General features: G+C 59.8%; 407 protein-coding genes, 3 tRNA genes, 1 other RNA gene and 1 pseudogene (1 of these 412 only partly in view). 207 read left to right on the top strand and 205 right to left on the bottom strand.

Translation table 11 applies throughout. The annotated features are described in order from the left end of the window. The 4 genes and pseudogenes from B1781_RS12975 to B1781_RS23615 form a co-directional block, all read left to right on the top strand. Positions 1-629: the end of a methyl-accepting chemotaxis protein gene (locus tag B1781_RS12975; protein ID WP_078120064.1), read on the top strand. Its footprint begins 2242 nt before the window's first position; the window shows 629 of its 2871 coding nt (coding positions 2243-2871); its start codon lies beyond the left edge, outside the window; its stop codon occupies positions 627-629. Between the two features lie 466 nt (positions 630-1095). Further along, a complete protein-coding gene (locus B1781_RS12970) occupies positions 1096-2103 on the top strand; it encodes a helix-turn-helix transcriptional regulator (RefSeq protein ID WP_078120063.1) in 1008 nt (335 codons plus the stop codon). Positions 2104-2335: 232 nt separating this feature from the next. Next, the gene (locus B1781_RS12965; protein ID WP_078120062.1) at positions 2336-6313 is read left to right on the top strand and encodes an autotransporter domain-containing protein; all 3978 of its coding nucleotides are present in this window, start codon (positions 2336-2338) and stop codon (positions 6311-6313) included. Between the two features lie 34 nt (positions 6314-6347). Next, positions 6348-6446: pseudogene (locus B1781_RS23615) on the top strand (methyl-accepting chemotaxis protein); the annotation flags it as partial. Here B1781_RS23615 and B1781_RS12955 read toward each other — a convergent pair. Both B1781_RS12955 and B1781_RS12950 read right to left on the bottom strand, forming a co-directional pair. Then, a complete protein-coding gene (locus B1781_RS12955; protein ID WP_125932071.1) occupies positions 6447-7520 on the bottom strand; it encodes an ornithine cyclodeaminase family protein in 1074 nt (357 codons plus the stop codon). Then, positions 7520-8647, bottom strand: a complete 1128-nt coding sequence (locus tag B1781_RS12950; RefSeq protein ID WP_164513385.1) for a HupE/UreJ family protein — start codon at positions 8645-8647, stop codon at positions 7520-7522. The genes B1781_RS12955 and B1781_RS12950 overlap by 1 nt, the downstream gene beginning before the upstream one ends. Positions 8648-9556: 909 nt before the next feature. Here B1781_RS12950 and B1781_RS12940 point away from each other — a divergent pair. The 5 genes from B1781_RS12940 to B1781_RS12920 are packed head-to-tail and all read left to right on the top strand — an operon-like array spanning position 9557 to position 17874. Next, positions 9557-11041 (top strand): oligosaccharide flippase family protein, encoded by a 1485-nt coding sequence (locus B1781_RS12940; protein ID WP_078120059.1) that lies wholly within the window; start codon positions 9557-9559, stop codon positions 11039-11041. Next, positions 11038-15138, top strand: coding sequence for a non-ribosomal peptide synthetase (locus tag B1781_RS12935; protein WP_078120058.1), 4101 nt, complete (start codon positions 11038-11040; stop codon positions 15136-15138). Before B1781_RS12940 ends, B1781_RS12935 begins: the two co-directional genes overlap by 4 nt. Continuing rightward, entirely contained in the window at positions 15132-15908 is a 777-nt protein-coding gene (locus tag B1781_RS12930) for a class I SAM-dependent methyltransferase (RefSeq protein ID WP_078120057.1), read from the top strand. The genes B1781_RS12935 and B1781_RS12930 overlap by 7 nt, the downstream gene beginning before the upstream one ends. Before the next feature lie 11 nt (positions 15909-15919). Further along, the gene (locus B1781_RS12925) at positions 15920-16810 is read left to right on the top strand and encodes a sulfotransferase family protein (RefSeq protein WP_078122050.1); all 891 of its coding nucleotides are present in this window, start codon (positions 15920-15922) and stop codon (positions 16808-16810) included. Beyond that, positions 16807-17874, top strand: coding sequence for an SAM-dependent methyltransferase (locus tag B1781_RS12920; protein WP_125932069.1), 1068 nt, complete (start codon positions 16807-16809; stop codon positions 17872-17874). Before B1781_RS12925 ends, B1781_RS12920 begins: the two co-directional genes overlap by 4 nt. Before the next feature lie 35 nt (positions 17875-17909). Here the strand turns inward: B1781_RS12920 and B1781_RS12915 are convergent, their stop codons facing one another. Beyond that, positions 17910-22061, bottom strand: coding sequence for a non-ribosomal peptide synthetase (locus B1781_RS12915; RefSeq protein WP_078120055.1), 4152 nt, complete (start codon positions 22059-22061; stop codon positions 17910-17912). 71 nt (positions 22062-22132) lie between these two features. On the opposite strand from B1781_RS12915, the gene B1781_RS12910 reads away from it, so the two are divergent. Further along, the gene (locus tag B1781_RS12910) at positions 22133-23284 is read left to right on the top strand and encodes an acyl-CoA dehydrogenase family protein (protein ID WP_078120054.1); all 1152 of its coding nucleotides are present in this window, start codon (positions 22133-22135) and stop codon (positions 23282-23284) included. 8 nt (positions 23285-23292) lie between these two features. Continuing rightward, positions 23293-24873, top strand: coding sequence for an amino acid adenylation domain-containing protein (locus B1781_RS12905; protein ID WP_164513384.1), 1581 nt, complete (start codon positions 23293-23295; stop codon positions 24871-24873). Here B1781_RS12905 and B1781_RS12900 read toward each other — a convergent pair. From B1781_RS12900 to smpB, 7 genes are all read right to left on the bottom strand, one after another. After that, a complete protein-coding gene (locus B1781_RS12900; protein ID WP_078120052.1) occupies positions 24870-25157 on the bottom strand; it encodes an acyl carrier protein in 288 nt (95 codons plus the stop codon). The genes B1781_RS12905 and B1781_RS12900 overlap by 4 nt on opposite strands. Before the next feature lie 101 nt (positions 25158-25258). Then, positions 25259-26314 (bottom strand): glycosyltransferase, encoded by a 1056-nt coding sequence (locus B1781_RS12895; RefSeq protein ID WP_078120051.1) that lies wholly within the window; start codon positions 26312-26314, stop codon positions 25259-25261. Further along, positions 26311-27255, bottom strand: a complete 945-nt coding sequence (locus tag B1781_RS12890) for a glycosyltransferase family 2 protein (RefSeq protein ID WP_078120050.1) — start codon at positions 27253-27255, stop codon at positions 26311-26313. Before B1781_RS12890 ends, B1781_RS12895 begins: the two co-directional genes overlap by 4 nt. A gap of 13 nt (positions 27256-27268) precedes the next feature. After that, a complete protein-coding gene (locus B1781_RS12885) occupies positions 27269-28306 on the bottom strand; it encodes a glycosyltransferase family 4 protein (RefSeq protein WP_334223716.1) in 1038 nt (345 codons plus the stop codon). After that, positions 28303-29556 carry a glycosyltransferase family 4 protein gene (locus B1781_RS12880; RefSeq protein WP_078120049.1) on the bottom strand — a complete coding sequence of 418 codons (1254 nt, stop codon included), beginning with the start codon at positions 29554-29556 and terminating at the stop codon, positions 28303-28305. Before B1781_RS12880 ends, B1781_RS12885 begins: the two co-directional genes overlap by 4 nt. A 534-nt stretch (positions 29557-30090) precedes the next feature. After that, positions 30091-30468, bottom strand: a transfer-messenger RNA (tmRNA) gene (gene ssrA / locus B1781_RS12875). Between the two features lie 52 nt (positions 30469-30520). After that, positions 30521-31003, bottom strand: coding sequence for an SsrA-binding protein SmpB (gene smpB / locus B1781_RS12870; RefSeq protein ID WP_078122048.1), 483 nt, complete (start codon positions 31001-31003; stop codon positions 30521-30523). Positions 31004-31567: 564 nt separating this feature from the next. Here smpB and B1781_RS22965 point away from each other — a divergent pair. From B1781_RS22965 to B1781_RS12850, 5 genes are all read left to right on the top strand, one after another. Further along, entirely contained in the window at positions 31568-31753 is a 186-nt protein-coding gene (locus B1781_RS22965; protein ID WP_125932068.1) for a hypothetical protein, read from the top strand. Next, a complete protein-coding gene (locus B1781_RS12865) occupies positions 31750-32727 on the top strand; it encodes a glycosyltransferase family 2 protein (RefSeq protein ID WP_164513383.1) in 978 nt (325 codons plus the stop codon). The genes B1781_RS22965 and B1781_RS12865 overlap by 4 nt, the downstream gene beginning before the upstream one ends. A gap of 198 nt (positions 32728-32925) precedes the next feature. Next, a complete protein-coding gene (locus B1781_RS12860) occupies positions 32926-34341 on the top strand; it encodes a sodium-dependent transporter (RefSeq protein ID WP_078120047.1) in 1416 nt (471 codons plus the stop codon). Positions 34342-34416: 75 nt separating this feature from the next. Continuing rightward, positions 34417-34851 carry a type II toxin-antitoxin system RatA family toxin gene (locus B1781_RS12855; protein ID WP_078120046.1) on the top strand — a complete coding sequence of 145 codons (435 nt, stop codon included), beginning with the start codon at positions 34417-34419 and terminating at the stop codon, positions 34849-34851. Then, positions 34844-35173 carry an RnfH family protein gene (locus B1781_RS12850; protein WP_078120045.1) on the top strand — a complete coding sequence of 110 codons (330 nt, stop codon included), beginning with the start codon at positions 34844-34846 and terminating at the stop codon, positions 35171-35173. Before B1781_RS12855 ends, B1781_RS12850 begins: the two co-directional genes overlap by 8 nt. 18 nt (positions 35174-35191) lie before the next feature. Here the strand turns inward: B1781_RS12850 and B1781_RS12845 are convergent, their stop codons facing one another. Continuing rightward, entirely contained in the window at positions 35192-35641 is a 450-nt protein-coding gene (locus B1781_RS12845) for an outer membrane protein assembly factor BamE (RefSeq protein WP_334223715.1), read from the bottom strand. 130 nt (positions 35642-35771) lie between these two features. Between B1781_RS12845 and fur the strand changes: the two genes are divergently transcribed. The 4 genes from fur (at position 35772) to nfsA (ending at position 40417) form a co-directional block, all read left to right on the top strand. Then, complete coding sequence (gene fur / locus B1781_RS12840; protein WP_078120043.1) at positions 35772-36203, top strand: ferric iron uptake transcriptional regulator; 432 nt, start codon at positions 35772-35774, stop codon at positions 36201-36203. A 278-nt stretch (positions 36204-36481) separates the two neighbouring features. Continuing rightward, positions 36482-37495, top strand: coding sequence for a TAXI family TRAP transporter solute-binding subunit (locus tag B1781_RS12835; protein WP_334223714.1), 1014 nt, complete (start codon positions 36482-36484; stop codon positions 37493-37495). Positions 37496-37534: 39 nt separating this feature from the next. Next, entirely contained in the window at positions 37535-39664 is a 2130-nt protein-coding gene (locus tag B1781_RS12830) for a TRAP transporter permease (RefSeq protein WP_078120042.1), read from the top strand. A 12-nt stretch (positions 39665-39676) separates the two neighbouring features. After that, positions 39677-40417, top strand: a complete 741-nt coding sequence (gene nfsA, locus B1781_RS12825) for an oxygen-insensitive NADPH nitroreductase (RefSeq protein ID WP_078120041.1) — start codon at positions 39677-39679, stop codon at positions 40415-40417. Positions 40418-40426: 9 nt separating this feature from the next. Here nfsA and B1781_RS12820 read toward each other — a convergent pair whose 3' ends face one another. Beyond that, complete coding sequence (locus tag B1781_RS12820) at positions 40427-41875, bottom strand: lipase maturation factor family protein (RefSeq protein ID WP_078120040.1); 1449 nt, start codon at positions 41873-41875, stop codon at positions 40427-40429. 315 nt (positions 41876-42190) lie between these two features. On the opposite strand from B1781_RS12820, the gene B1781_RS12815 reads away from it, so the two are divergent. Continuing rightward, the gene (locus tag B1781_RS12815; RefSeq protein ID WP_164513382.1) at positions 42191-42946 is read left to right on the top strand and encodes a transglycosylase SLT domain-containing protein; all 756 of its coding nucleotides are present in this window, start codon (positions 42191-42193) and stop codon (positions 42944-42946) included. Positions 42947-43032: 86 nt separating this feature from the next. Beyond that, positions 43033-43914, top strand: coding sequence for an NHL repeat-containing protein (locus B1781_RS12810; RefSeq protein WP_078120038.1), 882 nt, complete (start codon positions 43033-43035; stop codon positions 43912-43914). Positions 43915-43926: 12 nt separating this feature from the next. Here B1781_RS12810 and B1781_RS12805 read toward each other — a convergent pair whose 3' ends face one another. Next, entirely contained in the window at positions 43927-44376 is a 450-nt protein-coding gene (locus B1781_RS12805; RefSeq protein WP_078120037.1) for a hypothetical protein, read from the bottom strand. 128 nt (positions 44377-44504) lie between these two features. Continuing rightward, a complete protein-coding gene (locus B1781_RS12800; RefSeq protein WP_078120036.1) occupies positions 44505-45011 on the bottom strand; it encodes a Crp/Fnr family transcriptional regulator in 507 nt (168 codons plus the stop codon). Between the two features lie 354 nt (positions 45012-45365). Here B1781_RS12800 and B1781_RS12795 point away from each other — a divergent pair, with 354 nt between their 5' ends. Next, positions 45366-45803, top strand: a complete 438-nt coding sequence (locus B1781_RS12795) for a PilZ domain-containing protein (RefSeq protein WP_078120035.1) — start codon at positions 45366-45368, stop codon at positions 45801-45803. Here B1781_RS12795 and B1781_RS12790 read toward each other — a convergent pair. The 4 genes from B1781_RS12790 to B1781_RS12775 form a co-directional block, all read right to left on the bottom strand. Further along, positions 45797-48259 carry a spermidine synthase family protein gene (locus B1781_RS12790; protein WP_164513381.1) on the bottom strand — a complete coding sequence of 821 codons (2463 nt, stop codon included), beginning with the start codon at positions 48257-48259 and terminating at the stop codon, positions 45797-45799. The genes B1781_RS12795 and B1781_RS12790 overlap by 7 nt on opposite strands. A gap of 23 nt (positions 48260-48282) precedes the next feature. Then, positions 48283-49026, bottom strand: a complete 744-nt coding sequence (locus B1781_RS12785) for a protein-L-isoaspartate(D-aspartate) O-methyltransferase (protein ID WP_078120033.1) — start codon at positions 49024-49026, stop codon at positions 48283-48285. Positions 49027-49357: 331 nt separating this feature from the next. Beyond that, positions 49358-49804 (bottom strand): hypothetical protein, encoded by a 447-nt coding sequence (locus tag B1781_RS12780; protein WP_078120032.1) that lies wholly within the window; start codon positions 49802-49804, stop codon positions 49358-49360. Between the two features lie 86 nt (positions 49805-49890). Beyond that, a complete protein-coding gene (locus B1781_RS12775) occupies positions 49891-50466 on the bottom strand; it encodes a DUF2889 domain-containing protein (RefSeq protein WP_078120031.1) in 576 nt (191 codons plus the stop codon). A gap of 161 nt (positions 50467-50627) precedes the next feature. On the opposite strand from B1781_RS12775, the gene B1781_RS12770 reads away from it, so the two are divergent. From B1781_RS12770 to B1781_RS12745, 6 genes are all read left to right on the top strand, one after another. Continuing rightward, positions 50628-51014 (top strand): phasin family protein, encoded by a 387-nt coding sequence (locus tag B1781_RS12770; protein ID WP_078120030.1) that lies wholly within the window; start codon positions 50628-50630, stop codon positions 51012-51014. Between the two features lie 83 nt (positions 51015-51097). Beyond that, the gene (gene phbB, locus B1781_RS12765) at positions 51098-51844 is read left to right on the top strand and encodes an acetoacetyl-CoA reductase (protein ID WP_078120029.1); all 747 of its coding nucleotides are present in this window, start codon (positions 51098-51100) and stop codon (positions 51842-51844) included. 310 nt (positions 51845-52154) lie between these two features. Continuing rightward, the gene (locus B1781_RS12760) at positions 52155-53168 is read left to right on the top strand and encodes a LysR family transcriptional regulator (protein WP_078120028.1); all 1014 of its coding nucleotides are present in this window, start codon (positions 52155-52157) and stop codon (positions 53166-53168) included. Between the two features lie 18 nt (positions 53169-53186). Beyond that, the gene (locus B1781_RS12755; RefSeq protein ID WP_078120027.1) at positions 53187-53900 is read left to right on the top strand and encodes a DUF599 domain-containing protein; all 714 of its coding nucleotides are present in this window, start codon (positions 53187-53189) and stop codon (positions 53898-53900) included. A 90-nt stretch (positions 53901-53990) separates the two neighbouring features. Then, positions 53991-54410, top strand: coding sequence for a gamma-glutamylcyclotransferase family protein (locus tag B1781_RS12750; protein ID WP_125932067.1), 420 nt, complete (start codon positions 53991-53993; stop codon positions 54408-54410). Then, the gene (locus B1781_RS12745) at positions 54397-55089 is read left to right on the top strand and encodes a hypothetical protein (RefSeq protein WP_078120025.1); all 693 of its coding nucleotides are present in this window, start codon (positions 54397-54399) and stop codon (positions 55087-55089) included. The genes B1781_RS12750 and B1781_RS12745 overlap by 14 nt, the downstream gene beginning before the upstream one ends. 63 nt (positions 55090-55152) lie before the next feature. Here the strand turns inward: B1781_RS12745 and B1781_RS12740 are convergent, their stop codons facing one another. From B1781_RS12740 to B1781_RS12690, 11 genes are all read right to left on the bottom strand, one after another. After that, a complete protein-coding gene (locus tag B1781_RS12740; RefSeq protein ID WP_334223713.1) occupies positions 55153-55620 on the bottom strand; it encodes a superoxide dismutase, Ni in 468 nt (155 codons plus the stop codon). A gap of 387 nt (positions 55621-56007) precedes the next feature. Beyond that, positions 56008-57339, bottom strand: a complete 1332-nt coding sequence (locus B1781_RS12735; RefSeq protein ID WP_078120024.1) for a (Fe-S)-binding protein — start codon at positions 57337-57339, stop codon at positions 56008-56010. Positions 57340-57387: 48 nt separating this feature from the next. Next, positions 57388-58032, bottom strand: coding sequence for a hypothetical protein (locus tag B1781_RS12730; protein WP_078120023.1), 645 nt, complete (start codon positions 58030-58032; stop codon positions 57388-57390). Between the two features lie 29 nt (positions 58033-58061). Next, the gene (locus tag B1781_RS12725; RefSeq protein ID WP_164513380.1) at positions 58062-59114 is read right to left on the bottom strand and encodes a formate dehydrogenase subunit gamma; all 1053 of its coding nucleotides are present in this window, start codon (positions 59112-59114) and stop codon (positions 58062-58064) included. Positions 59115-59224: 110 nt separating this feature from the next. Further along, complete coding sequence (gene fdh3B / locus B1781_RS12720; protein WP_078120021.1) at positions 59225-59854, bottom strand: formate dehydrogenase FDH3 subunit beta; 630 nt, start codon at positions 59852-59854, stop codon at positions 59225-59227. 13 nt (positions 59855-59867) lie between these two features. Next, positions 59868-62723 carry a formate dehydrogenase subunit alpha gene (locus tag B1781_RS12715; protein WP_334223987.1) on the bottom strand — a complete coding sequence of 952 codons (2856 nt, stop codon included), beginning with the start codon at positions 62721-62723 and terminating at the stop codon, positions 59868-59870. Positions 62724-62826: 103 nt separating this feature from the next. Then, positions 62827-63036 (bottom strand): twin-arginine translocation signal domain-containing protein, encoded by a 210-nt coding sequence (locus B1781_RS12710; protein WP_164513379.1) that lies wholly within the window; start codon positions 63034-63036, stop codon positions 62827-62829. Positions 63037-63229: 193 nt separating this feature from the next. Beyond that, a complete protein-coding gene (locus tag B1781_RS12705) occupies positions 63230-63865 on the bottom strand; it encodes a TorD/DmsD family molecular chaperone (RefSeq protein ID WP_078120018.1) in 636 nt (211 codons plus the stop codon). 6 nt (positions 63866-63871) lie between these two features. Then, positions 63872-65515, bottom strand: a complete 1644-nt coding sequence (locus B1781_RS12700) for a 4Fe-4S binding protein (RefSeq protein ID WP_078120017.1) — start codon at positions 65513-65515, stop codon at positions 63872-63874. Positions 65516-65527: 12 nt separating this feature from the next. Next, complete coding sequence (locus B1781_RS12695; RefSeq protein ID WP_078120016.1) at positions 65528-66070, bottom strand: DUF3306 domain-containing protein; 543 nt, start codon at positions 66068-66070, stop codon at positions 65528-65530. Then, the gene (locus B1781_RS12690) at positions 66070-66582 is read right to left on the bottom strand and encodes a DUF3305 domain-containing protein (RefSeq protein ID WP_164513378.1); all 513 of its coding nucleotides are present in this window, start codon (positions 66580-66582) and stop codon (positions 66070-66072) included. Before B1781_RS12690 ends, B1781_RS12695 begins: the two co-directional genes overlap by 1 nt. Before the next feature lie 292 nt (positions 66583-66874). On the opposite strand from B1781_RS12690, the gene moaA reads away from it, so the two are divergent. The 3 genes from moaA to B1781_RS12675 are packed head-to-tail and all read left to right on the top strand — an operon-like array spanning position 66875 to position 69737. Beyond that, positions 66875-67885: a GTP 3',8-cyclase MoaA gene (moaA, locus tag B1781_RS12685; protein ID WP_078120014.1), complete on the top strand. Its 1011-nt coding sequence runs from the start codon at positions 66875-66877 to the stop codon at positions 67883-67885. 3 nt (positions 67886-67888) lie between these two features. Further along, positions 67889-68791 carry a formate dehydrogenase accessory sulfurtransferase FdhD gene (locus B1781_RS12680; RefSeq protein ID WP_078120013.1) on the top strand — a complete coding sequence of 301 codons (903 nt, stop codon included), beginning with the start codon at positions 67889-67891 and terminating at the stop codon, positions 68789-68791. A 34-nt stretch (positions 68792-68825) separates the two neighbouring features. Then, the gene (locus tag B1781_RS12675) at positions 68826-69737 is read left to right on the top strand and encodes a helix-turn-helix transcriptional regulator (RefSeq protein WP_334223712.1); all 912 of its coding nucleotides are present in this window, start codon (positions 68826-68828) and stop codon (positions 69735-69737) included. A 26-nt stretch (positions 69738-69763) separates the two neighbouring features. On the opposite strand, the gene B1781_RS12670 is transcribed toward B1781_RS12675, so the two are convergent. The 3 genes from B1781_RS12670 to B1781_RS12660 all read right to left on the bottom strand — a co-directional run bounded on the left by B1781_RS12670 (position 69764) and on the right by B1781_RS12660 (position 74776). Beyond that, positions 69764-71209, bottom strand: a complete 1446-nt coding sequence (locus B1781_RS12670; protein WP_078120012.1) for a TrkH family potassium uptake protein — start codon at positions 71207-71209, stop codon at positions 69764-69766. A gap of 92 nt (positions 71210-71301) precedes the next feature. Further along, complete coding sequence (locus tag B1781_RS12665; protein ID WP_078120011.1) at positions 71302-73365, bottom strand: sensor histidine kinase; 2064 nt, start codon at positions 73363-73365, stop codon at positions 71302-71304. A gap of 16 nt (positions 73366-73381) precedes the next feature. Beyond that, on the bottom strand, positions 73382-74776 hold the full coding sequence (locus B1781_RS12660) for a sigma-54-dependent transcriptional regulator (protein ID WP_334223711.1): 1395 nt from the start codon (positions 74774-74776) through the stop codon (positions 73382-73384). 353 nt (positions 74777-75129) lie between these two features. On the opposite strand from B1781_RS12660, the gene B1781_RS12655 reads away from it, so the two are divergent. Genes B1781_RS12655 through moeA form a run of 6 tightly spaced genes read left to right on the top strand, consistent with a single transcriptional unit; the run spans position 75130 to position 79874 of the window. Further along, entirely contained in the window at positions 75130-75972 is an 843-nt protein-coding gene (locus B1781_RS12655; protein ID WP_334223710.1) for a substrate-binding domain-containing protein, read from the top strand. Positions 75973-75985: 13 nt separating this feature from the next. Then, the gene (locus tag B1781_RS12650) at positions 75986-76687 is read left to right on the top strand and encodes an ABC transporter permease (RefSeq protein WP_078120009.1); all 702 of its coding nucleotides are present in this window, start codon (positions 75986-75988) and stop codon (positions 76685-76687) included. Continuing rightward, a complete protein-coding gene (locus tag B1781_RS12645; protein ID WP_078120008.1) occupies positions 76687-77391 on the top strand; it encodes an ABC transporter ATP-binding protein in 705 nt (234 codons plus the stop codon). The genes B1781_RS12650 and B1781_RS12645 overlap by 1 nt, the downstream gene beginning before the upstream one ends. 6 nt (positions 77392-77397) lie before the next feature. Next, positions 77398-78006, top strand: a complete 609-nt coding sequence (gene mobA, locus B1781_RS23440) for a molybdenum cofactor guanylyltransferase MobA (protein WP_334223709.1) — start codon at positions 77398-77400, stop codon at positions 78004-78006. 3 nt (positions 78007-78009) lie between these two features. Next, positions 78010-78588 (top strand): molybdopterin-guanine dinucleotide biosynthesis protein B, encoded by a 579-nt coding sequence (mobB, locus tag B1781_RS23435; RefSeq protein ID WP_334223708.1) that lies wholly within the window; start codon positions 78010-78012, stop codon positions 78586-78588. A 14-nt stretch (positions 78589-78602) separates the two neighbouring features. Then, on the top strand, positions 78603-79874 hold the full coding sequence (moeA, locus tag B1781_RS12635) for a molybdopterin molybdotransferase MoeA (RefSeq protein ID WP_078120007.1): 1272 nt from the start codon (positions 78603-78605) through the stop codon (positions 79872-79874). Between the two features lie 24 nt (positions 79875-79898). Here moeA and B1781_RS12630 read toward each other — a convergent pair whose 3' ends face one another. Continuing rightward, on the bottom strand, positions 79899-80336 hold the full coding sequence (locus tag B1781_RS12630; protein ID WP_164513377.1) for a YiiD C-terminal domain-containing protein: 438 nt from the start codon (positions 80334-80336) through the stop codon (positions 79899-79901). A 1204-nt stretch (positions 80337-81540) separates the two neighbouring features. Here B1781_RS12630 and B1781_RS12625 point away from each other — a divergent pair. Genes B1781_RS12625 through B1781_RS12610 form a run of 4 tightly spaced genes read left to right on the top strand, consistent with a single transcriptional unit; the run spans position 81541 to position 92640 of the window. Continuing rightward, the gene (locus tag B1781_RS12625) at positions 81541-88842 is read left to right on the top strand and encodes a Calx-beta domain-containing protein (RefSeq protein ID WP_078120005.1); all 7302 of its coding nucleotides are present in this window, start codon (positions 81541-81543) and stop codon (positions 88840-88842) included. A 42-nt stretch (positions 88843-88884) separates the two neighbouring features. Further along, on the top strand, positions 88885-89616 hold the full coding sequence (locus tag B1781_RS12620; RefSeq protein ID WP_078120004.1) for a hypothetical protein: 732 nt from the start codon (positions 88885-88887) through the stop codon (positions 89614-89616). A 19-nt stretch (positions 89617-89635) separates the two neighbouring features. Then, complete coding sequence (locus B1781_RS12615) at positions 89636-91321, top strand: type I secretion system permease/ATPase (protein WP_078120003.1); 1686 nt, start codon at positions 89636-89638, stop codon at positions 91319-91321. Beyond that, positions 91318-92640 carry an HlyD family type I secretion periplasmic adaptor subunit gene (locus tag B1781_RS12610; protein ID WP_334223707.1) on the top strand — a complete coding sequence of 441 codons (1323 nt, stop codon included), beginning with the start codon at positions 91318-91320 and terminating at the stop codon, positions 92638-92640. Before B1781_RS12615 ends, B1781_RS12610 begins: the two co-directional genes overlap by 4 nt. A gap of 25 nt (positions 92641-92665) precedes the next feature. Here B1781_RS12610 and B1781_RS12605 read toward each other — a convergent pair whose 3' ends face one another. Beyond that, positions 92666-94351: a GMC oxidoreductase gene (locus tag B1781_RS12605; protein WP_078122043.1), complete on the bottom strand. Its 1686-nt coding sequence runs from the start codon at positions 94349-94351 to the stop codon at positions 92666-92668. 504 nt (positions 94352-94855) lie between these two features. Between B1781_RS12605 and B1781_RS12600 the strand changes: the two genes are divergently transcribed. From B1781_RS12600 to B1781_RS12585, 4 genes are all read left to right on the top strand, one after another. Beyond that, positions 94856-95596 carry a GNAT family N-acetyltransferase gene (locus tag B1781_RS12600; RefSeq protein ID WP_164513376.1) on the top strand — a complete coding sequence of 247 codons (741 nt, stop codon included), beginning with the start codon at positions 94856-94858 and terminating at the stop codon, positions 95594-95596. A 340-nt stretch (positions 95597-95936) separates the two neighbouring features. Then, positions 95937-96890, top strand: coding sequence for a lipase family protein (locus tag B1781_RS12595; protein ID WP_078120000.1), 954 nt, complete (start codon positions 95937-95939; stop codon positions 96888-96890). Between the two features lie 70 nt (positions 96891-96960). Further along, complete coding sequence (locus B1781_RS12590) at positions 96961-97677, top strand: hypothetical protein (RefSeq protein ID WP_078119999.1); 717 nt, start codon at positions 96961-96963, stop codon at positions 97675-97677. A gap of 220 nt (positions 97678-97897) precedes the next feature. Continuing rightward, positions 97898-99064, top strand: coding sequence for a GGDEF domain-containing protein (locus B1781_RS12585; protein ID WP_078119998.1), 1167 nt, complete (start codon positions 97898-97900; stop codon positions 99062-99064). Positions 99065-99151: 87 nt separating this feature from the next. Here the strand turns inward: B1781_RS12585 and B1781_RS12580 are convergent, their stop codons facing one another. The 4 genes from B1781_RS12580 to glgB form a co-directional block, all read right to left on the bottom strand. Continuing rightward, positions 99152-100375, bottom strand: a complete 1224-nt coding sequence (locus B1781_RS12580) for a hypothetical protein (protein WP_125932066.1) — start codon at positions 100373-100375, stop codon at positions 99152-99154. Between the two features lie 443 nt (positions 100376-100818). Then, the gene (locus B1781_RS12575) at positions 100819-103053 is read right to left on the bottom strand and encodes an NADP-dependent isocitrate dehydrogenase (RefSeq protein ID WP_078119996.1); all 2235 of its coding nucleotides are present in this window, start codon (positions 103051-103053) and stop codon (positions 100819-100821) included. Positions 103054-103354: 301 nt separating this feature from the next. Then, positions 103355-105532: a glycogen debranching protein GlgX gene (gene glgX / locus B1781_RS12570; protein WP_078119995.1), complete on the bottom strand. Its 2178-nt coding sequence runs from the start codon at positions 105530-105532 to the stop codon at positions 103355-103357. A 6-nt stretch (positions 105533-105538) separates the two neighbouring features. After that, positions 105539-107713 (bottom strand): 1,4-alpha-glucan branching protein GlgB, encoded by a 2175-nt coding sequence (glgB, locus tag B1781_RS12565; RefSeq protein ID WP_078119994.1) that lies wholly within the window; start codon positions 107711-107713, stop codon positions 105539-105541. Between the two features lie 614 nt (positions 107714-108327). Between glgB and B1781_RS12560 the strand changes: the two genes are divergently transcribed. After that, complete coding sequence (locus tag B1781_RS12560; RefSeq protein ID WP_078122042.1) at positions 108328-108657, top strand: c-type cytochrome; 330 nt, start codon at positions 108328-108330, stop codon at positions 108655-108657. Between the two features lie 11 nt (positions 108658-108668). Next, positions 108669-109010, top strand: coding sequence for a c-type cytochrome (locus B1781_RS12555; protein ID WP_078122041.1), 342 nt, complete (start codon positions 108669-108671; stop codon positions 109008-109010). Between the two features lie 84 nt (positions 109011-109094). Here B1781_RS12555 and B1781_RS12550 read toward each other — a convergent pair whose 3' ends face one another. Beyond that, positions 109095-109724, bottom strand: a complete 630-nt coding sequence (locus B1781_RS12550; RefSeq protein WP_125932065.1) for a c-type cytochrome — start codon at positions 109722-109724, stop codon at positions 109095-109097. A 270-nt stretch (positions 109725-109994) separates the two neighbouring features. Here B1781_RS12550 and B1781_RS12545 point away from each other — a divergent pair, with 270 nt between their 5' ends. Then, positions 109995-111083: a mechanosensitive ion channel family protein gene (locus tag B1781_RS12545; RefSeq protein ID WP_078119992.1), complete on the top strand. Its 1089-nt coding sequence runs from the start codon at positions 109995-109997 to the stop codon at positions 111081-111083. Between the two features lie 18 nt (positions 111084-111101). On the opposite strand, the gene B1781_RS12540 is transcribed toward B1781_RS12545, so the two are convergent. From B1781_RS12540 to pgaA, 6 genes are all read right to left on the bottom strand, one after another. After that, the gene (locus B1781_RS12540) at positions 111102-111779 is read right to left on the bottom strand and encodes a hypothetical protein (RefSeq protein ID WP_078119991.1); all 678 of its coding nucleotides are present in this window, start codon (positions 111777-111779) and stop codon (positions 111102-111104) included. 32 nt (positions 111780-111811) lie between these two features. Then, positions 111812-112537: a Ni/Fe-hydrogenase, b-type cytochrome subunit gene (cybH, locus tag B1781_RS12535; RefSeq protein WP_078119990.1), complete on the bottom strand. Its 726-nt coding sequence runs from the start codon at positions 112535-112537 to the stop codon at positions 111812-111814. A 478-nt stretch (positions 112538-113015) separates the two neighbouring features. Beyond that, positions 113016-113456 carry a poly-beta-1,6-N-acetyl-D-glucosamine biosynthesis protein PgaD gene (gene pgaD / locus B1781_RS12530; protein ID WP_078119989.1) on the bottom strand — a complete coding sequence of 147 codons (441 nt, stop codon included), beginning with the start codon at positions 113454-113456 and terminating at the stop codon, positions 113016-113018. Between the two features lie 2 nt (positions 113457-113458). Continuing rightward, positions 113459-114796, bottom strand: coding sequence for a poly-beta-1,6-N-acetyl-D-glucosamine synthase (gene pgaC / locus B1781_RS12525; protein WP_078119988.1), 1338 nt, complete (start codon positions 114794-114796; stop codon positions 113459-113461). Beyond that, positions 114793-116802 (bottom strand): poly-beta-1,6-N-acetyl-D-glucosamine N-deacetylase PgaB, encoded by a 2010-nt coding sequence (gene pgaB / locus B1781_RS12520; RefSeq protein ID WP_078119987.1) that lies wholly within the window; start codon positions 116800-116802, stop codon positions 114793-114795. Before pgaB ends, pgaC begins: the two co-directional genes overlap by 4 nt. Before the next feature lie 10 nt (positions 116803-116812). Continuing rightward, the gene (gene pgaA / locus B1781_RS12515; RefSeq protein ID WP_164513375.1) at positions 116813-119272 is read right to left on the bottom strand and encodes a poly-beta-1,6 N-acetyl-D-glucosamine export porin PgaA; all 2460 of its coding nucleotides are present in this window, start codon (positions 119270-119272) and stop codon (positions 116813-116815) included. An 874-nt stretch (positions 119273-120146) separates the two neighbouring features. On the opposite strand from pgaA, the gene B1781_RS12510 reads away from it, so the two are divergent. Together B1781_RS12510 and metK are read left to right on the top strand one after the other, a co-directional pair. Then, positions 120147-123086, top strand: a complete 2940-nt coding sequence (locus B1781_RS12510; protein ID WP_164513374.1) for a cation-translocating P-type ATPase — start codon at positions 120147-120149, stop codon at positions 123084-123086. Continuing rightward, a complete protein-coding gene (gene metK, locus B1781_RS12505; RefSeq protein ID WP_078119984.1) occupies positions 123083-124264 on the top strand; it encodes a methionine adenosyltransferase in 1182 nt (393 codons plus the stop codon). The genes B1781_RS12510 and metK overlap by 4 nt, the downstream gene beginning before the upstream one ends. Here the strand turns inward: metK and B1781_RS12500 are convergent. The 3 genes from B1781_RS12500 to B1781_RS12490 are packed head-to-tail and all read right to left on the bottom strand — an operon-like array spanning position 124253 to position 126081. After that, a complete protein-coding gene (locus tag B1781_RS12500; RefSeq protein WP_078119983.1) occupies positions 124253-124735 on the bottom strand; it encodes an HMA2 domain-containing protein in 483 nt (160 codons plus the stop codon). The two genes, metK and B1781_RS12500, sit on opposite strands and share 12 nt — an antisense overlap. Then, a complete protein-coding gene (locus B1781_RS12495) occupies positions 124732-125046 on the bottom strand; it encodes a DUF5132 domain-containing protein (protein ID WP_078119982.1) in 315 nt (104 codons plus the stop codon). The genes B1781_RS12500 and B1781_RS12495 overlap by 4 nt, the downstream gene beginning before the upstream one ends. A gap of 24 nt (positions 125047-125070) precedes the next feature. Continuing rightward, complete coding sequence (locus B1781_RS12490; protein ID WP_078119981.1) at positions 125071-126081, bottom strand: sodium:calcium antiporter; 1011 nt, start codon at positions 126079-126081, stop codon at positions 125071-125073. 105 nt (positions 126082-126186) lie between these two features. Here B1781_RS12490 and B1781_RS23195 point away from each other — a divergent pair, with 105 nt between their 5' ends. Together B1781_RS23195 and B1781_RS12480 are read left to right on the top strand one after the other, a co-directional pair. Continuing rightward, positions 126187-126333, top strand: coding sequence for a hypothetical protein (locus B1781_RS23195; protein WP_164513373.1), 147 nt, complete (start codon positions 126187-126189; stop codon positions 126331-126333). Between the two features lie 151 nt (positions 126334-126484). Continuing rightward, positions 126485-127309 carry an EcsC family protein gene (locus tag B1781_RS12480; protein WP_078119979.1) on the top strand — a complete coding sequence of 275 codons (825 nt, stop codon included), beginning with the start codon at positions 126485-126487 and terminating at the stop codon, positions 127307-127309. 10 nt (positions 127310-127319) lie between these two features. On the opposite strand, the gene B1781_RS12475 is transcribed toward B1781_RS12480, so the two are convergent. From B1781_RS12475 to B1781_RS12460, 3 genes are all read right to left on the bottom strand, one after another. Next, a complete protein-coding gene (locus B1781_RS12475; protein WP_078119978.1) occupies positions 127320-127607 on the bottom strand; it encodes a polyhydroxyalkanoic acid system family protein in 288 nt (95 codons plus the stop codon). 620 nt (positions 127608-128227) lie between these two features. Next, entirely contained in the window at positions 128228-128680 is a 453-nt protein-coding gene (locus B1781_RS12465; protein WP_078119976.1) for a hypothetical protein, read from the bottom strand. Positions 128681-128787: 107 nt separating this feature from the next. Further along, positions 128788-129387, bottom strand: coding sequence for a tetratricopeptide repeat protein (locus B1781_RS12460; protein ID WP_125932063.1), 600 nt, complete (start codon positions 129385-129387; stop codon positions 128788-128790). 137 nt (positions 129388-129524) lie between these two features. Between B1781_RS12460 and B1781_RS12455 the strand changes: the two genes are divergently transcribed. Beyond that, on the top strand, positions 129525-130328 hold the full coding sequence (locus B1781_RS12455; protein WP_078119975.1) for a hypothetical protein: 804 nt from the start codon (positions 129525-129527) through the stop codon (positions 130326-130328). An 84-nt stretch (positions 130329-130412) separates the two neighbouring features. On the opposite strand, the gene B1781_RS12450 is transcribed toward B1781_RS12455, so the two are convergent. Both B1781_RS12450 and B1781_RS12445 read right to left on the bottom strand, forming a co-directional pair. After that, the gene (locus B1781_RS12450; protein WP_078119974.1) at positions 130413-131765 is read right to left on the bottom strand and encodes a sigma-54-dependent transcriptional regulator; all 1353 of its coding nucleotides are present in this window, start codon (positions 131763-131765) and stop codon (positions 130413-130415) included. Then, positions 131762-133615, bottom strand: a complete 1854-nt coding sequence (locus B1781_RS12445) for a sensor histidine kinase (RefSeq protein ID WP_164513372.1) — start codon at positions 133613-133615, stop codon at positions 131762-131764. The genes B1781_RS12450 and B1781_RS12445 overlap by 4 nt, the downstream gene beginning before the upstream one ends. A 270-nt stretch (positions 133616-133885) precedes the next feature. On the opposite strand from B1781_RS12445, the gene B1781_RS12440 reads away from it, so the two are divergent. The 9 genes from B1781_RS12440 to B1781_RS12400 all read left to right on the top strand — a co-directional run bounded on the left by B1781_RS12440 (position 133886) and on the right by B1781_RS12400 (position 143041). Further along, the gene (locus B1781_RS12440; RefSeq protein ID WP_125932062.1) at positions 133886-135058 is read left to right on the top strand and encodes a hypothetical protein; all 1173 of its coding nucleotides are present in this window, start codon (positions 133886-133888) and stop codon (positions 135056-135058) included. A 399-nt stretch (positions 135059-135457) separates the two neighbouring features. Then, positions 135458-135748, top strand: coding sequence for a hypothetical protein (locus B1781_RS12435; protein ID WP_078119971.1), 291 nt, complete (start codon positions 135458-135460; stop codon positions 135746-135748). Between the two features lie 48 nt (positions 135749-135796). After that, positions 135797-136654, top strand: coding sequence for a hypothetical protein (locus B1781_RS23335; protein WP_174575392.1), 858 nt, complete (start codon positions 135797-135799; stop codon positions 136652-136654). 88 nt (positions 136655-136742) lie between these two features. After that, positions 136743-137516 carry a cytochrome c3 family protein gene (locus tag B1781_RS12425; protein ID WP_334223706.1) on the top strand — a complete coding sequence of 258 codons (774 nt, stop codon included), beginning with the start codon at positions 136743-136745 and terminating at the stop codon, positions 137514-137516. Positions 137517-137540: 24 nt separating this feature from the next. After that, positions 137541-140123 (top strand): molybdopterin-containing oxidoreductase family protein, encoded by a 2583-nt coding sequence (locus B1781_RS12420; protein WP_078122038.1) that lies wholly within the window; start codon positions 137541-137543, stop codon positions 140121-140123. Positions 140124-140140: 17 nt separating this feature from the next. Then, on the top strand, positions 140141-140809 hold the full coding sequence (locus tag B1781_RS12415; RefSeq protein WP_078119969.1) for a 4Fe-4S dicluster domain-containing protein: 669 nt from the start codon (positions 140141-140143) through the stop codon (positions 140807-140809). Positions 140810-140862: 53 nt separating this feature from the next. After that, positions 140863-141171 carry a c-type cytochrome gene (locus B1781_RS12410; RefSeq protein WP_078119968.1) on the top strand — a complete coding sequence of 103 codons (309 nt, stop codon included), beginning with the start codon at positions 140863-140865 and terminating at the stop codon, positions 141169-141171. 47 nt (positions 141172-141218) lie between these two features. Continuing rightward, complete coding sequence (locus B1781_RS12405; protein ID WP_164513371.1) at positions 141219-141968, top strand: TorD/DmsD family molecular chaperone; 750 nt, start codon at positions 141219-141221, stop codon at positions 141966-141968. Positions 141969-141994: 26 nt separating this feature from the next. Continuing rightward, positions 141995-143041: a 4Fe-4S binding protein gene (locus B1781_RS12400; RefSeq protein WP_078119966.1), complete on the top strand. Its 1047-nt coding sequence runs from the start codon at positions 141995-141997 to the stop codon at positions 143039-143041. Between the two features lie 134 nt (positions 143042-143175). On the opposite strand, the gene B1781_RS12395 is transcribed toward B1781_RS12400, so the two are convergent. After that, positions 143176-145284, bottom strand: coding sequence for a PhoX family protein (locus B1781_RS12395; protein WP_125932060.1), 2109 nt, complete (start codon positions 145282-145284; stop codon positions 143176-143178). Continuing rightward, complete coding sequence (locus tag B1781_RS12390; RefSeq protein ID WP_164513370.1) at positions 145281-145562, bottom strand: hypothetical protein; 282 nt, start codon at positions 145560-145562, stop codon at positions 145281-145283. Before B1781_RS12390 ends, B1781_RS12395 begins: the two co-directional genes overlap by 4 nt. A gap of 270 nt (positions 145563-145832) precedes the next feature. Between B1781_RS12390 and B1781_RS12385 the strand changes: the two genes are divergently transcribed. From B1781_RS12385 to B1781_RS12365, 5 genes are read left to right on the top strand one after another with little or no spacing between them, the layout of a single operon-like run. Next, positions 145833-146975, top strand: coding sequence for a hypothetical protein (locus tag B1781_RS12385; protein ID WP_334223705.1), 1143 nt, complete (start codon positions 145833-145835; stop codon positions 146973-146975). Continuing rightward, entirely contained in the window at positions 146972-148732 is a 1761-nt protein-coding gene (locus B1781_RS12380) for an ABC transporter ATP-binding protein (protein ID WP_078119964.1), read from the top strand. The genes B1781_RS12385 and B1781_RS12380 overlap by 4 nt, the downstream gene beginning before the upstream one ends. Next, complete coding sequence (locus B1781_RS12375) at positions 148725-149621, top strand: alpha/beta fold hydrolase (RefSeq protein WP_078119963.1); 897 nt, start codon at positions 148725-148727, stop codon at positions 149619-149621. The genes B1781_RS12380 and B1781_RS12375 overlap by 8 nt, the downstream gene beginning before the upstream one ends. Continuing rightward, complete coding sequence (locus B1781_RS12370) at positions 149618-150289, top strand: hypothetical protein (protein WP_125932059.1); 672 nt, start codon at positions 149618-149620, stop codon at positions 150287-150289. The genes B1781_RS12375 and B1781_RS12370 overlap by 4 nt, the downstream gene beginning before the upstream one ends. A 59-nt stretch (positions 150290-150348) precedes the next feature. Next, positions 150349-150759 carry a hypothetical protein gene (locus B1781_RS12365; RefSeq protein ID WP_078119961.1) on the top strand — a complete coding sequence of 137 codons (411 nt, stop codon included), beginning with the start codon at positions 150349-150351 and terminating at the stop codon, positions 150757-150759. Positions 150760-150877: 118 nt separating this feature from the next. On the opposite strand, the gene B1781_RS12360 is transcribed toward B1781_RS12365, so the two are convergent. Continuing rightward, positions 150878-151273: a hypothetical protein gene (locus B1781_RS12360; RefSeq protein WP_078119960.1), complete on the bottom strand. Its 396-nt coding sequence runs from the start codon at positions 151271-151273 to the stop codon at positions 150878-150880. Between the two features lie 199 nt (positions 151274-151472). On the opposite strand from B1781_RS12360, the gene B1781_RS12355 reads away from it, so the two are divergent. Both B1781_RS12355 and B1781_RS12350 read left to right on the top strand, forming a co-directional pair. Then, on the top strand, positions 151473-151994 hold the full coding sequence (locus B1781_RS12355) for an RNA polymerase sigma factor (protein WP_078119959.1): 522 nt from the start codon (positions 151473-151475) through the stop codon (positions 151992-151994). Continuing rightward, complete coding sequence (locus B1781_RS12350) at positions 151991-152635, top strand: hypothetical protein (protein WP_078119958.1); 645 nt, start codon at positions 151991-151993, stop codon at positions 152633-152635. The genes B1781_RS12355 and B1781_RS12350 overlap by 4 nt, the downstream gene beginning before the upstream one ends. Before the next feature lie 51 nt (positions 152636-152686). On the opposite strand, the gene B1781_RS12345 is transcribed toward B1781_RS12350, so the two are convergent. Both B1781_RS12345 and B1781_RS12340 read right to left on the bottom strand, forming a co-directional pair. Then, positions 152687-153307: an alpha-ketoglutarate-dependent dioxygenase AlkB family protein gene (locus B1781_RS12345; protein ID WP_078119957.1), complete on the bottom strand. Its 621-nt coding sequence runs from the start codon at positions 153305-153307 to the stop codon at positions 152687-152689. Between the two features lie 45 nt (positions 153308-153352). Beyond that, positions 153353-154084, bottom strand: coding sequence for a dinitrogenase iron-molybdenum cofactor biosynthesis protein (locus B1781_RS12340; protein ID WP_078119956.1), 732 nt, complete (start codon positions 154082-154084; stop codon positions 153353-153355). Between the two features lie 508 nt (positions 154085-154592). On the opposite strand from B1781_RS12340, the gene B1781_RS12335 reads away from it, so the two are divergent. The 3 genes from B1781_RS12335 to B1781_RS12325 are packed head-to-tail and all read left to right on the top strand — an operon-like array spanning position 154593 to position 155706. Then, positions 154593-155015 (top strand): hypothetical protein, encoded by a 423-nt coding sequence (locus tag B1781_RS12335; protein WP_078119955.1) that lies wholly within the window; start codon positions 154593-154595, stop codon positions 155013-155015. Positions 155016-155057: 42 nt separating this feature from the next. Beyond that, positions 155058-155417 carry a hypothetical protein gene (locus tag B1781_RS12330; protein WP_334223704.1) on the top strand — a complete coding sequence of 120 codons (360 nt, stop codon included), beginning with the start codon at positions 155058-155060 and terminating at the stop codon, positions 155415-155417. Positions 155418-155421: 4 nt separating this feature from the next. Beyond that, complete coding sequence (locus B1781_RS12325) at positions 155422-155706, top strand: DUF6156 family protein (protein WP_078119954.1); 285 nt, start codon at positions 155422-155424, stop codon at positions 155704-155706. A 16-nt stretch (positions 155707-155722) separates the two neighbouring features. On the opposite strand, the gene B1781_RS12320 is transcribed toward B1781_RS12325, so the two are convergent. The 3 genes from B1781_RS12320 to B1781_RS12310 form a co-directional block, all read right to left on the bottom strand. After that, on the bottom strand, positions 155723-156043 hold the full coding sequence (locus tag B1781_RS12320) for a hypothetical protein (RefSeq protein WP_078119953.1): 321 nt from the start codon (positions 156041-156043) through the stop codon (positions 155723-155725). Positions 156044-156470: 427 nt separating this feature from the next. Further along, a complete protein-coding gene (locus tag B1781_RS12315; RefSeq protein ID WP_078119952.1) occupies positions 156471-157661 on the bottom strand; it encodes a methyl-accepting chemotaxis protein in 1191 nt (396 codons plus the stop codon). Between the two features lie 187 nt (positions 157662-157848). Further along, the gene (locus tag B1781_RS12310; RefSeq protein ID WP_078119951.1) at positions 157849-158175 is read right to left on the bottom strand and encodes a hypothetical protein; all 327 of its coding nucleotides are present in this window, start codon (positions 158173-158175) and stop codon (positions 157849-157851) included. Positions 158176-158431: 256 nt separating this feature from the next. On the opposite strand from B1781_RS12310, the gene B1781_RS12305 reads away from it, so the two are divergent. Genes B1781_RS12305 through B1781_RS12290 form a run of 4 tightly spaced genes read left to right on the top strand, consistent with a single transcriptional unit; the run spans position 158432 to position 160108 of the window. After that, complete coding sequence (locus tag B1781_RS12305) at positions 158432-158974, top strand: RNA polymerase sigma factor (RefSeq protein ID WP_078119950.1); 543 nt, start codon at positions 158432-158434, stop codon at positions 158972-158974. Beyond that, positions 158971-159357 carry a hypothetical protein gene (locus B1781_RS12300; RefSeq protein ID WP_078119949.1) on the top strand — a complete coding sequence of 129 codons (387 nt, stop codon included), beginning with the start codon at positions 158971-158973 and terminating at the stop codon, positions 159355-159357. The genes B1781_RS12305 and B1781_RS12300 overlap by 4 nt, the downstream gene beginning before the upstream one ends. Next, positions 159354-159587: a hypothetical protein gene (locus B1781_RS12295; RefSeq protein WP_078119948.1), complete on the top strand. Its 234-nt coding sequence runs from the start codon at positions 159354-159356 to the stop codon at positions 159585-159587. The genes B1781_RS12300 and B1781_RS12295 overlap by 4 nt, the downstream gene beginning before the upstream one ends. Beyond that, complete coding sequence (locus B1781_RS12290; protein WP_078119947.1) at positions 159584-160108, top strand: DUF3106 domain-containing protein; 525 nt, start codon at positions 159584-159586, stop codon at positions 160106-160108. Before B1781_RS12295 ends, B1781_RS12290 begins: the two co-directional genes overlap by 4 nt. 85 nt (positions 160109-160193) lie before the next feature. Here B1781_RS12290 and B1781_RS12285 read toward each other — a convergent pair whose 3' ends face one another. Further along, positions 160194-161045, bottom strand: coding sequence for a DUF481 domain-containing protein (locus B1781_RS12285; protein ID WP_164513369.1), 852 nt, complete (start codon positions 161043-161045; stop codon positions 160194-160196). A gap of 485 nt (positions 161046-161530) precedes the next feature. Beyond that, positions 161531-161605, bottom strand: a tRNA-Val gene (locus B1781_RS12280). Between the two features lie 100 nt (positions 161606-161705). Here B1781_RS12280 and gltX point away from each other — a divergent pair. The 6 genes from gltX (at position 161706) to B1781_RS12250 (ending at position 166536) form a co-directional block, all read left to right on the top strand. Further along, complete coding sequence (gene gltX, locus B1781_RS12275) at positions 161706-163106, top strand: glutamate--tRNA ligase (RefSeq protein ID WP_078119945.1); 1401 nt, start codon at positions 161706-161708, stop codon at positions 163104-163106. 35 nt (positions 163107-163141) lie between these two features. Further along, a complete protein-coding gene (locus B1781_RS12270) occupies positions 163142-164812 on the top strand; it encodes a glutamine--tRNA ligase/YqeY domain fusion protein (protein WP_078119944.1) in 1671 nt (556 codons plus the stop codon). 80 nt (positions 164813-164892) lie between these two features. Further along, positions 164893-164968 (top strand) — tRNA-Ala (locus B1781_RS12265). A gap of 16 nt (positions 164969-164984) precedes the next feature. Next, positions 164985-165060, top strand: a tRNA-Glu gene (locus B1781_RS12260). Between the two features lie 120 nt (positions 165061-165180). Beyond that, complete coding sequence (locus B1781_RS12255; protein ID WP_078119943.1) at positions 165181-166128, top strand: hypothetical protein; 948 nt, start codon at positions 165181-165183, stop codon at positions 166126-166128. 18 nt (positions 166129-166146) lie between these two features. Further along, complete coding sequence (locus B1781_RS12250) at positions 166147-166536, top strand: DMT family protein (RefSeq protein ID WP_408646238.1); 390 nt, start codon at positions 166147-166149, stop codon at positions 166534-166536. 46 nt (positions 166537-166582) lie between these two features. On the opposite strand, the gene B1781_RS12245 is transcribed toward B1781_RS12250, so the two are convergent. Both B1781_RS12245 and B1781_RS12240 read right to left on the bottom strand, forming a co-directional pair. Beyond that, a complete protein-coding gene (locus tag B1781_RS12245; RefSeq protein ID WP_078119941.1) occupies positions 166583-167458 on the bottom strand; it encodes a formylmethanofuran dehydrogenase subunit E family protein in 876 nt (291 codons plus the stop codon). A gap of 315 nt (positions 167459-167773) precedes the next feature. Continuing rightward, entirely contained in the window at positions 167774-168826 is a 1053-nt protein-coding gene (locus tag B1781_RS12240; protein WP_078122034.1) for a heme-binding protein, read from the bottom strand. A gap of 821 nt (positions 168827-169647) precedes the next feature. Here B1781_RS12240 and B1781_RS12235 point away from each other — a divergent pair. The 3 genes from B1781_RS12235 to B1781_RS12230 all read left to right on the top strand — a co-directional run bounded on the left by B1781_RS12235 (position 169648) and on the right by B1781_RS12230 (position 172363). Then, the gene (locus B1781_RS12235; protein ID WP_125932058.1) at positions 169648-170793 is read left to right on the top strand and encodes an SGNH/GDSL hydrolase family protein; all 1146 of its coding nucleotides are present in this window, start codon (positions 169648-169650) and stop codon (positions 170791-170793) included. A 381-nt stretch (positions 170794-171174) separates the two neighbouring features. Then, positions 171175-171492, top strand: a complete 318-nt coding sequence (locus tag B1781_RS23190) for a hypothetical protein (protein WP_164513368.1) — start codon at positions 171175-171177, stop codon at positions 171490-171492. Then, a complete protein-coding gene (locus B1781_RS12230) occupies positions 171425-172363 on the top strand; it encodes a carbonic anhydrase (protein WP_125932057.1) in 939 nt (312 codons plus the stop codon). Before B1781_RS23190 ends, B1781_RS12230 begins: the two co-directional genes overlap by 68 nt. A gap of 5 nt (positions 172364-172368) precedes the next feature. Here the strand turns inward: B1781_RS12230 and B1781_RS12225 are convergent, their stop codons facing one another. Further along, positions 172369-174045 carry an OPT family oligopeptide transporter gene (locus B1781_RS12225; RefSeq protein WP_408646237.1) on the bottom strand — a complete coding sequence of 559 codons (1677 nt, stop codon included), beginning with the start codon at positions 174043-174045 and terminating at the stop codon, positions 172369-172371. A gap of 371 nt (positions 174046-174416) precedes the next feature. On the opposite strand from B1781_RS12225, the gene B1781_RS12220 reads away from it, so the two are divergent. Both B1781_RS12220 and B1781_RS12215 read left to right on the top strand, forming a co-directional pair. Then, the gene (locus B1781_RS12220) at positions 174417-176402 is read left to right on the top strand and encodes an acyltransferase family protein (protein ID WP_078119938.1); all 1986 of its coding nucleotides are present in this window, start codon (positions 174417-174419) and stop codon (positions 176400-176402) included. A 309-nt stretch (positions 176403-176711) separates the two neighbouring features. Continuing rightward, positions 176712-176915: a hypothetical protein gene (locus tag B1781_RS12215; protein WP_078122032.1), complete on the top strand. Its 204-nt coding sequence runs from the start codon at positions 176712-176714 to the stop codon at positions 176913-176915. Here B1781_RS12215 and B1781_RS23185 read toward each other — a convergent pair. The 3 genes from B1781_RS23185 to mfd all read right to left on the bottom strand — a co-directional run bounded on the left by B1781_RS23185 (position 176899) and on the right by mfd (position 181404). Then, on the bottom strand, positions 176899-177039 hold the full coding sequence (locus tag B1781_RS23185; protein ID WP_164513367.1) for a hypothetical protein: 141 nt from the start codon (positions 177037-177039) through the stop codon (positions 176899-176901). The genes B1781_RS12215 and B1781_RS23185 overlap by 17 nt on opposite strands. A gap of 274 nt (positions 177040-177313) precedes the next feature. Next, positions 177314-177901 (bottom strand): CsiV family protein, encoded by a 588-nt coding sequence (locus B1781_RS12210; protein WP_125932055.1) that lies wholly within the window; start codon positions 177899-177901, stop codon positions 177314-177316. Positions 177902-177912: 11 nt separating this feature from the next. Then, positions 177913-181404, bottom strand: a complete 3492-nt coding sequence (gene mfd / locus B1781_RS12205) for a transcription-repair coupling factor (protein WP_078119936.1) — start codon at positions 181402-181404, stop codon at positions 177913-177915. Positions 181405-181506: 102 nt separating this feature from the next. Between mfd and B1781_RS12200 the strand changes: the two genes are divergently transcribed. Genes B1781_RS12200 through B1781_RS12185 form a run of 4 tightly spaced genes read left to right on the top strand, consistent with a single transcriptional unit; the run spans position 181507 to position 186419 of the window. Beyond that, on the top strand, positions 181507-182142 hold the full coding sequence (locus B1781_RS12200; RefSeq protein WP_078119935.1) for a TetR family transcriptional regulator C-terminal domain-containing protein: 636 nt from the start codon (positions 181507-181509) through the stop codon (positions 182140-182142). Between the two features lie 23 nt (positions 182143-182165). Beyond that, positions 182166-184478, top strand: a complete 2313-nt coding sequence (locus tag B1781_RS12195; protein WP_078119934.1) for an efflux RND transporter permease subunit — start codon at positions 182166-182168, stop codon at positions 184476-184478. Beyond that, positions 184447-185235, top strand: coding sequence for an outer membrane lipoprotein-sorting protein (locus tag B1781_RS12190; protein WP_078119933.1), 789 nt, complete (start codon positions 184447-184449; stop codon positions 185233-185235). Before B1781_RS12195 ends, B1781_RS12190 begins: the two co-directional genes overlap by 32 nt. Positions 185236-185237: 2 nt before the next feature. Then, on the top strand, positions 185238-186419 hold the full coding sequence (locus B1781_RS12185; RefSeq protein WP_125932054.1) for a hypothetical protein: 1182 nt from the start codon (positions 185238-185240) through the stop codon (positions 186417-186419). An 18-nt stretch (positions 186420-186437) separates the two neighbouring features. Here B1781_RS12185 and B1781_RS12180 read toward each other — a convergent pair whose 3' ends face one another. After that, positions 186438-186941, bottom strand: a complete 504-nt coding sequence (locus B1781_RS12180) for a DsrE family protein (RefSeq protein WP_078119931.1) — start codon at positions 186939-186941, stop codon at positions 186438-186440. Between the two features lie 103 nt (positions 186942-187044). On the opposite strand from B1781_RS12180, the gene B1781_RS12175 reads away from it, so the two are divergent. Continuing rightward, on the top strand, positions 187045-188361 hold the full coding sequence (locus B1781_RS12175; protein WP_078119930.1) for a sigma-54 interaction domain-containing protein: 1317 nt from the start codon (positions 187045-187047) through the stop codon (positions 188359-188361). Between the two features lie 117 nt (positions 188362-188478). On the opposite strand, the gene B1781_RS12170 is transcribed toward B1781_RS12175, so the two are convergent. Together B1781_RS12170 and B1781_RS12165 are read right to left on the bottom strand one after the other, a co-directional pair. After that, positions 188479-189135 (bottom strand): rhodanese-like domain-containing protein, encoded by a 657-nt coding sequence (locus tag B1781_RS12170; RefSeq protein WP_078119929.1) that lies wholly within the window; start codon positions 189133-189135, stop codon positions 188479-188481. 78 nt (positions 189136-189213) lie between these two features. Next, positions 189214-189399 carry a hypothetical protein gene (locus B1781_RS12165; RefSeq protein WP_078119928.1) on the bottom strand — a complete coding sequence of 62 codons (186 nt, stop codon included), beginning with the start codon at positions 189397-189399 and terminating at the stop codon, positions 189214-189216. A 303-nt stretch (positions 189400-189702) separates the two neighbouring features. On the opposite strand from B1781_RS12165, the gene B1781_RS12160 reads away from it, so the two are divergent. Next, a complete protein-coding gene (locus tag B1781_RS12160; protein WP_164513366.1) occupies positions 189703-190476 on the top strand; it encodes a DUF3530 family protein in 774 nt (257 codons plus the stop codon). A 12-nt stretch (positions 190477-190488) separates the two neighbouring features. Here the strand turns inward: B1781_RS12160 and B1781_RS12155 are convergent, their stop codons facing one another. The 5 genes from B1781_RS12155 to B1781_RS12135 form a co-directional block, all read right to left on the bottom strand. Next, on the bottom strand, positions 190489-190809 hold the full coding sequence (locus B1781_RS12155; RefSeq protein WP_078119926.1) for a non-heme iron oxygenase ferredoxin subunit: 321 nt from the start codon (positions 190807-190809) through the stop codon (positions 190489-190491). Positions 190810-190812: 3 nt separating this feature from the next. After that, entirely contained in the window at positions 190813-191934 is a 1122-nt protein-coding gene (locus tag B1781_RS12150; RefSeq protein WP_078119925.1) for an anthranilate phosphoribosyltransferase, read from the bottom strand. 170 nt (positions 191935-192104) lie between these two features. After that, positions 192105-192992, bottom strand: coding sequence for a carbon-nitrogen hydrolase (locus tag B1781_RS12145; protein WP_078119924.1), 888 nt, complete (start codon positions 192990-192992; stop codon positions 192105-192107). After that, positions 192989-194071: an agmatine deiminase family protein gene (locus tag B1781_RS12140; RefSeq protein WP_078119923.1), complete on the bottom strand. Its 1083-nt coding sequence runs from the start codon at positions 194069-194071 to the stop codon at positions 192989-192991. The genes B1781_RS12145 and B1781_RS12140 overlap by 4 nt, the downstream gene beginning before the upstream one ends. 1 nt (position 194072) lies before the next feature. After that, positions 194073-194366: a hypothetical protein gene (locus B1781_RS12135; RefSeq protein WP_334223703.1), complete on the bottom strand. Its 294-nt coding sequence runs from the start codon at positions 194364-194366 to the stop codon at positions 194073-194075. Positions 194367-194539: 173 nt separating this feature from the next. Here B1781_RS12135 and B1781_RS12130 point away from each other — a divergent pair, with 173 nt between their 5' ends. Further along, positions 194540-195787, top strand: a complete 1248-nt coding sequence (locus B1781_RS12130) for a lipoprotein-releasing ABC transporter permease subunit (RefSeq protein WP_078119922.1) — start codon at positions 194540-194542, stop codon at positions 195785-195787. Next, on the top strand, positions 195780-196463 hold the full coding sequence (gene lolD / locus B1781_RS12125) for a lipoprotein-releasing ABC transporter ATP-binding protein LolD (protein WP_078119921.1): 684 nt from the start codon (positions 195780-195782) through the stop codon (positions 196461-196463). Before B1781_RS12130 ends, lolD begins: the two co-directional genes overlap by 8 nt. Positions 196464-196489: 26 nt before the next feature. On the opposite strand, the gene B1781_RS12120 is transcribed toward lolD, so the two are convergent. Next, positions 196490-197080: a DUF2062 domain-containing protein gene (locus B1781_RS12120; RefSeq protein ID WP_078119920.1), complete on the bottom strand. Its 591-nt coding sequence runs from the start codon at positions 197078-197080 to the stop codon at positions 196490-196492. A gap of 201 nt (positions 197081-197281) precedes the next feature. Here B1781_RS12120 and B1781_RS12115 point away from each other — a divergent pair, with 201 nt between their 5' ends. The 6 genes from B1781_RS12115 to kdsB all read left to right on the top strand — a co-directional run bounded on the left by B1781_RS12115 (position 197282) and on the right by kdsB (position 202762). Next, the gene (locus tag B1781_RS12115; RefSeq protein ID WP_164513365.1) at positions 197282-199612 is read left to right on the top strand and encodes a DNA internalization-related competence protein ComEC/Rec2; all 2331 of its coding nucleotides are present in this window, start codon (positions 197282-197284) and stop codon (positions 199610-199612) included. A gap of 154 nt (positions 199613-199766) precedes the next feature. Beyond that, a complete protein-coding gene (locus tag B1781_RS12110; RefSeq protein ID WP_078119918.1) occupies positions 199767-200378 on the top strand; it encodes a MotA/TolQ/ExbB proton channel family protein in 612 nt (203 codons plus the stop codon). A 4-nt stretch (positions 200379-200382) separates the two neighbouring features. Beyond that, positions 200383-200820: an ExbD/TolR family protein gene (locus B1781_RS12105; RefSeq protein ID WP_078119917.1), complete on the top strand. Its 438-nt coding sequence runs from the start codon at positions 200383-200385 to the stop codon at positions 200818-200820. 13 nt (positions 200821-200833) lie between these two features. After that, entirely contained in the window at positions 200834-201850 is a 1017-nt protein-coding gene (gene lpxK / locus B1781_RS12100) for a tetraacyldisaccharide 4'-kinase (RefSeq protein ID WP_078119916.1), read from the top strand. Next, complete coding sequence (locus tag B1781_RS12095) at positions 201807-201992, top strand: Trm112 family protein (protein ID WP_078119915.1); 186 nt, start codon at positions 201807-201809, stop codon at positions 201990-201992. Before lpxK ends, B1781_RS12095 begins: the two co-directional genes overlap by 44 nt. Before the next feature lie 2 nt (positions 201993-201994). Beyond that, positions 201995-202762, top strand: a complete 768-nt coding sequence (gene kdsB / locus B1781_RS12090) for a 3-deoxy-manno-octulosonate cytidylyltransferase (RefSeq protein WP_078119914.1) — start codon at positions 201995-201997, stop codon at positions 202760-202762. Between the two features lie 5 nt (positions 202763-202767). Here kdsB and B1781_RS12085 read toward each other — a convergent pair whose 3' ends face one another. Further along, positions 202768-203052, bottom strand: coding sequence for a hypothetical protein (locus B1781_RS12085; RefSeq protein ID WP_078119913.1), 285 nt, complete (start codon positions 203050-203052; stop codon positions 202768-202770). Between the two features lie 233 nt (positions 203053-203285). Here B1781_RS12085 and B1781_RS12080 point away from each other — a divergent pair, with 233 nt between their 5' ends. Then, on the top strand, positions 203286-203771 hold the full coding sequence (locus B1781_RS12080; RefSeq protein WP_078119912.1) for a low molecular weight protein-tyrosine-phosphatase: 486 nt from the start codon (positions 203286-203288) through the stop codon (positions 203769-203771). A gap of 46 nt (positions 203772-203817) precedes the next feature. On the opposite strand, the gene rne is transcribed toward B1781_RS12080, so the two are convergent. Beyond that, positions 203818-206466, bottom strand: a complete 2649-nt coding sequence (rne, locus tag B1781_RS12075; RefSeq protein ID WP_125932053.1) for a ribonuclease E — start codon at positions 206464-206466, stop codon at positions 203818-203820. Between the two features lie 475 nt (positions 206467-206941). Between rne and rluC the strand changes: the two genes are divergently transcribed. From rluC to B1781_RS12035, 8 genes are all read left to right on the top strand, one after another. Next, positions 206942-207898, top strand: coding sequence for a 23S rRNA pseudouridine(955/2504/2580) synthase RluC (gene rluC / locus B1781_RS12070; protein ID WP_078119911.1), 957 nt, complete (start codon positions 206942-206944; stop codon positions 207896-207898). A 5-nt stretch (positions 207899-207903) separates the two neighbouring features. Beyond that, complete coding sequence (locus tag B1781_RS12065) at positions 207904-208569, top strand: HAD-IA family hydrolase (RefSeq protein ID WP_078119910.1); 666 nt, start codon at positions 207904-207906, stop codon at positions 208567-208569. A 17-nt stretch (positions 208570-208586) separates the two neighbouring features. Further along, complete coding sequence (locus B1781_RS12060) at positions 208587-209549, top strand: S49 family peptidase (protein WP_078119909.1); 963 nt, start codon at positions 208587-208589, stop codon at positions 209547-209549. Positions 209550-209627: 78 nt separating this feature from the next. Next, positions 209628-210323 carry a phosphate regulon transcriptional regulator PhoB gene (phoB, locus tag B1781_RS12055; protein ID WP_078119908.1) on the top strand — a complete coding sequence of 232 codons (696 nt, stop codon included), beginning with the start codon at positions 209628-209630 and terminating at the stop codon, positions 210321-210323. After that, a complete protein-coding gene (phoR, locus tag B1781_RS12050; protein WP_078119907.1) occupies positions 210320-211615 on the top strand; it encodes a phosphate regulon sensor histidine kinase PhoR in 1296 nt (431 codons plus the stop codon). The genes phoB and phoR overlap by 4 nt, the downstream gene beginning before the upstream one ends. An 87-nt stretch (positions 211616-211702) precedes the next feature. Next, positions 211703-212416, top strand: a complete 714-nt coding sequence (gene phoU / locus B1781_RS12045) for a phosphate signaling complex protein PhoU (RefSeq protein WP_078119906.1) — start codon at positions 211703-211705, stop codon at positions 212414-212416. Between the two features lie 49 nt (positions 212417-212465). Continuing rightward, positions 212466-213761, top strand: a complete 1296-nt coding sequence (locus B1781_RS12040; protein WP_078119905.1) for a putative O-glycosylation ligase, exosortase A system-associated — start codon at positions 212466-212468, stop codon at positions 213759-213761. Further along, on the top strand, positions 213758-214696 hold the full coding sequence (locus B1781_RS12035) for a polysaccharide deacetylase family protein (RefSeq protein ID WP_078119904.1): 939 nt from the start codon (positions 213758-213760) through the stop codon (positions 214694-214696). The genes B1781_RS12040 and B1781_RS12035 overlap by 4 nt, the downstream gene beginning before the upstream one ends. A gap of 46 nt (positions 214697-214742) precedes the next feature. On the opposite strand, the gene B1781_RS12030 is transcribed toward B1781_RS12035, so the two are convergent. Beyond that, positions 214743-216569, bottom strand: coding sequence for an asparagine synthetase B family protein (locus B1781_RS12030; protein ID WP_408646374.1), 1827 nt, complete (start codon positions 216567-216569; stop codon positions 214743-214745). A gap of 200 nt (positions 216570-216769) precedes the next feature. On the opposite strand from B1781_RS12030, the gene B1781_RS12025 reads away from it, so the two are divergent. The 7 genes from B1781_RS12025 to B1781_RS12000 all read left to right on the top strand — a co-directional run bounded on the left by B1781_RS12025 (position 216770) and on the right by B1781_RS12000 (position 220666). Further along, entirely contained in the window at positions 216770-217015 is a 246-nt protein-coding gene (locus tag B1781_RS12025) for an acyl carrier protein (protein WP_078122029.1), read from the top strand. 11 nt (positions 217016-217026) lie between these two features. Next, on the top strand, positions 217027-217830 hold the full coding sequence (locus B1781_RS12020; RefSeq protein ID WP_078119902.1) for a hydrolase 2, exosortase A system-associated: 804 nt from the start codon (positions 217027-217029) through the stop codon (positions 217828-217830). 9 nt (positions 217831-217839) lie between these two features. After that, positions 217840-218688: a hydrolase 1, exosortase A system-associated gene (locus B1781_RS12015; RefSeq protein WP_078119901.1), complete on the top strand. Its 849-nt coding sequence runs from the start codon at positions 217840-217842 to the stop codon at positions 218686-218688. A 62-nt stretch (positions 218689-218750) separates the two neighbouring features. Further along, a complete protein-coding gene (locus B1781_RS23180) occupies positions 218751-218930 on the top strand; it encodes a hypothetical protein (protein ID WP_164513364.1) in 180 nt (59 codons plus the stop codon). Beyond that, complete coding sequence (locus tag B1781_RS12010) at positions 218911-219378, top strand: hypothetical protein (RefSeq protein ID WP_164513363.1); 468 nt, start codon at positions 218911-218913, stop codon at positions 219376-219378. Before B1781_RS23180 ends, B1781_RS12010 begins: the two co-directional genes overlap by 20 nt. Before the next feature lie 25 nt (positions 219379-219403). Continuing rightward, a complete protein-coding gene (locus B1781_RS12005) occupies positions 219404-219928 on the top strand; it encodes a hypothetical protein (RefSeq protein ID WP_125932051.1) in 525 nt (174 codons plus the stop codon). Positions 219929-220078: 150 nt separating this feature from the next. Continuing rightward, on the top strand, positions 220079-220666 hold the full coding sequence (locus B1781_RS12000; RefSeq protein ID WP_078119898.1) for a hypothetical protein: 588 nt from the start codon (positions 220079-220081) through the stop codon (positions 220664-220666). A gap of 10 nt (positions 220667-220676) precedes the next feature. Here the strand turns inward: B1781_RS12000 and B1781_RS11995 are convergent, their stop codons facing one another. Together B1781_RS11995 and B1781_RS11990 are read right to left on the bottom strand one after the other, a co-directional pair. Continuing rightward, positions 220677-221909 carry a pyridoxal-dependent decarboxylase, exosortase A system-associated gene (locus B1781_RS11995; protein WP_078119897.1) on the bottom strand — a complete coding sequence of 411 codons (1233 nt, stop codon included), beginning with the start codon at positions 221907-221909 and terminating at the stop codon, positions 220677-220679. Then, positions 221906-223495 (bottom strand): acyl-CoA ligase (AMP-forming), exosortase A system-associated, encoded by a 1590-nt coding sequence (locus B1781_RS11990; protein WP_078119896.1) that lies wholly within the window; start codon positions 223493-223495, stop codon positions 221906-221908. The genes B1781_RS11995 and B1781_RS11990 overlap by 4 nt, the downstream gene beginning before the upstream one ends. Here B1781_RS11990 and B1781_RS11985 point away from each other — a divergent pair. Both B1781_RS11985 and B1781_RS11980 read left to right on the top strand, forming a co-directional pair. Beyond that, positions 223494-224312 (top strand): S1C family serine protease, encoded by an 819-nt coding sequence (locus tag B1781_RS11985; RefSeq protein WP_078119895.1) that lies wholly within the window; start codon positions 223494-223496, stop codon positions 224310-224312. The two genes, B1781_RS11990 and B1781_RS11985, sit on opposite strands and share 2 nt — an antisense overlap. 202 nt (positions 224313-224514) lie before the next feature. Beyond that, positions 224515-224823: a hypothetical protein gene (locus B1781_RS11980; RefSeq protein WP_078119894.1), complete on the top strand. Its 309-nt coding sequence runs from the start codon at positions 224515-224517 to the stop codon at positions 224821-224823. A gap of 20 nt (positions 224824-224843) precedes the next feature. Here the strand turns inward: B1781_RS11980 and B1781_RS11975 are convergent, their stop codons facing one another. Continuing rightward, positions 224844-225644, bottom strand: a complete 801-nt coding sequence (locus B1781_RS11975; protein WP_078119893.1) for an undecaprenyl-diphosphate phosphatase — start codon at positions 225642-225644, stop codon at positions 224844-224846. Then, on the bottom strand, positions 225641-226633 hold the full coding sequence (galE, locus tag B1781_RS11970) for a UDP-glucose 4-epimerase GalE (protein WP_078119892.1): 993 nt from the start codon (positions 226631-226633) through the stop codon (positions 225641-225643). The genes B1781_RS11975 and galE overlap by 4 nt, the downstream gene beginning before the upstream one ends. A 234-nt stretch (positions 226634-226867) precedes the next feature. Here galE and recJ point away from each other — a divergent pair, with 234 nt between their 5' ends. The 8 genes from recJ to B1781_RS11930 all read left to right on the top strand — a co-directional run bounded on the left by recJ (position 226868) and on the right by B1781_RS11930 (position 233814). Continuing rightward, positions 226868-228601: a single-stranded-DNA-specific exonuclease RecJ gene (gene recJ, locus B1781_RS11965; protein WP_078119891.1), complete on the top strand. Its 1734-nt coding sequence runs from the start codon at positions 226868-226870 to the stop codon at positions 228599-228601. Next, the gene (gene yjgA / locus B1781_RS11960; protein ID WP_078119890.1) at positions 228598-229104 is read left to right on the top strand and encodes a ribosome biogenesis factor YjgA; all 507 of its coding nucleotides are present in this window, start codon (positions 228598-228600) and stop codon (positions 229102-229104) included. Before recJ ends, yjgA begins: the two co-directional genes overlap by 4 nt. A 181-nt stretch (positions 229105-229285) precedes the next feature. Beyond that, the gene (gene sdhC, locus B1781_RS11955; RefSeq protein ID WP_078119889.1) at positions 229286-229666 is read left to right on the top strand and encodes a succinate dehydrogenase, cytochrome b556 subunit; all 381 of its coding nucleotides are present in this window, start codon (positions 229286-229288) and stop codon (positions 229664-229666) included. Next, positions 229663-230004, top strand: a complete 342-nt coding sequence (gene sdhD / locus B1781_RS11950) for a succinate dehydrogenase, hydrophobic membrane anchor protein (RefSeq protein WP_078119888.1) — start codon at positions 229663-229665, stop codon at positions 230002-230004. Before sdhC ends, sdhD begins: the two co-directional genes overlap by 4 nt. 28 nt (positions 230005-230032) lie before the next feature. After that, on the top strand, positions 230033-231793 hold the full coding sequence (gene sdhA / locus B1781_RS11945) for a succinate dehydrogenase flavoprotein subunit (RefSeq protein WP_078119887.1): 1761 nt from the start codon (positions 230033-230035) through the stop codon (positions 231791-231793). A gap of 13 nt (positions 231794-231806) precedes the next feature. Continuing rightward, positions 231807-232499, top strand: a complete 693-nt coding sequence (locus B1781_RS11940) for a succinate dehydrogenase iron-sulfur subunit (RefSeq protein WP_078119886.1) — start codon at positions 231807-231809, stop codon at positions 232497-232499. 89 nt (positions 232500-232588) lie between these two features. Continuing rightward, a complete protein-coding gene (locus B1781_RS11935) occupies positions 232589-233563 on the top strand; it encodes a sulfotransferase (protein ID WP_078119885.1) in 975 nt (324 codons plus the stop codon). 5 nt (positions 233564-233568) lie between these two features. Then, positions 233569-233814: an FAD assembly factor SdhE gene (locus B1781_RS11930; protein ID WP_078119884.1), complete on the top strand. Its 246-nt coding sequence runs from the start codon at positions 233569-233571 to the stop codon at positions 233812-233814. 7 nt (positions 233815-233821) lie between these two features. Here the strand turns inward: B1781_RS11930 and B1781_RS11925 are convergent, their stop codons facing one another. The 18 genes from B1781_RS11925 to B1781_RS11840 all read right to left on the bottom strand — a co-directional run bounded on the left by B1781_RS11925 (position 233822) and on the right by B1781_RS11840 (position 253953). Continuing rightward, entirely contained in the window at positions 233822-234079 is a 258-nt protein-coding gene (locus B1781_RS11925) for a hypothetical protein (RefSeq protein WP_078119883.1), read from the bottom strand. A gap of 124 nt (positions 234080-234203) precedes the next feature. After that, entirely contained in the window at positions 234204-234716 is a 513-nt protein-coding gene (locus tag B1781_RS11920; protein ID WP_078119882.1) for a hypothetical protein, read from the bottom strand. Between the two features lie 453 nt (positions 234717-235169). Then, entirely contained in the window at positions 235170-235883 is a 714-nt protein-coding gene (locus B1781_RS11915; RefSeq protein WP_078119881.1) for a DUF4272 domain-containing protein, read from the bottom strand. Between the two features lie 195 nt (positions 235884-236078). Further along, positions 236079-237905, bottom strand: a complete 1827-nt coding sequence (locus B1781_RS11910) for a WG repeat-containing protein (RefSeq protein ID WP_078119880.1) — start codon at positions 237903-237905, stop codon at positions 236079-236081. Between the two features lie 66 nt (positions 237906-237971). Next, the gene (locus B1781_RS11905) at positions 237972-238361 is read right to left on the bottom strand and encodes a hypothetical protein (protein WP_078119879.1); all 390 of its coding nucleotides are present in this window, start codon (positions 238359-238361) and stop codon (positions 237972-237974) included. Between the two features lies 1 nt (position 238362). After that, positions 238363-238827: a hypothetical protein gene (locus B1781_RS11900; protein ID WP_125932050.1), complete on the bottom strand. Its 465-nt coding sequence runs from the start codon at positions 238825-238827 to the stop codon at positions 238363-238365. A 673-nt stretch (positions 238828-239500) separates the two neighbouring features. After that, positions 239501-239752 carry a hypothetical protein gene (locus B1781_RS11895; protein ID WP_078119877.1) on the bottom strand — a complete coding sequence of 84 codons (252 nt, stop codon included), beginning with the start codon at positions 239750-239752 and terminating at the stop codon, positions 239501-239503. Positions 239753-239781: 29 nt separating this feature from the next. Then, positions 239782-241107, bottom strand: a complete 1326-nt coding sequence (locus tag B1781_RS11890) for a TRAP transporter large permease (RefSeq protein WP_078119876.1) — start codon at positions 241105-241107, stop codon at positions 239782-239784. Positions 241108-241129: 22 nt separating this feature from the next. Then, a complete protein-coding gene (locus B1781_RS11885; RefSeq protein ID WP_078119875.1) occupies positions 241130-241672 on the bottom strand; it encodes a TRAP transporter small permease subunit in 543 nt (180 codons plus the stop codon). 85 nt (positions 241673-241757) lie between these two features. Beyond that, a complete protein-coding gene (locus tag B1781_RS11880) occupies positions 241758-242822 on the bottom strand; it encodes a TRAP transporter substrate-binding protein (protein WP_078119874.1) in 1065 nt (354 codons plus the stop codon). 188 nt (positions 242823-243010) lie between these two features. Next, positions 243011-243484 (bottom strand): copper chaperone PCu(A)C, encoded by a 474-nt coding sequence (locus tag B1781_RS11875; protein ID WP_334223701.1) that lies wholly within the window; start codon positions 243482-243484, stop codon positions 243011-243013. An 85-nt stretch (positions 243485-243569) separates the two neighbouring features. Then, complete coding sequence (locus B1781_RS11870) at positions 243570-243965, bottom strand: acyl-CoA thioesterase (RefSeq protein WP_078119873.1); 396 nt, start codon at positions 243963-243965, stop codon at positions 243570-243572. Continuing rightward, positions 243952-245748 carry an AMP-dependent synthetase/ligase gene (locus tag B1781_RS11865; RefSeq protein WP_078119872.1) on the bottom strand — a complete coding sequence of 599 codons (1797 nt, stop codon included), beginning with the start codon at positions 245746-245748 and terminating at the stop codon, positions 243952-243954. Before B1781_RS11865 ends, B1781_RS11870 begins: the two co-directional genes overlap by 14 nt. 29 nt (positions 245749-245777) lie before the next feature. After that, positions 245778-247802, bottom strand: a complete 2025-nt coding sequence (locus B1781_RS11860) for a 3-hydroxyacyl-CoA dehydrogenase NAD-binding domain-containing protein (protein ID WP_078119871.1) — start codon at positions 247800-247802, stop codon at positions 245778-245780. Further along, positions 247799-249136, bottom strand: coding sequence for an acetyl-CoA C-acetyltransferase (locus tag B1781_RS11855; protein ID WP_078119870.1), 1338 nt, complete (start codon positions 249134-249136; stop codon positions 247799-247801). Before B1781_RS11855 ends, B1781_RS11860 begins: the two co-directional genes overlap by 4 nt. A 55-nt stretch (positions 249137-249191) precedes the next feature. Next, positions 249192-251663: an acyl-CoA dehydrogenase gene (locus B1781_RS11850; RefSeq protein ID WP_078119869.1), complete on the bottom strand. Its 2472-nt coding sequence runs from the start codon at positions 251661-251663 to the stop codon at positions 249192-249194. 4 nt (positions 251664-251667) lie between these two features. Further along, positions 251668-252663, bottom strand: coding sequence for a C40 family peptidase (locus B1781_RS11845; protein ID WP_078119868.1), 996 nt, complete (start codon positions 252661-252663; stop codon positions 251668-251670). A 150-nt stretch (positions 252664-252813) separates the two neighbouring features. Further along, positions 252814-253953 carry an aminotransferase class V-fold PLP-dependent enzyme gene (locus B1781_RS11840; protein WP_078119867.1) on the bottom strand — a complete coding sequence of 380 codons (1140 nt, stop codon included), beginning with the start codon at positions 253951-253953 and terminating at the stop codon, positions 252814-252816. Between the two features lie 297 nt (positions 253954-254250). On the opposite strand from B1781_RS11840, the gene B1781_RS11835 reads away from it, so the two are divergent. Next, positions 254251-254580 (top strand): hypothetical protein, encoded by a 330-nt coding sequence (locus tag B1781_RS11835; RefSeq protein WP_125932049.1) that lies wholly within the window; start codon positions 254251-254253, stop codon positions 254578-254580. 149 nt (positions 254581-254729) lie between these two features. Continuing rightward, complete coding sequence (locus B1781_RS11830; protein WP_078119865.1) at positions 254730-257000, top strand: TonB-dependent receptor plug domain-containing protein; 2271 nt, start codon at positions 254730-254732, stop codon at positions 256998-257000. 60 nt (positions 257001-257060) lie between these two features. Here B1781_RS11830 and dsrE2 read toward each other — a convergent pair whose 3' ends face one another. The 4 genes from dsrE2 to B1781_RS11810 all read right to left on the bottom strand — a co-directional run bounded on the left by dsrE2 (position 257061) and on the right by B1781_RS11810 (position 259457). Then, the gene (gene dsrE2, locus B1781_RS11825; RefSeq protein WP_334223986.1) at positions 257061-257552 is read right to left on the bottom strand and encodes a sulfur carrier protein DsrE2; all 492 of its coding nucleotides are present in this window, start codon (positions 257550-257552) and stop codon (positions 257061-257063) included. A gap of 128 nt (positions 257553-257680) precedes the next feature. After that, positions 257681-257911, bottom strand: a complete 231-nt coding sequence (locus tag B1781_RS11820; RefSeq protein WP_078119863.1) for a sulfurtransferase TusA family protein — start codon at positions 257909-257911, stop codon at positions 257681-257683. 91 nt (positions 257912-258002) lie between these two features. Beyond that, a complete protein-coding gene (locus tag B1781_RS11815; protein ID WP_078119862.1) occupies positions 258003-258611 on the bottom strand; it encodes a TetR/AcrR family transcriptional regulator in 609 nt (202 codons plus the stop codon). A 135-nt stretch (positions 258612-258746) separates the two neighbouring features. Further along, positions 258747-259457, bottom strand: a complete 711-nt coding sequence (locus B1781_RS11810; RefSeq protein WP_164513362.1) for an SDR family NAD(P)-dependent oxidoreductase — start codon at positions 259455-259457, stop codon at positions 258747-258749. 282 nt (positions 259458-259739) lie between these two features. Between B1781_RS11810 and B1781_RS11805 the strand changes: the two genes are divergently transcribed. The 4 genes from B1781_RS11805 (at position 259740) to B1781_RS11790 (ending at position 263036) form a co-directional block, all read left to right on the top strand. Further along, positions 259740-261311 (top strand): cryptochrome/photolyase family protein, encoded by a 1572-nt coding sequence (locus B1781_RS11805; RefSeq protein ID WP_078119860.1) that lies wholly within the window; start codon positions 259740-259742, stop codon positions 261309-261311. A 359-nt stretch (positions 261312-261670) separates the two neighbouring features. Next, entirely contained in the window at positions 261671-261832 is a 162-nt protein-coding gene (locus B1781_RS11800; protein WP_078119859.1) for a cbb3-type cytochrome oxidase subunit 3, read from the top strand. A 43-nt stretch (positions 261833-261875) separates the two neighbouring features. Then, on the top strand, positions 261876-262361 hold the full coding sequence (locus B1781_RS11795; protein WP_078119858.1) for a DsrE family protein: 486 nt from the start codon (positions 261876-261878) through the stop codon (positions 262359-262361). A gap of 111 nt (positions 262362-262472) precedes the next feature. Beyond that, the gene (locus B1781_RS11790; protein WP_078122027.1) at positions 262473-263036 is read left to right on the top strand and encodes a rhomboid family intramembrane serine protease; all 564 of its coding nucleotides are present in this window, start codon (positions 262473-262475) and stop codon (positions 263034-263036) included. Between the two features lie 139 nt (positions 263037-263175). On the opposite strand, the gene B1781_RS11785 is transcribed toward B1781_RS11790, so the two are convergent. After that, a complete protein-coding gene (locus tag B1781_RS11785; RefSeq protein WP_078119857.1) occupies positions 263176-263631 on the bottom strand; it encodes a hypothetical protein in 456 nt (151 codons plus the stop codon). A gap of 364 nt (positions 263632-263995) precedes the next feature. Between B1781_RS11785 and B1781_RS11780 the strand changes: the two genes are divergently transcribed. From B1781_RS11780 to B1781_RS11755, 6 genes are read left to right on the top strand one after another with little or no spacing between them, the layout of a single operon-like run. Next, the gene (locus B1781_RS11780) at positions 263996-264982 is read left to right on the top strand and encodes an AAA family ATPase (protein ID WP_125932269.1); all 987 of its coding nucleotides are present in this window, start codon (positions 263996-263998) and stop codon (positions 264980-264982) included. Positions 264983-265024: 42 nt separating this feature from the next. Then, on the top strand, positions 265025-265960 hold the full coding sequence (locus tag B1781_RS11775) for a DUF58 domain-containing protein (protein ID WP_334223700.1): 936 nt from the start codon (positions 265025-265027) through the stop codon (positions 265958-265960). Beyond that, positions 265957-266460: a DUF4381 domain-containing protein gene (locus B1781_RS11770; RefSeq protein WP_164513361.1), complete on the top strand. Its 504-nt coding sequence runs from the start codon at positions 265957-265959 to the stop codon at positions 266458-266460. The genes B1781_RS11775 and B1781_RS11770 overlap by 4 nt, the downstream gene beginning before the upstream one ends. Beyond that, entirely contained in the window at positions 266457-267476 is a 1020-nt protein-coding gene (locus B1781_RS11765; protein WP_078119853.1) for a VWA domain-containing protein, read from the top strand. Before B1781_RS11770 ends, B1781_RS11765 begins: the two co-directional genes overlap by 4 nt. Further along, a complete protein-coding gene (locus tag B1781_RS11760) occupies positions 267466-269574 on the top strand; it encodes a VWA domain-containing protein (protein ID WP_078119852.1) in 2109 nt (702 codons plus the stop codon). Before B1781_RS11765 ends, B1781_RS11760 begins: the two co-directional genes overlap by 11 nt. Before the next feature lie 6 nt (positions 269575-269580). Next, positions 269581-271452: a BatD family protein gene (locus B1781_RS11755; protein ID WP_078119851.1), complete on the top strand. Its 1872-nt coding sequence runs from the start codon at positions 269581-269583 to the stop codon at positions 271450-271452. A gap of 154 nt (positions 271453-271606) precedes the next feature. Here B1781_RS11755 and chrA read toward each other — a convergent pair whose 3' ends face one another. Both chrA and B1781_RS11745 read right to left on the bottom strand, forming a co-directional pair. Further along, positions 271607-272971 (bottom strand): chromate efflux transporter, encoded by a 1365-nt coding sequence (chrA, locus tag B1781_RS11750; protein WP_408646373.1) that lies wholly within the window; start codon positions 272969-272971, stop codon positions 271607-271609. A gap of 46 nt (positions 272972-273017) precedes the next feature. Next, positions 273018-273983 carry a chromate resistance protein ChrB domain-containing protein gene (locus B1781_RS11745; RefSeq protein ID WP_078119849.1) on the bottom strand — a complete coding sequence of 322 codons (966 nt, stop codon included), beginning with the start codon at positions 273981-273983 and terminating at the stop codon, positions 273018-273020. A gap of 287 nt (positions 273984-274270) precedes the next feature. On the opposite strand from B1781_RS11745, the gene B1781_RS11740 reads away from it, so the two are divergent. After that, on the top strand, positions 274271-275209 hold the full coding sequence (locus B1781_RS11740; RefSeq protein WP_078119848.1) for an MBL fold metallo-hydrolase: 939 nt from the start codon (positions 274271-274273) through the stop codon (positions 275207-275209). 125 nt (positions 275210-275334) lie between these two features. On the opposite strand, the gene B1781_RS23175 is transcribed toward B1781_RS11740, so the two are convergent. Then, complete coding sequence (locus B1781_RS23175) at positions 275335-277443, bottom strand: PAS domain S-box protein (protein ID WP_164513360.1); 2109 nt, start codon at positions 277441-277443, stop codon at positions 275335-275337. Positions 277444-277947: 504 nt separating this feature from the next. Here B1781_RS23175 and B1781_RS11730 point away from each other — a divergent pair. Further along, positions 277948-278112 (top strand): DUF1328 domain-containing protein, encoded by a 165-nt coding sequence (locus B1781_RS11730; protein WP_078122026.1) that lies wholly within the window; start codon positions 277948-277950, stop codon positions 278110-278112. A gap of 179 nt (positions 278113-278291) precedes the next feature. Then, positions 278292-279110 carry a formate/nitrite transporter family protein gene (locus B1781_RS11725; RefSeq protein ID WP_078119847.1) on the top strand — a complete coding sequence of 273 codons (819 nt, stop codon included), beginning with the start codon at positions 278292-278294 and terminating at the stop codon, positions 279108-279110. A 22-nt stretch (positions 279111-279132) separates the two neighbouring features. Here B1781_RS11725 and B1781_RS11720 read toward each other — a convergent pair whose 3' ends face one another. The 21 genes from B1781_RS11720 to pdxR all read right to left on the bottom strand — a co-directional run bounded on the left by B1781_RS11720 (position 279133) and on the right by pdxR (position 312460). After that, positions 279133-280176 carry an App1 family protein gene (locus B1781_RS11720; protein WP_125932048.1) on the bottom strand — a complete coding sequence of 348 codons (1044 nt, stop codon included), beginning with the start codon at positions 280174-280176 and terminating at the stop codon, positions 279133-279135. A gap of 22 nt (positions 280177-280198) precedes the next feature. After that, on the bottom strand, positions 280199-280948 hold the full coding sequence (locus B1781_RS11715; protein WP_334223699.1) for a YqaA family protein: 750 nt from the start codon (positions 280946-280948) through the stop codon (positions 280199-280201). Further along, positions 280888-281694, bottom strand: a complete 807-nt coding sequence (locus B1781_RS11710; protein ID WP_078119844.1) for a DUF1206 domain-containing protein — start codon at positions 281692-281694, stop codon at positions 280888-280890. Before B1781_RS11710 ends, B1781_RS11715 begins: the two co-directional genes overlap by 61 nt. Positions 281695-281951: 257 nt before the next feature. After that, positions 281952-283577 (bottom strand): phospholipase D-like domain-containing protein, encoded by a 1626-nt coding sequence (locus tag B1781_RS11705; RefSeq protein WP_164513359.1) that lies wholly within the window; start codon positions 283575-283577, stop codon positions 281952-281954. Positions 283578-284053: 476 nt separating this feature from the next. After that, positions 284054-284416 (bottom strand): hypothetical protein, encoded by a 363-nt coding sequence (locus B1781_RS11700; protein ID WP_078119842.1) that lies wholly within the window; start codon positions 284414-284416, stop codon positions 284054-284056. 8 nt (positions 284417-284424) lie between these two features. Next, positions 284425-284826, bottom strand: a complete 402-nt coding sequence (locus B1781_RS22950; protein ID WP_125932047.1) for a hypothetical protein — start codon at positions 284824-284826, stop codon at positions 284425-284427. Beyond that, a complete protein-coding gene (locus B1781_RS11695) occupies positions 284819-285310 on the bottom strand; it encodes a hypothetical protein (RefSeq protein WP_164513358.1) in 492 nt (163 codons plus the stop codon). Before B1781_RS11695 ends, B1781_RS22950 begins: the two co-directional genes overlap by 8 nt. Positions 285311-285508: 198 nt before the next feature. Beyond that, entirely contained in the window at positions 285509-289018 is a 3510-nt protein-coding gene (locus B1781_RS11690; protein WP_078119840.1) for a patatin-like phospholipase family protein, read from the bottom strand. 518 nt (positions 289019-289536) lie between these two features. Continuing rightward, entirely contained in the window at positions 289537-290469 is a 933-nt protein-coding gene (locus B1781_RS11685; protein ID WP_078119839.1) for a nuclease-related domain-containing protein, read from the bottom strand. Positions 290470-290547: 78 nt separating this feature from the next. Continuing rightward, positions 290548-292050 (bottom strand): type I restriction-modification system subunit M, encoded by a 1503-nt coding sequence (locus B1781_RS11680; protein ID WP_078119838.1) that lies wholly within the window; start codon positions 292048-292050, stop codon positions 290548-290550. 11 nt (positions 292051-292061) lie between these two features. Beyond that, complete coding sequence (locus B1781_RS11675) at positions 292062-295145, bottom strand: TrlF family AAA-like ATPase (protein ID WP_125932045.1); 3084 nt, start codon at positions 295143-295145, stop codon at positions 292062-292064. Further along, a complete protein-coding gene (locus tag B1781_RS11670) occupies positions 295135-296643 on the bottom strand; it encodes a restriction endonuclease subunit S (RefSeq protein WP_078119836.1) in 1509 nt (502 codons plus the stop codon). The genes B1781_RS11675 and B1781_RS11670 overlap by 11 nt, the downstream gene beginning before the upstream one ends. Next, positions 296640-299462, bottom strand: a complete 2823-nt coding sequence (locus B1781_RS11665) for a type I restriction endonuclease subunit R (RefSeq protein ID WP_078119835.1) — start codon at positions 299460-299462, stop codon at positions 296640-296642. Before B1781_RS11665 ends, B1781_RS11670 begins: the two co-directional genes overlap by 4 nt. 389 nt (positions 299463-299851) lie before the next feature. Beyond that, positions 299852-300835 carry a polymorphic toxin type 4 domain-containing protein gene (locus B1781_RS11660; RefSeq protein ID WP_078119834.1) on the bottom strand — a complete coding sequence of 328 codons (984 nt, stop codon included), beginning with the start codon at positions 300833-300835 and terminating at the stop codon, positions 299852-299854. After that, positions 300828-302264: a hypothetical protein gene (locus B1781_RS11655; RefSeq protein ID WP_078119833.1), complete on the bottom strand. Its 1437-nt coding sequence runs from the start codon at positions 302262-302264 to the stop codon at positions 300828-300830. The genes B1781_RS11660 and B1781_RS11655 overlap by 8 nt, the downstream gene beginning before the upstream one ends. Positions 302265-302275: 11 nt before the next feature. After that, positions 302276-305506, bottom strand: a complete 3231-nt coding sequence (locus tag B1781_RS11650) for a hypothetical protein (protein ID WP_125932044.1) — start codon at positions 305504-305506, stop codon at positions 302276-302278. 485 nt (positions 305507-305991) lie between these two features. Next, positions 305992-307020, bottom strand: coding sequence for a permease (locus tag B1781_RS11645; RefSeq protein WP_078119831.1), 1029 nt, complete (start codon positions 307018-307020; stop codon positions 305992-305994). Further along, a complete protein-coding gene (locus tag B1781_RS11640) occupies positions 307017-307370 on the bottom strand; it encodes an ArsR/SmtB family transcription factor (protein WP_078119830.1) in 354 nt (117 codons plus the stop codon). The genes B1781_RS11645 and B1781_RS11640 overlap by 4 nt, the downstream gene beginning before the upstream one ends. Before the next feature lie 212 nt (positions 307371-307582). Next, positions 307583-308950, bottom strand: a complete 1368-nt coding sequence (locus B1781_RS11635; protein WP_078119829.1) for an SLC13 family permease — start codon at positions 308948-308950, stop codon at positions 307583-307585. A 190-nt stretch (positions 308951-309140) separates the two neighbouring features. Further along, on the bottom strand, positions 309141-310799 hold the full coding sequence (locus tag B1781_RS11630; RefSeq protein ID WP_078119828.1) for an amidohydrolase: 1659 nt from the start codon (positions 310797-310799) through the stop codon (positions 309141-309143). A gap of 176 nt (positions 310800-310975) precedes the next feature. Continuing rightward, a complete protein-coding gene (gene pdxR / locus B1781_RS11625; protein WP_078119827.1) occupies positions 310976-312460 on the bottom strand; it encodes a MocR-like pyridoxine biosynthesis transcription factor PdxR in 1485 nt (494 codons plus the stop codon). 76 nt (positions 312461-312536) lie between these two features. On the opposite strand from pdxR, the gene B1781_RS11620 reads away from it, so the two are divergent. The 4 genes from B1781_RS11620 (at position 312537) to B1781_RS11605 (ending at position 317987) form a co-directional block, all read left to right on the top strand. Then, a complete protein-coding gene (locus B1781_RS11620) occupies positions 312537-313214 on the top strand; it encodes a pyridoxamine 5'-phosphate oxidase family protein (RefSeq protein WP_078119826.1) in 678 nt (225 codons plus the stop codon). A gap of 280 nt (positions 313215-313494) precedes the next feature. After that, positions 313495-316410 (top strand): peroxidase family protein, encoded by a 2916-nt coding sequence (locus B1781_RS11615; RefSeq protein ID WP_078119825.1) that lies wholly within the window; start codon positions 313495-313497, stop codon positions 316408-316410. 20 nt (positions 316411-316430) lie between these two features. Next, positions 316431-317462, top strand: a complete 1032-nt coding sequence (locus B1781_RS11610) for a catalase family protein (RefSeq protein ID WP_125932043.1) — start codon at positions 316431-316433, stop codon at positions 317460-317462. A gap of 51 nt (positions 317463-317513) precedes the next feature. Beyond that, entirely contained in the window at positions 317514-317987 is a 474-nt protein-coding gene (locus tag B1781_RS11605; protein ID WP_078119823.1) for a hypothetical protein, read from the top strand. Between the two features lie 25 nt (positions 317988-318012). On the opposite strand, the gene B1781_RS11600 is transcribed toward B1781_RS11605, so the two are convergent. The 15 genes from B1781_RS11600 to B1781_RS11530 form a co-directional block, all read right to left on the bottom strand. Further along, a complete protein-coding gene (locus B1781_RS11600) occupies positions 318013-318195 on the bottom strand; it encodes a (4Fe-4S)-binding protein (protein WP_078119822.1) in 183 nt (60 codons plus the stop codon). A 62-nt stretch (positions 318196-318257) separates the two neighbouring features. After that, positions 318258-319328 (bottom strand): NADH:ubiquinone reductase (Na(+)-transporting) subunit F, encoded by a 1071-nt coding sequence (locus B1781_RS11595; protein ID WP_078119821.1) that lies wholly within the window; start codon positions 319326-319328, stop codon positions 318258-318260. Between the two features lie 42 nt (positions 319329-319370). Next, positions 319371-319769 carry a group I truncated hemoglobin gene (locus tag B1781_RS11590; protein WP_078119820.1) on the bottom strand — a complete coding sequence of 133 codons (399 nt, stop codon included), beginning with the start codon at positions 319767-319769 and terminating at the stop codon, positions 319371-319373. A 78-nt stretch (positions 319770-319847) separates the two neighbouring features. Beyond that, positions 319848-321149 (bottom strand): fatty acid desaturase, encoded by a 1302-nt coding sequence (locus B1781_RS11585; protein WP_334223698.1) that lies wholly within the window; start codon positions 321147-321149, stop codon positions 319848-319850. Between the two features lie 198 nt (positions 321150-321347). Then, positions 321348-321983, bottom strand: a complete 636-nt coding sequence (locus tag B1781_RS11580) for a response regulator transcription factor (RefSeq protein WP_078119819.1) — start codon at positions 321981-321983, stop codon at positions 321348-321350. Next, positions 321976-324456, bottom strand: coding sequence for a PAS domain S-box protein (locus B1781_RS11575; RefSeq protein WP_125932042.1), 2481 nt, complete (start codon positions 324454-324456; stop codon positions 321976-321978). The genes B1781_RS11580 and B1781_RS11575 overlap by 8 nt, the downstream gene beginning before the upstream one ends. A gap of 13 nt (positions 324457-324469) precedes the next feature. Next, positions 324470-325633: an acyl-CoA dehydrogenase family protein gene (locus B1781_RS11570; protein ID WP_078119818.1), complete on the bottom strand. Its 1164-nt coding sequence runs from the start codon at positions 325631-325633 to the stop codon at positions 324470-324472. Positions 325634-325744: 111 nt separating this feature from the next. After that, positions 325745-326047, bottom strand: coding sequence for a hypothetical protein (locus tag B1781_RS11565; protein ID WP_078119817.1), 303 nt, complete (start codon positions 326045-326047; stop codon positions 325745-325747). Between the two features lie 15 nt (positions 326048-326062). After that, the gene (locus B1781_RS11560) at positions 326063-326341 is read right to left on the bottom strand and encodes a hypothetical protein (protein ID WP_078119816.1); all 279 of its coding nucleotides are present in this window, start codon (positions 326339-326341) and stop codon (positions 326063-326065) included. Positions 326342-326600: 259 nt separating this feature from the next. Then, positions 326601-327089, bottom strand: coding sequence for a DsrE family protein (locus B1781_RS11555; protein ID WP_078119815.1), 489 nt, complete (start codon positions 327087-327089; stop codon positions 326601-326603). Positions 327090-327274: 185 nt separating this feature from the next. Next, complete coding sequence (locus B1781_RS11550; protein WP_164513357.1) at positions 327275-328465, bottom strand: OmpP1/FadL family transporter; 1191 nt, start codon at positions 328463-328465, stop codon at positions 327275-327277. Between the two features lie 39 nt (positions 328466-328504). After that, positions 328505-329050, bottom strand: a complete 546-nt coding sequence (locus B1781_RS11545) for an OsmC family protein (RefSeq protein WP_078119813.1) — start codon at positions 329048-329050, stop codon at positions 328505-328507. A gap of 122 nt (positions 329051-329172) precedes the next feature. Next, positions 329173-329793, bottom strand: a complete 621-nt coding sequence (locus B1781_RS11540; protein ID WP_078119812.1) for a response regulator transcription factor — start codon at positions 329791-329793, stop codon at positions 329173-329175. Next, positions 329790-331427, bottom strand: a complete 1638-nt coding sequence (locus B1781_RS11535) for a PAS domain-containing sensor histidine kinase (protein WP_078119811.1) — start codon at positions 331425-331427, stop codon at positions 329790-329792. The genes B1781_RS11540 and B1781_RS11535 overlap by 4 nt, the downstream gene beginning before the upstream one ends. Before the next feature lie 549 nt (positions 331428-331976). Beyond that, positions 331977-332489 (bottom strand): SCO family protein, encoded by a 513-nt coding sequence (locus tag B1781_RS11530; RefSeq protein WP_164513356.1) that lies wholly within the window; start codon positions 332487-332489, stop codon positions 331977-331979. Positions 332490-332918: 429 nt separating this feature from the next. On the opposite strand from B1781_RS11530, the gene mtoX (B1781_RS11525) reads away from it, so the two are divergent. The 23 genes from mtoX (B1781_RS11525) to B1781_RS11415 all read left to right on the top strand — a co-directional run bounded on the left by mtoX (B1781_RS11525) (position 332919) and on the right by B1781_RS11415 (position 356360). Further along, positions 332919-334295 (top strand): methanethiol oxidase, encoded by a 1377-nt coding sequence (gene mtoX / locus B1781_RS11525; protein WP_334223976.1) that lies wholly within the window; start codon positions 332919-332921, stop codon positions 334293-334295. A 416-nt stretch (positions 334296-334711) separates the two neighbouring features. Further along, positions 334712-335764, top strand: a complete 1053-nt coding sequence (locus B1781_RS11520) for a class I SAM-dependent methyltransferase (protein WP_078119809.1) — start codon at positions 334712-334714, stop codon at positions 335762-335764. Beyond that, positions 335754-336302 (top strand): DUF2878 domain-containing protein, encoded by a 549-nt coding sequence (locus B1781_RS11515; RefSeq protein WP_078119808.1) that lies wholly within the window; start codon positions 335754-335756, stop codon positions 336300-336302. Before B1781_RS11520 ends, B1781_RS11515 begins: the two co-directional genes overlap by 11 nt. Further along, positions 336299-337096 (top strand): DUF1295 domain-containing protein, encoded by a 798-nt coding sequence (locus tag B1781_RS11510; RefSeq protein ID WP_078119807.1) that lies wholly within the window; start codon positions 336299-336301, stop codon positions 337094-337096. The genes B1781_RS11515 and B1781_RS11510 overlap by 4 nt, the downstream gene beginning before the upstream one ends. Next, positions 337093-337728, top strand: coding sequence for a DUF6134 family protein (locus B1781_RS11505; RefSeq protein ID WP_078119806.1), 636 nt, complete (start codon positions 337093-337095; stop codon positions 337726-337728). The genes B1781_RS11510 and B1781_RS11505 overlap by 4 nt, the downstream gene beginning before the upstream one ends. Beyond that, positions 337725-338258 (top strand): lipocalin family protein, encoded by a 534-nt coding sequence (locus tag B1781_RS11500; RefSeq protein ID WP_078119805.1) that lies wholly within the window; start codon positions 337725-337727, stop codon positions 338256-338258. Before B1781_RS11505 ends, B1781_RS11500 begins: the two co-directional genes overlap by 4 nt. Continuing rightward, entirely contained in the window at positions 338255-339526 is a 1272-nt protein-coding gene (locus B1781_RS11495; RefSeq protein WP_078119804.1) for an NAD(P)/FAD-dependent oxidoreductase, read from the top strand. Before B1781_RS11500 ends, B1781_RS11495 begins: the two co-directional genes overlap by 4 nt. Next, positions 339495-340268 (top strand): DUF1365 domain-containing protein, encoded by a 774-nt coding sequence (locus tag B1781_RS11490; RefSeq protein WP_078119803.1) that lies wholly within the window; start codon positions 339495-339497, stop codon positions 340266-340268. The genes B1781_RS11495 and B1781_RS11490 overlap by 32 nt, the downstream gene beginning before the upstream one ends. Then, positions 340265-341536, top strand: coding sequence for a class I SAM-dependent methyltransferase (locus tag B1781_RS11485; protein ID WP_125932041.1), 1272 nt, complete (start codon positions 340265-340267; stop codon positions 341534-341536). The genes B1781_RS11490 and B1781_RS11485 overlap by 4 nt, the downstream gene beginning before the upstream one ends. A 32-nt stretch (positions 341537-341568) precedes the next feature. Beyond that, positions 341569-342267: a response regulator transcription factor gene (locus tag B1781_RS11480; protein ID WP_078119802.1), complete on the top strand. Its 699-nt coding sequence runs from the start codon at positions 341569-341571 to the stop codon at positions 342265-342267. After that, the gene (locus tag B1781_RS11475; protein ID WP_078119801.1) at positions 342264-343523 is read left to right on the top strand and encodes a sensor histidine kinase; all 1260 of its coding nucleotides are present in this window, start codon (positions 342264-342266) and stop codon (positions 343521-343523) included. The genes B1781_RS11480 and B1781_RS11475 overlap by 4 nt, the downstream gene beginning before the upstream one ends. A 213-nt stretch (positions 343524-343736) precedes the next feature. After that, a complete protein-coding gene (locus B1781_RS11470; protein ID WP_174575408.1) occupies positions 343737-344432 on the top strand; it encodes a hypothetical protein in 696 nt (231 codons plus the stop codon). Further along, on the top strand, positions 344395-345993 hold the full coding sequence (locus B1781_RS11465) for a GH3 family domain-containing protein (RefSeq protein WP_164513355.1): 1599 nt from the start codon (positions 344395-344397) through the stop codon (positions 345991-345993). The genes B1781_RS11470 and B1781_RS11465 overlap by 38 nt, the downstream gene beginning before the upstream one ends. Beyond that, a complete protein-coding gene (locus B1781_RS11460) occupies positions 345990-347399 on the top strand; it encodes a B12-binding domain-containing radical SAM protein (protein ID WP_078119799.1) in 1410 nt (469 codons plus the stop codon). The genes B1781_RS11465 and B1781_RS11460 overlap by 4 nt, the downstream gene beginning before the upstream one ends. Then, a complete protein-coding gene (locus B1781_RS11455) occupies positions 347390-348751 on the top strand; it encodes a B12-binding domain-containing radical SAM protein (protein WP_078119798.1) in 1362 nt (453 codons plus the stop codon). Before B1781_RS11460 ends, B1781_RS11455 begins: the two co-directional genes overlap by 10 nt. Before the next feature lie 71 nt (positions 348752-348822). After that, positions 348823-349875 (top strand): hypothetical protein, encoded by a 1053-nt coding sequence (locus tag B1781_RS11450; protein ID WP_125932040.1) that lies wholly within the window; start codon positions 348823-348825, stop codon positions 349873-349875. After that, positions 349872-351254, top strand: a complete 1383-nt coding sequence (locus B1781_RS11445) for a B12-binding domain-containing radical SAM protein (protein WP_078119796.1) — start codon at positions 349872-349874, stop codon at positions 351252-351254. Before B1781_RS11450 ends, B1781_RS11445 begins: the two co-directional genes overlap by 4 nt. 43 nt (positions 351255-351297) lie before the next feature. Next, complete coding sequence (locus B1781_RS11440) at positions 351298-352587, top strand: B12-binding domain-containing radical SAM protein (RefSeq protein ID WP_334223975.1); 1290 nt, start codon at positions 351298-351300, stop codon at positions 352585-352587. Continuing rightward, a complete protein-coding gene (locus B1781_RS11435) occupies positions 352568-353536 on the top strand; it encodes a diiron oxygenase (RefSeq protein ID WP_078119795.1) in 969 nt (322 codons plus the stop codon). The genes B1781_RS11440 and B1781_RS11435 overlap by 20 nt, the downstream gene beginning before the upstream one ends. Then, positions 353529-354191 carry a hypothetical protein gene (locus B1781_RS11430; RefSeq protein WP_078119794.1) on the top strand — a complete coding sequence of 221 codons (663 nt, stop codon included), beginning with the start codon at positions 353529-353531 and terminating at the stop codon, positions 354189-354191. The genes B1781_RS11435 and B1781_RS11430 overlap by 8 nt, the downstream gene beginning before the upstream one ends. After that, positions 354188-355144: a fatty acid desaturase family protein gene (locus B1781_RS11425; RefSeq protein ID WP_078119793.1), complete on the top strand. Its 957-nt coding sequence runs from the start codon at positions 354188-354190 to the stop codon at positions 355142-355144. The genes B1781_RS11430 and B1781_RS11425 overlap by 4 nt, the downstream gene beginning before the upstream one ends. Beyond that, positions 355141-355809, top strand: coding sequence for a phosphatase PAP2 family protein (locus tag B1781_RS11420; protein WP_078119792.1), 669 nt, complete (start codon positions 355141-355143; stop codon positions 355807-355809). The genes B1781_RS11425 and B1781_RS11420 overlap by 4 nt, the downstream gene beginning before the upstream one ends. Further along, positions 355806-356360, top strand: a complete 555-nt coding sequence (locus B1781_RS11415) for a DUF4440 domain-containing protein (protein ID WP_078119791.1) — start codon at positions 355806-355808, stop codon at positions 356358-356360. The genes B1781_RS11420 and B1781_RS11415 overlap by 4 nt, the downstream gene beginning before the upstream one ends. A gap of 176 nt (positions 356361-356536) precedes the next feature. Here the strand turns inward: B1781_RS11415 and B1781_RS11410 are convergent, their stop codons facing one another. After that, on the bottom strand, positions 356537-356983 hold the full coding sequence (locus B1781_RS11410; RefSeq protein ID WP_078119790.1) for a DUF2852 domain-containing protein: 447 nt from the start codon (positions 356981-356983) through the stop codon (positions 356537-356539). Between the two features lie 151 nt (positions 356984-357134). Between B1781_RS11410 and B1781_RS11405 the strand changes: the two genes are divergently transcribed. Both B1781_RS11405 and B1781_RS11400 read left to right on the top strand, forming a co-directional pair. After that, the gene (locus B1781_RS11405) at positions 357135-357737 is read left to right on the top strand and encodes a TetR/AcrR family transcriptional regulator (protein ID WP_078119789.1); all 603 of its coding nucleotides are present in this window, start codon (positions 357135-357137) and stop codon (positions 357735-357737) included. A 74-nt stretch (positions 357738-357811) separates the two neighbouring features. Beyond that, complete coding sequence (locus tag B1781_RS11400; protein WP_125932039.1) at positions 357812-358660, top strand: sterol desaturase family protein; 849 nt, start codon at positions 357812-357814, stop codon at positions 358658-358660. 26 nt (positions 358661-358686) lie between these two features. Here B1781_RS11400 and B1781_RS22945 read toward each other — a convergent pair whose 3' ends face one another. Beyond that, positions 358687-359208 (bottom strand): hypothetical protein, encoded by a 522-nt coding sequence (locus B1781_RS22945; RefSeq protein ID WP_125932038.1) that lies wholly within the window; start codon positions 359206-359208, stop codon positions 358687-358689. Between B1781_RS22945 and lepB the strand changes: the two genes are divergently transcribed. From lepB to B1781_RS11380, 3 genes are all read left to right on the top strand, one after another. Beyond that, positions 359201-359851, top strand: coding sequence for a signal peptidase I (lepB, locus tag B1781_RS11390; protein ID WP_334223974.1), 651 nt, complete (start codon positions 359201-359203; stop codon positions 359849-359851). The genes B1781_RS22945 and lepB overlap by 8 nt on opposite strands. Before the next feature lie 226 nt (positions 359852-360077). Further along, complete coding sequence (locus B1781_RS11385; protein ID WP_078119786.1) at positions 360078-360782, top strand: peptidoglycan-binding domain-containing protein; 705 nt, start codon at positions 360078-360080, stop codon at positions 360780-360782. Between the two features lie 106 nt (positions 360783-360888). Further along, positions 360889-361278 (top strand): 4a-hydroxytetrahydrobiopterin dehydratase, encoded by a 390-nt coding sequence (locus B1781_RS11380; RefSeq protein ID WP_078119785.1) that lies wholly within the window; start codon positions 360889-360891, stop codon positions 361276-361278. A gap of 19 nt (positions 361279-361297) precedes the next feature. Here the strand turns inward: B1781_RS11380 and B1781_RS11375 are convergent, their stop codons facing one another. The 10 genes from B1781_RS11375 to B1781_RS11330 form a co-directional block, all read right to left on the bottom strand. Then, complete coding sequence (locus B1781_RS11375) at positions 361298-361633, bottom strand: hypothetical protein (protein WP_078119784.1); 336 nt, start codon at positions 361631-361633, stop codon at positions 361298-361300. Then, positions 361620-362399 (bottom strand): DUF4198 domain-containing protein, encoded by a 780-nt coding sequence (locus B1781_RS11370; RefSeq protein WP_078119783.1) that lies wholly within the window; start codon positions 362397-362399, stop codon positions 361620-361622. Before B1781_RS11370 ends, B1781_RS11375 begins: the two co-directional genes overlap by 14 nt. Then, complete coding sequence (locus B1781_RS11365; RefSeq protein ID WP_334223973.1) at positions 362399-363292, bottom strand: metal ABC transporter permease; 894 nt, start codon at positions 363290-363292, stop codon at positions 362399-362401. The genes B1781_RS11370 and B1781_RS11365 overlap by 1 nt, the downstream gene beginning before the upstream one ends. A gap of 6 nt (positions 363293-363298) precedes the next feature. Beyond that, positions 363299-364048 (bottom strand): metal ABC transporter ATP-binding protein, encoded by a 750-nt coding sequence (locus tag B1781_RS11360; protein WP_078119782.1) that lies wholly within the window; start codon positions 364046-364048, stop codon positions 363299-363301. 6 nt (positions 364049-364054) lie between these two features. Beyond that, positions 364055-364855 (bottom strand): metal ABC transporter solute-binding protein, Zn/Mn family, encoded by an 801-nt coding sequence (locus tag B1781_RS11355; protein WP_164513354.1) that lies wholly within the window; start codon positions 364853-364855, stop codon positions 364055-364057. A 95-nt stretch (positions 364856-364950) separates the two neighbouring features. Continuing rightward, positions 364951-365550: a hypothetical protein gene (locus B1781_RS23170; protein WP_164513353.1), complete on the bottom strand. Its 600-nt coding sequence runs from the start codon at positions 365548-365550 to the stop codon at positions 364951-364953. Between the two features lie 106 nt (positions 365551-365656). Beyond that, complete coding sequence (locus tag B1781_RS11345) at positions 365657-366865, bottom strand: hypothetical protein (RefSeq protein ID WP_125932037.1); 1209 nt, start codon at positions 366863-366865, stop codon at positions 365657-365659. 202 nt (positions 366866-367067) lie between these two features. Next, a complete protein-coding gene (locus tag B1781_RS11340; RefSeq protein ID WP_125932036.1) occupies positions 367068-369212 on the bottom strand; it encodes a calcineurin-like phosphoesterase C-terminal domain-containing protein in 2145 nt (714 codons plus the stop codon). A 314-nt stretch (positions 369213-369526) separates the two neighbouring features. Beyond that, entirely contained in the window at positions 369527-370078 is a 552-nt protein-coding gene (locus tag B1781_RS11335; protein WP_164513352.1) for a DUF4166 domain-containing protein, read from the bottom strand. A gap of 41 nt (positions 370079-370119) precedes the next feature. Next, positions 370120-370734 (bottom strand): LysE family translocator, encoded by a 615-nt coding sequence (locus B1781_RS11330; protein ID WP_078119777.1) that lies wholly within the window; start codon positions 370732-370734, stop codon positions 370120-370122. A 181-nt stretch (positions 370735-370915) separates the two neighbouring features. Between B1781_RS11330 and B1781_RS11325 the strand changes: the two genes are divergently transcribed. Continuing rightward, the gene (locus B1781_RS11325; RefSeq protein WP_334223972.1) at positions 370916-372568 is read left to right on the top strand and encodes an ATP-dependent DNA ligase; all 1653 of its coding nucleotides are present in this window, start codon (positions 370916-370918) and stop codon (positions 372566-372568) included. Here the strand turns inward: B1781_RS11325 and B1781_RS11320 are convergent. Then, a complete protein-coding gene (locus tag B1781_RS11320) occupies positions 372558-374114 on the bottom strand; it encodes a PAS domain S-box protein (protein ID WP_164513351.1) in 1557 nt (518 codons plus the stop codon). The genes B1781_RS11325 and B1781_RS11320 overlap by 11 nt on opposite strands. Positions 374115-374543: 429 nt before the next feature. Here B1781_RS11320 and B1781_RS11315 point away from each other — a divergent pair, with 429 nt between their 5' ends. From B1781_RS11315 to B1781_RS23160, 5 genes are all read left to right on the top strand, one after another. Beyond that, the gene (locus tag B1781_RS11315) at positions 374544-378989 is read left to right on the top strand and encodes a DEAD/DEAH box helicase (RefSeq protein ID WP_334223971.1); all 4446 of its coding nucleotides are present in this window, start codon (positions 374544-374546) and stop codon (positions 378987-378989) included. Then, entirely contained in the window at positions 378989-379783 is a 795-nt protein-coding gene (locus B1781_RS11310) for a DNA-formamidopyrimidine glycosylase family protein (RefSeq protein WP_078119775.1), read from the top strand. Before B1781_RS11315 ends, B1781_RS11310 begins: the two co-directional genes overlap by 1 nt. A 206-nt stretch (positions 379784-379989) precedes the next feature. Next, positions 379990-380640, top strand: coding sequence for a peroxiredoxin (locus B1781_RS11305; RefSeq protein ID WP_078119774.1), 651 nt, complete (start codon positions 379990-379992; stop codon positions 380638-380640). A gap of 563 nt (positions 380641-381203) precedes the next feature. Beyond that, positions 381204-382136 carry a transferrin-binding protein-like solute binding protein gene (locus B1781_RS23165; RefSeq protein ID WP_164513350.1) on the top strand — a complete coding sequence of 311 codons (933 nt, stop codon included), beginning with the start codon at positions 381204-381206 and terminating at the stop codon, positions 382134-382136. Positions 382137-382144: 8 nt separating this feature from the next. Then, on the top strand, positions 382145-383371 hold the full coding sequence (locus B1781_RS23160) for a surface lipoprotein assembly modifier (RefSeq protein ID WP_164513349.1): 1227 nt from the start codon (positions 382145-382147) through the stop codon (positions 383369-383371). Positions 383372-383400: 29 nt separating this feature from the next. On the opposite strand, the gene B1781_RS11295 is transcribed toward B1781_RS23160, so the two are convergent. The 3 genes from B1781_RS11295 to B1781_RS11285 all read right to left on the bottom strand — a co-directional run bounded on the left by B1781_RS11295 (position 383401) and on the right by B1781_RS11285 (position 385695). Next, positions 383401-383796, bottom strand: a complete 396-nt coding sequence (locus B1781_RS11295; RefSeq protein ID WP_125932035.1) for a hypothetical protein — start codon at positions 383794-383796, stop codon at positions 383401-383403. Positions 383797-383858: 62 nt separating this feature from the next. Then, the gene (locus B1781_RS11290; RefSeq protein ID WP_125932034.1) at positions 383859-384827 is read right to left on the bottom strand and encodes a hypothetical protein; all 969 of its coding nucleotides are present in this window, start codon (positions 384825-384827) and stop codon (positions 383859-383861) included. A 193-nt stretch (positions 384828-385020) separates the two neighbouring features. After that, on the bottom strand, positions 385021-385695 hold the full coding sequence (locus B1781_RS11285; protein WP_078119770.1) for a cysteine hydrolase family protein: 675 nt from the start codon (positions 385693-385695) through the stop codon (positions 385021-385023). A 261-nt stretch (positions 385696-385956) separates the two neighbouring features. Here B1781_RS11285 and B1781_RS11280 point away from each other — a divergent pair, with 261 nt between their 5' ends. Beyond that, positions 385957-386793, top strand: coding sequence for an endonuclease/exonuclease/phosphatase family protein (locus tag B1781_RS11280; RefSeq protein ID WP_164513348.1), 837 nt, complete (start codon positions 385957-385959; stop codon positions 386791-386793). Between the two features lie 24 nt (positions 386794-386817). Here the strand turns inward: B1781_RS11280 and B1781_RS11275 are convergent, their stop codons facing one another. Both B1781_RS11275 and B1781_RS11270 read right to left on the bottom strand, forming a co-directional pair. Continuing rightward, positions 386818-387243, bottom strand: coding sequence for a hypothetical protein (locus tag B1781_RS11275; RefSeq protein ID WP_125932033.1), 426 nt, complete (start codon positions 387241-387243; stop codon positions 386818-386820). Between the two features lie 79 nt (positions 387244-387322). Beyond that, entirely contained in the window at positions 387323-388414 is a 1092-nt protein-coding gene (locus tag B1781_RS11270) for a phosphatidate phosphatase App1 family protein (protein WP_164513347.1), read from the bottom strand. A 227-nt stretch (positions 388415-388641) separates the two neighbouring features. On the opposite strand from B1781_RS11270, the gene B1781_RS11265 reads away from it, so the two are divergent. Further along, positions 388642-389628 (top strand): endonuclease/exonuclease/phosphatase family protein, encoded by a 987-nt coding sequence (locus B1781_RS11265; protein ID WP_078119766.1) that lies wholly within the window; start codon positions 388642-388644, stop codon positions 389626-389628. An 82-nt stretch (positions 389629-389710) separates the two neighbouring features. Then, positions 389711-390694 carry a threonine ammonia-lyase gene (locus B1781_RS11260; RefSeq protein WP_078119765.1) on the top strand — a complete coding sequence of 328 codons (984 nt, stop codon included), beginning with the start codon at positions 389711-389713 and terminating at the stop codon, positions 390692-390694. Between the two features lie 67 nt (positions 390695-390761). On the opposite strand, the gene B1781_RS11255 is transcribed toward B1781_RS11260, so the two are convergent. From B1781_RS11255 to B1781_RS11235, 5 genes are all read right to left on the bottom strand, one after another. Beyond that, entirely contained in the window at positions 390762-391340 is a 579-nt protein-coding gene (locus tag B1781_RS11255; RefSeq protein WP_078119764.1) for a nucleotidyltransferase family protein, read from the bottom strand. Beyond that, on the bottom strand, positions 391337-392341 hold the full coding sequence (locus B1781_RS11250; protein ID WP_078119763.1) for an XdhC family protein: 1005 nt from the start codon (positions 392339-392341) through the stop codon (positions 391337-391339). The genes B1781_RS11255 and B1781_RS11250 overlap by 4 nt, the downstream gene beginning before the upstream one ends. Next, positions 392338-394521, bottom strand: coding sequence for a xanthine dehydrogenase family protein molybdopterin-binding subunit (locus tag B1781_RS11245; RefSeq protein WP_078119762.1), 2184 nt, complete (start codon positions 394519-394521; stop codon positions 392338-392340). The genes B1781_RS11250 and B1781_RS11245 overlap by 4 nt, the downstream gene beginning before the upstream one ends. After that, complete coding sequence (locus B1781_RS11240; RefSeq protein WP_078119761.1) at positions 394521-394988, bottom strand: (2Fe-2S)-binding protein; 468 nt, start codon at positions 394986-394988, stop codon at positions 394521-394523. The genes B1781_RS11245 and B1781_RS11240 overlap by 1 nt, the downstream gene beginning before the upstream one ends. Positions 394989-395144: 156 nt before the next feature. Beyond that, positions 395145-395906 carry a hypothetical protein gene (locus B1781_RS11235; protein ID WP_078119760.1) on the bottom strand — a complete coding sequence of 254 codons (762 nt, stop codon included), beginning with the start codon at positions 395904-395906 and terminating at the stop codon, positions 395145-395147. 173 nt (positions 395907-396079) lie between these two features. Between B1781_RS11235 and B1781_RS11230 the strand changes: the two genes are divergently transcribed. Next, positions 396080-397684 (top strand): 2Fe-2S iron-sulfur cluster-binding protein, encoded by a 1605-nt coding sequence (locus tag B1781_RS11230; RefSeq protein ID WP_164513346.1) that lies wholly within the window; start codon positions 396080-396082, stop codon positions 397682-397684. 88 nt (positions 397685-397772) lie between these two features. Here the strand turns inward: B1781_RS11230 and B1781_RS11225 are convergent, their stop codons facing one another. Beyond that, positions 397773-398207, bottom strand: a complete 435-nt coding sequence (locus B1781_RS11225) for a COG4315 family predicted lipoprotein (protein ID WP_078119758.1) — start codon at positions 398205-398207, stop codon at positions 397773-397775. Positions 398208-398372: 165 nt separating this feature from the next. Further along, complete coding sequence (dsbB, locus tag B1781_RS11220) at positions 398373-398882, bottom strand: disulfide bond formation protein DsbB (protein ID WP_334223985.1); 510 nt, start codon at positions 398880-398882, stop codon at positions 398373-398375. Positions 398883-399196: 314 nt separating this feature from the next. On the opposite strand from dsbB, the gene B1781_RS11215 reads away from it, so the two are divergent. The 3 genes from B1781_RS11215 to B1781_RS11205 are packed head-to-tail and all read left to right on the top strand — an operon-like array spanning position 399197 to position 403752. Continuing rightward, on the top strand, positions 399197-400651 hold the full coding sequence (locus B1781_RS11215) for an extracellular solute-binding protein (RefSeq protein ID WP_078119757.1): 1455 nt from the start codon (positions 399197-399199) through the stop codon (positions 400649-400651). Continuing rightward, the gene (locus tag B1781_RS11210; protein WP_078119756.1) at positions 400652-403357 is read left to right on the top strand and encodes a PAS domain-containing protein; all 2706 of its coding nucleotides are present in this window, start codon (positions 400652-400654) and stop codon (positions 403355-403357) included. Then, positions 403354-403752, top strand: coding sequence for a response regulator (locus tag B1781_RS11205; protein WP_078119755.1), 399 nt, complete (start codon positions 403354-403356; stop codon positions 403750-403752). The genes B1781_RS11210 and B1781_RS11205 overlap by 4 nt, the downstream gene beginning before the upstream one ends. Here B1781_RS11205 and B1781_RS11200 read toward each other — a convergent pair. The 12 genes from B1781_RS11200 to B1781_RS11145 form a co-directional block, all read right to left on the bottom strand. Beyond that, the gene (locus B1781_RS11200; RefSeq protein ID WP_078119754.1) at positions 403746-406424 is read right to left on the bottom strand and encodes an EAL domain-containing protein; all 2679 of its coding nucleotides are present in this window, start codon (positions 406422-406424) and stop codon (positions 403746-403748) included. The two genes, B1781_RS11205 and B1781_RS11200, sit on opposite strands and share 7 nt — an antisense overlap. Positions 406425-406780: 356 nt before the next feature. After that, complete coding sequence (locus tag B1781_RS11195; RefSeq protein ID WP_078119753.1) at positions 406781-409222, bottom strand: methyl-accepting chemotaxis protein; 2442 nt, start codon at positions 409220-409222, stop codon at positions 406781-406783. A gap of 222 nt (positions 409223-409444) precedes the next feature. Beyond that, complete coding sequence (locus B1781_RS11190; RefSeq protein ID WP_078119752.1) at positions 409445-410104, bottom strand: cupin domain-containing protein; 660 nt, start codon at positions 410102-410104, stop codon at positions 409445-409447. Then, positions 410101-410697, bottom strand: a complete 597-nt coding sequence (locus B1781_RS11185; RefSeq protein WP_125932031.1) for a sigma-70 family RNA polymerase sigma factor — start codon at positions 410695-410697, stop codon at positions 410101-410103. The genes B1781_RS11190 and B1781_RS11185 overlap by 4 nt, the downstream gene beginning before the upstream one ends. A 98-nt stretch (positions 410698-410795) precedes the next feature. Further along, entirely contained in the window at positions 410796-412307 is a 1512-nt protein-coding gene (locus tag B1781_RS11180) for a DUF4331 domain-containing protein (protein WP_078119750.1), read from the bottom strand. Positions 412308-412346: 39 nt separating this feature from the next. Next, positions 412347-412892: a PEP-CTERM sorting domain-containing protein gene (locus B1781_RS11175; protein ID WP_078119749.1), complete on the bottom strand. Its 546-nt coding sequence runs from the start codon at positions 412890-412892 to the stop codon at positions 412347-412349. 85 nt (positions 412893-412977) lie between these two features. Further along, on the bottom strand, positions 412978-414126 hold the full coding sequence (locus tag B1781_RS11170; protein WP_078119748.1) for a HupE/UreJ family protein: 1149 nt from the start codon (positions 414124-414126) through the stop codon (positions 412978-412980). Continuing rightward, positions 414119-415309 carry a tetratricopeptide repeat protein gene (locus B1781_RS11165; RefSeq protein ID WP_078119747.1) on the bottom strand — a complete coding sequence of 397 codons (1191 nt, stop codon included), beginning with the start codon at positions 415307-415309 and terminating at the stop codon, positions 414119-414121. The genes B1781_RS11170 and B1781_RS11165 overlap by 8 nt, the downstream gene beginning before the upstream one ends. A gap of 256 nt (positions 415310-415565) precedes the next feature. Next, positions 415566-417284 carry a patatin-like phospholipase family protein gene (locus B1781_RS11160; RefSeq protein ID WP_078119746.1) on the bottom strand — a complete coding sequence of 573 codons (1719 nt, stop codon included), beginning with the start codon at positions 417282-417284 and terminating at the stop codon, positions 415566-415568. Between the two features lie 113 nt (positions 417285-417397). After that, complete coding sequence (locus B1781_RS11155) at positions 417398-417874, bottom strand: hypothetical protein (protein WP_125932030.1); 477 nt, start codon at positions 417872-417874, stop codon at positions 417398-417400. A gap of 15 nt (positions 417875-417889) precedes the next feature. Then, positions 417890-418135, bottom strand: a complete 246-nt coding sequence (locus B1781_RS11150) for a hypothetical protein (protein WP_078119744.1) — start codon at positions 418133-418135, stop codon at positions 417890-417892. Between the two features lie 15 nt (positions 418136-418150). Next, complete coding sequence (locus B1781_RS11145; RefSeq protein WP_078119743.1) at positions 418151-419311, bottom strand: Na/Pi symporter; 1161 nt, start codon at positions 419309-419311, stop codon at positions 418151-418153. A gap of 208 nt (positions 419312-419519) precedes the next feature. Between B1781_RS11145 and B1781_RS11140 the strand changes: the two genes are divergently transcribed. After that, complete coding sequence (locus B1781_RS11140; RefSeq protein WP_334223970.1) at positions 419520-419690, top strand: entericidin A/B family lipoprotein; 171 nt, start codon at positions 419520-419522, stop codon at positions 419688-419690. Positions 419691-420012: 322 nt separating this feature from the next. Here the strand turns inward: B1781_RS11140 and B1781_RS11135 are convergent, their stop codons facing one another. Further along, positions 420013-420774, bottom strand: coding sequence for a phosphatase PAP2 family protein (locus B1781_RS11135; protein ID WP_078119741.1), 762 nt, complete (start codon positions 420772-420774; stop codon positions 420013-420015). 355 nt (positions 420775-421129) lie between these two features. Between B1781_RS11135 and B1781_RS11130 the strand changes: the two genes are divergently transcribed. The 9 genes from B1781_RS11130 to B1781_RS11090 all read left to right on the top strand — a co-directional run bounded on the left by B1781_RS11130 (position 421130) and on the right by B1781_RS11090 (position 430102). Continuing rightward, positions 421130-423076, top strand: a complete 1947-nt coding sequence (locus B1781_RS11130; protein WP_334223969.1) for a sigma-54-dependent Fis family transcriptional regulator — start codon at positions 421130-421132, stop codon at positions 423074-423076. Between the two features lie 91 nt (positions 423077-423167). Then, entirely contained in the window at positions 423168-423665 is a 498-nt protein-coding gene (locus tag B1781_RS11125) for a 6-pyruvoyl trahydropterin synthase family protein (RefSeq protein WP_078119740.1), read from the top strand. Continuing rightward, positions 423658-424209 (top strand): flavoprotein, encoded by a 552-nt coding sequence (locus tag B1781_RS11120; RefSeq protein ID WP_078119739.1) that lies wholly within the window; start codon positions 423658-423660, stop codon positions 424207-424209. Before B1781_RS11125 ends, B1781_RS11120 begins: the two co-directional genes overlap by 8 nt. Next, the gene (locus tag B1781_RS11115; protein WP_078119738.1) at positions 424185-425579 is read left to right on the top strand and encodes a DUF6513 domain-containing protein; all 1395 of its coding nucleotides are present in this window, start codon (positions 424185-424187) and stop codon (positions 425577-425579) included. Before B1781_RS11120 ends, B1781_RS11115 begins: the two co-directional genes overlap by 25 nt. A gap of 31 nt (positions 425580-425610) precedes the next feature. Then, complete coding sequence (locus B1781_RS11110) at positions 425611-426840, top strand: hypothetical protein (RefSeq protein WP_078119737.1); 1230 nt, start codon at positions 425611-425613, stop codon at positions 426838-426840. Then, complete coding sequence (locus tag B1781_RS11105; protein WP_078119736.1) at positions 426830-428464, top strand: formylmethanofuran dehydrogenase subunit A; 1635 nt, start codon at positions 426830-426832, stop codon at positions 428462-428464. Before B1781_RS11110 ends, B1781_RS11105 begins: the two co-directional genes overlap by 11 nt. 8 nt (positions 428465-428472) lie before the next feature. Further along, positions 428473-429042: a DUF447 domain-containing protein gene (locus B1781_RS11100; RefSeq protein WP_078119735.1), complete on the top strand. Its 570-nt coding sequence runs from the start codon at positions 428473-428475 to the stop codon at positions 429040-429042. Further along, complete coding sequence (locus tag B1781_RS11095) at positions 429039-429755, top strand: (5-formylfuran-3-yl)methyl phosphate synthase (RefSeq protein WP_078119734.1); 717 nt, start codon at positions 429039-429041, stop codon at positions 429753-429755. The genes B1781_RS11100 and B1781_RS11095 overlap by 4 nt, the downstream gene beginning before the upstream one ends. Beyond that, complete coding sequence (locus B1781_RS11090) at positions 429752-430102, top strand: S-adenosylmethionine decarboxylase (RefSeq protein ID WP_078119733.1); 351 nt, start codon at positions 429752-429754, stop codon at positions 430100-430102. The genes B1781_RS11095 and B1781_RS11090 overlap by 4 nt, the downstream gene beginning before the upstream one ends. A gap of 7 nt (positions 430103-430109) precedes the next feature. Here B1781_RS11090 and B1781_RS11085 read toward each other — a convergent pair whose 3' ends face one another. From B1781_RS11085 to B1781_RS11070, 4 genes are read right to left on the bottom strand one after another with little or no spacing between them, the layout of a single operon-like run. Beyond that, positions 430110-430718 carry an amino acid kinase family protein gene (locus B1781_RS11085; RefSeq protein WP_164513345.1) on the bottom strand — a complete coding sequence of 203 codons (609 nt, stop codon included), beginning with the start codon at positions 430716-430718 and terminating at the stop codon, positions 430110-430112. Beyond that, on the bottom strand, positions 430705-432090 hold the full coding sequence (gene pabB, locus B1781_RS11080) for an aminodeoxychorismate synthase component I (RefSeq protein WP_078119731.1): 1386 nt from the start codon (positions 432088-432090) through the stop codon (positions 430705-430707). The genes B1781_RS11085 and pabB overlap by 14 nt, the downstream gene beginning before the upstream one ends. Further along, on the bottom strand, positions 432078-433133 hold the full coding sequence (locus tag B1781_RS11075) for a hydantoinase/oxoprolinase family protein (protein WP_164513344.1): 1056 nt from the start codon (positions 433131-433133) through the stop codon (positions 432078-432080). The genes pabB and B1781_RS11075 overlap by 13 nt, the downstream gene beginning before the upstream one ends. Further along, positions 433123-434121: an ATP-grasp domain-containing protein gene (locus tag B1781_RS11070; RefSeq protein ID WP_125932028.1), complete on the bottom strand. Its 999-nt coding sequence runs from the start codon at positions 434119-434121 to the stop codon at positions 433123-433125. The genes B1781_RS11075 and B1781_RS11070 overlap by 11 nt, the downstream gene beginning before the upstream one ends. Positions 434122-434130: 9 nt before the next feature. Between B1781_RS11070 and B1781_RS23155 the strand changes: the two genes are divergently transcribed. Further along, positions 434131-434814: a HisA/HisF-related TIM barrel protein gene (locus tag B1781_RS23155; protein WP_164513343.1), complete on the top strand. Its 684-nt coding sequence runs from the start codon at positions 434131-434133 to the stop codon at positions 434812-434814. Here B1781_RS23155 and B1781_RS11060 read toward each other — a convergent pair. The 8 genes from B1781_RS11060 to B1781_RS11025 are packed head-to-tail and all read right to left on the bottom strand — an operon-like array spanning position 434807 to position 442509. Then, entirely contained in the window at positions 434807-436039 is a 1233-nt protein-coding gene (locus B1781_RS11060; RefSeq protein ID WP_078119728.1) for a 6-pyruvoyl trahydropterin synthase family protein, read from the bottom strand. The genes B1781_RS23155 and B1781_RS11060 overlap by 8 nt on opposite strands. A gap of 55 nt (positions 436040-436094) precedes the next feature. Further along, positions 436095-436607, bottom strand: a complete 513-nt coding sequence (gene fae, locus B1781_RS11055) for a formaldehyde-activating enzyme (RefSeq protein WP_078119727.1) — start codon at positions 436605-436607, stop codon at positions 436095-436097. Beyond that, complete coding sequence (locus B1781_RS11050) at positions 436598-437560, bottom strand: triphosphoribosyl-dephospho-CoA synthase (protein ID WP_164513342.1); 963 nt, start codon at positions 437558-437560, stop codon at positions 436598-436600. Before B1781_RS11050 ends, fae begins: the two co-directional genes overlap by 10 nt. After that, entirely contained in the window at positions 437557-438468 is a 912-nt protein-coding gene (locus B1781_RS11045) for an ATP-grasp domain-containing protein (RefSeq protein WP_078119725.1), read from the bottom strand. Before B1781_RS11045 ends, B1781_RS11050 begins: the two co-directional genes overlap by 4 nt. Then, on the bottom strand, positions 438465-439430 hold the full coding sequence (gene mch / locus B1781_RS11040) for a methenyltetrahydromethanopterin cyclohydrolase (RefSeq protein ID WP_334223968.1): 966 nt from the start codon (positions 439428-439430) through the stop codon (positions 438465-438467). The genes B1781_RS11045 and mch overlap by 4 nt, the downstream gene beginning before the upstream one ends. 13 nt (positions 439431-439443) lie before the next feature. Beyond that, positions 439444-440586: an ATP-grasp domain-containing protein gene (locus B1781_RS11035; protein WP_078119723.1), complete on the bottom strand. Its 1143-nt coding sequence runs from the start codon at positions 440584-440586 to the stop codon at positions 439444-439446. Then, positions 440573-441472: an NAD(P)-dependent methylenetetrahydromethanopterin dehydrogenase gene (locus B1781_RS11030; RefSeq protein ID WP_078119722.1), complete on the bottom strand. Its 900-nt coding sequence runs from the start codon at positions 441470-441472 to the stop codon at positions 440573-440575. Before B1781_RS11030 ends, B1781_RS11035 begins: the two co-directional genes overlap by 14 nt. 2 nt (positions 441473-441474) lie before the next feature. Next, the gene (locus B1781_RS11025; RefSeq protein WP_334223967.1) at positions 441475-442509 is read right to left on the bottom strand and encodes a beta-ribofuranosylaminobenzene 5'-phosphate synthase family protein; all 1035 of its coding nucleotides are present in this window, start codon (positions 442507-442509) and stop codon (positions 441475-441477) included. A 220-nt stretch (positions 442510-442729) separates the two neighbouring features. Here B1781_RS11025 and fhcD point away from each other — a divergent pair, with 220 nt between their 5' ends. Together fhcD and B1781_RS11015 are read left to right on the top strand one after the other, a co-directional pair. Then, the gene (fhcD, locus tag B1781_RS11020) at positions 442730-443626 is read left to right on the top strand and encodes a formylmethanofuran--tetrahydromethanopterin N-formyltransferase (protein ID WP_078119720.1); all 897 of its coding nucleotides are present in this window, start codon (positions 442730-442732) and stop codon (positions 443624-443626) included. Continuing rightward, positions 443623-444450, top strand: coding sequence for a formylmethanofuran dehydrogenase subunit C (locus B1781_RS11015; protein WP_125932027.1), 828 nt, complete (start codon positions 443623-443625; stop codon positions 444448-444450). Before fhcD ends, B1781_RS11015 begins: the two co-directional genes overlap by 4 nt. A gap of 16 nt (positions 444451-444466) precedes the next feature. On the opposite strand, the gene B1781_RS11010 is transcribed toward B1781_RS11015, so the two are convergent. From B1781_RS11010 to mtoX (B1781_RS11000), 3 genes are all read right to left on the bottom strand, one after another. Further along, on the bottom strand, positions 444467-444994 hold the full coding sequence (locus B1781_RS11010) for a TlpA family protein disulfide reductase (protein WP_164513341.1): 528 nt from the start codon (positions 444992-444994) through the stop codon (positions 444467-444469). Beyond that, positions 444987-446897, bottom strand: a complete 1911-nt coding sequence (locus B1781_RS11005; RefSeq protein ID WP_334223966.1) for a cytochrome c peroxidase — start codon at positions 446895-446897, stop codon at positions 444987-444989. Before B1781_RS11005 ends, B1781_RS11010 begins: the two co-directional genes overlap by 8 nt. 117 nt (positions 446898-447014) lie before the next feature. Continuing rightward, the gene (gene mtoX / locus B1781_RS11000; RefSeq protein ID WP_078119716.1) at positions 447015-448394 is read right to left on the bottom strand and encodes a methanethiol oxidase; all 1380 of its coding nucleotides are present in this window, start codon (positions 448392-448394) and stop codon (positions 447015-447017) included. Between the two features lie 343 nt (positions 448395-448737). Between mtoX (B1781_RS11000) and B1781_RS10995 the strand changes: the two genes are divergently transcribed. Genes B1781_RS10995 through fdhF form a run of 3 tightly spaced genes read left to right on the top strand, consistent with a single transcriptional unit; the run spans position 448738 to position 453794 of the window. Continuing rightward, complete coding sequence (locus B1781_RS10995) at positions 448738-449328, top strand: SCO family protein (RefSeq protein WP_125932026.1); 591 nt, start codon at positions 448738-448740, stop codon at positions 449326-449328. A gap of 42 nt (positions 449329-449370) precedes the next feature. Further along, the gene (locus B1781_RS10990) at positions 449371-451044 is read left to right on the top strand and encodes an NADH-ubiquinone oxidoreductase-F iron-sulfur binding region domain-containing protein (RefSeq protein WP_334223965.1); all 1674 of its coding nucleotides are present in this window, start codon (positions 449371-449373) and stop codon (positions 451042-451044) included. Then, positions 451044-453794, top strand: a complete 2751-nt coding sequence (fdhF, locus tag B1781_RS10985) for a formate dehydrogenase subunit alpha (protein WP_078119713.1) — start codon at positions 451044-451046, stop codon at positions 453792-453794. The genes B1781_RS10990 and fdhF overlap by 1 nt, the downstream gene beginning before the upstream one ends. Positions 453795-453807: 13 nt before the next feature. Here fdhF and folP read toward each other — a convergent pair whose 3' ends face one another. Then, a complete protein-coding gene (gene folP, locus B1781_RS10980) occupies positions 453808-454605 on the bottom strand; it encodes a dihydropteroate synthase (protein WP_334223964.1) in 798 nt (265 codons plus the stop codon). 249 nt (positions 454606-454854) lie between these two features. Here folP and B1781_RS10975 point away from each other — a divergent pair, with 249 nt between their 5' ends. The 3 genes from B1781_RS10975 to B1781_RS10965 all read left to right on the top strand — a co-directional run bounded on the left by B1781_RS10975 (position 454855) and on the right by B1781_RS10965 (position 458285). Next, positions 454855-455418, top strand: a complete 564-nt coding sequence (locus tag B1781_RS10975) for a TetR/AcrR family transcriptional regulator (protein WP_334223963.1) — start codon at positions 454855-454857, stop codon at positions 455416-455418. A 190-nt stretch (positions 455419-455608) separates the two neighbouring features. Continuing rightward, positions 455609-457669 (top strand): protein-disulfide reductase DsbD family protein, encoded by a 2061-nt coding sequence (locus B1781_RS10970; RefSeq protein WP_164513340.1) that lies wholly within the window; start codon positions 455609-455611, stop codon positions 457667-457669. A 16-nt stretch (positions 457670-457685) separates the two neighbouring features. Further along, on the top strand, positions 457686-458285 hold the full coding sequence (locus B1781_RS10965) for a redoxin domain-containing protein (RefSeq protein WP_078119709.1): 600 nt from the start codon (positions 457686-457688) through the stop codon (positions 458283-458285). 54 nt (positions 458286-458339) lie between these two features. Here the strand turns inward: B1781_RS10965 and B1781_RS10960 are convergent, their stop codons facing one another. The 4 genes from B1781_RS10960 to B1781_RS10945 form a co-directional block, all read right to left on the bottom strand. Next, on the bottom strand, positions 458340-458780 hold the full coding sequence (locus tag B1781_RS10960; RefSeq protein ID WP_125932025.1) for a hypothetical protein: 441 nt from the start codon (positions 458778-458780) through the stop codon (positions 458340-458342). A 10-nt stretch (positions 458781-458790) separates the two neighbouring features. Further along, the gene (locus B1781_RS10955) at positions 458791-459678 is read right to left on the bottom strand and encodes a YegS/Rv2252/BmrU family lipid kinase (RefSeq protein ID WP_078119707.1); all 888 of its coding nucleotides are present in this window, start codon (positions 459676-459678) and stop codon (positions 458791-458793) included. A gap of 72 nt (positions 459679-459750) precedes the next feature. Beyond that, positions 459751-459915 carry a DUF1328 domain-containing protein gene (locus B1781_RS10950; protein ID WP_078119706.1) on the bottom strand — a complete coding sequence of 55 codons (165 nt, stop codon included), beginning with the start codon at positions 459913-459915 and terminating at the stop codon, positions 459751-459753. 260 nt (positions 459916-460175) lie between these two features. Further along, positions 460176-461288 (bottom strand): AI-2E family transporter, encoded by a 1113-nt coding sequence (locus B1781_RS10945; RefSeq protein WP_078119705.1) that lies wholly within the window; start codon positions 461286-461288, stop codon positions 460176-460178. Positions 461289-461373 lie beyond the last annotated feature (85 nt).

Here is a 461373-nt window from a genome sequence, read left to right as displayed (position 1 = left end):
GCGAGCAGGGGCGGGGCTTTGCGGTGGTTGCGACCGAGGTACGCAACCTCGCCGGTCGCTCGGCAACGGCGGCACGCGAAATCAAGGACCTGATCAATGACTCGGTCACCAAGGTGAAGGTCGGCACCGAGCTGGTCAGCGAATCGGGCACGACGCTCGAAGAGATCGTTGTCGGTGTTAAGAAGGTCAACGACATCATTGCCGAGATTGCCGCTGCATCGTCCGAGCAGTCTTCCGGTATCGATCAGGTCAATATCGCAGTCACGTCGATGGATGAAGTGACGCAGCAGAACGCGGCACTGGCCGAACAGACGTCGGCGGCGTCGGCGTCGATGAGCGACAAGGCGCAAGAGATGAAAGACCTGGTCGGGTTCTTCCGCCTGCCGGGGATGCCGGCCCAGGATAAGCAACTGCCGCCCGCATCATCGACCGTCAGCACGCCGGCGAAACCGGTCGGTCAGCCGAAGGCAACCGTCGCTACGCCACCCCCGGTACCTCGAGCAAAGGATCAGGCCGGGGAGAAACCGAAGGCAACGCCGCCTGCGCCGACAGTGGCGAAGAAACCGGTGGCCGTAAAGCCGACGCCGAGCGCGCAGAAGTTTGACGAAGACGACTGGGAAGAGTTTTGAAGCTACCCCTAAGCGGCACCATAGACATCGCCACTGACAGCATCACCGGGCACCTCGGCGACGATCTGGCTTGCCTGGAAGGCTGCCTGCACGAGGAGTAGGTAAGTGCATGAAGTGCACGCACGTCCTGAAGACCTTGGATACGCCGCGCCCCCCTGTTGTCCATGTAGCTTGGGCAAGCCTGACTGCGGATGTCTGACTATTTTTTGGATTTCTCAAACGGCAGAATGCGGCATATCCTCACAAGTGTGCCATTCGAGAAAGCTTTCGGCTGCTGGCGGCGCTCGTGCGCGCGAACTGCGGCGACAACCTTTCTCGACATGGCCGTAAGAAGGTCGGATCTATATGAAAGCCCCGTTGAGTGCCACCAATCCAGCAACTACGCGGCGGAGTTTGCCCGGTCGAAACCATCCGGGGTGCTCACCAACGATCTGACTGGCTGAAACAACCAAGCAGACAATAAACCGTGCCAAACGCAAGCAAGCCAAACAAACCTGGTCGAGCCGCCGTCCCGCCACGTCATCTCGACCTGAAGCTACAGGATGCCTCGGAGCATTCGCTGCACCAATCCTGGCTGCCCACCGAGTTCTGCCAGCTGAGCCGCGGCGACTATGTCGGCTCATTCCAGGAGCTGGATACCGGCAGACAACGCGTGGTGCGTGAAAGCCAGAGCCAGCTGGTACACAAGCAGGGCCTGATGTCGCACGGCCACTGCACCATTTCCTTTCACCGGCAGACAGCTCCGCTGGCGCGCTTTTGTGAATATCAGATACCGGCGAACGGCTTGATGTTTTATCTACCCGCTGGCAGCGAATTCGATGTACAGGTGCCGGCCGGATTCGAAATCATGTACGTGCGTTTCGATCAGCAACAACTGCTCGAAGCCCAGCAGGCCTTCGGCACACCGAATCTTACGGCGAACCCGGATCGAATCGGGGTGTTCAAAAGCCCGGGACAAAAACGCCTCGACGCCTTTCTCAACGCACTGTTTGACGTGATTCCGGCAGCGCTGGCGCGCAAGTACGCACCCGACGCGGACCAAATCTCACAGATTGTCACCGATAGTGTTCTGCTCGCCCTCGACCAGGCCGACCCGCTTCCCATCGAACATAGCATCGACTTCCGGGCTCGCCATCGGGCCAGGCACATGGTTCGGCACAGTCGCGAGTTTCTAGAAGACAGCCTGAAGCGAGGGCACTGCCCCTCGATGGTCGAAATCTGCAAGCACTTAGGCATCAGCCAGCGCAGCCTGCAATATGGCTTCCGCGATCTGATGGGGATGACACCGGTGGCCTACCTGCGCACACTGCGCCTCAACCGCGTGCGCGCCGATCTTCGCCAACCGGACTCCAACCTGACCGTCACCGAAGCCGCCACCCGCTGGAGCTTCTTCCACCTGAGCAAATTCGCCCAAGACTATCGGCAGATGTTCGGCGAAACGCCATCCGAGACCCTTGCGCTCGCCAATCGCTGATCCCGTTCGGCAAACACCATGTTTGCGAAAATGTGATATCGGGTTTCCGTAGCTATCGGCAGTATTCCCCTCGCGATTCGTCAACTTTCAAACCGCGCTGAAGGCCAATGCAAAGTGCAACAGGCCGCAGCCAGGATTGACGATATTGAGTGAGCACCGGGGGAAGGCCGGGTCGCGTGCATGCGCGATCCTGCTGCTGCGGCCTTCCCTTAATTATGGGGAGCCTGCAGCCATGAACCACATCTACCGTTCCGTCTTCAACAATGCCCTCGGCACCAAAACCGGCACAGTTTTTCTGTCCGTGTTACTGATTCTCCTGTCGACGGGACAGCCGGCGCTGGCTGCCGCCAAGCTCGCGGTCCTGGATGCGGAAACGCCCTGGCCGGCCCTGCTGATGGCGGCAGCCGAGCGGGACGTAACGGTGCATCTGTCAAAGCCCGGCGTGGCCGATCCTGTGTTCGAGGCACTGGCCGGCGCGGACCAACCGGTACAGGCGCTGCACTTGGTCAGCCACGGCGCGCCCGGGCGCTTGTCGATCTCCGGCAAGGTCCTGGACAGCCAGAGCCTGTCCGCCATGGGACGCCGCTGGCGCCCGTACCTGGCGCCCGGCGCGACCATCGTCCTTTACGGCTGCGAAGCGGGTAAAGGCATCGCCGGCCGGAAACTGGTGGAGGACCTGTCGCTGGCCACCGGTGCCCGCGTTCTTGCCTCCTCCACCCCCACGGGTGCGGCGGCGCTCGGCGGCGATTGGCGCTTCGATATCAGCTCCGATGCCAATTCCGAAACCGTGCCGCCAGCCCATACGGTCAGTGCGTTCTCTGCCGCCCACGACACCTGGCCTGGCTTGCTGGTCACGGTCAGCAACACGAACGATGACGGCGCCGGCTCTTTCCGGGAGGCAGCGGAGAGCGGCGCTACATCCTTTGAGTTCGACGGACTGTCCGGGACACTGGGGCTCACCACCGGGACTGTCACCATCGGCAGCGGGCCTTCCGCCTTAGCATTCCTGCGACTCATAGGCGGCGGCACCAACCTGACCATCGGCGGTGACGACATCGCCCTCAACATTGGCGACAACAGACTGTATATAGACGGATCAGGCAGCCCGCTGGATTTGACCATCAATTCCAACATCACCGGCAGCGGTGCGCTGGTGATCGGCGACCCCGACTCCGACCTGACGGTTACGCTCGGCGGAAACAACAGCATGGTCAAGACGACGGGCGGTATCGGCAATACCCCCGCGCCGGTCTCGATCCGGGTGGAAAATAACGACACGCTCGCGATCGGCGCAGCCAATGCCCTGGGGAGTGGGACGCTCGGTCTGTCGAGCGGGACCTTGCAGGTCACCGGCACGACGACCATCAACAACGGGATACACCTCGACATTGGCGGCGGCACCATCGATACGGACCTGGATGTCACGATCGCCGGCGATATCGACGGCTACGATTCATTGACCAAGACCGGCGTAGGCAGCTTGACCCTGTCCGGCACCAATACCTACACCGGAGGTACCACGGTGAGCGCGGGCACCCTGGCGGGTACGACGACCAGCCTGCAGGGCGACATCCTCAATAATGCCTCGGTGGTGTTCGATCAAGCCATCGACGGCACCTATGCCGGCGTGATGAGCGGCACCGGCTCCCTGACCAAGAACAGCACCGGTACGGTGACCCTCAGCGGCGCCAACACCTATTCCGGCACCACCACCGTTTCCGCCGGCACCTTCTCCATCTCGGCCGACAACAATCTCGGGGCCGGCACGCTCATCCTCGATGGCGGCACATTGCAAACCACTGGCAGCTTTTCTACCAATCGGGCCACAACCCTGAGTGCAGGCGGTGGTACCTTTAACACGGATGCAGGAACCACACTGACACAAAGTGGGCAGATCAGCGGCGGTGGCACGCTAACCAAAACCGGTACTGGAACACTGGTGCTCAATGCAACGAATAACAACTATGCCGGGGGCACAGTCGTTTCGCAGGGAACCTTGCGACTCATTAGGTTTGCTATAAATGATGCGGGGAATATTTCGAATGATGCCACGGTAGAGTTCAATCAGGCATCAGCAGGGGGAACCTACTACTATGACGTAATGAGTGGCGGTGGTAACCTGGTTAAAACCGGAGGTGGCATTGTTATTCTTCGAAATACCAATAATTACTCCGGCGGCACGACCATATCAAACGGCACCCTGGCGCTTGAGGGTACGGCGGGGTCGATTACGGGTGATGTCACCAATAACGGGACATTACATTTTATTCGTAGTAACGCCTATACCTTTTCGGGCGCCATCAGTGGCAATGGCGCGGTGATCCAACAGGGCTCAGACATCTTGACCCTGTCCGGCGCCAATACTTACAGCGGCGGCACCACGGTTAGTGGTGGCACCCTGGTAGGCACCACCACCAGCCTGCAAGGCGATATCCTCAACAACGCCACGGTGAGTTTCGATCAGAGCACCGACGGCACCTATGCCGGCGTGATGAGCGGGAGTGGCGCGTTCACTAAAGCGGGCAGCGGCACGGTGATCCTGTCCGGCGCCAATACCTACAGCGGCCCGACCACCATCGACGGCGGCATCCTCAGCGTCAACGGCTCGCTCGCCTCCGATGTCACGGTCAACAGCGGCGGCACCCTGGGCGGTAACGGCGCGGTCGGTAGTGTTACGCTCAGCGGCGGCGCGGTCGGCCCCGGTAATTCCATTGGCACCCTGAACGTTGCCGGCGACATCGACTTCTCCGGCGGCGGTGTCTATGAGGTGGAAGTGGATGCCGCGGGTAACTCGGACCGGATCATCGCCGGCGGCACGGCAACACTCACCGGCGGTTCAGTACAGGTCCTGCCCGAGGCGGGCAGCTACAACTTCAGCACCGACTACACGATCCTCACCGCCGGCAGCATCAGCGGCAGCTTCGATGCAGTCAGCTCCAGTCTGGCTTTTCTCGATCCGAGCCTGAGCTACGACAGCAACAACGTCTATCTCAACCTGGTCCGCAACGACGTCACCTTTGCCGGCGTGGCAAACACACCGAACCAGCAGGCGGTGGGCGATGCCCTGGGTGTCATTGCCGGCTCGAACCCGAGCGGCGATATGGCGACGATCCTCAGTGAGGTGACCGTCCTGACCGCCAGTGGCGCGCAGCAGGCCTACGACAGCCTGTCCGGTGCACAGCACGCGACAACCCAATCGCTGCTCATGAGCACCGGCCGTCACTTTGCCGGGGTGCTCTCGGCGCGCACCCGGCACTTGGCGGCGGCGTCCGGCAAGACAGCCGAGTTGGCGGCTTGGCGTCCGGCGCAGCTGGCCTACAACGGTGGACATGGCGGCCTGCAACTGGCAATCGACGGCCTGAACACCGAATCGGAGAGACCACAGGGCAGCGGCTTTTGGATCAGCCCGGAGGCGGGCAAGGGCAGTATCGACGACACCCGCAACGCCGCCGGCCTCGACTATTCCTGGTATGGCCTGTACGGCGGTGCCGATACCTGGCTCGATCCTCAGCGCCTGCTGGGTATCGCCGTCGGAGCAAGACGCAGCGATGCCGACCTGGCCGCCGGCGATGCGGACATCGACTGGTTGGGCGTGGCGCTCTACGGCCGCTGGCAGGACCAAAACAACTACCTGGATGCCAGCATCGATGGCGGTATCCATCGGGTCGACACCCGCCGACAAATCGTTGTCGGCGCCCTGCAGCGCACCGCCACAGCAGACTACGACGCCCGCAGCCTTACCCTGGCCGTGGAAAGCGGTCGACGCCTGTTCGAACGGAACGGCTGGCAGCTCACACCGTTTGCCGGTCTGCGCTACGCCCATGTACGCCGTGACGGCTTTACCGAGTCGGGCGCGGATGCGGCCAACTTGGTGGTCGAGGAAGAAACGCAGAACTCGTTGAGCAGCCGTCTGGGCGTCCATGCGCAGCGCGACGCTGCAGTTGATCAAGGCTTGAGCTGGGACGCGACGCTGGCCTGGGCGCACGAGTTCAGCGACAGCGCCAGCACGCTGAATTCGAGCCTAACCGGAGCACCCGGCACGCTCTTTCGCATCGACGGACCTGAACTCGATCGCAACCGCCTGGAAGTGAGCGCCGGTCTGAGCAGCACACTGGGCAAGGGCGCCAATCTGCGCGTGGCCTATGACGGTGAGCTGAGTGGCTCGGATAGTCGTCACGCGCTGAGCGCCAACTTGATGCTGACTTGGTAGGCGCAACAACACAGATTAAAAAACCAAAGATGCCTCGAGCGGCAAGATTGCAGAGATCATTCGGGTGGTCGACGAGATCGCGTTTCAGACCAATCTGCCGGCGCTCAATGCCACGGTAGCAGGGCCGGCCGCTTCATGATCCGGACTTGCGGTGCTTGTTCGATGGTGCCAGGAATTCGTAAGGGTGCCTTGGGTCGGAGGTAACGCTTTCTATCTCGATCTCGCTGCCGATATTGAAGTCTTCGGCGTACTCGAGAATCTGGTTCATGACCACGTGGTCTTCCAGCGCCCAGCCTGTTGAGTCGAACACGCTAAGTCGAGCCTGCAGTTCTGCATGGCGTGGGGTGTTTTTGACCACGGAAACCAGGTCGTCGCCGATCCGCGAAGCGGCGAGCTGTTGGCATTCCCCTTCGCGAATGGCCTGTTCCTGCACGTCGGGGCAGACATAGCTTCGCTCGAGTAAAGTAACGGGGCACTCGATCTTGCCGGGGAAATCGGACCCAACGGCGTTGACATGTAGCCAGGGCTTTGTCTCCTGGTCTTGAAACACCGGGCCTTTGCCGATCTCAACCGATGTGGCAACGCACAGAATGTCCGACTGCGAGACGATGTCGTCGGTTGTCGCCTTTTGTACGCTCAGGTGGCCGGGGGCGAACGCGTCGATCCTTCTGGCGAACGTCTCCAGCGCATGCCTATCGATATCGCTGATCAGCACCTTCCTGATGTTGAACACCCGGCAGAGCGCATGCAGTTGGGTGACGGCCTGGGCCCCGCACCCGATCAGGCCGACTACCGAACTCTCAGGCTTGGCCATCGCCAGGCTGGCGACGGCAGAGGCAGCGCCCGTGCGCATGGCGGTCGGGAAGGTGCCGTCGACCAGCGCCACGAGGTGGCCGGAAGACGGGTCGTACTTGCTGAGTGTCGAGAGAATGGTAGGAAGCTGCAGGGTGCCGGGGCTGTTGGGATGGTATCCGACAACCTTCATCAGCACGCTGCGTTGGTGCTCCAGCAATGGCATCCATTCTATGAGTCCCGTGACCGGCGCTTCGTAATGAAAACCATCGCGTACCGGGATCTCGGTGATGCCCGGATCAAACTTGGCCAGTGCCGATTGCAGGCGTTGAATCAATTCGTCCATGAAGGCATCGATACCGACATGGGCGACGATCGCATTCAGGTCTGCATGCGAGATCAGCAGGGTCTTCATCAGCTTAGTCCGAAGGCCCTTTCCGCGAACCAATAACCGGCGATAGCGGCAAGAAACAACGACCCGTAGAGCGGTACCAGGTTGCGATAAAAGGACGTTGTGCGCATCCAGTACATCGCCGGGACGATGACTGCAACGATCGCCAACTGGCCAATCTCAACGCCGATGTTGAATGCCACGATGACCCAGACGAGATCCTGCATGCGGAACGGCAACTCGCCCATTACCGAGGCGAAACCGAGACCATGGAACAGGCCGAACAGGAAAATGATACCCAGAACGCCATCGCGGAAGATCGGGTAGATGTTGTTCAGGGCCACGACGATGATGGATACGGCAATGATCGATTCAACCAGGCGGGAAGGCAGCTGGATGATCTCCAGTGCTGCCAGGGCCAAAGTTATGGAATGTGCCACGGTGAATACGGTGACGATCTTGAAGGTCTTCCACAAGGTTGCCTTGAAATTGTCAACGGGCACCCAGCGATTCTCACTGCGCACGAGCACAGCCGGTATCAATAGCGCGACCAGGAAGAGTATGTGATCGATGCCAATCCAGATATGCAGCATTCCCTGCCAAACGAAGGCCTTCTTCGACAGCAATCCACCGACATCGTTGAAGTCGAGTACCTGTTCGCTGTTTGCCGGAGAGAAAACCAGGGCGGTGTGCTCGGCCCCGTATTCCTTGCCGTTGCGCTTGTCGTACTCGACCAGGAGCAGGCTGCGGTGGAAGGGATCGTCCTCGAAGAACAGCGTATTCTGGATGGTCAGTTTTTCACCGGTATCACCTTCAGCCGTTCGAAACGCGTACTGGGCAAAATGGCCAAGCCCCTTCGCCCGAAACAAGGTGGTCTTGCCGAATTCGATAGGGAGGGGACGGCCTTCTGCCGACACGGCGAAATGTTGTTCCAGGTATTGCTGGGCGACACGCTCGGACGCTTCAACGGCTTGTTGTGCTGCATCGAAATCGTTCGGTATTTCGAGCCCCTGTTTGTTCCGCAGGTCTTCCAGGCGTACTTCGAATCGCCCCTCGAGGTGGTTTTCCTGCGCGTTGATCCAGACGTAGTTTTCGGCGGTCGCATGGGCCCAGGCGTTCGAACCCAGCATCAGGGCGAATAAAAAGCTCAAACACCGGATGATGGGCAGCTTGAGTTCTGGGTTCCTACGGTCTGGCGAGTGTGTGGTCATCGGGTGTGATGCGGGTACATATCCAGGTACCCCCTCCGGATTATTGGTATTCAGCCGAAATCTGCAATGGCGTTTTTTGTTCCGTCAGCAACCTGGATCTCAGGTAGTCCCCGTAACAACGACGCGTGCCCGGCACGTCTGCATGGCCCATGTTCCTTCAGCGCGATGATGGATACAAGTCGGCTGGCTACGATCGTCCCTTGCAGGGTTTAGTGAATTTGCAACTTGCGCGTCGCGCGGGTTTACTCGCCGGCATGGATTTTTCATCCCCACTCCCGGACTTTCACGTCCATTGCCGGTTTGTCATAGACATCCAGGCCGCATGGGGAAGGGATGTCTTCGACACGCTTCTTGGTTGGGTGAGGCAGCGCGTTCGCCGCCGCAAGGAATGTATGTTCTAAACCGACAATGTCATGAACTACCCGGTGCAACTCGTACATCGCTCCTATCAAAAATGCCTGACGGTCTGTTACCAGCGGGTTATGCGGACACAGATGTTGGAGTGGCCCGAGCGGCATCCTGATATCGTTGCGTTCAGCTACGAGGACAGGGTTCGCGATGAACCCGGCGCAATGGAACATTTATTCAAATTCTATGGGTTCGATGGGATGGAGAAAGTCATCGGCAACCGGCTGGCAAAAAGACACGCAGTAGACCGCGTGGGTGTCGATGCACATGTGAGGAACCCAATGCCTGGGCAGTGGAGAGAGCATTTCACACCCAGGGTCAGGCGCATCTTCGATCACCGGTACGCCGGGTTGATCCGTAAGCTAATGCAGTCGTCGGACTCGCCCATGCCACTGTTCCTCCGTTCTACAGGCAGGCGTCGATGAACAGGCAGGTTCACTGATGCCGGATACTACGCGCAGGATTGCGAAAAGCATCAGCTGGCTTTACTCGTTCAGATGGCTTGAGCGATTGTTGGATTTCGCCGCGATCGTGATACTCGCACGCTTCCTGTTGCAGGAAGACTTCGGCTTGATTGCGGTGGCGTCGTCGTTGGTTCTGATTATCGACGGCCTGAGCGATTTCAACGTCGAACTCGCACTGATAAGAACTCGCGAGACCAGTCGCGAACTGTTCGACACGGCCTGGACGCTTTCGTGTATCCGCGGCTTGTTGTCCGCCACGGTCATGCTGGGTGTGGCGGCTGTGTTGACCGACCCGAGGGTGGTCGAGCTGCTCCAGGTGCTGGCAGTCGTTCCTATCCTCAAAGGGTTGGCCAACCCTCGTTTCGTGATGTTTGAGCGCGACCTGGATTATTCGCGGCTGGCCATTCAGACCTTGCTCGCCAAGGTGGTGTCCGTGGTGGTTACCATAGCCGTCGCGGCGATCTACCAGAGTTACTGGGCCGTCATTGTCGGCATGTTGGTCAATACCTCGGTGATGACCGGCTTGTCTTACCTGCTCAAGCCCAGCCTGCCTAGGTTTTCGCTGAAGTGCTTCAAGGATATCTTTTCGTTCACCGGGTGGATGACGCTCAGCAGCATCGTGTCGACCCTCTACATGCATACCGATAAATTGATTGTTGGCCGGTTTCTGGGCATGGCGGATGCGGGTCTCTACTTCATGACCCAGCGGGTAGGCACCTTGCCCACCAGGGAGTTGATATCGCCGCTGAGACAAGTGCTGTTCCCGTCTTTCAGCGAGATGGCCGCGGATAGACAACGCTTGCGACTGGCCGTGGGTGAGGCCTTCAGCGTGGCAGGCAGCCTGGCGATGCCGGCCGCCTTTGGATTTGCCTTGATCGCGAACGACTTTGTGCCACTTCTGCTGGGCGATCGCTGGGTCGGCACGGTGCCGCTGCTCGTCGTCCTGGTTCCTTTGCTGGGTATGCGTGCGACCTTCTCGGTGGTTCAGCCCTGTATGCTGGCCCTGGGTGAAACGCGGCTGCTGTTTTTTGCAGGCGTGATTTACGGCGTGGTACATATCGCAGCCTTTACCCTAGGGACGATCTATTTCGGCCTGCCCGGGGCCGTGTGGGGCATCGTTGCGGCAGGTGTGGTGTTCGTGTTTCTCAACTATGCGCTGTTGCAGCGGTTACTCGGTATCGGATTTGCCGAGATCCTCTCGCATGCCTTGCGCCCCTTTGTTTCAGCGCTGGTCATGGTTGGCGCGGTCTTCCTGTTGGATGCAATGATTGCTTTGCCCCTGTTTTCATCCGCGGGGGCATGGTCTGCCTTGTGGATCAAGACGATTGTTGGAGCAGGGGTTTACGTGATCACACAGTATGGTTTGTGGCGGCTGCAGGGGCGCCCACCCGGTGTGGAAGACAGGCTGATCCGGTTGCTGATCAGCGGCAAGCCGTCGGTGGCTTCTGAGAGCCGACGATGACAGACAAGGGGAACGCAGACAGGGCATCGAGACTGCGCGAAGCGATCGCGTTGAAGCGCGCAAAAGCGGGCAAGACGTCAGCCCAGGCTGGGATGACGGTGCGTCCCGGGGACAGCAAGGCTTACCTCAGCGGTCTGCAGCATGGCCTGTGGCTTGCTCATCAGGTGAGGCCGGAATCCCCCGCATATAACCTCGCCAGCGCCTACTGTTTCCGGGGAGCGCTGGATATCCCGAGATTACAAACCTCGTTCAATCGCCTGGTGGCGCGCCATCGCATCCTGCGATCGACATTCAGCGCGCATGCGGACACCGCCGAGCAGGTCATCCGCCCGCACCAAGACCTGCAAGTGGGATTTCATGCGATCGACGAACAGAACCAGGTGGCGACCGCCACACGCCTGGCCCGGGAGCCTTTTGATCTCGAGACCGGCCCTCTGGTACGGATGGACGTCCTGGCAGATGAACAAGCGCAGGTGGGCGTTCTGCTTCTCGCGGTGCATCACATCATCATGGATGAGATGTCCCTTGGGCAGTTCTGGCTTGAGCTGGCTGCGGCATACAACGGAGGCACGCCCGAGGCAGCGGCATGTGACCTGCAGTACGACGATTACGTGTACTGGCAGCAGAAAAGCGACCACGCCAAGCGAGCGCATGACCGGGCGTTCTGGTTGCAAAAACTGACGCCGCCCCCGGATAACTTGAAGCTGCCGATAGAGCGGCAGGTGGGAAGGCTCAACGATGACGGGCGCTTGCTCAGGCACGTGCCAGACGACCCGCTGAAGCGCGATGTCCGGCGATTCGCGGCGGCGGCGGGTGTAACGCCCTTCGCCGTCTACGCCTTCGCTTTCCAGTTGCTGCTGCAAAGATATGCCGATGGTCAGAGAGTGGCATTTGCCACGCCGGTAGCCACGCGAACGCATGCGGCCAGCATGGAGATGCTCGGCTACTTTCTCAATCCGCTGCTTGTGTACACGGCAGTCGACGAAACGTTGTCGGTTGAGCAGTCACTCGCCGCGTTCAACGAGCTGCTCAACGAATGCATTGCACATGCCGCTGTGCCATTGAATGAACTGGCAGCGGTACTGCCCGGGTTAAGGGATACGACACGCAACCCGCTGTTTCAGGCAATGTTCGTTTACCAGAACGTGTCTCAGCCTCCGCTCCTGGCTGGGCTGCAACTCGAACCGGTCGAGCTTGACCTGGGCTGCTCCAAGTTCGATCTGACATTGTTCGTCTCGGAAGGAGATCACACCCTGGAGTTCGGCGTGGAGTTCAAAACTGGGCTGTATGAGACGAGCTCGATCCGCCGTCTGCTAGGCCACTACGAGGAACTGCTCTGCTCCGTCGTCGAAGATGCAGGGCGCAAGGTTCTCGATGTCCGCATGCTGGGTGTTGAAGAGCAACAGGCGCTGCGCATCCTGTCGACAGGGCCGGAACTCGAATCGCAGACACGGCTGTTGCCACAGCGAATTTTGCACGTTGGGCTCGATACTCCCGATGCGATTGCGCTGGTATGCGAAGGGCAGGCGTGGACGTACCAAAGGTTGATCGCAGCGAGCGTATCCGTTGCTCGTGCGCTGCGTGCGCTGGATGTCGGTCATCGTGACCACGTGGGGTTGTTTGTTGAGCGCTCGCCCTGGCTGCTTGCCGGTATCCTCGGCACGCATTTCGCCGGGGCCGCCTACGTGCCGCTCGATCCGTCCTATCCATCTGCCAGGAATGCATTCCAGCTCGAGGATGCGGATGTCGCAGCGGTGCTGACGACCTCCAACTTGCAGGCGCGGTTGCCTGCCACGGCTGCGCCGCTGGTGCTTGTCGATGGCTTGTCTGTCGAAAGCCTGCCTGTCGATACTCGGATCAATGCGGAGATCTTTGCGTCCAACGGGGACGACACCGCCTATCTGTTATATACATCCGGGTCCACCGGGCATCCCAAGGGGGTCGTCATCTCGCAGCGGAACCTTGCGGCAAGCACGGATGCACGCAGCCAGGTTTACGGGGCGCGCGCCGCGCGCTTTCTGTTGATTCCCAGCGTCGCCTTCGACAGCTCGGTTGCCGGCATCTTCTGGACCCTGGCCGCGGGCGGCACACTGGTCATCGCCACCGAACAACAGTTGCATAATCCGCGCTTGCTCGCAGAGTTGATTGAAGAACAACAGGTCACCCACTTGCTCTGTGTGCCCTCTCTGTATACCTATCTGCTCGACTTTCTTGAGCACCGCTCACTCGCACTGGAGGCGGTTGTCGTGGCGGGTGAAAGCTGCCCGGCAGGTCTGCTGAACAAGCATCTTCAGCTGTTGCCGTCGACGCGCCTGTTCAACGAGTATGGGCCGACCGAAGCGACGGTCTGGTCCAGCGTGCGTGAGTTCATGCGCACACCGGCTGAGCAGCACATCGACATCGGCTGCCCGATACCCGGGGCATGTATCGAGCTTCTCGACCGGTTTGGCAGACGGGTGCCGAAAGGATTTCCCGGCGAGGCCTGGGTCAGCGGGCCAACCGTATCGTCGGGCTACTGGCGCCGGGCTGACCTTACCAGCGCACGCTATGCCTCGGAGCTCGACAGGTTCGAGGTTTTCGAGAGTCATGAGCGCCGTTACCGCACCGGTGACCGGATGGCGTGGAATGCAGAAGGTCGCCTGGACTTTCTGGGAAGGGACGATGGTCAGATCAAATTGCGCGGTTTCCGCATTGAGATCGGCGAGGTCGAGAACTGTCTCTATCAGGCCTCCGGGGGAAGGCCGGCTGCCGTCGTGGCGCGTTCAGTCGCTGGCGAGGATGAGCAGCAGCTGGTGGCCTTTGTGGAATCCGCAAGCTCGCAAAAAGAAGCGGTGTTGAACCGGGTCGTCGCGGAAAAGTTGCCGGCTCATATGTGGCCGGCCCGGATCGTGTTCATGGAATCCCTGCCGCGATTGCCGAACGGCAAGGTGGATACCCGGCAGCTGCAGAACTGGCCTTTGACACACGACCAATCCCAGGTTGCGGAAACCGTACCCTTCGATATCACGGAGCAGACGCTGGTTTCGCTATGGCAGGGGTTGTTGCAGATTCCGACGGTTTCGGTGACCGACAACTTCTTTCGGCTGGGCGGGCATTCCTTGCTGGTAATCCGCATGATTGCCGCAATCGAACGCGACATGGGCGTGCGGCTGACCGCGGCCGATGTGTTTGAGAATCCCACGGTCAGTGAACTGGCCAAACGCGTCGCGCAGGGAAGTACTGCTTCGGCAGTGCCTTATCGCCACCTTTTTCCCATTCAGCCGGCCTGGTCCGGCGATCCGCTGATTTTCTGTATCCCACATTTCTTCTCGGATGCCGTGGCAAGACAGTTCAAGGACAAGCGACCGGTGTATGGCTTGCGCGGCGTCGGTCTGCGCGCCGAAGGCAACTGGGGACGCTGGGCCACGATGCGCGCACTGGGCCGGGAGCTGGCGGACGAGGTTGAAAGACGCTTCCCCGGGCAGCCATGCACAATCGCCGGCTATTCCTTTGGCGCCTCGATGGCAATGGAACTGACCGCCGAGTTGCAGCAACGGGGTGTTTCGGTAGATAAGCTCTGTTTGATAGCGCCGATGGCGATCGATCATGTTCGCATCGGTCCGTTCAAGTTCCAGCTGCACAACCTGCGTCGATCGCTGGGCGAGATGTCGGCGGGCGAGAAGTTGATCCACATCGCGCGCGACAACAATCCGTTGACCCTGCGACCCTATAGGCATTTTTCGCGATTGATCAGGATGCGGCTATGGCGGCGTGTGCAGGTCGCCTATGCACGGGTGCGCAAAGCCCTGGGTTTATCCTTGGGTGCTGAATTGCTGCACGCCGATGTGCGGGTGGAGCGGTTCCGCTTGCAGAGCAACTATCGACCGCGGAACATTCATGCTGCAACCGTGATCCTCAATGCACAAGAAACCTCCACGAATGCTGCCGCGACCCTGCGCCCCTACCTGCTGGGGCCGCTGGAGGTGGTCGACATCCCCGACCCCCACATCGACGCGAATGTCGCTATGGCCACAGAAAGATTGCTTGAGTACCTGCAACAAGCCAATGGCGACATGGTCGAGCAGGCAAACAACACGTCGGATGGTGTCGCATGCTGACAGACGTCGAGCGTAAACGCGGAAACGCCGAGTTGCGGCGATTGCTGGAGCAGCTCGGTACGCAGATAACGCCAGATGAAGATGCCTTGCAGGCCTGGTTCGCAGAATATCGCCATCATCACCTGGATCGCCTGGCGAGAGACTTGGAGATGCTGGAGGCGCACGTGCCCGCGCCGGCCAAGGTGCTCGAATACGGTGCGATACCCCTGCTGCTCACGGCCGCATTACAGACTCGCGGTTACCAGGTCACAGGGCTGGATATTGGCCCACAGCGATTTGCGGACGCGATTCGTGGCATGGCGCTCGATGTCAGGCAATGTGATGTCGAGCGAGAGACGACGCCTTTCGAAGCGGCCTCATTCGACGCCATACTGTTCAACGAGCTTTTTGAACACCTGCGCATCAACCCGATTTTCACGCTGCGCGAGGTGCATCGGATACTCAAGCCGCAAGGGCGTTTGTTTATTTCTACCCCGAACCTGCGTTCGGCCAAGGGGATTCGCAACCTGTTGTTCAAGAACCAGGGGCATGCGGTATCGGCAGGGGTTTACAGGCAGTATGAGAAGCTGGAAACCCTGGGTCATATGGGACACGTCCGCGAATACACCACCAAAGAGGTGGTCGATTTTCTGCAACACATCGGGTTCGAGGTGGAGAAGGTGATCTACCGCGGTGGAGATGGAGCGGGGCTGACCGGTCTGGTCGAGCGCGTTGTGCCATCGATGCGCCCGTTCTTTTCGCTGATCGCCCGCAAGCGGGGAGACGGGTGAGTCCGTCGGCCATGCAGCACCGGATCTTCGTGGTTGGGGCTCCCCGATCAGGAACGACCCTGGTTCAATCGTTGCTGGCAAGCCATCCGGATCTGACATCGTTTCCCGAGAGTCACCTGTTCAGCCGGCATTTCAAAACCATCCCGCGGCTGCCGTTCCCTTTTCTGCGGCACAGCCCATTGCTGCGGCTACGAGCTTTTCTCGGTGAGGCGGGGATCGATGCCGAATCGGCAGAGGCCTATCAAGAGAGGCTTGGCCGGCTGCTGCGGCCGGCGTTGCTCCGGCCTCTGAGAACCCGCGAGGTGGCGCGCGAGTTGCTGGCTGTGCTTGATGACATCGCGCGCTCCAGGCAGGTGTCGGGCTGGGTTGAAAAGACACCCATGCATCTCTACTACGTGAAGTTTCTGGAATCGTTCTTCCCTGAGGGCCGAAAGCCGCACTTCGTGCATGTCGTTCGCCGCGGCCTGGATGTCGTTACCTCGCTGCACGCGGCCTCGATGGCCTGGAAGACGCCTTATGCAATCGATACCTGCGTCGAACGCTGGAATCAGGATGTTGCGGTATCCCTCAAACATCTACACGAACCGCAGCATCATTTCGTGGTTTACGAAGCGTTGGTGAATGAGCCCGACCGGGTGACGCGGCGATTGTTCGAATCCTTAGGGCTGGATTGGCAGGATGATGTTCTGCAGCGCTATGCCGCGGAGAGTCAATCGCTGATTACCAACGAAGAGACCTGGAAGAGCAACAATGCCGGAGCGATCGAGGCCCCCGTCAAAAGTACCGGTCAGTTGGATAAGGCGCAGCTGCAAAGGGTGACCGAAGGCCTGGATGACGCGCTTTACCGGGAGGCCTGCCGCCGGGTCGATTATTCACTACCGGGTGGCGGGAGTGTCGCTTGAAGGATCTTGCGCTTGGCGGACAGTTGGCGAGGGCAATTCAGTCCCGCGACACTTTCGACTTTGCCCTGCGGGCATTGGATGCTAGCGAGCCCCTGGATCCCGAAGACCGGGCGTGCCTCGAGCAGGTTGTGCAGGCCTGTCGCTCGATCTCGAAAAAAATGTTGGACCTGCAGAGCCAAGTCTTGCACCTGCTCGACGAGGCAGGCATCCAGGCATCGGGCAGTGACAGCGATCTGCTTGCCAGGGGAGCCCAGCAGTTTCATCACTGTCGCATCCGCATACCGGTGGAGCATATCGCCGCCGCCGTCGAGGCGCTGAACAGCATCGGGTTCAGCACGCGGGTTGCGCTCGACCGTGTTGCCGTGGCTCTGCTTGCACGCTATCAAAAGCAGATCACCTTGATCCGTTTCGACGAGGACACCACGCGAGTCACGCTGCGCTGGTCCGAGCAGCTGCCGAACTGTCTCCACGCGGCACTGCGGCCTTCGTTGACCGATGCGGCTTACCTCAAGCTGCCGCCAAGACTCGTTGCGCTTTATCCTTTCGTGCGATTGCTCAGGAGAATCCGCAAGTCAGACGGTACCGGGACGAAGGGATTCGAAGACCAAGACTATCTTCGTACTCCGCAGTCCCTGGTCAGCCCTCTGTTGGTTGCGGCCGGGGTTACCGCCGAAGACACCGTTTGCGATCTGGGTTGCGGATATGGCCAGGTAGTTATCCACGCGGCCGAGGCCTTCGGTTGCCGCGCAGTTGGTGTGGAGGCGGCCCCTGAGATGGTGGCCGCGGCCCGGCAGTCGGTGGACCGGGCCGGGTTGCAGCATCGCGTCGAGATACGTCACCAGGTGATTGAAGAAGCCGACCTTTCGGGGGTAGACGTGGTCTTTCTGTTTCTTCCTTCTGCCGTGGTCAATCGCTTGTTGCCGCTGTTGCTCAAACGGATGCGCAAGGGCGCGCGCCTGGTGGTTCACGAGCAGGCGTCGATGATGCTCGAGCCACCGCCTGATCAATCGCTACCGCTGGTGTCTGCGACGGCATTGACCGTGGCACATCTGTGGCGAGTATGAACAGCCTGCCGTACTGACTCGGCGCCTATGCGGCGCTAAAGTCCTTCGACATCCGTAAGGATGCGCTCTTCTGCGATTCGTGCGAGTTCGCCCAGCGTCGGATGGTTGAACACGGTTTCCAGCGGCAATTCGATGTCGAACTCGCGGCACAGGCTGACCATGACCCGCATGGCGCTGAGTGAGGTGCCTCCCAATCGAAAGAAATGGTCGTTTGCACCTATCCGGCCACATTCGAGTTCTTCCTGCCAGCGTTGCGCGAGATATTCTTCAACCGGTCCCTCGGGTGGGACATACCCGGTTTCGTGCTGCTCGTATGCATGCCACGGGAGTGCGTCCTGGTCGATCTTGCCATGAGCCGTGAGCGGAATGGCTTCGAGTCTTCTGAAGTGCGTTGGAATAAAACTTATCGGCAGCAGGTTGCTGAGCCGGTCGCGCAGCAGGTCCTCGGGTATGTCGCGCGCGGCAGTGTAGAAACCCCATAGAACACTTTTTTCCGTGTTTTGTCCCGAAAGGTGTTCGCTCGGGTAGCCGATCTCCTGCAGTGTCTGCTCGACCTGGCCGGCGTCGATGTGATCGTTGAGTTCTTGGTTGGCCGCCTCTCGTGTCTTGTGCCCAAGCCGGACATCCCAGCTGTAGGGGAGGGCGTAGTTGTGATAACCCTTCTCCTTGAGGTGGACGAAGATCCCCGTGTCGTTGATCAGGCAGTTCGTGGATCGTCCGGTATCTTTGGGGCGTTGCCATGAAACTTTGCGCCCCAGGTAATCGAGCACCTCTTCCAAGCCTACGTCCCTGTAGCGGTAGAAATCGACGAACTGGATCTGTTCGAATACCTCATCCGTCTGGAAAACGCCGACATCAAGGGACCGTGCGACTTCATCATCGATGCGATGATAGATTTTGCGCGCTGCCAAGACCGCGGCATCCACCTCCTCGCAAGACCGTTCACCGTCTTTGAACATCTCTTCGGTCAGCCGGGTCTCGAACATCTGGCCGCGTGACAAACCGGTCACGATCACGGGAATACCGAGCTCGATCGCGCGGTTGGTGCTCAGGGTGTACAGCGTTTTGAAGCAGCCCTGGCACACGTTGGAGAAGCGCGCCAGGCTGTCGCGGAAGATCGCGTTCATTGCCTCCGTGCCGGCGAATTCCACCGTCACGCCAAGCTGTCCGGTCACCTTGCGGATATTTTCTTTGGCGCCGTCCGAGATAAAGCCGTTGTCCAGTGTCAGGGCATAGACCGAGAGCCCCATGTCGACCAGTTGGCACAAGGCGTAGGTACTGTCCTTACCGCCGCTCAACAGCATCATGCAATCGTATGCCGAGGTGTTTCCTGCTCGTGAACGTTCGAACAGCGCCAGCAGGTCATCCGGAGTTTTGAAATAGCTGGCGGCGTGGTCTTTGATCGTCTCGTACGAACGGCAGATCGAGCATACGCCCTCGTCGTCGAACCGGGCGTGGGGGTAGTCGGAAGACAGACCGCATCGGATGCAGCTGTGTTGCGTGCCGTGCTGCGTGGCATGGGGGAGGCTTTTTCTCTGCAGCACGGCACACTGTTCGATATCGGGTATCGAAAGCAGCGCGGCCTCGATCTCGCCCGGCTCGATACGGAACCCGGAAATCTTCAGCTGCCGGTCTTGCCTGCCCAGGTATTCCAGGCGACCGGGTGAAACCCAGCGAACCAGATCGCCGGTACGGTAGCGCTTCTGTCCCTCTAGGGTTGGGTGCGGTAAGAAACGCTCGTGAGTGAGCGCTTCTTGATTATGGTAGGCACGGGCCAGACCGGGGCGCGACACCCAGAGTTCACTGGGCACACCCTCTGGTACCGGTGTCATCCGGTGGTTGAGTATGTCTACCGACACATGATCGGCAGGGCGGCCGATGGGCACGCTGTGACCCTGGTCGGCTTGCGCGTCGAAGCAATGGAGCACGCAGCCGACAACGGCCTCGGTCGGCCCGTATTCGTTGTAGATCTCCGCTTTGCCGTGGAGTTTTCGGTCGATGCTCGCGGCCAGAGAGGTCTTGAAGTCCTCGCCGCCCACGACGATGCAGCGGATCTTCGAATCGCCGAGCTCTGCATCTTCCAACAGCGACAGGTGGGACGGGGTCAGTTTGATGAAATCAACCTTGTTGTCGGCAACAACATCGATGATTGCCGAGTCGACCGGACCATCGGGTTCGGGATAGATCTCCAGGACTCCCCCCGTGATCAACGGCAGAAAAAGGGAGGTGACCGTCAGGTCGAAAGACAAGGAGGTAAACAGCGGAAAGCTCAGCCTGTCGCCGCGGACATAGGTTCGTGCGGCCCAATCCAGGTAGTCGGCTAGCCCGAGGTGTTCAATCAATACGCCTTTGGGACGACCGGTCGAGCCGGACGTATACAGCATGTAGGCCAAGTCGCTCATCAAGGGGTCTACGCCAGGGCGTTGCAGCGCTCGGCCCTGGCGGATGCCGCTTTGTATGTCGAGGGTTTCGACCCGACTGAACAGTGCGGTAGCGACTCCGGTCTCGCCGGTCAGCACCAGGCGCGCTTTGGAATCTTCCAACATGGCGTGGACGCGTGCGGCGGGGTAGTTCTTATCGATCGGCACATAGGCCGCTTGTACGCGCAGGGTCGCGAGAATGGCAATGACCGATTCTACCGAGCGCTTGCCAGCCAGTGCCACGAAATCGCCGGGTTGGACGCCCTTCGCGAGCAAAGTAGCCGCCAGGGCATCAGCCTGCGCGGACAGCTCTAGAAATGTCAGTTGGGTTGGTCCCTGCCTGACCGCAACCGACTGCGGATTGGACTGCACCTGTTCGTCGAACCTTGAGAGAACACTTCGGGTAGGCAGTGGCTGCTCATTCGTATGGTTCAAGCGCTCAAGAATCCCGGATTCATCCGCGGTGAGCAGCGCGACTTCGTGAACCTTCTGGTCGGGGTCCGAGAGCAGTGCCTCGAGCAGCGTGTTGAAGTGTTCGAGGCTGCGCCGACACAGGTATGCCGGCAGCACTTGGTCGTTGAAATCGAAGTGCAGGGTGAAACAGCCATCCCCATCAAAGTCATGGACCTGCAGGCGCAGGGCATGAACGTTATCGCCGTGGCCCGGGTGTACCCAACGGGCTTGCGGGTGCATGTCGGCAAAGTAACCGAAGGGTTCGGGAAAATAGTTGAGGACGATACTGGCCGCCGAGGATTCTGACGGTTCGCTTGACCCGGGCAGCGCGTGTTGCAGGAAAAGGAAGCTCTCCTCCAGGCATTTGCCGCCCAGCGAACGGAACGAATCGTCTTCTGCGACCTGTACGCAAAACGGAAACATCTCGATGAAAAGTCCGAGAGCGTTCCTGGCATCCGTGCCGGGGCGGCCGATGACCGGGGCATCGAAGGCCAGCTGAGACTCGCCGCTCACCCGTCCCAACCAGGCAAAAAGCAAGGTCGCGAAGATGTTGAATCGCGACAGCTCGGCAGACAGGCTGGCGAACCCCTGTTCCTCGCATAGCCTGTCGATCGCACGCATCTGCGACGCTGTCAGCTCGAGCGTGTAACGTGTGCTTGCCGTTTCTCGCGCGGAGCCGTTGCTTACGTATAACGGAACGGCCGGCCGGGCGTTGTCCCTGCGCGAAGCCCAGTGCTGTTTGGCGTCGGCAGTGATGTCCACCTTGTCTGCGAGCGCGCGGGCCGTGGGGTAGTAGGGCGCCAACGGGGTGGGTCGACCGATACCATCGCGAATGGCTTGGTATTCCTGCGCAACCTGTCTGTACAGCAGCACGCTGGATCGGGCATCTGTGATCAGGTGATGCAGATTCAGATACCAGGCGGAACCGTGGCGACCGAGATTGACCAGTACACTGTCGACGAGCGGACCGTCCAAGGGTAAAGGGGTGGTGCTACGCGCTTCACTCCAAGTGCTGAATGCCTGCAGCGGATCGGACTTCGTACCCAGGTCGACAAACGACGTGATCAGTCGATCGGTATCCAGGGTAATCCGATGCGGCACACCGGAAACCTCTTGAACCGCAGTACGCAGCACCTCGTTACCAGCGACCACGCGTAGCCAGGCAGCCTGGAAGGTGTCGGCGTCCAGGACAGTGGAGAACACCCAGGAAAAGGCCATGTTGTAGAGCGGCGATTCGGGGTTGAGCCGTTGCCCAATCCAAATCTGGGTCTGCGTGTGCGTCAGTTCATATGATGGGGTTTGCTGCTCGCCCACTTCTTCCGACCCTTCCAGCGATTAACCGCTGTTAAACTACCACGACACTTAACAACTCCGTACCCCTTGCCATGCAATTCGAACTCTCTGCACAACAACGAGAGCGCCGTGAGCGTATTCGCGAGTTCGCCTCGCGGGAACTGGGTTCCGAGGCGGCACGTCACGATCGGGAAGGGACGTTTCCACGGGACGACTGGGCGGCGTGTTGCGATCACGGAATTCTTCGTTGCCATATCCCCGAGGCCTACGGTGGACTCGGCCTGAGCGCCAGCGATACGGTACTGACGCTGGAGGCCCTGGGTTATGGGTGCCGCGACAACGGCCTGACCCTGGCGCTGGGTGGACAGACATGGAGCGTGCAAGAGCCGATCCTGGTTTACGGAAGTGAACAACAGAAGCAGCGTTACCTGCCGCGCTTGTGCTCGGGTGAGTGGATCGGCAGCCATGGTGTCACCGAGGTCGAGTCGGGTTCGGATGCACTGAGCCTGCAGACCCGAGCGCAGAAGGTCGATGGCGGCTACTTGTTGAACGGGCGCAAGGCATACATAGGCATGGCTCCGCTTGCCGACCTGGCCGTGGTGCTGGCCAGCACCGATCCGGACGCAGGAAAGTGGGGTGTGTCGGCGTTCATCGTCGAGTCGGCGTTTGATGGGTTTTCGCAGGGCGAACCGCGGGCGAAAACAGGTACCAGGAGCAACCTGTTGGGCGACTTGGTATTCGAAGATTGTTTTGTGCCGGAAGAAAACCTGCTGGGGGGAGAGGGCGTCGGTGTCAGCCTGTTCACCCAAACGATCGCCTGGGAGCGTGCCTTCATCCACGCCGGACATCTCGGCGCAATGCAGTATGTCTTCGAGCGATGTGTGGACTATGCTAACGAGCGCCGGCAGTTCGGCCAGGCCATAGGTGGCTTTCAGTCGGTTTCCAATCGTATTGCGGATATGCGAGTTCGTCTGGAGACATCGCGACTTCTGATGTTCAAGGCGGCGGCAATGAAGGATGCCTCGCTCGATGCGTCGATCGAGTGCGCGATGGCGAAGCTGCATATCGGCGAATCCCTGCTTGAGTGCGCGACCGACGCCGTGCGCATTCACGGCGCCCGTGGCTATCTGGAAGAGTTCGAGATCGAACGACACCTGCGTGACTCGATCGGTGGCGTCATCTATGCAGGCACATCGGATATTCAACGGAACCTGATAGCCAGTCTGGCCGGCGTCAAAGGCTAGGAGGGCGCTTGGGTTACCTGCTGCATCACTCGGTAGACGAGTCCGCGCGAAGCACACCGGATCACGAGGCGTTTCGCTTCGAGGATCAGTCGCTCACCTACGCGATGCTGATGGAACGTGCCAACCGCCTGGCCGGCATGCTGGTCGAGGCAGGGGTGAAGCGCTCCGACCGGGTCGGCATCTATATGTACAAAAGCCTGGATCTGCCGGTAGCGCTTTACGGCATTCTCAAGGCGGGTGCGGCCTACGTGCCCATCGATCCCACGGCGCCTCCCGCACGTGTGCAATTCATCATCGAGGATTGCGGCATCGAGCATCTGGTGAGCGACGCCGCACATGCGCGCAAGCTCGCCAACCTGCTGCAGGGGCTGTCCACGCTCAAAAAGGTCTTTGGCCTCGGCCGTCCGCCGAACCTGGAATCGTCGTGCGATTTTGTTCCATGGCAGCAGGTTGAGACCTTTCCCGCAGAAGATCCCGCGGTGCGGGTCATCGAGCAGGATCTTGCCTACATCATGTACACGTCCGGTTCGACCGGCGCGCCCAAGGGGTTGATGCACACCCATGCCAGTGGATTGGCCTATGCGCATCTGTCGGCGCGCGAATACGGAGTAAGCGGCAACGATCGCCTGGGCAACCATTCGCCGTTGCATTTCGATATGTCGACCTTCGAGTACCTCACCGGGCCTCTGTGTGGTGCAACAAGCGTGATCATTCCCGAAGAGGTCACCTTGTTTCCGCAGAGTCTGGCCGCGTTGATCGAGGCGGAAAGACTGACGTTCTGGTATTCGGTGCCGTTGGCCCTGATCCAGCTGCTGGAACAAGGCGACATTGCGCAGCGTGACTGTTCCAGCCTGCGCTGGGTGCTGTTCGGCGGCGAACCGTTTGCGCCCAAGCACCTCAATCGTCTGATCACTCTTTGGCCAGACGCACGCTTTTCGAACTCATACGGCCCGGCCGAAGTGAACCAGTGCACCGCCTATCATTTGCCGAAGGGCGAGCTGATCGAGGATGAGGCCGTTCCGCTGGGCGATGTATGGCCCGGTGCCGAGGGGCTGCTGCTCGACGAAGACGACCACGAAGTCTCCAAGGGGCAACCGGGGGAGCTGGTCATCAGGGCGCCGACCATGATGCGCGGTTACTGGGCCCGACCGGATCTCAACAGCAAGGCGTTTTTTCGACAGCCGCTGTTCACGGACTTCGAAAAGGTCTTCTATCGGACAGGCGACCTGGTGCGGGAACGCTCCGATGGCAAGCTGATGTTCCTGGGACGCAAGGACAGGATGATCAAGATACGCGGTTATCGGGTGGAGCTTGACGAGATCGAGGCCGCCATTACCGCGTTGCCTGACGTGGCCGAGGCCGGGGCCGTGGTGGTGAACGCCGAAGATGGTGTAAAGAAAATCTGCGCAGTGGCCCTTGGGCGCGATGGGCAGCAAATTGATCCGGATGCACTGAAGCGGGGTATCGCCCAACGGCTACCGGCTTATGCTGTGCCGGACATTCTGGAATGTCGTCCCGAGCTGCCGCGAACAGGCAGTGGCAAAGTCGATCGTACGGCGCTGCGGAAGGAATTCGAGAGCAGGGGCTAGCTTGATGGCGCCGTTGCCTGGCGTTTCGACAGGCTTTGCAGGTATTCGCTCATCACCCGCACGCTGCGGAAGTTTCCGGGGAGCAGATCCTGGGGCGGAATGGAGATACCCAGTTCGTCTTTGAGGTGAGCGACCAGCCTGACCAGGCCAACCGAATCCATCAGGCCGCCGACCAGCAGGTTCTCTTCAGGATCGATATCCAGCGTATCGTCACCTGCCAAATGTTTTCGAATGAATTCGATGATCAGCGCTTCGGTATCCTCGGCGCTCAATGGAGCTGTCATGTGTTTCAGGCCTTGCCAAAGGGTCGTTGCATTTTGGAATCCGTTCCGCTTGTCATGAGGCCTTAGTAAGCGTGGATGTTGGTTTTTTGTCAACCAGCCCACTAATGCGCAAGAAGTTGACGAAACAGGTCGCCCGTCTGTTGGGCCACGGTTTTCCAATCCTGTGTCGAGGCCAATTGCCGGTTGCACTTGCCCATAGATGCTAATTCCTCAACATGCTCGAAGGCCTCGTTCAGGGCGTTTTTCAGGCCATCCGGCGTGTCGCTGTCGTAGAAGAACCCCTTGGCCTCGTGCTCGAGGTCCCGGATACAGCCTGTTCTGGGAGCAATGATCGCCTTGCCGAACGACAGCGCGAGAATAACCGAGCCGGAAGTCAGCACATTGCGGAACGGTGTGGCTACCACGTCTGCCGCTGCCATGTAGGTTTGGATGTCGTCATCATCGATGAATTGCAGGTGCAGGCGGATATGGTTGTTGTTGTCGGCAGCTTGCTGCAGCTTGGTGCGTAGTTCGGGTTCGTGCACGCGGCCGGCGATCAATAAGATCGCAGACATCGCCTGGTCACTGGCCAGAAATGCCTCGAGCAGTTCCAATACACCCTTGTAACGGCGTATCTCGCCAAACAACAACACCACGCTAGTATCGCCGGGCAGGCCGAGGCGTGTGCGCGCCGTCGCCCGGTCCTGGTGGTCGGGATACACACCTACATAGCTGGCGTGCGGGATGACGCGAATCTGCTTTTCGTCGATCCAGGGATAGCACTTGCGCAGGTCGGCACCGGCGGTTTTGCAATGAACGATGATCGCGTCCGCCGCGCGCGATACCAATCGGGTGATCAGGGTTTCGGTGCGTGGCTTTCGCTCCTCGTGGTCCTTCAGGTTATGGACCGTCCATACGATGCGGCAGCCAAGTACGCGCAGAATCGCCCATTGGCAGAGGAACAGCACAAAGGCGATATGGCCGCGGATTGGCGTCTTACCGATGTAGAACGGATGCAGCCAGTGGAAGTGCACGACGTCCGGACGTTGTGCCAGCACCTTGTGGATGAAAACAACGCCGCCGGGATTGCACGCAGCCCCCGTCTCAGTGGCCAGGTGACGATATAGCTGCGCCTGATAAGGATTGTCGGTGAACTCGGGCAGGTACAGGACTTTCATGTAGAACGCCCGCTACCGAGCAGTCGGCGAACTGCGTGCTTCACCCCTGTCCACAGCCATCGGCCATACCAGCGCATCGGTAAGGGGCCGCTGAACATACGTTTGCTCAACGCCGTCATGGCAGCGATGGGTGCAACTCGAAATTTTTTGGGGAAGATATGTCTTGTCCAGAACGCATCGGCCGCTTTTTGTCCGATCAAGGACAAGCGTGACTCGAGAAAACATTCTGAGGCATCCAGTCCGTAGCGGTGGGTGATGCGGTCCGGACGGTTGTCATGGAACCAGGAAAGCAACGGCTGGTCGACCATCAGAAAGCGCGCGCCGTGTTGCTCGAGACGCAGGCAGAAGTCGTAGTCCTGGTGTTTGCGCAGGTCGGGGTCGAAGCGAGTGCGTCGTGCCAGCTCCGTCGGTAGTAGCAGCGAACTCGTCTGGATGTGGCCCCGTTGCACGAACAGGTATTCTGCCACGCCGACATCCACCGGTTTTGCTGTGCCAGGGAGAATGGATACACCGGATGGCGTGATCGCTCGATACTGCGAATGGCAAACGATCGCCGGATTCCAGGCGTGCTCGCCCAGCGTCCGGATTTGCTCCGCCAGTTTGTGTCGATCCCAGGTGTCGTCGGAATCGAGAAAGGCGACATAGTCACCGTTTGCATTGTCGATCCCGGTGTTCCGACAAGCTGCGCCACCGCCGTTGCGTTCGCGCCGAATCAGGCGAAGACGCGGGTCGTCAATGGATCGAACTGCCTCGCGCGTGCAGTCGGTGGATGCATCGTCTACGACCAATACCTCGAGCAGGTTGATATCGTCCTGCGCCAGGCAGGATGCGATTGCCTGCACGATGCAATCCGCACGGTTGAACACTGGGATGATGACACTGATCGTGGGTCCGTGCTGCGCCGGTATGACCTTGTTGTGCCTTGTTTGTATCTCTTCCACTGGCGGTCACTTTCTAGCGCAGACGTTGGAAAAGGCTGATGTATTGCTCGGTCATGCGATCCAAACAGAACTCGCGTTCTGCAGTTTCCCGCGCAGCGTCGCTCATGCGATGACGCAGTGCCGGCTCGTCCCGCAGGCGGCGTGCCGCCAAGGCAAAATCCCTCGCATTATCGAGTTGGCACAACAGGCCATTCTTTTCGTGGGTGATCACTTCCGGTAGCGACGCCGTGTCGCTGGCGATCACCGGAGTGCCGCTGGCCATCGCCTCCATCGCCACCAGGGGCAGCCCTTCCAGGCGGGTCGGGAGCAACAGGGCGTCTGCACGATGGTACTCCTGGCGCACCTGCTCGGGATCGAGGCGCCCCAGGCGGCGTACATTTGCGTCGTCGGGGAAGGGGGCTGCCGTCCGCTTTCCCTGGGTGTACGACAGTTCGAATCCTTTACCCAGATGCGACATGATGTCGGGTAGCAGGTCGGCCCCCTTGCGTGGACTCAGGTTGCCAACGAACAGCAGGCGGAAATCGCGGCCGTCGCAACTTTCTTTGGTGTTTTCCGGCGGATGGAAAAATTCGGTATCGATCCCGTTGAGGATGACTTCGGGGGCCGCAACGCCCAGGCCGTGCGCGTAGGTCTGCGCAGAATATCGGCTGACCGCAATCACTTGGTCGGCGACACGGTGGGTGAGCAGTTCCCAGCGTCGTACAAACTGTCGATGAAAGATCGCTTGCCCGCGTGATTTGTAAGGCGCCAGGGCAGGGTCGTTCACGAACAGGTGTTCGACGGTGACCAGTTTGCTGCCGGGCCTGCGGAAGGCAAAGCCGTTCCAGGTGTTCGTAAGAACGACATCGGCGTTGCTTGGTGCACGCTGCCTATGCAGCAACCAGGGCGCGTATTGGTAGTTATGTGGATAGCAGGTGGTGGTCGCCTCCACACCCTTCGCGCGCAGCATTTTTGCCAGGTTCTCGGTAAACACATCCGACCCGCTGCCGGCCCTCACATAAGGCAACCAGACGCGAAGCTGTTGATCATGGATGCGAGGGCTGTTTGTCACGCCTGCCTGCTGGTGATCATGCGTGAAAACAATGCTGAAAAATCATTCGCACTCCGAAGGCGGGAGAATTTCTCGCTGGCATGGAGGCTGGCGTTTGCTGTCAGCCTTTCGCTGAGGCCGGGGGTTGTCGCGATCCGCCGAACGGCGTCGGCAATCTGCTGCGGCGCGCGTTGATCGACCAGCAGGCCGGAGCGATCGTGGATCACCGAGTCTTTGAAGCCGCCCAGGCGCGTAGCGATCACCGGCGTGCCGGCAACCATTGATTCGAGAACCGTCAGACCCTGCGCTTCGATCCAACCGTCGACCGCGCGGCGCGAAGGTGCCACGTAGATGTCGGCGGCCGCGAAATAGGCGGCAATGGTCTTGTGATCCTGCCAGCCGACGAAGTCGACGTGATCTGCCAGCCCCAGTGAGTGGGTGAGCGATTCAAGTTCGGCCCGGTCCTGGCCCTCGCCGACGACCAAGAGTCGTGTGCCCGGCTGGTCTTGCCGGACGATGGCCATCGCATGCAACAGGTCCTCGAGGCCCTTCTCATCGACGATGCGGCCGAGGAACAACAACAAGGGTCCGTCGGTGCCCCGGTGCCTTGCACGAATCTGCAGCGCCAACTCGGGAATCTCGGGATCGGGGGCGCGGGTGTTGACCCCCATCGGAATGCAGTGAAGTTGCTCCAGGTCGTGCGCGATGCGCTTGACTGCATTCCCGGTAGAGCGACTGTTCACGGTGATCGCGTCTGCGCTGCGCAAAGCCAATCGCTTCGCCTGTCGCATCAGCCTGCCTTTCAAGCCGAAGATATCACCGCCATGTACCGTGATGACATGGGGAATGCTGTGAGGCCTGCCGGCGAGCATACCGATAAAGCCCTGAGGCAGTATCCAGTGCGAATGCAGCAGATTGTAGGAACGGGTCTTCAATCGCCGCGAAACGGCAAACCACTCGGCAGCTAGCAGCGCCGGGAGCTTCAGGTGATTCGACTTATTCTTGCGCAGGTTCACCAGGGCTCCACCGTGGTAGCAGACGGTTTGCCCGCGCGATGGCCAGAAATAGCGGAACCGTTCGACGTTCACTCCGGCGAGTTCTTCATTCAACGCGGCCCCATCGGCATGCGGAGCCAGCAAGTCGATTTCCCAGCCAAGCGCTTGCATGTCCTCCGCGAGGTTGAGCACGAAAGGTGTTGTGCTGTCGCCTTCCCAGCGGGGTAGGTTGGAGGTTACGCACAGTATCCGGCCAAGCCTGGGCTTTTCACCCATGATGTAATTATCCTTTGCAACTCAAGGTGGCAGGAATGCTTTGTTCCGGCACCATCTTATAAATTAACGGCAACGCTCCCGGAAAAGATAACCAAGCGGCCGGGGGATACGGTTTGCTTCCCCGAACCGGCAAGTTACGGGAATCAGGCATGACGTACCACCGGCCCATCTCTGAAGAGAGGTATTTGGTCTCGGTGCTGCGCAAGTTAGGTCGGCTGCGAGCAGAGACGGTCCGGCAAGTCGGCGGACCGTCCAGGACATGTATGTTGGACGCGGCCAATGAGCCCGCAACGCGGGTTCGCGTCCACAGCGCCCCAAAACGCAAAAAGGCCAACACGAGGTTGACCTTTTCACGTTTGGTGGTGGAGGCGGCGGGAGTTATTCGGCCTTTGGCCTCACCCTTCGGGCTGCCGTCGCGTTGCGACGGCGTTCTGCGGCACCTCCGGTGCCTAGTGAACCCGCTCCGCGTGTTCGTTACTCCAGCACCCGGCCAAAAACGCAGAAGGGCCACCCGTTGGGTGACCCTTCATCGTTTGGTGGAGGCGGCGGGAGTTGAACCCGCGTCCGCAAGCCCTCTGCCTTCGGCTCTACATGCTTAGTGTCGTCGATTATATTTAACCGCGTGCCGCCCGACGAACAGGGCATACAGTACGGCGATTCCGGTAAGTTTTAACGAATCGGCCCCAGACAAGCCTCATCGCGATCTTGTGAGATATGACGCCAGAAATGCTCCGAAGAGCGCTGGGCGCACAAGCACGGCCCCAGTCTGACGGCAATCTACCGGGTGTTAAGCGGCGATAGCGTAGTTGTCGTCGTTGGCAACTATAAGTTTGCGAATGGATTTACGAGGTAATTCGCACCTCGGCATGCACCTCAGGTTTTGCAACCCACGTCGAATGCCGTGTCGCCCCCGAAGTAACCAATACGACCTCAAACTGCCGCAGTGGTTCCGTAATCTTAGCACCTAGCCGTTCTTGAAGATGCGTTGTTTTTCGCGCTGCCAATCCCGCTCCTTGGCATCGGCGCGTTTGTCGTGCAGTTTTTTGCCCTTGGCCAACCCGATTTCAACCTTGGCGCGGCCGCGCTTCCAGTACATTGCCGTGGGCACCAGGGTGAAACCTTTGCGTTCCACCAAGCCAATCAGGCGGTTCAGTTCCTCCCGGTGCAGCAGCAGCTTGCGGGTACGGGTTGGGTCGGGACTGATGTGCGTCGAGGCCGTCGGCAAAGGCGAGATGTTGGCACCAAAAAGGAACGCCTCGCCGCCTTTGAGCAACACGTAGGCCTCGGTGAGGTTGATTTTGCCGGCGCGAAGGCTTTTGACTTCCCAGCCTTCGAGCGAGACGCCAGCCTCATACCGATCCTCGATGAAGTACTCGTGTTTGGCCTTTTTGTTGAGAGCGATCGTCGCGCTGCCGTCGCCAGCCGTTTTTTTTGCCTTTTTTGCCATGGCGCGCGAGTTTAGCACGGCATTCCCGAGCATAGATGTCTGGATGGAGAGTTCGAACTTAATTCAGTAAAAACAGATAGTAATGAAATAAATATGAGATAGAATGTTAGATGTGGTATGGCGATTCGTCGGGGTTTCAAGCCACAGAGACCGAGCGTGACCGGCGACTGGTGCAATGCTGGTGGGTTGTTCAGTGGCAAAAGGCGCGCGGAACTGAAGCGGAAGGCGGCGTCCAGGGTTCCTCGTCGGTCGGACGACCCTGCAATCGATGTTTGGCCCGCGAATCACTTGCCGTTACATGGCCGGGCTGCATTGACGGCACGATGCAGGCTAGAATTTCGCGCTCGTGAAAGGTCCACCGTTCCGACAATGTCCCGCCCGTGGCGTCGATCTGGCGTCGTGGTGAGGTAATGGAACAGGGGGCTTGGCGTTGCAATGGTCCGGTTATGCTTCCGCTACAGGAAGATGGCCGGCCAAAGGCTTTGCGACCGCAGATGCAGAAATGATCGATCTCCAGTGGGCCGATCTCAACCAACAACCGGCCCGACCGTTAAAGACAACTCGATGACCTGGTATCAGAACGTTCGCAAACGATACGAAGTCGCTCGTGAAAAGCCGCAGCTTTGGTGGTTACCTTATCTTGAGGGCGGCTATATTCAGATTCCGGACACGATTACCTTGTTTGACGGCCTGGCTTCAACACTCGCGGATAAATCGACTCGCGATAGCGGTCAGTGGATAAAGCTGTGACCGCACGCCCCATCACCATCGTCATCCCCAATTTCAACGGAGCGCACCTGCTGCGGCGCAATCTGCCGTCCGTGATGCAGGCGGCTGCGCAGTATCCCGGCGATGCGCGGGTGCTCGTGGTCGACGACGGGTCGTCGGACGACAGTGTCGAGGTGATGCGGCAGGAGTTCTCCGCCGCAGGTCTCGTCGTACACGCCGCCAATCGCGGCTTTGCCGACGCCATTCACACCGGCGTCGAGCAAGCCTCGACAGAGCTGTTGTTCTTGCTCAATTCAGACGTCGAGTTGCATGTCGGTTGTCTGGAACACCTCGAACCCTATTTTGCCGATCCGGATGTGTTCTCGGTCTGTCCGCTCATCTTGCGGGAGGATGGCTCGGTCAACCCGCATTCTTGGAATTTTCGTGTTTTCAGGCGCGGCTATCTGAAGCTGCATCGCTGGAATCTCGACGCGGCACGTGAGTCACGCAAGCGCAACAAGCTGCCGACACTGTATGCGAGTGGCGGCGGCATGCTGGTGAGCAAGACGAAGTTCTTGGCACTGGGTGGTTTTGATTCGATTTTCAAACCGTATTACGGCGAAGATTTCGATCTCGGTATTCGTGCGTGGTACAGGGGGTGGCCAAGCTATTTCGAACCTGAGGCGACCTTGGTTCATCAATCGCAAGGCTCAATCAAAGAAAGCGCGAAGCGCAGCAACGTCAAGACCATCCGCCGACGCAACAAGTATTTCATCGAGTGGATTCACATGCCGGCGGCAAGATTGTTCTTTACGACCTTGCCGATCACGCTGATCCAACTGCTTTTCGAATTGCTGCGATTCGATCGCGTCAATCTGAGGGGCTTTGTACTGGCAATCAGATCCCTGCCGGCGGCATTGGCGGCACGTCGTTCGGCGCAAGGGGGACAGGAGATGGGTCTGCCCGCGATCCTGGCAAAGATCCAGGATGCTTACAGCCGATCGGGTAGTCGCTGATAGCTGATTCGCGGTTCGTCTGTCGTTGCAGACGAGGTGGCGCTGGCTTCTGCATCGCCTGTCCGTCGCGCGCTGCGCGGCAAACAAAGTGGCCATGCGACGCAGTCTCCGGGGTGGCCATATCCTTGTAAGCGCTATGTGATTCCGCAAAAATAAGCTTTTTACGCGGCTTTCCTGCCGCAGATCGTGAGGAATCGCATGGGTTCTCGAAGTGCGTCGATGCACGGCATGTGGTCGTCCCGGGCGGTGTTCATCATGGCGACCGTGGGCTCGGCGGTGGGCCTCGGCAATATCTGGAAATTTCCCTATATCACCGGCGAGTATGGCGGCGGCGCGTTCGTCGTTGTCTATCTCATCTGTATCGCACTCATCGGCGTGCCGATCATGATGGCCGAGATACTGCTGGGGCGTCGCGGTCGTGCGAGTCCCATCGCTACGATGAAGCGCTTGACCAGAGAGCAGCACTCATCACCCCTATGGACGCTGGTCGGCTATTCGGGTGTTCTGGCGGGTTTCCTGATTCTTTCGTTCTACAGCGTGATTGCCGGCTGGGCGCTGGCCTACGTCTTCGATTCGGCGGCCGGCGGTCTCAACGGGATCACGGCCGATGGCGCGGGGCAGAAGTTTGGCGATCTCGTCGGTTCGTGGCAGACGCTGTTGCTGTGGCACACGGTGTTCACCCTGATGACTATCGTGGTCGTCGCACGTGGGGTAAAGAATGGCCTGGAGCGAGCAGTAACGGTGCTGATGCCGGCGCTGTTCATCATGTTGTTGATCATGGTCGGGTACGCCTTCATCGAAGGTGATTTTGCCCGCGGCTTCGGCTTTCTGTTCAACACGGATTTCTCCAAGGTCTTTCAGCTGTGCACCGGTACGCCCGAGGCGCTCAATTGCGAGTTCACCGGCGAACCGGTAGTGGTTGCCATGGGGCATGCGTTTTTCACCTTGAGTCTCGGCATGGGGGCGATCATGGCGTATGGCGCCTATGTTCCCGATCATGCATCAATCACTGGTGCGACCCTGACGATTGCGCTGGCCGATACCGTCGTCGCACTGCTGGCCGGCCTGGCGATCTTCCCGATTGTTTTCGCCAGCGGACTGGAGCCGTCGTCCGGTCCAGGCCTGATCTTCCAAACGCTACCGATCGCCTTCGGCAATATGCCGGGTGGTCAATGGTTCGGCACCTTGTTCTTTGTGTTGTTGGTATTTGCGGCCTGGTCTTCGTCGATCTCGATCATCGAACCGGCGGTTGCCTGGTTGGTCGACAGTCGCGGCTGGACACGGGGGGTAGCGGCGTTCGCCGTGGGTGGCCTGGCTTGGTTGATCGGCATCGGTTCGGTGCTGTCGTTCAACCTCTGGTCGGGCGAGGAGTACCAGCTTTTCGGCAAGACAATATTCGATCTGAAAGATTTCCTCGCGTCGAATATCATGTTGCCGCTCGGCGGATTGCTGATTGCGCTGTTCGTTGGGTTTGGTGCCGGGCGTCAAATGGCGTTGGAGGAACTGTCGATCAGCCGGCAGCGCCTGTTCGATGCTTGGTGGTTCGTTATTCGCTTCGTGTCGCCGGTCGGCATCGTGATCGTGTTCCTCAACTCGATCAAGGCGTTCGGCTGAGCGGGATCGTTTGCTGCAGCGAAATCGCTTGTTGATACCGCGGGTTTCCAGCAGCAGACACGGCGGGGAGATCGATTGACTAAAGTGGAAAAATCGGCGCTGGTACCGTATCCGGCACAGGCGATGTTCGACCTGGTGGCCGATGTCGAAAGCTATCAGCACTTCCTGCCCTGGTGCAGCAGTTCACGATTGATCTCGCGCAATGAGCGCGAGTTGTGTGGCGAAATCGAGGTGTCGCGGCTGGGTATCAGCCAGACTTTTTCGACCTGCAACAGGCTCGAACCGCCGACGCGAATGGGCATTGCGCTGAACGAAGGGCCCTTCAAGCGGCTGCACGGTGAATGGCAGTTTCTCGTATTGCGCGATGACGCCAGCAAAGTGATGCTGACCCTGGAGTTCGAGTTTGCCGGCAGGTTGATAGACGCTGCCTTCGGCAAGGTGTTTCACCAGGCGGCCAACACCTTGGTCGAATCATTCGTGGAAAGGGCACGCGAGGTGTACCGTGGTTGAACCGCAGATCACCGTGGAGATCGTTTACGCCAAACCCGGCGAACAGGCATTGGAACAGCTGAGAGTACCGGCCGACGCCACGGTTGGCGGCGTTATCGAACAATCGGGGTTTTTGCAGCGCTTTCCGGAGATCGACCTCGCGTCGAACAAGGTCGGGGTGTTCGGCAAAGCCACGACGCTCAAAGCGTCGCTACATGACGGAGATCGGATTGAGATCTACCGTCCGCTGATTGCCGATCCCAAAGAGGCGCGAAAGAAACGCGCGGCCGAAGGCAAATCGATGAAGAAGGGTGCGCGCGAGCAGGGCGGCGATAACGCCTGACGGGCACTGCCGTCGAGATTAGTCGTCTCCGAGACCGACGGCACCCATGGCGCGTTCGAACAGGGTTTTCTTTTCACCTTCCCAATCCGGCACCGTCACCACCACGTCTTTTTTCTTCTCGACGCGCTCATGCGGCGGTTGGGGACGCAGGTCGCCGTTGATTCTCACCAACCGGTCGTCTTCGAAATACACCGTGACGCGTTTCATTTCATCCGGCGTGCTGCCTTCACCCAAGGTGTAGGCATAGTCCCAGCGGTCGGCGTGAAACACGTCGGTCAGCATGGGCGTTCCCAGCAGGAAGCGCACCTGGCGTTTGGTCATGCCCGGTTCCAATTCATTGACCAGTTCCTGGGTGACGACATTGCCCTGCTGAATCGTGGGGCGGTAGATCAGTGGCGCTTTGTCAAGGGCGTTCGGGATGACATCTGCGACATCGCGAGCACCTTCACTGAAGGAGCTACAACCCACGGACAGTAAGGTTGCGGTTAGACTGAATAAAATGAGAAGCTTACGCATGATTTACTGATTGTATCAATGGCTTTCCGAGCAGGCTCAGAATAATAACGAAACTGCCGGAAGATTACAGCGGAGGCGAGGGGTGGAGAACCAGGATATTCGTAAGGCCGGGCTGAAGGTCACGTTGCCCCGGGTAAAAATTCTCGAGATTCTGGAATCGGCCGATGCCAGGCACATGACCGCGGAGGATGTCTACAAGGCATTGCTGGAACGCGGCGAGGAGATCGGCCTGGCGACCGTCTACCGTGTGCTGACGCAGTTCGTTAACGCCGGGCTGGCGGAACGTCACCATTTCGAGGGTGGTCAGGCGGTCTTTGAACTCGATCGGGGCCACCATCACGATCACATCGTCTGTGCCCAGTGCGGCCGGGTCGAGGAGTTCTTCGACGACACCATCGAGAAGGCGCAGCGCGAAGTTGCGGCCAAGAAAGGGTTCGCCATCACAGATCATTCGCTGATCATCTACGGTCGCTGCACCAAGGAAAAATGCCCGTACCGGGATTCCATGGGCTGAACCTTCCCCGTTGGACGGGCATCCTGACAGCGTTGCTGCCGTAGCAACGACCACGTCACCAGCCGCGCCCTGCATCACTCGACTAGACTCCGTTAAACCGCAGCACCGCCTGGTGAGAACTGCAATCGCCAGGGCGTTGGCCGCCGACGGTTGCAATTAACCGGCGGAGCGGGTTTATTGTCGAGGTGCGCGTACGTCACTGCATGTGCGACGTGTGTGCGACTAAAAGGGCGCCTGCCCGTAAATGATAAAAACGATGTACCGAAGGAGACCACCAAATGAAAAGCAGCATGAAGAGAGGCGTTGCCGCGTTCGCCCTGGCGCTATTTGCCGCCGGCGGGACGACCCAGGCCGTAGCCGAGGGCGACTACCTGCTGGCGACCGCCAGTACCGGCGGAACCTACTATCCGGTTGGCGTTGCCTTGTCGACCTTGGTCAAGGTCAAACTGCAGCCGAAAGACAAGATCAACATGTCGGCAATCAACTCCGCAGGATCCGGCGAGAACATCAAGCTGCTGCGCGAAAACGAGAGTCAGTTTGCGATTCTGCAGGGTCTCTACGGGGCATATGCCTGGAACGGCACTGGACCATTGGAGAAGGAAGGTCCGCAGAAAGAACTGCGCGCGGTCACGATGCTGTGGCAGAACGTCGAACATTTCGTTGTGACGTCCGACCATGCAAAGACCGGCACGATCACTGATGCGCTGGCTATCAAAGGGGTTGCCGGTTTCGGCAAGAAGAACTCCGGCTCGCTGGGCTCGAGTCGTACCATCTTCGGCAACCTGGGCGTCGACATCGACAAACAGTACGACCTCTTCTACGGCGGTTATGGTGCCTTGGCGAGCGCCATGCAGGATGGCAAGGCCGATCTGATCGGCACGCCTGCGGGTGTTCCGGCAGGTGCGATCACCAAGCTGTTGGCGGCGAAGAGCGATGGTGTGAGCCTGTTGTCGTTCACTGATGAACAGGCCGCCAAGGCCGATGGCGGCATGGAACTGTGGACACCTTACCTGATCAAGGCCGGCACCTACCCGGGCCAGGATGCCGATGTAAACACGATCGCGCAGCCCAACTTCCTTGCGGTACGCGCCGACGTGGCGGAAGAAGATGTCTACATGATCACCAAGACGATCTACGAAAACCTCGGTTTCCTGCAGTCGATTCATAAGGCCACGAACGCCATGGCACTGGAGAAAGCGATTGCCGGACTTCCGATGCCGCTGCATCCCGGCGCGGCGCGCTATTTCAAGGAGGCCGGCCTGGATATCCCGGCAAAGCTGATCGCGAACTGATGGTGGCGGCGACCGCTTGACGGCGGTCGCCGAAACGCGATGACTAACGAATCGACGCCCCCGGAGTCGGGTTCGTTGCATGCGGGTCTGCGTGAGCAGGTCTGGGTGCAACGCATGGTGTATTGGCTGGGTGCAGGCATCGCCGTGTTGCACTTGGTGATGAACTTCACCACGCTGTTTTCGGTGCAGTGGCAGAGTGCACTGCACTTCGTGGGACTGGGAACGCTCGCGATGCTGCTGTATCCGCCCGTTCGCGGACAGCGCATGGCGCGCTCAACGGTTGTGCTGTGGCTCGATATCGCGCTGGCGATCGTGTTCATGGCGGCGGCCGTTTGGATCGTGGCGGCTGAGGACGCGATCTATGCGCGCGGGGTCAACATGACCGCGTTCGAGCAGGGGCTCGCCGTGATGACGATTGTTGCCGCGATCGAGCTGACTCGCCGCACCACCGGATGGGTGATACCGATCCTGATTGTTGTCGCGCTCACCTACGTGGTGGATTGGGGGGCACGTCTCGACGGCATCTTTCGCTTTGCCGGTCTGAGCACCGAAACGCTGCTGTTTCGCAGTATTTATGGCGACGACGCGCTGTTCGGCAGCATCTCGCAGATCTCGGTGTCGTTTGTTTTTATGTTCATTCTGTTCGGCGCCTTCCTGTTGAGTTCGGGGGCGGGCGATTTTGTGATCGCGATGGCCAGGGCGGTTGCCGGCAAGGTGGTCGGCGGGCCGGGGTTGGTGGCGGTCGTGTCGTCCGGTCTTACCGGGACCATCTCCGGATCGTCGATCGCCAATACGGTATCGACCGGCGTGATCACGATTCCGCTGATGAAACGCGCGGGTTTTCCGGCGCGCTTCGCCGCAGGTGTCGAATCGGCAGCGAGTACCGGCGGACAATTGATGCCGCCGATCATGGGCGCGGGCGCGTTCGTCATGGCGAGTTATACCCAGATCCCGTACACGCATATCGTGGTGGTGTCGTTCTTGCCGGCGTTGTTGTATTTCCTGTCGGTCGCCTTCTTCGTCAGGCTGGAGGCCAAACGCCTCGGGTTCAAGACAACCGACGATGATGAGGGCCAGAACTTCGCGACCGTGATGAAAGAGGGCGGCATCGTGTTCGTGCTGCCGATCAGCGTGCTGATCGCGATGCTGGTATCGGGGTTCACCCCGACCTATGCCGCAGGGATCGCGATATTGACGGTCATCGCGTCGAGCTGGCTGACGCCACGCAAGATGAAGCTTGGCGACATCTTCGACGCGTTGGCGCTGGGCAGTCGCAACATGATAACGACCGGCCTGCTACTGGTCGCCGTCGGTCTGGTGGTCAACGTGATTGCCATGACCGGTGTCGGCAATACGCTGTCGCTGATGATTCAACAATGGGCCGGTGGCAACTTGATTATCGCGTTGACCCTGGTGGCGTTGGCCTCGCTGGTGCTCGGCATGGGGTTACCGGTGACCGCGGCCTATATCGTACTCGCGACCCTGTCGGCGCCTGCGTTGAATAACCTGATCGCCGACGCACAACTGGTCAGCGCCATTGCGTCGGGTCAGGCGTTGCCCGAAGCAGTGGGTGCGATGATCATGTTGGCAGCACCCGACAAGGTCGGCATGCTGGGGCAGGCTATGTCGATTGACGATGCGCGTAGCATTCTCGACGCCTTGCGCGCCGTCGATCCCTCCCTTGTCACCGGCCTTTACGACCAGATGCTCGATCCGGCACTGATCCTGGGCATACTGCTGTCGGCCCACATGATCATTTTCTGGTTGAGCCAGGACAGCAACGTCACACCACCGGTTTGCCTGACCGCCTTCGCCGCCGCGGCAATCGCCGGCACACCGCAGATCCGCACCGGATTCACCGCCTGGAAGCTGGCTAAGGGGTTGTACATCATGCCGATCCTGTTCGCATACACGCCGTTTCTCTACGGTGAGTGGGCAGTAGCGATCGAGATTTTCCTGTTTACTCTGGTCGGCCTGTATGCCTTCGCAGCGGCGTTTCAGGGACACCTTGAACGCGATCATGGCTTGTTCATGCGCCTGGTGCTGGGTGCAGTGGCTTTGTGCCTGCTGTGGCCGGGCGAACCCCTGCTGCATTGGATCGGCCTTGCAGTGTTCATTGCGCTGTTCGTCTGGGACCGTATGCTGTCCAAACGTTCCACTTCTGCATGACGGTTCGCAGCCATGTCGCCAACACCCACGCAAACCCTCCAGCTCGGCCACACGTCAGTTCGTCGCTATCTCGACAAGCCGCTTGATCCGGGACAGCTCGAACAACTGATCCGTTGTGGCCAGGCCGCAGCCACGTCGAGTTTCATTCAGGCCTATTCGGTGATCCGCGTGACTCGGCCGGAAGCCAGGGCGGCGATTGCCGCGGCGGCGGGCGGGCAGGCCTGGATCGAACAGGCGGCTGAGTTTCTGGTGTATTGCGCGGATCTGCGTCGCCTGAATTCGGCCTGTATAAAGGCCGGCAAGGGCGAGTTGGAGGGCTATAGCGAGCATGGCCTGGCGGCGGTCGTGGATGTCGCACTGATGGCGCAGAACGTGTTGCTGGCCGCCGAGTCGATGGGCCTGGGTGGGGTATTCATCGGCGGGATTCGCAACGATCCGCAGGTGGTTGTCGACCAGTTGGGCCTGCCTGAGCGCGTCGCGCCGGTGTTCGGCATGTGTCTGGGTTGGCCCGATCAACAAAACGAGGTCAAGCCGCGTATGCCGGTCGACCTGGTGCTGCACCAGGACGTGTACCGCGACCCGAGCGACGACGAGCTCGCCGCCTACGACAGGCAAATGGCCGACTATTACGCGGGGCGTGGCAGCAACGTGAAACTCAGCGACTGGACCTCCGCCGTGGCAACCGCCATGCAAGGCAAGAAGCGCGAACACATGCTCGAATTTCTCCGTGGCCGGGGCTTTTTCCAGCGCTGAGTGTTCGCCTCAAGGCACGCGCGGTGGCACGTTGGGAAACTCGCCGAGCAACGTTGTGTGCCATATCTTGCCGGTGCGTTCGCGTTCTTCGACCGAAGTGAAACGAAAGCGATAAGCCATTACGCGCAGGTAGCGCGGTCCATGATCGGGAAACGGGTTGTGCGCCAGCAACGCGGTGACATCGGGCGAGTTGGCGTGTAGCCGCCACATGAATTGCTCGAACCAGCGCCGCATGGCCGGGTTCTGCGGCGGCACGAACCACATCATCCAATCCAGTCGTGGATGCCACGGCACGATGAATGGCGGGCTTTCATCCGGGCTGTTGGGTTTGAACTTGAAACGATAGGCCCGCCAGTGTCTGCCGTCGTCGCTGCCCTCGATAACCAGCTCCTGACGCTCGGTCTGCATGTTGGGGAACACGTGGTAGACGTTGCCCAGACCCCAACCACGCACCCAGTTCACCGGCGCATTCCACGCGGTCTCGGCGCGCCGGTCGGTAATGAATTCATAAGCCGAATAGCTGCCTGCTGTAATCAGCGCGCCGGCAACAACGGCCAGCAACACCTTGCCGATGGGACGTGATGGTCGGTTGACCTGATCTGCGCGACCGAGGAGTGGCAACCTGGCGAGAATGCGATCGTCGAGCAGGAACAGGCACAGGGCGATAGTCAGCAGATTGATGAAGTTGTGGTTGCTGGTCAGGATGATCAGCACCTGGATCATGATCGTCGCGAGCGCGGCGAACACACGAAACGGGCGTGGCAGGAAAATGAAGAACGGCACGACCAGTTCGACGAACAGCGTGAAGCCGGTGCCGGTCTTGAGCAGCCAATCCGGTAGTTGGTGGGCGTACCAGCTGCCGATATGGGGCAGGGGCTGGGTCTCGAAGTAGTGGTTGAGGGTCGTCAGCGATTGCCATGCGGGGTCACCGCTGAGCAACTTCGACAGGCCCGACAGGAAACGCAGTCGAAACAACAACCAGTGAAACAGAAACACCAGCAATCGGCTCGGACCGAGCGCGAGCAGAAAGATCGCCAGAAAACCGCTTTCGAGTAGCAGGTACTCCCACTGAAAGTTGAAGAAGATCTGTCCGACCTGGAACAGCGACAGGTAAAGCACGAACAGCACGATGCTCGACAGCAACGGGCGCCAGCCGAAGAACAGCAAGACGGCGAAGCCGCAGCCCGCGTAGGCCGCCGTCACCAGGCTGGTGTCGCTGTGATTCAGCCAGAACAGCGTCGGAAAGCGCAGCCAGGCAATGTCAGCGGCGCCGCTTTGCAGGTACGCCAGGTGGTCGCCGGCGGGCAGGATGCCCTGTTCTCCGACCAGCCCGCGGATGTCGAAGGCTATCGCGAAAAAGGCTGCGAAATAGATCAGCGCCAGTACGCGGATGAACAGGCGTGACGTTACTCGGTATCGTTCGTCGGTATCCAGCAACCAGGGCAGCAAACGGGCCATCGGATTCACGGGGGCGGTAGTCGGCTCGAACAAACGCGGCCGCGTCACTCTAGCCGAAATCGCGCGATGACATAGTGGGCGTCGGTCTGCGACCGGGTCGGAAATTCGCAGCACACGCTCGATCGACAGGTGTCGGGGCGTTTTACATCTTAAGAAACTACTTTAAGTTCTAATTTCGCTAATGGACTGATATACAAGGAAAATCAGTGGTCTGGGCATGGATACTGCTTCACGCGCGGTATGAAAGTTAATTGTGCCGAGAGCCTTGCCCGTATCACCGGGCCCATCCTAGTCGTTTGCAGCCTGATTTTCGTTTTGGCTGCTCCTGCGTTCGCTGCCAAATCCACCGGCGCCAAGCAACTTACCGATAAAGCCCTGCGTTATCTGCATGGCGAGGGCGTAAAGCGCAATCCTGATCGGGCACTGATGTATCTGTGCAATGCGGCGCGCAAGGGTTACGGCCCGGCGGCCCACGAACTCGGATGGCTGTATTTCGAAGGTCGTGGCGTATCGCGCAGCGATCAATTGGCGGCGGCCTGGTTGCGCGAAGCCAAACGCCTGGGTGAAAAACCGCCGGCGCGCACCATGGCCAGCCTGTCGAAGGTCAAGCGCGTCAAGCCGGTTTGCCGTGATGCCAACGGCGCGAACATCGAGCTCGCCAATGTGCCGCGCGCCGAGTTGGTAGAGGCGATCTATGAACTGGCGCCCGAATACGATCTTGACCCGGCGCTGGTGCTCGAAGTGGTGCGCATGGAGTCGAACTTCAATCCGCGCGCCCGATCGCACAAAGGCGCGCTCGGGCTGATGCAGTTGATTCCGGAAACGGCGGCACGCTTCGGTGTCGAAGATCCCTTTGAGCCGACCCAGAACCTGCGCGGCGGCATGGCCTACCTGCGCTGGCTGCTGGATCGTTTCGACGGCGACGTGCGCCTCTCGCTGGCGGGCTACAACGCCGGCGAAGCTGCTGTCGACCGTTATGGCGATGTGCCACCGTACGCCGAGACGCAGGCCTACGTAACGCGCATCCTCGAGCGTTACACCAAGCAGCGTGTCGTCAACGCGATGATCTGATCCTTACCCGGCGCCGAGCCGGGTATCCGCTTTCTCCCGCTGAGCAGCGATCGGCTACGCTGTTAGTTCAGCCCCGGGAGAAGCCGATGAACTTTCCACTGTACGCATGGTTGGTGCCGGTCGCATTGTGGGCGATGGCGAGTGCCTCGTCGGCTGTCGCGGCCGGCGACTGGCAGTTCGACTTCGAACTGGCCAGCAGCACGTCACTCGATAATCCTCACGACATCAAACTCTCGCCCGACAGGAAACACCTGTTTGTTTCTGACGTCGGCAATGACCGGGTGGTTGTGCTGGATGCAACAACGCTTGAGTTCGTCGAGGCCTTCGGTGAGCAGGAACTCGACGGTACCCATGATGTGGATTTTGACGACCAAGGGCGGTTGTACGTCGCCGATACACACAACGGTCGTGTCGCCATCTACACCCTGCAGGGCACCCGTGGCACGCTGAGCGGTGAACTTACGGGCCGTATGTCGGGCCCCGAGGGTGTGCTGGTGCATCCCAACGGCAACGTCTATGTCGCCGGCGCCTGGTCACACAATGTGGTCGCCTACCGAGAGAGTCAGATCGTTCACGAGCTGGGCGGTCTGTCGGCACCGCACGATCTTGAGCTCGCCGGTGACGGGCGTTTGTGGCTGGCAGATGCCGGCAACGATCGCCTGCTGCTGTTGAGTGAGGAACTCGAGATCGTCGCCGAGGTAAGGGGCGAGCCTTTCGATTTCGATGGCGTCCGCTATCTGGATGTGCTCGACGACGGTACGGTGATCGCTGCCGACAAATACACGCATTCGATCAAGGTCATCGATGCGCAACGCCGTCTCGTGGCGACTCTGGGCAGTGGAAAACCGGAACTGGGTGACGGCGTGTTCAGAACCCCGGAAGGGGTGGAAACCGACGGCGACATTGTCTGGTTTGCTGATTCGGGCAACAACAGGATTGTCAGGTACCGTTATCGCCGTCCGGATTGACGGTGCCGGCGTTCAGCGCGTTGAGCGATGGACGAAGATGACGTTTCTGTCCGGCGAAATACCGATCCAGCCGTCGGCGCCGGTCGTGGGGAGTGCGAAGAAATCCAGCCCGTCTATTGCTGCTTCATCGGGCCACCAGTCGCGCGCGTTGCTCGGCGAAGCGACATGGGAAAGACCCGGCGAGGGCGTGAGTCCGGCGCTCCATGTTGAGATTGCCTCGGCAGGAGCTTCCATGCGGTAGAACCACGCCAGGTCGGTGGGTCCCAGGCCGATGCCCGCGATGCCGACCGACTCTTCGATCATCTCGACACGCGTCAGCTCGTGGGCGATTGACGCGATATCCGGCAGTAGCTTGAGCGTTTTGGCTACCCGGTCGTTGAGCGGGCCCGACAGCTCGTAGCGCAGATTCGTTGTTTCCGGTTGCGGGCCGCAGCCGGAGATGGCGAGGGCGATGATCGCCAAGCAAACGCCTGCTACCCGCGATGCGGATACCGGGCGTCGGGGAACCGGGCGACGGCTGTGTTGCGTGTCTGGCTTCATGCGTCGACATCATACACAGCCGTCTGGCGGAGCATCCAGGTGATGCGCGATCAGTAACGCCCGTGCTGTTTGCTGATGTAGTTCGACATCTCGACGAACTGCGCATTCATCCTGCCCAGTATCCGGTGTGCGGCCCTGACCACTGCCCGCATCACCTGATAGACGAGCAGGGGATCGCGTTCGACCAGGCTTTCGAGATCTTTCCGGTCGAGCGCGAACAACTCGCACTGGGTCGTTGCCTGGATCGCTGCACTGTGTGCCACGCCGTCGACGAAGCCGAGTATCCCGGCCATGTCGCCCGCATGCAGTGTCTGCAGCACGATATTGTCGCCACCGCCGGTCGGTTTGACGACGTTCAGGCTACCGCTGGACACGACATACAATGTGTCGTCTACATGCCCTTCCTCGAGCAACAAGGTCCCTTCGTCAAGGCACACGGCGCTCGCCGTTGAAGCGAGCAGTGCGCATTGTGCATCGCTCAGTTCCAATCCCAAGGGGGACTCGCGGACGGTCTGCGCGCTGACGATGGGGGTGTCATAGTTCACTGCGGTGTTCATGGTGAATCCCTCCCTTCGCGTTGGCTTTTCACTGCTCTATTTCAAGTATAGATTTCGCGCCGCGGTTTCTTATGAGGCAGGTCAGCCAGCGGCGATTGGTTTGTCACTCATGCTTGGCCCGCGACAGCGGGAGGTTCCCATGGGTTGCGAATGAACCGCCGAATCGTCGGGCAAGTGACGCACTGCTGCCGAGCGGCAGCTTCCGGGTGGCGGCACGGTGTGGATAAAGCGCCGTAAGGCGACGCTAATTAAGGGATATCCCTCGTTACCTTCCGCCGCGACTCATCTACAACTAACTGTCACAAAACCATAACAAACCCGTCCGGCTGGGTCGGCGGAAAGACGGAGACCGCGATGCGTGACGCTCGTAAAGACGAGCGGATTGTCTATCGCCGAGCTATCGATCTCTACAGCAGGACAGAGGGGGAACGGCGCCACGGCCATTCGCTGAACATCAGTTGCGGCGGTTTGTTCGCCAGCGGCCGATTTTGTGTCCATGAAGGCGACGCTGTCGGCGTGGAGTGGACCGTGCAGCTCGATGAACGGTTCGTTATCCGCGGCAAGGTCGTGCGCGCGACGCCGGAATGGGCAGCCGTAACCTTCGTCGGCAACGATCCGACCACGATCGACCAGCTCCGCGAGATACTGCGACCCAGATGGAATGGCGGCTATCTGCTCGACGGCGTCGTACAGATGGCGCCGTGGTATCACGACAGCGATCTGGCAAGCTGGATGCGGCTGACGACGATCGTTGCCGATTGGCAACGCCTCAAACATGGGTATCGCTATTGAGCGTCGTCCAGCGGGCGATGCATGACTCGTATAAAGCGTCGGCCGACAATCGGCAACGTCAGGTAACACAATGCGGCACCTGACAAGATGCCGCCAAATCCCACCTGCATCGTAATCAGCGGTACCGATGCTGCACCGATGACCGATGTGCAGCCGTTGATGCCCCAAGCCCACGGCACCAGGTTGCGGCGCATCCCGGCAAGCAGGCGCAATCCGATCGGAAAGGGGATGCCCATGGCAAAAGCCAAAGGCGCCAGCACTGCGATCGCGATAGCGATTCGTGCAGCGAACGGCGCCGATCCTGACGCAAGCAGAATATCGGGTACCCAGGCGATGTAGCCCGCGCACAGCGCCGCGATGGTTGCCGCTGCCAAGCCGACCAAGCGCAGCGGACGCGCCGAACCAACGCGCGATGACCACAGGCTGCCCAGGCCGGCGAACACCAGAAACACGCCCAATACCACGCTGGTCGCATAGACCGGGTGGCCAAGGAAGCGCTGCAGCTGGTCGATCCAGGTGATCTCGATAACGATGAAAGCCGCGCCGAGCACGCCGAAGTAGAGCAAGGTGGCCACCATTGCGCCGGCCCGGTTCGAGGCGCGGTTGTTCACCGAGCAGTTCAGCGCAAGCGGCAGGACGATCAATACCACGCCGATCAGGCTGACCGCGGCGAGCGTGACAATCCCGATCTGCAGGCCGGTGTCGATCGTGGCGCGTTGCGTCTGGTCGCCGTAGCGCATCGTTTGGTACCAGGATCGCCAGCCGGTGAAACGGTGCGGATAGGGCTTGTCGTCGCTTGCCGGCGCGGTGAACGGGATGTCACGTGACTCGCCCGATGGTGCGTGGTCCGGCACGCTCGCCGTCAAGGCATCCCTGGCGGCCAGGAAGTATTGGGCTTGGCGGAGTCGCTGAAATCGGTTCGCGTCCTGCGCGGTTATTCCCGGCAGCCACACCAGATCGAATCCTCGAGCTTTGGCAAAGTCTCTGATGTTGGTGTTGTCGTCTTCAGTGATAGGCCGTTTGGTCGCCAGCAGCGCGAACTGCTGCCAGCCACGCAGCATCGCGATATGTTGGCTGGGCGGCGTCAAGCGTGTGTCCGACAGCATGTCACGCACGGTCTTCAGCATCTTGAGCGACATACGCGGAGGCAGGCGCGTCGGCCCGGTGATAAGCAGCATGCCTTGTTCGTCGAGGCTGCTGAATGCAGACGCCATACCCTCGCGCGTCAGCTGGTGGTCCGAAGTCAGCGCTTCTATCCCCGATGGGTCTGCGGCGATGTCGATTGTCACCAGATCGAATGTCCGGTGTCGCGCAGCGAAGATGGCCCGCGCTGTTTGATTCACCCAGGTGACCTTTTCAGGATCGCACGCCTGTCCGCTCCAAGCGGCGTATTGCTCACAGGCAACGCGTGGCAGCAGCGGGTTGGGCTCAATCGCCGTGACGTGCCTGGCGCCTAACTGCAGGGCCTGGTGTACCCGTTCTCCGACACCCGCGCCGACGACCGCGACGCGAGGTTGCTCCGTCAGCGCATAGGGCAACGCAGATACGACGTACTCGAGGTAAGCGCCGGCTTGCGGATCGTCGGCGAAGCGGCCAAGTGCACCGACCAGATCGGCGTCGACGAATACGCCGAGTTGGTCGGGCGGCAAGGATTGGGCGTTCAGGCTCAAGCCGGTGGCCAGTCGCATTGGCACCTGTCGGTTGTGCACCACGGTGACATGGCCGCCGTTGCCGCTGGTGTCGTAGTCGACTTCGGCGCCCATGACCGCTAGCGAACGCGACAGGTCCTTGTAGACGGCCGGCCGGAACTCCACGCCGAAACTCCACAGGTTGAAGCCGAATGCTGCGCAACTGCTTACCACCAGCAAGGTGCGCCATCGAGCGCGGAGCGAAGCGGCAAGCGCCGCCAGCATGCCGCCAGCGGCAGTCGAGGCCATCGCGTATTCGGGTGAGAACCAGACCAGCGCCAGCGGAACCAGGCAGGCGCCGAGACCGGCGCCGACCAGGTCGATTCCGTAGATCTTCGAGACCTGTCGCGGGAACGACCACAGCGCAAGGCCGATACAATTGGCCGCTGCAAAGAACGGGATCGACAACAACAGAAAGGTCGCAACCAGGTAGGCAAGTTGCCGGAGGTCCCAGGCGAGTGCCTGTGGGTCGAGCGGGATCGCCTGGGCTGTCGCCACGCTGGCTACGGCCGAAACACCGAACAGCGCGGCATTTGCAACGAAGGCTCCCACCACGTTGGACTTGAGGCGCTCGGCGAACAGCGCAAGGAAGGTGCCGCTGGTGCCGTAGCCAAGCAGCGCCAGACTGATCGCTGTGCTTACCAAGTGCTGCCAATGTACAACGGCGAACAAACGGATCAGCAGAATCTCATAGGCAAGTGCGGCAGCGGAGAGCAGGCCAATGGCGAACAGTACGGCCGGCGATGCCATCGAACCGTCGTCGTGCATGTTGCTTTGCGATCCGTCCAGGGTCACCGCTCACCAGTCAATGGAACAAAGGTTACCGGCATCAGCTCCTGCGACGTGACCGTGCCATCGCTGTCTCGCGTGATCATTACCAGCTTCTGCGTGAGATAGCGGCTGCCAACGGGTATCAGCATCCGTCCACCGGGTTTGAGCTGCTTGAGCAACGGCGGCGGTACATGGTCGCTGGCGGCGGTCACGATAATGGCATCGAACGGCGCCGCTTCGGGCCAACCGAAATAGCCGTCGCCGACGCGCGTCTGAATCGCGGTATGCCCGAGCTCATGCAAGGTGTTGCGCGCACGTGCCCCCAGTTCCGGCACGATTTCCACGCTGTATACCTGCGCGCCGACCTGATCAAGCACGGCCGCCTGGTAGCCTGAGCCTGTGCCCAATTCGAACACCCGGTCGCCGGCACAGACACCCAGCAACTCGGTCATGACGGCCACCATCAGTGGTTGCGAAATCGTTTGGCCGAAGCCGATCGGCAGCGGCCGATTCTCGTAGGCATGCGCTACCTGATCGTCGGGCACGAAGCGATGACGCGGGACTTTCTGCAGCGCCTCGCGAATGTTGGGCGAAAGCCGGGAGAACCCCACCTCGTCGCGCAATCGGGAGATCTGAAAATCGACGGCACTCCACAACGCACGACGTTCAGCGTCGTATTCGTCGTTGGCGAAAACGGGGCAGGATTCACTCAGCAACAACACCAGCGCCACTGTTTTTATTAATAAACGGTGGGTTGTTATCACGGCGTCCCCCTGTAGTTGGGCCGCGTTTGTTTACATTGTCTGTTTACATTATGGCCGCAAAATCTGCAGTGTGTTTGGTCATCGTCTTACGCTTAGACAGCGTCTGTGCGCGGTACTGTTGTGTGCGCTGCCACGGCCGGTGTGCGAACAAGGGGCATTCGTATACATCAAAAGCTGCCGTTTTCGGGACGGCGGACTACCGTGAAACGACAGAAGTGATTGTACTTGTCGTTGCCTGCCATATCGAAACGATATACCAGCGCGCCGACAGTTTGCGTCGCTCGGCGCAGATCGTGCGAGGGTTATCGCGTTGGGGTCATCGCGTGAGAGTTCAGGCCACGGAAAACGCGAACAGGTTGAACAGCAGCAAGCCGATCCCGATATAGCCCATCGTTTCGAAAAACAGATCTTTGCGTCGTTTCAAGAGTCGGTATCGATTGCTGTAGGCCTCGATCTCACCGAGACTCGATTGATCCAGGTCGGGGTCGAGGTAGGCGCGTTGGTGTCGCAGCGAAACCGTCTCTGCTGCTGCGATCGCCTGATTCAGCGGTACGCGGTACAGATGGCTGTCGATGTCGACCAGCCGCCGCCGCAGGTTCTCGTGGGTGTGCATCAGTGCCGCTTCGCCGTCGTTGAAGCGGGCGGCATAGCGCAGGGTCGGCTCATGCGCCGCCGAACTCGCTGTTTCGCCGCCCCGTGGGCGCGTCTCTCGCATCACGATGCGGACCATGTTGGGATGATCCGGATGGGTCTCGATGCACAGATAGCTCTTTTGCATGACGGTGCACTCGGCGCTGAATTCGCTCTCGAATCTAGTTTGCACCCGTTCGCGGCGTTTGCCCACCGATACGGTGGGCAGACGGATCAGGACGGGTTGTCGTCCGATGGTGCCTTGCTAACGTGCTGCGGCCACAGGCGATGTACCACCTCGGTGCCCTCGGCAAAGGTGTGGCAGGTGTTGATGAAATCTTCCGGCGGCGCGACGCTGTCTTCGAGGTGTTCACCGGTTTCACCGCGCCAGGCATAGACGGTCTGCACAGCGGTTGTCGCTAGCGGCCCCATCAGTTCCACCAGGTGGGTACATCCCCAGCGTCCCCCCAGCAAGACCCTGACCTTGGCGGTCCAGCCCGGCTCGATGCGCTGACCGACCAGCTTGCCGAAGCGGTCCGGGAAATCGGGGCAGCGAGAATAGGGTGCATGGACCGTTTTGGCGTCGATGGCACGCACGGTGAGGTCCGAATCCACGGTCATGCGCAGCCACATCTCGTGCAAGTGCTCTCCGGGCGCGATTTTGCCGCGGCCGAAGGTTTCCATGGCTTCGGTGCGCGTGTCGATCAAGCTGCCTTCGATGTCCCACAGCCCGTCATCTCGTCGGTATCCCCGACATTCGATTCGTCGGGTATGGACCAATTCGCGTTTTTCGGGCGGTGGGAGCGGCATAAAAGAAGATCAATAAAGACAATGGGTTAGCAGAAAAATGCTGCGCCGCACAAATTTTTTTCAATCCGGGGCTTGACAAATGTTGGAAAGGACCGATATTGTGCACTGCAACATTGTTGCGCTGCACAAACCGCATTAAACACGACTCGGGAGACACAGTCATGCAGAACGAAATTATGAATATGGTAAACCAGTTCAACGAGAACGTCTTCGCTTCAATGAAGCGTCTCGGTGACATCAACATGCGCGCTTTCGAAGAGATCGCCAACAAGCAGGCTGCAGTCATGAACGATTGCCTCGAATCCAGCGCCAAGCAGTACGAAGTGCTGACCACCGCCAAGGACTACAAAGACGCAATGGCCGCTCAGGCTGAGCTGATGAAGGCTTGCAACGAAAAGTTCCTGGCCAACGTCCGTGAGACCGCCGACATGATGACCTCGGTTCGCGAAGAGCTGACCGGTCTGGTCGAAGAGGCTGTGAAGTACACCAGCGACAGCGTTGAGAAGGCAGGCGCTGTTGCCACCAAGGCTGCCAAGAAAGCAGCTTAAGGCTCGGTGATCCGACGGGGAGATGCGTCTCCCCGTTGCCATGGCATTTCGATATACCAGAACAACGAATCGGGAGTGGATGAATGACTAAGCGAGTTGCCCTCGTGACCGGTGGAAACGGCGGAATCGGTTCCGCAATTTGCAAGGAGTTGGCAAACCAGGGACACACTGTGGTTGCCGGCTATTTTCCGCCGGAAAAGGAATCCGCTGAAGCCTGGCAGAAGGACATGCACGAGCAGGGCTGCGCAATCGGCCTGGCTCCCCTCGACGTATCGAGCTTTTCGGATTGCGAACGTGCAGTATCCGAGATCGCTGAAGAGTTCGGTTCAGTCGATATTCTGGTTAATTGCGCTGGGATCACCCGCGACGGCACCTTGAAGAAGATGCCGGAAGAAAACTGGAAGGCCGTCATTTCGACCAACCTCGACAGTGCATTTAACGTGACCCGTCACGTGATCAACGGCATGTTGGACAAAGGTTGGGGCCGCATCGTCAACATCGCGTCGGTCAATGGCCAACGCGGACAGTTCGGCCAGGCCAACTATTCGGCAGCAAAAGCCGGTATGCACGGCTTTACGATGGCCGTTGCGCTGGAAACCGCAGCCAAGGGCATCACCGTGAACACGGTGTCGCCGGGCTACATCTCCACGCCGATGACCGAGGCGATGCCGGAAAACGTACTCGAATCCATTGTTAACAGCGTACCGATGCGTCGTATGGGTAAGCCGGAAGAGATCGCGGACGCGGTCGCCTGGCTGGCCAGTGAAGGCAACTCATACACCACCGGCGCCAATATTCCTGTCAACGGCGGTTTGTTCACCAGCCACTGACCGGGAGAAAAGAACCCTCCTGGCAGAGGAATCTGCCCCCTCTGCTTTTTTTTAGGCGCCCTCCCGGGCGCCCATTTTTTTGCTTGGAACAAGGAGAATGAGGCTCCCGTAGCTTATAGAAAGTATTAGGTTTCCGTATGGAGCTCCAAACTTCGGCTAGGGTAAAGGGATAAGGGCAGTAGGCACTGATGCGGACGTTGCATGCACCGTGTCAGTTTCGATGACCAGGGCGTTGTGTCTCCCGTAGAGACCGCAGAGTCACTTACAACAAAATACGGGCAGGCGGACGTTGAGAGAGGATGGAGTGTAGATGAGTATTTCACCGCCAAGCTATAAGCAAAACCGCCTGAAGCAATTGCGTGCTTTTTGCAAAACCGTTGAAACCAAGAATATTTCCCGTGCCGCTGAAAAGCTGTTTCTGACCCAGCCGACGATCTCGCTGCAGATCAAGGCGCTGGAACGCGAACTCGACGTGGTCGTCTTCGAACGCCACGGCCCACAAATCCGCATCACCCCCGATGGCGAGTTGCTCTACGAAATCGCCAAACCGTTGCTCGAAGGCATCGATAACCTTGCCCAGACTTTCGCCAGTAAAAGCGGGCGTCTCGATAGCGGTGAGTTGACCATCGTTGCCGGCGAGTCGACGATCCTTTACCTGCTGCCCGAATTCGTATCCTGCTTTAAAGAACGCCACCCCGGCATCCATATCAAGCTGTTGAACGAGACCGGGCGTGACGGCTTGGCCAAGTTGCGTTCGGATTCAGCGGATTTCGCCGTTGGCCCGATGGTCGAAGGCCAGGCCGATCTCGATTTCAAACCCCTGTTCTCGTTCGAACAGGTGTTGATCGTTCCGCTCGATCACCCCTTGGCGCGACGCACCAAGGTCGCCCTCGAAGACATCAGCCCCTACGGCTTGATCCTGCCGCCGCGCCAGCTGAACCACTGGCGCACGGTCGACCTGGTGTTCGAGCAGCATGGCGTGCCGTACAACGTGGTGCTCGAGGCCGGTGGCTGGGAGGTCATCAAGCGCTACGTGGAGCAGGGTATGGGCATCTCGATCGTCAACGAGATCTGCCTGACCGGCAAAGAGAAGCTGGCGGTGATTCCGCTGGACGACTACTTCCCACGGCGCACCTACGGTGCCGTCACCCGGCGTGGCAAGTTCCTTACCCCGCAGGCCGAGGCGTTCATGGAGGCGATGTCGACCTTGCAGTGTAAACTGCCTTACAAACTGGCGGTGGCACATAGCCGCGACGAAGTCGTCGAACCGACCAGCGAGGCTGAACTGCGACACCTGCCAAAGAATATTGACGACCTCGACTGACGTCACACACTGCAGACAATGCCGACACGCGATCTGAATCTACTGATCGACGTGTTGGCATTGCTTTGGTTCCTGGCGTGCTGGGTGGGTTACGCACGCTACGCCCGGTGGCGCTGTGAATCGGACGTGTGTCTCGCCAGCGTGATGCACATGTATCGCCGCGAGTGGATGATGCAGATGATGTATCGCGACAATCGCATGTCGGATATGTCGGCGATCAGCACGCTGGAGCGCAACATGTCGTTCTTTGCGTCGAGTGCACTGATCATCCTGGCCGGTATCCTCACCTTGCTCGGCTACCTCGACCAGGCCATCGTCTTGTTCGCCGACCTGCCGATGGCCACCAACCAAAGCCAAGCGCAGTGGGAGGCAAAGATCTTCCTCTTGGTGATCATTTTCGTTTACGCCTTTTTCAAGTTCACCTGGAGCATGCGCCAGGTCGGCTTTGCGGCGGTGCTGATTGGCGCGGCGCCGAATCCCAACATCGACAACATCAGCGATGAAGAGGTGCGCCAGACCTCCGAGCGGGTCGCCCGGGTAGTGTCCAAGGCGGCCAACCATTTCAATTTCGGCATCCGCTCCTACTACTTCGCCCTGGCGGTACTCGGCTGGCTGATAGCTGCCTGGCTTTTCGCTGCAGCAGCGGCCTTGGTCGTGATTGTGCTGTACAGGCGAGAGTTTCATTCCACGGTGCTGTCGACCTTGATGTGGAGTCGTTCCGGCGTCGACTGACTTCCCCCGTGGTTGCGATCTGGTGCATGATGTGTGCTCGAGACGTCCACCGTCTGACGGTGGCAACACGATCTGGGGCAGTGATCAATCGTGCAACTCTTCGTATACGGCACCCTGATGTCAGCGCAAGTGATGCGCGCGGTCTGCGGCTACCAGCAGACGGGAGAACCGGCGGTCGCAAACGGGTACAAACGCAGACTCCTGATGCGTGAAATCTATCCGGCGATTGTCGAGTCTCGCACTGAGGCGGTAGACGGTGTGCTTTACCGCGGCCTCAACGCCGCGCAGATGGCCTTGCTGGACACCTTCGAAGACGACTACTACGAGCGGCAGGGCCTCGTGGTGACATTGTCTGATGGAACGCTGGTCGAGGCGTTCGGGTACGTCCTTTCTCCGCAGCACGCTCATCTGCTGAGCGACCGACGTTGGGATTACCAACGCTTTCTTGCCGACGGGCTCGGCGCGTTCTTGGCTGCATTCCCGGGGTTCGAAGCCGTTGGACATCAGTGACAAGCCGCCTTCCCGGCGTTCCGAATACGAAACGCCCGAGCTCGATGTGGCCTGTGTCAGCCCACGGGTCAGGCGGGCGTTGGTGTCGGATACCGGCAATCATTGCCAGGTCTGGCGCGGCGGCAGGCGAAGCGATGACCAGTCCGACGGTCACAATTTTGTCGAGTTCGTGCTGAAGTATCCGCGTGATTCCTACGACGATGCCGATATCCGGATACTGCGTCGTCAATACGACATGCTGCGCAAACAGCTGGGTGAAATCGTTCCGCGTGCGTTGTTCGCGATTACCTGCATAAACGGCAAGCGCAATGTCTTCGTGCTGGCGCGCGCCGTGAATATCTGGTTCAACATCGCCAATCCGAGCAATCGCGAGGAAGCGGTTGGGTTGCTTCGAAAGTACCCGATCACGCGTGATCAGCTGCAGCAGTTCGTCAATGTCGCCAATGCGTGGCGCGAGGGCCCGAACCCACGCGTCATCGACCTGTACGGCATGGACAACCTGGTGATGGATAACCTGCGGCAGATTCGCTACATCGACAGCTTCTACGTGTTCTTTTTCGAGGACATGCTGCATCTGCTCGGCGGTGAACCCGACAGAGAACTCGAAGAGAAAATCAACGTCTCGCTGCGGCGCCTTGCCTATCTCGAGGAGATACTGGCCGAGTCAGCGGTAGAATGAAAAAGCCGCCGCGCGGATGCACGGCGGCTGATTCGCTTGCCGAGGTGGCGAGCGTAGTGCGGATCAGTGCTTGTGCTCGGGGTAGTACGGAGCGAGCGCTTCGATCGCGTCCTTCAATGCCTTCACGGAAGCATCATCGGCGTTCTGCTTCGCTTTCATTGCAGCGACAATGACCGCGTGATGTTTGGCGAGGCGCTCGCCATAGTCATCCATGTCGGCTTTGACACGTTGCGTCAGGAAATAGTCGCTGATGGTCGCGATGATCTTCTGTGCGTGGGTCTCTTTGTTCATGACCCAGCGTACGAGCTGGTTCTGCGACTGAACGTCGGTCTTGCCGGCCAGTTCGGTGATCAGCGTTACCGATTTTTCCACGGTCGCAGCATCTTCGAGCATCGACTGCACACGTGCATGGTCGTCGTAGATCCCGCAGGGGATCTGGCAATGCGCTTGTGCCGGTTCAATGACCATCAGGTTGAAAGACGCCACGCTCAGTGCGGCCGCGAGCAAAGTGCTTTTGAGTGATCTGGACACGATCTTCTCCTCATGTATTTTTTGTGAAGGGCAATTCAAGTCTATGCGTTACATCCAGCAATCCTTGGCGAGGTGAAACGGCTCGCGGATCCGAGTACGCGCGCTCGACTATACGGCGTAGAGTTGGGTGCTCACCAGCTCGATTGCCCATTCAAGATTTGCAGGTGTGAACCTCGTCGCTTTCCGGCGGATTGCCCGTGCAGGCGCGATCAGGCGCTTGCCTGGTGGCGTAGGTTGTCAACCGGCACGCATGACTTGGTGCGCGTTGTTTTTGAGACGTTTCGCCGCAATCCAGGTCGTCGCTTACCGCGGCGCGAAGTCGAAAATCGTCGTTAATCCCGGTCGAAGTGCGCGGTTGCAGCTTGCGAACAGATTCGAACCTGGGGCCTACTTGAGGTTGGCGCCGACCAACTCGACCAGGCTCTCGATCGGGGTCTGCCACTGCGTGCGATCTGCACCGGCCATCAGGTTGACGCGGCAGCTCCCACAGGCGGTGACGACGGAATCCGCGCCGGTACTTTCGGCCTGGGTGCGTTTCAGATCAAACGCTGCATTGCGCATCGGCTCGGCTTTTTCCATCACGAACAGGCCGGCGCCGCCACCGCAACAGAAGTTGACGGCGCCGTGACTGGGCATCTCGCGTAGATCAACGCCCAAGGCATCGAGCACAGCGCGGGGTTCATCGAACACGCCGCCATGCCGGCCGACTTTGCACGGGTCGTGGTAGGTGACCGATCTGTTCTTGGAGACTGGCTGAAGCTTCAATCGTCCCGCCATCACTTCGCGGCCGAGGTACTCCGACAAGGCCATGACCTCGAACGGCAATGCTTCGCCATGTTCGTTCGCGCCTTCCCAGCGCAGCGCCGGGTAGGCATGACCGCATTCGGGCACGATCACCAGGCTTGCGCCGAGCCGGATCGCCTCGTTTGTGATGCGCTCCGAGGCGGACTTCTGCACGGATTCATAACCCGACAGCAGACCGAAGTTCGCCCCTTCGAAGGCGCAGCTGTGTATCGTCCAATCGACGCCAAGGTGATTCATGACCTTGACCGTCGCCTCGAGGGCGTCTTTGAACAGCAGGATGTCGATGGTCGAACTCAATACCAGGATGTCGGCGCGCTCTTTGTCCAGCGGGACCTCGTAGCCCTTGGTGCGCAGGTCTTCGACCGCTTGGCGCAGCTGATCGGGACCGACGCCAAACACGGTGCCGCGGCTGCCTTGCTCCTGTTCCACGGCGCGCAGTCCGGCCGGAATCAGGCCGGCCTCGGCCAGTGCCTGGCGCGTCACATTGACCATGGAGGCGATATCGATGCCCATCGGACAGGCGAGTCCGCAGCGTCCGCACTCGGTACATGATTCGTAAACCAACGGTTGAGTCGCCTCGAGGTCGGCCTGCGTGATCTCCGGTTCGGTGAGGCGGTGCACGATGCGCCACGGCGCTTTCTCGCGCCGGTAATAGCGTTTGAGCAGGTCGAGCTTGTGGATCGGCGTCAGTTCAGGGTCGCCTGTCTGGATATAGAACTGGCAGGCCTCGGCGCACATCCCACAGTGCACGCATGACTCCAATTGCACGGCCTTGCGCGCATCGAGCTTGGCAGCAAACACCGCTTTGGCACGATTGATCCGTTCGCCGTCCGGGCAATCGGTGGGTTGCGCCATCTGCGGCAACATCTTTATCTGCTCGATGAAGCCGCGGAACACGTTCATGTCGATGGCCATCGTCGGCGCTCCTGGTTATCGGTTCGTTGTCAGTCCTAGCATGCACATTCAGACACGCACACCGCGCCGCCCGTAGTGCGCGCCCATGGCGGCACGGCTGAACGGGAAGGTGAAGGTGTGCATCAGCGCGCTGAACGGGAAGTACAACAACAACAGCTCGGCAAGAAAGAAGTGCAACATACGTAACGGCTCATACGATCGTGCCAAAGCCAGGCAGCCCGTCAGCATGACGAGAAACAGCAGGATCGAGCCCACGTAGTCGCCGCGCCTGGAGATGGCGCGCGTGACCGGATTCATCAGGCGGTGCAGAATCAGGAACAGCAGGCCCAGAAATGCCATCTCCGACGTCAGGATGAAAGCCCATTCGGGCATCGCCGGCCAACCGACACCGAACAGGCGCTCGCGGTAGAAATCGACATGCGGCGCGGCGAAGAACAGCAGGGCAAACAATCCGACGTGAAACAGGTAACCGGCGATAACCTGCAAGCGTGTACGCGGCCAGAAATCGCGACGCGGCAAAAAGCGTGAGAGTGTTGTGCTGACGGCGCCGCTCGCAGCAGACGCACGGGGCACACTGAGATCCGCTTTTCTACTCAGCGTGAGCAAACCGACGAGTCGCCATACAACGCCGACCACGAACACCGTCAGTGAGATGTACCACAGCGGGCCATCGACGAATGCGCTGAAACTCACGGCAACTCCCTGTGTTGTGAATGGATTGTCTACGCCTTGTCGGGTTTCGCCTGTAAACCGATAGGCGGAACACCGGAATCCGGCACATCCGGTGCTTGCTTACCCTTGACCTCTGCGTACCACCGGTCGTGATGCGATTTGGCCCAGTTCTCGTCGACCGTACCTGTCGTCATGCTCTCGAGGCTGCCCTCGGTACCGAGCGTGCCGATATAGATGTGGCCGAACGAGCCGGCGATGAACAGGATAGCGGCAGCTCCGTGAACCACCAGCGCCAGTTGCATGGTTTCCCGGCCCTGGCCGAACACCGGGAAATCGAGGATCAGGCCGGATGCCGATACGGTGACACCAAGCACCATCACCGCCCAGAACCAGATCTTCTCGCCGGCGTTGAAAAAGCCGGCGCTGACATGCGCCTTGCCGATGATGCCTCCGCCTTTCGCCAGCCACTTGAGGTCGCCTTTTGCCGGAAGGTTCTTTACCGCGAAGCGCACGAACAGCAACACCACGGCCACGATGAACAGCGGGCCGAACAGGTTGTGACCTTCCTTGCAGGCGCTGGCTATCACACTGAACGCCTCGGCGCCGAATATCGGCAGGACGACGAAGCGACCGAAAAGCAGCGTCAGGCCCGTGATGGCGAGAAAGATAAACAGGATTGCGGTGAACCAATGCAGGGTACGGTCAAAGTCGCCGAACCGCAGGATGCGCTTGCCTGACCGCCCGCCGTCGATCGGAATGCGCCCGCGTATCAGGTAGAACACGAAGATTACCGCGACCGCACCAATGACTACCCATCCGGCAGGTCCAATGAAGTCGTTGCGCCGGTAATTGCGGAACTCCTCGCCACTGGTGTTGATCAGCACGCCGCTATCGACACCGCGCGCCTGGGTGTTGCCGACGACGTCTCCGCCGCGTTGACGGACCGCCCGCCAAAGGTCCGTTGCCGGGTTCGGCACCATGATGGGCGAGTGCGTGGCGGGCTCGGTGTCGGCGGCGAATGCCGAAGAACCTGCGCACAGAACACACAACACGAAGAACAGGACGCACGCCGGCATCAGGCTGCTTCGGGTTGCAAACGGCATGACTTGTCTCATTAACGACTCCGGCAGAACCACGGACATTCGGAAGTGGTTTTGCTCGCTGAAAAACGAAGGCCGGCTACCCAGCGGCGAGGTAGCCGGCAAGGGCAGTGTCAGCCGTCGCTGCTGGCTTTGCCTTTCATGCCGCGCGTGGCACGAATGCCCGCACGATCGTAGTTGACACCCCAGTCGAGAACCGAGGCACCACGGTTGATGACACGTTTGCGGTAGATGTCGGATACGACGTCGGCATCGCCGGCCAGCAGTGCCTTGGTGGAGCACATCTCGGCACACAGGGGCAGCTTGCCTTCGGCCAGACGATTCGAACCGTAGGTGCGATGCTCGTCCGCACTGCCGGTCTCGGCAGGACCACCGGCGCAGAAGGTGCACTTGTCCATCTTGCCGCGCGAGGCGAACGCGCCGGCCTTCGGAAACTGCGGCGCACCAAAGGGGCAGGCGTAGAAGCAGTAACCGCAGCCGATGCAGATGTCCTTGTCGTGCAGTACCACGCCGTCTTCGGTGGTGTAGAAACAATCGACCGGACAGACGGCGGCGCAGGGCGCGTCCGAGCAATGCATACAGGCGACCGACAATGAGCGTTCACCGGCTTCGCCGTCTTTGATGGTGACGACGCGCCGGCGGTTTACACCCCAGGGTACCTCGTTTTCATTCTTGCAAGCGGTGACACAGGCATTGCACTCGATACAGCGCTCAGCGTCGCAGTAGAACTTCATATTGGCCATGTCTGAGTCCTCCTCAAGCCTTCGAGATGCGGCAAAGGGTGCACTTGGTTTCCTGCATCTGGGTCACCGAGTCGTAGCCGTAGGTCATTGCGGTATTGCAGGCCTCGCCGAGCACGAAGGGGTCGCATCCGCTGGGATACTTGTCGCGCAGGTCCTTGCCTTCGAAGTGACCGCCGAAATGGAACGGCGTGAACGCCACGCCTGCGGCCACGCGCCGCGTCACCATCGCCTTGACCTTGATCTTGGCGCCTTCGGTGCCTTCCACCCAGACGTCGTCGCCGTCTTTGATGCCCGCGTTGTTGGCGTCGCGCGGATGTACCTCGACGAACATGTCCTGCTGCAGTTCGGCGAGCCACGGGTTGGAGCGCGTTTCGTCACCACCGCCTTCGTATTCAACCAGTCGACCGGAGGTCAGAATGATTGGATAGTCGTTCGAATAGTCTTTGGCCTGGATGGACCCGTAGCGCGTCGGCAGACGCCAGAACGACTTGCGATCGTCGTAGGTCGGGTACTTCTCCACCAGGTCACGACGGTTGGTGTACAACGGCTCTCGGTGTATCGGCACAGGGTCGGGGAACGTCCAGACGATGGCGCGCGCCTTGGCATTGCCGAAAGGTGCACAGCCATGCTTGATCGCAACTCGCTGGATGCCGCCCGATAGGTCGGTCTTCCAATTCTTGCCTTCGGCAAGTGTCTGCTCGTCGGCGCTGAGGTCGCCCCACCAGCCGAGTTTCTTCAACAGGTCGCTGGAGAACTCCGGGTAACCGTCTTTGATCTCTGAACCGCGTGAGTAGCTGCCGTCCGCCAGCAGGCTGACGCCGTCGCGCTCGACACCGAAGCGGGCACGGAAGGTCAAACCACCTTCGGCCACGCTGCTGCTGGTGTCGTACAGGTTCGGCGTACCCGGATGATTCATCTCCGGGTTGCCCCAGCAAGGCCAGGGCATACCGTAGAAGTCGCCGTCGGCAGGTCCGCCTTCGGCCTTGAGCGTCGTGAAATCGAAGGTGCCCCAGTTCTGCTGGTGGATCTTCAGACGCTCCGGGCTTTGGCCCGTGTAACCGATGGTCCACATGCCTCGGTTGAACTCGCGCGTGATGTCTTCGATCAGCGGTTCGTCGTTTTCAACCTTGATGTGCTTGGTCAATTCGTCGGCAAAGCCGAGTTTCTTGGCCAGCTTGTACATGATGATGTGGTCCGGAAGCGACTCGAACAGCGGCTCGATGATCTTGTCACGCCATTGGATCGAGCGGTTCGACGCGGTAACCGAGCCATAGGTCTCGAACTGCGTCGATGCCGGCAGCAGGTAAACACCGTCTTTGCGGTCGTGCATGACGGCCGATACGGTCGGATAAGGATCGACAATCACCAGCAGGTCGAGTTTTTCCATGGCCTTTTTCATTTCCTGGCCACGGGTCTGCGAGTTCGGCGCATGTCCCCACATGAACATCGCCCTGATCACGTCGCGCTGCGCGATCAAGCTCTTGTCTTCCAGTACCCCGTCGATCCAGCGCGAAACCGGGATACCTTTGGTGTTCATGACATGTTCGGCATCGTCCTTCTCTTCGTACTCGCCGACGTAGAACTCCTTACCGTCTTTGTCGTAAGCGGTGTTGTCGAAGCGACCCTTGATCCAGTCGAGATCGAGGTCCCAGACGCGCGCCCAGTGTCCCCACGATGCCGGTGCCAGGCCGTAGTAGCCGGGCAGGGTATCGGCGAGCACGCCGAGGTCGGTGGCGCCCTGAACGTTGTCGTGACCGCGGAAGATATTGGCGCCGCCGCCGGATACGCCGATGTTGCCCAGCGCGAGCTGGAAGGCGCAGTAGGCGCGGGTGTTGTTGTTGCCGATGGTGTGCTGCGTTCCGCCCATGCACCAGATGAAGGTGCCGGGACGGTTGTCGGCCATCGCCTTGGCAGCGGCGTAGACCTGGTTCTCTGGCACGCCGGTGACGCGCTCGACCTCGTCGGGTGTCCACTTGGCGACTTCGGCCTTGACGTCGTCCATGCCGTAGACGCGCTGGCGGATGTATTCCTTGTCTTCCCAGCCGTTCTTGAAGATGTGGTACATCATCCCCCAGATAATTGGCACGTCGGTGCCGGGGCGGATGCGCAGGAAGTGATCGGCATGCGCAGCGGTGCGCGTGAAGCGCGGGTCGATCACGATGATCGGTGCGTTGTTCTCTTCTTTCGCCTTGAAGATGTGCTGCAACGAAACCGGGTGCGCTTCGGCAGGATTCGAACCGATCAGCAGGATCGCCTTCGAGCGATGGATATCGTTGTAGCTGTTGGTCATCGCGCCGTAGCCCCAGGTGTTGGCAACGCCCGCGACCGTGGTCGAGTGACAGATGCGCGCCTGGTGGTCGACGTTGTTGGTGCCCCACATCGCCGCGAACTTGCGGTACAGGTAGGCCTGCTCGTTATTGAACTTGGCCGAACCCAACCAGTACACCGAGTCGGGGCTGGATTCGTCACGAATCTTCAGCAGTTTGTCGCCGATCTCGTTGATGGCTTCGTCCCACGAGACCTTCTGCCATTTTCCATCCACCAGCTTGGTGGGGTACTTCAGACGACGTTCGCCATGGCCGTGCTCTCGCACTGAGGCGCCTTTGGCGCAATGTGCGCCCTTGTTGAACGGGTGATCGAACGCCGGCTCCTGGCCGACCCAGACACCGTTCTTGACCTCGGCGATTACCCCGCAGCCCACTGAGCAGTGCGTGCAGACGCTGCGGATCTCTTTGGTCTCACCACTTGCCGGTTCAACCGCTGCGTGTGCCTTCTTCTGCATCATGCCGGGCGCAAATCCGGCTGCGACGGCTGCGCCGCCCGCCAGGATGCCGGATTGACGCAGGAAGTCGCGTCGGTTCAAGGCCATCCCCGTGCGATGGGCAGTGCCTTCGGTTTCCTTCTCGACCGGCGCGTCGACGCGATCCGATATCTTCTTAAGCTTCATCGTGCTCTCCCGTTCGACGCGCGCTTCAGCTCGCAGCGCTCTTGTAGTAGTCGAGGATGTGTTGCGTCAGCCGGTAGCCGTCTTTGGCCTTTGGCTCTTCGGTCGGTGCATCCTGGGTGCCTGCCAATGCTGCACCGGGGGCCACGGCGGCGGCCGCTGCAAGGCCGCCGGTCTTGCCGGCGTTGCGCAGGAACTCCCGGCGGGACTGGGAAACCTTGTCTTTTGACTCTTTCATGGGCATCGCATCCTCGTTTTCGTTATGTCGCGGCGCTGCAGTGCCGCGGGGCAGGGCGGGTTGAAATCGCGCCCTCCATTCGAAGTGGCAATCGGCACACCAGAATCGGCGGGAGAAAAATGACCGTTTCGGAACGGATTGGGTACGCGTGGCGTGCAATCATGTATCGCATTCACCCAGTGGGTCAGTTTGTCTAGTCCGGCAGGGACAAATAGTGCCGTTCGAGCTGTACATAGGCGCAACCGAGCCGGCCAACCGACCGGTAGAACACGCTGGATTTGGCATCCGTGAGATCCTGGAAGAAGCGCTCCGCCCAGGAGTCGATGTGCTGGTCGAAAAAGCGGCGCTGCACGCTGCTGTCGCGGCCTTCCTGGATCAGGAACGCCATGACCTCGCACAAAGCGGCGATATGGTCTTCGGGTTCGCGCACATCGGCGGCGCGTTCGAACCCGAGTCTGTTCAGGTCTTCGCGCAAAAGGCCCAGCGGACGCTCCATCAGGAAGCCTGTCTGGTACCACGAACCAAAGGGCACGAGTTCACCTCGGCCCAGGCCGATGAACAGCGCATGGTACTCGTCGCGCAGCGCCGATTCGCTGGTATGCCTGGCGGCCAGGGCGAGCATTGAGAACGCCAGCTGCAGTTCGTTCTTGCCTTTGTTTTGTCCGTCGTCGAGATCGGCGACCTGGGACAGCATGTCTGCATCGGGCGTATCGCGCAGGAGCGCCGCCAGCAGACCATAGATGCCAGCGCGATAGGCCTGGGCATCGGTATCCTGTCCCATTGGCTGTGGCTCGGCGCCTTGTTTGAACGTCGTCGGCGAATCATGCATCGCGGGTTATCCGTTGTGATGTGGAGGGCGGGGAGATGCACCGAACTGCGGGCTTTGCATGGCTTCGTCGTCCTGCACGGCATCGACGATGCGGCAGTCCTCGCACATCTGCAGGCGACGGCGAGCACGTTCGGTCTGAAACATCGGGTGATCGACCAGCTTCTGCAGAATCGTGTCGATCGCATGCCGCGGAGCGAACGGTTTGCCACAGCTCACGCAACAGAAGGGAGGGTCTTCGTGCAACACGCGCGCAGTCCTTCGCTGTTCGGGGTCGAACAGATAACGCGCTTCCAGTGTGATCGCCTTTTCCGGGCAGGCGTTGGCACAGATGCCGCACTGTACGCATTTGGTTTCGAACAACGACAGGCGCGGCGTGTCGTCGCCCGCGGCGAGCGCACCGGCCGGGCACACGCTGGTGCAGCTCATGCACAGGGTGCACTTGTGCGTGTCGACCAGGATCCGGCCGTAAGGGGCACCGGTGGGCAGGGGCGCTACGGTAGGCGCACCCTCTGTCTGTTCGCGCAGGTGCTCGATCGCCAGGGCCGCGAGTTGGCGTTTGTCTGCGGCTGCACCAAACACCGCCGGCTGGCATGCGATGCCGGCCGTGTTGCATTCGGCCAGAGCGCCGGATGTGCTGGTCAGGTTGATCGCATAACGTGGCAGCGATAAACCTTGCAGCAGGCCGCGCAGCATAGCCACCTGCTCGTTGAGTGCCGTCAGTGACTTCTGCGGCACTGAACCGCCGTTTGCGAGCACGACGCAGCGTGCCCCCCAGGCCAATGCGGCCAGCCAGATCTCGTGGCCGACGCTGGCCAGTTCTTCGACGACTACCAGCAACAGGTTGGGCGGCGTAGGTGGCAGGTCGCCGGCATCGTCATCCGAGATGAACAGAATGATCGGGTCGCTGCCGCCAGCCTCCAGGTAGGTTATGAGCAAGGTACGTACACGCTCGGCGGTGTCGCCCGGCGATGGCAGGGCATAGCGCATCGCGCCTGTCGGACACACGCTGGCGCAGATGCCGCCGCCCTGGCAGAGGTTCGGGTTGACCTCGACACGCTCGCCGATCGAGACAATCGCGTCGGCGGGACAACTGTCGATACAGCGACTGCAGCCCGGTTGGCCGGCGCGGCCGTGCGCACAGATGTCGGCGTCATAGTCGAAGAAGCGCGGCTTTTCGAACTGACCAGTCATGCCATCGAGCGCCACCACGGCAGCGTCGAGGTCGGCCGGCCCGGTGCCGAAGTGCCAGTAGCCGGGCGGTGGCAGTTCACTGTCGATGAGCGGTGTATCGCTCAGGTCGATGACCAGGTCGGCCTGCAGCACCTGGTGGTTCGGGTGGCCTTCGTTGCCCAGCCGTGCCTCAAACGCGCCGAGATATCCGCTCAACGCCATGGCCCGGCCACCGAGCGCCGTGGTCGGCACACCGGGTTCGTCGTCGCCGTGGATCAGCAGGATCTCAGCGTGCAGCGGCTGTTCCAGGCGTGCCGCCAGCCATTGTGCCTCTTCGCCGCCGATCACCAGCACCCGGCCGCGCGACCGGTAGTGCACGACGCCGGTCGGCGAGGGCACGATCTTCTCTGCGGCGGATGTGGCTGCACTGCGGGCGCGCATGTTGCGTGTGTGCTCGAGGGCGTGGCTATCGGATGACATGGTGCGTTCGTCTCAGCTTGAACTCGGATTGCTTGCGTTTGATTCCGATGACGCGACCAAGTTATCGGTGGTCGCTTGTTCATCGGTTTGATCGGTGTCGATCGCCGTCGAGGCATCGTCGTCGAACAGTTGTTGCTTGACGGATTCGGCGACGCGTTTCGCCTGTACCTCGATTTGATGTTTCATGTCCGCGGTGACGATGTCGCCCAATGAACGGAAGGTCGTGAAATCTTCGGCGTAGTCGTCGAGCTCATCGATCACGTTGAACTGCGACGAATGAAAAAGCTTGCGCAGGGCGGCAGTGCGTAGCGCATCGCTGACCTTGGGCGACAGAAAGCCCGAAAAATCGGAATCCACCGTTAGCGTGTCCAACGGCGGCATGTCGTCGTCGCCGGGTGGTTCGGTTTCAACGGTCGGTGGCTCTTTCGGCTCGGGCGCAGCCGGATTGTGCTGCGCCTCGCGTGCCTCGGTCTTCAGGCGGCTGAAGCGTTGCAAGAAGCTTTCGTCGGTGCCGGCGCGTGAGTGCTCGACCGTGTCTGACAATTTGTCACGCATCAGGCGCGCTTACCTCCGTCCTGTGCACGCCAGTCCTGCAACTTGCGTTTGACCTTCTTTTCCGGAAAGTAGTTTTCGACGACGAACGCCTCGGTCCAGCGATACAGTTCCGGCGGTATGTCGACGTCGTAGATCTCGTCTTCGCCTTCGAGATAGGCATGTGCTTCGTCGAAACTCAGGCTGACGATGAAAGGCCTGGGGGCACCGTTGATGTCGGCGGCGGGGTGGGCGACCACGTAGGCGCGCGGCGTGCCGCACACCATGTTGTGGTAGTAGCTCTCGCATTCGTCGACGTGCAATCGCACCTGCAGTCCGCCGACCAGGAACAACGCGGTTTCGCCATCGTCGCGCACCAGCGACATGGCGCCGCCTTGGGCGTGTCGTCCAACCGTGATGGCGACCGCTTTCCAGACGTGATCGACCCACGGACTCGTGGCAGGTCGGCGTTCCATCATGACCGCAACCGGAAAACCGGCTGCCAGTCTGTCAGGTTCGGTGGCGTCGTTTGGCATGGCGTACCTCCTGGCTTCAGCCATGTCATTGAGCAAGTTGCGTACCATTGGAAACGCATGCTCAAAAACACGCTATGACCGAAAAATCCGACGGGAAATCACGCGCTGGTGGCGCAATTTGTCCCACCCCGGTTGTCCGGTAGGGTCAGAAGACACCACTTCTGCGTCGTCCGAGGTGCTCCGATGCATCCATGAAAACCCCGCATCCACAGCGCAACGGGCAGCCTGACCGGCCGGGCTGATCAAGGGGTATGCAACTTGCTTCGTGAATGCGCAATGCACGGAGACAGCGATGCCTGATAACCAGAACAAGCCGGCAGCGGAATTGGTCGACCGTTTCGGTCGCGAGGTGCGGTATTTGCGCATCTCGGTAACCGACCGCTGCGATCTGCGGTGTGTGTACTGCATGGCCGAAGACATGACGTTCCTGCCACGCTCCAGTCTATTGTCTCTCGAAGAGGTCGTGCGCATCGGCAGCGCGTTCGTTGCGCTCGGCGTCAATAAGATTCGTATTACCGGCGGCGAACCGTTGCACCGCCGCGATATCCTCAAGGTGTTCCGCGAACTCGGCGCGCTCGATGGCCTGGAGGACCTGACGCTGACGACCAACGGCACGCAACTCGATCGTTTCGCCGACTCATTGCGCGATGCCGGCGTACACCGACTCAACGTCAGCCTCGATACGCTGCGCGAGGATCGCTACGCGACGATCACCCGGACCGGCAAGTTCGACCGCGTGATGCGCGGCCTTGATGCCGCCCAGGCTGCGGGGTTCGATCGCATCAAGCTCAATGCCGTCATTCTCAAACATCGCAATCACGACGAGGTATGCGACCTGGTCGAGTTCGCCGTCGAGCGCGGGTTCGACATCAGTTTCATCGAAGAGATGCCGCTCGGCGTGGTCGGTGATCACGATCGCGCCGCCAGCTTCTACTCGAGTGAGCAGATACGTCGCGACCTCGCCCAGCGGTTCGAGCTGATCCCGACGACCGAATCGACCGGCGGGCCGTCGCGCTATTTCCGCATCCCCGACGTCGCCTCGCGCGTCGGCTTTATCTCGCCGCACAGCCACAATTTCTGCGACCAGTGCAACCGGGTGCGCCTGACATCCGAAGGCCGTTTGCTGTTGTGCCTGGGGCAGGAACACAGCGTGGATCTGCGCGAGGTCGTTCGCAGCAGCGCCGATGAGGCCGTGCTGCGGCAGGCCTTGGTGGATGCGATGGCGATCAAGCCCAAGGGTCACGACTTTGACCTGCAGGCGCAGCCGGTTATCTTCCGTCATATGAATCACACCGGAGGCTGAGATATGCCCGAAGGCGCCGAGCAGACCGAACAGCGTTATCAACCGGAGATGAGCGACGCCGGTCTGCGACCGTCGCATGAGGTGACGGCCGTCGATGAGTACGGCGAGGTTCGCAGCGGACATATTGCCGGCGAACGTGCATTGACCCTGTACCTCGACGATCGCGAGATCGTCACACTGATGACTTTGGGTACGCATCCCGAGATGTTGACCCTGGGTTATCTCGCCAACCAGCGTCTGGTGCCGTGCCTGGAGTCGGTCGACTCGGTGCGCGTCGACTGGGACAAAGGCGAGGTGCGGGTCGACACCTTCGAACGTATCGCCGACCTGGAAGAAAAGCTGCGCCACAGAACGGTGACCACGGGCTGTGGTCAGGGCACGGTGTTCGGCCGCATCGGCGAGCAGATCGAAAAGATCCGACTGCCGCGCGTGTCGATCACGCAATCGCGCATCTATGCCGTTCTCAATGAAATCAACGAGCACAACGAAGTCTACCGTCGCGCCGGCGGGGTACATGGCTGCGCCTTGTGCGGCTGCGATGCAGTCGATCAGCCGTTCATCGATCTGTTCGTTGAAGATGTCGGTCGACACAATGCCGCCGACGCGATCAGTGGATTCATGTGGCTGAACGCGGTCGACGGCGAACAACGGTGGTTCTATACCACCGGCCGCCTGACATCCGAGATGGTGATCAAGGTTGCCCAGATGCAGGTGCCGGTACTGCTGTCGCGGTCGGGGATCACCTATCGCGGTCTCGAGTTGGCGCGCAAGGTCGGCGTGGTGATCGTTGCACGTGCCAAGGGCCGTCACTTTCTAATCTATAACGGTGCCGATCAAGTAACCTTCGACGCGATACCGCCGGCGTTGCCGCGGGACAAAGAAAAACATCGCTCGACTGAAGGTTGATGAGTTTGCCAGGGGAACAGGGAGGAAGCACCGTATGTCAGCCGTCATGATTTCGCAAAACGATACCTTCATGAGCGTCAAGCAGGTCGCCACTTACCTGCAGCTCAATGAGAAGAAGGTCTATGCACTGGTCAACGAAGGCAAGATGCCGGCGACCAAGGTGACCGGCAAGTGGATGTTCCCGCGTGAGTTGATCGACCGCTGGATGATGGATTCGGCGCACGGCGGCTTGCTGACCGACCGGTTGGTGGTTGCCGGAAGTGACGATCCCTTGCTATACCGTGCCGTGACTGCGTTTGCACGTGATGTAAATGCATTGGCGCAGGTCAGTTACACACCCACCGGCACGCGGCTGGGGCTGGAACTGCTGCAGGCAAACCGGGTGGACATCAGCGCGCTGCATTGGGGGCCGGCGGCCGAAAGCCGCACGCGCCATCCGGCCTTGCTGCGGCAACACCCGCAGCATCGGCACTGGGTGCTGATCAGGGCGTTCGGCCGCGAACAGGGCCTGATGGTGAGACCGGGCCTGGTCGCCGACCCACAGGATATCGAATCGCTGCTCGCTGCCGGCCATCGTTGGGTGCAGCGCCAACCCGGCGCCGGGGCGCAACGCTTTCTGATGGAGATCCGTAAGAACACGGCGGGCGCACCGGCGTTGAATGTCACGACGACAGCGTTGTCGGAACGCGAAGCGGCCACGGCCATCGTGCTCGGGTTGGCCGACATCGCGCCGGGTGCGCGGTCTGCGGCGACCGAGGCCGGCCTGGACTTCGTTACCTGCGGCACCGAGGCGTTCGATCTTGCGCTGCCGCGCAACATCTGGTTCCGCCGTCTGTTCCAAGACATGCTGGCCAGGCTGCAGTCCGGTGAATGCCGCCAGATGGCGGACATGCTCGGCGGCTACGATTTCAGCGAAAGCGGGCAGTTGATCTGGGGTGACGAGTAGGCACAGCGGGTCGCGAGTCGTTCGACTCAGTCGTGCCAGAACGCCGGTGTCAGCATCACCAGCATCGTGAAGATCTCGAGGCGACCCAGGAGCATCGCCAGGCTGCCGATCATCTTGCCGAAGTCGCTGACGCTCGAGAAGGTCACCGCCACTTCGCCCAGTCCCGGGCCGAGGTTGTTCATACAGGTCGCGATGGCGGCGAATGCGCTGACCTGATCGAGCCCGGCGGCCATCATGACCAGGGTCAGCAGAGCAAAGGTCACGACGTACACAGAGAAGAACCCGGAGATCGCCTCGTTGACTCGGTGCGACATGATCTGCTTGCCGATGCGCAGTGGACGCCTTGCATGTGGATGGATCAGGTAGTGAATCTCGCGGGTGCCGTACTTCAGCAGCAACAGCACGCGCGACACCTTGATGCCGCCGGCGGTCGAGCCGCCGCATCCGCCGATGAAGCTCATGAAGATCAACATGACCGGCAGAAAACTCGGCCAGGACGAGAAGTCGGCCGTGCCGAAACCGGTACTCGTGATTACCGAGACGACCTCGAACACCGAGTTGATCATCGCGTCGTACGGGTGCTCATAGGTGCCCAGCAGCCACAGCACGAAGGCGATCACGACGACCGCCACGACGATGATGACCAGAAAGGCGCGCACCTCGGTATCGCGCCAGTAAGGGCGCAGCGTGAAACCGGCCAGCGCGTAGTAGTGGACGGCGAAATTTATGCCGCCGGCGAGCATGAACACGATCCCGATGGCGTCGATCAACGGGCTGTTGAAAAAGCCGAAACTGGCATCGTGCGTCGAAAAACCACCGGTGGATATGGTTGCAAAACTGTGCACGATGGCGTCGAACAGGTTCATGCCGGCAAACCAGTAGCTGAGCGCACAGGCCAGGGTCAGCCCGGTATAGATCAGCCACAGTGTGCGTGCGGTCTGCGCGAGGCGCGGCTTCAGTTTGTCCTCTTTCATCGGACCCGGCGCCTCGGCCTTGTACAACTGCATGCCGCCGATCCCGAGCACCGGCATCATCGCGACCGCGAGCACGATCAATCCCATGCCGCCCAGCCACTGCAGCTCGCCGCGGTAGAAAAGGATCGAAGGCGGCAGTTGGTCGAGCCCGATGATGACCGTAGCGCCGGTGGTGGTGAACCCGGAGACGGCCTCGAAGAAGGCGTCGACGAAATTGAAATGCGGGCTCAGCGCGAGCGGGATCGCCGACAGCAAGCTGAGTACGACCCAGAACAAGGTGACGATGATGAATCCATCGCGTCTTTTGAAATCGCTCAAGCGGCCGCGTGCCGGCAACCACAGGGCGAGTCCCAGCACGAAGATCACCACAAAAGACAATGCGAAATGATTCGCTTCGCCGTCGCCATACCACAGCGACACCAGCGCCGGGGGTATCACCGACAGGCTGAAGAGAACACAGAAAAAACCGATGATTCCGAGTACCGGCAACTTCTTCAAATCGCAGCCGCCTTGTTACACCTTGCGGTTCGTGTTTGTTGCGATTCTACGCCAACTTGCGGTGCGCGTCGGCTGGATCGAACCGGCGCCGCTCAACCTGTCGAGGCCGACACGGAATCGCGTTTCGCCTCGATCGCGTGCAATTGTTCGGCGATCGTTTCGGCGTCTTCGATCAGCTGCGGTTCGGTGCGTAGCCAAAGCTGAAAGCGCGTGCCGACGCCTAACTCGGAAGCTACCGTGATATCGCCACCGTAGCGGCGTATCAGTCCGTAGCTGACCGACAGCCCCAACCCGGTACCTTCGCCATTGCGTTTGGTGCTGTAGAACGGGTTGAAGATCTGCGAGCATTGCTCCTCGCTCATGCCGCTGCCGTTGTCGGCGACGGTCACGGTCACGCCGTGCGGCTCCCAATTCTCGCTGCAGATGGTGATGCGGCCGTTATCCTTGGGCAGGGCGTGCGCTGCGTTGCTGATCAGGTTGACCAATACCTGTTGCAGTTCCTGGGCGTTGATCACGATGGTCTTTGCGGCCTTGAGGTCGAGTTTCAGATCGAACGGTCGGATCTTCTGCAGATGGGAGACCAGCGAAACCGTATCCTTGATCACCTGATTGACGTCGACGTCCGTCAGGTAGCCGGCGTACTCATCGGGGCGGGCATATTTCAGCAATTTCTCGATGATCGCCTGTATCCGATAGATCTGCTCGACAACCAGGTCGATCTCGGGACGCACGGGGTCGAGTTTCTCGCCGAGTTCGGAGATCAGCACGTCGAGGTTGCCGAGCATGACCTGGGTCGGGTTGTTGATCTCATGGGCGACGCCGGCCGTGAGTTCGCCGAGGGCGGCGAGCTTTTCGGCGGTGACCAGCTGGCGCCGGGTGTCGCGCAATACCGTGATGGTTCGCTGCAGCTCGTTGTTGCGCTGCTGCAGCTCGGCGGTTCGCTCGCTGACTTTCTCTTCGAGTTGTTCCGTCCATTGCTTCATCTCGGTTGCCTGGGCATCGAGGCGGTCGAGCATGTCGTCGAACTGGTGGGCGAGTTCAGCCAGCTCGTCTTCGCTGTCGACCTGGCCGACACGCTGTGTCTTGCCCAGGCGAGTGGCCCTGACGACCTTCGACATGGTTTCAACCGGACGGAAGATCGAGGTTGCGCCGCGGATCGCCAGTACCGCATACAGACTGATCAGACCGAACAACAGCAACAGCAACAGCGCCAGCGTTTTCCACAAGGTGGAACGGAACGGTGCCTCGAGATACCCCGCATACAAAATGCCTACGCGTTGTCCGTTCATATCGACGATCGGTTCGTAGGCAGAGATGTACCAGTCGTTGACGACGAATGCGCGGTTGATCCATCTGTCTCCCCGGCCGAGCACGGTCTCGCTGACCTCATCGGAAACGCGCGTACCCAGGGCGCGCTTGCCGGCGAGTCGCGGCACGTTGGTCGAGATGCGCACGTCGTCGAGAAATACCGTCACCGTGCCGATACTGCCGGCGGGCAGGCTGCCCGGGCCATACACCAGGTCGCGAATGGCATCGACGAACTCGAAGTTGTTGTTCAGCAACACACCGCCGTCGAGTATGGCTTCGACGCGGCCGTCTGCCGCGACGACCGGTTGTTGGGCGCGGATCACCATGCCGCGGTCTTCGAGCTTGCGTTCGGTCGGCCGGGCACGTTGCGTCTGCACGATGGGCAGTTGTACCGAGGCGGCGAGGGCCGGGTCCAATTCGGCCAGTTGCTGCGTATCGAGGATCTGAATGCCGACCGCCGGTTCGCGTATGGCACTGTTCTGCCTGTTGTCGTCAACCGGCACAACGCGCAGAAAACTGAAGTTGCCGTCGCTCTTAAGACGCTCGGCCAGGCGCTCGATCGTGTCGTTGTCGCCTGAGCTCATGGCGCTGCGGAAAGCATACGATTCGCTCAATCGCGCCAACTGGTTGAGGTGATCTTTCTGAATGCGTTCGAAGATGTCGTGGGCGACCGCAAGATCGGTGTTGACCTTGATATACAGCTGTTCGTAGGTGAAGGTCGCGCCGAGGTAGATCAAGCCGGCGAGCGCCAAGGGCAGTACCAGGGCGACCGGCACCAGCGTGAGCGCCAACAGCTTCTGTCTGACGCTGCGGCGAATGGCATGGCTGATGGTTTCTATCAGGGCCATCGAGCGCGGTATCCGCTCAGTTCGTCACGCCCCAGCTTTGGCACTTGCGTTCGAGTGTCTTGCGCGACACACCCAAGCGACGCGCCGCCGCCGATTTGTTGCCGTTCTCCATATCCAGGACGCGCAGGATGTGGCGTCGCTCGACGCTTTCCAGCGTGAGGTCGTCGTCTTCCGCGTTGTTGGAGAGCGCTGCCGACGGCGTGCAACCGGGAATTGACTGACTTGGCTGGTGGTTGAGCAACAGGCAGCGTTCGATGACGTTCTTGAGTTCGCGCACGTTGCCCGGCCATGCGTATTCCGACAGGCGTTTGAGCTCCGCTTCGCTGACGGCAGGTGCCGACACGCCGAGATCGGCGGAAATCGATTGCACGAAATGATTGATGAGCTGCGGCAGGTCCTGGATGCGCTCGCGCAGTGACGGCATGCGAATGCTCAGAACATTCAAGCGGTAAAACAGGTCTTCGCGGAAATTGCCTTTTTCGACTTCGGCCTTCAGGTCGCGGTTGGTCGCCGCAACAATGCGAACATCGACCGGTGTTTCGCGGTTGCCGCCGACCGGTCGTACCGTCTTGTCTTCCATCACGCGCAGCAGTCGCGTCTGCATCGCCAGCGGCATCTCGCCGATCTCGTCGAGAAACAGGGTGCCGCCGTCGGCATACGAGAACAGACCCTCGCGCGCCTTGACGGCCCCGGTAAACGCACCCTTGGCATGGCCGAATAATTCGCTTTCGAGCAATTCGGCCTGCATCGCGCCGCAGTTGATGGGGACGAAAGACCCGCTGCGTCCGCTGAACTTGTGGATGGCGCGGGCGGCCAACTCTTTCCCGGTGCCGGATTCGCCCTGAATCAGCACGGTCGACGGCATCGGCGCAACCCGCTTGATGACGTCACAGACTCCCAGTATCAGGTCGCAAGAGCCGATGATGCCGCTGCCTTCGTGCATGTGGGCGACCTGCCGGCGCAGCAGAAAGTTCTCTTTCTGCAGGCGATGGCGCTCCATGCAGCGGCTGACGGCAGCCTGCATCTGTTCCATGCGGAACGGCTTGAGGATGAAATCGGACGCGCCGGCGCGCAGTGCGGTGATGGCGGTCGACAGATCGGCGTGCGCGGTCATGAAGATGACCGGGGTCATCAGGTCTTGCTCACGCATCTGGCTGATCCAGTCGACGCCCGAACGACCGGGCAGACGGATGTCTGAAATGATCAGGTCGAAGTGACAGCGGTTGAGCAGCGCGTCTGCGGCGTCGGCGTCGGTGGCCACCTCGACCAGGCTGAACTGCGCGTTCAGCCCTTTCTGCAGGAAGCTCAGAATGCCCGGTTCGTCGTCGACGACCAGCACCGAGCTGAGTTTCTTGCCGGGTGCTTCGGTGGAGTCGTGTTGCGTGGCCTCTTTGGATAGTTCAGCTTTCAAGTTCTCTGTCGTGCAAGCCATGGTTGCCGTGTCTGTCCTCGGGATCTCGTTATCGTTGGCTGCGGTGTCTGCACCTCGGGAGAAATAACCAGAAAACCTCACCGATTCCCCCAAGGCCGGCAGCAGAATCACCGTTTTTTTGGGCCATTCTGTCTTGGCAGTCTAGCTAATTCTGAGACAAATTGTCCCGTGATCGATGACGCTGCCTCTACGGTTTTGTCCAGCCCGGGCCGCCCGTCCCTTGTGCAGGGCGCACTGTAGCAGCATCCGACGAATGCGAACCGCGTTATTGATTGATGGCACCGGACTTGCACTCACTGTCGAGACAATAACGACATCCTGGAGGAAGTGTGGTGCGAACAAAGTGCGTTTCGTTGTTTCAGCTTTATCTGATCGGTGCCTTGGCGGTGCTGCTGTCCGGGTTCACCTGGGCCGCGCCCGAGACATCGACGATCCGACTGGCAACGACGACGAGTACCGAGAACTCGGGTCTGTTGGATGAGCTTTTGCCCAAGTTCAAGCAGGCCACCGGCTACGATGTGCACGTGATTGCGGTTGGTACCGGCAAGGCGTTGCGCATGGGTAGCGACGGCGACGTGGATGTGGTGCTGGTACACGCACCTGCCGCGGAGCAGAAGTTCGTCGATGAAGGTAACGGCGAACAGCGCCTGCCGGTCATGTTCAACGATTTCGTATTGGTCGGTCCCGCTTCCGATCCTGCGGGGATTGCGTCCGCAAAAACCGCTGCCGAAGCTCTTGGCAAGATTGCCGATACGCAGACGGTTTTCGTGTCGCGTGGCGATGACTCGGGCACGCACAAAAAAGAGCGTTCGCTGTGGACGAGTGCAAGCATCCAGCCGGATGGCCAATGGTACCGGGAAGCCGGTCAGGGCATGGGTAAGGTACTGCAGATGGCCAATGAGCTTGAGGCGTACACCTTGGCCGACCGCGGAACCTGGCTGGCCTATCGCGACAAGTCGAGCCTGCGGGTGCTGTTCCAGGGCGACGAGAAGCTGTTCAACCCCTACGCGATCATCGAGGTCAGCCGCCAGAAGTTTCCTGATTTGAACCACCAAGGCGCCCAGGCGTTGATCGACTGGATCCGCGGGCCGCAAGGTCAGCAGGCGATCGCCGCATTTCGCAAGGCCGGCGAGCAGTTGTTCACCCCGTCAGCGGGAACGCTTGCCAGACGATAACGAAACCGCGTAGATGGCCTCGATCGCAGAGAGCACGCGTGAAGCCCTGTCACTGTTGTTCGGCGGTGACCCTGGGCTATGGGAGATCATCGGGATTTCGTTTCAGGTATCGGTGACGGCGATCTTGATCGCCGCACCGGTGGCCTTGGCGATCTCTTTCCTGCTGGCGTATGGCCGGTTTCCGGGGCGAAGGTTGTTGATCACGGTGTTCAACACCTTACTGTCGTTCCCTGCGGTTGTCGTCGGGCTGACCTTCTACATCCTGCTCTCGCGGCAGGGCCCGCTGGGCGAATGGCGGTTGCTGTTCACTCAACCGGCGATGGTGATCGGGCAGATCGCGTTGGCACTGCCGATCCTGATTGCCATGGGGCATGCTGCGCTGCAGGCGATCAATCGTCGCGCCTGGGAAACAGCCCGCACGCTCGGCGCCGGCTATGGACGCGCCGTCTGGACTTTGATGCGCGAGGCACGCTTCGGTTTACTCGGGGCCTTCCTGGCCGGATTCGGCCGCATCATCGCCGAGGTTGGCGCGTCGATGATGTTGGGCGGCAACATCCTGCACTACACCCGCAATATACCGACCGCAATCGCACTCGAGACCAGCAAAGGGGAGTTCGCCCAGGGCATCGCCTTGGGTCTCGTGCTGCTGGCCATGGCGTTCGTACTCAACGGTCTACTCCAGCTCGTCCAAGGTAAGGGGAGATTGGCAACGTGATGCTTTTGTCATACCACGGCATCGTAAAATCATTCGGTAAACGTCGCATACTCGATGGTGTCGACCTGACGCTGGGCGTCGGACAATGCCAGCTGCTGTGCGGCAGCAACGGCGCGGGCAAATCCACGCTGATGCGCATCATGTCGGGCATGGAAAAGCCTGAGCAGGGAACGGTCGTCGTAAACGGCCGCAACGCCGGCTGGCGCGCCGCTAAAAAAGCCTTGTTCGCCAGAACCATCTATCTGCATCAACGGCCGTACCTGTTCGAGGGTTCGGTGAGGCGCAACCTGGACTTTCCGCTCAAGGGCGATGCCTTGCTGCGGCGCGCGCGCGTCGAAGAGGGTCTTGCGTGGGCGGATCTGACCTCTCTGGCCGACCAGGATGTCAACCAGTTGTCCGGGGGTGAGCGCCAGCGGGTTGCCTTGGTCCGGGCCTGGATGCGGCGTCCTGAGGTGATGCTGCTGGACGAGCCGACAGCCAACATGGACACGACTTGCCGGCAGCGCACGGTCGAACTGCTCAACGTGCTGAAGGCCGAAGGCGTGTCGCTGCTGGTGGCCACACACGATCCGCTGCATTTCGCCGGCATTGCCGATGCGGTGCTCGACCTTGAAGGCGGCAGGCTGCGTGCGCGTGAATCGGCGTATGATGGATACACAGACAAGGTAACGCCGTTCGGCAAACTTGCACGCGCGGCGGTATGAGGGGACATGACGACAGCCATACAGGCAGACGACATCACCGCGTTGGTGCTGGCCGGCGGAAAAAGCCGTCGCATGGGCGGGCGAGACAAGGGGCTGCTGCCGTTTGGTGACAGCCTGCTGGTCGGCCATGTGATCGATGCGATCCGCCCGCAGGTGGGTGCGATTCTGATCAGCGCCAACCGCAACCAGGCCGACTACGCGCAGTTCGGATACCCGGTCGTGGCCGATCCGTTGGACGATTACCAAGGGCCGCTGGCAGGTTTTCTCGGTGGCCTGCAACAGATGCGTACCGATTACCTGTTGACCTTGCCGTGCGACGGACCGGTGGTTGTCGCCGATCTGGTGGCGCGGCTTGCCCGGGGGTTGAAAGATGCGGACGCCGACATCGCGGTAGCCCACGATGGAAAGCGTCTGCAACCGGTGTATACCCTGATGCATCGACGCGTGCTTGCTGACCTGTCGGCAGCGCTCGAAGAGGGTGAGCGCAAGATCGATCGTTGGTTTCCACGCAATTCTTGGGTGCGTGTCGATTTCAGCGATGTGCCCGAACAGTTCAGCAACATCAATACCCCGGACGACTACGCCAGTGCCGGTCAGGCGAGATTCGATACCTGAGTTGTGACTATCCAGCGCCGCGAGTCAACTATCGAGTACCCGGTGCCGGTCATCGGTTTCGCCGCGTTCAGCGGCACCGGCAAGACAACGCTGTTGCTCAAATTGATCCCGTTGCTCAAGGCGGCCGGCGTGCGCCTGGCCGTTGTCAAACATGCGCATCACGCCTTCGACGTGGATCATCCCGGAAAGGACAGCTATCGGTTGCGCGAAGCAGGCGCCGACGAAATGCTGGTCGCGAGCCGTCGTCGAATGGCCTGGATCCGCGAGAACACGCAGGAAGTCGAACCGACCCTACATGATGCGCTGGCGGCTTTGAATCCCGATGGGCTCGACCTGGTGCTGGTGGAGGGCTTCAAAGGCGACGCCTTCCCCAAGATCGAACTGAATCGAAGCGCCACCCAGGCGCCGTTGCTGTTTCTAAGCGATCCAAACATCGTGGCAATCGCTACCGACGCCGGGACCCTGGCGGAGGAAGCCGGTACACTGCCGGTATTGTCGATCAATGACCCGGGATCGATTGTCGATTTCATCCTGTCGTTTAGCGGATTGGATGAACGCCACGCGCAGAACCGGGCGCGTTGAGGAGCGAAGTAGCGATGTCGATTGTCGAGGTATCAACCCAGCCATCCTGCGCAGATGCCGGTGATTCACAGTCACTGAGCGTCGAACAGGCGCGCCGGGCTATCCGCAAAGCGCTGGATCAGATCACCGACCGGCAGATGGTGCCTATCAGGGATGCGCTTGGCCGCGTGTTGGCGGACGACTGCATCTCGCCGATCGATGTGCCGAGCCATACCAATTCCGCGATGGACGGCTACGCCTTTGTCGGCGCCGATCTGCCGACCGAAGGTGTGCGCGAGTACGCCGTGGTCGCGACCGTGCTCGCCGGCCAGTCGACCGATGTGGGGTGCAAGCCGAACGAATGCATTCGCATCATGACCGGCGCGCCGATGCCGCCGGGTACGGATACCGTGGTGATGCAGGAGCAGGTCGAGTCGCTAGGCAACGGGCGAATCCGTATCGATGCACGCCACCGCGTTGGTCAGAACGTGCGCCAGGCGGGCGAAGACATTGCGCAGGGAGCCTGCGTGTTCCAACAAGGCAGGTATCTGCGAGCGGCCGATATCGGTGTACTTGCGTCGCTCGGGTTTGCCGAGTTGAAGGTGCGCCGCCGACCGCGTGTTGCGTTCTTTTCCACCGGCGACGAATTGCGCTCGATCGGCGATCCGCTCGGCAAGGGCGACGTGTATGACAGCAATCGCTACAGCCTGTTTTCCCTGTTGACCGAAACCGGTGTTGAAATCATCGATCTGGGCGTCGTGCGCGACGACCGTCAAGCATTGGCGGATGCCTTCAAACGTGCTTCGTCGATGGCCGATGTGGTGATTACCTCTGGCGGCGTTTCGGTGGGTGCCGCGGACTACACCAAAGATATCCTCAAAGGATTGGGTAGCTTGTCGTTCTGGACGATCGCCATGAAACCGGGGCGCCCGTTGACGTTCGGCAGACTCGGCGACGCGATGTTTTTCGGCCTGCCCGGCAACCCGGTCGCCGTGATGTTGACCTTTCACCAGTTCGTACAGCCGGCGCTGCGCTATCTGGCCAGCGGCAACTGGCCACAGACGCTGGTCGTCGAGGCGCGAGCCCGAACAGCCTTGAAGAAAAAGCCGGGCCGATTCGAGTTCGTGAGGGGAATCCTCGAATACGGTGAGGATGGTCGCCTGACGGTTGGCCCGTCGGGCAAGCAGGGGTCGGGGATACTGACATCGATGAGCCGCGCCAACTGCTACATTCTTCTCGACGAGGCATGCGCCGGCGTGGCAGAGGGTGAAACGCTCAGGGTGCAGCCTTTTTCGACAACGATCTGAGTCCGGCGCTGCCCGCGCTGCGTATCATCGTCGCCGCGCGTGCAGCTTGACCCACAACACCGCTTCACCGTCGCCAACAGTGACATCGATGTTGGTGACCGATCGGCCGTTCTCTTCCAGCTTACGGATGAACAGATCCGCCTCGTCGAGCGACAACTCACACTGACAGCGTATAGCAGTCTTCACCGGCTTGCTGTAGCGGATGTTCGCCTCGGCGATCACTACATCCGCCTGCATGCCGGCTTCCTCGATCGCGTAGGTGCCATAGGCCCATGCGGTCAAGGCCCCCAGCGCGTAGATGCTGCCGGCGAAACCGGTGCCGTGGATGTTGATGTTGGGATCAAGCGGCGCTTGGGTCACGATCCGCGTCGGCGTCAATTCAGTGATCTCGAAAGCCATGGAGCGGCTGAGGGGAATTGATTCGTGAATTTTTTCCTGGAGCGCGGTTACTGCCGGTTGCATCGTGAGGTTCCTGACTGGGGCTGCCGGTCGAGCATACATTACATGGTTGTGTCGCTGGTTTGGCGACGTGGATCTAGCGGACGCTATCGAGTGAGGGCAACTTGAGAGAAAGCTTCTCGAGATTCGGTTGTGATTACCGGCTTGGTTGAGAACAAGCCAGTCTACAAGGTGGCGGGTTGCGTTTTTGGAGTACTTCGGCTGTTGGGAGCGGCGTGACCGGAAAGGGCGAACGCGAATGCTGGTGGTTTTCCTTGCGTGCGACTCTTTCAACGCCACTGTTTGGGCAAATCCGCGAATGGCGGTAGCTATGACTGCGTCAGGGCTTTGCAGGTTTCGTGTCGTTTGAGTGAGGTGTTCTCGCGACGACGACGGGGATTATGACGCATCAATGCGCACACCCGAGATGTAAATATCCAAGGATGGAGTATCGCCTGAAAAATTAGGGGCGGCGCTACGTTGTCGCTCTGCATTCTTGCTTTTTTTAACGACGTTTTTCCGTTTGCAACACAAAGATTCACTGAATTAGTACTTTGCATCGCGATAGGAACTACGCTATTAATTACTACGCCAAGTACAAACGGACGAAGTACAGGTTGATTTGGCAGGGAAGCTAGTACTCCAAGTGTCATCTCCCCTCCAAATGTAAAGATTCGTGCAGCTGTCATTGTGCGTTCGTCTACAAGAAGAAAAAGGGGGGACCGATGGGTCGTTGTGTCAATGGGAGTGGTTCTTGGGCATCGCGTAGAAACCACTGCCAGTCCTCAGATTGCATCGATCATCTAATACGTCGCCGTTTGAGGCGTAATTCAATTAGAAGTGATATCGGCTCGCGTCTTATCGCGCAAGCTGAGGATTCAGCGTGGGCGTCCAAGACGGTTGCTTGAATATTCTTGGTGCGACTCTCCGTACACGATAGTTGCGGATTCTTCGAAGCAAGCTCTTCCAGTGAAAAATACCGAAAGATTACCGTCTGTCAGAGGCAGCGCTGCGGTCACCACGAATGGATACACATGGACAGGCTCGTGAATACGATGGTTTCGAGGATTTACCAATAGTTTCGCCGACTTTGAGTGGTCTTTAGCGGTGTCGTTGTATCACTGCTGCGCAAGGCCGAATTTTTCGCCAGAAATTTCGTACCGGCAGGCGATGGACTGAGTTTGCATCGATAGGCGATCAGCCCACCGGCGTCGTTTAGGAGGATTGGATGAATCAGGGTATCGAGAGTGGGGTTGGCTGCGAGAGTTGCGCAGACAGATCAAGGGTTCTCGCTGTTATCGACAGCAGAGTAAAGGACTACTGGCAACTCGAAAGGGAGTTGGCATCTACTGCGCGCGTCATCGTTGTGAACGAGACGCAAGCTGCGCTGGTTGTGTTGACGGATGTTCTGGCTAATGAACGTCAGATCGATGCCCTGCATCTGTTCGCCCATGGCCGACCGGGTGCTCTCGAACTCGGCGATTCGCTATTGGATCAACAGGCGATAGAGAGCAACAGGGAGTTGTTCGGCCTGTGGCGACAGACGTTGGCGGCGGACGCTGCGGTCTTCATCTATGGCTGCCGCAGCGCTGAAGGTGGTGTGGGTGAACGCTTCATCTGGAAGCTTTCGCAGGTACTGGCTCGCCCCGTGGAGGCTTGTTCGAAGGATGTGGGTGCGTTTTCGTTGGGCGGCACCTGGGATCTTGACGTCGTTGCGGGGAGCGCGGTGCCGCTGTCGCGGGTTTCGTCTTTTCGACCCAGTAGTTGGCAAGGCTTGCTTGCGATACCGAATGTGACGGTTTCGGGTGCCTCGAACTTTGAGTCATCGAACAACAATGATCCGAACTATCTGAGCTGGACGATCTCGTTGTCGGAGCCGGCGACGGATGCGGTGACGGTGGAGTACCGGTTCCTGGCGGGCACGGCATCGGTGGGCAGTTCGGCGGCGGGTGCGGACGCGTACTTCTATAATTCCGGGACGTCGGTGACATTTGCGGCGGGTGAGACGTCGAAGACGGTGAGTTACCGGATCGATGGTGATTCGGTCGACGAAGTCGATGAGACGGTGATTCTGGAGGTGTACTCGGCGCAGGGTGCGGCCTTGGCGGGTGATGTGCCGGTGCTGCGGGCAACCGGTTGGATCCTTGACGATGACGGGACCGGCAACAACCTGGCGCTGTATGTGTCGCGGCCGGTGTTGGTTGAAGGCGATACGGGACAGACGCAGGCCTCGTTTGAAGTGTCTTTGTCGCGACCGGCGCCGACGGCCTTCACGGTGGACTACGAAACGGTGGATGGTTCGGCGGTAGCGGGCGAAGACTACCAGGCGACCAGTGGCACGCTGAATTTCGTGGCGGGTCAGACGTCGGGCTCGGTGACGGTGCCGGTGTTTGGTGATACCAAGGTTGAGCCGACGGAGTTGTTCTCGCTGAGTTTCGACAAGCCGGCGGAGGTGGCGGCGGTCTCGATCGGTGCGGCTGAGGTCTTTGATGACGATGCTGGTGGTGAATCGCAGCCGACGGTAAACGTGTCGGGTGCCTCGAACTTTGAGTCGTCGAACAACAATGATCCGAACTATCTGAGCTGGACGATCTCGTTGTCGGAGCCGGCGACGGATGCGGTGACGGTGGAGTACCGGTTCCTGGCGGGCACGGCATCGGTGGGCAGTTCGGCGGCGGGTGCGGACGCGTACTTCTATAATTCCGGGACGTCGGTGACATTTGCGGCGGGTGAGACGTCGAAGACGGTGAGTTACCGGATCGATGGTGATTCGGTCGACGAAGTCGATGAGACGGTGATTCTGGAGGTGTACTCGGCGCAGGGTGCGGCCTTGGCGGGTGATGTGCCGGTGCTGCGGGCAACCGGTTGGATCCTTGACGATGACGGGACCGGCAACAACCTGGCGCTGTATGTGTCGCGGCCGGTGTTGGTTGAAGGCGATACGGGACAGACGCAGGCCTCGTTTGAAGTGTCTTTGTCGCGACCGGCGCCGACGGCCTTCACGGTGGACTACGAAACGGTGGATGGTTCGGCGGTAGCGGGCGAAGACTACCAGGCGACCAGTGGCACGCTGAATTTCGTGGCGGGTCAGACGTCGGGCTCGGTGACGGTGCCGGTGTTTGGTGATACCAAGGTTGAGCCGACGGAGTTGTTCTCGCTGAGTTTCGACAAGCCGGCGGAGGTGGCGGCGGTCTCGATCGGTGCGGCTGAGGTCTTTGATGACGATGCTGGTGGTGAATCGCAGCCGACGGTAAACGTGTCGGGTGCCTCGAACTTTGAGTCGTCGAACAACAATGATCCGAACTATCTGAGCTGGACGATCTCGTTGTCGGAGCCGGCGACGGATGCGGTGACGGTGGAGTACCGGTTCCTGGCGGGCACGGCATCGGTGGGCAGTTCGGCGGCGGGTGCGGACGCGTACTTCTATAATTCCGGGACGTCGGTGACATTTGCGGCGGGTGAGACGTCGAAGACGGTGAGTTACCGGATCGATGGTGATTCGGTCGACGAAGTCGATGAGACGGTGATTCTGGAGGTGTACTCGGCGCAGGGTGCGGCCTTGGCGGGTGATGTGCCGGTGCTGCGGGCAACCGGTTGGATCCTTGACGATGACGGGACCGGCAACAACCTGGCGCTGTATGTGTCGCGGCCGGTGTTGGTTGAAGGCGATACGGGACAGACGCAGGCCTCGTTTGAAGTGTCTTTGTCGCGACCGGCGCCGACGGCCTTCACGGTGGACTACGAAACGGTGGATGGTTCGGCGGTAGCGGGCGAAGACTACCAGGCGACCAGTGGCACGCTGAATTTCGTGGCGGGTCAGACGTCGGGCTCGGTGACGGTGCCGGTGTTTGGTGATACCAAGGTTGAGCCGACGGAGTTGTTCTCGCTGAGTTTCGACAAGCCGGCGGAGGTGGCGGCGGTCTCGATCGGTGCGGCTGAGGTCTTTGATGACGATGCTGGTGGTGAATCGCAGCCGACGGTAAACGTGTCGGGTGCCTCGAACTTTGAGTCATCGAACAACAATGATCCGAACTATCTGAGCTGGACGATCTCGTTGTCGGAGCCGGCGACGGATGCGGTGACGGTGGAGTACCGGTTCCTGGCGGGCACGGCATCGGTGGGCAGTTCGGCGGCGGGTGCGGACGCGTACTTCTATAATTCCGGGACGTCGGTGACATTTGCGGCGGGTGAGACGTCGAAGACGGTGAGTTACCGGATCGATGGTGATTCGGTCGACGAAGTCGATGAGACGGTGATTCTGGAGGTGTACTCGGCGCAGGGTGCGGCCTTGGCGGGTGATGTGCCGGTGCTGCGGGCAACCGGTTGGATCCTTGACGATGACGGGACCGGCAACAACCTGGCGCTGTATGTGTCGCGGCCGGTGTTGGTTGAAGGCGATACGGGACAGACGCAGGCCTCGTTTGAAGTGTCTTTGTCGCGACCGGCGCCGACGGCCTTCACGGTGGACTACGAAACGGTGGATGGTTCGGCGGTAGCGGGCGAAGACTACCAGGCGACCAGTGGCACGCTGAATTTCGTGGCGGGTCAGACGTCGGGCTCGGTGACGGTGCCGGTGTTTGGTGATACCAAGGTTGAGCCGACGGAGTTGTTCTCGCTGAGTTTCGACAAGCCGGCGGAGGTGGCGGCGGTCTCGATCGGTGCGGCTGAGGTCTTTGATGACGATGCTGGTGGTGAATCGCAGCCGACGGTAAACGTGTCGGGTGCCTCGAACTTTGAGTCGTCGAACAACAATGATCCGAACTATCTGAGCTGGACGATCTCGTTGTCGGAGCCGGCGACGGATGCGGTGACGGTGGAGTACCGGTTCCTGGCGGGCACGGCATCGGTGGGCAGTTCGGCGGCGGGTGCGGACGCGTACTTCTATAATTCCGGGACGTCGGTGACATTTGCGGCGGGTGAGACGTCGAAGACGGTGAGTTACCGGATCGATGGTGATTCGGTCGACGAAGTCGATGAGACGGTGATTCTGGAGGTGTACTCGGCGCAGGGTGCAGCCTTGGCAGGCAATGCTCCCACCTTGTATTCCACTGGGTGGATTCTGGATGACGATGGTTTAGGCAACAATCTGGCGCTCTACGTCGAAGATGCACAGATCTTTGAAGGTCCTTCGGGTCAGATAGATCAGGTCGCGGTGCCGATCACCCTATCCAGACCACCTCAGCAAGCCATCACGCTGAGCTACTCAACATCTGCTGGCACCGCGACATCGGGAGTCGACTATGAACCGGTCAGCGGAACGGTCACGTTTGGTCCAGGCCAGACCTATGCCGCTGCGCTCATCCCGATCATAGGTGACAGCATTGACGAGCCAAGCGAGACCTTTACGCTGACCGTCATTCCAACAGCTGCGATTGCAAGCGGTACGGCAGGGGCTACCGGCACCGTTACGATTGTGGATGGTGACAATTTCGACGGGGCTGCTGTTGACGCCGGTGCCGATGAGACGCTCAACGAAGGCGATACGCTCACCAAAACCATCACATTCACCGACGGTGAGGATAGCAACTCGGACGGCTGGACCTACTCGGTTGACTGGGACGGTGATGGAAATGCCGATGACAGCGGCGCGATCGCTGCGGGTTCAAGCAGTTTCGAGATCAGCCACACGTTTGCGGATGGCCCTGACGTCGAGACCGTGTCGGTAACTGTCTTTGACACCAGTGGTAACGATCAGGATACCGATACCTTTGATGTCACGGTCAACAATGTTGCACCGACACTGACGATTGCCGGTGCCAACGAGATATCCGAGGATAGCGAATACACCCTCACTCTGGGTACAGCCGTGGACCCAGGCGAAGATACTGTTTCGAGCTACGTAGTACATTGGGGTGACGGTTCAGACGACACCTATGCCTCCGACGGCGACGTCACCCATACATATGCCAACCCAGGCGACTACACGATTACGGTCGATGTCATTGACGAGGATGGCACCTACAGCGCACTGGCTTCGCTGGATGTAACGGTGACACCGGTTAGTGCTCCATTGCCTGTCGAGGTTGATGCAGGCACTGATGCAACCCTAAACGAAGGACAAACGCTGACGAAGACCATCACGTTCGCCGATGGTGAAGACAGTAACACCGACGGCTGGTCTTACTCGATTGACTGGGATGGCGATGGAAATGCCGATGACAGCGGCTCGATCGCGGCCGGCTCGAGCAGCTTTGAGATCAGCCACACGTTTGCTGATGGCCCCGACGTCGGGACCGTGTCGGTAACCGTCTCTGACACCAGTGGTAACGATCAGGATACCGATACCTTTGATGTCACGGTCAACAACGTTGCACCGACGCTGACGATTGCCGGTGGCAACGAGGTACCCGAGGATAGCGAATACACCCTCACTCTGGGTACAGCGGTGGACCCAGGCGAAGATACTGTTTCGAGCTACATAGTGCATTGGGGTGATGGGTCGGAAGATACCTATGCCGCCAACGGCGATGTGACCCACACCTATGCCGACCCTGGCGGCTACACGATTACGGTCGATGTCGTTGACGAGGATGGCACCTACAGCGCGCTCGCTTCGCTGGATGTAACGGTGACACCGGTTAGTGCTCCATTGCCTGTCGAGGTTGATGCCGGCGCTGATGCAACCCTAAACGAAGGACAAACGCTGACGAAGACCATCACCTTCACCGATGGTGAAGACAGTAACGCCGATGGTTGGAGCTATTCGGTTGATTGGAACGGCGACGGTGTGGTCGACGAGACAAATCCTATCGCCGCCGGTGCGACCAGCTTCGAGATCAGCAACACTTTTGCCGATGGACCTGCCAGCCAGACCGTATCGGTGACTGTGACTGATACTGGTGGCACCGATCAGGATTCCGACACGTTTGATGTTGCGGTCAATAATGTTGCTCCAACATTGGGGCTGAATGGCGATAGCAGCGTACAAGAAGATGGCCTATACACGTTGACGCTGGGTGCCGTAGTCGATCCGGGCGAAGATACCATTGCGAACTACGTGGTGCATTGGGGAGATGGTTCTGATGACATCTACACGACCAATGGTGACGTGACGCATACCTTTGCTGACCCCGGTGTGTACACGATCACCGTAGACTTGGTGGACGAAGACGGCACCTACACGGATGCCGCATCTTTAGACCTGACGGTCACGGATGTCGACGAGCCTGATCCGGTTGCCCTAGTGTCTTCAATAACCGATGAGACGCTCAACGAGGCCGACACACTGACCAAAACCATCATCTTCACCGATGGCGAGGATAGTAACAACGACGGCTGGAGCTATGAGGTCGATTGGGATGGTGACGGAGTTGCCGACGAGGCCGGTTCTATTGCTGCAGGCGCGACCAGCTTCGAGGTCAGTAATGCCTTTGCCGACGGCCCTGAGATACAGACTGTGTCGGTGACCATATCGGATACCGGCGGTGCCGATCAGGACACCGCAACCTTCGACGTGACCGTCCACAACGTCGAACCGACAGTCGCAGTTTCCGGAGATAACAGCGTTACAGAGGACACGCTATACACCCTAACTCTGGGTGCGGTGACAGATCCAGGTGACGATACTGTATCGAACTATGTGGTGCATTGGGGTGACGGGACGGATAACACCTACACCACCAATGGCGACGCGACGCATACCTATGCCGATGCAGGCGACTACACAATCTCCGTCGACCTCGTCGACGAGGACGGCACCTATACCGATGTCGCTACGCTACCGATCGAAGTCTTTGCCGCGCAAACCGACACCGTCAGAATCGGTGATGCCCCGGTTCGCCAGCTGCGTTCGGACCCGACAGCCTGGGAGGACGCCTGGAGCAATCCTGATATCGGTATCACACACAAGGCCGATGTAAACGATGATTTCGAACCCTGGACAGACGTCACATTCAGCAGCCGGGCGAGTAGCACCCTGGCGGGCGGCGATGTGCTCAGCGGTGACCTGGGTGTCAGCGGCCAGACCATCGCCAGCGGTTTGTACCAGGAAATCGACGGCGTCGAAGGCTTGAAGTTCGAACTCGCCAGAGAGGCAACAGGTGTCACGGTCGATATTGCCCGTTTGTTTGCCGACGATGACGGAAGCAACAACGAAGCTGGCCGGCTGCAGGCGTTTGACGCGCAAGGTGCCTTGGTGGATGAACTGGTTTTCTCGGCTGATTCCGCCTCGCACGAAAAGCAGGTGTCGCTGCAGACGGCATCGGCATTTGCCAGCGTCGTGCTGACGGCAGGTGCCTACGATGGCAGTGATTTCGTGTTTGGCGCTTATGTCGATGATGCCGGTGAGACGGTCGGCAGGCCGACACCGAATGGCAGTGGTTTCGATGGCAGCGATTTTATGGTTGATGCCATCGAGTTCGAGTTTCCTGTGGTTGCGGCAACGCAAACGACAACACCGATGCCGAGCAGTGTCAGTGCGGCCGAGGTGGCATTGGCAGTTAACGATGCCGAGTTCGATTTCACTGCTTCGAACGATATGGCCGCCTCGCTGGGCACGCTGGCTGAGGATGCCGACGGCCAGTTGCTGTAAGCAATCAGAGTCACCCGATTAATACAAAGAAGAGTGAAAGACATGGAATTTTCGAAAAGTATCAAGTCCAAGTTTCCTTGGTTTCTCGCTGTAGCAGCGTCGCTCGCGCTATCGAGCGCCAACGCGGCGGTGGTAACGTCGATCGCGCAACCGTTGCTGACGCCTTCCCCTGACGCCATCGACAGCTACCTGGACGACCTGGGAGGTGGGATCGAAACTGCAGAATCATTGACGGCTACTGCAGATGTCGACGTTCAGAACATAAGTTGGTGGGGGTCGTACGACGGAACCCCGTCTACCGACGATTTCATCGTCCGCGTGTTCGCGGATGCGGCCGGTTCGGTGGGCGATCTGCTCTATGAACTGGCTAGCGCGCCCGCGATGCGATCTTTGACCGGCGTGCAGGATATCTTTGGTGAGGACGTCTATGCGTATTCGCTGGATATAGCCAGTGGCGCTTTGGCACTCGAAAATGGTTTGTCGTACTGGCTATCGATCGTCAACATCTCCAACACGGGCAACAATCCCGTTGGCTGGTATTGGGCGGAGAGTTCAGTTGGTGATGGCGCCAATGCCTATCGCGAGCCGGCCTTGTCGCCCGATTGGATTGTCGATTCACCCAGTATCGATCTGGCGTACGAAATCACCGGTGTCACCGATGATCCGGATGCAGTTGTTCCCGTTCCCTCCACGCTGCTCATCATGCTGCTACCTTTGGGAGCACTGGCGGTGAATCGAATGCGTCGAGGTGTCCGCGCTACCGACTTCGCCTAGCACTAGGCTCGGTCAGCCCATGACAGCCAAGCGCAACGCGCTGGACGCCGGCTTTGCTGTTGCACGCCCGGCACTGCTCGCTGTGGTGTTCTTCAGCCTGTGCATCAACCTGCTGATGCTGGTGTCACCGCTTTACATGCTGCAGATCTACGACCGCGTACTGATCTCGCGCAGTGTCGACACCCTGTTGCTGCTGTCGCTGGTCGCCGTGGCCGCACTGATTGTCCTCGGTGTGTTGGAGGCGATTCGTGCCCGTGTAATGGTGCGCGTAGGTGCGCGCTTCGACCAAGGTGTTTCAGACAGTACATTCGCGGTTGCCATGTACGATGGGCTCGGTGCGCAACCGTTGCGCGATCTTGCAACGGTTCGCTCATTCATGACCGGCCGTGGCTTGCTGGCCTTGTTTGATGCTCCGTGGACGCCCATCTACCTCCTTTTTGTCTATCTGCTGCACCCATGGCTAGGACATGTGGCACTGACGGGTGCTGTGCTGTTGCTTGTTATTGCACTGGTCAACGAGAGGGCGACCCGAACCCCCCTCAAAGAATCTGCTGGGCGAACGATGGTTGCCGATCGATTTGTCGATGCGGGTTGTCGTAACCGTGACGCTATCTGGGCGATGGGTATGTTGCCGGGGCTGCGTGCGGTCTGGCGCAAATGGCACCATGACGGCCTTTCGCTACAGGCCCGCGCCAGCGATATTTCGGGTGTCGCCGCAGGTTCGGCGCGCGCACTAAGGTTCACCATCCAGGTCGCAATCCTCGGCGTCGGCGCCTATCTCGCGATCAACGAGGTTACATCGGCCGGCGTCATGATTGCGGCGTCGATTATCAGTAGCAGGGCACTCGCGCCGATCGAGGTGGCGATAGCGGGTTGGCATCAGCTTCTGAGTGCGCGCGAGGCGCGCACGCGATTGCGTGACTGGATAGCTAGCGATGGTGACGCCGAAGAACCGATGCGGTTGCCGCAACCGAAAGGCGATTTGGTTTTCGACAATGTGTTCGCAGCGCCGCCGGGTGCCGATCGGCACGTGGTCACCGGCATGAGTTTCCGCATAGAACCCGGCACCAGCGTAGGGCTCACCGGGCCGAGCGCTGCCGGAAAGTCGTCGGTCGCGCGCTTGATGGTCGGCATCTGGCAGCCGTTGTCGGGACTGGTGCGGCTGGACGGCGCCGAGTTTGCGCAATGGTCGCGCGATGTACTCGGGCCGTATATCGGCTATCTCCCGCAGGATGTCGAACTGTTTCCGGGAACGGTTGCAGAGAACATCGCACGTTTCGGCAAGGTCGATGCTCAAGCGGTTGTCGATGCAGCAAAGCTGGCCGGTGCGCACGAAACCATCGTAGGGCTATCCGACGGCTATGCTACCGAGATAGGGGCGGGCGGCGAGAACCTGTCCGGCGGTCAGCGCCAACGTATAGGTCTGGCGCGGGCTTTCTATCGCCGGCCTGCACTGATTGTGCTTGATGAGCCGACGTCGAATCTGGACGCACAAGGCGAAGCAACAGTGCGTAACGCAGTGGACGAACTTAAACAGGGCGGCAGCACCGTTATCGTCATTGCGCATCGGCCAACACTGGTTGGCGGTGTCGACAAGATGATGGTTGTGCAGAAAGGCGCGCTCACGCACTACGGTCCTACGGCAGAAGTCATGCCGCAGATCACGCGCCGCCTGACGGTAGGCAATGCGGTGCAGGGGGCATGAGTATGCACCCGCCGGGCGCCGCGCCTTCGCCACTGCCGGTCGATCCGAAACGCAGCATTCTGGCAGGCATGGTCGTGGTGCTGATCGCGATGGGTGGATTCATCGTGTGGGCTGCAACGGCCCCGCTGGCGGAAGCGGTGGTCGCCGCCGGTACCATCAAAGTGGACTCGAATCGCAAGAAAATTCAGCACCTCGAAGGCGGTACTATCAAAGATATTCTGGTGCGTGACGGCGACAAGGTGAGTGCCGGAGATGTACTGGTGCGTCTCGATGAAACGCGTGCTGCCGCGTCCCTGGCGATATTGCGTGACGGCTATGATGTCGCTGTGGCACAAGAAGCGCGCTTGCTCTCGGAGCGTGACGGCGCTGAGGATATTCAGTTTCCTCGTTCCTTCACTGAGCGATCGGGTGAGCCGACGATCTCAGAGATCATCACGTCGCAACGCGCACTGTGGCAGGCGCGTCGCGAGGCTGTAGCAGGCGAGGTGGCAATCCTGGAGAAACAAATCGCCGGTTTGCAACAGGACGTCGATGGTCGCAAGGCGCAGGTCCGCTCGGAAAACAAGCAATTGGTATTTGTGCGCGATGAACTGGCGAGCGTTCGCAAGCTGCATCAGAAAGGGCTGGGCGGCAAGCAGCGCGTTCTCGAGCTCGAACGAGAGTCGGCACGCTTGGAAGGCAGCCGTGCAGAGCATCAGTCTGAGATTGCGTCGGCGCAAACCGAGATGTCGCGCAAAGAGTTGGAGATTCACCAGGTTCGCGCGGCATTTCGCGAGAAGGTCGTCAGCGAACTCAAACAGGTGCAGGCGGAGATCTTCGACTTTCGCGAACGGATGAATGCCGCCGAACACGTGTACAAACAAACCGAGGTGAGGTCGCCGGTTGACGGTGTCGTGGTCGATATCGGTGTACACACCATCGGTGGCGTCGTTTCCCCTGGCGAGACTTTGCTCGAACTCTTGCCGTCGAATGACGAACTCATCATTGAGGCGCGTGTCAATCCTCAGGATATCGATAAGGTCACCGTCGGATTGCCGGCCGCGATCCGTATGACGGCGTTCAATCAACGCACGACGCCCGAACTCGATGGACAACTTCGCTATGTATCGGCCGATGCGCTGCTCGACAACAAAACCGGCGAGACCTACTTCATCTCGCGGGTCGAAGTCCCGCTGGAGCAGGTCGAGCGTCTGGGTGACAAGCAGATCCTACCCGGCATGATGGCCGAGGTGTTCATCCGCACCGGCGAACGCACGATGGCCGATTATCTGCTGCAGCCGATCCACGACAGCTTTCGTCGCGCTTGGCTGGAAGATTGAGCCCGCGCTGATCCAGCTTCTGCGCCTAACCCAAATGGCGCGAAAGGCGCAATGCGAGTCCGCCCAGGGTGCGTACCGGGTTTGCCGCTGAGCTGAACGGCATCACCGACATGTCGCACACGTACAGGTTGCCCGTACCTTTTACTCTGAGGTTCTCGTCGACGACGCTGGCGTTGCTGACGTCGGCGGTGTAGCTCGGCCGATACGGCATACGCAGCGTGCCCACGGCATGATGCACCGTGCCGAATCCGAAATCGGTGAAGTTGCTGCCGTAGGGGTTGGGCGGGTTCGGCGCAACCGGGTTTCCGTTGTGGCGGAACTGGCCGAAGATTTGTGTCGTGATGTTGTTGAGGATGCCGAATATCTCGTCGTGACGCTTGTTCCAGCCGGCAAGGGCAGGGAAGCGAGAGCCGGCGAGGTGGTCCATCCAATTCAGGTTCTTGAAGACGATCTCGGGTACGTAGCCGAAGGGCGGCGCCGGGCGAACCTCGTTGCCGTCATCGATGCAGTTGCCGAAGCTGAACTTGATCTCGAGGATCGACGGATCGTTCGACATGTCGATCGGTTGCGCTGGTTCGTGCGGATCGTTTTCACGCAGATGCCAATACTCGTGGTTGATGTTCATCTCGACGTTGAACGGAAACTTGATCTGGTTCTGCGCATCGCGTTTGCCACGCGAATAGAACACGATCTTGGCGTGCGCGTTGCGCGGGATCTCCAGGTCCCCGATACCGTCGACAACCGTGCCGACCCAGTCGGTGGTCGGGTGATCGGTCAACCCGCGTCCGATCAGCGGCTTGACATCGTCGGGTAGCTCATGGACCAGGCTCGAGCGATTCAACAGCTTGGGACTGTCGATCGACCCGGCGGCCAGCACGGCAACGTTGGTATCGAAGGTGCGGATTTCGTTGCTCAACACGTTGCGAACGATCAGGCGGTGCCGATTGTTGGGCAGACTCTGCACGTCTTCAACATAGTGGTTCAGCAACAGGTGAAGTCCGTTGCCGTTGTGGTCACGAAAACCGCTTGGCTGCCCGACCTGGTTGATCAGCAACTCGGCGGTGTTGAAAACGCCGGTCGGTTCGACGAAATACTCATCCTGCGGTGCGCCTTCTGCATTCAGATAGGGTTGGTGCAATGCGCGTGGTGTCTCTTGGATATCGAACTCGTCGGCCAGCGGGCTTGCACGCAAGCGCTCCACGATCGCCTGGGCAGTCTTTCCCATCGAAGCGGAGGCGTTCATCTTGTCGCCGGCCAACTGCAGGTATTCATCGCTCAAGGCATTGCGAACCGGGTCGGGGAAGAAGTCCAGTTCCCAGTCCTGCACGGTCGGGATCAATCCGGACCAGAAAACCGAACGGCCGCCGAAATTGAGCTGCGGCTGTTCGTGGATATAGTTCTGAGACCCGCCATTACCGAACTGGTAGAACGACTTCACCTTGTAGTGAGAAGCCACCTCGGCGTTGGGAAACCGGCACACGTTGAACACGTGGGTCGGAAACAGGTACGAGCCGGCCTCGAGAACGAGGATGCGTTTCTGCTGGCCGAGTCGGTCGGCGAGGTCGTCGGCGAGCAAGCCGCCGCCCATACCCGAGCCGATGATAACGATGTCGAAGTCGGTCCGATCGCCCTGGTATTGCGGAAAGAATCGCGACTGCGATTCGCTGAACTGGCTGACGAGGCCTTCGTAGGTCTGCGCATGAAACGTCATCGATTCCACCTCCCTCTGAAACGCCGCGGGGCGACTCTTTGCTTCCCGCTTCTTGCCGATCTGCCGATCTGAAGCCGCGGACGACAATCCTTCCTTTGGGTCGGCCGGCGGCCACGTTGGGAACTTTGATACTACACCTGCGTTTCCATTGTGCGATCAGGGAAACGACCGACGTGCTGTAGGCGAAATCGTTGCGACATCGTGTGTCGCCCACCGGGCAGGGGCGCACTGGTTGATGCCCGACCGAAGTGATCGGCTGGCGTGCGCTCCGACTCACTTTGAAAGGCTGGTGAGCCGCCGATTTTGACGGCCGTCGCGTTTCGTTGGCGCCCCGCTCGACGGTTCATGGGGGATGGGAGTAACTACATTCCGCAAGAGGTTTTTTCGCTAAGGAACTAAAGAAACGGGAAGTTTTTCCGATGTTGCACTGCAACAAGATTGCGTATATAAGTTGGTTTTAGGCACTCATAAGCCTGAGGAGTTGTAGAGATGGGAACGGTGTTGATGTTTAACGACCGTTATCAGGAACAGATGCGGTTACCCGGTGGCCAGAGCGTCAGGCTGCGCCTGATCCAGCCCCACGACAAGGAGCTTTTGCGCCAAGGTTTTCAGCGTTTGTCTTCTGCCTCTCGACACAAACGGTTCATGGGTGGCAAGCAGTCGATCAGCGATGCCGAACTGCGGTATTTCACCGAACTGGATCAGCGCGATCACTTTGCGATCGGCGCCGTCGAGCTGAACGCCGATGGCGCTGAAGGCGAGGGCATCGCGGTCGCTCGCTTCGTGCGCCTTGGCCCGGAATCCGACTGTGCCGAAGTGGCCATCACCGTGGCCGACGATCTGCAGGGCAAGGGTGTCGGTCGCAAGCTTCTGGAGAAACTCGTCGAAGCGGCAGTCGAACGTGACATTCGTCGATTCCGATTCGAATGCCTGGCCGACAACCATGAGATGCGCAGATTGGTCTACAAGGTCAGCGAGGTCGTCGAGATTCGTAGCGACGATGGCGTCATCGTTGCCGAGGTGGAGCTGCCCGGCGCGCACCACGAATCGGCGGAACACTCGATGGCGGCTGTTGAACGCCTGTTCTCGCTGTTCCGCAATGTGGCGACCAACGCGCTCGATATGCAGGTTAATCTGGGGTTGGACACCCTACACCGCACGCTCGACATGGCGATCGAGCACAAGAACTACTGGTGGAAACCCTGGTTGCATAAATCGACCTCGTTGTCGCGACCGCTGAACTGAACCTTCGAACCGCCGCAGATGCCTGCGATCCGCCATGGATCTCGGGCATCGCCCGGTGAGACGGAGCACGACCGGGTCTGTCTGATCTTCGGCGCGCGACGTCTGTTGTACGTCGCGCGCGCTTTCTTCCCGCTTTTCTCCCGTCACACAGTCGTGATTCTCGTTCCGCGATGCGGGCTCCGCACATTCCATCCGCGCGAACCTTCCCAGCGTTTCAGGATCGCCTTTGATGGCCGTTATGGTTTTTGGCGCTTTGCATCACGGACGGCTCGCTCGTCCGACGAGCATCCCTTGGTATCGCGCCGACTCTTTCCATGACAAAGCGGAGCGAAAACTGTAGATGGCGTGTGTCACCGATATTCGACAGGTCGATGCGGACCGGATCGAGCTTTTGATTGAATGCTGCATACAGGCCTACAACGCTTTCTCGAAAAAGACGGCTGCGGCGTGCGATCGCGCACGGGTAACCGCTCCGCAAGGATACGAGCTGCTGGACGCGTGGACCGGCATCGATTCGGTGTTCGGCCGCGACAAAACGGCGGAAACCTACGGCCTGGTTTTTCGCTCGACTGCGGCGCCCTGGCGTTACGTGTTCGCCTTCCGCGGTACCGACAGTGCGCTCGATATGCTCGACGACTGCGGCATAGAACCTCAACCATTCGTGGCCTACGACCGCAGCATCGGTGTGCCCTCGAGCGTGAAGGTCGAATCCGGATTCAACGATATCTACAAGACGGCGGGCGGCACCCAGGCCTCGATGCAGCAGCAGTTGTTTGCGCTGGTCGACAGCTACCAGTCGTCGGACAAACCGATCGATGAGTTGATCGTTACCGGACACAGCCTGGGTGCTGCACTCAGTCAGTTATTTACGCTCGACCTTGGCCTGTCCCGTCCGTCGATCACCGTCACGAACATCAACTTCGCGTCACCCCGGGTGGGCAATAAAGCCTTCGTCCGCTACTTCGAACAGCAGGCGCCGTGCTCCACCTTGCGGGTGCAGAACGCTTATGACGCCGTACCGCATCTGCCGCCTGCGGAGCTGGGTTTTCAGCACACGCCTTGTGTTTACCTCGTCGCTTTCTACAGCACGAACCTGCTCGGCAAGATCGATCTGTTGGCGAATCATTCCAGCATCAACTACCAGGCGGTCATCGCCTGTGCGGGCAACAACGGTACCGGTGTCTGCTCGACTAAGCACCTGCGCGTCTCGGAAGGCAAGGCGCCGCTGCGCTCTCAGCGGCCGATAGCACGTATTGGGCATCTTTCTGCGGGCCATCTCGCCGGCGCGCAGTGAACCAGCCGCAGCTCGAGACTGCGTCACATCGGCGCGATTGAAAATTTCGAATAACACGAGGGGAGATGAGATGGGCATATTGAAAGACGTATTCGACGAAGCCGAGGACCTCGCGGTAAAGCTTCATCATCAGCCGAAGGGCTATGCAGAAGCGGCGCTCGACACGCTGGCGGATATTGCCGACAGCATCGGCTGCGGGTCTGTGCTGCTGTGCAGCGGCACCGCGGCGGAGAGCCGGTTGATCGAAGAGGTCGACGGAACCGATTTCAGCCATTCCGCGATGATTGTGCGTCTGCACGGCCACCCCCAGTTGTACGTGTGGACCGCCGACACGGTCGACAAGATGGAAGACCAGATACACAAAGAGGCCAACCCGGATCATCCCGGCACGCATCTGCTGATGCTCGACGAGTATCTCGCCAATCTGGACAAGTATTATCCGTCGCCGGATGGTTCGACGTACCGGTTCGCCGTTGCGCGGTTGCACGGTGTCGATATCGACGAACAACGTTTGTGGTCGGTCATGTACCACTATGACGGTACGCCGTTCCCGCCGACCAAGCAGGAGTTCCTGCACTGGCTGGAAGGCCAGGCCGACATCGATTGCGGGATGCTCAACTCATTCTGTGCGCAGATGGTGGCCAATACCTACCAGCAGATGGGTTGGCTCAGTTCGAACCATCCGCCGAACCACTACAACCCGGGCTCGTACGCCAAGACGGCGAAGATCAACAAGGAGATGGTCGGCCCGGCCAGTCTGCAGGCACCGCAATACTTCAGACTGTAAGGTTCGGCGATGGCGGAGCGGCGTTCTGCCGCTAGGATTCATACGGATCGGTCTGCATCGAATAAGAACAACTGCCCATGTGCTCGATACCACCGGCGACAGCGCGGACTTTTGCTGTTCGCGTCCTTGATGTTCGACTATTATCCGGCCAAGCGAGGGAAGCGCATTCTTTTCTCAATGCATATTCGGCTCTCTGGTGTGGAGAGTCGCGGGGCCTCGCATGACACTCGATATCCCGACGATGTACTTCGTCAGCGTCGTCACCAACGTGGCGATGACGCTGGCGGTGGTTACCGTGGCGCTTCGCCAATCCATCCCCGGCCTCAGCCAGCTCGCATGGGGCTTGGTCGCCAACAGCGGCTACTACCTCGTGTTGGGCGCGCGCGGCAAGATCCCGGACGTTCTCGCAGTCGGCGTTGGCAACATGCTGGGTTCGCTGACGCTCTCGCTGATACTGCTGGCGGTACTCTGCTGCCGACGTGAACGGCTGCCGCCCGCCTTGTACGTGGTGCCGGTGATCCTGATGCCGGTGTGCAGCCTGCTGCTGCTCGACGACCGCGAATCCAGGCTCATTGTTGCTTCGCTGATCCTGTTCTACCAGATCGCATTGATCCTGTGGGCCCTGTTGCGCCCCGGCTACCTGATGGTCGGCCGCGGTCGCATGATCATGGCCGTGACCCTGGTCGTCGGTATGACGACCATGGCGTATCGCGCGCTTGCGCTGTGGCTGGGGTGGCACGAGATCTCGCCTTTTCAGTCGCGAGACTCGCTGAACACGCTGTTCTACATGATCAACTATCTCGGGATGTTTTTCCTGGCGTTCGGTTTCGTGTTGAAGACGGTTGAGCAGAGTGCGGAACAGAACCGCCGCATCGCGTTGCAGGATCCGCTGACCGGCTTGGCCAACCGACGCGCCTTGTTCGAAACGATGGATGGGCTCTACGCAAAAGCCGAGGCCAATGGACAGTCATTGAGCCTGATGATCATCGATGTCGATCACTTCAAACGCGTCAACGACCGCTACGGCCACCAGGCCGGGGATATCGTGCTGCAACACGTAGCGACGACGATCAAGCAGCGGCTGCGCGCCAACGATATCGTCGGTCGCATCGGTGGCGAGGAGTTTCTTGCCGTGCTGCCGGATACCCCGAACGAAGGGGCCTTGCGCGTCGCCGAAGAACTGCGGCGCACACTGGAGTCCGCGCCGGTGACCGTCGACGGGCAGGAGATCAGCGTGACGATCAGCGTCGGCCTGTACAGCTCCGGTCGTTTGATTTCCTCGCAGACGCCGGATGCGATGATCGCGACGGCCGATGAGGCCCTTTACCGCGCTAAATCGAACGGTCGCAACAGGATCGAAACGGTGGAAGCGCCGGCGTCAGCCTAGCCTTGCGGGCCGAGTCTGCCGTGTCAGCCGAACGTGCTGCTAAACGTGGTGTTACTGCGCGAACACCGGCAAGCGAAGCGGCGAGACTCACAACGGGAACGTGAGCAGCACAAAGCCGCCTGCTTCCGAATAGTCATGTGCCGGATAGTTGTACTGTTGGTCGTGGCGGTCGGCGTAATACAAGGAAAGGTCTGCGGTTACCCGTTTGTGCACCGGGAACGAGGCAGAAAGCGTCCACTTGTTTTCTTTGCGTTGGTTGTTGAACGGTCCGTACCCGCCGAGGATGAAGGCGTAGACCGGGCTTGCGATCGTTGCGTTGGCGTTGTGCTCCGACCTGGCGTTTTCCAACCGAACGCGCCAATCGTTCCTGTGTACCGCCAGGGCGATGACCATTGTCTTCTTGCGTTCGGCGAGCAACTGGGTGGCGGGCAGGTAAGGCCGGTCTCCGTCGCCTGTATGCCGCAGGATCTCCAGTTCGAGGTTGTAGCCATCCACCCGTCCGGCCAGTTCGATGCCCTTGAGGCCGGTGTTGCCTTGCAGTGGGTTGAAAGAGCCGCGGTAAGAGCCGCCACCGAAGATCGGCGCGATGGTGGTCAAACCGTTGGCCTCCGGGTTCAGGCGCAGACCCAGGGCGACGTCGGTATAGGCATAGGTGAACCTGTTTGTCGGGAACAGCGGGGTGGTATAGACGTTGTCCTTGTTGCCATCGACGTGCTTGGCATTCAGGTAAAGGAGTTTGTAGGTCGTTTTCACCGAGTAGGTGTCTTCGACTGCATCGACCAGGCTGTCGTAGCTGCCGACGCTGGCTTGGTGCATCAGTGTGTAGTCGTGGTCTTCGCGTTGCCATTGCACTTTTGCATCGAACACGACCCCGTCGTAGTCGATCAGGGCGCCGGCCCCTTTGATGCGGATGTCTTTGCCCCCCGGTTCGTGATTCGTTGCGCCGTTGTAGTCGCGAAAACCGATGCCGGCCTTCAGCGTTCCACCCGCAACATCCCACTTGGCCCCGTATCGGCATTCAAGGTCGCGAGCCGTGAAGTCCTTCCATTCCGCGTCGCGTACATCCGAGATGCCGACGATGTTGTTGAACGAGTCGATGCGACTCTCTCCGTGCAGCAGGCTGGGGTCGCATCGGAACAGTCCGATGGGTGTCAGCAGCGACGCAGAGAATCCGACGCTGTCGAGGCGGTAATCGACATCCTGCCGGGTCTTCAACAGGAGTCCGATTGCAGAGCCCTGTTCGGCAGCAAGGCTGCTCCCGGCCAGGCAGAACGTCAGCATCGCTGAAACCCACGTCTTCAGAGTGTTCATGCTGTGACTCGGCAGTGTGTAGAGGTTGTTATTCGGTTGGTGTCCTGTCGGTGGCCGCGAAGGCCGCCGAACGGCGCCGGCGATCTGTTATCGACGCGTCTTCCGCGGGCGCCCGATCGCTGGCAGTGCACCGGCAACTGACGTCATAACGATGTCCGTTGATGTGCTCGCCTGTGACACAGAACGGCTGACCCAGGCTCCAACCAGTATTTGCTTTCTGTTAGCGGTCGACGCCGGCAGAACTAAAGCCCTAAGCGAAAAAATTTTTGTCGCAACGGCTGTGTCGAGGGGAATTCAGGATGAGCACGGACGACGCCCGGCGGGCGCGTAATGCGCTACTCATAATCGAACGTTAGAGCTGGCGTGGCAGCGCTTATAGGCTTCACGGCACCGGCGGTCGGTGTGAGACCGAAAGCCGGGCCGTGATTATCGGCCGCGCTTATTCAGAACGCGGCATCTTGCAGCAGTTTGTTGAAGGTTGGGCTGGGCCGCATGACGGCCTGCAGGCGAGCTGCGTCGGCATTGAAGTAGCCGCCCAGGTCGACTTCACCGCCTTGCACTGCCTCGAGTTCTGCGACGATCTTGTCTTCGTTTTCCGCAAGCGCCTTGGCCAGCGGTGCAAAGCGCGCCTGGAGTTCGGCGTCGTCGTTTTGCTTTGCCAATGCCTCGGCCCAGTACATCGCCAGGTAGAAATGGCTGCCTCGGTTGTCGATCTCGCCGGTGCGCGGTGACGGCGATTTGCCGTTGTCCAGCAGGCATTCGGTCGCCTGGTCGAGGGTCGTCGCCAGGATCTTGGCTTTGCCGTTGCCGGTTTTTTCGCCGAGCGTTTCGATGGATACCGCCAGCGCCAACAGCTCGCCGAGCGAATCCCAACTCAGGTGGTTCTCTTCGACCAACTGTTGCATCAGTTTGGGTGCGGTGCCGCCGGCACCGGTCTCGAACAGGTCGCCGCCTTTCATCAGCGGCACGATAGACAGCATCTTCGCGCTGGTACCCAACTCCATGATCGGGAACAGGTCGGTCAGATAATCGCGCAGGATGTTGCCGGTGACCGAGATCGTGTCCTTGCCGCGGATGATCCGCTCCAGCGAATACCGCATGCCGCGCAGCGGCGACATGATCTGGATATCGACATTGCTGAGATCGTGCTCGCCCAGATAGTGTTTGACCTTCCTGATCAGCTCGGCATCGTGCGGCCGATACTCGTCGAGCCAGAACACCGCCGGAATCTTCGATTGGCGTGCGCGCTTCACGGCGAGTTTCACCCAGTCTCGCACCGGCTCGTCTTTCGTCTGGCACATCCGCCAGATATCGCCTTTCTCGACCTTCTGTTCGATCAGAAGAGTGCCGTCCGCTTTGACGATGCGTGCCACGCCGTCGACCGGGATCTCAAAGGTCTTGTCGTGAGAGCCGTATTCCTCTGCCTTCTGCGCCATCAGACCGACGTTGGGGACCGAGCCCATGGTGGTCGGGTCGAACGCGCCGTTGGTCTTGCAGAAATTGATCATCTCCTGGTAGATGCGGGCATAGGTGCTCTCGGGCATCACCGCCTTGGTGTCTTTGAGCTTGCCGTCCGGCCCCCACATCCTGCCGCCGGCACGGATCATCGCCGGCATGGAGGCGTCGACGATGACGTCGTTCGGGGCGTGCAGGTTCGAGATGCCCTTGCGTGTATCGACCATCGCCAGCTCCGGGCGCGTCTGATAGCAGGCGTGGATATCTTCCTCGATCTCGACGCGTACCGAGCGGGGCAGCTGCTGGATCTTTTCGTAGACGCTGCTGATCCCGTTGTTCGGGTTGACGCCGAGGCGCTCGAACAGCTCGCCGTGTTTTTCGAACAGGTCTTTGTAGAACACCCGGACCGCATGACCGAACACGATCGGGTGGGAGACCTTCATCATCGTGGCCTTCACGTGCAACGAGAACATCACGCCGGTTTCGTAGGCGTCCTGCAACTGCTCTTCGATGAATCGGCACAAGGCCTTCTTGCTCATGAACATGCTGTCGATGATCTCGCCCTCGATCAGCGAGGTCTTTTCCTTGAGCACGATGACTTCGCCGTACTTGGTCTCCAGCTCCATGCGGACGTCGCAGGCCGCGTCCATCGTCATGCATTTTTCGCTGGAGTAGAAATCGCCGCCGCGCATGTGCGAGACATGGGTACGCGACGCCGGGCTCCAGGGCGTCATCTCGTGTGGGTTCTTGCGCGCATAGCGTTTTACCGCGGCCGGCGCGCGCCGGTCCGAATTGCCTTCGCGCAGTACCGGGTTGACGGCACTGCCCAGGATCTTCGAATAGCGCGCTTTGATCTTTGCCTCGTCGTCGGTCTGCGGTTCGTCGCTGTAGTCCGGCACCGGGTAGCCATGTGCCTGCAGCTCGGCGATGGCCGATTGCAGCTGATTCACCGAGGCGCTGATGTTGGGCAACTTGATGATATTGGTGGTTGCTTCCTGGGTCAGGTTGCCAAGCTCGCCAAGCGCATCCGGAACGCGCTGCTCGGGCGCGAGGTAGTCACCGAACTCGGCGAGGATGCGGGCGGCGACCGAGATATCGCTCTTTTCGACGTTGATCCCGGCCGGTGCGGTGAAGGTTTCAACGATCGGCAGCAGCGACTGGGTGGCCAGCAGCGGAGATTCGTCGGTAAGCGTGTAGATGATCGTCGGGCGTTCAGCGTTCATGGTGTGGGGGTACTCAATACGCGGCAGGCGCGGATTCGAAACGGCGAGCGTTCGGCGGCATCCGGCAATCGGATCCTCGAAATCGGCATCTGTCTGGCCACGCTTCCGTCCTCGGGTGCATTTCAGGGTCGTGTGTCGTGTCGAGCGCTCGGCCCCGGGCTTACTGCGACCCGTTTGACCGGCAGCCGGACCACGGACCGTGCCTGGACGGGCCGCTGAAAGGCGCTTGATCGACGGTGTTTATCATCAGATAAATTAAGGTTGAGGTGCATCAAGTAAGTCAATCGTCACGATTAGGTTTTCACTGGCGGCTGGTCGAAGAGGGTGCCTCGGCGGCGTTCGATTTGCGCGAGCGCATCAGCCGGATCAGTACGGTCGATCGGGCTTTCAGGGGATAGGTTTCGCCGCTGTGAAAATAGCGCCCGTCGTCGCGGTCGCCGGTCGGGAAGCTGGTGTCGAGCTCGACCGCCCAGCGTGCTATGCCGATCTGTTTGGGCAGGCAGAAGCCGATTTCCTGGTGGTGGGCGTTCAACATCAGCAGGAAGGTGTCGCCACGGATCGGCCGGCCACGCGAATCCTGCTCTTCGATGGCATTGCCATGCAGCAGCAGACCCAGCGAGCGAGCGTATGAATGCGACCACTCCTTGTCGGTCATCTCGTCGCCGCTCGGGCTCAGCCAGAGGATATCCTTGACGTTGCCGCCTTTGATGCGCCGTCCCTGGAAGAAGTGTCGCCGCCGGAACACCGGGTTGTTCTTGCGAATCCGGATCACGCGTCTTACGAAGGCGATCAGTTCCTCGTCTTGCTTGTCCAGATCCCAGTGCACCCAGCTGATGTCGTTGTCCTGGCAATAGGCGTTGTTGTTGCCCTGTTGCGTGCGTCCCATCTCGTCGCCGGCAGCGAGCATCGGCACACCTTGCGACAACAGCAGCGATGCCAACAGGTTGCGCTTCTGCTGTTCGCGGCGTCTTACGATATGCAGGTTGGTGGTCGGGCCCTCGGCGCCGCAGTTCCAGCTCAGGTTGTTGCTCTCGCCATCGCGGTTGTCTTCGCCGTTCGCCAGGTTGTGCTTGTCGTTAAAACTGGTCAGATCGTGCAGGGTGAAACCGTCGTGGCAGGTGATGAAATTGATGCTGGCGTACGGTTTGCGGCCGTTCGACGAGTACAGATCGCTGGACCCGGTCAAACGGTAGCCGAGTTCGCCGATCAGGCCGCCTTCACCCTTCCAGTAGGCACGAAAGGTATCGCGATAGCGGCTGTTCCACTCGGTCCAGCCGACCGGGAAGTTGCCCACCTGAAAACCGCCTTCGCCCAGATCCCAGGGTTCGGCGATCAGTTTCACCTGTGACAGCACCGGGTCCTGGTGGACCATGTTCAAAAAGGCCGACAGCTGGTTGACGTTGTGGCTGTCGCGCGCCAGCGACACGGCGAGGTCGAAGCGGAAACCGTCGACGTGCATCTCCTGCACCCAGTAGCGCAGGCTGTCCATGATCAACTGCAGCACACGCGGGTGCATCGTGTTCAGCGTATTGCCGCAACCCGTGTAGTCCATGCAATAACGCTTGTCGTTCGCCGTCAGCCGGTAGTACGCCGAGTTGTCGATGCCACGGAAACTCAGTGTCGGGCCGAGATGGTTGCCTTCGGCGGTATGGTTGTAGACCACGTCGAGGATCACCTCGATGCCGTTTGAGTGCAGGCGTTTGACCATGGTCTTGAACTCCGCGATGTTGCCGGAGGCCGAGTATTCGCCGTGCGGCGCGAAGTAACCGATGGTGTTGTAACCCCAATAATTGTTCAGGCCCTGCTCGGCGAGGTGACGGTCGTTGATGAAGCTGTGCACGGGCATCAGCTCAACCGCGGTAACGCCGAGCTGCTGCAGGTGCTCGATCACCGGATCGGTCGCCAGGCCGGCGTAGGTGCCGCGGTACTGGCGCGGCACCTTTTCATTGAGGTAGGTGAAGCCCTTCACGTGCAGTTCGTAGATGATCGTCTCGTGCCACGGTGTGCCCAGCGGCTTGTCGTCGCCCCAGGGGAAGGTCGGATCGACGACCCGGGACTTCGGTATGCCCGGGGCACTGTTGCGGCTGTCGCGATGCAGATCGCCATCGGCGTGGCCGATCGTGTAGCCGAACAAGGCGTCGTTCCAGCGAACGTTGCCATGGATGTCCTTGGCGTAGGGATCGATCAACAGTTTGTTGGGATTGAAGCGGTGGCCGTTGGCCGGGTCGTAGGGGCCGTCTACCCGGTAGCCGTATAACTGGCCGGGTCGAACGTCCGGCAGGTAGCAGTGCCATACCTGGTCGGTCTGCCATTTCATCGGAATGGCATCGATCTCGCGTCGCCCGCGATCGTCGAACAGACACAGGGTTACCGCTTCGGCGTGCTCCGAGAACAGCGCAAAATTGACGCCTTCGCCGTCCCAGGTAGCGCCGAGCGGATAGGGACCGCCCGGCCAGACGGTATGTGAATCTTTGGGCATCGGCGTTCAGCTACAACGGCGCAGCACGATGCCGGCGAGCGGCGGAAGCGTCAGCTGCATCGAACAGCCACGCTCCATCCAGGGCAGGTCTTCGCTGACCAGGCGCCGGCCGCCGTTGCCCACATTCGAACCACCATAGATGGCGGCATCCGAGTTGAAGATCTCTTCGTACTCGCCGGGCTCAGGCAGGCCGATCCGGTAGCCCTCACGCGGTATCGGCGTCAGATTGAGCACGACGATCAGAAAGTCGTCGTCTGAGCGGCGCACGAACGTCAACACGGAGTTGTCGACGTCGTGGCAGTCGATCCATTCGAACCCGCGCCAATCGAACTCGTACTGGTAGAGCGCCGGCGTGCTGCGATACAGGCCGTTAAGGTCTTTGACCAGACGTTGTATCCCCTGGTGCTGCGGGTAGTCGAGTACGTACCAGTCGAGCGCCTGTAGGCAGTTCCACTCGATGCCCTGGGCGAACTCGCAGCCCATGAACAGCAGCTTCTTGCCCGGGTGGCAGAACATGTAGGTATACAGCGTGCGCAGGTTGGCGAACCTTTGCCATTCGTCGCCGGCCATCTTGTTGAGCATCGACTGTTTGCCGTGCGTGACCTCGTCATGCGAGAACGGCAACAGGAAATTCTCGGTGAATGCGTACAACATGCTGAAGGTCAGGTTGCCCTGGTGGAAACGGCGGTGCACCGGATCGTGTTCCATGTACGCCAGGGTGTCGTTCATCCAGCCCATGTTCCACTTGATATCAAAACCCAGGCCGCCGATCTCGACCGGACGGCTGACCATCGGCCACGAGGTGGATTCTTCGGCGACCATCAGCACGCCCGGTTGCTCGGCGTGTGCGATGGTGTTCAGTTCGCGCAGAAAATCCATGGCCTCGAGGTTTTCGCGGCCGCCGTAGCGATTCGGCACCCATTCGTCACGCGAGTAATCCAGGTACAGCATCGAGGCGACGGCATCGACACGCAGGCCGTCGATATGCATCTCTTCCAGCCAGAACATGGCACTCGACAGCAGGAAGTTTCTGACCTCGTTGCGGCCATAGTTGTAGATCAGGGTCGACCAATCGAGGTGTTCACCCAGTCGGGGGTCGGCGTGTTCGTACAGCGGAGTGCCGTCGAAGCGTGCCAGGCCGTGTGCATCTTTCGGAAAATGGGCCGGCACCCAATCGAGGATCACGCCGATGTCGTGCTGGTGGCAGTAGTCGACGAAGTAGCGAAAATCGTCGGGACTGCCGTAGCGGCTGGTCGGCGCGAAATAACCGGTCGCCTGGTATCCCCAAGACGGATCGTACGGGTACTCGGTGATCGGTAGTAGCTCGATGTGGGTGAATCCCATGCCGATCACGTAGTCGACCAGGCGGTGCGCCAGTTCGCGATAGTTGAGGAACTCGCCTTCCATACCGCGCTGCCAGGAACTCGGATGGACCTCGTAGATCGACATCGGCGTGTGCTGCCAGTCGGCGTTGGCACGTTTGGCGAGCCATGGCGCGTCGTTCCACGGGTAGGGTTCTGCACCCACGGCGACCGACGCGGTGTCCGGACGAAGTTCATAGGCCTGCGCATAGGGGTCGCTTTTGAGCAGGATCTCGCCGCTGTCCCGGTTGCGGATCTCGTACTTATAGAGCTGGTTCGGTCCAAGGTCGGGTATGAACAGCTCCCATACGCCGCTGCCGCCGCGTACCCGCATCGGATGACGGCGGCCGTCCCACTGGTTGAAATCGCCGACCACGCTGACGCGCTCGGCGTTGGGCGCCCAGACCGCGAACAGGATGCCGGCAACCCCCGAGATTTCGTGCGGGTGCGAACCGAGAAAGCGATAGGCATGTCGGTGCTTGCCCTCGCCGAACAGGTGCAGGTCGAAATCACTGACCTGCGGCGCAAAGCTGTAGGGGTCGTGACCGACGTGCTCGCGATGACCGTCATCCTTCCACAGCAGGCGGTAACGGTCGGGTACGGTGCCATGGCTGCCGCGCCACTCGAACAGGTCGGTGCCGGGCACGCGCTGCAGAGAGATATTGCCTTCGACGATCGATACGTCGCTGGCCGACGGAATGAACGCGCGGACGACGTCTTCCTCCTGGTCGGCCGGGTGTTTGCCCAGCACGGAGAACGGGTCGTGGTGACGCGCCTCGATGAGACGGTGCAGGTCAGCGGACGATGGATCGGCTTGCATGTTGAGACTCCTTGCAAATCATTGGCATCTGGCGGGTTGCCTTCCGGGGGCGCCAAGCATCGCCGTGTCGAATGTCGAGCGAATGACGGTAAAGCATAGTCTTGCGGATTCGCGCGTGCTTCGAAGTTGTGCGTCGACCGCCACGTCAGGATCGTGTTGGTGCATTAAAGACGACAGCGGTCGGGCGAAATGCGTTGCGCATCACGCGGGCCGGTGTCGGCGGCCGTGATGAATACGGTGTTGCGGCGTACAGGCGGTCAATGGGGCGCTACCCGGGGAACAACGAATGACAGCATCGAAGCCAAATTTGTGCCATATCGATAGGTCGGGCGACCGGATGCTGGAGCGTGGGGAGTTTGGCCTTGTGCTGTCGAACGGGTAGCTGCGATCGACGGGGCGATGTCGGCGGCGGTACACATCTCGTCCAACTTGATTTTCGGTCGTGCGTAAAAGGCGTGCGATCTAAATAGATTTGTAAAGTCTAATATAGTTACAAACTGCTAGACAGTGGCCGGCGCAATACTAAATTTGGTGGGGATTACATAGGCGCAAATGGGCAGTGTTCTGCGTATACTTTGGCTGCACAAAAAACTATCAAAGGGGGAGATATGCTGATGAGGTGGATAGGTGGACTTCGCGTGCCGCTGATGCTGGCGGCTGTCGCTATGACGACGTCCGCTCAGGCAGTTGAAGGGGATGCCGAACGGGGCAGGGTCAAGGCGGATACCTGCCTGGGGTGTCATGCGATCCCTTCATATTCCAATGCGTATCCGAATTATCACGTTCCCAAAGTCGGCGGTCAGAACGAGGCCTACATCATTTCCGCGCTGCTTGCCTACCGTAGCGGATCGCGTGCGCACAGCACGATGCACAACAACGCACTGGCGTTGAGTGATCAGGATATTGCCGACATCGCGGCATTTTTCTCGTCGGTCGGCAAATGAGGAGCGAGGGTATGCGTAAAAACAGAATAGCCGGCGTCGTCGCGGCCGCGTTGTGTCTTGCGGGTGGTGTTGCCATCGCCGGTGGTGATCCGGAGGCGGGCAAGGAAAAGTCTGCGGTGTGTGCCGGATGCCACGGGGCTGACGGCAACTCCACGATCGGGGCGAACCCGCGACTGGCCGGGCAATACGAATCGTACCTGCTGCAGGCGTTGAAACAGTACAAATCCGGCAAACGCAAAGACATGCTGATGGGCGGAATGGTCGCCAATCTGAGTGTTCAGGATATGAAAGATCTGGCAGCCTGGTTTGCCAGCCAGGACGGCAACACACTCGAGGTGTTGCCAGAGGAGTAAGGCGCAGCCGGGCTACCGGCGTGCGCACATGAAGATCGACCGCTGGGCAATCGCACTGATCGCCCAGCGATCAATTACGGCTCATTATTCGATATCTTCCGCGCCGTAGTAACGCACGATCTGTTTGACTTCGTCGTCGGTCAGCTTGTGCGACTCGCTTTGCATTCGCTGGAACAGGTCATTGTTGCGATTCGCTTCGCGGAACTGCTGCATCGAGGCTTCCAGGTACTGCCGTACCTGCCCGAGCAGTATCGGTGCGACTTCGATCTGGTTGTCTTCCTCGACGATGTCCTTGTCGTGACAGCTGTCGCACACCTTCATGCGTAGCGGCGCCGATCCGCCGACATTGGGCGCGCGTTCCAGGCTCTGGTACCAGGCGCCGATATGGATCATTTCATCGTCGGAAATCTTGCGCGCGACTTTGAGCATGTCTGAATCGTCGCGTATGCCTTCGCGGAAGTCGTGCATCTGTTTGAACATGTAGGTGGAGCGCTGTCCGGCAATGCTTGGAATCTCCGGGTCATCGCTGATACCGTCTTTGTTGTGGCATTTTTTGCAGCGGTACTTCTTTGCCAGTACCTTGCCGGTTTCGGCGTCGCCGGTAGCAACCATGTCGAATTTTTCTTTGGTCCACTCAAACGCCTGCGGTTCGCCGGCAGACACGACGAATGGGAGCCCGAACAACAATACCGCCAAGGAAGGGACGTGACGCATAGAGACAATCTCCTTTAGGTTCACGAAGGATTGTAGGTTTTTGTAGTCGAAAGGGATTCTAGCCAATCTCGATCGCAGATTCCGCGCAAATTTAATGTTCCCCCGTTCTGACCGAAACCTTGCTCACAACCACGCTAATCGACGGCCTATCTGCGTGCTGCGATCTAGGTATGCCTGGGTTTGCGATCCGATGAGGCCTTTATACGTCTATAGAAACTGTCGATCTGTTCGGCATCAGGCATAATTGCGACGGAACTTTAGGAATTACTAATGGAAGAACTTCTGGATGCAGCGCACCCGTTCTTGGCGCGTTTCTCCAATCTCGAACTGGCATTGATGCTGGCCAACGTGTTGCTGATGCTGTTTTCCCGGCCGCTGCTGCAACACCTCAGCGACAGGAGCGACAACAGCGACAGCTTTCGCGGCAAATTGCACATGTTCCGCGCGGCAAACCTGCTGGTGCTGTCGGTCGTTATCTTCAACAGCCTGATTCTGCCGATCGCCTCGCATTCGTGGATGACGCGTCTGCTGGCCGCTGTGCTGGTCGCTTTTCTTGCCTACCTGAGCGCCCACGTCGCGAACTATCTGATCAAACGACGCTTCGGCCGGGAACGCATCGTCAACGGCGAGAGTACCTGGTCTGAAACCTACAATGTCCGGGTGTTGAGCCTGCTCAGCTCAATGTTGTTGTTCGTTGTCGCATTGATCGCGGTGGTGCGTATCCTGGGGCTGGACAGCCTGCTGGAAGCCGGCGGTGTCATCGGCTTCATCGGGGTCTTGTTGGCGCTGACGCAGAGTTCCTGGGCGCCGGACATCATCAGCGGCCTGGTGATCTTGAACAGTCGCCTGATCGAGGAAGGGGACGTCATCGAGGTGAGCGACGGCGAGTCGGTGCTGGGCGTGATCTATAAGACGAAGATCTTCCATACGGAAGTGCTGAACCTGGTCAACAACCATCGCATCATGTTCAGCAACGCCAAGCTGCGGGGCATGACCATTCACAACCTCTCCAAGTTCGCCTCGGCGAAGGGACTGCGTGAGGCCCTGGTTTTCAAGATTGGTTACGACTTCGATGAAGCCGCCGTCAATGAGATGTTCGATGCGGCATTCGAGCGTGCCAAGCAGAAAGTTGGCGCCTGTGTCGAATTCAAGTACGAACCGGAGGTTCGGGTTACCGATGCAGGTGACTATGCGGTCGAGTGGACCGTCTACTACTACACCAAAGATGTAAGACATTTGCTGCGCACCCGGCAATTGCTGCGTGCACTGATCGTCAAAGCGGCAGCTGAGCGCGGAATGAGTCTGGCAACGCCGATGATGCACGATGTGATTGCGCTGCCGCCGGAACATGACGACTGAGGTTTCGCACGCGCGCCGCTATTTCTTGTTGCGTCGACCAAGCATCTTGCCGAGCAGGCTCCCGCCTTTATTGTAAGGCTGCAAGGAAAATCCGTGTTCGTCGATCAGGTTGCCGTTGCCGGCGACAGCATTCAGCACACTGTCGAGCAGCTCGCGGTCCATCTCCAAGTCTTCGGCCATGGCATCGTACGATACCGGCCCTTCGGCCATTGCCTCCAACCATACCGTCAGTTCGGCGGTAACCGGGAAGCGCGACAGGTTCGTCTTGCCGGTCAGCATGATGTTCTGCCCAACCCATGGGGCGACGTCGTTATCGTCGTCCGGTGCATCGGGTGGCGCAGGGTCCGGTTCTGCCGGCGCTTGGGCTGCGGCCTGTCTGGCGTTGCGACGCGCATGTACGCCGGGTGTTATTTGATCGAGCAACTTGAGCAGGCGCGCTCCGCGTAGCGGCGGTGCGAGCAGGTATAGATCATTGCTCTGGATCGTCGGCGGCAACTGTTGCGCAATAACGATGACGACCGGCCCCGCAATGTCGATGGATGCCACCGGGTCGGCGCACACGGTTGGGTCGACCAGCCAGATATCGGCATTCTGCGTCGCATCGACCCAGTCCCAGTCTTCCTGATGGAGCTTCAGCGCCGATCGTAAAACGGCGGTACTTTTCTCATCGAGCTCGCCGCCTGCGTTGAGCGCCATGATGCAGTCCTATGTCCGAGCCGGAAGGCCGGTCAGTCCTTGAACAGCCGGTAACCGCTGATCATGGTGCTGAGCATGCTCTGCCGCCCCATGATGTCTTCGCGGATCGCTGCATAGACGTGCAGGATGACGAAGCAGATCATGATCCACATCCCCAGGTGGTGCCAGGTATGCACATCCTGTGATTGACCGAACAGGGGAATGACCCAGCTACTGAACAGCGTATGGGCGAAATGGCCCGGCAGGGCGCCTTCGCCGTACATGGCGAAACCGGTGATGATCATGAAGAACGCCATGACCACGAATCCGAGAAACATCGACAGGCGCGCGATTGGGTTGTGCCCGACGTAACGGTTCGGGTACGGGCGAATGAAGGTGTACCACTTGATCATCGAGACCATTTCCTTCCAGTACAGCGACGTGAAGATGGGTACCGAGAACATCTCGCGCGCATGGTAGTTGCCGACGAATGCCCAGTAGATTCGTCCGAGGAAGCCGATCGCGAAGATGTAGGCGGATGCGAAGTGCGCGAAACGAATGTAACCGAACAGGAAATGGTCGGAGGCTTCACCGGTGATGGACGGCAGCGGCGAACCGATCAGATAACCGGTGATGCACAACACCGTGAAGGCGACGACGTTGACCCAATGCCAGATGCGAATCGGGGCTTCGTAGACGTAGATGGATTTGATGGTGGGTTTGGACTTCAGGACGCCTTTTGCCAGACCGGTAGTACGAGTGACCTGTTCTTCAGCCATCGGATTTTTCCTCTTGAACTTCGGGGGCTGCTCACATGGAAGGAGCGCGAGGTGAGCCGGGCAAAGCGACGTGGCCAATCAGCGGGTGCGGGTTTGCCGTGGCAATCCAACGGCGCGTTTTGCTTCGACATCATTCTTGTACGATACGGACGACGCGGTCGCCGCCGGCGCGTTTGTAGTTATTTGTTTTCGCGGTTTTTTGAAAGACAAAGCAATTAGCTCGCCACGCCGGGAAAGTGCCGATATACGGCCATTTGGCGGTTTTTGGACGGCGTCGAGCGGAAAGTTACTTGGTAGCGGTGTGGCGGACCGGATAGTAACTTGTCGGTGCGTCCTTGCACTTAACAGGGTTATTGCTGGCCAAACAGAGGGCAAACCAGGCCCGGTGATCTGAGCGTTCAACGGGTGTTGCCTATGGCTACCGACGATGCAGCACCGCATCAGAATCAGATGATGCGGGCTGCTCCGAGCAAGTCGATCAGTGCTTCGAAGTTGGTGGCGATTGTCGTTCGGTCATGCATTCAACCTCGGCCAGATTACCCTGGTCGTCGTTGTGCAATACCGAGATCTGAGACGCCCGCAGGTTTCCCAATACCGAAAATGAAACCTTAAAGCGCGACGACAAGGCCTGCTGGTCGGCAATCGCACTGTGTGCCGTACTGTTTCGATGTAGACCACGTGCCTGTTGATATTTGGACCACATCACCACCAGCGCGACGATGCCGAGTGCGACGTCGAAGAACAGGTGAACGTGGTTTGCCATGTAGAGATCGATGGCGCTGAGCAATTCCTCGTCCGGCTGAACCAGCAGACCGCGTATCCCGCGAGCCAGCAGATAAAGAAATCCGATCCATGCGGCCAAGGTCAAGGCCACGTCGATCGAGTTCGGAAACCAATGTCTTGGGGTTTTGATCAGCATCGTCAATTGCTCCTTTTGATACCCCGGTCGGGGCTTGTCCAGCGGGCGCGGTCACGCCTCGTCTTCAGCATCACCTTTGGAAAGCTCACAACGGTGGTCAACATCGTGACGACCCAGAAGGCGAGCGGATACCAGATCACCCAGAACAGTGATCCGGCCAGCTTGGCCTCGTAGCGGCGTTCAATGAAAAGGCTGACCGCGAACTGCACGAGGCACATGCACGCAAGCACCAGCCCGGTGAATCCCGGTTGCAGCACCCCGGTTACCTGGAGGTGTGCCGGTATACCGAAAAACTGTCCGAGCAACGCCAGCAGAACGAGCAGGGCAAAGGTGAACGCCCAACCGGCCGACAGCGTGCTTTCGAGCAACAGCGGCCACATGTAGCGATGTCGCCAGTTCCACACACCGGTGAAGTTCTTCAGCAGTACCTCGGCGCCGCCCTGTGCCCAGCGCAGGCGTTGTTTCCATAGGCCGCGCAGCGTTTCCGGCATCAATATCCAACACAGGGCGCGCGGTTCGTAGAACACCTTCCAGTTGTTGAGCTGGAGCTTCCAGGTGATATCGATGTCTTCGGTGATCATGTCCGGGCTCCAGTAGCCGACGTCATGCAGCGCCGACCGGCGAAATGCCGTTACCACGCCGGACACGGTGAACACCCGCCCGTAGACGCGTTGCGTCCGCTTGATCATGCCGATGATGGAAGAGAATTCACCGACCTGAACGCGCCCGATCAAGGTCGACCGGGTGCGTATGCGCGGATTGCCGGTCACGGCACCGACCGTCGGGTTATCGACCAAGGCCTTCACCAGAAAGGCAGCGGCATCTTTGTCGAGCAGCGCATCGCCGTCGATGCACACCAGGTATTCGCTGCGCGCGCTGAGCGCGCCCATGCTCAACGCAACCGCCTTACCCTGGTTCTTGGCCAGGTGCAGCACCCGCAGACGCGGTTCGACGGCGGCGATGGTGTCCAGTATCTGCGCCGTGTTGTCGCCGGAGCCGTCGTTGATCGCGATGACCTCGACGTGGGCGTATCGCTGCGACAGTGCGGCTGCAATGGTCTCAGCTGCGTTGTCGCCTTCGTTGAAGCACGGAATCAGGATCGAAACGATGGGCTCGCCGGCAATCGCCGGCTGTGGTTGCCGTCTGTCGTGACGCCAGTGCCAATGACGTTCCCAATGCCACCAGAAATACAGGCTGCCGGAGGTCCACAGCAGCGACATCAACAAGGGATAGAGAAACACGAAGTTGACCAGCGCCTGTCCGGTCAGGCTCACGGCAACCCCGATCGGCACGCCGAGCACGATGGCAAGAATCGCAAGCGCAACGAGACGGTCGATCATGGCTTCGGAAACCAGGCGGTCGACATGACGGGGCGGATCGCGTCGAGCGATGGGTGCTCGGTGAAGGCGTCATCCGGGTAATAGCCGAAGTTACGCACACCCTGGCGCTGCAGATCGCGCATCCAGCCGGCGATCACGGTCGCGTCGATCGGCGTGTCGCCGCCACCGCGCCAGTCATGGGTCTGCAGTTCGAACACGGTGCGTTGCAAGGCGCCGGGGCGTTTGGCGACCTCGCCGACCAGCGCCGCCAGCCATTCCGAGGCCTGACCGGTTGCGACACCCTCCATCAGCGGCATCGCCATCGGCGCAGTCCAATCGTAGGCCGAGAGAAAGTCATCAAGGTTCTGCGCGAACCAGGTTTCGCTTTGCGGGTTGAGGATCGGCTGGGCAAAGATGTTGCGCGCCGTCTTGACTACGGGTCCGCGTACCGCGTGAACGCGTGCCGTCAGTTCGTGCGTGAAATCGATCAGGTACCGGCTCTTGAAGCGCGTCCACTTGTGCAGCGTCTGCGGATCACCGCGCAGGGCGTCGATATCGTCCGGCAGGCCAGCAGCGCGGTAGGCCTGCATGGCGGCCTCGCCGACGTCTTCATAGTCCGACAGCAGGGCGTCATCGTGGTACAGCAGGCCGTAGAAATAGGCATGGCCTGCGAGGTCTTCGTAGATCTCGCCGATCTGTTGGCGCACATGCGGATCGAATGGCGACAGGCGTCGATATTGGTCAGGGTCGATATCGTGCTGTCCGGTCGCCGGATTCCAGCGTTCGACCCGCGGCAGGGAGTCGTCGAGGTCGAAGGCCAGTACCGGCATCCAGGCGTATACCTCGACGCCGGCCCGGGTCTTGAGCTGCCACGCGGTCCGGTTGAACAGATCGGCGCGCATCGGCAGGTGACGGTTGGGGAAGTACAGCGAGCGAACGGTACCGTCGCCATCGGGGTCGGCGAACGCCTGCAGAAAGACCCGGTTGATGCCCAGGTCGGCTATGCGCTGCACGACGATACCGAGATTCGCTTCCATCCGGGCCGGGTCGTCGTCGTAGATGTAATCGAGGTCGACATGGGCGACGCGGATCATCGGTGTTTTCTGCACGGCGGCGATGTTGGCCGAGAACTCTTCGATGCCCGGATCGTTGGTCAGCAGTATCCGGGCGCCGTTGCGCAGGCTGCGGTAATCGCTCAACCCGTCGGCCAGGGTCAGGGCCAACTGATAGCCCTGTTGCTCGACGATCTCCAACGCGGTGCCGTTGGCGGCGCCGTACGGCCACACCCACACCCGCGGAGGTTTGCCGGTCACCTGGGTGATCTTGTCGGTGATGCGTGCCACGTCGTTGGTCAGACGACGGCGAAATTCGGCGAGCGTTTCGTAGCGCCCCTGTGCATCGAGATACAACCGGTTGGCGGCCGCCGGCAGCATGCTGCCCTGCGGATTGGCCGGTGCGCCGAAATGCAGGTTGTCGGTATGTGCGCCGATCTCGACCAGGCCGCTGTCGACGATGGCGCGGATCTGCTCGCGCGTCGTGAAGTGTCGACGGTTCACCGGCTGGCCGCCGAAGTCGACCTTCTGATCGCTCGGCGTATCCATCCATGCGCCGACCGGCGCCAGGATTGCCGGCCATTGGTAGGCCTTGAGTATCGGCAGTACGCGTTCGTAGAAACTGCTGTAGCCGTCGTCGAAGCTGAGCAGCACGGCTTTCGGGGGCAGCGGCTTGCCCTGCGGTTGGCGTGCGGCAAGTATCTGGTCGACGGACACCGCCTGGTAGCCCTGTTCGCGCAACAGCGCGAATTGATCGATCAGGTTTGCGGTGCGCACCGACATGAAGGTCTGGTCGGCCTCGTAGTCTTCAACGCCGTGATAGGCGAGTGTCAGTACTCGACCTTCCGGCCAAGGCGATTCAGAGCTCGGGCGGATGCGCTGGTCCGGCGGCACGAAAGGCACGGGCGTCTGGGCGCAGGCCGCAAGCAGCGACAGCGAAATCAGTGCGAGAATTCTTGGAAGGTATCTGTGCATCGGCGGCGGCCTAGAATCTCAGGTTGAGGTCGAAGGTCAGGCGGTAGTCGGTTTCCTGCTCGCCGTCGTACGGCCGCCGCAGGGCAGTGAGCGTTACTCCGCCGTCGACCTTGTCGTCGTGGCTCCAGCGCTGGCCGTAGCTGAGGTAGCGGACCTCGCCGGTGTCGTAGTCACGCTGCTCATAGATGCCGGCGCCGATGCGCAGCTGTTGGTTCCAGGCGGTCTTGTAGTCGCGGTCGAGTGTGTGCGACCAGGTCACGCTGGGCAGGACGAACAGATCACGGCGGGGATTGAAGTAGATGGCGCCGCGCTCTCCGCTGTTGCGACTCGCCGAGACCTCGAGGCCGATGTCGATCTGGGACGTGGGCGTTGTGAAGGCGCGTTGGGTGCCATTGAGGATCAAGCCTCGGCGCCGGTTACCGTCGCTGAAGTCGAGCCCCTGGACAGACAGAACGACCTCGCGCCGATCATGTTGCCGCCAGCGGACGAACAGGTTGGCGCCATCGGCGTCGATATCGGCATTGAGCGCACGTAGTGGCGTGTCGTCCGACAGGCCGGCCACCGACCAACCCCAGCGCCACTGGTCGTCGATATCGTGGACACCCGACAGCTGCCACCCGGTCCGGTCGCCGTGTCCGAAGTCGTGGTGCGAAACATCGCCTTGCAGCGTGACGTCACGCGAACGCCATTCGATGCCGGCACGTTGCCACCGATGACGGCCTTGGCCTTCGGTGAACTTGCCCTGCGCATAGCCGGCGCCGGCAAACAGCCGGAAGCCGTCATCCACCGGTGGCGAATAGAGCAAGGCATCGATACCGAAGTCGCCGCTGGCGTTAACCGTGCTGCCTTTGCTCTCGCCGGCGTAACCGTTGATGCGCAGTTCGGCCGATTGGTGCACCTCGCGCAGGTAATCGAGGCGCTGGACGGCGAGACTTTCTGGATAGCGGGCTACGACGTCGGCCGTCAGCAGGTCGAACTGTCGCCATTCCTGCAGTTCGAATGCCGTATAGGCCTGTTGTACCTCGACACTGATCGCCGTCGGTTCGGCACTCTCGGCAATCTTGAGTTCACCTTCGGCACGCCGTGGCCAACCGCGCGCGCGGTAGATCTGGGCAAGGCCGATACGGATCTGAGAATTGTTCGGTGCGCGTGCGATCAGTGACTCGTAGGCGGCTTGCGCGGCCGGCGTGTCGTTCAGGTAAAGATGGGTGCTGGCTTTCATCACCTGCGCGTCGAGCCACGCGTTGTTCGGTCGGCCGTTGCGCAATCCGGGAACGGGCAGGCGCGCTGCTTGCCCATCCGCCATGGCGTTCGCCGATGCCATCAATCCGTCGTACCGCTGGTTTTCAAGGCGCGCGTAGAATAGGCCTTGCTGATCTGCGAGGCGCTGGGCGTCATCGGCGCTCGGCTGCTGCAACAGCGATTCATACAACTCGGCGGCGAGTACCGGCTGTCTGCGGTAGAGCATTGCAGACGCTACCCAGCGCCGGGCATACGGTGGTACGTCGATGCCGTCCTGGCGCAGCAAACGGTACTCGTCGATGACCGGCTGCATCAGCTGGCGCGCATGCAGTGCACCGAGCCGATCGATACGCACCCGAATGCTGTCCTGCGCCGTATCGGGGTGATCACCGAATCCATCGAGCAGTCGTAGCGACAACGCCAGTGCCCGGTCGGCGAGCAGGAAGCGCTCGTCCTCGCGACGTGTCGTGGTTACTGCCAAGCGGACGCATTCGGCAAGCAGGTCGGCCTGCAGGCGTCGATACCGGGGGTCGCCGAACTTGGATGTGTGTGCATCGACGTGGGCGAGGGCGGCCGCGGGAAGGCCGGCCTGCTGCAACGCCAGCACATAGTGCTCTCGAATCCTTTCGTCTTCCGGCGCCAGCGAATACGCCCGGTCGAAGGCGAACAGCGCGGCATAAGGTTCGCCGCCTCGGCGATGGGCATAGCCGAGCGCGACGAACAAAGAGGCCTGGGTGGTTTGCGGAGATACCCAGGATCGCCCGAGTTCAACGGCTTCGCGGTGACGCCCGGCGTCGCTGAGTGCCAGCATCAACCCGGCGCGAAGTTCGGCAGATCGGGGGCGACGTTTCAGCCCCTCGCGAAAGACGGCGATGGCCCCTGGCCAGTCACGCAGGTTGCGATACGAGCGACCCACCGCAGCAAGGGCATCCATCGAAATCGGCAGATGGTCTGCCTGCTCGTAGAGGGCGACGGCTTCGGCATCGTTGCCGGCCCAGTTGGCAATGATCAAGTGGTCGCTGAGGTAGCGGACGCGGACCTCGTCGCCTCGCGTCGAGAGCAGGTAGTCGAGGGCCGGCTGGTAGTCGCCACCACGTGCTCGCTCGATCAAAGCATCGTATTCAGTCGTCAGGCTGAAGACGGCGGGGGAGTAACCCAGCAGCCAAGCCGTCAGCACGACAATGCCGACCCGGTGCCTACACCAAGTGCACTCAAACAGACGTAACACAGTTTGCATCCTTGCGGTGGCGCGGCGGGAAACCGCACCGAAGCTCCTTGTTTTGTTGTGGCTATGTGAAGCCGATCGCGGCGCGGATATTTACATTACTCATCGCGCATTATTATGACATGTGTCACATGTTCCCTATTTCGGTTGAATTCGATCACATAGAAAGTGTCGGGCGTTTCATATTTACAAAAATTGACTACGTCATTTCTGACAACGACTTCCGCCAGCGTCACAAATGACGGATCTGGCGGAAATAAAAATGCGGAAAAACAGTGGCTTGTTTTGTGTAGTCGAAATCTACGGTGTTGGCACCCGGGCGGCAGATGCCGCAGACGGGCATGCGAGCAATCGAAGAGATTGATCGTCTTTATACTTCTTTCGAGTTAAGGAAGGTTAGCAATCCGTATGCTTTTGTGTATTTGCCTTCCGGACTGTAATGGCTGGATATATAAGGTAAAGGATAAAAACTCCTTTACTATTGTTGAACGTTTTTTCAGCTATCCGCCGGCAGTGATTTACGTCGCCCCGCGTCTGTCGGTCCTGACGGCCAAGCCGATCTGCACCATCGAATCGGAACCGGCGATAAGCACGGCGCGCAGCATGAGCGACGTACTGTTGGTCGAGGCGCTTTGCGCCAACTCAAAAGACTCGTGATCACCGGGGCGAATCTGCCAACGCTGAAACACATGACAGGGGGTGGGAGTGGTAACGTGGTTTCGATGGCACGGCTGGTCGAACTACGTCGACACCGCCTGTTGCCCGTCCAGTCTCTTGTGTGACGAACCCTTTAGTCATGACGAATCCATGCTCTGTCGGTGGTGGTCGCGCGAAACCTGTGATGCGCATTCGGCGCCGGGAGTCGTGCAGCCGTCGATTGCGCCTGGATGTCCCGACGCTGTATCGCAACCCACGCCTTATCGCATCGATTGAAACGGCACTGGCTGGGCGCCGGGAGATCGAACACGTTGAGGCAAAGACACGCACCGGCAGTCTCTTGCTCGTGTTGCATGACTGGATGAACGCTGACCAATTGCTGGCGTTCGTCGCAGCGCATACTGGTTGCGTACTCGAAGACAACGCTACGCCAGCGAACGACACGGGGTTCGCTGCGGCCGAGACGCCCGCCGTAGCAACGGCAGCACCGGCATCTGCACCGGTCGAATGGCATGCACTCGAGCGTGAGGCGGTTATCGAGCGCCTGGTGGTGAGTCCCGACGCGGGACTGGATGGCGACGATGTGCGTTGGCGGCTGCGCCAGTGGGGCGCCAACAGCCTGGAAGACGCCAAGACGCGCTCTGCGCTCGAAGTGATTGTTGAGCAGTTCGCCAGCCTGCCGGTCGGCCTGCTCGGCATCTCGGCAGCGATCTCGGTCGCGACCGGCGGCCTGGTTGATGCGGCGGTGATCGTCGGGGTGGTACTGATCAATGCGGCGATCGGTTATGCGACCGAGCGCCAGGCGGAGAAGACGATCGCGGCCCTGTCGCGCAGCGGCCCGCGCCACGCACTCGTGATGCGCGATGGCGAGCGCCTGCGGATCGGTGTCGAGGGCATCGTGCCGGGCGATATCCTGCTGCTCAACCCGGGCAGCTATGTCGCTGCGGATGCGCGCCTGATCGCGACGCGTCGGCTGACGCTCGATGAATCAGCGCTGACCGGCGAGAGCATGCCGGTGACGAAGATGCATACCGAGGTTCATGCCGGCGATACGCCGCTCGGCGATCGTTTGAACATGGTGCACATGGGGACAACGGTGACCGGCGGCGATGGCGTCGGCATCGTCGTCAACACCGGACGACAGACGGAACTGGGCAAGATCCAGTCGCTGGTGAATGCGGCGGTCGCACCGGACACACCGCTCGAACGCCAGCTCGACGGGCTGGGCACGCAGCTCGGCCTGTTGTCGGCCGGTATCTGCGCCGGCGTATTCGGTGTCGGCCTGCTGCGTGGCTACAGTGTGATCGAAATGCTCAAATCGTCGGTATCGTTGGCGGTGGCCGCGGTGCCCGAGGGGTTGCCCGCAGTGGCCACCTCGACGCTCGCCCTGGGTATCCGCGAGATGCAGCGCCACAAAGTGGCGGTGCGCCAACTCAATGCCGTCGAAACCCTGGGCTCAGTACAGACCGTGTGCCTCGACAAGACCGGCACCCTGACGCGCAACCACATGTCGTTGGTCTCGGTGTTTGTCGATGGTGAAATCCTGGCGGCAGAAGATGAAGGCCTGAGCGGCGACCGGCAGCAGGCGGCGGTCGCCATCGACCGGCCGACGCTACAACACCTGTTGCAGGTCGTGAGCCTGTGCAGCGAGGCCGACGTGGCGACCGACGATGTCGTGACCGGTTCGCCGACCGAGCAGGCACTGGTCGAGGCGGCGTTGGCGGCGGGGCTGGATGTACGTGCGCTGCGCCAGGCCTATCCACGTCTTGAGTTGCGCCCGCGTGCCGAAGACCGGCCGCTGATGAGCACCCTGCACGAGACCGGTGACGGTCGCCACCTGGTGGCCGTCAAGGGCAGTCCCACCGAGGTGCTGGCACGCTGCAGCCATGTGTTGCTCGCCGGACGGCGGTTGGCGATCGATGACGACGTGCGTGATGCGGTATTGATGGCCAACCAGCGCATGGCGGCCGATGCACTGCGCGTGCTCGGTGTGGCGATGCGCGATGGTGACGGTGAACGCGACGCGGATGCACATGGCCTTACCTGGCTTGGCCTGGTCGGCCTGGCCGACCCGCTGCGCAGCAAGATGCCGGAGCTGATGGCGGCGTTTCATGCCGCCGGCATCGAGACGGTGATGATCACCGGCGATCAATCCGCGACGGCGCTCGCGATCGGACGCCAGTTGGGCCTGTCGAACGGCAGGCCGCTGCAGATCCTCGATTCCCAGGCGCTCGACAAGCTCGATCCCGAGCTGATGGCGGGTCTGAGTCGCAACGTGCACGTATTCGCCCGCGTCAGCCCGGCGCATAAGTTGAAGATCGTTCAGGCCTTGCAAAAGTCCGGTCACGTGGTCGCGATGACCGGCGACGGCATCAACGACGGGCCGGCGCTCAAGGCGGCGGATATCGGCATCGCGCTCGGTGCCGGCGGCACGGACGTGGCCCGTCAGGTATCGGACGTGGTGCTCGAAGACGACAACCTCGAAACCCTGATCACTGCGGTGCGCCACGGCCGCAGCATCTACGCCAACATCCGCAAGACGATCCATTTCCTGCTGGCGACCAACTTCAGCGAGATCGAGGTGATGTTCGCCGGCGTGAGTCTCGGCCTTGGCCAGCCACTGACACCGATGCAACTGTTGTGGATCAATCTGCTCAGCGACATCTTTCCGGGGTTGGCGCTGTCGATGGAAACACCGGAGCCCGACCTGATGCAGCATCGCCCCCGCGACCCGAAGGAACCGGTCGTGCGCCATCGTGACCTGGGACGCATGGCGCTCGAATCGGGTGTGATCACTGCAGGGGCCATGGCGGCCTTTGCGTTCGGTCGCTGGCGCTACGGCCCGGGCGCGCATGCCGGCGCGCTGGCGTTCAATACCCTGACGACTGGGCAATTGCTGCATGCCTATGTATGCCGCAGCAACGATCGCCGTCTGGCCACCGGTAAGGCGCACCCGCGCAACCGCTATCTGGATGCGGCCGTGGGTGGGTCGTTGGTCTTGCAGGCCGCGAGCATCGCATTGCCGCCGTTGCGTCGCCTGCTCGGTACCACGCCATTGTCGCTGCTTGACCTGGGCGTTGTCGCGGCCGGTTCCGTGGTGCCGTATCTGATCAACGAAATGGCCAAACCGACCGTCGACAACAACAAGGAGTTGGTATGAACACGCCGTTTCTCTTCACCTCTGAATCGGTCACCGCCGGTCATCCGGACAAACTGTGCGACCAGATCAGCGACGCCATCGTCGATGCCTACCTCACGGGCGACCCCGGCTCACGCATCATCGCCGAGGCCGCGGTGTCCGGCGGTGTGTTGTTCCTGTCGGCACGCGCCAATTCGTCGACCAACGTCGACCTGACCGGCGTGGCGCGCGAGATTGTTGCCGAAGCCGGTTACCGCGAAGGTGAGTTCAACGCCGATGACTGCACCGTGATGCTCAGCCAGTACGCGCTACCGAATGAGCGGCACCCGCGGATCGACGTCCGCGACCTCGAGAACGGCGATGTCGATGACGTGGTCGCCTCTCAGCCGGCCACGGTGTTCGGATACGCGTGCGACGAAACGCCGAGCCTGATGCCGTTGCCGATCTCTCTGGCGCACCTGTTGGCGCGTGCCCTCGACAGTGCCGTGTGTGCCGGTCAACTCGAATCGCTGGGGCGCGATGCCAAGGTACAGGTGGGTGTCGAGTATGCCGACAGGGCGCCGCGACGCATCCATTCGATCACGTTCCTGACGGCGCAACGCACAGCCGAGCAACCGACACCGGCGCAGCTGCGCGAGTTGCTGACCGACAAGGTGCTGGTGTGCCTGCACGACCAGGCGTTGAAGCAGGATGACGATACGCAGTTGTACATCAACCCGGAAGGCGTGCTGATCGGCGGCGGCCCGGTGGTCCATGCCGGACTGACCGGTCGCAAAAATGCCATCGACACCTACGGCGAATATTCGCGGCATAGTGGCGCGGCACTGTCCGGCAAGGATCCCTTGCGCATCGATCGCAGCGGGGCCTACGCCGCGCGCCATGCCGCCAAGCAGGTTGTCGCGGCCCGACTGGCAAGACACTGTGAGGTCCAGATCAGCTACACCGTAGGTCGGGCGTCGCCGGCCAGCGTCAGGGTGCACACCTATGGAACCGGTGTCGTGGACGATGCTGAGATCAGTCGGCGCCTGTCGGAGGTGTTGGATTTTCGCCCGGCGGCGATCGCCAAACGCTTCGATTTGCAACGTCTGCCGCTGCACAGGCCAGGCTTTTACCGGGCGCTTGCGGTGTACGGACACATGGGCAGGATCGATCTGGATGCTCCCTGGGAGCGGGTAGACGTCGCCGATTCAATCGCCTGACGGCGCGTTGTCTGAACCGTTCAACAGGTAGAGCGCGTACCACAGCAAGGTCGATGCAGGTGCGAGGATCTGGCCGCGCGCCATCTGCAAGACACTCAAAGCGAGAAAGAACAGCACACCAATGCTGCGCAGATCGGTGGCCTGCTCTGAAAGCAGCCCGATATAGTCGTCGACCTGCTTGATTCCCTGTTTAATCGTTGGCCGCGCGGCCGCCATCGGTGGATCGCCGTAGTCGATGTCGATGTCCTGCGCACGCAGATAGGTTTCCAGGCTGGTGAATACCTCGGAATCTTCGTCGAACTCCACCAGCAGGCTGCCGGTGGCAGGATTCGCCTTGGCGCGCTCGAGGCCGGGCAGCGCGTCGAGGTGTTCGATCGCCTGTTGAAAGAACGCAACGTCCTTGCGCCGGTGCGGCAGGCGCAGGCGCACCCGGCCGGCCAGCTGGTGAACGATCCAGGCAGTGTCGCTCAAGCGCGTTGCTCCGTTTCGTCAGGCGGGGTTTCGCTGCCGGTCTCGATCGGCTCAGCGGTTGCGGCCCGTGCACGCGCCTCGCGCAGTTCCGCCTGCACTTCGGCAGCGGTATCTTCGAACGTCTCGCTCATCTCGTCGATGAACTCGCGTCCTTTTTCATAGGCCAGCATGCCGCTCTTGAGCGCTTGGCGCAGCACCGGCCGAGCCAACGGTGCGAGGGTAACGACCGCCAGGGGTACCAACAGCGCGAGGCCGGCTCCGAGTGCAACGCCTTTCGCCAGTTCCGTTTTGCCGAGATCGCCTATCGCCATGTCGCATCTCCCAAGGTCAAAGACTCATGCCGCCGAAGTGGCGAGATAAACCAGCGCTGCGTTCGCCATGTACAACGCCACCAGCAGAATGCTCGGCCAGTCTGCGCGCGACCACCAACGTCGCCTCGACCGATAATACAAGGCTACCAGCGCAGTACCTGTCATGGTAAGCGCAAACAGCGTGGTAACCAGGTGGACCGGCGTCACATCGGCCAACAAGGAGCCCGGTTCATACAACAGATCGTCGACGGCCAGCACCACCATATTGAATAGGTTGCTGCCCAACAGATTGCCGACCGCCATATCGATGGCGCCCAGGCGCAGCGCCGCCATGGTGACCACCAGCTCAGGTAGCGAGGTGGCGAAAGCGGCAAACAGTGTGCCGGCGAATCCCTCGTGCCAACCCATCTGCGCGGCGATGTCTGCGGTCACGTAGGGCAGCCAGATGCCGCTGACGACGACCACCGCGGCTGCTGCCGCATAGCGCCAGGCAACCTGTCGCAACGATAGCTCGGGGAAGGCGTCGGGTTCCTCCGACGTGAAGTTGACCACATGCGTCTTTTGGTAGCGATGCAGGGTCGCCATCGATGCCAGGTACAGCAGCAACAGCGTCAGGGTCGGCGCGCCGATCGGCCCGAGCATGATCGGCATGCCGATATGGCTGAGCGCCAGCCCGGTGCCGGCAACGCCGAGGGTCAGCACACTGAAGCCGGCGCTGAGTACATGCTCGGGTCCGACCGAGGCATACAGCGGTTCGCCGCGCTTGAAGAAATCGACCAACGCCAAGATCAACAGATTGAATACGCAGCTGCCGACCACGTCGCCGACAGCCACATCGGGTACGTGCGCCATCGTGACCGCGCTGATGCCGGCGGCCAGTTCGGGCAACGAGGTGACCGTGGCGAGCAGGATCAGGCCGATCCAGCCGCCACCGATCCCAGTCTTGTCGGCGATGGCGTCGCCATAGCGCGTCAGGTAGACGCCGGAAACACCGATCAGCAGCACACAGACGAGAAAAGGCAACCAGGCCTGCATTCAGTATTCTGCCTTCGACTTGCCGCATGACAGTTCATGCCGGATCGCGCCTGTGCTATGAAAAGGATAGGGGCGTGTCCCCTGCAAAGTGAGGAGAGCGCGGTGATGTTTGCGATACGCATTGTGGCGCTGTTGGGTGTCGGCGCCGGGTTGCTGGCCCTGGGGTATTTCGTCGGGCGTGAAGTGGGGCGTCTCGAACCGGTGCGTGAGGAACTTCGTCATCGGCGGATAGCGCATTCTGAACCCGAATAGCGGGGTAGAGGTCAGTGGAATAGCCGAACGGCTGGTCAATGACCCGCCGCAATAGGCGCCAGTTTATGATGTATTTGTGACAGAAATAAGATCAGCGACGAGCGGCGATACAGGCTGTAGATTGTCGCTTCCGGACAAGGGAAATCACGCAATGAATACGCGCAAACCGACCCTCGTGACGCTTCCCCAGACGACACTTTCTGCCACGGATCTCGCCGTGCTGCGCGAAGCGGTGCGCCATCTGGAACACCCCAGCCTTGCGGCGCGGTTGAGCAGCGTGGTCGGCACGCCGATCGAAATGGCGCTGCAGCTGCTGCCACGCAAGTGGTATCTGCGCCTGCATGAAGCGGCGGAACGCGCGATCGGCAATGCGTTGCAGATTGCGATAGCACCGATGGATGACACCCCGACGCCCAAATCGCGCGACGTGGTATACAACCTGTTCGGCATGGCCTCGGGTGCGGCCGGCGGTCTGTTCGGTCTGCCCGGATTGGCGGTCGAGCTGCCGATCAGCACCGGTATCATGCTGCGCGCGATCGCCGAGGTGGCGAGGCGCGAAGGTGAAGACGTGCACTCGCTCGAAACGCGCATGGCCTGCGTTCAGGTGTTTGCGTTGGGCGGTCGGGCCACGTCAGACGATGCCGCCGAAACCGGCTACTACGGTGTACGTTTTGCGTTGGCCACCAGCGTGTCCTCGGCAATAGAGCAGCTTGCTGGCCACGGTACGGCGAGTGCACCGGTACTGGCCAGCGTGGTCCGTGCGGTGGCTTCACGCTTCGGCGTCAATCTTTCGCACAAGGTTGCAGCGCAGATGGTGCCGATCGTCGGTGCCGCGGGTGCAGCCACGGTCAATGCGATCTTCATCCGCCACTTTCAGGAGATGGCACGCAGCCACTTCGCAGTGCGCCGCCTGGAACGCCTGTACGGCACCGATGTGGTGAAAGCGCGTTACGAGGCGTTGGCCGCCGAGCACTAAACGGCGGTGTTCAGGCGGTTTCGCTGGGGAACAATTCGTCGAGCTGGGCGAGGATGCGGTGCTCGATTTTCTTGCTCAGCGGTTTGAGCAGCACGCCGAGTTTCACATCGACTTCGATCACATCGTCGAGTACCCGCACCGTACCCTTGGCGCCGGTACGCGTCAGCAACAGTTCGTGACCCTCCCATTCGCCTTCGAAGTCGTATTCGTGTTCGAGATCATCGACGAACTTCTTGATCAGTTTGGAGGCTTTTTGCTGGCTGACGCCGTGTGGGTGGCTGATATGGATCTGGCTCATAAAACATAGAGGGCGCCGTTTCCGGCGCCCGGTACGTGTTGTTCAATCCACGAGCGACTCAAGCAGCGACTTTGGTCGACTTGCGAGCGCGCGTCGTGGTCCCTTTCTTGGTTGCCGTTGCAGTCCGCTTTGCACGTGTGCGTTTGGCAGGCGCTGCTTTGGCGGTCGGTGCCTCCTCCGCAGCTTTCGTCCGAGTCCGTTTGGCCTTGGCTGTGGTCTTCTTGTCGGTGCCCAGACCGAAGAGGCCTGTTACTCCCGACATTGCAGAGCCATACAGCCAGGCGGCTCTTGACGAGATACGCTCGGCAGCACTTTTTACCTCTTTTTGTACGGTCTCGTCACGCGAACCGTAGGTAGCAAGCGCACCAAGGGCCATGCCGGCTGCAAACGGGATAAGAGGAAATCCCATTCTGTACCTCCCGGGTGTGGCGCACCCGACGTTGGTTGCCGCAACATCGTGATCCTACGATGTTGTCCCCGAGCCGATCGTCGCAATCACGCGTGTGATCGCAACCTCGCTCTCAATTAAAAGTATATGTCCGGCGCGTTGGGCTTAGGTTACATCCCGCACTTGTTTGCGCCAGCTCAATCGTCCGGCCTTGCGGTGTGCATGCGACATGCTACTTGGCCCCGATGATCTCGGCGACCTCGGCGCGTACCGTGTCGATCTCGTCGGCCGGAAGCTCGGTGGTGGCCAACAAAGCCGTGATTTCACCGGCGAGAAAGGGGGCATATTCCGCATGCTCGGCAACCGCCGTTCTGAGGAAGCGCAGCATCAGGTCGAGCAAGTCGCCATGCAGTCCCATGTGCGTATCGCGCAGGCCACGTTCCTCTTTGGCGCGTTGCAGCTGGATGGCGGGGTGATTCGGTCGCGTGTCGATGTGCTTCAAGCGCGCCTCGTCGATACAGCGCTGCAGGATGCCCAACGGCATACAGTGCAGGTTGCGCGGGTCGTCGATCGAGTGCGCATGGGTCTTGCCGAACGGGCTGACGACTATCCACCGCATCGCCGGCCCTTCACCTCCCAGGGCGGAGACTTCACCTTCATAGATCTGGCTCTCGACGACCTGCATGATGGGGATCCTCCCAATCCGGTGCTGCTCACATGGTACACCCGAGCGCCAGAAGCGGCGACGCTATCGGCCGCCGCTCCGTTCGCTCATCGTCGCGCCGGATTGTCTCAGTAGCGGTAGTACCAGCTACCGTGCCGCCAGTGCCAGTGGTAGGGATAACCGGTGTACCAGTAACGGTAAAACACCGGCTGCCAGTGGCTGCGCCAGCGGTACCAGGCGTCTTCGTTCTGGCGGGCTGCCGTAGCTTCGCGCAGCAGCGTGGCCGCTTCCTTGTCGCCGCGACCGGCAGCAATCGTCAGCCATTTTTCGGCTTCGCGCGGGTCTGAGCCCATTTCTTCGAGCCCGGTCAGGTAGAGGCGTCCGACCGCCTTCTGTGCGTCGAGATCGCCGCGTTCTGCGGCGTCGCGCATCCACTGCAAGGCACGATAGCTGTCCTGGCGCACGCCGTCGCCGCGGAAGAAGCGCAGGCCCAGATCGTATGCGGCACGCGGATCCTGGCGTGCCAGGTCTTCCAATGCGGCGATGCGGCCGTCGGGATCCTCGTCGGGCACGGCGCTCGACGGATCGTAGCTCGCCGAGTCGGAGGGGCGATCGGAGCAGCCAGAGCTGTCGCACACGCGCATGGTGTCTTTTTTCGGCTCGGACTGGCAGCCGGCCAGCACGACCCCGAGGAAAATTGCCAAATACAGTTGTCTCGTTATCGTCATCACCCTTATCCTTTGGGAAGTCATCGGCAAACACAACATCTTGTGTGCCGTGGCGCAGATAATAGCAATGCCGCATACGCTTTGCCGAATGTGGGTTTCGGGAAGTCTCTAGTTACAGGGTGGAGGAACCAATAATCATGAAAGGAATGAAATTGCGTGGTCTGGCCGCAGGACTCTGCGGTCTGGCCCTGGCAGGATGTGTCACCACGGGTACCAACAGTACCGCGGTTTCCGGTTCTGCCGCAGGTGGCGCCAGTGTCGACGCCGATTCTTCGCTGGAACGCTGCGATCAGCCGTTCGGTACCCTGGCGGTCGATGATGGCCGCGCTGCCAACTGGTATGGCGCGTTCGGCTCGCAGACCAAGGTAACGACCGTCGAACCGCTGATCCGTCTGGCGGTACAGCAATCCAACTGTTTCATCATCACCTCGATCGGCAACCTGCGCACCGACAGCCGTCTGTCGCGCATTACCGATATCCAGCGCAACTCGGGTGAATACCGTGCCGGGTCCAAGCAGCAGAAGGGTCAGCGCGTTGCTGCGGATTACTACCTCGAACCACAGATCATCATCGACGATTCGTCGGTCGGCAAGGTCGGCGGCGTGCTCGGCGGGCTGGTCAACAGCACGGTCGGTGCGATTGCCGGCGGTCTGGAGATGAAGAGTTCAGTGGTGACCCTGTCGCTGTTCGACATCCGTTCGGCGGTGCAGATCTCGGCCTCTGAGGGCAGCTCGACCTCCAACAACTACGGTGCGGCAGTCGGTGCGTTGGGCCGCAGCGGCGGCGGTGGCCTGGGCGGCTTCTCGACCACGCCGGCCGGTAAGGCGACCGTGGCTGCCTTCGTCGATGCCTACAACGGCATGGTGCGTTCGCTGCGCAACTACGAAGCGCAGGATGTCAAAGGCGGCCTCGGCCGTGGCGGCACCTTGAAGGTCAACTGATCCGTTAGCCTCTCGCGCCGGGCAGGCGGTAAGTCTGTCCCGGCGCGGCACACCGTTTCGACGGCCTTTTACCGTTAGCCTGCCTCAGTCGCTGTTGAGCCCGTAGCGCTTGATCATCCGATACACGCTGCGTTCGCTGACCCCCAGCGTATCGGCCACTTCGGCACGTCTTCCCGAATATTTCTTGAGCTGCAATGACAGGTACTCCGCCTCGAGTTCTTCGAGCGTCGGATTGTGATCGAAGGCGATGGTGATCCGTGCGTTGTTGCGCTGCGTAGCCGAGCCGAAGGCCAGGTGTTCGGGTGCGATCACCGTCTTGTCGCGTGACAGGATGATCGCGCGTTCAATGACGTTCTTCAGTTCGCGGATGTTGCCTGGCCAGTCGTAGCTGACGAGCTTGCGAATGGTCGCATTGCTCAGCCGTTTTTCGATGCGGCGCGAGAAGCTGTGGTGGCGCATGAAGTGTCCGGCGAGCAGCGCGATGTCTTCGCGCCGATCGCGCAGAGGCGGCACAAGGATGTTGAAGGCGTTCAGGCGGTAATACAGGTCGGCGCGGAAATCGCCGTGTTCGACCATCTCGGCCAGGTCGCGATTGGTCGCGGCGACGATACGCACATGGCTGTTGAGATCCTTGGTGCCGCCCAGGCGGCGAAAGCGGCCGGTCTCGAGCACCCGCAACAGCTTGGCCTGGATCACGCCGTCGATCTCGCCGATCTCGTCGAGAAACAGGGTGCCGCCCTCGGCTACCTCGATGAGTCCTTTCTTCTGCCGGTCGGCGCCGGTGAACGAGCCTTTTTCATGGCCGAACAGTTCCGACTCGAACAGCTTTTCCTGCAGCGTGCAGCAGTCGACGGTAACGAAGCTGCGGCCGGCGCGCGGGCTGTGCTTGTGCACCGCCTGTGCGACCAGTTCCTTGCCGGAGCCGCTCTCGCCCTGAATCAGCACGGTGATATCGTCGGCGGCTACCGCTTCGATGGTCCGCTTGACGTCGGCAATGGCCGGGCTTTCGCCGATCAGGAAGCGGTTGCGTGCATCGCGTGCGTGCAGCTGGCGTTTGCAGAACTGGTTCTCGCGACGCAGCTGTGAGTTTTCGAGCGTGCGCCCGACGGTCAACAGCAGTTCGTCCTGGCTGATCGGTTTGAGCAGGTAATCCGCGGCGCCCTGTTTCATCGCGTCGACGGCATTGCGGACCGAGCCGAAGGCCGTCAGCACGATCACCGGGTAGGTATCGACGAGGTCCGGCAGCAGTTCCAGGCTGTCGCCGTCGGGCAGGCGGACATCGGTGATGATCAGGGCGGGTTCATGCGCCTCGAGGTAGCGATGTCCGTCGGCCCACAGGGTAACTCCGTGGGTGTCATAGCCGGCCTTGGCGAGCTGCCGCGTAATCAATTGATTGAGCGTGGCATCGTCTTCGACGATCAGGATCTGCTGGCTCATGCGGATTCTCCCGGCACGCTGGCGGCATTCGGCAGGCGCACGGTGAAGGTGCTGCCGCAGCCGAGTTCACTGGCAACGCGGATGTCGCCGTGATGGTGGTCGACGATCGCACGCGAGATCGGTAGGCCCAGGCCGGTACCGTGTGAGCCGTCACCGCGGCGGCTGTAAAACGGGTCGAAGATCAGGCGCAGCTGCTCAGGTGCAATGCCGGTGCCCGAGTCGACAAAGGCCAGCTCGATGGCGTCGTCGATGGCGCGTGCCGTCACGTTCAACTCGCCGCCATCGGGCATGGCGTGGAAGGCATTCTGGATCAGGTTCAGCACGACCATGCGCAGTTCGCTGTCGCTGCCCAGAACACGCAGGTCCGGTGCGACCTCAGTATGCAGATCGATGTGCAGGCGTTCGGCCTCCCAACGCACCAGGCTCAGGGTGTCGTCGACAATCGTTTTCAGTGCAACCAGGTCGGGCTCGCTCGACGGTGGCATGCCCAGACGCAGCAGCCGTTCAGTGAAATTGACGCAGTTGTCGACCTCGCGGTCGACCAGTTTCAGGTAGTCCTTGAACTCGCGGATATCCTCTTCGCTCTCGCCGGTGTTCTCGCGCATCGCGTCGAGGGCGAGGCGAACCGAGGCCAGCGGGTTGTGGATCTCGTGTGCAATGCCGGTCGCGAGCTTGCCGAGCTCGGACAGTTTCTGTTCTTGCGAATATTCGATCTGCTTCGACAGGTCGCGTATCGATTCGACCACCAGCGTCTGTGGCACGGTGTCGATGGTCGCCGTCATCGCGGCGGCGTAGATCTCGACATCGAGCGGGCTGTTGTCCACATCGTGATGACGGTGCAGCGCCTTGACCGGCACGTTGCGCGCGCGCAGCTCGGCGACCGGGCAGGTCGTCAAGGTTGCGGGGCAGGGCTGACTACGCTGGTGGGTAATGCGATAGCAAAGATCGCCCACGCCATCCTCGTCCACCAGGCCGCATTGCTGGCGGTAGGCCCTGTTGGTCAGCAACACGCGGTAGTCGTCGCCGATCACGCGCACACCGTCGGGAATGGCGTCGACCAGTGCCTGCAGGAATTCGCCCTGGTGGCGCAGCTCGGTAACCTTGTCCTGTAGCTCGCCGGCCATGTTGTTGAAGGTGGTACCCAGCTCGCTGAGTTCATCCTGCCCCTTGAGCGTTGTGCGTGCGCTGAGATCGCCTTGCGCCAGCGCTTGGCTTGCGCGGGAGAGCTGCGCAACCGGCGATGTGATGAAGCGGTGAATGAACCACCAGCCGCCGGCCAGGTTGATCAGCACGATCAGGGCGCCCGAGCCCATCAACAACAGGGTGGTTCGTTGCGCCTTGTGGCGGATCGGCACAGCGTCGTAGTCGACATAAAGGATGCCGTTGATCGGATGCTGCGACGGCAGGCCGTGACAGGCCGTGCATGCGCTGCGGTTGGCAACGGGGTTGATGCTGCGCAACACATCGCGTCCCTCGGCATCGGCGATGAAGTGGGTCGACGGCGCGCTGACATCCGTCGGCGGGGGAATCGATCGGCCGAGCATGTCGGGCAGGTTGGCGAATCGCACCTCGCCGGTGGGATTGGTGATGAACACCTGCATGACCAGTTGCTGTTGCCCGAGACGGCTGATGATCGTGCGCAGACCGTCGAGGTCGCGCTTGAGCATGGCGTTTTCCAGCGAGGTCTGCAGCAGGCGATTGACCTGCTCTGCGGCATCGGCGCGTTCGTTCGACAGCTCGTTGCGGTACAGGCCGAGATACATCACCAGGAAAACCAACGAGCTGATCAGCAGTCCGGCCGATGTGCCGAGCATGAACTTGCGGCTGAGTCGCGATCGCAACCAATACATAAGGCACCCGTAGTGAGATTCACCAGGCCGAACCGCGCACATGGTGGCGAAAGAATCGCTAATTATTTTTTGTAAATATTAAATGTCCTGACGAAATTTTCTCTGACAAATTGTCAGGTCGGAGACGGTTTTGACGGCGCGGCGACCTTCCTGCGCAGTGGCACCGGAACGAACAACCGCCTAATTGCGGCGCCCACGGCGCATGCTGGGCTTATGGCAGGCATCTTGCGTTGCCCGGTTGAGGCACAACCGATCAGCGGAGGTACGCCGATGTCGACCCGATGCACATTCGTGCTGTTTTCGTTTGCCCTGTTGGCGATGACAGGTTCCACGTCACTGTTTGCCGAGTCCGGCGATGGCGAGCTGCATAGCGGCAGCTCGTTGCAATCCGCATTGCAACAATCGGGTTGGCACACGGTGGTTGCCGATGACGGCAGCGTGGTGTTCCACGTACCGGCGCCGGCTGCTGCGCAACCCGAAGCCCAGGCGAAACCGCATCAGCAGCTGCGGCAGGAACTGGAGGCGCAAGGCTGGGCCACCTCGGATGCTCCGGACGGCGGTGTTTACTATTTCCCGCCCACTCCCAAGCCCACGTCCACTATCGAGCCCACGCCGCAACCGTCTCTGGCTGATCAAGTGAGCGGCGAACTTGAAGCGCAGGGCTGGCAGGCGCAGAAGCAGGCCGATGGCAGTGTGATCTATCGCCGTCCGCAGAGCTCGGAAGCCGCAGATGGTGATGATGACCTGCCGCCTATGCCGCAGTCATCGCTGACCGACCAACTGCGCGGCGAACTCGAAGCACAGGGCTGGCAGGCGCAGAAGCAGGCCGATGGCAGCGTGATCTATCGCCGCCCGCAGAGCTCGGAAGCGGCGGATGGTGATGATGACTTGCCGCCAACGCCAAAGTCATCGCTGACCGACCAACTGCGCGGCGAACTCGAGGCGCAGGGCTGGCAGGCGCAGAAGCAGGCCGATGGCAGCGTGATCTATCGTCGCCCGCAGACTTCGATGGAGCCGGATGCCGCGGCGCCCAACAAACCATCGAATGGCTTTGCCGACAGCCTGCGCGACGCGCTGGAAGCACAGGGTTGGGTGCGGCACACCAACGCCGACGGTGATGTCATCATGACCAAACCTGATACGACGCCCGACGCTGCAGAAGGAGGTACTGAGCCGGAGAGTCTGCCGTCTGCACCGTTGTTGCAGGACGCAGCGCCGCCAGACTCGGCGACTGGCTGGAACGCACAGATGTTGCGGCAGACCAATGAGCGCGATGTGTCGACAGCGGCCGCGTCGCGGCCGATAGCGCGCCATCGCTCGTTTGCCTATCCACCTCCTTGGCCGGGTTTCCGGCCCGCACCGGCCTGGATCACCAGACCGCCCACGTATTGGCGGCCGCAACCCTATTGGCCGCGCCCCCTGCCTGGTTTCCCGCCTTACTAACGTGCGCACGGCCATTGGCTGCGCCGTTCATCCGCTGCATACCGAACACATGACGATTTGACAGACGGTCGCTTCCGCACGGTCGGATCATATCTTCATCACCGCTGCTATCGACTTAAGTCGTTGACTATGCGGTACATCTGCGATCTTCCCGCGTTCGTCACAAGGGCTGCCGGTGACTGTGCCAAGGCACGTTGCGGGTTTGCCGATCGGTTCACGCTGACACATTGGCAGGAATTACCCGGCATAGCGCATCGACAGCCCGCCTCCTTTGGCAACAACCGTCGGATTTTCAGCGACTTGGAATGCGTGGCACAGAGCTTGCGCCGTAGCTCTCGCCAACCGGTGACGGACTGTCCGACCTGCCGGTGCAAGAAGACTGACACGAGGGGGAGATCGATGAAGCAAGCAAGGTTGGTTGTGCTCCTGGCAGCGGTGCTCGCAAGTGCCGCCAGTGTTCACGCCGACGTTGCGGTCATGGGGCTGGCGCCGGCTGAACGGCCGGAAGGCGCTCCGTGGATCGATCATGTCAATCATACGGGTGACTGGTACTCGCATGCCTTGCGCGGTGTGGACCAGCCATATCCGCATAGCCTGCGTTTTCTTGAGGACCAAGGTAACTGGCATACACCGTTCAATCGACCGGGTATGACCGGACGCTACGACATCCGCGGTTGGTATCAGCAATAACGCTAGCCGTGCCCGCTGGGCCGGTTCCACATCATCGGGGGAAGAACCATGAAACGAATGTGCAAGCGATTCAAAAAGGCATTGTTGGCCGCGACGGTCGGTTTGGTGTTCAGCGCCGGAACCGCGACGGCAGGTATGTCTGGGATGGGCGGCATGTCGGGAATGTCCGGCATGGGTGGTATGTCCGGAATGTCGGGCATGGGTGGCATGAGCGGCATGTCCGGCATGGGCGGTATGTCCGGAATGTCGGGCATGGGCGGTATGTCCGGCTATTTCCAGATCACGCCGCAAGGCCAGATTTACTTTTATCCCGCTCAGCAGGGCATGAGCGGCATGTCCGGAATGTCGGGCATGGGTGGTATGTCCGGTATGGGCGGCATGTCGGGGATGTCCGGCATGTCGGGGATGTCCGGCATGGGTGGTATGTCCGGCATGGGCGGTATGTCCGGGATGTCGGGCATGGGTGGCATGAGCGGCATGTCCGGCATGGGCGGTATGTCCGGAATGTCGGGCATGGGCGGCAACTGGGTCTGGGTTCCGTCCGGCATGTCGGGAATGTCCGGCATGGGCGGAATGTCGGGCATGGGCGGTATGTCCGGAATGTCGGGCATGGGTGGCATGAGCGGCATGTCCGGCATGGGTGGCATGTCCGGAATGTCGGGCATGGGAGGCATGTCTGGGATGTCCGGTATGGGCGGCATGTCCGGTTACTTCCAGATCACGCCGGAAGGACAGATCTACTTCTATCCCGCACAGCAGGGCATGAGCGGTATGTCGGGTATGGGCGGCATGTCGGGAATGTCCGGCATGGGTGGCATGTCCGGCATGTCGGGCATGGGAGGTATGTCTGGGATGTCCGGTATGGGCGGCATGTCGGGAATGTCCGGCTGGACGCCGCCGAACTGACGGCCTAGCCCCCTTCACGCTAATCAACAAGCACAGGGACGTGCGTCTTTTCCTGCCAATTTGTTGTGAGGTCATCGCGATGATCCGTATGCAGACACCTTGGGTGCTGATCTGGCTGCTGGCGCTGTGTGGCGTAGCCGCCGCGGCGTCCAACGGCAGCAGTTACGACCAGTCGCGTTGGAACGAGATCCATTTCAAACCCGCCATCGAACAGGCGACCGATGCGCAGTGTCTTGCGTGCCATCGAGAGATCGTCGACCGGCGCGTGCTCGAGTCCTCGCCGGCCGGTATTCCGGCACAGAGCACGCTGGCCTGGTATCAGACACTCGACACCTATCAAGGCGAGCAGGACACGTTTCACCGTCGCCATCTGGTTACGGCGTATGCAAAGCAGGTGATGAACCTGCGCTGCAACACCTGCCACCAGGGCAACGACCCGCGCGAGGAGACGGCCAACTCGTCGGCGACGGGGCCAAGCGATCTGGTCCAGCGCAAACAGGTCGATCCGCAGATCTGCCTGATGTGCCACGGCCAATTCAATTACCAGGTGATGGGCGTGCCCGGCAGCTGGCTCGAACACGGCAAGCTGTTCGGCGACAACTGCCTGACCTGTCACGCGGCCGTGCGCACCAACCGTCACCAGGTGAACTTCCTCCAACCCGAGGCGATCGAGCAGGCCGCGCAGAAAGACAGCGACGTGTGCTACGGCTGTCATGGCGGACGCGCCTGGTACCGCATCAATTATCCCTATCCGCGTCATGCCTGGCCGGGCGATGGCGGGGTGGTGCCCGAATGGGCGAAAGATCGTCCGACCAGTTCCAATCCACGCTTTGCGGTCACCTCGCAAGCGAATGACCACTGACCACCCGTGCCGTCGGAGAACCACATGAATGACGACAAGTCATACGACTTCCTGAACGACCGGCTGAACATGACACGGCGTTCGTTTATCAAGAGCACGGCGGCCGGTGCGGCTGCACTCGGCGCCGGCAGTCTGGTCAAGACCGATACCGCCAACGCGTTCGCCTATGAGCCGTATCCGCGCGACGACGAACTGCAGACGGTGGTCACCAGCTGTGCCCACAACTGCGGTTCGCGGCACATGCTGGTGGCGCACAAGAAGGGCGATGTGATCGTGCGTATCTCGACCGACGACGGGCGTTATCAGCGCGATGGCTTTTTCGACAAGGACACCGAGGACGAACCACAGTTACGCGGTTGCCTGCGTGGGCGCTCGTACCGCCAGCGGCTGTATTCGGCGGAACGCCTGCTGTACCCGATGGGTCGGGTCGGCAAGCGCGGTGAGGGCAAGTTCAAACGTATCAGCTGGGACGAGGCGCTCGACTATGTCGCGCGCAAGATGATCGAGCTGAAGAACAAGTACGGTTCGACGGCGTTGCTCGACCAGAGCTACGCCGGCGCATCGTATGGCGTATTGCACAAGTCTGATCAGATCGAGGGGCTGCTCGGGCGCTTTCTCGGTATGTTCGGCTGCCGCACCAACTCCTGGTCGGTGCCGTCGTACCAGGGCACCACGGCAAGCTCGCGCTGGACGTTCGGCACCATCGAAGACGGTAACGAAGACGACACCTTCGCGCATTCGAAGCTGATCATCATGTGGGGTTGGAACCCCGCCTATACCTTCCACGGCGGCAACACCTTCTACTACATGCGCATGGCCAAGCAGCGTGGCTGCAAGTTCGTGCTGATCGATCCGCAGTACACCGATTCGGCGGCGGCCTACGACGCCTGGTGGATCCCGATCCGGCCGAACACCGATGCCGCGATGATGGCCGGCATGGCGCACTACATCTTCGTCAACAACCTGCAGGACCAGGCGTTCATCGATCGCTTCTGCCAGGGTATGGATGCCGGCACCATGCCGGACTGGGCCACCAACTCGGCGAACGGCACCGAGAACTTCAAGGACTACATCCTGGGCACCTACGACGGCGTGCCCAAGACACCTGAATGGGCCGCCGCGATCTGCGGCGTATCGGCCGACGACATCAGAAAACTGGCCGACATGTATGCGCGCACCAAGCCCGCCGCGCTGAAGGCCTCGTGGGCACCGGGACGCAATGCCTACGGCGAACAGTACAACCGCATGGCGGCCGCACTGCAGGCGATGACCGGCAATATCGGTGTGCTCGGCGGTTGTGCCGAAGGCGTCGGCAAGGCGTGGCACGCCGAGGCGGTGGCGTATCCGTATGACCAGTACGCCAACATCTGGTTTGCCTCGATCAAGTCGGATCGCTGGGCACATTGCGTATTGAACTATCCGAACGTGAAACGCGAGGAGATCGGCCTGTGGCCGAGGCAGGATCAGACCGATGGCATGATCCCCAACATCAAGGGCATCTTCTGGCAGGGATCGGACTGGTTCAATCAGCTCACCAACATCAACAAAGAGATCCAGGCAATGGACAAGTTGGAGTTGGTGGTGTGCATGGACTCGACGATTACGCCGTCGGGTCTGTATGCCGACGTGCTGCTGCCGATCGCGACGCACTTCGAACGCCACGATGTCGCCTTGCCCTGGTACAAGGGGCACTACTACATCCACCGGCCGAAGGTGATCGAGCCGCTCGGTGAATCCAAGTCGGACCTGCAGGTATTCACCGAATTGGCCTATCGCCTTGGCCACCTGACCGGGATCGGTGACTACTTCGGCAAGACCTACAACCCGAAGGCCGACCGCAGCTATTTCAACAATCCCGACGCCGTCGATGAGGCCTACCTGCGTGACTGGTGGGAGGGCAAGGTGATGCCGCACCAGCACGTCGACATGGGCTGGGACGAGTTCAAGCAGCGCGGCGTGTACAAGTTCAAGCTCGATCAACCGCACGTCGCGTTTCGTGAGCAGGTCGAGAACGGCAAGCCGTTTCAGACGCCATCGGGGCGGATCGAGATCCTGAGCAGCGAACTGGGACAGATCGCCGATTGGACGCGCACCATGTACGGCTACCACATCCCATCGATACCGAAATGGATCGAGCCGTGGGAGTCGCTCAACAGCCCCAAGACCAGCGAGTATCCGTTTCACCTGATCTCGCCGCACCCGCGCTGGCGTACCCACTCGATCTTCAACAACTGCACCTGGCTGCGCGAGACCTACGAGCAGGAGGTGACGCTGAACGCCGCCGATGCCAGGGGGCTCGGCATCAAGACCGGCGATCGCGTCGAGGTGTGGAACGATCGCGGCATGGTCGTGGTGCCGGCCTATGTCACCGAGCGCTGCATGCCGGGCGTGGCGGTGCTGCACGAAGGCGCCTGGTTGGACCTGGACGAGAACGGCGTCGACCGTTCCGGCAACCCCGACGTGCTGACACTCGATGAACCCAGCCCGGCCGGGGCCTTCGCCTACAACACCGTGCTGTGCAACATGCGCAAGTCCGAACTGGAGCACCGCCCCGGGTGGGACAGGATGGCGACCGCGCGATCCCACGTTTTTCGTCGTGACCTCTGATGCAGGAGGCTGGATAGATGAAGAAGATCAAAGATCGGGCGGCGCTCAAGACTGCCATCAAGCGACGCAAGAAGGCGGTGTATGAGCCGGTCAAACCGGCGCAGCAACTCGGCTTCGTGCACAACAACGTCGATTGCATCGGTTGCCGCGCCTGCGAGATCGCGTGCAAGGACAAGAACGGCCTGCCGCCCGGTCCGCGTTTCCGCCGTGTGCAGTACGTTGAAGGCGGCACCTATCCCGACGTGTTCGCCTACAAGGTGAACGTCTCGTGCAACCACTGCGCCGAGCCGGCGTGTCTGCCGACCTGTCCGACCGGTGCGATCTGGAAGCGCGCAGACAACGGCATCGTCGATATCGATTCGACACTGTGCATCGGCTGTCGGCGCTGCGAGGCGGCCTGTCCGTACGGTGCGCCGCAATGGGATCCTGAGGCGCAGATCGTCAAGAAGTGCAACCTGTGCATCGACGAGTTGGAGGCGGGGCGCAAACCATACTGCGTGATGGCCTGCATGATGCGCGTGCTCGACGTCGGGCCGATCGATCTGTTGCGCCTCAACGAGTACGCCACTAAGGCGATCGCGCCGCACGAGGCGCCGGTCGATGCGGTCAAGAACTTCGCCGATCCGAAGCTCACCCATCCCTCTATCGTTTTCGTTCCACACAGCAAGGGCAGGGTGGACAAATAGTCCGCCCCGGTCACTTGCGCAGCGTGAAAGTCACCACCAGGAGGATATCCAGCATGTCGAAAGAAACAACCTTGATCGGGGCCGTCGCGAGCCTGCTGTTGTGTGGTCCGGCACTGGCCGACATGGCGTTGGCCCAGGCCAAGGGCTGCACCGCCTGTCACCAGGTCGAGACCAAGCTGGTCGGCCCGTCGTACAAGGAGGTGGCCGCCAAGTACCAGGGCGATGCCAACGCAAAGGCGATGCTGATCGGCAAGGTGCGCAACGGCGGCGTGGGTGCCTGGGGCGAGATCATGATGCCGCCCAACACCACGGCGAGCGATGCCGAGCTCGATACCCTGATCACCTGGGTTCTGGCCCAGTAGTGCGCAAGCCGATGACCGGCCGTGCCGGCATCGCTGGAGGCGTTCAAATGAATCCATCGCTGACGCGTTTTCGTACTGAAGTCGCACTCGACCTGATGACGCTGGCGCAGCTGCATGATCGCGAGCTGACACCGGCAACGCTGCAGGCCTTGAAGAAGGCGGACTTTCCGCACTGCTTTGCCTTCAAGCTCACCGGCAGCACCGCTGCCGAAGCGGTGCTGGTGCTCGAATCGGCGCTCGCCGAACTCGACGGCAGTCGCGCCCAGTGCGACGAACTGGCGGCGGACTATGCGGCGATCTACCTGACCCATGCCTATGTTGCCGCGCCGTGTGAATCGGTGTGGCTCGACGATGACGGGCTGGCGATGCAGGCGCCGATGTTTGAGGTGCGCAAGATCTATGCGCGTTTCGGCTTCTGTGCGCCCAACTGGCGGATGCGCAGCGACGATCACCTGGTGCACCAGATCCAGTTCCTCGCCGAACTGCTCGACCCGCGTGAGCCCGACGGCATGAACGAGTGCGCACGTTTTCTCGACGACCACACGTTGCGATGGCTGCCGGACTTTGTACGGCGCGTCGCCGCGCGGGCGCAGACGCCGTTCTACGCCGGTGTGGCATTGTTGACGCACGCGCTGCTCGACGAACTGCGCGATGTGCTGGCCGAAATCATCGGTGAGGCGCGGCCGAGCCCCGAAGAGATCGAGCAGCGTGCACAACGTGCGGCACGTGAGCGCCGGGAGGCCGTTGCCGTGCCGTTGCCGGATCGCTATGTGCCGGGAACGGCGCCATCGTGGTGATCCGGGTCTTGAACGCATTGCCCTGAATGGCCATCGACGACGCTGACGACGGCGTAGACGCCGAAGGCCATGCGTGGCTGCCGACGTTGCATGCCGAACGCTGTGTGCACACGCATGTCGAGGTCGCATCTTGCGATCGCTGCGTTGCCGCCTGTCCGCACGACGCCTGGGTGCTCGACGACGAGCAGTTGGCCGTAGACACTGCACGCTGCGACGGTTGCGGCCTGTGCGTGGCGGCGTGCCCGGAGGGCGCGCTCGCCCATGACCATGAGCCACAGCGTCGGCGCGTGGCGCGCGATCCGGTGTTGTTCGCCGCCTGCCGGCATGCTGCGTCCGATCTGCCGGGCACACGCGTTCCCTGCGTGCATGCATTCACCATCGAGCAGTTCGCCGGCTGGTATGTGAACGGCGTGCGCCGCTTGTGGATGGTAGCGGGACAATGCGAGGGCTGCGCCTGCCACACTCAGGCTGCGAACAACCCGGCATGGCAACGCCTCAATCGCCTGTTGGATGCCTGTGGACTGACTGCATTCGAGGTATCGATGTTGCCGACCGAGGATTGGCGACGGATATACCTGCAAAGCTCACCTGACAGCAGCAAGGGTGCGGATAGCGGTCGGCGAAATTTTCTGCGCCGTATGTTCGCCACGACCGCGCCGTCTGCCGCTGAGAACAGCGAGTGGCGACCGGCCGGTGTGCTGATCTGGCCGTTGGTTCAGGACAGGGCCGCGTTGCACGTACCCAATATCGATGTTGAACGTTGTAGCGGCTGCGATGCCTGTGCGCGTGTGTGCCGACACGCGGCGATCGTGGTCACCTCAGATCCTGCAGCTTACGTGATCGACCCGGCGGCCTGCACCGGGTGCGGCGTGTGTCAGGATGTATGCGAGCAATCGGCGATTGCCCTGGCCGAATGTGCGCCGGTCAACGTTATGGTAGTGCCGTTGTCCGATCGGCGTTGTCGCTCCTGCGGGGCGAACTATCACCAGCCATCGCTCGATACCGTCATCGATGGACGGTGTCCCGTCTGCCGGCACGCCGATCATGCGAGCAAGCTGTTTCAGGTTGTGTGACTGGCGTCAGATCGACCTCCTCGTTGTCCACCGGCGTTCAAAACTGCTGAGGAAGCGACATCGGTCGGATCGCAAAAAAACCCGTTCCAGCGGAACTGGAACGGGCAAGAGGTCGAGAACGGATGGGTTGTCGATCAGGCGCCGATCTTCTTGCCGGTGACTTCGCGCACGGCGATCAGGCTCGGCTTGGAGACATCGGTTTCAGATAGCGGCCAGATCTTGTCGAAGGCCTCGCCATCGTTCGGGTGCTGGATCGCACAGAAGAAAGTCTTGTTGTCGCCGGAAAACTCAGGTCCGCAGACCTCGCCGCCGGGAACACCTGACAGGAACTGGCGCAGCAGGCCGCGGTCGGGACCTTCGACCGGCACCGCAAACACGCCGTCGTTCTGCCCGAAGCCGACACTGCCACTGAAGTATTGACCGTCGGTGGAGATCCACAGGTTGCCGTCGCTGTCGTGCACCAGGTTGTCCGGGTCGGAGATCGGGCTGACGCCGGCGGCGACCGGATCGTCGACATCGCCGAAGCTGGTGTCGTGTTCGGCAACCGTAGGATCGCCGCACTTCACCAGGATGTTCCAGGCAAAGGTCTGCGCACCGGCGTCATTGCCATCTTCGATGATCTCTACGACATGCCCATGCTGGTTGTCGATACGCGGGTTGGCCTCGTTCGGCTCGGTGCGGCGTGAGTTGTTGGTCAGCGCGACGTACACCTTGCCGGTCTTCGGGCTGATCTCGATATCTTCCGGCCGGTCCATAGGCGTAGCGCCGAGCGCGTCAGCCGCGCCTCGGGTGTTGAGCAGCACCTCTTCCTGGCTGTTGAAACCTGCCTGATCGAGCGCATTGCCCGGTTTCCAAACCAAGGGCAGCCATACGCCCGTGCCCATGTCGTCGCCCTCGACCTCACCGGCATCGAAACGTGCGACGAACAGGGTGCCCCTGTCGAGCAGGTCTTTGTTGGCGGCGCGGTTGTACTTGTTGTACCGACCCTTGGACACGAACTTGTACACGTACTCGAAGCGTGCGTCGTCACCGGAATAGACGGCGACCTGACCGTTTTTGGCGATGCGTGAGGCGGCGCCTTCATGCTTGAAGCGGCCCAACGCGGTACGTTTCTTCGGCTTGGCATTCGGATCGTAGGGGTCGATCTCGACGATATAACCGAAGCGGTTGTACTCGGTTGGCTCTTGGGCCAGATCGAAACGCGACACATAGTCTTCCCAGCGACGGCCGGTCTCTGCGTCTTCGGCCGGGATGCGTTCACTCAGCGACTTGACCTCGGCCGGCACGCTGTCGAAATTGGCAAAGTACTGATCGAAGTTCTCTTCGCAGGTCAGGATCGTGCCCCAGGGCGTCTTGCCGCCGGCGCAGTTGTTGAAGCAACCGAGAACTGTTTCGCCGGCCGGATCGGTGCTGGTCTGCAGCATCGGGTGGCCGCGCAGCGGACCGCTGATCTCGATCGGCGTCGTGCCGGTCACACGGCGGTTGAAGGGTGCGCTGATATCGAAATGCCAGGCGCCATCGAAGTTCTGGTAGACCTGAACGATCGAGAAGCCGTGCGCCTCGATCTCGGTCTCCACCTGGTCGAGGGTCGGGCTGCCCGACACGTAGCCGGGGAACATGTCATCGCCGCTGGTGTATTCGTGGTTGACGACCATCAGCGCATCGTCGCTGCTGTGATGCTTGAGTAGCGGATACTGCATACCGATCAGGCGGTCGGCCAGGCGGGTGAGCTTGCCGGTGAGCTTGACCGACCGCGTCACATAGCGCGGCAGCGGATACCACAGTACCAGGTCGGCGTTATACCCGAACTGCTGCGCCTGCGATGCGCCGGTCTGGTTGTTGACATCGAACGGCGGTGCATCGGGGGTCAAGGGGTCGCCCCATTTCAGAATCACGTCGACCGTGTAGTTGGGCGGTACCACGACATCGACCTCGTTACCGGGTGGAACCGTTTCGAAGGTCAGACGATCACCGGGGTTGCGGCCATGGCCATGGTGCCGGCGACGTTTCCAGCCGGCCTCGGCATCGTCGCTGGCCAGCATCAGGGCACTCGGCGTGATCACCAGGGTGGCGCCGGCGGCGACGCCTTTGAGCATGGCGCGGCGGCTCATCGCCTTGTGCATCACCGTCTGGATCGGTTCTGCGGCGGTCGGGCGTGCGGCGCTGCCCGGCAGCACATCCGCGGTGCCGTCATCTTCCCAGACGGTCTGATTCTTCGGGTCTTCGAGAGACTTGTCGGTCACGTTGTTTCTCCGTTTGGCACGTGTTGGATTGATTGGTTGAAGCAGGGGCGATCGCGCAGAATGGAATGCCGAACTACCTTTTCATGGGTGATCCACTGAAATTTGCCGCCGTTGAGGTGCGGTGAAACGAGGTGGACCGTCTTCGTCACGTCTGGGTTGGCAACGGCGAATGCCGAAAGGGTGGTCGTCGGTTCGTTCGCAACGATGTGTACATCTGTCATCGCACGCCACGGTCGGGTTTGGTGGATTCGTAGAACGAGGCAGTAGAAATCGTCCAACCGCTTCTGCGCGACAGGGTGCACGATAGAAATGAAAGTTTTATGACCGGGTAGGCAGCGTTTGCCGGCGGTTGCGTTGTCGAGGTGGGCGCCCGCGAGAGTCAGCGGCGGTGCGGGATTCGGACTGGTTTTACTCGGATCGTGATGGCAGGGGATGAAAAACGCGACATGGACCGTTTATTTTCCAAAGCTGATCGAACGATGTCTCTGGTTGGCATGCAACATTAATCTGGGTTATGAATCCATTGCGGGTATGGACGGGTATCGGGTATGAAATTCGTAGATGAAGGCGACGACTACGGGCAACGTTTCCAGAACGAAGAGCATGCGGACGAGGGTGCCGGCCGCGCGCTGGTTACGGGCGAGGCGTCGGGCCAATGGCTGCACGCCGCTCGGGCGCGTCTCAGCCGCGCACGCCGCGGTTTTTCGACGCGTCGCGCCGACATCTCTGAGGCCGAGTATCTGCTCACCGGCGGCGTGGTCCCGCAACCCGGCGACCTAGTTCTTGCCCAAGTCACGAACATCGGGCAGCACACCCGGATCGAGCAGCCGGACGGCCGACGTGCGCAGCTTTATGTCGGCGATGAAATCGTTGTCGCCTACGGCAACCGCTATGCGCCGGATCAGTTCGAGGCCGAGGTGCCCGATGATCTGGGGGCGTGTCACCTGGTGGCAGCCGGCGGAATCGCCTCCCAGCTGATCAACAAGAATTCACGCATGAAGAACCCGACCCGCATCACGCCGATCGGGTTGCTGGCCGATGCGGACCTCAAACCGCTGAATCTCAAAAAGTGGCGCGTCGATGGCCAGTCGATCCCGAAACAGCTGCCGCCGGTAATCGTGGTTGCAGGCACCGCGATGAACGCGGGTAAGACGACAGCCGCCGCGCGCCTGATCAAAGGCCTCGAACGTGCCGGCAAGCGTGTCGGCGGGGCCAAGGTGACCGGGACCGGGGCAGGTGGCGACTATTGGCAGATGAAGGATGCCGGCGCTGTCGATGTGGTGGATTTCACTGATGCCGGTTATGCCTCCACCTATCTGCTCGGAACCAAGGAACTGGAACAGGGTTTCCTGCGTCTGCTGAGCTACCTCGGCAACCGTAACCTCGATGCAATCGTCGTCGAGGTGGCCGATGGCATTCTGCAGACCGAGACGGCCGAGTTACTGGCGTCGCGCGGATTCGGTTTCTACTGCAGTAAGCTGATATTCGCCGCCAGTGACGCCATCGGTGCGCATGCCGGGGTGCAATGGTTGCACTCAAAGGGGTTGAAGGTCGGCGCTATCAGCGGTTCTCTGACGGCTTCGCCGCTGGCTGTTCGTGAGGCCATGACCGCGACCGGTCTGCCGGTGCTCAGCAAGCAGGCGCTGGCCGACCCCGACGTGGCACTCGGGCTGCTGGGCGAGTCGGCATGAGTGCGATTCGCTTACCGTCGCTGTTCATACGCCGAAGGCGGGCCACGCTTCTGAAGCTCGTCCTGAACGGTATGACGCAAGGTGTGCTCGCTATTGCGGGCGCCTGGTTGGTGATGTCGATTTTTGACGGCCTGGGCAAACAGGCCGACCACGCGGCTTGGTGGTTTGCCGGGCTGGCCTTGATCGTCGTATCCGGCGTGATGCTGCGGCGAACCGAGCGTGTGCATGCCGAATGGCTCGGCCAGAACTATGCGGCGTCGATCCGACGGCGACTCTATAAACGCCTGTTGTTCAGCGACCAGCGCACGTTGCAGCGTCGACGCACAGGCGGTCTGTTGTTGAAGTTCGTCGGCGATCTGTCGGCATTGCGCCGCTGGGTAAGCCTGGGAATGGCGCGTTTGCTGGTGGCCGGGGTCGCGACGCTGATTGCGATGACCGCACTGGCCTGGCTCCACTGGCCGTTCTTCGTGGCCGTGTCGGCGGTACTGAGCGTGTCGGCAGCGTGGATCGTCTACCAGGGCGGCACCTTGCGCGAGGCGATTGCAGAATCGCGCCGCTGCCAGGCGAATATCTCGAGCAATGTAACCGAGAAACTGCACAACCTCAGCACGGTACAGGCATTTGGTCAGGCGGAACGCGAACAGAAAGTGCTGCGCCGCCAGTCGGATCGGCTGCTGCGGGCGTCGGTCGGCAAGGCAGCGAAGATCGGCACTTTGCGCGGCGTGATCGAAGCGGCGGCAGGCGCCTGCGTTCTCGCCGTGTTGTTGATGGCCTATCTGTTTCCTCCCCCCGATCTGACGGCCGGTATGGTTGCCGCAGTGGTCAGCATCATCGGTTTTCTCACGCCGCCGCTGAGAGACCTTGGGCGGGCACATGAATACTGGTTGGGCGCCGAGGTGGCCAAGGACAACCTGCGTTCTGTCATGCGGGGTGCGGTGCGGGTGCGTGACCGCCGCGACAGCGTACCCTTGAACATCGATCGCGCTGAGATCCAGTTGGACGATGTATCGGTGAGCGGGGTGTTCGACGCCGTTAATGTTCACATAAGGAACGGCTGCAAAATTCTCCTGAGTGGCGCGAACGGGAGTGGAAAATCGACTTTATTGGGGCTGATCGGCCGGTTGTTCGATCCGGACAAGGGACGGATTCTGATCGATGGACAGGACATCGCCGGCGTACGCATGGCGTCATTGCGCCGCCAGGTGGCTTTCGTCAGCAGCGATATCCCGCTGTTGCGAGGCACGTTGAAGAAGAATCTTTGTTATGGCGCGGAGACGGATCTTTGCGATGACGTCGCAGCCGTCATTGAACGCTTCGACTGCGGCGACGTGTTCAATCGTTTGCCGGACGGCCTCGATACGCGAATCGCCGAAGGTGGCAGCAATCTCTCGCAGGGTGAGCGCCTGCAGATTTCGCTGGTGCGCGCCTTGTTGCGTCGCCCACGCATTCTGCTGTTGGACGAAGCGGATGCCAATCTCGACAGCGATGCGGTCAAGACGCTTGAACGCGTCATCGAGCGATTCGAGGGTACCCTGATCATGGCATCGCATCGGCGTCGAAATCTGCATCTGTTCGACGAACAGTGGTTGTTGAAAGGTGGCGCGATTGTCTCGGCCGCTACCAGCTCGAATGTCTCGCGTCTGCATAAGGGCAGGGCGCGCGAGGTTCCAGATGATGAGGCGCCGTCGACAATGTCCGGTGCAGAGGCCGGACGATCGGTTGCCGATCATGACGTAGAACGGGATCGCTATGCGTAGTGACGATCGATCATTGACCGCGCAAGTCGACCGGGTGATCAGGGCAACGTCGTTCTCGTCGCCCGAGATCGATTACTACCTGTATCGGCCTTCGTCGCACGCGCAGCACCGACGGATTCTGGTCAGCGTGCATGGCGTGTCGCGCAATGCCGAAGAGCACATCCAACTGTTTCGGCCGCTGGCCGATCGTTATGGTGCATTGCTGATTGCACCGTTGTTCACCAACCGCGACTTTCGCGATTACCAACGACTCGGTCGTCGAAAGCATGGCCCGCGTGCCGATCTTGCTTTGATCCGGGTGCTGAACGAGGTGGCACTGCACATCGGTTGCGACACGTCCTGCGTCGACTTTTTCGGGTTCTCCGGCGGTGCGCAGTTCGTCCATCGCTTTGCCATGGCCCACGGAACACGGGTCAGGCGCATGGTACTGGGTGCGGCAGGGTGGTACACGATGCCCGACGATTCGTTGGCTTACCCGCACGGGATCGCCAATGCGCGCGGTCTCGATGCCGTGCGGCTCAGTGCCAAGTCGGCGACGCGTATGCCGACCTTGGTGCTGGTAGGCGATCAGGATGACAAGAATGACGATGAGGAACTGAATTTGTCTGAAGTTGTGTGCAGAACGCAAGGCAACAATCGGGTTGAACGCGCACGTGCCTGGCAGGCGGCGATGAATCGCTATGCGAGCCGACACGGGCTGATGCCGAAGGTTGATCTCGATCTCCTCAACGGTGTCGGGCATTCATTCAGCCAGGCGGTACACGCAGGTTCACTGGCCGATCGGGTTTTTTCGCATCTGTACGGTGAATTGGAAGTGGTTTCGCGCAGATGGAGCGAAGCTTCAATGAATCCGGAGCAGCAGTGCCAGACAGTGGAAAACGTAACATGAGCATTCGAGTAAACGATCGACAAAGACAATTGAACGGCCCGTGGCAGATTGCTGCGATGTTTGGCCTGTTGTTGTGGGCCGGTATTGCCCAAGCCGGGCTCTCGGTAGGTAGTGTCGTCGTTTATTCGGATGGCAAGGTCGAACGCTTTCTGGGCGAACAGGATGGCAAGCTGATCTGGGAAGACGACCGCAAACGACGCTACGTCAAGTCGAAGAATCCCATCGTGCCGGTGTTGGAACGAATCAGCCTGGTAAGCGGAAAGGGCTACCGTCAGCCGATAAGCAGCGGCGATCCCGCCACAATCGACAAGCTGGGGGCAGGCCAAGCGGTCGAGTTCACGGTATCGCGCATCCGCGACGATGGGCGACGGTCGGAACGTCGGTGGGAGTGTCAACGCACCGGTAATGCAAGCGTCCGCGTGCTCGGGGTCGACCGCCGGGTCGAGCAGTTCCGCTGCATCCGATTTATCGTGCACCGGAAGTTTTGGCACAAGGTCGTCAAGGAACAGCTGGACTTTGCTTACAGCCGCGAACTGGAGTTGGTCGTGAAACGGGAACGCCGGTATCGCGACAAGACCCGTACCCGCGAGGTCGCGGCGATTCTTCCGCCTGGGCAAGCTTCTTACGAGCGCCTGTCGAAATTGGTTCGTGATATTCGCGAAGACTAGCAAGCGCGGCAGATCGCTTTGCGTGAGCCGCGTGTGATCACCCAGTGAGCCTGGAAACTATGTATAAGTCAGTCATCGTTACTCTACTTGCCGCCGCGATCCTGCAGGGTTGCCAGACAACGCCGCTGAAGAGCGGGGCGGGCGCCTTGAGTCGTGCGGATGTCGAACGACTGTTTGTCGGCAATACCGTGGAGTCCTACAACCTGAACACCAAGTTCACGAGTTTCACCTACTACCATCCCGACGGCCGCGCGATCCAGGAGCGCCTATGGACGAAACGCCTGGGTAAATGGTCGATTCGCGATGACGGAATGATCTGCCTGTCGTTCAACAAAAAGCCGCCGAAGTGCCGACACATCGTCAAACGCGATGACACGTACTACAAGGTGCGCCCGGACGAGTCGGGCAACCAGGAAAGACTGGTCCGCTACCGCTATTTCGTCGCGGGCAACGCACTGGCGAAACACTGAAGTCACTAGTAACGGGCGGCACGTTCGCCAACCGCATCGCCGGCGCGACTGTAGATTCCTGTCGGGGGTAGTCGAGGTTAACCGGCCGGGCGTGCCGTAGCGCGGCGACTGTCCGCGTTCAGTCTTCTCCGTCGTCGGAATCGCCCCAATCGCCCAGCAGCGCTCGCTCCTCTTCGGGCGAAACAGGCCGCAGTTCGGCTGGGTAGCGTTTTGCAGTGGGATCGTCTTGTCCGAGTCTGCTGGAACCGTCGTCACCGTCGCCCTCTCCGTCATCAAGGTCGTCGGCATGCTCCGTGTTTGCCGAAGGGGCGTCGGTCAGGCTTTCAGCGGTGGGATCGGGCTTTTGCTGCGCAGCGCCAGCGGCTGCCGGAAGCAGCGCGACGCCCGGCAACAGGATCAACAGCAAGCTGAGCGACAACCAAGCCGGTCGGGCCTGCGCCGCAAATGCGGTCAGGCGTGACGGCGGTGTATTCGGGAAATGCGGCGCATTCTGGCGGTTCGGCCGTTCGGGCATGCTGGTTCGCGCTCTGATGGGTTGCCAAGTATCCTAACAAGGTAACGAGTGCGCGGTAGGTTTTCATCCGCGTCTGCAGGGCCTTCTGTGTCCCGGCCGACGCTACCGTGCTGATTCCCCATTCTACGGCCCGACGGATGAAATCCACCATCTGCAACGTTTGCAAGATGAGAACGTCTGAATTCGCGCGGAAAGCGACGTGCACAGGGATCTAAACGAACAACTGATCGAGCTACTTCCGCGCATGCGGCGTTTTGCCACCGGGTTGACCGGCGCGGTCGACCGTGGCGACGAGTTGGTTCAGATCGCGTGCGAGCGGCTGTTGAAGCATCACAGCAGATTAAAGCCGGACACCCGGCTAGATAGCTGGCTGTACCAGGTGATTCGAAATCTGCATGTCGACAGTATTCGCGCGCAAAAGGCGCGAGACCGCAGCGTGGAGTCCGTTCGTGAGATCACCGAGATTCAGGGCATGGGCGTAAACGTATTGGATCAGCAACTGGCGCTGCATGAGGTTCACTTGGCGATGCAGGAGCTTTCCGAGGAGCACCGCTCGGTGCTGATGCTGATCTGCGTGGAAGGCCTGTCGTACAAAGAGGCTGCCGACGTGCTGGAGGTGCCGATGGGCACCGTGACGAGCAGGATTGTTCGAGGGCGAAAAGCCTTGATGGACCTGCTGGCAGACGATGTGGAAAAAGTTCCCCTGGGAGCAGCAGAATGAACGAACAACAAATGCATTTGATCAACGCCTATCATGACGGCGAGCTGGATGTTTTGCAGCAAGAGCGCGTGCGACAGTTGATCGATACCGACGACGAGGCATTCGCCTTCTGGCAATCGCTACGGCGATCGGACGAAGCGCTGAAAACGGCCTACGATGCCTTGTTGGATGCGCCACTGCCACTGGCTTTGCAGCGTGCTGCCCGCAAGCCCAGTAAGCCCTGGTTTCAGCGTTTTGCCATTCCGTTGTCACTGGCTGCAGGATTGGCGGTTGTCGCGGTCATCGTCACCCGGCATGCGCTGCACGAAGATGAACTCAATCTGCGCCTGGCCGAGATGCAGCTGGAGATCGCGAAGCTTCGCCAGAGCACGCTCGAAAACGTGCCGAGCGGTACGGCGGTGTCTTGGGTCGAGCCGGCCGGTCATGCCCGGGTGGCCGTTAAGCCGCTCAAAACCTTCCGCACCGACGACGATCGGTTCTGTCGTGAGTACGAAGAGCGGATCGAGGATGCCGACAGCATCGAGATACGGCGTGGTATTGCGTGCCGGGTGGGCAAAGAACAGTGGCCGGATCAGACAACCTATCAAGAGCCGACGACTACGCGCGCTGTCGGTACCAAGGGGAGCAGTGTCAATCTGTAACCGGGTTTGCGCGCCTTGTAGCTTGCCGACCGGTGTTGCTCGCGCGGTCGCCTAAGCGGTCAAGACGTTGCGAAACGTCAGGTTGATGCGCGCTTCCTTTACCGACGGTTGTTGCGGCACGCCATGCAACCACAGGCGCTGAAACTCCGGCTGCATCAGTAGCAGATCACCGTCGTACAGATCGATGCCGTGCATCGCGCCACCGGATTTCAATCTGAATTCGAAACGGCGCGCGGCACCCAGGCTCAATGAGGCGATCGTCGGGGAGTCTCCCAATTCAGGCTCATCGTCAGCGTGCAACGTCACGTGATCGTCGCCGTCGCGATAATAGGTTAGCAATACGGCATTGAAGGCATGGGCGGTGATCCGTTCCACGTCTGCCTTGATGTCCGCAAGCAGCGGTATCCAATCACGACGTTGCAAGAAGTCGTTGCTATAACGATAGTTGGTGCCGTCATCCGCGTACCATGCCTGGACGCGCGGTACCGAGAATCTTCGCCCGAACGCAATGTACTCGTGCTGCCACTCAACGCGGTCGAGCAATTGCTGCAGCAATGCCTGGCATTGTGCACGGTCGTAGGGCGGAGCCAGCAGCTTCAGGAGTGTCGGATCGACCTGCTCGGTTGCGTGTCGATTATCGGGCGACGTGTTGCTGCGGTCTGCTGTCAACATGTTAGCGTTGTGCTGACGACCGGCGTCCGACGCCGATGCGCAACATCAAGCCTCTTCGACGCCTTTGTAATACTTGAAGCGATCGGCATTGGCGACACCCAGGACCTTCGCCAGCCAAGGCGGCGGGGTACCTGCCATGACTGCCTTGAGCTCGCTGACTACGTCGGCGGCTTCACCGCCTTCGATCTTCTTCATCGGGTAGATGTCGGCGCGGATGATCTTGGCTGCGGCCGGTCCGCCGACCGAGACGACATACAGCACCTGGCAGTCTTTGATCAGACCAACGCGGAAACCGTTCTTGTCTTCCGCGTAGTCGGCCTCGATGGCTGAGCGTATGTCGACCAGGCGCACTTCTTCGGAAGACACCTGGTACACCAGGTAGCGCAGACATGAGCCGAAGTGTCCGTCGAGTGCCGCGCCGCTGTTGGATGCGACGGCAACCCGGATCGAGCCGGGCATGTCACCTTCGGCATAGCTCGCGGGCGTCGGCAGGTTTTCGTCTTCGGTGGTTTCACCCCATAACACTCGCACCGCGAGCTTGATCGGCTCGAGACCATCGCGGCCGCCGAAGTCTTCACCGTCTTCTTCGCCGTCATGACTGCCGATGCCGGTCTTGAGGTCGGTCACGGTGATACGCGAGAGCTTTTCAAGGTCGAGCGGTGGGCCCAGCCGATCGTTGAGGAGTTCGATAAGTGTGGGTAGGTCGACGTCCGGCAGGGTACGGGCAGCCAATGCGATACGCAGTGCCGTATCACGATCGATGTTCATTCCGCTCATGCATTACCTCTTGTTCCAAGCGTGGGACCAATCCTGGCCTGCGGCGTCGATTGCCGAGACAGGGCGGGCGACAGCGTCGGTTCGTCGGCGCACTATCGGCGCGCGGGTGGCTATCGCCGGGATCCTGCTTTGGTCGCACCGCTTAGGCGAGATTTAGCAAGTTCGGTTCCACACTGTAGAAAACCTGCCAAGCGGTTGATTCAGCAAAGCAAACCCTCTCAGCATCCAGCAGCGATTGTCGCTGAACCGACATTTCTCGCCGTTCATGCGTAGCAACACGGGAGGGTTTGTCGTAAAGCAGACGTCGATCGCGCGGGATGATCGGCGCAATGTTCGCGGGTAGGGAAGCAGACAATGTGCGCTGCCATGTAAACCCGTTTGTCGCAAAGGCACTAAGGCGTTTGCATGCAAGCCGCTGATTTCTCGTGCTCGCTATCACGTATGGCCATGGCCCAAGCCTTGCTTGCTTTTCGCTCCGAATTTCTCAGTGTCGGATTGCGCTTCAACCATGACTCGATCGACGGATCCGCGCTTGATCATGTTTCATAAACAGCGGATCAGTGCACGCACGCGCTTTCTGATTTTGTCGCAGCAAACGGTGTGCGGGTTTTCGCCGCTGCCGACGCTGGCACAGCTGGTCGAAAAAAGACCGGTGGGCAAGGTGGCGATGCATCCCGGCGCATTGACGCATCGGGCTGAGCAACGCCTCGGCCTGCCCGCAGGCAGCCTCGAGGCGATGGGCGATTTTCACGCGTTGGTCGACGTACCGGGCGGGCCGGTCTCGGTCTTTCTCGCCGGATTCACGGCTATCGATCCGCCGTTTCAAGCCGTGGGTGATGCTGAATTCGTTGAGTTGCCGGAGGCGCGGATGTTGCCGCCGATCGAACTGCAGCTGCTGCGGCTGGCGTACGAGTACCTGATCGGCGGTTGAAGTTGTAACGCCGAAGTTGCCGATGCAATTGGAGATAGGTGAATGATGAATATCTGGGCGTTAGACAAAGACGAATCGATCAAGGCGGTGCTGTTGGTGCTGGGTGACCGGCTGGGTATCGATCATCTGCAGTTGTCGCAGCGGCAGGACCTCGACCCGCGAGCTGTGCGATTGGAGAAACCGGGCGACCCGATGATCTGCGCCTATCTCTACACCTATGGTCAGGATGAGGGCAGGTGTGGGATTCATCTGGAGTTTCCGCAGTTCGACGAATCGGATATCTCCAGCAGCACCGACATACACGAGAACGTTGCGATCAATACGCTGGTCGACATGCTGCAAGTGCATTTCGATCTGTCCGATCCGTCGTTTGTGACGACAACCGCTACCGCAAGGCAATGACGACATGACCCTGGAAGATCCGGCGCTCGCACGCAAACATTTCGCTTCTTATACCGGCGTCTCACTGCCGTTGCAGTTGATAACGCCGCTCGACGATGACGACCTCGACCAACGCATTACCTTCTTCCGCGGCTATTACGATGATCAGTCGCGGCTTGTGGGGGTACAGAAGGTGGTTTACGGAGAAGTCGAGTTCGAGCACCGCTACCGATACGGTGACGACGGCAACATCAGCGAGGCTGAATTACTTGAACCCGACGAAGATCCCCGAATACTGACGTTCGACTGAAGGTTCGTCGCGTTCTTCAGTGAACGCGGTAACGGGCCGCTTGCTCACGCGTCAGAAAACTCCCGTTGAACAGGAAGCCGGCGACAACGCTCTGCTTGATCGCCGTGACGTGTCCCTGCGCAGACTTATGGATGATCCAATCGTCCGGCAGACCGTCGAGCAGATGGATCGGCGAGGGGGTACCGTCGGCAAAGCGTGACAGCTCGATGCGGCCGGTCTGGGTATCGTGGAACGCGGGAAGAAATCCTGCGAGACCATTGTTCTGACTGACGCCGAACGTGCCTGCATAGGCAATGTTCTCGTTCAGTAACCAATCGTCGTTGAATAAGTGTGACATTTGCAGCCTCCGTGCTGTAACTCGTCCGTGTAGATACAACTTATTCCAAAGTTTAGCGCGCCGACGGGAAATTACAGCTGATTGCTGGACCGATTGAAGACCCGATCACGTCATTTGCGAATTAAATTCGTTGTCAGCCGGCAAGACATGTAAAAGGAATTAAAGGCGACGCAGCGAACAGCGCCGCCGCAAGGGCGAGGCGGCTTGGTAGCCAGTCAGGTGTCGAGGTGGTGGGGCGAGTTTGGCGCGCTTTACTTGGCGTCGCCCTGGGCCGCGAGCGACGTAATCGCGTCAAGCCTTGTTAAAACGGCACCGTTTCGACCGACCTGAGAGGGTCAGGCCTTGCACAAAGCCGCGGAGGACAGCGAAGCTGCGACAGATTTGCTGCGCAGCAATGCTGCTACAGCATCGTTAGGCGGGGTTCCGCTCAGCCCGCTTCGGTGTTCAGTTTGAACTGCGCGACGGCCTGGCCGAGTCGGCTTGCCAGATCGTTGGTGCCGATACTTGATTCGCTGGTCTGCGAAGCACCGCTCTCAGTCTGTGCCGCGATGGCGCTGATGTTGAGCACGTTCTGGTTGATCTCCTCAACGGTCGAGCGCTGCAACTGGGCCTGGTCAGCAATCTGGTTGTTCATCTCGTGGATGTTGTTGACGGCGGTGGTGATCGCCGACAGGGCCTCTTTGGCCTTCTCTGCATCGTCGATGCAGCGCGATGTCCGTTCGCTGCCGAGGCTCATTGCCGCTACGGCCTCATTGGCGCGATTCTGCAGGCTCTCGATCATGCGCTGAATATCCGACGTCGACTGCTGCGTGCGGCTTGCCAGGGTGCGTACTTCATCCGCCACTACGGCGAATCCGCGACCTTGTTCACCCGCACGCGCTGCTTCGATGGCGGCGTTCAAGGCAAGCAGGTTGGTCTGTTCGGAGATGCCGCGGATCGCTTCGAGCACGGCACCGATGTCGACGGTGTCGTTCTTCAGGCTGGCGATCACTTCTGATGTGCGATCGACCTCCGCGGCAAGCTGTTGGATCGCACCCAGGGTCTCGTGCACCAGGCGGTTGCCGGATTCGGCCTGCTGATCGGCCTCTTTGGCAGCGGCAGCTGCCTGCCCGGCGTGATCGGCGACGTGCTGAACCGTCTCGGCCATGCGGTTCATCGACGTGGCGACCGCGTGCGTTTCAGTGTTCTGTTTGGCCAGACCCTGCTTGGTCTCTTCCGACACGCTGCTCAGGCGTTCGGCATTGCTCATCAGCGTTTCGACGTCGCCGCGGATGCTTTGCACCATGTTCGACACGGCTTTGCGTGCGCAACTGTATTCGTAAGAAAACCAGGAGAACTCATCTTTACCGGGAATGTCGCAGCGGTGTGTGAGGTCGCCGCCCGCCAGCGCGCTGAGCGCCTTGGCGAAATGTGTTGCTCGCGCAGCGATGTGTCGACCCACCACCCACGCCATGCCGAGGCTGAACAGTAGCGCTATGGCTAAGGCGATCATCACCTCTGTCGCGGTAGCCGACATCGAGACGGCAACAGCCGCGCCGCCGCCCATGGCGAGTGCCGTGAAAAGGGTCTGCGCGATGATCAAACGCGGCAGGGACAGCTTTTGCAGGATCAGGTTCATGTGTTCACCAAGCCGGCGCTAACGCACCTCGGATCGATTAGCGTTATCTATTTAAGCCCTAGGAAGCGTTGTCGACCTGTGAAAGGCTAACTTGAGCGGGCGCTCGCTGGGGCAGCGCGGCGGTGGCGAGTGCCGGGACGGCGGCTTGGTACCGAATCATCAAGGTACCGCCGCCCCGGGATTGGCCTCAGCGGCGATCCCAACGCCGGTTGAATCGATCGCCCCGTCGATCGAGCCTTGCATCGACACGATTGCCGCGGCGGTCGAGCCGATGGTCGATGCGGTCGCCTTTGCGGTCGAGGTGATTGGCGGCGCGGTTATAGCCATGGTTTTCCATCCAATGCGAGCGACGGTCCAGGCGGTTGTTGATGACGTCGCCGCGTCGGTCCATTCGGTTCTCGATCCTGTCGCCGCGCCGATCGAGGCGGTTTTCGACGCGGTCGCCGAAATCGGCGGCGCCGACCGTCAACGGAAAGATCAGCAGTAGCGAGGCCAGGTAGATAGATTTGTTCATTTTTTGTCTCCTGATAAGAGCTTGGTGGTAAGTGGGCGGGCAGTTCTGCACCGCTTTCACCCCTTACAACGCGGTACGCCGGGATCGGTTGACAGGCACCCGATCAGGAACTGGAATCAGAAACCTCGGCGGGTGTGTCAACCGTTTGAGACGCGGTGCGTTGAAGCTCATACAAGAACGAAAAAGGGACGATGGGGACGGGCAGTGACGGCAGGCGGGCCAGTGATACAAGCGGGAAGAACCGCGGGTCGGCGCGGTGAATGAGTCGAGTTTGTCGCTGGATCGGTTTCTGGCCGATATCGAACGGCGGGCTTTGGTGATGGCCGAGTTGTCGACCAATAACCGTGACGAGGCGCTGGACGTGGTCCAGGATGCGATGCTGGCGTTTGTCGGGCGCTACGCCGACAAGTCACCGGACGAATGGCCGCCGTTGTTCTACCGTGTGCTGCAAAACAAACTGCGCGACTGGGGCAGACGTATGCAGGTTCGAAAGCGATGGCGCATCTGGCTGCATGACGATCGGCACGAAGCCGTGGATGCCGATCCGATCCAGTCGTTGGCCGACCCGCGCGGAGAACTGCCTGAGGTGGCGGCCGACAACCAGGCAGCCATGCAAGAGGTGCTGCGGCTGATGCGACAACTGCCGCAACGCCAGCGCCAAGCGGTGTTGTTGCGTATCTGGGAAGGACTCGACGTGGCGCAGACGGCGCAGGCGATGGGCTGCAGCAGCGGTAGTGTCAAAACCCATCTGTCGCGCGGATTGAGTAGGCTACGTGAAGGCCTGGAGGCGAGACAATGAGCCACGATCAAGAAACTGAGCATGTCGTAAAGGCGGCGCTGAACGCGCAGCGCGATGCGCTCGACCCAGCGTCGCTATCCAGGTTGCGGCAGGCGCGCCGTGCGGCGATCGAGGCAGCCGGCAGCCGCCTTTCGCTCAGGGAGCGTCTTTTCGGTGCTCGATGGGCAATCCCCGTTGGCGCGTTCGCCAGCATGGCGGTGGTGGCCCTGGCAGTGACGGTCGCCTTGCGGACCCCGCAGTCGGCGGATACTCCGGTTGAGCCGGGGGATGCGGTTGAGCCATGGATCGAAATGGCCGAGGCGGATGTCGACGTGGAGCTGCTCGAGGACCTCGAATTTTATCGTTGGCTCGACCTGAGCGGCGATGACGGGGGGCCTGCATGAGGTATCGCCTGGCGGGCCTGATGATCGGCTTGAGCGTTGCGCCGGTAACTGTCGCACAAGCGCCGGCACCCTCGGTTGAGCTACTGCTGTACCTGGCTGACTGGGAGCCGGATGAGCGAGGGCGCCTGACCGACCCGATGGAAGTACCGGCCGACGATGCCGAAAAGAGCGCGGACGAGTCGACAGACGTCACGTTAGACGCGCAACCGCCTGCGGAGCTTGCACGATGAAAACGATGTTGATCCCCTGTCTGCTGACCCTGGTTGTTGCGTTGGGCACATCAACGGGCTGTATTGCCGAGGGTATCGCGTGGGGAGAGCTGGATGGCGAAACGCAGACCCTGCTGGCACCGCTGCGCGACGATTGGGACAATCTTCCCGCCGAGCGGCGCGAGCGCCTCGTTACCGGCGCTTCCCGTTGGGCAAAGCTGACACCGGAACAGCGGCAACGGGCCAAAGGCAACCTTGAGCGCTGGCGATCGATGACCCCTGAGCAAAAGCAGAACGTAAAAAAGCGGTTGCAGCGATGGAATGCCATGAGCGATGAGGAGAAACAGCGTGTCCGCCGTCAGCGTTCGTGGTTCAGATCCTTGCCCGAGAGCCGACGCGAAGAGCTGCGCGCGCGTTGGCGTTCGATGACGCCCGAGCAGCGGCAGAAGGCGCGTCAACGCATCGAGCGGTTTCGCGAGGCGAGCCCGGAAGAACGTGCACGGATGCGGCGCGAGTTTCGCGAAAGGCAAGGGCGACAGTAATCAGCCTGTTTACAAGGTAGGTTGGCGTCGTGCGTCTACGTGGTACCCATCGCGCTCGGGTGATGCGGCCCCTGGGGTGGGGTAGTCAAAAACCCCACACGAGTCCGCCGTAGTATTTGAAGTCGTTCTTTTCGACATCTTCCGCCAGGGAGTCGTATTCGTTGGCGATGCCGAGTTTCAAACTTAGATTGATCTCGGTGGCCATCCTCATCTCCCAGTCGACGCCGCTGATGTTGCGGAACTCACCCCATTCTTCGAGATTGGGGTAGAACGACGAACGGAACTTCAAGCGCTGCGCATTGGCGATCTGCCAATGTCCGTCGATGCCCACAAGTGATTCGGGTGTGAACTCTTCACGATCACCGCCGAACGTACGCGTGGCACCCAAGCCAAGGCGTCCCGCCAGCGACCAGGTCTGATTGTCGAGAAACTGGTAGCCGACACCGCCAAAGGCGTTAGCGCGGTGATCCCAGTCCTTGAATTTATCCCAGTCGTAGCGGGCATTGGCGAAGTTGAACCAGGGCGATCCGGGATGCAGCCAGTCGCGCGTCAGTTCGGCGTAAAACTCCTTTTCGGTCGTTGTGTCGTCTGCTTCGTCGTATATGTACAGGGCGTCGAGTGCCCAGCGTTTCTCTTTGTCCTTGTAGTCACCTTCGAAGCCGGCGCGAAACTTCTTGTAGTTGTTCTTGCCATCGGCGCCATTCACACCGAGTTCGAGTTTGCGTTCCCAGCCCTCGAGCAGACCTATACCCAGCAGGCCGTTGTCGCGTGCGTTGACAGCGGGCGCGGCAACCGGGGTCGGTAGTGGATCGGCTGCGGTCGCGATGTTGTCCTCAATGCTCCGCACACTGCTGCGAGGCAGCTTGAGCGTACCGAGGGTGGGATGCTCGATGGTCACGCTGTCTTCGCTTTGTGCGGTGACTGCTGCGTGCAGCACGTCGCCGTTGTGCAGCGTGATCGTTGCGGCCTCGGCTGGGTGGACTGCCGATAAGCAAACCGAAAGGGGAAGCAACACTAAGGCAACATGTTTCATGGCGTAGCGACATCGGCGCATGAAGAGACTCCTGCTGGTACGACGAGGCGGTGTCCGGTCTTACTGCGATCGGGCACCGGGGTTTGCGCTTGCGGCAAACGTGAAATGCAGCGATTCCTGGCTGTCAACCAGGATCAATGTAAAGGAGTGTCGAAACGCAGGCTCACCGACTGCCGCGTTTTGTGCGCGAGATACGCTAGAGCCCGTGTCGGCTTCACGTTTCGTGATGAACGTCGGGGAAGAGTGCAGGTGTTGACGCCGTCGATGGCGCAATCCATCGGGCGAACGTTCTCAGATACGCATGCGAGGTGAATGCAGACGCCGGGCAGGGTGCGGCATGCGGTTTCCGAAAAACCTTGGAGTTTCGGCAGAGATATTGATCGGAAAACTGGTGGGCGCGGCTGGGTTCGAACCAGCGACCCCTGCCGTGTGAAGGCAGTGCTCTCCCACTGAGCTACGCGCCCCAAGAATGGGCAGACGGGCATAGTAGTTTTTCTGCTGGCTGCTGGTCAATCCCGTCGGGGCTGATAGAATTGCGCGTTTCCTCAATTTGCTGTTCTTTCGATGACAATCAAGACCCGATTTGCCCCCAGTCCGACCGGATATCTACACGTCGGCGGTGCCCGCACGGCACTGTTTTCGTGGCTGTACGCCCGACGCCACGGGGGACAGTTCGTGCTGCGGATCGAGGATACCGACCTGGAGCGCTCGACCGAGGAGTCGGTCAACGCGATTCTGGAGGGTATGGAATGGCTCGGGCTCGACTACGACGAGGGGCCGTTCTACCAGACCAAGCGCTTCGATCGTTACAACGAGGTCATCGACCACCTGCTCGAATCGGGCCACGCCTACCGTTGCACCTGCTCGAAAGATCGGCTCGACACGCTACGTGCCGAGCAGATGGCCAACAAACAGAAGCCGCGCTATGACGGCCATTGTCGTGACCGGGACATCGATCCGTCTGAGCCGCATGTGGTTCGCTTTCGCAACCCGCAGGATGGCGACGTGGTGATCAACGACCTGATCCGGGGCGATATCGTCGTCAGCAACAACGAACTGGACGACCTGATCATCCGCCGCACCGATGGATCACCGACGTACAACCTGTCGGTGGTTGTCGACGACCATGACATGGGCATTACCCATGTGGTTCGCGGCGACGATCACATCAACAACACCCCGCGCCAGATCAACATGGCCGTGGCAATGGGCTGGCCTGTGCCCGCATTCGGGCATGTGCCGATGATCCTCGGCGATGATGGGGCGCGCCTGTCGAAGCGTCATGGCGCGGTGAGCGTGATGCAGTACAAAGATGACGGCTACCTGCCGGAGGCCCTGCTGAACTATCTCGTGCGCCTCGGTTGGTCGCATGGCGATCAGGAGCTGTTCACGCGCGAGCAGATGATTGAGTTGTTCGATCTCGATGCCGTCAACCGGGCTCCGTCGGCCTTCAATACCGAGAAACTCGTCTGGGTGAACCAGCAATATATAAAGGGTGCCGACCCGGCGCGCCTCGCGGTGTTGGTCGGCGAGTTTCTGGCGAACGATCACGTCGACGTGTCGACCGGTCCGGATCTGGCAGCAGTGATCGAGGCGCAGCGCGAGCGGGCAGGCACCTTGGTTGAACTGGCGACGTTGTGCCATTTCTATTACCAGGACTATGACGCGATAGACCCTGCCGCTACCAAGAAGGCGTTCAAAGGCGAGCCGGATGTAGCGTTGACTGCGGTGCGGAACAAGCTCGAAGCCCTGCAAGACTGGCAGCGCGAGCCGATACATCAGTGTGTGGCCGATACGGTCGAAGAGCTGGGAGTCGGCTTCGGCAAGGTTGCGATGCCGCTACGGGTCGCCGTGACCGGTGGTGCGCCTTCACCGGATCTGGACCTGACGGTATTCCTGGTCGGCAAACAAGCGACACTGCGACGCATCGACAAAGCGCTTGCCTATATTAAGGAACAGGCCTGAGTATTGAGTCTCAACCCAGCGGGAACTGACTAGTCATGAGCGGCGCACCGAGCACCCCCAAGAATTTCATCCGTCAGATCATCGACAAGGATCTGGAGGCCGGCAAGCACACGACGATCCATACGCGCTTTCCGCCCGAGCCGAATGGCTATCTGCATATCGGCCACGCGAAATCGATCGTACTGAATTTCGGCATCGCCCAGGATTATCCAGGCAGCTGCAACCTGCGTTTCGACGACACCAACCCCGCGAAAGAAGAGGAAGAGTTCGTCGAGGCGATCAAGGACGACGTGCGCTGGTTGGGCTACGAATGGGATCAGTTGTGTTTTGCGTCGGACTATTTCGAGCAGCTGTACAACTATGCTGTCGAGCTTATACAGAACGGCAAGGCCTTCGTCTGTGAACTGACGGCCGACGAGGTGCGCGAGTACCGGGGAACCCTGACGGAGCCGGGCAAGGAAAGTCCGTATCGCGATCGCCCCATCGATGAAAGCCTGGACCTGTTCAAGCGCATGCGGGCGGGCGAGTTTGCCGACGGCAGCAAGACACTGCGCGCCAAGATCGATATGGCCTCGCCGAACATCAACATGCGCGATCCGACGATCTACCGCATTCGACATGGCTTGGTTCACCATCAAACCGGTGACGAGTGGTGCATCTATCCGATGTATGACTACACCCACCCGATCTCGGATGCGATTGAAGGTGTTACGCACTCATTGTGTACCCTGGAGTTCGAAGATCATCGGCCACTGTACGATTGGGTGCTGGATAACATCAGCATTCCCTGTCATCCACGCCAGTATGAATTCTCGCGTCTCAACCTCGAATACACGGTGATGAGCAAGCGTCGCCTGACCCAACTGGTGCAGGAGAAGCGCGTGTCCGGTTGGGACGATCCCCGGATGCCGACCATCGCCGGGTTGCGTCGTCGCGGCTATACCCCCGAATCCATCAAGCGCTTCTGCGAGGCGATCGGCGTGACCAAGGCCGAGGGTACCGTCGAGATGGGTGTGCTGGAGAACAGCATCCGTACCCACCTCGATGCCATGGCACCGCGTCGCATGGCGGTGCTCGACCCGCTTAAGCTGGTGATTACCAATTATCCCGAAGACCGGCAGGAAACCCTGCAGGCCAGCAACCATCCCAAGGACGAGTCGCTCGGCAGTCGCGATATTAAATTGACCCGCGAGGTGTACATCGATCGGGCCGACTTCCGCGAAGAAGCGAACAAGAAATACAAGCGCCTGGTGCTGGGCGGCGAGGTGCGGTTGCGCAACGCCTATGTGATCCGTTGCGACGAAGCCGTCAAAGACGACGCCGGCAACATCGTCGAACTGCGTTGTACCTACGATCCAGACACGCTCGGCAAGAACCCCGAAGGCCGCAAGGTGAGGGGGGTCATCCACTGGGTCTCGGCGACGCTTGGCCAGAAAGCCGAGGTGCGTTTGTACGATCGTCTGTTCACTACCGCCGAACCGGGTAAAGGCGGCGACTTCTTTGACGATATCAACCCGGAGTCACTTCAGATCTTGGCCGATTGCGTGGTCGAACCGGCACTGGCCGGCGCGGCTGTCGATGAGCGATTCCAGTTCGAACGCGAAGGCTATTTCTGCCTCGATGGCAAGGACAGCGAGCCCGGCAAGCCGGTGTTCAACCGCATTGTCTCGCTGCGCGATTCCTGGGGTAAGATCGACCAGAACTGAACCACCGGTTTCTTGCAAAAAAATGTCGATAGAGGGTGGACAAGGCAGGCGCACTGACATACCATACGCGCCTCCTTTGAGGGGCCATAGCTCAGCTGGGAGAGCGCAACACTGGCAGTGTTGAGGTCGGCGGTTCGATCCCGCCTGGCTCCACCAAACAATTCGGTTTCACGTCCCGTTCGTCTAGAGGCCTAGGACATCGCCCTTTCACGGCGACGACAGGGGTTCGACTCCCCTACGGGACGCCAACACTAGAAGGGCTTACAGCAATGTAAGCCCTTTTTCTTTGGCCCTGGGCCGCGCACTGGACACCCGGGTGCGACGCGCCGCCATTTGGGTTCGGCCGGCAATGACGATGGAGAATTGAGATGTTGCGATGGATACGCGCCAGTTTGCTGCTGGCAGGCTTGTTGACCCTGACGGGTTGTTCGGACGAACCGATGATCACGGCGAAGTGGGTCGGTCCGACGGATGCCCCCGCGCTGGCTGGTCTGAAGGTTGCGCTGTACCCGGTGCTCGAGGGATCGGCGGCAAAGTCTCTGACCCTGGATGACATCGGCGACCAACGTTTAGCGATAGATCTTGTTCCGGCCGGCCTCACCGCCGCCGACGTCGACCAGGTGGTCGACGCGATGAACGCGCGTGCGGCCATGCAGGGCAGCCGTCTGACGGTCACGTTTCCGCCGCCGGATGAAAAGCCGGCAGAGCCGGGCTCGATGATGGACATGTTGTACGCCAATCCGGACCGTCCCCAGGGCGAACATTCAAGCGAACTCAATTGGGCGGGCGCCGAACTGCACGTTTACGTCGAGGAGCGTCGTAACAGCGGAACGTTTGGTCCCAACAGCGCCGCGTTTTGCCGATTGGATATTCCACTGCAGAGTGAGATGCCAAGCCTGCATCTCAACCAGCAGTTCGTGGCCGCGTCACGGGAGGGTAAATCTGCCGAGTCGCAGACAGCGGCGCGACAGTTGATCGATACCGTCAACACGTTCCTGGCCCGGTCGAAACCCAAGTACGAACATCACTTGGCGTTCGATGATGCCGTGTTGGCCGGCGTCGACAAAGACGTGTTTGGAATCGATGAGCAGGCCCAGCTGTTGTTCATCGATGTAGGGCAGTTGGAAGGCGGCATCAACGAACGGCCTTTGGGCGCTTCCGGTCCCGCACGCGTCGACGTCGGGGGTGTGTACCATACGAGATGCGCGCGGATGCTCGAAGCCGGTTATCCTGAACTGGCCGAAAAATATGCCTCGTCGAAAAAGCTCAGGGATTTGCAGATGGTTCGCAGAAATCCGGCGTGGACGGCGCAATAGCTGTGCCCGGCTGTGCGCGTGACAATCGCGCCAGACTGGCGCGAAGAGGGGTGGTCGATGAATCCGGTACTGTCGACGGTCTTATTGCTGATCTGCAGCAACGTCTTTATGACCTTTGCCTGGTACGCGCATCTCAAGGAGATGAATCACAGGATCTGGATCATTGCCGCACTGGCGAGCTGGGGTATCGCACTTTTTGAATATCTCTTCCAGGTGCCGGCGAACCGGATCGGTTACACGGTGCTGTCGGTTGGTGAGCTGAAGATCATACAAGAGGTCGTCACGCTCAGCGTCTTCGTGCCTTTCTCGCTGTTCTACCTTCGTGAGCCATTGAAGCTCGACTACCTGTGGGCCGGCTTGTGCCTGGTTGGCGCTGTGTACTTCATGTTCAGGGGGCGCATCGGCTGATGCGCCCGTCTCGTTGACTTGACCGACTGACAATCGATTCTCTGCATCATTCCATCTCGACTACCGGCGCCTCGCGATAGGGATGGTTTTTCAGGCGGATGTCCGAACGCGCGAACGGCCGATTGAATGTCTTCTCTGAATCCACCCAGTCTTCCCATTTGAAGTTCTCGACGATCGTGGCCTGATAGCTATCGTGCAGTGGTCGACTCAGGATGTCGTTGACGTGCTGCCATTGATAGAAGCGCAACAGATCGACCTGATAGGCGGTGGGGTTGCCTTTGGCATTTTTAACCTCGCGTTTCAGGGCAACCACTTTCGACATATCGACAGCCGGCGTCCAGTCGATCGCGCCGGGCAGCACGACCGGTTCGCCCGGGATGTTGTTGATCCCTTTCTTCCAGGTCGCGAGAACCGCGACTTTGGTGTCGGTTCGGTAGAGCAATACAGCGTGGTTGTAGTCCTTGTTCTTGAAGTATCCCAGGTTACCGTACTGCAGGCGTGCGCCGGTCAGGAAGGCAACGGCATCGGACCAGCAGGGTCCTGTCCCCGATATGCCGCTGATAACGCTGCGATCGATGATGCCGTCGGGGAAAAGTATCTCGAAGGCCAGCTTCATCTGCGCAGCCGCGTGCGTTGTGCCTTCGCAGTCGTGTCCGTGCCACTTGATCATGTCCTTCAAGGTGACGGCGTAGGTGTAAGGGTAGTACCGACCCTGGGTACCTTTGGTGGCGAGTATCTCGAACGTCGGTGCGTAGGGTTTGGCCACCATTGGGGCATACCATGTCGGCACGCTATCCGGCTGGGTGACGCCGGTTTCGATGAATGTCGTTGTGCCCTGCTGATAAGTTGGATCATCTGCCGGCGCAGACAGCGGCAGCATGCTCAGCAAACACACGCTCAACAATAAGGCTCTAGCAAACATGGCATCTACTCCTCGTTCGGGGCGAGTGGTTCCTTTGTGCCAGAGGCGGCATGAGCGCTTTGGACAGTGGTGAACGATGGACGAAATGGGGGTACAACCCAACGCCAAGTTGCCTCTGGCCTTAGGTAGCACTAGACACCCGACGCGGCTGCGGCAGTTTGATCTGCCACAAAAAAACGGGTGAAACGGGGTTCAGTCTTGCGCCGACGTTATTTGCAGGTTTGACCTGCAAGGGTAAATCGCGAACGCAGCACGTCTGCGCGACGAACTGAAAAAGGGCCCACGCAAAGAACGCGTGGGCCAAGGGGTTTGCCGTTAGGAGGACGTCGAGAGATAGGGGTCGCTTGCGGACGGTGGTGCGACTTTCTCCATCATATTGATCGACACGTGCGGCCAGCGGATCAGGCCGGGTTCGCCGTCGAAGCGCGGGAAGAAGTCGAGGAAGATGAACTGCGTGTAGGCCAACAGCATCTTGGCGTTGCCCTTGTCATCGAGTTCATCGAGTTCCATCACCCAGAAGATCGACCGCATAAAGGCGGCATCTGCCTGCTTCTCGATGAACGGGATATTGCGGATACCGCCTTCCTGCGCATCGGTGCTCAGGTCGAGCACGGTGGTACGCTTGACGTTGTCGGGAATACCGATTTTCAGCAGGTTGTTCGGGTTCGCCGGGCTGAAGCCCGGGAAGTCGGTGCCTTCGAGAATCCCCTGGAACGGGCTGGCGGTGAACACGAAGTAGGGGTTCAGGTACGCGTTGTCATCCGAGGCGTTGGCCACGGCATTCTCGATGTCGTCGGAGACGCCGATCGGGAAGCCGCTGAAGAACGGAATCACCGGCGGGCCGTCGAACGATACCGAACGGCCGATGGCGGTGGCCGCGTTGCCGTGCGGAATGGTGGCAAGGCGGGCGACATCGAAGTTGTCTGTCTGCCGGTTGCGCATGTGCAGAAACAGGCCGGGCTCGTGGTGAATCGGCAGGCCGGCTTCACCCTGCAGCCCGCTTTCCGGTAGATCGGCAGCGGCGATCTGATCGATCTTTTGTTGGTAGTCGAGTGCGACGACGAGTTGGTCGGCATTGTCGGCCTGGGGCACCCGTACTATGCCGCGGTTGGGCACCATATCGTCAACGAAATTGAACTTGAGCTCTTCGTTGTACTGGTTCATCAACAGGCGATAGTTGCGCCGTTGGCCTTCCTGCACGAACGGCAGTGCAATCAGGTTCCAGCCGCGGCCATTGAACGGCCCGGTGTTCTTCCAGGTGCCGGGCAGGTTTTTCAGTGGCCCGAGCTCAGGGTCGCCCGATTCGGCGACTTTGATCTTGCGCGCATTACTACGGTAGAACTCGAAATTTTCCGGTTTGGTCAGCATGTTGTCCTCCTCCATGAAGGCTGGTAACGGTCTTGTTGGCTTTGTGCGGTGTTCTCAGCTATTTCGGTGCGGCCAGCTACGGCGACGCCGACGAGCCTCCTTTCCCGGCAAAGACAGGGTTGTTTTCACGGACTATGAGACAACGAGCGGCTGCCCCTCGTACGCCGTGAGGCGTCAGAAACATCACAGCGATAGGTGGTGCACGCCTGGTCGGTGTGCGCTTGCAACGAAGCGAAACCGACCGCCAGGCGACAGCATGCACGTGTTTGAGCAGATTCATCTGGCGGGAGAGTCCAACACCGGGGTCGCACTCGGGCCTAGCCATCTCGGCCGACAGGCCGTTGCGATTCGAATACCGTTTCGTTGCTGCCCGCAAGCGGGAAACAGGGATGACATTCAAAGTCGCGCTAGCACGCACAGTGCGATTGGACGCTTCGCCCGGCATCGTTCCCTCCAGCCTGACAAATGTAGGGTGGCAAACAGTGTTTACAGCATCCTGCTCAACATCGCTGTCTGACCCTTCAAACGTAGACCAAGATTCCCACGCCAACAATGGCGCAAGGGTGGGCGTTTTTCTGACATGCGCGTAGGTGCGTGCTGATCGATGGGCCCGTGACGGTTCGTTGCTGCGCACAAAGTCAGGCACTCACGTCAGTCGTGTTAACGCATGCTAAAAAACTGATGCAGCGCTTCGATGCAGCGAATGCCGGTGACCGCGTCGGCTTTTCGGAATGTTGTTAGACGGCGTATTTGGCGCAGAACATCGTGCCGTTCGCGGCTATAGTATGCGCTCAAAATATCAATCATCAGGGGAGTCGTAGATGAGCATCAGGAAATTTGCGTGTGGAGCAGCACTCTGGCTCGGCTTGTCGGCCACGGCGTTTGCCGGTGTGTTTCACAACTACAGTAGCTTTGTCGTACTTGGCGATAGTCTGTCCGATATGGGCAATCTGCAGGATCTGACAGAGCAACTTACTGCCCTGGGCTTGCCGCCGGGACGACCGATACCGGGCGACGACTACTACGAAGGTCGCTTCAGCAACGGGCCCGTGTATGTCGATTACCTCGCCGACGAGCTTGGTCTGCCGATCGAGCGACTCGCAGCCCCTTATGTGTTCGTGCCTTGGACGCCAAACCCGGTTGCGGGTACCAATTTCGCCTACGGCGGCGCGCGTACCGACAGCCATCGCCTACCGCTGCCGATCGGGCTGAACGGACAGGTCGGCGCCTACCTGGCTGGCACCTCGATGTCTGGCGGCATCGACCCGAATGCATTGCACCTGGTTTGGGCGGGCGCCAACAACATCCAGGACGCGATGGGCTTGCAGAATGACAACCCGCTGGAAGTGCTGGCCGCACTCGCAGACCCGGCGACGGCCAACGCGCTGGTGACGTCGGCGGCGACCGACGTCGTCAATGCGGTGGGCGCGCTCGCGCTGTCGGGTGCCCAGCATATCTTCGTCCCGAACCAGACGAGCTGGTTGAGTGTGCCGGCGACGGTAGAGATGGTGGCGATGCTGGATCCGACGACTGCCACACAGTTTCAGGTGCGCGCCGAAAATCTGGTCGAATTGTTCAACCAGGTACTTGCTGCCGGCCTGAACAATCTGCAGATGGCGCTGCCGACGCTCGATCTGATTCCGTTCGATGTGAACTCGCTGTTTGACGAGTTGGTGGCAAATCCATCGGCGTTCGGCTTCGACGTGGTGGGCACGTCGTGCTACGACGGTCCGGACCTGACGTTTGAAGGCGGCGGTACCGTGTGTGCCGATCCGGACAGCTATGTATTCTGGGATCGCATCCACCCGACGACGGCGGCTCACCTGCTGCTGGCCGAGCGCTATGCCGATGCACTTTGGCAGGTGCCGGTCCCTGGTTCGGTTATTCTGCTGGCGACAGGTGTCGTGCTGTTGCGAAAGAAGCTTTTGCGCAGTGAACAGCCGGCGCTGTCACCGCTGGTCGCATGACCTGACTGAAGCACGCCAACGCGTGCAAAAAAGAACGCCCGGCCAAGTGCCGGGCGTTGCGCGTCTGACTTCCAGAGAGCGTTCTACCGATGCCTCCGTGCATCGACGCTGGGGGCATTCTAGCGCACGAACGCGCCGTGCTGCCACCGTACAATCCCGCCTGCCTGACCAACCACGGTGCTCCATTCGCCGGGACAACGCGCAGTAACCGCGCGACCGCTTTGCTGTGCGCTGATTCGCAACAAATTGCGACGCAACAATACGAAACAAAAGCACCCAACTCGGTAACCCCTGGCGCCGCCTGCCGTGTCGATAATGTCATCAGGAAGGAAGTTGATTCACCTGAGAACGCATCAGCGAAATGGTGAAAGGAGGTCGCAAATGAACACGCGCAAATGGACAACATGGGCAATCGCAGCTGCCTTTGCGGCAGCAACAGGTTTGGCCGTCGCCGCCGGAGGTGGTGGCGGTGGTGGGGCCGGCGGAGGAGGTGCCGGTGCCGGCGCTGGAGGCTCCGGTTCGGATAGCGGAATGAGCTACGGACCCGGACCGAGCAACCAAGGTGCCGTTACGTCAGGCAAAGGCCTGCAAACGCAGGATCAACTGCGCACCCGTACCAAAGACATGACGCATGATCCTATCCGTGATCGCGATCGCGATCGCGACCGTGATATGGATCAAGACCAGATTGGCAAATAGGAGGTTGTTTGATTCGCAGTTTTCATGGCGGAATGCAACACCGCAAGTATTGCGGCCGGGTGTGCAAGGTGCGCACTCGGCGGCTTTTTGGTGGCGCCAAGTACGTGACTGTGAAAGAGCAACCGTTGAGTGGAGGGAACGGAAGATGTTAACCAAAGCTTTAGTTGGTCTGTTGATGGCCGGTGCGTTCCTGGCGAGCGGAGCGATGGCCGAATCGCCCGTGGTTGGCGACCGAGCCCATGCGGCGTTGCTGTACGTGCTGGAAAACAATGCACAGTTTGCTTCGTCGCACGGTTCTGACTATTACGCGAGGTTCACCGACAAGCAAGAGCCGCTGGTTACGATGGTGTCGTGTTCGGACTCGCGCGTTCACCTGCATGCCGTCGATCCGACGCCGGACAACGATGTGTTTGTGATCAGAAACATCGGCAACCAGTTTGCCACTGCACAGGGTTCCGTCGAATACGGTGTGCACCATCTGCATACGCCGTTGTTGATGTTCGTCGGTCATTCTGCTTGCGGCGCGGTGACCGCCGCAGTCAGCGACTATTCGGGTGAATCGCCGGCGATCAAACGCGAACTGGACACTATCGATGTCGCCAAAGGCGCTGAGGTCAAGCGTGAAATCGTCGCCAACGTGAATCACCAGGTTGCGGCGGCGTTGCAGCGATTCGAGCAAGAGGTTGCTGCGGGTACGCTGGCGGTGGTGGGCGTCATTTATGATTTTCGCAATGACTATGAAATGGGACAGGGGCAGCTCATTGTCGTGAATATCAACGGTGAAACGGATCCTGAGATCTTGCGAAAGTCGGGGATGCTGCAGGGTGCAGGCGCCGCCAAGATCTTGGATGCGTCGCGACTGTCCGATTGACCCGGCTACGCCACGATGCCCAACAGTGCCCTGAGCACACCGGTGAGACTTTCCCCTGCAATCAGCCCCGAGGCGACGGCGATCAGGAAGCGCTGCGCGAGGGTGGGTTGGTAACGCTCGAGCAGTTTCGCAATCAGGCTGCCGAAAAACATAGTGAAGGCAATCGAGGCGGGAATGACCATGGCCAGGCCGAGTGCCGGCATATTCGGTAACCAGCGTGGCGAATGACGGTGTTGCAACCAGGCGCCGAATGCACCGGCTACGCCGCCAGTTGCGGCCGCGTACAAGGCGCTGGATGGGAGCGCGCCGAAGCCGTTGCTGAGGGTTTCTGCGACTACCTTCCAGGTCGCCACCGCCGGCGCGGGCCATGCCTCTGAGATCAGCATACTGGTCGGATCGGGTATCAATTGCAGATACACAAAACTGCCGACGACACTTCCGGTCACGATCCCGAAAAACTGCGCCACGATCTGAGGTCGGGGCGCAGCACCGATCATCTGGCCGACTTTTAGATCGTTCAACAGGTCGGCACTTTGCCCGGCCGCGCCGCCAGCCACGTTGGCGCCGATCAGGTTCGCGGTAGTTTCGGTTGGCGCCATGGCCCCGGTGCTGAGCTGCGACACCTTGCCGATGGCGCCGATAGGCGGAATGCCGGTTTCACCGACCACGCGCGAAGCAACCATCGCGAGCAGGAACGCGATCGGCACGGCCAGGGCGGCGATCAGCCAGTGAATGTCGAAGATCACGACCTGGAGGACCACAACCACGGCGCCGGCGATTACCAACCCGAACAGCCGCAATGCGCCGGCGCCATCGTTTTCATAAGGCTGATCGCTGGGCTCGGGGTGTTTCTTGTCGATGGCTTGCAGGGCAAACCGGGTCAAGGCGGACCCGACCATCAACGCGACACCTGGCCACAGCAACCACTCGATCATGTCGGCAAACCAGCTTGCGTCGAGGTCGGCATCACCGGCGGCAATAAAACCCTGGTTCACGCCGATCGGTCCGAGCACGCCCCAGGCAATGACGGCGCCCAACAACAGTGAAACGCCTGCGCGAAAGCCGATGATGGCGCCGAACCCGGCCAGCATCAGCGAGGGATCGAAGGTAAATGTCAGGTTCTTCGCACTGATGCCGGCATAGCCTGACAACTTGCCGCTGGCCGGCAGGATGAAGCCGAAACTGGGTCGAGGCAGCGGGAACAGTCCGGTATCCAGCCATTTCAGCCCGCCGGCGATAACGGTTGCGCTCAACAACACCCGTAGTTTCAGGGCGGCCTCATGGCCCTTGGCAAAGATTTCGATCAGGGTCTCGGCGGTCGCTCGGCCGGTCGGAAACGGTAGGCCGGAGCGGAATATCAATGATGCGCGCAGATACCAAGCGACCCAGATGCCGAGAAAACTGACAGCAAACACCCAGGGTATCAATTGACCCGCGGGTAGGTTGTGACCCGACATCATGGCCAGTGCAGGAATGGGAGCGACCAGTCCGCCGGAGATGATATTGGCCGACGACGAGGCCGTTGTTTGCGCGATGTTGCCTTCGCCGGCATCCAGCGAGCGCGCCAAGCGGAAGCGCGACAGCAAGCCCCAGAACCCGGCCACCAGCAACAGACCGATGATCGACACGTTGAACGACCAACCGATCTTCAAACCTGAATAGACGTTGCAGGGAGTCAGCACGGCGCCGATAAGTATTCCGCTGATCAGCGCGCGGAGGGTGAGAGATCTACCGATATGCACAGGGGAGATTGAAACGCTTGTCTTCGCTGCGACCTTAACACCCTGCGCAACAGAATGCCGCCGGCAGCTCTAAAGGCTGATTCGAACGCCAGTGTCGATCCGGGCGATATTGGTGTGGACTGCGTCCCTCTTTGGCGGATTGATCGTTGTTGTGTGACGGTTATTGCCCGATAGCGAGAACGGGCTATCAAAATTGCGCATCGCCTGCCAATTTCGGTTACCTCGCTTGTTAGGATTTTCCCTAAGACCGTAGCCTGCAGTAACGGTGGGTAGCTTGGAAACATCCAATACAGGCAAAACGAGGGATTCGTGTGGCGCACGTAGCTGAGACAACGGCCTTCAGGCCCGACATTCAAGGTCTGCGCGCCGTCGCGGTGATGCTCGTGGTGGTTTACCACAGCGGGTTGGGCGTATTGTCGGGCGGATACATCGGCGTCGACGTGTTCTTCGTGATCTCCGGCTACCTGATCACCGGGCTGTTGTGTCGTGAGTTGGACCGATCAAATCGCGTCGACCTCAAGGCATTCTATGCGCGACGGATCAGGCGTCTGCTACCGGCGGCCTCGCTGGTGGTGGTGGCGACGGTACTGATCGCATGGAATCTGTATGGGCCGCTGGAGTTCAAGACGTTCTCAGCATCCGCCATCGCGACGGCTCTGTACGTCAGCAACGGCTGGTTCGCCCATGAGTCGACGGATTATCTGGCCGAGGGCACCGACGCCAATCCGTTGCTGCACACCTGGTCGTTGTCGGTCGAAGAACAGTTCTACCTGATCTGGCCATTGTTGTTCGTGCTGGCGGCACGGTCGCCGGCAGGCGCAGAACGCACTCAGCGTCTGTGGTTGCTGATGGTGTCGTTGTTCGTCGTCTCTTTCGTGAGTGCGATCTGGTTGACTGCCCACAATCAGCCTTGGGCCTTTTTTGGTTCGCCGACACGCGCCTGGGAGTTTGCCGCCGGCGGCATGATCGCCATGTGGCCGGTCCGCAGACAGTTCGCGCCACGCGTGGCGGCGATTGCAGGAGGGCTCGGCCTGTTGCTGATCGCCGTGGCGAGCGTGCAATACGACAAGAATACGGTGTTCCCCGGCTGGGCGGCGGTAATGCCGGTTGTCGGTGCTGTGTTGGTCATCGCCGCTGCGCACCATGCACAGCCGGTCGGTGTCAGCCGCCTGCTGGCAGCCAGGCCGATGCGATACATCGGGGATATCTCGTACTCGCTCTATCTGTGGCATTGGCCGGTGTTCGTCTTCATGGCGTTTGCCGTCGATCAGGTTGGACCGATGCATAGCCTGTTCGGCATCCTGCTGTCTATCGGCCTGGCCGCCTTGACCTATGTACTGGTTGAGAATCCGTTCCGTTTCGGGCATGCCACGTTGCGACGTGCCGGGGTATCACTGGCTTTCGGTGTACTGGTATCGGTTTCCACGACCAGTCTTGCGTATACCTTTCGCTACATCGCGAACGACGCGCTGCAGGACGATCCGCAGCGGCGATACCTGAGCGCGGTTGAAGACGTACCTAAGGTGTATGCCAATGGCTGTCATGCCGATTTTGCGCAGGTGGAGACGCCTGAATGTGTATTTGGAGACGCCGACGCGGATTTCACTGTCGTGTTGTTCGGCGATTCGCACGCCGCGCAGTGGTTCCCGGCGCTCGAGAGCCTGGCGAAGAAAAACCGGTGGCGACTCGTGTCACTCACCAAGTCGGCCTGTCCATCTTTTCTTTTCGAGCCTTACAGCGGGTCGCCCAACGCTACCTACGAAGAGTGTACTGCTTGGCGTGAGCAGTCGTTTGACCGTATCGGCCGCATTCATCCCGACGTTACGATAATCGCCAGTTCAAGCAGATACGAGATCAAGGGCGCTGAAACTGCTGCGCAGGAAGGCAGGTTGATGGCCGAGGGTATTGAAAAGTCATTGGCACGGCTGAACGGCACAACCGGGCAGATCATCGTCATGCGCGATACGCCGGAACTGGATTTCAATGCGCCGACATGTCTTTCGATGGCAAACTGGAAAGACCGCGACGCCGACCAAAGCTGCGCATTGAACCCGCCGGATCAAATTGAAGATTTCATACGTCAGGTGGACAAGCGCACGATCGAGAAACACGATGACATCCACCTGATCGATATGACGGAGGCGATTTGTCCGTCGGGTGAAGCCTGCGTCGTCGATGATGGCGGCTTCGTGATGTACCGCGATCGAAGTCACCTGACGGCCAGTTTCAGTCGCAAACTGGCGGATGACTTGGGCGACAGGCTGTCTGCCGTACTGCCGCCTGAGATGATCGAGTAGGCACCCGAGCGAAACGAATTACTACGACGATTTCGAACCAGCTTCGTCTGCACCTTTCTCAATCAAACCAATCACGCCCGAGCATTCCCACCACGGATTGAAGGGCGACTTGGGTCTTTACGGTTGGCGCTTTCGGATCAAGGGGTATTCGGCGACAATTGCGCGTTCAGATCACTGTCGCGCGACATATTGCTGCGCTGGGCCCCGGTGGATCGTTCTGATGGGGCGTGGCCCTCGTATCAGACGGAAAATTTCAATCAAGGTGCCGCGAAAACTTCGTCGCGAACCCAGAGGGTGAGAAACTTCACGATGCACAAACTCGGCGTTTACGCATTGATTATCGGTGCGATTTTGACGGTTGTCGGGCTGGTCGTTGGCTTCAGCTATATGTTTGCCGGCAACGATCAGATGACCAAGATATTTCTTGCGGCCGTTCCGCTGGGGTTTGTGATTGGCTTCGCCGGGGTCGTGATGACGCTGTTCAGCGACCCGGAATCTAGTGATTCGCCGTGAGTTGCTCTACAGCGTGAGGTGGTGAGGGCGGCGTCGATTCCGGCATGCTCCACACCACCAGTGCAACGGCGCCGAAAAGCGCAACCAGCTTGATCCCTTCGCGCATCATATTGGCGAGTTTCATAAGCGCAATTCCTTGGTGATCACGATAAGTGGACGGCAGTCTGCCCAATGTGTCTGACAAGCATATGTCAGTAAGCGCACAATTTTTTGGACGGTCGTCGCGAAACGGGAATTAGGTGCATCTCAATATTTCTGGACGGCTTGAATCACATCGGCGAGACCGAGCAGATCAAGAATTAAATCGCACGTAATGGCCAGTGTTTGCAGAGACTTGTCGCGAACAGCCGTGCGACATCGGCTGCCGAACAATCGCTCACGAGTCGTCGGAGGTGATCTTAGCTTCGAGGCTCTGCGGGCCTGGGTTCGCCGGTGTCGAGGTCGCGGTTGACCGAGGTGGCGCTTTGTTCAATTTTCACGGCGCGCACGATGATGCCGAGGCGAGGGTGGTCCAGGTAGTGCAGCTCGCCGGTGCGCAGGCGGCGATGTTGCGTGACCCGGTAGGTGCGGGATGAAAAAGCGTCGCGCAACACAAGGTCTGTATCGAGATGCAGATCGCGCCCCTCGGTGACGCGGACCAGGCCGTTAAGACGGGTTCCTTCGACGGTGTACCAATCATGACTATTGCGTCCGCGCGGATCCTGATACCAGGAAACGTGATCGAGTATGACCATGCCTTTCTGGCGCAAGGTATAGGCGACCGGTTCGAGGGATTGCGGGCCGGCTTTGAGGTCCGCGATGTTGCCTACCGCCTTGCCCTGATCGGGTTCGGTCGTGTTGACCGGCCAGTAGGCGTTATCTCCACCGCCGGGACGTTCGAAAACCACCATCTCGATGTTGTAGCTGGCGGCAATTGTCGCACCCGTGGCGGCGAACAGAACAATAAATAAGCTAAAACGCCTTACGGCGTGGGCGATCGTTTTCATAGCCAGCAACTTCACTGTATCCCGAGCAATTGGTCAAGCAGGCCCTTCACGGCCTGCACACGTTCAGCAGGGTCCGCCAGGTCGGCGGTGAACCTGAGCTTGTCGGCGCCGTCCAGCTTGAACGTTTTCGGTTGGGTTTGGATCAGGGTGATCAGCTGCATCGGATCGAATTTGGGTTCGGCGTCGAAATGGAACTTGCCGCCGTTGGGTCCTGCCTCGATCTTTTTGACGCCGTAAGGCTGCGCATGCAGCTTGAGTTCGGTGACGTCGAACAGGTTTTTCGCCTGGTCAGGCAGCAGGCCAAAGCGGTCGATCATCTCGACCTTGAGTTCGCGCAGTTCTTCAACCGATTCGGCGGAGGCGATCCGTTTGTATTGGATCAGGCGAATGTGCACGTCGGGCAGATAGTCGTCGGGCAGCAACGCCGGGATGTGCAGATCGACCTCGGTGCCATGGTCGAGTGGACGGTCGAGCTCTGGCTGGCGGCCTGCGCGAATCGCCTGCACCGCGCGCTCGAGCATCTCGGTGTAGAGGTTGAACCCGATCTCGTGGATCTGGCCGCTCTGCTCATCGCCCAGCAGTTCGCCGGCGCCGCGAATCTCCAGATCGTGTGTTGCCAAGGTAAAGCCGGCGCCCAGTTCTTCGAGCGACTCGATCGCCTCGAGACGCTTGCGCGCATCCGGCGTCATCGCCTTGGGCGGCGGCGCCAGCAGGTAGGCGTAGGCGCGGTGGTGCGAACGACCGACCCGGCCGCGCAGTTGATGTAACTGCGCCAATCCGAGCTTGTCGGCGCGATCGATGATGATGGTGTTGGCGGTCGGCACGTCGATGCCGCTTTCGACGATGGTCGTACACACCAGTATGTTGAAACGCTGGTGATAGAAGTCGCGCATGATGCGTTCAAGCTCGCGTTCACGCATCTGGCCGTGCGCGAACTCCACGCGTGCGCCGGGCACAAGGTCGGCGACCTTGAGCGCGGTCTTTTCGATCGTCGAGACCTCGTTATGCAGTAGGTACACTTGGCCGCCGCGATTGATCTCGCGCTGACAGGCCTCGCGCACCAGGGCGTCGTTCCATTGGCTGACGAAGGTCTTGATTGGATGGCGCGCGGCCGGCGGCGTGGCGATGATCGACAGGTCGCGCAGGCCCGACATGGCCATGTTCAAGGTACGTGGAATCGGCGTGGCGGTCAGGGTAAGGATGTCGACCTCGGCGCGCAGCGCTTTCAGCCGCTCTTTATGCCGGACCCCGAAGCGGTGTTCCTCGTCGATGATGGCCAGCCCCAGGTCTTTGAACTTGACCCCTTCACCGAGCAGCTTGTGGGTGCCGACAACGATGTCGATGCGCCCCTCGGCAAGCCCCTTGAGCACCTGGTTGGTTTCCTTGGCCGAACGAAAACGCGACAGGCTCTCCACCTTGACCGGCCAGTCGGCGAAGCGGTCGGAGAAGTTTTGATAGTGCTGCTGCGCGAGCAGGGTGGTGGGCACCAGCACCGCCACCTGCTTGCCGGCATTGGCGGCGATAAAGGCAGCGCGCATCGCCACTTCGGTCTTGCCGAAACCGACATCGCCGCAGACGACGCGGTCCATCGGTTTCGATGACGTCATATCGGCGACGATGGCGCGAATTGCCTCATCCTGGTCCGGGGTCTCTTCAAACTCGAAGTCGGCCGCGAACTTGCGGTAATCGTCTTCCGGTGCGGCGAGGGCCGTGCCCTGGCGCGCTTCGCGCCGCGCATAGATATCGAGCAGTTCGGCGGCGACGTCGCGCACCTTTTCGGCGGCCCGCTTGCGTGCCTTCTCCCATTGATCGCTGCCCAGACGATGCAGGGGCGCGCTCTCCGGCGATGCGCCGGTGTAGCGGCTGATCAGGTTGAGCGACGCGACCGGTACATACAGCTTGTCGCCGCGGGCGTATTCCAGCGTCAGGAATTCATCGGTATTGCCACCCGCCTTGATCGTCTGCAGTCCGAGAAACCGGCCGACACCGTGTTCTTCGTGGACTACCGGTGCACCGATGGTCAGTTCCGCGAGGTTGCGGACGATCTGGTCGGCATCCTGGCCTTTGCGCCGACGCCGCTGCTTGACGCGTTCGCCGAGCAGCAGCGCCTCGGGGATGACCAGGGCACCGACATCGGTCAGCCACAGGCCGGATTCGATCCCCGCGACCGTGATGCATGGCGATGTGTCGTCGCCGACGAAGGCATGCCAGCTTTCCTGATAGGTCGGCTTGATGCCGTACCCGCGCAACGTCTCCAGCAGTGCCTCGCGCCGACCGGCCGTCTCCGCGACGAACAGCACCCGCGCATCCGCGGCGGTGAGGACTTGTTGCAAGGCGCCGGCCGGATTGGCCGCCTTGGCCTGAATGCCGACCGGCGGCACCGGCTTGGTCGGCAGATCGTGGCAGGGTCCGTCGAGGTTGTCGCAATCGGCGCTGCCCGCCTGGTAAACGATGCGTGCCCGCTGATCGATCCGTTCCTGCAGCGCGTCGGGCGGCACAAACAGCGTGTCGGGCGTCAACAAGGGGCGCTCGATGTCATAGCGGCGTTGTTCGTAACGCTCGCCCACGCCGGTGAAGAAGTGGTCGGCGTCGTCCGTCAGGCGGTGTTCGAAGACGACCGTGGTCGACGCCGGCAGGTAGTCGAACAGCGTCGCCGTGGTTTCGAAGAACAACGGCAGGTAGTACTCGATGCCGCCCGGAAACTGGCCTTCGCTGACGCCGCGATAGATCAGGCTGCGTTGCGGATCGCCCTCGATGCGCTCGCGATAGGCGGCACGAAAGCGGGTGATCGCCGCCTCGTCGACCGGAAACTCGCGCGCCGGCAACAATGATATGCGTTCGATCTTTTCGCTGGTGCGCTGGGTTTCCGGGTCGAAGATCCGGATCGAGTCGATCTCGCGGTCGAACAGGTCGATGCGGTAAGGCTGGTCGCTGCCCATCGGGAACAGGTCGAGCAGGGAACCGCGCACGGCGAATTCACCGTGCGACATCACCTGCGAGACACATTGGTAGCCTGCCTGTTCGAGGCGCAGACGAAAGGCGTCGAGATCGAGTTCATCGCCGACGTCCAGCAGCAGACTGTTGGCGTCCAGGTATTCGGCGGGCAGCAGGCGCTGCATCAACGTGGCGACCGGTACCACCACGACGCCGCGCTTGAGGCTGCGCAGACGATGCAGCGTCAGCAGCCGCTGCGAAATCAGCTCCGGCAGCGGCGAGAATACATCGTAGGGCAGTGTCTCCCAATCGGGAAATCCCAGCACCTCGATGGTGTCGTCGTCGAGGAAGAAACAGACCTCTTCCATGAGCCGGGTGGCGGCCTGCACGTCGCGGGTGATCACCAGAAGCGGCGCGTCGGCCCTTCCGACCGCCTGGGCGATCGCATAGCCAACGGCGGCGCCGGTGCAGCGGCCCCAATGAGTCAACGGCGATTTACTTGTAGGGAGGGGAGGTACTGCTACGCTCACTGAATCAGATCGGTCGGAATGATCCGCGCATTTTCGCATAAGCCCGACGCGCTCGCCCCATCGAAATGCCGATGATTCTCACCGCGAGCTTGACTTCTGATTGTGGACATACATACTGGTCGGTATGTTCAGCCCCTCGGCATGGCGATGATTCCTTCAGCGAAACCGGGCGAAGACAAAAACCCGCTCGAGACGCGGCGCTTGCTGCTCGAAGCGGCTGCGCGCGAGATCCACATGCACGGCTTTCAGGCCGCGAGTCTGTCGCGCATCCTGTCTGAAACCGGTGTGACCAAGGGTGCGCTCTACTATCATTTCCCCAGCAAACTCGACCTGGGATACGCCGTCGTCGACGAATATTTCGGGCCTACCTTGCACCACGCGTGGATCGATCCCCTGCAGCAGCCCGATACCGACCCCGTTCAAGCCTTGATCGAGGTGATCCGCAAGACCGGCAACCGGATGACGATCGCCGAATTGTCGTTGGGCTGCCCGGTCAACAATCTTGCCCTGGAGATGTCGCCGGTCGATGCAGGATTTCGTGAACGCCTCGAGCAGCTGTTGGACGAATGGCGGGCCGCGATTGCGGCGGCGCTCGAACGCGGCCGCGATTTCGGCAGCGTATCCCCCGCGGTCGACGTGAATTCGGTGGCGGCGTTCATCGTCGCGTCACTCGAAGGCTGTGTCGGCATGGCGAAGAATGCGCAGAGTCGAAAACTGTTGGTGGCCTGCGGTAAAGGCCTGATCGACTACCTGCAATCGTTGCGCAGCCGCGGCTGAACAAAGGAAGGAAGCCAGTACCCATGAACGAAGCCTTTTTCGCCGCCTTGCTGCGTTATCGCTGGTGGGTTGTGCTTGCGACGCTTGTCGTGGTCGCCGTGATCGGTTCCGGCATTCGCCTGATCTCGTTCAGCAACGACTACCGGATGTTCTTCAGTCCGGAGAATCCACAACTCCAGGCGTTCGAGTCACTGCAGGATACCTACACCAAGAACGACAATGTGTTGTTCGTGATCGCGCCGAAAAACGGCCAGGTGTTTACGCGCGAGACACTGGCCACGGTCGAATGGCTGACCAAGCAAGCCTGGCAGATACCGTATTCCATCCGCGTCGACTCCATCAGTAATTTCCAACACACCAGCGCGGAAGGTGACGACCTGCTGGTGCGCGACCTGGTTGCGGATGCGCCGCAACTCGGCGACGCCGACCTCGAGCAAGCACGGGATGTTGCGGTCAACGAGCCGTTGCTTGTCAACCGCCTGATATCGCCCGACGCGCGCGTGACCGGCATAAACGTAACGATCCAGTTGCAGGAAAAGAAACTAACAGAAGTGCCCGACGTGGCCGCCTTTGCCCGCAATCTGGTCGCCCAGGCCGAAGCACGTGATCCGAATATCGATGTGCATCTGACCGGCATGGTGATCATGAACAACGCCTTTCCCGAGGCGTCGCAGAAGGATATGAAGACCCTCTATCCGCTGATGTTCGCGTTCATCCTGGTGCTGTTGGCCTTGATGTTGAAGTCGACCTCGGCGACCGTGGCGACGATGCTGGTGATCGTCACGACGATCATCTGCACGATGGGTCTGACCGGCTGGATGGGCATCCAGATGAGCCCACCGACAACCAGCGTGCCGGTCATCGTCATGACCCTGGCAGTGGCCGATTGCGTACATATCCTGGTGATCTTCCTGCATGGCATGCGCCGCGGTCTCGGCAAGCAGGCGGCCATGATCGAAAGTCTGCGGATCAACCTTACGCCGGTGTTCCTGACGTCGCTCACCACGGCCATCGGTTTCTTGAGCCTGAACTTCAGCGACGCCCCGCCGTTTCGCGATCTGGGCAATATGTCGGCCATGGGGGTCATGGCGGCGTTCTTCCTGTCGATCTGGTTCCTGCCGGCACTGATGATGATACTGCCACTGCGCGTCAAGCCGGTGCCGGAGGAGCACGACGGTGGCATGGAACGATTTGCCGAATTCGTCATTCGCAATCGCAACCGCCTGTTCTGGGTGATGGCGATACTGATCGTCGGATTGGTGTCGCAGTTGCCGCGCAATCAGCTCAACGACATCTTCGTCGAATACTTTGATGATGAAGTGCCGTTTCGTGCAGACACCGAGTTCGCCACTGAGAATCTCACCGGCATCTACCTGATCGAGTATTCGCTGCCTGCCGGCGCAGACAAGAAGATATCGGATCCGGAGTACCTGCAGCAGGTCGAGGCGTTCGCCGATTGGTATCGGCAGCAGCCGGGCGTGCTGCACGTCAACGTGCTCACCGACATCATGAAGCGCCTCAACAAGAACATGCACGGCGATGATGCGGATTGGTACCGCTTGCCCGACGACAACGAACTGGCCGCGCAGTACCTGCTGCTGTACGAGTTTTCGCTGCCGTTCGGGCTCGACCTGAACAACCAGATCAACGTCGCCAAGACCGCGACGCGGATGACGGTCACGCTCGATACCATCTCCACCGAGTCCATGCTGGCGATGGAGGCGCGTGCCAAGCAATGGTTGCAAAACAACACGCCCGATCACATGCACGTCGATGGGGCCAGCTCGGCGATCATGTTCGCCCACATCGGGCATCGCAACGTGCGCTCGATGCTCAAGGGCACCACGATCGCCCTGCTGCTGATCTCTGCAATTCTGCTGGTGGCGCTGCGTTCCTTGCGTATCGGTCTGCTCAGTGTGATCCCGAACCTGGTGCCGATCGGCATGGCTTTGGGGTTATGGGGCATGTTGGTCGGGCAGGTGGGGCTGGCGCTGTCGGTTGTCGCCGGCGTGACCATCGGTATCGTGGTCGACGACACGGTACATTTTCTCAGCAAGTATGTGCGCGCCCAACGTGAGCGTGGCTTGTCGCCGGAGGATGCGGTGCGCTACGCATTTTCGACGGTCGGCACGGCCTTGTGGGTGACCTCGCTGGTATTGGTGGTGGGCTTCGGTATCCTGGCGCTGTCGGCGTTTGAGCTCAACGCGGGGATGGGTCTGTTGACCGCCATCACCATCGGCCTGGCGCTGTTGGCCGACTTCCTGTTCCTGCCACCGTTATTGATGAAATTTGGAGGTATCGCACATGAAGGTGCGCCCGCTGTTGCTCGCACTTAGCCTGACCACGGCGCTGGCGTTGCCGGCGCTGGCCGACGAGGCCGCCGACAAGGGCCTGGAAATCGCACAGGAGGCCGACCGGCGCGACACCGGCTACCATGATTTCAAGGCTGAGTTGACGATGTTGTTGCGCAACAAGCAGGGCGAGGAAAGCTTGCGGCACATGCGCACGAACTCGCTTGAGGTCGACGACGACGGCGACAAGACGATGATCATCTTCGACCAACCGCGCGACGTGCAGGGTACGGCGCTGTTGACGTTCTCGCACAAGGTCGAGCCCGACGATCAGTGGCTCTACCTGCCGGCGCTCAAGCGCGTTAAGCGAATCTCGTCGCGCAACAAGTCGGGGCCGTTCATGGGTAGCGAGTTTGCGTACGAAGACCTGGCGTCGCAGGAGGTGGAGAAATACACCTATCGCTTCATCAAGGACGACGAGCTCGACGGCGAAGCCATGTTCCTGCTCGAACGCGATCCGGTCGACGAGAATTCGGGCTACACGCGCCAGTTGGTATGGATCGACAAGGCGGAGTACCGGCCGATGAAGATCGAGTTCTACGACCGCAAGAACAGCCTGTTGAAGACCCTGATGTTCAAAGGCTATCAACAATATCTCGACCAGTACTGGCGGGCCCGCGAGATGTTCATGGAGAACCACCAGACCGGCAAGAGCACTTTGCTGACGTGGAAGCAGTACGATTTTCGTGTCGGCCTGGAAGATTCCGATTTCACGACAAACAGCCTGAAGCGCGCCAAGTAGCCATGCGGTGGATGAGGGTGCTGGTGGCGGTACTCGCCTGTGGCATGGCGCCGGCCTATGCCGATGTGAGAGGCGAGGTGGCGCTCGAAGGCAGGCTGTTTACCCAATCGCCGCTCGATGATCGCCAGCAGGAAGGCAATCTCTCGCTCAGCGGCGAGGTTGAGTACTACACCACCTGGGATGATGGGCGCCAGAGCTTCACCTTCAAGCCATTCGGCCGACTCGACCAGCACGATGACGAACGCACACACATCGATCTGCGCGAAGCGGTGTGGATCTTCCATGACGACGGTTTCGAGTTTCGAGCGGGCGTCAACAAGGTGTTCTGGGGCGTGACCGAGGTCTATCACCTGGTCGATATCATCAACCAGACGGACGTCCTCGAAAACCCGGACGGCGAACAGAAGCTCGGTCAGCCGATGCTCAAGGTATCACTGGAGCGTGACTGGGGAACGCTGGACGTGTTTTTCATGCCGCTGTTTCGTGAACGCCGCTATCCATCGGTGGATGGCCGGCCACGCACCCAACCACGCATTGAGCATGACCTGACCGAGTACGAAAACGATCGCGAAGAATACTACCCCGACGTTGCGGTGCGTTGGTCACGCTACCTCGGCGACTGGGATGTGGGCGTCGCCTATTTTCACGGCACCGGACGTGAACCCACCTTGGTTCCCGGTATCGACGACGGTGAGCTGGTGCTGATTCCGCGCTATGAGATCATCCATCAAGCAAGCATCGATCTGCAGGGCGCCGTCGGCGACTGGCTGTGGAAGTTCGAGGCATTGCACCGCAAGGGGCAGGGGCCATCGTTCTCTGCATTTACCGGCGGATTTGAATACACCTTCTACGGCCTGTGGGAAGGCGCCAGCGACCTGGGCGTATTGGCCGAGGTGATGTGGGACGAACGCGGCGACGAGGCGACCACACCGTTCAACCGGGATTTGTTTCTCGGTCTGCGCTGGGTCGCCAACGATGTCGACGGCACCGAAGTGCTGACCGGTGTGGTCAGCGACTGGAACAACGGCTCACGCTTCTTCAACCTCGAAGCGAGCCGCCGGTTCGGCAACGATTGGAAACTCGGTGTACAGGCACGCCTGTGGAGCCACGTCGATGCAGAAGACCCGACCTACAGCCTGCGCCAGGACGACTACGTCGAGGTCAAGCTCACCCGCTATTTCTGACCGGCCGTCCTCGGCGATTCAGCGAATCTCGTCGGTGGTGTAGCGCTTTTCGTGCATCTGCGGAATGACCAGCCCGTAACCGCGCTGCTGCCAATAGGCGACCTCGACCATCGCAGACGGCACAATGTCGACGAAGTCGTAGAAGGTTTCGGCATCGTAGTCGTAGTCGTTCGCGGCGATCCCGCAGACGCGGAACTTCACCCCCAGACTTGCGTAATAGCGCATGCGTTCTACGCTATCCCGGTACTTTTCGTAATTGTGTTTGGCCAGCGTCACGATCTCGGTGCCGTGAATGACCACGACAATGTCGAGGAACTCGGGCGCGAGGTCGTAAGGCTCTTCGAGCAGTGGATTCATATAAGACCGAATCCAATGCAAGCCGTTGCTGATATGCCGTGGATCGGCAAAGAAGAAATCGAAGACGACCTTGGGGTCGCCATATTCGGGAAAGACCGGTTGTGCGCTATCGACGGACATCGGTGACAACAGCAACAAGCCGGCAAACGCATACGACCTGGTCATGGTGCGGTCTCTTTTGATTTGCGCCTGCCATCAAGTGTAGTCGCCTCGTTGACAGGTGTATGGTTATCGACAGAATAGGGACCAGAACACTGGGAGCGCTTGATTGAGCCATCACCGCGACAATACGCCGAGTTGCCAGCAGATAATCGACAGCTTTGCCGATCCCTACCTGCTGGTTGGCACCGACTACCGGATCGTGGCGGCCAATCGCGCGTTCGTCGAAACCTACGATACGCAGGCGCAAGGCGTCGTCGGCCGTGATTGCCGTGCGGTGTCGTGTCGTCTCGAGACGTCGAGCGATGGCGATGCCGGTCCCTGTATTGTTGAGCACGTGCTGCGCAGCGGCGAACGGATGCGGGCAATCGAGCAACACCAGCCGGGTGACGGCGAGGTATTGCGGGTCCAGGTGACGACCAGTCCGATCTTTGATGACGATGGCGAACTGCAGTACGTCGCGCAGATGTTCACTGCGCTGGGTGAAGCGAACGATACCGAACTGCTGGTGGGCAAATCGCGCGCCATTGCCGAATTGCGCGCACAGCTGGAGCGGGTTGCAGCGACACCGACCACGGTTCTGTTGCTCGGTGAGAGCGGCAGCGGCAAAGACTGCACGGCACAGTATCTTCATCAGGCCTCGAACCGTTGTTGCGGGCCTTTTTTGACCGTCGATTGCGCCACGCTGAGTCCTGAAAAGACAGAAGCGGAGCTGTTCGGCAATCAGCACGATGGTTCATTGGGATTCTTCGGTCAGGCCGACGGTGGCACCCTGTTCATCGATGAGATCGGCGAGCTGCCGATTACGCTGCAGAACCGATTGCTGGGTGTGTTGGAGCGTGGCGAGATCAAGCCGGTCGGCAGCGACAGCTACCGCTCGGTCGATGTGCGCGTGGTGGTCGCCAGCAATCGCGATCCGGGTGATCTGGTGGGCGAAGGCAAGCTGCGTAAAGACTTGTACTATCGTTTGACGGCGTTTCCAGTGCGTATTCCCGCCTTGCGACACCATATCGAGGACGTGCCGCTGCTCGCCGAGTTCTTCCTGCGTCAACTCGATTCCGGCGTGCAGCAGTTGCCGTTGTCTGCCGAGGTCGTTGCGCACCTGATGGGTTACGACTATCCGGGCAACGTGCGCGAGCTGCGCAACGTGATAGAGCGCGCGATCATTTATGCTGCTGGCGAGCCGCTCGGCACGCAACACCTGGTGTTCGACCGTGACCTGTTCGGCACGAGCGATGTCGAACCGCCGCAAGAGACGACGCCGTCCGATGATCGCCTGCTGATGCGACGCGGTTACCGCCCGGGTAAGGCCGAGATGGTCGCCGTGTTGCGCGAATGTCGCGGCCACCGTGCCAAAGCCGCGCAGCGCCTGGGCATGAGTGAGCGAACGCTGTATCGCTACCTGAAAACGCTGCGCGAAGACTGATCGGCTATCTGTTCAGCGCAAAAAAAACGGCGACCGCATTGGCCGCCTGAATATCGCACGAGGATGATACTTTTCCGCGGGCTCATATCGCTCGGGGCAATGTGAACCCGACCGGAATCAGGGTTTGACGGTACTCAGTCCGAGGACTTCCCAGTCCTGCATACCGCCGCGGTACCACTTCAGCTTGTCAGCCGGGTAACCGAAACGCAGCAGCGTTTTGATGTTCTGCGGCGATTGGCCACACCACATACCGTTACAGAACATCACCAGCGTCTTGGCGTCGCTGAAGTCCCACAGGCCTTCGAGCTCTTTTGCACCGAATTGCTGGGTAAGGATCTCGGCGATCGAGATCGGGTCGGCGCCCTTCGACGGATTCAGTTTGGTCCAGGGCAGATTGACGGCGCCTGGGATGGTGCCTTTGGCCACCCAGTCGGACGTACGCGAGTCGATCAACAGGATGCTGTCATCGCCTTCGGACATCTTCTTCACGTACTCGATCACTTCCAGCTCACCGATGGTTTCAACACCCGGTGCGAGTTGTGAAGGTTGGATGCAGAAAGGCGGGCAGGCGCGCGAGGTTTTGGCAAATGCCGGATTCACCGTGGCCTTCTGGTCCTGGTTGCGCATGATGGTGACTTTCTCACCGTTGACGGTACCTTCGAATTTCTGCATCGAGCGGGTGATGCCGACGGCCAGGTCATCGGCCATGACGTTTGCGCTGAGAATGACGCTCAGGAGCGTGGTGGACACAGAAAACAGTTTGCTCAATTTCATTTCGCGGTTATCTCCCATGGGATTCGGCTGGTCAGATTGTTGTTATAGGCTAGCGGTTGTCGATGTGGCTGTCGGCGTTTATTCGCAATCGGGTTCTTCTTCGCCCGAGCCGCCGGCCTTTCCGTCTTTGCCTTTATCGTTCTTGTTGTCGTCGGCCCAGACAGCGCGATCGGTCGCGCAGGCATTCATGCCGAATGCGATGGCATTCGACTGCCAGACCATCGTGATGCCTACCGCCAGCATCAGCAGTAACGTAAAACGCATGAAACCTTGTTCCTCCTTTGGTATTACCCTTTTTCACAGTGCGGGCTCTTTTCGGCCCGTCGCTGCGCGATGTGCACGCTACTTTTTATTGGGCAAGTAGCTCTGCATCGCTTATGACGCCTGTACTATAGCCTATTAGCGGCAAACTTCCTATGGCTTAATTTAACGCTAATTTACTGAATTTACTCATAAAAATGGCGACATATGACAGACTTTGACAGGCAAATCCGGCAGTCGTGGCAGATATGGCATAAAAGGGCGGCGCGAACGATTCTCGCGGGACCGCTGCTGGCTGTGCTCGCGATGGGGTTTTTGATGCCGGGCGAGGCCGGTGCGGATGACGCCCTGATGGCCGAACCCGACCGGGCGCGCGAGCAACGCATGGATGCAGAGATCCGCGACGCGATTCTCGACGGTCAGCCGCTCGACCTGGAAACCAAGTACGGACGCTCGTTTCTGGCCATCTACACCGAGGCGAGCGAGACGCCGGCGCGTGGCACGGTCGTCGTGCTGCATGGCCGTGGATTTCACCCGGACTGGCAGACGGTGGTGCATCCGCTGCGCGTCGGATTGACCGAACATGGGTGGAACACGCTGTCGATCCAGCTACCGGTGTTGGACAAAGAGGCGAAGTACTTCGACTACCTGCCGGTATTCGCCGATGCGATGCCACGTATCGAGGCGGCGATCGCCGCAGCGCGCGAGAGATCAACGGGGCAGGTGGTGCTGTTGGCTCACAGTTGCGGTTCGCACATGGCGCAGCATTGGATGCTGACCCGCGGTACAGCGGCAACCGACCAGTTCGATGCGTTTGTCGGAATCGGTATGGGTGCAACGGATTATGGTCAACCCATGCAAGAGCCGTTTGCTCTGGATCGCCTGTCGGTACCGATTCTCGATGTGTACGGCGATCACGATTACCCGGCGGTGCAGCGTCTGGCGAAGGATCGACTTGCCGCGATCCAGGCGGGTGGCAACGACAAGAGCAGGCAGATCGTCGTACCCGGCGACCACTACTACGTCGATCACCAGGACGAACTGGTCGACGCGGTAGCGGCGTGGTTGAACGAACTCTGAGGTAGCGCCGGATCAGCCGCGCTCGAGGCGGGTCCAGACCTGGCCGTCCTCGACTTTGACCGGATAGGTGCAGATCGGCTCGTCTGCCGGCTCATCCAGCGCCTCACCGGTGTTCAGATCGAAGTAACTGCCGTGCAATGAACACTTGATCTTCGAGCCCTTGATGCAGCCCAGGGCCAATGAGTAGTCCTCGTGGCTGCACATCTCATCGATCACATGCAGGCGGCCTTCGGCATTCACCAGCAACAGCCGCCGGCCTTCGAGTTCGAAGGCCTTCATCTGGCCGACGGCCAGTTCGTCCGCGCCGGCGATCGGCTGCCAATCGTTACTCATGCCTTACTTGATCCGCGCCGCAGCCTTGCCGCTGTCGAGCGCTGCACGCACCAGCTCACCCGCATTGGCCAGCGAATCGGCCTTGCCCAGGTGCTGCAGTACAACGGCACCGCTGTAGACGAGCGAGTCGTAGGTCGGGCCTTTCTCGCCCTGCAATGCGGCCACGCCATAGTCGGCTGCCTTTTTCGCCGCGGCATCGACGTCGGTCAGCGCAATCGCGCCTTCGCCTTTTTCGGTCTGCGGTACGTCGGATGGAATCGGTACGGCGCGATTCTCCTGCTCGATGTTGAGCATCGACGGTTCGATGTCATAGCCGACCTCGTCGCCGCCATCGGTGTAGGCGAAGTACTTGCCGGACTGGCGCAGTGAAGGGATCACGCCGCCTTCGACACCGCGCACGATGATCGCCGAATCGAAACCGGCCACGCGGGCGAGATCGGCATACACCGGCGGGTAGGGTTTGTGTACATAGCCGGTGACGAAATGCGTCTTCTGGCGACCGACGATCGGGCTTGCCAGTACCTCGACGGTGGTGATGACCGAGCGTTTGATCATGCGCTGGCGCAGTTCGATCAGGTCGTGCAGGCCGGGTGCATAGTTGGCCTGGTCGACATAGGCCCAACCGATTGCCGGGTCGCCGAGGCGCGCTGCGGCAGTATTCGAATCGAGATCGACATCGATGCCGGCGGCGGCCAGCACGTGGCGGTGGGTAACGCCGTACTTGGGACCGACCGCGTTCAGGCCGTGGCTGAACGCTGGGATGCCGCACTCGGCAAGCAGCGGCGCGAGAAACGGCGAGGCCGGAATCGTGCGGTTGTAGCCGTCGTAGGGATCGGCGATGTCGACCACCTCGTTGACCGGCGCAGTCGCCACCTTGCGCGTATCGAGGATGGCCTGCAGCACGCCGCGGTTTTCATCGCGCGTTTCGCGTTTCATGCGCAAGGCAATCAGGAAGATGCCCGCGCGTACCGGGTCGATCTCGCCGTTGAGCACGCCCTGCATGCCGAGGCGGGCCTCTTCCTGGCTGATATCTTTCGACAGGTCGGGCCCGGTGGCGATGCGCTGGATGATGGAGAACATCATCTGTTGAAGCTCGGTGGTACCGGCAGACTCGGCGGCATTCATTAGCAACTCCTGATGCAGTGACCTGCGGAGTATAAATAACCGGTGAAATGGATCAACGGTTGGCGCGTTGGTGAAATTCCGGCACGGCGCCGATCCGCTCAGCCAAATCGGTCGAAGAATGGCCCGTTTTGCCCACGCGTGCCGACGCTGCGTGCTGGATCGGCAGGTCTTCAGTCGATGAAGCGCTTGGTCAGATCCGCGTAGGCGTCGATCCGGCGATCGCGCAAAAATGGCCAGATTCGGCGTACCGATTCGCTGCGCGCCATGTCGACGTCGACGATCAGCGTTTGCGCCGTTTCGCCGGCCTGGGCCAGCCATTCGCCTTGTGGTCCGGCAACGAAGGAGCTACCCCAAAACTGGATGCCCGGATCGTCTTGTTGCGGCGATGTCTCGAAGCCCACCCGGTTGCAGCTCAGTACCGGGATGCCGTTGGCCACCGCATGCGAGCGCTGGATGGTCAGCCAGGCGTCGCGCTGGCGGATGCGCTCACCACCGTCGTCACGCATATCCCAGCCGATGGCAGTCGGATACAGCAGCAGCTCGGCGCCGGCCAGCGCCATCAAGCGGGCGGCCTCCGGGTACCACTGGTCCCAACAGACCAGCACGCCGAGCCGTCCGACCGAGGTGTCGATGGGGGTGAAGCCGAGGTCGCCGGGCGTGAAATAGAACTTCTCGTAAAAGCCCGGGTCGTCCGGGATGTGCATCTTGCGGTAGCGGCCGGCGAGCGTGCCGTCTTTCTCCAAGACGACTGCGGTGTTGTGGTACAGCCCCGCCGCGCGTTGCTCGAACAGCGAGGCGACGATCACGACCTGATGCTGCCTGGCGATCTCACCGAGGCGCTGGGTGCTCGGGCCGGGAATCGGCTCGGCATCATCGAAGCAGGCGGTATCTTCGGTCTGGCAGAAATAGGCGCCGTTGTGCAGTTCCTGTAGCAGCACCAGCTGCGCGCCTTGTTCGGCCGCTTCGGCGATCCGGGTAGCGATCAGGTCGAGATTGCTGGCGGCGTCACCCTGGTTTGCATGCTGAAGCAGGGCGACGCGAAGCGTGGATCGGCTCATGCGGCAACGAACTCCGGTTGGCTGTGCAACGTGATCTGTGTCGGAAACTGCATCGTCAGGCAATGCAGGCTGCCATTCTGTTCGATGATCGCGCGGCAGTCGATGGGCACGATCTCGTGCTGCGGACAGGCTTCGCGCATGACCTCGATCGCTTGGCGGTCGGCATCGACACCGTAGATGGGCAGCAACACGGCGCCGTTGATGAACAGAAAGTTGGCATAAGTCGCCGGCAAGCGACGGCCGTCTTCATCGACGTGCACGCCGGGAAAAGGTAGCGGCAGGAGATGGTAGGGTTTGCCGTTGCGCGTGCGGAATGCCGCGAGTTGTTCCGCCATCTCGGCCAGTTCCGCGTAGTCGGCATCGCCTTGCGGTGCGGTCGCATAGACGATGGTTTCTTCATCTGTGAACCGGGCGAGGGTATCGACGTGTCCGTCGGTGTCGTCGCCGCTGATATCGCCATGGTCGAGCCACAGGAAACGCTCGAAACCCAGCCAATCGCTCAGACGTTTCTCGATCTCTGCCTGGGTCAGGCCGGCATTGCGCGTTTCGCTGATTACCGAAGAACGCGTGGCCAGCAAGGTGCCCGCGCCGTCGGTCTCGATGGCGCCGCCTTCGAGGATGAAAGCACGCTCGTGGTGGGTGCAGTTCTGGAATACGCCGAGCCGATAGAGGAGCGCGGTGATCGCCGAATCCTGTGTCGCCTCGAACTTGCCGCCCCAGCCGTTGAACACGAAGTCGTTGACCTGCGCGCCGCCGGGCGCGAGGGTGACCAGCGCGCCGTGATCGCGCGCCCAGGTATCGTCGCTCGCCGCGATTGCAAAGCGCAGATTGGCCGCATCGGCGCCGGCGGCCGTCAGCAGTCCCGTGACTCTGTGCGCATGGTCTTGGTCATGGCAGACACACAGCAGGTTTTCGCGTTGCGCAATGGCGGCACCGATCTGTGCAAATACCGGTTCGACCCGCTCGAGCACATCGGCCCAGTCGGTCGCCGCGTGTGGCCAGGTAAGCATGACGCCGGATTGCGGTTCCCATTCAGCGGGCAAACGAACCCGCGCGGGCGAATCCCGGGTGGTCGGCATCTCAGCGATGCACGACGGTGTCGATTACGTGCTCGTGCTCGAAGTAAACGGTGTAGGACGGGTAGACCCAGCGGGTGATCGGCGGTTCGCCGACTGCGTCCTTGACGCTGCTCGGTTCACCGAACTGGCTGCGAACCGTCGCCATGCTGGTGCCGCTACGTGGGCGTTGCACGCCGCTCTTGCTGTTCGCGGGCGCTGATTTGATCGAATCCATCAGCAGCGTATCGGCATTGGCCGTCATCGTGGCACCGGACATGGCCAGTACAATCACCGCCGCCAAACCAGATCGTTTCATCGTGGAACTCCAACTTAACTAGTCACTCAAAAGCAGGCGCCAACCCATTGAATTCACCCCGTTTGGATTGCCTGCCGCCTGCTGTGAGTTTAACCATGAATTGCATCAGCACAAACCATAAACAGATTCGAATCACACCGATTTGAAGGCCCTTTGTGATTTAATGCGCGCCCATGTACCACCCGCTTTCCCTTTTTGTCGGTCTGCGCTACACGCGTTCGCGCCGGCGTAATCACTTTATTTCCTTCATCTCACTGATCTCCACCGTCGGCATAGCCCTTGGGGTGATCGTGCTGATAACCGTGTTATCGGTCATGAACGGATTTCATAAAGAGGTGCGCGAGCGCATCCTCGGCATGGCATCGCACGGCGACGTGCAGGCGGCCAGCGGTCGCATGACCGATTGGCGCGAGGCCATGGCGCTGGCCGGGAAACATCCACGGGTGATCGGGTCTGCGCCCTATATCGAAGGCCAGGCGATGCTGAGCCACAAGCGCGAGGTCAGCGGCGCAGTGATCCGCGGGATCGATCCGGCGCTCGAACCGAACGTGGTCGATGTTGCCCAGCACATGAAGGCCGGTTCGCTGGACGACCTCAAACCCGGTGAGTTCAACATCGTGCTCGGCTCGGAGCTTGCCTCGGTGCTTGGCGTGACGGTCGGCGACAAGGTGACCGTGATCGTGCCGCAAATCACGGTGACGGTCGCCGGCAGCATGCCGCGGCTCAAGCGCTTTACCGTGACCGGACTGTTCGAGGTCGGCATGGGCGAATACGACCGCGGCGTGGCGATGATCAATATTAAGGATGCCGCGCTGTTGCAGCAGATGGACGAGGCGGTGACCGGCGTCCGCCTGCGGCTGGATGATGTCTGGCTGGCACGCCAGGTATCTTTCGAACTGGCCGAGTCGATGCGTGGTCGCTATCGCGTACTCAACTGGACCGACTACCACGTAAACTTCTTCGCCGCGCTGAAGATGGAAAAGCGCATGATCGGCCTGCTGTTGTTCTTCATCGTCGTGATTGCCGCGTTCAATATCGTCTCGACGCTGGTGATGATGGTGGTCGATAAGCAGAGCGATATCGCCATCCTGAAGACCTTCGGCGCCTCCCCGGGGCAGGTGATGCGCATCTTCATCGTGCAGGGGGCGACGCTTGGCGCGATCGGTACGGCGATCGGCGTGGTGTTGGGTGTGGCGCTGGCCTTGAGCATCGACGACATCGTCGCCTATGCCGAAAAGACCTTTGGCTTCGAGATCATCGATTCGAGCGTGTATTACATCAACAAGCTGCCGTCCGATCTGCAGTGGCCGGACGTGGCCATGGTCGGTATCGGCGCGTTTGTGCTGAGTCTGCTGATGACGCTGGCGCCGGCAATGCGCGCCTATCGCACCCAACCTGCGGAGGCACTGCGTTATGAGTAACGACGTGGTGTTGGCCTGTCATGGGCTGAACAAGGTGTTCGATAATGGACCGGCCGCGGTTCATGTGCTGCGCGATGTCGAGTTCGAGCTGGCACGCGGCGAACAGGTCGCTATCGTCGGCTCGTCAGGCTCGGGCAAGAGTACGTTGATGCACTGCCTGGGCGGGCTCGATCTGCCGACACAGGGTGACGTGACCTTGTTAGGTCAGCCGTTCAGTTCACTCGATGAGCGTCGCCGCGGTATGGCGCGCAACCGATCGATCGGGTTTGTCTACCAGTTTCATCACCTGCTGCCCGAGTTCACCGCGCTCGAAAATGTCGCCATGCCGTTGTTGATTCGCGGTGTATCGGCCGCCGAGGCGAGCGCACGCGCCATGGCCCTGCTCGAACGGGTCGGCCTGGGGCCGCGCATACTGCATAAACCCTCGGAACTCTCGGGCGGCGAGCGGCAGCGCACTGCGATTGCCCGGGCGCTGGTCTCGAACCCGGCCTGCCTGCTGGCCGACGAGCCGACCGGCAACCTCGACAGTCAGACCGCCGATTCGATCTACGAGCTGCAGTTGGAGCTGAACAAGGAGCAGGGAACCAGCTTCGTCATCGTGACCCACGACATGCAGCTGGCATCGAAGATGGATCGGGTGCTCACGCTACACGACGGGCAGCTGCGCAGCGCCTAGGTCACCGGGTTCGCAGTAAAGGCGGGTCAGCCTGGGTGGACGCCCTTGGCCTTGGTCTGTGCGGCGGCCGGCTCGGCGGTCTTTGGTGCTTCCTTGACGCGCTTGCGGCGAAGAATGCCGCGTTCTTTGAAGCGCTTGATCACATGCCAGCGCCAGAACATCCGGGTGCCGCCGTAGCCGAGTATGGCGAGCACGATGCCGGAGACCAGGCTGCCGACATACAGCGGCTTCCAGATCGCATCGATCTCCGACGTGATCCAATCCAGCGACAGATGAAACTCGCCAATGTCGGGTGGCGCGCCGAGTATCCAGGTGCCGACGACATAGTTGAAGTAGAACACCGGCGGCATGGTCAGCGGATTGGTAAGCCACACCAGGGCCACGGAAATGGGTAGATTGATGCGAAAGAAAACAGCTGAAAAAGCTGCTGTAACCATCTGAGCCGGGATCGGAATCATTGCCCAGAAAAGCCCTGCGGCCATGCCCCCGGAGACCGAGCGACGGTTTAGATGCCAGAGGTTTTCGTCGTGCAGCAACCTGCCGAGGTGCCGAAGATGTTTGTGGTTCTTCAGCGCGCTGGGATCGGGAATCAGGCGTTTGAACAGGTGCCGCGGCATACAGAGTAGTTTATCGTTATGGGTCGCATTGAATCATGGTTGGGGCCCGTTTACTACAGCGTCCATTCGGGCGTGTTCTGAACCGGTCGCATTGCACCAGTTGCACGTGACAGTATGGTTGCGAGACCGGCGAAATGGATATTTGCCGGTGCCGATTGTGACGCGCTGAACGCGTCGAACGCATTCCAGGGAGGGAATGTTGTGTTGCGATTCTCCACGGGTTTTGTCCTGGGCGTGCTGGCGTTGTTTCAGTTCAGCTCGCTGCCCGGTGCTTTGGTTCTCGTCATAGAAGGTGGACTGCTGCTGGTGCTGGTAGTTCGCCATGCCCATCTGCTTATCCCCCTCGGGGTGCTCGCCGGCTTTGCCTGGTCTCATGCCTACGCGCTCGTCGCCGAACCCGCGTTTCTACCCGAGGATCACGGTGTCATCAGGGCGATCGTCACGGGCGACGTCGTGTCGTTGCCGCAGCACCGTCAGTCGGTGACGCGTTTCGTGCTCGATACCGACGGTGTCGAGATCGGGGAACGGCGGCTGGCGGGCGCATTCCGCCTGCGATTGTCGTGGCACGATGCGCCGGCCGTCACGGCCGGCGAGCGCTGGTCGCTGCCTGTCAGGCTGCGCGCCGCTCATGGGTTCGCGACCCCCGGCGCCTGGGATTACGAGGGCTGGCTGTACTGGCAGGGGATTCGCTATACGGGCTACGTCAGTGCGGATGCCGAGGCTCGAAAGCTGATTGACGCCGGCTGTTGTTGGCTGGCGCGATTCCGCCAGCATCTCGGCCTCGCCGTGGATGAACTGGATGTATCGGCACGGGCGCGCGGCGTTATCAAGGCGTTGACCCTTGGCGAATCTTCCGGGCTCGACACGCAACTCAAGGCGCTGCTACGTGACACCGGTACCAGTCATCTGATGGCCATTTCGGGCCTGCATATCGGCCTGGTTGCCGGGCTTGGTGGGCTGCTCACCGGCTTGGCATGGCGGCGCCTGCCGAGGTTATGCGGCCGCGTACCCGCACGCTTCGCCGGCATCACCGCCGGTCTGCTTGTGGCCGGCCTGTACGCCCTTATGGCGGGCATGGGGCTGCCGACCCAACGCGCGCTGATCATGTTGACCTTGCTCGCCGCGGCGACCTTGTGGCGACAAGAGGGTAACCCCTTGCAGCCGCTCGCCGTGGCTGCAGTCGGCGTGTTGGCGTGGCATCCGCCGTCGGTGCTGTCGCTCGGCTTCTGGTTATCGTTCGTTGCGGTTGCCGCCATCGTTTCAGTGCTCACCTGGTACGGGTCGCAGTCGCGATGGCGGCAGGCGGTGCGCATTCAATTGGCGATCAGCCTGGCACTTTGGCCGATCCTCGGGGCGTTCGGCGTGACGGCCAGTGGCGCGGCGCCATTGATCAACCTTGTGCTGGTCCCGGTGTTCAGCGTGTTGGTCGTACCGGTCAGCCTGTTGGGCGTGATGGCGTTGCTGCCGATGCCATGGCTCGGTAGCGGCCTGCTGCAGTTTGCGGCTACCGCGATCGACCTGATGATCGAGGCGCTGGCGTACGTCAATGGTCTTTCGTTTGCCTGGACGAGCAACGCGTTGCTCAATAGCTGGCAGCTTATAGCTGCATTGCTTGCCGTCGCCTTGCTGCTGGCTCCGCCAGGAATGCCGCTGCGCCTGTTGGCGTTGCCGTTATTCGCGACGGTCTGGTTGCCGCACGCGCCGGTGCTGGAACATGGGGCATTCAAGTTGCACGTGCTCGACGTGGGGCAGGGGTTGAGCACCGTCGTAGAAACCCGCAACCACACGCTGATTTTCGATACCGGACCGCAGTATCCGTCGGGCTTCAACACGGCGTCGAACGTCGTGGTGCCGTTTCTGCGGACGATCGATCGCGGGCACGTCGATCGCCTGGTGCTCAGCCATGGCGACAACGACCACGCCGGCGGTGTGGCCGAACTGGTGGAACAGATAACCGTCGATCGAGTCCTGTCCGGTGAGCCGGAGCGGCTGGACGTGGCGGCTGCGCGATGCACGGCCGGCGAGGCATGGCAGTGGGACGGTGTACGATTTCGTTTTCTGCACCCGCAGACCGGTGCGACCTGGGAAGGCAACAATGCCTCGTGTGTTCTGAAAGTCAGCAATCGGGGCGGCAGCGTGCTGTTGACCGGCGACATCGAGAAACGGGTCGAGCGGCAGATGATCGAGCGATTGGGAGACGAGCTGCGCAGTGATGTGGTCGTTGCTGCGCACCACGGCAGTCGCAGCTCATCGACACGCGCATTTGTCGAGAGCACTCGGCCGACTTTTGTCGTTTATTCGGCGGGATGGGCAAATCGCTACGGTTTCCCGGCGGACGAGGTGAAGGCACGCTGGGCGGACGCCGGCGCGGCCGGCGTCAACACGGCGGACCATGGGGCGATTCGTCTCACCTTCGGCGCCGATGGGCAGGTGACGGCCCCTGCCGGCCACCGAACGTCGGGCTGGCGTCGTTTCTGGCACCACGACACCGGTTCTGCCGAGCCGCGCCATGCAGTATCATCGTCCGATTAACGCGGCGGCACCGGTTGACACGTAAAATAATGTTTCCGGCCGGCAATCCATGAGCGACAACACGTATGGCAGGGCGGCTTTGCTGCACCATCACGGCGTATGTTCGGCTTTTGGGCCCGCAAACAGATCGAGAACCTGAGGAGGAAGACCCGACGTGCTTGAACTCGTGAAGGCCGGTGGATGGCTGATGTTCCCCATCATTGCGTGTTCCGTGATCGCCATGGCGATCGTCGTCGAACGCTTGTGGGCCTATCGCAAAAACAAGGTGTTGCCGACCAACCTGGTTGCGCAGATCTGGCAACTCCATCAGAACAAGCAGCTGACTTCGGCGCACATCGCCACGGTGCGCAACAGCTCGTCGCTGGGGCGCGTGCTCGCCGCCGGGTTGATGAACCGCGCCCATCCGCGCGAGGTCATGAAAGAGGCGATCGAGGAAGAAGGGCGCCAGGTGGTGCATGAGTTGGAGCGCTACCTCAATACGCTTGGTACGATCGCCAATATCTCACCCCTGCTGGGTCTGCTGGGCACGGTGGTCGGCATGATCAAGGTGTTTGCCGAGATATCGGCGCGCGGCGTGGGTGATCCCAACCTGTTGTCCGGCGGTATATCGCAGGCACTGATCACGACCGCGGCCGGCCTGAGCGTGGCGATTCCGGCAGTCATCTTCCATCGTTACCTGAGCGGTCGGGTCGATAAGATCGTGGTTCGTATGGAAGAACAGGCGCTGAAACTGGTCGAAGTTATGCACGGTGACCGGGAGAAATAAGCGCATGAATCTGCGTCCGCGCCGAGCCGAGCCCCCCCGCGTCGACATCACGCCGTTGATCGACGTCGTCTTTCTGATGCTGATCTTCTTCATGGTGTCGACCACGTTCGACAAGCAGACTCAACTCAAGGTCGACCTGCCATCGGCGTCGCCGAACGAGTCTGTCGAGAAGCCGGCCGACAAGATCGAGATCACCATCGATTCCAAAGGTCAGTTCTACGTCAACGAACGCGAACTCGTAAAACACGATGCCGACACCCTGCGCCGTGAGTTGCAGAAGGTCTCCGACGACCGGACTGACCTGCCGATCATCGTGTCCGGCGACAAGAATGCGCCGATGCAGGCGGCCATGACGCTGCTCGATGTCGCCGGCCAGCTCGGCATGAGCCATCTGAGTTTCGTCGCCCGGCAGCGCCAGGGTGACGAGGACGGCGGTGAATGATCGGCAGGCGTAGGTGACACTGCTCGAGCGCTCCTGGTATTCATCCAACGTTCTGACGTTGCTGCTGTTGCCACTGTCGTGGCTGTTCGGCCTGGTGGCGGCCCTACGAAGACTGGTGTATCGCAGTGGGCTGCTGCGGCGGCAGCGTTTCGACGTGCCGGTTATCGTCGTCGGCAATATCACGGTCGGCGGCACCGGCAAGACCCCGCTGGTGATCTGGTTGGCCGAGCACCTGCAATCGCTCGGCTGGCATCCCGGTATCGTGTCGCGCGGCTACGGCGGCAAGGCGGCCTCCTGGCCGCAGCAGGTGCGGCCGGACAGCGACCCGAACAGTGTCGGCGACGAGGCAGTGATGCTGGCGGCGCGTACCGGCTGCCCCATGTGTGTCGGCCCCGATCGGCCGGAGGCGATTCGCGCGCTGTTGCGCCACCGCACCGTCGACATCGTGATCAGTGACGACGGTCTGCAGCACTATGCGATGGGCCGCGACCTCGAGATCGTGGTGCTCGATGGAGAACGACGCCTAGGCAATGGTTTTCTGCTTCCGGCAGGCCCGTTGCGCGAACCGGCGTCGCGCCTCAAGTCCGTCGATCTCGTCGTCGTCAACGGCGGTGATGCCGAACACGAACTTGCCATGTCGATTCGGCGGCCGAAACTCGTTTCGCTGCATGACGACCAGACGCTCGTATTGGACGGTTTGCGCGGCAGGCGGGTGCACGCGGTGGCCGGCATCGGCAATCCGCAGCGGTTCTTTGGTTTGCTCGGTGATGCGGGAATCGAGGTCGAACCGCACGTGTTTGCCGATCACCATCCTTTTCGCGCGGAAGATTTGCGCTTCGCCGAGGAACTGCCCATTCTGATGACCGAGAAAGATGCCGTAAAATGTCGGCGTCTGCCGTGCCGTGACGCCTGGGTCGTACAGATTGATGCGCAGCCAGATGAAGAATTCGTCCGCCGACTGAACAACGCTTTGAAGGACATCACCGATGGACAAAAAATTGCTCGACATCCTGGCTTGCCCGAACTGTAAGGGTAAGTTGATCTACCGTCCGAAGGTCGGCGAACTCGTGTGTAAACAGGACCGCCTGATCTTCCACATCCGTGACGGCATTCCGGTGATGCTGCTCGAAGAGGCCACCGAGATCCCGGCCGACGTCGAGATCGAAGACTGAGCATGGCGTCATTCAGCGTTGTGATCCCGGCGCGTTACGCATCGCAGCGCCTGCCGGGCAAACCCCTGGTCGATATCGCCGGCAAACCGATGATTCAGCACGTTTACGAGCGTGCACTGGAGAGCGGCGCCGAAGATGTCGTGATTGCCACCGACGATCAGCGTATCGAGCAGGCGGCCGCGGCGTTTGGCGGCAATGTCTGCATGACGTCGGCCGAACACAGCAGCGGTACCGACCGCATCGCCGAGGTCGTCAGCCTCAAAGGCTGGCCGGACGATACGATTGTGGTCAACCTGCAGGGTGACGAACCCTTGATGCCGCCGTCGCTGTTGGCCCAGGTTGCCGACAGTCTGATCGATCATCCGGACGCGGACATGGCGACACTCGCCGTGGCATTGAGCGAGACGCACCAACTGTTCGATACCAACACCGTCAAGGTGGTCGGCGACGGTCGCGGCTATGCCTTGTACTTCAGCCGGGCCACGATCCCTTGGAAGCGCGACCAGTTCGATATGTCCAAAGAGCCGAAGGGCGAATGGATGGAAGGCATCTACCGTCACCTTGGCATCTATGCCTACCGCGCGGGCTTTCTGAGCGGCTACGCCAGTCTGCCGGTATCGCCGATCGAACGCATGGAATCACTCGAGCAGCTACGCGTCTTGTGGAATGGTGGACGCATCGCCCTCGATGTCGCGCAAGAGGCGCCGCCGGCCGGTGTCGATACGGCCGAAGACCTCAAGCGGGTCATTGCGGCGCTTACTTCATCTTAAGGGCTTCATCCTGAGGGTTGCCGGCCTTCGAGCAACACCAGCAGGTCGTCAGAATAGCCATCGCCTTCGGCGTTGGAAATCGGCAGGGTGAGGGTACCGTCGACCCGGCGATTGGGCATGCCGTAGGCGTTGGATTGCACCGGCCGGTAGCGCTTGCAGTCTTCGCAGCGCCGCAGCACGACACTGTCCATATCGCCCAACACCTCGATCAGGATCCAGACCTCGTCGAGATAATCGAAGCGGTTACCTATCAGTTGCTGAAGTCGTTGGTGGAGTGATGCAGCGCTCATGAGGTTAGCTTAGCGTCTGTAGCGGTTTGCGCAGCACTGCGTGTGCACAGGGTAATCACAACGGATCGCGGCTGGATGAGTCTTGCGCTGTCTGTGGTGCGCTGCCGAGGTTGGCCAACCGACGATTGACAGTGTTCACGGTGTCACTGACACTGGATCGCATCATTAAGCTCATTGTCTGGTGAGAGGCTTCAGGCGAACGCCGGACGTTAACTGTTTATGGTTTGTGACAAATGAAAGATGCAGTCACGGTACTATTCGTGTGCATGGGCAACATTTGCCGTTCACCCACAGCGCACGGCGTGTTTCGCGCGCTGGTCGAGAAAGAGGGGTTGGCAGAGGTTATCAAGATCGATTCGGCCGGCACCCATGCCTACCATGTCGGCAGCCCACCCGATAAGCGTGCACAGGCCACGGCGTTGCAGCGCGGCGTCGATCTGTCGGACCTGGTGGCGCGCCGGGTCGAAGAGCAAGACTTTGCCAGTTTCGACTACGTGGTGGCGATGGATCAGGACAACTACATGGCGTTGAGCGCCATCTGTCCCGACGAGCACGTCGACAAGATCCAGATGTTTATGGACTTTGCGCCGCAGATGCGTACGCGCGAGGTGCCCGATCCGTACTACGGTGGTGCGTCTGGATTCGAACGTGTCTTCGATCTGGTGGATGCCGCGGCGTTGGGTCTACTCGACGAGATTCGCCGCAGTCATCTTTCATGAAAAACGGGTGTGGTTGACCACACCCGTTCTGTTCCGACCGACCGAATCAGTCCTCGCCCGACCCGCCGGAGCTGGAAGCCTTCGGCGCCGGTTCGGCCGCTGATTTCGGCGCAACTGCGCGTTCAATCGACGGTGGTTTAGGGGTACTGTCGGCCGCCGGCGCCGGCGCCGATGCTGGCGTAGGCGCAGGTGCGGCGGCTGGTGGTGCTACCGGTTTCGCTGCAGGTGCTGACGACGGCGCCGACTCGGCACTGACCGGTTTCTCCGCAGGTTTGGCCGAAGGTGCTTCCGACTGCGCAGGGGAGCCCGCGGGTTTTGCGGGCTTCGCCTCGCCATCTTCGGCCGGCTTGCTCGCGCGTGGCGGACGATCAGCGCTCGGTTTGTCGCCGCCGGCCGCTTGACCTGTGCTCGCCGGTTTCTCAGCGGCTACCGGACCGGCAGCGGCGGATTCATCGGGCTTTCTGTTGCCAGCCGATTTTTCCGGCCGGCCAGCGTCGCTGCCCGAACCGCTTGAATTGCCAGGGGCATCTGAGGCGTTGTTTGCCGACTCGCCGTTAGCCGCAGCGGCTTTCTCGGCACTGCTGCGCCGCCGCCGGCCGCCGCGACGACCACGCCGCGAGCTGCGCTTGGCTGGGCCTTCACCGTTGTCTTCGCCGGTAGCCGGTTTATTTGCCTGTGCAGCCGCATCTTCCGGCTTGCTGTCGCCTTGTTTCTTGTTTTCCGCGGGCGGCTTGGTCTCGCGGTTCTTGTTGCCTTCGCCTTCTTCCGCTTTGGGCTTGCGCTGGCCGCCGCGACTGCCGCGACGGCTACGGCTGGAGCGTGAATCGCTCTTGCGTGCATTGCCGCTACGCTGGGTGCTGCTCTTGCGCTGTCCGCCACTACCCTCCTTGTCTGCAGTGGTGCCTTCGCCATCGACAGCGTCGCTGGCTGCGGCCGCAGTCTTGGGCGATTCGACTTCAGCTCCACCTTCGCGCGTTGCAAAGATGCTGCTGAACAGGCGTTTGATGAACCCGCTTTCATTGCCCGCTGCCGGTACCGGCATGGGTACCGGTGTTGCCGTCGGCTGTGGCTGTGGTTCGGCGCGCTGCGGCGCCGGCGAAGAGGGCGCAATCTGTTTGACTGCAGGCTGTTCGATGCGCGCCTGTGGCCGTTCGGCAGGTGGCGTATTCTGTGGTTTGTATTCCACTTCCTGCGCGTGGCTGGGCGTGTCGTCGTTGTGCAGATCCTGCGTGCGAATCCGCTCGAGCTCGTATTTGGGTGTTTCGAGGTGGCGGTTGGGAATCAGGATGACGCTGACATCATGCCGTTTCTCGATATCCGCGATCATCTGCCGTTTTTCGTTGAGCAGGAAGGTCGCCACCTCGATAGGCAGCTGGGCATTCACCCGACCGGTGTTCTCTTTGAGCGCCTCTTCTTCGATGATGCGCAGGATCGACAGCGCCAGCGAATCGACGCTGCGGATGAATCCGTGGCCATCGCAGCGTGGGCAGACCTGGTGCGCCGATTCGCCGAGAGAAGGGCGCAGACGCTGACGTGACATTTCGAGCAGGCCGAAGCGCGAGATGCGGCCGATCTGCACCCGCGCGCGGTCTTCTTTCATCGCCTCTTTCAGTCGGTTCTCGACCTCACGCTGGTTACGCGATGGGGTCATGTCGATGAAGTCGATGACAAACAGGCCGCCGAGGTCGCGCAGGCGCAGCTGGCGGGCGATCTCGTCGGCAGCCTCGAGGTTGGTATTGAGCGCGGTTTCTTCGATATCCGAGCCTTTGGTTGCGCGTGCCGAGTTGATATCGACCGAGGTCAGCGCCTCGGTGTGGTCGATCACAATCGATCCGCCGGACGGCAGGCGCAGTTCGCGGCGGAACGCCGATTCGATCTGCGATTCTATCTGATAGCGCGAGAACAGCGGCACCTCGTCGGTGTACAGGCGCAGCTTGCGCAGGTACTTGGGCATGACCTGTTCAATGAATTGGCGCGCCTGTTCGTGCGTGCCCGGTTGATCGACCACGATCTCGCCGATATCGGCGCGCAGGTGGTCGCGAATCGAGCGGATGATGACGTTGCTTTCCTGATAGATCAGGAACGGTGCCTTACGCTCGGCGGCCGACTGTTCGATGGCGCTCCACAGTTGCAGCAGGTAGTCGAGGTCCCATTGCAGCTCTTCGGCGATCTTGCCGACACCCGCCGTGCGCACGATAAGTCCCATACCTTCGGGGATCTCGAGCACGCTCATCGCCTCGCGCAGCTCGGAGCGGTCCTGGCCTTCGATGCGCCGCGAAACGCCGCCCGCGCGCGGATTGTTGGGCATCAGCACCAGGTAGCGGCCGGCCAGCGAGAGGAAGGTGGTCAGTGCTGCGCCTTTGTTGCCGCGCTCTTCCTTCTCGACCTGGACGATAACTTCCTGGCCTTCTTTGAGCAGCTCGTTGATGGCGCGCTTGCCGGCATCGAACGCCTCGCTCTTGAAGTAGCTGCGGGCGATCTCTTTCATCGGCAGAAAGCCGTGGCGCTCAGCGCCATAGTCGACAAATGCGGCTTCGAGACTGGGTTCGACGCGGGTGATGCGTCCTTTGTAGATGTTGGCTTTTTTCATCTCCCGGCCGGGAGATTCGATGTCGAGGTTATACAGCTTTTGGCCGTCGACGATGGCCACACGCAACTCTTCAGGCTGAGTTGCGTTGATCAGCATACGCTTCATTGATTGTTCCTTGTTGCCTCGATCGGTTTCAGGCCTGGTTTGCACCACCGGAGCCCGACGTCGCAACACACAACAGTGCGACCGTTCTCAGCGGCGGGCGTGACCCGAATCTGATCGAAGGCGAATTCATTAAATGTCCGAACCGAGGGTGCGGGTGGGCGAGTGAAGCTCGCTAAGCACACACGGCAACATCCGGCCGGACTGTTCTCAATCTGGCGCGCGATGCATGCAGTCGGGTAGCATCGCCTTTTGCAAGGGATGCGGTCTTCTCATCGCGGATTACTGCGCTAATGGAAGAAAAAGCGACATTGGCTTGCGCGCCAACTTCGGGTCGGAAATCCTTCCGGCCCGGTAAATTCATGCACTGCAGCGGGTGTGTTCGTGGACTCTTTCGGTCGCACCTCCGGCTGCAGCTTGCGTAAAATATATCAGATTATCAGGCAGATGCATTATTTTTTGCGGGGTTCGAGCGGACATGGCTGAAGGCGGCGAAACGGCATCGCGCGTGCGTCTGATTACAGTAGACGACAATCACGACGGCCAGCGTCTCGACAACTACCTTTTAGGTCAGCTCAAGGGCGTGCCGCGCAGCTGGGTTTATCGGGTTTTGCGGCGTGGCGAGGTGCGGGTCAACAAGGGGCGGTGCAAGCCGGCGCGCCGCCTCCAGGCCGGCGATGTCGTGCGCATCCCACCGCTGCGCGTGAGCGAGAAGGACGCCGAAGAGGCGCCAAAGGGATTGCAGCATAATATCGAAGAATCAATTATCTACGAAGATAATCTAATCTTAATTGTTAATAAACCGGGTGGTGTGGCCGTACACGGTGGCAGCGGAGTGTCGCACGGCGTTATCGAGGCATTGCGCGCCTCGCGTCCGAATGCGCCGTTCCTCGAGCTGGCCCATAGACTGGATAGGGAAACATCGGGGTGTTTGATGTTGGCCAAGAAGCGCAGTGCGCTGCGCAGCCTGCAGGAACTTCAACTCGCCGGAAAGATCGAAAAACGCTATCTGGCCTTGTTGTCGGGACGGATTCGCAAAGGCCGGTGGCGCGCCGATGCGCCGCTGAAGAAAAACACCCTGAAGAGCGGAGAGCGGGTGGTTCGGGTCGATCCTGAAGGCAAACAGGCTATCTCTAATTTCGAAGTATTACAGCGATTTGAGAAAGAAACCTTAGTTAGCGTCGAGCTTGAGACCGGGCGCACTCATCAGATCCGGGTGCATGCAGCGGACAACGGAACTCCGATTCTCGGTGACCCGAAATACGGTGATGAAGAGGCCAATCGGGTAATGAAGGAGATGGGTTTGCGCCGCCTGTTCCTGCACGCGGCTTCGTTGCGTTTCGATTGGCCTGAGCCCGGCAACCGGTTTCAGGTGGAGGCGCCGCTGCCGACAGAATTGCAGGCAGTGCTCGACAAATTGGCCGGAAGCATTTGAAGGACATGAGCAAGCAGTATCAGCTGATCGTTTTTGACTGGGACGGAACCTTGATGGATTCCGAGGCGCGTATCGTGACCTGCATGCAGCGCGCGGCGCACGAGGCCGGTGTGCCGGTGCCGAGCAACGAACAGGCGCGGGACGTGATTGGCCTGGGGCTGAGTGAAGCCATCGCCCGCGCGTTTCCGGGATCTGACGACACCATGGTCGAGCGACTGGTCGAAGGTTATCGCCGCCTGTGGTTGGGTGAGACGGTCGAGCCGGCACCGATGTTCGACGGCGCTCGCGAGCTCGTTGAACGCCTGCACGCCACAGGCAAACTCCTCGCCGTGGCCACCGGCAAGAGCCGCCGGGGGCTGGATAAAGCCCTACAGGAAAGCGGCTTAGCGTCGTTTTTCCACGCAACACGTTGCGCCGACGAGACATTCTCGAAACCTCACCCGCAGATGCTTGAAGAGATCCTGGTCGATCTCGATACCCCGCCGGGTGAGGCGATCTTGGTGGGTGATACCGAGTACGACATGCAGATGGCGGGTAACGCACGCGTCGATGCCGTCGGCTTGTCGCATGGGGTCCATGCGACCGAGCGACTGCTGGCGCACGGTGCGCTGCAATGTTTCGACAATCTTCACGAGCTATCGGACTGGCTGCATCAGCCAGTGCTGACTTGATCTGACGGAGTTTATTGATGGAAAAGGACAAAGGGTCCAACGGCGACTGGCATCGCGAACTGGTTGAGAATCTCGCGCGCGATGCCCTGGTGGAACGGCGGCGCGCGCGACGCTGGGGCATCTTTTTCAAGCTGCTCACGTTCGCCTATCTGATCGGGGTGCTGGTCGTACTGCTGCCGAATGATTGGTCGGAAAAGGGAATGGGCGTCAAACCGCATACCGCCCTGGTGGAACTCGAAGGGATGATCGCCCCGGGCCAAAAAGCGTCGGCCGACAATGTGGTGACCGGTCTGCGCGACGCGTTCGAGGACAAGAACACCAAGGCCGTGATTCTGCGCATCAATTCGCCCGGCGGTTCGCCGGTGCAGTCGGACTATATGCATTCCGAAATCAAACGCTTGCGCGAGAAATATCCCGACATTCCTCTGTACGCCGTGGTCAGCGACATGTGTGCCTCGGGCGGTTACTACGTGGCTTCGGCAGCGGACAAGATCTACGTGAACGAGTCCAGCGTGATCGGCTCGATCGGGGTGTTGATGAACGGCTTCGGCTTCGTCGATGCGATGAACGAGCTGGGTATCGAGCGTCGCCTGATGACTGCAGGTGAGCACAAAGGCATCCTCGATCCGTTCAGCCCGGTCAGTGAATTTGATCGAGAACATGCCGATAAGTTGCTGAAAAAGATACATAAGCATTTCATTGCGGCGGTTAAGGAAGGACGCGGAGATCGCTTGAAAGGTGACGAGGAAACGCTGTTCAGCGGCCTGTTCTGGACCGGCGATCAGGGTATCGAACTCGGGCTCGCTGACGAGGTCGGCAGCGCCGGTTATGTGGCTCGCGAGGTTGCCGGTGCTGAAGACATCGTCGACTTCACGGCCAAAGAGGATGCCTTGACCCGATTGGCCGACCGCTTTGGTGCAGCCTTTGCCAACGCCTTCACCCGCAGCAGCGGCATGCAGGGAGGGGTTCAATTCCGTTGACGCATAGACGTCATATCCCTGTCACAATGTCACTCTGTAATTGCGGCCTACTTTGAAAGACGAATTAGGTGAGCACAGGTGGCAACGACGAAAATTCTCATCGTTGAAGACGAATCGGCGGTACGCGAGCTTCTCGCCGCGACGCTGATGGGGGCGGGCTACGAGGTGATCGAGGCGGCCAGCGGCAGCGAAGCGCAACAGGCCGTGGGCGACCAGGATCCGTCGCTGATCCTGCTGGATTGGATGCTGCCCGGCATGAGCGGCCTGGAATTCGCCAAGTGGCTAAAACGCGACGAGCGCCTGAGCGAGATCCCGGTGATCATGCTGACCGCGCGCGACGAAGAGAACTACAAGGTGCAGGGTTTGGATGCCGGCGTCGACGACTATGTGACCAAGCCGTTCTCGACCCGCGAGCTGCTGGCCCGCATCAAGGCGGTCCTGCGGCGCGCCGGCAGCGATGCGAGCGAATTGATTCGCGTCGACGGCCGTCTTGAGATGGACCTGGTGCAACACCGCGTGCTGGCCGACGACAAGCCGGTCAGCGTCGGGCCTACCGAGTTCAAACTGCTCCATTTCTTCCTGACACACCAGGAGCGCGTCTACTCGCGCAACCAACTGCTCGACCTGGTGTGGGGGCGCAACGTCTACATCGAAGAGCGGACCGTTGATGTCCATATCCGCCGTCTGCGCAAAGCGCTCGAACCCTACGGTCTTGAGAACATGGTACAGACGGTACGCGGTGTGGGTTACCGCTTCTCCGTGAGGCCGACTTGAACGCCAGATCCGGTTGGGTTCAGGAATTCTGGCGTATCGTTGTCCTTGTTCTCGTAGCCTGGGCTGCGGGCACCGTCTTCAACCAAGTCTACCTGTTTCTGCTGCTGGCGCTGCTGGCGTATACCTTCCGCAACCTGTTCAACCTGCAACGCCTGGCTTACTGGCTGGGTGATCCCCAGGCCTCGCAGATTCCCATCCATTTCGGTCTTTGGGGCGACATCTACTCGCGGATTGCGCGCGTGATGTCACGCCATGCGCAGCGCGATGCGCGCATGACCAAGCTGGTGAACGAATATGCTTCGTCGACCTCGGCGCTGCCGGATGCCACCGTAGCGTTGGAGGCCGACGGTACGATCCGCTGGTTCAATGACGCGGCCAGCCGCCTGCTGGGGCTACAGGCGGCGAAGGATATCGGACAGAAACTGGTCAATCTGTTCCGTCATCCCGAGCTTGCGGCCTTCATTGCGAAGCTGGACTACTCGCGAACGCTCGAACTTACCGCGCCGGGCAACAAGAACCGCAAGCTCGAAGTCCGCTTGGCGCCGTACGGCGACGGGCAGTACCTGTTGTTGGCCCAAGACATCACCGATCGTCTGCAGCAGGAGCGGGTGCGCAAGGACTTCGTGGCCAACGTGTCGCACGAATTGCGCACACCGCTGACCGTAATCAGCGGCTTCATTGAGAACCTGCAGGATGCCGAGAACGTATCGCGCGAATCGATTGCACGACCGCTGGACCTGATGGGGCAGCAGGCGGCACGCATGCGCCAGATCGTCGAAGACCTCCTGTTGCTCGCACGCCTGGAAAGCGATTCGAAATCCAACACGCAGACCACCGTGGACATGGTTGGGCTGGTGCGCCTGGTGGCCGACGAGTGTCAGGGCCTGTCGCCGGAAACGCCCGAGATACGCACTGAGATCGGCTCAGCACGGCGCGTGCTCGGCGATGAAAAACAGCTGCGCAGCGTGGTGACCAACCTGGTGGTCAACGCCGTCAACCACACCCCGGCCGACGGCGAGGTCATCGTGCGCTGGATCGATCGCGGCAGCGAAACCGTGCTCGAAGTGGAAGATAGCGGCGAAGGCATAGCCTCCGAGCACATCCCGCGACTGACCGAGCGCTTCTACCGCGTCGACGCCGGGCGCTCGCGGGAACGCGGCGGTACCGGCCTGGGATTGGCGATCGTCAAACATGTGCTGAACCGCCACGAAGCGACCCTCGAGGTTGAGAGTGATTTGGATGAGGGCAGCCGCTTCTTGTGTCATTTCCCGGCCAACAGGCTGTCGGGCTGATAGAATCGGCAGCGACCACGTTGCCGGGTGAATATCCGCGATAACCGCCGATAATTTTTGAAGAATTGATTGATTCACGAGGATCATATGGAGACTTCCGATCTGAAGCACCATTATTCGCAGCAGTTCAATGCCGAGCTGGAGGAAATCCGGTCTCGCGTATTGGCGATGGGCGGCCTGGTCGAAAGACAGCTTGAGCTTGCGATATCGGCGCTGAACAAGGGTGAGTCTGAAGCTGCCGAAGAAGTCGTCTCCAACGATTACCAGGTGAATGCCTACGACGTCGACATCGACGAGCGCTGCACTCAGATCCTGGCGCTGCGCCAACCGACCGCAAGCGATTTGCGCCTGGTACTGGCCGTGATCAAGACCACTGCCGATCTCGAGCGCATTGGCGACGAGGCCAAGCGCGTCGCGCGCATGGTGATTCGCGCCTCGAGTGGCGAGCATGGCCGCAACCTGTTCGGGCAGATTGCCCACCTGGGCAGCAAGGTCCAGCAGATGCTGCACCGCGCCCTGGATGCGTTTGCCCGTATGGATGTGGATGCTGCGATCGATGTTGCGCACGAAGACGTGCAGGTCGACCGCGAGTACGAGAGTGCAATGCGCCAGAGCATGACCTACATGATGGAAGATCCACGTTCGATTCCGAGCGTGCTCGATCTGATCTGGGCGGCGAGGGCGCTGGAGCGTATCGGCGATCGTTGCTGCAACATCTCTGAATACGTCATCTATTTCGTGAAAGGCAAGGACGTGCGCCACACCAGCCTCGACCAGATCAAGAAGGAGTTTGGGGAGTAAGGATGACGAAGGTGTCGGAGGCGTCGATCGCGCAGCGTTTGGAGTCTGAATGCGCGACATAATTCTGTTCATGTTCGTGTTCGGGATGATCCCGTACATGCTGCGCAATCCCTATATCGGGGTGCTGATGTGGTCGTGGTTCAGCTATATGAACCCGCACCGTCTCACCTGGGGTGCTGCCTACAGTTTTCCGTTTGCGCAGCTGATTGCCATCGTGCTGTTCGCGTCGTTGTTGATGGACAAGGAGACCAAGCGGCTGCCGAAGAGCGGCATCATCGTGGTCTGGGTGATGTTCATCATCTGGGCCGCGATCACGTCGCTGAACGGCTACTACGCCGACGCGGCCTGGGGCGAATTCGTACGCCTGTTCAAGATACAGCTCATCATCTTTTTGACGATGCTGATCATGAATACACCTGAACGCATCAAGCTGATGGTTTGGGTGATCTATTTTTCGATTGGATTCTTCGGCATCAAGGGCGGGGTATTCACACTGCTTACCGGCGGTGGTGAGCGAGTCTGGGGGCCTGCCTTTAGCTTCATCGAAGACAACAATCACCTGGCCGTCGCCCTGCTGATGGTATTGCCGCTCGGCTATTACCTCGTGCGTAACGAAATGACGAACCCCTGGCTGAAGGCCGCCATGTGGCTCGGCATGTTTTTCATCACGCTGTCGGTCATCGGCTCGCAGTCGCGTGGCGCATTTCTCGCCATCATCTGTGTTGCGGGGTATCTGTGGCTCAAATCCGATAAGAAAATCGTCATGGCCGCGGTCATCATCCCATTGCTGCCCTTGATGTTCCTGTTCATGCCGCAGTCCTGGCACGATCGCATGTCGACGATCGAGAACTACGAGGAGGATGCCTCGGCGATGGGTCGAATCAACGCATGGACCTACTCGGTAAACGCAGCGAACGCCAATATCACCGGCGTGGGGATGAATTCATGGTCGTATGAGACCTTCGCGCTATGGGCGCCCGATCCGCAAGACGTCCACGCGGCCCACAGTATCTACTTCAGCGTGATCGCCGACCATGGCTGGATCGGGTTTGCGATGTTCATGTTCATATTCGGTGGCGGGTGGTTAGTGGCCCGAGGGGTCATAAAATATGGCGACAGGTCGGAAGAACACCGATGGACCGCGAATCTGGCGAGGATGATACAGGTCTGTCTGGTGGCCTATGGCACCGGCGGCGCTTTCCTTAGCCTGTCGTATTTCGACCTGCCGTGGCACTTGGTGGCGATCATTCTGCTGCTACAACAATTTCTCAAGCGGGAAGGTGTCTGGGCCGCGAAAAAACCGCCGTTTGCGCAGCAGCTGCAGGCCTCACGAGGTGAGGTGTGATCGCTAAGCTGCTCGGCGCTACCATGCGTCGACCGCGGCACCACACCCTGATCTTCCATCGCGTGATGCGCGAGCGCGATCCGATGAGTCCGGGTGAGCCGACGGCCGAGTGGTTTCGCTCGTTGATCGCGATGCTGGCCAGGAACTTCGAGATTATTCCTCTCGCCGACGCCGTCAACAAAGCGCGTGACGGCCGGCTCAGCGGGCGGACAATCAGCATCACCTTCGACGATGGCTATGCGGATAATTGCACCGTGGCCCTGCCGATCCTCGAAGAATTTCAGGCGCCGGCAACCTTCTTTATCGCCAGCGGTTTTCTCGACGGTGGCAGGATGTGGAACGATTCGCTGATCGAGGCGGTGCGCAGGCTACCAGAAGGTCGGTACGAGGTTGATGATGACGAGGTGCCGGATATCGAGGTGTCCGACTGGGACTCACGCCGCGCGGCGGCCAATTCCCTGATCAAGGCGTGGAAGCACCTGTCACCGGATATCCGCCAACGCAAAGTCGATGGCTTCGTCGGCCAGCTGTCCGGGCTGCCCGACGACCTCATGATGTCGAGCGGGCAACTCGCGGCGATGGCGGCTTCACCGGTCGCAACCATCGGTGGTCACACGGTGTCGCATCCGATCCTGGCGTCGCTGCCGGCCGACGAGGCGCGCAACGAGATCGAATCCGGCAAGGCTGCGGTTGAAGACAAGATTCAGCGCGAACTGCGCCTGTTCGCCTATCCCAACGGCAAGCTGGGCAACGACTATCGCACTGAACACGCAGCGCTGGTACGCGAGGCCGGTTTCGACGCGGCGGTGGCAACCGATTGGGGAACCATGGATGCACAGACCGATGCGTTTGCCATTCCGAGGTTCACGCCCTGGCAGACCGACCTCACGCGATTCTCGATCGACCTGTGGCGCTGTCACTACGGCTTGATATAGCCAAATAGCTCAGCGAGGCTGCTGAGCTCATGGCCGCTGATGTCGGTTAGGGTTCGTAACCCTGCGCGGTCAACCACAACTCCAGCATGATCAGCACCCAGATGAATTCGCCGTAGTAACCGGCATGTTGGTCGCGGTGCAGGCGCATGATCTCGTCGATGAAATCCGCTTTGACATAGCGTCGGCGCTTCATGCGCTCGAGGTTGTCCGCGGCCAGCTCCTGCAGACCGGGGTGCTCGGCCATCCAGACACCGAACGGCAGGCCGAACCCATGCTTCGGCTTGTCGATAATCTCGCCCGGCAGAAAATCCGCCACTGCTTTCTTATAGAAATCGCGCAAGCGGTTGCCGCGCATCTTGCGCGAGGAAGAGACCCGCGTCGAAAACTCCACCACGCGGTCGTTCAGCATCGGATATTCGACATCGATACCTGCCAGCTGGCACATGCGGTTGACTTTGCGCAGATCGTTGTCGGCCAGCGTGTGGTGCCAATCGAGATACAACATGCGATTCAAACGGGTTGCGCCTTGCGGGTGCCCGTAGAGGTCGCGATCGAGTTCGAGTGGCGTATCGCCATCGATCGAATGCCACAACGCCTCGTGAACGATGGTCTGTGCACCCAACCGGTTCAGGAAGTTGTAGGTCTGCAGTCGATCGGGCAGTGGAATATTGGCCTGTTCGATATAGCTGCGGGCTTTGCCGATCAACGGCAGTGAGTCGGGAGCCACCTTGCACACCAGCGGTTCGAGAACACCCCGCCTTGCCCAGCCCGGCAGGATGCCGTAGCGCTCGAAGACCGACTGCTTCTGGTAGCGTTCGTTGCCTGCGAACAGTTCATCGCCGCCATCGCCTGCCAGCAGGCGTTCGCGACCGTCTGAGGCGGCGAAACGGGCGCAGAAGTAAGCGGGCAAAGCCGACGAGTTACCGAACGGTTCATCGTAGGCATCGGCGATCTTCGGCAAAGCCTCGAGAACGTCGGCGGGGGTGACGTAGTAGGTTTTGAAATCGGTGCCGAAGCGGTCGCTGGCCAGCTTGGCGAAAGCGATCTCGTCGTAGCCCTCGGCATCGAAACCAATGGAGTAGGTCTTGGGGTTCGGCTGGTGTTTGGCGAGCAGTCCGGACACGGTCGAACTGTCGAGCCCGCCGCTCAGGAAAGCGCCGGTATCGGCGCCTTTGGCCTGCTTGGCGACGGCACTGCCGAGCAAGCCGAGCAATTCTTCGGCGGCTTCGCCGATCGGGGCATCGTCGCGCTCGCGAAAGTCCGGCTCCCAATAACGGATCGGACGCCACACGCCGTTCTGCCGGATCAAGGCATGCGCGGCCATCAGTTTGTTGACACCCTGAAACACCGTGCGTGGTCCGGGCACCATGTGGAAATACAGGTAGTTGAAGATCGCCTGCTCGGATAAGGAGCCGCGAGCGCCGAGCAGTTGGTTGACCGCGGTCGCCGTGGGGCCGAACACCAGTCCACCGACGTCGTCCTCGGCCCAGTACAACGGCATCTGGCAGAAGCGATCACAGGCGACGATGGCCGTCTGTGTGTTGCTGTCCCAGATAACGAACACGAATCTTCCGCCCAGGGCTTTCAGCAGGTCTTTACCGGCCTTGCGGTAAGCCTGCATCAGTGCATGCGCGGGACCGCGCTTGAGTTGGATATCGGCGAAAGCGTAGTCCAGCCAGTCGAGGTTGCCGGCGATCGCGCAGGTAATGCCGTCTTCCTGCACAGTCCAGCCGGACACTGCGGCGGTTGTGATACCCGGCGCAGAGATTGTGCTGGCCTTTCCGTTGTCGGTGAGTGCGGCCAATGCTTCCGACGCGGCGTCGGCTGCCGAAGACTGTGTGGATTCGGCAATCCGGCCGACGACACCTGGAATGATCAAACTACGTCCCTCAACGTGGAAACCCAACCCGGATCGAAATGATCCCGCCCAGCAAGGCACCTGGTATCCAAGCCAGGCAACTCGGCCCGTGATTATGCACCAGCGGAGTTTCGGCCCCAACCGCGAATACGTCCGCTGCTTTGCTATACTGCGCGGCCAATCTCTTTTAGAAGCACGATGGGATCTGATTTCTGATGGCGACATTCGAACAAGTGCGGCAAATCGTCGGTGATGTACTGCAGCTGGGCGACCGCACAGCCACGTTGGAACCGGACACGGCATTGCTCGGCAATATCCCCGAGTTCGATTCGATGGCCGTCGTCAGCGTCATCACGGCGTTGGAGGATCAACTCGGCATCATCGTTGAAGACGACGACATCACCGGCGAGACCTTCGAAACCCTCGGCAACCTGACGGCGTTCGTTCAAAGCAAACTCTAAGCCGTAAATTCATGCGTTCGGCCTTCTTCCTCGACGGTGCCGCCGGCCGGATCCTGTGTGTCGGCGACATTCAGTCGAACGGATCTCAGCCACAATCCGCCGCCTTGATCGTCGCCCCGTTCGGCGAAGAGATGAACAAGTCGCGGCACGTGCTCGCGGCGCTGGTTCGACGCCTGGCCGATGCAGGGTACGCGGTGTTGTTGCCGGACCTGTACGGCACCGGCGACAGTGAAGGTGATTTCTCGGATGCGACCCTGGCGATCTGGCGCAGCGATATCGATAAGGCGATCGAGGCGCTGAATGCCAGCGTGCCCATCGATCTGATCGGCCTGCGTGCGGGCGCGCTGTTGGCAGCCGATGCCGTCTCCCGCCACACCGTGCGCTCATTGAACCTCTTGCACCCGATCGCCGATGGCCGGCAGCAGCTTACCCAGTTGTTGCGCCTGCGTCTTGCTGGCGGTCTGCTGGGTGGCGAGCAAAAAGAGACGGCCGCCGAGCTGAAGCAGCGTCTCGCCGATGGCGAGACACTGGAGATTGCCGGATACGGTATCTCGTCGACGCTTGCTGCCGATCTCGAAACACTGGCGTTGGGCAACATGTCGCTCGGCAACGTACAGACGGTCAATTGGGTGGAATTGGCGCCCGAGGCAGATCGGCCTTTGATGCCGGTTAGCCAGCGCCTGGTCGATGCCTGGCGCGAGGAAGGCCTTGCGATCGAAGCAGCGGTGGTGGCATGCGACCAGTTTTGGGCCACCCAGGAGATCGCGCAGTGCCCGGGGATCGTCGATAAAGTTCTCGAGTTCATCACAGGCTAGGGTGTGGCGATGGCAGAGAAACCCCTCTTTATCGAATGCCAAGGCGAACGGTTGCTCGGCATCCTGCATCCGGCAACTGCGGCAGCCGATACCGGTCTGTTGTTGGTTGTCGGCGGACCGCAGTACCGGGTCGGCAGCCACCGACAGTTCGTGTTGCTGGCGCGTGATCTGGCGGCGGCCGGCATCCCGGTCTTGCGCTTCGACTACCGCGGCATGGGAGACAGCAGCGGTGCGGCGCGCGATTTCGAGGCCGTGGGCGAGGACATCGCGGCGGCGATCGATTGCTTTCTATCGGAGGTCGATGGTTTGCAGAAGATCGTCCTATGGGGTCTGTGCGACGCGGCGACGGCGAATGCGTTCTACGCGCTGAACGATGAGCGCATCGTGGGGCAGATCGCGTTGAACCCCTGGGTGCGCACACTCGAGGGCGAGGCGCAGGCATTTATCAAGCACTACTATCTCAATCGCGTGTTGAGTGCTGACTTCTGGCGCAAGGTGCTGCGTTTCGAATTCAATGCACGTGGTGCCATGCGTGATTTCGCCAACAAGCTAAGTCAGAGTCGTTCTGGCGGCGGTGAAGATGCCAAGGCAGGCGCCGACAAGCGGCCGCTGCCGCAGCGTTTGCGCGATGCACAGCTGGGCTACAAAGGACGGACGTTGCTGATTCTCAGCGGCCAGGATCTGACGGCAAAAGAATACGAAAACCGAGTCGCCGAGCATACTGCCTGGCGGCAATGGCTCAAGGCGTCCGCGGTCGAAGTCAGGCGCCTCGAAGAAGCTGACCATACGTTTTCCACGGCACGTTGGCGCGATCAGGTGGCGACTTGGTCGCGCGACTGGATAGCGCGACAAAGTTAGCAAGGGTGCGGCGGTTGGGCGAGGTCTTGATTCTCACGTATTGCCCGCAGTCAGCAACTTGTATGAGCGTTGGTTTGAATCAAGGGATCGATTGGTTTATCGTTCTGAGCTTGCGCTGGCAACAAAACCAGCAATTTGAAAGGAAATCGCGACTCGCGGAAATTGGCTGTATTGCACAAGATTCGCAGCAGCGAGCGCATGCCAAGAGAAAGGAATCCGACAATGATTTTATCTTCCGCTGATCAAAGCGCATATCCTAAGTTTGCGCACTACGTCAGACACGACTTTCCCAAGCTGGTCAGAGTTCCCAAGATCATGGCCAATCTCAAGAAGTACGGGAACATTTCGCTGGCGGAGTTCCAGGCCGCCATGGTTTGGGGTGCAACGCCAACGATCGTCATTCGCGATCTGCATGGCGGTCAGTGTGGGGTGCCCAAGGCCTATGGCTGTTTCCGAGCGTCGCAGCCGCGATCGCTTGAGGTTCACACGCAAGTCGTAGCCGACTTTGAATCAGCTTCGGGATCGAGCACCGATGCCAATTCGAAAGGAAGTGCGGTATATGTGGCTGGAGCAACCTTGTTACATGAGCTTTGCCACTGGGGCAACTACAATAACTCACCGCGCTATATCGAGCCGCGCGAAATGGGCGCGGCTTTTGAATTGGCAACGTACGGCAAAGTGATCTATTGAGATGTGGCCGCGCTTGGTGATCCTTTTGGCGCTGACGTTTCCTGCCGAACTCTTGGCGACGAAGATTGCTCGCGTCTCAATCGATGCATTGGCAAACGAGGCCGATCGCATCGCGTTGATTACCCTTACCGCCGGCGAGTTGGCGAAGGCAGACAACGATTGCGGTGTTTTGTATCGCGGCGTCGTCGTCGATCCGGTCAAGAATCTGCAAACGGGACAGACGATCGCCTTTTTCAGCCGGTTCGATGACCAGAGCGGCCTGAGGATCGGGCAGCAATTCATCGTATTTCTCAACAAGCTGGATGTTCGCTCGCCCTGCCGAGGTGCAGACTTGGAGCTAGCGCACGCTGGGTTCTCGGCGTTCTGGGTCGGAGCCCCTTACCGTATAGACCCTGGCGCCGAACGAGTTGCCAAGATTCCGCAGAGCTTCGTTGCTGTGCCGGAGCGGTTTCGTGGACAGCCGGGTCATTCTTCGGACCTGGAAATCAGCGAGACAATCTGGGTTGATGGTGACGATTTATTAGCCTATCTGAAAGCGAACAGTAAGTAAGAAGGCTGCGGTGACAGGCCGTCAGGCAACGATCTGCACCGCATCTGGGTAGCTCGATCCAAGAAGAGGGTTGGAGCAGTTCATCAAACCTTTTGTGTGCGGCCCGTTGTCTAACGGGTCGTGAATCGCATGTTTTAGTGGAATGGGAAAATGTTCGTGAATCCGCGGATGCCCCTTGCTTTGGTACTCTTGTTGACGTTGCCGACCTGGCTCTGGGCATCCCAACTGGATGATCTGAAAGTCGAATCGATCGATGCTATGTCGCAGCGCGCAGACAAAATCGGCGTCATCAACATCATGCAAGCGACAGTGTTGCTCCCGCCCAGCGAATGCGGTGTCTTGTATCGTGGCACGGTGGTGGAAGCGATAAAGAATGTCGAAGTGGGTGAGAGCGTCACCTTCTTCAACCTGTTCGATCACCAGAGCGGGCTGCGAGCCGCAGACCAATTCGTCGTGTTCCTGGACAAGCGAGATTCGGATTCGTCGTGTGCAGAAGCTGAACACAAGGTCGCAAATGCGGGTTATGGCGCACTGAGGGTCGACGTGCCGACGGGGCGCCACATCAAGTTACCACATATGCATGGTGTGCGAATTCCTCAGTCCTTCGTCGTGGTACCTGAGCATTTCTCTACCTGGAAGGGACAATCTTCCGATATCGAGATCAGTAAAACGCTGTGGGTTAAATACGGTGATCTGCTGAGCTATCTAAAGAAGCAACATCGACCAACGTCCCAATAGCAAAGAACGGCTAAACCAAGACCTGCAGCGGTGCGGGATGGCTCAAGAAGAGATGCGGGCTCGCGGTAAAGCCGTAGGCACCTGACTGGAGCACGACCATCAGATCGCCCATGTCGGCGGCGCCCAGTTCCATCTTGTCGCCCAGAATATCCAGCGGGGTACACAGGGGGCCGATCACGCTGACGGTTTCGCGCGGGCTACCGTTGACGCGGTGCGCGGTGACCACCGGGTAGTTCTTGCGAATGATCTGACCGAAGTTGCCGGAAGCGGCCAGATGGTGATGCAGCCCACCGTTGGTCACGAGGTAGGTCGTGCCGCGCGATTCCTTCTTGTCGACCACCTCACACACGTACACACCGGCCTCGGCGACCAGGTAACGCCCCAGTTCGATAACGACCTCGGTCTCGCCGAGGCGCGCCTTGCATTCATCGAGTCGCGGCGCGAGGTTCTCACTGACCGGACCCAGATCAAGGCGTTGCTCGCCGGGAAAGTAGGGGATGCCGAAGCCGCCGCCGATATTCAGCATCTCCAGCGCGCCGGGTGCGTCGTCGGCGAGGCGATAGGCGAGTTCAAACGTGGCGTTCTGTGCCTCGATCAGGCTCTCCGGCCGCAGATTCTGCGAACCGCTGAAGATATGGAAGCCGCGAAAATGGGCGCCCGACTCACCGATACGTTTGAGCACGGCAGGCACCTGTTCGGCATCGATACCGAACGGCTTGGGGCCGCCGCTCATCTTCATGCCGGACGATTTGAGTTCGAAATCCGGATTGACGCGCACAGCCACGCGCGGTGCGACGCCCAGTGTCTCGCCGATGCGCAAGGCGCGTTCGAGTTCGCCGGGCGATTCGAGGTTCAGCGTGATACCTGCGGCGATCGCACCTTTGAGTTCGGTGTCGCCCTTGCCCGGACCGGCAAAGCTGATCTCGGCAGCCGGGGTGCCGCTGTCGAGTGCAACCCGCAGTTCGCCCAGTGAAGCGACGTCCAGCCCGTCGACCAGCCCGGCCATGTGATCGACCACGGCCGGCATCGGGTTGGCCTTCATTGCGTAATGAATCGAAACACCTTCCGGCAGCGCCTCGCGCAGTTCGCTGACGCGGCGCGACATTGCTTCGCGATCGTAGGCATAGAACGGTGTCTGGCCGACCTGCGCGGCCAGCTGGCGAAGTGTCATGCCGCCGACCACCAAGGCATCGTCGACGATCGGGAATTGGTTCAGCGGGGCATGTGTCGGTTTGTCGCTCATGCGTTGTCATCCGTGCTGCGAAAGACGTCGGCAAACTGCACCGACAGGGTTTTGCGATCGATCTTACCGTTGGGGTTGCGCGGCAGATCGGCGGCGATATGGATGTGGCCGGGCAACATGAACATCGGCAGGTGGATCTTGCAGTGCGACAGGATGATATCGGCCGTCACGCCTTCCGCGTCTGCCTGCACGACCAGCACGATGCCGCTGCCGAGTTGCGGATGCGGTGCGCCGAACGCGACCGCCTGCGAGACGTCGTCGATCTGAAACACGATCTCTTCGATCTCACCCGGGCTCACGCGGTAGCCCGACGTTTTGATCATTTCGTCGTTGCGCCCGATGAAGTACAGGAAACCATCGGCATCGCGCTTGACCTGGTCGCCGGACCATACCGCGATCTCCGGATTCGGAATGCCGTCGGGCTGACCGGGCGCGGGTTTGAAGCGGATATCGGTTTTTTCGCGATCGCCCCAATAGCCCAATGCCACCAGCGCGCCGCGGTGCACCAGTTCACCCGGTTCGTCCGGATCGCACGCGGATCCGTCGGGTCGCACCACCATGATCTCGGCGTTCGGGATCGCCTTGCCCATCGATTCGGGGCGCACGTTGACCTGGTCCGGCGGCAGGTAAGTCGAACGGAACGCCTCGGTCAGGCCGTACATCAGGTAGACCTGGGTGTTCGGCAGCGATGCCTGCAACGCCTTGGTTGTGGCCACGGGCATGGCGCCGCCTGAGTTGGTGATGTAGCGCAGCGTCTGTCGCGCTTCTTCCGGCCATTCGAGCCCGGCCAATTGATTCCATAGTGGCGGCACTGCGGCCAGTCCGGTGACGCCAAACTTGGCGACGGCACGGATGACATCGCGCGGTAACAGATAGTCCATCAGCACCACCGATGCACCGACCGAGAATGCCGTGGTCATCTGGCTGAGGCCGTAGTCGAAACTGAACGGTAACACCGCGAGCAGACAATCGTCGGCGCGATTCTCAAGGTAGGTCGCGACGCTTTCGGCACCGGCCAGCATATTGCGATGGGACAACACCACGCCTTTTGGCCGACCGGTGCTGCCCGAGGTGTACAGGATCGACGCCATGTCGGCATCGATGCGTTGTAGTGAAGGCAATGTGGCATCGCCAAGCATCTGATGCCAATCGAGCACGGTCAGGCCGTCGCGTCCGGCGATGTCTTGTGCGTTGCCTACAACGATCAAGTGGGTCAGGTCGGGGCATTCGGCCAGCGTATCTGCCAGTATCCTGGCGCGGTCGGCGCTGGTGACCAGCACCCGGGTGGCGCAATCGCGCAGGATGTGGCCGACCTGTTCCGGCTTGAGAATCGGATTGACCGGAACGAACACACCGCCGGCGGCCGAGGTGCCGAACAATGTCGTGACAGTTTCGAATTGTTTGGGCAGGTACACGGCGACACGCTCGTTGCGACTGACGCCGAGTGTGCGCAGGCCCGAAGCCACTTGCGCCACCGCATCGCGCAATTCGCCGTAGCTGAGCTTTTCTTGCTTGAACAGCAATGCCGGGGCTTCGGGTGTACGCTGTGCGGAGTCCGAGATCAGCTGATGGAGCAAAAAGGCCATGGAACAACTGCCATCCGTTCGAAAACGCGATTATAACGCGAAGGCAAGAAGACGCAGTCGCCGTCTGGGCATCGCGTTCACGATCCTGATGGCGGGATTGGCAGCGGTCGCGGTCGAAGCCGCGAATCTACCGGATACCATCGACAAGATACGGCCGGCAGTGGTTGCTGTCGGCACCTACAGCCCCACTGCCAGTCCGCGGCAGCAGTTTCGGGGCACCGGCTTCGTGGTCGGCAATGGGCGCTTTGTCGTCACCAATTCACACGTCGTTCCCGATAAGGTCGATAGCGAGCAGCATGAGACGATTGCGGTCTTCTCCGGTCGCGGGCGCGAGGCCCGTTATCATCCGGCGCGACTGATCGGTCGTGACGTGCAACATGATCTGGCTCTGTTGTCGATCGGTACAACCCTGCCGACGGTGAAACTGGGCGACGCCAGCCGGGCGCGTGAAGGCGAAGAGATCGCGCTCACCGGGTTTCCGATCGGCATGACCCTTGGGTTGTACCCGGTGACCCACCGCGGCATCGTTTCTGCCATCAGCCCGATGGCGCCCCCGCAAATGGCATCCAAGGCGTTGACCTCGACGATGATTCGCGCGATGCGCGATCCCTACGATGTCTTGCAACTCGACGTGACCGCCTATCCCGGCAATAGCGGCAGCCCGGTCTACGACCAAAACACCGGCCAGGTCATCGGCGTGGTGAACAGCGTGTTGGTCAAGGCGACCAAGGAGGCGGCGATAGCCAGTCCTTCCGGCATCACCTATGCAATCCCGGTGCGCTTCGTGCGGCAACTGATGAAGACGTACGGTTTGTAGCCCTGTCCATGGCGCCCGGTTTGTGGGTGCGATACAGGGAAATCCCGCGCGCTATGGGCACAAGCCCTATAAGACGATTCCTATACTTTTTGCGGTGGTAAAGGCAGCCCGAAGACTTCTGGAACGACTATTCTTTTTCCTGTGTCGCGTGAATAGACATTGTTGACGACTGCATTCGCTGGTTTTCAGGGAGGGTTACCAGATGGATCGCTTGTTTCAGATCGCTATATTGACCGTATTCGCCGCCGCTGCGTGGGGTGCGGCGGCTGACCCGACGCAAATCGCGTTGTCCGACGATTACCAAACCAACCGACTGTTTACGCCGTCACCGCGGATGCTCGAGCAAGAGCGGGCGGGGCGCGTGTTCATCTATGACTCGCTGGATGCCCGCGAGGTCGATGCGGCGATGGATCAGCATTTCGAACGCATCCAGAACATGATGTTCATCCGGGTTCGCCGTCTGGCGCCGAGCAATCCGGAAGTCGTCGAGGTCGAGGATGACGGATGCTGACAGGCGTCGGTCGATGATCGTCAGTAGATCGCAATAAAGATGATGCCGCCGAGCAGCAGGCGGTAGATCACGAACGGCCACATGCCGATGCGTTCGATGAAACGCAGGAACAGCGCGATAGCGAGAAACGCGGCTGCGCCGGATAACACCACACCGAGGCCGAGCGAGGCCCAGTCGACCGGTACCTGCGCCTCCAGCAGATCTTTGGTGACCAGCAGACTCGAGGCGAGAATCGTTGGAATCGACAGCAGGAACGAGAACCGTGATGCCGCCTCGCGGGTAAGCCCCAGCCACAGTCCCGTGGTCATCGTGATGCCTGATCGCGAGGTGCCTGGCACCAATGCCAGGATCTGGCTTGCACCGATCAGCAGTGCGTCACCGAGCGTCAGACTATCAAGCTCGCGTTGCCGTCTGGCACGCAGGTCCACCCAGGCAAGCACAAGACCGAATACGATCGTCGTCGTACCGATGATCCAGGGCGCGCGGAACTCGTTTTCAACCAACGATTTCAGCAACAAGCCGCCGGCAACCACCGGCAGGGTGCCGATGATCACGGCCCAGCCGAGCCGGCTGTTCGGCGTCTGCTGTTTGCCCGGCGGCAGGGCGGCGAACCAGGCGAGGGTTATCTGCAGGATATCGCGTCGAAAATAGGCGACGACCGCGATCAACGAACCGAGATGGACAGCGACATCGAACGCCAGGCCCTGGTCGTCGAAGCCGAACAAATGTGGCGCAAGGATCAGATGCCCGGAGCTGGAGATCGGTAGGAATTCGGTCAGCCCCTGGACAATCGCCAACACCAGGATCTGGATGTCGCTCATCGGTCGCGTTCAGCCAGTTTGCGTTCCCAGTTCAGCGAGCTGCGGGCGATTTCTTCGAGGTTATCGTAGCGCGGCGTCCAGTTGAGCACGCTGCGCACCTTGTCGGCGCCGGCAATCAACGCCGACGGGTCACCGGCACGTCGCTCCTGCTCGATGATATTCAGCGGTGAACCGTGCACCCGTCCTACCGTGTCGAGCACCTCGCGTACGCTGTAGCCGTGACCATAGCCGCAGTTGAGAATCTGCGATTCACCGCCGGCGCGCAAATAGTCGAGTGCTTTCAAGTGAGCATCGGCCAGATCTTCGACATGGATGTAGTCACGGATGCCGGTACCGTCCGGTGTGTCGTAATCGGTACCGAAGATATAGACGGCATCGCGCTTGCCGACGGCATGCTCGACCGCGACCTTGATCAACAGTGTCGCGCCCTTGGTCGACTGACCGATGCGACCTTGCGGATCGGAACCGGCCACGTTGAAGTAACGCAGGATGACGTAGCGCATATCGCTCGCGATACCCAGATCGCGCAGCATGTGTTCGGTCATCAGTTTCGACATGCCGTAGGGATTGATCGGCTGGGTCGGCGAGTCTTCCCAGCATTTCTCATCCGCCGGATTGCCGTACACCGCGGCGGTCGATGAAAACACGAAATGCTTTACGCCGGCCTCGACGCAACATTCAAGCAGGTTGCGTGTAGCGCAGGTGTTGTTGCGGTAGTACTTCAGCGGGTCGGCAACCGATTCGGGCACGATGGTGTGAGCGGCGAAATGGATGACGGTATCGATGTCATGCTTGCGCAACAAGGCGGATACGAGTTCCTTGTCGGCGGTGTCGCCTTCGACCAGTTCGCCGTAGGTCACGGCATCTTTGAAACCGGTCGAAAGATTGTCGAGTACGATGACCTTTTCACCAGCTTCGCCCAACTGGCGAACGGTGTGGCTGCCGATGTAGCCGGCGCCGCCGGTTACCAGAATGTTCTTCGATGACATAACTACTCTGAAGTGGCGTAGGGGTACAACTTAGGCTGCGATCATACTCGTTGCCCGTGACGAGTTCACGCCGAACGACCCGGCAAAATGTTGTCTGCGTCATATCGTGCGCCTTGGCTGTCGCTTGGGTTCAGACTCTGCCCGCAACCCGGCATCATATTCGCGGCCCCAGCGGGCGCTTCTTCCTGATATCCTGCGGTGCTTCCTCCCTGCGATCGCAACAATCTCTGCTGAATGCGCAAACAAATCGTCAGATACCGGTCCGTCGAAGACACAGGTCCTGTTCCTGACGGATGCGACCCCCTGCTGTGGCGCATCTACCGTTCGCGCGGCGTAAACCAGGTTGGCGAGCTCGAACGCGAGCTGTCGGCGCTGATTCCACCCGACGCGCTCGACGGCCTCGATGACGCGGTCAGTGAATTGCTCGCAGCGATGGAGCAGGGCAAGCGCATTCTCATTGTCGGCGACTTCGATGCCGATGGCGCGACCAGCAGCGCGCTGGCGGTACTGGCGCTGCGTGCTTTCGGGCATTCCCAGGTCAGCTTCCTGGTGCCCAACCGCTTCGAGTTCGGTTATGGCCTGACGCCCGAGATCGTCGAGCATGCACGGCGTTTCGAACCCGATCTGATTGTCACGGTCGACAACGGGGTTTCCAGCGTAGCCGGCGTCGCGACCGCCAATGCGTTGGGCTGGGACGTGGTCGTGACCGACCACCACCTGGCCCGTGAAGAGCTGCCTGCGGCCAAGGCGCTGGTCAATCCGAATCTGCCCGGCTGTGGCTTCGCCTCGAAGGCGCTGGCCGGTGTCGGCGTGATCTTCTACGTGATGCTCGGGCTGCGCCGGCGACTGCGCGACATCGGGTGGTTCGAGCGCCGGCGCATCGCCGAGCCGAACATGGCGGAGTTTCTCGACCTGGTCGCGCTCGGCACCGTGGCCGATGTCGTGCCGCTGGATCAGAACAACCGCGTGCTGGTCCACCAGGGCCTGATGCGTATCCGTGCCGGTCGCTGCCGCCCCGGCATCACGGCGCTGCTGCGCGTCGCCGGGCGCAATCCGCAGCGGGCACAGGCGGTCGATATGGGGTTTGCGGTCGGCCCGAGGCTGAATGCCGCCGGGCGTATCGACGATATGAGCCTGGGTATTGCCTGCCTGCTGGCCGACGACGAGGCGACGGCCGAACCGTTAGCCGCCGAACTCGACCGGCTCAACCGCGAGCGTCGCCAGATCGAAGGTGAGATGAAGGATCAGGCCGAGGCATTGCTGGAAGCCTGGTCGCCGCACGACCCGGATGCGCTGCCGTGGGGCCTGTGTCTGTATCAAGAGGACTGGCACCAGGGCGTGATCGGCATCCTGGCCTCGCGCATCAAGGAGCGCTATCACCGCCCGGTGATCGCCTTCGCCAAGGCGGGCGACGGCGTGCTCAAGGGATCGGCGCGTTCGATTCCCGGCCTGCACATCCGCGATGCGCTCGACGAGGTGGCGGTGCGCAACCCGCGGGTGCTGCAGAAGTTCGGCGGGCATGCGATGGCTGCCGGCATGACGATCGATGAAGAGGCGTTCGACGCCTTCACCCGAACCTTCGATGCGGTGGTGCGCGAACACCTGGCTGCCGACGATCTGCAGGCGGTGATCCATTCCGATGGCGGTGTCGACGAAGCGGCGCTCAATCTCGAGACTGCGCGGGCGATCATCGAGGGCGGCCCTTGGGGTCAGGGATTCCCCGAGCCGATGTTCGACGATGAATTCGAGGTGGTCAGCAGCCGCGTGGTCGGCGAGAAACACTGGAAGCTGGTGGTCAGCCCGATGGGCAGCCGGCAGACGATCGATGCAATTGCATTCAATGCGGTCGAGACCTTGCCGCAGATGCCGGCGCGTGTGCGCGCCGCTTACCGGCTGGACGAAAACGAATGGCAGGGCAGGGTCAGCCTGCAATTACGCTTTGAATACCTCGAAGGAGTGGCCGTATGAGCGACGAAGAACTCGACAGCGGGCGGGCCAGCAAATCGGCGCGCAAACGCGAGATCGAGGCGCTACAAGTGTTGGCTGAACGTATGACCGGCCTCAGCGACAAGGAGCTGCAGCGCCTGGGCGTCGGTGAACAGCTGCGGGCGGCGATCGACCTGGTGCGCCCGATGCGTCCGTCGGGCGCGCGCAACCGTCAGCTCAAACACTGTGTGAAGTTCATGGATAGCGATGAGTTGACCGAAGTCGCCGCATATTTGGATGATCGTCAATCGCAGCAGGTGGCGATCAACCAGGAATTCCACCAGCTCGAACGCTGGCGCGATCGTCTGATCGGCGAGGGCGACGAAGCCTTGAATGCGCTTTTCAATGAATATCCGGATCTGGATCGCCAGCGCACCAGGCAGTTGGCGCGCGATGCGGCACGGGAAAAAAACACCGGAAAACCAACGGGTGCGGGCCGGAAGTTGTTTCGGTTTCTCCGCGAGTCGCTCGAAAGCGCCCACTAAAAAAATAAATAGTTAGGCGAAACCCGTCCGGGGGAGAGGGCGTAAACGTCGGGAAATACGACGTTTTTGTTGCGGCGCAGCAGATTGACTTGGACGGCCGTCCGGTTGAGTTATTGATTTCTGCCGTCAACTCAAATAAATACGCTATTACTTTATCAGGCCATACCAACAATATAGACAGATGACTACGACAACACGACGTCCCGTTCACCTGAATCTCACCAAGATAAAGCTGCCGATCGGCGGCATTATGTCCATCATCCATCGTGCCACCGGGGTCTTCATGTTCCTGGTGCTGCCGTACCTGATCTACCTGCTGGATCTGTCGCTGTCCGGCCGCGCCGGTTTCGATGCGGCCAATGAATCCGTGCACGGCTTCATCGGGACGATCTTCGTTTTCCTGTTGATGTGGTCGCTGATGCACCACCTGCTGGCCGGTATTCGATACCTGCTGATCGACGTCGACATGGGCGTCGATAAAGAGAAGGCACGCCAGACGGCGCTGGCGGTGGTGATCGCCGGTCCGATCCTCGGCCTGATCCTGACCGGAGGTGTGCTGTGAGTCGCAAGGCATCGGGGTTGAAGGCCTGGGCGATCCAGCGCCTGACCGCTATCTACATTGGTTTGTTCGCACTCTATCTGCTGCTGATGTTCCTGTTTTCGGCACCGGCCAGCTACTTCGAATGGAAGGCCTGGATGGGCGGCCCGTTCGTCAGCATCGCCACCTTGCTGTTCGTGGTGAGCGTGTTGATGCACGCCTGGATCGGCATCCGCGACGTGCTCATCGACTATGTCCATCCCATCGCGATTCGCGCCGGTCTGCTCGGCGCAGTTGCCTTGTTTCTGGTTGCCATGGGGCTGTGGGCCGCGCAGGCACTGATCCTCGTTCGCCTGGCCTGACACCGGCACCGACAGAGAAGATTACATAATGGCTTTAAACAAAAGACGATTTGATGCTTTGATCATCGGTGCCGGCGGCGCCGGTCTGAACGCGGCCATCCAGCTGGCCAACACCGACGCCCGCGTGGCGGTGGTGTCGAAGGTTTTCCCGACGCGCTCGCACACGGTGGCTGCGCAGGGCGGTGTGAACGCCGCGCTGGCCAACGTGCTGCCGGACAACTGGCACTGGCACATGTTCGACACCGTAAAGGGTTCCGACTACCTGGGCGACCAGGATGCCATCGAGTTCATGTGCCGCGAGGCGATCCCGACCGTTTATGAGCTCGAGCACAACGGCGTGCCGTTCTCGCGCCTGGACAACGGCAAGATCTACCAGCGCGCCTTCGGCGGCCAGAGCCAGAACTTCGGTGGCGCCCAGGCCGCACGTACCTGTGCCGCGGCCGACCGTACCGGGCATGCGATCCTGCATGCGCTGTATCAGCAGAACGTGCGCGCGCGTACGCACTTCTTCGATGAATATTTCGCGATCGACCTGATCAAGGACGACGAAGGCGCGATCCTCGGTGCCCTGATCATGGAGATCGAAACCGGCGAACCGCTGCTGATCGAGGCCAAGTCGACCGTGCTGGCGACCGGCGGCTGCGGCCAGGTGTACCGCACCACGTCGAACGCCCACATCAATACCGGCGACGGTATGGCGATGGCGCTGCGCGCCGGCATCCCGCTGATGGACATGGAGTTCTTCCAGTTCCACCCGACCGGCATCGCCGGCCGCGGCATGCTGATCACCGAAGGTGTGCGCGGCGAAGGTGGTTACCTGGTCAACAAAGACGGCGAGCGCTTCATGGAGCGTTATGCGCCGAACGCCAAAGACCTCGCCAGCCGCGACGTGGTGTCGCGTTCGATCGTGACCGAGGTGAAGGAAGGTCGTGGCTGCGGGCCGAACGGCGATCATGTGCTGCTCAAGGTCGATCACCTGGGCGAAGACATCGTCAGCAAGCGTCTGCCGGGCATCCGTGAGAGTGGCAAGATCTTCGCCGGCGTCGATGCCGCATACGAACCGCTGCCGGTATTCCCGACGGCGCACTACGTGATGGGAGGTATCCCGACCGACCCGTATGGCCGCGTCATCGTGCCGCAGGGCACCGGTGAAGAGGTCGTGCCGGGCCTGTACGCCGCGGGCGAATGTGCCTGCGTGTCGGTGCACGGCGCCAACCGCCTGGGCGGCAACTCCTTGCTCGACATCCTGGTGTTCGGCCGTGCCGCGGGCCTCGATGTGATCGAGAACCTCAAAGAGAACAAGAACCATCGCCCGATGAACGAATCGAGCGTCGAAGCCGCGATGGCCCGCCTGACGCGTTGGGATCAGACCGGCGACGGCATTTCGGTACGCGAGCTGCGCGACGAGTTCCGCAAGACGATGGAAGACCACGCCGGCGTGTTCCGTACCGAAGAGATCATGGCCGAGGGCGTCGAGAAGCTCAAAGCGCTGCGCGACAAGCTGCCCGACGTACGCCTGCACGACCAATCGAAGGTCTTCAACACCGCGCGTGTCGAGGCCCTGGAACTTGAAAACCTGTTCGACTCCGGTATCGCCATTGCGTACTCGGCATTGATGCGCAAGGAGAGCCGCGGCGCGCATTCGCGTCCCGACTATCCGGACCGTGACGACGCCAACTGGATGAAGCACAGCCTGTATTTCCGCGAAGACGATCGCATGGACTACAAGCCGGTGCGGACCAAGCCGTTGACCGTCGAAACCTTCCCGCCGAAAGAACGCGTGTACTGAGGAGGCGTGCGCAATGAAATTTGTGGTATCCCGATTTAACCCCGACAACGACAGCGCGCCCTACATGCAGGAGTTCGATGTCGACGTGACCCGCGGCATGATGCTGCGCGACGCCCTGCTTGAAATCAAAAAGCTGGACGAGTCGTTCGCCTTCCGTCATTCCTGCGGCGAGGGTGTGTGCGGTTCCGATGGCGTCAACGTCAACGGCACCAACAAGCTGGCCTGTATCACGCCGGTTTCCGAGCTCAAAGAGCCGGTTGAGATCCGTCCGTTCCCGGGTCGTCCGATCATCCGCGACCTGGTGGTCGACATGACCCAGTTCTACCAGCAGTACAAGGCGGTCAAGCCGTGGCTGGTGCGCGAAGAGCCGATGCCGGAGCAGGAGATCCTGCAATCGCCGGAAGACCGCGACAAGCTCGATGGCCTGTACGAGTGCATCCTGTGCGGTTGCTGCTCGACCTCGTGTCCGTCGTTCTGGTGGAACCCGGAGAAGTTCCATGGCCCGCAGGCCCTGCTGACCGCCTGGCGCTTCCTGGCGGATACCCGTGATCAGGCGACCGACGAACGCCTCGATGAACTGGAAGGCCCGTACAAGCTGTTCCGCTGTCACACCATCATGAACTGCGTCGAGGCCTGTCCGAAGGGCCTGAACCCGACTAAGGCGATCGGTCACATCAAGAATTTGATGCTGAAGAACGCCGTTTGATCGGCCGACCGTGACCTAACGCCGAATCTCCGGCCTCCAGATCGCAGTTCGATCTATGCCGGGATTCGGCGACACGTTATCCTTCGCGGATGATGTATCCCCGTACCTTTATCATTGGGTCGCCCAGGTCCGGTACGACCTGGGTGGCAAAGCTGTTCGATGCCAATCCGTGGGTGTTGTACCGGCATGAGCCGGATAGCGCGATACCGGAAACGCGTATCCCCAGTATCATCAACCAGGCCGACTACGATCAGTACATGGAGGCCGCCGGCGCGTATGTCGATCGGCTGTTCAGCGTGTCGACGGTAAAGACCAATGCCGGCAAGGTCAGCTTTCCGAAGGCGTTTCGCAACGGCATCGGCGAGTTCGTACACCGTGGGTGGTTTCTCGCGGCCCGCGGCATTGAGCAGTTCTCTGCCACACGTCAATTCGCGCGCCGCATTCACATCCCGGACATGATCAACACGACCGATGCCGGGCGCATCCATCAGGTCTGCAAATCGGTGATCGCCGGGGGCAGGGCAGGTTTGTACGCTCGTGCCAGACCGGATGTGCGCTTCGTGATGGTCATGCGCCATCCGGCCGGGGTGGTCGGCTCGGAGCTGCGCGGCAAGTCGCTTGGCAAAATGCCGGGCAATGTGCCGATCGGTGCCTTGGCCACAATGCCCGGCGCGCAGCAGCGCGGCCTGACGCTTGAATTCTTCGAATCGGCGGACCAGGTCGAACGCCTGAGCTGGTGGTGGGTGCTGTTCAACGAGAAGATGATCGCCGACACCGAAGGCCTGGAAAACTGCCTGCTGGTCAACTACGACGAGATGTGCGCCGATCCCGCGGCGGCTTTGCGCAAGATGTATGCGCATGCGCAGATCGAGGTATCGGAAGAGGTCGAGGCCTTTCTGCAGAAGAGCACTTCGGAATCGGCTGGTGACGGCAGCTATTTCGACCTCTTCCGCGATCCGCTCAAAGCCGCCAACCGCTGGCGCAGTGAGCTGACCGACGAGCAGGTGGCGCGCATCCAGGCCATCACCGCCGACACCGCACCCGGTTCACAGTTTCAATTCTGATTGCCATGACAGATACCAAACCCACCTTGGATTCACTTCGCTGGCAATGCCGCCGTGGCATGCTCGAACTGGACTTCGTGCTCGAACGTTATCTGGACGACCACTACGAGCAGGCGGACCAGGCCGAACAGGCGCTGTTTCATACGTTGCTGACCGCACAAGATCCGGAACTCCAGGTTTGGTTGCTCAATGGTGAGCCGCATCCGAATGCGGCGTATCAACCGCTGATCGCCAAGATCAGAGGCATCTGAGTTCTGACTAGGTTCTGTCGGCACCCAGTGGACTGCCGTTGACGAACGCTAGCAGTGTCAAGACGAATATCAGCCACATCACATAACCTGCCGCTCGTAGTACACCTTTCGATATGGATAAGCGGCGCGCGGGTTTGGGGCCGAACTGGAACCAGTACAAGCTTCGTTGCGTCATGCGCTCTATCCGATCGATCCAAGGGTGCTTGAACGTGAATGCAACCGCCAGCAGGAAGAAGACGGCGAGGATGATGAGCTTCTCTATCAAATTGCAATCCTATTGACCGAAGCCCAATCGCTTCGAATTCTGCATCCGTCGCGACTTTTCGAGGCCAAACGGAAACCATAGCCCACTCCCGAGTTTCGACACAACGGAGCAACCCCAATACACCTTAGACCTCTGCGTGATCACCACCGCTGCCAGGACGTTGTTTGAGTACACTGGAAATTTTCGAAAGCGCCGCTTCAAGCCCGATGCCATTAGAGTACATCTTCGGAAACGAGCGGATGTTGGCATCATGAAATACCAGAGCGTCCTCTCCATTCATTCCGTACTCATTGAAAATTTCGCGAACTTCCAGTTCGGCGAGTTCCACAAAGGCATCGGCATCGTTCACACCCTCCAACCAAGACAGCTTTGTGAACATGATTGAAAGGCTGGGGACATCCGCCTGTCGAGCGAGAAACACATGCTCCCGAATGCTAGGCGCAATATCCACGGATGCATTGATCACAACAACGCCGTGATCGGCATCCATCGCTAGCTTGGAGATTTCGGATGCCTCGGCATTAGCGCTTGGAGTGACAACCGTTACTTCTGTCATGATCTGTTCTGCATTCGCATCGCTCAAAAGCTCGATCCGAGCATCGTCGCCAAGAAATATGATTTTGCAGGGTGTCGTCATTTGGTTCCAGCAATGTTCAGTTTCACGCGAGTCTTTGCGCTTGTTGCAACATATTTGTATGCCAAGGGCCGATTGGTCTCCCGCTCAGGGCAGGAAGATCGTACAAGCCCAACGTCCATCACCTGGTGTGGCACACCCTAAAAAGGGCTAGTTGGATCTCAACCGGATGCCCCTCAGGTGCGGGCACGCAATCCAATGCTCATCTATGTTGGCACATGCACCGAATGCCAGCGCCGTAGCCCTTGCCCGCTGTCATGACTTGCGGCCTCGAACCTGCAAGTGCTGCTTTCATGATCAATCTCCTCATCTCTTCCATGCATGAGCCGCGGGGCGCGGCGTTGGTTATATTGAACTAAAGCTATCGAGTATTGTGGTGGCAGAACTCGTTTAGAACAGGGATAAGCACAACGACGCAGGTGATGACATACTCGATTCAATCGCTTGAGTGTCTTGTTACGTGTCTGTCGTAACATCGTCCCATTCTTCGGCATACAACGTTAACCAATTCAGAGAATAGTGGCGTTCAAGGACGACTCCTGCATCAACGCCGCCAGGGGTCTCTTGACCTTTCAACTGTGCGTCGCGCACCGCCCAATGAATCCGATAGATCATATCTGTTGCATCAAGGATCTGTTCGGCGCTGCGCAGTTTTGACTCAGCAATGAACCGAGCAGTGTCTGCGGCGCTCGGAATTCGTCTATGTATTTCGTCGGCGCTAATTTGGCGGGTAGGAAAATCGAGATCGTCGACGTCCCCTAAAGCCCAAAGTAGTACCCATATCGATTCTACCCGCCATGTGGCATTGACCAGCTGCTGTTTGGTCGGGTTGCTTGTTTCGAGAAATGCGCGCTCTTCCGGACTCGCCGAGTCCCATAGGTTGTTTTTCTCCAGGAACTCAATGGCCACCTCTGGTTCGATGCCAAATCCGACGGAGGCGACGTGATACAGCACGATTACGCGCTTCGCGACATCCTCTGCGTTTTGTAGCTTCGCATTCCGAATGGATTCCACGTAAGGGAGGTGAGGATTCACCGGAATGTTTCTTTGCGTAAGAAATGATTCAGTAGCGTTCTTGCGTTCAACAGAATCCGCGTTTATCTGTTCCGAGTGCGACGTTAAAGACAAAGCCCAAAGCGTTGTGACCAGCAGTATCTTTTGATAGATCATAATATTTCTCAGTATGACATTGCGCCGGTCCTACTCCCAGCCCTTGGGTAAAGTGTGTAAAAAACGGGGGGCCGAGCCATCGGGCACTGTAACAGTGCTACCTCGATGACTATGTTTGATGACATAGTGCACGAATCACAATTGTTGGATCGAGCCTCTCAATTCGCTGCTCGACAGCAATGGAACCTGCGCTGTCTAATCCTCCCAGAACTCGTTACCGGAACGATCGATGAACCCGCCAGACCGCGGCTCTCTGCATTGATAGACGATGGCGAGTCGGCAGTCGGCGGAGAAGTCGCTACCGCTTTGATATTTACGATCGATAACGGTATTGCCTTCAGGATCTATATAACCGCTGAGACCGTCCGCGTATCGCATGATGCGACAACGTTCGGCAGAATAGTTTTCGAGTACGTCCGAAATGCCTACCGGGGTTCGCGGATTTGCTTGCATATCGATGTGAAAGACATCGCCGGCGGTTACTGCGCAGCGTTCGTCGACATAGCCTCGCTCGCTTACATGATCGAACTTCCAATCTGATAGCGGTTTGTCGGCGGATTCTGAGGGTGCGAATACCTGCCAGCCACCGCGTTTGAGGGCGACCCGGCCGCTACCGAGATTCACCGCGCCGCTGTATTTGGGTTTGATCATCGGATTTCCACGGTGATCGACAACGCCCCATTTCCCGCCGACCTTGATCGCAATGAAGGTCGCTTGTGCAGGGAGGGCGTCGTCGAGTTCGGCGAGGATGGGTTTGCCGCTTGTGTCGATGACCGCACATTGGCCGGAGGTACGTTTGGCAGTCTGCGTGACGAGTGCCAGTTCATGACTGAATGGCTGGGCATCGTAGTATTGAAGGTCGAGGGCGACCGATCCTGCCTGGTCGAGATATCCGTAACGTGTGCCGGTGCCGTGAACATGGGCGCTTACCTGGCGAAGTCCACAGGTGGGCAATTCGATATGGCTGAAGCTGCCGTCGGTGAGCCAATCGCCGGACGCGTTGATCAAGCCGCGCCGAAGGCTACCTCGGCGGGTAGCGGTGGCAACCGTGGAAGAGCCGCCGACAAACGCACCGGCCTCACGATGGACGAAATCGATCGCGAGGGAACCGTCCAGGTTTGCGTAGCCCCATTGGCGGCCATGGGGTTCACGAACCGGTAGGAGATGGGGATAGATGTTTGCCCCGACGTCGCGGGCCAGTTCGATATCAACAATGCCCGTTTCCGAGAATTGCGGGGCAACGATGTCGACTGTTCCGTTTGACCACTGAATCCAGCCTCGCAGCTCACCGGACAGGATCTCGGCAATCCAGCAATCGTCGGAAAGCCGGGTTGGCGAAGTTACAATATCCCAGTCGCTGGTGAGCGGTGTGAGTAATCTCCCTTGTCGATCCGAAATTGCCCAGCAATCGCCTTTGCGATAAGGCACGAATGGCGAACCGGCGTCGGCATCATCGCTGTTGGGTAGGGCCGATGCGATGGCAATACGGGGTTCGGGATTCTGCCTGTCGATGATCTCGTAATACCGACTCGCGAAATCGCTGGGATGGTCGGCCAGTGCCGAGCAAAATACCAAAGGGCCGATCGCCGTCAACAGCTTTGCGATTCGCAGTGCATCGGGCTGTCGGGTCATCAGCAGTAAACGCGCCTCGCCGTCGGCGGCGTAGAGTAAATCCCATCCTTGTGCGTTCAGCAACGATGCGTACGCCGCCAGGTGGTCGTCGGTGTCGTGACTTGCGGCACAGCGAGGCGCGATCCAGGGCAGCTTGAGGTCCAGTTGAAGGTACCCACATAGCTCAACCAGCGTGCTGCGCACTATGATCGCGTCGGCACCGTATTCGAGCGAACTCGCAATTGACGCACCCCGTTCCAACTGGTCGAGAAGGCTCAGTGTGGGGTAGGCACTATCGAGCCAGTCAGGAGAGGAGCTCGACGGCCACAACTGATCGGTAATGTCTTCGGCGGGTCGGTTGCCTGACAGCGCGGCGACCAGTGTTGTGAACAGTTGCTTGCTAAGAGACATGCCTGTGGAGTACTGTTGCTCGGTTACTGGGGAAGAGGCCCAATATCGGCATCAGAATTCGATCAATCAATCTTTCAGATAGTCTAAGAGAGCGATAGATTCGATCGTGCCGTGTTCAGTTGACGATATGTTCATTTCAATATCGTCGCGTCGGTAAGAAACAGCCGATTGCTTTTCGAACTCAGATTTCTCCAGGAAACCATGAACCTCTTCGGGCGCTAGCTCGCAGGTCATAACTGCAATAGCGGGCTTCGGCCCGTCAGATGCGCTATACGAGAACGAGGGTTCAGTCTTGCACAGCTCTGATATCAAGCCTAACTCTTTCGGCGTAAGCACATAGAACTCGACGCTATTCTTGCCATACTCTCTGTGCTCGGAAAAGCTCAAGTAGGCTATATAAGAGAAGCCGGTCAGCGCGATAATTAACACGACAACCGACAGCCAAATTTTTGTCATGCTATCGCACCTCTTCAAAAAGAGTGCCGGGCTTGGCGGGCTGGATAGTGCTCAGGGCGCGAGGCAGCGTGCCACACATTGGCCCCCCTGATGCAGGAGGTATCGGATAGAGATAAGGAGCAGGCTCGTAGTTTTTGTTGTCGCCAACGGGTCCATATTTATCCCATATCTTGAGTGCGTCGCTCTTGCTGACAGGTTCGCAGATCATCAGATAATTTATACTCGGATTCACCGCCCGATAAAATCCAAGGAGATTGGACAACAGGTCTTCAGCGCTATACCCGCTGTTGGTTACAAGTCTGAAAGGCCAGCTGGACTGCATCGACTCGAACGTATGCGATACGCCAAGGAAAATCGATAATGCAACAGATTTCTTTTCGTCAATTCCTAAGCCTGCTTTGATTTTATATGTCTTGCGTACACCCAGTTTGAAGTTCTTCCGCCCCATCATCTGTTTGTAAGACACCCTGAAGTGTTCGGCTCTTTTGGCTGCTTCAGGGCTTTCCAGCTTGATTCGATTCCATTAATCAGCCGCGCTTTCTGGATTGGCATGCCCCAAGTCTATCCAGCCGCACTTTTTGGTGTAGATGAGGCCATATTTTCGACCCATTGCTTGCGTTCCATCGATAATATCGGATCGTGACGTCATGGTTGGTCATCCCTTTCTTGCAGAATTCGACGCGGTTCGACACTTGCAGTTCCGGCAAGAGCCTAACGAGAAGTGATAAGTTTTTGGCGTTCGGTCCAGCGGTCCATTAAGCAATGGCTGCGTCTGGTCTTTTTTGCAGACAAGTAGTCAGCGGTAGGGGCATGTTCGTCACCTGAACGGCTCGCCGGTATGGAACGGTCGGCATCCGGCGCGCGTGTATGATCGAAAGACGACCAGCCGGCACGAATCCAGGGTTGAAGAAGTTTAGCTAGGATCCAATGAAACGAGTGTTGGATAGGCGGCAATCTGCTTGATCGGTTTGTCTCAAGTTCCATTTGTTGCTTACTTCCTGTTACCGCGATACTGCTTGCGGGTAGACAATCGAAAACATTACCTGACTGTACCTATGCGATTGTCGCATGGATACGTCGTGGCTGATCGGCAATCGCGATATGAGAAGGAGCACGCGGAAACTCGCTTCACGGGTAACTCACCCTTGCAAACGCTGCCTCAGTTCGCTGATCAACTGAGAAACCACAGTCGTTTCGAGATGCTTGACGAGTGGTGGAATCTTGGCGAGTTCAATTGCCGTCGCCTGATCGTGCAGCTCCGACAGCACATAACGTTTAAGGGTAACGGTCGCATCGTCGAGGTCGATGCCGTTGACGAGGGTGGGTTCGGCCAGGTAGGCCTCAGCGGCTTTGAGAAAGCTGTCCAGTACTTGCTGTTTTGACTCGATCATGCCCGTAACGCGCTCCACGCCGTGAACATTCAATCCAGCCCATACAAATGCGGAAATATCAGTATGGATATGACGATCGCCACCTGCATGAAGATGAACGGCACGACACCGCGATAGATGTCGATTGTTCTCAGGCCCGGTGGGGCGACCCCTTTAAGATAGAACAGGCTGAAGCCGAAGGGTGGGGTCAGGAACGAGGTCTGCAGGTTCATTGCGATCAGGATGGCGAACCACAACATACTGATGCCGAGGGTTTCGGCAATCGGCGCGAGGATCGGCACGACGATGAACGAGATCTCGACGAAGTCGATGAAAAAGCCCAACAGCAGGATGATGACCATCGAAAAGATCAGGAAGCCCCATTTTTCGCCGGGCAACTGCAGCAGGAACTCCTCGACGATGATGTCGCCGCCGGTGTAGGTGAACACCATCGAGAAGGCCGTGGCGCCAAGCAGAATTGCGAACACCATGGCGGTGATCTTGACCGTTTCCAGCGAGCTCTCGTAGATCAGTCTCCATGAAAACTTGCCGTAGACGATCGAGAGCACAATGGCGCCGACACCGCCGAGGGCAGACGATTCGGTCGGCGTCGCGATGCCGGCGAATATCGAGCCCAACACCACGATGATCAGCAGCAAGGGCGGCACCACGGCCACCAGTGCGGTCAGGTATTGTTTACCGACGCTTTCCTGTTCGCGATGTTCGAACGGGATGGCCGGGGCGAGCTGGGGCTTAGCGTAGGCGACGCCTAGCACGTAGACGATATACACGCCGACCAGCATCAGGCCCGGGATCACCGCGGCCTGGAACAGATCGCCGACCGGGATACCCAACACATCGCCGAGGATGATCAGGATGATCGACGGCGGGATGATCTGACCAAGCGTGCCGGCACCACAGATGGCGCCGCAGGCGAGGGGCTTGTTGTAGCCATACTTGAGCATGACCGGCAGCGAGATAACACCCATCGCCACCACGCTGGCACCGACCACGCCGGTCGAGGCGGCGAGCAATGCGCCGACCAGGATGGTGGACACCGCCAGACCGCCACGCATGGTGCCGAACAAGCGCCCCATCGATTCGAGCAACTGCTCGGCAAGCTGCGTCTTTTGCAGCACGATGCCCATGAAGATGAACAGCGGTACGGCCATCAGCACCGTGTTCTCCATGATGCTGTAGATGCGGAAGGGCATGAACGAGAACATGCTCCACGCATCGGAGATGGTCTCGAACTCACCCGATGTGAAGCCGTAGATGATGGCGAAGACGACGGCGATGCCGCCAAAGGTGAACGCAACCGGGTAACCTGCCAGCAGCAGGAACAGCGCGACAAAGAACATGATGAGGCCGATCATTGCGCGTTATCCAGCAGTCGGTTCACGGTTTGAAAGCGTCATAGTCGTGCGGTTGTTCGAGCCCGCAAAATTCGTTGATGGCGCGCAGAATGAAGCCGAGGCTGCTGATCAGCACGCAGATGAACGAGGCCGAGATCATGCTCTTGATGATCCAGCGGTGCGGCAGACCACCCGGGTCGCCGCTTTTCTCGCCGATCTCGTAGGCCTGTTGGGCGAAGTCGATGCCGAAATCGGTCACCAGAAAACAAAACGGCCACAGCAGCAGCACGGTACCGAGGATGTCGATGATCGCGCGCCCGCGCACGCTCAATCGTTCGTAGATCACGTCGACGCGCACATGGCCGTCGGCCTTGAGCGAGTAGGCGACGCCGAACAGGAAGATCATCGAATACAGGTGCCATTCGAGTTCCTGCATGCCGATCGATACGTCGTTGAACCAGTAGCGCATGATCACGTCGTAGAAGACGTTCAGCACGAGCAACAGCAACAACACGGCTGAGATGGCTCCGATGATGTCGGAGAAGCGGTTGAAAAACCGTTCAGCGGCGAGCAGTGTGGCACACATCGTTGAGGGTTTCTGCTACGAGTCGGGGTGCCAATGGTAGCCCATTGGCACCCCTTCCCGGTATCAGATGCCGCGAGGCACTCGCTTATTCAGCGATACTGTTGAGGTAGGCCTGATCGGAGATCTCGGTCCAGGCGCGTGCCTTGGCCATGTAGTCGGCCTGCGAATCGCTGATTTCCTTGGCCAGCGGGTCAGCCGCGGCGAACTGCGAGATCAGTTCGTCGTTGGCTTTGCGCATCGCGTCGATGACTTCCTTGGGGAAGGTTTTCACCTGCACATCCGGATAGTCTTTCTTGATCGTGGCCCAGTTCACCGCGCTCTCGTGGTACGACTGTGCATACATATCGTAGGCCGCGGCACGCATCGCGATGCGCAGGATCTCCTGCAGGTCGGCCGGCAGCTTGTCCCACGCCTTCTTGTTGATCAGGAACTGCAGCTCGGTTGCCGGCTCGTGCCAGCCCGTGTAGTAGTAAGGCGCAATTTTCTGAAAGCCCATGCGCAGGTCGAGCGACGGGCCGACCCATTCCAAGGCGTCGATGGTGTTGCGCTCGAGCGCCGTGTACAGCTCACCCGGCGGAATGTTGGTCGGCTTGGCACCGAGCTTGGCGAGCACTTCGCCGGCGAAGCCCGGGATACGCATCTTCAGGCCCTGCAGATCGGCAACCGAATTGATCTCTTTGCGGAACCAGCCGCCCATCTGGTTGCTGGTGTTACCGCCGGGGAACGACAGCAGGCCGTGCTTCGAGTAGACCTTTTCCATCAGTTCCATACCGCCGCCGTAATAGAACCAGGCGTACTGCTCGGGCGCGGTCATGCCGAACGGCATGCTGGTGAAATACAGGGTGTTCGGGTCCTTGCCTTTCCAGTAGTACGAGGCTGAGTGGCCCATGTCGTACTGGCCGGCCTTGACCATATCGAACACACCGAACGGCGATTTGTGCTTGTTGGCCGAGTCGATCGTGATCTTGAGTCGGCCGTTGGACATCTTTTCAACCTGGGCGGCCAGGTTCTTGGTGGTGTCACCGAAGATCGGGAAGTTGGGTCCCCAGGTCTCGGCGAGGCGCAAACGGTAGGTTTTTTCCGCCAGGGCATTTCCGGCGGCAAGCAGGAACACGCCGGCAAGCGACGCGGCGAGAAGCTTTCTCAACATAACTCACTCCCAATTGCTGTGGTATTTATTATCGAGGTGGTGCGGATCCGCCCGCTGATGCCGAATGTAGCCCAGCCCGCCGCGCATAACAACGCCGCGGGGTCGCCGCCATGAACGACGATTCCAAATTGCGACGAATTCCTGGCCCGGCGGCCATGCGATCATCAGAGATCGCTTAAATGGATGCGTTAGTGCTTCATCATCGCTTCGACGGGGCGCACTTCGGCGGTGATCTCTTTGGTCGAGCCGTCTTCGAATTCGAGCGTCATCGGGATCTTGTCGCCGACCTTCAGCGGCTCGCCGAGATCAAACAGCATAACGTGCAGGCCACCGGGTTTGAGCTCGACCAGCTTGTTCGACGGCAGATGGATGTGCGGTATACGGCGCATGCGCATCACGCCGTCGTCCATGGTGTGCATATGCAGCTCGACGGCCCCGGCGATCGGGGTGGCCGCGCCGACCATGAAACGCTCGCTTGCATCGCTGCTTTGCAACTGCATGAAGGCAGCCGAGGTTTTGACCACCGGGGGAACCGCCCGGATGTAAGGATCGGTCACCGTCACCTGGTCGGCGATACCCTCGGCCAGACCGGTCGTCGCGAAGCCGACACTGCCGACGAAAATCATGACTGCATGCAAGGTGGTGCGCAAAGTGCGGTTCATTCGCAGATTTCCCTGAGGTTTTCCAGATGTTGTGATTGACCCTAGTGTACATGACGCACCTCGGGCATTGACCGATGTCAGTCAATCACGCGGTATCGTTGAGCGGGCGGGGTCGGCCATCGTCGCCGAGGGCGACGTAAACCAGGGTGGCGTCGGCAACCGTCTTGACGCAATTGGCCTCGAGCTGGCGGCAGGCCTCGGCGATCACGTGCACGGTAATCGAGGTCTGGCCGACACGACGGATTTCGGCATAGCAACTGATCAGGTCGCCGACGGCGACCGGCGCGAGAAAACGGAACTCTTTGACTGCGACCGTCGCGACCCGACCCTCGGCCTCGCGAATGGCGAGTATGCTGCCGGCGATATCGACCTGCGACATCAGCCAACCCCCAAAGATGTCGCCGTAGGCATTGGTGTCGGCGGGCATGGCGACGACGCGATACGTGAGTTCGCGTTCGCCGGCGCGTTCAGTGTCCTGCATAGAGTTTTTCGGTGATCTCGTGATACCGCTCGAGAATTTCACGACGGCGTAACTTCAGTGTCGGGGTTGCCAGGCCATTATCCGGTGTCCATGGCTCTTTGACCACCGCCAGGCCGCGTACCTGTGCATAACCGGGGAACGCCGCGATGCGATCCTGTACATGGCGCAGAAACAACGAGCGGACGTTCTCGTCACAACAGGTGTCTTCGTTGGCCGGATCGAGATGCAGCTCTCTGGCAACCCGTTCGAATGCCTCGGGGTTGGGTACTACCAAGGCGCTCAGATAAGGTCTGCCTTCGCCGATAACCAGCACCTGATCCACCAACTCATCGAGCGCGATGGCGTTCTCCATATCGCTCGGCGGTACCTTCTCGCCGTTGGCCATCACGATGATGTCCTTCAGCCTGCCGGTGATGGTGACATGGCCGCTGCTCGACATACCGACCTTGTCGCCGGTGCGCAGCCAGCCTTCGGCGTCGATGATCTGTTGAGTCGCCTCCGCATTGTTCCAATAACCGAGCATCACACTCGGGCTGCGGGTGAACAGTTCGTCGTTGTCGCCAACCCGTACCTCGATACCCGGCAACGGGATACCGACCGACTCCGGGCGGTTCTTATCGAGCGGATTCGCGGCAATGATCGGGGCGGTTTCCGTCAGGCCATAGCCCTGTACAACCGGTATCCCCAGGCCGATGAACAGGCGCGCCACGTTCGGCGGCAGCGGCGCACCGCCGCACACGGTGAAGCGCAAACGCCCGCCGAGCTTCGCCCGCACCTTACGCGCAACCAGCAAATCGAGCAGCGGCCTGATCAGAAACGAGGGTCTCCAGCCGGCGCGGCCCTGGCGATACTCGAAATGGGCGTAGCCCGTATCGACGGCCGCGTCGAACAGCTTGCGCTTCAGCGGCGAGGCTTTCGCCAGTTGGCTGGTGATCTTGGCATATACACGTTCGAAGATCCGCGGCACAGAGATCATCAGGCTGGGTTGAACCTCGGTCAGATCGTCGGCGAGTTGCGGTATCGAGCGGTTGTAGGCCGTGGCCGAGCCGGTGGTCATCGCGAGGTAGTAACCAACGGTGCGCTCGAAGGCATGTGACAACGGAAGAAACGACAACAGGATGTCGTGCTCGAACACGTCGAATACCTTTAGCGCCGCCTGCACATTGAAGATGATATTGCGGTGACTGAGCATGACGCCTTTCGGTCGCCCGGTGGTACCCGAGGTGTAGACCAGTGTCGCCATGCTGTCGGCGTCGCCGGGCTGGCAACAATAGGGCAGCGTGGCTTCGCCCAGCCAGTCGTTGATCGACGCGAAATTGCCGACGTTCGCCTGGTCGCACCCCTGAAGGCAGACCACACGCTTGAGTTTGGACAGCTCTTTGCTGTGATTTTCGAGGCTGCGGTACTGCTCCAGGCACTCGAGCAGCAGAAAACTCGCACCTGAGTCTTCGAGTATCCACGCGATGTTGTCCGGCCGGTCGTTGGTGTAGATCGGCACCGTGACCAGGCCGAGCCCGAGTGCCGCCTGATCGAACAGCACCCATTCCCAGCAGTTGCTGCACATGATCGCGACCCGGTCGCCGGCCTGCAGTCCCTCGTCGATCAATGCAGTCTGCCAGCGCGCGACTTCGTCGCGTGTCTGCTCCCAGGAGAAGCTGCGCCATTCGCCATCACGATGCTGCACGTAGGCGACACCGCCGGGTGTGCGGATGCAGCGTTCGTGAAATACGTCGGCCAGGGTCGGCGCGTGTTCCATGGTTATTATGCGTTGTTCATGAAGCATGACGTGTTCTCCCAACCACCTGTGTTTCGCTAAGCGATCGCCCCCCAGCCGTCATCGGCATGGAAATGTTCGCCGAAGCGGTCTTCGAGTTCGTGCAGGCGTTTCTGCACGGCCTCTGTACCTCGACTGTGTACGTAGTGCATCGGTCCGCCACGGAACGGTGCGAAGCCGGTACCGAATATCACGCCGGCATCCAGCAGGTCTTCATCTTCGACCACGCCTTCGCGCAGGCAGGCGACCGACTCGTTGACCAGCCGCAGGATCAGGCGGTCGCTGATATCGTCGTCGGACATGGCCACCGGTTCTTTGCCGAGCTCCTTGATCGGTTTGCCATCCTTCCAGGCATAGAAACCATGGTCCGACTTGCGGCCGAGCCGACCGTCGTTGACCAAGCGACCGAGTTGTTGCGGCACCGGGTTGTGCAGCGCCTCGGCCATCTTGCCGGCCACCGACAGGCAGATATCGAGACCCACCGTATCGGCCAGTTCGATCGGACCCATCGGCATGCCGAAGCCCATCGCGGCGCGGTCGATCACCGGCGCCGGGATACCTTCCTCGATCAGTTCGACCGCCTCGAGCAGGTAAGGCATCAACACGCGGTTGACCAAAAAGCCCGGCGTGCTGCGCACCTTCAGCGGCAGCTTGTCGATATGGCGCGCAAAGGCAGTGGCGCGTTTGATCATCGCAGGATCGGTGCGTTGGTCGTGCACTACCTCGATCAACGGCATCTTGGCCACCGGGTTGAAGAAGTGCAGGCCGACCAGCCGATCCGGCCGTTCGAGGTGTTCACCCAGCACCGCCAACGGGATGCTGGATGTGTTGGTCGCCAACACGGCATCGGGTTTCATACGCGGTTCGACTTCGGCGTATAGATGGCGCTTGGCGTCGATGTCTTCGAAGATCGCTTCGATCACGACGTCCGCGGTGCGCACGCCGTCACCCCGGTGATCGGGCATCAGCCGGTCGACGGCGGCCTGGCGCGCGTACGGATCTTTGAGCTTGCGCGCGAACAGTTGATGGGCGCGCTTGACCGCGCGGGTGAGATACTCCGGCGCGCGATCCTGCAGCGTGACGCGCATACCGCGCAAGGCGCACCAGGCCGCGATATCGCCACCCATCACGCCGCCGCCGATTACGTGCACCTGTCTGGCGTCGAAATCGGCCTTGTTGCCCTCGGCTTTCAACCTGTCTTGCAGCATGAACACGCGTATCAGGTTCTGCGCCTCGGTGGCGTTGATCATGCGTGCGACTCGGCTTGCTTCGCTGGCATACATCGCCGGTTCGTCGCCGGCCGTGTTACGCCAGTGATCGAGCAGTTCGTACGGGGCGGGGTAGTGGTCGCGGCGTATGCGCTTGTCGAGTTCACGTGTCATGAAGTGCACGACGAGCGGGCGCAGCGGTGCCATTGCCGGTAGGCGTTTGAAACAACCGGCACGACTTACCCTGGGCTGACGGGTGGCCAGATCGATCGCGGCCGAACGTAACTGGCGCAGCGGTACGGCCATGCCGACCAACCCCATCTTCTTCGCCGCTCGGCCGCTGACGGTACGCCCGCCGAGCATCAGTTCCAACGCCTTCAGGTCGCCGAGCAGACGCGTGCTGCGTACGCTGCCGCCATAGCCGGGAAAGATGCCGAGTTTGACCTCCGGAAAGCCGAGCCGGGTCGCCTCATCGTTGGCGCATACCCGGTAGTCGCAGGCAAGCGACAACTCCAGGCCACCGCCGAGACAAAAGCCATGTATCGCGGCGACCGTGGGAAAGGCCATCGATTCGAGGCGATGCAGTATCTCGTGAACCCGCAGGATGTGTTGCTCGGCTGAGGCCACGCCCGGCACGTTGGCGAACGCCTTGACGTCGGCGCCGGCGATGAAACCGGACGCCTTGCCCGAGCGAATCACCAAGGCCTTCGGATGCATCTGCGCGACCTGCACCAAGGCATGGTCGAATGCCTCAAGCAGACTTTCGGTGAGCACGTTGGCCTGGCTGTCGGCCTTGTCGATCGTCAGCCAGACGATACCGCGCTCGTCTTTCTCAATCGCGAAGTACTCGTTCATGCGCCTGCTCCCAGTGTCGTGTTCTCCAGCAACAGGGCACCGCCCTGGCCACCGCCGATACACAGGCTGGCCATGCCGAGGCGTTGCTGATTGCGTTGCATAACCTTCAGTGCATGCAGGGTGATGCGCGCGCCGCTCGCACCGACCGGATGGCCGAGACTGATGCCGCCGCCATCCACATTCAGACGTTCTTCATCGATGGGCGCGAACGCCGCGGGTAGATGCATTTGTTGTTGTGCATAGTCGTCGGACGACCAGGCCCGGCAGCAGGCGAGCACCTGGGCGGCAAAGGCTTCGTTGATTTCCCAGGTACCGATGTCTTCGGTCTGCAGATCCTGGCGCTGCATGATCGGCGCCATGGCATGCACCGGGCCGAGCCCCATCTGCGCCGGATCGAGGCCGGCCCATTCACTGTCGACGATGCGCCCGAGCACCGGCAGGTCATGCCGTTCGACTGCGCCTTCCGAGGCCAGCAACAACATCGCTGCGCCGTCGCTGACCTGCGCGCTGTTGCCGGCGGTTACCCGTCCGACCGGGCGGTCGAACACCGGGCGCAACTTGGCAAGCGCCTCGACGGATGAGTCCGCGCGCACGCCGTCGTCCTGTTCGTAAACATTGCCGTCTGCGTCGTACAACGGCTCGATCTCATTCATATGGCCGTCGTCGAACGCCTTGGCGAGACGCAAGTGACTGCGCACCGCGTACCCATCCATCATCGTGCGGTCGATGCCGAAGCGCTCTGCCAGTTCTTCGGCGGTCTGCCCCATCGAAAGCCCGACCACCGGGTCGGTCAGGCCGCGTAGCAGCGCGATGACCGGCTTGAAGTGCTGCATGCGCAGCTGCATCAGGGCCCGGCCGCGTGCGCCGAGTGAACGCGCCTGGCTCCAGGCGCCAAGCCAGTTGACCATCAGGCTGTTGAGCATGACCGGGTGGTGGCTCATGGCCTCGGTACCGCCGGCCATGACCAGGTCGGAGCGCCCGGTAGCGATGTCCAGGGCGGCACTCTCGATCGATTGCATGCCCGATGCGCAGTTGCGCTGCACCGTCCAGGCCGGCATCTTCTCGCTGCATCCAAGGCGCAGGGCAACCACGCGACCGATGTTGGCCTCGTCTACTCCGGACGACACACAACCCAGGATCAGTTGATCGAGTTGTTCAGGTGTGATGCCGCAGCGGTTGAGCAGGGCTCTGCCTGCGGCCAGCGCCAGGTCAGACGCGGTGAACGGGCCCTGCCTGCCGCGCGCTTTGAGAAACGGCGTACGTGTGCCGTCGACCACGTAGACGGCGCGACCTTTCAGTCGCCCGCCATCCGGCTTGATGTCTGCGTCACTCATCTCAATCCTCCTGTCACTGCGACCGGTCAGTCCGGCCTTTCTTCATGTGGCGATGTCACACCGCATAGATCGCGGGTTTCTTTGAACCCTTGGGTTGTCTTGCGTATTGCTTGCCGTAGTCGGCGAAGCTGTCGACCATGATCACGTCGCGCCGCAATGCCTGCATCTCGATCAGCGCGTCGGCGTCTTCCTGCGTGATGATGCCTTGCTCGATCGCTTCATTAATGCGGTCGGCGGCGTGCTTGCTGCGCAACAGGCCGGCGCGCTTGGCGTCGCGCAATGTCTTCTCAATCGGCTCGACGCGGGCGGCGTGGGCGAAGGCGCGCTCGTAGTCGGCCTGACGTGAATGATGCTCGTGGCCGATGTAGATGCCTTGCGTCAGTCGGTCGCGCGCCGCCCCCGGCGTCATCACCAGTTGCGCCGCGTCACGATCGACGAGGTCGCTGGGTTCGGTGTAGGGCGAGCCGGTCGGGAATACGACCAGGCGCAGCAGCCATGCAAGTGGGCGGAACGGCAGGTTGCGGAACAGCAGGCGCAGGCTTTCCTGCATGTGGTACAGCGAGTTCTCGCACGCCCATTGCACCAGCGGCAGGTCCTCTTCAGGGCGCCCCTGGTCTTCGAAACGCTTGAGCACCGACGAGGTCAGGTACAACTCGCTGAGTACATCGCCGAGACGCGCCGACAAACGCTCCTTGCGCTTCAGTGCACCGCCTAGAGTCATCATCGCGACATCGGCACTCAGGGCGAACGCGGCGCTCATCCAGTTGAGCTGCTGAAAATAACGACGCGTCGGTCCCTGTACCGGCGAGCGCGTGAAGCGGCCACGCGTCAGGCCAAGGAACAGGCTGCGCGCGACATTGCCGAGCACGAAACCGACATGACCGAAGATCGCGTGATCGAAGTCGGCCAGGCCGCGTTTTCGGTCCGGGTTCTGTACGGCCTGGAATTCTTTGAGTACCCACGGATGGCAACGCACAGCACCCTGGCCGAAGATGATCATCGAGCGCGTCAGGATGTTTGCACCTTCGACCGTGATCGCGATAGGTATCGCCTGGTAGGCGCGGCCGAGCAGGTTGGAAGGGCCGAGGCAGATGCCGCTGCCGCCCTGGATATCCATCGCATCGTTGATGCAGCGGCGGTACTTCTCGGTCAGGTGATATTTCACGATGGCCGATATCACCGACGGCTTTTCGCCGATGTCCAACGCGCCGAGGGTCAGGGTGCGCGCGGCGTCCATCTGATAGGTGAGGGCGGCGATGCGCGCCAGCGGCTCTTGAATGCCTTCGAAACGTCCGATCGGCATGTTGAACTGACGGCGGATCGCCGCATACGCACCGGTAAAGCGGCTGACGGTCTTGCCGGCACCCACGCTCAGTGCCGGCAGCGAGATGCCGCGGCCTTCGGCGAGACACTCAACCAGCATGCGCCAGCCCTGACCGATGTATTCGCTGCCGCCGATCAGCTGCGACATCGGGATGAACACGTCATGCCCTTCGTTCGGTCCGTTCTGGAAGGGGATATCCAGCGGGATATGGCGTTCACCGATCTGCACACCGGGTGTGTCGCGCGGTATTAATGCCAGGGTCACGCCCAATTCTGTCTGCTCGCCGAGCAGGTGATCCGGGTCATACAGTTTGAACGCCAGGCCGAGCAGGGTGCATACCGGGCCGAGCGTGATGTAACGCTTCTCCCAGTTCAGGCGTACGCCAAGCTCGCGCTTGCCCTGCCAATCGCCGTAGCACACCTCGCCACGATCAGGGATGGCGCCGGCATCGCTGCCGGCATCCGGGCCGGTCAGGGCAAAGCAGGGTATGTCGTCACCTTGAGCCAGACGTGGCAGATAGTGCTGCTTCTGTTCGCGGGTGCCATAGTGCAGCAGCAGCTTGCCCGGGCCGAGCGAGTTCGGCACCATGACCGTCACCGCAGCGGTGACGCTGCGGCTGGCGATCTTCATGACGACCTCGGAATGTGCCAGTGCCGAGAATCCCTTGCCGCCAAACTCTTCGGGAATGATGAGCCCGAAGAAGCCTTTCTCGCGAATGTAGCGCCAGGCCTCGGGCGGCAGATCCCGGTCTTCGTGCGTGATGCGCCAGTCATCGAGCAGGCTGCACAACACCTCGGTTTCATTGTCGATAAAAGCCTGTTCCTCAGCGCTCAGGTGCGGCTTGGGCATATTCAGCAGGCGTTGCCAATCGGGTTTGCCGGTAAACAACTCGGCGTCCCACCATACGCTGCCGGCTTCGAGCGCCTCCTGTTCGGTCGATGACATCGGCGGCATGACTTTGCGGAACTGATGGAACAAGGGCGCCGTGATGTAGCGGCGTCGGATGGCGGGCACACCAAGCAACAGGACGGCTGCGGCAGCGACCGCCCAGAGGGGAATGACCACCCATCCGCTCAACTCCGTGCCGATGGTGGTCACGGCGAGCAGCGCAGCCAGCGCCGCAACCCATACGCCGGTACCGGCACCCCAATAGGCCAGCGCCCAGACCACCGCAATGCTCAAAACCAGTGTTGCAAAGCCCATACCATTACCCTCTGCGTTTCAGGAAACCCAGACCGTAGGTACGGCGTACGGGCGGCACAGGTGCCAGGGTTTCTTCGTCGTCGGATTCGAGTTCGGTTGTGGTTTCGATCACCAGCACCTCGTCGACCTGCTCGTCGAGCGGTTCGGCAACCGGTTCGGTCGCCTGCTTGATCGTTTTGCTCGGCACCGGGTTGAACGGGCGCGTCTCATCGTTGTAGAGATCGCCTTCGGTCCACGGCAGGCGGTGATAGACGCCGACATCGTTGATGCCGAGATACGGGTACTTGATGATCGAAAAGTAAGGTGAGTAATCGAAATCGCGCGGTGCGAACAAACGCGGATTGCGTTTGCGGAAACGTACGCTGCCATCGTCCGCCCGGTCGATAAACGGCAGGATGGGGAAGTCGACGGCATTGAAGGCCTCGGCCAACAGGGTGGAGCACACCGTGCGTGTCGGCTTGCCTGCATTGTGTTGAAACAGGCTCGAACGCCAGCGTCGCGGCAGGAAACTCCAGGGAAAGAAGAACCGCGCGAGATCGAGGATCTGGCGCACGTCGTAGTCCCAACCGAGTTGTTTGACCGCGTAGCCGACGACGGCCTCGGCATCGATTGGCGACAGTCCCGCGGGCCGGCAGATGCGCAGGTGGTCGTGCTTGTAGTTCTTCAGTGACGAGACAATCGTGCCGCGGCCGATCATCGCCTCGATGATCAGCTGGTCTTCGGGATCGCCGTCATAGTGATAGGAGATGACGGCGCGCAGGTCCGGATCCTTGATGTCGTACAGACGACCGACATACAGGATGGAGTGACTCCACGGGCTTTGGGTGATGAGCTTGATGACTTCTGAGACACGACTGCGTCCCTCGACCAGAATGACGTCGCCGGTGCGAAGTTCGAACCCGAGCCGATTGAAATCGCACAGCGGAATCGGCGACGGTGGATCTTCTTTTTTCAGCCAATGAGTGGCTTTGTCGTACAGCCATCTCAACAGATCTCGCATCTTTCGAGGGCCTTACATGAGTCGTTACCAAGTATAGACCTCAAAATGGGACGCAATGTTTCATTGATAAAAATAATATGTCTGTACTATTTTTATTTTCCTATTAGATGGTACTAATAAAATAGATAAAACAATAGCTCAGAAATTAAATTATAGAGTTTGGATGAGTTGACTAATTGTATTCACCGCACGGTCGATCACGCCTTGCGGCGTATAAAAGTGTGGCGCCAGGCGGATGCCGCCGCCGCGAGCCGCACAAATCACCCCGGCATCCATCAGCGCCGGATACAGCGACCCGGCGGGTTTCTTTTTGTGGGTAAAGGTCATGATGCCGGCCCTTTTGCGCGCCTTGCCCGGCGTTACCAGTTTCACCCCCGGGATCTCGGTCAAGGCGTTCTGCAATAACGCCATGTTGTCGGCCAAGCGTTGTTCGATGAAATCGAAGCCGACCTCTTCGAAGAGGCTCAGACTGGCCTCTAGCGCATGGATGCCCATCATGTTCGGCGTGCCGGGTTCGAACCGACGGGCAGAATGCGCCGGTTCCCATTTCGTCGATTCGAAGGCGTAGGTGTCGTCGCGCATGGCCCAACCGAACTGATGCAGGCTGAGGCGGTCGCGCAATTCGGGGCGGCAATAGAAGAATCCCAAACCCTCCGGCGACAGCAGCCATTTGTGACCGCCGGCGGTGACGAAGTCGGCCGGTGTGTCCTTGAGGCTGAAACGCTGCGCGCCGAAGCTTTGGATGCCATCGACACACAGCAACACGTCTTTGGCGCGACAGGCCTCGGAGAGCCGCTGCATATCGAAGCGGTAGCCGGTGGCGAAATGCACGGTACTGATCGCCAGCAGGCGCGTCTTCTTTTTCAGGGCGTCGATCAGTGCACCTTCCGGGTCTTTGCTGCTCAGCGCATCGATCGGCACATAGCTGACACCCTGCTCGCCGAGTACCTCCCAGGGCATCTGGTTCGAGATGAAATCGCCGGCCAGCCCGACGATCTGGTCGCCGTCTTTCCAATCGAGCCCCTGGCTGACGATCGACAGTCCCTCCGAGGTGTTCTTGACCAGCGCGATGTCGGCCGTGTCGTCGGCATCGATCAACCAGGCGATACGTTTGCGCAGGCGTTCTTCCACTGTGAGCCATTGCGGGTAGTCGGCCGCACCGCGCGTCATATTCTGTTGCGCGAAGTTACTGACAGCCTGTGCAGTGCGACGCGGCCACGGACCTACCGCGGCGTGGTTCAGGTAGCACAGCTCCTGGTCCTGCGGGAATTCAGAGGGCAGATAGAGCATGGGTTGTAAGCCAGCGTAGTTAACAGAGATCAAGCTGAACGCTAACCCAGACAGGGTGTGGCTTCAATGAAACTACGTACTTCTACCGGCATTGGCAAAGTCTGATTGCGTGCATCTCGACGAGATAACATAATCGGTCCGCCAAGGGGTGATCCCATGCTTACAGCGGAATCACCCAATTGCACAAAAAAACGCGATCAGTAAGCCATGAAGTCGACACGTCACGCTACAACGCGCCGGTTCCCTGCGAGGGGATCGCGAGCGGCCGTTGCGTGGCTGTTGATCGCCGGATTCCTGATGCAACCGATCCTGGCGTACCTGGTTACGCCCATGGTTGGACACAACACCCAGGGACAGACGGTGATCGTGTGTACCCTGAAGGGTCAGAAGCTGGTCAAGATCGATCTGCCTTCGATCATTGATACAGCTGCAGCCGAGCCCGATGCGGAACACTGCTCGGCCCTCAAGTTGTTCCAGATGGCCGGCGCGGCCCGCATCAGTCCGCCTTTCACGCCGTTGCCTGTTCACCTGTATTCCGTCGCCGTGTTGGATCAAACCGCCGACACGCCGCACAGAACGCTGCATTTCTCGGCATACGCCACGCGCGCGCCACCACGTCTCACCTGAAGCCCATCGCTTAAGTTCAACCGGCTGCAACTGTCGACGCGACTCTCGTTGAGACGCGTTCAGCGCTTGTGCCTGTCGTTACCCGCGGCAACACCAAGGCAAGCACAGTGGTTGCAGTCGGTCCATGCAAACTTCAGGACCGAGAGACTATGAACAACACGATTACGTTCAACACCTTTGCGCGCACAAAGCTCGCGATCTGCGTCGCGCTCGCATGCGGCACCACAGCCACCCATGCCGATGAGATGACCCTCGATACCATCACGGTGAAAGACACGCCGGTAGAAGAGGGTGCAGGCACCGGCACAGCGATCGATCAATCCACGCTGCAGTTTCTGCAACCGGCAACCAACGACACGGCCACGCTGCTACGTGATGTGCCGGGCGTGAACCTGAACGGCGCAGGTGGAGTATCCAGCCTGCCGGCCATTCACGGTCTTGCCGATGACCGTCTGCGGATCAAGGTCGACGGCATGGACCTGATATCGTCCTGCCCCAACCACATGAATCCGCCCTTGTCATATATCGAGCCGAGCAACGTCGGCAGTCTGCAGGTGTATTCGGGCATCTCGCCGGTCAGTCTCGGCGGTGACAGCATTGGCGGCAGCATCGTCGCCGAAACGGTGGCGCCGGAGTTCGCGTCTCCGGGCGAGGGTAATCTGGTCAAAGGCGAGGTCGGTACCTTCTACCGCAGCAACAACGATGCGTTCGGCGGCAATGCCGGCGCGACCTTTGCGACTGAAGCCTTCAGCATTCGATACAGCGGCAGTTGGAGCAAGGCCAACAACTACACCGCCGGTGACGATTTCAAGACGACGACCGCGACCGGCGTACCCGGGCATGAACTGCCGCTCGACGAGGTCGGGTCGACGGCCTATGAAACGCAGAACCACACGCTCAACCTCGCGGTGAAGGCGGGCGATGATCTGTTCGAGGCCAAGCTCGGCTACCAGAACATGCCCGAGCAACTCTACCCGAACCAGCGCATGGACCTGCTCGACAATGAGCAGAAACGCGTCAGCCTCGGATGGACCGGTGGATTCGATTGGGGCGAACTCGAGGCGCGCGTGTACCACGAGAGTGTGGATCACTTCATGGACTTCGGCCCGGACAAACGCTTCTGGTACGGTCCGCTATCGCAACCGCCGGCAGCCCCCGAGATCGGCACGCCCTGTTCGCCGGTCGGGTTTATGACCTGCGCGGCAGGCATGCCGATGTACACCGAGAGTGAAACCACGGGCGTGACGTTGCAAGGTGAATACGATCTGACCGATGAAGATCTGATAAGGGTCGGCGCTGAGTATCAACGCTACCGGCTCGACGATTACTGGCTGCCGTCCGGCGGCGGTATGTGGCCGGAGACCTTTCTCAACATCAACGACGGCGAGCGTGATCGCACTGCGCTGTTTGCTGAATGGGAGTCACAGCTCAATGCCTCGTGGATGACCTTGCTCGGCGTGCGCTATGAGCGGGTGACGACCGACGCCGACGATGTGCACGGCTATGCCATTGTGATGCCGGCGCCGGGCAACCAGCTTGTCGATGCTGCCGCGTTCAATGCGCAGGAGCATGAGCGCACCGACGACAACGTGGATGTGACGGCGCTTGCGCGATACGCCCATAGCGACAATCTGGATATCGAGTTCGGTGTTGCACGCAAGGTACGCTCGCCGAATCTCTATGAGCGCTATGCGTGGTCGACCTGGGGCATGGCCGCGGCGATGAACAACTTCGTCGGCGATGGCAACGGCTACATCGGCAACATCGACCTCGACCCGGAAAAGGCGTACACGGTATCGGCAACCTTCGATTGGCACGCCGCGGATCGTAGCTGGCAGGTGAAAGCAACGCCGTACTACACGCGCATCGAGGACTACATCGATGCCGTTCGGCTGACCGGTTGGTCGGCGGATCAGTTCAATGTGCTGCAGTTCGAAAACCAATCGGCACGGATCTATGGACTCGACCTGTCCGGGCAGATGGTGCTCGGCCGCAACGATTGGGGTGAGTGGGGCCTGAAGGCGCTGGTCAACTACACCGATGGCGAGAATCGCGATACCGGCGACGATCTGTACAACATCATGCCGTTGAACGGACGCCTGACGCTGACCCACAAGCTGGGCGGTTGGGACAACAGCCTCGAATGGGTGTTGGTCGACAGCAAGGACAACGTCTCCGACGTGCGCAACGAAGTGGAGACCGATGGTTATGGCCTGGTCAACCTGCGGCTCAGTCACTCGTGGAAGCAGGTGAGGGTCGACCTCGGTGTCGAAAACATGTTCGACAAGTTCTACGTGTTGCCGACCGGTGGCGCCTATACCGGACAGGGCTCGACCATGAGCCTGAACGGCATACCGTGGGGCATCGGCGTACCGGGCATGGGACGTTCGATCTATGCCGGTGTGAACGTCACGTTCTGACGAACATCGCGTTCGGCAAAGGTGAAAAAGGGAGGGGCAATGCCCCTCCCTCCAGGTTCCTTAGACGAACAGATTTACCTCGGCTTTTGCTGCACGCGGTAGAAAACTCGCCGCACCGACCCACTCTTCGATATCGTCGATGAAGGCATCCTTGCCATAGTCGAACAGGTCGACCGTCATCTGGCAGGCGATCAGCTTCACCTCGGCCTCGACACACAAGTCGCGCAGTTCCTGGATGCGCGCGATGCCTTTGTGGTCCATCGTCTTCTTCATCATGTTGGTTGCCATCGACTGAAACCCGGGTACCGTCATCAACGACGTCGGAATGTTCAGCGCCTTGCCCTGCAACCAACCGCTGTTCGGCGGCAGCTTCATCGGCATGGCCGGGTTGCCAAGCGGGGTCACCTTGAGGTCGAGATCTTTCTTCAACAGTTCGAGGCCGTAAAAGGTGAAGAAGATCGAAACATCCCAACCGAGCGCCGCGGCGGTCGATGCGAGGATGAAGGGCGGGTAGGCCATATCGAGTGTGCCCTTGGTCGCGATGATCGTCATCGCCGGCGTCTTGGCGGCATCGATGGCGGCCATGCGCTGATCGAACCGCTGGTCGAACCAGGCGTTCAGCTTGGCATCAGACATCTCGCTAACGGCAGTACTGCTTTGCATGGTGAAACTCCCTGGCTTCAGGCCTTACGAATGCGGAAGTGAAACTCGCCGTCGGCCTGTTCGCTCGACAGCATCTCGTGGCCGGTCTGGCTGCAGAACGAATCCAGGTCTTTCAGCGAACCCGGGTCGGTCGCGGTCACTTGCAGAATGTCGCCCGACTGCAGGGCTGCTATGGCTTTCTTGGTGCGCAGGATGGGCAGGGGACAATTGAGCCCACGGGCATCCAGGGTGTGCAGGTTGTCGGTCATACGTCTTTCCCTCCGTTGTGCGTCTTGCAGACGCGTTATAGATGACCGGTCGGTCTAGTCGCCGGCCAAATGAAAACCCATTTTTGGGATTTCAGTTGTCGTGTTTCAGCTCGATGCGCAGCGTTTTGATCGCCGGGCCCAGGCGGGCGACGATCTCCGGATCGTTGCCGGTCTTGGCGAGCAGGATCACGCCTTCGAGATAGGCGAGCATCGCCTGGCTGGTGGCTGCGGCGTCGAGCGGGGCGATATCACCGCGCTCGACGGCCTCGACCAGGGTCTCGTGAAACTGGCTGCTGGCCTTCTCAAATACCGCGTGCACCTTGGCCCGCAGCACGTCGTCACGCGTGCTCACCTCGAGCGCAAGGTTGCCGAACAGGCAACCCGGCATCCGGCCTTCGAGGTCTTTGGCCGCTTTCTGCCAGTAGTAGGCGGCGTCGACCAGGTAGTCGAGACGCTCGAGCGGCGGCAATGCCTTGTCGAAAGCCTCGGCAATGAAGCCGTGCGCCCATTCGTCCGCCATATCTTCGATGACGGCCATGGCAAGGTCTTGTTTCGATGGAAAAAAGTGATAAAAGCTGCCTTTCTGCACCTTGGCCAGGTCGCAGATTTCCTTGATGCCGACATCCGCATAACTGCGCCCATGAAACAGCTCACGTGCGGTGGAAAGTATACGGGTCCGGGTGTCGGTCAGGTTAGTCATGGTCTAAGTATAGGTGACCGGTCGGTCAAGTCAATTGGGGGTTGCCCGGTGAGCTTACTACGGTCCACCACAGAAGCGTTGCCGAACCTGGTGATCGGCGGTCGAGCGTAGGTCTCTGAATCGCTGAACAGGTCTTCAAAAGGTCTCGACATCCGGGCGGATATCCAGCTCGTGCGTCCACGCGGAACGGGGCTGTTCGATCAGCGTCAGGCATGTCTGCGCGACGGCAGCCGGGTCGAGGCATTGATCTTCGCGCATGCGGAAGGTGTCGCGCGCCCGCTGGCCCCACATCACGCCATCGATGATCAGGTGGGCGACATGTATGCCCTTGGGGCCATACTCACGCGCCAGCGATTGGCCCAGTCCACGCAACGCAAACTTGGCCGAGCCGAAGGCGGCAAAGCCGGCGCCGGCCTTTATCGATGCGGTCGCACCGATCAGCAATAAGGTGCCGGCCTTGTGTTGCAGCATCGCCGGCAAGACGCGCTGTGCACCGTGCACGGCGCCGAGACAGCTGGTGCGCCACTGCAGTTCGAAGTCGGCCGGGGCCGTGTTCAGGAACTCCTGGTGATGCAAGGTCGCGGCGTTATGGATGTAGACGGCCGGTTGACCGAAGTGTTGTTCGACCTGGCTGACGGCGGCATCGACCTGTTCGGCATCCGACACGTCACACCCAATCGCCACGAAACGATCGTTGCCGATTTCAGCCGACAGGCGTTCTCCGGCAGCCGCACTGCGCGCAAGGCCTGCAACACGGTAACCGGCTGCGGCGAGTTGCGTGGACAGGTGAAAGCCCAGGCCATCGCCGATACCGGCGATCACGGCGATCTTTTTCGAGTCGGACATCTGACCAATCAACTCCCCGGACGATCTGTGTCGTGGGTGTCTCGCTAAGCAGAGACAGCCATCGGCCCTATCGTACCGGTACCGAATTGAGCGAGAAAGCACGCCTGCAGTGACTTGCCCTCCGGCGAGGCGAGCGCCGGCAGTGTCGGTGGCGTGAGGCAGCAAGCGGGTGTCCAGATTATTCCCCCGTTTTCGGTTAGTTTTTCCTCTCAGACGCGCGCGCCATAGTCGACGCTGCTCACGCCAATTTGATTCGATCAACAGCACAGGGGAGGCTGCACTTTGTCGAATTCGGCCTACGAGGACAAAGTGCGCCATCTCGTCGTGGTGTTCGGCGACCAGCTCAATTTGGATTCATCGGCATTCGACGGTTTCGATCGCGACCACGATGCGGTACTGATGATGGAGGTGGTCGAAGAGGCGACCTACGTGCCGCAGCACAAGCAGCGACTGACGTTGTTCTTTGCAGCAATGCGCCACTTTCGTGACGAACTCACCGCTGAAGGTACACGCGTGCACTACGGCACGCTGGACGATCGCAACAATCGCGGGACGTTCAGCGACGAACTGACGCGCTGGGTACACAAGACCCGGCCGGACAAACTGATTGCTTGTCAGCCGGGTGATTACCGGGTGTTGCAGATGCTTCGGGATACGGCCGGCAGCCTGGATTGTTGCCTCGACGTGCGCGAAGACCGCCATTTCTACTGCGATCGCGAAACCTTCGCGTCACATGCGCGCGGTCGCAAAGAACTGCTGATGGAAAACTTCTACCGGCAGATGCGTCGTGAACACCGGGTACTCATCGACAACGGCAAACCGGTCGGTGGTGATTGGAACTTCGACAAGCAGAACCGCGAGAGCTTCGGTGCGCGCGGACCGGGGGATATCAAACGACCGACCGCGTTTCGACCCGACGATGTCACCCAGCAGGTGATGAAGACGGTCGAGCGGCGTTTTGGCGGTAGCCCCGGTGCCTTGGAGCATTTTCACTATCCGGTGACACGCGACGAGGCCAAGCGGGCACTCAACGATTTCATCAAACACCGCCTACCTTCGTTCGGCACCTACCAGGATGCCATGGTGCGCGGTGAACCCTTCCTGTTTCACTCGCGCCTGTCGGCAGCGATAAATCTGCATCTGCTCAGTCCACGCGAGGCGGTCGATGCCGCAGCGCATGCCTACCAAGCCGGCGATGCACCGATCAACGCCGTCGAAGGTTTCGTGCGGCAGATCCTGGGTTGGCGCGAGTACATGCGGGGCATCTATTGGCACTACATGCCGAACTTTGCCGAGATGAACAGCCTGCAAGCTGAGCAGCCGATGCCGGCGTACATGTGGACGGCCGAGACCGACATGGCCTGTGTCAGCGAATCGGTCGGGCAATTGATCGAGCACGGCTACGCCCATCATATCCAGCGCCTGATGGTGCTCGGGCTGTACGCAATGCTGTTGGGCGTCAGGCCATACGATGTGCATCGTTGGCACATGTCGATGTACGTCGATGCAATCGATTGGGTGTCCTTGCCCAACGTATTGGGTATGAGCCAATACGGCGACGGTGGACTCGTCGGTACCAAGCCGTATGCCGCTTCCGGAAACTACATCAACAAGATGAGCGACTACTGCAAAGGCTGTCGGTTCGATCCGAAGAAGGCAAGCGGCGACGAGGCCTGTCCTTTCACCTCCCTCTATTGGGATTTTCTGCAACGGCACCAAACGCGATTCGCCAACAACCGCCGTATGGGCTTTCAGCTCAAAAACCTCGAACGAAAATCGAACGCCGAACTGCGGGATATCGGCCGGGCGGCGCAGAAACACCGCGATGCGGCTACGGCAAAAACCTATCTGTAGGCATTGAAGTGCGTGGTCCGCCATCGTTTTCCGTTCGGTATCGACAACCGCTGTAGCGATGAACGAAACCCGATCCGCCGCACAGGATATGACCCGATACGCGATCGAATATCGTTGGATGCGGTCGTGCACGCGTGTGACAAGCCCTGTGCAACGCAGCGGTTATTGTGCGCCGACCGTTGGCGCAAATAGGCCGCGAAGCCACTCAACGCCTGCCGTTACCCTCGAGAAACCAGCGTTTCCTACGCGGGTATAAGCCTTGTTTGGAACCTGGCAGGGCTGGCTTGTCTTATGTAGTAAGCGGTGGCCGACTGTTGACGACGTTGGCCTCACGACCTGCAAACCAAGAGGAATAACGCATGACAACCGAAGTCTTTCTAGATTACCTGTTGCTGTTTGGCGGTCCTGTTCTGCTGATCGCGATCATTGCCTTCGTGTATCGGCCGTCAGCCCGTCAAGCCAATAAGGAAGCCAAACAGATCCCGTTCAACGAATCCGACAGGCCGGCGCACCGGCGCTGATCGCGCGGACACAGTGTCGAGGAACGAGAAAAAGGAGCATGCGATGCGAACAAGCTATCTAACGAGTTTCATTGTGCTGGCGTGTCTGGCGGCGGCCTCACTACCCGTGGTGGCCGAACAGGCACCATGGGGCAAAGGCGAGGTCGAGGCAATTGCGTATTCGCCGCAAAAGGTGGTGTACGACGTTGCAGTACGCGATGCAAAGGCGCTCGAACAGGTGTTGGACAGGGTCAGTTTCCTAAACAATATCTACAACGCCGATCCGTTCAGTGCGTCGATCGTCGTGGTGCTGCACGGCGACGAGATCCCCTTGTTCGCGATCAAGAATGCCGACAAGCACATGGCGCTTATGCAACGGGCGCAGAGCCTGACCGTCGCCGGTCCGATCGAGTTCCGCATGTGCCGGGTCGCAGCGAAGGGTCACGGCTTTGAACCACACGAGATTCACGGCTTCGTCAAACTGGTACCGATGGCTGATGCCGAACTGGTGCGGTTGCAGCGGGAAGAGGGCTACGCCTACATGCGCTAGCCTGCCGCTGACAGGTAAATTATGCTCGGTTGCTATTGTGCTGTTTGTCAACAGGAGAGGTGAGTGAGGGACATTCCGGTGGTCGTCGGTTTCATCGCCGCGTGCGTGGTGATGTATCTCCTCGAGAAGTCATCCGGTGACTGGTTGACGATCTGGCTGGCGCTGTGGCCGTTGAATACCCACATCGTGACCGACATCGGTACGATCGGTTTTTCACCCTGGCAGGTGGTCAGCTACGCATTCCTGCACGGCGGGGAGTTGCACCTGTTCCTGAACCTGTACGCGCTGTGGATGTTCGGCGCGCCGCTCGAGCGACGTTGGGGCTCGGCGCAGTTCGCCGGATATCTGCTCGGCTGTATCGTCGGCGCGGCGATCATCCAGTTGATCGTGGCTGCAATCCAGATCGGCAGCGGTTCTCCTCCATACCGGGTGATTGGCGCCTCGGGTGGCGTCTTTGGACTCTTGCTGGCCTTCGGCTATCTGTTTCCGAACCAACAACTGTTCCTGTTGTTTCCACCCATGCCCATCAAGGCGCGCTGGTTCGTGATCGGCTACGGTGTGATCGAGCTGTTGGCAGGCCTGACCGGCAGCGCCAGTGGTATCGCCCATTTTGCACACCTTGGGGGGATGCTGGCCGGGTACCTGTTGATCCGCAGCTCACGCGCGCTGCGCTGAACGCTGACTCGTGGCTGCAACCTGACTGGGCTGTCGATAATGTCCTTTGGCGACAGCTTCGGTGCTTCGGGTCCTGTCCGGTGAGCTTGCGTAAGGCATCGCAGCCTAGCGCGCCCAACTCTCCTCTGCGGCGCCGTCATTACTGCGGAGCGTCGCGATTCTCGAGCCGTTCGATAAGCGCCTCGATCTCTGCATTGATCTCGTGGTAGGTCTGCTTGAGTTCTTCGGGCGTCGTGCGCTGCAGGCGATCGGTGTCGCCGAGCGCACTGAGACGGCGCCTGACGGAATCGATCTCGGCGCGCATGCTGGGATCGCTACGGGCCTGGTCGAGCGCGTCGATCGCGCTCTCGAGATCGCGGTGCGTCTCCTCAAGGTAGCTCAGCAGGTTGGCCTCTTCGCTGAACGCGATCTCCAAGCGTTCTTTGGCAGTAACCAGCGCGGTACGGGCCGGCGAATAGTAGTTCGGTCTTTCGTCGCGGGCTTCGAGCACAAGGTATGTCAGAATAGCGCCACTGATAACCACGACCGCGACGATCAGCGCTCGCCACGGCAGCCGGCTCGGCGGCTTGCCCGTCGCCTGTTTGGCGTCGCTCATGGCAGATACTCCGCGTCAGAATGATTGGTTGATGCGCATTTCATGGTGTCCTGCTCCTGGTTCCGCGGATGGGATCATCGACAAGAGTGCAGCGTGCAATGTTCCTTGGGAGTTTCTGATCTGCAGCGCGCGTTCCCGCCGCGGGTGGGTGAACGCCTTGTCCGGCGTGCCCGGCAATTGGCACCCGAGCCCTGTGTCGATGAGAAAGGCGCATACCGGCGGCGGCTTGCCACGGCATTGGAATATACCGCTGATCCGTAATCAATCACTTTGGGAACATTCCCTTTGTTTTGTGGACCAAAGCGACACAAAGAGACAAAGGTGAAGCATGCAGAATTCATCAAGCCCGCTGGAGGCAGGCAATATGTCGAACGAGAGGTTGCCGGCAAGCGCAGCACACGAGCAGTTCAGCGCGCTGCGACGCCATGTCGAAGCGCAGATACTTGGCCAATCGGAACTGGTGGAGCGACTGCTGATCGCACTGCTCGCAGATGGCCACCTGTTGGTTGAAGGTGCACCGGGTCTGGCCAAGACCAAGGCGGTCAAGGCATTGGCAACCGGGCTGGAAGGCGACTTCCACCGCATTCAGTTCACGCCGGACCTGCTGCCGGCCGACCTTACCGGTACCGAGATCTACCGCCCGCAGGATGGCAGCTTCCGCTTCGACAAGGGGCCGATATTTCACAACCTGCTGCTTGCCGACGAGGTGAACCGCGCGCCCGCCAAAGTACAGTCCGCACTGCTCGAGGCGATGGGTGAACGCCAGGTAACGGTGGGACGCGAAACCTACAGTCTGCCGCCGCTGTTCATGGTCATGGCGACGCAGAACCCGATCGAGCAGGAAGGCACCTATCCGCTACCCGAGGCACAACTCGACCGCTTTCTGATGCACGTCGAGGTGGGTTATCCGGATCCGGAAACCGAGAAGTCGATACTGCGCCTCAATCGCGAAGAGGCGAAAACATCCGAATCGGCGGCCACGCAGCAGACGTTGACGCAGGCTGCGGTGTTTGCCGCGCGGCGCGAGGTTCTCGACCTGTTTATGTCGCCGGACGTCGAGGACTACCTGGTGCAGCTGGTCACGACCAGTCGCAATCCCTCCGCCTATGGCGGTGCCCTGGCTGATTGGCTGCGCTTCGGTGCCAGCCCGCGGGCCACACTGGCATTGGATCGTTGCGCGCGTGCACGCGCATGGCTCAAGGGACAGGATTATGTGTCGCCGGAAGATATCCAGGCAGTCGCGCTCGACGTGATGCGGCATCGCGTGCTGCTGTCCTACCAGGCCGAGGCCGAAGGTCGGACCGCACAAGCCTTCGTCGAGGAACTGCTCTCGCTCGTGGCCGTTCCCTGAGCGGCACTTGCGCCCCACATTACCCGGATGAACCCTGACTCTGTGCAAAACGCTAACTCCGGCAACGGCGTCGAAGTCGATCTGCAAACGCTGATCGGGCTGCGCCAGGAGGCGCGGCGGCTCGACATCGCGCCGCGCGGCAAGGTGCTGGCGACGCGCAGCGGCGGTCACCTCTCGCGTTTTCGCGGTCGCGGTGTGGAGTTCGACGAATCGAGGGTTTACCAACCCGGCGATGATCCGAGAAACATGGACTGGCGGGTGACGGCGCGATCCGGTCAGCCGCATGTCAAAGTGTTTCGCGAAGAACGCGAGCGACCGGTGTGGTTGCTGGTCGACGTCGGTGAGAGCATGCGTTTCGGTACCCGGGTCGCGTTCAAATCGGTGATCGCCGCGCAAGCGGCTGCACTCTTGGCGTGGGCCGCTGCCGACAAGGGCGATCGGGTCGGTGGACTCGTATTTGACGAAACCCGCCATTTCGAACGGCGGCCGGTGGCGCGCACGCGCGGCCTGCTGCCATTGCTCAAGGCACTGTCCGAGGCGCCGATCCCCGGCGAAGACGGTGGCCATTCATCGGTGTCGTCTGCCGCCGACCACCTGACACACCTGGTACGTCCCGGCAGTCTGGTGTTTCTGCTCAGCGATTTTGCGGGCATCCATGCCGATGACGGCGCCTGGCTGGCGCGTCTCGCCCGCGGCAGCGAGGTCGTCATGGTGCATATCTTCGATGCGATCGATGTCGAGATACCGCCTGCGGGACTGTATCCGGTAAGCGACGGCAACCAGCGCGGCGTATTGGATACCGCCGCGCAGCGTGTGCAAGCGAGTTGGCGGCAGCACTATGCCGATCGCGTCACCACGTTGCAGACCTTGAGCCAGCACCATCGTGCCCATCTGATCGACCTGCGTACCGATTGGCCGGTCGGTGCCGCGCTGCATCGTGGGTTGCAGCCACGCAGAGTACCTGGAGGCATTCGGTGAATCCGGCGTCAGCGCTCGGCGCGCCAGACCCGCTGGCCGGGTTACGTGGTTATCATCTACCGGAGCCGCCGAGTTGGTGGCCGCCCGCGCCGGGGTGGTGGGTGTTGGCTGCCGCGGTGCTGATCGCCTTCGCGGTGTTGGCCTATTGGTACACACGCCGTCGCCGCCGGCTGGCCGCAGCACATCAGGCACGCCATGAACTCAAGGTATTGCGCCGGCGTTTCGTTCGGCACGGCGATGCCGTCGAATACGTCAGGGAGCTATCGAAGCTGTTGCGACGTTATGCAGTGACTGCTTTTCCGCGTCGCGACGTCGCCGCATTGACCGGCAATGCCTGGATGGATTTTCTCGACCGCCATGCAGGCAATGCGCAATTCACCCAGGGCGTAGGGCGCCAGCTCATCGATGCGCCTTACAAACCGGCCGCATCGATCGACGTCGAGCAACTGGCTGCCCTGGTCGACGACTGGATCCGTCGCAACCGGGAGGTGGCCGCATGATCACCTTGGCGTGGCCCTGGTTGCTGTTGGCCTTGCCGTTGCCCTGGTTGGTCAGGCGCTTGGTCAAACCGGCGAGCCCGCAGATCGGCACGACGCTTCGATTGCCCTTTTATCGCGAACTGGCTGCTGCAGAGGGAGGTGGCGTCAGCCGCAGCAGGCGCTGGCATCTTTGGCTGGGGTGGGTGGCTTGGCTGTTGCTGGTGCTGGCGGCCTGTCGTCCGCAATGGCTGGGTGACCCGGTCGAGCTGCCGATGGTAGGGCGCGACCTGGTTCTGGCGGTCGACGTATCCGGTTCGATGGAGCAGGAGGACTACCGACTGCGCGGGCGTACCGTAACCCGACTGGATGTCGTCAAAGCCGTGGCAGGTCGGTTCATCGAAAGCCGTGCCGGCGACCGTCTCGGCCTGATCTTGTTCGGTACCCGCGCCTACGTGCAAACGCCGTTGACCCACGATCGCGAAACGGTGCGCACCATGCTCAACGAGGCGGTGATCGGTTTGGCCGGGCGCGATACGGCGATCGGCGATGCCATCGCGCTTGCCGTCAAGCGACTGCGAAAACAACCGCAGGACAACCGCGTACTCATTCTGTTGACCGACGGCACCAACACCGCAGGCAGCATCCCGCCGATGGCCGCTGCGCAACTCGCGGCACAGGCCGGTGTGCGCGTCTACACCATTGGTATCGGTGGCGGACAGGTCGGTGTTCGTTCGGTGTTCGGCATGCTGCTGCAACGTGGCTCGGACCTCGACCCGGCAACCTTGCGTGCGATTGCGCAGACCACCGGCGGACGCTTCTTCGAGGCGACCGACGCAGCGCAGCTTGAGCAGGTTTACGCCGAGCTCGATCGGCTTGAGCCGAGCGTGCGCGATAAACGCACGTTCAGACCGATGACCGCGCTGTTCATGTGGCCGGCCGGCGCAGCCCTGTTTTTGTCCTTGGGTATGGCGGTAAGCAGCCTGCCGCGACGAGTGCGCGCAACGCGTGCCGCTGGGGTGGTGAACGATGTTCACTGAGTTTCATTTCCTGCGCCCGGCCTGGTTAGGGTTGTTGATCCCGTTGGCGGTGCTGTTGTGGTGGATGTTGCGCCGGCAAGGCGATAGCGAGGTGTGGCGGCGTGTGGTCGACCCGCACCTGTTGTCGCACCTGTTGGTCGATGGACAAGGCGGCAGGCGTCGGTGGCCGCTGGTGTTGCTCGCCTTCGCCTGGTTGCTGGCGGTGCTGGCCCTCGCCGGACCCGTGTGGCAGCAGCTTCCCAGCCCGGTATACCAGGCGCAGCAATACCGGGTCGTGGTGCTGGATATCTCGGTGTCGATGAACGCTGCCGACGTTCGGCCGTCACGCCTGGCAAGGGCGCGATTCGAGATCCTGGATCTGTTGCGCAAGGCTAAAGAGGGGCAGAGCGCGTTGATCGCCTACGGCGCCGAGCCTTTCATTGTTTCGCCGTTGACCACCGACGTCGCGACAATCGCGGCCCAGGTGCCCAGCCTGGACACCAACCTGTTGCCCATCGGCGGTTCGAAACGTACCGATCTCGCATTGCATGCCGCGGGCGACCTGCTGGCACAAGCGGACGCGCCCGACGGCGATATCATCCTGGTTACCGACGAGCTCGAATCAAAAGATGCCGCGATCAAAGCAGCCGGGCAGATGAACGAGCGCGGCTATCGTGTCTCGGTTCTCGGCGTGGGCACGCAAAAAGGGGCACCGATCCCGATGGGCAATGGCGGCTTTGCCAAAGATGCCTCCGGCGCGATACGGCTTGCCGGACTCGACCAAGCAGGCCTGACGTCGCTGGCGAAGGCAGGAGGCGGCACCTACGTCACCGCCACCGCCGGCGACAGCGATATCGATGCCTTGCTACCCAACGATTCCCGTCAGCGCGCGCTGGTCGACGCCGGCCAAAGCGAAAACCAGGCAGGGCAATGGCAGGAAGAAGGGCCTTGGTTGTTGCTGCTCGTGTTGCCGTTGGCCGCCCTGGCGTTTCGGCGGGGCTGGCTGAGCCCGCTCTTGCTGTTGTTTGTTGTGTTACCGTCACGCGATGCCACGGCGCTGAGCTGGAGCGAACTTTGGGCATCACCCGATCAACAAGCGATCGAAGCGTTCAAGGCTGGTAAGGCGGCAGAAGCGGCCGAGCTGTTTGAACGGCCGGACTGGCGTGCGGCTGCGCAATACGAAGCCGGCAACTACGAGAAAGCACTGGATGCCCTGCAAAGCGGGCAGGGCGGCGAGGTCGCCTACAACCAGGGGAACACGCTGGCACGCCTGGGACGCCTCGAAGATGCGGTAGCTGCCTACGAGCGGGCGCTGCAAGCCGAACCGTCGAATGAAGATGCCCGGCATAATCGCGACCTCGTGAAACGCCTGCTGGAACAGCAAAGGTCGCAGCAGGAACAGCGTCAGCAACCGGGCAACGCCGACAATCAACAAGACGGCGATGCGGCATCACCGTCACAGAATGGTCAAGACCGGCAGGACGGAGAAAAATCGCAGAACGCTTCGGACCAGTCCTCGAACGGCTCCGGGGACAGTTCAGAGGGCGACCCGTCGTCGGCATCACCACAGGCCGAGTCTGAACAATCGAGTTCCGCGGGACAGTCGAAGGACGATCAGCAGCAGAACACGCAAGCCGACGGCGCCGACAAGACCGAGGAGCAGGGCACTGCGGACGAGAAGGGTGACCAAGGCGACAAACCAGAAGCACCATCGCAACAGCAGGCCAACGATTCCAACAAGGCGAACAAGCCAGGCGCCGGTGATACGGCTTCGACCGAGCGGCGACAAGCAGGCGCAGCACCGTCCAACCCGTCGCAGATGGCGCCGCAAAACGAGTCGAACAACAACGCGCCACAAGCGTCGGTTCGCCCGTCAAGCGCGGGCCAACCGAACTTGGATACACGACAGCAGCAACCCGATATCGACGACCTGCTGAACACGCGCAATGCCGTGCAGCGAACGCCCGCCCATGGATCGAGCCAGGCCATCAACCCCGAACACCAACAGGCGATGGAGCAGATGCTGCGCCGGGTCGAGGACGATCCGGCGGGACTGCTAAGACAGCGGTTTCTGCTGCAGCACCTGCGTCGTCACGGCCGATTGCCGACAGGAGGATAACCAACCATGCCGTTAAGCCAAGGTTTTCGAACGCTGCTGGTCTGCGCCCTGCTGATGTTGGCGGCTCAGGGTGCATCGGCTGCCGGGCTGGAGGCTCGCCTCGATCGCAATCAGATGGGCGAGGGCGAGGTCGTGCAGTTGATGTTGCGAACCGACCGCCAGAGTTCGGGCAACCCGGACCTGTCGCCCTTGCAGCAGGATTTCGAGATCGTGAACCGCGGTCAGAGTTCACGGTTCGAATTCAGCAATGGCAATGCACGCAGTTGGCGCGAGTGGCAGATTGCGCTCGTGCCCAAGCGTACCGGGGAGCTGACGATTCCGTCGATCAATGTCGGCACGCTGTCCAGCGAACCGGTTGAGCTCAAGGTGTTACCCGCCGGCCAGACGACGCAGAGCAACGATCCCTCCAAGCCGGTGATGTTGGAGGTTGAATCGACGCCCCACGAACCGTATGTGCAGGGCAAGGTGGTTTACAGTGTGAGGCTGCTGTTGAAGACGCCCCTGCGCAGGGCGAACCTGACCGACCCACAGGTCGCCGACGCGATCGTCGAACGCCTTGGCGATGAGCGCCGCTACGAAACCTATCGCAACGGCCAGAACTACCGGGTTATCGAACGCCGTTACGCGATCTTCCCGCAGCGCAGCGGCACCCTGGAGATCGCGCCGCCGGTGCTCAGCGCGCGCGTACCCTTGCCCAATCAACAAGGTAACAGTGTGCGCGATCGCGTATTCGGTGGGCGTGATCCGTTTGCGCAGTTCGACCAGTTTTTTGGCAAGAGTCCGTTCTCCGACATGGGCAGCGCCTTCGAACAAACGCGACCGATCCGTTTGCGCGGCGAGATGCAGACGCTCAATGTTCTGCCGCAACCGGCCGGTACGCCGACACCCTGGTTACCGGCAGAGTCGGTGACCTTGAATGAGGCCTGGTCGCCGAATCCGCCCGAGTTTCGTGTGGGTGAGCCGGTTACCCGCAGCATTGCCATCACCGCGCAAGGTGTAACCGCAGCCCAGCTGCCCGATCTTTCGCCGCAGGCAGGGCAGGGGGTAACGGTGTATCCGGACAAACCGCAGACCGAAACGCGTGCCGACGGCGATACCTTGATTGCGCAAAAGATCGTGAAGTCCGCATTGGTGCCGTCAAAGTCGGGCAAGCTCTCGTTGCCGCCGGTTGAGCTGAAATGGTGGGACGTGAACAACAACACGCTGCGGGTTGCACAGCTCCCCGGGCGCGATATCGATGTTCTGCCCGGCGCAGCCGGCGAAACCCAGACAATCGATGAGGCGCAAGCCGGATCGGTTAGTCCGCAGGCAGCTGCAGCACCAACTACCGCACCTGCCGTTGCTAATGACACGGATACGGTGCCCAGCGGTGACGGCAACAATGCTACGGCGTCGCAGTCAGCCGACTGGCGCTCGGGCTATTGGCCATGGATAGCCTTACTGTTCGCTGTGGCATGGGCGGTCAGCATGTTCCTGTGGTGGCGTTCGCGTCGCGACAATGCCGGTGCTGGCGGCAGCCTTTCACAGGCCGCGACGGCCAAGCCTTCGGCGATGTCGAGCAGCGCGGGGCTGCTCAAGCAAGTCGAGAAAGCGTGCCAGGCCAACGATGCCAAGGCCACGCGCCAGGCGCTGCTGACATGGGCAGCGGCCGTTTGGTCGGACGACCCGCCGCAAGGTCTGGAAACTCTGGCGCAACGTCTGCCGCCGCCAGCCAAGCCGGTGTTGGAGGAACTCAATCGCAACCTGTACGCGGGTGAGGCCGCGCGTTGGGACGGACCCGCGGCATGGCAGGTGCTCGCTTCGCTGCTGAGGGATCAGGCAGAAAAGGGTACGCGTAGATCGGGCGATTCGGCGCTGCCGCCGTTGTACGCGAACTGAACCTGCCGTGCGTTTGTGGGAGTGATTACCCGGCGCTTTCGCCAGCCTCACCGCTGAAGCCGCTGCATAGGGTGATTGAACCAAGGCGAATTACCGAGAGTCCCAGCCAATCTCCGAGTGCTAACGGATAAGCGCCTTACGCATGGACTTCAAACTAAAAAACGAACGAATAGATCAACCCTGCCACCGCACAGGCCGCGATGACCGGGATGATGCCAACCTTGTAACGCCACAGCGCGACAAAAGCTGCGACCGTTATCAGCAGCGAGAACCATTCGAAGCGCCCTGTAAACGGGGCCGATTCCGTCGCATCCGGCCACAGCACATGCCAGGCGAAGAACACTGCGAGATTCAGAATGACGCCGACCACGGCAGCTGTGATGCCGGTCAGCGGTGCCGTGAACTTCACGTCGTCGCGGGTCGCCTCGACAGCCGGGCCGCCGACCAGGATGAACAGGAACGACGGCAGGAACGTGAAGATCGTCGCGACCGTCGCGCCCGCAACGCCGGCCAACACCAGGCTGTCCGGGCCGAGGATTTCCTTCGTCCAGCCGCCGACGAAACCGACAAAGGCAACCACCATGATCAGCGGGCCGGGTGTTGTCTCGCCCAAAGCGAGGCCATCGATCATCTGCGTACCCGTCAGCCAGCCGTGTTGATCTACGCCACCTTGATAGACATACGGCAACACCGCATAGGCGCCACCGAAGGTAACCAGTGCCGCCTTGGTGAAGAACCACCCCATCTGCGTCAGCGGGCCGTGCCAACCGAAACGCAGGTATAGGAAGCCCTCCAACAGGATCCAAATCGCAAGACCAACCGAGACATGGCCGATGGTCGAACGCCAGTTAAAACGCGCCCAGCTCGGCGCCGGGGTGTCGTCGTCGATCAATGCCGGTCCGAACGTCTTGTCCGATGCACCGTGACCGCCACCGGCCTTGAACTTGTTGGGTGCGATGCGGCCACCAAAATAACCGATGATGCCCGCTGCCACCACGATGTAAGGGAAGGGCACATGCAACGCGAAGATCGCTACGAAAGCGGCCGCGGCCAGGCCCCACAGCACGCCATTGCGTAAAGCGCGCGAGCCGATACGGTAGGCGGCGAACACGACAATCGCAGTGACTGCCGGTTTGATGCCGTACAGCACGCCGGCAACCGCGGGGACGTCGCCGAAGGCCAGGTAGACCCAGGTAAGGGCGATCAGGATGGCCAGAGACGGCAACACAAACAACACACCTGCCATGATCCCGCCCAGCGTGCCGTGCATCAGCCAGCCGATGTAGGTGGCGAGTTGCTGTGCCTCGGGCCCCGGCAGCACCATGGTGTAGTTCAAGGCATGCAGGAAGCGGTGCTCGCTGATCCAGCGTCGACGCTCGACCAGTTCGGTGTGCATCATCGAGATTTGGCCGGCAGGACCACCGAAGCTGACAAAGCCGAGTTTCAGCCAATAGCCGAACGCCTCCCACAGCGAAACGGGACGCGGCTGTGTGTGTTCATCGGCTGTAGCATCGCTCAACGTGGACATGGTGTATGCCTCTCTAAGGTTGGCCAGCGATGCTGGCTTAGGTTTCAGCCGTCAAATACCGCTGATAAAGCCCATCCAGCATGGGCGTCATCGCGTTGAGCAGTGCGTCATCGTCCGGCGCGGTGTCGCGCAGGCCCGCGAGTACGGCTTCAAAACCGGCCGCTTCAGCCACCTCGATGCCGCCCACATCGAGGAAGTGCACCAATCGGCCCAGCCGAACCAGCCCCGGGTCCGCGTCCAGTCCGAAACTCGCCGTTAGCACCTCGAAGGTCACTCGCTCACCAACATGCGTGAATGCCGCGCCGTCGAAATCGAAACCCAAAGCATCCTTCGGGCACGCATCCGGGCGCTCCAGCCAGACAAACCGCGCCTCGTCGTCGATGAAACGACGTATCAACCACGCGCTGGCCACGCGATCTACCCAAAGATGCCGTCGTGTCGCCCACTGCCTGGCGTGGTAATCGGATGACTTAAGCTGTGCGATCTGTCCGTCCGAAGCCGCCGGTTCTTGTGGCGAAAACCGTCGATTCAGTTGCTCGGTGAGTTCTTCCAACATCACGCGCACCCGCGCTTGCGCATCGCCGGGGAAGAAATCGATCGCCGAGACCCCTTCAAAATCGCGGTGCAGCTGGCGCAGGCGCTGCCGGGCCGATGTTTCGTCCAGGCCGACCGCATCCGAACGCAACCCCACCAGTTTCCGCTCGAGTTCCGTATAGGCTTCGGTGCGGTCGAAAGCGGCACGCAACTGTTCTTCAACCATGGGACGCTGCGCCGGCAGTTCGAGCAACCAGGCCGTACCGCCGTCCTTCTCGACCTGGGCACCTATGGCCTCCAGCGCCGCCCGGTGGCGATCGTTCGCGGGCAGCAAGATCACGCCATCACGTAAAGGGGCTGAGCCCAGCTCTTTCAGCGCACGCCATAACCGGACCCGCGGCGTGCTTTGTGATCGGCCGGGGAGGGTGCTCGTAAACAGGACCCATGCATGAGAATTGAAACTGGACATATTGAAACAGATATTACACGATGCAATAAGTGTTTCAATCTGCGTGTCGCAAGGAGATGCCCCAAGGCCGCCCCTCTGTCTCAAAGCCGACGCGAAAACACACGAGGAGTATCCGCTGCGAACACGACAGCAATAAGTCTGGGAAGCGGCCTGCATGGCGGAAATCTGCGAATAAATTGCGGCCTGATAGCGCGTGTCGTATACGCAAAACCTTCGGCTATTCGATCATCAAATGTGGCTGACGGATTTCTGTGCAAATCCTTGCCGATCTTCAATTTGGAGACCAAATGTTCAAGTACTTTTTCATGCTGCTCGCGTCCGTGCCGATGCTCACTACCGGCGTTGTGACGGCGGCGAACCAAAGCTATTCTGCACTGCACCTGCAACAGGTCGCCGACGATGTCTACGCGGTGATAGGACCCTTCGGAAACCGTTCACCGGAAAACCTCGGCAACAACGCGACGTTCGGTTTCGTCGTGACCGACGAAGGTGTTGTGCTGGTCGACTCCGGTGGCAGCTACAAGGGTGCGCAGGCGATTGACGCCGTGATCCGACAGGTCACCGACAAGCCGGTAAAGATAGTCGTCAACAGCGGGGGACAGGATCACCGGTGGTTGGGCAATGGCTATTTCAAAGAGAAAGGCGCACGGATCATCGCGAGCACCGCAGCGGTCGCAGATCAGCGTGCACGCCAACAAGACCAATTGCTGGTACTGGGTAATCTGGTCGGCCCGGAAGGGATGAGCGGCACGGAACCCGTCTACGCCGACGAGACGTTCGACGAAAGCATGAGTATCACGCTCGGGAAGAAAACGTTCGCACTAAGCAAGGTTGGACCCGCACACACGCCGGGCGATAGCCTGGTGTGGCTGCCTGACGAGCGTGTCGTGTTCAGCGGTGACGTGGTGTACGTGGGGCGCATGCTGGGCGTCTTGCCATATTCGAATGCCAAACATTGGATCGAGGCGTTCGAGACAATGGCAGCGCTAGAGCCTGTCGGCATCATTCCCGGACACGGCCCGCCCACTGACCTGGAAGGTGCGCGCGCCGATTCTCTCGACTACCTCGTGTTTCTCCGCGAATTGGTCGGAGAGTTTATGGACGGCGGCGGTGACATCACCCAGATCGGCACACTCGACCAGAGCCGTTTCGAGCATCTTGTGGACTACGCAACCCTCAAAGGCCGCAATGCCCAACAGGTGTTTCAGGAGATGGAATGGGAGTAGGGAATTGCTATCCGCCGGGTTTCAGCGGGATGACATAGCCAAGGCTTTCTAAACAATTTTCGTAAGTCAACAACGCGGTGCCGGCGGCATCTGCGCAAGAACCGGCCAACTCTCTAGAGAACGGGTCATTCGCTCGCTTGATCGTTGCCGCTCATTGCGCCGCGCACGGCCTGGATGAGGTCGCGGGTGTTCACCGGTTTGCTGAGATGCGCGACATTGTCGAAGATTGCCGGTTTTTGTGTGCGCGAGTAACCCGATAGGGTGATGAACGGTGCGTCGAGCGACTGCAATTTGTGTGCGATCGCTTCCGATGTCTCGTCGCCCAGGTTGATGTCGAGTACTGCACAATCGCAGCCGTGTTCTGCGAGCAGCGACAACGCCTGTTCAACGGTATGCGCCGGCCCCAGCGGTTCGAAACCGGCCGTTCGCAGGCGCTCGGCGAGATCCAAAGCCAGCATCGAATCGTCATCGACAATCAGAATACGTTTTCGATCGGTCGTATGGCCAGTCGATGCCTGCGAGGACAGGGCAGTTCCCTTAGGTTCGCCATGAATGGCGCGTTCGGTCGGTGCCAGCAGTCGCCATACCAAGCCCTGTTCTTTGTATTCGAGCTCAGCGGTCGCACCGAGCGATACGCTGGCCATTTGCTCCACCACGACCGAGCCGAAACCGCGGCGCGTGGGTGCGGTGACCGGCGGTCCATCGAGTTCAGTCCACTGCATCGAGAACTGATCGCCGTCGCCGTCCCCATCCTGGCGTTGCCAGGTGATGACCACTCGCCCCTCGTCGTTGGAAAGGGCGCCGTATTTGCCGGCGTTGGTCGCCAGTTCGTGCACCACCATCCCCAAGGCCTGCGCGGCCGCGGCGTTGAGTTCCAGACGTGGGCCATCGATCCGGATGCGACTGCCGATCAGGTCTTTGAAATGGGCAAGCTGCGAAGTGACGAGGTCGACGATGTAGGCGCCGCGCCAACCGCTGTTGACCAGCAGATCCTGGCTGGCGCTGAGTGCCTGAATACGCTCGAGGAAGTGCTCAATGAAGTCATCAGGATGAGTTGACGTTGTCTGCCGCGCGATAGCCTGGACCAGCGCGAGCATGTTCTTCGAGCGATGATTGATCTCGCGCAGCAACAACTGTATCTGTTCTTCGCGCTCGCGCTGTTCGGTGACATCGGTGTTGGTGCCGAACCAGCGTGTGATCCGCCCCTCGCTGTCATGGATCGGGAGGGCACGGGACAGGAACCAGCGATAGCGCCCGTCGGCCCCACGTAATGGAAAGGTATCTTCCCAGGGTTCGCCGGTATTCCAGGAATGCTGTATGCGCGCAACGACGCGCTCTACATGATCGGGGTGGTGCACTTTCTTCCAACCCCAGCCCTGCATCTCGTCCAGCGTCGTTCCCGTGTAATCGTACCAACGCTGGTTGTACCAGAAGATCCACCCCTGGGCGTCGGCCATCCAGGCCAGTTGACTGATGTTGTCGGCGAGTGTGCGGAAGCGCTCGAGCGACTCGCGCAATTCCGCCTTTCGTGCCTGGCGCTCGCTGATCTCGCGCGCGATGGACGACACGCCGATGATCTCGTTGGATTCGCCGAAGATCGGCGACACCGTCACCGACACAGCAACGGCTTTGCCCGCTTTGTTCAGGCGGAAGGTTTCGCGGTTCTGTATCTGCTCGCCAGCGGCAATCCGCGTAAGAAAGTCGCGCTCTTCGTCGATGCGCTCCGGAGGAACGATCGTCAGCACCGACTGACCGACCATCTCGTCCGCGGTAAAGCCGAAAATGCGTTGTGCGGCAGAATTCCAGCTGGTTACGATGCCGGCGGTTGTCTTGCTGATGATTGCGTCGTTTGACGATTCAACGATTGCGGCAAGACGTGCGCTGTCCATCTGTGCCGGCGGCAGCTCGCCAACGGCCCTGACGATGACACAAACCGAAGCGTCGTCCATACGGCAGGCAATCGCCTCCGCATCGAACTCGCGCCCATCCCGATGCCGTAGCCGGCAGGCGACGCGCGCCAATCTCCCAGCTGCGGCAGCAGGTAGTCTGTGGACCGCGTCGTCGACCTGCTGCTTCGCCAGAACCATCGAAAAATGTTCGCCGATCAGCTCGTCAGTAGGCACGCCAAACAAAGCATGCGCGTCCTCATCGACGCGCTTGAATCTGCCCTGAGCATCCAGTTCAAACTGGATATCAATACCGGGCAAGCGGGTTGGCGGATGGTCAGCGGTCAACGATCGATCGTCCTCGTTCAGGTATCAAAAACATCCGGGTCGAACACTCCTTCGACAGCAGCGGCAGCGTAGCTTAATCCAAGTCGCAGGCACGGCAAATCCATGCAAGTCAGCAGCAACAACAGGCCTGGCGGGAGAGGCCGCCCCCCGATGTTTTGCAGCTGCGGAACCGGCGGCTGACCGCCTCAATCAAATCCCAGCGGCCGCAGCGCCATGTGCGAGTCGGTTCTGCGGGCGCAATCGCGAATGCCGTGGATATCCGCCAAGTGTGGCTCATATGCGGCGCAATTCGACCGGATTTTACCGTCGACGGTCACGCGATGGGGCCTGAAACGGGTGGCACGTGCCATGCAAGGAACCCAATGCCACGCGCCATGAACGTTGTTCATAGCAACGGCGTGGCAGTGAGCGAGTCGATCGGTTGGGTTCAAGCGAAGAACTGCAGGTTATCGAATCGGCGCTACATCAATTAACACCCTTGGGGTCGTGTTGGAGGAGAGACAAATGTTGAGTTGGGCACTTATTTTCTTGGTTGTTGCACTCATTGCGGGTGTGCTGGGTTTTTCAGGTATTGCCGGTACGGCATCGCAGATCGCGTGGATCCTGTTTGTGGTCGGGTTGATCGTCGCCCTGGTGTTCTTTGTTATGGGCAAGAGGCCACGCGTGTAGGCATCGAGTAAAGGATGCCACATGCCTCACTGGCTCAAGGATACAAGCAGGTAACGCAGACAGGCCGGCCTTCAATCGTTGCGCAGGGCAACGATTGCCGGTCTGCCGGCGAAGCAACGGGTGATCTCGTCAGGTTTCGACTAATCGACAACCCGATGGGCGCACTGGTAGGCCGTTGAATGAATGACGACGCACATAACAAGCAACGTGAAGCAGAGCAGATCGAAGAAAGTTCGATGCTGCAGGCGAAGACGGTCTACGAGGTCATCAGGCAGGAGGGGCGCGAGGAACTGTCCCGGCCAGTTGCTTCGCTCTGGTGGTCGGGTGTCGCCGCCGGCATTGCCATCAGTACCTCGCTGTGGGCCGAAGGCATGCTTAGGCACGCATTGGCTCCCGGTCACTGGCAGGAGCTGATTGCGACGGCGGGTTATTCCATCGGGTTCGTGATCGTTATCCTCGGCCGCCTCCAGTTGTTTACCGAAAACACCATCACACCGGTGTTGCCGTTGTTCGCCGACTATTCCAACAAGACGCTGCGCAGAACCGCTCGGCTTTGGGCCGTCGTACTGGCCGCCAACCTATTCGGTACCTTTCTGGCCGCTGCTTTCACCGAATGGGTCAGATTCACCTCAGACGCTCAACTGGCCGTGTTTTACGAAGTGTCTACACATTTGATTCACGGTCGCGATGCCCGCGATATGCTGGTACAAGCGATCCCGGCCGGTTTCTTCGTAGCCGCCTTGGTTTGGATGTTACCCAGTTCGAAAGGCTTTGAGCTCTGGGTGATACTGCTGATGACCTACCTGATCGCGATCGGCGGATTTCCGCACGTGATTGTCGGTTCGACCGAGGTGTTTCTGTTGTTGCTCAGCGGGCAAATCGATCCGGTTCACGCCATCGGCTCGGCCATGGCCCCCATGCTGGCAGGTAACATCATCGGTGGCACGGTATTGTTCTCGATGCTGGCGTATGCGCAGGTGAGGGCAGAGATCAGCTAACGGTCTTGCCGGCAGCGAGTGCTTATAGTTTCTGTTTTTCGGCATCCTCGGCTACGTGTTGCTGATCACCGGGATTCAGCCAGCCGGTCGCCCGCGCGTCGGCGGCCATCTCATCCGTCGAAGTTGCGGCAACGAACCGAACACCGGCTTCGCCCATCCGCTTGTTCAGATCGAGCAGTTGCTTTTGCCTTTCCGGTCCGCGTTGCAGGTCGCGGATGTAGACGGTTTTGATCCGCCCCGGATGGCGCTCCACGACTGCCGCGTACACTTCGGGGTCATGCTGACCACTGTCGCCAATCAAGACGACCGGCAGTGTCGGGTAGCCTTTCAACACGAAATCGATCATGTTCGCCTTATGGTCTTCGGCGCGGCGCGGAAAAGGATGGCGCCATGAGATCCCCCAGTCCCGTAGCAGTAAGACAGGGCCGACCGGGATGTCGTGACACTGGAACAGCTCCTTCAGCAAAGGATAAATGCTCCAGGGACTGCGCGACACATAGATCATTGGGTTGCTTTCCCGACCGGAACGCCCGCCGTGCAGACCCTTTAAGAATGCACCCATTCCCGGGAACGGCGCGCGTTCGTCGACAGACGCGAAAAACAGTCTCCACAGCATCATGAGTTTGTTGGCGACGCCGGTGTAAACCACGGTATCGTCGATGTCGCTGATCACCAGCAGCCTGGCACTGTCCGGCGCACGGAGTATTTCACTGCTGGCCAAGGTTTCTATGCCACACGAATTGTCGGTCAGACGTGCAGAATAGGGTGACCAAAGGTCATCGCCTGAGAGCGGCACGGCCTTGTGACAACTGAAGAAATACCCGTGACTGTCCGACTGCGTGTGCCACAGATTGTCGCCACAGCGAAGTTCGATCTCCATCCGCGGGGCATGGCGACTGATCAATAACTTGATGCCTTGGCGCAAGCGTCGCAACAGGCCGCGCTTTCGCGTTTCGTCTGCAAGCCAGGAACGCCGGATAACCCGCCCGGCGACACAGATATGTTCGCCGTCGCCGAATCCACGGAACAACACCAGTTCGAAGGGGCTTCGCTTTCTACCGAACACTGAAGATCATCCGTCCGCGTCGTCAGAGTGCAACGCCATTGATTGCAACCACGCCTGAAACGATCAGCAACAGGCCAATTCCAACGGGCGTTTTGTGACGTTTCCAAAGTGAAACAGCCTGATCGCCGACCAACGCAACCAATAGGGCAAGCCCGAAATAACGGATGCCGCGTGCAATCGTAGCTGCCAATAAAAATAAGAGTATTGGATAGCCCGCAACACCGGCAGCGAGCATTGCGACCTGGAAAGGAATCGGCACCACGCCGATAGCGAGCACCGCCCAGAATCCATCGTTGTCGAACCACGTCTGGAAGCGTTGAAAATCCTGCTCCCACCCCATGGCTGCGACCAGCTGTTGGCCGAGCGTATCGTAAAGAAAATAACCCAGCCCATAGCCGACCACGGCACCGATCAGACAACCCAGGGTGGTCACGAGCGCAATACGCCATAACAGGTCGCGACGTGCCAGCATATAAGGGATCAAAATAACCTCGATCGGGATCGGGACGATGATGGTCTCGAAGAATGACGCGATGCCTATCGACCAGAGGCCAAGCGGCGAGTCAGCCAGTTGGCGTGCCCAGTCTCCTGGGCGCTGCCAGGCGTCACGAAACCTCGTCACCTGTTGATCATTGTTGCTAGCCACCGCTGATTCATCGGCGGTTGTTTCAGAGCTGTGTGAATTCATAACAAAGCCGCGCGGATTGACGGTTAACCGAACTCGGGTGCTGTAGGTTTGGAGATGTGTCGCCAGCGAGATTCGACCAAACAATAGAGACCGAAGGCACCCAGGCCCAACGCCATACCGCTTAGCAACCAAGGGCCATACGATGAACTCTCCAAAGTGCGTAGGACACCGCCCAGCCCCTTCGCTTCGCTGCTGTCGACATAGAGCGCTGCGCGTACCAGGAAGCCGCCGATCATTACGAAAACCAGGCCGCGCGCAACCAGGCCCAATGTACAGATGGCACGGACCCATAGATGATCGGGCATACCTGATTCGAGGCGTTCGCGATAGCGCCCCTTGATGCCTTTGAGTGCATGCGCCACGCCCCACAGCGCAATGCCGATGCCGATTGCCCCGAGCAGCCACCGGCCGAACGGTTGCCGCAATAGCCATGACGAGCTCTGTTGAGCACCGGATGGTCCACCGGCGTCTGCGTTCCCGAGCGAGGTCACCAGATAGATCGCCGTTAATGCGAGCAGGCCGTGCGAAACGGCACTGACCAGCAACATGGCGCGCACCGCGATGCCTTTGATATCCCGACCATGGCGGTCGGCATCGCCGATTGACTGCATCAAGCGCCAGACCATGAACGCAACCAAACCCATCGCAATGATCCACAACAACGATTGACCGAACGGCTTTGTCGCAAGTTGGGCCAGCGCACCACGTGCACCGTCGCTGTTGCCCGCTCCCGTCATGCCGCCGATTGCAAAGGCGGCGATCGCCAGGTACACGAAGCCGCGCGCAAAGTAGCCGGTGCTGGCTATGGCTTTTAATAGGTTGTCGTTCATGGTCTTCGACCCTTCGTCGGTAGGGCACAACCCACGGGCTGCATATCTACCTGAGTCGAAGCAATGAGTGCGCCAGTCGCCTATGGTGGCTGCAAAACCGGCGCCGATCGCAGCAACAGCGTCGATGCGAGCGACATGAGGGTCCGAATGGGCCGAGGCGAGCCATTGCGGTGTTGCATTTGCACCGATGCAGACGTTTGATGGCGAGACGTGAACTCAACAAGCGTTGTTGACGGGGCGTCGCCAACAATCACTGATCAGAACATCGGATCGATCCAGGGTAGGGCGATCAACGAACGCGCGACGTATCCCCAGCGCTCAACTTCCGGCCACTCGCTGGGATCACTGTGTTGCAAAGGCCCGTAGGCAACTACCGGGGCACCTTCCTCATCGTAGACCGGCTTGCCTTGCTCATCGCGCTTTATCCGGTAGCGCACCACTTTCGGTTGGCCTTGGTCGATCATGTGCCGCGGCTTTCGCAGTACGCGGTCCACGAACGCCTCAGACCAGACCGCAACCATCAATTCGCTATTGATGGCCATGCTCAGTGGATCCAGGTTGTAGGTGCCGACCAGAGTCAACCGTCCGTCGATCGTAATTACCTTGGCATGTTGACTGTGCCGTTCGGCAGCCACGAACAGGCGCAAGCCCGGGGCCTTGGCCAGCAGTAGCGGCCACTGTTCGAGAAACACGGCCTGGCTGGTGGCACTCTTGCTGGATGTCGGCCCGTTGACGAGTATTGTGATGCGAACGCCGCGCTGTGCCGCCTCGGTCAAAGCAGTGGCCGCTTCTTTCGGCAGCACGAGATAGGGCGTCTGGATGAAGATCGACTCCTGCGCGCTGCGTGCCAGCATGATCATGGAGTTGCTGATTTCGTCGTCGCCTTCGAGCAAGCGTGTTCGACTGTCCAGTAGGCGCACAGGGGCGGTCAAAGACGGCGGCAGCGAGCGTTTCAAGATGCCCTTCAAGTTCGGGTGCTTCCTTAACTCGGCGAGATAGGGGAGTTCTCGTTCTTCCATGCCCTTGGTCACGGCATCCGGTATTTCGCGACCGTGCAACCATGCATCCATTGCCTGGTAAGTCAGTTCCAGATCCTGGCGGGAATCATGGATATCGACAACGTCGAGTGTGACGGTCTCTGCCACACCGCTGTTAAACTGCACGTCAAATGCAGCCACCATGGCTTTTTCGACCTGTTCGCCGGTCAATAGCACGTCGGCGTCGCGAAATGCCTCGGGCGCGAGTTTGGGGTCGGCGAAATACTCTGTCGCGATACTGCGTCCGCCGGTCAGTCCGCGTTTGCCGTCCGCCAACAATAACTTGTCGTGTTCACTGGCGACGATGGCTATCGGGTCCAGGGTGAGAAAGGCATCAAGCAGGCGCGACAGCATCGGACGAAACATCTTTACGTCAACCTTCTCGGTGTTCACCAGCGTGTCGAGATAGTCGTTGCCACGAAGATCGCGCGACATCTTGGTACCCCAGGCATCGAGCAACACGCGAATTTCGACGCCTTGCTGCGCCTTGTGGTAGAGATGGCCGAGAAACGCCGTGCCGAAGATGTCTTCGCTAAGGATGAAGTAGCTGATATCGAGACGTTCCCGGGCACTCTCGAGCAGGCGCCAACGGGCCGCCCAGGCGATGTCGTTGTCGTCGAGAAACGTGAGTTCGGTGTCGTTGGCTTGGCGCGACGGTAATTGCTTCCAAGCTGCAAACAACGGATCGCTGCCTCCTGGTGGCTGCGTCGTACCGCGATCCGTCGGGCGCGGCGGCATCTGCGCATGCAGTGACATATTGGCGATGGTCCACACGGCCACGACCAACAAGGTGGCGGCAACGACGACTGTCGACTTTGTGTGTTTTCTGAAGCTGGCACGTTTCATTTTTTTCTGCGGTGATGCTTGCGCGGTGCGGTACTGGAGTATTGGCAATATCCGTACCTGGGCGAATCCAGCGCGGTTCAACATTCAAAATGCGCCGGCGCCGCCCGTGACAGGCTCAAATAAGCCGACGTGACTGTTGATCTAGGCCATGGCAAGAGACGAGAACTGGCCAATTGGTATACAGGGGGACGCTGGGGCAAGTGTTGCTTGCTTGGTGGCTTGATCGGGAGTCGGACCTGAGATGGGTATCGTGGAGATCCGTACGATACTACGCATAATACATATTATGTTAAATCATTAATCTGCCTCCGATTTGGCAATACTGAAGGCACACCAAAGCCGTGGAAGACTCTCTATTCGAGCAGCCAAACGGTCCCGGCATTTGTGCGGAGTTATTTCGGCCCCGCTGTCTGGGCAAACACAGATGCACACGACCAGAGTGGCAGGGCCCGCTTCAGCTAGAGCTCATCAGGGTTTCACTGCTCTGGCTGACTGGTGGTGTAGTTCATCAGGTTCTTGGTTCCCTGATCATTCACCTCAACCATTTTCTTTGCAGCTTCACCGGAGGCGAACTCGGTAGTGATACGTAGTTTCCCCAAATACTCCGGGTCGTTTAATAGTTCGAACCTTGAAAGCATATTCATCGCTTCCTTGCCCTCGCCTTGTTGAGGAGCGAAGGTTCCGATTGTCCGATCGAAGCCGGCATTCACGGAAATTGGTTCCGCCACATCCGAGTTGATCTTCACTGTTGCTAGGCTGAAATTAGTGCTCTCACCGTAGACCAAGGCGTCATTGCAGCCATTGAGTAGCAAAGCAAAACTAACTGCGACGAAATTCATACACTTTTTCACTGGCTTATCCTTTTATCGGTTGCAGTGTCGCACAACGTCTCAACACCTGTTCCAGGGTTTTTTGCGGCGTGTTCGATTGCCGCGTCTCCTGTGGCCAAACTCTCAGAAAATCGAGTGATCTGGATGCCCGTTACTTCAAAATGCGTACAGTTGTACGTTGATAATGCATCCCCGGTGTCGGTTTTCCTCGGCACATATGCTATGAACGCCCGGTCATATCCCACCAAAAGTTTGCCAGAGGTTTTTGCACTGTTGATCGATCCCGAGACTCCGATCGTCGAATCTGCCGCCACAAAAACGTTATTGCTTTCACAGCCGACAAGTAAAGCTGCAACGAAAAACGAAATAGAGAGGGTGCGAGCCAGTCCATGCGCTCGAAAATCAGATAGTTCACTCATCGAACGTGCTCCTTCTGTTTTTGACGAAGTTGATATAGCCCGAACTCGGGTTCTTGGTGTCGAAAAAGACTGAATACACTTGATAGTCAGTGCCATCGAAGTCGGCCAGGATCGCCGTTCGCTTGATTCCGATCGTGAAGGAGATCAAAGGTGGGCTCAAATGGACTTCCAATCCGTATGCCGAAAGATATCGTGAGAGGCAGGATTCGGCTGCTGGCATCTGCCTGCCGTCCCAGTGATGCGAGCCGACAATGCCATCGAAGGAATCGTCATCTACTAAGCAAACGCGCTCTGAATAACCGACGGTCAGGCCAGCATCCTTGCTCTCGGTGCGAATATGCAATCCCGGCACCGACTGCACGATCACCCACCCTCCTTCGAGCTTGGTCACGTCGAAGGAGGTAAAACCAACCCGATTCACCGCACAAGCATTCAGAGCCAATGGGACACAACAGACGACTAAAATCTTGCAACTCCAGATCAAGATATCCGTATCCCGAAAAAGCAAAGCCGAAAAATGTGAGCAGCTATTCCGCATCGGGGCAATCAATTCCGAGAAATGCTTTTTTGTGGCGCGTGGCCCGCTGCCGTGAGAAAAGCACCTGCATTTGGCTGGTCTTGTGCTTCACGCGGCTCGCGCATTCGCACCCAAAGCGCCGAGCGATTTGGGGGGGCAGATTCGCTAGATCCGCAGGTCGGCCACTTCGCACGCCGCCACGTCTGGGATGGAGAAGTGGAAATAGTCACTCAGAGTAGTCCACTCTCGTTTGTTCGGATTGAAGCCTTTCAGCTTTCCATCTAAACGCTTTAGACATTGTGCAATAGGAGTTGAATCGAAACGGTAACTGAATCTCTTCACTCCTCTCGATTGCTCGACAAAAATATTCCTCGGCAATGTGCTGAGCGAGTTGTTTAGCTCCGAAATGGCTGCTGCATAAGCGCTGATGCCGGCATGCAGCGCGTTTTTTGTCTTCTCATCGAATTTCTCATCGACGAGATCCGCTACTTGCAAACCTGCAAGAATATCGCAATCGTTGTTGCCTGCGGCGACTTTACAGAAAGCAGTTTCCGCATCGGTCGCAAATGACGACTGTAATTGTGCAATATCGGGTGCATCGAACAACGGAAGTTCCACGAGAGACCTTACGTTTTCGGTTTCTTCGCCTTCGGAGTTCAGCATGCCAGTTAGCGCCTCCTTTATCCCTATTCTGCGGTTCGCGTCATAACTCGTAGCCTCGCGTAAGATCACCCTAGCTTGCTCCAGAACCGATGCACCAGAATCGGTGCGCGAATCGACTGCGGCTCGCCGAGTACCGTCTGCATCGACGGCGACGATTCTGTCTTTCGGTAGAAATAGATTGCGAGTCGCCCTCTTGAATCCACCGAGCGCTTTAAACACGCGTGATAGTTCATTGTCGTCGACTTTTCTGCTACCTACTTCCAGTATCCCGTCGTAGTACTCTTGATGGTTGCACAATTCTCCGCGCGGCCCGATCTGCAAACTTCGATGACGTTCAACGCGACCGAAAATTTCCTCCAAGGAAGCATTGAATGGTTTATTGACGCGGAATAAGTCTCTGAGGAGATTTATACTCTCGATCGCCGAAGTGTTCGCTTGACACAGTGCCCCCAGCTTCTGAACCTGGGCAAGCATTTGTTGGCGCTGTGCTTCAACGGCATGATGGTCAACCTTGATGGGTTTTCCTTCTTTGTCTTTCTCCTGTACCGACGCCTCGATCTGCTGAACAGCCTTCTCGAGAAGCGACTCCGGATTGCCTTCCTTGCTTTCAAACTGAGTTGCATTACGCTCAACAACGCAGCCCCAACATTGGCTGTCCGGCCTGCAATCATCGCCCGCTTTGCCTTGAGCGCACTGCAGTCGATTCGAAAACTCACTAACAGTCTCTTTGCATTGCTCTGCCGTTGCATTCTCAATCAACAAGACAGACCAGTCGGGCGCAAGAAAACGTCCCTCAAACTGAACAAAGCAATCCCCGTTGCGTGAAAACTTAATGCGGTCTTTGATGTCTTCCTTCATCTCAAAGTTTGCAATTTTATCCTTCAAAATCTTGAGATTACCGAGTGTTACTCTTTCGTTACTAAAGTCACTCTTTGCATCATCAACAATCTGCCGATAATCTTTCGCATCTTTCTCACTGACTTTGTTTCGATCGAGCAGGAATTCAAAAATGTTAACATGCGCTAAATCGACTGAGTCGTACAATGCGCTCTGCCTTGCCTCTGCCGCATGGAGCGATTTCTGAAGTCTGTCGCTGTATTTGTCGAGTGTTCTTGACAAGTCAGCGGCATAGGCATCGACGAACTTCCCAACACTTGATTTCTTAGCATCGCGTACGTCGGAGAGTAATCCAGCTTCCTGTGCATTATTGAATCGGATTAAACTTGCCGCCTGCGTTCCCGCAGAAAATCTGGTGGCACAGGCAACGCTATCCCTTGACTCTATCGTGCCTCCTGATGCCATAAAACACACCTGCAAATGCTTATGATCAGGGCTCCCTAGATGCTTCATGCATTCGTTATGAGTATGTTTCTCGGTTATCCCACTGCATAATAGGTCGAATGCCACACGATGTGCTTCCTCATAAAGATCGTGATTTTTTCGATAAGGCATCGTCGGAGCATGTTTCGGTTCTTCAAAATAGATTCGCCTCATGGCTTGATAATAGCCTTCTGCGATCGTTGATAATCTCTCGTCCAACAAGAGCCCACCAGCATTCTTGAAAGTACTGACATCAGAACCTCCGCCGGCTGTCGTGCCGCAGCCTTCGTTTTTGTTGCTTCCGAACGCAAGACAATGGAAGTGACTTGGATTGCGCGAGAAGCCAATTGATGCACCAAACAGCGCGTGACTTGCAGATGGCCGTTCCCATTCGTTAGGTTGCTTCTGATCAATGCTCCTCAACTCTTCTTTCAGGCGCCGCTTTTTTGAGTATCTTGGCAAATCCGCATTACGCATAATTGCAACCTCGACGAGGCTATCGTCAACCGGCGATTCCACGGTCGAAGTCGACACCTCTACGAGCGCATCCATAGATATCAGCATTGCCCTCCTCGCCGAACGTTTACCGAGACCATCCACAGTGGTGGAACCGAGCCAGTGCGAAACGATGTCTAGAGCTGCATCTACACCGTTGTCATCCGCTTGGCCACCATCAGTTAACCGGACAAAGCCCCCATTCTTTCCGCAGTCCTTCTCTTCACGCGTCACGCCATCTATCTTCGCTTGAAAAATGCCGTCAGAAACCAATGGCGGAAATGCGGCTGAAGAAGCGAGTGCGAGAGAATAAGGAATGTCGCCTGTGAACGTCGTCTTGCGCCATTTGCCTCGCCATAGATAGCAGTCAATATCCGCCAGGCGGTCTCCATAAGAAGTATCTGACTTAGTCAGATTGGATGTGGGTCGCAAATCGTAAAATGACACGACCCGTCCGGTATGTGCATTCGTGGCGTTCACAATATGAACTGGCGGTCCATTACGGTGCGGACGTGTTATGTCTGCAACGGTCAAATGATGCCGATTGGTAAGTATTGGAGATCCCTTGCACGCATCGACCTCGGTGAGCCTCCAGTGATACTTCTCTTCCAATACATCAATATTTCGAACGTCATCGTCGAACGCTGGTAGACCCCCAAAACGGCTCGCAATATGTAACAGCCACCGTGACGACATGACGTCAAGGCGGTCTCGGTTCCGTTTCAGCAGTTCCAGCGCTGGCTTTACTTGCTCACCTTTACAGGATGCCTCAAGGTATGCCGCAATATATACCGCGACGCCATAGGACCCGCCAGACACGCTGCTTATATAGTCAATTTCATCGAGTAGAGTGTTCTCTGACCTTTCGCCGGATTCGACCGAACCCAATGAAATATTATCGAAGGCAAGAAGAGCGCCGATTGCGTAGTGCGCTGCCCGGTGCCCCCCACCTGAAATAGCCAGCACCTCCAGATGGTCATCGTCGAACGAAACTAATGATGATTCCTCGACTCCCTTCAGCTCCGCTGCCAATTGAGGAAAACCGCTTCGTTCAACGTAGTTGTCCTTGACCCAATCATTCATTGGGTCGTGCGGCTGGCAGCCTGCCAGCAAGGCCGCAACAAGCACGGTGAGTAGCAAACTATCGGTACGGGGACAATGTACAGCAATTGGGTTGAAAAAAATTTCCTTGTTCATAAGCGGGCGTCCTTGTACTAAGTTAGACAACTCGGGACAGGCTCCTTCGTTCAAACTACTCCAGAATCAACAATTCTTTTCAAGATGAACGCTAGGCTACTGATTCGCCAGCGAAATCGACAGTCTCAGATATATATCCTTGTCACTTAGAAAAGGCGTGACGTCTTAAGTAGAAATTCTGCCAAAGCAATTGTAGAACACGATCGGTTGCGGCGAGAACGTTTCCATAACTATAAGTAGTGTCGAATATGCGACAAAGTGAACATCAGGCTTATTGGCGCACATGGTTTCATATCGATACTTGTTGGTCGTAGGCTTGAAAGCTGCCGTTCGGCGGGCTTCTCCAGCTTACGACTGATGAGCAGCCCCTTGTGGCCGTCGGACCCGGTAGCAAATGGCCGCTTTGGCCAAATGCGTCGGCTCAGAATTGCATTCGGAGTGAAGATCCTAAATTACTGTTATTTTCTACCGAGAACCGTTGGGTTTGTCGGCTGATCTGAGACGCTGCCCCAGCGGGCTCAGCCTCGCAAGAATTTGGATTTGGCTTGTTTGGCCGCAACGTTGGATCTGGGCGCGACATCTCGGCATTTGTCTTCGACTTGATGCGCGATTCGTTGAATCATCGAGTCATTCAAGCGTGCCCCTGAATAGTCAACAATCGCCTTTTGGGATTCACGTGCATTGAATGCCAGGACGTCAGCGATCTTCTTCCGCTCGACCAACCAACCCGGAATCACCAGCGCCGCTTTCACAGCAACCCGTTCACCAACGGCACTGGCCAACCAATGAGAAAGCCACGCCGCCTGGCGCTTGGCCTGTTCCAGGGGTTCGCTCTCGGTCCAACCCGGGAACACCAGCCGGTTGCCTTCGCAAACGACAGTTGCATCGGCTTTTCCCTTGCCGGTGTCGGGCTTGCTCCGGGCTTTTGTTTCGACGGCGAATACCCCTGTTGGGCCGATCACGATATGGTCGATGTTGAACTTGCCGGCCGGAAAGTCGTGGTAGACACGAAACCCGTACAGCATCAGTTGATTGAGTTCCTTGCCAACACCCAATTCACCTTCATATCCCAGACGCAGGACACGGATCTCCCTGAAGCAGGGTATCGTCTTACGACCCAAGTAGATGAGCCCGATTAGACCGATTACGGCATAAAACAACCAGTTGACGTGGCTGATCTGCTTGTTGGCAAAATAGGCCTGGCTGATAAACGCTGCGTACAGCAGTGGGAGGATCAGCATCACGCCCATCCACCAGCCGAGGAAGTCGAGCCGCTTCTCTTCGATCTTCTCGTAGAGACTGTGTCCCCGGCTACGGAGAAACTCTTTGGGAAATGGCGATCGCTTCCCAGATTGCAGGCGCCTTTCCGCGCGATCCAGAAGCCAGTAAACCGAACTGATTGCAGCCAACATACAAACGACCAGTATCCAGGGCACCAGGTACGTAATCATCTTCGTTCCGTTGAATATGGCTGTGGAGGTATCGGATCGCCCTCGCCTACAAAGATACGGATAGAAAACGGCTGGTTGTCAGCCATCCATCGCCTCCTCTACTTCTTCTCCCAGGTCTGCGGCAATCTCTCGGAACTGCTCTAAAGCAGCTTGAAGATCCTCGACGATCTCAGCAGCGATGATGCCGGGCTCAGGCAGGTTGTCGGATTCTTCCAGCGACTCATCTTTCAGCCAGAAGATATCCAGGCTGGCCTTGTCACGGTTGACCAGTGTTTCGTATTCGTAGGCGCGCCAGCGGCCAGTGGGTGCTTCTTCACTCCATGTCGGCGCACGAAGATGGATGCCCTCCGGTACATAGCACTTCACAAAGTCGTCCAGGTTGTCGCGCTTGAGCGGATTGGTCTTCAACGTGAAGTGCATGTTGGTGCGCAGGTCGTAGATCCACAGCTTGCGGGTCCACGGGGTTTCGCTGGCCGGCTTCTTGTCGAAGAACAGCACGTTGGCCTTGACGCCCTGGGCGTAGAACAGCCCGGTGGGCAGGCGCAGCAGAGTGTGGACGTCGCACTCGTGCAGCAGCTTGCGGCGGATGGTCTCACCTGCCCCACCTTCGAACAGCACGTTGTCCGGCACCACCACGGCAGCGCGGCCGTTCACTTTCAACAGCGTCTTGATGTGCTGGACGAAGTTGAGCTGCTTGTTGGAGGTGGTGGCCCAGAAGTCGTCGCGCTCGACGGTGTCGCGCTCCTTGCTGACCTTGCCGCCTTCGCCAACGATGGTGGTGCCGCTCTTCTTGCCGAAAGGCGGATTGGCCAGGATGAGGTCGAAGCGGTCGCCCGGATCGGCTGCCAGAGAGTCGCTCACCACGATGGGCTCGTATTCCTGGTCGCCGATGCCGTGCAGCAGCATGTTCATGGCGCACAGGCGCGCGGTGCTCTGCACCAGCTCCCAGCCCTTGAAGGTCTCTGACTTGAGCGCCTTCTTCTGCGGCTTGGTCATGTTCGGGTAGTTGTCGACCAGGTACTGGTGCGCCGCGAGCAGGAAGCCGCCGGTGCCGCAGGCCGGGTCGGCGATGGTCTCGCCGGGCTCCGGGGCCATGACATCGACCATGGCCTGGATCAGCGCACGCGGGGTGAAGTACTGGCCGGCGCCGGACTTGGTGTCCTGGGCGTTCTTCTCCAGCAGTCCCTCGTAGGCATCGCCCTTCACGTCGGCGCTCATCACCGACCAGTTTTCCTTGTCGATCAGGTCCACCAGCAGGCGGCGCAGCTTGGCCGGATCCTGGAACTTGTTCTGGGCCTTGTTGAAGATCAGGCCGAGCAGGCCCTTTTCCTTGCCCAGCGCATCGAGGGCATGGCGGTAGTGGTCGAACAGCTCATCGCCATCCTTCTTGATGAGGCTGGACCAGCTGTACTGCTGCGGCACGATGCTGGGCTGGTGGTACGGCGCCTGGGTGCGCTCGTCGGCCATCTTGAGGAACAGCAGGTAGGTGAGCTGTTCAACGTAGTCGCCGTAGCTCATGCCGTCGTCGCGGAGGACGCTACAGTAATTCCAGAGCTTGTTCGTTATATCTGCCGGACTCATTCTTCACACACTCAATGCGCTGATACTTCATACTTTTGCTTACGGTTGTCGAATGCAGGCCGGGTCCCTTCGAGCACATCAACAACAAGCTGATTTATCTCTGGCTCTTCAATTGGCCCGCACGAATACGTAACCTTGTTCTTATTCGCTTTATCAAGTGAGGCATGGATCACTTGCTCAGCATCACAACAAACGGCCAAGTTCGCATTGTGCGTCACCATGATAATTTGCCGCCTTTCTTTCGCCTTCTTAATCACGTTGACCAATAGCGAATAGACTGTTTCGTTGTCCAAATTTTCTTCTGGCTGATCGAGAACGATGGGTATGTCACTGTCCTCTACGAGAAGGTAGAACACAAGAAGAAGGGCGCCCCTTTGCCCAGGTGACAATTGAGTTAGTGGCTGGCCTGCTAAAGCTAGTGAAAAACGCGGCTGCACATATTCGAGACAGTAAAGCAGGTTCAGAAGCTCTTCCGGCGTCTTCCCTTTCCGGAGTTGCGACTCCAGCTCTATTTCTTCATCTCGACCGTCACGAACATCCCGCGTGACAGCATCCTCAAGACGTTGTGGAACAGCGATAATTCCTTCAACGTTTGAAAGCGAAATTTCGTCTACCAGCTCTCTAAAATATCTCCGACCCTCATCTTCACCACGGAATGATCCCGAAACCTGCTTTATGTGCTCAAAAAATCGCTCTTCCAAATCCTGAACGAAAAGCTCATTTACAAACCCCAATGAGAAGTCGTTTCTATCAGGAATAACCTCCGCTATCGTGCCTTCGATCGTATCTACCAGTGCCTCCCTGGACTCCCTGACGCCTTGAAGTTGATCCGCTATCTCCGTCGCTTTCCGGAGTCGCTCGACTTCGAGCTCGACAATTTTGCTCGGCGCGTGATCAATCCAATCTACCTGAGCCTGAATGTGATTGATGCTTGTTGACAGATCCTTCGGTCCAGTAAGTGCTGCCACTTGCTCCTGCCATTGCCTATGACGATCCATGGCAGCTTGCCGCTCCAACTGCTTGGCATCTAGCGTTGTCTTAACCGCTCTTATCTGCTCATGTATCTTGTCTAGTTTGAAAGCAAGGGACTCGTCACCTGGGCCCTCGAGGCGATCGTTCTCATCTCGGATGGCCTCGGATATGGCAGTTTGTTTTGCGCCTAAGGCGTCGACACTAACTTCTAGCTTGATGAAACTCGATAAATCGATCTCAAGCAGCTCAGCGTCCGGCCGCATGTGGTTAACCACCTCGCTGACAGATTCTTCGAGATTCTTGACGCCAGCAGCGATCCTTGTTGCGGCCTGGGCCTTGCGTTGTAGATCTGCGAGTTTCGTTCTAGTCGCAGCGATTTGTTCACTAACCGCTGACTTCTGTTTTTCTAGGTCTTGCAGCCTAACCAGACTAGGGTCGCCAGCCTCTGATTCACTTGGAGCAGCCTCCGGTAGTGCAGGCTGCGCATTCTCAAGGTCTTCGAGTTGCTTTTTCCGTAGATTCAGTTGCCCTTGAAGTTCGGCCCGGACGTTGCTGGTAGACCGCCTACGAATATCACAAATAGTGTCATTCAGCCTCCGTACTTCAGTACGCAAACGTTCAAGATTACGATGAGCTTCTTCCTCCTGCTGCCGAAGAAGATCCTTGAGATTTGATGATTCCCCACGCAATTCCCTCGGCACATAGGAAAAAATTACGCGTTCAATCTGACGCGTAAATTCCGCAATATCGACCTCAGATTGGCCCGCACATACCTTCTCGAAATATTCCTGTGGTATGTAGCGGACCCGCTCCACAGCTGTCGCCTCTGGGTCTTCACTCAGCTTCCTAGTATTGGATTCGCCATCTGCCCAAGTCAGCTCGCCTTCAAAGTGGAGGCTCCTATTATTCTTTCGCTCCCGAAATCGCTTTGTGTTTAAAAATGAAAATGCTTCAGTATTCGATGTGTCGCCAAGCAGGCCGATAATGTCTGCCAGTGCGCTTTTTCCACTGCCTTTGCTGCCGATTATTGCAACAAGGTCAGAATTCAGAGGGAGATCCTGGTTGTCAAACCAGTCTTCTTGCGAAAGCCCGCCTCCAGGTGTTTTCCGTAGGCTAACGCGATCGATGAATACCGTAGGTTTCGTACGTTTCTTAATGAGCTTTGGCGGCTCTTCGCCAAGCCACGAACGTTGAGAGGGCTCTCTAATTGCCTGCAGCAACCCCTTGAATGTAGGGGCGGCCTTTATCCATGTGGTCAGGTTGGATTGGAATTTTCCATACTTTTCAAACTTGTGGGCATCGCTACCCCGCACGGCGAGCCTTGGGCGATCCTCGAGCGCCTCCCAAAATCCATCGAAATATGCTTCGTTATCGGAGTTCTTGATGCCCTGAAAGGCAGCGCGATACCCAGGCCCTTTGCACTCAAAAATGTCTGGCTGAGAAAATAGGCGATACGCAGCGGTGTAATGCCTTTGCCATTTTAAATCGATTAGACCATGGTAGGTGTCCCATGGCTGATATACGACTGCCATACCATCAGGTGTTTCACTCATAGCCTTGCGAAATGATTCCAAAGTCACTTCGCAGGTCTGACTGCCAGCCTCCCACGCATACTCATCGTCGCCCGCGATTCGATCAGAGTCGAAGCCGTGCAGTGCAAGCTGATCGGGCCGCAAAGATCTGGCATATTCGATCAGGCAGTCACGAGAAAGTGGACGCTCTCCCCCACCAATAAGCTGAACCCTAAGGTTCGTTAGAAAATCTCGCAGCCGCTGGTCTGCGATTTCTTCGGAAAAAATGACGTGGATATCCAGCCGTTCTGTTGTGGGCGCCTGGACCCTCAGTTCTATTCCAGGAAATACCGTCTTTTTCAGTTGGCCAGGTTTGTTCCGACTGAAGTCACGTAAAGCCAGGACACCATCGAATGTCCAATAGTCCATGATCGAGAACACCGAGGCGTCTGCCTCATTTAAAGCGTCAACCATCGCGCCCAAGACAGTTTCCTTCTGCTCCGCATCCAAGTGGTGAAGTTTCTGTGGTGCTGACCAGTTGAAAGATGCGGGACTATGAATGTGCAGATCCCATTTTCTCCATTCTGACCCACGTCGATAGTTAGTCCCCATGAGCCAACCCCTTAACTGTGGTGGCGATATTGTTTTCCCGTATCTCACCATCGAGGCCGCCAGCAAATGCTTTGGCCAAGACTGACTGGCGAAGAAAGGTTGATCTCTGCATATTTCTATGCACCTCAGCCTCTACGGTCGAAACGACTGAGAGTAAGCCTGCGACTATGGCAGCGATCTGTTCCTGCTCTGAGCCAGGCGGAAGAGCAACCCCTGCAGAGCGAACGTCCTCGAGATTGAGAGTCTTTCTAGCAACCTCATGTGCTTTGCCTGTCATCTCGGTGACCTTCGCTGGATTCCTGAACCACAGCTCTACCCAGTCAGACAAGACATGCCTAGTAAGCGGCATCACTCCAACGGCACGTGCCGTATTGGCACCAGCAAGAGAATTAGGAACGACAGCGGTACGTCCTATGGCCCCGACCAGGCTGATGAGAACTTCGCCACCCTTAAGTGTGGTCCTTGGATACTTACCGGCGATTTCGGGGCTTATCTTCTTGATCTCGTCCAGTAGTACTGATCCCCCCTGGATATCGCCTACCCGAATCAATGGGATGCCGTCGCTAACGTCTGGACCGGGCTGCAATACACCATAAGCGCATGGTCGTTCGGCTGGGTTGAGTTGCTCTACGCTAGTCCACATCCAGCCGTGCGGCAGCCAGCCAGGGTTCGCCTCGACCGGTTTGCCAGGCTCTTTGTACTTCGCCTTCCACTTGTCGTTCTTTGGCGCTTTGCCTTTGGCTTCCATCTTCGCCAGTTCGGCTTCTTCCCACTTGGTGCGGCGTTCGGCGAGGATGCGGTCGAGGAGCTTGCTGGCGGGTTCGACGTCTGGATGGGCCTTGCGCCATTCTTCGGTGAGCTTGCCTTCGACGGCGGCTTTGAGGACGGCGGCTTTGTAGCGTTTGAGGTTGGCCTTGACGCGCTTGAGGTTGGCGACGGCTTCGTCGAGGCGGGAGAACTGCTTTTCGATTTCCGCGACGATGTGTCCCTGTTGCTCAAAGGGAGCTAAGGGAACTTGAAGATCTCGGAGAATGCCTTGGCTGATATTAGGCTGGGCACCACCGACCGCTTGCCCGATCAGTTCTGATCTCGCAAACCGCAAGTACCAGAATAGGTACATTGGATCGAGGCCTTCATGCGGGAAGATCGCGCACACAGCCTGATTTGTCGTCGCGTCCTGGGTGAGGACGCCCAGCTTCCCTACGGTCGCTCCGTATAGTGCAATCAGCAACGTACCGGCAGGGAACAGTTTTGCGCTCGAATTCTTAACCGCTTCTTCGGTTATGTATTCTGCAATCTCGGTGACATTGCCATCTGGCAATTCACCGGATTTCACCCAAGGGATGTCACCATCGAAGTATTCCGCGACCTTTCTACTTGGCGTGCCGCCACTGGTGGTCCTGCTGACATCACCAAGCCTTTTCCACTCCCATCCTTTTGGGAGACCGGTGTTCCCTTGCTCAGCGTCACTGCTTAAATCGGCTTGGGCGGACATCATGCTGCCAAATGCTCGTTCAGTTGTTCGATGATTCCGCTCAGCTCGTCACCGAACAACTGACACACCTTGCCCAGACCACCCTCCTGTGAGAACGGTGCGTACTCGAAGTCATCCGTCTCGATACCCAGGTTCGCCGCAATGTGGTCTCGAATCATCTCCAGCCAGTGCCGCTGCTCATCACTGAACAGCTTGCCACTCTGCGCCTGACTCGCCAGCCAGGCATTGAAGTTGGCCTGCACCCGTTCCGGGAACGGGATCAGCTCGTTGTCCTGATGGATGGCGAAGCGCACCAGCGACACCAAGTCGGTGAGGATGCGCCGGCCGCCGGCGCCCTTGACCTTGGTCTTTTCCAGCGCGGCATAGGCCTGCCATAGCTGGGACTCGGTCCACAGGTTGGGCGGGGCCTGGATTAGGTCGGCCAGTGCCTTGATGTCGTCGAAGCTCAGACGGGCCTTGTAGGGCTTGCTGTACAGGATCTGCAGGGCGGTGATCTCGTCCTTGTGGTCTTCGATGAACTGCTCGAAGGACTGGACGACGCCCCTGGCGCGCTCGGTGGCATCGGCGCTGAAGCCGGCCTCGATGACCTCGTCCTGGCTGACGTGGTCGATGGTGATCTCGTTTTTCTTCTTCACCTCGACCAGCAGCTCGCGCAGCTTGGGGTCGTGCAAGGGTTTGACGGCCTGCTGGATGATCTTGGCCCTGGCGGCCTGCAGGGCCTGCTCGCTGACGGGCTGGTCACTGTCCGGCGGGATACCGAGGTCGGCCCTGGCCTGTGCCAGGTGGCGGTCAGGGTTGACGGCCTCGACCAGCTGGCGGCTGAGGTCCTTAACGCCCAGTCCCTGGGCCAGCTGGCGGATTTTGTTGTCGTCGTCTGCGCTCAGGCGGTGTTCCATGCGCGCCAGGCGGCCGGCGATGGAGGTGAGCACGGCCTCTTCGGTGTTGCCGAAGCTGACGGCCTGCAGCAGCTTTTCGAAGGAGACCGCCGGCTTCTTCTCCATGGGCTTGGAGTCGGTCTTGTCCTGCTCACAGACGCCGACGGCATCGACGATGACGAAGTGGTCCTTTCTTTCTGCATCTGGCGTGACAGTTTCAAGATCATTCGGGTTGATGACCCTGACCCCGCGACCCTTCATCTGCTCAAAGAACGAACGCGATTTTACGGTGCGCATGAAGACCACGATCTCCACCGGCTTGATATCGGTGCCGGTGGCGATCATGTCCACGGTGACGGCGATGCGCGGGAAGTAGCTGTTGCGGAAAGCCTTGATCAGCTGTTGCGGCGTGGCGCCGGTGGTGCGGTAGGTGATCTTCTGCGCGAAGTCGTTACCCTTGCCGAATTCCTCGCGCAGGATCTCGACGATGTTCTCGGCGTGGTTGTCGTCCTTGGCAAAAAAGAGCGTCTTGGGCACCTCGGTGCGTCCGGGGAAGATCTCGGTGAACAGCTTGTCGCGGAAGGTGCGGGCCACGGTACGGATCTGGTCCGGGGTGACCACGTCGCGGTCGAGTTGTTTGGCCTGGTATTCGAGGTCTTCATCCAGTTCCTGCCAGCGCTTTTCGCGAGTTTCGCGGTCTTGCTGTTCGACGTAGTAGCCCGCCTCGACCTTGGAACCGCCCTCGGTGATCTGGGTCTTGATGCGGTAGACGTCGTAGTTGACGTTGACGCCATCGGCCACGGCGTGTTCGTGCGAGTACTCCATCACCAGGTTCTGATTGAAAAAGCCGAAGGTCTGCTTGTTGGGAGTGGCGGTCAGGCCGATCAGGTAGGCGTCGAAGTATTCGAGCACCTGCGCCCAGAGGTTGTAGATGGAGCGGTGACATTCGTCGGTGACAATGAGGTCGAAGGTCTCTATGGGGATATTCGGGTTGTACTCGATGGGTGGCTGTTCCTTGAATAGGCTTTCCAGGCCCTGCACGGAGGTTTCTTCGTCTTCCGGCGGCAGCTCTTTTCCACGCAGCATGGAGTACATGCGCTGGATGGTGCAGATGCAGACCCGCGCCGTGGTGTCGAGCGTGTTGCTGCCCAGGCGCTGGACGATGTACTCCTCGCTGAACTTGAAGTTGTTGTAGGGCGAGACGTACTGCTGGAATTCCTTCAGGGTCTGGTCGCCCAGGTTGCCGCGGTCCACCAGGAACAGCACCCGGCGGGCACCGGCGAACTTGATCAACCGGTAGATGAAGCTGATAGAGGTGAAGGTCTTACCGGAGCCGGTGGCCATCTGGATCAGCGCGCGCGGCCGATTCTCGCGCAGCGACTTTTCCAGGTTGGTGATGGCCTTGACCTGCGCGGGCCAGAGGCCTTCTTCGATCAGCGGTGGCATCTGTTGCAGACGGCTGAGGAAGGTCTCGCCACCCAGCCCGTAAGTTGGCGGTGGTTGTTCACCTACCCCTGCCTCGCTCAGCCCTGCGTCATCCAACCATTGCTGCAGCAGCTCGGGTTTGTGGAATGCAAACAAGGGGCGCGCTCGTGGCTCGGGATCCAAGCCGTTGGTGAAGCGAGTTTCGGTGCCTGTCGACTGATACGAAAACGGCAGCGGGCGCCGCCAGGCTGGCAACCCGGAAGGTAGACCCTGCGTGTACTTCTCGGATTGGAGCTCGACACCGCTGAGGGTCGCGCCCTCTTTTTTGGCCTCGATCACCCCAGCCGCACGGCCGCCAACATATAGTAGGTAGTCGGCGAAGCCATGGCCGGGTAGAGGAAACTCTCGAATCGCGACACCCTGCCCCCCAGATATGTTGGCATCGGCCACGTTCTGGAGAAGCCAGCCAGCTTTCGTGAGCAGTTCATCGATTTTCTTGCGCGCTTGTTGTTCAGGCGTCATTTGTTCTTCCGTGCTTCGCCTGATTTTGAGCGCTAATTCATGCTCTTACAAGGTCAATATCAACGTCGCCTCAACCTAATCACTTGCGTACATTCTGCAATTCTGATGCTTTGCCAACAGGAAGAAAGTAACCCGCAAAGCAAGAGGAAAGATCGCTTGACCAAGAGTCACTAAGATCGCTGAACTGGGCATCTGGAACTTCGACAGTCAATCACTATTGACCTGTTTCTACTAGATTTTCTACGGCTCGGTGGATATTGCAAAAATTAGGTTGCGATACATGACATGGTCGCCGATCTTAGCGTGGAATAGCCTAAATATTCGTAGCGTAAGCCCTTGTTTTTGCGTAGTGAACGTTGGCAACCTAAGCAAGGATCGGCATCTACGGTCTACGGCCCCGCCGCAATTGCATCTGGTGGGAAGATACTGATGCCGACCGGCGTTCCCGGCGGTTTCGGCACAGTCAGTTCCACTCTGGCACCGAATTTCGAGCCATCGGGTCGAGTGATGTCGATTTCGTAAACGAGTTCAGACAACACGAATTCCCCCTTCTTGCGATTGAGACGAGAGGGTCGCTTTGCTGGGGGGTGACTGCGTGCCTTCGCGACCAGACGCACATTGCCGCCATTTTCCGCCGCTAGATTGGCTTGTTCACGGAGAAAGCGCTCTACCCCGCGCGACTGTAGAAGCTGGTTTACTTCCGCCGGTGCATACATCAACCCAGCGCGAGCTTCATCGCCGAATCCATGCCCCCAGAGATGTGCTCGCTGATAGGCGTTCCCTGTTTCGTCGCGAAGCGGAACCCCGCCATAGCTCCTTGTCTTTGCCGGCTCCAGTTTGGTCGAGAAATCCTGCCCGGTATGACTCAGATCGGGATAGCGCTGTGTCGAGCGGATCGCGGAGATTGACGGAAGTACATCGCCACCGAGTTCCACCTGTACACTGCGGTCAGGCATCAACAGGGCCCTTGCCTCCTTTATACCCCCGGTCCCACGTGTAGCGATGAAAGCATCATCGTCGTAGAACTGGCGCCAGGGCTGCTTCGATGCTGATTCACCGAGCAATTCGCTCGCCTCGTCAGGCAACCGTCTGCGTGAGAACGTCGGAAATTTTCCTACCCGGGCCCGCGCGCGGAGCAATCTGCCGTAGTGAAAGGCCTCGCCAATGAAATCACGGTAGTTGGCGGCGAGCCGTTGAAGCTCCTGTTTCTGCCGCTTCACCGTGCGATTCGCTGATCGGGCGAGAAAGCGACGCAATAGCTTTATGAAGTCGAGTAGTTCCGACCTCGTCGCAGGCGTGCGCCGCCGCTTGGGCGACTTGTCGCGCTTGATGAGACCGTCTTCAAGCGAAACTTTACGTGTTCTCCTACGCATCGACTACCTTGGGAAAGGTGCCCTGGCTAAACTGTCCCAACCGCTTTAAGAACGCCGAAGTTGCTTCCGCACTTCGATTCGCTACGCGTGCGACCTTGGTCAGCTTAATCGGGGGGAAAAAGTTCTCCACGATCATATAGACCAGATAACCGAAGTAATAGCCAACCGCGGCGTTGTTACTGGTGAACGCCTTGTCGATAGCATCCGCAAGTTCCCGGCCCTGCTCCAGCAACGTATCGCGGATCTCAGGATAGATAGACTCGGAAAATTCGGTCCAGATATCTGTCCAGGCTGTTGATTCCAGCCCTGCCAGGACTTCGTCGATGATCTCAAGTGTAAGGTCCCACGCCTCCGCCGCGACGGCACCGAACTTAAACAGCCCGAGGATGATGGAGACCACCATGTTCACGGTATCGAAGATGCCGAGGATCGCGTCTACCAAACCGTTCCACACACCTGCAAAGTAGCCGATGATCACATCAACGCTCTCTTTGAGACTGCCGAATGTCTGATCGAACCAGTCGGTGACGTTATTGCCGAATTTGCGCAGCGCCGTGATCTTATCGCGAACAAGCCGAATGATTGAGAGCACTTGCTGAGCCAGTTGCTCTGCCGCTACCGCTGGGTCGGCGAGGCTCCCAAGTTGTTCGCTGAGGAAATCGAGAACTGCTGCCGCCCCGGAGTCGAACAGTTTCTCGAGTGCCGCAACCGTAGCCTCGAAACTATCGAGCGCGAGATCAACCATCACCGCGATGCCGCGCTTGAATGCGCCTGCAACGCTTCGCAGCAGACTGGCGGTATCCTCGATCACCTCACGCACATTGTCCGAGCGCCTTTTTGGATCCCAGAGCTCGGGGTTGACCTTCAGCGCCAAACCGAGCTTCTCGGTCCATTCGCTGATGGCTGTGCCGAGCTTTTCAAGCAAGGAAACGATCTCTGCTACAAAGTCAAAATCATCGGATGCGGGCGCCTGATTCGACCCGGCGAAGGAGGCCAGCGTGACGGTTTCCCCGCCATGCAACTCGCCAAAGGTCGGCGCGAGATACAGCATGTCGCGCAGCATTTCGTAGCTAGGGGATTTGTCGCGCGTTTCAGAGTAGAAAAAGGACCGAGAGAAACGGTCCTTACCCACTTCCAAGTACCAGATACCGTCCACCCCTTCGTCGCCCGGATCGAGACTCCGCGCCAGTTCGACAAGCGTCAGCGCACTGGTACTGAAATACAGATGATATTCATTGCGCACTGCCCCATCGTCATCCACCACATGGGTCACTGGGATATCGTTGCCGTTGTAGAACCGCGTGAGCTGGATACGGCCAACATCGTTGGTGAAATCGGGTTCGGGATGCAAAAAGGCGAAGCCGTCACCCGTGCGCGGCGATGCGTCGATAACCCGATCGATGGCGCGAACGACCGCACGATCCGCCATGGCGGTTCGCCTCAGCCGTCGTCCGTCGGAGTAGAAAGTACCGGCGCGAGCGTACTCGATCCGGTGCCGATGGGATTCTGCTCCTCGTCGAGACAGGGCAGCCCATCGCCTACCATTGCCCCCGCATTCTCCTGCAAGATATTGAGGTCGGTCGGAATCGTGGTCAACCAGGTTTCAAGGACTTCCGTCTCCTCCGTACCACTCGCCATCTCCTCTGCAATCGAAAGATAGAGATCGTTCTCCACATCCATCACAACACCGCGGCCGAACCACAGTTCGCCGGTCTGCAGGTAATGGGTGACCGCATCCTCAAAACCTAAGCGAATCGGCACCACAAGCCGTGCCATGCCCGAGGTAAGAAATGCGGCAAAATCGCGGTCGCGTGTTTCCTCCATGGCGAGCCTGACCGACCATGTTTTCTCGTCGGCGTAAAAGTAGGGATAAAGTAGATAGGCCATGAGATCCCATTCAAAGGCCTGCTCAAAAAACCGAACGGCGGCAGCGTGGCGATCCAGCGCAGGGGTCAAGTTGAGTGTGTGTAACTCGCCCTTCTTTCCCGGCAGGTAATGGTCGTGGGTAACGTCGGTCCCATGGGGCTTTTGGATCATATAGAGCGCGACGCGGCGCAATTCGCGCTGAATGATGTCTTTCTTAAAACGAGGGTTGAGATCAGCACGGCGACTCTCATCCTCATAGGCTTCGCGGGCGGCGTCGTACTCGGCCTTTTTTTCGCGATAGGCCTCCATGATTCTGCTAAACACCTGGTACTGCCAGTCCCGCTGTACGACCTTGCGGATCACAAGCCGGATTGTGACGGTGGCGATCATGGGAAACTCATCAAGCGCCTGATATGGGACTGAGAACGAAAGCGGGACGTCGAACTTCTGCATTCCCTCTGTGCCAGCACCGCTGCTGCCTTGTGGAGAATGTGATTCATGGGTCACCGAATAGTGGGTGGCGAGATAATCGTCAGGAATCTCGATTTCATATGAGACTGCCTGAGGCCCGGGATCAAAAGCCTCCCCTCCTTCCTCCGGTGGAGCGGATGGTGGATCGTTCTCAGCGAATGAGCGAGAAATGAACATGATGAATGGCGGTGGCGCGGGCAGATCGTCGATACCATAGGCCTTCGCAAAGCGGCGATAGTTACTAGGCGTCACATCCGACGGTTTGTTCAACCCCAGGCGTCGCGGCTTCTTCGGCGGCCGACGGTTGAAGTCATCTTCGGGCACGGCGAGTTCTTGTGCGCGGATATAGTTCCGTGATGGGTCTGGAATCATCCATTCCACGACGCAACGCCTCCCGAAACTCACCAGATGGTTGCGGTATATCTTGTCGAGAAAGCGAAAGATGCTGACGACAGGCTCGTCACCCGCTCGATTGTCAAAGCCGTGGCGCGATACATCCTCGAATTCATGGCGCACCAGCGCCCGGCGACGCTCGGTCGTTTTCGACGTAATCTTCTGCGCAACCCGACTCGTAATCTCGCGGGCGAAGGTCAGTGCATCCGAGCGACTTTGCTCGCGAGAGGTCGAGTTGGCAAAGGTAACGGCCGTATTCGCGAAGACTTGCACGGAGTTGCCGAAGCCCCCGCTCACCCCTGCATTGACGTTGATGTTGCGTGAGGCCTCTTCCTGCAATACCTCCGCCACTGTGCTTTGCTGTTCGTGCCGATCGGCCCTATGTGTGTCGTTCTGTTGCTCAAAGCCGGCCTCACGGGTGCGCTCGGTTTCCACCTCGTTGAGAGTAAAGCTACGCGTCACGCGCTCTTTGTGCTCTCGGGCCATCAGGTTTTCGATATGACTCGGCTCCGATGCCTCGAAGCAATAAAGTTCTTGCTCAACACGATGAAAGTCAATGACGCCAACCTTATTCACGCCAAACAGCGGCGGTGGGTTGGCGACGATATCCCGAGGTCCCGACCAGGGCACCACGGCCGCATGATCCCCGACGTCGCGGATCACAAGCCCGCTGATTTCTGCCGTCTCGTTGGCCGAAACATCGGTCGCATTGAACATCACCTCAAAACGCGAACCACGCAGAGGCTGGGTCGTCAGACGGTAATGCTGGTAGCCCTCGCGACCGGACGCAATTGGATCGGCGCTAATGGTCGCGGCTCCCGTAGCTGTCCCGATCCGACCAGTGATTCGACCCATTTCAGGGGCGCTATTGTCATGGAAGTAAGTCAGGCGAAGATGAAAACCTCCTTCGACCTCCTCGGCGGAAACCACGAATGCCCCGGCGGGAACCCGCTCCTTGACCACGATCTCTGCGCCGTGGAAGAAGAAGGTTTGCTCATCTTCGGTTACATCGTCATCTCGATCGCCCAGATCCGCCTCGAGCGAATCAACCTCATCTTCAAGTACAAGCAGGGCGGAATCCGCATCTGCTTCCGGCGCCGTAGATTCTGCGATTGATAAGGGCAAATCGAGAGGCCTGGCAAGCGGCAGCGCATTGATCGAAAACCTGGGCCGCGGAGCGGGCGCCCCACTCAGCCCCGTCGGGCCAGCAAGTCCGCGCACAGGCGCCATTGCAGTTACTGGTCGGGTCGCCACGAGTGCCGCTGAGAGTCGCGCTTTAAATGCGGTCAGCGTCGACAGTCTTGCCCGGTCGATGATCCCGTTATGGGCTGCACGCAAAAGCCGCGCCTGAATGGCAGTGAGCCGCTCCGGTTCGCCTCCCTCGACTCGGTTGTCGACACCGAGCGGCATTACAACCCGCGCTCGAAGCGCGCGGCGGATTGTCAAAATATCATCTGTCTCGGTTGGTGTGCCAAGACGCAGTATCGCGCCGGCAACTTCCTGGAAATGATCGGCAACAAGGATAGTACGGATGATCTCGACGATATCTTCATCCGGCATGACCCAAAGAGAGTGGGCGAGATTGTCCCACAGCCGAACACGCTCATTGTCGCTGATGGAAACGGTGGCCAACTCGGCAAACGCCTCCGCCATGTGCTTCGTGCTTTGACGATGGCGCTCACGATGGAACTCGTCGTATAAAGCGATGTATGCCGCAAATTCCCGGCGAAGGCTACGAAGTGTGACCCGGTCATTGAAACTCGCCGCCCGCTCCTGCAACACAACGCGGACCCGTCCGAAGCTCAGTCTCGGAATGTTGGCCAGGTAATGCGACACAGACTGAAGATCTGGTGCAAGCCTGATAGCGAATACTCGCTCCAGCAGAGGCGAAATTGTCTGTGGATTTCGCGCTGTTGCAAATTCGAAGACCGGAATTCGCATCACAACCTCCTAGCTGTCGCTCGACGCAAGCCTTAAGTATAGAAGATGTGGTGCTTCCTGCTGACCTGTGGAACCAAGCACCGCTGGTGAGAATGTAAATGTATGGGTTGGTTCATTCCGATCCGTAACGATCGTCCATAATCTAGATACTCGCACTTGCCGCTTCTTACCGAGCAATTACCGAATGCCGACTCATCCAGCCTAGAAAACTGTCGGGTGTTCGCCTGTTGGGAACACAATCGGTGCGACCACGCTCGATTGACACCAATCAATAGAAGTGCGGTCGATTGGGGCTTTCAGATAAGTATTTCCCCATCTTCAATTTACATGAACTGATATACGCATTTACGAAATAAACAGCGACCGCAGCGAATTCCAGCTCAAGTACTACGACGAGGGAGTAGGAACCGAATCTGAATTCGATCCGCTTACAAAATGACCTCTTGGTGAATATCGCCCCATCGGAACCATCCACGGCAGCTGGCTTAGAAGAATGCCTCTGCCAAAACCCCGGTGGTTACCGCGATACTGAACACTGAGAACAGGAAGGCCAGAAGAATCGGCCAACGGAACATTCTTTTCAGCATTACCATTTCAGGCAGCGACGCACCGGCACCGCCGATGACCAGCGCAATGACTGCCCCGATACCCATACCCTTCGCTGTCAATGTCATCGCGATTGGGATCATCGTCGATCCACGTACATACAGTGGCACGCCGACGATCGCGGCGAGCGGGATTGCCCAGAAGCTACCTTCGCCGGCATATTGAATCAACCATTCGTCGGGCACGAAGCCGTGGGCGAAGGAGCCGATCAATACCCCGATCACCACGTGCGGCAGAAAGCTGCGAAACTGATTCACCGCTTCCATCAGCAAGCGGCGGGCGCGAGGTGCGAAGGTTTCCGGCAACGCAACACTGGGCTGACCAACGCCGATACCCGAAGCATCCAAGCGCACCGTGAGCGGTGGGTTCTGCGCCGTACTGCAACACTGCGTATTGGCAGCGGGTTGCTGCAGGCTACTCAGCGATACACTGGCCGTTTGCACCTTCCGACCAATCACGTCGTTCTTCAGATAGCGCTCGAAGCCCGACCGGTCCATCAGCCACGAAACGCCAATCGCCATGCCCAGGCCCATGGCCGTATACAGGATCGTCAGTTCAATCCCGAAAGTGATCCAGAACAGCGCAATGATGATGGGATTGACCAGTGGCGAGGCAAATAACAGTGTCATCGTCGGGCCGAATCCTGCACCCGACTTGAGCAAGCCAAGCGTCAACGGTACCGTGGAGCAACTGCAGAACGGTGTGGCCGCGCCGATCAAGGCGCCGATCAGGTAGCCGTGACCATGCCGCGCAGAAAGATAGTGGCGGACCTTGTCGGCCGGAAGCCATTCCTGCAATGCACCGACAAGAAAACTGATAAGCACAAACAGCAGAGCAAGCTCAGCGAACAACTGCAGTGCGAACAATCCGGTATCGATAAGACGATCAAACAAAGGTTGTGAGGTCAACGTGCCCTACCCCTACCCCGCTGTTGCGTTTTCGAACTCGGTGCACAGGTTTCATCGATTTCATAGCTACCTTGACAACATTCCGCGGCGAGAAATTCGATAGTCTCGTCGAATGCCTCAAACATCGGCAGGCAGTACAGGACGCGTCCATCGCGTCGTTGTTCGACCAGGCCGACACTAACCAATCGTCCGATATGGTGTGAAAGCGTCGATGCCGGAATATCGAGAATCTGCTGCACATCGCCGACCGGGCATCCGTTTGGTCCGCAGCGCACGAGGTGACGAAAGATACCCAGGCGGGTACTGTGTCCGAGTTCAGCGAGCCGTTTTGCTGCAAGTTCCAAGTTCATACGGCAAGCCTAGGCCGCTCTCCGCTTATTTGCAAGATTCTAGAATTATCGAAATATAGGAGAACCTACGAAGGCCGTATCGGATTACGCCCTATTCGTGATCATTTGGGTCTAGTTAGGCTTGATATCCGAGCCATCCCAGCCCACGTGCAACGGACCGTGAATAGTAATGACACGGTGAGGCTGTTCTTGGGGTATCCGCCGAGCAATAGTCAAAGCACGAATCGCCAATAACCCAGCGCGAACAGGCTGATCAACGCAATCCCGGTCAGGTTCAGCAACAGCCCGAACCGCATCATGGTCAGAGGCCGCACGGTACCGGATGCGATGGCAATCGCATTCGGCGGGGTCGCTATCGGCAGCATGAAGGCGTAGCTGGCGCAGATGGTTGCGACGAGCATGAACAGCGTCGAGTTCAGGGCGCCGCTACTGCTTACCGAGTGCACCACCGGCAGAATCATCGAGATCAGTGCGGTGTTGGATGTGATCTCTGTGGTGAAGGTCACAAGCAGGGCAACGATAACAATCAGCAACCACAGGTCGAGTGTGGTCAGTGCGAGCAGCAGATCGCCGATTGCCTGGGACAGGCCTGTTGCGCCGAACGCATGTGCGATGGAAAAGCCGGCGCCGAACAGAAAGATGATCTCATACGGAATCTTGCGACAGTCGGTCCAATTCAACACCCCTACTCCAGGCAGCAACATGCTGAGTCCGAAAGCCAGTAAGATCGCGCGTTCGTCCAGGCCCAGACCCGCGTAAAACGGCTGGATCGGTGAATTGACCAACAACAGCAGCAACAGTCCCCCCAGCGTGTAGGCGACGCGGCGTTGACCCGGGTTGAGTTTTTCTGCTGATGCGGGGCGTGACAAGCGCGTCTCGCTGACACCGAACGACAGCAGCATGCCGACGGCGATAAACATCGCGATTTCCAGCGGCAGCACCAAGCCAATCCATTGCACGAACGCCCACGGTTCGATGGCGTGTTGTTCCATGAACCCGAGCAGAATCAAGTTAGGCGGCGTGCCGATCGGCGTAGCGACGCCACCGACGCTGGCACCGTATGCGATGGCCAGGGCAAATCGCACGTTGAGTCGCGGTTCGTCGGTGAGAAACATAGCCAAGGGCATCAGCAGCAGTGCGGTGGTGGTATTGGAAAGAAACGCACTGAGCAGCCCTGCTACCAGGGCAAGCGCGAAGATCATGCCGCGCGCCGTGTTGGGGAAAATGGCCAGCAGGCGGAACGCGATCTGCTGGTGCAACCCGGTCGCTTCCACCGCAATGGCGAGCATGAAGCCACCAAGAAACAGAAAAATGATCGGATTTGCATAGTTGGCCGCAACCGCCTGCATGTCGGCGATACCGAACGCGGGGAACAGGATCAGCGGGAGCAGTGATACTGCACCCAGTGGCAGGCCTTCGTTGGTCCACAGGATAACGAGAAACGCAATAAGGCCGGTCAGAATAGCCTGTGTCCCGGGGAAGACCCACGCCGCCGCTCCCCACACCACGGCACCGGCCAGAACAGCGACCAGCAGACGCGTCCACGTGGTTTTGTTGGCGATTCCGGCGGTCGCGGGCATGTTTGCGCACCTCGTCTGCGCGAGGCAACTCAGGACTAACCGAACGCTAGCCCTTCCCGTTCCATTCTGCGCCTTCTGCGGTTGATTTCAACTGCGCGACAGCCACTGTCCAACAGCAGATGCAGTAGCAGCATGGTTATCGCTGAAAGACCGCGCGAGCGTTGTCGAGCGAGGTCAAACAGTAACCAAGCTATGGCAGTTCGCCATACACAATCTCTCCACCGACCATCGTCAACAATGGCTTGATGCGACGGATCTCGACCTCCGGAACGGTCAGATAATCCCGGTCCAGCACTAGCAGATCGGCGAATTTACCGGGTTCGAGACTGCCCAGTTCGTCCTCCCGAAATACCAGCCAGGCATTGCTTCGCGTATGTGCGATCAGCGCCTGTTCGCGCGTTACCGTCTCGTCGGTGAGTTGGTCGCCGTTCATGGCACGGCCGGATACGGCCCACCAGAGCGTATAGAAGGGATTCGATTGGTTGACCACCATGGTATCGGTGCCCAGGCCCCAGGTGATGCCGGAGGCCTGGATGGTTTTCAGTGGCGGATTGCCAAACGCCAACATCGCCAGCGGATGAGAGAACGATTTGCCGGATATCAGGCGGCGGCTGTGCGAAGCGATGCCCATACCCAGCGCCTTCGCCCGCGGCAGAATCTCCGGATCGATACCATCTGCGTGCGCGAATACCCAACGCAGTTCCTTCAGCGAGTATTGCTTGTCGATCGCTTCAAAGGCATCGAGGTGTTGCTTCATCGAGCGCGGGTGGGTGGCGTGCTGATGCAGGTGTAAACGCTTGGCAGCGACTTGCTTTGCCAGATCGGCAAACGCTTGTTTGTGCTGTGGCCCATTCGCGGCCGGTTGCAGCATGGAGTCGTGAATCGGGTTATACAGGCGCTCCCCTACGCCGGTTCGTTGCAGCCAATTGCTGTCTTCCATGAACGGCAAGGCTGAGAGTTCCTGGTCGAGGCCACCGGTTTTTCCCGGTTCCATCACGGCCGGGCTGTACAGATTAAACAGGCGCAGTTTGAGTTTGCCTTCCTTTTCGAGTTCGACGTAAGGCTCGTAGAGCGACAGGTCCAGGCCGGTGCCACCGGCTGCATCCAATACGCTGGTCACACCCATGGCGTGCAGATCGCGCATGTTGCCTAAGGCCCGTTCCTTGGCCTCGGCGAGGTCGGGCTCTGCCACCTTCGCCAACATGCGATTCATCGCGGCGCCACGCACGGTTCCGGTGGGTCGTTCATTGGCATCGAGATCGATGTCGTTGGCGATCTCCAGCCAGGCGATCTCCGTATCCTCGTCGATGTCGATAGCGCGGAATGCCTGCGAGTTGGCGTACCCCATACCGAACAGCACTTGCATGAACACCGGGTTGTTCGGTGCGACTTCGTCGAGCTCTTCGCGGGTGAAGGGTTTGCGGTCGTCGCTGAATTGCTCGGGCGTAAACCCGCCCAGTACCAACACCCATTCGCCGTCGCCGAGCTTCTCTGCGCGTTCGGCGATCAATCGTTTGGCCTCAGCGCGGGTGAGCACGCCTGTCAGGCGCACATCGCGCGTCCACTGGCGGGCACCGCGTACGATATGCACGTGGTTGTCGATCAGGCCGGGGATAACCGTCCTTCCCTGCAGATCGATTTTGCGGGTCTGTGCGTCCGCCAGGGCCAGCACGTCCTCGTCCGTGCCGGTTGCGGAGATACGATCGCTCTCAATTGCGAGCGCTTGCCGGGTACTGAAGTCGGCATCGACGGTCAATATTTTGCCGTTGTAGAGAATCGTGTCTGGCGCAGCGTGCGAAACGCCGCTGATGAGTGCGACCAAAGTCAGCAGCATCAAGGTCCTGAACATCGTGTATTCCTCCTCACTATCTGTCGGCCGTTAGTCGCCCAAACTCGCGCGGGAATCTCCGACCGTACGAACGCCTGAATAGCCGCAAACCGACGGCGGCGTCAACCACTTCCGTTGGGTTGGCATTGCCCCACGCCCGCTTGACCGGGCCGCGGCACAAGGTGGCGATTCGGTGTTCAGTTCTTCGGTGTATTAGCCAATGCTTTCGCTAAGCGACGGACAGCCGTGTCCAACTCGCGTTCGTCGAGTGCGGCGAATCCCAAGCGGATATTTGGCCGATATCGGCCGTCAAATGCCAAGCTACCGCCTGTGCGGATAGCCACGCCGTGCTCAATCGCGCTTCTCGCCCATGCCTCTACGTTGATATCGCCGGAGACCTCGGCCCATAGCGCCATGCCACCCTGCGGCACGTTGAAGGTGATGGCGCCGCCCAGTTGTTTGCGTAGCGCTTTGACGACATGATCGCGCCTGGCTTGGTAGATTCTTCGAGCTCGCCTGGCATGGCGCGGTATGGTTCCGTCGTCGAGCAACTCAGCGACGGTCATCTGCAGCGGGTGATCGCCTTGTCGATCGACGATCAGGCGGTGTGCAGTCAAGAGTTCAGTTACAGCTGCCGGTGCGGCAACGAATCCCAGGCGGATACCCGGCGCCAGTAGTTTGGCCAGCGTGCCAAGGTAGATCACCACGCCGTGGGCATCACGGCTGGCCATGGGCAACACCGGACGGCCTTCGTAATGGTACTCGTGGTCGTAGTCATCTTCGACGATGGCGAAGCGGTGTTGCTGCGCGAGTTCGAGCAATGCCATTCGTCTTGCCGGATTCATTATCACCGTTGTCGGGTATTGATGATGCGGGGTGGTGTAGACAGCACGCACCCTGTGTTTTGCGGCGATGGCCTTGATGCGATCTGTGTCGATACCCTGGGCATCAACTCTCACAGGGACCAGCTTGGCGCCGTATTGCTGAAATGCCGCCCACGCGGGGCGATAGCCAAGCGCCTCGACAATGACGACGTCACCGGGACTTATCAGTGCACGTGCCACCAGATCGAGAGCCATCTGCGTGCCCTGTGTGACGAGTACTTGAGAACTGTCGGTATCGAGACCGCGCGCCGTGTTCAGCATCTCGGAAAGCGCTTGTCGCAGCCGAGGATGCCCTTGCGCATTTCCGTAGCTCAACACCTCCAACCGATGCGTTTCCAGAATACGGCGGTATTTACGACCGAACTCGGTAACCGAAAGCAATCGCGGGTCGCAGACACCATCGCCCATCGGCAGTAATTCGTCGCGGTTCGGTGTATCGGTTGGGAGACCAGACGAACGCTCAGGCAACTCGTATCCTGGTTGCCGCAGCCTACGTGGCGAGTTATTGCGCTTTTTAGGCACGGACGGCGGCAGGATATCGGCAACAAAGGTGCCGCTCGCCTGCGATGACTCGAGCCAACCTTCGGCCAAGAGTTCTTCATATGCAGCGACAACGGTATTGCGATGCACGCTCAATGTCGCCGCCAGCGAGCGGCTGCCGGGAAGTCTTGTTCCAGCCAAGAGCCGCCCACGCTGAATATCGGCGCTGATACCACGTGCAATCTGAAGAAACAGCGGTTCAGCGGCACTCGGATCGAGTTCGATCGCGATATCCCAGGTTTTAACTGGCCTAGCCATATTGGAAAAACTGGCCCTTTTTGACAGACCGTGATTCTCGCATGCTTGGTCGCATCGAACCAGGAGCCAAGACGCCATGAATGAACTGAAACAGACTGCACGGACAACACTCGAGCGGCGCGCCAACCGGGGCACTTACGATCGCTCGACGATCAATGCAATCCTTGACGATGGCTTGATCTGCCACATTGGGGTCGTGTTCGACGGTTCTCCTCGGGTGCTACCCACGGCGTACGTCCGCCACGAGGATTGTCTCTACGTCCACGGCGCCACGACCAATGCGACGTTCAAATCGATGATCGCCGGTGCCGATCTGTGCATCACGGTTACGTTGCTCGATGGCCTGGTATTGGCGAGATCGGCCATGCACCACTCGTTGAACTACCGTTCCGTGATGTTGTACGGCAAGGCGAACGAGGTTGTCGACGGTGACCTTAAGCAGCGTGTGTTGGATGCATTGATCGAGCGGATGCTACCGGGCCGACTGGCGGAAGTCAGGCGGGCGAGCGAAGCCGAGATCCGGGCAACGACGGTCATCGCGATTCCCATCTTAGAAGGGTCCGCCAAGGTTCGCTCCGGGCCACCGGTTGACGCAGCTCGTGATCTGGAACGCGCGACATGGGCGGGCGTAATACCGCTCCGGCTGCAGCTCGACCAACCGGAGCCAGACCCTGGTCTTGCGCCAGACATTCCGATGTCCAACGCTGTACTTAGATGCCGGCGACGTGATGGCCGAAAGGGCTGGAATGCATGAAGTGGTCGCGATTGCGTATACAACGGCAGGGACGCGTCGATTGTCCTGGGTTGCGCAACTGGCTGAGCCTGTCACCATCGAGGTTGTAGGAATTGCCTGACAGAAAATGCATCTGACCCGCTCTCTCGTCGCGTCGGATTCTCAACCCGCTACCGCGGAATCGGTGCTGTACTCTTTGCTGTGGGCGTCGACAGGCGAGCCCGGCTGTCGGCGAAATACACAGGGAAGTGGAACACCCGTCGAAGGTCGCGCGGGTTGATAAGCCTACGGGGGAGACAAGATGAGGAAAAGCCAAGTGATCAAGCGTACGCCCGTCGCGGCACTGTTCACGCTGCTCTGCGTTGCTACGACAAACGATGTCCTGGCCGATGACGACACCCGGTCGTGCCTCAAGGCCGCAGCGGAAGGCTTTCTCGAGATACCTGACGACCGGTCGAAGCGCTTCCTCGGCAAGGTCGAGGAAGACACGGCGCGTTGTCGTGGCGGCGAAAAGGCTGCGCAGTACCGCGATCGCCCCTGGGTGGACTGGCAGAATTATTACGCGACGGGCGACGGGCGTTCGTTAAAAGAGGGTCGCGAGGCGAAGACCAAGCTGGGCGATCACCTGTTCCCCAACGGCCGCGGCATCGACGGCGCCCTGCTCGACCTCGAATATCAGCGAATCGAACTGATCAAGTTCAACCTGTTCGACCCCAATACCTACGACAACTATCTCGCCGGGCGCGACGGCCTGCCGGGTGCAACCCTTAAACAATGGGATGAGATGCGCCTGCCGGCCGATCACGAGCACTACACAGCGGTGGGTGGCGCCGACGAGCAGGTATGCCGGGGTGATCTGATCACCCACCGAACCCTGACCGGCATCTGCAACGACCTGCAAAATCCGTTGATGGGCTCGTCGGGCATGCCGTTCAATCGCAATATGCAGTTCGAGGCCACCTTTCCCCGCCTCGGTCTCACTGAACTCACGCGCAACCGTCACGCCGGCCGCATCGATCTCCTCAAGCCCGACCCGCAGTTGATCAGTCGCAAGCTCTTCACACGCACGCAATCGCCCGGCAATGGGTGCAAAGACGGCATGGGTTCGCCGGATTTCTCTGCCGACGTCGACTGCGAGTATATGAAGGCGCCTTTCTTCAACGTGTTGGCGGCGTTCTGGATTCAGTTCATGACGCATGACTGGTTCTCGCACACTGCCGAAGGCCGCAACACGCCCGGCCTGGAGCCGGTCGGGTGCACGTCGGACCAGGCGCAAACCCTCGGCTGTCGCGCCGGTGATCGCCGCGAGCCTTCACTGTTTCAGGCGTCAGGTGAGCCGCAGACGTTCGACCACGGCGGTGAGCGACATGCCAAGCGACCGCTGAAGACTACCGGCAACCTGGTCACCGCCTGGTGGGATGCCTCGCAGATTTACGGGCACGATACGCCGTCGCAGAAACGCGTCCAGCGCGATCCGAACGACTCCGCCAAACTGCTTGCGCCCAACAACTACCTGCCGTTGCTGCCGACCTGCGCGAGCTACTCCGAAGACTGCCCGGTGCAACCGCAGTGGCGCGGACAGGAGGCCACCGGATTTCCCGATAACTGGAATATCGGCATGAGCTTCTACCACAACCTGTTCGCGCGAGAACACAACTACTTTGTAGACCGTTTTCGCGAGTTGCAGCAGCGCACGCCCGATGAGGATTCGGGACTGCGCGACCCGAACGACCCGGAGCGCGTAATCGCCTACAAAGACGTTGGCGACGAGCGCCTGTTCCAGGTGGCCCGGTTGGTTGTGTCGGCTGAGATCGCCAAGATCCACACCATCGAATGGACGACCCAACTGCTGTACGACGAGCCGTTGCACGCCGCGATGAACGCGAATTGGTTTGGACTGTTCAATCAGAAAGAGAGCCGCGTGTCGCAGATCCTGCGCCGTATCGTGTCTGAGAACGAAGGCTTATTGAGTCGCAAAACGGATTCTCTGGCCGGCCTGCTCGCCGACTCTGAAAACGCGAAGAAGGCGAACTCGGCCTACTCGGTGCTGGCTTCCGGCGCCGGGATCTTCGGTATCGGCAACAGCAAGCCCAGTGGCATCCTGTGGTGGAAACACGACGCCTGGGATATTGACGATTTGCTCGGTGACGTGAACGGCGGTATCAATCACTTCGGCTCACCGTTCAATTTCCCCGAGGAGTTCACCTCGGTCTATCGCCTGCATGCGCTGGTGCCCGACCTGATCGAGTTCCGCGACAAGGCCGATCCAAACGCCATCCAGGCGAAGATACCGGTGGCCAAGACCGTACGTGGTGGTGCGACCGAGTTTATGCAAGGTCGCGGCATCGACAATTGGGCACTCAGTATGGGGCGTCAGCGCCTTGGTGTTCTGCACCTGCGCAACCTGCCGGTGTTTCTGCAGAACCTGCCGATGCCGCATCTGGATTCACCGAGCAAGAAACTGGATATCGTTGCACTGGATATCATCCGCGACCGTGAGCGCGGCGTACCCCGCTTCAATGAGTTTCGCCGTCAGATCGGCCTGAAGTTGCTCACCAGCTTCGACGACTTCGTCGATGTACGTCTCGACGAGAACGATCCGTGGCGCAAGCACCAGGAAGAGACTGTGCAGATGCTGCGTGAAGTCTATGGAACGCATACCTGTGACAAGCGCAAGATCATCTCGGTCGTGCAGCGCAACGCAGACGGCAGTTTTATCGATGACTGCCTGGGTCATCCTGATGGCACGCTTGTCGACAACGTCGAAGATATCGACAACATGGTCGGCTGGCTGGCCGAGTACACCCGGCCGCATGGCTTTGCGATCTCTGAAACGCAGTTTCATATCTTTATACTCAACGCCTCGCGCCGTCTTTTCAGTGATCGTTTCTTCACCTCGAGCTACCGCCCCGAGTTTTATTCGACCTTGGGCTACGATTGGCTGCAACACAACGGACCGCTGGCAGAATGCCCCTACCCCTTGAGCGAACGTATTGACGGCACAAATGCCTGCCTCGAACCGGAGCAAGACAACGGCCACGTGGCTGAGGTGTCTCCGCTGAAGCGCGTGTTGTTGCGCAACCTACCGGACCTGACGCAGGAATTGTTGCCTGTGAAGAATGTGTTCGACCCCTGGGCGCGAGACCGTGGCGAGTACTACAGCCTCGACTGGCGACCGCGCCCGGACGCGGCATCCGATCCGGCGTTCGCAAACTAGCTTAAACGGAACGCCCGATCATGGATCGATCGAGACCAAACCGGGCCGGTGCAGCAGCTGCCATGTTGTGTGTGTTGGCCGGTTGCAGCACGACGGGCGAAACACCACCGATGCCGGTTGACGAACTCGCCACCGAGATGAGCCGGCGCATCGAGACGATAACGCTGCGCGACAGGCAAAGCGATCGTGTTCCCCGCTTCAATCAGGCGAAGACGGTCGCCTGCGTCACGGCCGAGTTCAAAGTGCATGCGGAGATTCCCAAAGAACTTCGCCATGGCGTGTTCGCAGACGCCAGAAGCTATCCGGCATACCTGCGCTTTGCCAATGCCACCCAGGCAGACGACGCCGCAAGAGACATCCGCGGTTTGTCGATCCGCCTCTCGGATGTCGACGCAGAAGTGCTCTGGGGTGAACCCGGAAAACAGGATTTCCTGCTGAACAGCTACCCTGCCCTGTTCGTCGCTACGCCTGAGGAGTTCCTTGCGTTCATTCGTGCACGCGAGCAAGGCGACGAGTTGGGATTTTTTCTCAACCCTTTCGACCCACACCTCAAAGCGCTATGGACCGTCTTTCGAGCACGCGCAAGGCATCTCAGTCCGCTCGATATCCACTATTGGAGCACCGTGCCCTTTCGTCTCGGCGAACACACGGCACAGGCGGTCAAATATTCGGTGACACCTTGCTCGACGTATCAGACCGAAGTTGCCGTCAAGCCAGGCAAAGATCAACTGCGCTCGGCGGTCGTCGAGCATCTGCGACAAGCACCGGCGTGCCTGCACTTCGGTGTCCAGCTCCAGACGGATCCTGAGGCCATGCCGATCGAAGACGCATCGGTCGTATGGGACGAAGACCAATCGCCATTTATCCCGGTCGCCACGATCACGATACCCGATCAGGCGGTCGATGACGTTGACGTGCTGGCACGGTGTGAGCGCAGCCGCTTCAATCCCTGGCAAAGCCTTCCTGCGCATGCGCCCTTGGGGAGGATGAATGCCGTACGTCGGCGGGTATACGACGCTGCAGCCGACGTCAGGAACGCCACCGAGGAATGACTCCATCGCGGCGTTGATCGGACCATACGCGAAGACAAGGAGGTGCGAGCAATGCACGCGACGGTCAAAAACTGGCTCGGGATGAGCCGCGAACAACTCGACGATGTCTACAAACGCGCCGAGCCCGGTCGACTACCGGTCGGTGAGATGCACGGCACGGCAATCCTGGCAGGTTCCGAACTCTCGGACACGGTCGCCACCGGTGCGCGCCTTTTGGCTTGGCAGGGCAAAGTTTTCGACGTCACCGATCCGCTGGCCGATGCAGGATTGCTAACCAACCGCATCCTGCCGTTGGGGATTACCTTGATCACGGCCAAGGTGTTTCGTGGCGAAAGCTGGCTCGATGGTGCGCAAACTATCATCATCGACTATTCCACTACGTCATTCTTCGCCAGAAACGTAAGGGACGAGATCCGCGAGGTCGAACCCGGTGTTTATCTGGGCAAGGTCTGGTGGAACAAGCGTCGCGTCCTCGACTTTGCGCTGACCACACCGGAGCCCGTTGATGGGGCCCCGGGCGGGTAGCGCGCAGATCGACGGCGGTACACCGCTAGTCGTCGACGATCTTCAAGGCATTCCCCGGACAGGCGGCGACCACCTCGCGCACACGATCCTCATCGGCATTCTCCGGCCGCGACACGAAACTACCGTTCTCGACGGCAAACACCTCCGGCAACGATTTGACACAGTTTGCGCTGTGGCAACACGCCTTCTCGTCCCATTCAACTTTCATAGCCCTTCCTCCAGGCAATCGGCAGTGAGCGAACGTTGATAACCACTCGCTGGTCGCCTACATCACACATTGGCCACCCGCGCCTTTGGTGCATGTGAGGCATCCAGGAATTTGTCGAAATAGATGCAATCGTCCCCGACGTTATTGGTCTGCAATACCTCGATCGCGGCATCCACCATTCCGGGCGGGCCGCACAGGTAGGCATCGCTCTCGCTGATGTCCGTGTTCGGATCAACGATATATTCGGTACACAGTCCTCTTAGGCCCTTCCAACCGCTATCCGCAGGCTCTTCCGACAACACGGGCAAAAAACTGAAGCGGCCACCGGCCGTCCTGGAGATCGCCTCGATATCTTCCACGCAGTACAGATCCCGCTGTGAACGCGCACCGAAGACCAAGCGGACGTCGCGCCCGAAGCCTTCGGCCGATAGCTGTTCCAGCAGCGCCTTGATCGGTGCAAGTCCACTTCCCCCACAGACGAACACCGCCGGTTTATGCGACTTGCGCAGCCAGAAGTTGCCGAACGGACCGTTGACGACCACCTTGGTCCCGCTTCTGTCGGTTTCGTGCAACCAACCGGTCATCCGCCCGCCTGGCACCCGGCGGACAAAGAAGGTGACGGTATCGATGTCTTGCCCTGTCGGCGACGTTGCGTAGGAATAGGCGCGCGGTTCGTCGACGACGCCGGGTATGCTCAGCTCCGCGTACTGCCCGGGCAGGTAGGCGGGCATCGGCTCGTTCAATCGGATACACAGTTCGACGATATCGTGGGTCAGCATGCGATGGCCGACGATCCAGCCGGGCGACGACTCGGGCTTGTTGAGAGCCACGCTACCGTCGATTTGCACATCCACCTCGATGTCGCTTCGCAGACAGGTTTGGCACGCGAGGATCATGCCGTCATCCAACTCTGCGCCCGAAAGTACGTAACTGAAATCGTTGAGCGCTTTGATCTTTCCCGATACCAAACGTGACCGGCATTCGCCACAACTGCCGACCCGGCAGTTGTGTGGCCAGGCGATGCCGGCTTCCAACGCAGCTTTGAGCAGATTCTCGCCAGGCTTGACCGTCACGCGTTGACCATTGGGCAACGTGGCTACATAGGATTGCTTGCGGGCAAAGAATCGGAACATATCGAAAGGCCTTGTTGTGCGGTGGCAGCAGGATGAGAAGGGCTATTGATAGACCACGTCGTTCTTCAGCGAGTACAGGATGCACAGGATCTCGTCTTTCTCGCGTTGGCCGACGTTGTTTTGATCGAGCGCCTTGAGTACGTCATCGCACACGGCGACGAACTCGGTATCGTTGATGTTCATGCCCTTGTGCGCTGCGATCATGTCCTTGCCGGTATAGGTCTCCGGCCCACCGAACCCGGCGCAGCACATCTCTGCAACCAGGCGTTTGACCTCTTTCGGATCACTGTCGGCGTAGCGCTTGTTGATCAAGGGATTGCTGACGTGGTTATTCCAAATATCTTCGACGATCGCCTCGATCCCGGGGCGGCCTCCGAGCCTGTCGTACAGGCTGGTTTGTGCATCTTGTTCGTGCATCACGGCTTGTTCTGATGTCGTCATTGTCTCTCTCCAGGTTTCGTATGCTGTCATTGGACGGCGATCGGCATCACGACCGATCGCCGTACCTGCGTTGCTCGGTCACATCGCGTAAGGCACTGCCAGCGACTGCCCTTTGACCTCGTCCGGATCGATCTCGTAGCCAACCTTTCTGTTGATCTCACGGGCGATCTTCTGTTCTTCTGGGCTGGCGAAGTCGCGGTCCCATATAGCGAGCTTGCGCTTGTAGACGTGGTGCCAAAGCGGCGGGACCAGTGCCAGGCAGAACTCGGCGTAGTAGCCGATACGTGCATTCGGGGCGCCGTCAGGTGCCGTTCCCACGCTGGACAGCTCCCAGAAGTGCGTCTCACCGCGGTCATGATGGTCGGCCTGGCGACCGATCTCGATGAACGCCCAACTGGTGAAGGCGTTGTCGTTGTCCCACGAGTGACGGTATTCGATCGGCTCGTCCTTCACGCGGATCAGCCCGTAGTGCTCCATGTAGTTGAGTGCTTCGAGTTCGAAGTTGGATATCACCCACACCGCCAGCATCACGGCCAAGCCGATCAACAGGCCGCTCATCCCGCCGCCCAGGTAACCGGCCCCGAGAAACAAGGCGACCGTCGGCACGCTCATCAGGTAGCCACGAATCCAGCGGTTGGATAGCGAGAAGAAGCTCTTGCCCTGACGCGACAGGCGTTTTTTCTCCGTCATGATGCCGAAGTACGACTGACCGATATGCGAGATCACGAAGTGGGTATAGATGCTGCGTCCGCGAGGCGCAGTTGCCGGATCGGTATCCTCACCCATCTTGTTGCCTTCCGGACCCATCCAGGCGCGACCGAGTTCCAGATGATGGTTGTAGACATGTGCGAAGCAGAAGTGCGCGGCGCCGGACAAGGCCATCATCCAGCGTGAGATCAAGAAGCCGATACCCTTGGTATGCGACAGCTCATGGCCGAACATGATGCCCAGACCCTGGTGCATGCCGGCGCTCAACGTCGCCCCGATGAGCTGGATGCCGGTGATACCGCTGGTGTAGGCAAAGCTGGCTTCGAGGCCGGTCCATGCCGGCAATGAATAGACCATTGTTTCAACCGGCGCCCCGCTCGCGTACTGAAATACGCGCCATGCAAGCGCCATCTGCAGCGCGACGAAACTGACGAGCTGCGCGTACATCATCAGGTTCAGTATCGGACCGACGCCTGCCGGTTTGCCATCGCGCTTTGTTTGGGCGCCTTTCGTGTGAAATGAAGAGGTCACCGTATCGAGCACGATGTTCATCGCGAAGATACCGGTACCAACCCAAACCCAGTCGCCGCCTTTGAGTATGCCGAGTATGCAGGCGATGATTCCCAGCGGCGTGTATAGATAGACCAGGTGGCCAAAAATCAGTCTGCTCATGTCAGATGTTCCTCCTCCGATAAGTTCTCGCAGACGGATAGAATCGCTGCGAAGTATTGGTTATGACGTCGTAGTAGTTATATGAAATCGGCGCCCGGCGGCGACAGCCGTAAAACTACGTGAGCGCCGGGCGTGTTCTACATAAGGGAGGGAAGCGATGTGTGCATAGCGCTACGGTGGCGCTGGAGAAAACAAGGTTCAGCGGGCGCTGAGCCCCGCGTCGAGCACGATCTGCATCAATTCTCCGATCGTCCTGACATGCAGCTTGCTCATGATATTGGCGCGGTAGCCTTCCACCGTGCGTACCGACAGGCCCATGTCGTAAGCGATGACCTTGTTGGGCTTGCCAAGGCCGAGATGCTGCAGCACCTCGCGCTCGCGCGGCGTCAGACTCGACAGGTTCTGCGTGAGCCTCGCCTGCTCGTCTTCTCGACGCCAGATCTCACTGTATTCCAACAACGCACTTTGAATGGCGTCGATCAGGTCCTGGTCGTTGAATGGTTTCTGCAGAAACTCATAGGCACCGGCTTTCATGGCGCGTACCGTGATCGGCACGTCGCCGTGGCCGGTCACGATAATCACCGGTAGCTGGGCAAAGGTCGAGCGCAGCCTGTCCTGCAGTTCAAGCCCGCTCATGCCCGGCATGCGGATATCCAGTACCAGACAGCCGCGCAGCTCTGCGTCGTATACCGAGAGAAACTCCTGCGCCGAGGCATAGGGTTTGCCTTCGAGCCCGACCTGTTCGACGAGCCAGCAGATGGCATCGCGCACGGCCGGGTTGTCGTCGACGACATGAACGATCGACCAGTTGTTGTGCGGTTTGACCCTATACATGGGTCACCGCCTCGCTATCGACCGCCGCCTTGGTCGGTAGCGTGAAGCAAAAGGCTGCGCCCTGCGGCGAGTTTTCGGCCAGCCACAACTTGCCGCCATGCGCCTCGATGATCCCCTGGCTGATGCTCAAGCCGATGCCGAGCCCTTTGCTCTTGGAGGTGACGAAGGGCTCGAACAGACGATCGGCCATCTCGTCGGGGCAGCCCGGCCCGCAGTCGCGTATCTCCAGGGTCAGCCAACCTTCGGTGTCCGCACTGACCGCGATCGATATCTGGCGACGTGTCACATCGAGCTCGGCGATGGCGTCCATCGCATTGCGCACCAGGTTCAACATGACCTGCTCAATCTGGATCGAGTCGGCCATGACCTCTTCGATACGCGGCGGGATGTTCTGCTGTATGCGCACCAGTTTCTGCTGCGCTTCGGCCGCAACGAAGGACACCACCTCTTTGATCAGCTTGGCGATCGAGACCGGCTGGCGCCTGATCTCGCCTTTGCGGGCGAAATCGCGCAGACGACGAAATATCTCGCTCGCCAATTCGGCCTGGCTGACGATCTGCTCAACACCGTAGCGCACGCGATCAGGGCTGCAGTCTTCGCCCTGCAGGATATGCAGACAAGTCTGGGCGTAGGTGGTAATCGCGCACAGAGGCTGGTTCAACTCATGTGCCAACCCCGAGGTCATCTCACCCAGGGTACTCAGGCGCGCGACATGGGCCAGTTCGGCCTGATGTGCCCGATTGAGCTCTTCGGCCTCGATCAGATCGGAGATATCGTGACCGGCCGAGATGAAATGGGTGATCACGCCCTTGGCGTCGCGTAGTGGGCTGATCGTTTTCTGCTCGTGATACAGCGTGCCGTCTTTCTTGCGATTGACCAGCGTGCCGCGATAGACGTTGCCCTTGCCGATCACGCCCCACAACTCGTCATAGAACTTCTTATCGTGCAGGCCGGAACGCAGGAAGTAGGTCTTCTTGCCGATTGCCTCTTCCTTTGAATAGCCGGTCAGCCGCTCGAATGACGGGTTCACGTATTCGATATAGCGGTCACGATCGGTGATCATGATGGCATCGGCGGTACGTTCAAGCGCACCGGACAGCTTGCGCATCAGCGCGTTGGCACGCTCGCGTTGCAGTTCGCTGGCGACCCAGCGAGACATCAGCTTGATCAACTCGCTGTCGGCGGTATTGAAGGGCCTGTCGCGCGGCACCGTGTCGAAAAAGCATAGGGTGCCCGCGGCGTCGTCATCCACCTGCACGCAGGTGCCGATATAGGATCGCTGGCCGGTCGCCTGAAATGCCGCATGGTCAGCCCACTCTCCGCGTTCGGAATCGGAAAATGCCAGCGGTTCGCTCGACAGCAAGGCGACGCTGCAATAGGTGTGCTGCAAATCATGGCTGCTGCCCGCCCCGTAGAGCTTGTCATTGCCGACTGCACGGATAACGGACAGTTCATTGCCGTCTACACGGGTGAGGACGCCGACCGGCAGCCCAAACTGCGTACAGCCCAATCGCAACACTTCGTCGATCTTTTCCTCAAGCCCCAGTACCTTGGACGACGTCACTTCGTGGAAACGGCGCAGCACCGCCGCATGTTGTCGCAGGTCGTCCTCGGCGCGTTGGCGTTCTTTCTCGGCCTCCACGCGCGATGAAACATCTTGCAGGATCAACATGAAGCCGCGCTGCCCGGTGCGATACGCCAGCGGCGCGATCGATATCTCGATGTGCCGAACGCCCCTCGCCTCCGCATCGAGTTCGAAGATGTCGCTGCAACGTGTCGTGCCATCGACATTGCACGCCGTCTGCAGCGCCATCAATCGTGCCCATTCGGGTGGCGGAAAGAATCGCGCCAGCGGCTGACCGAGCACACGGCTCTCGCTGATCGCGAGAATCGATTGCGCCTGGCGATTCAGGGTAACCACCGTGCCGGCGGTGTCCACCGTCATCACGCCCACCGGCGCGTAATCGAGCAGCCGGTCGAGATAGTGGGCGGCCTCGGGCCGTTGCAGCGGCAGCTTTTCGAGCTTGATGGTTGCCTTCGACAGAGTATTGCGGTGACGGACCCGCTGGCGGTGGCGGTTGACCGCATCGCGCAGTGTCTCGGGCAGGATATCGTTGTCGTCGGTCGACCAGGCGATCACTTCGTTGCCGAGAAACGGACTGAACATCAAGGTCCGCCGCAGCTCTTCGTTGCCGTGAGGCGCGCTCAGGATGAACACCGGGATCAGCTTGTCATAAGTGTGGATGCGTTGCGCAAGACGCACCGCCTCTTCCGCCGCCAGGTCAACCACCACGGAGTCGAGCAGAGCGCCGCCCGATTCCAGGTGGTCCAGCAAGGCGTCGGCATCGTCGCAGGCAGCGATCGCGAAGTCGTGCCCCAGGTGAAAATCGAGTTGGCCGGCCAGTGTGCTCGTTACGCCGACCAGGCCGATGTGCCCGATCGGTTCGCTGGCGACGTTCAGGATTGTCGACACGGCGGCCTGCCCTTCAGTCGGCCAACAACGGTTGACCCAACAACGCCCGCCCAATCCAGACACGCAAGATGTCGGTGGTCGGCGACATCAGGTGGCATGCCCGCGCATCGCGCAACATCCGATGAAGCTTGGAACCCTTGCGGTAACCTATCCCGCCGTTCAAGGTCATCGATTCATTGACCAGGTTGACCACGCAGTCGGCGACCTCGGCTTTGGCCGCCATGACTGCAACCAGCGCGTCCGGTTCACCGTTATCGAAGCTGCGCGCCGCATGGTAGATGAGTTGACGGGTACGCTCGACGCTCGACCACAGCGTCGCCAGGCGATGCTGCAGCACCGACGATTGCGCCAGGTTGGTACCGGTATGCGCGTGGTAGCGGCGTGCCATATGACGGCGCGCCTCTTCCAGCGCGGAGCTGGCCACGCCGAGAAAGGTGCCGCCCATGGCGACGAGGAAATGCGGCATGATGACGTTGAACGTGTACCAGATCTGATCTCCTTCGTTGCCGAGCAGGTTGCTACGCGGCACCTTCAGACCGGGTAGCTCCATAGAGCGCGAAGAGTTGCCGCGCATACCCAGCCCATCCCAGGGCGCGCCCCACGCGATGTCGGGTGAATCTCCATCGACGATCACACAGGAAAACTGGCCGATCGGCGCATCCGGATCGGTAGCGACCGCCGACACGACATACGAATCCGCCTGGCTGCCGTTGGTGACGAATGTTTTGGTGCCGGTAAGCCGGAAATGCTGTTCGTCGACCGCCTCAAGGGAGGTCTGCGGAAGATAAAAATGTGCCCCGGTGCCGGCCTCGCTGAGTGACAGCGTGGTGATGTGCTTACCGGCGCAGATAGGCTCTAAGTACCGTTCCTGCTGGTATGGCGTTGCGTTGGCGGCGATAACCGACGATCCCACCGAATGCATACCGTAACAGATTGCGGTCGATGCGCATTCCCGGCCGAGGGTTTCGCAAACCCGTGTCAGGGCGAACAGGCCGCAACCGTTGCCGCCGAACTGTTTCGGCACGACCAGCCCGCCGAACCCGGCGTCCTGCATGGCGCGCAGGCTCGCCTCGGGCCAGCGGGCGTGTTCATCAATGCTTGCACTCTGCGGTGCGACCACTTCCGAGGCTATCTCCTGAACCCGCGGCAGAATGGTGCTCAGATCGTCGCCGAACATGCCTCTCTCCGGATCATTATGCTTTTTTGCAAAGCATAGATGATCCGGAGAAGGCAATGACGTAGCCTGACGATCGTGGGCCAGGTTGCGGTGGATCGTGGTCAAGGTTTTCTAGTGGTGCTCGATCAACGAGAACGAGCGCACCTTGTCGAGTGTTTCGATCCGGTTCGCATGCGTTCCGACCAGGCAGTTGCCTTCGCGGTCGCAGCCCCATATGTGATACGCCTTGAAGGCATGTAGATCCTCCGGCAGCTGTTCGCGGTGCGGCATTCGTCTCGCCACGAGGCGCTCGGACGAACTCTCCGTCTTCAATTGATCCCGGATGCGCTCAAGCTCGGCCTGCAGGGCCTGGGCGCTTTCGCCGTTCCATTCGCCGACCTTTCGCCCGGCGTCGGTGTTGATGTCGTTGCTCATTGCGCTCTCCCCGGCTCAGAAACGTTCAGCGATCAGGCGCAGTACCGGCTTGGGAATCACCCAGTTCTGGCCTTGTTTTTGTTCCTGCACGGCAATCAGCAGGTCCTCACGGCCAAACACACAGCCGTGCTGTGCACCGAGCGCAATGTAGAGGTCAACGAAGCTGTCTTTGTCGGGCGTTTGATCGAGTTGCGCGATCAAGCTGCGGTCGTCTTTTAATATTTCGCCGAACTGTCGAATGACCTTTTCGAATGGGCGGGCCCTAGTGTCTCTTTCCAATGCTGAATCAAGCATTGCCTTATCCTCCGGATACCAAGTTTGAATTGATCGGCCGGGATGTCGCGCAGCACTGCGTTCAAAACGGCAAGGTGAGCGTCGGCACGCCGGTCCAGATCAGGCTAATCCGTTGGTGTGGCTAGAATAACCGGAGTCTGTACGTCGGATTATCCGTAATACTACGGTGATGGCGCGGGTGGTGGCAGGCAGGAGATGTTGCGGACGGGATAATTCGAAATGCGAGCCTGCGCAACCGCAGGCTCGCGGAGGTTGGCGCTCAGTAGATCGGGATGCTCGCATACCCCTGGGCGTGGTAGCCAGTCAGCGAAACAAAGGTATTACCTACCGGCACAACGCCGTCCAACAGGGAATCGTTGTCGACATTGAAGATGCGGGTCGCGACCGAGCACGCCTCGACTCTTACGCCTTTCGACTGCAGGTCGGCGATCTGTTGCGCGATCTTGTCGAGGTGTTCGAAATCGGTCAATTCCATGTTGTCGCGGTTTTTGGAAACCAGCCTGACCGACAGTCCCCGGTAGGCCAGAATCACCTTCGGTTCGACGCCTTGACGCACCAGGTCGTCCACCGTCTCGCGGATAACATCGAGATACAGTGTCATTTTTTTCGGTTCAGCCATGTTGATGTCGAATACCACCTTTCCCTGTTCAACGCCTTGCAGCGCATGGCTGTCGTCGGGTTTCGCCAGCACCATTGCCGGCGGCGCGATCATCAACAACGACACGAAAAACAACACCGATCTCTTCATAACATGCATCTCCGATTCAATAATGGACTGTGGGTGAAAAATACTATCTGCTTGCCCGCAACGCCCCGCGTTTGCTTCTCAGGCACCTAGAGCTGGATGGTGCCTGGGCCTCGACGCCCTTCTCCGCTGAGTCGCCCGATCTGCAATTCGGACGCCGCAGGCGGCCCAAGCGTTCGAGCGAGCCGTCACTGGAACTGCCAGGTAAACGCAATGCCGGCTTGCCATGCTCCCGCGTCGACATCGGTCGCACCGATCTGCTCATCCCGCTTGAAGCTGTAGCCGACATGCGCGTCAACAACGATATTGGACGTTATATCCATGCCAAAACCAAGCGTCGCCTGGTTTTCCCAGATCACCTCGGCATTGGTCGCCTGCACATACTGCGTCAAGGCGGGATTCATCGCTACCGTCGTTCCACCGACGGACAGTGACGTGATATCACCGACCGAAGAACCGACGTTGTTCTTTATCGGGCTGTCCGCGTGCGAAAAGCCTGCGCGTATGCGATAGGGGCCCGTCGAATACTGTGCGCCTATCGCGAAAACATGTTGATCGTCGTAGAGATCCTGATAACTCTCGGCACTCGACCAGTCCTTCCAGATCACATCGGCGGCCAGCAACAGGTCACCGCGCATCAGGCTTTTGTTGGCAATGCCGATGCCGACTTCCTGCGGTTGTTCGAACGTCGGACTGTGATACTGCGTCGCCGAGTATTGCACCATGTTCTTGTACTTAATCGCCAGTGGGCTGCGATAGTAGGCCCCGATGGTGGTATCGCCCGCTTCATAGGTCGCCCCAAGCGTGCCGCGAACACCGAAATTGCTGGTCGATGCCGTATTGCTGTTCAGACCTGCTTGGCCCAGGCCCATACCTATCGTCAGCATACCGCCGACCGAGAAGTTCTCGTTCAACTTGTGGGCGACACCGGCGTTCGCCCCGAAAACCAGGATCTCCGCCAAGGGGTCGAGGCTGCCGGTGACGTTTCGGAAATCCGAGCCGACGCCGGCAACAACCGTCAGACCGGCGCCCAGCACCGTGTCGCTCCCCAGTGACTGGGTAAGTGCGACATTCGGTACAAGGTAAGGTCCGGCATCCGAGTCGGCCGACCAGGGGGTTCCCGAAGTCGTTCCGTCGTGTTCTGCCGACACGTTGACGTCATAGAACGTCGCGCCGAACATGAACTGCGTACCCTGGTACTGGGTCAATGTCGCCGGATTGCCGAATACCGCGGCCCCGACATCTTGCGGTTGCGCAATGCCGACTCCGCCCATACCGCCGGCGGCCGGCATCATGGTCAGGTTGAGGTCCGTCCCGTAGTTCGAGGCGTTGGCGGGTGACGAAAACTGGAAACACAAGATCGGCAATACAACTGCCATTATGGTATAGCAGCCTTTCATTTTTTATACCTCGCTGAGTTAAGCGGCGTTTGTGGCGAGGTTGTGCAGCACCCGACCGTTAGCCGTCGCTTTGCCGGACACCGATTGCGCGCGACACAGAATATCCAGCACGGGACAATGACCTTCAACGGTCTCGATGAGCTTCCTGAGCTTGTCATCGTCGGCCGGGCTTTCGATCTCGGTTTCAAAGGTGATCCGCTTGTATCCAGGGGGAACGCTCGGATCGAGGCCGAACAAGCCTTTCAGATCGAGATAGCCACGTGCACGGACGGTTACTGCATCGAGTTGAATGTCCATCACGGAGGCATAAGCGGCATACATGATCTCCTGACACGTCCCTAATGCCACGAGCACCAGTTCAACGGGATTTGCCGCAGAATCCTTGCCACCGAGTTCAGGCGGCTCATCAACGGTGATCGGATCGAACTGTCTGACTTTGGCAGCGCATCGCACATCTTCGACCCATTCAGTATCCGCCCGGAACACGACGTTGGATGTGTTGGGCGCATTCTGGATGCCTGCGATCGTTTTCGTCAGCGCGTCTTTGACATTGTCGAGAGACATTGAGAGACCTCCTCTGGGATATTCTGGTTATGAACGGTGGGCTTGCGACCTCACTCGAACACAACCTTAGACAGCCACCCAGAGGATAGAAATTAGCGCAACTACTTTCTTGGCGCGTAAAACTACGGGGCGTTATCCAGCACCCCTACGCGCTTTAACAGCACTACGAGTGCAGTGACCGATTCCACTTCCATCTTGCGCAGAATATGGGCGCGATGCGTTTCGACCGTACGCGGACTCAAAGACAGCCTACGTGCAATCGCCTTGTTGCTGACCCCTTCAATCAACTCGGACATAACCTCGTGCTCGCGCGGGGTGAGGCTCTCGAGTCGTGCGACGACGCCACGTTGACGCATCGAGTCTTTGTTCTGCGCTTCCGCCACCTGCAGTGCTTCGCGAATACGGTCGAGCACCACCTGGTTACGAAACGGCTTTTCGATAAAGTCAATCGCGCCGCGCTTCACCATCTCTACCGCCATCGCGATATCGCCATGCGCCGAGATCGCAATCAGCGGTATGTCGATACCCTTATCGTTCATCACGCGCTGCAGGGTCATCCCATCGGTGCCCGGCATGCAGATATCGGTCAGAATGCAAGCGACCCGTTCCCGCGGCATCGCGTCCAGGAATGCGTCCGCGCTGTCGAATGCGATGGCATTCAAACCAACGGATCTGACCAAGGTGACCAAGGCATCACGCACGGCTGCGTCATCCTCGACGATATAGACGAAAGAAGCGTTCATTCGGCGTCGTCCACCGTCGGCAGGATCAAAGTGAAAATGCTTCCCTGGTGCGCCGGTTCGTACAGCAGTTGACCGCCGAACGATTCGGCAATACTCCTGCTGAGCGACAGCCCCATGCCGATGCCGCTTTTCTTGGTCGTAAAGAATGGCGTGAAAAGCTGTGCACGCAATGGTTCAGGAATACCGTCGGCATAGTCGCGCAAGGTTACCGCCACGCGGCCCTGATCGACGGTGGCCGCAACCACGATACGGCGGCGTTCCGGAATGACCTCCATCGACGCCTGGATGGCGTTGTTGAAAAGATTCAACAGAATCTGTTCGGCCTGCACCCGGTCAATGCTCACCTTTGGCAAGGCCGGGGGCAACTGCACGGACACGTCGATATAGCCGCGTTTGCACTCGGCGTTGATCAGGTGCAGCGTCTCCTCGATCAACACGCCCATATCGTTCGGCTGTGGCTGCGGCGCCTGCTTACGAACGAATTCACGTAGGCGATCGATGATGCCACTCGCCCGCTCCGCTTCCCTGACGATCTTGCCCAGCAGCGAGTCGAGATCGGCGGTATGGTCGCCCGCCGACGCAGACAGATTCGAGGCGGTCTCTGCATAGCTGGATAAGGCGCACAGCGGCTGGTTGAGCTCATGCGCCAGCCCGGAAGCCAACTCACCCAGGGTGCTGAGACGGCAGACGTGCGCCAACTCGTCCTGCTGGCGACGCAACTTTTCCTCATCTCTTTTGCGGCGATCGATATCGCGCGTGATCGCCAGCAAGGCGCATACTTTTCCCGTGGGGTCGCGCAAAGGCGCAGCATGCGTTTCGAGCCAGCGCCGCTCACCGCTGATGGTCAGGACTTCGAACTCCAGGCTGCGCCGATGCCCGGCAAACACATCGTCCGTCAACTCACGGTAGGCGCGCGAATAGTCTTTCTGCAAAAAATGATAGATGGTTTTGCCGATCACCTCGTGTGGATCGTCGGCCTTGAGAATCGCCAATCCGGCCGGATTCATCTCCATGATCACACCATCGCGATCCTGCAGCTTCACGCATTCGGGTTCCGATTCGATGATGGTGTGAAGGCGGTTGCGCTGCTCGACGAGCTGCATGCTGAGCGCGTGCGTTTCATCGATATCGCGTACGATTGCCATCAACTCGTACGGCATTTCCGAGACACGCTGAAAGCGAACCAACTGCACTTCCACCCAGCGCTTGCGTTGGCGGTAGCCGATAAGCTCCAGCGTCATAGACCGGGGTTCACCAGCCAGAACCGCTTTGATCATCTCGGTGTATGCGTCCTCGAAATCGGACGACAACACCGTTTGTACGTTTTTGCCGACAATCTCCGATGGCGACGCGGCTTCGAGCAGCCGCAAGCCCTCTGCATTGACGTGTCCTACGATACCGTCCGCGTTGTGCACGATGACGCCGATCGGCACCGTCGCAAACAACGCTTCCGCAAACGTGTCGCGAGCGGATGCCGGTTGTTCGGGCTTTTCGTCACCTTGGGGAATGTGCCCACCCTTCGCGGGTGAAAACACCCGGCTGAGACGCAAGGTGGATAGCACGCCGATACCAATGGCGAACAGCGTCCAGGCAATTCCTCCGGCAGAGGTCCAAACACTGACGTACTCAACCATGACCAGGCCCGATGTTCTTGTTCCGTTGCATTCTTCGACAACCTCTCGTTATCTCGACTACCCACCTGCCAACCGCGCCTGACTCGGTACCAGCCAGATGCATGCCCCCGGTCCCTGGGATTGCGTTGCTGCAAGGAGATCGTAATCTTACGCACCCGCAAGGTACTTCTACCAATTTTCCAAGCACCCGGTTGTACGTAAATTACTGAATCAATCAAAGCCGAAACAATCTTCTTTTACGGATTGATGATCTAACGTCCCAATTCTTCGAACAAACCCCTGCCGGCAGCTGGGTGCATCAATAGAATAGCAAGCCGGCGCATTGGGTTGACCCTGTCCCGGCTAACGTCTCGCATCATGACGTTGGCGCGACACGACACCTCGGGTGCTCGGGGTGTCGCCTCTCTTTATCACCCGCCCTTTTGGGGCGGGTATTTTTTTGCATCCTGCAACAGACTGATTCGAATTCTTGGCGTTCGGCCAGCGAGGCGGGTGACATCTTGTTTCGGTAGATGTAAGGCCCGGGGCGCTCCCTTATCAAAGCGGGATTCAATTCGACACGGTCGGGCGTTTCAAGTTGTTGTTGTCGTTGTTCGGTACGGTACTCTGCATAGCCTGCCGGATCCGGTCGACCAATGCACCCGGCGGCATGCCGTGCGGCAACATACTCGACAGGCGGCCTTCGGTATCGAGTATATAAAGATTCGCCGAATGGTCCATGCTGTAACGCTCGGTTTTCCCCTTGCCGACGAACCCGTAATACACCTTGTATTGATCAGCGACCTGTTTCAGTTCGGCGGCCGAACCGGTCAGACCGATCAATCGTGGGTGGAAGAACTCCGTATAACTACGTAGGCGCTCCGTAGTATCCCTGTCTGGATCCAGCGAGATGAACAGCGCGTCGACCTGTTCGGCATCCTTACCCATCTGCTTCAATGCCTGACCGATCGTGGCCAGCGCGGTGGGGCAGATATCCGGACAGAAAGTGTATCCAAACGAGATGACAACTACCCTGCCCCGCGAATCGCCAAGCGAGTAACGGCTTTCATCATCGGCCGTCAACGTAAACCCACCACCGATGGCGAGTGCCGTACTCGAACATAGAACCCAAAGTAAAAAGAAAACCAGTTTGCTTGGCACGTGATAACTCGTTGTTGATTTGTTCATTAGAGCGAGTTGATCGCACATTTCATACCATCGAACAAGGCTTTGTTCATTGTCCGGGTCACGTAGTTCTACTGAGAAATCGTTGACACACCGTGCGTATTACGTGTGTCCGGCTCAACGCATTTGCGACGCCGCGATTGACCATGACTCGACGCGCGCTCTACGTATGCCGGTCGGCACACCTCCATGGCACCAAGTTTGCTCAACAGTTGCGGATCCGTCCGGCAACAGGACGGACGCAGGCGCGGAACAGCGGGCGGCTAGACAATACCGCCGCCCGCGCGAGTCGGGTCTGCGGTTCAAACCATGTATTGGAGGAAAACTATGATGACTACTCAGGTCTTAAAGAAGCTGAGTAAGGTGCTGCTGGGTACTTCGCTTGCAACGGTCGTTTCGATGGCCGCTCCGCAGGTCTACGCCGATGAAACCTGCATGTCGCCCTATATGGCCAAGATTGTCGGGCAGGAGGATTTTGTTTACGTCTGGACGTTGGGCGTGGAAGGCATTGGCGACGGACAAGACAAACTGGTTACCGTCGACGTAAATCCGAAATCCGGAACCTACGGCCAGGTGATCAACACGCTCTCGGTGGGTGGCAGAAACGAGGCGCACCATTCCGGCTTCACCGACGACCGCCGATACCTCTGGGCCGGTGGCCTGGATACCAACAAAATTTTCATTTTCGATGTGCACACCGACCCGGCCAATCCTAAGCTGCACAAGATCGTCACGGACTTCGTCGCCAAGAGTGGCGGCGTCGTCGGGCCGCATACGACCTATGCCCTGCCGGGCCGGATGATGATCACCGGGCTTTCCAATAACAAAGACCATGGCGGTCGTACCGCGCTCGTCGAGTACACCAATGCCGGCGAATATGTTGCTACCCACTGGATGCCCACGGATGCCAATCTGCAGGGGGCTGAGAAGAGCGGCAACTATGCAGATGGCTACGGCTACGACGTGCGTGCGCTGCCGCGTCGCAATGTCATGGTCACATCGTCGTTCACCGGCTGGTCCAACTACATGATGGACTTCGGCAAGATGCTCAATGACAAGGAAGCAATGAAACGATTCGGCAACACGGTCGTTATCTGGGATCTGCACACGCGTAAGCCGAAAAAGGTGCTGGATGTTCCGGGAGCGCCGCTTGAGATCCGCTGCGCCTGGCAGCCGAACAACAACTGGTGCATGACCACGACGGCTCTAACGTCGAAAGTCTGGCTGATCTACGAAGACGATGCCGGTGAATGGCAGGCGAAAGCCGTTGCCGATATCGGCGATCCTGCGAAGATCCCGCTGCCCGTCGATTTTTCGATCGCCTCCGACGATTCGGGATTCTTCGTCAACACCTTCATGGACGGCAAGACCCGCTATTTCGACATCAGCGATCCGCACAACCCGAAGCAGACCTACGAAACGAAAATCGCCAGCCAGGTGAACATGGTTTCGGGCAGCTGGGACGGCAAGCGCCAGTATTACACCAGCTCGCTCCTGGCCAACTGGGACAAGAAAGGCAAAGACGACGAACAGTACTTCAAGGCGTATACCTGGGACGGCGACAAGCTGACCAAGCAGTTTGAGATCGACTTCTACGAACAGAAACTCGGTCGCGCCCACCAGATGCGTTTCGGGGCCTACGCCTTGTATGCGAAATCGCCCAAAGATCCTTCTACTGATTCCGCCCTGGCGGCAAACAAGTAGACCATCAATCCGGGGAGAACGGCTGTCTATCGGTAGATCACGACAGCATCCATCTCACCTCCGTGCGTTGCCCCCGATCCATCGGGGGCTTTTTATTGCCGGGCCTCGCCTGTGAGACTTTTCCCGGTTTCTCTCACAGGTATCGCAATCACGACGTTCCGCTGCCCGGAATGATTCAACCTTCGAAATCGTCAACACCGTACTCCGCAGAGAACATTCTTATCCCTTGTCCAGGTCAATCAATCTATTGCCCAGGGTAATTCGCTTTTTCTAAGTTTTTCATTGAGTTGCACCATGGCGCAGCGTGCGAGGAAAACCCCGCCGCGTGGATTTAACAGGTTTTTGACATTCGCTTGAGTTTCGCTTGACACACGCTGCCTAGACTCCACCCCAACGAACGAAAAGCGGGGTTGAGCATGGGCAGTCGTAAGGTGCATTCGATATTCGAACGTGGGTTCGTACCCGATGCCGTAATGCGGGCCGGGATAAGACGACTTCTCCAGCAGCGCCTCGACGACATCGGTGCGCACGACATCGAGCAAGCTGCCGATCGCGAACAGGTGTTTCTGCAGACCATGCGATCCGGAAACATCGCCGAGTCGACCGACAAGGCCAATCAACAGCACTACGAACTGCCGCCGGCCTTTTTCCAGCAGGTGCTCGGCACCCACCGCAAATACAGCTGCGCCTATTGGGGCGACGACACGCAGACGCTCGATGATGCTGAGGCTGCCGCACTGCAGATAACCTGCGATCGTGCCGGGCTGCAGAACGGTCAGCGCATCCTCGAACTGGGCTGTGGTTGGGGATCTTTGTCGCTGTTCATGGCGCAACGGTTCCCCGACAGCCGTATCACGGCAGTGTCGAACTCCCATTCGCAACGGGCGGCAATCGTCGCCGAAGCTGAGGCACGTGATATCCATAACCTCGAAGTGATCACGGCCGACATGAACGTGTTCCAGCCAGAGGGCGCATTCGACCGGGTCGTGTCGGTCGAGATGTTCGAGCACATGCGCAACTGGGAACGGCTGTTGAATCGGGTTACTGGCTGGCTTGCACCCGACGGGCATTTCTTCATGCATATCTTCGTTCACCGCACCACGCCGTACCTGTTCCTCGATCAGGGGCCGAGCGACTGGATGAGTCGTCATTTCTTCTCCGGTGGCATGATGCCGAGCGCCGACCTGCCGTTGCTGTGTGATGGTCGACTAAGACTTGAGCGCCGCTGGTTCTGGTCGGGAAAACATTACTCGCGGACCTGTGAGGCGTGGCTGCACAACATGGACGGCAAGCGTCGCGAGCTTCAGCCGCTGTTCGTATCGACTTACGGGCGCGATTTTGCCGATGTTTGGTGGCAGCGTTGGCGCATCTTTTTCCTCGCCTGCAGCGAGTTGTTTGCCTTCAACCAGGGGCAGGAATGGCTGGTGGGCCACTATCTCTTCGTCAAGCGTGACGCCAATGAAGGCTAAGCTGGTCAATTTCGTCTTGTTCCAACTCGGCTGGTTCGCCTGTGTGCTGTTGGGCGGGAGCCCGTGGCACTTCTGGGCGCTGGTTGTCGTGGCGCTTGCGGTAGCTGTCCACCTCAATAGCGCGCCGGGCATGAACCCGGAGTTACGCCTGATTGGTCTGTCGTTGCTGCTCGGGCTCGCCTGGGAAAACCTGCTGACGCTCTCGGGTGTCCTGAGCTATCCCTTCGGCCAGATCGTCGGCCAGCAAGCCCCTTTGTGGATTGTAGCCATGTGGCCACTATTGGCCACCACACTCAATGTCTCGCTGCGCTGGATGCACGGCAAGCTGTGGCTCGCCATGGCATTCGGTGCCGTAGGCGGACCATTGGCGTTCTTCGCCGGCGAGCGGATGGAGGCCGTAACCATTGCCGACCCGATGCTTGCCTATCTCATCTTGGCGGCGGGATGGGCCGTGTTGTTCCCGGCGCTGGTCAAGCTCGCGCAGACCTATGACGGCTTCAAGTCGCCACCCCTCGCCCTGTCCCGGGAGGCGTCATGATCGCTATCTGGTTGTCAAGCTTACCCTGGCTGCTCGCGATGGCACTGGCCGGTTGGCTATACGCATACAAGCGCTCGAATGTGAATATCGTCGATACGCTGTGGCCCCTGTTCTTCCTGGCTGCCGCGACCGTTTACGCGGCCCAGGGTACCCACGCCAACGATGCCGCCCAGATGCTGATGATACTGATCGCCGTATGGTCGGTGCGCCTTGCCGTACATCTAACCGTGCGCAATTCCGGCAAGGAGGAAGACCACCGCTATCAATCATTTCGCCGCAAGAACCCCAGGTTCGCTCTGCATAGCCTGTGGAGCGTGTTCGGCCTGCAGGCGGCTCTTGCGTGGTTGATATCGGTGCCACTGGCTGCCGCCTTTGCCCACCTGGTTGAATTCGGTGTGTTGCACGCGGTCGCCATGGCCGTGTTCGTGGTCGGCTTCGGATTTGAAACGGTCGCTGACTGGCAGTTGACGAGGTTCAAGCGCGATCCGAACAACCGCGACCAGGTCTTGGATACGGGTGTATGGCGTTACAGCCGCCATCCGAATTATTTCGGCGAAGCCTGTATCTGGTGGAGCTTTTACCTGTTCGCGGTTGCCGCCGGCAGCGCTTGGACGATCGTTGCCCCGCTCCTGATGACCTTCCTGCTACTCCGAGTATCGGGTGTCGTCATGCTTGAAAAAGACATCGCGGAGCGGCGCCCGGATTACCGCCGCTATGTCAAAACCACGTCGGCGTTCATTCCCTGGCCGCCGAGTCACCAATCCGACCACAGCGCACAAGGGAGTCGACCATGAAGATTGTTGCACTGGGCATGCTTTTGACAGCGTCGGCTTGCGTTCATGCCTCGCCGAGCCAGCTGGAGTTCGACGTTTTTCTCGGGGACCGGCGCATTGGCACCCACCAAGTCGTCATCAAGGCCGAGGGCGACCGACGAGAGGTGGATATACATGCAGAGATGCAGGTTGATGTGCTGTTCTTCACGGCCTACGAGTATCGGCACAAGGCGTCCGAGACCTGGCAGGGCAACTGTCTCACCGAAATGAATGCCGATACCTTCGACGATGGCGAATCCCTGTCGGTCAAGGCGAGCGGCTCGCAAGACCGGTTAATGGTTCGCACGGCTTCGCAGCGAACGGCGCTCGCCGGTTGCGTCCGCAGTTTCGCCTACTGGGACCGGGCCTTGCTGCAATCCGACCGCCTGCTGAATCCGCAAACCGGGACCTATGAGACTACCGTGTTGTCGTTCGTCGGTGACGAGCCCCTGCGTTTCAACAAGCAGTCTTACGGTAAGCAACGATACCGCCTGGCAGCCAATGATCTCGTCATCGATCTTTGGTACGACGAAAGCAACCAATGGCAGGCGCTACAGACCAAAGTCGAGAACGGGGAATGGTTGCGTTACGTGCGTAAGGGATCCTCATCATGAGCGTGAATCGAACCGCTACCCTCACACTGATCGCCGCCCTGCTCTCTGGATGCTCGACGAATCGACCGATGCCAACGGTGAGCTCGGTCGATATCGACCGGTTCATGGGTGATTGGTACGTCATTGCCAGCATTCCGACCCCGTTCGAGAAGGACATCTACAATGCAGTGGAGAACTACGAGCGCGTCGGCCCACGACGTGTGCAAACCACGTTCACCTTTCGTAAGGGCGGCTTCGACGGCCCGCTCAAGGAAATGCAGCCCGTCGGGTTCATCGACGAGCACAACGCCGCCCTGTGGGGGATGCAGTTCATCTGGCCGATCAAGGCCGACTACCGGATTGTATATCTCGATACCGACTATCACGCGACCATCATCGGTCGAGAGAAACGCGACTACGTATGGATCATGGCGCGTGAACCCCACCTTGACGAAGCGACGTACGCGAAGTTGATCGACACCGTGCGCTCGCTGGGTTACGACGTTTCGAAGATCAACAAAGTGCCACAACGCTGGGAGACGAACTCATGAAGCTGGCCGTCATCGGTAGCGGCATTTCGGGCAACGTCGCGGCCTATCACCTGTCGCAGCGCCATCAGGTCACGGTGTTTGAAGCCGATGATCACCTCGGCGGGCATACACACACGCACGATCTGGCATGGAACGGCGTCAATTACGCCGTCGACACCGGTTTTATCGTGTTCAACGAACGCACCTATCCCAATTTTCTTGGCCTGCTGAACCGACTCGGCGTCGAGTATCAGCCGACCGAGATGAGCTTTAGCGTGAAATGCGCGACAACCGGTCTCGAATACAACGGTCATTCGCTGAACACGGTGTTTGCGCAGCGCAGAAACCTCCTGCGTCCCAGCTTCTATCGCATGGTGCGCGAAATCCTGCGCTTCAACCGCGAGGCACCGGCCTTGTGGACAGACGGCAAGGCAGAGATGTCACTGGGTGAGTTTCTCCTGGTACATCGATATTCCAGCGAGTTCGTTCATCGCTACATCATCCCCATGGGCGCGGCTATCTGGTCGACCGACCCGCAGAAGATGCAGGATTTTCCGGCTGCCCTGTTTATCCGCTTTTTCGTCAATCATGGCCTGCTTGAACTCAAGGACCGGCCGCAATGGTATGTGATCAAAGGCGGATCGAAGCAGTATCTGAAACCCTTGTCCGCCCCCTATACCGACGGCATTCGATTGAATACGCCGGTCGAGTCGGTGCGCCGGCTCCCCAGCGGCGTCGACATCAGCACTCGCAAGTACGGAGTCGAACGCTTTGACGCGGTGGTTATCGCAACGCACAGCGACCAGGCACTTCGTCTGCTGGCCGACCCGTCGCCCCAGGAGACGGCGGTACTCGGATCGATTCATTACCAAAGCAACGAGGCCGTGCTGCATACCGATGACTCGGTCATGCCGCAGCGCAAGCTGGCGTGGGCTTCGTGGAACTACCACCTGCAACAAGACCGGAATTGCGTTGCCCTGACCTACGACATGAATCGCCTGCAGGGGCTTGAGGCGCCCGTACGCTTTCTGGTTACCCTCAACAACGATAGCGGGATCGCGGCAGACAAGATCATCAAGCGTCTGAGTTACCAACACCCTGTGTACACCGCACAGACAGTAGAGGCCCAGACGCGTCGCAGCGAGATCAGCGGCAGGCGCAACACCTATTACTGCGGCGCCTATTGGGGCAATGGCTTCCATGAAGACGGCGTAGTCAGTGCCCTAAAGGCCGTCAGCGAGTTCAACGAGGTACAGGATGCACAGTCGGCTCTACGTCGGGCAGGTTAGACATACGCGTTTCGCGCCGCGCTACCACACGTTTCGTTATCGTGTGTTTCAGTTTTATCTGGATCTCGACGAGCTCCCGGCGCTGATGCGGCGATTGCCGTTGTGCTCAGCGAAACGCCCTGCCCCGGTTCGTTTCGATCGCACAGCACACCTGGGCGACGCGACAACGGACCTCAAATCGGCAGTGCTGCAGCGCGTGCGGGAAATGGGCGGCGACGCTGCCATCAGCAACGTGCGTCTGTTGACCAACCTCAGGTACTTCGGGATAGGCTTCAATCCCGTCAGTTTCTATTACTGCTTCGATCGCAGCGAACAACTGCGCTACGTCCTCGCCGAGGTCAACAATACGCCGTGGGGGGAAAGGCACTGCTACCTGATACCGGCGTCCGATCGCCATTCCGCGGCGATCCGTCATTCGACACCGAAAGCCTTCCATGTATCCCCTTTCATGGACCTGGATATGGACTACCGGTGGCAGATCAGCGAGCCCGACGACCGGTTGCACATCCATATCGAGAATCGAAAAGCCGATCAGCGCCTATTCGATGCTTCGCTGGTTCTACGCAGCCAGACCCTGACCGCGGCAAACCTGCTCAGAAACCTCGCGACCTACCCGTTCATGACCGCCAAGGTAGTGGCTGCCATCTATTACGAGGCAACAAGGCTCTGGCTGAAACGTATTCCTTATGTACCCCACCCAAAGCCCCAGGAGGCGCCGTTAGCGGCGAATAAGCGGCAATGAAGATGTCTATCGTCCCCTATCCTGAAACCGGAAACCAGCGTCTGCGCGGCAGTTGGGCGACACGGTTCGCACGCTCAATGCTGTTGCGCCAACTCGCCAAGATCAGCGACGGACAGTTGAGGGTCGTCGAAGGTGAGCAGTCCTGGTCGTTCGGCCAGGCGTCTTCTCGGATACCCAAGCCCGTGACGGTGACGATAAACCATCCCTCCAGTTGGACACAGATCGCGATGGGTGGCGTTTCGTCGGCCGGCGAAGGCTACATGAACGGCGATTGGACGTGTAACGATTTGACGATGCTGGTTCGCCTGTTCGTCAGGAATCGATCGGTTATGGAGGCGATGGAGAGTCGCCTGGGCATCATCACGCGAGCGGTACGACGCGCTTTCTACTGGGCGATGCGCAACACGCCCGCCGGCAGTCGGCGCAATATCAGCGCGCACTACGACATCGGTAACGACCTGTTCGGCCTGTTTCTGGATTCGCGCATGATGTATTCGAGTGCCTTCTATGCAACGCCGGACATGAGCCTGGAAGCAGCCGCACAGGCGAAACTCGATCGTGTGTGCCGCAAATTGGGCTTGTCTCCGCACACCCATTTGTTGGAGGTCGGTACCGGCTGGGGTGGTCTGGCTATTCATGCCGCACAACACTATGGATGCCGGGTGACGACGACCACGATATCCGAGGAGCAATATCGTTTCGCACGACAGCGGGTTCGCGAAGCCGGCCTCGCAGACAAAGTGGAGGTTCTGCTCGAAGACTACCGAAACCTGAAAGGTCAATACGACCGGATCGTGTCGATCGAGATGATCGAAGCGGTCGGTCATCAGTACATGAAACAGTACTTCGCGAAATGCAGCCACCTGCTGAAACCCGACGGCATGATGCTGCTGCAGGCCATCACCATCAGCGACCAGCAGTATCACCGGGCGGTCAAGGAGGTCGATTTCATCAAGCGCTTCATCTTCCCGGGAGGCTTCCTCCCCTCAGTCACCGCGATGGCCGACGCTGTAACCGCTGCAACGGACATGAAACTCTCCCATATGGAGGATATCGGGCTGCACTATGCGCAGACACTGCGCGATTGGCGCAAACGGTTTCTCGGGCGGCTGGACGAGGTGCGCGCCTTGGGGTATTCGGAGCGCTTCATCCGCATGTGGGACTTCTATCTTTGCTACAGTGAAGGTGGATTCGCTGAGCGCTATCTGGGTACCGTACAGATGCTGCTGACTAAAACCGATGCCCTACCTTCAGATGTACGTTATTGAACCACTTGGCAATAACGCCGCGGTGCACATCTATGAATGATTTTCACGGTCGCGTGTTGATCATCGAGGACAACGCCGATATCGCCGCGCTGTTGGTCGACTTTTTCACTGACCGCGGCCATGTGGCCGACCATGCGCTCGATGGGCTGAGCGGTTTAAACCTGGCGGCATCGGGCGATTTCGATGTCATCATCCTGGATCTGGCGTTGCCCGGGCTCGACGGGATCAACCTGTGCAAGAAGCTACGGTCGGTAAAGCATTCCACGGTGCCCATTCTGATGCTCACGGCGCGCGATTCGCTCGACCAAAAACTGGTGGGATTCGACGCCGGCGCCGACGACTACCTGGTAAAGCCCTTCGAGCTGTTGGAGGTCTACGCGAGGGTTCAGGCATTGTGGCGCCGTTCGCTTGTCAGTGGTCGCGCTTCGCTGGAGGTTGGCGACCTGACGATCAACCTCGAAACGCTGGAGGCACAGCGCGGCGAGCAGAGCATCCGCCTTAATCCGGTACCGTTCAAGATACTCCGGCTGCTGATGGAAAATACCCATCGCGTCGTCACCCGGCGTGAGATCGAGTCCTTCGTCTGGGGAGATGAACCGACCGACAGCGACTCCTTGCGCACCCACATGTCGACCTTGCGCAACGCCATCGACAAGGCATTCGATACCAAGCTGCTGCACACCGTCCACGGGATCGGCTATCGCTTGTATGTTCCCGGCGGCACCCCATGAGAGAGCGTGAACGCTGGCAGCGCTACCTGCTGCAGGCGGCGTTCATCTTCTTCACCGTATTGCTGAGCGTGGCCGGGGTGACCTGGATATTGCAGCAGATCCTGGTCAAACAGGCGCTTGCGCTGGAAGCTCAGTCTTTTATTGATGCGAGACTGCAGGATCCGACCTTCCCCTTACCCAGAACCCGGAACCTGATCGGCTATCTCGGCACGGCCGGCGGTGGCGATACGGTACCGGGCGAGCTGGTCGGCCTCGCGCCGGGGCTACATGATTCCGTGCTACTGAGCGGACGTGAAAAACCCACGCCGGTATACATCGAGGATTACGCTCAGGGTCGCCTGTACCTGGTATTTGCCGGCTACAACGTCGACAAGCTGGTCGGCATGTTCGGCCTGGTACCGATCGGTCTGCTGCTGGTCATTGTGTACGGCGCCAGCTGGGTCGCGTATCGCGTCAGCGACCGAGCCGTGTCGCCGATTCTGCGCATCGCTCGCCGGCTGGAGGAAAGCTCGCCGGAACAGGGCCGGCCCAAGATTCCGTTGCAGGAACTCAAAGGCGAGACCAAGGAGCTGGCGATCGCGTTGGACGACTATGCCCGCCGCATGGATGCCATGGTCGAACGGGAACGTCAGTTCAGTTCCGACGTAAGCCATGAGCTGCGCACCCCGATCACGATCATCGACGGTGCGGCTCAGTTTCTTGCCGCAGAACAATGCCTGTCGGACAAAGGCAGACAGCGTGCCGAGATGATTCGCCGCGCCTGTCGCGATGTATCGGAACTGATCGACGCGTTCTTGATTCTGGGTCGCGAACCCACCCTGCTCGATCGATCCGATGCGGTCGATGCCGCCGAGGTGTCTGAGGTGGAGATGGCGAAGCTCTCGCCCTTGTTGGACCAGGAGCGCGTCGGCCTCGAAGTCGACGTCGAGCAACCGCTGTGGGTGCCGGTAAACCGCAAAGTCCTCGAGATCATTGTCAGCAATCTGTGTCGTAACGCCATCAAGCACACCGATGCCGGATCCATCCGCATCATCATCCGCGGCGATTCGCTGAGCGTCGAGGATACGGGCATCGGTATTGACGACGATCTGATTCCGCATATCTTCGATCGCCACGTCAAGGGTCGCGGTGCGCAGCGCGCCGGTGAAGGCATCGGCCTGAATATCGTCAAGCGGTTGTGTGATATGTACGGATGGCAGATCAACGTTCGCAACAATCCCGGCCCCGGTGTGACCGTTTCGATCAAGATGGCCTGAGTCGAAATCAGCGTTGTCGGCCCGGGTAGCCGTTGGGTGTTGGGCCGATACCTTACCTGCGGATCGCCTGCTTCGCCCCGGTCGGCAAGTGCACGGTTTTGCTGTAATCTAGGATTCGACCGGGAAGTCACCAGATCCAGGACCATGCTCAGGGCAACGACGCGCCATATTTCGGACTTGAATGCGGATGACCGTCAGCAGATGTATCAGCTGATGGCCTCCCACTACGACGAGATAGACCGCGCCCGATTCGATGAAGACCTCAGTGAAAAACACCGAGTCGTGCTGTTGCAGGATGAAACCCAGGCCCTGCAGGGTTTCAGTACCTACCTGGTTTACGCGACGCTGCACCCGACCACACGTCAACCGGTACGCGTGATCTATTCCGGCGATACCATCATCAACCGCGCGCATTGGGGTAGCCAGGCGCTGGCTTTCGAATGGCTCTACCAGGCGGGACGCGAAAAAGCCCGCGAACCCGAGGCGCCGCTCTATTGGTTTTTGATCAGCAAAGGCATTCGAACCTATCGATATCTTGCCGCTTTCAGCCGGACGTATTGGCCGCACCCTGTCGACGCGACGCCGGATGAGGCGCGAGCCTTGCTGGAGGCCGTGGCCACACAGCGTTTCGGGGCCCACTATCAGCCAGCGCTCGGCGTGATCAAGTTCGACACCAGTCGCGGACATTTGCGCCAAGAGCTTGCCATTGTCGACGTATCTGAACGCAGACGACCCGAGGTTGAGTTTTTTCTTCAGGCGAACCCGGGGTACGCGCAAGGCGACGAACTGGCCTGTTTGACGGAATTGAGTTCCGACAACCTCAAGCCGCTGGCGCGTCGGGTTTTCAATCGTGGACTGGCAGAAGCCCCCTGTGACGACAGCGACGAACGCCTGGAATCAACTGCTTGACGTAGCGCAACGCTATCACGCCCGGTTTGTGCGGGACTGTGGGCAACCGCGCGCAGCCCAAGAGAACTTCCTGCAGCACGCCTTGGACGTCAACAGCGGGGCCGAGTTGGGCCAGAAGTTTCATTTCTCGGCGATCAATAACTACGGCCAGTACGCCGAGCGGATGCCGATCGTCGACTATCACGACGTAGCCCATGATCTGGCCAAATGGAGCAAAGGCCAAAGCACCTTATGTGCTGAGCCGGTCGTGCACCAGGAATGGACTTCCGGTTCCACGCTGGCTGCGAAGCTCATCCCCTACAGCAACGCCGGACTCGATGGCTTTCGCCACGCGCTCTACCCGTGGCTGTGCGATCTGTGCCGTACCGTGCCGGGCTTTGCGCAAGGGCGTGCCTACTGGGCGTTGAGTCCGGCAGGCACTGGGGCATTTGCCGATCGGGCATCCGGCGACGATGCGATCTATTTCGGCGACGCCGCGTCGCTACTCGTCCATATTTCAGCGGTACCTCTCGCCCTATCGACCCTGTCGGATTCCGACGAATGGCTCTTCTGGTCAGCACTGTTTCTTGCTGCCGCAGATGACCTGAACTTCATCTCCATCTGGAGCCCGACATTCCTGCATCCCCTGCTGGATGTGTTGATCGAGCAAACAGACAAGATCGCCGATGCGTTGGTCAACCCGTTACCTCACGGGCCTCCACCAGCGCTGCAGCCGGCACTCGCAGCCGTGTGCTCGAACGGCGTTCAAACCGCGCAACGGCTGCGCGATGCAACCCGCGGAAACGTTCTCGATACACGTGTACTCTGGCCGATGCTGAACCTGATCAGTTGCTGGACCGAAGGCTCGGCGGCAAGGCATATCGCCGGTTTACGGCGGCGCTTTCCAAATGTATCAATTCAACCCAAGGGACTGATATCCACCGAGGCTGCCGTCAGCGTACCTTTGACCGCACCGCCAAACCCGGTGGCGGCCGTCAACAGCAGCTTTCTCGAACTGCACAGAGACGACGGCACCTGCATGCCGCTGTGGGAATGGCGGGAAGGCGATCAGGGTCGTGTGGTAGTCACTACGCGTTCGGGGCTTTGGCGGTATGACACGGGTGACCGTGTTGTCGTAACCGGGTACTACCGGCAGACGCCGACATTGGCCTTTGTCGGCCGTGGCGATCTGTGCGTCGACCTGTGCGGAGAGAAGCTTGATGAATCGTTGCTTCAACAACGCTTGCCCACCGGCATCGACGCTTTTGTCGCACCGACGCCGGACAACCGAGGCTACTACCTGTTTCTCGAAGCCGGTGCGAGCGACCGTGAGTCGGCAAAAGGCTTGGCACAGCGAGTCGAGGAAGCATTGGGTGAGGTATTGCACTATCGCCACGCACGCGCGATCGGGCAACTGAAGCCGGTGTGCGCCGTCAGGGTGAAACGACTGTCTGCCGCCATCGCCCAGCGATTGAGAGAGACACGCGGAACCCCTTTGGCTACCATCAAAGTCCCAACGCTCGACAAGGACGACGGTTGGTTTGAGTATTTCGTGCGCACCGGAGCGCTGGAGAAGACATGAAGGTCGTACTGATTTCACCCAAAGGACCGCTTTATCGGCATAAAGGGGGCATCTTTCGCAAGTCCCTGCGGTACCAGCCACTGACTCTGACGACGCTGGCGGCATTGATTCCGGCCGAGTTGGACGCCCATATCGAGCTGATCGACGAAGGCATTCAGGACATCCCCGATGACCTGGATGCCGATATCATCGGCATGACCGTAATCACCGGCACAGCACCTCGGGCGTACGAACTCAGCAAGCATTTCCGCGAACGCGGAATCCCGGTCGTTCTCGGCGGGCCGCACGTCACACTGATGCCGCACGAAGCCCGGCAATATGCCGACGCCATTTGCGTGGGATATGCGGAACAGTCTTGGCCCCAACTGCTGCGTGACTTCAGTCAGGGTGTCATGCAGTCCGCCTACTATCAGAGCCCCGACCTTTCGTTCGACGACATGCCGTTCGCACGCCGCGAACTCTTCGACAAACGACTCTTTCTCACCCAGGCGGTATTCGAAGCCACACGCTCATGCGCCCACGATTGTGAGTTTTGCGTGGCGCCGGCCGCTTGGGGAAGAAAGCAGTATCAGAAACCGATCGACTGGGTAGTCGAAGACATTCGCCGGGTGGGCAAGAAGAAGATCATCTTCATCGATCTCAACCTGGTATCGGATACGGATTATGCAAAAGCGCTGTTTCGTGCGCTGATGCCTCTGCGGGTGCAATGGTATGGCCTGTCCACCGTGCTGATCGCGCATGATGATGAACTGATGGAGCTGATGGCCAAGAGCGGTTGTCGAGGGCTGTTGCTTGGTCTGGAGACCGTCTCCGAGGAAAGCCTGCGCGACGCCAAGAAGCGCTTCAATGCCTCAGTCGGCTACAAGCAACTGATCGGCGACCTGCACAAACTCGGTATCGCGATACAAGGGTGCTTCGTCTTTGGCCTGGATCACGACACGCCGGACGTATTCGACGCCACGGTGCAGTTTGCCGTCGACGCCGGCATCGATCTGCCGCGCTTTGCCGTGCTCACACCTTTCCCGGGCACCCCGATCCATCGCCGCTTGCAGGCCGAAGGACGCATCCTCACCCACAATTGGGAATTGTACGACGGCCAACACGTGGTGTTTCAACCAAAGAACATGACGGTCGACGAGTTGCGTATCGGTCATGAGCGAGCATGGCAGCAGGTATACGGCTGGAAAGCCATCGCCAAACGTTTGGTAAAGGCACGAAATGTCAAACCCTTGGCAATCAGTGCGAACCTCGGTTACCGCTTTTATGCCCACAACCTCGACCGTTTCTATACCTGTGACTGGCAGACCGATGTCCTGTTCTCCAATCCGCTGCACATGATTCAGTCCGATACAACGGAGAACATCAGCGTAAGCTCAAAAAGCAAGAATCGGGCGGTATGCGGCTGACATTGATTCACCCGGCGATTGGCCGAAAACAGGGTGACACGCGCTATATCGGCACGTGGCAGATGGAGCCCCTGTCGATAGCCGCGCTTGCCGGACTTACACCGTCGGATATCGAACTGCGTTTCTACGACGACCGTATGGAGGTCATTCCCTACGACGAGCCAACCGACCTGGTTGCGTTGAGCGTGGAAACCTACACCTTCCGCCGCGCGGCACAGATTGCGTCCGAATACCGTCGCCGTGGTGTACCGGTGGTGATGGGCGGCTTCCACGCGACCCTCCGACCAGAGGATGCAGCGCGCTACGCCGAGGCTGTAGTGATTGGAGAGGCCGAAGGCGTATGGGCGCAACTGCTTGACGACGCCCGGCATGGAACGCTTCAAGCGACCTACCATGGCGGCGAGAGCGGATTTGGCAAAGGTTCAGCGCACTACGACCGCAGCTTGTTCGCCAAGAAGCGTTATCTGCCGATAGGCTTGGTTGAAACGGCCCGTGGCTGCCGTTTCAAATGCCGCTTCTGTGCGATTCAGAGCTTCTTCGACCGTAAGAGTACGCGCCGCGAACTCGACAGTGTGATCAACGAGCTTGCCGCACTGAAATCCCGGCACCGCTTCTTTTTCTTTGTCGACGACAACTTCGCCAACGACCCGGCCGAGGCCAAGTTGTTCATGCAGGCACTGATCCCCCTGCAGCTGCGCTGGGTAACGCAGCTGTCGATTGACGCGGCGCACGACGAGGAATTCCTTGAACTCGCCCGGCGCAGCGGCTGCCGCGGCGCCCTGATCGGTTTCGAGAGCCTGGACCGAACCAATCTGAAAGCGATGGGCAAGGCATTCAACACGATGCGCGGTGGCTATCCGCAAGCCCTGGACAATCTCAAACGCCATGGCATCCGGGTGTATGGCACTTTCACGTTTGGGCATGACAACGATCAACAAGAAAGCTTTGACGCCGCAGCTGATTTTGCAATCAGCAACGGTTTCTATCTGGCGGCATTCAACCATCTCACACCGTTTCCCGGAACACCGCTGTACAGCCAATTGGAACAGCAAGGCAGGCTGCGCTACCCGGCTTGGTGGCTGGACGACAGCTATCGATACAACGATGTGCCTTTCCACCCTGCATCGCTGAGCCACCACGCGATACGCGAAGGCTGCCTGCGCGCGAGGAAAAGTTTCTACAGCTGGCGCAGCATAGGCAGCCGCTGGTTGCGTGAGCTCGCAGGCCGTGATGCCTTCATGGCACGCAATTACCTGATGATCAATCTCATGCACCGGCGCGAAGTGGATCAGCGCAACAACTTCCCGCTGGGAGACGAAGGCTGGAAAGGGAGCCTGTTGGAGGTCCAGTGAGTAGCACTGCGACTGCGCGCTACGCCTTCACCGACGCAGGAGCCGACGACGAGGCCGCTCTGCGCAGCATCTTGAGTTCGACGCCATTACCAGGTTGGGCAACGATCAGCTTCGAACGCGAACCGAGTTATTTCGCGGCCTGCCCGATCGAGGGCGACTCGCGCACCCTGCTTGCCAGCACGAATGAGGGCGAACCGGTCGGTTTTTTCTCGCGCTCGGTCCGCCGCGCCTGGATCAATGGTGAACACCGGCGCCTGGGTTACCTGGGCCAGTTGCGGGTGTTGCCGCACTGGCGGGCACGATCGCGGGTGATTCTGCGTGGATTCGAGCAATGCCGCGAGTTGCTGAACGATGGGCGTCAAGAAACGCCTTACTACCTGACCAGCATCCTCAGCGACAATACCACGGCAGCGCGCCTATTGAATTCGGGTATCAAAGGCATGCCCACCTATCTTCCAGTATCGGAATTCGTCACGCTCGTCGCCAGCACCAAACAGGGTTTCGCCGCGCTCAAGGTGCCACGGGGATTCAAGATCCGTCAGGCCTCACCGTCTGACCTCGACAGCATTGCCACCCTGCTTCAAACTTACGGCCGTCAGTTCGGCATGTATCCCTATTGGGACAGCGCCGAACTGCGAGCACTCGGAACAGTCGGCTGGGACATGGAGAACACCCTGTTGCTGCTTAAAGACGGACAACCGGTCGGATGCGGAACACTCTGGGATCAGAGAGCATGCCGCCAGCAACGTGTAACAGGCTATGCGCCGCTTCTCGCCGGTACGCGGAGTTTGCTGAACGTCCCGCTGAAACTGGCCGGGTACCCTGTCCTGCCGCGCCCCGGCAAAGTGCTGAATCAGGCCTTTTTGTCGCACCTTGCAATTATGGCAGGAAACGAACAGGCGCTTCCCGGGCTTGCTGTCAGCCTGCTTAACCTGGCAAGAACCCGGCGTCTTGATACTGTGGTGCTGGGTTTTGCGGATACCCATCCCTACCTGGCGGCGCTGCGCAAACTGAGAGCTTTGCGTTATCGAAGCCGGTTTTTCCTGGTGCACTGGGACGAAGGGCGCCAAGCTGCCCGTGACGCGGCACGCCAAGCGTTTCACACGGAAGTCGCCTGCTTATGACCAAGCGACGACTCGAACGTATCTTGATGATTCGCCCGAACATGGGAGATTTCCGCTCGAAAGATGCGATGGAGCCACTCGCCCCGGCCTTGCTCAAGTCGCTGACTCCACCCGATATCGCCTTCACGTTCATGGATGAGCGTGTTGAACCGATCGATCTGGAGCACTCCGCAGACCTGGTGGCAATCACCGTCGAAACATTCACCGCGCGCCGCGCATATCAACTCTCGCAGCACTTCCGCGACCGTGGAATCCCCGTCGTCATGGGCGGTTATCACCCCACCTTGTGTACCGAAGAGGTCCAGCAGTATGCGGATGCGGTTGTCGTGGGCGATGCAGAGGGCGTCTGGCAGTTACTGCTCAAAGACTTCATGTCGGGCGAACTGCGCGCTGTATACCGAGATACGTCGCCGCAAACGCAACTTCATGTTCAACCCGATCGCAGTGTCTTCCGCAACAAAAGGTACGCTCCGCTATCGCTGATTCAACATGGCCGCGGTTGTCGCTTCGTCTGCGACTTCTGCTCGATCCGATCTTTCTATGGATCGCATCAGGCCGCTTACAGCATCGAGCAGACCGTGCGTGCATTTGACGAGGCGAGGCATCGTCGCGTGTTTTTCGTCGACGACAACCTGTTTGCTTCGAAATCGGCCCTCATTGCCTTGCTGAAAGTGCTGGTGCGTTACAACCGCAGTGTGCCGTTCCATCGGCGCAAGCAGTGGTGCTGTCAGATCAGTCTCGACGTTTGTCGCGACGAAGCTGTCCTCGATTTGCTGGCTGAGAGTGGCTGTTTCATGGTGCTGATCGGTTTCGAATCGCTCCAAGCCGACAACCTGAAAGAGATGGCAAAAGGCTGGAACAAAGGCCGGCCTACTTATGAGCAGGCACTTCAGCGCCTGCGCCAACGCAACATTCTCGTGTACGGCACCTTTGTTTTCGGGTATGCAAACGACAGCGTTTCAAGCTTTGCCGAGACCGTCGATTTCAGCATTGAGCAGAAGCTGTGCATTGCCAATTTCAATCCACTGACGCCGATGCCGGGAAGCCCCGTCTACGACCGACTGCGGACGGAGGGCCGCTTGCTACATCGCCGCTGGTGGCTCGAACCCGATTATCACTATGGACAAGCAATCTTCCGACCCGAAGGCATGACACCGGAGCAACTCGAGCAAGGCTGCTACGACGCGCGCCTTCGGTTTTATGCCCCGGGTTCAATTGCGTCGCGACTGATGCCTTGGCCTGTAGGACAGACGTCGTGGAAGAACCTGGATATCGCCGTGTTGGCCAACTGGATCTCTCGATCGGAAATCCGCAATAAACAAGGTCGCCACCTGGGAAGTGTGGCGCAAACCGATGAAGCTTACGCTGATCAAACCTAACATAGGCCGCATGCTACACGGCCCTTATATCGACGAAGGGCGAATGGAGCCGCTACAGATCGGTGTGCTGGCTGCCCTGACGCCGCCGCATCATTCCGTTTGCTTCTTTGACGATCGAATGGAAAGCATTGCGTTCGACGAGCCAACCGACCTGGTCGCCATCACCGTCGAAACCTACACGGCAAAGCGTGCCTACGAAATCGCGTCCGAGTATCGCCGACGTGGAGTCCCCGTCATCATGGGCGGCGTTCATCCGACCCTGGTCCCGGATGAATGCCTCGAACATGCCGACGCCATTTTGCTTGGCGACGCCGAGACGATCTGGCAATCCATGCTCGAGGATGCCGAACAACATCAGCTAAAACGCGTGTATCGCGCCTCGCCCGGGGTTGCCCATCCCGGTGTGCTTCCGCGGCGCGACCTGTTCGCCGGCAAAGGCTATCTGCCGATGACCCTGATGCAGTTTTCACGCGGCTGTCATTTCCACTGCAATTTCTGCACGATTGCGCAGTATTTCAATAGCCGCCACTACGTACGCCATGTCGACGAGGTGGTTCGGGAGATTGCAGACCAAAATCGTCGCCTGGTGTTTTTTGTCGACGACAATCTGTGCGCCAACCGCAAAGCCGCCAAGGAACTGTTCAAGGCCCTGATACCGCTGAAGATCCGCTGGGTGAGCCAATCCAGCCTCGATATGTTGCGAGACGCCGAACTCATGGACCTGATGATCCAGAGCGGTTGCCTGGGGCATGTCATCGGCTTCGAGTCGATCACGCCCGACAACCTGAGCGATATGCACAAAGGACATAATTTGCGGGCTTTCGATGGCTACCGCAGTCAGGTCAAGATACTGCGGGACTACGGCTTGCAGACCTGGGCCGCGTTCGTCCTCGGCTACGATCACGAAACCCGGGATTCGATACGCCGCACGCTGGATTTTGCCTTGGAAAGCCGGTTCACCTTTGCCGCCTTCAATATGCTGACGCCCTATCCGGGCACGCCACTGTACGATTCGCTACGCGATCAGAACCGTCTGTTGTATGACGGCAAATGGTGGCTGCACCCCGCATACCGTTTCAACTACGCACCGTTCGTACCGGCTCGCATGACGCCGGACGAACTCACTGAGGCCTGCTTCGAGGCACGTTCAACGTTCAGTTCGCTGCCGTCGCTGGTGCACCGAATGTTGGATTTCAAAACCAATCTGCGAGACCCCGTCCGGCTGTTCACCTACTTGCGGTTCAATCCGGTATTTCGCAAAGAGGTGTTCAAGAAACAGGGTATGTACTTCGGACAATGGTCTGAGTTGAGTGATGGCTGGCAAAGATCCTGAGACGTTGGCATGCGAGATGCTCAACGCAATCCGCTCAGGGCATGGGCGGACCAAGCAGGTGCAGCTCGGTCAGATAGACCACAACAAGCTGTTCCTTCCGGCTGAGTACAGTCAACTCTTCTACAGCCCGATATGGCGAGATCTCGAACCACGTCACCAGCTGCGGTACTCACAGCTCTATGCCTTGCGCACCAATGAGGTGGTCGTTCTCTTCGAGCGTTACCTGGTTCACGCCATCCTGCCACCCATCGTGAAACGCCTTGTTAAGTCGGGCTATCCGGTATTGAGCGAGTTGGTATCGGAGATGTTGCGCGAAGAAGAAGAACACGATGCGGCATTTGTTGCACTGAACAAGGCAAGCAGGCCGGATCTCTACGCCGACAAGGATTTCTGCTTCTTTCCCCCATCGGTGGAAATTCGCGGTTTCATCAAGTCGATGGGGTTGGCCGCCCGTTGGTTGGCGCATCCATTGTGGTTGTTGTTCTTCATCGAAGAATCGTCGCTGGCGATGGCGCGTGATCTCGGCAAAGCAGATGCCGACGAACCACTTGGCGCGGCCGAACCCAACTGGCTTGCCGTGCACCAGGAACACACCCATGACGAGCGGCGCCACACGCTGGTCGACCGTTTGGTCTACGATACGTGCTTTGCCTCACGCGGCCGGCACGCCCGGACATTGGACGCGAGATTATTCGTGCTGATTCTCAAGGCCATGATGTACCCACGTGCGACAGGCGCCGGGATGCGGGTTGTCGACCAATTAATCCTGGACTATCCCGAACTGATGCCAATGCGTCCACGTTTCGCCAAAGAGATCGTCGCGCTGCGACACAATCCTGAGTTCCTCGCCAGCCTTTTATCAAGCCGCCTGGCACCGCGCGCGTGGAAACTGTTTCATCGCTGCCCCGAGCTCGACGCCCTCGCGGGTTGGTTGCCTGACTATGCATAAAGCCACCCAACCGGATCTGCAGGTCGAGCCGATCAGCCGCTTTGCCCTTTTGGCCAATGCCATACCGTTATTGGCAATCGCCGTCATCGTATCCGTGGCGACGGTGCTCACTACGGGCGCGGTCGGCTGGACGGCGACGTTCGTTGCCCTACTCTACGTTCTACCGCCAGTGACAGCGCGCATCGTGATGGCGCTGTTCGGTAAGCCTCAGGGCCGCGATCTCCGGCAAGACAGCACCGCCTTCAAAGTATGGTGGGTGCTATTGCAGCTGCAAATGCCGTTCAATCGCATTCCCTGGCTGGAAGAACTGCTACGGCTGGTGCCGGGGCTGTACCCGTTTTGGTTGAACCTGTGGGGTGCCAAGGTCAACCCGGCCTCATTCTGGGCGCCGGGTGCCCGCAGTCTGGACCGGCCCTATCTTGAGGTCGCCTATGGAAGTGTCATTGGAACCGAGGCATTGATCAGCGGCCACCTGTCGCGGATCGAGGATGGTCGGTTTCTGGTCGATATCGCCGCCGTATCGGTCGGCAGCTACGCCGTGGTGGGCGCCCGATCCAGTATCGGGCCCGGGTGCGTGATCGCACCCGGTGAAACACTCACCGCATTATCGCCCCTTCCTCCCTACACTCATTTCATCAACGGCAAACGACAATGAACAGCACCGCCTTGCGTTCAACGTGGCCAATCCCGGTTAGGCTCAATATCGTCATCGCGGTACTTTCCTGGTCGGCTGCGGCGGGGTTCTTGTGGTTGGCATCGCATGCGCAGTTCTGGTGGCACTGGGCAGTCGCCTGTGTCGGCTTCGCATTGATCAACAACACGATCTTCTCGTTGCTGCATGAGGCGGTGCACGGCGTGCTCCATCCCAACCGCCGGGTAAACGACGCACTCGGTCGCGTGTCTGCCGCGTTCTTCCCCACAGGATTCATCATCCAACGGGTTTGTCATCTGGGCCACCATCGGCGCAACCGAACCGACGTCGAACTGTACGATTATTGCCCGCCGGGCACCCCAATGTGGCTGGCGACGTTTCGTCTTTTCTGTCTGCTGGGTGGGTTCTACTGGTTATCGGTGCCGCTGGCCAACCTGCTGTATATCGCAGGTGTCGTGAAGACCAGGCTGTTCCGGGAGAAGATCGCTGAATTCTACGGCATGCGGCCGATGGTTGAGGATGTCTGCAAAGCACCGTCCGCAACCGTCGTTCGTGACATCCTGCTCAGCGCCGGCATACAAGTGGCTCTGTTCATTTTGTTGGATCTGAGTCTGCTTGGCTGGCTGGCCTGTTATTGGTCATTCGCCATGGTGTGGTGTGCAGTGCAGTACGCGACGCATGCATGGACGCCGAGAGACATCCGCAACGGCGCCTGGAACCTGCGCATCAGCGCTTTCACCCGCGCGGTGTTCCTCAACTATCACTATCACCTCGCGCATCATCAGTACCCGGCTGCACCTTGGAATGCCCTGCCCAAGCTGATCGACCACTCCTTGAGACGTCCCGGCTGGGCACGTATTTATTGGAGCCTGTGGTTGGGCCCACGGCATACCGACGAGCCAGACCCGGGCAAGCCGTCGCCCGAGCTCGAACGGGATCTGGAACAGGCGCTATGAACAACGAGCAATGGTTTCGCATCCCGGACTGGCCCACGCTGCGCACCGTGTTGCTATGGTGTCTGGTGATCGACCTGTTGTTTTTTCCGATCTACGGCGGCGTTAACTGGCTGACCAGCCAACGTAACGATCTGTTGGCTCTGTATCTGCCGATCGAGCTTGATATCCCTTTGGTACCTGCGGCGGTCTGGGTGTACCTGTCGTTGTTCCTGCTGTTCTGTCTGCCCTTGTTTACTATCCCGCGAGAACGTGCACGAAGTGAAGCGTTGGCCGCCATACTGGGCCTGCTTGTCGCTGCGGTGTTGTGGTTGCTGTTTCCTGCGCAACTGGGGTTTGAGCGCATGCTGCCTGCCGGCTACGAAACACTGTATGGCGTGATGTTTACCCTTGATGCCCCGCACAACCTGGTCCCCTCCCTGCATATCGTTTTTGCAACGATTGCCGTTTCGGCTTGCGGCGAAGGTGCACCGCGCGCGATCAAAACGGCACTGTGGGCATGGCTCGCCTGTATCGCGGCTTCAACCCTGCTGACCCATCAACATCATGTGCTCGATGTAGCGACCGGATTGTTGATTGCCTTGGGTTGCCGCGGTATCGCACTCGGTCGCTCGCCTCAATCGTATCTACAGCCCGTCCCACATCTTGTGAAGGAGCAAAAAGGATGAACAACTATCTGATGGTATTGCTGATTCTGCTCTCGTTCGGTGCAACGGCAGCCACCGACACCGGTACCGAGGAAGACCATCGCCAACTGCGCGAACTCCTGACGATGGCGCAAACAGCGGTCAACAACGACCAGCCGTCGCTACTTCAATCCCATCTCCACAAAGATTACGTCATCACCGTAATGAACCAGGAGGTGTTGACCGACGGGCGCACTGTCGAACAGCTGTTTTACGATTGGTTCAAGAAACCGGATGCCGTCCTGAAAAGCATGCACGTTGAGCCTCAAGCGACGATCAAGACCAATATCTACGAAGGCAAATTCGGCATCTGCCACGGGACATCGACCGACACCTACGAACTTGCCGACGGCCGCACGTTCGCCTTCGATTCCAAGTGGACCGCGAGCATGATCAAAGAAGGCGATGATTGGAAACTGGTCGCCCTGCATGTCGGTGTAGACCCCATCAACAACCCACTGATCGACGGCTATCGCAGCGGGCTCGGGTTTGGTGGAGTAGCCATCGAGATCAACCGCTTGCTGTTCGAATAGCGTCATAGCCGTCGAGGGACATCGCTGGTCGATCATGAACTCGGCACAGCGGCGACGCGGATCGATCGACTGTAGCCAAACGGGTGCGCTCTACCGGCGCATTCATACAAAAAAAGGCCGTTGCGGTTACCGCAACGGCCCAAGCCACTGGGGGAGACCAATGGATTGCGGAGTCTTCAGCGCTCGTCGCCGCCCTTCCCCGGGTTACTCGCCATAAACTCGTCAAACTCCGCCTTGTCCTGGCGACGCTTGGCATCAAAGCGGAAGGTACGGAACGCCTCGGCACGTCGCTTGATTTCGTCTTTGATCTCGCGGATTCGATCGTGCTGCGTCTGTTGGTATTCGTCGAACACCACGTTGTCGCTGTTGCCGTGCGAATGCGTCACGCCGGCATTGCCGAAGTATTGTGACCATTTGTCACGTACCCAACCCGGTAGGTCCTGAATCGGACGCCCCATCAGCGTCCACACCAGCACCACCAATCCGATCGGCGGAAACACGATGAAACCCAGCACCATCGCTGCGATATTGGCCCCGCTCCAGTGACCGCCGCAGCCGTGCTTGCCCGCGTGGGAGCAATTGCCATGTGAATGGCCCGGGCTTGAATAGTTAGTCGATGACATGGTCGTTGATCTCCAATACCTGAACAAAAAGAACAGCTTAGCTTTGTCAGCGGACAAATGTTAACGCTGTTCACATGCAATGTAAGGGAGTTCAGGGGAAATTTCAAGAAAAAGTTAACAATGTTCACATTTGGTGCTAAAACCTTATCCTATGAAGAAAGAAGGCAGTCGTTATCACCACGGTCACCTGGCCGAATCCCTACTCGATGCGGTCGACGAGATCGCTTCGCAATTCGGCATCGAGGCAGTCACCCTGCGGGCCTGCGCCAAGCGTGTCGGCGTGTCGCCGTCATCGGCATTTCGGCACTATGTCGATAAGCGCGCACTCCTCACGGCGTTCGCCACCCGCGCTCTGCACCAACTCGCCGACGCTATGGAAGCGGCGAAGCAACAGGCTCTGGATACCGGGGCCGACCCCTTTCATGCCGTCGGCTTGGCCTATGTCACCTTTGCGGTCGACAAACCCGCGTTCTTTCGCGCCATGTGGCGTGAGGAGACGATCTATTCGCAGGACGCTGAATACCTGAAGGCAGCCGACCGGCTTGCGGCTTACCTTAAAGAGGGTTTCGTCAGCACGATCGAAGACGAAGATCCGCACGATTTCAGTCCTCAGGAGCTGCTCGCGTGGTCGGCGGTGCACGGACTCGCCAGCCTGTTTGTCGACGGACCGGTAGCCCATGACAAGAGCCGCGAAGAAAAACGGCGCCTGGCCGATTCGGTGTTGCAGGGTCTACGGCCGGCTTTTGCGGGTTAGATGACAAGCGAACCCAGGCTGAAGGAAATTAAAGCAAGGATGCAGTAACTCAGACGAACTACGAGAGGTCGTTTTTGGAAACCTTCGTACAAGCGCATGAAGCCGCCATAAGGCTGGGGTTCTTTGCCGGCATCTTCGGTGCGATGGCGCTGTGGGAGTTGCTGGCTCCACGAAAAGCACTGTACACCTCGAAAGCTGTCCGTTGGTCAAACAACCTGGGGTTGGTCGTGATCAACACGCTGCTGTTGCGCGCGCTCTTCCCCGCCGCGGCGGTCGGGATGGCGATACTCGCCAGCCAGCAGGGTTGGGGCCTACTCAACAACGTCGATGTGCCGGCGTGGCTTGGTATCGTGACCGCAATGATCGTGCTTGATTTCGCGATCTGGCTACAGCACATCGCCGTGCATGCCGTTCCGCTACTTTGGCGCCTGCATCGTGTCCACCACGCCGACCTCGATTTCGATGTAACCACAGGATTGCGTTTTCACCCGCTCGAAATCTTGCTGTCAATGTTGATTAAGTTCGCGGTGATTGCGCTGCTCGGTCCCCCGGTACTCGCGGTCATGCTGTTCGAGGTGGTACTCAACGGCATGGCGATGTTCAACCACGGCAACGTGCGGCTGCCTGCCGCCCTGGATGGAGCATTGCGCAAACTGGTCGTCACTCCCGACATGCACCGGGTGCACCACTCCACCCATATCGATGAGATGAATTCGAACTTCGGATTCAATCTGTCGGTCTGGGACCGGCTATTCGGCACCTACCGTGCGCAACCACGCGACGGTCACGAACGCATGACTATTGGATTGACGACATACCGCGAACCACGTGAAGCAAGCTGGTTACCAGGGTTGCTGCTGATACCGTTTCGTCACTCGTCGAGACAAGACGGAACCCAGCAGGATACGAGCGTTCACCGGTAACGGTCGATTTCGCGCCATCGCTGAGTTCATCGCTCCTTGTCTTCGCCTGGCCCCATCGGCTGTTTCCCGGTCAAGAGGGGGCAGCGGTTGCGCAGCTTGTCCCACCATGAACGCGCATGCGGCGAGTGCCGGAGCACCAACGGCAAACCGAGCAGCACCATGGGCAGGCCGATGGGCAGCGGAAGCCAGAAGGTGATCAGTCCGGCCAGGATAAGCGTCCCGCCGACAACGATGAGCAGCCATTTTTTGATCAAGGCCGGAATACTGCAATCGTAGTTGGCAGTATCCACATCGATCCATTGTCGGTTTCGCGCCACATCATTCCTGGTTACATCCCGTGAACAAAATGCCGACTGAATACACCTAGAATGTTTCAATTTCTTGTCTGTGGACGACGGCGTCTCCCAGTTGAATAATACGAACTGCAGGGCCAATCGACGTTTTCCCAGCCGAAACTTATGTCGATGAAAACTGTCTTGGCAGAGACCGGCTTCACTCAAGGAATCGATGATGCGCAACTGGCTCAGAAACAATCGCGGATTGATCATATTTCTCCTGCTGTTCGGCCTGTTTCGAACCGGCATCGCGGATTGGAACCCTATCCCTTCGGGTTCGATGCGGCCGACGCTGCTCGAAGGCGACGTCGTTTTCGTCAACCGGCTGGCTTATGACCTGAAGGTGCCGCTGACGGATATCATCGTTTCCCACCTTGGCGAGCCCGAACGCGGCGATATCGTCACCTTTTCCCGACCAGGCGATGGCACCCGATTGATCAAGCGTGTAGTGGCGCTACCGGGTGACCTGGTAGAGATGCGGAGCAAGCGCCTGTTCATCAACGGCAGCATGGCCGACTACCAACCAAAGGCGGCACTGATGGAACCCGACGGCAACGCCGGTTTATCGCCCGCCATGCGGTGGCGCGAGCAATTGAGTGGCGCAGCCTACGACATCCAGTGGTATACCGACACCGCCACTGCGCCCGACTTTGGCCCCCTTCGAGTACCTCGCGGGCAGTTTCTGATGCTGGGCGACAACCGCGATCGCAGCGCCGATTCGCGGTTCTTTGGTCTCGTACCGCGCGAGAAACTGATCGGTCGCGCCGAACGCCTGCTGGTCTCGGTGGCGTACCAGCACGATTGGTCTCCACGCTTCGGCCGTTTTGGTAAATCGCTGTCGTCATCCGACAATTAGAACCTGATTTCATCGCCGACGGATCAACAGCATCTTTATCGCGTCCGCCGATTGAACACACGGTCTCGCCCCTTCGTCCCGACCGTGACACGCAACGAAACACCGATAACGACAATCGTCTCGCACTTTCACTTTGAACCACGGCACTGCAAGGCCACCGACGGTCATGTAGAGTGCCAACTGCAACGGCTCCCACAACAATCAAGAGCAATCAGCGGAGATAGCCATGCCACGTTCAAAGACCGCAACCAAGATTCTGACAATTGCCGAAGCCCACATTGGAGAAGCGTACGTTTTAGGGGCCCGTGCTCCTCTATCCAACAGTCGCTGGAAAGGACCGTGGGATTGCGCCGAGTTCGCCTCCTGGTGCCTCTACCAATCGAGCGGCATCATCTACGGGGCCGAACCCGACACCGATCCCATGCTGGCCGACGCCTACACCGGATTCTGGGCGAAACACGCCACGCGCGACGACGCGAAGATCAGTATCGACGAGGCACTGCGCATCGCCGGCGCATTGCTGTTGCGCGTGCCGCAGACCGATCGCACAGGACATATCGCCATCAGCGACGGCAAAGGAGGCACCATCGAAGCACATAGCAGCAAGCGCGGCGTCATCGCAACGACCGCCGCCGACCGGCGTTGGGACTATGGCGTTCTGGTCCCCGGCCTCGACTACAACATGGCCGATTCGCCGGTAGCCTATGAGCCGCCGATCGATATCATCCGCGTCACGCGGGTGTTGATGCGCGGTCCCCGCGTCAAGAAGATCCAGAAGGCGCTGTCGGATCTGGGATATGCAACGGGCAGAATCGACGGCATCTATGGTCCGCAGACCGCGCATGCCGTCACGCTCTTTCAGAATGATCGCGGACTGGTTGCCGATGGCGAAGTCGGCCCCGTCACCTTGCAAGCACTCGGGCTTGGATAGAGCGAAGGCGCGAACCGGCGTAAAGACTCGGCTAAGCGCAGGGTCTCCCGCACGGTAAAAGGTCTAAGCTTGGCAAACGCGCAACCCAGCGTGCGGGAGTCCTGATATGAGCCAATGGCGCAACAAACAGATCGACGAAGCCTACAGCGAAGACGAGATCAAACAGCGGTTGGAAGAAGAACTGCCCAACTGGTATCTCGAAAACGGCTGGATCCGGCGCAAGTACAAAACCAGCGGGTGGAAGTCGACGCTGATGGTGGTCAACACGGTGGGGCATCTGGCCGAGGCCGCGTTTCACCACCCCGACCTCAGCGCCTCGTATGCATTCGTGATCGTAAAGCTAATGACCCACTCCTCCAAAGGCGTCACAGCCAAAGATTTCGAACTTGCCCGCAAGATCGAAGAGGTTGTGATGTGGCAGCCGGGCCTGGTCGAGGGCAGCGCATTGGAAGGTACTCCCGACGATCCGCGTTTCAAATACATCAAGTATGACTAGTGTCGGCTGCGGCTCGCCCTCATTGCGCTGAGTCCGCGTCGAGGGTAAACGAACCCGTATGTCCGGCGCTCGGCGTCACGTTGATGGTCACGGGCCATTTGTCGGGTGCCGAAAAGTAGAACCGGCCGTCTCGATCGAGATCACCACCCGCTACGCGGTCTCCCGACGCATCAATCACCTCCACGGTGCCACTCTTGGGGGTTCCTCCATCGCTCAGGAAGGTTTCGACCTGCACCGAATCACCAACCCTTTCAGCCCATACGACCACGGAATGTGCATGAGCCATCGTGCACAACACCCACAATATCGAGCTCGCCAGCCAGCGACGGTGCTGCCTGTCCTCAGCGTGGATCACGACTTTCCACCCAGATCACGGCGCCCAGCTCGACCGGATAATGCTTGCCGTCGGCACCGCGGAGCGTCTCCTGTCCCTCAAGCAGCGCGGCAAACCCCCACCAGCCGGCGAAAGGCATGGCATAGTGAAATACGCCATTGTCGTCGGCCCTGACGATCTGAATGCGCCACGTCTCCGCCCGCTCTCCAAGCAAGGCCTTTCCCAGGTAGGGACTGACCTCGATCGTCGCATTCGGCACCGGCTTTCCGCGATGCCTTACCTGTCCACTGAACAGGTTCCCCGTCCATAGACCATAAGGGCGGCTCAAAGGGATTATCTCAGCCTCCAGGCCGACTGGTTCATCCCAGCCCTCTTCCAGCCCGAACGCGTTTACGACGACTTTGGTCTGATGCACGATAAACTTCTGTTCGGCAGGCTCCCAGTAGGGTTCGGGATCGATAAAGTAGCTGTAGTCACCAGGACGTGTGGGATTGTGACTCAAGCGAAAGTAGCGATTCTGTCCATCCGCCAACGGGTGAAGGTGTTCGGCAAGGTCCTGGCTTTCTCCACCGGTCATGACGCCGATTCTCTTCGGTGGCGCCATGTCCATACGTGTTCCGTCAAACGGATGCATAAAACTCAATTCGAGCTCAAGCGCCGGCGACTGCCCTGGGGGCACGGTCGCAGCGGATGGGATCAATGTCATGAAGTGGGCCAATGCAACAGCCGGCGCCATCGCAAATACCACGAACACGTACGCCGACAGTCTATTGAAAATACGCATCATCAACTCTTTCTCTGCACGGGTGCAACCGAACCTCTCAGCAGCTTTGCAAACCAAGTCACGTAGAATATCGCCGAGGCACCAAGCACAATCGCGGCACCAGCCGGAATCGACGTGACTGCGGCGATCATCAAACCGACCTGCGTGCTCAGCACGGCGATAAGCACGCTCAGCCAGAAGTAACCACGCAGGCTACGTGCAACGTTTCCGGCAGCCGCAGCCGGCACCACGATCAGCGCGAGTACCAACAGTGCACCGATCAGCTTCAGGCTCGCCACAATGACAAGTGTCGCCGTCAGCACGAACAGGTATTCGACGAAGATCGGCCGAGCACCGCGCACGTCTGCCAATGTTTGGCTGAAGCAGGTCAGCATGAAGGTATTGAAAACGAAGCCGATGATCAGCATCGCAAAAACTCCGATCACACTGACAACAAGAAGATCGGTTTCGGACAGGGTCAACAGGCTACCGAACAGCATGGCCTCGACCTGGTGAACGTCGAAGCGCTGTGTGACCAGGACCAACATGATGATCCCGAGTCCCAGAACCTGAGCGAGCACGACGCCTATTACCGTATCCGACACGGTGGGCACACGGTTTCGCAGGTAGAGAATCAGGACAGCGACGAGGATGGAAAAGCCGTACAGCCCGGCATAGGCTTGATTGAGCGGTTCACCGAGCAACAGTCCCAGGGCCACACCCGTAAGCGACGCATGGCCGATGGTCTGGGTGAAGAACGCGAGCCGGCGCGCGACGATCATCGTGCCCATGCCGCCGAGCAGCGGACTCACGATCAAGCCAGCGAGCAAAGCCCGCACCATGAAGGCATGTTCAAACGCCTCCGGAAGCAGGCCTCGGTGTGCCAGGGAACAGAACAGCTCGTAGACACCTTCCACCGGCCGCTACCCCTGCCCGATCGCAGGTCGCAGCCTGGCGTGGCCGCCTTCTGACACTTGCCAACCGAACAGCTCTTTTACGATCTGCGAAGACGCGACTTGCGCTACTTCATCCGAGATCAGCACCTTTCTGTTCAGCACCGTAACCCTGTCAACCAGCCGGAAGATCGATGAAAGCTGGTGGCCCACCATGACAACCGTCACACCCGCCTCGTCGCAGAGCTCCCGGAGAAGACGCTCGACCAACTCCCGACCTACCTCATCGACCTGGCTCACCGGCTCGTCGAGAAGCAGCAATTCCGGTTGTGGGAACAAAGCCTGTGCCAGCAACACGCGCTGCAGCTCACCACCGGAGAGCGACGAAACCTGGGCGTCAGCCAGATGCGCAGTTTGCGTTTTGCTCAGCAGTTCGCCGATCAATCGCCGCACCCGCCGGCCGCCACCGAGAAACAAGCTGCGTCGCTGAAACATCAGCGACAGCAGATCGTGCACGGTCATGGGTGTCGTACGGTCGAACGCCATGCGCTGCGGCACATAGCCGATCTGCCGCTTGTCACGAAACGTCAGATGGATTCGCCCTGTATGCGACATGCCGCCCAACAAAGCGCGGATCAGCGTCGTCTTGCCTGCGCCGTTCGGACCGATCACGGCATGCAGCTCCCCGGCGGAGATCGTCAACGAGACTTCGTCGAGCACCAGGTGTCCACCGAGTTGCACCGACAGGTGGTGTGTTTCGATGGTTGGGGCGATGGGCACTGGTGTTCACCTTTGGGCACGAACTGCAGCCACGATCGTGCGCAGGTTGCCGGCCATCTCTTGCTCGTACTGGCCCGCTGAGTACGGCCCGCTGGCGATGTGGCTCAACTGATAGACTCGCGTCTCCGTCTCATCCGCAATGACTTGCACGAACCGCGGTTCGTAGGCCATCTCGGCGAACAGCAGTGTGATACCGGCATCCTGAATCCTAGTGACCGAGTCTGCTAGCTGTTTCGGTGACGGCCGGACACCATGTCGCGGCTGCACGACCGCGCTGATCGCAAGACCCAGCTCTTGAAACAGGTAGGCGTAGCCATCGTGCACGGTGCCGATGCGTACTTGGCGCGTATCGACATCGCTCAGTTCATGCAGCGTGTCGGCCAGCAGTTGCCGCAGACGTCGCTTGTATTGGCGGGTATTGCGTTGATAGTACGCCGCGTTGTCCGGGTCGAGGCGCTGCAGCGTCGCAGATAGATGATTGATCTGATGAATCGCGCCGGTGATGGACAGGAACGTGTGGCTGTTTGACCCGCCGCCTCCCGCTGCGTTTGCTGCCAGTAGCGGCATATCGCGCGCCGGGTGAATCACCTCGGGTGCGCCCTCGCCTGCCGCCTGCAGCATCGCATCGACGAACAGGTCATGCCCTGCACCGTTGGCGACGACGATATCGAGCGACGACAGCTTTTGGATATCTTGCGGGCGCGGTTGATAGGCATGGGGGTCGCTGGTCGCCGGAATCAACGGTACGACTTCGGCCCTGTCGCCAACGATATTGCTCAGCCACGAGTAATACGGATGCAGCGACACACCAATCTTCAGCGCGCTATACGCAGGGCCAACAGACAAAAGCAACGCGATCGCCAGACAGACCGTGGCGATTCGGCTGTTAGCAGCCGGCAAAATCATGGAGTCGCTCCGTCGGCGCTGCCGGCGTCGATCGAAAAGCCGGGCCGAGCCTGGCGCGCCAGTAGAGGGTCGCTTCGGTTCAACAGCCAGAACCAGCCTGCTTCGGGCAGCCTTTCGCCCGGATAGGCGCGCCCCGCTTGGTCGAATACCCATACCTGGACGGCAATCGCCTGATTGGGATCGTAGTCGACGCCCGGATGCGGATGAGGGTGGTAACCCGCGTGCACGTCGATCAGGCGCAAAAGGTAGGTCAGTTGCTCAGTGCTACTCTGCATGCCACCCAGATAATCGACCCAGCTACCGCCATCGTACGACACCCACTGCAGATCCCGTGCGGGCGCCGGCATCAGGGTGGTGGCAAACGGTGCCACCAGCGCATCGTCAAGCAGTCCCGCCTCGGGCCACTGGCCTTCCTCCGCCCGCAGTTCGACGATATCGGGTACCGCTGCAATCAATGTGCGATATACGAGCTGCTGTTCGGATGCCAGGGTCGAATCCAGGCGCTGATAGGGTTGCAGGCGAATAGTCGTCTCCACCGTATTCAGGTTAAGTACCCGCCACGCCATTGCGCTCAGCACCAGGGCTACGATGGACACGACTGCCACCGTCTCACCGACCGCTGAATGCGGTCTGACAGTCACCGCGTGACGTGAGCAGGACTGTGTTGCCGCCGTAAGCATAGGGTCGCCGTGATCGTCCGTATCACATGTGAATCGAGTGCTTGGGCGCGAGAACGCGTTCCAGGCGCCATTGGGTGTCAGTGATAAACACGTTATCCAAGTAGCGTTTGCCACTTTGTGCGGCCGTTTCGTTGGCCGAACGGGCCAGTAGCCAGTCTTTAACCTGCGTCAGCCGTTGCTTCTGCAGCAGATAACGCGGGCGTTCCGGTGAGATCTGTAGGTCCTGGATAGCTTTCGAAGGATCCGTCAACGCGCGGGCCGCCAACTGCTGTGCCATCCGCAAGATCTGGCGCGACGCGGCGATGTCTCGCTTGATTCTGGCGGGCTCCAGCTTCATTTCCTGTGCCACCTCAGCCATGCTGTAGAAGAGCACGAGCCGTGAACAATTGGCACGCTTTAGCGATGCCCATTGCCCCTGCGTCTCGGGCATGCCGAAGATTGCCAGGTAGTCGGCCAGAGTGATTTCTTTGCCCGCCACTTCGACAACAACCGTGTCCGCCGGGTCAGACGGTGAATTGACCGTATCGCAACGGTTTACCGCAGGTGTTTTATTCAATACGTCACGGCGAAATGCGCGCCAGCGATCTTTCAGGCGGCGCTGCTCTTCGGGCGGGGTGAGCACCGTATCGACAGGTGGCCCGTTGGCAATCAGATACCGGCTTTGATCATCGTCGCGCGCCACGAACTTCGCCAAGCCCTCAATCGAGGGTGGCATGTCGCCGGCGACGATCAACTCTTCGAGCAGCGCCGTCTTGCTACCGGCGGCGTAGAAATCGATGACCGCCGTGCTGTCGTCCTTATCCTGCCGCAGCGAGTCTGCTTCCGCGCCGAGTTGCTTCAAGCGCGCATAGACTCCAAGCTGTCCGCGAATCCATTGGGACACCGCGAACCGGTACATGTCCGGCCGCTCGCGTACCGGCGCAAGCGAGTCTATGTACTGATGGACATTCTCCGGATGATAAAAAGCGACACTCTGCAGCAGCTCGAAATGGGCGGAGAAGGTCGGCTGTAATCGTTGATATTTCGTTTGAAACGCCGTCAGGCGTTGCAGGTAGTCCGAAAACTCTCCGCGCGTCGCCTTGACCGACCCCGTGTCGAACAGGATCTGGTCAGGCTCCGGCAACGGCAGTGGTTCTATCGCGATCTTTGGCGCCAGCGCAAAGTGCGCGAAGCATGGACCAACCAAGAGACTGCTCAGCACAACCAATAACAAAGGATACGAACGTGGCATAGGTCGGGCTGCACCCAGGTTCCGCGGTACGGTACGCCAAAGTACTTTAGCGATTTTGCGGTTTTGTGAAGCTCATGGTGATGGCTGCCGTTGGCAGATCGACTGACGGCAACAGGGGGACCTGCCCCCCCTGTTGCTTTTCTCTTGTCATCTTGGCCTGTCACGTCAGGCCAAGGCGCCTGTCACATGAGCCGCGCGACGATTACAACTCGCTCGGAACGCGACGGTCGTACTTCTCGTCGGTCGGATCGTTGTCGGCCGGGTCAGGCAACTCGTTCGGCGTGCGGACCTCGAACAGCATCGATTCCTTGTACGAGTTGCCGTGCACGTCGGTGGTATGCACCTCTACGCGATGAATACCCTCCTCGAGATCTGCCGGTACCGGTACGTTCCACACGTGGTTCGATTGCACGGTCCACATCCAGGATTCCGACGGACGCTGACTGTCGGCTTTGAACATTGACGCGCTGAACAGCTCGAAGCCATCAGAGCGGTCGCCCAAATCGCCGTTCCACAGCTGGTTCTCGTCCGACTCGGTGCTCTTGAGGGCGTAGCGCAGCACGTTCAGCTGCCGACGCAGGGCGAACGGGTCGAGCGACTCTTCAACGCCCTCGCCTTCGCCGCGCTGGGTGCGCTCGGCCTCCACGGCTTTGCGATCGTCGAACTTGACCCAGACCTTCGAATCCCGCGATCCGTTCCACACGTTGATTACCAGGTTGGTATCTGCAAGGTCCGTAGGCGGCAACATCTTGTTGTCACCCAGGTTGTTGGTGTTTACCGGCGGAACGCCTTCAGCGCCCGCTTCGTACCATGCCTTGATCTTGCCGAACCAGTCACGGAAATCCGGGGAGTTGAACGACAGGCTCATCTGCTTGTCTGCCGCCTTACCCGAGGCCTTGAACTCGTCCTTGTACTTGTTGCCTTTGAAGCTCAAGAGATAGTAGCCCTTGGGCGCACCGAGGCGCTGATACGATTCGGGAATCTGTTCGTCGGTGAAATCACCCGACCACCAGGAACCCGCGGCAGCACCGGCAACGATCTGCGGGAACGGCATCGGGAACTTGTGCGATGCCTGACTCCAACCTTCGAACTCTTCACCCGGACGGAACTGTTCGTTGGTGTGCGTGTGCCCGCTCAACGCCAGCGCCGGCCGGCCTTCGGTCCACTCACCGTTCTCCCAGTAATAACCCAGGATGTTGTACAGGCGCTCGATCGTATCCTCAGAGTGCTTGGCGGCATACTGATCGATGAATGACACGGTGGGAATGTGGTAGTTCAGGATGATCAAATGATCTTCGGGCACATATGCCAGATCGTTTTCCAGCCACTTCAACTGTTCTTCGGTGATGCGACCGTTGTAGGTCTTGCCATTGGCACAGAAATCCCAACGCCCTTCGGGATCGATGCTGCCATCGGGTGCCGTCGAGTCACAGGGATACTGGACGTTGTCGAGCGTCACGAAATGCACTTTGCCGATCGTGAACGAGTAGTAGTTCGGGCCCCAGATGCGACGGAAGCTGTCGGATGAATCCGAGTCGGTATCCGCATCGAAGTCGAGATCGTGGTTGCCGACCACGAAATACTGCGGTGCATTGATGATGCTCATGTTGTTGATGAACCGCGGCATCAGGCCCAGGTCGTCACCCATGACATCGCCTTCGACAACCAGCGCCTCGATATCGTCACGCTCGGCCAGTTCCTTGGCGAGGGTGTCACGTACATAGCCGACTTCGATATTGCTGTATGGCTGGGGGTCGCCCGAGATTGCGACCGAGAACTTGTACTTGCACTCACCGCGAACCATCGGGAAGTTGATCGACTTGGGCAGATCACCCGTCGGTTGCAGGCCGCCGAAGACCATCTCCTTCGCCGAACCGTACTCCTTGTGTACATAGGCGAACTGCGGCACGTTGTTGGCATCCACCGGCAATTCAAAGCACGCCGGCTTTGAGACGAAGATGTTCATGTCTTCGCGGTAGGTGCTTTCGTCAAAACGATAACGTCCGCTGCGATCGGTCAAGACGACCTCAATCCCGTTGGACACCATGACGCCCGGTATCCCGCGCTCACCATGGTCGAAGTTACCGTCGCGGTCGCGGTCGTTGAATACGTAACCGGTGGCGGATTTGCCGCCATCGCCGATGCCGTCCACATCGATGGTCGCGATATATTTGCTGTCGTTTCCCCAATGACCGTTGTGGCCACCTTTTTTTGAACGCCAATGGTGTTTCAGGCCTTGGCTGCGATCCGATTTATCCCAATATCCGCCCGTGGCAAACGTCTGGGCCGGCAGAGCAATGGCACCAAGCGCCAAAGCTACACCCGTCGAGATGAGAGTCTTCTTCACTGTGCTCCTCCTTGGGGGCAAAAATCGTTGATGCGCGACACACACAGCGACGCTGCGGCAGCGCGACCACGAAAGCCTCACAGGAATCTATTTCGCTGCGGTTTAGTCACCGTGAAGAAGACATGAAGAAACGATGTTAGAAACGTGATGGAGATATGACGAAGATACGAATCAAGATGAACATGTTGTTTCGCAATCTGTACTTACACGGTAAATGTCGAATGCGACTCAACCTGCCGAATTTTTGAGTATCTGTTTACTCAACGCACTCTTGGAAAGAGAAAGATAGAGCCCAGCGGTCGAAACTATCAGGATCACAAGGAAACCTCTGGTTTAAGACAGCCGGTGTAACGCAGCAGGTCACCAAGCAAGGGATAAGAAAACGCGACACGGAACTCGTACTCGCCGTCGACGATCCGTTTGTAGGCCTCCGTTCTCGGCAATAACCCAGCAGGTAGCGTCAACCCGTTGAGCTTGGCGCCACGCTGCACCCAATGCCAGCCGCCGTCGATGATCCTTACACCCAGTTCCAACTGCAGCTTGCCGCTGCTTTCTATCCAATACCCCGTGGGATGGTGGCCATACGGTGTGAAGACGGAAACCATCTCGTGCTTCTCACCGAATCGACGCGCCCACAGCAGTGAACCGTCGCTGTGCGCAATACGCACCGTGAACGGATAGTCACCCGAGTCGATCGGCATCCCCATCTTGCCGGCCAGGCGTCGCCCGATCAGGCCTGCGATGCCGTTCCCGAAAGTCAGTTCGACGCTGCCGTTCAAAGTACCGCCTTGTCGGTGGAGCTGCTGCAGCATTGGGTGCAGCTCGGCGAAGCTGTCTGCGAACCATTCGACGACGGGGTTGTTCACTTGTGTTCCTTCCTTGGCATATGCCCAAGCGCGTGGACCGGTTACGGCTTGGCGACGATATAGACCCCGGTGCCGACCAGCAGGCCGCCGGCCAGCCATTCGGCCTTGCGCAGGTGGTGGCCGGAATGCAGCCGGCGCCTGATCCGATGTGCCAGATACACGTAACCGAGTTTCACCAAGCCTACCGTCGCCAGGGTCGCAATACCAATCACGCCGACATCAACTCGCGCGAGGTTCTGGACGTCGACAAACGCCGGAAACAGGCTTGCGTAGAAAACGATGGCCTTCACGTCGCCCAGCGTGAGCGTCAGGCCGGCGATGAAACCACCCCACGCGGAGCTTGAGCCGTCAGCGGGCGCAACATGGTGTGCACTACCCGCCTTCAGCAATTTGTAGCCGTACCACACGAGGTAGATCCCGCAGAGGATTCTTATCAGACCGAAAAGATCGCCAACCAAGTGGGCTACCGCCGCCAAGCCTGCCAGGGAAATGCAGACCAGCACCAAATCGCCGACCACGATTCCGGCAGCAACCGCCACCCCATCGACAACCCCAAGCATCGCGGTTCTGGTGACGACCAGCAGCACGCTCGCACTGGGCATCGCAGCCAACACCGCGATGATGGAAAACAACGATACGAACTCAACGGCGGTCATGACGGTTCCTGTTACAGCAATTTCTGATCATGGGCTGTACGGCATCGGGTGTGTTCGGACCCGACGTGTCGTTGGAATTGTCTTGGACGTTTCGGCCGACATCGAGGATTACCACTGTGCCATGCAGATAGAGATGAATAGATATACGTGATTTTTCATTTATTTAGCATGTGTATTTCATGTGCATTCTTTACTACTCGAACCGGCCTACAACAAGCCTGTCGCGGTTGAACCAGCGTTTCTCGCCCTCATCTCCGCACAACCCGACCTTACCGAACCTGGAAACGTGCTGCTCAACTCCGTCGCCCAAACTTCGCTTGCCTTGGCAGCCACGCGCAGCCGGATCAAAAAAGCCGCTCTGTTGGTGGAGTGCCTGCGCGGCCTCGGCCCCGAAGAGATCCGTATCGGTGTGTCTTACCTCAGCGGCCATCTGCCACAGGGCAAGATCGGACTGGGTTACTCCCTGTTGCAAAAGTCGATGTCGGCACCGGCCGGCGAAGCCACGTTGTCGCTGGCCGAAACCGATCGACGGTTGACCGATATCGCAGGCATCAGCGGTACCGGCTCGCAGGCGAAACGATCGCATCTACTCGGCGAGTTGCTGGCGTGTGCCACCGAACAAGAACAGACGTTTCTGCAGCACCTGATACTCGGCGAACTGCGTCAAGGTGCGCTTGAGGGCCTGATGATCGAGGCGATCGCCAAGGCGAGCGAACAGCCGCTAAAGGCGGTGCGCAAAGCGGCGATGTTGTCCGGTGATCTGCCGCTGGTTGCCGACCGGGCCATGCGCGAGGGTGCGGCCGGCCTGTCGCAGTTTCGCTTCGAGATGTTCCGCCCACTGCAGCCGATGCTCGCCCAACCGGCAGAAGACCCGGCCGATGCCCTTGCGCAACTCGGTGAGGGCGTGTTCGAGTACAAGCTGGACGGCGCCCGCGTTCAGGTGCACAAGCTCGGCGACGACGTGCGCGTGTTCACCCGTCAGCTCAACGAAGTCACCCACAGCGTACCTGAGCTGGTCGAGCAGGTGCGCCTGCTGCCGGCCGAGCAACTGGTGCTCGATGGCGAGGCCATAGCATTCGACAAACAAGGCCGTCCCTTGCCCTTCCAGATAACGATGAAACGGTTCGGCAGACGACTCAAGGTTGACGAGATGCGCGACAAGCTGCCGCTGTCGGCGCGTTTCTTCGATTGCCTGTTTGTCGACGGCGATGACCTTATCGATCAGTCATTGACGACGCGCCTCGGTCAGCTCGATGACATCGTTATCCCGGCGCTGCGCGTGCCGCGCGTTGTGGCTGCAGACCAAGAAGCAACTCGCGATTTCCTCCGCCAGGCATTACAGGCCGGTCACGAGGGCATTATGGCCAAGGCGCCCGACTCGCTGTACGAAGCGGGCAATCGCGGTGCGAACTGGCTGAAGATCAAACCCGTGCATACGCTCGACCTGGTTGTTCTGGCCGCAGAATGGGGCAGCGGCCGCCGGCGGGGCAAACTCAGCAACCTGCACCTGGGAGCACGCGACCCGCGCGACAACACCTTCGTGATGTTAGGTAAGACCTTCAAGGGGCTGACGGACAAGATGCTCGAATGGCAGACCGATGCACTGTTGCAACGCGAAATTGGCCGCGAAGGTCACATTGTGCACGTACGCCCCGAGCTGGTCGTCGAAGTTGCCTTCAACGAGCTTCAGGCCAGCCAACAGTATCCGGGCGGCATGGCGCTACGCTTCGCCCGCGTGAAGCGCTATCGCCAGGACAAGACGGCCGCCGACGCCGATACGATCGACACCGTACGCGCAATCTTCGAGCAAGGTTTTGCCGGCGTCAGCCGGTAGCCGAGGCGCGCCGCTCGTGTTCGGCCGACTGGTGTTTGGAAAGATCGATAATGCTGACCAGCACCATCTGCCTGCCGGCATCCATATAGGGGTTGAGCCCGATTTCGACGCTTATCGGCTCACCTGATTTGGTGACGGCTTCAAGTCGACGTCCGCCGCCCATCAGGCGCGGTTCCGGGTCTTCCATGTAGGTGTCACGATATTTGCGGTGCTGCGCGCGTTGATCGGCGGGCAACAGAAAATCGACCGATTCTCCATTGAGTTCGCCCGGCTCATAGCCCAGTAACATCTCTGCGGCGGCATTGCCGATTTCGATGTTGCCTTCGGCATTGACTACCAACTGGCCGACACTGCTGGCTTCGAACAGCCGATGAAAGCGCTCTTCGAGCTTTTTCATCTTCTCCAGATTCTCGGCGCGTGCCACGGCGTAGCCGGCACGAAGCTGTGCACGCCGTTCACGCACATGCCCGCTCAGATACAGGAACATCGACAGGCCGTACACCGACAGTCCGACCAGCGTCGCCAACGAAACCAGCATGCGGTTATCGCGACGGATATCCAGCAGAAAACCGATCGGCCGGCTGGCCACCAAGGTCAGCTCAAATTCGTCGGTGACCAGTTGATCGATGCCTCCGAGCTGCGCAGGAAACATGTTTTTCATCCGGTGGAAAATGTCGGCCGGCTGCAGGCGTTTCCACGTCCACAGACCACCTTGTGCTTCGGTATCGCCAACCTGCTTGGCGCGAATCGATTGCCACAAAGCCGGATACATGTCGGCGAAATTCACAACCGAGTCAGTGATCGCCAGTTCACCTGCAGCCGGCCGATGCAACAACTCGCCTGCGCGATTCACTACGTGGTAAAGCACATTGCTGTTGCTCTGGCTGACGCCTTCCACGGCATCGAAGAATGGCCGCATGTCGATGTTGAAAATGATGATGCCGCGCGATTCACGATCGTCGCCGACGAGTCGCTTGGCGATGCGCAATACGGGTTTTAGCGGCGCTTCGACAACGCCCTGCTCGTTGTTGAAATCGATGGGCGATATATAGATCTCGCCAGGCAACAGATTTTGCGTTGCCTGGAAATAGTATCGATCGTGTTTGTCCTGCAGCTGATCCGGCGGCGTGACCGTCGGTCCATTGCTGCTGCGCGACACGCGCACTCTTTCGCGTCCGTTGCGATCGATCCAGCGCACCTGGTCGTAGTAAGGATGGCGCCGGGCAAACGTCATGAACGTGGATTCAAGCGTCTGCAGTGCCGCCTTGTCTGGCGAATTGGCCACCTTGGTCACCGCGGCCTCGCCCGATATCGACACCAGGTGATTGAGCGAGTTCGATACCTGGGCCCCGATAAAGCCGCCGATGAACTGCAGCCGGGTATTGTCATCGTCAAGTACCGCCTGAATCTCGGATTCGGTACGCATGGACGCGAACGACGCACCAACCACCAAGGCAATGACGACGACCGGCACGAACAGAACGATGAACTCGTACATCGGAAACCGGACGTTCTGCGCGATGTCTGTTGCTGCGGAGTCTTTCATGGGACCTGCTGCCGCCTCCAGGCCGTGGGAAAGGTCTGCGGTTCCGTTCCGATGGACCAGCCCGATGGCCGCTGAAAAGGGAATGACGATTGCTACACCTTGGTTACAGACTGCCACAATTACTTTTGCGGGATAAACCTGTTTTTGGACGCGGCAATCCGAAATGCGCACTATGTCCACGCCGGATTCGCCGTGCCCGACGACGTAGATACGACGCGTCAACGTCGTTCTCTGCCTGCCGACGGCGCAGGGCTTCGACGGCTGATGCGCGAGCGCCACGCAGAAATGAACGCTGTGGGTATGCTCTGCGCTACCCCACATTTATCCTGGTGTAATTCGGGCATCCGAAACCCCATTTCGCCAACCAAGAAGATGACAGAATGTGTGACGTGAATCTTGTCGCCAAAGCGGTTTGATCGGAAAACAACAGTGACAGAAAAATTGCCGTTCAACGAACCGACTGCACGCTGGTTCAACGAGGCGTTTGCCGATGCTACGCCGGTACAGCGGCACGGCTGGGCATCGATCGTCGATGGCGCACACACTCTGCTTGTTGCACCGACCGGCAGCGGCAAGACCCTGGCCGCCTTTCTTGCCGGCATCGATTATTGTCTGTCGCTGCCCGCCGACGCACCGCCAGGCGTGCGCATACTGTATGTCTCCCCGCTCAAGGCCCTGGTCTACGATGTGGAGCGCAACCTGCGCGCGCCACTGGTCGGCATCAGCCACAAGGCTGGCGCGCTTGGAAAGGTTGTGCGCGACGTGCAGGTCGACATCCGCACCGGCGACACGCCACAGAAGGAACGCCAACGCCAAGCCAAGCACCCGGCAGATATCCTGGTAACCACGCCGGAATCACTGTTTCTGTTGCTCGGTTCAAAGGCCCGCGACAACCTGCGCAGCGTGCACACCGTTATTGTCGACGAGATCCACGCACTGGCCCCGACCAAACGCGGCACGCACCTGGCGCTGAGCCTGGAACGGCTGTCGGCGTTGTGTGCCAAGGATCCGCAGCGTGTTGGCCTGTCGGCTACGGTCCGGCCGCTCGACGAGGTCGCGCGTTTTCTTGGCGGGCGACGTACGGTTGCCACCGTCGACCTGTCGGCGAAGCCGAGAATCGACCTTGCTGTGCAGGTGCCGGTGGCGGACATGGATAATCCGGTGACGCCGTCCGCCGAAAAACCCGGGGGATCAATCCTTGGCGAGTTGTACACGCGCGAGGTGGGCACGACCCAGCCGGAGGAACGCGGTATCTGGCCGGCCATCTATCCGCAACTGCTCAAACAGATCGAAGAAAACCGATCGACCATCATTTTCGTCAACAGCCGGGGTTTGTGCGAACGCCTGACGCAGCGGCTCAACGAACTGGCCGGCGAAGAAGTTGTGCGCTCACACCACGGCAGCGTATCGCACGAAAAACGCGCCGAGATCGAAGAGGGTCTCAAGCAGGGGCGGATCAAGGGCATCGTCGCCACCAGTTCACTCGAACTCGGCATCGACATGGGCGCGGTCGACCGTGTGGTGCTGGTCGAGTCACCGGGATCGGTCGCGCGCGGCCTGCAACGCGTCGGTCGAGCCGGTCACCAGGTCGGCGAGCTCAGCGTCGGTCGGCTGTTTCCAAAGTTTCGCGGCGACCTGCTCGAAAGCACCGTGATCGCACAACGCATGATCGAAGGCGAGATCGAGTCGATCAGCGTGCCGCGCAACACGCTCGATGTGCTTGCCCAGCAGATTGTCGCGATCTGTTGCGACGCGCCGACGAGCAGCAGCGACATCGAGCAAGTGGTAACCCGCGCCTACCCGTTTCACCAGCTGTCGGGCGACGCGTTGCAGGCCGTACTCGAGATGCTGAGCGGTCACTACCCATCGCAAGACTTCGCCGACCTGCGACCACTGCTGGCGTGGGACAGAAACAAGGACGAGTTGCGCCCGCGCCGCGGCACGCCGATGGTTTCGCGCATGAACGCCGGCACAATCCCGGACCGCGGCAACTACACGGTCACCCTCGGGCCGGATGGCGCACGCCTCGGCGAACTCGATGAGGAGATGGTGTACGAAACCCGCCCGGGCGAAAACATCCTGCTCGGGGCGACCACCTGGCGCGTCGAAGAGATCACTCGCGATCGCGTTATCGTGTCGCCGGCGCCGGGCGAACCCGGACGGCTGCCCTTCTGGCGCGGTGACGGTCCGGGGCGGCCGTTGGAACTGGGGCGCGCGCTCGGTGCCTTTGTCCGCAAAGTCGGTGCCATGCCCCCTGCCAAGGCGGTTGAGTGGCTGCAGCAGCATGCACATCTGGACCGCAACGCCGCGCATAACCTCGCCGACTACCTCTCTGAACAGAAAGAGCACACCGGCTGTCTGCCGACAGACCGCACGATCACCATCGAACGTTTCCGCGATGAACTGGGTGACTGGCGCGTGTGCATCCTGTCGCCGTTCGGTGCGCGCGTGCATGCGCCCTGGTCGATGGCGTTGCAGCAACGCCTGTCGATCGACAATGCCTTTGAAGTACAGGTGATGTACACCGATGACGGCATCGTGCTGCGCTTTGCCGATACCGATGAGCCGCCGGATCTCGACGTGTTGCTGCCCGACCCCGACGAGGCGGAAGAGCTGGTGACCGACCAGCTTGCGCATACCGCAATGTTTGCCGGCCTGTTCCGCGAGAATGCCGCACGCTCATTGTTGATCCCGCGACGCCGGGTCGACCAACGGACCCCACTATGGGCACAGCGACTCAAGGCGCAAAACCTGCTGGCGGCAGTGCGCAAGTACCCCAATTTCCCGATCGTACTGGAGACCTACCGCCAGGCGCTGAGCGACGTCTTCGACCTGCAGGCGCTGCGCAGCGTGTTGCGTGATATCCATGCGCGCAAGGTGCGTATCGACGAGGTCGAAACCCGATCGGCATCGCCGTTTGCCCGCTCGCTGGTGTTCGCCTACGTGGCGGCCTATATCTACGAACAGGACGCGCCGCTGGCCGAACGACGCGCCCAGGCATTGACCCTCGATCGCAACCTGCTCAACGAGCTGCTGGGCCAGGATGAATTACGCAGCCTGATCGACGCCGACGTGTTGCTGCAACTCGAAAGGGAACTGCAACGGTTGACTGACGACCGGCGTGCCCGCGACGCCGACGAGATTCACGACCTGCTGCGCCAGCTCGGTGACCTGAGCGAACAGGCCATCGCCGAACGTTCCGTATGCGATGTAACCTCCGCGCTATCGCAATTGCAGAATGAACGCCGTGCCATCCCGGTCAGCATTGCGACGCAACAACGCTGGATCGCCGCGGAGAATGCCGCCATCTATCGAGATGCCCTCGGCGCCGTACCTCCGCACGGCCTGCCGGAGGTCTTCGTCGAGGCACAAGACAATCCCCTGGCGTTCATCGCCTACCGCTACGCGCGAACGCATGGCCCGTTCGTGACGCGCGAACTCGCCACACACCTCGGTCTGCGACCGGCACAGGTCGAACCGGTGTTGCGCGGCTTGCTGCACAGCGGTTCGTTGGTCCAGGGTGAGATTCGCCCCGGCGGTGTCGAACTCGACTGGTGTGAGGCCGATGTACTGCGGCGCCTGAAGCGGCGTACGCTGGCCAAGCTGCGCGATGCCGTTGCACCGGTCGATGCCGCGTCGCTGGCGTTGTTTCTGCCCCAATGGCACCAGCTCGGTGGAGAACGCAGCGGCACCGCCCGCCTGCTCGAAGTCATACAACAGCTTCAGGGCCTGGAGTTGCCCTGGTCGGCCCTGCACGGGCACGTTCTGCCGGCGCGCGTTGCCGGCTTCACACTCGACATGCTCGACATGCTGGCCGCCGGCGGCCAAGTGGTATGGCTCGGACGCTCACCGCTGGGTAGCCGTGACGGGCGCATCGTACTTTACCTGCGCGAGCACGCACGCGAACTATTGGACAAGGTGCCGACGCCGGACGGGCTTGAAGAGGCGCATCACGCCGTCCTGGATCACCTGCGTGAACGAGGCGCTTCGTTTACCTTCGAGCTCGAATCGGTCGTACAGAAACGATGCGCGGGGATGAACGGCAGGGAGATCCAGGCGACGCTGTGGGACCTGGTGTGGGCTGGTCAGATCACCAACGATACCTTCGCGCCCCTGCGAACACTTGGTGCGCGATCGGTACGCCACAGCGGCAGACGCGGCCGTGTGGCGTCGACAATGGCAGGTGGTCGCTGGTCGCTCGTCGAGAGCCTGTTCGATACCGGCCTGACCGATACCGAGCGCACCATTGCACGCAGCAACATGTTGCTCGATCGTTACGGCGTGGTCAGCCGCGAAGTGGTCGCCGCGGAGGAACTCAGCGGCGGCTTCGGCCCGATCTACAAGGTCATGTCGAGCATGGAAGAGGCCGGTCGTGTGCGCCGCGGTTATTTTGTCGAAGGCCTGTCGGGTGCGCAGTTTGCGCGCCCCGGTACGATCGACCTGCTTCGCGGTGTACAACCGGAAATGCAGGCTGACGTCGATGCCGACAGTTACCGCATCGACTTGCTGCCTGTCGTCGATCCGGCAAACCCCTGGGGCAGCCTGCTTGCGTGGCCGCAAAGCGGCGGTGCGGAAAAACTCAGGCCAAAGCGCGTAGCCGGCGCCTGGCTGTTGTTGCACCAAGGCAATCCCCTGCTCTACCTGGGTCCCAACGGCCGCCAGCTGATCACCTTCCCTGCGCACCTTGAGCGACCCGGCGTTCGTTCCGCCTGTTTCGAGGCGTTGCGCGCCATGCCAGGCAGCACACGTCGCGGCACGCTGATCATCGAGAAGGTCGACGGCCAGCCTGTCGGTCAATCGCCCTACCGTGACACCTTGCTCAAGGCCGGGTTCATCAGTGACTACCGCGGTGTCGCCGCGGAGGCCTTTGCCTGATGCCGGAAGGCGATACGATCTTCAAGCTTGCGGCGTACCTGAAGCCGGTGTTGACGGACCAGCGTATCCAGGTCGGTACACTGCGCGATCAGCCAGCAGTCGACCTTGCCGGACGCGAAATCACCGATGTGTTCGCACACGGCAAGCACCTCTTCATCGCATTCGACGACGAGCACATGTTGCGCAGTCATCTCGGCATGTGGGGTTCATGGCACCACTACGCCATCGATGAAACTTGGCAGAAACCCGCGCGCCAGGCTTCAATCGTGCTTGAGCTCGGTCAACGCGTTTACGTCTGTTTCAATGCGCAACAGGTCGAGTTGATGCGCAAACACGGGGTTCGCGCACGGCAGTTCGGCATCGTCATGGGGCCGGACCTGTTGGCAGACGAGGTTGATATCGACGACATCGTTACCCGCGCACGCGAGATGTCGGCGCCCTCGCGGCCGATCGCAGATGTGCTGCTGGATCAACGCATCGCCAGCGGTATCGGCAATGTCTACAAATCAGAGGTGTTGTTTATCGAGTGCTGTCAGCCGGCATCGGAGCTTCAGCAACTCGATCACGCCGTTTTGCGGAATCTCTATCAGCGAGCATCGGAGCTGCTGAACGAAAATACGCGTGGCGGCCCTCGCATCACCCGACGAGCCAATGACCAGGCCGACACACTCTGGGTATACGGACGTACCGGCCTGCCCTGCCTGCGCTGCGATACGCCGATCGAATCGATGCGATTCGGTAAAGCACAGCGTTCGACTTTTTGGTGTCCACACTGCCAGCCAACAGCCGCTTGATGGTTGCGCAAAACGCGAAACAAAAAACGTTGTAAGCATCGCCTCAAATGGCCATCGCTTCATTGATATTCCGCAATAGCGAAGCGCTATCCACACACTCTAAAAATGCAATTGGATCAGCGCTTTAGCACTCGTTAACCTGTATCCACCGCCGGCAATACAGATGCCGGATTACAACTCCACGTTATTGATGAGGTTACGAAACAATGGATACACAATCGCAAGCGCAGTTCGCCATGCCACGTATCAATGAACCGGCTCCGGCCTTCGAGGCGCGCACCACGCACGGCGTCAAGTCGCTGCAAGACTATCGCGGCAAATGGTTGGTGCTGTTCTCACACCCGGCCGACTTCACCCCGGTATGTACCACCGAGTTCATGGCATTTGCCAAACACTACGACGACTTCCAGGCGGTCAACACCGAGCTGCTGGGATTGTCTATCGACAGCTATTACAGCCACGTTGCCTGGGTACGCAACATCAAGGAACGCTTCGGCGTCGATATCCAGTTTCCGATCATCGAAGACCTGTCGATGAAGGTGGCAAAGGCCTACGGCATGATTCACCCGGGGGCAGCGGATACGTCGGCAGTGCGCGCAACATTCATCATCGATCCCGAAGGCGTACTGCGGGCAATGGTCTACTACCCAATGACCAACGGCCGCTCGATCCCCGAGTTTCTGCGCCTGATCAAGGCACTGCAGGCATCGGACACGCACAAAATCGCGACACCTGAAGGTTGGCAGCCGGGTGAGAAAGTCATCGTACCGCCTCCTGGCGATATGGAAGCCGCCGAGAAGCGTGCCGACGAAGGCTATGAGTGCACCGATTGGTATTTCTGCAAGAAGGCACTCTGACGTTTACTGAGCTATACGCCGGGCGGTTTGCCGACAGTCCTTACTGTCACGCAAACCGCCCGCATAAGCGTTTACTGACCGCGGTGCAAGCTTTGGATCTCGCACGAAGCTAGTTACTTACAATCCTCACATAGATTGACGCCTGGTCTTTTCGCGTGATCTACTTTGTACATGCGAGATTCGTCATATACATTCGACGATTCGCACATAATAAAACCTAAGCAAGTGTGCTGAGACAAGGAAGTACCTAGAAAGTCGAGACGAGCCCCAAACCCTTCACATTACGGAACGTCTTCCCACGGCCATCCCGGCCCAATCGAATCACGTATTGACCTGTATCACGACGTGATCAGCGCGCGTCTGTACGCTAAATGGGAGAAAGCAGAATCTGCGTAAGGCGTTCCGTTTGCCGACGTCCAGATAGCCGGACGATCGCAATAGATGTTGGGCCCGCGTTGGCAGGTCACTTCCAAAGCACAGCACCAAGGAAACAGAGCTTGACAGTCGTGACCCGCAAGTTTTGCGCGGCTTGTCGAACGGAAAAACACAACATGGAGAGCATCATGTCGCTCGCAAAGATTTATAAGGTTGCCAAGGTCGCCCCAATCGTCACTTTGGCGGCATTCATCGGCGGATGTGGCGGCGGTGGCGGTGGCGGCGATTCAGCCGGCGTGACCCAGTCGGTAAGCTTCGTGAAATGGTCGTCGATCAACCCGCCCGCGACCGTAAGCATCAAAGGCATATCGCAGGACGCCGACTACACCGCATCGGCTCCGAGCTTCAATGCAACCAGTGTTACCGACCTCGGTGTCGACACGACAGCGAGTGCGTACATCACCTACCGCTTCGACGACACCATCAGCCGCATCAGCATCACCACGCAAAACGGCACGGTGACGTGGGACGAAAACTCGGGCGATCTGATCGACGACACCGATCCGCTGGCAGTCGTAGCAGCAAGCGGCAGCAATCAGTCGATGTTGTTTACTGTGAATCCGGTTGCGCTGTCGTGGGACTATCAAACGTTCGGCACCTGGCAGACCGGCATCATGACCGGCTCGGGCCAGATCGGCGCCGTCAGCTTGGGGGCACCGACGGCAGGCAGCGCAATACCCACCTCGGGTACCGCCAGTTTCACCGGGGCCGCGATGGGCATCTATGTCGATGCGGCGGGTGCACAGTATCTCGCGGGCGGCGATCTCACCGTCAATGCCGACTTCGTGGGTCGTTCTCTTACGTTCGCAACCACCAACTCCGAGAAACTCAACCTGCTGACATCCGCCTCGTCGCTGGCGCCCAACCTCGACCTGAGCGGAACCCTGAACTATGCAGCAGGCGTCAATACCTTTACCGGCTCGCTCACAGCCGCCGGCGGCATGACCGGACAGACAGAAGGACGCTTTTACGGTCCCAATGCCGAAGAACTCGGCGGCGTATTCTCGGTTTCCGGTGCGGGCACCGAGTCTTACATCGGCTCTTATGGAGCGGCTCAGTAGTCCGAGCCATGGGTTCGCCAACGATACTGCGCGGCCGACTGGCATCACTGCTCGTCGGCTGCCTCACCATGTTCAGCGTCGCCGCCGCTTCGGCGACAGAGCCTGTTACACAGGCAACGCCTGACGATGACACCTACCAGGTATTTTTCGCCATCGGCATGGAAGAACTGCGGCGGCAGAACTACCCGGCTGCGATTCAGGTGTTCAAGATGCTATCGAACCGGCTCGACTCACAGCGCATACGACTGGAGTTGGCGCGGGCATATTTCCTCGACCGGCAATACGAGCATTCAAAGCGGCTTTTCAACGACATTCTGGCCGACGCCTCTCTGCCCTGGGGGGTGCGTGAGAACGTCAACCGTTATCTCGACCTGATCGATGAGGCGCTGGGCAACATCAAGTTCTCGGTGGCGTTTGTGACCGACAGCAACCCGATGAACTACACGGAGAGCCGCCAGGTCATGATCGCCGGCCAGGTTCTGACAATCGCTCAACCGCCCGAGAACGAGGAAACGCACGGAATCGAGTACGGCGTGACTGCGACAAAGGCATTCACGGCGGACGCCAGTGTTGTCGGCTTCGCCAAGGTCAGCTTCAGAGACCTGGAAGGCGATGATTTCGATCGGTGGACGCTCGACGGCGGTATCGCATTGTTCCCCAGGACCTACCGAAAACTGCAGGGTCGCGTCGGCATCGAAGAGTCGTACTACGCCGGTGATCACCAGTATCGCCAGCCTTACGTATCCGTCACCTATTTTCCGGACCCTGTCGAACGATTCCGCTTGAGTACCGAAGCCAGGTTGGCCTATCTCGATGTGGATGAGTATGACCATCTTGACGCGTTCTCGCAGACGTTGACGGCACGCGCATCGACTATCCTGGCGAATAGCATGCAGGTACTCGGTAGCGTCTATGTCGAGAATTCCGACGCCGACGAGAAACCTTATAGCTATCAGGGCGCGGGAGTCAGCTCCACTGTCTCTCTACCGCTGTTTGACACCTGGGGAGTAGACCTGTCCGCCGGATACGGCACTCGCAACTATCTGGATGACGACCCCTTCTTCACCAAGCAGCGACGTGACAACACCACCAAGCTGAGCTTCCTGGTGCACAACAAGCAGTGGAAGGTCTTTGGATTCACTCCTGAGTTTGGCGTAGCGTATCAGCACACCGATTCGAACATCAGCTTTTACGAGTTCGACAAGACAACCTTTGTGTTGCGCGCGAAGAACTGATCCTGATTTCTCCGCTGCCGAATCTGTTCTTAACGCGTGCCCGCCGGTTCCGCGACACAGTTTTCTACCGTCGCTGCTTCGCAGGCCCCTTCGCAACGCGGTTCACCGAAACGATCCTTAACCACTGCGCCGCCCGGTACCGTCGAACAATAGACCTCACCGTCAGACGTCGCAATACAGCGGCCCTTTCCACATATGATCTCGCCGGTGCGTGACCGAACCGCTGCACCGTCGCGGTATGCTGAACAGGCGACATTGCCATAGCGATCACGCTGACAGTCACCGCGGCCGCAGATCACCTCACCTTTGTAGTTCTTCTGGCAGTCTGCGAGTGCCTTCGCTGCCGGCAACAATGCAAGGATCAGTAATAACGGCGCAAGCAAAACGCTTACGCCTCGTTCGCTACCCTGTCTGTTCATAGCCATCCTCGCTCCTGCCGACAAAACCCGAACAGCCGGGCGACAACCGCGACCGACCGAAAATCGCATCAATCATCAACGATACCGCACACCCTGAATGCTTCAGCAAACATATTGCGGGCTACCTCGTCCATATGCTCGTACAGATAACGCCTGGATTGGCAGACGGCCAAAGTGTAGCGGTCGCCCGCTTTCAGGCCTGCCGCGATATCGCGTTTCCCCATGGGTATCGAATCACCGTCACAGCGAAACCAGATCCATTCGCCTTCATGTACCAGGTGAGCATTGTCGTTACCACACTTCACGTCGACGAACGGATCGCCGGCATTGAGATCCATCGGCCGTGTCGCGGCCAGCGGCGTCTGATCTTGCAGCACAGACAACGGCAGGTAGAACCCCGCCTGATCGGTCTCGCCTCGCGGCAAGGGTGCGGTTTCGGTGGTCGAACTGCGTTGGTGGTTTGGCATATGGCACGTCGAACAGTCGTTGAGCCGGCGAAGCATATGTAGTCCGACAGCCGACAGCGGCGGTCGTTCGACCGGCGTTCCCAGATGCCTTGCCACGCTGATCATTTCATCGGTGGCGACCTGTCGTGCCGCCTCGTCACCCGCGAGCCACGACCAACCGACGAGCGGCGCATGCGCAGTACCGTCAACGGGCCGATAGACATGCACATCCATCTGTCTCGGGTTGCGGATCTCGGCTCCGCGAACATCCATCACGGTCTCATCGCGCGTGCCGTCGGCCCGCTTGTAACCCAGCAATTCGATCCGGTCAGCACGCGTGCCGGGCGGAAACACCAACGTCGGCCGCTGCTGGGCCTCAAGATAGCGTGCCGAAATCTTTTCATCCGGTGGTACAAAAAGATAAACGCGGATGATATCGCTGGCATCGTGGGTCGTCGGCAGGCGGACCGGTGGAACCATTTCGACGAACCCGTTTAGCTGCCAGTACACCTCGGGACGTTCGATGCGCAGTTGCTGGACACCCGCGAGTTGCAGGCGGGTTGACGAATCCGCGCCAATAGCCGACGCCAAGCCGGCGACTGTGAGCCAAAGAACTGCCACCAAGATGCGTTGTCTAACCCGGTTCAATTGTCCGCCTTGCATAGTCCTCACACCCGTGCACCGGTGCTGGCGATGCATGTCAGGATTCGACACCCCGGTGTTCAGCCTGCCTCACCCCGTGCAGTGCTACCGCGGCAGCCAACCTGGATCGACTTCGGTTGTGTCAGTTCAATTGCATGATCTCAAGCAGTTCATCGCTGCTGACGACATGGCAATAGATCATGTTGATGATCTCGAGCTCGCGTTGGTGCAGCTCGTCGGTACCGGCTGCACAGCAATCCTCGACCAAAACCACGTTGAAACTTTCATCCGCCAGGCTGCGCACCGTCGATGAAACGCATTGATCCGTGTAGATTCCCGTCACTACGACGTTGCGAATACCCATGTTGCTAAGCACAAGGCGCAGATTGGTGCCGGTCAATGCGCTATCGGTCGTCTTGGTGACGACGATCTCTCCCGGCAAGGGCGCGACCTCGGGAGCGATCTGCGATTCCTCGGAGGTCGTCGGCATCAGAAGATTATTCCACCCCGGCATCTTCTGACTCCATGAACGGTCGCGCCCATCGTCGAGCAGGCAGGCAATGCGTGCATGAACAACATTGATGCCACATCGACGAAAATCATCCTGCAAACGCTTGAGGTTGGGCATCACGGTCTGCCGCATGCGATCGAAGAAAGGCGTCCAGCGCGCCTGTTCTTCGGCGCTGCTCTTCGGCACCAGACCATAGTTCTGCACATCAATGCACAGCAGCGCCGTTTCACTCGCAGGCAGAACCAAGTCTTCTGGTTCAGGTGCGTCTTGATAGTAAAAAGAACGATAGGCCGATTTCCAGTTCATGGCTCCTAGTCCTTGACCGTCAGCAATTGTATGACGCTCCAACGATACGCCCTCGTACGACGCAGCGAAACCTGCAGGCAGGCGCGTTATCGATTCTTTGTGCGTTCCTTTAGAATCGGCTTGCTCGGTCTGTCGTCAACAGGGATTGGAATCGAATCCGTCATGCGTCTCGTGAAGTTTGCTGCCTTGGCCAGCGGGTTGGCCATACTCATCCCACTGGTGCCCTACCGCGTGGAAGGCGACGGAAACCTGCTGCTATGGATGATCGACCTCGCCAGTCACTGGCAATGGCTGTACGTCGCCGTGCTGCTGGTCTGTGCACCGCTGCTTGCATGGAAGGATAAACGGTGGCTGATGCTCATAGTGCTCACCGTTTTGCCGTGGTTCACCGCGTCATCGACGGCACTCCGCGCGAATCACGACGGACCGACATTGACCGTCATCGTCGCCAACGTCAATGCGGCCAACCAAAATCCCGCAACATTCATTGACTGGTTGAACAATCGACAGGCGGATGTCGTCGCGGTACTCGAAGTCTCGCCGCAACTCGGCATTGATCTGGAGAAACTCGTGGCATTCCCGCACCGCGTCATCCGGCCGCGCAACGACGCCTTCGGTATTGCCCTGCTGTCCCGGTTTCCGTTGAGCGATATACAAGTGATCGAAGACAACGACGGCATTCCACACATCGAGGCACAAGTCGCATGGCCGAAACAGGCGTTTGACATTGTCGTATTCCACCCGATGCCGCCGATGGCCCCTGAGTTTCACGCCCTGCGCGACGTCAAGCTGACTGCTATCGCCAGACATCACAAGGACATCGCCCGACCCGTCGTGGTGGCGGGCGATCTGAACGCGACCCCCTGGTCGTCGGCTTTCACCGGACTGGACGAACTGGGCCTGCGCCGCACCGGAGACTTATCGCCGACCTGGCCGGCAATGTTCGAAGGATGGTTCGGCATCCCTATTGATCACCTGCTCGTCTCGCCGGAATGGCGGGTGAATGACGCCTACATCGGCCCCGACATCGGCTCGGACCACCTGCCGATTGCGGTGGTCTTGCAGACCTCCAGCGCCGCGACAATGCCCGGCCGCTAGCGCGCCGGGCCTATCCGTCGTTACTCAACGCGGCCTAGGCGGTGCATCACCACGGCGACCGTGATACACCTCGAACTGCCTACGGTTGTGATCGCGCTCGGCGCGGTCGTACTTCGGTTCGCGACGATAGTTTGCCGGTGGCCGGTACTCGGCGCGATGGCGCTCATGATGACGATACGGCTGCGGTTCCTTTATCATCAAGGGTCGACGGACGCGGTGATCGAGATAGATATGGCTCGGCAACACCTTGACCCGAAGCCAACGATCATGATCCCGGTAGTAGTAGTGCCCCGAGAACAGATGGAAGTACACGTTCACGTCCGGGTAGTAGTAATAGTCGTAGTCGTAACGGTGCGCCGGCGGCCGCTCATGCGGCGGCGCGTAGACGCAAGCGTTTAGCGCGACAGCGATGCCGACAAGTATGAATAGCAAGGATATAGGGCGGCGCATGGAAAACCTCCTCGTTCGCCACGAGCCACAGGGGTGGCTGAATAATTAGACAGCCGACCGCCCGATTGGTGCCCGACGCTCAGCTCTCCGGCAATCGGTAATTGCCCAAGTCGTTCGGATCGTCGAATACCGTCCATACCGCAGCTGGGATTGCACCAAACGTCGCCTGGTAACGCGCCGCGTCCGCTGATTCGCCGGTCACGTTGCGGATGAAGATATGCGCAACCTGATCGGGGTGCTGCCGATAAATTTCGGCGTACACCTCCGGGTCGTGTTCCCCGGAGTCGCCCACCAGCACAAACCGGCGCTTGGGGTACTGTTTGACCAGGCGCGAGATAGTCGGCACCTTGGTCGTCATCGACGATGCAAAAAGGTCGAAGAACGATTGGTCTTTGACGCGAAACTGTTTCAGATGGAGGCTGCCGCCGGGCAGACCGGTGTCGTCGAGAAACTCGGTCAGAAAGGGATACAACTGCCAGGGCGACGACGATACGTAGTGAAAGACCGCACCCTGATCCGCCCACCGCTGATAGGCCTGCGGCATACCCGGGACCGCTTCGAAAGGCCGCAGAAAGGTGTTTTTGATCAATTCCCGCTTGTTCAACACATCGCTGGTCTTAACGGTGTCGTCAATGTCGGAGATCACCGATATGCCGTCCTCCCCGATCAATTGCACCCGCCCGGCAAAACGCCGTTCGTCACCCGCGGGCGAGACGATCGCCACTTCGCGGCAACCGTCGCAGTTCTGATCGATCAGATCGGCGGGAAACCGGATGGTCGAAAAAAAGTGTCCATTGCTTCCGGATTTCGCCAGTTGCGTCGATTCACCGGCGACATCGATCGTCAACCGCTTGTTGCGCTCGTTGTCGACCAGAAACATGGCGGCGCGCTTGCGAAAGGCAGATTCTTCCAGCGCGCTTTGATCCAGGCCCAACCGTTTGACGAAGGAGTTCGCCAGCGCCGAACGCCAGGCTGAGCCTTCTTCCGGTTCGAATATCCAGCCGTGAACATCCGCCTGCCATAGCCGGCCGTTATCGATGAGATGGGCGTTGGTAGTGAAAAGGATGACGTGTTCGTCGCTTTTCAGATCGGAGGCGTAAACGCGTTGAAAGGCCAGAAACGCGAACAACGTAACACCGAAAACGAGGACAAGAACACCGAAGTCAATCATGTCGCGAATTCCATTTTGCGAAGGTTCTGTTGGATTTGACATCGAATGCAGTCAGCCCGCTTATATTGAGGTCATGATCCGACCGGATGCGCGTCGAGTTCTACGAACAGCGACGAAATCGGCATACCGACTGCCGCCCGATCACTGTTCTGACGCACTTTCTTAATGAAACTCGCCTAGACTCGCGCTATAGGGGCGCATTATGCCGGTTTATCGGGGGCCAATCCATGCAGGTGTCGGTCGGAACGTTCAACCTCAACAACCTGTTCTCGCGCTACAACTTTCATGCGACGGTCGATGCCTTGCGTGCAGCCGAGCCCGGCGAGAACGATGTCACGGTCGCCTATACCTTCGATCAGGCCAGCGGATTCATGTTGCGCACCTTCAAGGGCCGATTGGTGCACGGCAAGCAATCGAAGGAAACCCAGGCCATCGCGGCCCGCATCCTTGCGATGGATGTCGATGTGCTGGCGGTGCAAGAGGTCGAAGACATCGCCGTGCTGCGGCAGTTCAACAGCGACTACCTCAACGACCTCTACCCGCATCTCGCCCTGATCGAGGGCAATGACGAGCGACTGATCGATGTGGGCGTGATGTCGAAACTGCCGATCGGCAAGGTCAGTTCTTTTCAGACGGCGGTCCATCCGGACGCACCGCAAGAACGCATATTCGGACGCGATCTGCTGGCCGTGGAGATTCTGGATGCCGCCCGCAAGCGCAAACTGTTCACGCTCTACAACACGCATCTGAAGAGTCACTTCGTCGATTTTCGCGACGACCCGGTGGCCGGACAGGCTGCGAACAACCTGCGTCGACAGCGGCAGGCCGAGACGGTGGCCCGCTTGATCAGCGACAACGAGCGCAAGGGAGCGCGCTTTGTATTGACCGGCGACATGAACGACCCGGTCGATTCGGCCTTTTTGCAATCGATGTACGTAGTCGACGGCCAGGCGCTGTTCAACGCACTGACACAGCCGATCGAGACGCGACCACCGAAAGCCGAAACCCAGGGTGCAGGCCCGCAGACGAGCGCGTGGTCGTACCGCTTCAACCCACCGGGTGCGGATACCCCACCCGAGTATTCCCTGTACGATCAGATCTGGTTGAGCCCATCGCTATCGGACCGGGTGGTATCGGCGCACGTCGACCGGCGCACTAAGCATGGCGGCGACGGCTCCGACCACGACCCCACCTGGGTGCATCTCACACTCTGAGCGAGATGCGCGCATCGACTTCATGTGTTGCGGCACAATGGGGGCTCGACCCAGGCGCGCGTCGCCACGGAGGTAGAACCCTTTGATCAATCCCAAAGATTATCCGGTGTCACTGACCGAGGTGTATCGCGCCAAGCGTATCGTGGGCCAGTGTTTGAAGCCGACCCAGCTCATTCATTATCCGGCCCTGTCGTCAGTCACCGGCGTACAGGTCTATGTGAAGCACGAGAACCACAACCCGACCGGCAGCTTCAAGATACGCGGTGGTATCAACCTGATGCACCATCTGAAAGCTGCCGGTATCGAGGGTGTAATCACGCACTCGACCGGCAACCACGGCCTGTCGGTCGCAACGTCGGCAGCGTGGGCGGGCATGAATGCCGTGGTCGTGGTTCCGCAACACAACAACCCGGTCAAAAACCTCGCGATCCGCGCAACCGGCGCGGAACTGGTGGAAGCCGGGGCGACATTGGAAGACTGCGCCGCCGCGGTCGATGACCTGTGCCTGCAACGCGGCTTGTACAGCGCCCACCCGGCCAACGAACCGCACCTGATCAACGGTGTCGGCACCGAGTTTCTCGAGATCGTCGAAGACCTGCCGGATATCGACGTCATGATCGTGCCGATCGGCGCCGGCAGCGAGGCCGCGGCCGCCGGCACGGTCCTCAAGGCACTGACGCCGCGCTGCGAAATCATCGCCGTACAGGCGGAGCGTTCACCGGCTGCCTGTCTTTCTTGGCGCGAAGGCCAGGTCATGACCGCGGCCAACGAGACCTTTGCCGGCGGTTTCGCCACCGGCTCTGCCTATGCCCTGCCCTTCGACATCTACCGCCACGCATTGACCGACTTCGTGTTGCTGAGCGAAGACGAGATCTATCAAGGTATCAACGCCGCACTGCACCACACCCACCAGTTGGCGGAGGGAGCCGGTGCGGCCAGCCTGATGGCGCTGATCAAACTGCGCGACCGCCTTCAGGGAAAGAAGGTCGTCGTGCAGATGAGCGGCTGCAATGCCTCGCCCGAAGAAATCGCTACCGCGGTCAAGCTGCCGGACTATCCGTTCTAAGCGATATCGGCAGTACCGTCCCATCCCACGGCAATCGCGCGCGAGGGGTTCGCTGTCGACAGACCGCTTACGTCGAATGCCGCTGAAGATCGTCGGGCAGATCGATATCGTAGATCACGCCCGGGTCATCGACGGTGCACAGCGTGAGCTCGGCGGCATGATCGGACAACAAGCGCCTGGCACCCTGGTCGCCTTGCAGGGCACATAGGGATTCGCGCCAACGGGCGGCGAAGCCTACCGGGTTGCCGCGTCTCCCATCGAACTGCGGCGCGACGATAGATGCCCCGGACGACAAGCGCTCCACCAACTGCCGCAGCGTCGCCGGGCGGATACACGGCATATCACCCAATGCAATCAGCCAGGCATCCGAGGCGGCCGCAGTGCCGATCCCGGTCTCGATACTGTCCGCCATCAAGCAATCCACCGCAGGGTTTACGGCAATCGCGATGCCGGTTTCCTGCAATGCTGCGATCAGCGCATTGTCTCCGGGGCGGACCACCGCCAGCGCGTCGGGCACCGCGGCGACAAGGTTGCGGGCGGCGGCGACAGCGACCGGCGTACCATCGCCCAGGGGATGCATGAGCTTGTGCGATCCGAATCGTCTCGCCGCGCCTGCCGCGAGCAGGATGCCGGTGACCTGCATCATCCGCTTGCCTGGCTCGACGTTGTCGCCGGTCGTTCTCCGGTATTCTTGATCGCCGTAATCTGCGCCAGGATCGACAACGCAATCTCGGCCGGGCGTTTGCTGCCGATCGGCAAACCTGCCGGGCCGTGGATACGCGCCAACTGAGACGCCGAATAACCCAGCGACTGCAGGCGTCGGTTGCGCGACATGGCCGACCGGGTCGACCCGAGCGCACCGATATAGAAGGCCGGTGATTCGAGTGCAGCAGTCAGCGCGAGGTCGTCCTGCCGTGGATCGTGCGCCAGCGTCACCACAGCGGCGCGAGGATGTGTCACTACATGGCGTACGGCATCATCCGGCATGCGCTTGTCGTAGTGAACGGTGGGCACAGCCGGCAAGCTGGCGAACGACTCGCGCGGATCGCAGATCGTCACCTCGAAACACAGTTGTAGCGCCATCGCGCCAAGATGCTGTGCAAGCTGGCCGTTGCCCACCAACAACAAGGTCCACGACGGACCCAAGGTACGTACGACGTAATCGTCGCTCACCTGGAACTCGATACCCGGCTCGCCGCTATGCAGACTCACCTCGCCGGTGTTCAGGCAGACGCGTCGCGCCACCAGTTCGCCGCGTTCGAGTCTGTCCAACAGACGTTCGAGCGGTTGCGGTGCGTGAAGATGTTCCACCAGCAGCTCGAGTCTGCCACCGCAAGGCAGCCCGAGCCGCCCGGCGTCCTCGCGATCGATTCCGAAGTCGATCATGGTCGGATCGGGACCGGCGATCTCGCCGCTACAAAACCGATCGCGCAACGTGTCTTCGATACAACCGCCCGATACCGAACCGACGGTCTGGCCGGCATCGTTGATCGCCAACAGAGCGCCCGGTGGTCGCGGTGAAGAGCCCCACGTGCGGACGACAGTCACCAGCACCACAGCGTGCTCCGCAGTCAACCAGTCATGCGCTGCACGCAGTACCTGCTGATCATCCGCCAGCGGATAGGCGCTGCCGAGACGTTCGCTCACGCTACCCGCAGGTCGGTGTTCTTCAGCGGCAGGTTGCGGACGCGCCGCCCGGTGGCGGCGAATATCGCATTCAGCACCGCCGGGGCCGCTACCGCAATCGTCGGTTCACCGACCCCGCCCCAGAAGCCGCCCGATGGCATCACGATCGATTCGACCTGCGGCATCTCGGCGATCGTCATCGATGGATAGCTGTTGAAGTTCTCCTGCTCGACGCGTCCGCCTTTGATGGTGCACTCGCCGTACAACATCGCCGACAGGCCGAACATGAACGACCCTTCGATCTGCGCCTCGATCTGCTGCGGGTTGACCGCATATCCCGAGTCGGTCGCTGCAACAATACGGTGTACCTTCAATTGACCGTTGGTCACCGAAACCTCGGCACAAGCCGCGACGTAGCTGGCGAACGTCTTGCACACCGCCAATCCGCGGTGCACGCCATCCGCCGGCTTGGCGTCCCACCCCACCTTGTGGGCAACTGCGTTGAGCACCGCCAGAGCGTTCGGATGATCGTTCGCCATCAACCTGCGGCGAAACGCGAGTGGGTCTTGTCCGCTGGCATGCGCCAGCTCGTCGACGAAGCATTCCAGGTAGATCGCGTTCTGGTTGATGTTCACGCCACGCCAGAACCCGGGCGGCACCGGCGGATTGCGCATCGCGTGATCGACCAGCAGGTTCGGCACGCTGTAGACAAAGGCGTGATCGCCTTCGGGCAGGAAGCCCTGGAAAGTGACCATGTCCGCCCCGTCATTCAACGCGTTCGGCCGTACCGAGGCGAGAATCGATTGTCCCGAGATACGTACCCGCAGAGCGGTCAGGTTACCGTCCTTGTCCAGGCCACCGACCAGTTTCGCCTGGGTGGTTGGATGGTACTTGCCGTGTGTCATGTCTTCTTCGCGCGACCACAGCATCTTGATCGGCGTGCCGGGCATCTGCTTGGCGATATTCACGGCCTGGGTGACATAGTCCTGCGCACCGCGCCGCCCAAAGCCGCCACCGAGATGGATCTTGTACACATCGCATTGCGCCGGCGCCAATCCCGATGCAGCGATTGCCGCCTCCAGTGCGGCCTCGCCGTTCTGCGTCGGGCACCACACCTCGCAGCGCTCCGTTGTCCAGCGCGCCGTGGCATTCATGGGTTCCATCGTCGCATGGTTCTGATAGGGGTAGCTGTAGACCGCTTCGACCATCTCGACGGCACCCGTCAGCGCATCGTCCACATCGCCCTGGCGGTTGCCGACGAACGCCTTGGCCGCGCTCAGGCCATCGCGCAACCAATCCGCAATCGACTCGCTGCTGACATCGCTATTCGGACCGTCGTCCCACACCACCGGCAATGCATCCAACGCCGTCTTCGCCTGCCACCAGGTTTCGGCGATCACGGCAACCGTCGCATCGTCGACTTTGACGGCCTTGCGCACACCGGGCATGCCCATGACCTGGTTCGCGTCGTACGCCCGGACGCTGCCGCCAAACACCGGGCAGGCTTTGATCGCTGCGTTCAACATGCCGGGCAACGACAGATCGGCACCGAATACCTGCTTGCCGGTGAGCTTGTCGAGCGTATCGAGACGCTTGACCGGCTTGCCGACGATCTTCCAATCCTTCGGGTCTTTCAGCGGCACCGTCACCGGCGGGATCATGTCGGCCGCGGCAGTTGCGACCTGGCCGTAGGTCACGGTTCGGCCGGTCGGACCGTGCGTGATGACGCTGTTCGCCGCCGAGCACTCCTCCATCGGCACACCCCACGCCTCAGCCGCTGCTTCGATCAGCATGCTGCGGGCCACCGCACCGCCTTCGCGCACATATTGATGACTGCCACGGATGCCCTGGCTGCCACCGGTCGAAAAACTGCGCCACACACGGTCACGCGCCAGGTTCTGCCCGGGCGTCGGGTACTCCGTCGTCACCTTGGACCAATCGCATTCGAGTTCTTCAGCGACCAGTTGCGCCAGCCCGGTCAAGGTGCCCTGACCCATCTCCGAACGTGCAATCCGGATCACGACCGTATCGTCCGGCTTGATCACCACCCAGGCATTGACCTCGCGAATCGCATCGCCCGCCTGGTTCTGCGCATGAGCGGCGCCGAACGGCAGGTAGAAACCGAGCGACAAACCGACGCCGGCGGTCGCCGAACCAATCAGAAAATCGCGCCTTGAGACATTAACCTGTTCGGTTGCCATCAGGATTTCTCCTTGCCGTTGAGTTCGGCAGCGCGATGGATGCCCCGGCGGACACGATTGAAGGTGCCGCAGCGACAGATATTCGTCAGACCTGCATCGATATCGCTGTCGGTGGGATTCGGCTTGTCGGCCAGCAAGGCTGCGGCGGCCATGATCATGCCCGGCTGGCAATAGCCGCACTGTGGCACGTCCAATTCAGCCCACGCACGCTGTACCGGGTGACTGCCATCCGGCGACAGGCCTTCGATCGTCGTGATCTTCTGCGAAGCCGCAACCGATGACACCGGAACTACACAGGATCGAACGGCCTGGCCATCGATATGCACCGTGCAGGCGCCGCAGACACCGATGCCGCAGGCATACTTGGTACCCGTCAGGCCGAGTTGCTCTCTGAGCGCCCATAACAGAGGGGTGGAATCATCGACCTCGACGTCGATGGTCTTACCGTTCACGTTCAGTGTGGCCATGTCTGTCACTCCGCGGTAATGCTGTCGTCAATGAGCCTGTGCGACGGCCCTGGCGCAAACAAAACGTGCTGCCGGGGGCCACCAGCAATGCGGTAAACCGTCTGACCCGCAGTATAGGGCAGCCGTTCCCTCGCTCAAGCCGCAATGCCGGCCAGATCAGAATGTCATGATATCGCGCCGGATCACGCGTATCGGGCGATAGCCGAACAGGGCACTCAAATGGTGAAAGAACGCATGGTTGCCGTGCTTGAACCACAAGGCGTCGACATCTGATTCGACCGCCTGATATTTCTCGTAAAGCGTCATGTCCGGGTATTCCCGAGCCGCCCCTTGCACCAACCCCAGCCACATGTGGCTGGCACCCATGATGAAATGCGGCCATTCACGCTGGATCGGCAGCGGCCAGGCACGGTCGCTGGTCGCATCGATATCGAATCGCACCTCTTCGGCCGGCTGATCGATGCGGAACTGCACCAGGTGGCCGTCGTCGCGCAGCTGCGAGAGCATGGCGCTGCGGCCGATATTGTCGGCAAGCCGTTGCGCAACCGGCACACTGGTAAACACGATCAGGCTGAACTGATGGCCGGTGGCATCGTTCGGCCAGCGTCGATGAAAGCGCCACAGCACGATCTCGTCGCGCTCGGCGACGATCAGCGGCGCGAGGATTCGATCGGCAATCAGCATATCGAGATAGCTGCTCACTTCCTGCGCATCTTCGCGTGCCAGGCGAAAACGCAGGTACCACCATTGCGGTTGTCCGTCGCCTTCCTCGACCGTGTCCAACGCCACGCCCGCCGGCTTGACCGGCGACCGGCTCACACAGGCGCTCAGCAGCAACGCCATCAGGACCGCCGACGCGCGCCAGAGAAAGCGACGCCGTCCCGCACCTTTTGTAAGCCATTGCGGTGGTTTCAACATGCTCAACTCTCCCGGGCAACGACGGCCACGCTCTCTCGCCGATCAAATGGGCCTATTATTGCAAAGTCGACGGAGCGTTGAGGTCGTGCTGCCCGGCACGCCTTCGCGCCGCGAGCCCGGTTCAAAATCGCGCGCCGATGCCGACAAGGACTCCAAAGCAATGGAAACCGCAAATGCCCAAGGTCACCTACCAACAAACCACCTACCACTGCCGGCCGGACGAGACGGTGCTACAGGCCTTCTTGCGCCAGGGAGTCGAACTGCCTTTCTCCTGTCAGAAAGGCAGCTGCCATGTCTGCATGATGCGCTGCGACCAGGGTGACGTCTCGGATGAAGCACAGCATGGCTTACGTGCAAGCTATGTCGCATCTGGATTCTTTCTACCCTGCCAGTGCCGACCGCACAACGATCTTGCGATCAGCGCGATTGATCATGCCGATCTGTACAAGACCGCCGTCGTACAACAGAAAGAGTTGCTGACCCCGGACATCTGCCGCCTGATGCTCGAAGTCGAACAGCCCGACGCCTTCCACGGTGGCCAGTTCGTCAATCTGAGTCGGGTGAGCGATGGCCTGGCGCGCTCCTATTCCATAGCCGACCATCCAGCCGACGATTACTTCCTCGAACTACACATCAAGCGCATGGCGAACGGCCGGTTCAGCAACTGGGTGTTCGATGATCTCAACGAGATGGACGAAATCGACATACAGGGGCCGCTGGGCGACTGTTGCTACGACTCGTCGGATCCGAACCGCTCGCTACTGTTGATCGGCGGCGGCACCGGATTGGCGCCGATGTTGGGGATCGCTCGCGAAGCCATCGCCATGGGGCACACGGGCGCCATCCACCTTTATCACGAAGCGCTGAACCCACAAGAACTCTATCTTGACGGCACACTCAAGGAACTGGCCGCGGCGAACGACAATCTGACCTACTTCCCGTGCATTGGCGGAACATCGGCCGCGCATGGCACACCGGTCGACTCCGCCATACAGACGATTCGCTCGAACTACGACGATCTGGCCGGCTGGCACGTCTACCTGGCCGGACCTGCGCCATTCGTCACCGCGCTGCATCAGGAGGCCATCGCGATCGGCGTACCGCAGGCGCAGATATTCACTGATCCCTTTGATTATGCAGACCGTCGCCGCGACTCGCGCATCACGCCGGCTGCCGCGATGCCCGAGGTGGTTACCAGCGTTGAGGTGCCCTACCCGGCGCCCGACACAGAGATTTGGGAAGCGCTGGCTAGCGGCAAGCGGCTGACGCCCATCCTCAACGATTTCTACACGATCGTGTACGACGATCCACGGCTGTCACCGTTCTTCGCCAAGGTCACCAAGCAACGCTCGATTGAAAAACAGTACCTGTTCCTGCGCCAGATATTCAGCGGCGAGAAAGTCTACTTCGGCGACCGGCCGCGCAATGCGCATCATTGGATGGTGATTTCCGATGAGCTGTTCGACTATCGGGAAGACCTCATGGAATCGGTCCTGCGCAAGCATGACCTGCCGGAACACCTGATCGCGCGCTGGCGGCAGATCGAGGAATTGTATCGTCCCGATATCGTCAAAGAGAAACCCTGGAGCCGGATCATGCACGGCATCGAGATCCCGGTGGATGGCTTCGACGAGCTGGTGCTCGACAGCGGCACCTTGTGCGATAGCTGCGGCCAACCGGTCGAGGTCGGCACCCTGGTGCGCTATCACGTGCGCCTGGGCACCATCTACTGTCCCGACTGCACCAAGTTGACCGAACAGGACGACACCGACGCCTGAAGCAGGCCCGCATAACCGTCTGGAAGATTCTCAGGCCGGCGCGTGGCAATCCCTTGCATTGCCACCGCCGCCGGCATTGTCATGCGCTTCAATAGGCGCCGTAGCCACCGTAGCTGTACGAGGCATTCGACTGATAAGCCGGCTGGCGCTTGGCGGAATGCCATACACCGCCGACGCCATCGCCGTTCTCGTCGCCGGGATTCGCGTCGCCGAGATAATAGTAAAGAGGCTCACCCTTGTAGGTTGCCTGCGCTTGTCCATCGGTACGCTCGATGCGACCGATGTTCGACCCGCGGATGTCGCCGGCAACGACCGGCGGCCAGGTGCTCGCGCACGGTCCGTAGCAGTTGCTCTGTCCGGTATGCGCTGTGTCCTTATCGAAGGTGTAAACCACCATGCCCCGGTGGTCGGTCAGCGTGCTGCTGTGTTCGGCCGACTTGTAGTAGCCGGAGGTACAGGCCGCGGCCGTCGTCAAAGCCATGGCGCCAAGCGATACCAGTTTCAATGCGGTTGAGAATTTCATCTTTAGTTCTCCTCTCAGGGGTTGTGCGGCGGGCCGCGTTGTTGTCTTCCACCCGTATCTACGAGAGGCAGCACCAGAGAGGATTCAGATTTTTTGCACGCCGCAATCAATCGGTTTTCGCGGGGCATATGGCGATTAGCCCCGCGACACCGAGGGCCAAGAGACTCAGGCCGCGGAACCCCGCAAACCGCGAACTTCGGTCACCAGGACAATGCCCAACACCACCAGGTAGGTGCCGAACACAACAACCATCCATTCCGGCATCGACAGCGACAACCACTGCCATTGAATGTCGTCGCAGTATCCGGTCGGCAGGAACAGCGTGGGGATCCACTCGTGCAAAGGCATCCAATCGGGAAACTCCGGGAGAAAGCTGCAACCCATCGCGGCTTCCGGGTTCCGCTGGAGGTAAACATGCTCCAAGGCCAAGGCCAGACCCCAGCCCGCGCTGACGGCCCATACGAGGTACCCGAGGATTCTTAAGAAAGATTGGCGGGGATTGATCAGGCCGAGCAGCCCGGCGCCGATCAGGCCGATCACCGCCAGGCGCTCGTAAACGCACATCACGCAGGGATCGAGTCCGAGAAGATACTGGAACGCGACTGCCGCCAGTTCCAATCCGAGAGCAGTCAGCATGAGCAATGCCCATGCGAATCGGGTGTAACGAAAAGCCATCATCATCCTATTTAAGTTTGCACTCTTACTTTAACTAACATATTAATAAAATGTCTTAACTTTTTGTATTGATTATCGTTTTTGTTATTTTACGCACTTTCTTGTTTCCACAACCACTTCGCCGGTCCGATCGCACAAATCGCCCGCGCGATTAAACCGCGCCTTCGCAATTTGGCGCGCCTTCTCGTCGAAAGTTCTTCGCCGGCACCGGTGCGTCAGCGCGCTATTTTGACCCACCTCAAGCCGGCGCCGCGTCGCCGAGCGTAGTAATTGCCAACCGCTATAGTTACTCAAAATCACGACAGGAATACCCCATGTTGGCACGGACGACACGATCCGGTCGCGGAAGACCGCTGCATATCGGCTTCGCCTGGGTCGTTCTCGTATTCAGCCTCGTGCACGAAGCACCGGCCGAACAGACCTGGCTGACAAGCGCATCGAAGCCCTATCAAGGGACGATGATTCGTGGCGTGACCGAAGACCAACCCGCGTCGCGGTATATCGCCGAGGTTCTCGCGCCCGCGTTCGAGAAAGAAACTGGCATCCACGTCGAGGTCGAGGTCGTCCCCTGGGAAACCATGTTCGACAACAGTATTCGCGACATGGCCCTGGGCACCGGCTATTACGATTTCGTCTACATCGAGCAGGACATCATTTATGCCTATCTCGCGCAGAACTATCTGACCAACCTGTCCCGCTTCCTTGTTGAACACCGGGACCTGTCATCGCCGACGTTCGACTTCGCCGATTTCACGTCGTATCTCGATTACTTCCGCGCCCCGACCACCGGCGACGTATACGGTGTTCCGATCGAATCGTTTCTGCGGATCTACGTCTACCGCAAGGATCTGTTCGACGATCCCGAGATAAAGGCAGCTTTCAAAGCGGAATACGGTTATCCACTCGCCCCGGCACAGAGCGTGTCGCAGTACCGCGACATTGCCGCCTTTTTCACCGAATGGGGTAAAAAGCAGGGCATCGACCTGTGGGGTACGACCATCCACGCCTCACCCAGCCATGTCGCCTCGTTCTACGAGCTCTTCGAATCCGTGCTGCCGATGTTCGGCGTATACGACTGGGGCGTGGACCGCACCACCCGCAGGGCGAGCATCGCGCGCGGCGGCACGATGAACAGCGATGCGGCCAAGCAGGCGCTGACCTTCTGGCTCAAGCTGCTGCGCTATGCGCCACCTGAGGCGTTCGGCAGCACCTGGGTTGAAGGCCCGCTGACGATCTCTTCCGGCCGGGTCGCGCAGGGCCTGTTGTATGGCGAGCACATCGTGAATGTCGCGACCGACCAAACCGCATCGAAAGTGGCCGGCAAGATCGGCACCGCCCTGCCGCCATTGGCCCCAGGTGTATTGGAGGCCGCCAAGGCCGGCACCGGCTATATCGGCTACTACGACGGCGGGGCTTTCGGCATCCCGCATTCATCGCGCAAGAAAGAGGCCGCTGCTTTGTGGCTGCAGTACCTGGGTCAACCCTCCGTTCAGGTGCCCTGGACCCTGGCGACCGGTCGCATCACGCACACGGCGACCTTGCAGGACCCGGCGGTTATCCAGATGGACGCCCAGCTTGGCGGCTACTACTCTCTCGTTCAGCAATACGGCGCCTTGTTCGCCGGTGCCCCACCCTTCGCCGAGCATGCCGCGATCCGAGAGGTTGTCGCACCGTACATCTACGCCGTTGTGAAGCGCGAACTGTCACCGGCTGAGGCCCTCGATCAGGCAGCCGAGGCGGTTGACGGCGCGATGTCTGCCCTGCACTGAATGCGCACTCCCGATCCGGCCGAACCAAGCCGTAACCCTCCCAGCATCAGGACTCGTTTGATAACGATTTTTGTTGCGTTGGTATTGCTTCCGGCAATCATCGTCGTCTCGGTGAATGTCTGGATCAGTGTGCGCGCCGGTGTAACGCAGATATATGATCAACTAGACTCGGTGGCCAGCCTCAAGGTCAGCAGCATCAATGAATGGGCCATTGATCTGCAGAGCGAATTGGCGGATATCCTGGCGCGACCAGACGAACGCTGGCACATTCTGGTCACCGTCGATGTTCGCCAGGAACTCGATCTGTTTCGCAGAACGTCCTACAACCGGGTCAACGACGCCTTTCACGACGTTTTGTTGCGCACCAGGCGATTCGACGAGTTGCTATTGCTCGATGTCGAAGGAAATATCGTGCTGTCGACGACCGCCCGCCATGAAGGCGCGACCCTCGCTGCGCATCAATTCTTCTCGGTTGCGCTACAACACGTCGCCACCGAGCCGCCGACACGGTTTTTCGATATGGACAGTCTTTCGATCGTCGTTGCGCGTCCGATCGTGGACGATGAAGGAACCACTATCGGCGTTATTGCCGGACGAACCGGCATGCGCTGGATCGACCGGATCATGCAGGCACGAGTGGGCCTCGGCGAGACGGGAGAAACCTACCTTGTACGTAACGATGGGGTTTTGTTGACGCCGATCCGTGCAGGCCTGCCGATAGGCAGCCGACTGGAAAGCGACACGTCTCACTTCATTGAGGCGAACGGTAGCGGAATGCGGGAGCACGTGGACAAGTACATCGATACGGACGTGGTCGGTGTGAAACAGGCCCTCCCGGACCTCGGAATGCTGCTCATCGCACAACGCGACCTGTCCGAATCCCTGTCACCAACCATGACGGCCCTTGGCATCAGCCTGGCTGTTACGTCCCTCGCCGTGCTGGCAGCCATCATGCTCGGCATTATCCTGACACGACATATTACAAAGCCTCTATCAGAATTGACTCGGAGCGCCACCCGGATCAGCAACGGCCAGTTGGATGTCATCGTATCTGCTGACGGCAGCGCCGAGATCAACCGCCTGACCGAAGCCTTCAACACGATGACCGTACGCTTGCGCAAAGTCATAGAAGATCTGCAACTGAGCGACAAGCAGCAGCGCGACTTGATGGATAACACCTCGTCGCTGATCGATATGAAAGATCTGCAAGGACGCTATGTGTTCGTCAATCGCGCCTTCGAAGAGGCGTTCGATTTCAACGAGGCGCGGCTGCTCGGCAAGACCGCAGAACAGATGTTCCCTGCCGCAATCGCGACACAGATCAGATTGGGGGATTCAGAGGTTGTCGCATCCGGCTCGTTAGTCGAACGCGAAGAAGTCATTACCCAGGCCGACGGCGATCATACCTATCTGTCGGTCAGATTTCCCTTAAAGACCGCAAGGGGCGAAATATACGCCGTGTGCGGCATTGCTACCGATATCACCGCGCGCAAACGCCAGGAGGAAGAACTGCAACGCTTGCGAAACTATCTGGCGAACATCATCGACTCGATGCCGTCGATACTGATCGGCGTCGACAGCGACGGCCGGGTGACCCAGTGGAACCGCGAAGTCGAGCATGTATCGGGGATCCCCAACAAACAAGCCATCGGACAGCAGCTGCAGGAAATTCTACCGCGCCTGGAATCCGAAATGGATCGAGTGTTTACCGCAATAAAAACGCGCACACAACAAAAAGACCTGCGCCGCCCGATCGCCGAAGGCCATGAAACCCGATATGAAGACATCACGATATACCCGCTTATCGCAAACGGTGTCGAAGGCGCTGTCATCCGTATTGACGACGTCACCGAACGGCAGCGTATCGAAGAGATGATGATTCAGAGCGAAAAAATGCTTTCTACCGGCGGACTCGCCGCCGGCATGGCGCATGAGATCAACAATCCGTTGGGAGGCATCATGCAGACGTCCGAAGTGTTGATTCAACGCCTGACCAGTGACCTACCCGCCAACCAACGCTCCGCCGATGCTATCGGCGTCCGCCTGGCTGACATCCACGCGTACATGGAACAGCGTGGCATCCCCCGGATGCTTGATACGGTCCGCGATTCTTGCCGAAGAGCCGCCGCTATCGTCGACAATATGTTGAGCTTCGCCCGCCGCAGCGATGCCATTTTCGTAGCGTGCAATCTACGACGCCTGGTTGACCAGACGATCCAACTATGTCGAACCGACTACGATCTGAAGAAACACTACGACTTCAAAAAGATCACAGTCGATATTGACTGCGACGATGATCTGCCAGAGATCGAGTGCGAACCGCAGAAAGTCCAGCAAGTGCTGCTCAACGTTCTGAAGAACGGTGCGCAGGCCATGCAAGAGAAACTCATCCAGAGCCTTGGGGGAAAACCATCGAAGGACGAAACGGCGCAGTTTTGGGTCAAGCTGACCGCGGACAAAGAAGCTTCGATGGTCCGCATAGAGATTCGCGATAACGGGCCGGGGATGAGCGATGAAACCCGCAAGCGCGTATTTGAACCGTTTTTCACCACCAAACCGCCAGGCCTCGGTACCGGGCTGGGCCTGAGCGTCTCCTACTTCATTGTCACCGAGAACCTCGGTGGAACCATGTCGGTCGAATCCCAGCCGGGTCAAGGCACGACATTCATCATCCAACTACCGTTTAAACGGGAGCCGACCCATTGAGCCTGCACCGCCAGCCGCGCATCATGATCGTTGACGATGATCCGACGATCCGCGACAGTTTTCAGGATTACCTGGAAGACTACGGTATGGACGTAACAGTAGCCAAAAGCGGTGAACAGGCACTCCACCTGGTGGAGGCACATGCTCCGGATGTCATGATTGTCGACATCCGGATGGGCGGCATGAGCGGCGATCAATTGATTTCGGTGCTTTATCAAAAATATCCACGTTGTGGATTTGTTATCTGCACCGGATCGCCCGAGTATACCCCACCGGAGTTTCTCGCCTCCTTGCCCCGCGTGGCCGACGAAGTGTTGCGCAAACCGGTCGCGCAGATGGAGTCACTCAGACTGATGATAGAGCACATGCTCACTTCCCTAACAACCGATCAGTGATGCGTGTGCGCGGCGTCCTGCCGAACGCCGTCCCTAAACAAGGTATGAAGTGCCTGATAGGGCTGCGGCCGCCCCAGCAGATAGCCTTGCGCATAATCGCACTGTTGCGCTTCGAGCATCTGCATCTGTTCGCGTGTCTCAACTCCCTCGGCGATCACCTTCAGTCCTAAGCCATGGGCCATAACGATCGCAGCGTTGACCAGTTCCCTGGCGCGCGCGCCGCGTGCAGCATCGCCGAGGTCACTGACGAAGGTCCGATCAATCTTCAGGGTGTCGAACGGATACTTCTGCAGATAACTCAATGAAGAATACCCAGTACCGAAATCGTCCATGGCGATCGATACCCCCAGTTGATTGATGCTGTCCAGCACCTCATGGGTGTAGACGCTGCCGCCGAGCAGTACGCCTTCGGTTATTTCAAGTTCCAGGGCATCGCCCGGCAGATTTCGTTGCCGTAGAACGGCGCGTATCTGTTCGGGCAGATCCGGATCGCGGAACTGACGGGGTGACAGGTTCACCGCCATACGTAGACGGGGATCGTGATCGTGTCGGAGCTTGACCAGGGTCGATACGGATTCGTGCAACACGTGACTGCCGATCTGCATGATCAAACCGGTCTGCTCCGCAACCGGTATGAACTCCATCGGCGACACGGCACCGAGCGTTGGGCTGTTCCATCGCAACAATGCTTCGAATCCGATGACGTGCTTACCTGCCAATTCGATGACCGGTTGATACCAGACTTCCAATTCACCGCTGCCGAGCGCCCCATGCAGATGCTGCTCCAGCAGTAACCGTCGCGAAACCTGGTCGTTCATGGTCGATGTGAAGTAGTACCAGGTATTCCGCCCCTCCGATTTCGCGTGATACATGGCGGTATCGGCTTTTCGCAACAGTTCAGCCGGTGTGTCACCGTCTTCCGGAAACACCGAAACACCCAGGCTAGCAGTCAACACCATCTCATGATTGTCGACCAGGAACGGCCGCCGGATATTGGTCAATACATGTTCAGCGACCGCTTTGGCATCCAGGCCCCCGTTCAATCCACCGAGCATCAGAATAAATTCGTCGCCGCCGAGCCGTCCGATAGTGTCTGCATCGCGAACGGTATCGCGCAGGCGTCGCGATGCCTGTATCAGAAGTTGGTCACCAACCTCGTGACCCAGGGTATCGTTAATGCGTTTAAAATCGTCCAGGTCGAGGAACAGGACCGCGACATGCTCGTCGGTACGCCGGGCTTCCTTGATCAGCTGCGAAAGTCGATCCAGAGAAAGGAAGCGGTTAGGTAAGCCGGTGAGCCCGTCATAGTGGGCTTGACGCAGGATGAGTTGTTCCTGGCGCTTACGCACTGTGATATCAACCGCAACCACACGCAGGCCGGTCACCTCGTTTCCATGTGTAATCGGTGTGGCGTAAACCAATACGGGAAACGTCGTGCCGTTCTTGCGGAGCGCGCGAAATTCGGTGCATTCGCGGCCGCTGTTGCGGTCGGTGGCAAACGTTACCAGGCCGCGATTTTCCCCCGTCCTTTCTACAGGCTCGATCAGATGGTCGATCGTCAAGCGTTCGGTCAATTCTTCAGCAGAGTAACCAAAAGAAACACACGCTTGTTGATTCGCATAGGTGATCGTGCCATTCGCGTCGGTCTCACATAGCGATTGCGGCAACAGGTCGGCCAACTCGCGAAACCGGCGTTCGCTCTGGCTCAGGGCTTCAAAGGTCCGAATGGCCCGTAACGACTCACAGCTGTACGACGACAAGATCATACCGATTTCCCTGTCTTGCTCGACGAAGGGCGGTGACTTCTTGTTGTGCAATGTCAACAGGGCGGCTACATTGCCACCGGCGTCGGCGATCGGAAAGATCAAGGCAGACCCGTCGCTGTACCCTTGCCAACCACTTGCTGCAAAGGCATCTCCGCCCCGGACGTCGCCCACCAGCACAGCTTGGTTCGTTGCGATTGCCTGACCCAGCAGAGAACCCTCGGGCAACGGTAATGGCAGTTCCTCGGGTGCATGCCCCGGATCGATCGTATCGAGCAGTTGCAGTCGGTCTTCGTGAACGACGTACAGACTTCCTCCACACGCGTCCATGTTGCGTGCGAACTCGCGTAGCAGTCTCGGCCCGAACTCACGCATATCCAGCCAAGACGACAAGGTGCTGGTGGTGTTGACGATAGTGCGCAAACGCTCGTTGAGGTGTTTCAAGCGCAGATTGGCTCCGGCGAGCGCCTTGGTACGCTCTTCAACCAACGACTCAAGTTGTTGCTGATAGCGTCGGTTCTCGACGCGCAGCCTGGCGTTTTCTACGGACTGGCGCACCGTATGCTCGAGTACCGAAAGGTCCTCGACCGGCTTCAACAGGTAGTCCCACGCACCGAGTTTCAACGCATCGACCGCATCGCTGATTCGCCCGGTGCCGGAAACCACGATCAACGGCGTATCCGCGTTGCGCGCTTTTAGCTCCTGCAGCAACTCGAGCCCGCCCATCACCGGCATTCGCAGATCGAGTATCACCACATCGGGCTTGTGCTGTCCGAATCGTTCCAGACCCTGCAATCCGTGCTCGGCGACATCGACCTCGAAGTCCAGGTCTTCCAGGAAATCGGCGAAGCTCTGACGGATGCCGGGATCATCGTCGACCACGAGGACGCGAGTGTTTGTCGATGCCATCAATATCCCACCGGCACGCGGCGACGTTTGGCGACGAACCGGTAAGACAACCCATGCCGGGCTGATTTAAGGGAAACTGCTAACCCCGGTCGTGAGTACAACAAGGAGCTGCGCACCGTTGTTCCGTGACAGAAGAAATGAAGTATTTTTTGAGTATAGGCTTATTCCGGGCGCAGAGATGGCGACCCAAGCGAACACCTTTTTGTCGTTCCGATATGTCGTGGACGGAAACAGCTCGCTTCCTGTCATCGCAGCAAGATTGCCGGCTGATCATTGACGCACAAAAAAGCCGACGTCGATTGTACGACGTCGGCTTTTGTTGGATACCCCGGCCCGCGAACCGAGCCTGGGGACGATCAGCCGGTTGCGTCCAGGCGGAAGAAGCTGACCAGTTCGAGCAAACCGCGGGACTGCTGGTCCATCGACTGGCTTGCGGCCGCGGCTTCTTCAACCAATGCCGCGTTCTGCTGCGTAGCATCGTCGATCTGGCTGATGGCCTGGTTGACGTGGCCGATGCCAACGCTCTGCTCCGAACTCGCTGCTGCGATCTCGGCGATGATCGTGCTCACCTTCTCGACCGAACCGACGATCTCTTTCAGCGTCTCGCCTGACTCATCGACCAGGCGCGAGCCCTCTTCGACCTTGGCCACGCTGTCCTGGATCAGTGCGCGAATCTCTTTGGCCGAATCGGCGCTGCGCTGTGCCAGGTTGCGTACTTCTGATGCCACGACCGAGAAACCGCGACCCTGTTCACCGGCGCGTGCCGCCTCAACCGAGGCATTCAGTGCCAGCAGGTTGGTCTGGAACGCGATCTCATCGATCACGCCGATGATGTCGGCGATCTGCTTGGATGCGGTATTGATCGCGCCCATGGCGGTGATCGCGGTACCGATGACGGTGCCGCCGCGCTCTGCCTGCTGACGCGCGCCCGCAGCCAGTTGGTTGGCCTCTTCGGCGTTGTTCGCATTCTGCTTGATGGTGCTGTCGAGTTCTTCGGTGGAAGCCGCCGTTTCTTCGAGGCTGGCCGCCTGGTTGGCGGTACGGTCGCTCAGGTGCACGTTGCCCTTGGCGATCTCTTCGGCCGAGGCGTTGATGCTGCCCGAGGCGTCCGTGATCTGCTGCACCATGCCGCGCAGTTTGCCGACGGTCGAGTTGATGGCATCTTTTAGTGCAGCGAACTCGCCGGTGTATTCACCGACCATGTTCTGGCTGAGGTCGCCATTGGCCAGGGCATTCATGACCAGGTTGGCTTCCTGCAGACACTCTTCGATCGTCATCGCCAGTTTCTTCTGGTCGGTGATATCCGAGGCGTACTTGACCACTTTGAACGGTTTGCCGTTCATGTCGAAGATCGGGTTGTACGAGGCCTGGATCCAGATCTCCGTGCCACCCTTGCCGATACGCTTGTACTCGCCGCTGTCGAATTCGCCGCGGTTGAGCTTATCCCAGAACGCCTTGTATTCCGGGCTGGCAGCGTAACCGGGTTCGGCGAAAATGCGATGGTGCTTGCCGCGAATCTCTTCGATCGTGTAGCCAAGCGTGTTCAGGAAGTTCTCGTTGGCATGCTGGATGGTGCCGTCCATCGAGAATTCGATGACCGCCTGCGACTTGCTGATCGCATCGATCTGACCCGAAAAATCGGCATTGCGCTGTTTTTCCGCCGTCACGTCGGTGGCGTACTTGACCACTTTGAACGGCTCGCCGTTGGCGTCGCTGATCGGGTTGTACGAGGCCTGAATCCAGATCTCTTTGCCACCCTTGCCCAGGCGCTTGTACTCACCCGCGTCGAACTCACCGCGATTGAGCTTGTCCCAGAACGCCTTGTACTCGGCGCTGGCCGCATACTTGGGCTCAGCGAACATGCTGTGATGCTTACCCTTGATTTCGTCGAGGGCATAGCCCACTGCATTGAGGAAGTTGTCGTTCGCATGGCGGATCGTGCCGTCCATGTTGAACTCGATGACTGCCTGCGACTTGCTGATCGCCTTGATCTGGCCAGCATAATCGGCATTGCGTAGTTTCTGCTCGGTCACATCGCTCGCGTACTTAACGACCTTGATCGCATGGCCGTCGGGGTCGCAGATCGGGTTGTAAGAGGCCTGAATCCAGATCTCTTTACCGCCCTTGCCGACACGCTTGTACTCGCCACTGTCGAATTCGCCGCGGCCGAGTTTGTCCCAAAACGCGCGATACTCGGCGCTGGCAGCAAGCTCCGGCTCGACGAACATGCTGTGGTGACGACCTTTGATCTCGTCCAGGGTATAGCCCACTGCGTTCAGGAAGTTGTCGTTGGCTGTCAGGATGGTGCCGTCGACCTCGAACTCGATCACGGCCTGCGACTTGTCGATGGCCTCGATCTGGCCGAGATGATCGGCGCTCTTGAGCTTTTCTGCGGTAATGTCGGTGGCGAACTTCACGACCTTGACCGGGCGGCCGCTGTGATCGAACACCGGGTTATACGAGGCCTGGATCCAGATCTCTTTACCGCCCTTGCCGAACCGCTTGTATTCGCCGGTATCGAATTCGCCGCGGTTGAGCTTATCCCAGAACGCGCGGTATTCGGCGCTCTCTGCATATTTGGGTTCGGCGAACATTCGATGATGTTTGCCTTTGATCTCGTCGAGCGTATACCCCACCGCACGCAGGAAGTTTTCGTTGGCGTGAATGATCGTGCCATCCATCCGAAACTCGATGACGGCCTGCGACTTGTTAATCGCGTCGACCAATCCTTTCATATCCGATGCGTTGTAACCGCCGCTGGATCCGCCGAAAGCCGAGAAAAAGTCAGAAAATCCCATATGTCGTCATCCTGGTTCGCGTGTTTGTCGTGAGGTCGCTCGCATTTTCGCGCGCGGACCACAAGCAAAAGCGACCGGAACTCCCCAAGCTTGAGCCGAAGAAGCTTCTGCTTCCCATAGGAATTCCCGGCCGGCGTGCTTGGAGGGTTGTCGGCCGATTTGAACCGGAATTAACCCGACAAAGTGACCGTATTTTGGCGTGCGGAAAACCCGGCTCTGGAATCAGATCCCAAGGAAGCGGAACGCCGCGCGGTACAGCGCGCTTTCCGGGTTGATCAGGCCGTTGCTGGCGATCAGGGCCACACACGGTTCGTCGCCGTCCACGCTCAGTTCGTGGACCACCGACGGGTCGTTTTCGGCAAAATCGCCGACCGCAAACCGCGCCGAGCGATCCAGGTACGAGCCTTGCAACACGACGACGAACTCGTCGCCTTGATGACGATGCCGGGGGAGTACGGTACCCGGCTGGAAACGGAAAAGGCGCGCCCAGGTCCGGCCTTGTTTGAAACCGGGGACCACAAACTGTTCGACCCGGTTCGACAGGCGCTTCCAGGCGATGTCGTTGAAATCATGCCGCCGTATGGCCGATGTGGCTGCTGCGTCGGCGCCGGAGTCTTGTCGCTGCGACTGGGTATCAGCCGGCATGGCCGTGATCCGCTCCCTGGTTTTCTGCAGACAGCGTTCGGTCACTTCATCGGGCACTGCCGTCGCATCGTGCGCCTCGAGCAGCGCGCCGCCGACCGCGGTATCGAACAGATGGGTTCGCGTGCACTGGTTGCACTGGCGAAGATGCTCGCCGACCACCAACGCCAATGCCGGCGCCAGGGTGCCCGCTGCATAGGCCAGGAGGGTGTCGCTACTGGGATGATGGCGAATAGTCATAACTCGATACGCAAAGCTTTTCGCAACCGCTCGAAGCCGAGCCGGATACGGGATTTCACGGTGCCCAACGGAACCGCCAGGCGGTCACTGATCTCGGTTTGCGACAAGCCGTCCAGATAAACGAGCTCGAGCACGGCAAACTGCTCGGTCGACAGATCCTTCAGTCGGCCGACAATGTTAACCGCATCGATCCGGATCTCGCTGGTGTCGCCGGTGCTTCCGAGTAACGTGGGCAGTTCTTCCAAAGGTTGCGCAATCTCCCTGCACTTCTTCAATTGATCGATCCGCAGGTTGCGTGCGATCGCGAACACCCAGGTGCTGGGCGCACCCAGGGTTGCATCGTACATGCCCGCCTTCTGCCAGACGCGCGTCATTGTATCCTGCACCAGTTCTTCGGCAGCCGCGTCATTGAGCCCGCCGCGCCGCATGTAGCTGAACAATTTCGGGCAGAAGTAACGAAACAGTTTTTCGAAGGCGTCTTCGTCGCGCGCTGCGCCGACCGACTGCAACCATTGCGCAAGCACAGCCGGTGGCACACCTTGCGTTTCCCCGCCGGGATCGACCTGCGCCTGTCCTGTGGTGTCGTTTGTCATGGGTCTTGTTTTCCTGGCCCGGCCATTGTCGACCACGCATGTCTCGGCATCCTCTGTGATCCCGGCGCCGGCATGCAGATGCACACCGGCACCGAAGATCACGGGTCTTTACGGTTCGTCGGACCCGCATGCGGCGTGGCCGCGTACGGAAACACCTGGTTGTAGAGCTGATCGTTGGTATCGATGTTGTCGCCCACTACCGTTGGTGTGGCATATGTCGGCCCGCTCGCCAAGGCGGTCAGCGCAATATCGACCACATCATCGCCCAGCCGTCTGCCGTTCGGCCAGCCGCTCGACTTTGCCCTGCCCTCATCGGATACCGCGATATCGCCGCCGATGAAACCGAGTCGATGAAACTGCGGATCGCCCGCCAGTGTGACCGGCCCGGTGGTGGTGTCGACACGCAGCACGTCGGGCAGAAACACCAATGACAGGTCGCTGCGCCCTGAGTCTTGGATCGTGGTGCCGAATACCAGGTTCAGCAGGGTCGCCAGTTCGGGAGAGTCGGCATAGATGCCGAACTGGGCGGCGTCATTCTGCGGACTCGTCCGATTGAAATTGTCCTTGTCGGCGATCGATACCAGTACCTCGTTGAACAAGGGATTGCCCATACGATTGACCTGTACCCAAGGCCCACTGTTGACCGCCTTGCGATCCGACCGGAGGATACGGATGCGCTGGCGACTGACCGACGCATACACGCCGACGCCGGTGGCATCGGCAGCCGCCGGCAACGCCTGGCCGAGCAGGTCGGCGAATGCCGCGGTGTATCGCTTGGGTTGCAACTCGCTCAGCGGAATCTGAACGGCGTAGGTCAGCACGTTGAAGCCCTTGAAGCCATCGACGCCGTTGCCATCCTGTCCGAGGCCATCAGTCGGATCGCCATTGTTGTCGATGATGCGCCCGTCGAGCAGATCGAAGATCGCCGGGGTATCGGCATAAAAACCGTCTTCGCGCGGCCCGGCGAACACGGCCTCACCCGTCGACGTACCGAACAATGTCTGGCGCGTATAGCTGTCGAGTTCCGACAGAAAACGCGCGCCGGATACCGCTCGGCCGTCTTCGTCGTTGTAGTCCGGGGTCGTGTTGGCGCCGACATTCGGCGGCGGGGTCAGCAGGCCACTGGCGATCTCCTGCGATTGACTATTGCTTACCTTGGTCACGCGGTAGGTCTGCGTATAGTTCTGCCGGGCACCGCCCACGGTATCGATCGGGCCTGTTTCATCGCCGGTTCCGTAGGCCAGAATCGTATTGTCACGCTTGTAGCCGTCGGTTACCGACGAGAACTGGAAGTCGTAGCGCGTCACCGTATCGCCGGTGGTCGGATCGGCGATATGGATGCTGTACCGCGCATCGTCGGCGAATCGATCGTAGATCACACCATCGCCCGGCTCGGAGAACGGTCGCACGTTGGCGATGACATTCAGCACCTGCTGCGTGGGGTCGTCATAGCGCCTGCCGATGAAGGCATAGACATCGGTCAGGTTCGCCTGCGGATCCTGCTTGATCAAAGGGGCATCGCTGTGACTCGCGGCACCCGCGATCTGCGATGACAACAACGCAATCGATGCGCTCAAGGTCGTGCCAACGATATGGCGTAGAAGGCTCATGGGTTTATCTCCTCTGTTGTTCTGGATCGTCCGGCAGCGCTATGCCGACGTCCCCGTTTTTGATTTCAGATGGCTGTAGCTCAGCATGCCGAGGCCGCCGAGCAACAAGGCGAGAGTGGCCGGAACCGGCACCTCACCGGCGCCGACCACGCGCGACACCACGTTGCCGACGAATACATCGCCATTCAGGTTGAGTGCGGTGTAGCGGGTAAATGCCTGCCCAGGTCCTGCAGTGCTGTCGAAGCTGAACGGGCCGATAGTCAGACCCGCGACGAAACCGGCGGTATCGGACAACAGGTCGACGATGCCCAGGCCGGGGTCATAGCTGGCCAGAAACCCGGCCGGTGCGGTCAGCGACGAACCGATCAGTGGGTCGGACAAGGGCGCGTCGTCCAGCGATACGAGCAACAGGTCGTCGATCGGATCGTCGTTGAGGACGGAAACATCGTAGTGAAACGAAGATCCGTTGTCGGTGACCAACGCATTGATCTGCAGCGCCTGGGCGTCCAGCGACAAAGCGATCAGCACACTTGCCGGGATCAACAGTCGCCCGCTGCTGCGTAGTTTCAGTGAGAGTGATTTCATGTCAGTGATTCCTCTGTTTGATCTTTTGTTGAATTGCTCCGCTCTCGCGTGGCGGCGCGGTTGCCGTTGCTGTGTGTTGTCACCGTCATAGCGTGATCAACGCGACATCGAAGCTGCGTTCGACGAGCCACACCGCGCCGATCGCGGCGATTGCGGCCGAGCCAGTCTGCAAACCCAGCCGCCGGTACAACGCGCTGTGCCGCACCCAGAACGCGATGGGCAGAAACACCGACACGACAACAAGCTGACCCAGTTCAACACCGAGATTGAAACCGAACAGGTGCACGAGCAGGCCCGAGGTATCCGCGCCCGAGTCGCCGAGGGCCGAGGCAAAGCCGACGCCATGGATCAACCCCAGTGCGAATGCCAGCGTGGCCGGCCGCAGCGGTAGGAACGGGCGCAGGTTGTGCAGCGCGCTAACGATGACCGTCAACGCGATCGCCGACTCCACCCAGCGGCCCGGCAGGCTGATGATGTCGAACGCCGTCAGTGCGAGCGTGAACGAGTGGGCGATTGTGAAGGCCGTGACGATGGCGGCCACTCGCCAGGCCGTTGCTCGAAAGTCGTCCACGCCGCGCCATTGGCCGTTGCTGCGTACCAGGACGGTCGGCAACATCAGCGTGCACAAAAACAGCAGATGGTCGAATCCGGATGCGATATGCCGGATGCCGTCGTTCACCCGGCTGAAGAACGGCGTGTCCTGTATCGGCAGGCGATCGTCGCCGAACGTCACCGACGGGTTGTCCGGCGATAGCACCGTCAGCTTTTCTCCCGCGGAAGTCAGGGTTCTGAGCAATCCCCGGTGCGTCGGATCGATGTCGGACAGCAAACGGTACTCAAGTTGTTCCGGGGCTCGACCCGCACAATCGACCGCCGAGGTCAGCACGCCGTATGCGCCGTCGGCGTGGTCGGCAAGCTGCAGGCGCGTCTCGAGCAGCCGGCATGCGCGGTGTGCCGTGCGCAGCGTCAGATGCGCAGCGGCAAAGTCGCTGATGTCTGCCGACCGGCTGGCCACCTCATGCCAGGTCAGTCGGCCGTCGCCATCATCGAGCCCCACACCTGTCTGCAGATCGCGCAACGCGATATCCCAACGCAGCTGTGGCGTTGCCTGTGTCAGGTCAAGCGTAAGGTAGCTGTCGCTCGGTTTGTGCGCGTCGGCAGATTGCCCAGCGAGACAGGCGATACACAACACGCAGAGCACATGAAAGAACTTTCCGCCCGGCACGCTAGGCATCGTGGTCACCGCGCGTTAGCTGACGACGCAGGTCCACCAGGCGTTCGTCGACATTGCCGACCTGCGCAAGCCAGTGCAGCGTTTCACGAACCGCAGCAGCATCTTTGCTTGCCAACGCGGCCGCCAACAGGATCTGGGTATCGGCAAACTCGCGCTGTTCACGCCAATTGCGCAACGCCAATTGCAGCGCACGCTGCGGGTTGTCGAACAGCAGCAGTTCCGCCGTCGCCGCTTCGCGCAGGTGTGACGTATCGCCGCGCAGGTGTAGCGCCTCGAAGTAATCCGACACCTTGCGCTGCAGTACCTCCGCCTCGGCGCTGTCGATCTGTCTGGCGGCAACGGCCCGTCGGAGCACCAGCAAAGGCGGTGCCGCGTCCATGTCGGTGATCTCCATGACCCGGCCGGGCTGCTGGCTGCGCAGAAAGAGATCCGCCAAGGCGATGCGCGTGCGAATATCGTCAGGGTCGCGCTCGAAGGCCTGCATCAACAGCGCTTGCGCAGCGCCGTCATCGCCATTGATCTCCGCCAGCTCTGCGAGCAAAGCCAATGACCAAGTGAGCAGCGGTCGGTCATGCGAGGTCGCCATGGTCAAGGCATCGCGCAGCTCGCGATAACCTTCGGCGGCAAAACCCGTCTGTCGCTTGGCACCGGCCCGGCATCCGGCCTTTGCCAGCTGCCCGTACCGATAAGGAATGCGCCGGCACAACGCCAACGCCTGATCGCTCTGGCCGCGAACCTGATGGATCACGGCCTTCATCAACAGGGCCGGGCCATGTGCGGGTTGGCGGGCGAGGATTCGGTCGAGCGTCGCGAGGGCCGAATCGAAGTCGTGCTGCATCTGCTGCAGGTCCGCCCGCGCGATCGATGCCGCGGTCGATGGGTCTGCAGTGCTTGTTGCCTGCTTTAATGCACCAGCGGCCAATCCAAAATAGCGCGCATCACCGGTTCGACGCCCCAGATCGATCAAACGTCGCGCCTTTGTCAGCGCGCCCGACCGGTCGGGCGTCACGCTGTTGTTGTGTCGACCGAGCGCCTCTACCGCCAGGGGTAGACGAGGCAGTCGCTCAACCACCTGCTGCGGATCATCCGGCGTGTAGGGTTCACCCGCCTCGGCGCCGCCTATCGCAACCGCCAAGGCCAACACCCAATAGTGCCCAATTTTGTAACCGTCACCCCGCGGCATTATTCAGCCTCCTGCTGCGTTTACAGCTAAATACGGATGCCGCGGGAATTCGGATCACCGGGATGGAAAATTTTTCGTCCAGCCCGGCCTAGAAATGATAATTTAGTTTAGAAACACGCCATAACTATCTGTTTTTATGTCGCGCCCATCAATTGGAAGTAGGTTGAATGGCCGGATGGCCGCTCGAAGAGACCCGACCTCGACGGGCCGGGTTCAGATTCGGGGGAACGGGTGTAGAGCGGATGCCGAGATCCGGTCAGTTGCCCGATAGCTCCATCGCACCGATCTCACCCTGCACTGTCTGCAACGCAAACTTCAGCAGATCGCGACGTTTGCGGCTGGCGAGAAACTTCGCGCCGAGGCGGAAGAACACGTTGTTGGTGGCGAAGTATTGGCTCACCAAGCCGTCGAGTACCACCTTCAGCCGGTCATCTAACTGATCTTCCAGTTTCTCGGCATCCCGTTTGGTGTAGTTGGGCCAAGGCAACAGATCGCAAGGCTCCAAGGCGTCGCCAACCAACGGGATGATCGGCAACAGGCGCTGGCTTTCGCGCATTACCGCATCGCCGGTCGTGCGATCGCGCACGCAGTACTTCTGCTTCATCTCTTCGTTGTCGGCCCAATCGGCAAACAGCGGATTGGTCTCGAGCAGCACGAAATGGTCCTTGAGAAACTTTTGCGCGTTGCGCCGCCCGAGAAAGAAGTCGTGCTCGCGGAATTCGCGTTTGAGGAATCCGCCGAACCCACCCAGCGCCCCGCACGCAATCGGATAGCGTGCATTGTCGCGGCTCGGTGCCACCATGAAGCGCGAGTAGTTACGTGGATGGGCGGCCAGCATCAGTTCGTCGGGTTTGAATCGCGTCTGGTTTTTCAGCGCGTTGAACAGCGCCATGATCTGCTTGACCAGGTCGGGCGTGGTGCAGTCATAGTCGGGACGGAAGGTCGCTTCGCTTGGGAAAGGATCGATCATGACCACCGCCTTTTCCGCCCGGTCTCCTTCCCTGGCATTGCGGCCGGACGACCCCGAGAGAATCCGGCGCGCCAGTTCCAGCGGCTCGTTATTCATCACGCCGCCGTCAACGCACAGAAACTCGTAGTTGAAGTTTGAATCCAGCGTCCCCCAGTTCACCGGGATGCTCTCGGCAGATATACATTTCACATCGCCGTCGTTGCCACCCCCAGTGAGCGGTACGGGCCACTTGCGACTGCTGTAGAAATCGGCTTTGCCCGGCTCGTTGAGGGTCAGCGACAGCTTGCGCGGCACCAGACCGATTGGAAATGCGCCGGAGGCCAAGGCCGAGGTCTTCAACAAATCGGTAGCGGCATTGTTCTTACCCAGGTCCTTCCACGCCAGCGGCGTGACATCCGAATCGCCGATAACCCCGCTATCGTTCACGCACACATGCACATAGTCGGCATGCAGAAACATCGCGTGGTTACTATCGAACGCGCCGGCCAGCGGTATGGAGTACGGCACGCCGCGCAGATTGGTAACCGTCAGCAGCAGGTGAAAATCATCGGCTACATAGGGGCGGCGCTGTTCGCGCGGCGTCACCGTCAGGCCGACATCGGCAATCTCGCGCAGCACGGTCGAATCGAGTAGAGAAACGATCTTGGCGGAATCGTCGCCGATGTCGCGCGACTTCAACAGATGTTCAATATCGATCTTGTCGACCCAGGCATCGAACAGCTTGTTCTCGCTACCATGCCGGTCGGCGATGTCTTTGTTCTTCATCGCCGGCTGCGATGATCCCAGGTACCCGGCTGCCAAAGCCGCCGTAATTCCCCCGGCTGAGGCGCCGGAAAATGCAGACAACTTTACGCCGTGATTCGGTACGGTGTTATCGCCCGCCTGCTTTGCGGCATACCAGGCATCGAGCGCCTGCACGAAGAAATCGATAACGCCTGCGGTGTACGCACCGGCAGACACGGCCCCTGCACCTACGAGACCGATCTCGAAAGTGTTCTCTTCCATGCGGCTTGCCCTCCCCTTGTTCGGCCAGCCAACGGCTTATTGGTTTTAGAATTGGGGGAAAGTAAGCCCTGAAATGTTAAATTGTGCAAGCCTGCCGGGGCGATCAACACCAGCTACCGATCGGCAACTACCACGTTTCTGCCGTCGGCCGACACCTCGATATCGATCTGTTGTTGCCCCAGGTTGCCGACGAATTCATAGCCGGTCACCTTCATGCTTTTCGAATGGCTTGCCTCGATGAAGACCGGTTTGAAACCGGGAAGCTTTCGTTCGATGGCCTTCACCACGGCGCCCGGCACCATGTCGGCGTCAAACTCGATCTCGATCTCCTGCACCTTGCCTGATTCGTAGATATCGAATTCCACCTTGCGGCCGTCTTTCATACGCCCCTGCAACTCGTACACGAATTCACCGTCGGCCTCGGTTTCGGTGTTGGCGCTCAGCAGCGTCACGTCATCCATGCGCTCGTGAACGGTCTTGACAACCAACTCGGGCACCGCACTGAGTGCGACAGGTTTCTCTTCGCCGGCGAATGTCAGCGCCGGAATCAACAAGGTGACGCAGCAAGCGGTTACTGAAGTTATACGCACGCACATGGGCTCCACCTACTTGCTGTTCGCCGAGTCGCCGCTGAACAGGTCGGCAATTTCACTGCGCAGCGTCTTCCAGAACGCCTGCAGGTTCGCGTTCTTGTTGTTCAAGTCGTCGAGATACTCTTCGAGCCGATCGATCGCCGCATGCTGCTCGCGTTCGTTCTCTTCCTTCAATTGAGCCTTCAGATGCAGCAGCGTCGCCTCCATCTCGTCAACCTGTTGCTCGAGTGAATGCTTACGCGTATTGAATTCATTCATTGGCTTGACCTCGACTCACCAACCCATGGCCTGACTGGCGCCGATCAGCACCAGCGGTGTAACGAAAAACACCAGCCCGATATACAGAGCGACATATATCTTGCGTTTGACCGCCAGAGCGGCGAGCCCTTCTGCCGCCCACACCGGAATCTGGCGAAGAAACGGAAGCCCGTAGATCACAATTACCCCAAGGACGTTGTAGGCGAGGTGAACGAAGGCGACCTGAAGCGCAAACACGGCGTTGGCGCCGGAGATCGCCGTGGCCGCCAGCAGCGCTGTGATACAGGTACCGATGTTGGCGCCGAGCGTGAACGGATAGACCTGGCGCAGTGAAAACACGCCGCTGCCGGCCAGCGGCACGATCAGGCTGGTCGTGGTCGAAGACGACTGCACCAGCACCGTGATGGCCGTCCCCGAAAACAGGCCGGCGATCGGCCCACGGCCAACAGCGGCATGCAATATCTCTTTCGCCTTCCCCACCATCAGGGTCTTGAGCAACTTACCGATGTAGGCGATCACGAAGAAGATCAGACCGATGCCCAATACGATCAGGGCGACGCCGCCAAGCATCTCTGAAAGACCAATGCTGCCGAACGCGTCGTGCAGGAAATTCACAGGCGGTTTGACCAGCGGCTTGATGAAGTCGAATCCATTGACCGACATGGAATCGCCGCCGAGCGCCAATGTCGCCAGGTATTCTCCGGTCTTCTGCAAAAAACCGAACATGATCTCCAGTGGCAGGAAGATCACGACGCTGAACAGATTGAAGAAATCGTGAATCGTGGCTGCCGCGAAGGCCCGCCTGAATTCCTGGCCCTGACGTACATGCCCGAGGCTGACGATCGTGTTGGTGATGGTGGTACCCATATTCGCGCCCATGACCATGGGGATCGCGATCGAAACCGGTAAGCCACCCGCGACCAAGCCAACGATGATCGACGTGACCGTACTCGACGATTGAATCAGTGCCGTGGCAACCGTGCCCACGACCAACGCCGTGAGCGGATTGCTGGCGAATGCAAACAGCTCTTTGGCCTGCTCGCCGGCGGCTGCCTTGAATCCGCTGCCGATCATGGCGACGGCCACCAACAGCAGATAAACCAGGCCCACGATCATCAGCCATTGCGACCAATTCGAAGAGGCGGTGGACGGTGAACGTTCGGCTATGGTGGTCACGGTCGGCTACTCCCTGCGTTGGCTCTGCCAAGGCTTATTGCGGACGCGTCTACGTCGATCGCGGAACAGTCTGCCGTGACCTTGTGACGCTTTGATTACCCGTCACCATTGCGAGCCGATGGCACAGACCTTGCGATATCAGCTACGACCCCCGGGCAACTCACCCGGGCAGGACGAAAAATTCAGCTAACAAACACTGAGGTGAACCATGAACCGAGTAACCATTCGCAAGATCACAATGACGCTGTTTGCCGCCGTGATGGCCTTTACCGCGCTGACAACGCTCAGCGGCTGTAACACGGTTGCCGGCGCGGGCGAAGATATCGAAGCGGCGGGCGATGCCATCGAGAACAAGGCAGAGAAGGAAAAGAGCTATTGAGTTGATGGGCGGGCCTCGCCCGCCCTCACCTTCGCAGAGGGATTAAGTTGGATATCAACCATTCGGGAAACCACACAGCTTCAAATCGGCCACTTCATCGATCACTGTGCATGTCGCTAGTGGTGGCACCTGTTTCAATGACCAGGGCCAAGTTTCAACCATCGACGTTCGCCCCCCACCTAACCAGCGCACTCCGCCGATCGCTGCCCGCCGCGATACTCGACTTCAGCAGCGCAACAACCGTCACCCCAAGGATTGGGGCTTCGCGGTCAGTGCCATTAACACAGCGATGAGCATGCCTTTGCGTTCAATCTCCCATCCCCTACGGGCCGCGCGAAACAGTCGCATCGCCAACTGAACGTTCGAGTACCCGCCTGCGCTGCAACCACAACACCACCAGCGAACAGATACCGGCCCAGGCGGCGCCGGCTGCCCATCCGGCGACCACGTCGGTCGGCCAGTGCACGCCGAGATAGACACGACTGACACCGACCAACACGGTGATCAAGGCAGCCATGGACAGCACGTATATCTTGATCAGCCGACGTGGTCGGGTGCGCGCAATGATGGCGCCGAGCGTCAGGTATACGACCGCCGAGTTCATCGAGTGAGCACTGGGAAAGCTGGCGGTATACACGGTCTGGCCGTGCGGCAGAAAGTCCGGGCGCGGCCTGTCAAAGCCTGCTTTCAACGCCAGGCTCAACAACAAACCGGTGATCACGGCGAACGCCAGAAATGCCAGGATGCGCGGTTGGCGTTCGAGGACAAAAAAGCCGGCGACGATCAGGGACAACAACGTCAGTACCGTGGTGCCGCCAAGCGCCGTCAGGTCGCGTACCGCTTGTTCGAACCATACCGGGCCCAACGGGTCGGTGACATCACCGGGTTCTCGAAATGCCTCCAGTATTTGAATCTCGATACCGCGCAGGTCGTCGGCGTTGGCCACCTCGGCGGCTTCGGCAAACAACCAAAGACAGCCGGCGACCACAAAAAACAACACGAGAAACCAGATTTCATCGGCGCCCGGCCGGCGTCCCAGTATCCTCTCAACAACACCGTCCACGGTGGCGACAATCCGTCTCATCTTCAGCCTTGTTCCTGTGTACATCTAAACGTCGCCGCGACGACCTCATAACAGGCGAATGGGCAAAGGCTGCGCCAGTGTCACCGGCCGCCAGAACGCGGAACGCCATTCTGCGAATTATCCGCATCGGCGCGCATGGCGGAACGGCGGTTTATCGTCCAGACTTGGGTACAGATACACACCCGGACGGCCGGCGGTTGCGGCAAAGCCGTACTGCGACGAGCCATGCGACACCAAGGGTTTGCTCGCTGGGCGCGTTCTGTATAATGAACATTCATTACAACATTAACCTGGCACAGATCAGGGTCTTTGAGGGTTCTGCACCCTCTGCGCACGAGAGTTAGACAGAGGAACAATGATGGAGTTAACCACCGGCAAATCCCACGCCGGCTTGGTCACCGATGCCATCCGCGGCAGCCGTTCGGGAACCACAGCCATTAACGCCCAGGTCGTCGAGTCTTGGAAGCGCTGCTTTCACGACTACGAACTCGATCCTGAGCGCCGCCCGGAACCGATCCTCGTCGATCGACGGGAACTCAAGGAACGCCAGGAACATCATTGCAATCTGCTGCAGATCGCGCGCGCAGAGATGTCCAATCTTTATCAGCAGGTCGCCGGATCCGGCTATGCCATTTTGCTCACCGACCAGGATGGCGTCGTGCTGAACTATGTCGGCGACCCGATGTTCACCGGCACCGCATCGCAGTCTGCGCTGCAGACCGGCGCAATCTGGTCGGAGCGCACCCAGGGCACCAACGGCATGGGCACCTGCCTGGTCGAAAAGCGGCCGCTGATCATCCACCAGGATGAGCACTTCTTTACCAAGCACACCGGGCTGACCTGCTCGGCCGCGCCGATCTTCGACCCAACCGGCGAACTGGTTGCGGTACTGGACGCTTCGAGCGATTCGCGCCGCGCCCAGGAGCACACCATGGTGCTGGTCAACATGTCGGCCCAGCTCATCGAGAACCGTCTGTTCCTGTGCGCCATGCGCGATCATTACATACTGCGCTTCCACAGCCGCCCCGAGTTCATCAGCACGCTGGGTGAAGGCGCGATCGCCTTCGACGAGAACGGCCGGGTCAAGGCGGTCAACCGCAGCGCCCTGTTCCAGCTCGACAAGCCGGACGTCAAGAGCGTGCTCGACCACTCGCTCGAAGACCTGTTCAGCATCCGCGCCCAGGCGGCGCTCGACAATGCCCATCAATACGCCGGCTCCAACCGTCCGCTGCACGATGCGCGGCAGGGCCGCCGTTTCTTCGCCAGCTTCCAGGCGCCGCACCGTGAGTGCGAGAACGGCCACCAGCGGCTGGGAACAACCCGTCGCAGTCCGGTCCTGCGCGGATTGGAAGAGACCAATACCACGCTCGACTCGCTCGAGTTCGGCGATGCCCGGATGCGGCGCAATGTCGAGCGCGCTAAGAAGCTGCTCGAGCGCGATATTCCGTTCATCCTGCTCGGCGAAACCGGCACCGGCAAGGACGTGTTCGCCAACGCGGTTCACCGCTCCAGCGACCGCGCCGACAAACCGTTCGTCGCCGTCAACTGTGCATCGCTGCCCGAATCGCTGATCGAGAGCGAGCTGTTCGGTTACCGGCCCGGCGCCTTCACCGGCGCAAGCCGCGAAGGTTCGCGTGGCAAGATCGTCCAGGCACACACCGGCACGCTGTTTCTCGACGAGATCGGCGACATGCCGTTGCACCTGCAGGCCCGCCTGCTGCGCGTGCTCGAGGAACGCGAGGTGATCCCACTGGGCGGCGAGACACCGATCAAGGTCGACATACGCCTGATCAGCGCCACCCATAAAGACCTCAAGCGCCACGTCGAGGAAGGCAGCTTCCGCGAAGATCTCTACTACCGTCTCAACGGCATCAGCCTGCAGATGCCGCCGCTGCGCGACCGCGAAGACCGCCTGGCCCTGATCAAGCACCTGCTCAGCAAGGAGGCCGGCGGCGATGACGTGACGATTGAAGAATCGGCACTCGCCCTGCTCGATCAGTTCGAGTGGCCCGGCAACATCCGCCAACTGCGCAATATCCTGCGTACGCTGATCGGGCTATGCGACGACAACTGCATCCGGGTAGACGACCTGCCGGACGAGATCTTCCAGAACGCCGACATCGAGGATGGCGCACCGCAACTGCGACCATCGAATCCGCTCGATATCGCCGAACGCGATGCGATTTTGCGCGAGCTGGAAGCCGCTCACTGGAACGTGACACGCGTTGCGTCGAAACTGCGTATCAGCCGCAACACCCTGTACCGCAAGATGAAACGCTTCGATATCCGATCGCCGCGTTAATCGCAGAACACCGCGAATCGACGGTCGGCGACATGCCTTGGTGCGAGGTTTGCTAGGCTATACGGCGAGTCTGTCACTAGAGTAATTCTCGATGAGTCGTTTCGCTGTGCGCGTGAGTCCGGGCGAGCTGCATTTCAATGCCGCGCACTTCATCACGTACAACCAGACCTGTGAAAACATTCACGGTCACAACTTTCACGTAAAGCTCGAAGCGCGCGGCAGCAATACCGCCGATGCCTTCGTGATCGACTTCGTGCTGCTCAACCGGCTGGCCGCCGGCATCTGCCGTGAATTACATGACGGCGTGCTGGTGCCGACCGAGGGTGCCGATATCCAGGTCTCCGAAGTCGATGGTGACATGATCGAGATCCGCAGCTACAACAAGCGCTACATCCTCGCCCGTGAAAGCTGCATCCTGCTCCCCATCCCCAATACGACCGCAGAGATGCTGGCGCTGCACATCAGCAACCGCCTGCTGGAAACGCTGCGCAGCGAAAATGCACTCGGCAACCTGACGACGCTCGAGGTCGCGGTGGAGGAAGCCGACGAACAATGGGGCATCTGCGCACGCGAGATCGGCCATGACTGAGTCGGGCCGCATCGCCTGGGCGATCACCGGCTCGGGGCACTATTTGAAAGAGTGCCTCGCGCTCGCCGAATCATTACCGAATCTCGACCTGTTCCTGAGCGAAGCCGCCGCCGAGGTGCTGCATGCCTACGGCCATCCGTTCAAGGACCTCAAGACCCGCTTTCGTATCTTTCGCGACAGCACGGCCAGCGCGCCGCCCGTCGGGCTGTTCTACAAAGGCGTCTACGATCTGCTGGTCGTGGCGCCCGCCACATCGAACAGTGTCGCCAAGATGGTGTTCGGCATCTCCGATACGCTGGTGACCAATGTGTACGCCCAGGCCGGCAAGTGCCGGGTACCGAGCATCGTGTTCGCCTGCGATGTCGCGCCGGCGATGGAAACCGAGGCACCGAGCGGTACGGTCAAGGTTTATCCGCGCTCCATCGATTTGCAGAACACCGAACGCCTCAAGGAATTCGAATACACCAACGTGGTGACGAGCCTGGACGAACTGCGGACGGCGTTGTCTATCAGCGAACCGTGTCGGAACATCTCCTCTTTCTGACCGGCACCCTCGCCGGCCCATCGCTACGCCGCGTGTTGCAGGATATGGAGTCCGTCGACTTCACCTGGGAGGTGCGCGAACTCGGCCTCAAGGTAGCCGCGCTGATGACCGGCGACATGATCAAACGCCGCCTCGAAGATGCGGGCACTGCCGACCGTGTGATCATCCCGGGGCGTTGCCGCGGCGATCTGGACGACCTCTCGCAAACCTTCGGCGTGACCTTTGAGCGCGGACCGGAAGAACTGCGCGACCTGCCCGAATGGCTGGGTCATTCGGGCAAGCCCGTCGATCTCAGCCAACACGATGTGCTGATCTTCGCCGAGATCGTCGACGCGCCGCAGATGTCGATCGACGCCATCGTGGCGCGTGCTCAGCGGTTCCGCGACGACGGCGCCGATGTCATCGACCTCGGCTGCCTGCCCGGCGAACCCTTCGCGCATCTGGCCGACAGTGTGCGATGCCTGAAGGCCGAGGGGTTCAAGGTCAGCGTCGACTCGATGCAGGAAGACGAACTGCTTGCCGGCGGCAAGGCCGGCGCCGACTACCTGCTCAGTCTCAATGAACACAATCTGTGGATCGCCGGCCAGGTGCCTTCGGTGCCGATCATTATCCCGGCGGTTCCCGGCGATCTGGACAGCATGCAACGCGCGTGGGAGCAACTGCGTGCCGACGGGCGGGCCTGCCTGGTCGACCCGATCCTCGACCCGATCCATTTCGGTTTCACCGAGGCGATCGTCCGTTACCACGAGACCCGAAAGCGCATGCCGACGGCCGAGATCATGATGGGGGTCGGCAATCTGACCGAGCTCACCGAGGCGGATACCTGCGGCATCAATGCGCTGCTGTTCGGCATCATTTCAGAACTGCATGCCAAGGCAGTGCTGACCACCGAAGTCAGCCCGCATTGCCGCTCAGCCGTGCGCGAAGCCGACCTGGCAAGACGCGTGATGTTTCGCGCGCGCGAGGAACAGACCCTGCCCAAACGTTTGCACCCCGGCCTGACCGGGCTGCACGAGCGCAAACCTTTTCCCTATTCGACCGCCGAGATCGACGAAGCGGCAGCCGCGGTCAAGGACCGCAACTTTCGTATCCAGGTCAATGATGACGGGGTGCATATCTATAATCGCGAGATGAAGCAGGTCGTGGCCGACCCGTTCGATGCCTATCCGCAGCTCGGCGTCGACGACGATGCGGGCCACGCCTTCTACCTCGGCGTGGAACTCGCCCGGGCGCAGATCGCGCTGCAACTGGGCAAACGCTACACGCAGGACAACCCTCTCACGTGGGGCGCGGCGACGCCGCCGCAGAGCGAGGACATGACGCAATACACCGAGGCCGCATCGACCAAGAAGACGAATCCCTCGAAATGATTGGCCCGGCTCTTGCTCAAAGCTATGCATCATGTCCGCAACCGACGATAACACCACGATGAGCCCTGCTGTGAACGGCCGTGCGACGATCGCCTGCCCGTTTTGCGCGCTGGCCTGTGACGATTTGTCACGGCCGGTACACAACACCCCTTTGTCCACTGAGCAGATTCCATGCCGCAGGGCCGTAACGGGGTTCAACACCGCGCTGTCGAACGGCCAAGCGCATCCACAGATCAAGGGTCGCGATTGCACGCTCGACGAGGCGGTCGAGCATGCCAGGCAGTTACTGCAGAACGCCCGCCTTCCGGTGATCCACGGCCTGGTCGGCGATCTGCAAGACTGCCGCGCCGCGCTGCACCTGGCGGCCTGTTTCGGCGGCGTGGTCGATCACCGTTCGGGCGACACCATCGCCGAGCAACTGAGCGTGCTGCAGGACAGCGGGTGGCAGATCACCAGCCTCGGCGAGGTACGCAACCGCGCCGACCTGATCGTCATCGTCGCCAACCGGCTCGACGAGACCCATCCTCGATTGCAGGAGAAGCTGTTCTCGGCCAATGGTCGTCTGCATGCAGAGCAACCGGCCGAGGTCGTCACGCTCGCCGATAAGCGGGTATCGATCCTGGGTGAAGTACGCGCCCTGTTCCACCAGCGTCCGCTGCCCGATGCCTCCGAAGACGCCCGACGCCTGCACCGCAAGATGGCCGACGCACGTTATCCGGTGATCCTGATCGGCGCTGTCGACAACGAATCCACAGAACTGGTGCTGCGCGCCGCAAGCGGCCTGGTACGCGACCTCAGCCATGAACGGCGGGCCGCACTGCTGCTGCTCGGTGGTGATATCGGCAGCGTGTCGGCACAGATGGTCGCCGCTTGGCACAACGGCTTCGGTATCCGCACGGCGTTCAATCGTGGCTATCCGCAGCAAGACCTGCAACGCAACGCCGCGGCGCGCCTGTTGGCCGACGGCGAAGCGGACCTCATGGTCTGGGTCGGCAGCCTCAGTGAGCAGCGGCCACCGGCGGTCGAGCAGCCCACTATCGTGATCGGTCATCCGGCAATGGCGTTCGCCGACCAACCACCGGAGGTCTTCCTGCCGGTCTCCGTACCCGGCGTGCAGCGTGCGGGTTTCATCCATCGCGCCGACGGTCTGCGGATGGTCCCGCTGACATCGATCGTCGACAGCGGTCTACCGGGTTCGCTCGATCTGTGTCGACAGATCGCAGCCAACCACTTCGCGAACGGTGTAGCCGATGCTGACTAGACTCACGGGCGGTCGGGTGTTCGACCCGGCCAACAACGTCAATGGCGAAGTCACCGATATCTGGTTTCGCGACGGCCTGATCTGCGAACCCCCGCAAGATCCACGCGAGGCTGATGCGACGATCGATCTGCGCGGCAAGATCGTGATGGCTGGCGCAATCGATATCCACAGCCATATCGCCGGTGGCAACGTCAACACCGCACGCGCGCTGCTGCCCGAACAACACCTCGCCGAACGCGCACGTTATGCGCGCCTGCCGTTCGCCGGCGCCAAGTGGTCGACCTTCGACACCGGTTATCGCTATGCCGAGATGGGATTCACCTTTGTGGTCGAGCCTGCGGTGTTGCCGATCAACGCTGCGCAGGCGCATGCCGAACTGGCCGACATCCCGATCATCGACAAAGCAGGCTTGGCGATCGTCGGCAACGACGACTTTCTGCTGCGTCTTCTGCGCGATCGCGCCGACCCGCAGCAGGTCACCGACTATATCGGCTGGGTCATCCATGCGACCCAGTGCCTTGGGGTCAAGGTGATCAACGCCGGCGGTGCTACGGCCTTCAAGTTCAATCAACGTCACATGAGCCTCGATGAAGAGGTGCCGATGTACGGCGTCAGCTCACGCACGATCCTCAACGCCGTGCAGCGTGCCGTGGTGCAGCTGGGTATCGCGCATCCGGTGCATGTCCATTGCAACAATCTCGGCGTCGCCGGCAACGTGCAGACGGCGTTGAACACCATCGACGCGGCCGACGGTCTGCCGATGCACCTCGCCCACGTACAGTTCTATGGCTACGGCGATGAAGGCGATCGCGGCTTCTCGTCCGGCGCCAGTGCGCTGGCCGACAAATTCAATGCGCATGCCAACATCACGATGGATGTAGGCCAGGTACTGTTCGGCCAGACGGTGACGATCTCGGGCGACGTATTGCGCCAGTTCGAAGCACGCGGCATCGCCAATCCGAACAAGTGGGTGATTTGGGAGAGCGAGGACGGTGGCGGCGGTATCGTGCCGTTCAAGTACCGCCAGCGAAACTTCGTCAACGCCCTGCAGTGGGCAATCGGGCTCGAGCTGTTCCTGCTGGCGGACGATCCCTGGCGGCTGTTCTTCACCACCGACCACCCGAACGGCGCACCGTTCACCGCCTACCCGGAATTGTTCCGGCTGTTGATGGACCGCGACTACCGCAACCGTTGGCTGTCGGATATCAACGCCGAGGCCGCGGATATCTGCCTGCTGCGTCATCTCGACCGCGAATACGATCTCAACGACATCGCCATCATGACGCGCGCCGCACCGGCCAGGTTGCTTGGACTTGCCGACCGCGGCCATCTTGCACCCGGTGCCGTCGCCGATATCGCGGTGTACGAAGAACAGGACGACAAGGCGGCGATGTTCGCGCGTGCGCACCTGCTGTTTAAGGACGGGCAGAAGGTCGTCGAGCACGGCCGGGTCACACGCAATTGTTTCGGCAAGACGCATGCCGTGGCGCCCGAGTTCTCGACCGACATTGAACGCTCGATCGGTAACTATTTCGATCGCTATCATCTGGTCGACATGGAGGCCTTCAAACTCAGCGGCGATCAGATGCAAGAAACGCTCGGCAGCGAACTCGTGGTGCATTGAGCAGCCCGATGAGTGAACGGATCCACGAAATACTGCTGGTCACACGCAACGAAGACGGTACGGCGCACATTGCGCCGATGGGACTGCGCCAACGCGAGCAGCAGTGGCTGATTGCCCCGTTCAAGCCATCGCGCACGCTGGACAATCTGCTGCGCGAGCACCACGCCAGTATCAACACGACCGACGATGTGCGTATCTATGCGGGTTGCCTGACCGGGCGACGCGACTGGCCGCTCGAAGCATGTGACGAGGTGCCCGGATGGCGGCTGGCCGGCGTGCTCGCACACCGCGAACTGAAGCTGGCGAAGGTCGAGGACGATAAACAACGTCCGCGCCTGTTTTGTGACGTTGTCCACGAGGTCAATCACCGTCCGTTTTCCGGATACAATCGCGCTCAAGCTGCGGTGCTTGAACTCGCGATCCTGGTGAGCCGTTTAGGTATGTTGTCGGCAGACAAGGTCGACCGTGAGATCGAGTACCTGAAGATCGCGATCGACAAAACCGCCGGTGATAAGGAACTCGAAGCATGGCAATGGTTGATGCAGAGCGTAGAGGCGCACCGCAAGGATTGTGCATGACCGGAATGTTGGCCAGCGTCTGTTCGGTCGACGAAGCCGCGCAGGCCTTGCAAGGTAACGCCGACCTGATCGACTGCAAAGACCCCACTCGCGGGGCGCTCGGCGCACTCGACACCGAAACGATCCGGCTCATCGTGGAATACGTTGGCGGTCGCCGTCCGGTGAGTGCAACCAGCGGCGATATTGCGTCCGGCATCCACCAGTTGCGACGCGCAATCAGCCGCATCGCCGACTGCGGTGTCGACTACGTCAAGTTCGGCGTGTTCAGCGAGCAACAACTGCGATCGCAAACCGCCGTGATCGGCGAACTGGCGCAGCGACACCGCTTGGTCGCTGTCTGCTTCATCGACCGCTTCGATCCATTACCGCTGTTGTCGATGCTGGCCGACGCTGGCTGTGCAGGCATCATGCTCGATACGGCAGACAAGCATCGCGGCCGACTGACCGAGGTCTGGCCGCTCGCCAAGATTCGTCAGTTTGTTCAACGTGTAAACGCACGCGGTCTGCTGTGCGGTTTGGCCGGCGGCCTGCGTCGGGACGATATCCCCCAGCTCTTGCCACTGCGGCCGGGCTATCTGGGTTTCCGCGGTGCGCTGTGCCGAGGCGAACGTCACACGGCGGTGGATTCTCAGGCCATCGCGGCAGTAAGGGATGCCATCCATGCACACCAGGCGCCGCACCGGCGCGACAACCTGGCAGTGAATCAACTGTGATCTGCCCCGACATCCGTCGGCAACGTCTCATCATCGAAGGATTCTACGAATTGCAGACGATGGACGAGCACTGCGTGCGCAATTTCCTGGCGGGGCTGACCGACCACCTCGGCATGACCCGCATTGCCGAAACACTGGTATTTTCACCGGACGCCGTCAGCGATCTGCATCATGGCGTCGGCGGCTTTCAGGCGTGGGCGGAATCCGGCTGCTCGCTGTATACCTGGTCGGCCTCGCGCTTCTTCACCCTCGATGTGTACTCATGCAAGGCCTTCGATGTCGCACGCTGCGTCGACTTCGTCTGCACCCAGTTCAATGCACAGTCGTTCGAGGTTCGCGAAGTCTGAGTAGCGCTTAACCGACAAGCCTCATCGCGGGCCGGTCTAGGGTGTCGAGCACATGATCGAGTCGCGCGCTGTCACTTCGATGTACCAGCAACACCGGACACGCCAAGGCAGCAATGAATCGATCGGCTGCCGCATCGATCAATCCGTCGTGTTGAAGATCGGCAAGCGGTTTTGCCGGGTCACTGAGCGGTGCGGATTTAACCAACAGCACACCTTCGGCCCCGAGTTGCTGAGCCAACCAGAGAGCGAGACTGTCGGACGTCACCGACCAGTCCTGGGGAACGTCCGGTGCCTCGCCCGCCATCGCCTCGGGATACCAGACCGGAATCCGCTTGGCCGACTGCGCGGCTTGTAGCGCAGCGACCGAATCACAACCGACGAAATCCGGATGCAAGCCGCACATCAGCTCACCCATCTGGCGCATAGCCGTTAGCGCCATGCGATGCGCAACCTTGTCAGAGAAGCGCCAGCGCGATTGTGCCGCCCTCACCTGATCGGCAAACGGTCCACCGCCGGGGACGACAACGGATTCGTGCTCGGAATCGGCCAGGGCTTGCAACCACTCCACCAGGTATTGCGAGTCGAACAGGCTGCCGCCGAGCTTAACCACCCACATCGGCAAATCGTTCGCTCTGCAACAGACGTAGCATGGCCGCCGCCTTGTCGAAGGTTTCCTGGTACTCGGCATCGACATCGGAATCATGCACGATGCCGCCGCCGGCCCAACAGCGGATCAGGCCCTGATTGTAGACCAGGGTCCGGATGGTGATGTTGGCATCCATCGCGCCATCGAAGCCGATGTAGGCGATAGAGCCGCAATAGAGACCACGCCGGTTCGGTTCCAGCTCTTCGATGATCTCCATCGCGCGGATCTTCGGTGCGCCGGTGATCGAGCCGCCCGGAAAACAGGCACGCAACAACGACATTGCGTCTTCGCCCTGCGCCAGCCTGCCCGTAATCGTACTGACCAGGTGATGCACCGTCGCATAGCTCTCGACCTTGAACAGCTGCGGCACCTTGACGGTTCCCGGTTCGCATACGCGACCGATGTCGTTGCGCAGCAGGTCGACGATCATCAGGTTCTCGGCCTGATCCTTGGTGCTGTTCGCCAGTTCCTGTGCCAGCGCCGAATCGCCCTCGGGGGTGTCGCCGCGTGCGCGCGTACCCTTGATCGGCCGGGTCTCGACGGTGTCGCCATGCAGGCGCAGCAGGCGTTCCGGCGACGAGCTGAGTACCTGCCCATAGGGCGAGTTGACGAACGCCGCAAACGGCGCCGGATTCAGTCGGCGAAGCTGTTCATAGGCATGCCAGCCGTCGCCCTGGGCCGGCGCGGCAAAGCGCTGGGCGAAGTTGACCTGGTAGCAGTCTCCGTCGCGTATGTATTGTTTGATGTGTTCAAACGCCTTGCCGTAGGCCGCGCGATCCATGTTCGAGCGTACCGGCCCTGTGATGCGGAAAGGCGTGGTATTGGCAGGCGATGCGGGACGCCGAAAGCGTTGCAACAACGACCACCAGTTGCGCCGGGTGGCAGGGTCCCTTCCCTGTCCGACCAGCCAGCTTTGCGCGCGACGGTGATCGACAACCACAGCCCAATCGTAGATACCGATCGCCATCTCCGGTAGCTGTTCGACATCTGCGGCCAGCGCCGGCAATCGCTCGACACGACGCCCCAGATCGTAGCCGAACCAGCCGATGGCACCGCCACAAAACGGCAAACCGGTATCGTTGCTTACCGTGTCGCCCAGCACCTCGCGCACCAGGGCGAACGGATCGTCGCGACGCTCGCTGATGCCGTCTGCCGATTCGATGTGTGTGACATCACCGAAGGTCGCCAAGGTTATGTACGGATCGGCTGCGAGAATGTCGTAGCGTCCCGACTGGGTCATCGGATGGCTGCTGTCGAGAAACACCGCCCACGGGTGATCGGCGATCGCAGCGAACAGGCGTGCGCTGTCGCGATGGTAAGGAAGCTGTGTCAGCAGGCACATGCCATGGGCTCCATCATGCCGAGTTTGCCGACCGCAACCGCCGGCGCGCAGACTGAGATCTTGTCATCCGACGGGTCCAAACCCGGCAGATCCTGAATCGGAATGTACGCGCGTCCGGTGAGTCCGGCCAGTCGCTCGACCAGGAACTGGCCGGCACCGGCGCCCACCAGCGGGTAGTCCGCTTGCGGGTTGCGACTGAGCTGACGCCGTAGTGCCTTGAGCAGGCTGTCGGTGTGGCGCTCAACAACAAAGTGCGCTGCCTCGGTCCAGGCCGCGGTGCTGCCATCGGCCAGATCACAACCCACCATCCTTGCCAGACGACGCATGCTGGAGCTTACGCTCTTGTCGCGACCGTCTGCCGTCGGGTGCAGATCCACATCCTGCGGCAGCGCGCCAATGATCCGATAGGCATCCGCCAAGGTAGCGAAGTGCTCATTGGCCGTGGCCAGCCAATCGCCGGCGAACGGTATCTCGGTTACCACGGCCATCAGCGGTGTGCGCACCACGCCCGAATACACCAGCTCGCCGCTGGCCAGACGCGCTTTGTCGCTATAGCCGCGGCAGTCCAGGTCACCATGGCGGCACAACACCAGATCGGTCGTTGTACTGCCGATATCGACGAGCAAGGCATCCGGCACACAGGCTGCGACAAACTTGGCCGTCGCCATCCAGTTGGCCGATGCGATTGCGACCACCTGCCCGCCCACATCGCGCGCATCAACAAACCCCTGCTGCCCGGCGAAGACCCGAATCAAGGCTCCGGGAAACCGCTGCCGCACCAGGTCGACAATCTCGACGACGCCCTGTGCCCGGTCGTCGAACAGGTCGGCCAGCTCGGCCGTCATCGTCAGGTAATGCGTGCAGCCCTTCAGCGACACCTGTTGTTCGATGTCGTCGATCGCACGTTGCAGGGTATCGAGCCCCTGCCAGATCGGTGTCGGCTTTTCGATGACCTTGCACAACATGCCGTCTGCAGTGAAGCAGGCGAGCTTGAGGTGGGCGCCGCCGATATCCCATCCAACGACGTTCGGATCAGGCGACACGGCCCATCTCCAGATCGACGTGCACGCATTCCCGCTGCGGGGGAATCGCCTCGAGATGTTCGGGATTTTCGCTGAGCTGCAACAACATGGCCGCTACATTTTCGCCGATTGACTGGCTCAATCCAACATAAGAGGTCGTCAGGCGGGGATTTACCTCGAGAATGACAGGGCCATTCTCACTGATGATCAGGTCGATACCCACGTAGCCCCACAGGCCGGGGATGGCCCGGCAGACCTGTTTTCCCAGCTCCAGCAGCTCCGGACGTGAGCCCTCGTAGCCGTTGATGATGCAGCCCAGCAGCAGGAAGCCGTCGTCGACCTGCGCGATCCGTTGCAGATTGCAGCCAAGCAGGCAGACGCTGGTGTCGCCCACCAGCAGCGAAAGGCTGCCCGATAGGCCGGGGACATGCGGCTGCACCAACCAGGTTTCCGGTTTGGGCTGTTCCAGCAAGAAGTCGTACAGACCGCGGTCGTCGCCGAACAGGTGGATGTCCTTGCAGCCGACACCGTCATCCGGCTTGACCACCAAGGTCGGCAGCGCCACACCGGGAAACTCGTGTGCGCGCCAGCTCTGCACAACCGGCAAACCGTGCGCACCCAGGTGTTCGATCGTGCGCTGTTTGCTCGCGGTCAATGCCACTGCGCTCGGTCGGCTGTTGAGCAGCAATTTGCCCGCGGCCTCGACATCGTGACACAGCGATTCGAGTATCCCGCCGGTTTCGGGCGCAATCGGCAACACGGCATCCGCACGTTGCAGGCATGCCGCCCAGATCGGCCCCCAGTCATCGTCTACCCAGTGCACCTCGAGCGGCAACGGCGGCAGCGCCAGGCGGCGATCGCGGCAGATCATGACGTCGACATCTGCAAGCGCCGTGAGATCACGTACCACGGCGGCCAACATCATGTCGCCCTCTTCCGTCAGCCCTGCTACCATCTTCTGACCGGCAAAACCGCCGCCGGTCACATATTCAAAGACAAAGACCCGCATCGCATCTCCTTGATCGTCATCCCTGTCATCGATCTATCCAACGGCTTCGCGGTACATGCCCGTTACGGGCAACGCGACACCTATCAACGGTTGCGCAGTCCGTTGTGCGACGACGGTGATGTCCCGTCGTTGGTACGCAACCTCAGCGAGAGGTTCGGCTTTCTCCTTTGTTATTTTGCAGACCTCGACGCGATCAGCGGGCGCGGCGACAACCGTGCGCTGATCGAGCAAGCCCTTGGCGAGCACCCGGCGATGCAGGCCTGGGTGGATGCTGGATTCCGCAACGCCGCCGGCGTCGAGCAGTTCCGTGGCGATTGGCGTGCGCGACCTGTCGTCGGCACGGAGAGCTGGCAGGCGACTCACCCGCCACCGCGCGACAGCGTGCTGTCGATCGACAGCCTCAAGGGACGGTATTGCGACCCTGCCGGGCTGACCCAGGCCGCGCCTGAGGATCTGCCGCAGGACTTGATTCTGATGAACCTGGACCGTGTCGGCAGCGCGAGCGGTCCTGATCTGAGCCTGTTGCAACGGTGGCAGTCGCAAGCGCCCGGCCATCGCTGTTACCTGGCCGGTGGTGTCCGAAATGCGCGCGATCTGGAACAGTGTGCCGCAGCCGGTGCAAGCGGCGTGCTGGTCGCCAGCGCGCTGCATGACGGCAGCTTGCGCGCGAACGACGTGCAACGGATCACCTGACCTCATTGCCGGCCACTGCCCGCAAGGCCGGTCCTCCGGCTATCAGGCCTCGTCTTCGACCGTCATGCGGATCGATGCGGTCGAACGGATGTAGGACGGGATCGGACCCCTGCGCCATGCAGGCTTCCAAAGTCGGCCCCGTGTAATCGCACCACGACTGGGTCGTCTCATACAGACGCAACGACGCCAGACCGGGGAGATAATCGATCAGACACTCCCAGATATGTACGCACAGCATCTCGGTACTCGAACGCCAGGCGAGTTCGGGCGCAGCATAGTTCAGATTGTGATGATCAAAACGATCGACGACCTGTTGGTTGACGACGCGCTTAAGGTAGCCATAGTCAACGACACAGCCGGTGACCGGATCGATACGGTCGCGCACCTCGACATGCAGGACATAACGTCCGCCGTGCAGATTGGAACACTTGGCCGGATGATCGATAATGAAATGTGCGGCATCGAAAACCAGTTCCTTGCTCACACTGGTGACCGGCGTGGTTTGATGGAATCGCTCCCACGCCGACGGAATCTCTTGCAAGCGCGACGCAAGCAACGCCAACAAGGCATCGGCATCCCGCGGCTGTTTGCTGCGCAGCAGCCGGCCACCGGCCATCACCGCGTCCAGGCTATGGCTTGCAATGCCGTGCTCGCGCAACAGGGTTTCAGCAACCAGCTGGGCATGCTCGACATTGTCGAACGGCATAAACAGGTAACCGTTGTGCCATTCAGCCTGATGCGCAAAATAGATCGCCAGGCAATCGAGAAAATCAGGCGGAGGCTCGGGCACCGCCCAATGACGTGATCCTTTCAGGTTCGCCGTCGGCACCCGCACGCAGTTGCGCGCAACGACCCGATGGGTATCGGGACTGTAGGTGTAGTCCTGACGGAATTGAAAACCATAGTCGTGCAACTGTTCGCGCAACCACAGCAGCATGTCGAGTCGCCTGATCTCTCCGCGGACTTCCGAGAACTCACCTTCGTTGCAGATCAGGCCGGCCCATCGCAGACCCTGCAACGCGGTGCGCGCTTCCTCACCCGGACAGGCGCGCGGCGCATCGTATGCCTCAGCATCATCCGCCTGATTGATCTGATCGGCATGCACGACCAGGTCCAACGGCAGGCAGTGACGGATCGCATACTCCTGCAGTGTCAATCCGCTGCAGGCGATCAGGTGCTCGTTGTCCAGCCGATCACAATCGGCACCACATTCGAGGCATTGCATGGCAACCTCCGGTCAGGCGGAACCAGTGGGGCACGAATGCCCCACTGCGCTGGGATCAGGAATGGGCTGCGAACGGATGCTCGTTGCTGCTCTTGCCTGAAATGACCTCGTCCGGAGTCGGCGTGCCGGCAACGGCGCGCTTGATCGACTGCTTGGTGGCCTCGTAGTTGTAGTCCTGGATCTTGGCGTCGTCTTCCGCTTCCCAGTGGATGAACACACCGACGCAAATGAATACGTCGTCGGCTTCATCTTTCGGGATGGTGCCATCTTCCAGACAATCGGCGACCGCCATGGCGACACCGCGCTGAGCCGGGCCAAACATCTGTACCGCTTGCTTGGCACCCTTGATGGTCACTTTGTTGAACATCATCGTGTGCGGCTTACAAGGCAGGTTCGGTGCAACCACGGCCAACAGCGATGTGAAACCATCTTTGTTGTTGACCAGACCGTTGCAGAACGCCGTCTCGGCGGCCGAACCGCGCGGCCCCATAATCAGGTCGATGTGGGCAACTTCGTTACCGTCACCGACCAAGGACTCCCCTACTAAGGTTTGCGTAATCACTGCCATTTCAATTCTCCTTCGTCATTGTGGCGTGTCGATAGGCGTGTCACCGAGGCGACGGACGGCTTTGGTGCCCACGCTTCAATCCGGGTTGCCCCGGCTTCTGGTTGTACCTGCTGTTGCAGACGGAAAATCACCAGCGCCGCAACACACAAGTCGGCGCTGGTTCCTGGGTTCAGCCCTTCGCTTTTGAGCTGGTTGTCGAGATCGATAAGCACATGCAATGCAGAAGCACCATCCGGTGCCTCGGCGTAATGGCGGCGCGCACGCTTGGCCAGTTCGCATACACGCTGTGCTGCCTGCCTGCCCTGTTTTCGCCGGATATGGGTATCCGGCGTATTGGCGAGCAGGTAGAGGAACAGGTCGGTCACCGCATGCTCAAGGTCATTGTGATTGCGCAGCGAGCGCGCCAGGTAATCGACATAGTCGTCAAACAGGGCGCGAAAACCCGAGGCATACAAGGCGGCTATCACGTCATGTCCGGCGGCGGCGCGCATTGCTTGCAGGATCGTTGCCGGCGGCGAGTCATCGTTAACGTCATAGGCATCGACGTCGCCGAGCCCACCGGGCGATGCCACGCGAATGGCTTGATAGAGCGCTGCGCAATCGTCCTGGGTACTGTCCGCAATGATCTGCTCGACGGCTGCCGAGAGATCGCTGTCCGGATGCTGCAATCGTGCCTGCAACAGCGGCGCACACAACAACACGATGCCTAGGTTGGTGTTGCAGGCCACCGCTTCGCGCGTTGCGACCACTGCATTGAGAATGCGCTCGCCAAGCGTTGATTCCGGTTTCGCCAGGATGGCGGCGCTGACGGCGGCGCTCAACAGAAAATCACCGCCCTGCATGCCATGACCCGGCGACGACAGCGAGACGTTGCCAGGCTTCAATGCCTTGACGTCCATCACGCAGGCTTCATAGTAGATGTTCGCCAGGGTTTCGCTGCTCGGCCGAGTCACTGCGCGACCCCGTTGCGGCAGGTCGCCGCACAGCACGCGAGAAGATCGTCGGCGAGTAATCCGGCGATGTCGATATGGGTGGTCTTCTGCAAGCCGTACCATGCCGGAATGCTGTTGACCTCGATCACCCACCAGGTGCCGCTCGCATCCTGTATCAGATCGACGCCGGCATAGGACATGTCGAGACACTGTACCGCCGCCTCGGCGAGGCGTGCCGGTTCGCCTTCGGGCAGCGCTGCATGGCAGGCACCGCCTTGTGCGACGTTGGCCAACCAACCGGGTGCCGTGCGCCGCATCGCCGCCACCGCTTTGCCGCCGACAACGAATACCCGCCAATCGCAGGCGTGCTGCAGATCCGCACCGACGAAGGTCTGCAGGTACCAGACGTGATTGATCTCATCCGCTGATGGCAGATTCTCTTCGCTCTCGACACGCTGAATGCCGATACCCTGAGAACCGAACAGCGGTTTACAGATCAGCGGCGACTCCGCACGCGCATGCTCGCGCACGACCGTTTGCGCCTGCGCTTCATCGCGGCATATCCAGGTCGTCGGTACCGGCAAACCGGCCATCTGCAGGCGCATGCTGGTCAGGCTCTTGTCGACCGAGCGCTCGATCGCCCGGCCGTCGTTGTAGACGACCACACCGAGATCATGCAATCCGTGCAACACGTTGAGGTAGAACACGATCTCTTCGAGGCTGCCGCCGGGCACACCACGTACGAACACCGCATCGGGCAACCGGTTTTCGAAACCTTCAAGGCATAGCGTCGTGCGATCGTCCAGACGAATCTGCGCATCGGTCAACGATACCGTACGCGACTGCGCACCCCTGGCGGCGAATGCCTGGCGCAACTTGCGGCCATGCCAGCCCGGCTCATCCGTAACGATGGCAATGCGTAAGGTCATTGGGCGATTCCGAATGCCGTGGCAAGCAGCGCATGATCGATCGATCCCGCGCGGAAGGAATTGCCACTGGCCATATTGGTCACGCTCACCCGGGCCGGGCTGAACAGCATCGGGTCAATCTTGAAGAAGTCGTACTCGTAGGCCTTGAACACCTCGGCAAACGGTCGGCCGTAGTCGCGCGACGCACTGCTCGGCAAGGCATCGGCCAATGCACGCACATCGTCATCCTGCGCATCCACGTACAGATGCACCTGACCGCCGAACAGGATCGCATCGTTGGTGCGGCCCATCGCCGTGACGAAGTCGGGTGCGGGCGGCGGCAAGGGTGCAGAGCCTACGCCATCGACGACGCGCGATAAGGGAAAATGCAGTTCGTGCACCTTGTGCAACGCCACTTCGAGCACACGGGCCACCACCTGGGTGGTGCCGGCGAGGCTGCGCGTGGGTGTCAGTATCAAGGTCAGCGCCTCGGCGGCAACGCCGCAGGTCGCGGCGATCTTGTCGGCGAGTTCCACCGGAGGCAAAGCATCGACCTCCAGAACCAACACCGTTCTGTCGGCGCTTTCATCCAGATTGAGTTCGTCGAACAATTTCTCTTTTTTGGCCAGTATCCGCGCAGGCCCCGAGCCCAGCGCATGAAATGCCTGCTTGCCTTCGCCGTGCGACAGGCTCCAACCGGCGTACTGACTACCGAGGCAGGCCGACACCGGGTCGGTACTGTGCACGCACAGATTGGCTGCCCAGTCTTCCACTGGACCGGCCGCACTGAACGAAACGCTGCCCAAACCACCCATGCAGATCTCGGCAATGCGCCGCCCGGCCTCGACACCGCCGACGCAGTCGATGCCTGCGTCCACGATACGGGTGCCGTTGGCAAGCTGCTCGACCCGGACGCGCAGCGCCGAGGCATCGGCGATCAGCGCATCGCTCAGTTCGATGCCACGTTGGTTGATCGAAGACATCTGACCCGCCATATCAGGCCGCCGCCTCGGAATGGCTGACAACCTGGCGACGGACCTCGTGTGCAAGCCGGTACAGCTCACGCCGTACCACCGCCTCACTGCTCGCTTCGGCGTGTACCGTGCACAAGGGCATGTCCGGGTGCAGTTGCGTTCCGGGAGGCGGCAGATCGGTCACCCCTTGCGGCCACTCGAAGGCCGCCAAGGAACGTGCGTGTTCGCAATACATCACCTGCATACCGCGCACGCGCTGATCAAAGGGGAACTCCTCGGGCAACTCGCCTTTGCAGGCCGCAAGATGTGTCTGCCACCCACCATCGGGCAGAACCTGTTCGTACAACTCGAGGGTTGCCGGCGGGCGCGCGTTGATATCGAGTAGCAATGCATGGTCGCCGTCGAGTACGAAGTCGATGCCGTTCACGCCGCGCAAGGTGAGGCTCTTGGTCAACCGCTGCGCCGCCAACACCATCGCCTCTCGCGCCGCCTCGGGCGGACGCAGTCCGCCGATCGCCGTCGAGAAACGGTAATCGCCGGCTGCGGCATCATTGACCGTCAATCGATTGAATCCGATCACCGCAACATCCCGGCCATCGGCAGCAAACAACAACGACCACAAAGGACCATTGATACGCTGCTGAAAGTACCCACCGGGCTCGCCACGCGGCACAGCGCTGGCCGGCTTGATGCCGACACCGCCATAGCCACCCGCCGGTTTGAACAACCAGTCACTGGTGTCTTTGGGCGCAATCGAATGTGTTTGCGGATAGGCGATCGCCAGGGTGTCGAGCAGGCGGAACAGCCGAATCGGGTCGGCCAGCACCTGCATCACCTTGGCTTCATTGCCGAGCATACCCGGCGCACGGCGATGCAACTGGGCCAAGACCTCCGCGTCCGGCTCGAAGCCGCTGGTATACACCCATGACAAGGGACTTGCCGGCGACTGTTCGAGAATCAACGGTTTGAACGCAGTGGCCAACGCCGAAGCCGTCATCGCGGCAGCCTGCACCGCGCGTCGGCAGGCCGCCTGCATGTCGATATCGTTGAAGGCATCGATGCCAACCACCGCATCGCCGGCGGCATACGCCGACTGTGCGAGGTAACGCACGCTGTTGCCGATGATAACGGTCGTACCCTGCGGGTCGGCGTCAGGCTTGTGCACGTGCCGTTTCCAATGCTGCGAGAAAATCGAGATAGACCGGTTTGTCGGTTTCGATCATCTGCACCAGCAGCGCCCGCTGCGTCTGGTACTTCACGTTGCCGACTGCCAGTGCGCCGATACCGACCGCTCCGTTCGACATACCGGGTACTTCGCTGCCGTCGTCCATCACGCCGACGCCGGCAATACCCTCGGGCGGCACCGCGTTCACATCACACAGCACCTTCACCCGGTGCGCAGCGGCCAGGTGTTCTTTCTTGAGAACCTGCACGCCCGCCTTGGCCGCGTTGAATGCCAGATCGGCTTCGTTAAGCAGGGCCTCGATCTTGGAATCGGAACTACCGTCGGCGCCCTTGATCGACACCGCATAACGTTCGTTGCATTCGTCGGCAATTCTTTGGGCTTTGTCCAGACCTTCATGACTGACGATCAAGGCATTCGCGCCCGACTGTTGCGCCATCATCGCCGCCGTCATGCCGACCGGGCCGGTGCCGCCAAACACCACGGCGGTCTTGCCAGACAAGGAGTCATCGGTGAGCTTTCGATAGTGTTTTTCGGCACAGGCGATCATCGCGGCGGCGGTCGTGAACGCACCGCTGGGATCGGCAAAAACCGACACCTCGAACGGCGGCACCATTGCCTTGCGCGCTGCGTCCAACATATTCATTGCCGCATGGATATCGCGCCCGCCAAGAAACAGGCCGGTGCGTTTAACGCCACTGGGACCACGCGAGAAAATGGCATCCTGCGTGAGTGCTGTTACATCACCTTCGCTGATACCCGTATAAGAAAAGCAGTGCTGCCAACCCGCATCGACAGCCATGTTCACGTCGAACGGGCTGAGATTCTCGGCCGGGGTCAGCATGTGCAGAATGGTGGGTTTCGACATCGTTAACGCATTTCCTTACGAACATCCAATGCGGCTTGCGCCGACACCCGACTACAGGTGTTGCATGCCTGGGTCACGCTGAAACGCAACGGTGACAACTCGCCGTAACGCTGGCGGGCCTCGACGAGCATACGCAGTGCGGTTTCGGCATCGGGCAACAACACGAAGCCGGTCGGCCCCCATGAGCTTTGGCCGACGCCGCTATAACCTGACTGCTCTGCCCAGGCCAGCGCATCGGCAACCTCGGGGCTGGTGAAGCGCCCGCCCTGGGCCGGCGCGAAATGATCGCCGACCAGGCGTTGCAGTTCAGCGATACCATCGCATACTGCGGCAAACCGCTGTTCCTGCACCCCAGGCAGGATCTGCATCAAGGTCAGATGGCACAGGTGGGCCGCCAACTCGCGTGGAAACGGGTCCAGTCGACGAAACGCGTCGACCTCCTGTTTACCGTGCAGGCCTTTGGCGCGCGCATCCATGATCAGCAGCACGCGCCAGTCCTCGGGAAACGCCAGGCGCGCCGTGACCGGCGGTACCACGCCATCATCGCCGACGCCGCTGTCGACCAGGAACCCGCCCTGGTCGAACGCACCGATGCCGATCCCCGAGCGCTTGCCGCGCTGCATGCGCGACGCGATCTCGCGTGTGGAAAGACCGAGACCGTACAGCGCCGATACCGCATGACCGACAGCCAACGCCATCTGCGTGCCCGAACCCAGGCCCATATGATCCGGTATCGCCGAATCGACCACCACGTCGACGCCCTGCGACAGGTTCATGCTATCGAGCATGCGCTGCGCGAAGGTCTTGGCACGCTCCGCAGCCGGACCGTCGGCGGTCACCTGCGCTGCGTGGCGAACACGCAGACGGGTGCGAATGCCTTCGATGCTCAAACCCAGGCTGCCGAACCGCCGTCCCAAAGACCCACTGACATCAAGGAAACCTAGATGCAATCTAGCCGGTGTGTCGACCAGTACGGCTTGCGGCGGACCTCGGTGTTTCCATGCGTGTTCCATGCGAGGGTCGATTGCAAACCCCATGCCTGCTTGCGAAAACGCCACCTGCGGGCACGATTCCGATTTACTAGTACGCTCTCTGCGTCTGGATTGAGTCACAGTGTCACAATCAGTAAGCGCGCCCATGACAATTGCTTTTTGCTGTCACATTCGCGACCTTACCGCCTCCCCTTAACGCTGGTAGACAAGTCGCCGCGGCACAGCTCTTGCGTAAGCCTGTGCCTGCAATTTCCAGGGATCATACATGGAGCTCAACGGAGTCACGATCGAAGATACATTCGCCGAAGCCTTCGGCATGAAGGCGACGCGCGTAATGATCACGGCAAGCAGTCTGCGCTGGGCGCGAACGGCCGCTCAAACCATGACCGGATTCGCCACCTCAGTCATCGGCTGTGGCGTCGAGGCCGGCATAGAAGCGGAGTGGCCGGAAAGCGAAACACCGGACGGCCGGCCCGGCGTGAGCGTACTGCTGTTCGCCATGTCATCCAAAGACCTGGCGAAACAACTGGAACGCCGCGCGGGCCAATGTGTGCTCACCTGTCCCACCACCGCCTTGTTCGCCGGTATGCAGGGTGACGAGAAAGTCCCGATGGGAAAACAACTTCGCTACTTCGGCGACGGCTACCAGATCAGCAAGCTCATCAACGGCAACCGCTACTGGCGCGTGCCCGTGATGGATGGCGAGTTCGTCGTCGAAGAACATACCGCGCGCTGCCCGGCGGTGGGCGGCGGCAATTTCCTGGTGCTTGCCCAATCACAGTCACAGGCACTGACGGCCTGTGAAGATGCGGTCGACGCCATGCGCCGACTGCCGAACATCGTGTTGCCGTTTCCGGGCGGCATCGTTCGTTCCGGATCGAAGGTGGGTTCGAAGTACAAGGCGCTGATGGCATCGACCAACGATGCCTATTGCCCGACGCTGCGAGGTCTGGTCGAGTCCAAACTCGACGCTGACACCCACGCGGTGCTCGAGATCGTGATCAACGGGATCGACGAACAGGACATCAGCCAAGCGATGCGCGTCGGTATCGAGGCGGTGTGCAAACGTGGCCGGGACGACGGCATCGTCGCGATCTCGGCCGGCAACTATGGCGGCAAGCTCGGCAAGTTTCATTTCCACCTGCACGAGGTGATGTCGTGAAGGTGACACTCAGACAACAACAACCTTCCGCACAGCGTATCGATATGCGCGGAGTCACTCCCGAACGTCTCGCCGGCCTGGACGAAACCGAACTGCAGCGCATCGAGCTCTGCAGCGGTAAACGTCGCCTGGCGCTCGGCGACGTGTTTTCGGTGTCGACCGAATCCACAAGCGACGATGTCCTCGAGATCGTGCCGCTTGACGACCGACTCGACTTCCTCGGCGCCGGCATGAACGCCGGCACGCTGATCGTGCAGGGAGATGCGGGTGACTATGCAGGGCGGGCCATGGGTGGTGGTCGGCTCGACATCCGGGGCAATGCCGGCGATTACGCCGGCAGCGCTTTGGCCGGCGGCGCCTTATCCATTACGGGCAACGCCGGTGACTTTGTCGGCGCGCCGATGGGCGGTGAAAGGCGCGGCCAGCAGGGGGGATTGATTTATGTCCGGGGCAATGCCGGCAAGCGTGCAGGCGAGCGTCAGCGGCGCGGCTACTTGATCATCGAGGGCAGCGTCGGCGAGTTGCTTGCCCACCGCATGATCGCCGGCACCGCGTACGTCGGTGGCCACGTCGGCCCCCTCGCCTGCCACGGTATGCAACGCGGCAGCGTGGTGGTGCACGAGGTACCGGCCGGGCTGTCATCGACGATTGCCGGCAACGGCCACTGCGATCTGCCCTTTGTCACGATGCTGCTCACCGAACTGCAGCGATTGAGCGACGGCGGCTTGCCCCTTGGCAACGGCAGCCAAGTCACGCAGCGATTGCTCGGCGACCTGGCCGAGAATGGTCGCGGCGAGATCCTGGTGGTCAGTCGCGCTGCCTGAGCGTCCCTGCCGGCGGTCAACGACCGTCGGCGACTGCCGGCTCGGCGGCCATCAGCGCTTGCAGCTGCGCCAACATCTCTTCACTGTCCCATTCGCGTTCACCGATAGCACTGGCGATGATCATGCCTTTCGGGTCGACCAGAAACGTGGTCGGCAGCCCTTCGACCTGCCAACCGCCAAGGTCCATATGTTCGTCGACGACAATCGGAAAATGCAGCAACTGCCCTTTGGCGAACTTGTCTGCATCCTCGCGACTGGGACCCACATGGATCGCCAGCATGTCGAAGCGCGGGCTCTTCAGTTCCTGGTAGGCGCCCTGCATCGACGGCATCTCCTGGCGGCACGGCGGACACCAAACCGCCCAGAAATTGACCAACAGGTAGCGCCCACGGAAATCGGCCAGACGGTAGGTTTTGCCATCGATCCCCGGCAGTTCAAAGGCCGGTGCCGGTCGCGGTTGTTCGAGGCGGTCCAACAAACCCTGGGCACAGACGATACCGCTGAACAGCGACAGCAGACCCAATTGCAGCAATCTCTTAATCATCGGCAAGCTTCTTGTGCGCCCAGTGTGGATCGTTCTTGGTGATATCGCCGACCGGTGCGGCGAAGGCATCGGACACGATTGTATCAACACTGTCGCCCGTCAGGCTGTGCAGAAACGCAAGCAAATCGTCGATCTCTTCATCGGCCAACCCCAGCGGCCGGATACGCGGGTCCAGCAGCTCATTTTCCACCCCGCCGTCGTTGTAGAACGCGATCACCTCACGCAGCGAGCTCATCGAGCCATTGTGCATATAAGGCGCCGTCAACGCGACGTTGCGCAGGCTCGGCGTACGGTACTTCCATCGATCGTGCGGGTTCTGGGTCACTTCGTAGAGACCGACATCGGCCGGTGCCGGCTCGGAAACCTGATCGATGATGTCGCGGTCGACCTCGATCTCGACGCCGGGCGCGACTAGCACGCGCTGCTTCTCGCTGCGAATGCCCATGGATTCACGATAGCCGACGCCGGTGTTGTGCAGGGCATTGTCGGTGAACAAGGCGTGCTCGGATTGCACCGAATGACACGATGCACACCCGGCCTTGCCGGTGAACAAGGCAAACCCGCGTTTGGCGGCGGGGTTCAATGCGCCCAGGTCGCCGCCGAAATGCCAACGATCAAAAGCGGAGTTGGCCGAGACCAGCGTGCGCTCATACGCCGCCAGCGCCATGCCGACCGTTTCCATGCTCGGCCCTTTGCCGTCGAACGCGGCTTCGAACAGGCCCGCATAGTCCGGCGTGCGGCGGATCTTTTCGATGACCGCGCCGATCGATGGATTGGCCATCTCATTGTGTGCCAGCAGCGGCGACCAGACCTGCTGTTCAAGCGTCGTCTCGCGGCCGTCGTGGAACAGCTTCGTCAGGTAGGCGCTGTTGTACAGCGTCGGTGTGTTGCGCCGCACGCTACGTCCTTCAAACCCGACCGCGGTCGCCAGTTCGTTGCTGGTGAAACCCTGTTCGGGTACGTGGCACATGGCGCACGAAAACGTATCGTTCAACGACAACCGTCGATCGAAGAACAGCCGCCGACCCAGTTGGATCCGTTCGCGCGTCAGCGGGTTGTCCGCCGGCTGCGGAACCGCCGGCAGACCCAGAGGCGGATTGGATGCGAGTTCGAACAGGTCGGCCTGTTGACCACGGCGTTGGACCAGATCGTGGCTCGCCGTCTCGTAATCGGCCGTTTCATAGCCACGCTTGTCATCGCCGGGTTTGGATAGGGTCGCTACCGAATTGTGCGCCATGCGCCCGTCGGCACGGGAGCTGTCCGGCAGATTGAGCACCGTCTTGGCGTCGTTGATCAACAGGTCCGGATTGAGAAACGATACGCTGTAGATGTTGCGGATGCGTTTCTCGGGGTCGATCAGGAACACGCGCAGGATATGCGAAAAAGACGGCATCGGTTCGCCTTTGTCGTCGATATCACGGATCACAGACTGACCATAGCGCTCGAGTATCGGTTGCAGTTGTTGCTGCGACTTCGTGGTCAGAAAACGCCAATCACCTTCGGCCTGAAAACCGGAACCGTACAGGCCCATCACGTCGGGCGTATCGTACGTGGGATCGAAGCTCAGGCTGACGATACGCAGCCGCTCGCCGAGCTGCGGGTCGTCCCTGAGCTTCTGAATAACCCGGTACAGCACCGCGGTTGCCAACGGGCAGCCGTTGATATCGCTGCAGGTGCTGTAGATGAAGCTGAGCAGCACGACTTTGTCGTCACCAAACAGCGCATGCAGGCGTTGCGGTCGGCCGCGTGCGTCAAGCACCTCGCCGTCGGCCGCGGGGCCCAGATCCGGTAAGGCATAGCTGCCGGCCGGTGGTGCATCGAACTGGGAGCTCGTATAGAACGGCGCCAAGACCTGTTTTTGCGTGTCTTTGTGCTCGTCGGTCTCGCCGGCTGCGTGTGCCACGCCCGTCAACAACAGCCACGCGAGCGCAACAGCGCACGTCGAAGATATCGATCGCATATCGAATGTCAGCGAACAGGGCCGGCTGCGCCGCAGTGCCGCGCAGCCGGGCCCTACGCCTTACTCCTTGGCCGCCAATGCACGACCGGACGGCGTGTCGTCCTTGTGCTTGGCATACAGTGAATACGCGCCGAAACGCATCTGGTGGGCGCGACCGAGTTTCTCAGCGGTAAAGTCTACGCTGAACTTCTCAACCAGCTCGTTGCCGTTCCACTCGTAGGCCTTGAAGAACTGCTCATTGTCGTCACCCTTCTTGTCCCAGTTGGCGAGCAACGAGGAGGTGAAGTACACGCGCTGGCCATCCCAGCTCGACGACGCCATGTTGACCTGTTTGCCGATCACCTTTTCATAGACCTGCTTCGGCGCGAACGGGTCCGAGATATCGAACAGGCGCGCCTTGCCGTCCATGAAGGTATCCACCCACAGGTGTTTGTCGTCCGAGCTGATCGAGATATCGACCGGCAGCGGCACTTTCGATGGATCGCCGATATCGGCCACGGCCTTGGCCTGCCACTCACCGGCGTCATCTTCGTAGATCAACCAGATCTTCGAGGTCAGTGCCGTGGTCGTGAAGCAGTAGTTGTTGTTGGCGCCCCAGGCACAGCGTAGCTCGAGCGGTGCTCCGGGCACATCCAGTACCTTTTTCGCCTTACGCGTATGCAGATCCCAGACAACCACGGTGTTGCCGAAGCGTTTCATGGCCTCCTTGTCCTGCAACATCTTGCCGAAGTCCATCATGTAGTTCGACCAGCCGGTGAACGATGAGGTGACCATCAGGTTGCGTCGCGGCAGTGCCCTCACGTCGTAGCCGTAGCCGTCGGCAAACTGACCGCTCTTGCTGGCGCCGCCGAGATTGGCGTCGGTCGGCATCCAGTGGGTCGCCACGAATTCGCCGCCGTTGGTGTACTCGACCAATGCCGTGCGGCCACCATGGTCTTTGTTGTTCGACAGACCGGTGATCATCATCCGGCCGGGCAAGGCGTAGGTGGTATGCGGTCCGACCACGCCGCCGCTGGCCGAGACGAAGTCGGTGACGACCTTGTGCAGCTTCGGTTGGCCCGGATCGCTGTGAACATCGAAGATGAAGATCTTGTTGGTATCCAGGCCGCCGGCCCATAGATAGCGGCGGTCGTCGGTGAAGCCGGAATGGTGAGCCTCGTTGCGCCCACCGACCGACAAGGTGTGAACGACCTTTCCATAATTCGGCGACTTCGGATTGACGTCGACCGTGACCAGTTTGTCCTGTCCGTCGCCCAAGCCGTCGACACCCAGGGTCCAGACGTAGACGAAGTCTTCCTGGCCGACGATCTTCGCCATGTAGGGTGACATGCAGGTTTCATCGGCGACTGCCTGCGGCGCCAACGATGTGAATGCCGCGGATGTGGCAATCGCCAGGGCCAGCGTGCTGCGGCCCAATAGATCTCTCAATGCGAGACGCATTTTTGTTCCTCCCAAATCGATAAACGTTGCTAGCTGTTACCCGACCTGCATGGCCGTGCGATCCGCCAAATGGGGCAACGCGTCTGCATGTATTTTTTTGTGCGCAGACTAGCCATTTGAGTGCAACGAAAGTGCCAATCTTTAGAAGTGAGAAATTCCCTAAACGGAACAGGACGGATAAGGGCACGCAAAAAGTTGGCACTGTGCCGCCCCGGTTACAGCCCGCAATCGGGTTGCTCAGCACACGTCACAGTGTCGCTATCAGGATTTACGCTACTGCGCGTCGCCAAGGGTGGCACCAAAGCTGCATCCGACAGCCACAGAGGTACTTCAGGAGTTGTCGTTGGCCATCCCATTTCGATTTTTTTCTATGGTGTTGATGGCGACCGTGTACAGCTCCGCCTGGGGAATCGGCGGAGACTTCACGCTGACCCGCGACGACGGCGCTGCGTATCACCTGAGCGACTCGCGCGGTCACGCCGTGGTCCTGTCGTTCGGCTACACCTTCTGCCCTGACGTCTGCCCGACCGGGCTGGCGACCATCAGCGCCGCCCTCACACTGCTCGGCGATCGCGTCCGGCAGGTAGACGCTTTCTTCGTCTCGCTCGACCCTGAACGTGACTCGCCGGCAAAGCTGCGCGAATACACGGGGTTCTTCCACGAGCGCATCCACGGCCTTACAGGCAGCGCCGCCGAGCTGGATGCGGTCGCGAAACGCTACCAGGTCAGCTACCGCTTCGTCGGCAAAGGCGAATCCGAACGCTACACGCTGGACCACAATGCCAACACCTTCGTGGTCGATAGGCAAGGGCAACTGGTGCGTATCGTTCCCTACGGCATGCCCACCGAGGCGCTGGCCGATGCGGTGGCCATCGCCCTCGCCGACCCGGCACCGCGCTCGCATCACAACACCGAAGCCGAACCGGCCCAATAACATGTCAAGTCATCCGTCCGCCAACCACCGCTGGAACACCCATTGAGCTCGCTAAAGAAAAAGCGTGCCGCTCGGCCCAAGGGCCGTCAGGCGCATGCCGAGGATATCGAACAGGTACTCGTCTATCTCGGTGACGAAACGCCACGCCGCGATCGGCTGATCGAATACCTGCACCGCATTCAGGACGACGTCGGACACCTGCCTGCAGGTCTGCTGGTTGCACTGGCCAAGGTCATGCGACTGGCGACCGCCGAGGTGTACGAGGTGGCCAGCTTCTATCACCATTTCGATGTCGTCAAAGACCCAGAGCAGGCCCCACCGCCTTTGACGATCCGTGTCTGCGAGTCGGTAAGCTGCGAACTGGCCGGCGCGCGCGAATTGATCGATGCACTTGCGCGGACGATGGGCGATGGTGTGCGTGTACAAGCAGTCCCATGCGTCGGGCGCTGCGAACAGGCTCCGGTGGCGGTCGTCGGCACCTGCCCGGCGGGCGAAGCCGATGTGTCCAAGCTACAGGGAATGGTCAGCGATGGCCGCACCAACGATGAGCCACCGGCCACGGCAGCCGACTACAAAACCTATCGCCTGAACGGCGGATACACCCGTTTGCAGCGGATCGTCGAAGACGACAGCCCCGAATCGAAAGAGGCCATCATTGCCACGCTCGAGCATGCCGGTCTGCGCGGTCTCGGCGGCGCCGGTTTTCCCGCCGGCCGTAAGTGGCGGATCGTCAGTGGCTATCCCGGACCACGCCTGATGGCGGTCAACATCGATGAAGGCGAACCCGGAACATTCAAAGACCGCTACTACCTCGAACGCGATCCACATCGTTTCTTCGAAGGCATGTTGATCGCCGCACACGTCGTCGGTATCGAAAAGATCTACGTCTACCTGCGCGACGAGTATGCCGGTGTGCGTGCCCTGCTCGAACGCGAACTGGATGCTTTGCTGGCATCGCCACCGGTCGCATTGCCGGAGATCGAATTGCGACGTGGCGCCGGCGCCTACATCTGCGGTGAGGAATCGGCCATGATCGAGTCGATCGAAGGCAAACGCGGCATGCCGCGTTTGCGACCGCCGTACATCGCGGAACTCGGTCTGTTCGGTCGTCCGACACTCGAACACAATATGGAAACCCTCTACTGGGTACCCGAGATCCTCGACAAGGGCGCCGACTGGTTCTGTTCTCACGGTCGGCGTGGGCGCAAAGGCCTGCGCAGTTTCTCGGTCAGCGGACGAGTCAACAGACCCGGCGTGCACCTGGCACCCGCCGGCATCAGCGTGCGCGAACTCATCGACGAGTATTGCGGCGGCATGCTCGAAGGTCACTCGCTGAAGGCCTATTTTCCGGGCGGTGCTTCGGGCGGCATTCTGCCGGCGTCGCTGGACGATCTGCCGTTGGACTTCGACACCCTGCAACAGCACGGCTGTTTCATCGGTTCGGCCGCGGTGATCATCCTGTCCGACAAGGACAGCGTGCGCCAGGCGGCACTCAACGCCATGCACTTCTTCGCGCATGAATCCTGCGGCCAATGCACACCTTGCCGGGTCGGCACGGAAAAAGCCGCGGCGTTGATGTCCCGACCGGATTGGGATGTGCCCACGCTCGAAGATCTGTGCCGGGTCATGGAAGACGCATCGATCTGCGGCCTCGGTCAAGCCGCACCGAATCCATTGCGCTGTGCGCTCAAATATTTTCCCGAGGAGTTTGCGTGATGTCCCGCTCCGCCCTTCCCGCCGACGATCAGATAGCCTTCGAGTTGAACGGGGTCGACCTCCTGGCGAATGCGGATGAAACGATTCTGCAGGCCGCCTTGCGCGCCGGCATCGAGATACCGCACCTGTGTTACAAGCCGGGCATGCGTCCGGACGGCAACTGCCGGGCATGCGTCGTCGAGATCGACGGTGAACGGGTGTTGGCGCCGTCGTGCTGCCGGTATCCGTCACAGGGGATGAAGGTCGACAGCGTCAACGAGCGCGCCCGGCATTCGCAACGCCTGGTGCTCGAACTGTTGCAGAGCGATCTCGATGCCACCCAGGCGCGTCGCCAGGATAGCGAACTGGACTACTGGAGTGAGCAGCTGCACGTCGCTGCGCGGCGTTTCCCGACGCGCGAGCAACCGCAGGCCGACAACAGCCATCCGGCGATCGCCGTCAACCTCGACCTGTGTATTCAATGCACGCGCTGTTTACGCGCATGCCGCGAAGAACAGGCAAACGATGTCATCGGCTATGCCGGACGCGGCGCGCATGCGCGCATCGTGTTCGATATGGAAGACCCGATGGGCGCTTCGAGCTGCGTGGCCTGCGGTGAGTGTGTGCAGGCCTGTCCCACCGGTGCACTGACGCCGAGTGGATCGGTCGCACTGCAAGAGAGCCAGCAACGCGTCGACTCGGTCTGCCCGTACTGCGGCGTCGGCTGTCAACTGACCTACCACGTCGCCGACAATCGCATCCTGCACGTCGAAGGTCGCGACGGCCCGGCCAACCACAGCCGGCTGTGTGTGAAGGGACGCTACGGATTCGACTATGTCAGCCATCGTCACCGACTCACCAAGCCGCTGATCCGGCGCGAAGACGCACCCAAACGCGCCGAACTGGATCTCGATCGCGACAACCCGTTGCGCGATTTTCGCGAGGTGTCGTGGGATGAAGCACTGCAAGTCGCCGCGCAAGGCCTGCGCAAACTGCGTGACGAACAAGGCCCCTCGAGCCTTGCCGGTTTCGGCTCGGCCAAGGGTTCGAACGAAGAGGCCTATTTATTTCAGAAACTGGTGCGTACCGGTTTCGGCACCAACAACGTCGACCACTGCACGCGCCTATGCCATGCCTCGTCGGTCGCCGCACTGTTGCAGATGATCGGATCCGGGGCCGTGTCGAACCCGGTTGCCGATGTCTCGCAGGCCGAGGTGATCGTGGTCATCGGCTCGAACCCGACCGAGAACCATCCGGTCGCCGCCACGTTCTTCAAGAACGCCGCGCGTGCCGGCAAGAAACTGATCGTCATGGACCCGCGTCGCACCGCAATCGCACGGTTCGCCGAACACGTACTGCAGTTCAAGCCGGATACCGATGTCGCGATGCTCAACGGCATCATGCATGCGGTAATCGAGCAGGGGCTGGTCGATCCCGAATTCATCGCACAACGCACCGAGGGCTACGAGAAGCTCAAATCGAGCCTCGCTGCCTACTCGCCCGAAGCGGTCGAATCGATCTGCGGCGTACCGGCCGAAACGCTGCGTGAAGTGGCGCGCCTGTTCGCCACATCCAAAGGCTCGATGATCTTCTGGGGCATGGGTGTGTCGCAGCACGTACACGGCACCGACAATGCCCGCTGCCTGATCAACCTGTCACTGATCACCGGCCAGATCGGCAGGCCCGGCACCGGCCTGCATCCCTTGCGCGGACAAAACAACGTGCAGGGTGCATCCGACGTCGGCCTGATACCGATGGTGTTCCCCGATTACCAGCGGGTCGACAACACCGCGGTACGCGAGAGCTTCGAGGCCCTGTGGGGAACCAGCCTCGACCCGAAACCGGGGTTGACCGTCGTCGAGATCATGCATGCGATTCACGACGGTGCGATTCGCGGCATGTACATCATGGGTGAGAACCCGGCGATGTCCGATCCCAACCTGAACCATGCCCGTGCCGCGCTCGCGTCGCTGCAGCATCTCGTGGTGCAAGACATCTTCATGACCGAGACGGCGTACTACGCCGATGTCGTGCTCCCGGCCTCGGCCTTCCCCGAAAAGACCGGGACCTTCACCAACACCGACCGTCGCGTGCAACTCGGCCGCCAGGCGTTGAATCCGCCGGGCGACGCGCGTCAGGACCTGGCGATCATCATCGATATGGCGGAACGCCTCGGCCTCGACTGGCACTACTCACATCCGCGCGACGTATTCGACGAGATGCGCCGCGCAATGCCGAGCATTGCAGGCATCACCTGGGAACGACTCGAACGCGAAAGCGCCGTCACCTACCCCTGCGAACACGAGAACGACCCGGGCGACGAAGTGATCTTCACCGATGTGTTTCCGCGTGACGGCGGCAAGGCTCTGCTGGTGCCGGCCGAGTTCAAGAATGCCGATGAACTGCCGGATACCGAGTACCCCTTGATTCTGATTACCGGGCGCCAGTTGGAACACTGGCACACCGGTGCGATGACCCGGCGGGCCAGTGTGTTGGACGAGATTGAACCTGTGCCGGTCGCCACCTTGCACCCACAGCAGTTATCCGCCCTGGGCATCCAACCGGGTGACGCGATCCGCCTACGTTCGCGCCGCGGCGAAGTCACTGCGTTGGCCCGGGTCGACGACGGTCTTAACCCCGGCCAGGTGTTTCTGCCCTTCTGTTACCACGAAGCGGCCGCCAACCTGCTGACCAACGAAGCGTTGGACCCGGACGGCAAGATACCGGAGTTCAAGTTCTGCGCGATCCAGGCATCGCCGGTCCACGCATGAGGTAGCGACCGGTCTAGATCGGCGTTTGTCCGCAGACCGCCCAGGCGACATCGGCTGCCTGGCGGTTTGCCGCGATATCGTGCACCCGAAAAACCCGAACCCCGGCTGCCACGCCCAAGGCCGTGGTCGCGCAGGTGGCACCGACCAACCGGGTCGGATCGGTCTCGGCGCACAGACTGCCCATGAACCGCTTGCGGCTGGTACCCAACAACAAGGGCCGACCCATGGCGGCCAGCTGTTCGAGGCCCGCCAACAGCGCGAGGTTGTCTTCTCGCCGTTTGCCGAACCCGATACCCGGGTCGAGCAATACGTGGTCTTGATCGATGCCGGCCGCTACTGCCGCGGCGAACCGTTGTTGCAGAAACTGTGTAACCTCGCCAACGACATCGGTATAGCTCGGATCCTGTTGCATCGTCGCCGGCTCGCCCTGCATATGCATCAGCACGATGGGCGCACCGCGTGCAGCGGCCAGTGCCAACATATCCGACGAATCGCGTCCTGCCGAAATGTCATTGATCATATCGGCGCCGACCTCCAACGCCGCAGCAGCCACCTCGGCGAGACTGGTATCGATGCTGATCATCACGCGCCGCGGGATCCTCGAACGCAGCTCGCGAACGACCGGCACTACCCGCGCAATCTGCACCGCCGCCGGTTGACGGGCCGCGCCGGGCCGGGTCGATTCCCCGCCGATGTCGATGATGTCCGCGCCCTGCCCGACCATGTCGACGGCGCGTTCCACGGCTGACGCGGTATCGGTGTATCTACCGCCGTCGGAAAAGCTGTCCGGGGTGACGTTCAGAACTCCCATGATCATCGGCGGTTGGGTGCGATCGCACCATCGGTGCCGGTGATCAGACTGACGCCCGGCGTCGCGACCGCGGCTCATACGGCCCACCTTTCAAGGCCCGTGGCGCGGATTACTGCCCAGCGCAGCAACCCCAGACCGACACGGCTGATGCTGGCGACGGCGTGAAACATCCGCCAGAATGCGTTCCAATGCACAAATTCTCCCAATGACATGGCGCCTGCAAAACAAAAACGAACACGTGCGAACATCATGCGTCGGCAAATCCTGGACGCTGCCTTGCACCTTTTCACCAACCGCGGTTATTTCAACACATCGATCCACGATATTCGACACAAGGCCGATGTCGCGATGGGATCGATCTACAACTACTTCGCCGGCAAGGAAGCCATCGCCAAAGCGTTGTACGACGATCTGCTCGAGCGCATGGAATCGGTGGTCGATACCGCTGCCGCGTCGCATGACAAATCATACGATCAGGGCCTGGCACTGGTGACCGTGTTGTTCGAGTTGACCGAAACCGAACCGGAGATGATTGGATTCGTTCTGAACGCGCGTCATCGCGAGTTTCTGCCGCAGGAACCTTCCTTGTGCTCTTCCAAGCCGTTTTCCAAGATGCGCGACATCGTTGCCCATGCGATGCAGCGCGGCGAAATCGAGACAATGGATCCGTGGGTTGCCTCTGCCGTGCTGTTCGGCCCTGCCCTGCGCTTGATCTCACTCAGGCTGGACGGCGTGATACCGACGCCGCTCACCGACACGGCGAGCGATGTCTGGCGTTCGAGCTGGAACGGAATCGCCGCCCACCTGGTTTGATTCCAACAACAGGCGCACCGTCATTTGGCCTGGGAAAGCGCCGCCGACCACCCGTTGCGGCCAGTGCACGCGGCGTATTGAGGGGACGAGCTTTTCGCACAAGCTGCCCCCAGTGCGGAACAAGCAGGAGCCGAACGGGTCAATCACTCCATGGTGTGGCGTGCCCAGCCGCGTGGCGAATGATGAGACGATGCATTTGACCAGACGATTGCTCCGGATCCTGCTGTTGTGGCTGCTTGGCACCAGCTTGGCGCACGCAGACGGTACGGCCATGGAGACGCCGCACGCCCGGGTGCAGCTACTGACGGCATCCGAGTCGATCGCGCCGGGCGAAACGCTGTGGGCCGGCCTGCGATTCGACCTGATTCCCCACTGGCACGTCTACTGGCGCAACCCCGGCGATTCGGGCGAGCCGCCGCGTATCCGCTGGCAGCTGCCCGCGGGCTGGCAGGCCGGCGATGTCCACTGGCCGGTTCCGACCCGCATCGATGTCGGTCCGTTGACCAACTACGGCTACGAGCACGAGGTGGTGTTTCTCGTGCCGATTACGGCCCCCGGCGACCTGCCAAGCGATAGCGACGTTCAGATAACAGCCGATGCCACCTGGCTGGTGTGCAAAGAGGAGTGCATCCCCGAAGAGGGTCGCTTCACTGCAACCTTGCGATCGACCGCAAGTGCTGCCGCTCAGCAACCCGCGCAATGGGTAGCACAGGCTCAAGCCCGCTGGCCGACTCCTTTCAGTGGTGCTGCGGACTATTCCCTGCTGCCTGACGGCATGATGCGTCTGCGATTGCGCGATGCCGCGGCGAGCATCGAAGCGGTGAACGACCTGTGGTTTGCCTCCAACGAATGGGGACCTGTCTCGTCGTCGGCAAAGCAGACCTGGACGCGCGACGACGGCGACCTAGTGTTGACGTTGCCACCGGGTGACGGCCCGCTGCAACCCGAGCAGTCCCTCGCAGGTCTGCTCGTCGTCGAAGGCGATACGGCAGACGAAGTCCGCGGCTTCACCTTGAACGCGACTGCCTTGGCGCCGACACCTGTCGGTACCACAACCGACAGCGCTTCGGTGAGCCTGTGGCTGGCAATCGGGTTTGCCGTGCTCGGCGGCCTGATCCTCAACCTGATGCCGTGCGTGTTACCGGTTCTGTCGATCAAGGTGCTGGGCCTCATCGGGCATGCCAACGGCGACGCCCGCCGGCACGGTGCAGCGTTTGTCGTCGGTGTGCTCGTCACCTTCGCCGCGCTCGCCGGTTTGCTGTTACTGCTGCGAGCCGGCGGCACGGCCCTGGGCTGGGGGTTTCAACTGCAGGAGCCGGCGGTCGTGCTTGGCTTGATGTACCTGATGTTGGCCTTGGCGCTCAACCTTTCGGGTGTGTTCAGCATCGGCAACCGTGTGATGGGCGCCGGCCAGCAGCTTGCCGACCGTCAGGGTATCGCCGGTTCGGTAGCGACCGGGGTGCTCGCGGTCGTCGTCGCCACACCGTGCACGGCACCTTTCATGGGCACCGCCTTGGGTTTCGCGATGACCCGTCCGGTCGGCGAGGCAATGGCCGTGTTTCTCGCATTAGGCGCCGGTTTTGCGCTGCCGATGCTACTGCTCAGCACCTGGCCGAGCCTGTTGAAACGAGTGCCGAAACCCGGACCCTGGATGGAGACGCTGCGCAGATTGTTGGCGTTTCCGATGTTCGGTGCAGCACTTTGGTTGCTCTGGGTGTTGAGCCAGCAGGTCGATGCGAGTGCGTTCGCCATGGCATTGAGTGGCGCGCTGTTGCTCGCATTCGCCCTATGGTGGATCGGACTTGCACGCGAACGCCACGGGCAACGGGCGTTGGCGATGGCTACGCTGGTCGGCGCGATCATCATCGGCGGCCTGGCAGCGCGGGAGGCTCCGCCAGACCCATCAAATCTTACCGCTGACGCCTGGAGCAGCGTTCGCGTTGCCGAGCTTCAACGCGAAGGCAAAGCCGTGTTCGTCAACTTCACCGCGGCATGGTGCATCACCTGCAAGGTGAACGAACAGGTCGCCCTGAGCAGCCCACGGATCGAGTCGGCCTTACGCAAAGCCGACGTCGTCTACCTGAAAGGTGACTGGACAAAACGCGACGCCGCCATCGGCGCCGAACTGCAACGCTACGGGCGAAGCGGCGTACCCTTGTACGTCCTGCATCCGGCCGATGGCACAAACCCGATCGTACTCCCCCAGCTCCTGACCGAAAACCTGGTGCTGGAGGCGCTTGAACAACTGTGAAGGGAGATTGAACGCTATGTGGAAATCCATTGCCGTCGCCGGCCTGATTGCCGGCCTGAATGCCTCAGCATACGCAACCGCAACGGTCGGCGAACCGGCCCCGGAGTTCGCAGGAACCGACACGCAAGGTAAACAACACCGCTTGTCGGACTACCGCGGCAAGACCGTGGTGCTCGAATGGACCAACCACGACTGTCCCTATGTGCGCAAACACTACGGTAGCGGCAACATGCAGGCACAGCAGAAGGCGGCAACCGACGCAGGTGTCGTTTGGCTTTCGATCATCTCGTCGGCCCAAGGCAAACAGGGCCACGTGCGGCCGGCCCAGGCGGACGCATTGACCGAATCGCGCAACGCCTCGCCATCGTCGGTAATTCTGGATACCAGTGGCGACATCGGGCGTGTCTACGGCGCCAAGACGACACCGCATATGTACATTGTCAATGGCGATGGGACACTGGTTTACAAAGGAGGCATCGACAGCATCCCGACCTCCAATCCCGACGACATTGCCAACGCCAAGCAATATGTGAAAGTTGCGCTGGATGAGTTGGCCGCCGGACAACCGATCGCCGATGCGGTCACCCGGCCCTACGGCTGCTCGGTCAAGTACTGAACTGCTGGTTGCAACCGAGTGGGCCAAGCGGAACGTGCTGTAACGCTTGGCCCACTAGGCTTGCCCGGTAAAGACGTCGAGCCTGTCGATCGCCTCATCGGTGTGCAGCAGTAACGCATCGATCAAAGTCTGCTCGTCTACGTGCCAATTGAGGTCGCGATTCGACTGAAGCCTTTCACGCCACGCGCGCTCGTTCTCGAGTAAACGCGCAGCTGATCCCTCGGTGCCGTTGACCATCTGCATGAGGCGGTCGACAACCACGTGCAACTCCTGGGTTTCGGGATCGGCTGCCTTGGGGTGATCATCGCGTTGGCGTACGCACTGTGCCAGACGCTCAACCAGTGCTTTACGCTGGCCGACGATCTGCTGCAAAGTGTCACGTAGTCGCTCATCGATATCCGTATCGATCAGTTCGCGATAACGGACCAGCGTGCCGGCCGCATTCTCGTGCAGTTCAGCCAGGGCCGTCTGCTCCTTGTCTCGAATGTGAAACATCACTCCCCCTTCACGCGGCATCTTCCATGGCGTTATGCATCACCGGTGTGATGACCCGCAGTGCGCGATGTTCCACGTTGAATCTGACAGGAACCGAGCCGACATGCTCACCGTCGGCCGAGACGGTTTTCGCTGATCCACCGGTGACCGTTATGTTGGCGCCCCGCATCTTGACGATAGCCCGATCATCGGGGGTCGCACCGCGCAACTGGGCGATCGTCCACACCTTGAACAAATGCCATAGCGACCGTGGGCGGATGGCAATCACATTCAACTCGCCGTCATCGACCGCCGCTTCAAACACCTCGTGCCCACCACCGAACGATCGGCCATTGGCGACGGCGATCTCCAACCAACGTCCGCGGCGACGTTGACCGTCGCACTCGATAATCGCTTTGAACCCGCGGCGGCGTTCGATCTTGGCCAGCAATGTCTTGGCATAGCTGAATCGGCCCCACCATTGCTTCGTCTGTTGCTGTGCCTGCATGCTGATCTCCGACCCCAACCCGATGTGCGCCACATTGAGAAAACGTCGATCGTCGACCCAGGCTATGTCGACCTCGCGCACGATGCCGTTGGCGATGGTTGCACAGGCGGCCTCCGCCTCTAACGGAATCTCCAGTCCACGTGCGAAATCGTTGCCGGTACCTCCCGGCAGAATGCCGAGTATGCATCCTCTGTCAGCACACCAGGCGGCATAACGGCTTACCGTACCATCGCCACCGGCGACCAACAGGCGGTCGTGTTCCTTGAGATCGGGCAGCGCTTCGTAGTCGCCGCTGTCACAGACCTTTGGTCTGACGCCGTGCGCCTCGAGCTGTTGCGTCCAGAAATCGGCATCTTGCGATGAACCGGCCGACGGATTGATGAGCAGGTAGTCCATAGGTTTCTGTTGCATAGTGTGAGCATTCAGTAGTGTTGCCGAGAAACGTTCAGCCCAACCGACAGATTCGTGGCTGATAGCCCGACATCAGATCCTCGTACGACGACCGCTCAGGAAGAACACAATGGCGACCACCAGGCCGACGACAAACAGGATCCAGGCGATCTGCGTAGCGGTGCCTGCAACGCCGCTAAAGCCGAGCACGCCGGCGATCAGCGCGACGATCAAAAAGGTAATAGCCCAACCAAACATTTTCGTTCTCCGTTGCGCCGGTCTGTTTGCCGGCAATACTCACTTTGCAAGCAGCGCGCCAGCGACCATCTGAGCGGCGCAAGCCGCACTGCAGCGCGATATGTGACGCACGTGGAAGGCGATAGGCGGATATCCACCACTGGCAGGATCGATTTGAGCCGTCATCCGGCACCGCCGAACGGCGCAAAGCGAGGTGCATCGATAAAAAAAGCGGCCTTGTCCAGGGGACAAGCCGCCGTGACCGCAGCATCGAATGATCGTCAGTCCAGGATCCGTGCCAAGTGGCTGCCCGACTCCATGCGCTCAAGGATAACCTTGGTGACCACCAGGATCGGCACCGTCAACAACGCGCCGATCACACCCCACATCCAATACCAGAGCACCAACGATAAAAAGATCAACAGCGGGTTCAATGTCAGCTGGTTGCCGAGCGCGAATGGTGTGACCACGTATCCCTCAATCGTCGTGATCAGGAAGAACACCAGCGGAATCAACATCGCCTCACCGACCGTGGGAAAGGTCAGCAGGGCGACGAATCCCAGTACCGTTGCGGTGATTACCGTACCCAGGTACGGGATGTAGTTCAGTACCCCGGCCATCACGCCCCACAGAATGGGGTTGGGCATATCCATGAGATACATCGCGAACGCCACGACAATACCCAGGCCCATGTTGATCAGTGTGATCGTGAACAGGTAGAGCGCAATCGAATTTTCGACCTCGCGCGACACGATGACCGCTTTGCGCTGTTCGTGGAAATTGGGCAGTGCGTTGATGACATTGCGAAACAGGCGATCGCCCCAGCCAAGAATGAAGAACAGAAAAACCATCGTGGTGAAAGCCGCGATCGCCGCATTGGTCGCCTCGGCGATGATCTGGTCCTCTATGCCGCCGTTGCTGACCACGATCTCGGTTGTTCTGGCGGTAACGTCGCTACCCAGGTTGCTCAGCTTTTCGGTGGCCTCCTGGACCTCGGCGATAGGCTCTTTCAGCAACAGGATCCGTGTATGCAGTTGCTGCAGCGATTCGGGAGCCTCCTCCAGCCATTGCATCGCCGGGTCTTTCAGGTTGACGCCGACGAAGGTCAGCGATCCGGCAAATGCGCAAACCAGCAACAGGGCGGTCAACGGTGCAGGCACACCCACCTCACACAGTTTGCGTACCACCGGACGCAGAATGAAGCTGAGCAGAAACGCCGTCGCCAATGGCAGAAAGACGGGGCGCCCGAAGTACAGTGCAGCCATCAGAGCCAGCATAAACATGCCGGATACCAGGTAGCGCAGCGAGCGCGACTCGCCCACACGCCGCACCACGGTCTCGTCGTCTTGACCAAGCTCCTGGTCATCGAATACTTCGCTGGCCTCGGTTGCCATTTTTTTTACCTTGTCGATTTCGTCGAGCCGACCGCTATCCCGATGCGCAGCGCGTGCATTCAGCGCGTGCAGATAGCGACCGGCC

This window comes from Thiosocius teredinicola (assembly GCF_002009425.1).
Taxonomy (GTDB): Bacteria; Pseudomonadota; Gammaproteobacteria; order Chromatiales; family Chromatiaceae; genus Thiosocius; species Thiosocius teredinicola.
This window is presented reverse-complemented; position numbering and strand designations above follow the sequence as displayed.

What these genes read in the sequence shown, in the direction of transcription:
- glgX (WP_078119995.1), bottom strand. Translation starts at nt 105,532, where the DNA reads ATGCCCAAAGATTCACATACCGTCTGGCCGGGCGGTCCCTATCCGCTC.
- B1781_RS12625 (WP_078120005.1), top strand. Translation starts at nt 81,541, where the DNA reads ATGAATCAGGGTATCGAGAGTGGGGTTGGCTGCGAGAGTTGCGCAGAC.
- B1781_RS11850 (WP_078119869.1), bottom strand. Translation starts at nt 251,663, where the DNA reads ATGGGCTTTGCAACACTGGTTTTGAGCATTGCGGTGGTCTGGGCGCTG.
- B1781_RS11480 (WP_078119802.1), top strand. Translation starts at nt 341,569, where the DNA reads ATGAATGATTTTCACGGTCGCGTGTTGATCATCGAGGACAACGCCGAT.
- B1781_RS11985 (WP_078119895.1), top strand. Translation starts at nt 223,494, where the DNA reads ATGGAACAACTGCCATCCGTTCGAAAACGCGATTATAACGCGAAGGCA.
- B1781_RS11795 (WP_078119858.1), top strand. Translation starts at nt 261,876, where the DNA reads ATGCGAACAAGCTATCTAACGAGTTTCATTGTGCTGGCGTGTCTGGCG.
- B1781_RS12605 (WP_078122043.1), bottom strand. Translation starts at nt 94,351, where the DNA reads ATGACGTTTCATGCGCAGACCTACGAAGGCCTCGTCAGCCAGTTCAGC.
- B1781_RS10960 (WP_125932025.1), bottom strand. Translation starts at nt 458,780, where the DNA reads ATGTTTCACATTCGAGACAAGGAGCAGACGGCCCTGGCTGAACTGCAC.
- galE (WP_078119892.1), bottom strand. Translation starts at nt 226,633, where the DNA reads ATGTCATCGAAGAACATTCTGGTAACCGGCGGCGCCGGCTACATCGGC.
- B1781_RS12725 (WP_164513380.1), bottom strand. Translation starts at nt 59,114, where the DNA reads ATGCCGTTTGCAACCCGAAGCAGCCTGATGCCGGCGTGCGTCCTGTTC.
- B1781_RS12135 (WP_334223703.1), bottom strand. Translation starts at nt 194,366, where the DNA reads ATGAAACGATCTGGTTTGGCGGCGGTGATTGTACTGGCCATGTCCGGT.
- B1781_RS12440 (WP_125932062.1), top strand. Translation starts at nt 133,886, where the DNA reads ATGTCGACCCGATGCACATTCGTGCTGTTTTCGTTTGCCCTGTTGGCG.
- B1781_RS12165 (WP_078119928.1), bottom strand. Translation starts at nt 189,399, where the DNA reads ATGCGTTTTACGTTACTGCTGATGCTGGCGGTAGGCATCACGATGGTC.
- rluC (WP_078119911.1), top strand. Translation starts at nt 206,942, where the DNA reads ATGGCTGAAGGCGGCGAAACGGCATCGCGCGTGCGTCTGATTACAGTA.
- B1781_RS11140 (WP_334223970.1), top strand. Translation starts at nt 419,520, where the DNA reads ATGAACCGAGTAACCATTCGCAAGATCACAATGACGCTGTTTGCCGCC.
- B1781_RS11455 (WP_078119798.1), top strand. Translation starts at nt 347,390, where the DNA reads ATGCGGCTGACATTGATTCACCCGGCGATTGGCCGAAAACAGGGTGAC.
- B1781_RS11700 (WP_078119842.1), bottom strand. Translation starts at nt 284,416, where the DNA reads ATGAATTTCGTCGCAGTTAGTTTTGCTTTGCTACTCAATGGCTGCAAT.
- B1781_RS11620 (WP_078119826.1), top strand. Translation starts at nt 312,537, where the DNA reads ATGAATGAACTGAAACAGACTGCACGGACAACACTCGAGCGGCGCGCC.
- B1781_RS12800 (WP_078120036.1), bottom strand. Translation starts at nt 45,011, where the DNA reads ATGAACACCGCAGTGAACTATGACACCCCCATCGTCAGCGCGCAGACC.
- B1781_RS23165 (WP_164513350.1), top strand. Translation starts at nt 381,204, where the DNA reads ATGTCGCTCGCAAAGATTTATAAGGTTGCCAAGGTCGCCCCAATCGTC.
- B1781_RS11705 (WP_164513359.1), bottom strand. Translation starts at nt 283,577, where the DNA reads ATGAAACGTGCCAGCTTCAGAAAACACACAAAGTCGACAGTCGTCGTT.
- B1781_RS11855 (WP_078119870.1), bottom strand. Translation starts at nt 249,136, where the DNA reads ATGAGTGACGCAGACATCAAGCCGGATGGCGGGCGACTGAAAGGTCGC.
- B1781_RS11550 (WP_164513357.1), bottom strand. Translation starts at nt 328,465, where the DNA reads ATGGCAGTTGTATTGCCGATCTTGTGTTTCCAGTTTTCGTCACCCGCC.
- B1781_RS11180 (WP_078119750.1), bottom strand. Translation starts at nt 412,307, where the DNA reads ATGAGCCTTCTACGCCATATCGTTGGCACGACCTTGAGCGCATCGATT.
- B1781_RS12775 (WP_078120031.1), bottom strand. Translation starts at nt 50,466, where the DNA reads ATGCCGCTCCCACCGCCCGAAAAACGCGAATTGGTCCATACCCGACGA.
- B1781_RS12695 (WP_078120016.1), bottom strand. Translation starts at nt 66,070, where the DNA reads ATGCGTGACAAATTGTCAGACACGGTCGAGCACTCACGCGCCGGCACC.
- B1781_RS11230 (WP_164513346.1), top strand. Translation starts at nt 396,080, where the DNA reads ATGCCCAAGGTCACCTACCAACAAACCACCTACCACTGCCGGCCGGAC.
- B1781_RS12020 (WP_078119902.1), top strand. Translation starts at nt 217,027, where the DNA reads ATGCGTTCGGCCTTCTTCCTCGACGGTGCCGCCGGCCGGATCCTGTGT.
- B1781_RS23180 (WP_164513364.1), top strand. Translation starts at nt 218,751, where the DNA reads ATGAGCGTTGGTTTGAATCAAGGGATCGATTGGTTTATCGTTCTGAGC.
- B1781_RS12370 (WP_125932059.1), top strand. Translation starts at nt 149,618, where the DNA reads ATGAGCATTCGAGTAAACGATCGACAAAGACAATTGAACGGCCCGTGG.
- smpB (WP_078122048.1), bottom strand. Translation starts at nt 31,003, where the DNA reads ATGGCAAAAAAGGCAAAAAAAACGGCTGGCGACGGCAGCGCGACGATC.
- mtoX (WP_334223976.1), top strand. Translation starts at nt 332,919, where the DNA reads ATGATGACTACTCAGGTCTTAAAGAAGCTGAGTAAGGTGCTGCTGGGT.
- B1781_RS11780 (WP_125932269.1), top strand. Translation starts at nt 263,996, where the DNA reads ATGTCGAACGAGAGGTTGCCGGCAAGCGCAGCACACGAGCAGTTCAGC.
- rne (WP_125932053.1), bottom strand. Translation starts at nt 206,466, where the DNA reads ATGAAGCGTATGCTGATCAACGCAACTCAGCCTGAAGAGTTGCGTGTG.
- B1781_RS12600 (WP_164513376.1), top strand. Translation starts at nt 94,856, where the DNA reads ATGTTTAACGACCGTTATCAGGAACAGATGCGGTTACCCGGTGGCCAG.
- B1781_RS11175 (WP_078119749.1), bottom strand. Translation starts at nt 412,892, where the DNA reads ATGAAATCACTCTCACTGAAACTACGCAGCAGCGGGCGACTGTTGATC.
- B1781_RS12715 (WP_334223987.1), bottom strand. Translation starts at nt 62,723, where the DNA reads ATGGCCTTGAACCGACGCGACTTCCTGCGTCAATCCGGCATCCTGGCG.
- B1781_RS12185 (WP_125932054.1), top strand. Translation starts at nt 185,238, where the DNA reads ATGCGGTGGATGAGGGTGCTGGTGGCGGTACTCGCCTGTGGCATGGCG.
- B1781_RS11125 (WP_078119740.1), top strand. Translation starts at nt 423,168, where the DNA reads ATGAGTCGTTTCGCTGTGCGCGTGAGTCCGGGCGAGCTGCATTTCAAT.
- yjgA (WP_078119890.1), top strand. Translation starts at nt 228,598, where the DNA reads ATGAGCGACGAAGAACTCGACAGCGGGCGGGCCAGCAAATCGGCGCGC.
- B1781_RS11185 (WP_125932031.1), bottom strand. Translation starts at nt 410,697, where the DNA reads ATGACAAACGACACCACAGGACAGGCGCAGGTCGATCCCGGCGGGGAA.
- B1781_RS12895 (WP_078120051.1), bottom strand. Translation starts at nt 26,314, where the DNA reads ATGAAAGTCCTGTACCTGCCCGAGTTCACCGACAATCCTTATCAGGCG.
- metK (WP_078119984.1), top strand. Translation starts at nt 123,083, where the DNA reads ATGAACACGCCGTTTCTCTTCACCTCTGAATCGGTCACCGCCGGTCAT.
- B1781_RS22950 (WP_125932047.1), bottom strand. Translation starts at nt 284,826, where the DNA reads ATGAGTGAACTATCTGATTTTCGAGCGCATGGACTGGCTCGCACCCTC.
- B1781_RS11730 (WP_078122026.1), top strand. Translation starts at nt 277,948, where the DNA reads ATGTTGAGTTGGGCACTTATTTTCTTGGTTGTTGCACTCATTGCGGGT.
- B1781_RS12140 (WP_078119923.1), bottom strand. Translation starts at nt 194,071, where the DNA reads ATGCCGACCACCCGGGATTCGCCCGCGCGGGTTCGTTTGCCCGCTGAA.
- pgaB (WP_078119987.1), bottom strand. Translation starts at nt 116,802, where the DNA reads ATGCACAGATACCTTCCAAGAATTCTCGCACTGATTTCGCTGTCGCTG.
- B1781_RS11940 (WP_078119886.1), top strand. Translation starts at nt 231,807, where the DNA reads ATGAAATTTGTGGTATCCCGATTTAACCCCGACAACGACAGCGCGCCC.
- B1781_RS12095 (WP_078119915.1), top strand. Translation starts at nt 201,807, where the DNA reads ATGGACAAAAAATTGCTCGACATCCTGGCTTGCCCGAACTGTAAGGGT.
- B1781_RS12545 (WP_078119992.1), top strand. Translation starts at nt 109,995, where the DNA reads ATGGAAGAACTTCTGGATGCAGCGCACCCGTTCTTGGCGCGTTTCTCC.
- B1781_RS10945 (WP_078119705.1), bottom strand. Translation starts at nt 461,288, where the DNA reads ATGGCAACCGAGGCCAGCGAAGTATTCGATGACCAGGAGCTTGGTCAA.
- B1781_RS12345 (WP_078119957.1), bottom strand. Translation starts at nt 153,307, where the DNA reads ATGTTGACAGCAGACCGCAGCAACACGTCGCCCGATAATCGACACGCA.
- B1781_RS11500 (WP_078119805.1), top strand. Translation starts at nt 337,725, where the DNA reads ATGAGCGTGAATCGAACCGCTACCCTCACACTGATCGCCGCCCTGCTC.
- B1781_RS12310 (WP_078119951.1), bottom strand. Translation starts at nt 158,175, where the DNA reads ATGAACAAATCTATCTACCTGGCCTCGCTACTGCTGATCTTTCCGTTG.
- B1781_RS11280 (WP_164513348.1), top strand. Translation starts at nt 385,957, where the DNA reads ATGATCGACCTCGCCAGTCACTGGCAATGGCTGTACGTCGCCGTGCTG.
- B1781_RS11630 (WP_078119828.1), bottom strand. Translation starts at nt 310,799, where the DNA reads ATGTTCAGGACCTTGATGCTGCTGACTTTGGTCGCACTCATCAGCGGC.
- B1781_RS11745 (WP_078119849.1), bottom strand. Translation starts at nt 273,983, where the DNA reads ATGTCCAGTTTCAATTCTCATGCATGGGTCCTGTTTACGAGCACCCTC.
- B1781_RS11930 (WP_078119884.1), top strand. Translation starts at nt 233,569, where the DNA reads ATGACAGATACCAAACCCACCTTGGATTCACTTCGCTGGCAATGCCGC.
- fae (WP_078119727.1), bottom strand. Translation starts at nt 436,607, where the DNA reads ATGGCAGTGATTACGCAAACCTTAGTAGGGGAGTCCTTGGTCGGTGAC.
- B1781_RS22965 (WP_125932068.1), top strand. Translation starts at nt 31,568, where the DNA reads ATGACCTGGTATCAGAACGTTCGCAAACGATACGAAGTCGCTCGTGAA.
- B1781_RS11995 (WP_078119897.1), bottom strand. Translation starts at nt 221,909, where the DNA reads ATGAGCGACAAACCGACACATGCCCCGCTGAACCAATTCCCGATCGTC.
- lolD (WP_078119921.1), top strand. Translation starts at nt 195,780, where the DNA reads ATGAGTAACGACGTGGTGTTGGCCTGTCATGGGCTGAACAAGGTGTTC.
- B1781_RS11520 (WP_078119809.1), top strand. Translation starts at nt 334,712, where the DNA reads ATGGGCAGTCGTAAGGTGCATTCGATATTCGAACGTGGGTTCGTACCC.
- B1781_RS11330 (WP_078119777.1), bottom strand. Translation starts at nt 370,734, where the DNA reads ATGACCGCCGTTGAGTTCGTATCGTTGTTTTCCATCATCGCGGTGTTG.
- B1781_RS11475 (WP_078119801.1), top strand. Translation starts at nt 342,264, where the DNA reads ATGAGAGAGCGTGAACGCTGGCAGCGCTACCTGCTGCAGGCGGCGTTC.
- cybH (WP_078119990.1), bottom strand. Translation starts at nt 112,537, where the DNA reads ATGGCTGAAGAACAGGTCACTCGTACTACCGGTCTGGCAAAAGGCGTC.
- B1781_RS11660 (WP_078119834.1), bottom strand. Translation starts at nt 300,835, where the DNA reads ATGCGTAGGAGAACACGTAAAGTTTCGCTTGAAGACGGTCTCATCAAG.
- pgaD (WP_078119989.1), bottom strand. Translation starts at nt 113,456, where the DNA reads ATGCTGATCAAAACCCCAAGACATTGGTTTCCGAACTCGATCGACGTG.
- B1781_RS12130 (WP_078119922.1), top strand. Translation starts at nt 194,540, where the DNA reads ATGTACCACCCGCTTTCCCTTTTTGTCGGTCTGCGCTACACGCGTTCG.
- B1781_RS12455 (WP_078119975.1), top strand. Translation starts at nt 129,525, where the DNA reads ATGAAAGGAATGAAATTGCGTGGTCTGGCCGCAGGACTCTGCGGTCTG.
- B1781_RS11935 (WP_078119885.1), top strand. Translation starts at nt 232,589, where the DNA reads ATGATGTATCCCCGTACCTTTATCATTGGGTCGCCCAGGTCCGGTACG.
- B1781_RS11440 (WP_334223975.1), top strand. Translation starts at nt 351,298, where the DNA reads ATGGAGCCGCTACAGATCGGTGTGCTGGCTGCCCTGACGCCGCCGCAT.
- B1781_RS12160 (WP_164513366.1), top strand. Translation starts at nt 189,703, where the DNA reads ATGGGGTTTTTGATGCCGGGCGAGGCCGGTGCGGATGACGCCCTGATG.
- B1781_RS12245 (WP_078119941.1), bottom strand. Translation starts at nt 167,458, where the DNA reads ATGTTTGCTAGAGCCTTATTGTTGAGCGTGTGTTTGCTGAGCATGCTG.
- B1781_RS12780 (WP_078120032.1), bottom strand. Translation starts at nt 49,804, where the DNA reads ATGCAAAAGAGCTATCTGTGCATCGAGACCCATCCGGATCATCCCAAC.
- B1781_RS12790 (WP_164513381.1), bottom strand. Translation starts at nt 48,259, where the DNA reads ATGCACGACGACGGTTCGATGGCATCGCCGGCCGTACTGTTCGCCATT.
- dsbB (WP_334223985.1), bottom strand. Translation starts at nt 398,882, where the DNA reads ATGGCTTTTCGTTACACCCGATTCGCATGGGCATTGCTCATGCTGACT.
- phbB (WP_078120029.1), top strand. Translation starts at nt 51,098, where the DNA reads ATGACTAAGCGAGTTGCCCTCGTGACCGGTGGAAACGGCGGAATCGGT.
- B1781_RS11030 (WP_078119722.1), bottom strand. Translation starts at nt 441,472, where the DNA reads ATGTCGAAACCCACCATTCTGCACATGCTGACCCCGGCCGAGAATCTC.
- B1781_RS11635 (WP_078119829.1), bottom strand. Translation starts at nt 308,950, where the DNA reads ATGCCCGCGACCGCCGGAATCGCCAACAAAACCACGTGGACGCGTCTG.
- B1781_RS11580 (WP_078119819.1), bottom strand. Translation starts at nt 321,983, where the DNA reads ATGTATAGGGTCAAACCGCACAACAACTGGTCGATCGTTCATGTCGTC.
- B1781_RS23335 (WP_174575392.1), top strand. Translation starts at nt 135,797, where the DNA reads ATGAAACGAATGTGCAAGCGATTCAAAAAGGCATTGTTGGCCGCGACG.
- B1781_RS12210 (WP_125932055.1), bottom strand. Translation starts at nt 177,901, where the DNA reads ATGAAAACGATCGCCCACGCCGTAAGGCGTTTTAGCTTATTTATTGTT.
- B1781_RS12820 (WP_078120040.1), bottom strand. Translation starts at nt 41,875, where the DNA reads ATGGCCCGTTTGCTGCCCTGGTTGCTGGATACCGACGAACGATACCGA.
- B1781_RS12105 (WP_078119917.1), top strand. Translation starts at nt 200,383, where the DNA reads ATGAATCTGCGTCCGCGCCGAGCCGAGCCCCCCCGCGTCGACATCACG.
- B1781_RS10975 (WP_334223963.1), top strand. Translation starts at nt 454,855, where the DNA reads ATGCGTCGGCAAATCCTGGACGCTGCCTTGCACCTTTTCACCAACCGC.
- B1781_RS11435 (WP_078119795.1), top strand. Translation starts at nt 352,568, where the DNA reads ATGGCTGGCAAAGATCCTGAGACGTTGGCATGCGAGATGCTCAACGCA.
- B1781_RS12325 (WP_078119954.1), top strand. Translation starts at nt 155,422, where the DNA reads ATGACCCTGGAAGATCCGGCGCTCGCACGCAAACATTTCGCTTCTTAT.
- sdhA (WP_078119887.1), top strand. Translation starts at nt 230,033, where the DNA reads ATGGCTTTAAACAAAAGACGATTTGATGCTTTGATCATCGGTGCCGGC.
- B1781_RS11405 (WP_078119789.1), top strand. Translation starts at nt 357,135, where the DNA reads ATGAAGAAAGAAGGCAGTCGTTATCACCACGGTCACCTGGCCGAATCC.
- B1781_RS12015 (WP_078119901.1), top strand. Translation starts at nt 217,840, where the DNA reads ATGGCAGAGAAACCCCTCTTTATCGAATGCCAAGGCGAACGGTTGCTC.
- B1781_RS11545 (WP_078119813.1), bottom strand. Translation starts at nt 329,050, where the DNA reads ATGTCTCTCGACAATGTCAAAGACGCGCTGACGAAAACGATCGCAGGC.
- B1781_RS11875 (WP_334223701.1), bottom strand. Translation starts at nt 243,484, where the DNA reads ATGAACCGCACTTTGCGCACCACCTTGCATGCAGTCATGATTTTCGTC.
- B1781_RS11025 (WP_334223967.1), bottom strand. Translation starts at nt 442,509, where the DNA reads ATGGGGTTTGCAATCGACCCTCGCATGGAACACGCATGGAAACACCGA.
- B1781_RS11160 (WP_078119746.1), bottom strand. Translation starts at nt 417,284, where the DNA reads ATGGAAGAGAACACTTTCGAGATCGGTCTCGTAGGTGCAGGGGCCGTG.
- recJ (WP_078119891.1), top strand. Translation starts at nt 226,868, where the DNA reads ATGCGCAAACAAATCGTCAGATACCGGTCCGTCGAAGACACAGGTCCT.
- fdh3B (WP_078120021.1), bottom strand. Translation starts at nt 59,854, where the DNA reads ATGGCCAATATGAAGTTCTACTGCGACGCTGAGCGCTGTATCGAGTGC.
- B1781_RS12665 (WP_078120011.1), bottom strand. Translation starts at nt 73,365, where the DNA reads ATGGCCCTGATAGAAACCATCAGCCATGCCATTCGCCGCAGCGTCAGA.
- B1781_RS12595 (WP_078120000.1), top strand. Translation starts at nt 95,937, where the DNA reads ATGGCGTGTGTCACCGATATTCGACAGGTCGATGCGGACCGGATCGAG.
- B1781_RS11680 (WP_078119838.1), bottom strand. Translation starts at nt 292,050, where the DNA reads ATGAGTCCGGCAGATATAACGAACAAGCTCTGGAATTACTGTAGCGTC.
- B1781_RS11585 (WP_334223698.1), bottom strand. Translation starts at nt 321,149, where the DNA reads ATGAGCAGACTGATTTTTGGCCACCTGGTCTATCTATACACGCCGCTG.
- B1781_RS12335 (WP_078119955.1), top strand. Translation starts at nt 154,593, where the DNA reads ATGACTCGATCGACGGATCCGCGCTTGATCATGTTTCATAAACAGCGG.
- B1781_RS12170 (WP_078119929.1), bottom strand. Translation starts at nt 189,135, where the DNA reads ATGAAATTGAGCAAACTGTTTTCTGTGTCCACCACGCTCCTGAGCGTC.
- B1781_RS23160 (WP_164513349.1), top strand. Translation starts at nt 382,145, where the DNA reads ATGGGTTCGCCAACGATACTGCGCGGCCGACTGGCATCACTGCTCGTC.
- B1781_RS11380 (WP_078119785.1), top strand. Translation starts at nt 360,889, where the DNA reads ATGAGCCAATGGCGCAACAAACAGATCGACGAAGCCTACAGCGAAGAC.
- B1781_RS12415 (WP_078119969.1), top strand. Translation starts at nt 140,141, where the DNA reads ATGAAGAAGATCAAAGATCGGGCGGCGCTCAAGACTGCCATCAAGCGA.
- B1781_RS12710 (WP_164513379.1), bottom strand. Translation starts at nt 63,036, where the DNA reads ATGAAAGAGTCAAAAGACAAGGTTTCCCAGTCCCGCCGGGAGTTCCTG.
- B1781_RS11285 (WP_078119770.1), bottom strand. Translation starts at nt 385,695, where the DNA reads ATGAACTGGAAATCGGCCTATCGTTCTTTTTACTATCAAGACGCACCT.
- B1781_RS12480 (WP_078119979.1), top strand. Translation starts at nt 126,485, where the DNA reads ATGAATACGCGCAAACCGACCCTCGTGACGCTTCCCCAGACGACACTT.
- B1781_RS12400 (WP_078119966.1), top strand. Translation starts at nt 141,995, where the DNA reads ATGGCCATCGACGACGCTGACGACGGCGTAGACGCCGAAGGCCATGCG.
- B1781_RS11415 (WP_078119791.1), top strand. Translation starts at nt 355,806, where the DNA reads ATGAACAACTATCTGATGGTATTGCTGATTCTGCTCTCGTTCGGTGCA.
- B1781_RS11255 (WP_078119764.1), bottom strand. Translation starts at nt 391,340, where the DNA reads ATGATGCAGGTCACCGGCATCCTGCTCGCGGCAGGCGCGGCGAGACGA.
- B1781_RS12860 (WP_078120047.1), top strand. Translation starts at nt 32,926, where the DNA reads ATGGGTTCTCGAAGTGCGTCGATGCACGGCATGTGGTCGTCCCGGGCG.
- B1781_RS11555 (WP_078119815.1), bottom strand. Translation starts at nt 327,089, where the DNA reads ATGAAGAGATCGGTGTTGTTTTTCGTGTCGTTGTTGATGATCGCGCCG.
- B1781_RS11785 (WP_078119857.1), bottom strand. Translation starts at nt 263,631, where the DNA reads ATGAGCGACGCCAAACAGGCGACGGGCAAGCCGCCGAGCCGGCTGCCG.
- B1781_RS11370 (WP_078119783.1), bottom strand. Translation starts at nt 362,399, where the DNA reads ATGATGCGTATTTTCAATAGACTGTCGGCGTACGTGTTCGTGGTATTT.
- pdxR (WP_078119827.1), bottom strand. Translation starts at nt 312,460, where the DNA reads ATGGCTAGGCCAGTTAAAACCTGGGATATCGCGATCGAACTCGATCCG.
- B1781_RS12680 (WP_078120013.1), top strand. Translation starts at nt 67,889, where the DNA reads ATGCCCGAAGGCGCCGAGCAGACCGAACAGCGTTATCAACCGGAGATG.
- mobA (WP_334223709.1), top strand. Translation starts at nt 77,398, where the DNA reads ATGACGACAGCCATACAGGCAGACGACATCACCGCGTTGGTGCTGGCC.
- B1781_RS12450 (WP_078119974.1), bottom strand. Translation starts at nt 131,765, where the DNA reads ATGAGCCAGCAGATCCTGATCGTCGAAGACGATGCCACGCTCAATCAA.
- B1781_RS12200 (WP_078119935.1), top strand. Translation starts at nt 181,507, where the DNA reads ATGGCGATGATTCCTTCAGCGAAACCGGGCGAAGACAAAAACCCGCTC.
- B1781_RS11385 (WP_078119786.1), top strand. Translation starts at nt 360,078, where the DNA reads ATGCCACGTTCAAAGACCGCAACCAAGATTCTGACAATTGCCGAAGCC.
- sdhC (WP_078119889.1), top strand. Translation starts at nt 229,286, where the DNA reads ATGACTACGACAACACGACGTCCCGTTCACCTGAATCTCACCAAGATA.
- B1781_RS12835 (WP_334223714.1), top strand. Translation starts at nt 36,482, where the DNA reads ATGAAAAGCAGCATGAAGAGAGGCGTTGCCGCGTTCGCCCTGGCGCTA.
- B1781_RS11920 (WP_078119882.1), bottom strand. Translation starts at nt 234,716, where the DNA reads ATGACGACACCCTGCAAAATCATATTTCTTGGCGACGATGCTCGGATC.
- B1781_RS11470 (WP_174575408.1), top strand. Translation starts at nt 343,737, where the DNA reads ATGGCCTCCCACTACGACGAGATAGACCGCGCCCGATTCGATGAAGAC.
- B1781_RS12495 (WP_078119982.1), bottom strand. Translation starts at nt 125,046, where the DNA reads ATGGCGATAGGCGATCTCGGCAAAACGGAACTGGCGAAAGGCGTTGCA.
- B1781_RS11760 (WP_078119852.1), top strand. Translation starts at nt 267,466, where the DNA reads ATGTTCACTGAGTTTCATTTCCTGCGCCCGGCCTGGTTAGGGTTGTTG.
- B1781_RS11870 (WP_078119873.1), bottom strand. Translation starts at nt 243,965, where the DNA reads ATGCAGGACACTGAACGCGCCGGCGAACGCGAACTCACGTATCGCGTC.
- B1781_RS12085 (WP_078119913.1), bottom strand. Translation starts at nt 203,052, where the DNA reads ATGAGCGCTGCATCACTCCACCAACGACTTCAGCAACTGATAGGTAAC.
- B1781_RS12330 (WP_334223704.1), top strand. Translation starts at nt 155,058, where the DNA reads ATGATGAATATCTGGGCGTTAGACAAAGACGAATCGATCAAGGCGGTG.
- B1781_RS11610 (WP_125932043.1), top strand. Translation starts at nt 316,431, where the DNA reads ATGGATCGATCGAGACCAAACCGGGCCGGTGCAGCAGCTGCCATGTTG.
- B1781_RS12460 (WP_125932063.1), bottom strand. Translation starts at nt 129,387, where the DNA reads ATGACGATAACGAGACAACTGTATTTGGCAATTTTCCTCGGGGTCGTG.
- B1781_RS11320 (WP_164513351.1), bottom strand. Translation starts at nt 374,114, where the DNA reads ATGAAAGACTCCGCAGCAACAGACATCGCGCAGAACGTCCGGTTTCCG.
- B1781_RS11910 (WP_078119880.1), bottom strand. Translation starts at nt 237,905, where the DNA reads ATGTCTCTTAGCAAGCAACTGTTCACAACACTGGTCGCCGCGCTGTCA.
- B1781_RS11570 (WP_078119818.1), bottom strand. Translation starts at nt 325,633, where the DNA reads ATGTTCGGCGACGATCTGAGCACCATTCTGCCGCGGGTTCAGGAGATA.
- B1781_RS12375 (WP_078119963.1), top strand. Translation starts at nt 148,725, where the DNA reads ATGCGTAGTGACGATCGATCATTGACCGCGCAAGTCGACCGGGTGATC.
- B1781_RS11685 (WP_078119839.1), bottom strand. Translation starts at nt 290,469, where the DNA reads ATGATTACGTACCTGGTGCCCTGGATACTGGTCGTTTGTATGTTGGCT.
- B1781_RS12810 (WP_078120038.1), top strand. Translation starts at nt 43,033, where the DNA reads ATGAACTTTCCACTGTACGCATGGTTGGTGCCGGTCGCATTGTGGGCG.
- B1781_RS11710 (WP_078119844.1), bottom strand. Translation starts at nt 281,694, where the DNA reads ATGAACGACAACCTATTAAAAGCCATAGCCAGCACCGGCTACTTTGCG.
- B1781_RS11235 (WP_078119760.1), bottom strand. Translation starts at nt 395,906, where the DNA reads ATGTTGAAACCACCGCAATGGCTTACAAAAGGTGCGGGACGGCGTCGC.
- B1781_RS11445 (WP_078119796.1), top strand. Translation starts at nt 349,872, where the DNA reads ATGACCAAGCGACGACTCGAACGTATCTTGATGATTCGCCCGAACATG.
- fdhF (WP_078119713.1), top strand. Translation starts at nt 451,044, where the DNA reads ATGTCCCGCTCCGCCCTTCCCGCCGACGATCAGATAGCCTTCGAGTTG.
- B1781_RS11045 (WP_078119725.1), bottom strand. Translation starts at nt 438,468, where the DNA reads ATGACCTTACGCATTGCCATCGTTACGGATGAGCCGGGCTGGCATGGC.
- B1781_RS11135 (WP_078119741.1), bottom strand. Translation starts at nt 420,774, where the DNA reads ATGAGACGGATTGTCGCCACCGTGGACGGTGTTGTTGAGAGGATACTG.
- B1781_RS12580 (WP_125932066.1), bottom strand. Translation starts at nt 100,375, where the DNA reads ATGAACACTCTGAAGACGTGGGTTTCAGCGATGCTGACGTTCTGCCTG.
- B1781_RS11165 (WP_078119747.1), bottom strand. Translation starts at nt 415,309, where the DNA reads ATGCCGCGGGGTGACGGTTACAAAATTGGGCACTATTGGGTGTTGGCC.
- B1781_RS11675 (WP_125932045.1), bottom strand. Translation starts at nt 295,145, where the DNA reads ATGGGGACTAACTATCGACGTGGGTCAGAATGGAGAAAATGGGATCTG.
- B1781_RS11895 (WP_078119877.1), bottom strand. Translation starts at nt 239,752, where the DNA reads ATGATCGAGTCAAAACAGCAAGTACTGGACAGCTTTCTCAAAGCCGCT.
- B1781_RS12690 (WP_164513378.1), bottom strand. Translation starts at nt 66,582, where the DNA reads ATGCCAAACGACGCCACCGAACCTGACAGACTGGCAGCCGGTTTTCCG.
- B1781_RS12760 (WP_078120028.1), top strand. Translation starts at nt 52,155, where the DNA reads ATGAGTATTTCACCGCCAAGCTATAAGCAAAACCGCCTGAAGCAATTG.
- B1781_RS11755 (WP_078119851.1), top strand. Translation starts at nt 269,581, where the DNA reads ATGCCGTTAAGCCAAGGTTTTCGAACGCTGCTGGTCTGCGCCCTGCTG.
- B1781_RS11460 (WP_078119799.1), top strand. Translation starts at nt 345,990, where the DNA reads ATGAAGGTCGTACTGATTTCACCCAAAGGACCGCTTTATCGGCATAAA.
- B1781_RS11085 (WP_164513345.1), bottom strand. Translation starts at nt 430,718, where the DNA reads ATGTGGGTGGTTAAGCTCGGCGGCAGCCTGTTCGACTCGCAATACCTG.
- B1781_RS11670 (WP_078119836.1), bottom strand. Translation starts at nt 296,643, where the DNA reads ATGATGTCCGCCCAAGCCGATTTAAGCAGTGACGCTGAGCAAGGGAAC.
- B1781_RS11060 (WP_078119728.1), bottom strand. Translation starts at nt 436,039, where the DNA reads ATGCAATGCCTCGAATGTGGTGCCGATTGTGATCGGCTGGACAACGAG.
- B1781_RS11860 (WP_078119871.1), bottom strand. Translation starts at nt 247,802, where the DNA reads ATGAACGAGTACTTCGCGATTGAGAAAGACGAGCGCGGTATCGTCTGG.
- B1781_RS12910 (WP_078120054.1), top strand. Translation starts at nt 22,133, where the DNA reads ATGCAATTCGAACTCTCTGCACAACAACGAGAGCGCCGTGAGCGTATT.
- B1781_RS11565 (WP_078119817.1), bottom strand. Translation starts at nt 326,047, where the DNA reads ATGAGCAACGACATCAACACCGACGCCGGGCGAAAGGTCGGCGAATGG.
- B1781_RS12955 (WP_125932071.1), bottom strand. Translation starts at nt 7,520, where the DNA reads ATGAAGACCCTGCTGATCTCGCATGCAGACCTGAATGCGATCGTCGCC.
- B1781_RS12230 (WP_125932057.1), top strand. Translation starts at nt 171,425, where the DNA reads ATGATCCTATCCGTGATCGCGATCGCGATCGCGACCGTGATATGGATC.
- glgB (WP_078119994.1), bottom strand. Translation starts at nt 107,713, where the DNA reads ATGCAAGCCGATCCATCGTCCGCTGACCTGCACCGTCTCATCGAGGCG.
- B1781_RS12770 (WP_078120030.1), top strand. Translation starts at nt 50,628, where the DNA reads ATGCAGAACGAAATTATGAATATGGTAAACCAGTTCAACGAGAACGTC.
- B1781_RS12755 (WP_078120027.1), top strand. Translation starts at nt 53,187, where the DNA reads ATGCCGACACGCGATCTGAATCTACTGATCGACGTGTTGGCATTGCTT.
- B1781_RS11510 (WP_078119807.1), top strand. Translation starts at nt 336,299, where the DNA reads ATGATCGCTATCTGGTTGTCAAGCTTACCCTGGCTGCTCGCGATGGCA.
- B1781_RS11980 (WP_078119894.1), top strand. Translation starts at nt 224,515, where the DNA reads ATGGATCGCTTGTTTCAGATCGCTATATTGACCGTATTCGCCGCCGCT.
- B1781_RS12590 (WP_078119999.1), top strand. Translation starts at nt 96,961, where the DNA reads ATGGGCATATTGAAAGACGTATTCGACGAAGCCGAGGACCTCGCGGTA.
- B1781_RS11650 (WP_125932044.1), bottom strand. Translation starts at nt 305,506, where the DNA reads ATGCGAATTCCGGTCTTCGAATTTGCAACAGCGCGAAATCCACAGACA.
- B1781_RS11540 (WP_078119812.1), bottom strand. Translation starts at nt 329,793, where the DNA reads ATGAACGCTTCTTTCGTCTATATCGTCGAGGATGACGCAGCCGTGCGT.
- B1781_RS11880 (WP_078119874.1), bottom strand. Translation starts at nt 242,822, where the DNA reads ATGTTGAGAAAGCTTCTCGCCGCGTCGCTTGCCGGCGTGTTCCTGCTT.
- B1781_RS12735 (WP_078120024.1), bottom strand. Translation starts at nt 57,339, where the DNA reads ATGGCCATCGACATGAACGTGTTCCGCGGCTTCATCGAGCAGATAAAG.
- B1781_RS12795 (WP_078120035.1), top strand. Translation starts at nt 45,366, where the DNA reads ATGCGTGACGCTCGTAAAGACGAGCGGATTGTCTATCGCCGAGCTATC.
- B1781_RS11640 (WP_078119830.1), bottom strand. Translation starts at nt 307,370, where the DNA reads ATGAACTTGGAACTTGCAGCAAAACGGCTCGCTGAACTCGGACACAGT.
- B1781_RS12040 (WP_078119905.1), top strand. Translation starts at nt 212,466, where the DNA reads ATGCGCGACATAATTCTGTTCATGTTCGTGTTCGGGATGATCCCGTAC.
- B1781_RS12340 (WP_078119956.1), bottom strand. Translation starts at nt 154,084, where the DNA reads ATGAGCGGAATGAACATCGATCGTGATACGGCACTGCGTATCGCATTG.
- B1781_RS11195 (WP_078119753.1), bottom strand. Translation starts at nt 409,222, where the DNA reads ATGGGATTTTCTGACTTTTTCTCGGCTTTCGGCGGATCCAGCGGCGGT.
- B1781_RS23195 (WP_164513373.1), top strand. Translation starts at nt 126,187, where the DNA reads ATGTTTGCGATACGCATTGTGGCGCTGTTGGGTGTCGGCGCCGGGTTG.
- B1781_RS11600 (WP_078119822.1), bottom strand. Translation starts at nt 318,195, where the DNA reads ATGAAAGTTGAATGGGACGAGAAGGCGTGTTGCCACAGCGCAAACTGT.
- B1781_RS11120 (WP_078119739.1), top strand. Translation starts at nt 423,658, where the DNA reads ATGACTGAGTCGGGCCGCATCGCCTGGGCGATCACCGGCTCGGGGCAC.
- B1781_RS11345 (WP_125932037.1), bottom strand. Translation starts at nt 366,865, where the DNA reads ATGCCACGTTCGTATCCTTTGTTATTGGTTGTGCTGAGCAGTCTCTTG.
- B1781_RS11010 (WP_164513341.1), bottom strand. Translation starts at nt 444,994, where the DNA reads ATGATTAAGAGATTGCTGCAATTGGGTCTGCTGTCGCTGTTCAGCGGT.
- B1781_RS12705 (WP_078120018.1), bottom strand. Translation starts at nt 63,865, where the DNA reads ATGCATGATTCGCCGACGACGTTCAAACAAGGCGCCGAGCCACAGCCA.
- B1781_RS12465 (WP_078119976.1), bottom strand. Translation starts at nt 128,680, where the DNA reads ATGCAGGTCGTCGAGAGCCAGATCTATGAAGGTGAAGTCTCCGCCCTG.
- B1781_RS11295 (WP_125932035.1), bottom strand. Translation starts at nt 383,796, where the DNA reads ATGGCTATGAACAGACAGGGTAGCGAACGAGGCGTAAGCGTTTTGCTT.
- B1781_RS12930 (WP_078120057.1), top strand. Translation starts at nt 15,132, where the DNA reads ATGCTGACAGACGTCGAGCGTAAACGCGGAAACGCCGAGTTGCGGCGA.
- B1781_RS11095 (WP_078119734.1), top strand. Translation starts at nt 429,039, where the DNA reads ATGACCGGAATGTTGGCCAGCGTCTGTTCGGTCGACGAAGCCGCGCAG.
- B1781_RS11535 (WP_078119811.1), bottom strand. Translation starts at nt 331,427, where the DNA reads ATGGTTGAGTACGTCAGTGTTTGGACCTCTGCCGGAGGAATTGCCTGG.
- B1781_RS12830 (WP_078120042.1), top strand. Translation starts at nt 37,535, where the DNA reads ATGACTAACGAATCGACGCCCCCGGAGTCGGGTTCGTTGCATGCGGGT.
- B1781_RS12965 (WP_078120062.1), top strand. Translation starts at nt 2,336, where the DNA reads ATGAACCACATCTACCGTTCCGTCTTCAACAATGCCCTCGGCACCAAA.
- B1781_RS12255 (WP_078119943.1), top strand. Translation starts at nt 165,181, where the DNA reads ATGTTGCGATGGATACGCGCCAGTTTGCTGCTGGCAGGCTTGTTGACC.
- B1781_RS12935 (WP_078120058.1), top strand. Translation starts at nt 11,038, where the DNA reads ATGACAGACAAGGGGAACGCAGACAGGGCATCGAGACTGCGCGAAGCG.
- B1781_RS12235 (WP_125932058.1), top strand. Translation starts at nt 169,648, where the DNA reads ATGAGCATCAGGAAATTTGCGTGTGGAGCAGCACTCTGGCTCGGCTTG.
- mfd (WP_078119936.1), bottom strand. Translation starts at nt 181,404, where the DNA reads ATGCGAAAATGCGCGGATCATTCCGACCGATCTGATTCAGTGAGCGTA.
- B1781_RS12475 (WP_078119978.1), bottom strand. Translation starts at nt 127,607, where the DNA reads ATGAGCCAGATCCATATCAGCCACCCACACGGCGTCAGCCAGCAAAAA.
- B1781_RS23190 (WP_164513368.1), top strand. Translation starts at nt 171,175, where the DNA reads ATGAACACGCGCAAATGGACAACATGGGCAATCGCAGCTGCCTTTGCG.
- B1781_RS11655 (WP_078119833.1), bottom strand. Translation starts at nt 302,264, where the DNA reads ATGGCGGATCGTGCGGTCGTTCGCGCCATCGATCGGGTTATCGACGCA.
- B1781_RS11245 (WP_078119762.1), bottom strand. Translation starts at nt 394,521, where the DNA reads ATGGCAACCGAACAGGTTAATGTCTCAAGGCGCGATTTTCTGATTGGT.
- B1781_RS11410 (WP_078119790.1), bottom strand. Translation starts at nt 356,983, where the DNA reads ATGTCATCGACTAACTATTCAAGCCCGGGCCATTCACATGGCAATTGC.
- B1781_RS12550 (WP_125932065.1), bottom strand. Translation starts at nt 109,724, where the DNA reads ATGCGTCACGTCCCTTCCTTGGCGGTATTGTTGTTCGGGCTCCCATTC.
- B1781_RS11595 (WP_078119821.1), bottom strand. Translation starts at nt 319,328, where the DNA reads ATGTTCCGATTCTTTGCCCGCAAGCAATCCTATGTAGCCACGTTGCCC.
- B1781_RS12010 (WP_164513363.1), top strand. Translation starts at nt 218,911, where the DNA reads ATGATTTTATCTTCCGCTGATCAAAGCGCATATCCTAAGTTTGCGCAC.
- B1781_RS10955 (WP_078119707.1), bottom strand. Translation starts at nt 459,678, where the DNA reads ATGCAACAGAAACCTATGGACTACCTGCTCATCAATCCGTCGGCCGGT.
- B1781_RS12145 (WP_078119924.1), bottom strand. Translation starts at nt 192,992, where the DNA reads ATGAGCCGATCCACGCTTCGCGTCGCCCTGCTTCAGCATGCAAACCAG.
- B1781_RS12270 (WP_078119944.1), top strand. Translation starts at nt 163,142, where the DNA reads ATGAGCGGCGCACCGAGCACCCCCAAGAATTTCATCCGTCAGATCATC.
- B1781_RS12425 (WP_334223706.1), top strand. Translation starts at nt 136,743, where the DNA reads ATGCAGACACCTTGGGTGCTGATCTGGCTGCTGGCGCTGTGTGGCGTA.
- B1781_RS11815 (WP_078119862.1), bottom strand. Translation starts at nt 258,611, where the DNA reads ATGACTAACCTGACCGACACCCGGACCCGTATACTTTCCACCGCACGT.
- phoU (WP_078119906.1), top strand. Translation starts at nt 211,703, where the DNA reads ATGGAGACTTCCGATCTGAAGCACCATTATTCGCAGCAGTTCAATGCC.
- B1781_RS11890 (WP_078119876.1), bottom strand. Translation starts at nt 241,107, where the DNA reads ATGATCGGCCTCATCATGTTCTTTGTCGCGCTGTTCCTGCTGCTGGCA.
- B1781_RS11515 (WP_078119808.1), top strand. Translation starts at nt 335,754, where the DNA reads ATGAAGGCTAAGCTGGTCAATTTCGTCTTGTTCCAACTCGGCTGGTTC.
- B1781_RS12435 (WP_078119971.1), top strand. Translation starts at nt 135,458, where the DNA reads ATGAAGCAAGCAAGGTTGGTTGTGCTCCTGGCAGCGGTGCTCGCAAGT.
- B1781_RS12295 (WP_078119948.1), top strand. Translation starts at nt 159,354, where the DNA reads ATGAGGTATCGCCTGGCGGGCCTGATGATCGGCTTGAGCGTTGCGCCG.
- B1781_RS12650 (WP_078120009.1), top strand. Translation starts at nt 75,986, where the DNA reads ATGGCCTCGATCGCAGAGAGCACGCGTGAAGCCCTGTCACTGTTGTTC.
- B1781_RS12320 (WP_078119953.1), bottom strand. Translation starts at nt 156,043, where the DNA reads ATGTCACACTTATTCAACGACGATTGGTTACTGAACGAGAACATTGCC.
- B1781_RS12290 (WP_078119947.1), top strand. Translation starts at nt 159,584, where the DNA reads ATGAAAACGATGTTGATCCCCTGTCTGCTGACCCTGGTTGTTGCGTTG.
- B1781_RS11210 (WP_078119756.1), top strand. Translation starts at nt 400,652, where the DNA reads ATGCGCACTCCCGATCCGGCCGAACCAAGCCGTAACCCTCCCAGCATC.
- B1781_RS23185 (WP_164513367.1), bottom strand. Translation starts at nt 177,039, where the DNA reads ATGAAACTCGCCAATATGATGCGCGAAGGGATCAAGCTGGTTGCGCTT.
- B1781_RS12420 (WP_078122038.1), top strand. Translation starts at nt 137,541, where the DNA reads ATGAATGACGACAAGTCATACGACTTCCTGAACGACCGGCTGAACATG.
- B1781_RS11560 (WP_078119816.1), bottom strand. Translation starts at nt 326,341, where the DNA reads ATGCTTGATTCAGCATTGGAAAGAGACACTAGGGCCCGCCCATTCGAA.
- dsrE2 (WP_334223986.1), bottom strand. Translation starts at nt 257,552, where the DNA reads ATGACGATCATCGCGACCAAGGGCACACTCGATATGGCCTACCCGCCC.
- B1781_RS11820 (WP_078119863.1), bottom strand. Translation starts at nt 257,911, where the DNA reads ATGACCGACAACCTGCACACCCTGGATGCCCGTGGGCTCAATTGTCCC.
- B1781_RS12645 (WP_078120008.1), top strand. Translation starts at nt 76,687, where the DNA reads ATGCTTTTGTCATACCACGGCATCGTAAAATCATTCGGTAAACGTCGC.
- B1781_RS12190 (WP_078119933.1), top strand. Translation starts at nt 184,447, where the DNA reads ATGAAGGTGCGCCCGCTGTTGCTCGCACTTAGCCTGACCACGGCGCTG.
- B1781_RS11490 (WP_078119803.1), top strand. Translation starts at nt 339,495, where the DNA reads ATGCACAGTCGGCTCTACGTCGGGCAGGTTAGACATACGCGTTTCGCG.
- pgaC (WP_078119988.1), bottom strand. Translation starts at nt 114,796, where the DNA reads ATGATCGACCGTCTCGTTGCGCTTGCGATTCTTGCCATCGTGCTCGGC.
- B1781_RS12490 (WP_078119981.1), bottom strand. Translation starts at nt 126,081, where the DNA reads ATGCAGGCCTGGTTGCCTTTTCTCGTCTGTGTGCTGCTGATCGGTGTT.
- B1781_RS12900 (WP_078120052.1), bottom strand. Translation starts at nt 25,157, where the DNA reads ATGACAGCTCCATTGAGCGCCGAGGATACCGAAGCGCTGATCATCGAA.
- B1781_RS11200 (WP_078119754.1), bottom strand. Translation starts at nt 406,424, where the DNA reads ATGGCATCGACAAACACTCGCGTCCTCGTGGTCGACGATGATCCCGGC.
- B1781_RS12925 (WP_078122050.1), top strand. Translation starts at nt 15,920, where the DNA reads ATGCAGCACCGGATCTTCGTGGTTGGGGCTCCCCGATCAGGAACGACC.
- B1781_RS12360 (WP_078119960.1), bottom strand. Translation starts at nt 151,273, where the DNA reads ATGCCCGAACGGCCGAACCGCCAGAATGCGCCGCATTTCCCGAATACA.
- kdsB (WP_078119914.1), top strand. Translation starts at nt 201,995, where the DNA reads ATGGCGTCATTCAGCGTTGTGATCCCGGCGCGTTACGCATCGCAGCGC.
- B1781_RS12700 (WP_078120017.1), bottom strand. Translation starts at nt 65,515, where the DNA reads ATGTCATCCGATAGCCACGCCCTCGAGCACACACGCAACATGCGCGCC.
- gltX (WP_078119945.1), top strand. Translation starts at nt 161,706, where the DNA reads ATGACAATCAAGACCCGATTTGCCCCCAGTCCGACCGGATATCTACAC.
- B1781_RS12080 (WP_078119912.1), top strand. Translation starts at nt 203,286, where the DNA reads ATGAAAGATGCAGTCACGGTACTATTCGTGTGCATGGGCAACATTTGC.
- B1781_RS22945 (WP_125932038.1), bottom strand. Translation starts at nt 359,208, where the DNA reads ATGATCAATCCGCGATTGTTTCTGAGCCAGTTGCGCATCATCGATTCC.
- B1781_RS11310 (WP_078119775.1), top strand. Translation starts at nt 378,989, where the DNA reads ATGCCGGAAGGCGATACGATCTTCAAGCTTGCGGCGTACCTGAAGCCG.
- moaA (WP_078120014.1), top strand. Translation starts at nt 66,875, where the DNA reads ATGCCTGATAACCAGAACAAGCCGGCAGCGGAATTGGTCGACCGTTTC.
- B1781_RS12215 (WP_078122032.1), top strand. Translation starts at nt 176,712, where the DNA reads ATGCACAAACTCGGCGTTTACGCATTGATTATCGGTGCGATTTTGACG.
- B1781_RS12410 (WP_078119968.1), top strand. Translation starts at nt 140,863, where the DNA reads ATGTCGAAAGAAACAACCTTGATCGGGGCCGTCGCGAGCCTGCTGTTG.
- B1781_RS12880 (WP_078120049.1), bottom strand. Translation starts at nt 29,556, where the DNA reads ATGGGTGAAAAGCCCAGGCTTGGCCGGATACTGTGCGTAACCTCCAAC.
- folP (WP_334223964.1), bottom strand. Translation starts at nt 454,605, where the DNA reads ATGGGAGTTCTGAACGTCACCCCGGACAGCTTTTCCGACGGCGGTAGA.
- B1781_RS11485 (WP_125932041.1), top strand. Translation starts at nt 340,265, where the DNA reads ATGAAGATGTCTATCGTCCCCTATCCTGAAACCGGAAACCAGCGTCTG.
- B1781_RS11275 (WP_125932033.1), bottom strand. Translation starts at nt 387,243, where the DNA reads ATGCGCCGCCCTATATCCTTGCTATTCATACTTGTCGGCATCGCTGTC.
- B1781_RS11800 (WP_078119859.1), top strand. Translation starts at nt 261,671, where the DNA reads ATGACAACCGAAGTCTTTCTAGATTACCTGTTGCTGTTTGGCGGTCCT.
- B1781_RS12380 (WP_078119964.1), top strand. Translation starts at nt 146,972, where the DNA reads ATGAGTGCGATTCGCTTACCGTCGCTGTTCATACGCCGAAGGCGGGCC.
- B1781_RS11590 (WP_078119820.1), bottom strand. Translation starts at nt 319,769, where the DNA reads ATGACGACATCAGAACAAGCCGTGATGCACGAACAAGATGCACAAACC.
- B1781_RS11240 (WP_078119761.1), bottom strand. Translation starts at nt 394,988, where the DNA reads ATGGCCACACTGAACGTGAACGGTAAGACCATCGACGTCGAGGTCGAT.
- B1781_RS11830 (WP_078119865.1), top strand. Translation starts at nt 254,730, where the DNA reads ATGAACAACACGATTACGTTCAACACCTTTGCGCGCACAAAGCTCGCG.
- moeA (WP_078120007.1), top strand. Translation starts at nt 78,603, where the DNA reads ATGTCGATTGTCGAGGTATCAACCCAGCCATCCTGCGCAGATGCCGGT.
- B1781_RS11990 (WP_078119896.1), bottom strand. Translation starts at nt 223,495, where the DNA reads ATGGCCTTTTTGCTCCATCAGCTGATCTCGGACTCCGCACAGCGTACA.
- B1781_RS11690 (WP_078119840.1), bottom strand. Translation starts at nt 289,018, where the DNA reads ATGAACAAGGAAATTTTTTTCAACCCAATTGCTGTACATTGTCCCCGT.
- B1781_RS12575 (WP_078119996.1), bottom strand. Translation starts at nt 103,053, where the DNA reads ATGAACGCTGAACGCCCGACGATCATCTACACGCTTACCGACGAATCT.
- mch (WP_334223968.1), bottom strand. Translation starts at nt 439,430, where the DNA reads ATGTCTTCGATCAACCAACGTGGCATCGAACTGAGCGATGCGCTGATC.
- B1781_RS12585 (WP_078119998.1), top strand. Translation starts at nt 97,898, where the DNA reads ATGACACTCGATATCCCGACGATGTACTTCGTCAGCGTCGTCACCAAC.
- B1781_RS11495 (WP_078119804.1), top strand. Translation starts at nt 338,255, where the DNA reads ATGAAGCTGGCCGTCATCGGTAGCGGCATTTCGGGCAACGTCGCGGCC.
- B1781_RS10965 (WP_078119709.1), top strand. Translation starts at nt 457,686, where the DNA reads ATGTGGAAATCCATTGCCGTCGCCGGCCTGATTGCCGGCCTGAATGCC.
- B1781_RS12180 (WP_078119931.1), bottom strand. Translation starts at nt 186,941, where the DNA reads ATGACCAGGTCGTATGCGTTTGCCGGCTTGTTGCTGTTGTCACCGATG.
- nfsA (WP_078120041.1), top strand. Translation starts at nt 39,677, where the DNA reads ATGTCGCCAACACCCACGCAAACCCTCCAGCTCGGCCACACGTCAGTT.
- B1781_RS12615 (WP_078120003.1), top strand. Translation starts at nt 89,636, where the DNA reads ATGACAGCCAAGCGCAACGCGCTGGACGCCGGCTTTGCTGTTGCACGC.
- B1781_RS11905 (WP_078119879.1), bottom strand. Translation starts at nt 238,361, where the DNA reads ATGACAAAAATTTGGCTGTCGGTTGTCGTGTTAATTATCGCGCTGACC.
- B1781_RS12405 (WP_164513371.1), top strand. Translation starts at nt 141,219, where the DNA reads ATGAATCCATCGCTGACGCGTTTTCGTACTGAAGTCGCACTCGACCTG.
- B1781_RS12120 (WP_078119920.1), bottom strand. Translation starts at nt 197,080, where the DNA reads ATGCCGCGGCACCTGTTCAAACGCCTGATTCCCGATCCCAGCGCGCTG.
- B1781_RS12060 (WP_078119909.1), top strand. Translation starts at nt 208,587, where the DNA reads ATGGAAAAGGACAAAGGGTCCAACGGCGACTGGCATCGCGAACTGGTT.
- B1781_RS11665 (WP_078119835.1), bottom strand. Translation starts at nt 299,462, where the DNA reads ATGACGCCTGAACAACAAGCGCGCAAGAAAATCGATGAACTGCTCACG.
- B1781_RS11130 (WP_334223969.1), top strand. Translation starts at nt 421,130, where the DNA reads ATGATGGAGTTAACCACCGGCAAATCCCACGCCGGCTTGGTCACCGAT.
- B1781_RS11725 (WP_078119847.1), top strand. Translation starts at nt 278,292, where the DNA reads ATGAATGACGACGCACATAACAAGCAACGTGAAGCAGAGCAGATCGAA.
- B1781_RS11835 (WP_125932049.1), top strand. Translation starts at nt 254,251, where the DNA reads ATGCAACCGATCCTGGCGTACCTGGTTACGCCCATGGTTGGACACAAC.
- B1781_RS11420 (WP_078119792.1), top strand. Translation starts at nt 355,141, where the DNA reads ATGAACAACGAGCAATGGTTTCGCATCCCGGACTGGCCCACGCTGCGC.
- B1781_RS11505 (WP_078119806.1), top strand. Translation starts at nt 337,093, where the DNA reads ATGAAGATTGTTGCACTGGGCATGCTTTTGACAGCGTCGGCTTGCGTT.
- B1781_RS11425 (WP_078119793.1), top strand. Translation starts at nt 354,188, where the DNA reads ATGAACAGCACCGCCTTGCGTTCAACGTGGCCAATCCCGGTTAGGCTC.
- B1781_RS11810 (WP_164513362.1), bottom strand. Translation starts at nt 259,457, where the DNA reads ATGTCCGACTCGAAAAAGATCGCCGTGATCGCCGGTATCGGCGATGGC.
- B1781_RS11265 (WP_078119766.1), top strand. Translation starts at nt 388,642, where the DNA reads ATGCAGGTGTCGGTCGGAACGTTCAACCTCAACAACCTGTTCTCGCGC.
- B1781_RS11845 (WP_078119868.1), bottom strand. Translation starts at nt 252,663, where the DNA reads ATGCGAGATCTGTTGAGATGGCTGTACGACAAAGCCACTCATTGGCTG.
- B1781_RS11430 (WP_078119794.1), top strand. Translation starts at nt 353,529, where the DNA reads ATGCATAAAGCCACCCAACCGGATCTGCAGGTCGAGCCGATCAGCCGC.
- B1781_RS11100 (WP_078119735.1), top strand. Translation starts at nt 428,473, where the DNA reads ATGAGTGAACGGATCCACGAAATACTGCTGGTCACACGCAACGAAGAC.
- B1781_RS12540 (WP_078119991.1), bottom strand. Translation starts at nt 111,779, where the DNA reads ATGGCGCTCAACGCAGGCGGCGAGCTCGATGAGAAAAGTACCGCCGTT.
- B1781_RS12610 (WP_334223707.1), top strand. Translation starts at nt 91,318, where the DNA reads ATGAGTATGCACCCGCCGGGCGCCGCGCCTTCGCCACTGCCGGTCGAT.
- B1781_RS12675 (WP_334223712.1), top strand. Translation starts at nt 68,826, where the DNA reads ATGTCAGCCGTCATGATTTCGCAAAACGATACCTTCATGAGCGTCAAG.
- B1781_RS10950 (WP_078119706.1), bottom strand. Translation starts at nt 459,915, where the DNA reads ATGTTTGGTTGGGCTATTACCTTTTTGATCGTCGCGCTGATCGCCGGC.
- B1781_RS11605 (WP_078119823.1), top strand. Translation starts at nt 317,514, where the DNA reads ATGCACGCGACGGTCAAAAACTGGCTCGGGATGAGCCGCGAACAACTC.
- B1781_RS11840 (WP_078119867.1), bottom strand. Translation starts at nt 253,953, where the DNA reads ATGCTCTATCTGCCCTCTGAATTCCCGCAGGACCAGGAGCTGTGCTAC.
- B1781_RS11270 (WP_164513347.1), bottom strand. Translation starts at nt 388,414, where the DNA reads ATGATTGACTTCGGTGTTCTTGTCCTCGTTTTCGGTGTTACGTTGTTC.
- B1781_RS12065 (WP_078119910.1), top strand. Translation starts at nt 207,904, where the DNA reads ATGAGCAAGCAGTATCAGCTGATCGTTTTTGACTGGGACGGAACCTTG.
- B1781_RS11615 (WP_078119825.1), top strand. Translation starts at nt 313,495, where the DNA reads ATGAGGAAAAGCCAAGTGATCAAGCGTACGCCCGTCGCGGCACTGTTC.
- B1781_RS12620 (WP_078120004.1), top strand. Translation starts at nt 88,885, where the DNA reads ATGGAATTTTCGAAAAGTATCAAGTCCAAGTTTCCTTGGTTTCTCGCT.
- B1781_RS11765 (WP_078119853.1), top strand. Translation starts at nt 266,457, where the DNA reads ATGATCACCTTGGCGTGGCCCTGGTTGCTGTTGGCCTTGCCGTTGCCC.
- B1781_RS11975 (WP_078119893.1), bottom strand. Translation starts at nt 225,644, where the DNA reads ATGAGCGACATCCAGATCCTGGTGTTGGCGATTGTCCAGGGGCTGACC.
- B1781_RS12560 (WP_078122042.1), top strand. Translation starts at nt 108,328, where the DNA reads ATGAGGTGGATAGGTGGACTTCGCGTGCCGCTGATGCTGGCGGCTGTC.
- B1781_RS12350 (WP_078119958.1), top strand. Translation starts at nt 151,991, where the DNA reads ATGAACGAACAACAAATGCATTTGATCAACGCCTATCATGACGGCGAG.
- B1781_RS11170 (WP_078119748.1), bottom strand. Translation starts at nt 414,126, where the DNA reads ATGCCTAGCGTGCCGGGCGGAAAGTTCTTTCATGTGCTCTGCGTGTTG.
- B1781_RS12195 (WP_078119934.1), top strand. Translation starts at nt 182,166, where the DNA reads ATGAACGAAGCCTTTTTCGCCGCCTTGCTGCGTTATCGCTGGTGGGTT.
- B1781_RS12150 (WP_078119925.1), bottom strand. Translation starts at nt 191,934, where the DNA reads ATGAATGCCGCCGAGTCTGCCGGTACCACCGAGCTTCAACAGATGATG.
- mtoX (WP_078119716.1), bottom strand. Translation starts at nt 448,394, where the DNA reads ATGCGTCTCGCATTGAGAGATCTATTGGGCCGCAGCACGCTGGCCCTG.
- B1781_RS12240 (WP_078122034.1), bottom strand. Translation starts at nt 168,826, where the DNA reads ATGCTGACCAAACCGGAAAATTTCGAGTTCTACCGTAGTAATGCGCGC.
- B1781_RS12300 (WP_078119949.1), top strand. Translation starts at nt 158,971, where the DNA reads ATGAGCCACGATCAAGAAACTGAGCATGTCGTAAAGGCGGCGCTGAAC.
- B1781_RS12315 (WP_078119952.1), bottom strand. Translation starts at nt 157,661, where the DNA reads ATGAACCTGATCCTGCAAAAGCTGTCCCTGCCGCGTTTGATCATCGCG.
- pabB (WP_078119731.1), bottom strand. Translation starts at nt 432,090, where the DNA reads ATGTGCCTGCTGACACAGCTTCCTTACCATCGCGACAGCGCACGCCTG.
- B1781_RS12000 (WP_078119898.1), top strand. Translation starts at nt 220,079, where the DNA reads ATGTTCGTGAATCCGCGGATGCCCCTTGCTTTGGTACTCTTGTTGACG.
- B1781_RS11740 (WP_078119848.1), top strand. Translation starts at nt 274,271, where the DNA reads ATGTTCAAGTACTTTTTCATGCTGCTCGCGTCCGTGCCGATGCTCACT.
- B1781_RS11225 (WP_078119758.1), bottom strand. Translation starts at nt 398,207, where the DNA reads ATGAAATTCTCAACCGCATTGAAACTGGTATCGCTTGGCGCCATGGCT.
- fhcD (WP_078119720.1), top strand. Translation starts at nt 442,730, where the DNA reads ATGGAGCTCAACGGAGTCACGATCGAAGATACATTCGCCGAAGCCTTC.
- B1781_RS10970 (WP_164513340.1), top strand. Translation starts at nt 455,609, where the DNA reads ATGCATTTGACCAGACGATTGCTCCGGATCCTGCTGTTGTGGCTGCTT.
- B1781_RS11110 (WP_078119737.1), top strand. Translation starts at nt 425,611, where the DNA reads ATGTCCGCAACCGACGATAACACCACGATGAGCCCTGCTGTGAACGGC.
- B1781_RS12365 (WP_078119961.1), top strand. Translation starts at nt 150,349, where the DNA reads ATGTATAAGTCAGTCATCGTTACTCTACTTGCCGCCGCGATCCTGCAG.
- B1781_RS11305 (WP_078119774.1), top strand. Translation starts at nt 379,990, where the DNA reads ATGGATACACAATCGCAAGCGCAGTTCGCCATGCCACGTATCAATGAA.
- B1781_RS11215 (WP_078119757.1), top strand. Translation starts at nt 399,197, where the DNA reads ATGTTGGCACGGACGACACGATCCGGTCGCGGAAGACCGCTGCATATC.
- B1781_RS12630 (WP_164513377.1), bottom strand. Translation starts at nt 80,336, where the DNA reads ATGCAACCGGCAGTAACCGCGCTCCAGGAAAAAATTCACGAATCAATT.
- B1781_RS11150 (WP_078119744.1), bottom strand. Translation starts at nt 418,135, where the DNA reads ATGAATGAATTCAATACGCGTAAGCATTCACTCGAGCAACAGGTTGAC.
- B1781_RS11105 (WP_078119736.1), top strand. Translation starts at nt 426,830, where the DNA reads ATGCTGACTAGACTCACGGGCGGTCGGGTGTTCGACCCGGCCAACAAC.
- B1781_RS11790 (WP_078122027.1), top strand. Translation starts at nt 262,473, where the DNA reads ATGTATCTCCTCGAGAAGTCATCCGGTGACTGGTTGACGATCTGGCTG.
- B1781_RS12025 (WP_078122029.1), top strand. Translation starts at nt 216,770, where the DNA reads ATGGCGACATTCGAACAAGTGCGGCAAATCGTCGGTGATGTACTGCAG.
- B1781_RS11190 (WP_078119752.1), bottom strand. Translation starts at nt 410,104, where the DNA reads ATGACTATTCGCCATCATCCCAGTAGCGACACCCTCCTGGCCTATGCA.
- B1781_RS11885 (WP_078119875.1), bottom strand. Translation starts at nt 241,672, where the DNA reads ATGTGTGCCACACTGCTCGCCGCTGAACGGTTTTTCAACCGCTTCTCC.
- B1781_RS12385 (WP_334223705.1), top strand. Translation starts at nt 145,833, where the DNA reads ATGAAATTCGTAGATGAAGGCGACGACTACGGGCAACGTTTCCAGAAC.
- B1781_RS11865 (WP_078119872.1), bottom strand. Translation starts at nt 245,748, where the DNA reads ATGCTTCATGAACAACGCATAATAACCATGGAACACGCGCCGACCCTG.
- B1781_RS12155 (WP_078119926.1), bottom strand. Translation starts at nt 190,809, where the DNA reads ATGAGTAACGATTGGCAGCCGATCGCCGGCGCGGACGAACTGGCCGTC.
- B1781_RS12445 (WP_164513372.1), bottom strand. Translation starts at nt 133,615, where the DNA reads ATGTATTGGTTGCGATCGCGACTCAGCCGCAAGTTCATGCTCGGCACA.
- B1781_RS12940 (WP_078120059.1), top strand. Translation starts at nt 9,557, where the DNA reads ATGCCGGATACTACGCGCAGGATTGCGAAAAGCATCAGCTGGCTTTAC.
- B1781_RS12555 (WP_078122041.1), top strand. Translation starts at nt 108,669, where the DNA reads ATGCGTAAAAACAGAATAGCCGGCGTCGTCGCGGCCGCGTTGTGTCTT.
- B1781_RS11915 (WP_078119881.1), bottom strand. Translation starts at nt 235,883, where the DNA reads ATGATCTATCAAAAGATACTGCTGGTCACAACGCTTTGGGCTTTGTCT.
- B1781_RS11070 (WP_125932028.1), bottom strand. Translation starts at nt 434,121, where the DNA reads ATGCGGGTCTTTGTCTTTGAATATGTGACCGGCGGCGGTTTTGCCGGT.